At 71.5% G+C, this 366,047-nt stretch carries 321 protein-coding genes, 1 tRNA gene, 3 pseudogenes and 2 riboswitches; of the genes and pseudogenes, 179 read left to right on the forward strand and 146 right to left on the reverse strand.

Annotated elements, in window-relative coordinates:
* Positions 1 to 234: 234 nt before the first annotated feature.
* On the reverse strand, positions 235 to 852 hold the full coding sequence (locus tag QC385_RS16475; protein ID WP_279542085.1) for a TetR/AcrR family transcriptional regulator: 618 nt from the start codon (positions 850 to 852) through the stop codon (positions 235 to 237).
* Between the two features lie 176 nt (positions 853 to 1,028).
* On the opposite strand from QC385_RS16475, the gene QC385_RS16480 reads away from it, so the two are divergent.
* Complete coding sequence (locus QC385_RS16480; RefSeq protein WP_279542086.1) at positions 1,029 to 2,480, forward strand: APC family permease; 1,452 nt, start codon at positions 1,029 to 1,031, stop codon at positions 2,478 to 2,480.
* A 26-nt stretch (positions 2,481 to 2,506) separates the two neighbouring features.
* Positions 2,507 to 4,078, forward strand: coding sequence for an amidohydrolase (locus QC385_RS16485; RefSeq protein ID WP_279542087.1), 1,572 nt, complete (start codon positions 2,507 to 2,509; stop codon positions 4,076 to 4,078).
* A gap of 92 nt (positions 4,079 to 4,170) precedes the next feature.
* Here the strand turns inward: QC385_RS16485 and QC385_RS16490 are convergent, their stop codons facing one another.
* Positions 4,171 to 5,001 carry a phosphatase PAP2 family protein gene (locus QC385_RS16490; protein WP_279542088.1) on the reverse strand — a complete coding sequence of 277 codons (831 nt, stop codon included), beginning with the start codon at positions 4,999 to 5,001 and terminating at the stop codon, positions 4,171 to 4,173.
* Positions 5,002 to 5,094: 93 nt separating this feature from the next.
* Positions 5,095 to 6,129 carry a LacI family DNA-binding transcriptional regulator gene (locus tag QC385_RS16495; RefSeq protein ID WP_279542089.1) on the reverse strand — a complete coding sequence of 345 codons (1,035 nt, stop codon included), beginning with the start codon at positions 6,127 to 6,129 and terminating at the stop codon, positions 5,095 to 5,097.
* 391 nt (positions 6,130 to 6,520) lie between these two features.
* On the opposite strand from QC385_RS16495, the gene QC385_RS16500 reads away from it, so the two are divergent.
* The 8 genes from QC385_RS16500 (at position 6,521) to QC385_RS16535 (ending at position 20,792) form a co-directional block, all read left to right on the forward strand.
* Complete coding sequence (locus QC385_RS16500) at positions 6,521 to 7,789, forward strand: extracellular solute-binding protein (protein ID WP_279542090.1); 1,269 nt, start codon at positions 6,521 to 6,523, stop codon at positions 7,787 to 7,789.
* Between the two features lie 117 nt (positions 7,790 to 7,906).
* Positions 7,907 to 8,911 (forward strand): carbohydrate ABC transporter permease, encoded by a 1,005-nt coding sequence (locus QC385_RS16505; RefSeq protein WP_279542091.1) that lies wholly within the window; start codon positions 7,907 to 7,909, stop codon positions 8,909 to 8,911.
* 14 nt (positions 8,912 to 8,925) lie between these two features.
* The gene (locus tag QC385_RS16510) at positions 8,926 to 9,834 is read left to right on the forward strand and encodes a sugar ABC transporter permease (RefSeq protein WP_279542092.1); all 909 of its coding nucleotides are present in this window, start codon (positions 8,926 to 8,928) and stop codon (positions 9,832 to 9,834) included.
* Positions 9,835 to 10,012: 178 nt separating this feature from the next.
* Positions 10,013 to 11,704, forward strand: a complete 1,692-nt coding sequence (locus QC385_RS16515; RefSeq protein ID WP_279542093.1) for a glycoside hydrolase family 13 protein — start codon at positions 10,013 to 10,015, stop codon at positions 11,702 to 11,704.
* A gap of 120 nt (positions 11,705 to 11,824) precedes the next feature.
* The gene (locus tag QC385_RS16520; RefSeq protein ID WP_279542094.1) at positions 11,825 to 13,198 is read left to right on the forward strand and encodes an alpha-amylase; all 1,374 of its coding nucleotides are present in this window, start codon (positions 11,825 to 11,827) and stop codon (positions 13,196 to 13,198) included.
* Positions 13,199 to 13,304: 106 nt separating this feature from the next.
* Positions 13,305 to 18,713 carry a pullulanase-type alpha-1,6-glucosidase gene (gene pulA / locus QC385_RS16525; protein WP_279542095.1) on the forward strand — a complete coding sequence of 1,803 codons (5,409 nt, stop codon included), beginning with the start codon at positions 13,305 to 13,307 and terminating at the stop codon, positions 18,711 to 18,713.
* 72 nt (positions 18,714 to 18,785) lie between these two features.
* Positions 18,786 to 20,405 carry a fused response regulator/phosphatase gene (locus QC385_RS16530; RefSeq protein ID WP_279542096.1) on the forward strand — a complete coding sequence of 540 codons (1,620 nt, stop codon included), beginning with the start codon at positions 18,786 to 18,788 and terminating at the stop codon, positions 20,403 to 20,405.
* A 30-nt stretch (positions 20,406 to 20,435) separates the two neighbouring features.
* Positions 20,436 to 20,792: a 5-carboxymethyl-2-hydroxymuconate Delta-isomerase gene (locus tag QC385_RS16535; RefSeq protein WP_279542097.1), complete on the forward strand. Its 357-nt coding sequence runs from the start codon at positions 20,436 to 20,438 to the stop codon at positions 20,790 to 20,792.
* Positions 20,793 to 20,837: 45 nt separating this feature from the next.
* On the opposite strand, the gene QC385_RS16540 is transcribed toward QC385_RS16535, so the two are convergent.
* The 3 genes from QC385_RS16540 to QC385_RS16550 all read right to left on the reverse strand — a co-directional run bounded on the left by QC385_RS16540 (position 20,838) and on the right by QC385_RS16550 (position 24,124).
* A complete protein-coding gene (locus QC385_RS16540) occupies positions 20,838 to 21,527 on the reverse strand; it encodes a TetR/AcrR family transcriptional regulator (RefSeq protein ID WP_279542098.1) in 690 nt (229 codons plus the stop codon).
* Positions 21,528 to 21,626: 99 nt separating this feature from the next.
* Complete coding sequence (locus QC385_RS16545; protein WP_279542099.1) at positions 21,627 to 23,549, reverse strand: hypothetical protein; 1,923 nt, start codon at positions 23,547 to 23,549, stop codon at positions 21,627 to 21,629.
* A 47-nt stretch (positions 23,550 to 23,596) separates the two neighbouring features.
* Positions 23,597 to 24,124, reverse strand: a complete 528-nt coding sequence (locus QC385_RS16550) for a tetratricopeptide repeat protein (protein WP_279542100.1) — start codon at positions 24,122 to 24,124, stop codon at positions 23,597 to 23,599.
* 145 nt (positions 24,125 to 24,269) lie between these two features.
* Between QC385_RS16550 and QC385_RS16555 the strand changes: the two genes are divergently transcribed.
* Entirely contained in the window at positions 24,270 to 24,719 is a 450-nt protein-coding gene (locus QC385_RS16555) for a hypothetical protein (protein WP_279542101.1), read from the forward strand.
* 78 nt (positions 24,720 to 24,797) lie between these two features.
* Here QC385_RS16555 and QC385_RS16560 read toward each other — a convergent pair whose 3' ends face one another.
* The 11 genes from QC385_RS16560 to QC385_RS16610 form a co-directional block, all read right to left on the reverse strand.
* A complete protein-coding gene (locus QC385_RS16560; protein ID WP_279542102.1) occupies positions 24,798 to 26,342 on the reverse strand; it encodes a DUF1996 domain-containing protein in 1,545 nt (514 codons plus the stop codon).
* A 203-nt stretch (positions 26,343 to 26,545) separates the two neighbouring features.
* Positions 26,546 to 27,199 carry a response regulator transcription factor gene (locus QC385_RS16565; RefSeq protein ID WP_279542103.1) on the reverse strand — a complete coding sequence of 218 codons (654 nt, stop codon included), beginning with the start codon at positions 27,197 to 27,199 and terminating at the stop codon, positions 26,546 to 26,548.
* Entirely contained in the window at positions 27,184 to 28,449 is a 1,266-nt protein-coding gene (locus tag QC385_RS16570; RefSeq protein ID WP_279542104.1) for a sensor histidine kinase, read from the reverse strand. Before QC385_RS16570 ends, QC385_RS16565 begins: the two co-directional genes overlap by 16 nt.
* A 79-nt stretch (positions 28,450 to 28,528) precedes the next feature.
* Entirely contained in the window at positions 28,529 to 30,163 is a 1,635-nt protein-coding gene (locus tag QC385_RS16575; protein WP_279542105.1) for a transposase, read from the reverse strand.
* Positions 30,164 to 30,368: 205 nt separating this feature from the next.
* Entirely contained in the window at positions 30,369 to 31,370 is a 1,002-nt protein-coding gene (locus QC385_RS16580; RefSeq protein WP_279542106.1) for an NAD-dependent epimerase/dehydratase family protein, read from the reverse strand.
* A 75-nt stretch (positions 31,371 to 31,445) separates the two neighbouring features.
* On the reverse strand, positions 31,446 to 32,051 hold the full coding sequence (locus tag QC385_RS16585) for a winged helix-turn-helix domain-containing protein (RefSeq protein ID WP_279542107.1): 606 nt from the start codon (positions 32,049 to 32,051) through the stop codon (positions 31,446 to 31,448).
* Positions 32,052 to 32,171: 120 nt separating this feature from the next.
* Positions 32,172 to 32,294, reverse strand: coding sequence for a hypothetical protein (locus QC385_RS16590; RefSeq protein WP_279542108.1), 123 nt, complete (start codon positions 32,292 to 32,294; stop codon positions 32,172 to 32,174).
* A gap of 88 nt (positions 32,295 to 32,382) precedes the next feature.
* Positions 32,383 to 33,318: a DUF6891 domain-containing protein gene (locus tag QC385_RS16595; RefSeq protein WP_279542109.1), complete on the reverse strand. Its 936-nt coding sequence runs from the start codon at positions 33,316 to 33,318 to the stop codon at positions 32,383 to 32,385.
* Positions 33,319 to 33,467: 149 nt separating this feature from the next.
* Positions 33,468 to 34,499, reverse strand: coding sequence for a glutamine synthetase (gene glnII, locus QC385_RS16600; RefSeq protein WP_279542110.1), 1,032 nt, complete (start codon positions 34,497 to 34,499; stop codon positions 33,468 to 33,470).
* Positions 34,500 to 34,864: 365 nt separating this feature from the next.
* On the reverse strand, positions 34,865 to 35,587 hold the full coding sequence (locus QC385_RS16605) for a hypothetical protein (RefSeq protein ID WP_279542111.1): 723 nt from the start codon (positions 35,585 to 35,587) through the stop codon (positions 34,865 to 34,867).
* A 129-nt stretch (positions 35,588 to 35,716) separates the two neighbouring features.
* The gene (locus QC385_RS16610; protein WP_279542112.1) at positions 35,717 to 36,076 is read right to left on the reverse strand and encodes an arsenate reductase family protein; all 360 of its coding nucleotides are present in this window, start codon (positions 36,074 to 36,076) and stop codon (positions 35,717 to 35,719) included.
* Positions 36,077 to 36,275: 199 nt separating this feature from the next.
* Here QC385_RS16610 and QC385_RS16615 point away from each other — a divergent pair, with 199 nt between their 5' ends.
* Positions 36,276 to 36,590 (forward strand): hypothetical protein, encoded by a 315-nt coding sequence (locus QC385_RS16615; RefSeq protein WP_059413684.1) that lies wholly within the window; start codon positions 36,276 to 36,278, stop codon positions 36,588 to 36,590.
* 172 nt (positions 36,591 to 36,762) lie between these two features.
* Here QC385_RS16615 and QC385_RS16620 read toward each other — a convergent pair whose 3' ends face one another.
* The 7 genes from QC385_RS16620 to glnA all read right to left on the reverse strand — a co-directional run bounded on the left by QC385_RS16620 (position 36,763) and on the right by glnA (position 43,830).
* Complete coding sequence (locus tag QC385_RS16620) at positions 36,763 to 37,950, reverse strand: winged helix DNA-binding domain-containing protein (RefSeq protein WP_279542113.1); 1,188 nt, start codon at positions 37,948 to 37,950, stop codon at positions 36,763 to 36,765.
* A gap of 103 nt (positions 37,951 to 38,053) precedes the next feature.
* Complete coding sequence (locus QC385_RS16625; protein WP_279542114.1) at positions 38,054 to 39,697, reverse strand: alpha/beta fold hydrolase; 1,644 nt, start codon at positions 39,695 to 39,697, stop codon at positions 38,054 to 38,056.
* Positions 39,698 to 39,789: 92 nt separating this feature from the next.
* Complete coding sequence (gene pspAB / locus QC385_RS16630) at positions 39,790 to 40,374, reverse strand: PspA-associated protein PspAB (protein ID WP_279542115.1); 585 nt, start codon at positions 40,372 to 40,374, stop codon at positions 39,790 to 39,792.
* A 7-nt stretch (positions 40,375 to 40,381) separates the two neighbouring features.
* A complete protein-coding gene (gene htpX, locus QC385_RS16635; protein ID WP_059413752.1) occupies positions 40,382 to 41,299 on the reverse strand; it encodes a zinc metalloprotease HtpX in 918 nt (305 codons plus the stop codon).
* 97 nt (positions 41,300 to 41,396) lie between these two features.
* Positions 41,397 to 41,768, reverse strand: a complete 372-nt coding sequence (locus QC385_RS16640) for a signal peptidase I (RefSeq protein ID WP_279542116.1) — start codon at positions 41,766 to 41,768, stop codon at positions 41,397 to 41,399.
* A 42-nt stretch (positions 41,769 to 41,810) separates the two neighbouring features.
* Positions 41,811 to 42,077, reverse strand: a complete 267-nt coding sequence (locus QC385_RS16645; protein ID WP_279542117.1) for an SCO2583/SCO2584 N-terminal domain-containing protein — start codon at positions 42,075 to 42,077, stop codon at positions 41,811 to 41,813.
* Positions 42,078 to 42,420: 343 nt separating this feature from the next.
* Entirely contained in the window at positions 42,421 to 43,830 is a 1,410-nt protein-coding gene (gene glnA / locus QC385_RS16650) for a type I glutamate--ammonia ligase (RefSeq protein WP_086854677.1), read from the reverse strand.
* Between the two features lie 210 nt (positions 43,831 to 44,040).
* On the opposite strand from glnA, the gene QC385_RS16655 reads away from it, so the two are divergent.
* Positions 44,041 to 44,508, forward strand: a complete 468-nt coding sequence (locus QC385_RS16655) for an RDD family protein (RefSeq protein ID WP_010037124.1) — start codon at positions 44,041 to 44,043, stop codon at positions 44,506 to 44,508.
* Between the two features lie 130 nt (positions 44,509 to 44,638).
* Here QC385_RS16655 and QC385_RS16660 read toward each other — a convergent pair whose 3' ends face one another.
* From QC385_RS16660 to lipB, 4 genes are all read right to left on the reverse strand, one after another.
* Entirely contained in the window at positions 44,639 to 45,343 is a 705-nt protein-coding gene (locus QC385_RS16660) for a DUF4191 domain-containing protein (RefSeq protein WP_279542118.1), read from the reverse strand.
* A 78-nt stretch (positions 45,344 to 45,421) separates the two neighbouring features.
* On the reverse strand, positions 45,422 to 45,634 hold the full coding sequence (locus QC385_RS16665; protein WP_059413702.1) for an SCO2195 family GlnR-regulated protein: 213 nt from the start codon (positions 45,632 to 45,634) through the stop codon (positions 45,422 to 45,424).
* Positions 45,635 to 45,894: 260 nt separating this feature from the next.
* On the reverse strand, positions 45,895 to 46,860 hold the full coding sequence (gene lipA / locus QC385_RS16670; RefSeq protein WP_279542119.1) for a lipoyl synthase: 966 nt from the start codon (positions 46,858 to 46,860) through the stop codon (positions 45,895 to 45,897).
* A 94-nt stretch (positions 46,861 to 46,954) separates the two neighbouring features.
* Positions 46,955 to 47,806, reverse strand: coding sequence for a lipoyl(octanoyl) transferase LipB (gene lipB / locus QC385_RS16675; protein ID WP_279542120.1), 852 nt, complete (start codon positions 47,804 to 47,806; stop codon positions 46,955 to 46,957).
* 238 nt (positions 47,807 to 48,044) lie between these two features.
* Between lipB and QC385_RS16680 the strand changes: the two genes are divergently transcribed.
* Positions 48,045 to 49,514 carry a regulator gene (locus QC385_RS16680; RefSeq protein ID WP_279542121.1) on the forward strand — a complete coding sequence of 490 codons (1,470 nt, stop codon included), beginning with the start codon at positions 48,045 to 48,047 and terminating at the stop codon, positions 49,512 to 49,514.
* Between the two features lie 88 nt (positions 49,515 to 49,602).
* On the opposite strand, the gene QC385_RS16685 is transcribed toward QC385_RS16680, so the two are convergent.
* Both QC385_RS16685 and QC385_RS16690 read right to left on the reverse strand, forming a co-directional pair.
* Positions 49,603 to 51,009 (reverse strand): NAD(P)/FAD-dependent oxidoreductase, encoded by a 1,407-nt coding sequence (locus QC385_RS16685; protein WP_279542122.1) that lies wholly within the window; start codon positions 51,007 to 51,009, stop codon positions 49,603 to 49,605.
* A gap of 237 nt (positions 51,010 to 51,246) precedes the next feature.
* Positions 51,247 to 52,149, reverse strand: a complete 903-nt coding sequence (locus QC385_RS16690) for a TIGR01777 family oxidoreductase (protein WP_279542123.1) — start codon at positions 52,147 to 52,149, stop codon at positions 51,247 to 51,249.
* A 71-nt stretch (positions 52,150 to 52,220) separates the two neighbouring features.
* Here QC385_RS16690 and QC385_RS16695 point away from each other — a divergent pair, with 71 nt between their 5' ends.
* Complete coding sequence (locus QC385_RS16695) at positions 52,221 to 52,718, forward strand: GNAT family N-acetyltransferase (RefSeq protein ID WP_279542124.1); 498 nt, start codon at positions 52,221 to 52,223, stop codon at positions 52,716 to 52,718.
* Between the two features lie 7 nt (positions 52,719 to 52,725).
* On the opposite strand, the gene QC385_RS16700 is transcribed toward QC385_RS16695, so the two are convergent.
* Entirely contained in the window at positions 52,726 to 53,910 is a 1,185-nt protein-coding gene (locus QC385_RS16700) for a MarP family serine protease (protein WP_279542125.1), read from the reverse strand.
* Positions 53,911 to 54,263: 353 nt separating this feature from the next.
* Between QC385_RS16700 and QC385_RS16705 the strand changes: the two genes are divergently transcribed.
* Together QC385_RS16705 and QC385_RS16710 are read left to right on the forward strand one after the other, a co-directional pair.
* The gene (locus QC385_RS16705; protein WP_279542126.1) at positions 54,264 to 55,184 is read left to right on the forward strand and encodes a peptidoglycan recognition protein family protein; all 921 of its coding nucleotides are present in this window, start codon (positions 54,264 to 54,266) and stop codon (positions 55,182 to 55,184) included.
* Positions 55,181 to 55,399 (forward strand): hypothetical protein, encoded by a 219-nt coding sequence (locus QC385_RS16710; protein WP_279542127.1) that lies wholly within the window; start codon positions 55,181 to 55,183, stop codon positions 55,397 to 55,399. The genes QC385_RS16705 and QC385_RS16710 overlap by 4 nt, the downstream gene beginning before the upstream one ends.
* Here QC385_RS16710 and QC385_RS16715 read toward each other — a convergent pair whose 3' ends face one another.
* From QC385_RS16715 to QC385_RS16745, 7 genes are all read right to left on the reverse strand, one after another.
* A complete protein-coding gene (locus QC385_RS16715; RefSeq protein ID WP_279542353.1) occupies positions 55,400 to 55,918 on the reverse strand; it encodes a DUF4240 domain-containing protein in 519 nt (172 codons plus the stop codon).
* Positions 55,919 to 55,974: 56 nt separating this feature from the next.
* The gene (locus tag QC385_RS16720) at positions 55,975 to 56,961 is read right to left on the reverse strand and encodes a helix-turn-helix transcriptional regulator (RefSeq protein WP_279542128.1); all 987 of its coding nucleotides are present in this window, start codon (positions 56,959 to 56,961) and stop codon (positions 55,975 to 55,977) included.
* Positions 56,962 to 57,028: 67 nt separating this feature from the next.
* On the reverse strand, positions 57,029 to 59,731 hold the full coding sequence (gene aceE, locus QC385_RS16725) for a pyruvate dehydrogenase (acetyl-transferring), homodimeric type (protein ID WP_279542129.1): 2,703 nt from the start codon (positions 59,729 to 59,731) through the stop codon (positions 57,029 to 57,031).
* Between the two features lie 268 nt (positions 59,732 to 59,999).
* Positions 60,000 to 60,623 (reverse strand): GntR family transcriptional regulator, encoded by a 624-nt coding sequence (locus tag QC385_RS16730; protein ID WP_279542130.1) that lies wholly within the window; start codon positions 60,621 to 60,623, stop codon positions 60,000 to 60,002.
* A 253-nt stretch (positions 60,624 to 60,876) separates the two neighbouring features.
* Positions 60,877 to 62,679: a 2-oxoglutarate dehydrogenase, E2 component, dihydrolipoamide succinyltransferase gene (sucB, locus tag QC385_RS16735; RefSeq protein WP_279542131.1), complete on the reverse strand. Its 1,803-nt coding sequence runs from the start codon at positions 62,677 to 62,679 to the stop codon at positions 60,877 to 60,879.
* Positions 62,680 to 62,741: 62 nt separating this feature from the next.
* Positions 62,742 to 64,130, reverse strand: a complete 1,389-nt coding sequence (lpdA, locus tag QC385_RS16740) for a dihydrolipoyl dehydrogenase (protein WP_279542132.1) — start codon at positions 64,128 to 64,130, stop codon at positions 62,742 to 62,744.
* Between the two features lie 292 nt (positions 64,131 to 64,422).
* On the reverse strand, positions 64,423 to 65,949 hold the full coding sequence (locus tag QC385_RS16745) for a leucyl aminopeptidase (protein ID WP_279542133.1): 1,527 nt from the start codon (positions 65,947 to 65,949) through the stop codon (positions 64,423 to 64,425).
* A gap of 346 nt (positions 65,950 to 66,295) precedes the next feature.
* Between QC385_RS16745 and QC385_RS16750 the strand changes: the two genes are divergently transcribed.
* From QC385_RS16750 to QC385_RS16770, 5 genes are all read left to right on the forward strand, one after another.
* Positions 66,296 to 68,329: a hypothetical protein gene (locus QC385_RS16750; protein ID WP_279542134.1), complete on the forward strand. Its 2,034-nt coding sequence runs from the start codon at positions 66,296 to 66,298 to the stop codon at positions 68,327 to 68,329.
* Positions 68,330 to 68,457: 128 nt separating this feature from the next.
* Positions 68,458 to 69,981, forward strand: a complete 1,524-nt coding sequence (gene pelF / locus QC385_RS16755; RefSeq protein WP_279542135.1) for a GT4 family glycosyltransferase PelF — start codon at positions 68,458 to 68,460, stop codon at positions 69,979 to 69,981.
* The gene (locus QC385_RS16760) at positions 69,978 to 71,492 is read left to right on the forward strand and encodes a hypothetical protein (protein WP_279542136.1); all 1,515 of its coding nucleotides are present in this window, start codon (positions 69,978 to 69,980) and stop codon (positions 71,490 to 71,492) included. The genes pelF and QC385_RS16760 overlap by 4 nt, the downstream gene beginning before the upstream one ends.
* Positions 71,489 to 72,148, forward strand: a complete 660-nt coding sequence (locus QC385_RS16765) for a spherulation-specific family 4 protein (RefSeq protein ID WP_279542137.1) — start codon at positions 71,489 to 71,491, stop codon at positions 72,146 to 72,148. Before QC385_RS16760 ends, QC385_RS16765 begins: the two co-directional genes overlap by 4 nt.
* On the forward strand, positions 72,145 to 72,921 hold the full coding sequence (locus QC385_RS16770) for an endo alpha-1,4 polygalactosaminidase (protein WP_279542138.1): 777 nt from the start codon (positions 72,145 to 72,147) through the stop codon (positions 72,919 to 72,921). Before QC385_RS16765 ends, QC385_RS16770 begins: the two co-directional genes overlap by 4 nt.
* Here QC385_RS16770 and QC385_RS16775 read toward each other — a convergent pair.
* Both QC385_RS16775 and QC385_RS16780 read right to left on the reverse strand, forming a co-directional pair.
* Positions 72,881 to 73,486, reverse strand: a complete 606-nt coding sequence (locus tag QC385_RS16775) for an RDD family protein (RefSeq protein ID WP_279542139.1) — start codon at positions 73,484 to 73,486, stop codon at positions 72,881 to 72,883. The two genes, QC385_RS16770 and QC385_RS16775, sit on opposite strands and share 41 nt — an antisense overlap.
* Before the next feature lie 83 nt (positions 73,487 to 73,569).
* The gene (locus QC385_RS16780; protein ID WP_279542140.1) at positions 73,570 to 74,352 is read right to left on the reverse strand and encodes an adenosylcobinamide-GDP ribazoletransferase; all 783 of its coding nucleotides are present in this window, start codon (positions 74,350 to 74,352) and stop codon (positions 73,570 to 73,572) included.
* A gap of 60 nt (positions 74,353 to 74,412) precedes the next feature.
* On the opposite strand from QC385_RS16780, the gene QC385_RS16785 reads away from it, so the two are divergent.
* Positions 74,413 to 75,177, forward strand: coding sequence for a hypothetical protein (locus QC385_RS16785; RefSeq protein WP_279542141.1), 765 nt, complete (start codon positions 74,413 to 74,415; stop codon positions 75,175 to 75,177).
* 744 nt (positions 75,178 to 75,921) lie between these two features.
* Here QC385_RS16785 and cobT read toward each other — a convergent pair.
* On the reverse strand, positions 75,922 to 77,058 hold the full coding sequence (cobT, locus tag QC385_RS16795) for a nicotinate-nucleotide--dimethylbenzimidazole phosphoribosyltransferase (protein ID WP_279542142.1): 1,137 nt from the start codon (positions 77,056 to 77,058) through the stop codon (positions 75,922 to 75,924).
* A gap of 171 nt (positions 77,059 to 77,229) precedes the next feature.
* Here cobT and QC385_RS16800 point away from each other — a divergent pair, with 171 nt between their 5' ends.
* Entirely contained in the window at positions 77,230 to 78,276 is a 1,047-nt protein-coding gene (locus QC385_RS16800; RefSeq protein ID WP_279542143.1) for a class I SAM-dependent methyltransferase, read from the forward strand.
* Between the two features lie 22 nt (positions 78,277 to 78,298).
* Here the strand turns inward: QC385_RS16800 and QC385_RS16805 are convergent, their stop codons facing one another.
* On the reverse strand, positions 78,299 to 79,498 hold the full coding sequence (locus QC385_RS16805; protein WP_279542144.1) for a bifunctional adenosylcobinamide kinase/adenosylcobinamide-phosphate guanylyltransferase: 1,200 nt from the start codon (positions 79,496 to 79,498) through the stop codon (positions 78,299 to 78,301).
* 247 nt (positions 79,499 to 79,745) lie between these two features.
* On the opposite strand from QC385_RS16805, the gene QC385_RS16810 reads away from it, so the two are divergent.
* The gene (locus QC385_RS16810; RefSeq protein ID WP_279542145.1) at positions 79,746 to 79,958 is read left to right on the forward strand and encodes a hypothetical protein; all 213 of its coding nucleotides are present in this window, start codon (positions 79,746 to 79,748) and stop codon (positions 79,956 to 79,958) included.
* 52 nt (positions 79,959 to 80,010) lie between these two features.
* On the opposite strand, the gene QC385_RS16815 is transcribed toward QC385_RS16810, so the two are convergent.
* Positions 80,011 to 80,712, reverse strand: a complete 702-nt coding sequence (locus tag QC385_RS16815) for a class I SAM-dependent methyltransferase (protein ID WP_279542146.1) — start codon at positions 80,710 to 80,712, stop codon at positions 80,011 to 80,013.
* 83 nt (positions 80,713 to 80,795) lie between these two features.
* On the reverse strand, positions 80,796 to 81,395 hold the full coding sequence (locus QC385_RS16820) for a DUF3043 domain-containing protein (RefSeq protein ID WP_279542147.1): 600 nt from the start codon (positions 81,393 to 81,395) through the stop codon (positions 80,796 to 80,798).
* A 336-nt stretch (positions 81,396 to 81,731) separates the two neighbouring features.
* Between QC385_RS16820 and QC385_RS16825 the strand changes: the two genes are divergently transcribed.
* The 6 genes from QC385_RS16825 (at position 81,732) to QC385_RS16850 (ending at position 90,545) form a co-directional block, all read left to right on the forward strand.
* The gene (locus QC385_RS16825; RefSeq protein WP_078945169.1) at positions 81,732 to 82,517 is read left to right on the forward strand and encodes a PspA/IM30 family protein; all 786 of its coding nucleotides are present in this window, start codon (positions 81,732 to 81,734) and stop codon (positions 82,515 to 82,517) included.
* A 23-nt stretch (positions 82,518 to 82,540) separates the two neighbouring features.
* On the forward strand, positions 82,541 to 82,819 hold the full coding sequence (gene pspAA, locus QC385_RS16830; RefSeq protein WP_279542148.1) for a PspA-associated protein PspAA: 279 nt from the start codon (positions 82,541 to 82,543) through the stop codon (positions 82,817 to 82,819).
* A gap of 209 nt (positions 82,820 to 83,028) precedes the next feature.
* Entirely contained in the window at positions 83,029 to 84,246 is a 1,218-nt protein-coding gene (locus QC385_RS16835) for a sensor histidine kinase (protein WP_279542149.1), read from the forward strand.
* Positions 84,243 to 84,926 (forward strand): response regulator, encoded by a 684-nt coding sequence (locus QC385_RS16840; RefSeq protein WP_150480418.1) that lies wholly within the window; start codon positions 84,243 to 84,245, stop codon positions 84,924 to 84,926. The genes QC385_RS16835 and QC385_RS16840 overlap by 4 nt, the downstream gene beginning before the upstream one ends.
* A 160-nt stretch (positions 84,927 to 85,086) precedes the next feature.
* Positions 85,087 to 88,203, forward strand: coding sequence for an efflux RND transporter permease subunit (locus QC385_RS16845; RefSeq protein ID WP_279542150.1), 3,117 nt, complete (start codon positions 85,087 to 85,089; stop codon positions 88,201 to 88,203).
* A gap of 116 nt (positions 88,204 to 88,319) precedes the next feature.
* A complete protein-coding gene (locus QC385_RS16850) occupies positions 88,320 to 90,545 on the forward strand; it encodes a serine/threonine-protein kinase (RefSeq protein WP_279542151.1) in 2,226 nt (741 codons plus the stop codon).
* Between the two features lie 18 nt (positions 90,546 to 90,563).
* Here QC385_RS16850 and nadA read toward each other — a convergent pair whose 3' ends face one another.
* Entirely contained in the window at positions 90,564 to 91,748 is a 1,185-nt protein-coding gene (gene nadA, locus QC385_RS16855) for a quinolinate synthase NadA (protein WP_279542152.1), read from the reverse strand.
* A gap of 281 nt (positions 91,749 to 92,029) precedes the next feature.
* On the opposite strand from nadA, the gene QC385_RS16860 reads away from it, so the two are divergent.
* Positions 92,030 to 92,386: a HesB/IscA family protein gene (locus tag QC385_RS16860; protein WP_086851802.1), complete on the forward strand. Its 357-nt coding sequence runs from the start codon at positions 92,030 to 92,032 to the stop codon at positions 92,384 to 92,386.
* A gap of 86 nt (positions 92,387 to 92,472) precedes the next feature.
* On the opposite strand, the gene QC385_RS16865 is transcribed toward QC385_RS16860, so the two are convergent.
* The gene (locus QC385_RS16865; protein ID WP_279542153.1) at positions 92,473 to 94,497 is read right to left on the reverse strand and encodes a hypothetical protein; all 2,025 of its coding nucleotides are present in this window, start codon (positions 94,495 to 94,497) and stop codon (positions 92,473 to 92,475) included.
* A gap of 146 nt (positions 94,498 to 94,643) precedes the next feature.
* Entirely contained in the window at positions 94,644 to 94,853 is a 210-nt protein-coding gene (locus QC385_RS16870) for a hypothetical protein (protein WP_279542154.1), read from the reverse strand.
* Positions 94,854 to 94,986: 133 nt separating this feature from the next.
* Between QC385_RS16870 and QC385_RS16875 the strand changes: the two genes are divergently transcribed.
* Positions 94,987 to 95,961, forward strand: a complete 975-nt coding sequence (locus QC385_RS16875; protein WP_279542155.1) for a carbohydrate kinase family protein — start codon at positions 94,987 to 94,989, stop codon at positions 95,959 to 95,961.
* A gap of 65 nt (positions 95,962 to 96,026) precedes the next feature.
* On the opposite strand, the gene QC385_RS16880 is transcribed toward QC385_RS16875, so the two are convergent.
* Positions 96,027 to 97,406 carry a cysteine desulfurase/sulfurtransferase TusA family protein gene (locus tag QC385_RS16880; protein ID WP_279542156.1) on the reverse strand — a complete coding sequence of 460 codons (1,380 nt, stop codon included), beginning with the start codon at positions 97,404 to 97,406 and terminating at the stop codon, positions 96,027 to 96,029.
* Positions 97,407 to 97,718: 312 nt separating this feature from the next.
* Here QC385_RS16880 and ctaC point away from each other — a divergent pair, with 312 nt between their 5' ends.
* The 4 genes from ctaC to QC385_RS16900 all read left to right on the forward strand — a co-directional run bounded on the left by ctaC (position 97,719) and on the right by QC385_RS16900 (position 102,198).
* On the forward strand, positions 97,719 to 98,684 hold the full coding sequence (gene ctaC / locus QC385_RS16885; RefSeq protein WP_279542157.1) for an aa3-type cytochrome oxidase subunit II: 966 nt from the start codon (positions 97,719 to 97,721) through the stop codon (positions 98,682 to 98,684).
* Entirely contained in the window at positions 98,681 to 100,417 is a 1,737-nt protein-coding gene (gene ctaD / locus QC385_RS16890; RefSeq protein WP_279542158.1) for an aa3-type cytochrome oxidase subunit I, read from the forward strand. The genes ctaC and ctaD overlap by 4 nt, the downstream gene beginning before the upstream one ends.
* Positions 100,414 to 100,812, forward strand: coding sequence for a cytochrome c oxidase subunit 4 (locus tag QC385_RS16895; RefSeq protein ID WP_086600622.1), 399 nt, complete (start codon positions 100,414 to 100,416; stop codon positions 100,810 to 100,812). The genes ctaD and QC385_RS16895 overlap by 4 nt, the downstream gene beginning before the upstream one ends.
* 129 nt (positions 100,813 to 100,941) lie before the next feature.
* Positions 100,942 to 102,198, forward strand: a complete 1,257-nt coding sequence (locus QC385_RS16900) for a L,D-transpeptidase (protein ID WP_279542159.1) — start codon at positions 100,942 to 100,944, stop codon at positions 102,196 to 102,198.
* A 104-nt stretch (positions 102,199 to 102,302) separates the two neighbouring features.
* On the opposite strand, the gene QC385_RS16905 is transcribed toward QC385_RS16900, so the two are convergent.
* Positions 102,303 to 102,704 carry a hypothetical protein gene (locus tag QC385_RS16905; RefSeq protein WP_279542160.1) on the reverse strand — a complete coding sequence of 134 codons (402 nt, stop codon included), beginning with the start codon at positions 102,702 to 102,704 and terminating at the stop codon, positions 102,303 to 102,305.
* 145 nt (positions 102,705 to 102,849) lie between these two features.
* Between QC385_RS16905 and ctaE the strand changes: the two genes are divergently transcribed.
* The 6 genes from ctaE to QC385_RS16935 all read left to right on the forward strand — a co-directional run bounded on the left by ctaE (position 102,850) and on the right by QC385_RS16935 (position 109,953).
* Positions 102,850 to 103,470 (forward strand): aa3-type cytochrome oxidase subunit III, encoded by a 621-nt coding sequence (ctaE, locus tag QC385_RS16910; RefSeq protein ID WP_030249479.1) that lies wholly within the window; start codon positions 102,850 to 102,852, stop codon positions 103,468 to 103,470.
* A gap of 77 nt (positions 103,471 to 103,547) precedes the next feature.
* The gene (gene qcrC, locus QC385_RS16915) at positions 103,548 to 104,360 is read left to right on the forward strand and encodes a cytochrome bc1 complex diheme cytochrome c subunit (RefSeq protein ID WP_279542161.1); all 813 of its coding nucleotides are present in this window, start codon (positions 103,548 to 103,550) and stop codon (positions 104,358 to 104,360) included.
* Positions 104,357 to 105,436 carry a cytochrome bc1 complex Rieske iron-sulfur subunit gene (gene qcrA, locus QC385_RS16920; RefSeq protein WP_279542162.1) on the forward strand — a complete coding sequence of 360 codons (1,080 nt, stop codon included), beginning with the start codon at positions 104,357 to 104,359 and terminating at the stop codon, positions 105,434 to 105,436. Before qcrC ends, qcrA begins: the two co-directional genes overlap by 4 nt.
* Entirely contained in the window at positions 105,433 to 107,055 is a 1,623-nt protein-coding gene (gene qcrB / locus QC385_RS16925) for a cytochrome bc1 complex cytochrome b subunit (protein ID WP_279542163.1), read from the forward strand. The genes qcrA and qcrB (QC385_RS16925) overlap by 4 nt, the downstream gene beginning before the upstream one ends.
* A gap of 137 nt (positions 107,056 to 107,192) precedes the next feature.
* A complete protein-coding gene (gene trpD / locus QC385_RS16930) occupies positions 107,193 to 108,257 on the forward strand; it encodes an anthranilate phosphoribosyltransferase (protein ID WP_279542164.1) in 1,065 nt (354 codons plus the stop codon).
* A 66-nt stretch (positions 108,258 to 108,323) separates the two neighbouring features.
* Positions 108,324 to 108,440, forward strand: a riboswitch (SAM riboswitch).
* Positions 108,441 to 108,570: 130 nt separating this feature from the next.
* Complete coding sequence (locus tag QC385_RS16935) at positions 108,571 to 109,953, forward strand: aminotransferase class V-fold PLP-dependent enzyme (protein ID WP_279542165.1); 1,383 nt, start codon at positions 108,571 to 108,573, stop codon at positions 109,951 to 109,953.
* On the opposite strand, the gene QC385_RS16940 is transcribed toward QC385_RS16935, so the two are convergent.
* The 7 genes from QC385_RS16940 to QC385_RS16970 all read right to left on the reverse strand — a co-directional run bounded on the left by QC385_RS16940 (position 109,908) and on the right by QC385_RS16970 (position 116,149).
* Positions 109,908 to 111,116 (reverse strand): glycerate kinase family protein, encoded by a 1,209-nt coding sequence (locus QC385_RS16940; RefSeq protein WP_279542166.1) that lies wholly within the window; start codon positions 111,114 to 111,116, stop codon positions 109,908 to 109,910. The two genes, QC385_RS16935 and QC385_RS16940, sit on opposite strands and share 46 nt — an antisense overlap.
* A gap of 9 nt (positions 111,117 to 111,125) precedes the next feature.
* On the reverse strand, positions 111,126 to 112,541 hold the full coding sequence (locus tag QC385_RS16945) for an SLC13 family permease (RefSeq protein WP_279542167.1): 1,416 nt from the start codon (positions 112,539 to 112,541) through the stop codon (positions 111,126 to 111,128).
* A 57-nt stretch (positions 112,542 to 112,598) separates the two neighbouring features.
* Entirely contained in the window at positions 112,599 to 113,264 is a 666-nt protein-coding gene (locus tag QC385_RS16950; RefSeq protein WP_279542168.1) for a response regulator transcription factor, read from the reverse strand.
* Positions 113,261 to 114,769 (reverse strand): sensor histidine kinase, encoded by a 1,509-nt coding sequence (locus QC385_RS16955; RefSeq protein ID WP_279542169.1) that lies wholly within the window; start codon positions 114,767 to 114,769, stop codon positions 113,261 to 113,263. Before QC385_RS16955 ends, QC385_RS16950 begins: the two co-directional genes overlap by 4 nt.
* On the reverse strand, positions 114,702 to 115,031 hold the full coding sequence (locus QC385_RS16960) for a small secreted hydrophilic protein (RefSeq protein WP_279542170.1): 330 nt from the start codon (positions 115,029 to 115,031) through the stop codon (positions 114,702 to 114,704). The genes QC385_RS16955 and QC385_RS16960 overlap by 68 nt, the downstream gene beginning before the upstream one ends.
* Positions 115,032 to 115,121: 90 nt before the next feature.
* Entirely contained in the window at positions 115,122 to 115,403 is a 282-nt protein-coding gene (locus QC385_RS16965; protein WP_274815696.1) for an Lrp/AsnC family transcriptional regulator, read from the reverse strand.
* Positions 115,400 to 116,149 carry a rhomboid family intramembrane serine protease gene (locus QC385_RS16970; RefSeq protein WP_279542171.1) on the reverse strand — a complete coding sequence of 250 codons (750 nt, stop codon included), beginning with the start codon at positions 116,147 to 116,149 and terminating at the stop codon, positions 115,400 to 115,402. The genes QC385_RS16965 and QC385_RS16970 overlap by 4 nt, the downstream gene beginning before the upstream one ends.
* Before the next feature lie 159 nt (positions 116,150 to 116,308).
* Here QC385_RS16970 and QC385_RS16975 point away from each other — a divergent pair, with 159 nt between their 5' ends.
* The 5 genes from QC385_RS16975 (at position 116,309) to QC385_RS16995 (ending at position 121,727) form a co-directional block, all read left to right on the forward strand.
* Positions 116,309 to 116,548, forward strand: coding sequence for a hypothetical protein (locus QC385_RS16975; protein ID WP_020272953.1), 240 nt, complete (start codon positions 116,309 to 116,311; stop codon positions 116,546 to 116,548).
* Between the two features lie 68 nt (positions 116,549 to 116,616).
* Entirely contained in the window at positions 116,617 to 117,966 is a 1,350-nt protein-coding gene (locus tag QC385_RS16980) for an NYN domain-containing protein (RefSeq protein WP_279542172.1), read from the forward strand.
* Between the two features lie 267 nt (positions 117,967 to 118,233).
* Positions 118,234 to 119,274, forward strand: a complete 1,041-nt coding sequence (locus tag QC385_RS16985) for a C40 family peptidase (protein ID WP_279542173.1) — start codon at positions 118,234 to 118,236, stop codon at positions 119,272 to 119,274.
* A 221-nt stretch (positions 119,275 to 119,495) separates the two neighbouring features.
* Complete coding sequence (locus QC385_RS16990; RefSeq protein ID WP_279542174.1) at positions 119,496 to 120,509, forward strand: C40 family peptidase; 1,014 nt, start codon at positions 119,496 to 119,498, stop codon at positions 120,507 to 120,509.
* Between the two features lie 33 nt (positions 120,510 to 120,542).
* Positions 120,543 to 121,727 carry a hypothetical protein gene (locus QC385_RS16995; RefSeq protein WP_279542175.1) on the forward strand — a complete coding sequence of 395 codons (1,185 nt, stop codon included), beginning with the start codon at positions 120,543 to 120,545 and terminating at the stop codon, positions 121,725 to 121,727.
* 38 nt (positions 121,728 to 121,765) lie between these two features.
* Here the strand turns inward: QC385_RS16995 and QC385_RS17000 are convergent, their stop codons facing one another.
* Positions 121,766 to 122,296 (reverse strand): PadR family transcriptional regulator, encoded by a 531-nt coding sequence (locus QC385_RS17000; RefSeq protein ID WP_279542176.1) that lies wholly within the window; start codon positions 122,294 to 122,296, stop codon positions 121,766 to 121,768.
* A gap of 104 nt (positions 122,297 to 122,400) precedes the next feature.
* On the opposite strand from QC385_RS17000, the gene QC385_RS17005 reads away from it, so the two are divergent.
* Positions 122,401 to 123,729: an MATE family efflux transporter gene (locus QC385_RS17005; RefSeq protein ID WP_279542177.1), complete on the forward strand. Its 1,329-nt coding sequence runs from the start codon at positions 122,401 to 122,403 to the stop codon at positions 123,727 to 123,729.
* On the opposite strand, the gene QC385_RS17010 is transcribed toward QC385_RS17005, so the two are convergent.
* Positions 123,684 to 124,925, reverse strand: a complete 1,242-nt coding sequence (locus QC385_RS17010; RefSeq protein WP_279542178.1) for a glycosyltransferase family 87 protein — start codon at positions 124,923 to 124,925, stop codon at positions 123,684 to 123,686. The genes QC385_RS17005 and QC385_RS17010 overlap by 46 nt on opposite strands.
* A 119-nt stretch (positions 124,926 to 125,044) precedes the next feature.
* Here QC385_RS17010 and QC385_RS17015 point away from each other — a divergent pair, with 119 nt between their 5' ends.
* The gene (locus tag QC385_RS17015) at positions 125,045 to 126,187 is read left to right on the forward strand and encodes a glycosyltransferase family 4 protein (RefSeq protein WP_279542179.1); all 1,143 of its coding nucleotides are present in this window, start codon (positions 125,045 to 125,047) and stop codon (positions 126,185 to 126,187) included.
* A 197-nt stretch (positions 126,188 to 126,384) separates the two neighbouring features.
* Positions 126,385 to 127,971 (forward strand): GMC oxidoreductase, encoded by a 1,587-nt coding sequence (locus QC385_RS17020; RefSeq protein WP_279542180.1) that lies wholly within the window; start codon positions 126,385 to 126,387, stop codon positions 127,969 to 127,971.
* A gap of 13 nt (positions 127,972 to 127,984) precedes the next feature.
* On the opposite strand, the gene QC385_RS17025 is transcribed toward QC385_RS17020, so the two are convergent.
* Positions 127,985 to 129,781 carry an AMP-dependent synthetase/ligase gene (locus QC385_RS17025; RefSeq protein WP_279542181.1) on the reverse strand — a complete coding sequence of 599 codons (1,797 nt, stop codon included), beginning with the start codon at positions 129,779 to 129,781 and terminating at the stop codon, positions 127,985 to 127,987.
* Between the two features lie 297 nt (positions 129,782 to 130,078).
* On the opposite strand from QC385_RS17025, the gene QC385_RS17030 reads away from it, so the two are divergent.
* The 6 genes from QC385_RS17030 (at position 130,079) to QC385_RS17055 (ending at position 135,333) form a co-directional block, all read left to right on the forward strand.
* Positions 130,079 to 130,876, forward strand: a complete 798-nt coding sequence (locus QC385_RS17030) for a metallophosphoesterase family protein (RefSeq protein WP_279542182.1) — start codon at positions 130,079 to 130,081, stop codon at positions 130,874 to 130,876.
* A gap of 111 nt (positions 130,877 to 130,987) precedes the next feature.
* Entirely contained in the window at positions 130,988 to 131,425 is a 438-nt protein-coding gene (locus QC385_RS17035; protein WP_086564878.1) for an SRPBCC family protein, read from the forward strand.
* A 221-nt stretch (positions 131,426 to 131,646) separates the two neighbouring features.
* On the forward strand, positions 131,647 to 132,822 hold the full coding sequence (locus tag QC385_RS17040; RefSeq protein WP_279542183.1) for an ArsA family ATPase: 1,176 nt from the start codon (positions 131,647 to 131,649) through the stop codon (positions 132,820 to 132,822).
* 44 nt (positions 132,823 to 132,866) lie between these two features.
* Positions 132,867 to 133,367 carry a DUF5304 domain-containing protein gene (locus tag QC385_RS17045; RefSeq protein WP_279542184.1) on the forward strand — a complete coding sequence of 167 codons (501 nt, stop codon included), beginning with the start codon at positions 132,867 to 132,869 and terminating at the stop codon, positions 133,365 to 133,367.
* Between the two features lie 132 nt (positions 133,368 to 133,499).
* Positions 133,500 to 134,453 carry an ROK family glucokinase gene (locus QC385_RS17050; protein ID WP_020272969.1) on the forward strand — a complete coding sequence of 318 codons (954 nt, stop codon included), beginning with the start codon at positions 133,500 to 133,502 and terminating at the stop codon, positions 134,451 to 134,453.
* 133 nt (positions 134,454 to 134,586) lie between these two features.
* Positions 134,587 to 135,333 (forward strand): endonuclease/exonuclease/phosphatase family protein, encoded by a 747-nt coding sequence (locus tag QC385_RS17055; RefSeq protein ID WP_279542185.1) that lies wholly within the window; start codon positions 134,587 to 134,589, stop codon positions 135,331 to 135,333.
* On the opposite strand, the gene QC385_RS17060 is transcribed toward QC385_RS17055, so the two are convergent.
* Positions 135,330 to 135,956: a hypothetical protein gene (locus QC385_RS17060; RefSeq protein WP_279542186.1), complete on the reverse strand. Its 627-nt coding sequence runs from the start codon at positions 135,954 to 135,956 to the stop codon at positions 135,330 to 135,332. The genes QC385_RS17055 and QC385_RS17060 overlap by 4 nt on opposite strands.
* Positions 135,949 to 136,746, reverse strand: a complete 798-nt coding sequence (locus QC385_RS17065) for an alpha/beta hydrolase (protein WP_086845331.1) — start codon at positions 136,744 to 136,746, stop codon at positions 135,949 to 135,951. The genes QC385_RS17060 and QC385_RS17065 overlap by 8 nt, the downstream gene beginning before the upstream one ends.
* Before the next feature lie 202 nt (positions 136,747 to 136,948).
* Between QC385_RS17065 and QC385_RS17070 the strand changes: the two genes are divergently transcribed.
* The 4 genes from QC385_RS17070 to QC385_RS17085 are packed head-to-tail and all read left to right on the forward strand — an operon-like array spanning position 136,949 to position 140,793.
* Positions 136,949 to 137,746, forward strand: a complete 798-nt coding sequence (locus QC385_RS17070) for a lysophospholipid acyltransferase family protein (RefSeq protein ID WP_279542187.1) — start codon at positions 136,949 to 136,951, stop codon at positions 137,744 to 137,746.
* 52 nt (positions 137,747 to 137,798) lie between these two features.
* The gene (gene macS / locus QC385_RS17075; RefSeq protein ID WP_279542188.1) at positions 137,799 to 139,025 is read left to right on the forward strand and encodes a MacS family sensor histidine kinase; all 1,227 of its coding nucleotides are present in this window, start codon (positions 137,799 to 137,801) and stop codon (positions 139,023 to 139,025) included.
* Entirely contained in the window at positions 139,022 to 139,711 is a 690-nt protein-coding gene (locus QC385_RS17080; RefSeq protein WP_279542189.1) for a response regulator transcription factor, read from the forward strand. The genes macS and QC385_RS17080 overlap by 4 nt, the downstream gene beginning before the upstream one ends.
* Before the next feature lie 53 nt (positions 139,712 to 139,764).
* Positions 139,765 to 140,793, forward strand: a complete 1,029-nt coding sequence (locus QC385_RS17085) for a 6-phosphofructokinase (RefSeq protein ID WP_279542190.1) — start codon at positions 139,765 to 139,767, stop codon at positions 140,791 to 140,793.
* A gap of 53 nt (positions 140,794 to 140,846) precedes the next feature.
* On the opposite strand, the gene QC385_RS17090 is transcribed toward QC385_RS17085, so the two are convergent.
* Both QC385_RS17090 and QC385_RS44250 read right to left on the reverse strand, forming a co-directional pair.
* Positions 140,847 to 142,712 (reverse strand): anthranilate synthase family protein, encoded by a 1,866-nt coding sequence (locus tag QC385_RS17090; protein ID WP_279542191.1) that lies wholly within the window; start codon positions 142,710 to 142,712, stop codon positions 140,847 to 140,849.
* A gap of 112 nt (positions 142,713 to 142,824) precedes the next feature.
* Entirely contained in the window at positions 142,825 to 142,881 is a 57-nt protein-coding gene (locus QC385_RS44250; protein WP_082319877.1) for a trp operon leader peptide, read from the reverse strand.
* Positions 142,882 to 142,977: 96 nt separating this feature from the next.
* On the opposite strand from QC385_RS44250, the gene QC385_RS17095 reads away from it, so the two are divergent.
* Both QC385_RS17095 and QC385_RS17100 read left to right on the forward strand, forming a co-directional pair.
* On the forward strand, positions 142,978 to 144,330 hold the full coding sequence (locus QC385_RS17095) for a class II 3-deoxy-7-phosphoheptulonate synthase (protein WP_279542192.1): 1,353 nt from the start codon (positions 142,978 to 142,980) through the stop codon (positions 144,328 to 144,330).
* A gap of 151 nt (positions 144,331 to 144,481) precedes the next feature.
* Positions 144,482 to 144,715, forward strand: coding sequence for a (2Fe-2S)-binding protein (locus QC385_RS17100; RefSeq protein ID WP_279542193.1), 234 nt, complete (start codon positions 144,482 to 144,484; stop codon positions 144,713 to 144,715).
* A 6-nt stretch (positions 144,716 to 144,721) separates the two neighbouring features.
* On the opposite strand, the gene bfr is transcribed toward QC385_RS17100, so the two are convergent.
* The gene (gene bfr, locus QC385_RS17105; RefSeq protein WP_086855270.1) at positions 144,722 to 145,198 is read right to left on the reverse strand and encodes a bacterioferritin; all 477 of its coding nucleotides are present in this window, start codon (positions 145,196 to 145,198) and stop codon (positions 144,722 to 144,724) included.
* Positions 145,199 to 145,372: 174 nt separating this feature from the next.
* Here bfr and QC385_RS17110 point away from each other — a divergent pair, with 174 nt between their 5' ends.
* Positions 145,373 to 146,023 (forward strand): sulfite oxidase-like oxidoreductase, encoded by a 651-nt coding sequence (locus tag QC385_RS17110; RefSeq protein WP_279542195.1) that lies wholly within the window; start codon positions 145,373 to 145,375, stop codon positions 146,021 to 146,023.
* 14 nt (positions 146,024 to 146,037) lie between these two features.
* Here the strand turns inward: QC385_RS17110 and QC385_RS17115 are convergent, their stop codons facing one another.
* The 5 genes from QC385_RS17115 to thiO form a co-directional block, all read right to left on the reverse strand.
* The gene (locus tag QC385_RS17115) at positions 146,038 to 146,916 is read right to left on the reverse strand and encodes a deoxyribonuclease IV (RefSeq protein WP_279542196.1); all 879 of its coding nucleotides are present in this window, start codon (positions 146,914 to 146,916) and stop codon (positions 146,038 to 146,040) included.
* A gap of 58 nt (positions 146,917 to 146,974) precedes the next feature.
* Positions 146,975 to 148,909: a Stk1 family PASTA domain-containing Ser/Thr kinase gene (gene pknB, locus QC385_RS17120; RefSeq protein WP_279542197.1), complete on the reverse strand. Its 1,935-nt coding sequence runs from the start codon at positions 148,907 to 148,909 to the stop codon at positions 146,975 to 146,977.
* 272 nt (positions 148,910 to 149,181) lie between these two features.
* Positions 149,182 to 149,979 (reverse strand): thiazole synthase, encoded by a 798-nt coding sequence (locus QC385_RS17125; RefSeq protein ID WP_279542198.1) that lies wholly within the window; start codon positions 149,977 to 149,979, stop codon positions 149,182 to 149,184.
* A gap of 2 nt (positions 149,980 to 149,981) precedes the next feature.
* Positions 149,982 to 150,182: a sulfur carrier protein ThiS gene (thiS, locus tag QC385_RS17130; protein ID WP_279542199.1), complete on the reverse strand. Its 201-nt coding sequence runs from the start codon at positions 150,180 to 150,182 to the stop codon at positions 149,982 to 149,984.
* Positions 150,179 to 151,348, reverse strand: coding sequence for a glycine oxidase ThiO (gene thiO, locus QC385_RS17135; protein WP_279542200.1), 1,170 nt, complete (start codon positions 151,346 to 151,348; stop codon positions 150,179 to 150,181). The genes thiS and thiO overlap by 4 nt, the downstream gene beginning before the upstream one ends.
* A riboswitch (TPP riboswitch) is annotated at positions 151,346 to 151,457 on the reverse strand. Its footprint overlaps the gene before it by 3 nt.
* A gap of 57 nt (positions 151,458 to 151,514) precedes the next feature.
* Here thiO and QC385_RS17140 point away from each other — a divergent pair.
* The 6 genes from QC385_RS17140 (at position 151,515) to QC385_RS17165 (ending at position 156,781) form a co-directional block, all read left to right on the forward strand.
* A complete protein-coding gene (locus tag QC385_RS17140) occupies positions 151,515 to 151,865 on the forward strand; it encodes a hypothetical protein (RefSeq protein WP_279542201.1) in 351 nt (116 codons plus the stop codon).
* A 32-nt stretch (positions 151,866 to 151,897) separates the two neighbouring features.
* Positions 151,898 to 153,139 carry an NAD(P)/FAD-dependent oxidoreductase gene (locus QC385_RS17145; protein WP_279542202.1) on the forward strand — a complete coding sequence of 414 codons (1,242 nt, stop codon included), beginning with the start codon at positions 151,898 to 151,900 and terminating at the stop codon, positions 153,137 to 153,139.
* Between the two features lie 77 nt (positions 153,140 to 153,216).
* The gene (locus QC385_RS17150) at positions 153,217 to 153,582 is read left to right on the forward strand and encodes an Rv2175c family DNA-binding protein (protein ID WP_039932287.1); all 366 of its coding nucleotides are present in this window, start codon (positions 153,217 to 153,219) and stop codon (positions 153,580 to 153,582) included.
* A 512-nt stretch (positions 153,583 to 154,094) separates the two neighbouring features.
* Positions 154,095 to 154,754 (forward strand): thiamine phosphate synthase, encoded by a 660-nt coding sequence (thiE, locus tag QC385_RS17155; protein WP_279542203.1) that lies wholly within the window; start codon positions 154,095 to 154,097, stop codon positions 154,752 to 154,754.
* A 96-nt stretch (positions 154,755 to 154,850) separates the two neighbouring features.
* On the forward strand, positions 154,851 to 155,774 hold the full coding sequence (metF, locus tag QC385_RS17160) for a methylenetetrahydrofolate reductase [NAD(P)H] (protein ID WP_279542204.1): 924 nt from the start codon (positions 154,851 to 154,853) through the stop codon (positions 155,772 to 155,774).
* Between the two features lie 56 nt (positions 155,775 to 155,830).
* Positions 155,831 to 156,781: an SCO2102 family sporulation regulator gene (locus tag QC385_RS17165; protein ID WP_279542205.1), complete on the forward strand. Its 951-nt coding sequence runs from the start codon at positions 155,831 to 155,833 to the stop codon at positions 156,779 to 156,781.
* Positions 156,782 to 156,799: 18 nt separating this feature from the next.
* On the opposite strand, the gene QC385_RS17170 is transcribed toward QC385_RS17165, so the two are convergent.
* The 4 genes from QC385_RS17170 to QC385_RS17185 all read right to left on the reverse strand — a co-directional run bounded on the left by QC385_RS17170 (position 156,800) and on the right by QC385_RS17185 (position 161,806).
* Positions 156,800 to 158,293 (reverse strand): phytoene desaturase family protein, encoded by a 1,494-nt coding sequence (locus QC385_RS17170; RefSeq protein WP_279542206.1) that lies wholly within the window; start codon positions 158,291 to 158,293, stop codon positions 156,800 to 156,802.
* Positions 158,294 to 158,797: 504 nt separating this feature from the next.
* Positions 158,798 to 159,427, reverse strand: coding sequence for a TetR/AcrR family transcriptional regulator (locus tag QC385_RS17175; protein ID WP_059423228.1), 630 nt, complete (start codon positions 159,425 to 159,427; stop codon positions 158,798 to 158,800).
* 71 nt (positions 159,428 to 159,498) lie between these two features.
* Positions 159,499 to 161,583, reverse strand: a complete 2,085-nt coding sequence (locus tag QC385_RS17180; protein ID WP_279542207.1) for a YhgE/Pip domain-containing protein — start codon at positions 161,581 to 161,583, stop codon at positions 159,499 to 159,501.
* Positions 161,555 to 161,806 (reverse strand): hypothetical protein, encoded by a 252-nt coding sequence (locus QC385_RS17185; RefSeq protein ID WP_443032925.1) that lies wholly within the window; start codon positions 161,804 to 161,806, stop codon positions 161,555 to 161,557. Before QC385_RS17185 ends, QC385_RS17180 begins: the two co-directional genes overlap by 29 nt.
* 246 nt (positions 161,807 to 162,052) lie before the next feature.
* Between QC385_RS17185 and QC385_RS17190 the strand changes: the two genes are divergently transcribed.
* The 3 genes from QC385_RS17190 to QC385_RS17200 all read left to right on the forward strand — a co-directional run bounded on the left by QC385_RS17190 (position 162,053) and on the right by QC385_RS17200 (position 164,290).
* The gene (locus QC385_RS17190) at positions 162,053 to 162,616 is read left to right on the forward strand and encodes an SAV_6107 family HEPN domain-containing protein (protein WP_279542208.1); all 564 of its coding nucleotides are present in this window, start codon (positions 162,053 to 162,055) and stop codon (positions 162,614 to 162,616) included.
* Positions 162,617 to 162,811: 195 nt separating this feature from the next.
* Positions 162,812 to 163,609 (forward strand): methyltransferase, encoded by a 798-nt coding sequence (locus QC385_RS17195; protein WP_279542209.1) that lies wholly within the window; start codon positions 162,812 to 162,814, stop codon positions 163,607 to 163,609.
* A gap of 279 nt (positions 163,610 to 163,888) precedes the next feature.
* Positions 163,889 to 164,290: a DUF3040 domain-containing protein gene (locus tag QC385_RS17200; protein ID WP_086604991.1), complete on the forward strand. Its 402-nt coding sequence runs from the start codon at positions 163,889 to 163,891 to the stop codon at positions 164,288 to 164,290.
* Positions 164,291 to 164,559: 269 nt separating this feature from the next.
* Here QC385_RS17200 and QC385_RS17205 read toward each other — a convergent pair whose 3' ends face one another.
* The 4 genes from QC385_RS17205 to QC385_RS17220 all read right to left on the reverse strand — a co-directional run bounded on the left by QC385_RS17205 (position 164,560) and on the right by QC385_RS17220 (position 170,237).
* Positions 164,560 to 166,953 (reverse strand): transglutaminase TgpA family protein, encoded by a 2,394-nt coding sequence (locus tag QC385_RS17205; RefSeq protein WP_279542210.1) that lies wholly within the window; start codon positions 166,951 to 166,953, stop codon positions 164,560 to 164,562.
* Complete coding sequence (locus tag QC385_RS17210) at positions 166,953 to 168,314, reverse strand: DUF58 domain-containing protein (RefSeq protein WP_279542211.1); 1,362 nt, start codon at positions 168,312 to 168,314, stop codon at positions 166,953 to 166,955. Before QC385_RS17210 ends, QC385_RS17205 begins: the two co-directional genes overlap by 1 nt.
* Complete coding sequence (locus tag QC385_RS17215; protein ID WP_279542212.1) at positions 168,314 to 169,351, reverse strand: AAA family ATPase; 1,038 nt, start codon at positions 169,349 to 169,351, stop codon at positions 168,314 to 168,316. The genes QC385_RS17210 and QC385_RS17215 overlap by 1 nt, the downstream gene beginning before the upstream one ends.
* Before the next feature lie 337 nt (positions 169,352 to 169,688).
* Complete coding sequence (locus tag QC385_RS17220; RefSeq protein ID WP_279542213.1) at positions 169,689 to 170,237, reverse strand: beta-class carbonic anhydrase; 549 nt, start codon at positions 170,235 to 170,237, stop codon at positions 169,689 to 169,691.
* Positions 170,238 to 170,612: 375 nt separating this feature from the next.
* On the opposite strand from QC385_RS17220, the gene rsmH reads away from it, so the two are divergent.
* Positions 170,613 to 171,569, forward strand: a complete 957-nt coding sequence (gene rsmH / locus QC385_RS17225; protein ID WP_279542214.1) for a 16S rRNA (cytosine(1402)-N(4))-methyltransferase RsmH — start codon at positions 170,613 to 170,615, stop codon at positions 171,567 to 171,569.
* Positions 171,570 to 171,600: 31 nt separating this feature from the next.
* Positions 171,601 to 172,050, forward strand: a complete 450-nt coding sequence (locus tag QC385_RS17230; protein WP_279542215.1) for a septum formation initiator family protein — start codon at positions 171,601 to 171,603, stop codon at positions 172,048 to 172,050.
* A gap of 80 nt (positions 172,051 to 172,130) precedes the next feature.
* Here the strand turns inward: QC385_RS17230 and QC385_RS17235 are convergent, their stop codons facing one another.
* On the reverse strand, positions 172,131 to 172,313 hold the full coding sequence (locus QC385_RS17235) for a hypothetical protein (protein WP_279542216.1): 183 nt from the start codon (positions 172,311 to 172,313) through the stop codon (positions 172,131 to 172,133).
* 48 nt (positions 172,314 to 172,361) lie between these two features.
* Between QC385_RS17235 and QC385_RS17240 the strand changes: the two genes are divergently transcribed.
* The 14 genes from QC385_RS17240 to QC385_RS17305 all read left to right on the forward strand — a co-directional run bounded on the left by QC385_RS17240 (position 172,362) and on the right by QC385_RS17305 (position 188,647).
* The gene (locus QC385_RS17240) at positions 172,362 to 174,317 is read left to right on the forward strand and encodes a peptidoglycan D,D-transpeptidase FtsI family protein (RefSeq protein WP_279542217.1); all 1,956 of its coding nucleotides are present in this window, start codon (positions 172,362 to 172,364) and stop codon (positions 174,315 to 174,317) included.
* Positions 174,318 to 174,498: 181 nt separating this feature from the next.
* Positions 174,499 to 176,019 (forward strand): UDP-N-acetylmuramoyl-L-alanyl-D-glutamate--2,6-diaminopimelate ligase, encoded by a 1,521-nt coding sequence (locus QC385_RS17245; RefSeq protein WP_279542218.1) that lies wholly within the window; start codon positions 174,499 to 174,501, stop codon positions 176,017 to 176,019.
* 28 nt (positions 176,020 to 176,047) lie between these two features.
* Positions 176,048 to 177,454, forward strand: a complete 1,407-nt coding sequence (locus QC385_RS17250; protein WP_279542219.1) for a UDP-N-acetylmuramoyl-tripeptide--D-alanyl-D-alanine ligase — start codon at positions 176,048 to 176,050, stop codon at positions 177,452 to 177,454.
* Complete coding sequence (gene mraY / locus QC385_RS17255; protein ID WP_086854586.1) at positions 177,454 to 178,545, forward strand: phospho-N-acetylmuramoyl-pentapeptide-transferase; 1,092 nt, start codon at positions 177,454 to 177,456, stop codon at positions 178,543 to 178,545. The genes QC385_RS17250 and mraY overlap by 1 nt, the downstream gene beginning before the upstream one ends.
* Positions 178,527 to 179,969, forward strand: a complete 1,443-nt coding sequence (gene murD, locus QC385_RS17260; RefSeq protein WP_279542220.1) for a UDP-N-acetylmuramoyl-L-alanine--D-glutamate ligase — start codon at positions 178,527 to 178,529, stop codon at positions 179,967 to 179,969. The genes mraY and murD overlap by 19 nt, the downstream gene beginning before the upstream one ends.
* 135 nt (positions 179,970 to 180,104) lie before the next feature.
* Entirely contained in the window at positions 180,105 to 181,469 is a 1,365-nt protein-coding gene (gene ftsW, locus QC385_RS17265) for a putative lipid II flippase FtsW (RefSeq protein ID WP_279542221.1), read from the forward strand.
* A 6-nt stretch (positions 181,470 to 181,475) separates the two neighbouring features.
* Positions 181,476 to 182,573, forward strand: a complete 1,098-nt coding sequence (gene murG / locus QC385_RS17270; protein ID WP_279542222.1) for an undecaprenyldiphospho-muramoylpentapeptide beta-N-acetylglucosaminyltransferase — start codon at positions 181,476 to 181,478, stop codon at positions 182,571 to 182,573.
* Positions 182,574 to 182,599: 26 nt separating this feature from the next.
* Positions 182,600 to 183,394: a cell division protein FtsQ/DivIB gene (locus QC385_RS17275; RefSeq protein WP_279542223.1), complete on the forward strand. Its 795-nt coding sequence runs from the start codon at positions 182,600 to 182,602 to the stop codon at positions 183,392 to 183,394.
* A gap of 288 nt (positions 183,395 to 183,682) precedes the next feature.
* Positions 183,683 to 184,876: a cell division protein FtsZ gene (gene ftsZ, locus QC385_RS17280; protein WP_150480351.1), complete on the forward strand. Its 1,194-nt coding sequence runs from the start codon at positions 183,683 to 183,685 to the stop codon at positions 184,874 to 184,876.
* A gap of 10 nt (positions 184,877 to 184,886) precedes the next feature.
* Positions 184,887 to 185,618 (forward strand): peptidoglycan editing factor PgeF, encoded by a 732-nt coding sequence (gene pgeF / locus QC385_RS17285; RefSeq protein ID WP_279542224.1) that lies wholly within the window; start codon positions 184,887 to 184,889, stop codon positions 185,616 to 185,618.
* Between the two features lie 6 nt (positions 185,619 to 185,624).
* Positions 185,625 to 186,344, forward strand: coding sequence for a YggS family pyridoxal phosphate-dependent enzyme (locus tag QC385_RS17290; RefSeq protein WP_279542225.1), 720 nt, complete (start codon positions 185,625 to 185,627; stop codon positions 186,342 to 186,344).
* A 129-nt stretch (positions 186,345 to 186,473) separates the two neighbouring features.
* Positions 186,474 to 187,115 carry a cell division protein SepF gene (sepF, locus tag QC385_RS17295; RefSeq protein WP_086602706.1) on the forward strand — a complete coding sequence of 214 codons (642 nt, stop codon included), beginning with the start codon at positions 186,474 to 186,476 and terminating at the stop codon, positions 187,113 to 187,115.
* 60 nt (positions 187,116 to 187,175) lie between these two features.
* Complete coding sequence (locus QC385_RS17300; protein ID WP_007448661.1) at positions 187,176 to 187,460, forward strand: YggT family protein; 285 nt, start codon at positions 187,176 to 187,178, stop codon at positions 187,458 to 187,460.
* Between the two features lie 53 nt (positions 187,461 to 187,513).
* Positions 187,514 to 188,647 carry a DivIVA domain-containing protein gene (locus QC385_RS17305; protein WP_279542226.1) on the forward strand — a complete coding sequence of 378 codons (1,134 nt, stop codon included), beginning with the start codon at positions 187,514 to 187,516 and terminating at the stop codon, positions 188,645 to 188,647.
* Positions 188,648 to 188,868: 221 nt separating this feature from the next.
* On the opposite strand, the gene ileS is transcribed toward QC385_RS17305, so the two are convergent.
* The gene (ileS, locus tag QC385_RS17310; protein WP_279542227.1) at positions 188,869 to 192,036 is read right to left on the reverse strand and encodes an isoleucine--tRNA ligase; all 3,168 of its coding nucleotides are present in this window, start codon (positions 192,034 to 192,036) and stop codon (positions 188,869 to 188,871) included.
* A 624-nt stretch (positions 192,037 to 192,660) separates the two neighbouring features.
* Here ileS and QC385_RS44045 point away from each other — a divergent pair.
* The 6 genes from QC385_RS44045 to QC385_RS17340 all read left to right on the forward strand — a co-directional run bounded on the left by QC385_RS44045 (position 192,661) and on the right by QC385_RS17340 (position 199,048).
* A complete protein-coding gene (locus tag QC385_RS44045) occupies positions 192,661 to 194,259 on the forward strand; it encodes a TraR/DksA family transcriptional regulator (protein WP_336621299.1) in 1,599 nt (532 codons plus the stop codon).
* A gap of 88 nt (positions 194,260 to 194,347) precedes the next feature.
* Complete coding sequence (lspA, locus tag QC385_RS17320) at positions 194,348 to 195,040, forward strand: signal peptidase II (protein ID WP_279542228.1); 693 nt, start codon at positions 194,348 to 194,350, stop codon at positions 195,038 to 195,040.
* A gap of 65 nt (positions 195,041 to 195,105) precedes the next feature.
* Entirely contained in the window at positions 195,106 to 196,050 is a 945-nt protein-coding gene (locus QC385_RS17325; RefSeq protein ID WP_086602782.1) for an RluA family pseudouridine synthase, read from the forward strand.
* Entirely contained in the window at positions 196,047 to 196,526 is a 480-nt protein-coding gene (locus tag QC385_RS17330; RefSeq protein ID WP_279542229.1) for a GNAT family N-acetyltransferase, read from the forward strand. Before QC385_RS17325 ends, QC385_RS17330 begins: the two co-directional genes overlap by 4 nt.
* Positions 196,527 to 196,621: 95 nt before the next feature.
* Positions 196,622 to 198,208 carry a Na+/H+ antiporter gene (locus tag QC385_RS17335; protein WP_279542230.1) on the forward strand — a complete coding sequence of 529 codons (1,587 nt, stop codon included), beginning with the start codon at positions 196,622 to 196,624 and terminating at the stop codon, positions 198,206 to 198,208.
* A 99-nt stretch (positions 198,209 to 198,307) separates the two neighbouring features.
* Entirely contained in the window at positions 198,308 to 199,048 is a 741-nt protein-coding gene (locus QC385_RS17340; protein ID WP_150480343.1) for an SDR family NAD(P)-dependent oxidoreductase, read from the forward strand.
* 287 nt (positions 199,049 to 199,335) lie between these two features.
* On the opposite strand, the gene QC385_RS17345 is transcribed toward QC385_RS17340, so the two are convergent.
* Positions 199,336 to 200,466, reverse strand: coding sequence for a mechanosensitive ion channel family protein (locus QC385_RS17345; protein ID WP_279542231.1), 1,131 nt, complete (start codon positions 200,464 to 200,466; stop codon positions 199,336 to 199,338).
* A gap of 107 nt (positions 200,467 to 200,573) precedes the next feature.
* On the opposite strand from QC385_RS17345, the gene QC385_RS17350 reads away from it, so the two are divergent.
* Positions 200,574 to 201,143, forward strand: a complete 570-nt coding sequence (locus tag QC385_RS17350) for a dienelactone hydrolase family protein (RefSeq protein ID WP_279542232.1) — start codon at positions 200,574 to 200,576, stop codon at positions 201,141 to 201,143.
* A 10-nt stretch (positions 201,144 to 201,153) separates the two neighbouring features.
* On the opposite strand, the gene QC385_RS17355 is transcribed toward QC385_RS17350, so the two are convergent.
* From QC385_RS17355 to QC385_RS17370, 4 genes are all read right to left on the reverse strand, one after another.
* Positions 201,154 to 202,824: an alkaline phosphatase D family protein gene (locus QC385_RS17355; protein WP_279542233.1), complete on the reverse strand. Its 1,671-nt coding sequence runs from the start codon at positions 202,822 to 202,824 to the stop codon at positions 201,154 to 201,156.
* Positions 202,825 to 202,916: 92 nt separating this feature from the next.
* Complete coding sequence (locus QC385_RS17360) at positions 202,917 to 203,735, reverse strand: DsbA family protein (protein ID WP_279542234.1); 819 nt, start codon at positions 203,733 to 203,735, stop codon at positions 202,917 to 202,919.
* A 78-nt stretch (positions 203,736 to 203,813) separates the two neighbouring features.
* Entirely contained in the window at positions 203,814 to 204,509 is a 696-nt protein-coding gene (locus tag QC385_RS17365; RefSeq protein WP_279542235.1) for a hypothetical protein, read from the reverse strand.
* A gap of 91 nt (positions 204,510 to 204,600) precedes the next feature.
* Positions 204,601 to 205,926 (reverse strand): DUF2252 domain-containing protein, encoded by a 1,326-nt coding sequence (locus tag QC385_RS17370; protein WP_279542236.1) that lies wholly within the window; start codon positions 205,924 to 205,926, stop codon positions 204,601 to 204,603.
* Between the two features lie 268 nt (positions 205,927 to 206,194).
* Between QC385_RS17370 and dnaE the strand changes: the two genes are divergently transcribed.
* Positions 206,195 to 209,734, forward strand: a complete 3,540-nt coding sequence (gene dnaE / locus QC385_RS17375) for a DNA polymerase III subunit alpha (RefSeq protein WP_279542237.1) — start codon at positions 206,195 to 206,197, stop codon at positions 209,732 to 209,734.
* 311 nt (positions 209,735 to 210,045) lie between these two features.
* Here the strand turns inward: dnaE and QC385_RS17380 are convergent, their stop codons facing one another.
* Complete coding sequence (locus tag QC385_RS17380; RefSeq protein WP_020277572.1) at positions 210,046 to 210,210, reverse strand: hypothetical protein; 165 nt, start codon at positions 210,208 to 210,210, stop codon at positions 210,046 to 210,048.
* A 222-nt stretch (positions 210,211 to 210,432) separates the two neighbouring features.
* On the opposite strand from QC385_RS17380, the gene QC385_RS17385 reads away from it, so the two are divergent.
* The 4 genes from QC385_RS17385 (at position 210,433) to QC385_RS17400 (ending at position 214,569) form a co-directional block, all read left to right on the forward strand.
* On the forward strand, positions 210,433 to 211,644 hold the full coding sequence (locus tag QC385_RS17385; protein WP_279542238.1) for an NYN domain-containing protein: 1,212 nt from the start codon (positions 210,433 to 210,435) through the stop codon (positions 211,642 to 211,644).
* 123 nt (positions 211,645 to 211,767) lie between these two features.
* The gene (locus QC385_RS17390) at positions 211,768 to 212,742 is read left to right on the forward strand and encodes an ABC transporter ATP-binding protein (protein WP_279542355.1); all 975 of its coding nucleotides are present in this window, start codon (positions 211,768 to 211,770) and stop codon (positions 212,740 to 212,742) included.
* A gap of 196 nt (positions 212,743 to 212,938) precedes the next feature.
* The gene (locus tag QC385_RS17395) at positions 212,939 to 213,760 is read left to right on the forward strand and encodes an ABC transporter permease (RefSeq protein ID WP_279542239.1); all 822 of its coding nucleotides are present in this window, start codon (positions 212,939 to 212,941) and stop codon (positions 213,758 to 213,760) included.
* A 56-nt stretch (positions 213,761 to 213,816) separates the two neighbouring features.
* Positions 213,817 to 214,569: an AAA family ATPase gene (locus QC385_RS17400; RefSeq protein ID WP_279542240.1), complete on the forward strand. Its 753-nt coding sequence runs from the start codon at positions 213,817 to 213,819 to the stop codon at positions 214,567 to 214,569.
* A gap of 136 nt (positions 214,570 to 214,705) precedes the next feature.
* Here QC385_RS17400 and ybaK read toward each other — a convergent pair whose 3' ends face one another.
* The 4 genes from ybaK to QC385_RS17420 form a co-directional block, all read right to left on the reverse strand.
* Positions 214,706 to 215,206: a Cys-tRNA(Pro) deacylase gene (ybaK, locus tag QC385_RS17405; RefSeq protein WP_279542241.1), complete on the reverse strand. Its 501-nt coding sequence runs from the start codon at positions 215,204 to 215,206 to the stop codon at positions 214,706 to 214,708.
* Between the two features lie 94 nt (positions 215,207 to 215,300).
* Positions 215,301 to 216,041 carry an LON peptidase substrate-binding domain-containing protein gene (locus QC385_RS17410; RefSeq protein ID WP_279542242.1) on the reverse strand — a complete coding sequence of 247 codons (741 nt, stop codon included), beginning with the start codon at positions 216,039 to 216,041 and terminating at the stop codon, positions 215,301 to 215,303.
* 11 nt (positions 216,042 to 216,052) lie between these two features.
* Complete coding sequence (locus QC385_RS17415; RefSeq protein ID WP_279542243.1) at positions 216,053 to 217,084, reverse strand: hypothetical protein; 1,032 nt, start codon at positions 217,082 to 217,084, stop codon at positions 216,053 to 216,055.
* Positions 217,085 to 217,205: 121 nt separating this feature from the next.
* On the reverse strand, positions 217,206 to 218,783 hold the full coding sequence (locus QC385_RS17420; RefSeq protein ID WP_279542244.1) for an oxidoreductase: 1,578 nt from the start codon (positions 218,781 to 218,783) through the stop codon (positions 217,206 to 217,208).
* A 178-nt stretch (positions 218,784 to 218,961) separates the two neighbouring features.
* Here QC385_RS17420 and hisD point away from each other — a divergent pair, with 178 nt between their 5' ends.
* The 8 genes from hisD to hisF are packed head-to-tail and all read left to right on the forward strand — an operon-like array spanning position 218,962 to position 224,660.
* A complete protein-coding gene (gene hisD, locus QC385_RS17425) occupies positions 218,962 to 220,287 on the forward strand; it encodes a histidinol dehydrogenase (RefSeq protein WP_279542245.1) in 1,326 nt (441 codons plus the stop codon).
* Entirely contained in the window at positions 220,284 to 221,396 is a 1,113-nt protein-coding gene (locus tag QC385_RS17430; RefSeq protein ID WP_279542246.1) for a histidinol-phosphate transaminase, read from the forward strand. The genes hisD and QC385_RS17430 overlap by 4 nt, the downstream gene beginning before the upstream one ends.
* Entirely contained in the window at positions 221,393 to 221,986 is a 594-nt protein-coding gene (gene hisB / locus QC385_RS17435; RefSeq protein WP_003989586.1) for an imidazoleglycerol-phosphate dehydratase HisB, read from the forward strand. Before QC385_RS17430 ends, hisB begins: the two co-directional genes overlap by 4 nt.
* A complete protein-coding gene (locus QC385_RS17440) occupies positions 221,983 to 222,147 on the forward strand; it encodes a hypothetical protein (RefSeq protein WP_279542247.1) in 165 nt (54 codons plus the stop codon). Before hisB ends, QC385_RS17440 begins: the two co-directional genes overlap by 4 nt.
* Entirely contained in the window at positions 222,144 to 222,788 is a 645-nt protein-coding gene (hisH, locus tag QC385_RS17445) for an imidazole glycerol phosphate synthase subunit HisH (RefSeq protein WP_279542248.1), read from the forward strand. Before QC385_RS17440 ends, hisH begins: the two co-directional genes overlap by 4 nt.
* Positions 222,785 to 223,510: a bifunctional 1-(5-phosphoribosyl)-5-((5-phosphoribosylamino)methylideneamino)imidazole-4-carboxamide isomerase/phosphoribosylanthranilate isomerase PriA gene (gene priA, locus QC385_RS17450; protein WP_279542249.1), complete on the forward strand. Its 726-nt coding sequence runs from the start codon at positions 222,785 to 222,787 to the stop codon at positions 223,508 to 223,510. The genes hisH and priA overlap by 4 nt, the downstream gene beginning before the upstream one ends.
* Entirely contained in the window at positions 223,507 to 223,908 is a 402-nt protein-coding gene (locus QC385_RS17455) for a Rid family hydrolase (RefSeq protein WP_086849371.1), read from the forward strand. Before priA ends, QC385_RS17455 begins: the two co-directional genes overlap by 4 nt.
* Positions 223,905 to 224,660: an imidazole glycerol phosphate synthase subunit HisF gene (gene hisF / locus QC385_RS17460; protein ID WP_193506998.1), complete on the forward strand. Its 756-nt coding sequence runs from the start codon at positions 223,905 to 223,907 to the stop codon at positions 224,658 to 224,660. Before QC385_RS17455 ends, hisF begins: the two co-directional genes overlap by 4 nt.
* An 86-nt stretch (positions 224,661 to 224,746) precedes the next feature.
* Here the strand turns inward: hisF and QC385_RS17465 are convergent, their stop codons facing one another.
* Positions 224,747 to 225,382: a TIGR03085 family metal-binding protein gene (locus QC385_RS17465; RefSeq protein WP_279542250.1), complete on the reverse strand. Its 636-nt coding sequence runs from the start codon at positions 225,380 to 225,382 to the stop codon at positions 224,747 to 224,749.
* 75 nt (positions 225,383 to 225,457) lie between these two features.
* Between QC385_RS17465 and hisI the strand changes: the two genes are divergently transcribed.
* The 11 genes from hisI (at position 225,458) to lgt (ending at position 234,197) form a co-directional block, all read left to right on the forward strand.
* The gene (gene hisI, locus QC385_RS17470) at positions 225,458 to 225,862 is read left to right on the forward strand and encodes a phosphoribosyl-AMP cyclohydrolase (RefSeq protein WP_443032930.1); all 405 of its coding nucleotides are present in this window, start codon (positions 225,458 to 225,460) and stop codon (positions 225,860 to 225,862) included.
* 11 nt (positions 225,863 to 225,873) lie between these two features.
* The gene (locus QC385_RS17475; protein ID WP_279542252.1) at positions 225,874 to 227,355 is read left to right on the forward strand and encodes an anthranilate synthase component I; all 1,482 of its coding nucleotides are present in this window, start codon (positions 225,874 to 225,876) and stop codon (positions 227,353 to 227,355) included.
* Between the two features lie 42 nt (positions 227,356 to 227,397).
* Positions 227,398 to 228,039 carry a TIGR02234 family membrane protein gene (locus QC385_RS17480; protein ID WP_279542253.1) on the forward strand — a complete coding sequence of 214 codons (642 nt, stop codon included), beginning with the start codon at positions 227,398 to 227,400 and terminating at the stop codon, positions 228,037 to 228,039.
* 119 nt (positions 228,040 to 228,158) lie between these two features.
* The gene (locus tag QC385_RS17485) at positions 228,159 to 228,410 is read left to right on the forward strand and encodes an HGxxPAAW family protein (RefSeq protein WP_279542254.1); all 252 of its coding nucleotides are present in this window, start codon (positions 228,159 to 228,161) and stop codon (positions 228,408 to 228,410) included.
* A gap of 83 nt (positions 228,411 to 228,493) precedes the next feature.
* Positions 228,494 to 228,928, forward strand: a complete 435-nt coding sequence (locus QC385_RS17490; RefSeq protein WP_279542255.1) for a DUF2752 domain-containing protein — start codon at positions 228,494 to 228,496, stop codon at positions 228,926 to 228,928.
* A 139-nt stretch (positions 228,929 to 229,067) separates the two neighbouring features.
* Positions 229,068 to 229,877, forward strand: coding sequence for an indole-3-glycerol phosphate synthase TrpC (gene trpC, locus QC385_RS17495; protein WP_279542256.1), 810 nt, complete (start codon positions 229,068 to 229,070; stop codon positions 229,875 to 229,877).
* A 22-nt stretch (positions 229,878 to 229,899) separates the two neighbouring features.
* Positions 229,900 to 230,067 (forward strand): tryptophan biosynthesis modulator TrpM, encoded by a 168-nt coding sequence (gene trpM / locus QC385_RS17500; RefSeq protein WP_279542257.1) that lies wholly within the window; start codon positions 229,900 to 229,902, stop codon positions 230,065 to 230,067.
* 136 nt (positions 230,068 to 230,203) lie between these two features.
* Positions 230,204 to 231,490 (forward strand): tryptophan synthase subunit beta, encoded by a 1,287-nt coding sequence (gene trpB, locus QC385_RS17505; RefSeq protein ID WP_279542258.1) that lies wholly within the window; start codon positions 230,204 to 230,206, stop codon positions 231,488 to 231,490.
* The gene (gene trpA, locus QC385_RS17510) at positions 231,487 to 232,305 is read left to right on the forward strand and encodes a tryptophan synthase subunit alpha (RefSeq protein WP_279542259.1); all 819 of its coding nucleotides are present in this window, start codon (positions 231,487 to 231,489) and stop codon (positions 232,303 to 232,305) included. The genes trpB and trpA overlap by 4 nt, the downstream gene beginning before the upstream one ends.
* An 86-nt stretch (positions 232,306 to 232,391) precedes the next feature.
* The gene (locus QC385_RS17515; protein WP_279542260.1) at positions 232,392 to 233,168 is read left to right on the forward strand and encodes a DsbA family protein; all 777 of its coding nucleotides are present in this window, start codon (positions 232,392 to 232,394) and stop codon (positions 233,166 to 233,168) included.
* A gap of 84 nt (positions 233,169 to 233,252) precedes the next feature.
* On the forward strand, positions 233,253 to 234,197 hold the full coding sequence (gene lgt, locus QC385_RS17520; RefSeq protein WP_279542261.1) for a prolipoprotein diacylglyceryl transferase: 945 nt from the start codon (positions 233,253 to 233,255) through the stop codon (positions 234,195 to 234,197).
* An 88-nt stretch (positions 234,198 to 234,285) separates the two neighbouring features.
* On the opposite strand, the gene QC385_RS17525 is transcribed toward lgt, so the two are convergent.
* From QC385_RS17525 to QC385_RS17550, 6 genes are read right to left on the reverse strand one after another with little or no spacing between them, the layout of a single operon-like run.
* Positions 234,286 to 235,125: an HpcH/HpaI aldolase/citrate lyase family protein gene (locus tag QC385_RS17525; protein ID WP_279542262.1), complete on the reverse strand. Its 840-nt coding sequence runs from the start codon at positions 235,123 to 235,125 to the stop codon at positions 234,286 to 234,288.
* Entirely contained in the window at positions 235,122 to 236,309 is a 1,188-nt protein-coding gene (locus QC385_RS17530; protein WP_279542263.1) for a CaiB/BaiF CoA transferase family protein, read from the reverse strand. Before QC385_RS17530 ends, QC385_RS17525 begins: the two co-directional genes overlap by 4 nt.
* Positions 236,306 to 237,742 carry an ADP-ribosylglycohydrolase family protein gene (locus QC385_RS17535; protein ID WP_279542264.1) on the reverse strand — a complete coding sequence of 479 codons (1,437 nt, stop codon included), beginning with the start codon at positions 237,740 to 237,742 and terminating at the stop codon, positions 236,306 to 236,308. The genes QC385_RS17530 and QC385_RS17535 overlap by 4 nt, the downstream gene beginning before the upstream one ends.
* Positions 237,730 to 238,899, reverse strand: a complete 1,170-nt coding sequence (locus QC385_RS17540) for an ADP-ribosylglycohydrolase family protein (protein ID WP_279542265.1) — start codon at positions 238,897 to 238,899, stop codon at positions 237,730 to 237,732. The genes QC385_RS17535 and QC385_RS17540 overlap by 13 nt, the downstream gene beginning before the upstream one ends.
* A gap of 7 nt (positions 238,900 to 238,906) precedes the next feature.
* The gene (locus QC385_RS17545; protein WP_279542266.1) at positions 238,907 to 240,115 is read right to left on the reverse strand and encodes an ADP-ribosylglycohydrolase family protein; all 1,209 of its coding nucleotides are present in this window, start codon (positions 240,113 to 240,115) and stop codon (positions 238,907 to 238,909) included.
* Positions 240,112 to 241,155 (reverse strand): ADP-ribosylglycohydrolase family protein, encoded by a 1,044-nt coding sequence (locus QC385_RS17550; RefSeq protein ID WP_279542267.1) that lies wholly within the window; start codon positions 241,153 to 241,155, stop codon positions 240,112 to 240,114. The genes QC385_RS17545 and QC385_RS17550 overlap by 4 nt, the downstream gene beginning before the upstream one ends.
* Before the next feature lie 227 nt (positions 241,156 to 241,382).
* Here QC385_RS17550 and QC385_RS17555 point away from each other — a divergent pair, with 227 nt between their 5' ends.
* From QC385_RS17555 to QC385_RS17565, 3 genes are all read left to right on the forward strand, one after another.
* Complete coding sequence (locus tag QC385_RS17555) at positions 241,383 to 242,114, forward strand: VIT1/CCC1 transporter family protein (protein WP_279542268.1); 732 nt, start codon at positions 241,383 to 241,385, stop codon at positions 242,112 to 242,114.
* Positions 242,115 to 242,497: 383 nt separating this feature from the next.
* Positions 242,498 to 247,105: a glutamate synthase large subunit gene (gene gltB / locus QC385_RS17560; RefSeq protein WP_279542356.1), complete on the forward strand. Its 4,608-nt coding sequence runs from the start codon at positions 242,498 to 242,500 to the stop codon at positions 247,103 to 247,105.
* The gene (locus QC385_RS17565; RefSeq protein WP_279542269.1) at positions 247,098 to 248,561 is read left to right on the forward strand and encodes a glutamate synthase subunit beta; all 1,464 of its coding nucleotides are present in this window, start codon (positions 247,098 to 247,100) and stop codon (positions 248,559 to 248,561) included. The genes gltB and QC385_RS17565 overlap by 8 nt, the downstream gene beginning before the upstream one ends.
* Positions 248,562 to 248,694: 133 nt before the next feature.
* Here QC385_RS17565 and QC385_RS17570 read toward each other — a convergent pair whose 3' ends face one another.
* The 4 genes from QC385_RS17570 to QC385_RS17585 form a co-directional block, all read right to left on the reverse strand.
* On the reverse strand, positions 248,695 to 249,594 hold the full coding sequence (locus QC385_RS17570; RefSeq protein WP_279542270.1) for a chitosanase: 900 nt from the start codon (positions 249,592 to 249,594) through the stop codon (positions 248,695 to 248,697).
* Positions 249,595 to 249,843: 249 nt separating this feature from the next.
* A complete protein-coding gene (locus QC385_RS17575; RefSeq protein ID WP_279542271.1) occupies positions 249,844 to 250,812 on the reverse strand; it encodes an ABC transporter ATP-binding protein in 969 nt (322 codons plus the stop codon).
* A complete protein-coding gene (locus tag QC385_RS17580; protein WP_279542272.1) occupies positions 250,809 to 253,544 on the reverse strand; it encodes an ABC transporter permease in 2,736 nt (911 codons plus the stop codon). Before QC385_RS17580 ends, QC385_RS17575 begins: the two co-directional genes overlap by 4 nt.
* Position 253,545: 1 nt before the next feature.
* Entirely contained in the window at positions 253,546 to 256,881 is a 3,336-nt protein-coding gene (locus QC385_RS17585) for an FtsX-like permease family protein (protein WP_279542273.1), read from the reverse strand.
* A 137-nt stretch (positions 256,882 to 257,018) separates the two neighbouring features.
* On the opposite strand from QC385_RS17585, the gene QC385_RS17590 reads away from it, so the two are divergent.
* The 3 genes from QC385_RS17590 to qcrB (QC385_RS17600) all read left to right on the forward strand — a co-directional run bounded on the left by QC385_RS17590 (position 257,019) and on the right by qcrB (QC385_RS17600) (position 260,350).
* Positions 257,019 to 257,750 (forward strand): ABC transporter ATP-binding protein, encoded by a 732-nt coding sequence (locus tag QC385_RS17590; protein WP_279542274.1) that lies wholly within the window; start codon positions 257,019 to 257,021, stop codon positions 257,748 to 257,750.
* 12 nt (positions 257,751 to 257,762) lie between these two features.
* Positions 257,763 to 258,497 carry a vWA domain-containing protein gene (locus tag QC385_RS17595; protein WP_279542275.1) on the forward strand — a complete coding sequence of 245 codons (735 nt, stop codon included), beginning with the start codon at positions 257,763 to 257,765 and terminating at the stop codon, positions 258,495 to 258,497.
* Between the two features lie 218 nt (positions 258,498 to 258,715).
* Positions 258,716 to 260,350 carry a cytochrome bc1 complex cytochrome b subunit gene (gene qcrB / locus QC385_RS17600; RefSeq protein ID WP_279542357.1) on the forward strand — a complete coding sequence of 545 codons (1,635 nt, stop codon included), beginning with the start codon at positions 258,716 to 258,718 and terminating at the stop codon, positions 260,348 to 260,350.
* Here the strand turns inward: qcrB (QC385_RS17600) and QC385_RS17605 are convergent.
* Complete coding sequence (locus QC385_RS17605; RefSeq protein WP_279542276.1) at positions 260,322 to 261,287, reverse strand: acyl-CoA/acyl-ACP dehydrogenase; 966 nt, start codon at positions 261,285 to 261,287, stop codon at positions 260,322 to 260,324. The genes qcrB (QC385_RS17600) and QC385_RS17605 overlap by 29 nt on opposite strands.
* Positions 261,287 to 262,426 (reverse strand): acyl-CoA dehydrogenase family protein, encoded by a 1,140-nt coding sequence (locus tag QC385_RS17610; protein ID WP_279542277.1) that lies wholly within the window; start codon positions 262,424 to 262,426, stop codon positions 261,287 to 261,289. Before QC385_RS17610 ends, QC385_RS17605 begins: the two co-directional genes overlap by 1 nt.
* Positions 262,427 to 262,473: 47 nt before the next feature.
* Here QC385_RS17610 and QC385_RS17615 point away from each other — a divergent pair, with 47 nt between their 5' ends.
* Genes QC385_RS17615 through QC385_RS17625 form a run of 3 tightly spaced genes read left to right on the forward strand, consistent with a single transcriptional unit; the run spans position 262,474 to position 265,094 of the window.
* Positions 262,474 to 263,259 carry an SDR family oxidoreductase gene (locus QC385_RS17615; protein WP_279542278.1) on the forward strand — a complete coding sequence of 262 codons (786 nt, stop codon included), beginning with the start codon at positions 262,474 to 262,476 and terminating at the stop codon, positions 263,257 to 263,259.
* A 42-nt stretch (positions 263,260 to 263,301) separates the two neighbouring features.
* Positions 263,302 to 263,913, forward strand: coding sequence for a TetR/AcrR family transcriptional regulator (locus tag QC385_RS17620; protein ID WP_279542279.1), 612 nt, complete (start codon positions 263,302 to 263,304; stop codon positions 263,911 to 263,913).
* A gap of 23 nt (positions 263,914 to 263,936) precedes the next feature.
* Positions 263,937 to 265,094: an acetyl-CoA C-acetyltransferase gene (locus tag QC385_RS17625; RefSeq protein ID WP_279542280.1), complete on the forward strand. Its 1,158-nt coding sequence runs from the start codon at positions 263,937 to 263,939 to the stop codon at positions 265,092 to 265,094.
* Here QC385_RS17625 and QC385_RS17630 read toward each other — a convergent pair.
* From QC385_RS17630 to QC385_RS17645, 4 genes are read right to left on the reverse strand one after another with little or no spacing between them, the layout of a single operon-like run.
* Positions 265,078 to 266,127: an NAD(P)H-dependent flavin oxidoreductase gene (locus QC385_RS17630; protein ID WP_279542358.1), complete on the reverse strand. Its 1,050-nt coding sequence runs from the start codon at positions 266,125 to 266,127 to the stop codon at positions 265,078 to 265,080. The genes QC385_RS17625 and QC385_RS17630 overlap by 17 nt on opposite strands.
* The gene (locus QC385_RS17635) at positions 266,127 to 266,846 is read right to left on the reverse strand and encodes a CoA-transferase subunit beta (RefSeq protein WP_279542281.1); all 720 of its coding nucleotides are present in this window, start codon (positions 266,844 to 266,846) and stop codon (positions 266,127 to 266,129) included. The genes QC385_RS17630 and QC385_RS17635 overlap by 1 nt, the downstream gene beginning before the upstream one ends.
* Entirely contained in the window at positions 266,843 to 267,679 is an 837-nt protein-coding gene (locus QC385_RS17640; protein WP_279542283.1) for a CoA transferase subunit A, read from the reverse strand. The genes QC385_RS17635 and QC385_RS17640 overlap by 4 nt, the downstream gene beginning before the upstream one ends.
* Positions 267,680 to 268,423: an enoyl-CoA hydratase family protein gene (locus QC385_RS17645; RefSeq protein ID WP_279542284.1), complete on the reverse strand. Its 744-nt coding sequence runs from the start codon at positions 268,421 to 268,423 to the stop codon at positions 267,680 to 267,682.
* A gap of 54 nt (positions 268,424 to 268,477) precedes the next feature.
* On the opposite strand from QC385_RS17645, the gene QC385_RS17650 reads away from it, so the two are divergent.
* Positions 268,478 to 269,248 carry an SDR family oxidoreductase gene (locus tag QC385_RS17650; protein ID WP_279542285.1) on the forward strand — a complete coding sequence of 257 codons (771 nt, stop codon included), beginning with the start codon at positions 268,478 to 268,480 and terminating at the stop codon, positions 269,246 to 269,248.
* Between the two features lie 37 nt (positions 269,249 to 269,285).
* Positions 269,286 to 270,209 carry an SDR family oxidoreductase gene (locus tag QC385_RS17655; RefSeq protein ID WP_279542286.1) on the forward strand — a complete coding sequence of 308 codons (924 nt, stop codon included), beginning with the start codon at positions 269,286 to 269,288 and terminating at the stop codon, positions 270,207 to 270,209.
* A gap of 41 nt (positions 270,210 to 270,250) precedes the next feature.
* On the opposite strand, the gene QC385_RS17660 is transcribed toward QC385_RS17655, so the two are convergent.
* Positions 270,251 to 271,138: a hypothetical protein gene (locus QC385_RS17660; protein ID WP_279542287.1), complete on the reverse strand. Its 888-nt coding sequence runs from the start codon at positions 271,136 to 271,138 to the stop codon at positions 270,251 to 270,253.
* 122 nt (positions 271,139 to 271,260) lie between these two features.
* Between QC385_RS17660 and QC385_RS17665 the strand changes: the two genes are divergently transcribed.
* Both QC385_RS17665 and QC385_RS17670 read left to right on the forward strand, forming a co-directional pair.
* A complete protein-coding gene (locus QC385_RS17665) occupies positions 271,261 to 271,713 on the forward strand; it encodes a GNAT family N-acetyltransferase (protein ID WP_279542288.1) in 453 nt (150 codons plus the stop codon).
* 45 nt (positions 271,714 to 271,758) lie between these two features.
* Entirely contained in the window at positions 271,759 to 272,109 is a 351-nt protein-coding gene (locus QC385_RS17670) for a chorismate mutase (RefSeq protein WP_086848188.1), read from the forward strand.
* A 44-nt stretch (positions 272,110 to 272,153) separates the two neighbouring features.
* On the opposite strand, the gene QC385_RS17675 is transcribed toward QC385_RS17670, so the two are convergent.
* Positions 272,154 to 272,990 (reverse strand): alpha/beta fold hydrolase, encoded by an 837-nt coding sequence (locus QC385_RS17675; RefSeq protein ID WP_279542289.1) that lies wholly within the window; start codon positions 272,988 to 272,990, stop codon positions 272,154 to 272,156.
* Between the two features lie 297 nt (positions 272,991 to 273,287).
* Here QC385_RS17675 and QC385_RS17680 point away from each other — a divergent pair, with 297 nt between their 5' ends.
* The 4 genes from QC385_RS17680 (at position 273,288) to QC385_RS17695 (ending at position 280,314) form a co-directional block, all read left to right on the forward strand.
* On the forward strand, positions 273,288 to 273,839 hold the full coding sequence (locus QC385_RS17680) for a response regulator (protein WP_279542290.1): 552 nt from the start codon (positions 273,288 to 273,290) through the stop codon (positions 273,837 to 273,839).
* Between the two features lie 67 nt (positions 273,840 to 273,906).
* Positions 273,907 to 276,402: an aminopeptidase N gene (pepN, locus tag QC385_RS17685; protein WP_279542291.1), complete on the forward strand. Its 2,496-nt coding sequence runs from the start codon at positions 273,907 to 273,909 to the stop codon at positions 276,400 to 276,402.
* Positions 276,403 to 277,438: 1,036 nt separating this feature from the next.
* On the forward strand, positions 277,439 to 278,842 hold the full coding sequence (locus QC385_RS17690; protein ID WP_279542292.1) for a pyridoxal phosphate-dependent decarboxylase family protein: 1,404 nt from the start codon (positions 277,439 to 277,441) through the stop codon (positions 278,840 to 278,842).
* Positions 278,842 to 280,314 carry a lysine N(6)-hydroxylase/L-ornithine N(5)-oxygenase family protein gene (locus QC385_RS17695; RefSeq protein ID WP_279542293.1) on the forward strand — a complete coding sequence of 491 codons (1,473 nt, stop codon included), beginning with the start codon at positions 278,842 to 278,844 and terminating at the stop codon, positions 280,312 to 280,314. The genes QC385_RS17690 and QC385_RS17695 overlap by 1 nt, the downstream gene beginning before the upstream one ends.
* 13 nt (positions 280,315 to 280,327) lie before the next feature.
* Here the strand turns inward: QC385_RS17695 and QC385_RS17700 are convergent, their stop codons facing one another.
* Positions 280,328 to 282,133 carry a bifunctional metallophosphatase/5'-nucleotidase gene (locus QC385_RS17700; protein ID WP_279542294.1) on the reverse strand — a complete coding sequence of 602 codons (1,806 nt, stop codon included), beginning with the start codon at positions 282,131 to 282,133 and terminating at the stop codon, positions 280,328 to 280,330.
* A 161-nt stretch (positions 282,134 to 282,294) separates the two neighbouring features.
* Between QC385_RS17700 and QC385_RS17705 the strand changes: the two genes are divergently transcribed.
* Together QC385_RS17705 and pyk are read left to right on the forward strand one after the other, a co-directional pair.
* The gene (locus QC385_RS17705; protein WP_279542295.1) at positions 282,295 to 283,014 is read left to right on the forward strand and encodes an SIMPL domain-containing protein; all 720 of its coding nucleotides are present in this window, start codon (positions 282,295 to 282,297) and stop codon (positions 283,012 to 283,014) included.
* Positions 283,015 to 283,179: 165 nt separating this feature from the next.
* Positions 283,180 to 284,616, forward strand: a complete 1,437-nt coding sequence (gene pyk, locus QC385_RS17710) for a pyruvate kinase (RefSeq protein ID WP_279542296.1) — start codon at positions 283,180 to 283,182, stop codon at positions 284,614 to 284,616.
* A gap of 7 nt (positions 284,617 to 284,623) precedes the next feature.
* Here pyk and QC385_RS17715 read toward each other — a convergent pair whose 3' ends face one another.
* Together QC385_RS17715 and QC385_RS17720 are read right to left on the reverse strand one after the other, a co-directional pair.
* Positions 284,624 to 285,370, reverse strand: coding sequence for a helix-turn-helix domain-containing protein (locus QC385_RS17715; RefSeq protein WP_279542297.1), 747 nt, complete (start codon positions 285,368 to 285,370; stop codon positions 284,624 to 284,626).
* A 106-nt stretch (positions 285,371 to 285,476) separates the two neighbouring features.
* A tRNA-Leu gene (locus QC385_RS17720) sits at positions 285,477 to 285,551 on the reverse strand.
* 103 nt (positions 285,552 to 285,654) lie between these two features.
* On the opposite strand from QC385_RS17720, the gene QC385_RS17725 reads away from it, so the two are divergent.
* Positions 285,655 to 286,311 (forward strand): ANTAR domain-containing response regulator, encoded by a 657-nt coding sequence (locus tag QC385_RS17725; protein WP_150480279.1) that lies wholly within the window; start codon positions 285,655 to 285,657, stop codon positions 286,309 to 286,311.
* Between the two features lie 65 nt (positions 286,312 to 286,376).
* Here the strand turns inward: QC385_RS17725 and QC385_RS17730 are convergent, their stop codons facing one another.
* The 8 genes from QC385_RS17730 to QC385_RS17765 all read right to left on the reverse strand — a co-directional run bounded on the left by QC385_RS17730 (position 286,377) and on the right by QC385_RS17765 (position 296,708).
* Positions 286,377 to 287,093: an ABC transporter ATP-binding protein gene (locus tag QC385_RS17730; protein WP_059414413.1), complete on the reverse strand. Its 717-nt coding sequence runs from the start codon at positions 287,091 to 287,093 to the stop codon at positions 286,377 to 286,379.
* The gene (locus QC385_RS17735; protein ID WP_279542298.1) at positions 287,090 to 287,956 is read right to left on the reverse strand and encodes an ABC transporter ATP-binding protein; all 867 of its coding nucleotides are present in this window, start codon (positions 287,954 to 287,956) and stop codon (positions 287,090 to 287,092) included. Before QC385_RS17735 ends, QC385_RS17730 begins: the two co-directional genes overlap by 4 nt.
* A gap of 5 nt (positions 287,957 to 287,961) precedes the next feature.
* A complete protein-coding gene (locus QC385_RS17740; RefSeq protein ID WP_279542299.1) occupies positions 287,962 to 289,749 on the reverse strand; it encodes a branched-chain amino acid ABC transporter permease in 1,788 nt (595 codons plus the stop codon).
* 5 nt (positions 289,750 to 289,754) lie between these two features.
* Complete coding sequence (locus tag QC385_RS17745) at positions 289,755 to 290,684, reverse strand: branched-chain amino acid ABC transporter permease (protein ID WP_279542300.1); 930 nt, start codon at positions 290,682 to 290,684, stop codon at positions 289,755 to 289,757.
* A 138-nt stretch (positions 290,685 to 290,822) separates the two neighbouring features.
* A complete protein-coding gene (locus QC385_RS17750) occupies positions 290,823 to 292,052 on the reverse strand; it encodes a branched-chain amino acid ABC transporter substrate-binding protein (RefSeq protein WP_279542359.1) in 1,230 nt (409 codons plus the stop codon).
* Between the two features lie 805 nt (positions 292,053 to 292,857).
* Positions 292,858 to 293,730, reverse strand: a complete 873-nt coding sequence (locus QC385_RS17755; RefSeq protein WP_279542301.1) for a trypsin-like serine protease — start codon at positions 293,728 to 293,730, stop codon at positions 292,858 to 292,860.
* Positions 293,731 to 293,883: 153 nt separating this feature from the next.
* Positions 293,884 to 294,372 (reverse strand): PaaI family thioesterase, encoded by a 489-nt coding sequence (locus QC385_RS17760; protein WP_279542302.1) that lies wholly within the window; start codon positions 294,370 to 294,372, stop codon positions 293,884 to 293,886.
* 56 nt (positions 294,373 to 294,428) lie between these two features.
* The gene (locus QC385_RS17765; RefSeq protein WP_279542303.1) at positions 294,429 to 296,708 is read right to left on the reverse strand and encodes an FdhF/YdeP family oxidoreductase; all 2,280 of its coding nucleotides are present in this window, start codon (positions 296,706 to 296,708) and stop codon (positions 294,429 to 294,431) included.
* A 156-nt stretch (positions 296,709 to 296,864) separates the two neighbouring features.
* Here QC385_RS17765 and polA point away from each other — a divergent pair, with 156 nt between their 5' ends.
* Together polA and QC385_RS44050 are read left to right on the forward strand one after the other, a co-directional pair.
* Positions 296,865 to 299,591 carry a DNA polymerase I gene (gene polA / locus QC385_RS17770; protein WP_279542304.1) on the forward strand — a complete coding sequence of 909 codons (2,727 nt, stop codon included), beginning with the start codon at positions 296,865 to 296,867 and terminating at the stop codon, positions 299,589 to 299,591.
* A gap of 354 nt (positions 299,592 to 299,945) precedes the next feature.
* Positions 299,946 to 300,551 (forward strand): hypothetical protein, encoded by a 606-nt coding sequence (locus QC385_RS44050; protein ID WP_336621300.1) that lies wholly within the window; start codon positions 299,946 to 299,948, stop codon positions 300,549 to 300,551.
* Here the strand turns inward: QC385_RS44050 and QC385_RS17780 are convergent.
* Complete coding sequence (locus QC385_RS17780) at positions 300,463 to 301,326, reverse strand: DUF4184 family protein (protein WP_279542305.1); 864 nt, start codon at positions 301,324 to 301,326, stop codon at positions 300,463 to 300,465. The genes QC385_RS44050 and QC385_RS17780 overlap by 89 nt on opposite strands.
* Before the next feature lie 317 nt (positions 301,327 to 301,643).
* On the opposite strand from QC385_RS17780, the gene QC385_RS17785 reads away from it, so the two are divergent.
* The 3 genes from QC385_RS17785 (at position 301,644) to QC385_RS17795 (ending at position 304,704) form a co-directional block, all read left to right on the forward strand.
* Entirely contained in the window at positions 301,644 to 303,392 is a 1,749-nt protein-coding gene (locus tag QC385_RS17785) for a lytic transglycosylase domain-containing protein (RefSeq protein WP_279542306.1), read from the forward strand.
* Positions 303,393 to 303,551: 159 nt separating this feature from the next.
* Positions 303,552 to 303,686: an SPW_0924 family protein gene (locus tag QC385_RS17790; RefSeq protein ID WP_279542307.1), complete on the forward strand. Its 135-nt coding sequence runs from the start codon at positions 303,552 to 303,554 to the stop codon at positions 303,684 to 303,686.
* 25 nt (positions 303,687 to 303,711) lie between these two features.
* Positions 303,712 to 304,704, forward strand: a complete 993-nt coding sequence (locus QC385_RS17795; RefSeq protein ID WP_279542308.1) for a DUF3068 domain-containing protein — start codon at positions 303,712 to 303,714, stop codon at positions 304,702 to 304,704.
* 19 nt (positions 304,705 to 304,723) lie between these two features.
* Here QC385_RS17795 and hrpB read toward each other — a convergent pair whose 3' ends face one another.
* Together hrpB and QC385_RS17805 are read right to left on the reverse strand one after the other, a co-directional pair.
* The gene (hrpB, locus tag QC385_RS17800; RefSeq protein ID WP_279542309.1) at positions 304,724 to 307,264 is read right to left on the reverse strand and encodes an ATP-dependent helicase HrpB; all 2,541 of its coding nucleotides are present in this window, start codon (positions 307,262 to 307,264) and stop codon (positions 304,724 to 304,726) included.
* Between the two features lie 48 nt (positions 307,265 to 307,312).
* A complete protein-coding gene (locus QC385_RS17805) occupies positions 307,313 to 308,125 on the reverse strand; it encodes a class I SAM-dependent methyltransferase (RefSeq protein WP_336621303.1) in 813 nt (270 codons plus the stop codon).
* Positions 308,126 to 308,487: 362 nt separating this feature from the next.
* On the opposite strand from QC385_RS17805, the gene rpsA reads away from it, so the two are divergent.
* From rpsA to QC385_RS17825, 4 genes are all read left to right on the forward strand, one after another.
* Entirely contained in the window at positions 308,488 to 309,987 is a 1,500-nt protein-coding gene (gene rpsA, locus QC385_RS17810; RefSeq protein WP_150480266.1) for a 30S ribosomal protein S1, read from the forward strand.
* Positions 309,988 to 310,220: 233 nt separating this feature from the next.
* Positions 310,221 to 311,159, forward strand: coding sequence for a PAC2 family protein (locus QC385_RS17815; RefSeq protein ID WP_279542311.1), 939 nt, complete (start codon positions 310,221 to 310,223; stop codon positions 311,157 to 311,159).
* A 52-nt stretch (positions 311,160 to 311,211) separates the two neighbouring features.
* Complete coding sequence (coaE, locus tag QC385_RS17820) at positions 311,212 to 311,832, forward strand: dephospho-CoA kinase (RefSeq protein ID WP_279542312.1); 621 nt, start codon at positions 311,212 to 311,214, stop codon at positions 311,830 to 311,832.
* Positions 311,833 to 311,882: 50 nt separating this feature from the next.
* Complete coding sequence (locus QC385_RS17825; RefSeq protein ID WP_279542313.1) at positions 311,883 to 312,263, forward strand: tetratricopeptide repeat protein; 381 nt, start codon at positions 311,883 to 311,885, stop codon at positions 312,261 to 312,263.
* 81 nt (positions 312,264 to 312,344) lie between these two features.
* Here the strand turns inward: QC385_RS17825 and QC385_RS17830 are convergent, their stop codons facing one another.
* Positions 312,345 to 312,608 carry a DUF6343 family protein gene (locus QC385_RS17830; protein ID WP_279542360.1) on the reverse strand — a complete coding sequence of 88 codons (264 nt, stop codon included), beginning with the start codon at positions 312,606 to 312,608 and terminating at the stop codon, positions 312,345 to 312,347.
* A 159-nt stretch (positions 312,609 to 312,767) separates the two neighbouring features.
* On the opposite strand from QC385_RS17830, the gene QC385_RS17835 reads away from it, so the two are divergent.
* The 3 genes from QC385_RS17835 (at position 312,768) to QC385_RS17845 (ending at position 314,254) form a co-directional block, all read left to right on the forward strand.
* Complete coding sequence (locus QC385_RS17835; protein WP_279542314.1) at positions 312,768 to 313,466, forward strand: class I SAM-dependent methyltransferase; 699 nt, start codon at positions 312,768 to 312,770, stop codon at positions 313,464 to 313,466.
* Positions 313,459 to 313,629 carry a hypothetical protein gene (locus tag QC385_RS17840; protein WP_443032927.1) on the forward strand — a complete coding sequence of 57 codons (171 nt, stop codon included), beginning with the start codon at positions 313,459 to 313,461 and terminating at the stop codon, positions 313,627 to 313,629. Before QC385_RS17835 ends, QC385_RS17840 begins: the two co-directional genes overlap by 8 nt.
* 160 nt (positions 313,630 to 313,789) lie before the next feature.
* A complete protein-coding gene (locus tag QC385_RS17845; RefSeq protein ID WP_279542315.1) occupies positions 313,790 to 314,254 on the forward strand; it encodes a DoxX family protein in 465 nt (154 codons plus the stop codon).
* Positions 314,255 to 314,273: 19 nt separating this feature from the next.
* Here the strand turns inward: QC385_RS17845 and QC385_RS17850 are convergent, their stop codons facing one another.
* Positions 314,274 to 314,870, reverse strand: coding sequence for an RNA-binding S4 domain-containing protein (locus tag QC385_RS17850; protein ID WP_279542316.1), 597 nt, complete (start codon positions 314,868 to 314,870; stop codon positions 314,274 to 314,276).
* 133 nt (positions 314,871 to 315,003) lie between these two features.
* Here QC385_RS17850 and QC385_RS17855 point away from each other — a divergent pair, with 133 nt between their 5' ends.
* From QC385_RS17855 to QC385_RS17865, 3 genes are all read left to right on the forward strand, one after another.
* Positions 315,004 to 315,621: a helix-turn-helix domain-containing protein gene (locus QC385_RS17855; protein WP_279542317.1), complete on the forward strand. Its 618-nt coding sequence runs from the start codon at positions 315,004 to 315,006 to the stop codon at positions 315,619 to 315,621.
* Positions 315,618 to 316,940, forward strand: a complete 1,323-nt coding sequence (locus tag QC385_RS17860) for an MFS transporter (RefSeq protein WP_279542318.1) — start codon at positions 315,618 to 315,620, stop codon at positions 316,938 to 316,940. Before QC385_RS17855 ends, QC385_RS17860 begins: the two co-directional genes overlap by 4 nt.
* A gap of 83 nt (positions 316,941 to 317,023) precedes the next feature.
* The gene (locus QC385_RS17865) at positions 317,024 to 317,728 is read left to right on the forward strand and encodes a uracil-DNA glycosylase (protein WP_279542319.1); all 705 of its coding nucleotides are present in this window, start codon (positions 317,024 to 317,026) and stop codon (positions 317,726 to 317,728) included.
* A 39-nt stretch (positions 317,729 to 317,767) separates the two neighbouring features.
* Here QC385_RS17865 and QC385_RS17870 read toward each other — a convergent pair whose 3' ends face one another.
* Complete coding sequence (locus QC385_RS17870) at positions 317,768 to 318,442, reverse strand: GntR family transcriptional regulator (RefSeq protein WP_279542320.1); 675 nt, start codon at positions 318,440 to 318,442, stop codon at positions 317,768 to 317,770.
* A gap of 174 nt (positions 318,443 to 318,616) precedes the next feature.
* Here QC385_RS17870 and QC385_RS17875 point away from each other — a divergent pair, with 174 nt between their 5' ends.
* The gene (locus QC385_RS17875; RefSeq protein ID WP_086601700.1) at positions 318,617 to 320,080 is read left to right on the forward strand and encodes an NCS1 family nucleobase:cation symporter-1; all 1,464 of its coding nucleotides are present in this window, start codon (positions 318,617 to 318,619) and stop codon (positions 320,078 to 320,080) included.
* A 5-nt stretch (positions 320,081 to 320,085) separates the two neighbouring features.
* On the forward strand, positions 320,086 to 320,808 hold the full coding sequence (locus QC385_RS17880) for an aspartate/glutamate racemase family protein (protein WP_279542321.1): 723 nt from the start codon (positions 320,086 to 320,088) through the stop codon (positions 320,806 to 320,808).
* Between the two features lie 166 nt (positions 320,809 to 320,974).
* On the opposite strand, the gene QC385_RS17885 is transcribed toward QC385_RS17880, so the two are convergent.
* Positions 320,975 to 321,580 (reverse strand): gamma carbonic anhydrase family protein, encoded by a 606-nt coding sequence (locus tag QC385_RS17885; protein ID WP_279542322.1) that lies wholly within the window; start codon positions 321,578 to 321,580, stop codon positions 320,975 to 320,977.
* Between the two features lie 17 nt (positions 321,581 to 321,597).
* Complete coding sequence (locus QC385_RS17890) at positions 321,598 to 322,011, reverse strand: RidA family protein (RefSeq protein WP_279542323.1); 414 nt, start codon at positions 322,009 to 322,011, stop codon at positions 321,598 to 321,600.
* A gap of 154 nt (positions 322,012 to 322,165) precedes the next feature.
* On the opposite strand from QC385_RS17890, the gene QC385_RS17895 reads away from it, so the two are divergent.
* A complete protein-coding gene (locus QC385_RS17895; RefSeq protein ID WP_443032928.1) occupies positions 322,166 to 322,942 on the forward strand; it encodes a nucleotidyltransferase domain-containing protein in 777 nt (258 codons plus the stop codon).
* A 241-nt stretch (positions 322,943 to 323,183) separates the two neighbouring features.
* Positions 323,184 to 325,247 (forward strand): FUSC family protein, encoded by a 2,064-nt coding sequence (locus QC385_RS17900; protein ID WP_279542325.1) that lies wholly within the window; start codon positions 323,184 to 323,186, stop codon positions 325,245 to 325,247.
* Here the strand turns inward: QC385_RS17900 and QC385_RS17905 are convergent.
* Both QC385_RS17905 and QC385_RS17910 read right to left on the reverse strand, forming a co-directional pair.
* Entirely contained in the window at positions 325,215 to 325,802 is a 588-nt protein-coding gene (locus tag QC385_RS17905; RefSeq protein WP_279542326.1) for an SAM-dependent methyltransferase, read from the reverse strand. The genes QC385_RS17900 and QC385_RS17905 overlap by 33 nt on opposite strands.
* On the reverse strand, positions 325,781 to 326,737 hold the full coding sequence (locus QC385_RS17910) for an endonuclease/exonuclease/phosphatase family protein (RefSeq protein ID WP_279542327.1): 957 nt from the start codon (positions 326,735 to 326,737) through the stop codon (positions 325,781 to 325,783). Before QC385_RS17910 ends, QC385_RS17905 begins: the two co-directional genes overlap by 22 nt.
* Positions 326,738 to 326,872: 135 nt before the next feature.
* On the opposite strand from QC385_RS17910, the gene QC385_RS17915 reads away from it, so the two are divergent.
* The 3 genes and pseudogenes from QC385_RS17915 (at position 326,873) to QC385_RS17925 (ending at position 329,096) form a co-directional block, all read left to right on the forward strand.
* The gene (locus QC385_RS17915) at positions 326,873 to 328,237 is read left to right on the forward strand and encodes an amidohydrolase (RefSeq protein ID WP_279542328.1); all 1,365 of its coding nucleotides are present in this window, start codon (positions 326,873 to 326,875) and stop codon (positions 328,235 to 328,237) included.
* A gap of 215 nt (positions 328,238 to 328,452) precedes the next feature.
* Positions 328,453 to 328,758: pseudogene (locus tag QC385_RS17920) on the forward strand (DUF899 family protein); the annotation flags it as partial.
* A 155-nt stretch (positions 328,759 to 328,913) separates the two neighbouring features.
* Positions 328,914 to 329,096, forward strand: coding sequence for a hypothetical protein (locus tag QC385_RS17925; RefSeq protein ID WP_037674458.1), 183 nt, complete (start codon positions 328,914 to 328,916; stop codon positions 329,094 to 329,096).
* A 25-nt stretch (positions 329,097 to 329,121) separates the two neighbouring features.
* Here the strand turns inward: QC385_RS17925 and QC385_RS17930 are convergent, their stop codons facing one another.
* The 3 genes from QC385_RS17930 to QC385_RS17940 form a co-directional block, all read right to left on the reverse strand.
* A complete protein-coding gene (locus QC385_RS17930) occupies positions 329,122 to 331,119 on the reverse strand; it encodes an ABC transporter ATP-binding protein (RefSeq protein WP_443032929.1) in 1,998 nt (665 codons plus the stop codon).
* A 493-nt stretch (positions 331,120 to 331,612) separates the two neighbouring features.
* The gene (locus QC385_RS17935) at positions 331,613 to 332,047 is read right to left on the reverse strand and encodes a hypothetical protein (protein WP_279542329.1); all 435 of its coding nucleotides are present in this window, start codon (positions 332,045 to 332,047) and stop codon (positions 331,613 to 331,615) included.
* Positions 332,044 to 332,703, reverse strand: coding sequence for an ATP-binding protein (locus tag QC385_RS17940; protein ID WP_279542330.1), 660 nt, complete (start codon positions 332,701 to 332,703; stop codon positions 332,044 to 332,046). The genes QC385_RS17935 and QC385_RS17940 overlap by 4 nt, the downstream gene beginning before the upstream one ends.
* A 246-nt stretch (positions 332,704 to 332,949) precedes the next feature.
* Here QC385_RS17940 and QC385_RS17945 point away from each other — a divergent pair, with 246 nt between their 5' ends.
* From QC385_RS17945 to QC385_RS17955, 3 genes are all read left to right on the forward strand, one after another.
* Positions 332,950 to 333,810 carry a helix-turn-helix domain-containing protein gene (locus QC385_RS17945; protein ID WP_279542331.1) on the forward strand — a complete coding sequence of 287 codons (861 nt, stop codon included), beginning with the start codon at positions 332,950 to 332,952 and terminating at the stop codon, positions 333,808 to 333,810.
* Positions 333,811 to 334,065, forward strand: coding sequence for a DUF397 domain-containing protein (locus tag QC385_RS17950; protein ID WP_020277664.1), 255 nt, complete (start codon positions 333,811 to 333,813; stop codon positions 334,063 to 334,065).
* 98 nt (positions 334,066 to 334,163) lie between these two features.
* Positions 334,164 to 334,976, forward strand: a complete 813-nt coding sequence (locus QC385_RS17955; RefSeq protein WP_279542332.1) for an SAM-dependent methyltransferase — start codon at positions 334,164 to 334,166, stop codon at positions 334,974 to 334,976.
* A gap of 37 nt (positions 334,977 to 335,013) precedes the next feature.
* Here the strand turns inward: QC385_RS17955 and pdxR are convergent, their stop codons facing one another.
* Positions 335,014 to 336,426, reverse strand: coding sequence for a MocR-like pyridoxine biosynthesis transcription factor PdxR (gene pdxR, locus QC385_RS17960; protein ID WP_279542333.1), 1,413 nt, complete (start codon positions 336,424 to 336,426; stop codon positions 335,014 to 335,016).
* A 47-nt stretch (positions 336,427 to 336,473) separates the two neighbouring features.
* On the opposite strand from pdxR, the gene QC385_RS17965 reads away from it, so the two are divergent.
* Positions 336,474 to 336,959: a carboxymuconolactone decarboxylase family protein gene (locus QC385_RS17965; protein WP_279542334.1), complete on the forward strand. Its 486-nt coding sequence runs from the start codon at positions 336,474 to 336,476 to the stop codon at positions 336,957 to 336,959.
* Positions 336,960 to 337,001: 42 nt separating this feature from the next.
* Here the strand turns inward: QC385_RS17965 and QC385_RS17970 are convergent, their stop codons facing one another.
* The 3 genes from QC385_RS17970 to QC385_RS17980 all read right to left on the reverse strand — a co-directional run bounded on the left by QC385_RS17970 (position 337,002) and on the right by QC385_RS17980 (position 340,330).
* Entirely contained in the window at positions 337,002 to 338,492 is a 1,491-nt protein-coding gene (locus QC385_RS17970) for a glutamate synthase subunit beta (protein WP_279542335.1), read from the reverse strand.
* Positions 338,493 to 338,649: 157 nt separating this feature from the next.
* Complete coding sequence (locus QC385_RS17975; protein WP_279542336.1) at positions 338,650 to 339,129, reverse strand: anthrone oxygenase family protein; 480 nt, start codon at positions 339,127 to 339,129, stop codon at positions 338,650 to 338,652.
* A gap of 466 nt (positions 339,130 to 339,595) precedes the next feature.
* Positions 339,596 to 340,330, reverse strand: coding sequence for a DUF2293 domain-containing protein (locus QC385_RS17980; protein WP_279542337.1), 735 nt, complete (start codon positions 340,328 to 340,330; stop codon positions 339,596 to 339,598).
* A 144-nt stretch (positions 340,331 to 340,474) separates the two neighbouring features.
* Here QC385_RS17980 and QC385_RS17985 point away from each other — a divergent pair, with 144 nt between their 5' ends.
* Positions 340,475 to 341,116 carry a uridine kinase gene (locus QC385_RS17985; RefSeq protein WP_279542362.1) on the forward strand — a complete coding sequence of 214 codons (642 nt, stop codon included), beginning with the start codon at positions 340,475 to 340,477 and terminating at the stop codon, positions 341,114 to 341,116.
* Positions 341,117 to 341,348: 232 nt separating this feature from the next.
* Positions 341,349 to 341,777 carry a CBS domain-containing protein gene (locus QC385_RS17990; RefSeq protein WP_059422143.1) on the forward strand — a complete coding sequence of 143 codons (429 nt, stop codon included), beginning with the start codon at positions 341,349 to 341,351 and terminating at the stop codon, positions 341,775 to 341,777.
* Positions 341,778 to 341,819: 42 nt separating this feature from the next.
* On the opposite strand, the gene QC385_RS17995 is transcribed toward QC385_RS17990, so the two are convergent.
* The gene (locus QC385_RS17995) at positions 341,820 to 342,947 is read right to left on the reverse strand and encodes a magnesium and cobalt transport protein CorA (RefSeq protein ID WP_279542338.1); all 1,128 of its coding nucleotides are present in this window, start codon (positions 342,945 to 342,947) and stop codon (positions 341,820 to 341,822) included.
* 344 nt (positions 342,948 to 343,291) lie between these two features.
* On the opposite strand from QC385_RS17995, the gene QC385_RS18000 reads away from it, so the two are divergent.
* Positions 343,292 to 344,089 carry a methyltransferase domain-containing protein gene (locus QC385_RS18000; RefSeq protein WP_279542339.1) on the forward strand — a complete coding sequence of 266 codons (798 nt, stop codon included), beginning with the start codon at positions 343,292 to 343,294 and terminating at the stop codon, positions 344,087 to 344,089.
* Positions 344,090 to 344,114: 25 nt separating this feature from the next.
* Here the strand turns inward: QC385_RS18000 and QC385_RS18005 are convergent, their stop codons facing one another.
* Together QC385_RS18005 and QC385_RS18010 are read right to left on the reverse strand one after the other, a co-directional pair.
* Complete coding sequence (locus QC385_RS18005) at positions 344,115 to 345,005, reverse strand: carbohydrate kinase family protein (RefSeq protein ID WP_279542363.1); 891 nt, start codon at positions 345,003 to 345,005, stop codon at positions 344,115 to 344,117.
* Positions 345,006 to 345,484: 479 nt separating this feature from the next.
* Positions 345,485 to 346,390: a pseudouridine-5'-phosphate glycosidase gene (locus QC385_RS18010; protein WP_279542364.1), complete on the reverse strand. Its 906-nt coding sequence runs from the start codon at positions 346,388 to 346,390 to the stop codon at positions 345,485 to 345,487.
* Between the two features lie 102 nt (positions 346,391 to 346,492).
* Between QC385_RS18010 and QC385_RS18015 the strand changes: the two genes are divergently transcribed.
* Positions 346,493 to 346,921: a VOC family protein gene (locus QC385_RS18015; protein ID WP_279542340.1), complete on the forward strand. Its 429-nt coding sequence runs from the start codon at positions 346,493 to 346,495 to the stop codon at positions 346,919 to 346,921.
* Between the two features lie 11 nt (positions 346,922 to 346,932).
* Here QC385_RS18015 and QC385_RS18020 read toward each other — a convergent pair whose 3' ends face one another.
* Both QC385_RS18020 and QC385_RS18025 read right to left on the reverse strand, forming a co-directional pair.
* Positions 346,933 to 347,487, reverse strand: a complete 555-nt coding sequence (locus QC385_RS18020) for a methylated-DNA--[protein]-cysteine S-methyltransferase (RefSeq protein WP_279542341.1) — start codon at positions 347,485 to 347,487, stop codon at positions 346,933 to 346,935.
* Between the two features lie 69 nt (positions 347,488 to 347,556).
* Positions 347,557 to 348,429: a glycerophosphodiester phosphodiesterase gene (locus tag QC385_RS18025; RefSeq protein WP_279542342.1), complete on the reverse strand. Its 873-nt coding sequence runs from the start codon at positions 348,427 to 348,429 to the stop codon at positions 347,557 to 347,559.
* A gap of 288 nt (positions 348,430 to 348,717) precedes the next feature.
* Between QC385_RS18025 and QC385_RS18030 the strand changes: the two genes are divergently transcribed.
* The 7 genes and pseudogenes from QC385_RS18030 to QC385_RS18060 all read left to right on the forward strand — a co-directional run.
* On the forward strand, positions 348,718 to 349,584 hold the full coding sequence (locus tag QC385_RS18030) for an MHYT domain-containing protein (protein WP_279542343.1): 867 nt from the start codon (positions 348,718 to 348,720) through the stop codon (positions 349,582 to 349,584).
* A 40-nt stretch (positions 349,585 to 349,624) separates the two neighbouring features.
* Positions 349,625 to 351,769, forward strand: a complete 2,145-nt coding sequence (uvrB, locus tag QC385_RS18035; RefSeq protein WP_279542344.1) for an excinuclease ABC subunit UvrB — start codon at positions 349,625 to 349,627, stop codon at positions 351,767 to 351,769.
* 138 nt (positions 351,770 to 351,907) lie between these two features.
* Positions 351,908 to 352,486, forward strand: coding sequence for a TerD family protein (locus tag QC385_RS18040; protein WP_184982565.1), 579 nt, complete (start codon positions 351,908 to 351,910; stop codon positions 352,484 to 352,486).
* 75 nt (positions 352,487 to 352,561) lie between these two features.
* Positions 352,562 to 354,580: a TerD family protein gene (locus tag QC385_RS18045; protein WP_279542345.1), complete on the forward strand. Its 2,019-nt coding sequence runs from the start codon at positions 352,562 to 352,564 to the stop codon at positions 354,578 to 354,580.
* 226 nt (positions 354,581 to 354,806) lie between these two features.
* Positions 354,807 to 355,808: a TerC/Alx family metal homeostasis membrane protein gene (locus QC385_RS18050; protein ID WP_279542346.1), complete on the forward strand. Its 1,002-nt coding sequence runs from the start codon at positions 354,807 to 354,809 to the stop codon at positions 355,806 to 355,808.
* Between the two features lie 128 nt (positions 355,809 to 355,936).
* Complete coding sequence (locus tag QC385_RS18055; protein WP_279542347.1) at positions 355,937 to 356,239, forward strand: hypothetical protein; 303 nt, start codon at positions 355,937 to 355,939, stop codon at positions 356,237 to 356,239.
* 123 nt (positions 356,240 to 356,362) lie between these two features.
* A pseudogene (locus QC385_RS18060) lies at positions 356,363 to 357,464 on the forward strand (calcium:proton antiporter); the annotation flags it as partial.
* 57 nt (positions 357,465 to 357,521) lie between these two features.
* Here QC385_RS18060 and QC385_RS18065 read toward each other — a convergent pair.
* Positions 357,522 to 358,796 carry an MFS transporter gene (locus QC385_RS18065; protein WP_279542348.1) on the reverse strand — a complete coding sequence of 425 codons (1,275 nt, stop codon included), beginning with the start codon at positions 358,794 to 358,796 and terminating at the stop codon, positions 357,522 to 357,524.
* Between the two features lie 93 nt (positions 358,797 to 358,889).
* Complete coding sequence (locus QC385_RS18070; protein WP_279542349.1) at positions 358,890 to 359,936, reverse strand: S66 family peptidase; 1,047 nt, start codon at positions 359,934 to 359,936, stop codon at positions 358,890 to 358,892.
* Between the two features lie 102 nt (positions 359,937 to 360,038).
* Between QC385_RS18070 and aroQ the strand changes: the two genes are divergently transcribed.
* Positions 360,039 to 360,512 (forward strand): type II 3-dehydroquinate dehydratase, encoded by a 474-nt coding sequence (gene aroQ / locus QC385_RS18075; protein WP_086599349.1) that lies wholly within the window; start codon positions 360,039 to 360,041, stop codon positions 360,510 to 360,512.
* A 28-nt stretch (positions 360,513 to 360,540) separates the two neighbouring features.
* Here the strand turns inward: aroQ and QC385_RS44255 are convergent.
* The 3 genes and pseudogenes from QC385_RS44255 to QC385_RS18090 form a co-directional block, all read right to left on the reverse strand.
* Positions 360,541 to 361,100: pseudogene (locus tag QC385_RS44255) on the reverse strand (amino acid ABC transporter ATP-binding protein).
* Positions 361,101 to 361,371: 271 nt separating this feature from the next.
* The gene (locus QC385_RS18085; protein WP_279542350.1) at positions 361,372 to 362,028 is read right to left on the reverse strand and encodes an MBL fold metallo-hydrolase; all 657 of its coding nucleotides are present in this window, start codon (positions 362,026 to 362,028) and stop codon (positions 361,372 to 361,374) included.
* A 35-nt stretch (positions 362,029 to 362,063) separates the two neighbouring features.
* Positions 362,064 to 362,753, reverse strand: coding sequence for a maleylpyruvate isomerase family mycothiol-dependent enzyme (locus QC385_RS18090; protein ID WP_279542351.1), 690 nt, complete (start codon positions 362,751 to 362,753; stop codon positions 362,064 to 362,066).
* A 223-nt stretch (positions 362,754 to 362,976) separates the two neighbouring features.
* Here QC385_RS18090 and uvrA point away from each other — a divergent pair, with 223 nt between their 5' ends.
* The gene (gene uvrA / locus QC385_RS18095; protein ID WP_279542352.1) at positions 362,977 to 365,988 is read left to right on the forward strand and encodes an excinuclease ABC subunit UvrA; all 3,012 of its coding nucleotides are present in this window, start codon (positions 362,977 to 362,979) and stop codon (positions 365,986 to 365,988) included.
* The last annotated feature ends 59 nt before the right edge of the window (positions 365,989 to 366,047 follow it).

Below are 366,047 nucleotides of genomic sequence, written 5' to 3' on the forward strand. Positions count from 1 at the left end.
AACCAGTACGCGGGCGTCCGCCCGGCACTCCCCCAGCCTTCGGCCGGGGGGACCCCCAGAGCACGCACCGGACGCCGCGAGGCCCGCCCTCCGGGCGGACGACGGGACTTTGCGGACACGCCCTAGGGCCAAACGACAGGCCCTGGTCCGGGCCTGTACCGGCCCGCAATTCCCTCGTGTCCTCGGCGCTAGCGCTGGCCCCGCCCGGCCCGCAACTCCCTCGCCTGCTCGGCGCTAGCCCTGGCCCCCACCGGCCCGCAACTCCCGCGCGTGGTTCATGAACCCCGTCAGCCCCACCTCGAACGCCCGGTCCGCCCGGCCCTCGCTCACCGCCGACAGCGCCTGGGCCAGCCGTGGGGTCGGTGCCGAGGCGGTCAGTTCCCACATCGTCTCGGGGGCCGCGAGGTCGAGGGCCGAGCCGAGGACCAGGTTCTCCAGGGCGGTGAGCAGGGGCATCACATCGGCCGGGTCGAAGCCCGCGTCGAGCAGCAGCGCCACCGCCCGCTCGTACTGCTCCAGCACGCGCGGTGCCCGCACGGGGGACGTCATCAGCAGCGGGATCGCCTTCGGGTGCGCGGCGAACGCGGCGCGGTAGGAGCGGGCCCAGGTTTCCAGGGCCGTGTCCCAGGGGCGCAGATCCAGGGTCACCGGGTCGATCGCCGCCGCCACCCGCTCGCGCAGCAGTTCCACGATGCCGTCCCGGCCGTCCACGTGGTGGTACACCGAGCCGGTCTGCGCGCCCAGCCGCTTGGCCACCTGCGGCACGCTGAAGTCACCGCGCTCGTCGACGATTTCCAGCGCCGTCGTCGCGATGCGCTCGCGGTCGAGGAGCGGTGTGCGCGGCCGTCCCATGGTCGGTGGTCCCCCTGAGGTCTTCCCGGATGCCGAGGTAGAGGCTACATTGCCAAAACCGAAAGGCTTTAGATTTACCGGCCCGGTCACCACGAGCCCGTAACGGCTCCCCGGTGCTCCGGCGGCGACCCCGCACGCCCGGATCCCTCCGCATCCGCCGCTCGAAGGGCTTGCCCATGTCCGTCACCACCTCAGGGGAGCGCACCCCGCCCGCCACGGCGACCCTGCGCTCCGGCTCTCTCGGCACCTCCGACATCGCCTTCTTCGTCGTCTCCGCCGCCGCCCCGCTCACCGTCATGGCCGGAGTCGCCCCCCTCGCGATCCTGCTGGGCGGCGTCGGCGCCCCCGTCGGCTATCTCCTGGCCGGCCTCACACTCGTCGTCTTCGCCGTCGGCTTCACGACCATGAGCCGCCATGTCCGCAACGGCGGTGCCTTCTACGCGTACATCACCCGCGGACTCGGCCGTCCCGTCGGCATCGGCGCCGCCCTGCTCGCCCTGGTCGGCTACAACGGCATGGAGATCGGTGTCTACGGCCTCCTCGGCTCGGCCACCCAGGACACCGCGCACGCCCTGTTCGGCGCCGATATCCCCTGGCTGCCGATCTCGCTGGCCGGCCTGCTGCTGATCGGCTACGGCGGCTACCGCTCCATCGACTTCGGCGCCAAGGTCCTTGGCGTCCTGCTCGTCGCCGAGACCGGCATCCTCGTCCTCCTCGCCGGCGGGGTCCTGATCAAGGGCGGCGCACACGGGCTGTCCCTCGCCTCCTTCGACCCCGGCAACGTCCTCGTCCCCGGCACCGCGGCCGTCCTCGCCTTCGCCTTCGCCGCGTTCACCGGCTTCGAGTCGACCGCCATCTACCGCCGCGAGGCCCGCGACCCGCAGCGCACGGTGCCGCGCGCGACCTATCTGGCCGTCGGATTCCTCGGCCTGTTCTACGCCTTCATCGTCTGGACCGTCATCCAGGCCTTCGGCGACGCCGAGATCGCCGGGGCCGCCGGCAAGAACCCCGGCGAGCTGTTCTTCACCGCCATCACCACCTACGTGGGCGCCTGGGCGGCCGACCTGATGCACGTCTTCATCGTCACCAGCGTCCTCGCCTCGCTCCTGGCCTTCCACAACGCCATCAACCGGTACGCCCTCGCCCTTGCCGAGGAGGGCGTGCTGCCCAAGGCGCTGGGCCGCATCCACCCGCGGCACGGCTCCCCGTACGTCGCCGGCCTCGCCCAGACGGTCCTCGGCGCGGTCGTCGTCCTGGCCTTCGCGGCGGCCGGTGCCGACCCGTACGGGCAACTGCTGCTGTGGGTCAACACCCCGGGGATGATCGGCCTGTTCCTGCTCCAGCTGCTCGCCGCGATCGCCGTTCCCTGCTACTTCCGCCGGGTGCGCCACCAGGAGGGCGTGCTGCGCACGGTCGTGGCTCCCGTCGCCGCCGCCGTGCTGCTCACGACGGCCATCGTGCTGGTCGTGAACCACATCGACCTGTTCACCGGGGCGTCCCCGACCGTGAACACCGTCCTGATCGTCACGGCCCCCTGCGTCTTCGCCGCGGGCCTCGCCCTCGCCTGGTGGCTGCGCCTCAAACGCCCGCACGTCTACGCCGACTTCGCCGCCGAACCCACCGAATAGCTAAGTCGTACAAGGGAGTTCACCGCATGCCCACCGCCGATCTGGTCCTCGCCGGCGCCAAGGCCCGCACCCTCGACCCGGACCGCCCGTACGCCACCTCCGTCGCCGTACGCGACGGTCTGATCGCGGCGGTCGGCGACGAGACGGACGTACGCGACTGGTGCGGCCCGGGCACGGAGGTCGTCCGCCTGGACGGCGCGCACCTGGTGCCCGGCCTCGTCGACGCGCACAGCCACCCCGTGTGGGGGCTGGACATGGCGACCGGGACGGACCTGTCGGGCGTGACGGACCTGGCCGGACTGCGGGCCGCTCTCGCGGGCGCGGAGCGCACCGACGGATGGGTCACCGGCTTCGGCCTCGACCACAACGCCTTCGGGGGCCGTCCCGTCGACCGGGACCTGATCGAGGACGTCCTGGACGGCACACCGGCCTTCCTGCGCCTCTACGACGGCCACTCCGCCCTCGCGACCGGCCCGGCCCTCACCGCGGCCGGCGTGCACGGTCCCCGGGAGTTCGCCCAGCGCTCGGAGGTCGTCTGCGACGCCTCGGGCCGGCCCACCGGGCACCTCGTCGAGCACGCGGCGATGGGCCTGGTGGCGGAGGTTGTGCCCCGGCCGTCGTACGCGGCACGCCGGGCACGCCTGGTGGAGCTGCTGTCCGCCATGGCCGCGACCGGTCTGACCGGGGCGCACGTCATGGACGCCGGTGACCCCGAGCTGATCGGCTCCGTGGCGGTGGAGACGGTGCTGCCGGTGCGGCTGCGGTTCGCGCCCTGGTGCATGCCGGGTGCGGACCGGGACGACCTGGACGAGCTGGTCGCCCTCCAGGGCAGGGGCGGCCGGCACTGGCGGACCGGCGGGGTCAAGTTCTTCATGGACGGCACCGTCGAGGGCGGCACGGCCTGGCTGGAGCACGCCGACTGCCACGGCCAGGGCACGGACGCGTTCTGGCCCGATCCAAAGGCGTATGCCGCCGCCGTGCGGCATCTGCACGCGGCCGGGGTGCGCACGGCCACGCACGCCATCGGGGACGCGGCGGTACGGCACGTCCTGGACGTGGTCGAGGGGCTCGGGCCGGACGGGTGCGGGGTGCACCGCATCGAGCACATCGAGACCGTTCCGGACGAGCTGTTGCCGCGGTTCGCGCGGCTGGGAGTGGCGGCTTCCATGCAGCCGCCGCACACCGCGTACACCCGGGCCGACGGCACCGACGAGTGGTCCCGGCGGCTGGGCACCGGACGGGCCGGGCGCGCCTGGCGGCTGCGGGACCTGCGGGACGCGGGTGCGGTGGTGGCCCTCGGTTCGGACTGGCCGATCGCGCACTACGACGCCCGCGCCGTGCTCGCCACGGCCCGGGCGCCGAAGGGGGCGGCGTCGACCCGGGCCGGGCTGACCGGCCTGGAGGCGCTGGAGGGCTGCACCAGCCACGCGGCGCTGGCGGCGGGGGAGTCCGACGCGGCCGGGCGCATCGCTCCCGGGTTCCGGGCCGACCTGACGGCGCTGGGTCTTGACCCGGTGGCCGCTCCGGCGGACGAGGTGGCCGAGGCACCGGTGCGACTGACGGTGACTGGCGGGCACGTGGTGTATCGGGGGAAGTGAGGCACGGTGAGTCAGCCACGGGGAACTGAGGCACGGGGGGTGACGCACGGGGAACTGAGGCACGGGAGTGAGGCGCGGGCTCGCCGCCCGGGTCACAGTCTGGCGGGTACGACCTGCGGCAGTGCGTAGGGCAGCCTTCCGTACCAGACCCCGGCCACCGCGAACCCGAAGCCCAGGCAGAGCATGCCACCGACCGCATCCAGCCAGAAATGGTTGGCCGTGGCGACGATGACGACCAGCGTCAGCGCCGGGTACAGCAGCCCCAGAACCCGCACCCAGGGGATCGTCGCCAGGGCGAAAATGGTCAGGCCGCACCACACGGACCAGCCGATGTGCATCGAGGGCATCGCGGCGTACTGGTTGGACATGTGTTTCAGGTCGCCGGAGGCCATCGACCCCCAGGTCTGGTGGACCATGACGGTGTCGATGAAGCCTCCGCCGTTCATCAGCCGTGGGGGCGCCAGCGGATACAGGTAGTAACCGACCAGGGCGACGGCGGTCGTCGCGAAGAGCACCAGGCGGGTCGCCGCGTACCGGCCGGGATGGCGACGGTACAGCCACACGAGCACACCCAGCGTCACCACGAAGTGCAGCGTCGCGTAGTAGTAGTTCATACCGATGATCAGCCAAGTCACCGAGTTCACCGCCCGGTTCACCGACTCCTCGACGGCGATGCCCAGAGCGTGCTCGGCCTGCCAGATCCAGTCGGCGTTGCGCAGCGCCTCGGCCTTCTGCTCGGGCACGGCGTTGCGGACGAGCGAGTACGTCCAGTAACTCACCGCGATCAGCAGGATCTCGAACCAGAACCGGGGCCGGCGGGGGGTGCGCAGCCGGGGGACGAGACCCCGTCCCGGATCGGCCGCGACCGGGTCCGGAACGGCCGCTTTCCGGCCGTCCAGCGTCGTCACGGTCAAGTCACCCATAGGCACAAAGTCTGCCAGAAAAGCCCTGTCCCCCCGATCATCCTCCGCCCCGGTGCGGGGCGCATGTTCAGCGGCGAGATCCAGCCGCGAACCTCAGGAGCGAGCGCGGTCCCCGGGCGCCGAATCCGTCGAGCCGCGCACCACCAGTTCCGGCATGAACACGAACTCGCTGTGGGGTGCCGGCGTCCCGCCGATCTCCTCCAGCAGCGTGCGGACCGCCGCCTGCCCCATCGCCGGGACGGGCTTGCGGATCGTGGTCAGCGGCGGGTCGGTGAAGGCGATCAGCGGAGAGTCGTCGAAGCCGACCACGGAGATGTCCGTCGGAACCTCCAGGCCGCGCTGCCGCGCCGCCCTGATCGCGCCCAGCGCCATCATGTCGCTGGCGCACACCACGGCCGTGCAGTTCCGCTCGATCAGCGCCGCGGCCGCGGCCTGACCGCCCTCCAGGGTGTAGAGGGAGTGCTGCACGAGCTCCTTCTCGACGGTCTCGGCGCCCAGGCCCAACTGGTCCTGCATGGTGCGCACGAACCCCTCGATCTTGCGCTGCACAGGCACGAACCGCTTGGGCCCCAGGGCCAGACCGATCCGCGTGTGCCCCAGGGACACCAGGTGCGTCACCGCCAGGTTCATCGCGGCGCGATCGTCGGGGGAGATGAAGGGCGCCTGCACCTTCGGCGAGAAACCGTCGACCAGCACGTACGGCACGCCCTGCGCGCGCAGCCGGTCGTAGCGCTGCATGTCGGCGGTGGTGTCCGCGTGCAGCCCGGAGACGTAGATGATGCCGGCGACGCCGCGGTCCACGAGCATCTCCGTGAGCTCGTCCTCGGTCGAGCCGCCCGGGGTCTGGGTGGCCAGCACGGGCGTGTAGCCCTGCCGGGTCAGCGCCTGGCCGATGACCTGGGCCAGGGCCGGGAAGATCGGGTTCTCCAGCTCCGGGGTGATCAGACCGACCAGGCCCTCGCTGCGCTGCCGCAGCCGCACGGGGCGTTCGTAGCCCAGCACGTCGAGGGCGGCCAGCACGGACTGGCGGGTGGTGGCGGCGACGCCCGGCTTCCCGTTGAGGACGCGGCTGACGGTCGCTTCGCTCACCCCCGCCTGCGCAGCGATGTCCGCAAGCCGTGTGGTCACAGCACTGGACTGTAGCGGCCGGGGTTCCGCTTGCACACCGACGGGACGCCTGGTGCGGGCCGGCGGACGGCCCGCTGCGGGTGGCTTGGTCATCGCGGTCCCTCGAAGTCGTGGTCGGCGCCGATCCGCAACGGATGATTCCCCCGGCGGCAACGGATGGCAAGTGCTTGCAGAGTCTTGCACAACTGTCCGACTCCCCGCCGAACAGGCGGAAATCCCGGTCCCGCAAGGGTCTGGGAGAGGTCACGGCGGGATAACCATCCGCACCCCTTGCAACTTTTTGCTGCAAGGTCTTTCGCAACTCCTTCAAGCGCGGCTAATCTCACCGACGCCCGGCGGCCAACGGTGCAGTCGGCAGCACGAAACGGGCTTTCACCCTCAAGGAGAACTCATGCGGCGTGGCATAGCGGCCACCGCGCTGGTGGCGTCCCTCGCCCTGGCGGCGACGGCGTGCGGCGGGAGCGACAGCGGCGACGAGGCCGACGGCCCGGTCACCATCACCTGGTGGGACACCTCCAACGCCACCAACGAGGCGCCGACGTACAAGGCCCTGGTCAAGGAGTTCGAGGCCGCCAACAAGGACATCAAGGTCAACTACGTCAACGTCCCGTTCGACCAGGCGCAGAACAAGTTCGACACCGCCGCCGGTTCCAAGGGCGCCCCCGACGTGCTGCGCTCCGAGGTCGGCTGGACCCCGGCCTTCGCCAAGAAGGGCTTCTTCGCGCCCCTGGACGGCACCGAGGCCCTCGCCGAGCAGGACAAGTTCCAGCCCAGCCTGATCGAGCAGGCCAAGTACGACGGCAAGACCTACGGCGTCCCCTTCACCACGGACACCCTCGCCCTCGTCTACAACAAGGCCCTGTTCGAGAAGGCCGGCGTCGAGGCCCCCAAGTCCTGGGACGACCTGAAGAAGGCCGCCGCCACCATCAAGGACAAGACCGGCGTCGACGGCTACTGGGGCTCCACCCAGGCCTACTACGCGCAGAGCTTCCTCTACGGCGAGGGCACCGACACCGTCGACGCCGGCGCCAAGAAGATCACCGTCACCTCGCCGGAGGCGAAGAAGGCCTACGGCACCTGGAAGAGCCTCTTCAGCGGCAAGGGCCTGCACAAGGCCGACACCACCGCCGACGCCTACGCCCACATCCAGGAGGCGTTCGTCAGCGGCAAGGTCGCCTCGATCGTCCAGGGCCCGTGGGAGATCACGAACTTCTACAAGGGCTCCGCCTTCAAGGACAAGAACAACCTCGGCATCGCCACCGTCCCGGCCGGCTCCACCGGCAAGGCGGGCGCCCCGACCGGCGGCCACAACCTCTCCGTGTACGCGGGCTCGGACAAGGCCCACCAGGAGGCCTCGCTGAAGTTCGTGAAGTTCATGACCTCGGCGAAGGCCCAGGAGACCATCGCGCTGAAGAACTCCACGCTCCCCACGCGCGAGGACGCCTACACCGCCGAGGTCAAGGCCGACCCCGGCATCGCCGGCTACCAGGGCGTGCTGTCCTCCGCCCAGCCGCGCCCGGCGCTGCCCGAGTACAGCTCGCTGTGGGGCCCGCTCGACGACGAGCTGATCGAGATCGCGGGCGGCAAGGAGTCCCTGGACAAGGGTCTCGGCGACGCCGAGACCGCCATCGCCAAGCTGGTGCCGGACTTCTCCAAGTGACCGCCGGGTGGCCGCCGGATCCCCGGTCATGGGGGAGGGGATCCGGCGGCCACCGGCCGTGCCCGCGCCCGGGCAGCTCCCCTCCGAACTCCTTGAACCTCCAGAAGGTGCCGAACCATGACAGTCGTCATCGACCGAGCGACCGGCAAGCGGCGCGGTGAGCGGGAACCGCGACCCGGGCCGGGCCGGCGGCTGAAGAACGGCTTCCACAAGCACTGGTACGCCTACGCGATGATCGCGCCGGTGGCGGTCGTCCTCGGCGTCCTCGTGCTGTACCCGCTGGGGTACGGCCTGTACCTCACCCTCACCGACGCCACCAGCCTGAACACCGCCCGCACGATCGGTGTCAACGAGATCGACGCCACCTACAAGTTCATCGGCCTGGACAACTACGCCGACATCCTGTGGGGCCCGACGGCGTACGACCGTTTCTGGTCGCACTTCGGGTGGACGGTCTTCTGGACGGCGGCCTGCGTCGCCCTGCACTACGGCATCGGCCTCGGCCTCGCCCTGCTGCTCAACCAGAAGCTGCGCGGGCGCACCCTCTACCGCATGATCCTGGTGCTGCCCTGGGCCGTGCCGACCTTCGTCACCGTGTTCGGCTGGCGGTTCATGCTCGCCGACGGCGGCATCATCAACTCCGGCCTGGACTTCCTGCACCTGCCGACGCCGCTGTGGCTGGAGGACACCTTCTGGCAGCGGTTCGCCGCGATCATGGTCAACACCTGGTGCGGCGTGCCGTTCATGATGGTCTCGCTGCTCGGCGGGCTCCAGTCGATCGACGCGAGCCTGTACGAGGCGTCCGAGATGGACGGGGCCAGCGCCTGGCAGCGGTTCCGGTACGTCACCCTGCCCGGCCTGAGGTCCGTCAGCACCACCGTCGTGCTCCTGGGCGTGATCTGGACCTTCAACCAGTTCGCCATCATCTTCCTGCTGTTCGGCAACACCGCCCCGGACGCCCAGATCCTCGTGACCTGGGCCTACCAGCTGGGCTTCGGCCAGCAGCCGCGCGACTACGCCCAGTCCGCCGCCTACGGAATCCTGCTCCTGTCCATCCTGATCGTCTTCACCTCCTTCTACCGCCGCTGGCTGAACCGCAACGAGCAGCAGCTCGCGATCTGAGGCAGGAGTCCGAAATGAGTACGACCACCGTCGAGACCTCCGCCGCGGACACCGGGCGGCGACCCGCAGACGCCCCCCGCAAGGTCCGCCGCCGCGGCGAGCACAGCCGCGCGACCTCCCTCGTCTCGCACGCCATCCTGATCGGCGCGAGCCTGACCGCGCTCTTCCCGATCGCCTGGCTGCTCTTTCTGTCCCTCGGCCCCGACAAGGACGACTACCTCCACCCCGGACGCATCTGGGGCAAGATGACGTTCGACAACTACGCGTACGTCCTCAAGGACACCAGCTTCTTCGACTGGCTGACGAGCACACTGGTCGTCGTGCTGGGCACGACACTCATCGGCGTCGTCGTCGCCGCGTCCACCGGCTACGCGGTCTCCCGCATGCGGTTCCCCGGCTACCGGAAGCTGATGTGGGTGCTGCTCGTCACCCAGATGTTCCCCATCGCGGTACTGATCGTGCCGATGTACCAGATCCTGTCGGATCTCCAGCTCATCGACAGCTACCTTGGTCTCATCCTTGTCAACTGCACCACGATCGTGCCGTACTGCGCCTGGCTGATGAAGGGCTATTTCGACACCATCCCGTTCGAGATCGACGAGGCCGGGCGAGTCGACGGGCTGACCCCCTTCGGCACCTTCGCGCGGCTGATCCTTCCGCTGGCCAAGCCGGGCCTCGCGGTAGCCGCGTTCTACAGCTTCCTCACGGCCTTCGGTGAGGTGGCGTTCGCTTCCACGTTCCTGCTGAGCGACGACAAGTACACGTTCGCCGTCGGTCTCCAGACGTTCGTGAGCGAGCATGACGCGCAGCGCAATCTCATGGCCGCCACGGCTGTGCTGATCGCGATACCGGCCGCCGCGTTCTTCTATCTCGTGCAGAAGAACCTGGTGACCGGGCTTACGGCGGGCGGCACGAAGGGGTGACCTCCGCTCGTCGACCGGCTGCGGGTTCGTCGTGGCTGGTCGCGCAGTTCCCCGCGCCCCTTGGGGGCGCGGGTGTGGCGGCCGCGGTGCCCATCCGACCCCGCTGTGCCGCGGCCGCCTCGTCACCCACCTACCTCACGCACACATGACCACACCTCAGTTACGCATCAAGGACGACATGAGCCAGCACTCAGCTGCACCTGCCCCCACTCCCACGTCCGCCCTGGCCGTCGCCAAGCGCCGCGACTGGTGGCGGGACGCGGTGATCTACCAGGTGTACCCGCGCAGCTTCGCCGACAGCAACGGCGACGGCATGGGCGACCTGGAGGGTGTCCGCACCCGTCTGCCGTACCTGCGCGACCTCGGCGTGGACGCCGTGTGGCTCAGCCCCTTCTACGCCTCGCCGCAGGCCGACGCCGGCTACGACGTCGCCGACTACCGGGCCGTCGACCCGATGTTCGGCAACCTCCTGGACGCCGACGCGTTGATCCGCGACGCCCACGAGCTGGGCCTGCGGATCATCGTCGACCTCGTGCCCAACCACTCCTCCGACCAGCACGAGTGGTTCAAGCGGGCCGTCGCGGAGGGCCCCGGCTCCCCGCTGCGGGACCGCTACCACTTCCGCCCCGGCAAGGGGAAGAACGGCGAGCTCCCGCCCAACGACTGGGAGTCGATCTTCGGCGGCCCGGCCTGGACCCGGGTCACCGAACCCGACGGCACGCCCGGCGAGTGGTACCTGCACCTCTTCGCCCCCGAGCAGCCCGACTTCAACTGGGAGCACCCGGCGGTCGGCGACGAGTTCCGCTCCATCCTGCGCTTCTGGCTGGACATGGGCGTCGACGGCTTCCGGATCGATGTCGCCCACGGGCTGGTGAAGGCGGAAGGGCTGCCCGACCTTGGATCCCATGACCAGGTGAAGCTGCTGGGCAACGATGTCATGCCGTTCTTCGACCAGGAGGGCGTGCACGAGATCTACCGGCAGTGGCGGCTCGTCCTCGACGAGTACGCGGGTGAGCGCATCTTCGTGGCGGAGGCCTGGACGCCGACCATCGAGCGCACCGCCCACTACGTCCGCCCGGACGAGCTGCACCAGGCCTTCAACTTCCAGTACCTCAGCACCCACTGGGACGCCGCGGAGATGCGCGAGGTCATCGACCGCACCCTGGAGGCCATGCGCCCGGTCGGCGCCCCCGCCACCTGGGTGCTGTCCAACCACGACGTGACCCGGCACGCCACCCGCTTCGCCAACCCGCCCGGCCTCGGCACCCAGATCCGCCTGGCCGGCGACCGGGAGCTGGGCCTGCGCAGGGCCCGGGCCGCGACCCTGCTGATGCTCGCGCTGCCCGGCTCGGCCTACATCTACCAGGGCGAGGAGCTGGGCCTTCCGGACGTCGTGGACCTGCCGGACGAGGTGCGCCAGGACCCGGCGTACTTCCGGGGCGCGGGCCAGGACGGCTTCCGCGACGGGTGCCGGGTGCCGATCCCGTGGACCCGGTCCGGGTCGTCGTACGGCTTCGGCGACGGTGGCAGCTGGCTGCCGCAGCCGGCGGGCTGGGGCGAGCTGAGCGTCGAGGCGCAGACCGGCGAGCCCGGCTCGACCCTGGAGCTGTACCGGGCCGCACTCGCCGTGCGCCGTGCGCAGCCCGACCTCGGCGCCGGCTCCTCCGTGGAGTGGCTGCGGGCGCCCGAAGGCGTGCTCGCCTTCCGGCGCGGGGAGTTCGTGTGCGTCGCGAACACCACCGGCGAGTCGGTGGCGATGCCGGCCTACGGCCGAGTGCTGGTCGCGAGCGGAGAGGTCGTCGAGGTCGACGACGAGGCCAAGGTGCCGGCCGACACCACGGTGTGGTGGAGCACCGCGATCACCGCCTGATTTTTCCGTTGAATTCCGCACGGCCCGCTGCCCTTCGGGGCGGCGGGCCTTTAACATCTGCGTCACCGCAAGGTTTCTGAACCTTGCAGCAAGAACCTTCAACGAAGAAGGAAACCCCACATGGCACGCAGACACCTCTCCGCCGCCGTCGCGCTCGCCGCGGCTGCGGTTGTCATGAGCCCGACCAGTGCGCAGGCCTCCCCACCTGGCACCAAGGACGTCACCGCAGTCCTCTTCGAGTGGAAATTCGCCTCCGTCGCCCGCGAGTGCGCCAACACCCTCGGACCCGCCGGATACGGCTACGTCCAGGTCTCCCCGCCCGCCGAGCACATACAGGGCCCGCAGTGGTGGACCTCGTACCAGCCGGTCAGTTACAAGGTCGCCGGCCGGCTCGGTGACCGCGCGGCCTTCCAGAACATGGTGAACACCTGCCACGCGGCCGGTGTGAAGGTCGTCGTCGACACGGTCGTCAACCACATGTCGGCGGGCAGCGGCACCGGCACCGGCGGCTCGCCGTACACGAAGTACGACTACCCCGGCCTGTACTCCCCGTACGACTTCGACGACTGCACCTCCAGGATCGGCAACTACCAGGACCGCTGGAACGTCCAGCGCTGCGAGCTGGTGGGCCTCGCCGACCTCGACACCGGCGAGAACTACGTCCGCGGGGCCATCGCCGGATACATGAACGACCTGCTCTCCCTCGGCGTCGACGGCTTCCGCATCGACGCCGCCAAGCACATGGACGCCGCCGACCTCGCGAACATCAAGTCCCGGCTGACCAAGCCGTCGGCCTACTGGAAGCAGGAGGCCATCTTCGGCGCCGGCGAGGCCGTCCAGCCCAGCGAGTACACGGGCAACGGCGACGTCCAGGAGTTCCGCTACGCCTACGACCTCAAACGGGTCTTCAACAACGAGAACCTCGCCTATCTGAAGAACTACGGCGAGGGCTGGGGCTATATGAGCAGCTCGGTGGCCGGCGTCTTCGTCGACAACCACGACACCGAGCGCAACGGCTCCACGCTCAGCTACAAGGACGGCGCCACCTACACCCTGGCCAACGTCTTCATGCTGGCCTGGCCCTACGGCGCGCCCGACATCAACTCCGGTTACGAGTTCACCGACCACGACGCCGGCCCGCCGGGCGGCGGCCAGGTGAACGCCTGCTGGCAGGACGGCTGGAAGTGCCAGCACAACTGGCCCGAGATCAAGTCGATGATCGGCTTCCGCAACGCCACCCGCGGTGAGGCTGTCACCAACTGGTGGGACAACGGCGGCGACGCCATCGCCTTCGGCCGGGGCGGCAAGGGCTTCGTGGCCATCAACCACGAGTCGGGCTCCCTGACCCGGACGTACCAGACCTCGCTGCCGGCGGGGACGTACTGCGACGTGCAGAACAACACCCCGGTGACCGTCAGTTCCAGCGGGCAGTTCACGGCGACCCTGGGCTCGAACACGGCCTTGGCGATCCACGCGGGGAAGCCGAGCTGCTGAAAGTTCTTTCCAATGATTTCAGGACTCTTGCTGTAAGCGTTTCGGCGGCGATACGGTCGCGCGGGGTCGGACCCGTGAGAGCCGCAATCGCAAGGAGTCCACGTCAGTGATACCGAGATGGCCGGCGCCGCCGAGGCGCCGAACCGCCCATGCCGGACGGGTCGCTGCGGTCACCGTGACCGCGCTGGCCGCAGCGCTCGTCCAGCCCCTCACGGCGCGGGCGGACACCCCACCGCCGCCCCCGTCCGACGCGAGGCTCGCCGCCGAGCCCGCCCGCCACGACGCCACCCGCGAGCAGTTCTACTTCGTCCTGCCGGACCGCTTCGCCAACGGTGACCCGCGCAACGACAAGGGCGGACTGACCGGTTCGCGCCTGTCCACCGGCTACGACCCCACCGACAAGGGCTTCTATCAGGGCGGCGACCTCAAAGGCCTGACCAAGAAGCTCGACTACATCAAGGGCCTCGGCACCACCGCCCTGTGGATGGCCCCGATCTTCAAGAACCAGCCCGTGCAGGGCACCGGGGGGAACGCCTCGGCTGGCTACCACGGGTACTGGATCACCGACTTCACCCAGGTCGACCCGCACTTCGGCACCAACGAGGACCTCGAGACCCTCATCGACAAGGCCCACGCCAAGGGCATGAAGGTCTTCTTCGACGTCATCACCAACCACACGGCGGACGTCGTCGACTATGAGGAGAAGTCGTACGACTACCTGTCCAAGGGCGCCTTCCCGTACCTGACCGAGGACGGCGAACCCTTCGACGACGCCGACTACGCGGACGGCACGCGGAAGTTCCCGGCCGTCGACGCGGACTCCTTCCCACGCACGCCGGCCGTCCCCGCCGCGAAGAGGGACGTCAAGGTCCCGTCCTGGCTCAACGACCCGACGATGTACCACAACCGCGGCGACTCCACCTTCGCCGGGGAGAGCTCCGAGCACGGCGACTTCTCCGGCCTCGACGACCTCTGGACCGAGCGTCCCGAGGTCGTCAAGGGGATGGAGAGGATCTACCAGCGCTGGGTGCGGGACTTCGGCATCGACGGCTTCCGGATCGACACCGTGAAGCACGTCAACATGGAGTTCTGGACGCAGTGGGCCACCGCCCTGGACGCCTACGCGGCCAGGCAGGGCCGCGACGACTTCTTCATGTTCGGCGAGGTCTACTCGGCCGACACGGACGTCACCTCCCCGTACGTCACCCGGGGCCGCCTCGACGCCACGCTCGACTTCCCCTTCCAGGAGGCGGCCCGCCAGTACGCCTCGCAGGGCGGCAGCGCGCAGAAGCTCGCGAGCGTCTTCGGCGACGACTACAAGTACACGACCGGCAAGGCCAACGCGTACGAGCAGGTCACCTTCCTCGGCAACCACGACATGGGCCGGATCGGGTACTTCCTCAAGCAGGACGACCCGAAGGCCACCGACGCGGAGCTGCTCAAGAAGGGCAAGCTCGCCAACGAGCTGATGTTCCTCAGCCGCGGCAACCCCGTCGTCTACTACGGCGACGAGCAGGGCTTCGCCGGAGCGGGCGGCGACAAGGACGCCCGGCAGAGCATGTTCGCCTCCCGCACCGCCGACTACCTCGACGACGACCGGATCGGCACCGACGACACCCACGCCGAGGACGCCTACGACACGAAGGCGCCGCTGTACCGGCAGATCAGCGCCCTCGCCCAGCTCCGCAAGGCCAACCCGGCCCTCACGGACGGCGTCCAGCAGCAGCGGTACGCGGCCGACGGGCCGGGTGTGTACGCCTTCTCCCGCACCGACGCCAAGAGGGGCATCGAGTACGTCGTCGCCGTCAACAACGCGGAGGAGACGAAGACGGCGACGTTCGCGACCGGTTCGGCGGGCATGGCCTTCAAGGGCATCCACGGCACCGACGCCTCCCTGAAGAGCGACGGCGACCGGAAGCTCACCGTCACCATCCCGCCCGGCTCGGCGATCGTCCTCAAGGCGGCCGGCAGGCTCGCCGCGCCCGCCACCGAGCCGACGATCACCCTGAAGGCCCCGGCGGCCGGCGCCACCGGCACCGTGGAGCTCTCCGCCGATACCGACGGTGGCCGGCTCAACCGCGTCGTCTTCGCCGCCCAGGTCGGCAACGGCAAGTGGCGGACCCTCGGCTCCGCCGACCACGCCCCGTACAAGGTCACCCAGACCATCGCCGAGGACGTACCGCCCGGCACGGCCCTGCGCTACAAGGCCGTCGTGGTCGACTCGGCCGGCCGCATCGCGAGCGCCCTGGCCGCCTCCACCACCGGAATCCCGCCCGTCGCCCAGCCGCCCTCCGCGTCCTCGCGCGACTACGCGATCGTCCACTACAAGCGCGCCGACGGGAACTACGCCGACTGGGGCCTGTACGCCTGGGGCGACCTCGCCGAGGGCGAGGCCACCGAGTGGCCGAAGAGCCACCCCTTCACCGGCCGGGACGCCTACGGCGCCTTCGCCTGGGTCAAGCTCAAGCCCGGCGCCTCGAACGTCGGCTTCCTCGTCATCGACAAGGACGGCACCAAGGACGTCGCCACCGACCGCACGATCGACGTCACCAAGACCGGCGAGGTCTGGATCGAGCAGGGCAAGGAGACCGTCACCACCGAGCGGCCCGCGTACCCGGCGCCCGACAAGAGCAAGGCCGTCCTGCACTACCACCGGGCCGACGGGAACTACGACGGCTGGGGCCTGCACGTGTGGACCGGCGCCGCCAACCCCACCGACTGGTCGAACCCCCTGAAGCCGGTCAAGACTGATACCTATGGTGCGGTCTTCGAGGTACCGCTCAGCGACGGTGCCACCAGCCTCAGCTACATCCTCCACAAGGGCGACGAGAAGGACCTGCCCGCCGACCAGTCGCTCGACCTCCGGGCGAGCGGCCACGAGGTGTGGCTGTTGAGCGGCCAGGAGAAGTACCTGCTCCCGCAGCCCGCGGGTACCTCTGCCGCGCTCGACCTGACCACGTCCAAGGCGGTCTGGATCGACCGGAACACCCTCGCCTGGAACGGCTCCGAGGCCGCCGCCTCCACCCAGCTGCTGTACAGCCGGGACGGCTCGATCGCGGTCAAGGACGGCGCCCTGACCAGCGACGACGAGAGGTGGCTCCGTCTGTCCGAGAGCACCCTCACCGATGCCCAGAAGGCGAGGTTCCCGCACCTCAAGGAGTACGACGCCTGGACCGTCGACCCGCGCGACCGCGATCGGGTGCGTGAGGCCCTGCGCGGTCAGGTCGTCGCCACGCAGCGGGCGATGAGCGGGGCCGTGCTCGCGGCGACCGGCGTGCAGATCGCCGGCGCGCTCGACGACCTGTACTCCGGCGCGACGAAGGCCGACCTGGGGCCGACGTTCTCCCGCGGCCGCCCCGCGCTGTCGGTGTGGGCGCCGACCGCGCAGTCCGTGGCACTGGAGATCGGCGACTCCACCGTGCCGATGAAGCGCGACGCCGCCACCGGCGTCTGGTCCGCCACCGGCCCGGCGTCCTGGAAGAACAAGCCCTACCGCTACGTCGTGAAGGTCTGGGCGCCCACCGCCCGCAAGGTCGTCACCAACAAGGTCACCGACCCCTACGCGGTCGCCCTGACCGCGGACTCAGAGCGCAGTCTCCTGGTCGACCTGGACGACAAGGCCCTCAAGCCCACTGGCTGGTCGACGTACACCAAGCCCAAGGCCGTACCGCTGCGGGACGCCCAGATCCAGGAGCTGCACATCCGGGACTTCTCCGTCGAGGACAGGACGGCCAAGCACCCCGGCACCTACCTCGCCTTCACCGACAAGGCGAGCGACGGCTCCAAGCACCTGCGCGAGCTGGCGAAGGCGGGCACCTCGTACGTCCATCTCCTGCCCGCCTTCGACATCGCCACCATCCCGGAGAAGAAGTCCGGGCAGGCGACCGTCGACTGCGACCTCGCCTCCTTCCCGGCCGACTCCGACAAGCAGCAGGAGTGCGTCGGGAAGATCGCCGCGAAGGACGCCTACAACTGGGGCTACGACCCGTACCACTACACGGTCCCCGAGGGCTCCTACGCCACCGACCCGGACGGCACGGCCCGCACGGTCGAGTTCCGCGAGATGGTCAAGGCGCTCAACGACGACGGCCTGCGGGTCGTCATGGACGTCGTCTACAACCACACCGCGGCGAGCGGTCAGGCCGAGACGAGCGTCCTCGACCGGATCGTCCCGGGCTACTACCAGCGGCTCCTCGCCGACGGCTCGGTGGCGAACAGCACCTGCTGCGCCAACACCGCCACCGAGAACGCCATGATGGGCAAGCTGGTCGTCGACTCGATCGTCACCTGGGCCAGGGAGTACAAGGTCGACGGCTTCCGCTTCGACCTCATGGGCCACCACCCGAAGGCCAACATCCTCGCGGTCCGCAAGGCCCTCGACGCGCTCACCCCTCAGAAGGACGGCGTCGACGGCAAGAAGATCATCCTGTACGGGGAGGGCTGGAACTTCGGGGAGGTCGCCGACGACGCCCGGTTCGTGCAGGCCACCCAGAAGAACATGGCCGGCACGGGCATCGCCACCTTCTCCGACCGGGCGCGCGACGCCGTGCGCGGCGGCGGCCCCTTCGACGAGGACCCCGGCGTGCAGGGCTTCGCGTCCGGCCTCTACACCGAGCCCAACTCCTCGGAGAACAACGGCAGTCCGGCCGAACAGAAGGCCCGCCTGCTGCACTACCAGGACCTGATCAAGGTCGGCCTGTCCGGCAACCTCGCCGGCTACCGGTTCACCGGCACCGGCGGCAAGGAGGTCACGGGCTCCGAGGTCGACTACAACGGCTCACCCGCCGGATACGCGGACGCCCCGGGCGACGCCCTCGCCTACGCCGACGCCCACGACAACGAGTCCCTCTTCGACGCGCTCGCCTTCAAGCTCCCTGTCACGACCAGTGCGTCCGACCGGGCCCGTATGCAGGTCCTGGCCATGGCGACGGCCACCCTGTCCCAGGGTCCGGCCCTCTCCCAGGCGGGCACCGACCTGCTCCGTTCCAAGTCCCTGGACCGCAACTCCTACGACAGCGGCGACTGGTTCAACGCCGTGCACTGGAACTGTGCCGACGGCAACGGCTTCGGCCGCGGACTGCCCATGGCGGCCGACAACGCCGGCAAGTGGCCGTACGCCAAGCCCCTGCTGAGCAAGGTGAAGGTGGGTTGCGAGCAGATCGAGGGCGCCTCGGCGGCGTACCGGGACCTGCTGCGGATCCGCACCGCCGAGCGGGACTTCTCCCTCGGCACCGCCGAGCAGGTGCAGTCCCGGCTCTCCTTCCCGCTGTCCGGCAAGGACGAGACGCCCGGCGTGATCACCATGCGGCTCGGTGACCTCGTCGTCGTCTTCAACGCCACGCCCGAGCGGCGGGAACAGCGCGTCCCCGCACTCGCCGGCACCGGCTACCGGCTGCATCCGGTGCAGGCTGCGGGGGCGGACCCTATCGTCAAGTCGTCCTCCTACGCGGCGGAATCGGGCACGTTCGCCGTTCCGGGGCGCACGGTCGCCGTCTTCACCCGGGCCGCCGCATAACCGCACTACGTTGGGCGGGCAGGCCGCGACCGGCGGTCTGCCCACCCACGTACGCCCCGAGGGGCAGTCGAGATGCACGGCAACGGCAGGCAGCAGACCCAGGGCACCACCGTGCTGGTCGTGGACGACGTCGCGGCCAGCCGGTACGCCATGGGCGCCGTGCTGAGCCGGGCCGGCCACCAGGTCGTACCGGTCGCCAGCGGCGGCGAGGCGCTCGTCGAACTCGACGTCCGGCTGCGCGACGGCACCCTGCCCGACGTGGCCCTCGTCGACGTGGGCCTGCCCGACATGAGCGGCTTCGAGCTGTGCCGCCGGGTCCGGGCCCGGCCGCCCATGGCCGCGCTGCCCGTCGTGCACTTCTCCGCCGCCGCGACCGCGCCCGGCGACCGGTGCCGGGGACTGGACGCGGGCGGCGACGCCTATCTGACCGTGCCCGCCGAACCGCAGGAGATCCAGGCCGTCGTACGGGCCGCCGTGCGCGGGGCCCGCCGCAGCACGGGCGCCGAGACCGCCGTCCACCGTCTGACGCTGCTGTCCGAGGCCATCGTCACCGTGCAGGCCGCCCGCTGCCCGCGGGAGCTCGCCGCCGCGGCCGCCGAAGGCGCCGCACACCTCACCGACTCGCCCGCCGCGGTGTTCGTGACAGGCCCGGACGGTGAGCCGTACCTGGGCACGGCCCGGTGCCGCCCCGCACCGGCGGACAGCGGCGCTCACCAGGCGGCGGCACGGCTGGTCACCCGGCTCGCGGAGGGCCGTACGGGCGTCACCAGCACCGTCGTCCCCGCGCCGCTGTGGCCGGCCGGGATCTTCCGGCCGGGCGTCGAGGAGGACGCCCGCCTGACCGTGGCGACCGCCCAGGACGGCCGGACGGTGGTCTGCCTCGCCACTCCCGTACGGCGCGCCGCGATCACCGACCCCGCGGCCGACGGGCTGCTCGCCCGCCTCGCCCAGGCCTGCGCGCTCGCCGCCGAGCCGCTGCTGCTGTACCGGGTGGAGCGGCATGTCGCCCTCACCCTCCAGCACAGCTTCCTGCCCCAGCCGCACAAGCTGCCGCACCTGCCCGGCGTCGACATCGTCGTCCGCTACGTGCCCGCGTCCCGGCAGACCGAGATCGGGGGCGACTTCTACGCCGCCCTGCGCACCGGCGAGGGCGTGCTCACCGCCGTCGGGGACGTCGTCGGGCACTCGCTGGACGCGGCCACCGTCATGGTCGAGATCCGGCACGCGCTGCGCGCCTACTGCGTGACCGAGAGCGACCCGGTGGTCCTGGCCGGGCGGCTCGACCGGATGCTCCAGCAGTACCACCCCGACGTCACGGCCACCGTCTGCCTGGCCCTGGTCGATCCCGGCAGCGGGCGGGTGCGGATCGCCAACGCCGGTCACATCCCGCCGCTGATCCTGCGCGACGGGGGCGGTGCCGAGTACGTCGACGCCTGCGGTCCGCTGCTCGGGCTGGGCCTGGAACGGCCCGCGCCGACCGAGCGGCACCTGGCCCCCACCGACCGCCTCCTCATGGTCACCGACGGCCTCATCGAGACCCGCGGCACGCCCCTGGAGACCTCCATGGAACAGCTCCGTACGGCCGCCGCCGACGCCCCGGCCGGCCTCGAAACCCTCTGCGACGTGCTGCTCGGCTGTTTCGGCCGGGACCGGGAGGACGACATCGCGATGCTGGCGCTGCGGTTAGGGTGAGCCCGATGGCCGCCTAGAACAGGAGTGCTCATGCCGCAGATCACCGTCGACTACTCCGCCGACCTCGCGGACGACTTCGACCGGCCCGGGTTCGCGAAGGCGCTGCACCAGGCCACGGTCGAGATCGCGGCCGCCAAGCCGGCGGCGTGCAAGACCCGGTTCCGCCGGACCGAGGACGTCGTGGTCGGCCCCGAGACCGAGGGGCACGCCCATGTGCACGTCCACATCGCGCTGCTCGCCGGCCGCACCGAGGAGACCAGGGCCCGGCTCACCGAGGCCACCCTGGAGCTGCTGCGCACCCACCTGAAGGCCACCGGGGGACGCGTGCTGCACGCCTCCGCCGAGGTGCGCGAACTTGACGCGTCCTACCGGAAGTTCGAGAGCTGATCGGTCTCAGGCCGGCGCCACCGGAAGTCCGGGAGCTGAGCCGTCTCAGGTCGCCAGCGCCAGCAGGCGGCCGGCCAGGGTGGCGAACGGGCCGTCGGCCGGTTCCTCCTGGGCGATGCGGCGCAGCAGGGCGGCCATCTCCGCGTCCTGGGCGGCGCTGACGGCGGTGAGCGCGGCGAAGTCGTGGACGAGCTGGACCTCCAGCTCGGCCCGCGGGATGCGCCGGCCGTCCAGCCAGATCAGCGCCGTCGACTCGGCGAGCGAGATCCAGGAACGCACCACCAGTTCCAGCCGCGCGGGCGGATCGGTCACGCCCAGGTGCGAAAGGATCTGGACATACGCGGCCTGGCGTACGGAGTCGATGAGCGCGTTGGTCGTCGAGGAGCCGACCGCCGGGCCGCCGCGCATGAGGGCGGAGAAACCGGGGCCGTGCTCCTCGACGAAGTCGAAGAAGCGGCGCATCACACGCAGCAGCCGCGCCCCGAGCGGCCCCTCGTGCGGCTCCACGAACCGGGCCGCGAGATCGTCCGAGGCCCGCTTCAACGCGGCCTCGTACAGGCTGAGTTTGCCGGGAAAGTAGTGGTAGACCAACGGGCGTGAAATGCCCGCGGCCGACGCTATCTCGTCGATGGAGACCTCGTCGGGCGAGCGGCGGCTGAACAGTTCGAGGGCGACGCCGATCAACTGCTGCCGCCGCTCCTCGACTCCCAATCTGCGGCGAACCCCGGTAGTCATGCGAACACCTTACCGATCGATTCCGGCCTCGAACGGATCGGATCGGTCCGGGATCGGTCGGGGATGGTCACCCAGGGGCGGGGGCGCTTCAGCCGCCGCTCAGCGCAGCCCACCGATCGGACGCCCGTCCCGCAGCGTCCCCTTCAGCTCGGCCCGCGCCCCCTGCTCGGCCGGCACGGTCAGCAAACTGGTCTGCGATGCCCCGCCGACCCCGCCCGTCGCCCGGATCGACGCGGTCTCCCGGCTGCCGGCGGCCAGCAGATACCAGTCACCCGCCTTCGACTTCCACAGCACTCCGGCCAGCACGTGCGGCTCGCGCGCCCCGCACGCCAGAACGTTCTCGGCCTTCGCCGCCACCGCCCCGTACCTCCCGCCCGGCGTGTGGAACTGGGCCAGCACCCGCGCCCCGCCGCCCCGCCAGGTCTCGGCCCGGGTGCACACCCACGCGGCCGAACCGCTCGCGTCCGGCAGCGGCTGCTCGTTGAACGCCCAGGCGTTGACGCTCCGCACCCCCGCGGAGCGCACCGTGCCCAGCGAGCAGGCGAACGGCCCCCAGGTGCGCAGCGCCTCGGCTCCGGACGCCTCGCCCGGGGAGCCGGGCCGTCCGGCGGTGAGCCGGGCCGGGACCAGTTCGCCGAGGTCGGTCAGCAGCCGCGTCTTCGTGCCGTCGGTCAGTTGCAGCACGTTCCACGACGTGCACGCGTCGGCCCGCAGGGCCGGGCTGGCCAGCGGCGCGGTCACGCCGTCGGTGAGGGCCAGGTCCATCGCGCCGGAGCCCGGCTTCGTCAGGTCCCGCTCGCCGGCCTTCTTCACCCAAGGGGCGGTCAGATAGCGGACGTTGCCGTCGGCCCGGCCGAGGACCACCGCGCCCGCCTCGGCCCGGCCCGCGCCGTCGACCCGGGCGAAGTCGAGGGCGGCGCCCTGCGTGCCTTCCTTGGGCTCGGCGTACCGGGCGATGCGCAGACCGTCGTGGAGGATCACCACGCGCGCCGCGTCGACCGTCCCCGCGTACAGCAACTGGGGCGGTCCGGCCGGGCCGCCGGACGGAGTGCCCGGCGTCGCGGACACCCGGACCGTCTCGCCCGGGCGGGCCCAGACGGCCAGGGCGCGGCGCAGCAGGGCCGAGTCGCCGGTGAGGTCGCCGCGGGCCGGCCACACCGAGAAGTCGGTGCGCGCCGAGCCCCGCCACGCGGTGGGGGAGACCCTGGTCAGCTTCGCCGGGTCCAGGGCGGCCTGGGCGGCCGGGTTCCGCGCGTACGGCGGCGCGGCGGCACCGTCGGGGCCCCAGCCCTCGCCGGGCAGACCCAGCAGCGCCCCGCACACCAGCAGGGCCGCCCCGGCGGCCAGCGCGGCCTTCAGGTGCTGGCGGCGCCGCATCAGGTCGGTGGGGCGGGCCTGGAGCGAGCACGGGTCGAACTCGGGGGAGTCGAGCAGTCCGTACTGCGCGGGGATCCCGTCGGCCTCCAGCAGCGCACCGTCCGCGTCGGCGACCCCCGCGGCCGTGAGCACCTCGCGTACGCCGTCGTCCGTCAGCCGCTCCAGACCGCGCAGCGCGTACGCGGCCCGGGCCGGTCCTGACAGGGTGGACAGCCGCTGGTCCAGGGCGAGTTCGTCGGCGCCGCCGGACCGCGGGAACAGCTTCAGCCCCCACACCTGCGGCAGCACCGGCGGCAGCTGGGACCGCTTCGGCCAGGCCCTGCGCTTCACCGGCAGCCCCGCCTCCAGCGCCGTACGCAGTACCTGGAGACGGACCAGGGCGTAGCCCGGGTCGCCGTCACGGCCGGTCGACTGGGCCGGGATCACCGGCGCCGGTGTGCGGTTGCGGGGGAGTGCGCGCTGGGTCAGGGCGTGTGCGGTGAGGACGCGCCTGCTGCGGCCCAGGCCCGGCGGCAGCACCAGATAGGCGAGCCGCACGAGCCGTGGATAGTGCTCGACGAGCGCGGCCTCGGCCTGCTCGACATCGACGACCGGGCCGGCGGGGGAGGGGGGCGCGGGGCGCTGGGCGACATCCTGTGACTGCACGTTCAGCAGAACGAGCGAATCGGAGGATGGTCACCTGACCACGGGGGTCACGCCTCCGGCTGCTCCCCGGGCTCCACGAGCAGCCGGGCGTAGTTCGCCATCGACCGCTGGTAGCGCGGCAGGTGCGGGGCCAGGGCACCGAGGGCCAGCGACAGCGCCTCGCGATCGCGGCCCAGGCTGGACAGGCACAGCGCGAGCGTCGCGCGCACCGGGTCGTCCAGTTCGTCGGACGGAGCGTCCAGCTCGGGCGTCAGCAGCGCGACGCCCTCCTCGGCCCGGCCGATGTTCCGCAGCGAGCTGGCCATCTGGATCTTCGTCCGGCGGGCCCTGTAGGGGCTGACCTCCGCGAGGCCGAGCTCGAGCGCCTCCCGGTACAGCGGGACCGCCTTGTCCGAGCGGCCCGTGGAGTCCCAGGCGCAGGCCCGCTCGAACGGCCCGAGCGGGCTGCCCTTGGGCAGCTCGGCGACGAGGGCGTCGACGTCGGCGCGGAAGCGGGCCTCGTCCTCCTCGGTCTCGGCGTAGTCGTCGAACCGGTCCCACAAGGCGGCCACGCGATCTTCCCAGTCCTGATTCACCGGGACAGACTCGCACGGACGTGCCTGTGATGGCACCGGATTTGAGCGCTGCGCCCGCCACAGCCGTATCGAAGACGAGAGCCTCTTGCCGGGGCTCCGTGCGGCATGCGTCCGGACCGTGCCGTGACAAGGACCGGAGGAACAGATGAGGGTGACCCGACCGATGCTCGCGCTGAGCGGCGCGGTGGCGATACTGGCGCTGGCCGGCTGCGGATCCGGCGGCAAGGGCGAGGCGGCCGTGCCGGAGGCGGTGACCGGCAGCCTGGAGCACATCGCGGCCGAGGCCAAGTGCAAGCCGAACATGCAGACCGACGCCGACACCATCCGCCAGGCCCTGTGCAAGAAGGGCAAGGAGAAATACGTCCTCGCGACCTTCGCCACCGACCGCGGACAGCGCGAGTGGCTGAACGAGGCGAAGGACTACGGCGGCTACTACCTGGTCGGCCGCAAATGGGTCGCCGTCGGCCAGGAGAAGACGGTCACGGCGCTCCAGGGCACCATCGGCGGGACGATGGAGGAGGGCTCCGAGCACATGAACCCCGGCGGCAGCCACAACAAGGGCGGTCACGACGGCGGCAGCAGCCACCACGGCTGACCGCGCGAGCGGAAACGGCAAGCGAAAGCCGGCGGTGGGAAATCCCACCGCCGGCTTTCTGCTGTTACCGGATGAGGACTACTGGCAGTCCTCACCGTTGTTGATGCACTGGACCATCTGGTTCATCACGTTCTCGTCGAAGAAGTTGACGAAGTCGTTGTGGTCCGTGATCGGCTTGTGCAGCTGCTCCGGGAAGCCGTCGAGCGCGTAAGCGTTCTGCACCTGCCCGTTCTCGATCTGCGGGGCCGGGACGTCGTAGACCAGCTTGGCCTGCAGCTGGGGGATCGCCTGGAACCCCTGGGGGCAGCTGCCGTCCGCCTGGACGAAGGCCACGTGGTCACGGTGGTTGGCGCTGTCGATGTTCTGGCCGTCCCAGCAGCTCTGGAAGTTGGACGTCCGCACCACGCTGCTGCCGTCGGGGCAGATCGGGTACTTGTCCGTCACCTGCCGGTCCTCGAAGCCGGTGCAGCTCCAGGAGGTGTTGGCGTTCTTGAGGCCGTTCGTGAACGCCTTGGCGTCACCGGTGATGATGCGCAGGGCCGTCGGCATCGCGACAACGTCGCTCGTCTTGTTGCCGACGAACTTCAGCTCGGCCTGGGCGACCTGCTGGATCGTGCCGACGTTGCCGTCCTGACCGCCACCGGGGGCGTTCGCGTCGACTTCGTCCTGACCGTCCTGGATACGGAGCACCGGCCAGTAGTACGTCGACTTGTCGCCCTGGTTCTGGCAGCTGGTGTCGGCCTGGAGGAACTCCTCGTCGCTGGTGAAGGCGTCGTTGTCCTGGTTGCCGACGTAGTCGTGCTGGTGCTGCGCACCGTTGGAGACACCGGGCGCCACGATCACGTTGTCCGAGTTGCGGTTCTCGTTCTCGTTGGTGCCGCAGTTCGTGGTGAAGCTGCCGGTCGAACCGGAGTCCCCGTTCGCGGCCAGGCCGTTCGGCAGGTTGCGGGAGTTGGGCTGGACGTCCTCGATGTTGACGAAGTCGTCGGCCGCGGGGCCGTTGTCGGCCTGACCGCCGTTGCCGCCCTGGCCCTGGTCCTGGCCGTCACCGCCCTGGTCCTGACCGCCGTCCTGGTTCTGGTCCTGGCCGTCCTGGTTCTGGTCCTGGCCGTCCTGGTTCTGATCGCCCCCGGCGTTGCCGTCGTTGGTGTTCGCGTCGGCGGCCATGCCCTTGCACTCGGCCATCTGGGCGAGGTTGTCCGGCGCCTGGCCACCCACCCGCCGGATGTTGATGCCGATCCGGTCGATGACTGCGGTCCGCTTCGACTTCAGCGGGCCGAGGATGGCGTTGTTGACGAAGCCCGGGTCACCGGCCTGGGCCTGACGCGTGGAGGCGAGCCGGGTGTAGGCCTCGCTGATCTGCTTGTCGAGGTTCGCCAGCTCCTTGTCCACCCCCTGGCGCGCACCGTCCGGCACATCGGTCAGCTGCTGACCGACGTCCGGGCACTGGATCGTGGCGATCTGTGCGCCCGCGGCCTTCGTCTGGTTCGCCGAGTTCTCCTCGTGCGCCGAGGCGTAGAAGTTTGCCCAGATCAGCCCGCCCCCACCGAGCGCTAGGGCCGCCGATGCGGCTATGGCCTTGGTGGCCATCGGCGTCCGGCGTTTTCTTGTGTTGCGTCCCATGGAACTCCTCTGACTTCCTTTTTCGGGGGCATCGAGGCGCCCGACAGGAGTGAAGCGGCGCCCTTCCATACGGAGGCCGTCCCAGGGGTGTTCAGATGTCTCGGAAATTGATGCGAGATTCGTGAGGGAGCTGTGTTCTCAACAGCCTCTTGCGCACCGGGAGTTGTTGATCCTCGACAGCGGGTGAATAAGCAGGTCCGGTTTCACCGGCCGTGGTCGAGATACGCGAGAACCGCCAGCACGCGCCGGTTGTCGTCGTCCGAGACCTCCAGTCCCAGTTTGGCGAAGATGTTCGCGGTGTGCTTGGCGATCGCCCGTTCCGTCACGACGAGCTTCCCGGCGATCGCCGCGTTGGTCCTGCCCTGGGCCATCAGCTCCAGCACCTCCCGCTCCCGGGGCGTCAGCCGCGCCAGCGGCCGGTCGTCGCCCGACTGCCGCGCCAGCAGCTGCTGGATCACCTGCGGGTCCATCGCCGTGCCACCGGCGGCGACCCGCCGTACCGCGTCCACGAACTGCTCGGCGTCGAACACCCGGTCCTTCAGCAGGTATCCGACGCCGCCGCTGCCGTCGGCGAGCAGCTCACGCGCGTACAACTGCTCCACGTGCTGGGAGAGCACCAGCACCGGCAGCCCGGGCCGCTTCCTGCGGGCGTCGAGCGCGCACTGAAGTCCCTCGTCGGTGTGCGTGGGCGGCAGGCGTACGTCGACCACGGCGACGTCCGGTTCCAGCTCGGCCAGCGCGGCGGCCAGTTCGGGCCCGGACTCGACGGCCGCCGCGATCTCGAAGTCGTGCGCCTGGAGCAGCCGCACGAGTCCGTCGCGCAGCAGGAACAGGTCTTCGGCTAGGACAACGCGCAAGGGATCTCCATGGTGACCATGGTGGGACCGCCCGCGGGGCTGCTGACGGCCAGGACGCCGTCGAATGTACCCAGTCGCCGCTCCACCCCGGCCAGTCCGGAACCGGCCTCCATCACCGCACCTCCCTTGCCGTTGTCGGTGACGGTCGCCCGCAGATGGCCGTCCGCGTGGTGCAGGTCGACCCAGACCCGGTCGGCGCCGGAGTGCTTCACGGCGTTGGTGAGCACCTCGCTCACGGCGAAGTACGCGGCGGACTCCACGGGCGCCTCCGCCCGCCCGGGCAGGTCCACGTTCACCTCGGTGGCCACCGGAAGCCGCAGCGCCAGCGCCCGTACGGCGTCGCCCAGTCCGCGCTCCGCGAGGACCGGCGGATGGATGCCGCGCACCAGCTCGCGCAGCTCGGCCAGCGCCTCGACCGAGGACGTGCGGGCCTGCGCGATCAGCTCCTTCGCCTTGGCCGGGTCCTTGTCGAGGAGCGCCTCGATCGTGCCCAGGTCCATGCCGACGGCCACCAGACGGGCTTGGGCCCCGTCGTGCAGATCCCGTTCGATGCGCCGCAGTTCGGCGGCCGAGGTGTCGACCGCGTCGCGCCGCGTCTCGGTCAGGACCCGTACGCGCTCGGCCAGTTCGCGCTGGTTCGAGCCGAGGACGGCCTGGGTGAGCCGGTAGTGGACGTCCAGCAGGCGGGGGGTGAGGAAGTGTGCGAAGAACAGCACGACGAGGGCCAGGGCGGCGGCACCGAGCGCGGACGCCTGCCCCGTGACCGGCACGAACCCGTACCAGTACCCGTCGGGGAAGACCCGCCACAGCCCGACCGCGAGCGCGAAGCCCTCCAGCGGGTACAGCCACAGCGCGGCCGGCAGCAGCGCGGTGACGAACCCCGCCGTCATGTCGACCGGCAGCCACATCAGGTCCCGCCAGGTCGCCGGGTCGCGCAGCATCCCGAAGGTGCGCGTCCACGGGTTGGCGCCTCTCGGCAGCGGCCGGTACGCCGGAGGTATCCGCACCCCGCCCCACTCCGCCGCCAGCACCCGCCGCCAGTTCGCGAACGCCCGCACCCCCGTCAGCACGTACGGCGTCGTGACGAGACCGATCCCGATCGGGATGAGCGCCATGGACACCAGGGACAGGGTGAAGCACAGCACCGCCCCCGGCAGGGAGACCAAGGCGACCCCCAGCCCCCGCATCGCCGCGAGGACGAGGCCCCGCCCTTTCATACGCCCGTTGCCGCTCTTCGTGTCGATGGTCATGGCGTCAGTCTTGCCGAGCGGGGACGCGGGGTCACTGGGCGGAACACCCGGTCGGGGGGTGGTGCTACGTACACCGTTCCTAAAGACTGAGCGGGAGTGAGTCCTGTTGCCAGGGCTCATGCTCAGCCGCGTGCTCCGAACGGTGTTGGGCACGCTGGTCACCCGCTTTCGCTCCGCGTCCGGGCAGCACGACTCGTGATCGTGGTCCGGGAATGCGGGGGCGGGTTTCCTCACGCCGTCGGGTCCCCGGTCGGGCCTGGACGGTCCGATGCCCCGCACGATCACTCTGGTCGTGTGGGGGCGGTGCCGTCCGTCGCCGGATCGGATGCCCGAGGGCGCGCCGTCCGATCGCCACGGCTGCCGCGTCGTGGCGAGTGGTGTCACGGTGGGGTGTGGTCAGGGGCTGCTGCCAGTGCTGGGCACCCCACCGGGAGGTGTACGCCGGATCCACCGCGATGATCGCGATGTTCTGCTCGGCGGCCATCGACACCAGCCGCGCCTTCAGTTTTGCGGTGGGAAAGCGGGAGATCAGACGGCGGAACCGCTTGTTACGGCCGTGCTTCTCCCTGCTGGTGCCGTCGGTGAAGTCGAGGTCCTCGATCGCGATCGCCTCGGCTCCGCTGCGGCGGGTGTGGTGCAGCAGCCGGGTCAGCGCGTGGCGGATCTGGGCGTCCCGGTGTGTGGTGGTGCTGGACAGGTTGTAGAAGAAGCGTTGTGGTTCGCCGACGGGGTTGCCGTGGGTGTCGAGGTGCCAGGCGGCGAGGTGGTCGTCGTTCATGTCCACTGCCACCACCCCCCGGGCGAGGGCCGCGTCGATCGGCAGGACTGGGACGGCTGCGCGCTGCCAGGAAGCGGTGACATACCAGCGGTGGCGGTCCGGGTCGTGGTGGATGCGGTAGGCCACCGCCCGGTTCGCGCTGATCCGGTCCGCCCATTCCTCGCCCCGGTGCTGGAACTCCACGGTGGCGTCGAGGACGTAGCGGCCGTGCGGGGCGTTGGCCAGATGGCCAAGGGCAGCGGGGAGCCTGATGGAGACCTGCCCGGTGCCGGTGATGCGGATGGTCTCGTTGCCGAAGCGTTTGCCGGACTCCCCGTCGGCTGCCAGGAACATCCGCGCCGCCTCCCACCGTTCCCGCCAGGCCGCCTGATCCAGCCCGGCCTGGTCCAGGTGGTGGCGCAGGCGGGCGAGTTGGTTGCCGCCGCGCACTACATGCACCCGGCCCGCCGCCCAGTCCGCCTCCAGACCGGCGAGCCGGTCCTTCAGCGAGTGCAGGCGGCGGGCCTTGGCGTGCCACTCCGCCCGCGAGCCGTACCCGCGCACCAGCCCTTCGCGTTTGCTGGCCTTGGCGCCCAGCGGGCGGGCCAGCCGGGCCTCGATCGCGGTGATCTGCCCACGCAGCCACGCCATCTCCGCCATCTGGCCGCGCCGGGCCAGCGCCCACTGGTCATGGGTGGCTTTGGTGATGCTGCCCGCCCACCGCGCCGACGAGTCCCCGGTCAGCTCCCGCTTCCGAGCAGCCCACGCGGCGGCATCATGGGCCAGCCCCTGACGGGAGCACACCGCGAGATCCCGCGCCGCAAGCCCACCGAGGAACGTACCGACCTCGGCCAATACGGCCGCGTCCGTCTCCGAGACCCGCAACCGGGCCCGGACCGCCACCCCCGAGGGGCCGGGCACCACAAACGGCGCCGCCACCTTCCGCAGCCCGCCCACCTCGTCACCCCCGGCTCGATGTCGACGATCCGTCACCGCATCCAACGAGCCCCAGCCGCAAAGGTCACACATTCGACAGGCAAACTTCCGTTCCCCCGACTCCGAAGCCGTCTGCGTCCCGTCGTCGGCAGTACCGGCACCCACTCACACTCGCTCATACACGCCTACGCTCGACCAAGCGGCAGCAGCAACAACCCCTCACGCCTCAGCGCGTCCCGAGCACCTTCGCCTCCACCTCCGGGTCGAGGCCCGGGCGCGGCCGGTCCGGGCGCTGGGGCGCCACGCCGCCGACGTCCTGGAGCCACCGCCAGGTGTCGGCCACGGTCTCCTCCACGGGCCGGCAGCTCAGCCCCGCCCCGACCGCGCGGGAGACGTCCGCGCTGTGCAGGGCGTCGTACAGGTCGCTGCCCGGGGGCACCCACACCGGCAGCTCGGTCCAGGGCGCGATGCCGGCTTCGAGGATCACCTCGGGCTCGGTCCACCGCAGTTCGGCGCCGCCGCCGGTGACCCGGACGCACGTGTCCAGCAGCTCGTCCATCGTCGTGTGCCCCTGCGGGCTCATCAGGTTGTACGGCCCGCTCAGCTCCCGCTCGGCCGCGTGCAGGATCCACTCGGCGAGGTCACGGACGTCCACGTACTGGAGGGGCAGGTCGCGCGGGCCCGGGGCCAGCACCGGCCCGCCGCGCGCCGTCCGGCCCAGCCACCAGGGCAGCCGGCCGATGTTCTCGTACGGGCCGAGGAGCAGCCCGGCCCGTACGAGCACCGACCGGTCCTCGCCGAAGGCGTCCAGGACGGCCAGTTCGCCGCCGCGTTTGTCCCGCGGGTAGTCGGTCACGTCCGCTTCGGCCGACGCACCCTCCACCAGGGGAGCGTCCTCGCCGTAGCCGGCGGGCGGGACCCACGCGTACACCGAGCAGCTCGACACGTACACGTACCGGCGGGCGCGGCCCCGCAGCAGCCGCGCCGCGTCCCGCACCGCGCGGGGCGCCGCCGACCAGGTGTCGACGACGACGTCCCACTCGCCCGGGTCCTCGGCGAGGGCGTCCAGGCCGCCGGGCGTGGTGCGGTCGCCGAGCAGCGACCGCACGCCAGGCGGCGCCTCGTGCCGCCCCCGGTGGAAGACGGTCACCTCCCAGCCCCGCCCCAGGGCCGCCTCCACGACGGCCCGGCCGGCGAACTCCGTACCACCCAGCATCAGAAGTCTCATGCCGCTGACTCTGCCCGCCGGGCCGGCGGGACGGAACGCGGATCTGCCGTCAGCAGACGGGCGGGCGCCGGCCGCTCAGTGACTCACAGGGGGTACCGGGGGCACGTACTTGTAGCCGACCCGCCGCACGGTGCGGATCGTCTCGCGGAGTTCGGCACCCAGCTTGCGGCGCAGGCGGGCGATGTGGACGTCGACCGTACGGCCGTCGCCCACATGCCCGTAGCCCCACACCGTGCCGACCAGCTGGTCACGGGTGTGGACCCGGCCCGGGTGCGCCACGAGGTGGGCGAGCAGCTCGAACTCGAGGTAGGTGAGGTCGAGCTGACGCCCCGCCACCTCGGCCGTGCGCTGCACGGTGTCGACCCGGATCAGCGGCTCGCCGCCCGGCTCGGGGCCTGCGGGGCTTTCGACGCGGGTGGTCCCGGACCGGTCCGGCACCGCCGCCGGGAACGGCGGCTGCTGGTCGGCCGGGACGAGCACCAGATAGCCGATCATCGGCGGCTGCCCCGGCAGCGCGGGCAGGGTGTGCTGGGGTGCCGGGAGCCAGGTGGCGCCGGGCGGCAGCAGGTCCGCGACGGTCACCACCTCGTCCCGGTCGACGGCACGCAGCCGGTGCCGGGGCCCGGTGGCCGAGGGGGCGTTGAAGGGGGCGGCGGGAGACAGGGAACGAGTGGTCGCCATGAGAGGTCAGCTCTTTCGCGCGAGGAGTTCGTCGGAGAGGTCGACGGCCGCGATTCGTGGTCGGGCTCGCCGAGGGACGTACGCGGTTCGCGCTGGCCGAAGGCCGGGGGATGTACGGCTTTAGAGGGCCGGCGCGTTCGTCGCGCGGCAACACACCCGGTCGAAGTCGTGGTCCTGACGGGACGGCCAGAAGGGCTCGAGGTCATGGCGCCCCGTCGCGGTGTGCTTCTGGTGGCTGGCCATGGGGCCATTGAACCAGACGGGGGCCAGCTGCCGGGAGCCTCCTCTCACAGCTTGGACACCCGCCGGGCGGGCTGTCCGCCCGGCGGCCTCATCCCACCAGGCGCTTGCGCCACTCCAAGGGCGCGACGTCGATGGACTTGTCCGGGTCGCCGTCCCACCGCGCGGACAGCCCGGCCGCGGCCAGCGCCGCCACCACCTCGTGTCCGACGGCCTTCGTGGTCTCCTCGGAGCCGTCGAACCCGCCGTAGTAGAGCGACAGGCCGTGTCCCTGCGCCGCGCCGCGCGTGCCCTGGTGGTGGAAGAAGACGAACCCGCGCACCCCCGGCTTGCCGTCCGCCTCCGCGCCGATCTCCGTCAGGCCGCAGCCGCGGCAGCAGGCGAAGTCCTCCCGGGCGACGATGCCGCCGTCCTCCAGGGCCGCGAAGGCCTGCTCCAGCCGGTCCGGACCGGTCGGCTCGGACCACGTCTCCTGCTCGTCGAGCCGGTCCAGCCACAGCCGCTCGACGATCTCGCGGGCCTGTTCCCGGGAAACGGGGGAGGCGCCCTCGCCGTCCTCCATCAGGTACACCGTCTCCCGGATCATCGCCTCGATGCCCGGATAACCGTCCCGGAGCATGTCGCGGACGTGTTCCTCGGCCCGGGCGGCGACCTCGGCCGCGAGGGCGGGGGCCTCCTCGGGCAGCCCGAACTCCTCGCGCTCCCAGGTGACTCCGGCGTCCCAGCCGTCCTCCTGCCGCGCCCAGCGCACCATCACCTCGGCGACGAGGCCCGGGTCGGCCACCCGGGCCACCCACATGTGGGGGACGCGGCCCGTGCGGTGCTGGAGGTCGTACGCCCCGCCCCCGTCGCGCGCCGTCTGGATGAAGACCAGCGGCCGGTCCGGTATCCGCTGCACGACGAGGAAGTGGTCGTCGGCCCCGCCGATCCGCTCCACCAGCTCGCGCAGTCGCCGCGCCGGGATCCGCGCGTACGTCTGCCCGCTCTCCGTCTTCACCTTGATGGCCAGGCCCCCGTCGATCTCCATGCCCCCACGATGACATGGCCCACTGACAACCCGAGGGGCGCTCATGACAACCCGAGGGGCGCCCATGACAACCCCGAGGGGGCGCCCATGACAACGCGAGGGGCGCCCACCGCGAACGGTGAGCGCCCCTCAGGAGCCTTGCGGGTGGATCAGATCTGGCCGGCCTTCTCCAGCGCCGAGCAGCAGGTGTCGACGAGCAGGCGGGTCACCACGTACGGGTCGACGTTGGCGTTCGGACGGCGGTCCTCGATGTAGCCCTTGCCGTCCTTCTCGACCTGCCACGGGATACGGACCGAGGCACCGCGGTTGGAGACGCCGTAGGAGTACTCGTTCCACGGGGCGGTCTCGTGCAGACCGGTCAGGCGGTCGTCGATGCCGGCGCCGTAGTTCTTGACGTGGTCCAGCGGCTTGGAGCCCTCACCGAGCGACTCGGCCGCGGTGATGATCGCGTCGTAGGACTCGCGCATCGCCTTGGTGGAGAAGTTGGTGTGCGCACCGGCGCCGTTCCAGTCGCCCTTGACCGGCTTCGGGTCGAGCGTGGCGGCGATGTCGAAGTCCTCGGCGGTGCGGTAGAGCAGCCAGCGGGCCACCCACAGCTGGTCGGAGACCTCCAGCGGGGCGAGCGGGCCGACCTGGAACTCCCACTGGCCGGGCATGACCTCGGCGTTGATGCCGGAGATGCCCAGGCCCGCCTTCAGGCAGTTGTCCAGGTGCGCCTCGACGACGTCACGGCCGAAGATCTCGTCGGCGCCGACACCGCAGTAGTAGCCGCCCTGCGGGGCCGGGAAGCCGCCCTTGGGGAAGCCGAGCGGGTAGCCGTCCTTGAAGAAGGTGTACTCCTGCTCGATGCCGAAGATCGGCTCCTGCGCCGCGAACTTCTCCTCGACCTCGGCCAGCGCGGCACGGGTGTTGCTGGCGTGCGGGGTGAGGTCGATGTTCAGGACCTCGCACAGCACCAGGATGTCGTCGCCGCCGCGGATCGGGTCCGGGCAGGTGAAGACCGGCTTGAGGACGCAGTCCGAGGCGTGGCCCTCGGCCTGGTTGGTGGAGGACCCGTCGAAGCCCCAGATCGGCAGCGCGTCGAGACCGGCGGGGGAGCCCGCGATGATCTTGGTCTTGGAACGCAGCTTGGCCGTCGGCTCGGTGCCGTCGATCCAGATGTACTCAGCCTTGAAGGTCACGGGCCACATCCTTCGGGGGTGTGTCTGGCGCGTATCGCGGGTGCTTGCGGCGCTGCGGCACTGGGGCGCCGCGTCAATGTCCGGCAGCCTGTCAACAGGCGATTTCCCGGCCATTGCTCGAATGTGAACCCCGTGTTACCTGGTGTCGTTGTGCCCTGTCTCACGCTGTGAGGGTGTTTGGTCCCGAAGGATGAGCCGGTCACCGGCTTCCCTCCGTCAAGCCGGTGACCGGCGCGCCGCGTGTCGGGCGGCGCGCCGGTCCTGCCGCTCCTGGCCGGGAGCGGCAGGACCGTTGACACGTACGAGGAGGCGGCCGAGGGGTGGGCCGCCGCCTCAGTGACTCACTCGTCCTCGTCCGTCCGGCGTCACCCCACCTTCTCGATCACGGCCCGGCGGATCAGGAACTTGCCGGGCTCACGGACCTGTTCGAACGCCGCGTTGTTGAGCAGCACACAGCTGCCGGAGACCGAAGTGACCTCCACCGTCGTGGACTTGTTGTTGTCCAGGTTGGTGACCTTCAGCTTCGTGCCGGCCGGGAACTGGTTGCTGGACGCGGCAGGCGCACCGTCCTCGCCGGAGAGCGTGACGGTGGAGCCGTTGCACACCTGCTGCCCGGAGGCCGCGGCGCCACCGCCGGGGTTCTCCGCGGGGGCGGACTGCGCGGGCTGCGACGGCTGGGCGCCTCCGCCCTGCTGACCGCCCTGTTGGCCGCCCTGCTGACCGCCCTGCTGACCGCCCTGCGCGGGCTGCGACGGCTGCGCGGCCTGGGAGTCCTGAGCCGACTCCCCAACCGCGCACCCCGACGCCTCCTGCTTCCGCTTGATCTCCTCGATGACCGCCTGGCGGTTGGCGATCCGGGCTTCCGACTGGGCGTCGGGGTTGGCCTGCTGGTCGGCGATGAACTTCTCGTTGTTGCCGAGGGCGGTGGCGAGTCCCAGACAGGCCGTCGACTCCGCCGCCGACTTGGGAGCCGGCGGCGTGGCGTTCGACGTGCTCGCCATGACGAAGGCCCCGCCTCCCGCCACGGTCGCCGCGCTCACCAGCAGCGCGATCTTCTTCTTCGTGCCGAGAGTTCTCCTACGCGACATGCGCGCCTCCTGAAAGAGGTAGGGGAGCGTACGTCGCTATGTACGAGATACCGAACGAGGTTACTCAGCGGTTACAGGAGTCACCAAAGTAACCTGCGTCACACAAGAACGAGACATCCAGGGAGACGGCTACCGGGAAAGGGCGTCCCGCACGGCCTCGTCGGTGCGCGCGACCAGCGCCGTACCGTCGTCCGCCGTGATGATCGGCCGCTGGATCAGCTTGGGATGCTCGGCGAGGGCCTTGATCCACCGCTCCCGCGCACTCACGTCGCGGGGCCAGTCCTTGACGCCGAGTTCCTTGGCGGCGGGCTCCTGGGTGCGGGTGATGTCCCAGGGCTCCAGTCCGAGCCGGTCCAGCACGCCCCGGATCTCGTCCTCGCTCGGCACGTCCTCCAGATAGCGGCGGACGGTGTAGTCGGCGCCCTCGGCGTCGAGCAGTTTCACGGCACTGCGGCACTTGGAACAGGCCGGGTTGATCCAGATCTCCATGGCCCCACGGTACGCCCCCGTGACGCCGGGGAACGTGGCTCGAAACCCGTTCTCCACTTGTGTCACGGCACCCCCGAAAGCCCTTGTGGCCAGGGCCTTTTGTCAGTGGTGGGCAGTAGAATAGAAGCAGTGTTCGAGGGTGGCGCCGGGGTCGCCGAGGACCCCGGTGAGCCGCCCTCACCGCGACAGGAGGATGCCTGTGCCCGCTGCCGCACTCAAGCCGAAGCCGCTGCCCACCCAGTCCACCGCGAAGCGCCCCGTCCTGCTCGACCTGCCGTACGTGCCCGTGGAGAAGCGGCCGCTGCCGCCGGGCCGTCCGCGCGAGTGGTACGTCTCGCACAACCGTCGCCTCAAGGCGATGCGCCTCGCCATCGCCCTGCTCGACTCCGGCGTCTACATGCCGAACCAGGCCCGCAACGAGACGATCCGCGACACGGCGGAACTGATCGGCGTCCACCCGCCGTCGGACACGACGTGCCACATGGTGCGGGCGCTCATGCGCTACTCGCGATGAGCTGACCCGACCCGACCCGACCCGACCCGACCCGATCCCGAGCGCCGGGTGCCCTGTCCGCGGGGTGCCCGGCGTCCTACGCCGCGGAGGTCGGCGTCCCACGCCGCGAAGCCTGGCGCCTACGCCGCGAAGGTCGGCGCCCCACGCCGCGAAGGCCCGACGCACCTCCCGGCTACGCCGCCAGTTCCTTCTCCAGCGGTGTCCGGAAGCGGGGCGTGATCCTGGTCGTCCCCACCCACCCGCTCAGCCGCTCCGCCTCCTTCTCGATCGCCGCGAGCGCCTCCCGGCCCACCCCCTCCTCGTCGAGGATCCGCCAGACGATCTCCCCGTCGGGCCGCTGGGCCCACCCGCCGACCACGCGGCCGTTCCACCACACCGTCGGCCCGACGTTCCCGCTGCGGTCGAACAGCCGGGGCCGCAGCTCCGGCGCGAGATACCAGTCGCGCTGCTGCCACCCCATCGCCGTCGGATCGAGGGCGGGCAGCAGTGCGGCCCAGGGCTCGCCGGGCGCGGTCACCTCGTCGACGTCGCCGCCGGTCACGTATCCCGTGCCCTCGTCCAGCGACACCGGCTGCGCCCCGATCGCGGACAGCGCCCGGCGGACGTCCGTCACGCGCCATCCCGTCCACCACTTCAGATCGGCCTCGGTCGCCGGCCCGCACGCGGCGAGCCACAGTCCCAGCAGCTCCGCCTGCGCCCGCGCCGGGTCCAGTGCGGGGTGCTCGGGCGCCACGGCCCAGCGGAACTGGCTGGACGTCCAGGAGCCGAGCGGCCGGCCGCGTACGACCTTCCCCTCGACGCCCAGCACCTTCAGCAGCCGGGTCGAGACCGTGTGCAGGCCCTCGTAACTCTTGCCGGCCGCGTACACGAACTGCTCCCGCAGCCGCGGCTCGTCCTGGGCGAGTTCGGCGGCGGTGGCCTGCCCACGCCGGGCGAGTGCCGCCAGCGCCGAATCCTCGACCTCCTTCAGCCAGGCCGCGTCCGGCGCCCCGGCCGTCGCCATGTCCTTGAGCAGCGCGGCCCGCTCCCGGGCGGCGACCGCCAGACCGGTCGAGGCGTGCACGACGGCGGTCAGGGCCGTGGGGAACACGAACACCGTGTGCCGCATGCCGTGCATCCGCACCAGGGAACGGTCGTCGTACAGGGCGCGCCCGGTCTCCGCCACGGTCTTCGCGGGGTCCGCCAGCCGCGCGCCCACGGCCAGGTACACCGCCGCCGGGTCCGTGCCGTGCAGGGCGACGAGCGAACCGGCGACCTCCTCGGGAGAGCCAGCCCGCGCCTGCCCGGCCAGCCGCTGCCGCAACGCGAGCCGGGCCCGCCGCTCCGCCACCCCGATGTACCGCTGCGCCCTACCGCCCATACCGGCCTCCACTCGTCACATCGCTCCGGACATCGCTCCCATCCGACCGCATCATCGCGAACACCACTGACAATCGGCCGCCACCCGCACGGGCCACCGCCTCTCAGGCGTACCGCTCCAGCAGGCCGGCCACATACGCCTCCAGCCGCCCGGCCAGCACCTCAGGCGTCAGATCGGTCCGGCCCAACTCCCGCCAAGGGCCCGCCAGCTTCACCGCGTCGGGGGCGTAGGCCAGGGCGTCGAGCAGCCGCCAGTACAGGTGGTTCGGGCCGTCGGCCTGCCGGTGGCCGCCGTGGGCCTCGTAGCGCTCCCGGAAACCGAGGCCGCACTCCGGGCCGTACAGCAGCGCGAGGGCCGTCGAGCAGTGGGCGACATCCAGGTCGGCGGGGCCCCACGAGGTCTCCACCCAGTCGACGACACCGCTGATCCGCAGCCCGCTCCCCGAGCCGGTGAACAGCACGTTCCCCGGGTGGAAGTCGCGGTGCAGGAAGCAGCCCTCGTACGGCGGCGGGTCGCGGCGGATCACATCCACCGCTCGTTCCCACATCGCCCCCTCGGGCGCGAGCACCCGCTCCGGAGACGTCCACGCCTGGTACAGCCTCGGGCGCTCCCCGGGGACGACCCGGTGGATCCGGGCCAGCTGGGACGCCAGCAGGTCCACCCGCAGGTCCAGGTCGTCCGCCTCGTCCACCCGGACCCGGCCCGGCAGCACGGACATCAGCAGGGACGGATGGTCGCAGTGCTCGGCGGTCGCGTCCACGCCGGTCAGCTCGGGCGCCGTCACGCCCTCCTGCCCGGCCAGCAGTGTGAGCACCTCCGCCTCGCGGGCCAGCAGCCCGGGGGCGTGCCGCCGGAAGAAGGGCTTCACGAAGGTCCGCAGGGCGAGCGCGGTGCCGTCGTCGAGCGTGAGCTGCCGCATCTGGGCGCTCCAACCGCCCGTCAGGAAAGTGGACTTGTCGACCGTACGGCCCTCCGGGAGCTGCTTGGCCACCCACGCGCGGGTCGCCGTCCAGCCCTGGTCGCCGAGCCCGGTCAGGACGCGGGTGACGAACTCCCGCAGGTCGCCGGGGTGGTCGCGGAACCACAGGCCCAACCGGTGCTCCGCCTCGGGGAGTTCCCATCGGGTGAACTGGGCGCGCCGGGCCAGCGCCTCCGAGACGGCCTCCGTCACGGCGGGCGGGATGACCTCGTCCGTGCCCGGCACCGCCAGCACCGCCCGCCCCTCGTACTCCCGCAGGACGTCGAGCGCGGGGGACTCCCGCCAGCTTCCTGGCCGCCGGATGATCTCGCTGAACCGCCCGTCACCCGCACCGAACGGCACGTCCCACGCCTGAGCCGCGTACACCGCCGGCGCGCACAGCCCCAGTGCCGCCACCCGGTCCCCGTAGTGCCGGACGAGATCGGCCACCGTCTGGCCGCTCATGCTGAAGCCGACGAGGACCAGCGGCCCGTCCACGCGCGCGTGCGCGTCGATGACGGACACGGCCTGCTCGAATCGACGGCGCAGGCTCAGCTCGGACAGCAGGCCGGTGCTCTCCCCGTGCCCGGAGAAGTCGAAGGCGAGGGCGTGGCAGCCGTGCGCGGCGAACTCCGACAGCAACGGCACCAGCCGCTCCTTGCTGCCGCTGCCCGCGCCGTGCAGCAGTACGGCGGTCGCCCTGGCCGGCTCACCCGGGCCGGTGCCACCGGACAGCCCGCCGAGTCGTTCACCGCCGACGGTATGTGTGAAGGGGATCAGCTCACTCATACGGCCATTCATTCACGCGCCCGGGCCTCATGAAGGGCGATCACACAGGCCAATCACACAGGCCAATCACACAGGGCGATCGCACAGGACGATCACAGGCCCGGTGCTCCCCATACCGGGAACCAGCGCCCCAGGTCCTGCTCGATCGGCAGGTCGTCCGCGACCGCCGCCCGCACTTGGAGTTCCAGCGCGTTGTCACGCCGCTGGGGTTCTCCCGGCAGCGGCGCGAACGGGTAGAAGGTGCCGCGCTTGTAGAGGTAGACCAGCGCGAGCCGCCGGCCCGACCGGTCGCGGAACCCCGCCAGGGAGCAGAGCAGTTGGGGCCCGAACCCGTTGACCTCCATCTGGCTGTTCACGGCGTGCAGGTCCGTCACGAGCGGTGCCAGCTGGTCCGGGGCGCGGTGCGAGACCAGCCAGGAGTAGCCGTAGTCGTCCTGCCGCAGTTCCACCGGCGGGCCGTCGCGGTCGCTGTCCGCGTCCAGCAGCGCCCGCACCTCGCGGTGGGTCTGCTCGAAGGCCGCGCCCTCGACCGTGGCGAAGCACACCGCGCCCTGCCCCGTCGGGGTGAAGCCCGCCGCGGCCTCCAGCGTCACGGCCGCCGACGGCAGCGCGAAGAGCCGGTCGAGATCCGGCGTGACCGGCTTGGTCCGGCCGAGCAGAATGTCCAGCAGCCCCATGCCTCGCTCACACCCCTCCGGGCGCCGCCGCCTCGCCCAGCTCGGCGGAGATCCGGCCCAGCTGGTCGAGCCGCTGTTCCAGGCTCGGGTGCGTCGAGAAGAGCCGCGCGACACCGGGCTCGCGGCCCAGCGCCGGTGTGAAGTAGAAGGCGTTGAAGGCCTGGGCCGTGCGCAGGTCCTTCGTCGGGATGCGGGCGATGTCCCCCGACACCTTGGTGAGGGCGGAGGCCAGCGCCGAGGGCCGGCCGGTGAGCAGCGCCGCCGCGCGGTCCGCGGCCAGCTCCCGGTACCGGGACAGGGACCGGATCAGCAGGAAGCTCACCGCGTACACGGCCGCCGACACCCCCATCACCGCGGCGAAGACCACCGCCGTGTTCTGGTCCCTGCGGCCCCCGCCGAACAGCTGCGAGTAGAAGGCGAACCGCACGATCAGGCCCGCGAGCACACCGAGGAACGAGGCGACCGTGATCACCGCGACGTCCTTGTGCGCCACGTGCGACAGCTCGTGCGCGAGCACGCCCTCCAGCTCGGCCGGCTCCAGGCGCCTGAGGAGCCCGGTCGTCACACAGACCACGGCATGGTCGGGGTTCCGCCCGGTCGCGAACGCGTTCGGCATGTCCATATCGGACACGGCCACCACCGGCTTGGGCATGTCCGCGATGGCGCACAGCCGGTCCACGACCCCGTGCAGCTCGGGATACTCCTCGCGCTCCACGACCCGCCCGCGCATCGCGAACAGCGCGACCCGGTCCGAGAACCAGTACTGGGCCCCGAGCACCGCCGCCGCGACGACCACGACCAGCACCCACGATTTCAGCAGCACGATCAGCGCCGCGACGAACCCCACGTACACCAGCCCGAGCAGGAACAGTGTGATCCCCATACGGGTGGTCAACCGCCGGTCGCTCCGGAAACGGCTGTGCATCTGCATCACCCCGCAGTCAGGCACTCGTCCCTCTGCCAGTGTGCACCCGCCCCCGCCCATGAACGGGTCGCGATCATCCCCGGGCCAGGCAAAGCCGTCAGCCGTCTCCGGACACCGCGTACCCGGGCACGGACGGCCACCGGACCGTCAGCACCACCGACTCCTCCTCGGCGAACCAGGAGTGATCGACCCCGCGCCCCCACACGACGTAGTCCCCCTGCCGCTCCAGCAGGACACTGCGGCCGGGGAGTTCCACCCGGAACCGCCCGCTGACGAGCACCAGCAGCGCGGTCCGCTCCTCACCCCGCACCCACCGCGACCGTTCGTCGCCGGCCGGGTGGACCCCCCACTTGACCTCGACGGCCTCGCTGTGGCGCGGATCGCCGACGTCCTTGAAGTGCCCGAGGAGCCACCCCCGGTCCAGCGCGGCGTCCTTGCCCGCGTTGCCCACGTACACACCGTCATCCACGGGCCGGACGCTAGCAGCCACCTCGCCCGGCCAACGCTCGCCCTAGTACGGCGCCCGGAAGTTGATGTACCCGAGCAGCACGATCACCGCGGCCACACAACCGAGCACCACGACCGTCGACACCCACGACGAGCGGGACCGGCGACCGGAGCCCCTGTGGTCGGGCTCGGGCCGGAAGGGCACGGGCCCGGGCGGATTGTGCTTCCAGCGCGCGGCGAGCATACGGGCCCGCGCGGAGGGCTCCTTGTGCTCGGCGCTGTCCGCCCATCTGAGGTCGAACTCGCGCCGGCTCTCGTCCTGCTCGGACATCCCCGTTCCCTCTCTCGAACAACAGTGTCAGCGTCAATGATCCCGCGACCGTGTCCCGTCTGTGAAGCCCGATTCCTCGGAACCACCGGCGCCGCCGCCCAGTTTCCGGCGTACCTCACGCCAGACCCGGATGATCTCCGGACCGGGGGAGGAACTCGCGTGATCGTAGGTGAATGCTGCCGCCGTGATCGGGCCAGGAATGAACGCCTGCCGCCGCCCCGGCGCCTGGCCGAATGAGTGAGGGCCGCCACCCCGTGGTCGGGGTGGCGGCCCTCGTAACGTCCTTGGCGACGGATCAGGACGCGTTCACGGACTTACCGTCCGGAACACTCGACGCCGCTTTTTAGACGTCGAAGTACAGCTCGAACTCGTGCGGGTGCGGACGCAGCTGAAGCGGCGCGATCTCGTTCGTGCGCTTGTAGTCGATCCACGTCTCGATCAGGTCCGGCGTGAACACGTCGCCCTGGAGGAGGAACTCGTGGTCGGCCTCGAGGGAGTCGAGGACGGCCGGGAGCGAGGTCGGGACCTGCGGGACGCCCGCGTGCTCCTCGGGAGCCAGCTCGTACAGGTCCTTGTCGATCGGCTCGGCCGGCTCGATCTTGTTCTTGATGCCGTCCAGGCCCGCGAGCAGCAGCGCCGAGAACGCCAGGTACGGGTTGCCGGAGGAGTCGGGCGCGCGGAACTCGACGCGCTTGGCCTTCGGGTTCGAGCCCGTGATCGGGATACGCATGGCCGCGGAGCGGTTGCGCTGCGAGTAGACCAGGTTCACCGGGGCCTCGAAGCCGGGGACCAGGCGGTGGTACGAGTTCACCGTCGGGTTGGTGAAGGCCAGCAGCGACGGGGCGTGCTTGAGGATGCCGCCGATGTAGTAGCGGGCGGTGTCCGACAGGCCCGCGTAACCGGCCTCGTCGTAGAACAGCGGGGAGCCGCCCGTCCACAGGGACTGGTGGACGTGCATGCCCGAGCCGTTGTCACCGAAGATCGGCTTCGGCATGAAGGTCGCCGTCTTGCCGTTCTTCCACGCGACGTTCTTCACGATGTACTTGAAGAGCTGGAGGTCGTCGGCGGCGGCGAGCAGCGTGTTGAACTTGTAGTTGATCTCGGCCTGGCCGGCGGTGCCCACCTCGTGGTGCTGGCGCTCGACCTGGAGGCCGGCGCGGTTCAGCTCCAGGGAGATCTCGGCGCGCAGGTCGGCGAAGTGGTCGACCGGCGGGACCGGGAAGTAGCCGCCCTTGTAGCGGACCTTGTAACCACGGTTGTCCTCGAGGGCACCGGTGTTCCAGGCGCCGGCCTCGGAGTCGATGTGGTAGAAGGACTCGTTCGCGGTGGTCGCGAAACGGACCGAGTCGAAGACGTAGAACTCGGCCTCGGGGCCGAAGTACGCCGTGTCGGCGATCCCGGTGGAGGCGAGGTAGGCCTCAGCCTTCTTCGCCACGTTGCGCGGGTCACGGGAGTACTGCTCGCCCGTGATCGGGTCGTGGATGAAGAAGTTGATGTTCAGCGTCTTGTCACGGCGGAACGGGTCGACACGGGCGGTCGACAGGTCCGCGCGCAGCGCCATGTCGGACTCGTGGATGGCCTGGAAGCCGCGGATGGACGAGCCGTCGAAGGCCAGCTCCTCGTCCGCGTCGAACGCCTCAGCAGGCACCGTGAAGTGCTGCATCACGCCCGGCAGGTCGCAGAAGCGGACGTCGATGAACTTGACGTCCTCGTCCGCGATGAACTTCTTGGCCTCGTCGGCGTTCTGGAACATCCAGCTCCTCCTACTCCCGACCGTCCCGCCGGGGTGGTAGTTCGTTCGTGCGGCCAGTGCGGGTGGCACACGCTGACCTCGACCCTAGGGACGGGTGGTTTCTCGGGCGTGACTCATTTGTTTCGCACAAGTTAACCGGCTCACCTTCCACCGTAGCCCCGACGCACCCCGCCGTGCCCTGGTCATTTACGGGCGCAGTACCGTGGACGGGTGGACAACAGGCAAGCACTCGGATCGTGGCTTTCCGGGCCCCGCGCGGCGGCGGAAGAGGCCGGTGTCGACTTCGGATACCGGGGTGAGCAGCTCGGTCTGCCCGAGGAGGGACCCGGCTCGATCGCCCGCCCGGGGCGGCGGCTCGGCGCCCTCGCCGTGGACTGGGGCCTGAGCCTCCTGATCGCATACGGTCTCATCACCCAGAGCTACAACGAAGCGGCCCAGATCTGGGCGCCGCTCATCATGTTCGCCCTGATGGTGCTCACGGTCGGTACGGTCGGCTTCACGCCGGGCAAGCGGCTCCTCGGCCTGCGGGTGCTCGCCCTGGACACCGGCCGCGTCAGCCCGTGGCGGGCGGTGCTGCGCACGGTCCTGCTCTTCCTCGCGATCCCCGCCCTGATCTGGGACCGCGACGGCCGGGGCCTGCACGACCGGCTGGCGGGCACGGTCGAGGTCCGCATCTGACACCCACGATCTGACACGCGCGATCGGGCATGCCCGATCGGATATGAACGTTCGGGCATGCCCGAACGGACATGAGTGAAGGGGCGGCCGGATCACTCCGGCCGCCCCTTCACTCATGGGATGCGGATGGTCAGCGCGCCTTCGGCCCGCCGCCCTTCGGCATCCGCATGCCCTTGGGCATCGGCCCCTTCGGCAGCGGCATGTTGCTCATCAGGTCGCCCAGGGCACGCAGCCGGTCGTTGGTGGCGGTGACCTGCGGGCCGGTCAGTACGCGGGGCAGCTTCAGCATGGTCGTGCGCAGCTTCTTCAGCTCGACCTGGCCCTCGCCCGTGCCCACGACCAGGTCGTGCACCGGGACGTCCGCGACGATGCGGTTCATCTTCTTCTTCTCGGCGGCGAGCAGCGACTTCACCCGGTTCGGGTTGCCCTCGGCGACCAGCACGATGCCGGCCTTGCCGACCGCGCGGTGCACCACGTCCTGGTTGCGGTTCATCGCCACCGCGGGGGTCGTCGTCCACCCCCGGCCGATGTTGTCGAGCACCGCCGCCGCGGCACCGGGCTGGCCCTCCATCTGCCCGAAGGCGGCCCGCTCGGCCCGGCGCCCGAACACGATCGCCGTCGCGAGGAAGGCGAGCAGGAGGCCCAGGATGCCGGCATAGATGGGGTGACCGATCAAGAAACCGATCGCGAGGAAGACACCGAAGGTGACGATTCCGACTGCCGCGAGTACAAGACCGATCTTCTTGTCGGCCCTGCGGGTCATCTTGTAGGTCAGGGCGATCTGCTTCAGTCGCCCGGTGTTCGCAGCGTCCGCTGCGGTTTCCTTCCTCGCCATGCCCCGAAGTCTACGTGGCCCCACAAGCGCCTTCGACGGCAGTGTCCGCGGGAGCGCTCGCGGGGGAGGGGGCGGGCCTCAGGGGTGGACGGAGAGGGACCGGGAGACGGACTGGTCGAGGACGCGCTGTGCCTCGACCCGGTCCTTGGCGCGACGGCGGTCCTCCAGCACGGAGGTCCAGGCGTTGCGGCGGGCGGTGCGCTGACCGCTGCTCAGCAGCAGCGACTCGACGGCACGCAGGGCGGTGGTGAAGGACGGAATCGCGGTGGCGCGAACGGGCGCGGCCTGCATGGGTGAGGTCCCCCCTCGGGAGCGGTGTACGTGCTGTGAGTTCAGCGTCACTGATTGGTGTTACCAGGGCATGACCGGCCGGTCAAACACCCATGAAGCCCTGGTTGGGAACCGTCGAACGACGACGCGGTCCTGACATGTGCCCTCATCTGCGAGGACGGTCAGGACCGCGTCAAATCGGTCGCTACCGGCGGGTAGCGTCTTGTGCGCGAATTCACACGCTTGTCCGCCCCTTTGCCGGGAAGGGCGGTGACGGTCCGTCAGACCGCCTGGGCCGCGATGCGCGCGTCCCGCTGCTCCATGGCCATCTGGTAGAGCCGCCCGGCACGGTACGAGGACCGCACCAGCGGGCCCGACATCACACCGGAGAAGCCGATCTGCTCGGCCTCGTCCTTCAGCTCCACGAACTCGTGCGGCTTGACCCAGCGCTCCACCGGGTGGTGGCGCACCGAGGGCCGCAGGTACTGCGTGATGGTGACCAGCTCGCAGCCCGCCTCGTGCAGCTGCTTCAGCGCCTCGCTGACCTCCTCACGGGTCTCGCCCATGCCGAGGATCAGGTTCGACTTGGTGACCAGGCCGTAGTCGCGGGCCTCGGTGATGACCTTCAGGGAGCGCTCGTAGCGGAAGCCGGGGCGGATCCGCTTGAAGATCCGCGGGACCGTCTCGACGTTGTGCGCGAAGACCTCGGGACGGGAGGAGAAGACCTCCTCCAGCTGTTCCGGGACGGCGTTGAAGTCGGGCGCGAGCAGCTCGACCTTCGTCCGGCCGGCCTCGCGGTTCGCCGTCTGCTGGTGGATCTGGCGGACCGTCTCCGCGTACAGCCAGGCGCCGCCGTCCTCCAGGTCGTCGCGGGCGACGCCGGTGATCGTGGCGTAGTTCAGGTCCATGGTGACCACGGACTCACCCACTCGGCGGGGCTCGTCGCGGTCGAGCGCCTCGGGCTTGCCGGTGTCGATCTGGCAGAAGTCACAGCGCCGGGTGCACTGGTCGCCGCCGATGAGGAAGGTGGCCTCGCGGTCCTCCCAGCACTCGTAGATGTTGGGGCAGCCGGCTTCCTGGCAGACCGTGTGCAGGCCCTCGCTCTTCACGAGGTTCTGCATCTTGGTGTACTCGGGGCCCATTTTCGCCCGGGTCTTGATCCACTCGGGCTTGCGCTCGATGGGGGTCTGGCTGTTGCGGACCTCCAGGCGCAGCATCTTGCGTCCGTCGGGTGCGACTGCGGACACGACCGGCTCCCTAGCGATTGATTCTTCGGCGCCCCCAAGGGTACGCCCGTTGATTTGAAAGCCTGTGTGGGTGCCAGCCCCTCCACGGCCCGTTTTATGCCGCCGGCGTCTTCTCGATCTCCCGGGGCTTCAGCTCGGCGTTCTCCAGGATGTCCCTCAGGTGCCGCTCGACGACCGGCAGGACCTCCTCGATCGTGACGTCGCGGCCCAGTTCGCTCGCCAGCGAGGCGACCCCCGCGTCACGGATGCCGCACGGGATGATCCGGTCGAACCACTTGTTGTCCGGGTTCACGTTGAGCGAGAAGCCGTGCATGGTGACGCCCTTGGCCACGCGGATGCCGATCGCGGCGATCTTGCGGTCCTCGCGGCGCTGGCCCGCGTTGGACGGCGCGTACTCCGGGCCGTTCAGGCGCGGGTCGAACTCCTCGTCGTGCAGCCGCGGATCGAAGTCCAGGGCCAGTCCCGCCCGTCGCCCGCCACCACCCTCAGCCGAAGCGCTGCGCGCTGCCCCTCCACATGGGGCCGGGCGCCGCTCGACCGGGTCGCCCAGGACCCACACCCCGCTGCGGCCCTCGACCCGGGTGGTCTCCAGGCCGAACTCCGCGCAGGTGCGGATCAGGGCCTCTTCGAGGCGGCGTACGTGGGCCACGACATCCACCGGGCGCGGAAGCTTCTGGATCGGGTAGCCCACGAGCTGGCCGGGGCCGTGCCAGGTGATCTTGCCGCCGCGGTCCACGTCGATGACCGGCGTGCCGTCGAGGGGCCGCTCGTTGTCCGCCGTGCGCCGTCCCGCCGTGTAGACAGGGGGGTGCTCCAGGAGCAGCACGGTGTCGGGGACCTCGTCCGCGAAGCGCGCCGCGTGCACCCGGCGCTGTTCGTCCCACGCTTCCTGGTACTCGACGGCCTCGTCACCGAACCCCATGCGGACGAACCGCAACCCACTCACGGCAAGCGCCTCCCTCGGACGGGTGTGTCAGGCACGTATCGCGCCCAAGCCACTGTACGTCCGGCCCGGACACGTCAGTCCTGGGGTCAATCCTCACACGATCGGATGAATGTCCGGGAAAATGTGTGATGGGGTGCTTACTCTCCGCTACATTCGCGCCGTCCAGCAAGCCATAAGGCCTGCTCACAGGCAATCCGGCAGATCACCCACACCGGAAGGCAGGAGACCGCACCGCACCATGACGGAACGACCCGCGCAGCGCACCCCCAACCGACAGCTCGCCGCGCTCATCGCAGAAGCGGGGTTCTCCAACGCGGGTCTCGCCCGTCGCGTGGATCAGCTCGGTCTCGAACACGGGCTCGACCTGAGATACGACAAGACATCCGTCACCCGGTGGCTGCGCGGCCAGCAGCCCAGGGGTACCACGCCCGCGTTGATCGCCGAGGTCTTCACCCGGCGCCTGGGCCGCCGCCTCACCGCCCAGGACCTCGGCCTGGACGCCTGCGCGCCCGTCTACGCGGGGCTGGAGTTCGCGTCCACCCCCGAGGAGGCCGTCGACATCGTCAGCGGGCTGTGGCGCAAGGACTCCGGCAGCCACGCCGAGCTGCGCAAGATCGCCTTCACGCCGGCCGGGCTCGTCGTGCCCAGCCGGGACTGGCTGATCGGCCGGGCCGACGAGAAGGTGGCCCGTGGTGAGCCGCCCGCCGCCCGCATCCCGGCCCAGGGGCGCGCCCTCCGGCCCTCGGCCGAGCCGGGCGTGCCGTCCCTGCCCCGCCAGCGCGGGCAGGCCGAACGCGGACCCGGCCAGAAGGTGACCGCCGGCGACATCGCCGCCCTGCGCTCGGTCGGCGAGCTGTTCCGCACCCTCGACGACGCCTACGGCGGCGGCCACGCCCGCCAGGCCCTCGTGCGCTACCTGGAGCACGAGTGCGAGCCCATGCTGCGCGGCACCTACGGCGAGCAGACCGGCCGCCGGCTGTTCGCCGCCGCCGCCGACCTGACCCGGCTCGCGGGCTGGACGTCGTACGACATCGCCGCGCACGGCCTCGCCCAGCGCTACTTCGTGCAGGCGCTCCGGCTCGCCCAGGCGGCCGGGGACCGGACGTACGGGGCGTACGTGCTGGTCACCATGAGCCGGCAGGCCGTCTACCTCGGGCACGGGCGGGAGGCGGTGCAGCTCGCCCGGGTGGCCCAGCAGGGCGTCGGCACCTCCGGCCCGCCCGTCGTGCAGGCCCTGTTGCACGCCTCCGAGGCACGCGGACACGGCGTGCTCGGCGAGGTGCGGGCCTGCACGGCCGCACTGGTCCGCGCCGAGCGCGCCCTGGAGACGGCCCGGCCGGGGGACGACGTACCGCACTGGGCGAGGTTCTTCGACGAGGCGCAGCTCGCCGACGAGTTCGGGCACTGCCACCGGGACCTTCAGCAGTTCCGCGCCGCCGCCCAGCACGCGGAGCGCTCGCTCCAGCTCCGCGCCCCGTCCTACGCCCGCAGCCGCCTGTTCTGCCGCGTCGTCCTCGCCACCGCCCGCCTCGGCCTCGGCGAGCTCGACCAGGCCTGCCAACTGGCCGCGGAGGCGGCGGGGCAGGCCGCGGAGATGCGCTCGGTACGGGCGGTGGAGTACGTGAGGGACTTCGAGCGCAGGCTGGAGCCGTACAAGGACGCGGCGCCGGTGCGGACTTACCGCGACAAAGTAGCGGCCCTTGGGTAGAGGCTCTTAGGGGCGCGGGGCTGTGTCGATTTGCGGCTCCGCCGCGTGGGCGCGAACAACCCCCATGCGCCCGCACTCGACGAAATGCCTATGCAGCCCGGGGCACGGTCGGCACAGGGTCGGCAACATGCATGGACCGCCCCGCCCCCAAGTCCGCCAAGATCGCCGCAGACGCCCGATGCCCGGAGTGCAGAGCGCCCTGGACCGTACTGGTGTCCCGGTGATCCCCACACACGTACAGGCCCGCAAGCAACCGCACCGGCCGCCGCAGATCATGCGGCGGCCGCATCACCGGCACGGCCTCCGCCGTGTGATGCACGGCCAACGTCTCCCACCGGGCCGTCGGCACTCCGTACAGCCGTGCCAGATGCATCCGCACGGCCGTGTCGACGTCCCCCGGCGGCCGCCCCAGCACCGTGGACGACACCAGCGCCCGCCCCGCCGGAGCACGGGACGGATCGATCCGGCTGACCACAGCCGTATGCGCGACCGGTCCACCCAGATCCGCGTCGAGCAACAGCGACGCCCCCGTCCCCGGCGGCTCGTCGGTCGTGTGGTGCACCACCGTCACCGGGTGGAAGTCCGGCACCCGCAGCCCGGGCAGCAGTTCGGCGGCGGCCCTGGCGCCGGTCGCCACCAGTACCGCCCGGCAGCGGATCTCGCCGTGCTCGGCGGTGGTCACCGAGGTCGTGGAGACGGAGGTGACGCGCACGCCGGTGTGCACGGTGCCCGCCGGCAACGTGCTCGCCAGCAGCTCGGGCAGGGCCTCGGCACCGCCCTCGGGCAGGCACAGCCGGCCGCTCGCGAAGGCGCGCAGCGCGAGGTCCGCGCACCGGCTGGACGTCGTCAGGTCCGGGTCGCACAGCAGAGCGGCGAGCAGCGGACGCAGGAAGCCGTCGATCGTCCGGGCGGGCAGCCCGCGGGCCGCCAGGGCCTCGCTGGCGGGCAGTTCCGGGCGGGCCAGCAGCCGTTCGGCCGGTGTGCCCGCCAGCCGGGTCAGGGCGGCCCCCAGGCGGGCCTGGTCGACCGCCGTGCCCAGCGGGGCACCGGACCGGCTCCGGGGCGCGGAGACCTGCCGCCCGGGCACCGCCACCGGCCTCCTGGGCGGCCTGGGCGCGGACGGCGGCCGGGGGGCGCTCGCCAGGGCGCGCACCGCGTGCAGTGCGCCCCGTGCGCCCCTGGTGCCCGCCTGGACGCCCGCGCGATGGTGGCGTCCGTCGCCGTGCAGCAGGACACCGGGCGCGAAGGGGCGCAGCACGAGCCCGCCGAGACCTGGTGTCAGCCGTAGCTCCGGGTACGCCGTGGACAGCAACTGGCCGATTCTGTCGAGCCGGAAGCCGTCGACCTTCTCCGTCGCCATGCGGCCGCCGACCCCGTGGGCGGCCTCCAGGACCATGGTCGTCACTCCTGCGCTGGTCAGCCGGTGCGCGGCCGAGAGTCCGGCGACCCCGGCCCCCACGACGACCACGTCCGCCTGGTAAGCGGGCTCAAGCACGTGCCCCTCCTCGAGGTTGCGCGGGCGCTGGAGACGTCATGCCCTCAACAGGCCCCAGGGATACGCGAGTTCTGGTCGAGAGTAGGGCCGCGATCGGTCAGGGGGAGTCGCGCATCGGCAGGGCACGGTCGCACAGCGGTCGCATACGGAGGTCTTCTGGGCGTGAAGTGGTCACAGGGGGCTGGTGTGCGGCGCGGAGAGCTGTCTGGGAACCGTCGGTCGCGTCTCGGTGGCCCGTCACAACGCCGCCCGGATCGCCCCCTCGATCTCCGGGAAGGCGAACCGGAACCCCGACTCCAGCAATCGCGTCGGCAGGATCCGGGCGCTGCCGAGCACATCCCCGGCCATCTCGCCGAGCACGCTCCGCAGGACGGGCTCGGGCACGGCGAACAGCGTCGGGCGGTGCAGCACGCGCCCCATCACGGCCGTGATCTCACGGTTCGTCAGGGGGTGCGGGGCGGTGATGTTGAACGGCCCGGACAGGCCGTCGGTGTCGATGAGATGCCGGATCGCGGCGACCTCGTCGTGCAGCGCGACGAACGACCAGTACTGCCGCCCGTCGCCCATCCGCCCGCCGAGCCCGGCCCGGAACAGCGGGAACAGCCGCCCCCAGGCACCGCCCTCGCGGGACACGACCAGCCCGGTCCTGGTGAACACCGTGCGCACACCGGCCTCCTGGGCCGGTGCGGTGGCGGCCTCCCACTCCACACACAGCTCGGGAAGGAAACCCTCGCCCGTCGGCGCGCTCTCGTCGACGGCCCGGTCCCCGGTCTCGCCGTAGTAGCCGATGGCGCTGCCGTTCACGAAGACCCGCGGCCGGTCCTTCTCGTCCAGCGAGGCGACCGCCCGGGCGAGCGCCGCCGTGCCGTTCACCCTGCTGTCGCGGATCCGCTGCTTGTAGGCGTCCGTCCAGCGGCGGTTGCCGACGCCCGCGCCGGCCAGGTTCACCACCGCGTCGCACCCGGCGAGCCCGGCCGCGTCCGCGCGCCCGCCCTCGGGATCCCACCGGACCTCGTCCGCCGCCCGGGGCGCACGGCGCACGAGGCGCACCACCTCGTGCCCGTCCGCGGCCAGGGACCGCGCCAGGGCGCCACCGATGAGACCGGACGCGCCGGCCACTGCGATACGTGAGCGTTCCATGGGCCCATCCTGCCCGGCGCCCGCCGGAAACCGCTGTCGGGCCACGGCCCTCGCGACCTAGGGTGACGCCCATGCCCGAGCCCCGCGAACTCCGTATCCGCACCCCGGTGCCCGACGACGGCGAAGGGCTGGCCCTGCTGGACCGTCTCGCGTGGTCGCACCTGCACGCGGTGACGCCCAGGCCGCAGCCGCCGTACCCGCCGTTCTTCAGCGAGCGGCACACCCCCGAGGACTGCCTGGTCGCCGAACTCGGTGACCGCCTGGCGGGCTACGTGCAACTCGGCTTCCCGACGCCGCTCGACGTGAACCGGCACGTCCGGCAGATCCAGGGCCTCGCCGTCTCGGAGGAGGCGCGCGGCCGGGGTGTCGGGCGGGCGCTGGTCCGGGCCGCCGTGGACGAGGCCCGCCGGCGCGGCGCCCGCCGCCTCACCCTGCGCGTCCTCGCCCACAACACCCCGGCCCGGGGGCTCTACGAGGCCGAGGGATTCGTGGTGGAGGGGATCCTGCCCGAGGAGTTCCTGCTCGACGGGACGTACGTCGACGATGTGCTGATGGGGCGCTCCCTCTGAGCCCGGGCTACGACTCGGCCAGCTCGCCCGTGTCCACCGGCGCCGTCGCGTTCGCCGCGCGCTCGGCGTCGGAGGAGACCTCGGCCGCCGTCAGCACGTAGCCCGTCTCGGCGTCCGAGGTGGAGCGGGCGAAGACCACGCCGAAGACCCGGCCGTCCGTGGTCAGGAGGGGACCGCCGGAGTTGCCGGGACGGACGGTGGAGCGGATCGAGTAGATCTCGCGGGTGACGGTGTCGTCGTTGTAGATGTTCTGCCCCGTCGCCCGGACCCGGTTCGCGACCGTCGCCGCCTGGAGGTTCAGGTCGCCGTCCTGCGGATAGCCCGCGACGACCGCCGAGTCGCCGCGCCGGGCCTCGTCGTCGAAGCGGAGCACGGGCGCCTTGAGACCCGGCACGTACAGCACGGCCACGTCCTTCTGCGGATCGAAGAACACCACCCGCGCCTCGTACGTCCGCCCGACCCCGCCGATCTGCACGGTCGGCTCGTCGATGCCGGCCACGACGTGGGCGTTGGTCATCACGTGCTCCCGCGCGTACACGAACCCGCTGCCCTCGCGGCCCTGGGTGCCCGCGACGCCCTCGACCTTGACCGTGCTCAGCTTGGCGGCGTTGGTGGCGGCCGCCGTGACGCTGTCGCCGGAGGGCTCGGCGACCTCGGCGGTCGACTCGTTCTCGAACGGGTTGAAGACCTGCGGGAAGCCCGCCTCGGTCAGCGCGGACGTGGCCCCCGAGAACCAGGCCGGCGTGGTGTCCGGCATCGTCCGCTGCACGGCGCCGAGCAGCCGCGAGTCCCGGATCGCCGAGGTGACCAGCGGCGACGAGGAAGCGCCCAGGACGCTCGCGGCCACCCACGCCACGATCAGGACCGCGACCGCGTTGGCCACCGCCCCGCCGATCCCGTCCGCCACTCGAAGCGGCCCCCGGTCCAGCTCCCGCCGCAGCCTGAGCGCGAGGCGCCCCGCCAGCTCGTGCCCCACCACCGCCGGGAGCAGCACCGTGAGCACCGCCGTCACCGTCGCGCGCGTCGTGGCCGGCGGCACCAGGTCCATCACCCACGGCAGGATCCACACGCCGACGACCGCACCGCCCACGAAGCCCGCGAGCGACACACAGCCGGCCACCAGCCCGCGCCGGTAGCCGGATGCCGCGTAGGCCAGGACGACCAGCAACAGCAGGATGTCGAGCAGGTCCACGCAACGCCGCCTTTCTGTTGGAACCCCCAGGGGGTGTTTGCAAGTCCCGCACAGCACCCACGGCGCCCGGCACGCACCCTGGCCGCACCGGCCAAAGACCCAAGTAGCTCCGCTACGAGGGCCTTCGTCCGGCACGCCGAGGGCACGCACCGAACACCGCGGGCACCGCACGGGACTTGCAGACACCCCCTAGTACGTGGGGGAAGGGCCCGGTGATCAGTCACACGCCCGTGGATGATCAGAACCGGCCACGCACGCGTGCACTCGGAAAAACGTCGCGGACCGTGACGATGGTTCCACCGGGTGGCAGATCACACATCGCGGGCGGACCCGATCAGGCCGACAGTGGGATCATGCGTGTCTTGCGAAGACGGCGGGGTACGCGCAGGCACCGCGCCGCCGGGACACCCGGCATAGCCGGAGCGCCGCGCGCGGCCCGGGTGCTGCTCGGCTGCCTGCCGGGCGTCGCCGCCGTCGTGGCGCTGGTGCTGTGCGCCCACGGCGTCGAGCACGCCGCCGAGACCGGCGGCCGCACGGCGACGCACCGCCCCGCCGCCACGCCCTACACGGCCCCGCGCCCGCACATCGTGCCGCGGTCGCAGTGGCTGGGCGACGCCGCCCGCAAGCAGCCGCGCCCGCGCTACGACAACCGGGTCGCCGCCGTCTTCGTCCACCACACCGACTCGCCCAACGGCTACGACTGCGCCGACGCGCCACGCATCCTCCGCCACCTCTACACCGGCCAGACCGGCACCCGAGACTGGGACGACATCGGCTACAACTTCGTCGTCGACCGCTGCGGCACCGTCTACGAGGGCCGCGCCGGCGGCGTCGACCGGGCCGTCACCGGCGCCCACACCCAGGGCTTCAACCACGGCACCACCGGCATCGCCGCCCTCGGCACCTTCACCGCGGGCACGCCCGTACCCCGGGCGATGATCCACGCCGTCGCCGCGCTGTCCGCCTGGAAGCTGGGCCTGACCGGCACCGACCCGCGGGCGAGCGTCCGTCTGGTGTCCAGCAACGGCCTGAGCCGGTACGCGGCCGGCTCCACCGCCGAGCTGCCCGCCCTCGCCGGCCACAACGACGGCTACATGACCAGCTGCCCGGGCGCCGCCCTGCACGCCCGGCTGCCGGAGATCAGGCGACTGGCCGCCCGCCTGCAGGGCCGGCCGACGGGCCCACAGGAAGGCCACAGCCGGCGCGCAGGGTCCTCGGATCCCGGCACCCTACGGTCACCACCACAGGCAGCCGACCGGAGGTGGGGACCATGAACAACGGCCGTACGAGGAACCCGGGGACCCGAGCCGGGGCCCCACGCGGCCCCTGGGCGGTGCTCCGCGCGGTCGCGACGGTCGTCCTGGGCCCGGCCGCGGCCACCGCGTCCGCCCTCGACCAGGCCAACGCCGCCCCGCTGCACCACGCGGTCACGGCCGACCGGACGCAGGCGTACCCGCCGTCCGACGCGAGCCGCCGCCGGGCCGCCTGATCAGCCCCTGAAGCGATCCCACAGCCGGGGATAGCGCTCGGCGAGCAGGTCCTCGTTCTCGAAGTCGAGCGGGGTGCCCTCGGGTTCCGGGGGCGCGGGCGGGATCCCCAGATCGGGGGCGACCGTGCCGGTGAGCTGCTCGTAGGCCTCGTCCGCCGCGTAGCCGAGCTCCTCGCCGTCGCCGTCGATCTCCTCGTCGAAGTCGTCCAGCAGCTCGGCGAGCGAGTCCGGATCGTGCACGGCGCCCTCGAAGACATGGCGGCCCTGACCGATCAGCCAGCACCGGAAGAAGTCGAAGGCGTCGTCGCTCGCCCCGTCGAGCAGCACCCAGGCGGCGCCCCACAGGTCCCAGCGGTAGGCGCGGCTGTAGCGGGACTCGAAGTGCCGGGCGAAGTCCAGGACCGAGTCCGGGTCCTTCTGCGTGAGCCGCTCCACGAGCAGGTCGGCCTGCTCCTCCGGGTCGCCCTCGGCGGCCTCCCGGGTGTCGTCCACCAGCTCCCAGAACTCCGTCTCGTCCATCACGGGTCCAGCATCGGCCCTGGGGCACGGGGGCGCACCCGGAGTGCGCGGGATCGTTATACGCCGTCCTGGCGGTGGTACAGCCCGGCCAGCCGCAGCGCGTCCCCGGCGAACCGCTCCCGCAGGCTCTCGGGCGCCAGTACCTCCACCTCCGGGCCCAGCGCCGTCAGCTGGGTGTGGGCGACCTCCTCGGACTCCACCGGAAGGGCCATCGTCACCCAGCCGTCCTCGTCCGGGGCGTCCGCGTCCGCCAGGGCCTCGCGGGCGGACAGCGAGTCGAGGGTGTACGGCAGCCGGCGCACACCGTCGGGGGACAGCCGGACCACGACCCGGGCCCGCAGGATGGACCGCGCGAACTGCTCCGCCCGCTCCTCCCAGAAGGCCGGCAGGTCGAACTCCGGCTCCCGCTCGAAGCGCTCCTCGCCCGGGTCCACCGCCGTGAACCGGTCGATCCGGTACACCCGGAAGGACCCGCCCCCGGCCACCCGGGCGCACAGGTACCAGACGCCCGCCTTCAGCACGAGCCCGTACGGCTCCAGCTCCCGGACGACCTCCTCCTCACCGCGCCGGTAGCGCGCGGTGACCCGCCGGTCGTCCCACACCGCGTCGGCGACCGCCGGCAGCAGCGCGGGCGTCTTCGGCTCCTTGAACCAGTTCGGCGCGTCCAGGTGGAACCGCTGCGCCGCCGTCCTCGACGCGTCCCGCAGGGACGGCAGCAGTGCCGCCGACACCTTCAGCCGGGCCGCCGAGGCCGCGTCCTCCAGGCCCATCTCGCGCAGCGCCCCCGGCACCCCGGACAGGAACAGCGCCTCGGCCTCGCCGCGGTGCAGCCCGGTCAGCCGCGTCCGGTACCCGCCGACCAGCCGGTAGCCGCCGGCCCGGCCCCGGTCCGCGTACACCGGCACACCCGCCTCCGACAGCGCCTGGGCGTCCCGTGTGACCGTCCGCTCCGACACCTCCAGCTCACGGGCGAGCTCGGCGGCCGTCATGGAGGGCCGGGACTGGAGCAGCAGCACCATCTTGATGAGCCGGGCAGCGCGCATGCAGCACATCATGCAGGAGGAGGCCCCCGCCGCAGCGGGAGCCTCCTGCCGGACAGCCTGTAAGGCCTTACAGGCCGTACTTCGCGCGAGCTTCCTTCACGGCCGTCGCCTTGACCTCGCCGCGCTTGGCGAGCTGGGCCAGGGCCGCGACGACGATCGACTCGGCGTCGACACCGAAGTGGCGGCGGGCCGCCTCGCGGGTGTCCGAGAGGCCGAAGCCGTCGGCGCCCAGCGAGGACCAGTCCTGCTCGACCCACTGCGCGATCTGGTCCGGGACCTGGCGCATGTAGTCGGAGACCGCCAGCACCGGGCCCTCGGCGCCCTGGAGCGCCTGCCGGACGAACGGCATCCGCTCCTCGCCGCGCAGCAGTGCCTCGTCCGCCTCCAGGGCGTCCCGGCGCAGCTCGCTCCACGAGGTCGCCGACCAGACGTCGGCCGCCACGCCCCACTCCTCGGCAAGGAGCTGCTGGGCCTTGAGCGCCCAGTGGATCGCCGTACCGGAGCCGAGCAGCTGGATCCGCGGGGCGTTGGCCGGAGGCGTGATGCCCGCCGACTCCGCCGTGTTGAAGCGGTACAGGCCCTTGACGATGCCCTCGTCGATGCCGTCGACGGACGGCTTCGCGGGCTGCGGCAGCGGCTCGTTGTAGACCGTCAGGTAGTAGAAGACGTTCTGGTCCTCGCCCGGGGCCGCCTCGCCGTACATCCGGCGCAGGCCCTCCTTGACGATGGCCGCGACCTCGTACGCGAACGCCGGGTCGTACGTCAGCGCCGCCGGGTTCGTCGCGGCGATGACGGGGGAGTGGCCGTCGGCGTGCTGGAGGCCCTCACCGGTCAGCGTCGTGCGGCCCGCCGTGGCGCCCACGAGGAAGCCGCGGCCGAGCTGGTCGCCGAGCTGCCACATCTGGTCGGCCGTGCGCTGCCAGCCGAACATCGAGTAGAAGATGTAGAACGGGATCATCGTCTCGCCGTGCGTCGCGTACGACGTCGAAGCGGCGATGAAGTCGGCCATCGAACCGGCCTCGGTGATCCCCTCGTTGAGGATCTGCCCGTTCTGGGCCTCCTTGTAGTACATCAGCTGGTCGCGGTCGACCGGCTCGTACGTCTGGCCCTTGGGCGAGTAGATGCCCAGGGACGGGAAGAGGCTCTCCATACCGAAGGTGCGCGCCTCGTCCGGGACGATCGGCACCCAGCGCTTGCCGGTCTCCTTGTCGCGGACCAGGTCCTTCACCAGGCGGACGAACGCCATGGTGGTGGCCACGTTCTGCGAGCCGGAGCCCTTGTCGAAGGAGGCGAACGCCTTCTCCGCGGGGGCGGGCAGCGGCGCGACCGGGTGGACGCGGCGGGCCGGGGCCGGACCGCCGAGGGCGGCACGCCGCTCCTGGAGGTAGCGGACCTCGGGGGAGTCGGCGCCCGGGTGGCCGTAGGGCACCACGCCGTCGACGAAGTCGCTGTCCTTGATCGGCAGGCCGAGCAGGTCGCGCATGTTCTTGAACTCGTCCACCGAGAGCTTCTTCATCTGGTGGTTGGCGTTCTTCGACGCGAAGCCCTCGCCGAGGGTGTGGCCCTTGACCGTCTGGGCCAGGATCACGGTCGGCGCGCCCTTGTGCTCGACGGCCGCCTTGTACGCGGCGTACACCTTGCGCGCCTCGTGACCGCCGCGCGAGAAGTGGAAGCACTCGAGGATCTTGTCGTCGCTCAGCAGCTTCGCCATCTCCACGAGCGCCGGGTCGCCGCCGAAGAAGTCCTGGCGGATGTAGGCGGCGTCGCGGGTCTGGTACGTCTGGATCTGCGCGTCCGGTACCTGGCGCAGACGGCGTACGAGCGCGCCCGTGGTGTCCAGCCGGAACAGCTCGTCCCAGGCCGTGCCCCACAGCGTCTTGATGACGTTCCAGCCGGCGCCGCGGAACTGGGCCTCCAGCTCCTGCACGATCTTGAAGTTGGCGCGGACCGGGCCGTCGAGGCGCTGGAGGTTGCAGTTGATGACGAACGTGAGGTTGTCCAGCTCCTCACGGGCCGCCAGGGCGAGGGCCGCCGTGGACTCGGGCTCGTCCATCTCGCCGTCGCCGAGGAACGCCCACACGTGCGAGGCGGAGGTGTCCTTGATGCCGCGGTTGGTGAGGTAGCGGTTGAAGCGCGCCTGGTAGATGGCGGAGAGCGGGCCCAGACCCATGGAGACGGTCGGGAACTCCCACAGCCAGGGCAGCCGGCGCGGGTGCGGGTAGGACGGCAGGCCGTTGCCGCCCGACTCGCGGCGGAAGTTGTCGAGCTGCTCCTCGTTCAGACGGCCGTCGAGGAACGCGCGGGCGTAGATGCCGGGGGAGGCATGGCCCTGGATGTAGAGCTGGTCGCCGGAGCCGTCGGCCTCTTTGCCTTTGAAGAAGTGGTTGAAGCCGGTCTCGTACAGCCAGGCGGCGGAGGCGAAGGTGGCGATGTGGCCGCCGACGCCGTACTTGCTGCCCCGGGTGACCATCGCGGCCGCGTTCCAGCGGTTCCACGCGGTGATCCGCTGCTCCATCGCCTCGTCACCGGGCACGGCCGGCTCGGCGGCGGTGGGGATGGAGTTGACGTAGTCCGTCTCCAGGAGCTTCGGCAGCGCGATGCCGGCGCCCTCGGCACGCTCCAGCGTGCGCCGCATCAGGTACGCGGCACGGTGCGGCCCGGCCGCCTCGGTCACCGCGTCCAGGGAGGCCTGCCATTCGGCGGTCTCCTCCGGGTCCCGGTCCGGGAGCTGGTCGAGCTCGCTCGGCTGGATGGCGTTGGGGTCGGTCATGTCGCCGCCTTCCTCAGTCGAAGGGGGTTCCCTCACGTAAGGGGATCGGGGGTGCCCTTTGTCTTTGGCAGGACAGGGCTGGAGCTTGGGTGGCAAGCCCGTCGGCGACTGTAACTCGCTGATCGATGATCGATCAAAGGGTTGAGGAGCAAAACCTCTTGATCACGAGAAAGTAGGCACGGGGTGCCTCCGGAGGTGGCACGCGGTGACGGTTTTTCGGACGGTTTTCGCAGGTCGGGAGGCGTTTGAGCGGGCGTGTGCTCGGGTGTCACGCCCGGGGCGCGCAGCCCAGGACGTGCGCCTTCACGAGTTCCGCGATCCGGGGGTCACGGCGCTTGAAGGCGGCGACCAGCTCCTCGTGCTCCTCGGCGTAGGACTGCTGCTGCGTGCCCAGCCAGCGGATGGACAGGGCCGTGAACACCTCGATGCCGAGGCCTTCCCAGGTGTGCAGCAGGACGGAGTTGCCCGCGGCGCGGACCAGTTCGCGGTGGAAGGCGACGGTGTGGCGGACCTGGGCCGTGCCGTCGGACATGCGGTCGGCCTCGTACAGGGCGCTGACGTGGGGTTCCAGGGCCGAGCAGTCCTCGGCGAGGCCCTGGGCAGCCAGTTCCGCGGCGATGGCCTCGAGGCCTGCCCGGACCGGGTAGCTCTCCTCCAGGTCGGCGGCGGTCAGGTTCCGTACGCGGACGCCCTTGTTCGGAGCGGACTCGATCAGGCGCAGGGACTCCAGCTCGCGCAGGGCCTCGCGTACGGGTGTCTGGCTGACTTCCAGTTCCGTGGCGATGCGCCGCTCCACGATCCGCTCGCCCGGCTGCCAGCGTCCGCTGATGATCCCCTCCAGGATGTGCTCGCGGATCTGCTCGCGCAGCGAGTGGACGACGGGCGCGGTCATGAAGGCTCCTTAGGCGGGATTGACGCTTAGACAATACGGCCGGTTCGCTCCGCGGGTGGGGTGGGTGACGGCGCTTTGGTGCAGGTGAGACGAGGCTTACACGGGGGGTGTGGCTTGCCGTTCGGCTCGCCGTCGTCTGTGGCTTGTCGCGCCCACGCGGCGGAGCCGCACATCGATACAGCCCGGCGCCCCTGGATACGACGGTGCCCCGCCCGGGAAATCCGGACGGGGCACCGTACAACCGTGAGGCAGGTCAGAGGCCGAGCTCGACCTCGAACTCGCCCGCCTCCAGGATGGCCTTGACCGCCGTCAGGTAACGGGCGGCGTCGGCGCCGTCCACCAGGCGGTGGTCGTAGGACAGGGTCAGGTACGTCATGTCGCGGACGCCGATGACCGGGCCGTCCTCCGTCTCGATGACGGCGGGGCGCTTGACCGTGGCGCCGATGCCGAGGATGGCGACCTGGCCCGGCGGCACGATGATCGTGTCGAAGAGCGCGCCGCGCGACCCGGTGTTGGAGATGGTGAAGGTCGCGCCGGACAGCTCGTCCGGGGTGATCTTGTTGGCGCGGACCTTGCCCGCCAGCTCGGCCGTGGCCTTGGCGATACCGGCGAGGTTGAGGTCACCGGCGTTCTTGATGACCGGGGTCATCAGGCCCTTCTCGGAGTCCACCGCGATACCGATGTTCTCGGTGTCGAAGTAGGTGATGGTCCCCTCGGCCTCGTTGATCTTGGCGTTGACGGGCGCGTGCGCCTTCAGCGCCTGGGCCGCGGCCTTGACGAAGAACGGCATCGGGGAGAGCTTGACGCCCTCACGGGCCGCGAACGCGTCCTTGGCACGGGCGCGCAGCTTCATCAGGCGGGTGACGTCGACCTCGACGACCGAGGACAGCTGGGCCTGCTCGTGCAGGGCCTTGACCATGTTGTCGCCGATGACCTTGCGGATCCGCGGCATCTTGATGGTCTGGCCGCGCAGCGGGGACGCCTCCAGCGCGGGGGCCTTCTTCGCGGCGGCCGGAGCGGCCGCGGCCGGGGCCGGGGCCGGGGCAGCGGCGGCGGCCTTGGCGGCCTCGGCGGCGGACATGACGTCCTGCTTGCGGATACGGCCGCCGACGCCGGTGCCCTTGACGGTGGACAGGTCGACGCCGTGCTCGGCGGCGAGCTTGCGCACCAGCGGGGTGACGTAGGCGCCGTCGTCGGCCGGCTGGGCGGCGGCCGGAGCGGCCGGTGCCTGGGCCGGAGCCGGGGCGGGAGCAGGAGCGGCCGGGGCCGGGTCGGGAGCCGGGGTGACCTGCTGCTGCGGAGCCGGGGCCGACGGAGCCTGCGGGGCCGGGGCCGGCTGGGCCGGAGCCGGAGCCGGAGCCGGAGCCGGAGTGGGCTCGGGCTGGGCCGGGGCGGCCGGGGCCTCCTGCGCCGGGGCGGCGGCCGGAGCGGCACCCGCCTCGCCGATGACGGCGAGCTTGGCACCGACCTCGGCGGTCTCGTCCTCGCCGACCACGATCTCCAGCAGCGTGCCCGAGGCGGGCGCCGGGATCTCGGTGTCGACCTTGTCGGTGGAGACCTCGAGCAGCGGCTCGTCGGCCTCGACGCTGTCGCCGACCGACTTCAGCCAGCGGGTGACGGTGCCCTCGGTGACGGACTCGCCCAGCGCGGGCAGGACGACGTCCGTGCCCTGGGCGGAGCCGCCGCCGGCGGCGGCGTCCGCGGTGGGAGCGGGCGCCGGGGCGGCCTGCTCGGTGGACGGGGCGGCCGCGGCCGGCTCGGGAGCGGGCTCGGCGACCTGCTCGGCGGCCGGGGCCGGGGCGGCAGCGGGCGCGCCCGTGCCGTCGTCGATGACGGCCAGCTCGGCGCCGACCTCAACGGTCTCGTCCTCGGCGACCTTGATGGACGCCAGGACACCGGCGGCGGGCGAGGGGATCTCGGTGTCGACCTTGTCGGTCGACACCTCGAGCAGCGGCTCGTCGGCCTCGACGCGCTCACCCTCGGCCTTCAGCCAGCGAGTGACAGTGCCCTCGGTGACGCTCTCTCCGAGCGCCGGAAGGGTTACGGAAACCGCCATGGTTTCGGTTGCTCCTTACGGAAAGTGCGGAAGTCTGTGTCGTCGCTTCGTCGACCGAGGGATCAGTCGTGCGAGTGGAGGGGCTTGCCGGCCAGGGCCAGGTGGGCCTCGCCGAGCGCCTCGCTCTGCGTCGGGTGCGCGTGGATGAGCTGCGCGACCTCGGCGGGCAGCGCCTCCCAGTTGTAGATCAGCTGGGCTTCGCCGACCTGCTCGCCCATGCGGTCGCCGACCATGTGGACGCCGACCACGGCACCGTCCTTGACCTGGACGAGCTTGATCTCGCCCGCCGTGTTCAGGATCTTGCTCCGGCCGTTGCCCGCGAGGTTGTACTTCAGAGCGACAACCTTGTCCGCGCCGTAGATCTCCTTGGCCTTGGCCTCGGTGATACCGACGGAGGCGACCTCCGGGTGGCAGTACGTCACCCGCGGGACACCGTCGTAGTCGATCGGAACGGTCTTCAGACCGGCCAGACGCTCCGCCACCAGGATGCCCTCGGCGAAGCCGACGTGCGCGAGCTGGAGGGTCGGGACGAGGTCGCCGACGGCGGAGATGGTCGGGACGTTGGTGCGCATGTACTCGTCGACCAGGACGTAGCCGCGGTCCATGGCGACGCCCTGCTCCTCGTAGCCCAGGCCCTGGGAGACCGGGCCGCGGCCGATGGCGACGAGCAGGATCTCGGCCTCGAACTGCTTGCCGTCGGCGAGGGTGACCTTGACACCGTCCTGGGTGTACTCGGCCTTCTCGAAGAAGGTGCCCAGGTTGAACTTGATGCCGCGCTTGCGGAACGCGCGCTCGAGAAGCTTGGAGGAGTTCTCGTCCTCGACCGGGACGAGGTGCTTCAGGCCCTCGACGATGGTGACGTCGGTGCCGAAGGACTTCCACGCGGAGGCGAACTCGACGCCGATGACACCGCCGCCGAGGATGATCGCGGACTTCGGCACACGGTCCAGGACGAGGGCGTGGTCCGAGGAGATGATGCGGTCGCCGTCGATGTCCAGACCCGGCAGCGACTTCGGCACGGAGCCGGTCGCGAGGAGGACGTGGCGGCCCTGGACGCGCCGGCCGTTCACGTCGACGGAGGTCGGGGAGGACAGTCGTCCCTCACCCTCGATGTAGGTCACCTTGCGGGAGGCGACGAGCCCCTGGAGCCCCTTGTAGAGGCCGGCGATCACGCCGTCCTTGTACTTGTGGACGCCGGCGATGTCGATGCCCTCGAGGGTGGCCTTCACACCGAACTGCTCGCTCTCGCGGGCCTGGTCGGCGATCTCACCCGCGTGCAGCAGAGCCTTGGTGGGGATGCATCCCCGGTGCAGGCAGGTGCCGCCGACCTTGTCCTTCTCGATCAGGGCGACGTCCAGGCCCAGCTGCGCCCCGCGCAGGGCCGCGGCGTAACCACCGCTGCCACCGCCGAGGATCACTAGGTCGAAAACGGTGCTGGCGTCGTTCGCCACGTCACGTCCTCCATGCATGTGCGCCGTACGCCGGTCTTCACTGACCGGCAGGCGGCTGGTGTCCGGCCGCTCGTTCTTCGGCCCTTCGGTGGGGCCCTGTCCTGCCGAGCCCCATCTTCGCACTTGTCAGCACAGAAGGAGACGCCGGGCTGCTGTGTGAGACGCCCCACGTTCAGATGAGAGACGCTCCTGGAGGACAGCGCCCCCTCCAGGGGGCGGGGAACTGCGCGAACAGCCCCCGCGCCCCCGCACTCGCCACACAGCCGGCGAGAGGCGGGCTCTCAGGCGGGACTCAGCCCAGATCACCCGCGGCCGTCAGCTCGGCGAGCCGGACCAGCGTCCGCACGCCACTGCCCGTGCCGCCCTTCGGCGTGTAGCCGAACGGCCCGCCCTCGTTGAAGGCCGGCCCGGCGATGTCGAGGTGCGCCCAGGTGATGCCCTCGCCCACGAACTCGCGCAGGAACAGCCCGGCGACCAGTCCGCCGCCCATCCGCTCACCCATGTTCGCGATGTCGGCCGTGGGCGAGTCCATCCCCTTGCGCAGGTGCTCCGGCATCGGCATCGGCCACGCCGGCTCCCCGACCTCCTCCGCGGCCTCGTACAGAGCCGTACGGAAGGCGTCGTCGTTGCCCATGATCCCGAAGGTCCGGTTCCCCAGCGCCAGCACCATGGCCCCGGTCAGCGTCGCGACGTCCACGATCGCGTCCGGCTTCTCCTGGGACGCCGCCCACAGGGCGTCGGCCAGCACCAGCCGGCCCTCCGCGTCGGTGTTGAGCACCTCCACCGTCTTGCCGCTGTACATCCGCAGCACGTCACCCGGACGGGTCGCGGAACCGGAGGGCATGTTCTCGGCCAGGGCCAGCCAGCCGGTGACGTTGACCTCCAGGCCGAGGCGCGCGGCGGCGACGACGGCGGCGAACACCGCGGCCGCGCCGCTCATGTCGCACTTCATCGTCTCGTTGTGACCGGCCGGCTTCAGCGAGATGCCGCCCGAGTCGTACGTGATGCCCTTGCCGACGAAGGCGAGGTGCTTCTTCGCCTTGGAGGAGGTGTACGACAGCTTCACCAGGCGCGGACCGGCCGCCGAGCCCGCCCCGACGCCGAGGATGCCGCCGTAGCCCCCCTTCTCCAGGGCCTTCACGTCGAGCACCTGCACCTTGATGCCGTGCTCCTTGGCCGCGGCCTGGGCGATCGCGGCGAACGACTCGGGGTTCAGGTCGTTGGGCGGGGTGTTGACCAGGTCGCGGGCGCGGTTGAGTTCCTCGGACACGGCGACGGCACGCTCGACGGCGGCCTTGTACGCCTTGTCGCGGGGCTTGCCGCCGAGCAGGGCGATCTCGGCGAGGGGGGCCTTGCCGTTCTTCGCCTTGGGGTCCTTGCCGTTGTCCTTGTAGGCGTCGAAGGAGTACGCGCCGAGCAGCGCGCCCTCCCCGATCGCGCCGGCGTCGGCGGCGTCCGTCAGGGGGAGGGCGAAGGCGGCCTTCTTGGAGCCGGCCAGGGCGCGGGCGGCGATGCCGGCGGCCTTGCGCAGGGCCTCGGAGTCGTAGGCGGCGTCCTTCTCGGGCACCGGGCCCAGGCCCACAGCCAGCACGAGCGGTGCCTTGAAGCCGGACGGTGCCGGCAGCTTCGTCACCTCGCCCTCGGCACCGGAGGCGCCGAGGGTCTCCAGAACGCCGGCGAGCCTGCCGTCGTACGCCTTGTCCACGGCCTCGGCGCCCGGCGCGACGACCGGCCCCTTGGCACCCTTGGCGACACCGATCACGATGGCGTCGGCCCGCAGACCGGGCGCCGCGGCGGTGCTGAGAGTGAGAGCAGTCACGGTGGTGAAATCTCGCTTCCGATGTGAAGTTGCTGTGGTCGAACGGTGTGGGTCGACCGGGCCCGACAGCCGACCCTATTGCGACCTCAGGGTTCGGGTATCACGGGGCCTTCCCCGGTGCGGCGAACACTCGACGACGAGACTACGCGCGCGGCCGTGTTCGCTCGCTCCTGCGGGCGTTCACCTGACGGTGGCGTAGTGGCCATTTCTTGATCCTCTATGTCGGTGAACTGAGTCACACTCGTCGGGATCCGGTGAGCGTCCTGCTCGCCGCTTTGCATGATTTCCACGGATCCTCCTCTGTTCGACCGCAAGGGGATCTCTGGGATCTTCAGGGGGAGGAACCATGGCGCAGCGTGCGCGCAGGTGGAGAAACACGGCCGCAGCGGTGACGGCGGCGGGCATGATCACGGCCGGGGCGGTGGCACCGGGGGCGGCGGCCGCGGAGGCACCACGCATCGATCTGAAGGTGCTGGTGGTGAACAACGGCGACAGCTCCGTCCGGGCCGTCACCGCCCAGCTGAAGAGCACGGGCGTCCCGTACACGACCGTCGACCTGAACGACGCGGACCGCCCGAAGATCACCGAGTCGTTCCTGAGCGACACGGTCGGCGGCCGTCCCCGCGCCAAGTACCAGGGCGTCGTCCTGCCGAACGAATCCCCGTTCGGCGCGGGCTCCGCCGAGCAGACGGCCCTGGAGACCTACGAGCGGACGTACGGCGTCCCGCAGGTCGACGCGTACACCTGGGCGCACCCGGAGGTCGGCCTCGACTACACCAGCGAGGGGGGCTGGGCGGGCGCTCTCGACGGGCGCGAGGCATCCGTCACGGCGGCCGGGAAGGCGGGCTGGTTCGGCTATCTCGACGGGGCGTTCCGGTTCGAGGACAACTCGGCGTCCGTTCAGGAGAGTTACGGCTACGTGGCCCGGCCCCGCGCCGGCTTCACCAGCTACGTCGACATCCCCGTGCCGGGCGGCACCGGCCGCGGCAGCCTCGTCGGCGAGTACGCCCACGACGGCCGCCGCGAACTCGTCGTCACCTTCGCCTACAACGGCAACCAGCAGCAGTTCCGGCTGCTGGCCCGGGGCATCGTCGAGTGGCTCACCCAGGGCGTGCACCTGGGCCGGACCCGTAACTCCTTCGCCGTGCACATCGACGACGTGTTCGCCCCGGACAGCCGCTGGGACACCGAGCGCGACTGCACCCCGGGCGACTTCGACTGCGCGGGCGGCGACGGCGAGGGCACCACGCCGATCCGCATGACCGCGGACGACGCCGCCCACGCCGCCCAGTGGCAGCGCGAGCACGACTTCACCATGGACATGGTCTACAACGCCGGCTCCGGCGAGGAGTGGAAGGCCCAGCACGGCGGCACCGACGCGCTGACCGACCGGCTGCTCGCCGACAAGGCGCAGTACCGCTGGGTCAACCACACCTATACGCACCCCTTCCTCGGCTGCGTACAGGACACCTCCACCGTGCCGTGGAGCTGCGCGAAGAACGCCGACGGCTCGACCACGTACATGAGCCGCGCCGAGATCGCCGCGCAGATCCGCGACAACCACAACTGGGCCGTGAACAAGGGCCTTCCCGTCGACCGCACGGAACTGGTCACCGGTGAGCACTCGGGCCTGAAGACGCTGCCCCAGCAGCCCGCCGACAACCCGAACCTGGCCGGCGCGCTCGCCGACACCGGCGTCAAGTGGGTCGCCTCGGACAACTCCCGCGAGCCCGAGCAGCGGACCGTCGGCAAGGCACTGACCGTCCCGCGCCACCCGATGAACGTGTACTACAACGTGGGCACGGCGGCCGAGATGGCCGACGAGTACAACTGGGTCTACACCTCGCGGGCCGACGGCGGCAGCGGCGTCTGCGAGGACAACCCCACCTCGACCTGCCTCGACGAGCCGCTCGACCCCGCCACCGGCTACGCCGAGCACATCGTGCCGCAGGAGGCGCGCACCGCCCTCGGACACGTCCTCGCCGGCGACCCCCGGCCGCACTACGCGCACCAGTCCAACCTGGCCGAGGACCGGCTGCTCTACCCGGTCATGGAGAAGGTGCTGGACGACTACCGGGCCCTGTTCGCCGACAACACCCCGCTGGAGAACCCCCGGCACAGCGCCGTCGGCACCGAGGTGCAGCGCCGCGCCGCCTGGCAGACGGCCCTGGCCAACGGCCGCGTGACGGCGTACCGGATCGGCAACACGGTCACGGTGACGGCACCGTCCGGGACCCAGATCCCGGTGACCGCGCCGGACGGCACACAGAAGCAACTGCTGCTGGGTACCAGCGCGTTCGGCACGCCGTACGCGGGATCCCGCTCGGCCTGGACGACCCCGGCGGCACTCCAGTCGGCTCTGACACTGAAGCTGCCGTAAAGGGGCGCGGGGCCGTATTTGATATGCGGCTCCGCCGCGGGGGCGCGACCAGCCCGAACGAGGCCCGCACTCGGCATCCCGGGCAAGCAGTTCCCCGCACACCATCCGCAACACAGGGGGAAACACGCATGAGGCGAACAGGCCGTCATGTCACCATGCTCACGGAAGGCACCTACCCGCACGTCCACGGCGGCGTCAGCACCTGGTGCGACCAGCTCGTCAAGGGCATGCCCGAGGTCGACTTCCACCTCGTCTCGCTCACCGGCAGCGGCCGCGAACCCGTCACCTGGGAACTGCCGCCCAACGTCTACGCGCACACCCCGGTCCCCACCTGGGGCCCGCGCCCCGGCCGCAGAAGGCCCCCGTACGGCAGGGCCCGCCGCCGCTTCACCGAGACCTACGAGCGTTTCCTGCTCTCCTTCCTCGACCCCGGCTCGCACGCCGACTTCGGCGAGTCCCTGAACGAGCTGGCCGGACTCGCCCGGGACGGACGCCTGTCGGCGGCCCTGCGCACCGAGTCGGCGCTGCGGTCGCTGATGTGGATATGGACGATGCCGCATCTGCCGACGGCCGCCGCCCGCCCCGCCCTGCACGACGCGCTCACCGCGACCGACCTGCTGGAACACGCCCTGCGCCCACTCGGCGTCCGCATCCCCGAGGAGTCCGTCGCACACGCCGTCAGCAGCGGCCTCGCGACCCTGCCCGCGCTCGCCGCCCGCCACCTGGACGGCGTGCCGTTCCTGCTCACCGAGCACGGCATCTACCTGCGCGAGCGCTACCTCGGCTACCGCCGAGACGCCCAGCGCTGGCCCGTGAAGGCGTTCATGCTGGGCTTCTACCGGGAGCTGAACTCCTACGGCTACCGGGCCGCCGACCTGATCACGCCGTGCAACCAGTACAACCGCCGCTGGGAGGAGCGCGGCGGCGCCGACGCCGACAAGATCCGCACCGTCTACAACGGCGTCGACCCGGCCGCCTTCCCGCACGCCGGCCCCGAGCCCGGGGTCCCCACCCTGTCCTGGTGCGGCCGCATCGACCCCATCAAGGACCTGGAGACCCTGATCCGCGCCTACGCGATGGTGCGCGCCGAGATCCCGGCGACCCGGCTGCGGCTCTTCGGCCCGGTCCCGCCCGGCGGCGAGGCCTACCGCACCCGTCTGGAGAAGCTCGCCGCCGAACTGGGCGTCACCGACGGCCTCACCTTCGAGGGCCGCATCACCGAGGTCTGGCGCGCCTACGCGGCCGGGCACCTCGTCATGCTGTCGTCGATCTCCGAGGGCTTCCCGTTCTCCATCATCGAGGCCATGTCGTGCGGCCGTACGACGGTGTCGACGGACGTCGGAGGAGTGCGCGAGGCCGTCGGCGACACGGGTCTGGTCGTGCCGCCGCGCGAGCCGGAGAAGATGGCCGCCGCCGCGCTGACGCTGCTCAAGGACGATCAACGGCGCATCGAGCTGGGGGAGTTGTCGCGACAGCGCGTCATCGACCGGTTCACGCTGCGCCGCTCGGTGGACGCCTTCCGCACGATCTACAAGGAACTCGCGGGCGAGGACGAGGTGTACGAGCCGACGCTGGAGACCGTCGCCGACTGGACGCTGGAACTGCGCCACCCCTGGTACGCAGCCGTCGCGACGGACGGCGCGGGCTGGTGAGCGGAAGCGTCTGGCTGCCCCCGGGCTCCCGCCCGGACACCCTCCCCGCCATCCCCCGGCAACGCACCCCCAGCTGGGCCCGGCCCGACCCGGCCGACGAACTCGCCGACCGCCTGGAGGACTTCATAGCCGCGGCCGTGCACCCGGACGAGATAGCCGCACTCCTGGAGTCCGACGGCCTCTCCGACGACCAGATACGCCAGCGGTACGGCGTGAAGAACTCCTTCGCGCTCGCCGAGACCCTCTACGAACGCGTCGAGCGCCGCTACCCCGAGCCCGACGGCCCCCTCCACGACCCCTGGCGGATCGGCCTGCTCGGCTGCCTGCTGCGCGGTCTCGTCTTCGCCCTGCCCGGCCTCGCCTACGTCCTCGGCGCGCCCCTGTTCACGGGCCCCGGCGACTTCGGCCTCCCTGCGGGCACGGTCCCGCTCCTGGCCGGCGCCCTGTGCGGCTGGACATGGAACCAGGGCCTTGCCCACCGGGCGTACGCCTGGCTGGGCCTGGGCGACCGGACGGCGGCCCGGCGGGCCCTGCTGCTCGGCGCCCCGGCCGGCGCGCTGCTCGGCTCGCTGGTCGCCCTGGCGTTCGCGGGCGGCGCCGCCCCGGCCGTGGTCGCCTTCGCCGCCGGGCAGTCCTGCTATCTGGCGGCGGCGACCGTGCTGCTGGTGATGGGCCGCGAACGGTTCCTGCTGGCCGCGCTCGCGCCGATGGCGATGGGCGCGGTCCTGTCCCTGGTCGACCCGCTGCCCGAGGCCGCGAGCCTGGCCCTGCTGCTGGGTTCCCTGGCGGCGGTCGCGGTCCTCGCCGTCCGCGAAGTGGCACCCGCCCTCAGGGAACCGGGCGAGGGCGGCTGGACCGCAGGCCTCGTCGCCCTGCTGCCCTTCGGCGGGTTCGGCACCGTCCCCGCGCACCGGCGCCCCGCCGGACCTCGGCCGGCGGCCTCCCTGCCGTACGCCCTGTTCGGGCTCGGCACCGGCGTCCTCGTGCTGTACGCGGCGCTCGGCGACGTCCTCGCCGGAGAGACGGACGGAGCGGTCGCCGCGCCCGCCGCCGTGGCGCTCACCCTCAGCATGGGCCCCGCCGAGTGGCTGCTGTACCGCTTCCGCAGCGACAGCCTCGCCGGACTGCGCTCCAGTAGCACCGCCCGGGACTTCCGGCGCACCACCCTCCTGACCGTCGCCCAGTGCCTGGCCGCCTATCTCGCCGCGCTGCTCGCGCTGAGCCTCACCGCCTCCCTCCTGTGGCCGCACTCCCCGGTCCCGGGCGGCGTCCGGCTGGCCGGGCTGCTCCTGCTGGGCGTGGTCCTGTGGACCGGTCTGCTGCTCCAGTCGTTCGGCGCGGTGACCGGCGCGACGGCGGTGTGCTGCGCAGCGGCACTCGTCCAGACCCTGCTCATCGCCACCCGCACCGGCGACCCGCCCACGGCGGGCCTGGCCGTGTACGGCGCGGCGGCCGTCGTCCAGGCCGTCCTGGTGTGCGCGCTGCTGGGGAGGGCAACCGCCCACCGATGAGCACTCTCCTGGTCCCGTACTACGAGCACCCGTCCGCCCGCCCCGCCGAATGGGAGGCGATCCTGGCCGCCGCGCCCCGCCTCTACGGGGTCGTCCTCAACCCGGCCAGCGGCCCCGGCGACCGCCCCGACGCGGCCTTCGCCGAGGTCGGCGGCCGGCTCAAGGAGGCGGGCGTCCGGGTGCTGGGGTACGCCGACACCGACTACGGCCGCCGCGCCGCCACGGACGTCGTCCGCGACCTCACCCGGCACCGCGACTGGTACGGCACCGACGGCGCCCTCCTCGACCAGGTCCCGGCCGGGCCCGAGCAGTTCGAGCACTACCAGAGGCTGGCGGTGGCCGCCTGGGGCGTCGGCTGCGGCACCCTCGTCCTCAACCACGGCACGGCACCGCACCCCTGCTACGCCCGCATCGCCGACGTCCTCGTCACCTTCGAGGGCAGCTGGGCCTCCTACCAGGCCCTGCCTGACCAGCCCTGGCCGGGCGGCGGCGGGGTGCGGCTGTGCCACCTGGTGTACGGCGTGCCGCCCGGCGCCGACCCCGAGGGCCTGGCGCGGGAGCGGGGCGCGGCGGTGCACTGCGCGGTGCCCGGCACCGGAGATCATCCTTGGGGCACTCTGCCGTACACCCTGCACAATCCGGAGAACGCCCCGTGAGACGCCCCCTGCTCGCCGCCCTGCTCGTCCTGCTGCTCGCGGGCTGCGCCCAGGGCCCCGACGACAAGCCCGGCCCCCGCTGGCAGCCCCGCCCCGGCACGGCCTGGCAGTGGCAGCTCAGCGGGCGTCTGGACACCTCCGTCGACGTGCCGGTCTACGACATCGACGGCTTCGACCACTCCGAGGCCACCGTCGCCCGGCTGCACCGCGAGGACCGAAAGGTCATCTGCTATCTGTCCACCGGGGCCTGGGAGGACTTCCGCCCGGACGCGGAGAAGTTCCCGAAGCCGGTCCTCGGCCGGGGCAACGGCTGGGAGGGCGAACGCTGGCTCGACATCCGCCGTACGGACGTCCTGGAGCCGCTCATGGCGGCCCGCATGGACATGTGCCGCGACAAGGGCTTCGACGCGGTGGAGCCCGACAACATGGACGGCTACCGCAACGACACGGGCTTCCCGCTGACCGCCGCCGACCAGCTCCGCTACAACCGCCTCATCGCCCGCCTGGCCCACGACCGGGGCCTGGCCGTCGGCCTGAAGAACGACCTGGACCAGATCCCGGAACTGGTGGGGGACTTCGACTTCGCGGTCAACGAACAGTGCGCCCAGTACGGCGAGTGCGGGGCCCTGAAACCGTTCGTCGAGGCCGGCAAGGCCGTCTTCCACGTCGAGTACGAGGTGCCCACCGGCCGCTTCTGCGCCGAATCCCGCCGCCTGCGCTTGAGTTCACTGCTCAAGAAGCACGAACTAGGGGCGTGGCGACAGGAGTGCTGAGCCCGAGCCCGGTGACCTCCGTGCCCGCCACCCGGTCGGCGAGGGACCGGCGGGCGGGGGAGAGGACCGGCAGCGCGTTCAGCAGGAACAGCACGACCGCGACGGCCCACACCAGCACCGACAGCACGACCTGCCCCTCGACCAGCAGCACACAGGCCACCGCGTAGACGGCGACGTCCGCCGTGGTGGTGACGGCGGCCCGCAGCGCCGCCCTGCGCGGCAGCCGCGGCGTGACCCTCAGCCCGGCCAGGCCCTTGCCGACCGTCCGCCCGGCCAGGGCCAGACACGCCCATTGGTAGAGGAACACTGTCAGGACCAGCAGCCCGAAGGCCTGCTCGACGTACAGCACCGACTTGTCCCACAGCTTCAGCCCCAGGTCTTGGGAGGCGTCCAGCACGTCGCCGCGCGAGGTCAGCAGTTCGAGCCCGCTGCGGGTGGCGAGCTCGGGCACGTCGGTGACGAGCGCGGAGACCCGGTGGAAGGTGAGCACGGCGAGCGCCGAGGCCAGCGCCACCACCAGCGCGAAGTCGACGGACCAGGCCACGGCACGGCGCAGCTTCGGCATGAACATCCCCCGATCACTTGTGTGTCCGGGGCAGGAAGCTAGCGGCTGGGCGGTCCGGGCAGGAGGGGAACGAGGAGATCGTTTCAGCCCAGTGACAGAACGACCAGCGCCGTGGTCGCCGTCGTCTCGGCGAGGCCGCCGAACACGTCCCCGGTGATCCCGCCGAAGCGGCGCGTGCAGTGCCGCAGGAGCGCTTCGGCGGCGGCCAGGGAGAGCAGGACCGCGAGCGCCGTGCGGGCGATGTCGTACGGCCCGAAGGCGGCGGCGACCGCCGCGGCCACGCCCATGACGGCGACGCCGGCGAGAAGCGCCCCGCGCACCGGCACCGCACCCGCGACCGCCGCCCCCAGCCCCTCCGGCCGCGCCGCCGGCACCCCTGCCCGGGCCGCGAGGGTCAGGGCCAGCCGGGCGACCGTCGCCGAGACGACGGCGGCGCACGCGCCCCTGGCCCAGGAGGCGTCGTAGGCCTGGGCGAGCGCGGCGACCTGGGCGAGCAGGGCGAGGACGAGGGTGATGACCCCGAACGGCCCGATGTCCGACTGCTTCATGATCCGCAGGGCGTCCTCGGCGGGCTTCCCGCTGCCCAGCCCGTCGGCGGTGTCGGCGAGCCCGTCGAGGTGCAGTCCCCGGGTCAGGGCGGCGGGGACGGCGACGGTGGCCACGGCGGCGAGCGGTCCGCCGGCACCGAGGAACAGCAGCACCAGCCCGACGGCGGCGGCGGCCGCACCGACCGCGAGCCCGGCCAGCGGGGCGCACAGCATGCCGCCGCGTGCGGCCTCCCGGTCCCACCGGGTCACCCGGACCGGGAACACCGTGAGGGTGCCGAAGGCGAAGCGGAGACCGTCGAGGGGCGAGGTTCTGGGCACCGGCGCAGGCTACCGGCCGGTCAGAAGAGCGGATGCGGCGGCCGAGGATAAAGTTCACATATGGGATGGCTGGAGCGGAACATCATCGAACCCGGCAAGCTGCCACTGCTTCTCGCCCTCGTCTCCTTCGTGCTGACGTTCCTGATCACCCGGGGCATCACCCGCCTCATCCGGGCGGGCAAGGGCCCCTTCCGCAACGTCAGCGGCAGCGGCGGCCTCCACATCCACCACGTGGTCCCCGGCGTCATCCTGACGATCGTCGGCGGCTTCGGCGCGGTGGCCGGAGGGCAGCACGGCTTCGGCTCGGCGCTGGCCGCGGTGATCTTCGGCATCGGCGCCGGCCTCGTCCTCGACGAGTTCGCCCTGGTCCTGCACCTGGCCGACGTCTACTGGACCGAGGCCGGCCGCAAGAGCGTCGAGATGGTCGTCCTCACCGCCTCACTCGTCGGGCTGCTCCTGATCGGCTTCTCGCCCCTGGGCGTCAACGACCTCTCGGACGACCAGGAGCAGAACCGCGCCACCGTGATCGTGAACGTCGTCGTGAACTTCGTGTTCGCCCTCATCGCCCTGTTCAAGGGCAAAACCCGCCTCGCGGTCTTCGGGGTGATCATCCCCGTCATCGCCCTGATCGGCGCCGTACGGCTGGCCCGCCCCGGCTCCTACTGGGCCAAGCGTTTCTACCGGCGCCGCCCCCGCGCCCGCGCCAAGTCCAGCCTGCGGGCCTACCACCACGACCGCCGCTGGCTGGGCCCCCGGCGCGCGTTCCAGGACTGGATCGGCGGCGCGCCCGACCCCGAGCCGACCCGGTCCCTCGAACACCGCTGACGCGCCGCCGGCGCACCGCACCGACCGCGCACACGACCAGCACGGCCGCGATCGCCGCCAGATGCTCCTTGCCCGCCAGGTTCTCCTTCAGGGCGACCTCGGCCACCATCGCCACGATCACCGCCCCCGCTGTGAAGTACGCGCGGTAGCGCCATCCGAGGTACACGGCCAGCCCCACCACGGCCGCCGACGGCCCGGTGTCCACGACCCGCGCGTCCGCGGCGGGCAGGCCCAGCGGGACGTCCGGGCCCAGCCGGACGCCCAGGCGGGCGTACAGCGTGCCCGCGAGCGTCGCGAGGTACGCCATGAGCAGCGTCCGCCGCCGGCCCAGGCAGAGCTCCGCGATGCCGAACACCAGCAGGATCTGCGCCAGCGCGCCCCACACCGGCAGGTCCAGCGCGGGCACGAACAGCGACAGCGGCGTCCGCAGCAGCGCGAGCCACAGCGGGTCCTCGGCCCGTACCGCCCCGATGTCCTGCACGAACCCGTAGCCCCAGGGCCGGCTGTGCGCGAAGTGCAGCGCGGCAGTGAGGCACACGGCCCCGACCGCCATCGGCACGGCCCGCAGGCGCCGCTGCCGCAGCGGTTCGCGCACGGCCGCGTACAGCGGCCCCCATTCGGCGCGGGCCCAGCGGGCGAGCGTGGTCATCGGGTCGTCCTCGTCCGGTGTCGGTACATGGGCGAAGACCGACCGGAAGGGGACGAAGTTGAGCCAGGTGTGCGTGAGCTGGATCTCCCGGAACGCTACTGCTCGGAGGGAACCTCAGAAGCCTCCGAGACCTCAGAAGCCTCCGGGACCTCAGGGGCCTCGGCACTCTCCACCGCCTCGGACTCCTTCGGCTTCTCGGGCAGCTCCGCCGCCAGCGCGGCCGCGGCCTGCACCAGGGGGAGCGCGAGCAGACCGCCCGCGCCCTCGCCGACGGTCACGCCCTGGGTCAGCAGCGGCTCCAGAGCCATCCGGTCCAGCGCCTTGGCCTGCCCGGGCTCGCCGCTGTCGTGCGCGGCCAGCCACCAGTCCGGCGCCCGGAACGCGATCCGCTGCCCGACCAGCGCGCACGCGGCCGTCACGACCCCGTCGAGCACCACGGGCATCTTCCGCACCGCGCTCTGGAGCAGGAAGCCCGTCATCGCGGCGAGGTCGGCCCCGCCCACCGTCGCCAGCAGCTGCAACTGGTCCCCGAGCACCGGCCTGGCCCGGCGCAGCGCGTCGCGGATCGCCGCGCACTTGCGCATCCACGCCAGGTCGTCGATCGCCAGCCCGCCCCGGCCGGTGACGACCGACGCGTCGACCCCGCACAGCGCCGCGACCAGCACGCCCGCCGCCGTGGTCCCGCCGACGCTCACATCGCCGAGCACCACCAGATCCGTACCGGAGTCGGCCTCCTCGTCGGCCACCGCGACCCCGGCCAGGAACGCCGCCTCGGCCTCCTGAAGGGTAAGCGCGTCCTCGACGTCGATGCGTCCGCTGCCGCGCCGCACCCGGTGCCGTACGACGTCCGCGGGCAGGGCCTCCGGGTCGCAGTCCAGGGCCATGTCGACGATCCGCACCGGCACGCCCAGCCGCCGCGCCAGCACCGACACGGGCCGGCCGCCCTCCAGCACCTCCCGCACCAACTCCCCGGCGCCGCCCGCGGGCCGGGCCGAGACGCCCAGCTCGGCGACGCCGTGGTCACCGGCGAAGAGCACCACCCGCGGCCGTTCGATCGGCCGCACCGGCACGGCGGACTGCGCCGCCGCCAGCCACTCACCCAAGTCGTCCAGGCGGCCCAGCGACCCGGGCGGCACGATCTGCCGCTCCCGGCGCGCCTCGGCGTCACGGCGTACCCCGCCGTCCGGACGCTCGATCAGATCGGTGAAGTCGTCGAGATTAAGCGAGCTCATTCGCCGAACAGTACCGGCACCGCTCGAACAGCAGGGCGCCACATGACGACTCCGCGGCGGCGACGTCGTTGCACCCCGGATCGGCATCCCATACGTTCCGGTTTGCAGCGGATTGTCGTACGTCGTTCGTCGGACGTCCCTGCCGTACGCCATCGCGCCCGGGAGCCGCCCATGACCGCACATCCCGCCCCCTCCGCACCACCCACCCCCCAAGCGACGACACGGGTGCACGAGCCGCGCCGAGAGGACTGCCCCTGGTGCGGCTCGGCCCGGCTGCGGAACCGGCTGCGCACCGGTGACCTGCGGCAGTACAAGCCGGGCAGCTTCACCGTCGACGAGTGCCGGGACTGCGGCCACACCTTCCAGAACCCCCGCCTCACGTTCGAGGGCCTCGCGCTCTACCACCGGACGGTGCGCGGAGCGCCCCGGGACGCCGCCGCCGACACCCTCCTCGCGCTACGCGGCAGCCGGCTCCGCCACCGCTCGGCCGCCCGCGCGATGCTCCGCTTCGGGGAGCCGGAGAGCTGGCTGGACGTGGGGACGGGCCACGCCCGCTTCCCCGCGACAGCCCGGGAGTTCTTCCCCTACACCTCCTTCGACGGCCTCGACCGCACCCCGCGCGTGGTCAGCGCCCGCTCGGCCGACCGCGTCGAGGAGGCCCACGTGGGCCGCCTGACGGACCCCCGGATCTCGGCTCCGCTGCGCGCCCGCTACGACGTGGTCAGCATGCTCCACCACCTGGAGGGCCTCCCCGACCCCCGCGCGGAACTCCACGCCGCCCTCGAAGTCCTGCGCCCCGGCGGCCACCTGCTCATCGAGACCCTGAACCCCCGCAGCGTGTACGCCGCGCTACTGGGCCGATGGTGGCTCGCCTACGACCAGCCCCGCCATCTGCACCTGCTCCCCCCGCACAACCTCCGCGCGGAACTGGAGGCGGCCGGCTGCACGATCGCGCTCCTGGACCACCGCCCCGTGCACATCCCCCACGACCTCTCCGGCGCCACGGCCCTGGCCCTCTCCCACGCCCTTCCCGCCCCCGACACCCCCTGGCGAGCGATCCCCCCGCCCCTGGCCCGTCAACACCTCCGCGAGGCCCTGCTCCGAGCGGGTATCCCCTTGGTGGCCCTGGCCGCGGTGGCAGACCACCTCATCGCCCCACTGGCCCGCCGCACCCGCTTCGCGAACACGTACCGCTTGATCGCCCGCAAACCGGCTTAGCCGCGGGAGACGCCGCGCACCGTCACCCCCGCAGCACCACTGCCTGCCCCGCCACCACCAGCAACACATGCTCACACTCGTCCGCGAACCCCGCGTTCAACCGCCCGAGTTCATCCCGGTACCGCCGCCCCGACGCGGTAGACGGCACGATCCCCGACCCCACCTCGTTCGACACGGCGACGACGGTCCGCCGCGTCGAACGCACTGCCTCCGTCAACTCCCGCACCCGCTCCCGCAACGCCTTCTCACCCCGCTCCGCCCACACCGCGTCGTCCCACGCCCCCGCGGCATCCATCGCATCCGTCAGCCACAACGACAGGCAGTCGATGAGCAACGGCGGCCCCTCCTCCTCCAGCAGCGGCACCAGATCGCACGTCTCGACCGTCCGCCACGACCCCGGCCGCCGGTCCCGGTGCGCGGCGACCCGCGCCGACCACTCGGTGTCACCGTTGCGCGATCCGCCCGTCGCCACGTACAGCACGTCCGGAAAGGCCTCCAGCCTCCGCTCGGCCTCCACCGACTTGCCCGACCGCGCCCCGCCCAGCACCAGCGTCCGCCGCGGCACGTCCGGCACGTCCTCGTAGACCCCCACCGCCAGCGTCGTCCCGTCCGGCACGGCCCGCGCCCCGGCCGCCGCGAGCCGCCGCCCGAGCTCCGGACCGGGCGGCACGTCGTGGTCCAGGTGGACGGCGACCACATCGGTCGTCGCCCCCACCGCCCCCACCGCCCGCAGCTTCGCCAGCGCGTCCGGCCGCCCCACGACGTCCGCGAGCACCATGTCGTACGACTCCGCCGGCTCCTCCAGCCCCGCCGGCGCCCCGCCCGGCGGCAGATACAGCAGCCGCTGCCCGTCCGGGCCGGTCACCGCGTACCCCGTGCCCGGCGCGTCCAGCGCCACCGCCCGCACCCGGTGCCCGGTCAGCAGCGTCAACTCCCGTCCGTCCGGTACCCGTCCGGGTTGCGGCAGCCCGGCCGGCACCTCGACCGCCGGCCCGTCGTGCGGATGCGACAGCAGCACCTGCCGTACGCCGGTCAGGGAACGGCCCGCCCGCGCGGCCGCGAACGCGGCTCCCGGCGTCAGGTCGAGCAGCAGCGCCCCGTCCAGGAGCAGCGCGGTGGCCGCCCTCGCGTCAGGGCCGAGAGCGGCCGCACAGGCCGCGCAGGGACAGTCGGGGCGGGGAAGTCCCGCGGGTGCGCCGGTGCCGAGGAGAGTGAGTTCCACGCCCCGATTCTCACCCGTGCACATGGAACACGCGTGATGGAGACGCACCTGAGGGGCGCGGGCCGTATCGATATGCGGCTCCGCCGCGCGGGCGCGCCCGGCCCACCACGACCCGCACGCACCCACTGACCTGCACACCCGACCACATACCCCGCCCCACCCAGCGGAGCGCATAGGCTCTGGTCAGGAGCCGGACCAAGATCCGGCTTTTCGCTGTGCAGTGTGCTCACACACATGGGAGGCGTACATGGCGGCATGGACGTGGCGGTTCGAGAAGACCGACGGGACGGAGGTCCAGCCCGCGGTGCCGCCGGAGGAGTTCACCACTCAGGGGGACGCCGAGTCCTGGATCGGGGAGCACTGGAAGGCCCTGCTGGAAGGCGGTGCCGACCAGGTGCGGCTGTTCGAGGACGCCACGGAGATCTACGGGCCGATGAGCCTGCACGCGGCCGACGCGTGAGCCCCGGGGCGGGGGCCGGCCGACGGCCCCCGCCCACTCCGCCGGCCGGCGGTCAGCCCCGTACGCCGCACAGGTGCAGCAGCGCCGCCACCCCGCGGTACGGATCCGTCCGCCCGGCCTTCTCCTCCACCGCGAGCAGCGTCTCCACGCCGGCCGGGGCCTCGGCGCCGTCCGCCGCCGTGTCCGTGAACACGCGCACCCCGTACCAGGCGTGCAGCGGCGCCCCGATCCCGGCGAGCGTCGCCGTCAGGTCCTTCAGCCGGTCGGCCCGTACGTCCAGCCCCAGGCGGTTGCGGTAAGCGGTCGTGTCGAAGGCGGCCAGTGCGCCCGCCCAGTCGCCGGACAGCCCCGGCCGTATCGCGAGCGCGTCTCCGTTGCGCACGAGCAGGGACAGCAGCCCGCCGGGCGCGAGCATCCGGGCCAGGCCCGCCAGCAGCGGGTCGGGCTCCTCCACGTACATGAGGACGCCGTGGCACAGCACCACGTCGAAGCTGCCCGGCAGGAAGTGCACGCCGGTGTCCCGGCCGTCGCCCTCGATGATCCGCATCCGCTCCCGGATGCCCTCCGGTTCCCCGGCGAGGGACTCCCGGGCCACCGCGATCATCTTCGCGTCCTGCTCCAGACCGGTCAGCTGGTGCCCGGCCCGGGCCAGCCGCAGCGCCTGGGTGCCCTGGCCCATGCCCACGTCGAGCACCCGCAGCCGCTTGCCGAGCGGGAAACGCCCGACTATCTGCTCGTCCAGCTGCCGGGCCACCAGCTCCTGCCGGACGACATCGCGCAGCCCACCCAGCTTGTCCAGCCAGGCATCCGCCGCGCCCCCGGAGAACGACGTCGCGGTCAGGGCCGCTCTCCGCGCTTGACCTGCGGCTTCGGCAGCCGGAGCCGGCGCATCTGGAGAGAGCGCATCAGGGCGTAGGCGACCGCGCCGCGCTTGTTCTCGCCCGCGAAGCGCTCGTTGAGCTGCTTCTTCAAGCGGAACGCGTTGACGAACGAGTCCAGCACGATCAGCACGATCACCACGAGCCACAGCAGCAGCGCGATGTTCTGGAGCGCCGCCACCCGCACCATGCTCAGCACGAGGATGACCACGGCCATCGGCAGGAAGAACTCCGCGATGTTGAACCGCGAGTCGACGAAGTCGCGCGCGAACCGGCGGACCGGTCCCTTGTCACGCGCGGGAAGGTAACGCTCGTCGCCGCTCGCCAGCGCCTGGCGCTGGCGCTCCAGCGCGCTGCGGCGCTCCTCGCGCTGCCGCTTGGCGGCCTCCTTCCGCGTCATCGACGTGTTGGCGACGCTGCGCCGCTGGGACTGGGCCTCACTGCGCTTGGGCGTGGGCCTGCCCTTCGGGGCCTGCGGGTCGCGGGGCTGCTTGGAGAAGTTCACCGGCGCCTTGTCGGCTGCCTGGGCCTTCTCATCCTTCGCACGGCTACGGAACACAAAACCCAAGGGTAAGGGCTTCCCGGGCATGGACCCCAGTCCCGGTGGGAACGATCCGGCAACACCAGTCGTCTGTAAGGGGACAGAGGGGACGTTGTGTACGCACCCGGTCGTTCCCGGGATCTACGGCTCCGGTAACCCGGGGTAGCCCCGGTAACCCCGGGGACCACCTACTCCCTACGCCGGAGCGGGAGCGTGCTCAGTCGTCCTTGGGGATGAGCGCATCCGTCCCCGAACAGTGCGGTAATGGATGCAGGGCCCGTACTGTGGGTTCTGTCGCAGGAGCTGGAGCCGGAGTCGGTCAGAAGGGGGCGCGCGAAGCCCATGAGCGGTGTCATGAAGCGTATGGGGATGATCTTCCGCGCGAAGGCGAACAAGGCCCTTGACCGGGCCGAGGACCCGCGCGAGACCCTCGATTACTCGTACCAGAAGCAGCTGGAGCTGCTCCAGAAGGTCCGCCGAGGTGTCGCCGACGTGGCGACCTCGCGCAAGCGCCTGGAACTCCAGCTCAACCAGTTGCAGTCCCAGTCCACCAAGCTGGAGGACCAGGGCCGCAAGGCGCTCGCGCTGGGCCGTGAGGACCTGGCCCGCGAAGCGCTGTCCCGCCGTGCCGCCCTCCAGCAGCAGGTGACCGACCTGGAGACGCAGCACGCGACGCTCCAGGGCGAGGAGGAGAAGCTCACCCTCGCGGCCCAGCGGCTCCAGGCCAAGGTCGACGCCTTCCGTACGAAGAAGGAGACGATCAAGGCGACGTACACGGCGGCCCAGGCGCAGACCCGGATCGGCGAGGCCTTCTCCGGCATCTCGGAGGAGATGGGCGACGTCGGCCTGGCGATCCAGCGTGCCGAGGACAAGACGGCCCAGCTCCAGGCCCGCGCCGGAGCCATCGACGAGCTGCTCGCCTCCGGTGCCCTGGAGGACCCCTCCGGCATGCACAAGGACGACCTCCAGGCCGAGCTGGACCGGCTCTCCGGTGGTACGGATGTAGAGCTGGAACTGCAGCGCATGAAGGCCGAACTGGCCGGAGGCTCGAGCGGAGGGCAGCAGGCCCTCGAAGGTGGCACGAACCAGCAGCAGTCCCAGCAGCAGCCGCAGGACACCCCGCGCTTCGACAAGCAGTAGGGGCCCACGCCTAGGAGGGCGACATGATCGTTCGGATCATGGGGGAGGGCCAGGTGAGGCTGGCCGACGGTCACCTCACCGAACTGAGCAAGCTGGACGACGAACTCCTGGCCGAGATGGAGAACGGCGACGGCCCCGGCTTCCGCCGCACCCTCCAAGCCCTGCTGACCAGGGTCAGAGACCTGGGCGAACCCCTGCCCGACGACTCCCTGGAACCATCGGAACTGATCCTTCCATCCCCCGACGCCACCCTGGAGGAGGTCCGGGAGCTGCTCAGCGACGACGGCCTGATTCCGGGCTGAAGTGCGTAACCGCGGGCAGTTGTGCCTCCCCCAGTGCCTTAAGGGCCTGGGAGGTGCCCCCAGGCGGCACGGGTGGGCGCGGCGGCACCCCGCAGCGCCGGGTTGCGCAGTCGCCCCGTCCTCAGCCCCCACGCCGAGCACCTCACACCCGGCCTTCCGACCCCGGCCCCCATACCCCCGCACACCCACCCCGGCTACCGTGAACCCCCGTGAGCACCCTCCAGCGGGTCAAATGCCAGGCCAAAGCACATCCCCTGGCCATGGACGCGGTCCTGGCCGCAGGCGTCCTGGTCTGCATGGTCGCCGGGTCGTTCGTCGAGCCCCGCCACCGTGACAGCGTCAGCTGGGCCCTGCGCACCCCCGACCTCCTCAGCCTCGTCCTCATCACCCTCAGCGCCGCCGCCCTGGTCTTCCGCCGCCGCGCCCCGATGACGGTCCTCTGCCTCACCGGCACGGTCTCCGTCATCGAATCCGTCACCGGCGACCCCCGCGCCCCCGTCGCCATGTCCGCGGTCATCGCCCTGTACACCGTCGCCTCCACCACCGACCGCACCACCACCTGGCGCGTCGGCCTGCTCACCATGACCGTGCTGACCGGCTCCGCCATGGCCGCCGGCAGCCTGCCCTGGTACGCCCAGGAGAACCTCGCGATCTTCGCCTGGACCGGCATCGGCGCCACCGCCGGCGACGCGGTCCGCAGCCGCCGCGCCTTCGTCCAGGCCATCCGCGAACGCGCCGAACGCGCCGAACGCACCCGCGAGGAGGAGGCCCGCCGCCGGGTCGCCGAGGAGCGCCTGCGGATCGCCCGCGACCTGCACGACGTCGTGGCCCACCACATCGCCCTGGTCAACGTCCAGGCCGGCGTCGCCGCGCACGTCATGGACAAGCGCCCCGACCAGGCCAAGGAGGCCCTCGCCCACGTCCGGGAGGCCAGCCGCTCCGCCCTCAACGAACTCCGGGCCACCGTCGGACTGCTCAGACAGTCCGGCGACCCGGAGGCCCCCACCGAACCCGCCCCCGGCCTGGACCGCCTCGACGAACTCACCGGCACCTTCCGCAACGCCGGCCTGCACATCGAGGTCGCCCGCGCCGACCAGGACACCACCCTGCCCGCAGCCGTCGACCTGGCCGCCTACCGGATCATCCAGGAGGCCCTCACCAACGTGCAGAAGCACGCCGGGCCGCAGGCCAAGGCCGAGGTCAGCGTCGTACGGGTCGGACCCCACATCGAGATCACCGTCCTGGACGACGGCAGCGGCGAGAACGGCACCCCGGGCAGCGGTGGCGGGCACGGGCTGCTCGGCATGCGGGAACGCGTCAGCGCCCTGCGCGGCACCCTCACCACCGGTCCCCGCTACGGCGGCGGTTTCCGTGTCCATGCGATCCTGCCGGTCAAGAACCGCACACCCGGGGAGGACCCCGCATGACGATCCGTGTCCTGCTCGCCGACGACCAGGCGCTGCTGCGCAGCGCCTTTCGCGTACTCGTCGACTCCGAGCCCGACATGGAGGTGGTGGGCGAGGCCTCCGACGGCGCGGAGGCGGTGCGGATGACGAAGGAGCAGCGCGCCGACGTCGTCCTCATGGACATCCGGATGCCCGGCACGGACGGTCTCGCCGCGACCCGCATGATCAGCGCCGACCCGGAGCTCGCCGACGTCCGCGTCGTCATCCTGACGACGTTCGAGGTCGACGACTACGTCGTGCAGTCGCTGCGCGCCGGCGCCTCCGGCTTCCTAGGCAAGGGCTCCGAGCCCGAGGAACTGCTGACCGCCATCCGGACGGCGGCCGGCGGTCAGGCACTGCTGTCACCGGCGGCCACCACGGGCCTGATCGCCCGTTTCCTCGCCCAGGAGGACCCCGACGCGGGCGACCGCGACCCGGCCCGGGGCGAGCGGCTCGACTCGCTCACGGGGCGGGAGCGCGAGGTGCTGGTCCAGGTCGCGGGCGGCCACTCCAACGACGAGATCGCCGAGCGGCTGGAGGTCAGCCCGCTGACGGTGAAGACACACGTCAACCGGGCCATGGCCAAGCTGGGCGCCCGGGACCGGGCCCAGCTCGTGGTCATCGCGTACGAGTCCGGTCTGGTCCGTCCAAGGGTGGAGTGAGCCCGGCCCGGGCGTACTGCGCCGGGAGTATGCGCCGCGTAAGGAACGGGACCTGGGGCCTACGGATCGGGTCCCGCCGATGGCTCAGGGTGTAGGAGCGGGCGCTCATCTGCGCGCCCGCTGCCGCTTCTGCCGTTAAACAGAAGAGAGACCCTGACCCATGTCCTGGCTGTCGAGATTCAGCCTCGCGCAACGGGCCCTGATAGGGCTGATGTCGATCATCGCGCTCGTCTTCGGGGCGATCGCGATACCCCAGCTCAAGCAGCAGCTGCTGCCCACCATCGAACTGCCCATGGTGTCCGTGCTGGCGCCGTACCAGGGCGCGTCCCCGGACGTGGTCGAGAAGCAGGTCGTCGAGCCCATCGAGGACAGCCTCGAAGCCGTCGACGGCATCAGCGGCGTGACCTCCACCGCCACCGAGGGCAACGCCGTGATCATGGCGTCCTTCGACTACGGCAACGGCACCGAACAGCTCGTCGCCGATGTGCAGCAGGCCGTCAACCGGGCCCGCGTCCAGCTCCCGGACGACGTGGACCCGCAGGTCGTCGCCGGTTCGACGGACGACATCCCGACCGTCGTCCTCGCCGTCACCTCCGACCGGGACCAGCAGGCCCTGGCCGACCAGCTCGACAAGACGGTCGTGCCGGACCTGAAGAGCATCGACGGCGTCGGCCAGGTCACCGTCGACGGTGTGCGGGACCTCCAGGTCGCCGTCACCCCCGACGACGCCGAACTTGCGAAGGCGGGGCTGACCTCCCAGGCCCTCGCCCAGGCCCTCCAGGCGGGCGGCGCGACCGTCCCGGCCGGCTCCTTCGACGAGGGCGGCGCCAACCGCACCGTCCAGGTCGGCGGCGGCTTCACCTCGCTGAAGCAGATCCAGGACCTGATGGTCACGGGCGAGCCCGGCAAGGGCAAGCCGGTGCGCCTCGGTGACGTCGCCACGGTGAAGCAGCAGGAGGCCCCGGCCGACTCCATCACCCGCACGGACGGCAAGCCCAGCCTGGCCGTCGCCGTCACCATGGACCGCGACGGCAGCGCGGTCGCGATCTCCGACGCCGTCCAGGACAAGCTCCCCGACCTCCGCAAGGACCTCGGTTCCGGCGCGAACCTCACGGTCGTCAGCGACCAGGGCCCGGCCGTGTCGAAGTCCATCAAGGGCCTGACCACCGAGGGCGCGCTCGGTCTGCTCTTCGCCGTCCTGGTGATCCTGGTCTTCCTGGCCTCGATCCGCTCGACCCTCGTGACGGCGGTGTCCATCCCGCTGTCCGTCGTCCTCGCCCTGATCGTGCTGTGGACGCGCGACCTGTCGCTGAACGTCCTGACGCTGGGCGCGCTGACCATCGCCATCGGCCGGGTCGTCGACGACTCGATCGTGGTCCTGGAGAACATCAAGCGGCACCTCGGCTACGGCGAGGAGCGCAACTCGGCCATCCTCAACGCGGTCCGCGAGGTCGCGGGCGCGGTGACGTCCTCGACGCTCACCACGGTCGCCGTGTTCCTGCCGATCGGCCTGGTCGGCGGCATGGTGGGCGAGCTGTTCGGCTCGTTCAGCCTCACGGTCACGGCCGCGCTGCTGGCGTCCCTGCTCGTCTCCCTGACGGTCGTACCGGTGCTGTCGTACTGGTTCCTGCGGCCGCCGAAGGGCACCCCCGAGGACGCGGACGAGGCCCGCCGGCTCGCCGAGGAGAAGGAGGCCAAGAGCCGCCTCCAGCGCCTCTACGTCCCGGTCCTGCGCTTCGCGACCCGCCGCCGGCTCACCAGCGTGGCCATCGCGATCGTCGTCCTGGTCGGCACGTTCGGCATGGCACCGCTGCTGAAGACGAACTTCTTCGACCAGGGCGAGGTCGAGGTCCTCACCGTCAAGCAGGAGCTGAAGCCCGGCACCAGCCTGGAGGCGACCAACGCCCAGGCCAAGAAGGTCGAGCAGCTCCTCGGCGACACCGACGGCGTGAAGAACTACCAGGTCACGATCGGCTCGTCCGGCTTCATGGCGGCCTTCGGCGGCGGCACCGACACCAACCAGGCCTCGTACCAGGTGACGCTGGACGACTCGGCGTCGTACGAGGACGTCCAGGACCGTATCGAGAAGGGCCTGGCCGGTCTGAAGGGCATCGGCACCACCACCATCACCGCCGGTGACGGCTTCGGCGCCCAGGACCTCAGCGTGGTCGTGAAGGCCGCCGACGCCGACGTCCTGCGCACCGCGGCCGAAGAGGTCCGCAAGACGGTCGCCTCGCTCGACGACGTCACGGACGTCACCAGCGACCTGGCGACCAGCGTGCCCCGGATCTCTGTGAAGGCCAACGACAAGGCGGCCGCGGCCGGCTTCAACGACCAGACCCTCGGCGCCGCCGTCGCCCAGGCCGTCCGCGGCACCAACGCCGCCAAGGCGGTCCTGGACGACACCGAGCGCGACGTCGTCATCCGCTCGGCGAAGCCCGCGACGACGCTGAAGCAGCTTCAGGACCTGCGCCTGGGCGCGGTGAAGCTCGGCGACATCGCGACGGTGAAGCTGGTCGACGGCCCGGTCTCCATGACCCGCATCGACGGCCAGCGCGCGGCCACCATCACCGCCAAGCCGACCGGCGACAACACGGGCGCGGTGAGCACCAAGCTCCAGTCCGAGATCAGCGCGCTGAAGCTCCCGGACGGCGCCACGGCGTCGATCGGTGGTGTCTCCGAGGACCAGGAGGAGGCGTTCGCCAACCTGGGCCTGGCGATGCTGGCGGCCATCGCGATCGTCTTCATGCTGCTGGTCGGCACCTTCCGGTCCCTGGTCCAGCCGCTGATCCTGCTCGTCTCCATCCCGTTCGCCGCCACCGGCGCGATCGGCCTGCTGATCGCCACCGGGACCCCGATGGGCGTCCCGGCCATGATCGGCATGCTGATGCTGATCGGCATCGTGGTGACGAACGCGATCGTGCTGATCGACCTGATCAACCAGTACCGCAAGCAGGGCTACGGCGTCGTCGAGGCCGTGATCGAGGGCGGCCGGCACCGACTGCGCCCGATCCTCATGACGGCCCTGGCGACGATCTTCGCCCTGCTCCCGATGGCCCTCGGCATCACCGGCGAGGGCGGCTTCATCGCCCAGCCGCTGGCCGTGGTCGTGATCGGCGGCCTGGTGACGTCGACCCTGCTGACGCTGCTGCTGGTCCCGACGCTGTACGCGATGTTCGAACTCCGCAAGGAGCGCCGGGCGAAGAAGCGCGCGGCGAAGAAGGGCCTTCCGGCCCAGCGCACGGACGCGGCGGAGCCGGAGCACGCGGGCGTGTGACGGCCTGACCCGGCGGCGGCCGGGCACCGGACCTCATGGTCGGTGCCCGGCCGCCCTCATGTCCCGTTACGTATCCTGTGGGCCTGAACGGCATTACGGGGGAAGGGGATTCGGGCGTGCCGCTGCACAGCGACGACCCGAAGTCGATCGGCGGCTACAGGCTGCTCGACCGGCTCGGGGCCGGGGGCATGGGCGTCGTCTACCGGGGCAGGGCGCGGTCGGGCCGTGACGTCGCCATCAAGGTCGTGCACGCCCAGTACGCCGCGGACACCGTCTTCCGCACCCGGTTCCGGCAGGAGATCGCGGCCGTCCGCAAGGTCAGCGGCGCCTTCACCGCACCGGTCCTGGACGCCGACCCCGAGGCGGCGCTGCCCTGGATGGCGACCCAGTACGTGCCCGGGCCCTCGCTCGCCGGGCGGATCCGCGACCGGGGCGCCCTGCCGGACGCCGAAGTGCGCGGGCTGGCCCTGGGCCTGATCGAGGCACTGCGCGACATCCACCGGGCCGGCGTGGTGCACCGGGACCTGAAACCGGCCAACGTCCTGCTCGCCGAGGACGGGCCGCGAGTCATCGACTTCGGCATCTCCCGCGCGGCGGAGAACCACCAGACGCTGACCGAGACGGGCCAGATGATCGGCACTCCGCCCTTCATGTCTCCCGAACAGCTCGTCGACGCCCGCGCGGTCGGCCCGGCCTCGGACGTCTTCTCCCTCGGCTCACTGCTGGTCTACGCCGTCACCGGCCGCGGCCCCTTCGACATGGACAGTCCCTATCTGACGGCCTACCGGGTGGTCCACGACGAACCCGTGCTGGACGGAGTGGGGGAGCCGCTGCGGGGCGTCCTGGAGCGCTGCCTGTCCAAGGAGGCCGCGGACCGGCCCGGACTCGACGAGCTGGCCCGGGAGTTCGCGACCGCCCTGCCCGAGTCGGCGGACGGCGATCCGGCCACTGTGACCCTCCGCGCGGACAGGCTCCCGGCTGCCGAGGCCACCCGCCCCGTGACCCTGGCGGACCCGCCGGTCCCCACTCGACCCCGCCGCCGCATCCGCCCGCTGCTCGCCGCGACGGGCACGGTCGGCGTGGCCGTCCTCGGCCTGACGGCCTATCTGACGCTCGGCCCCGGCTGGGCGCAGAGCGCGGACCGGCCCGGCTCCTCACCGTCCGCGAGCTCCCGGTGGGCGGCGCCGCCCACCGGCTGGAAGCCCTGGCAGACGACGGTGTACGAGACAGCCGGGCGCGGAGTGCGAAAGACGCCGAAGCCGCAGGGCGGGTTGCGGGGCGGGCCGGAGTGCCACGTGTACGAGGGTGCCGTCTTCTGCGCGGGCGACGGGATCCTGCCCGTACGCCTGGACGGGAAGACGGGCGAGACCGTCTGGCGGGCCGGCCCGTCGGCGGCCGTCACCGGCGACGACTTCTCCAGGTTCGAGATCCTCGGCGTCCGGGACGACGCGGTGCTGGTCCAGCAGGAGCCCCCGGGCGAAGGGGCGACCCGGGTCTTCGCCTTCGACACCGGGACCGGCGACCGGCTCTGGGACCGCGCGGTGAACGACGCGTGGACCAGGGTGGCCGTCTCCGGCGACCTCGTCGTGATACCGGAGGGCGACGGCACATCGGTGACGGCCCGCTCGCCCCGCACCGGCGCCGCGCGCTGGACGGAACGGCTGCCCGCGAAGCACTTCTGCGGGATCACGGAGGCCGCCGGGAAGCCGTACCTGCACTGCAGCCCGGAGGAGGCACCCGCGGACAGCCTGGTCATGGAACTGCACCCGGCCGACGGCCCGGCACGCCGGCTGACCGTACCGAGCAAGGCCGACTACTTCGGCACCTTCGACGGCCGGCTCCTGTTCCTGGACCTGACCCAGGACGAGGACGGAAACACACTCATCGGGGAGGACGCGCCGCACGGAGGAATCCGGTTGGTGGACCCCGCCACCGGTGCGGAAACCACGACGAAGCTGGCCGAGGAGTACGAGGGAAAGGTGACGCTGGCGGACGGCACCCTCTGGTTCGCCACCGCCAGTGGACAGGTCACCGCCGTGTCCGCCCGCACGGGCAGGCCGCTGTGGCAGACCCCGACCAGCCTGGAACAACCGAGCGAGCCGACGTACGACCCGCGGACCCGGGCCGTGTACCTGGCCAGTGCCAGCGGCCGGGTCGGGGCGCTCGACGCGAAGAAGGGCACGCTGCTGTGGGAGACACTGCCGCGGGCCCAGAGCAACGACACCGACTGGGGTGCCACCAAGGTGCGGCTCGTCCAAGGCGCCCTGGTCGCGGCCACCCCCGGCGGCACCGTCTTCAGCCTCGACCCCGCGCACCCCGAGCGGAAACCGCACTCGGGGTGACGACGGGCAGGGCGGTGGTTACGGCAGCGCCAGCATCCGCTCCAGCGCCAGCTTCGCGAACGCCTCCGTCTCCTTGTCCACCTCGATGCGGTTGACCAGGTTGCCCTCGGCCAGCGACTCCAGGGCCCAGACCAGGTGGGGGAGGTCGATGCGGTTCATGGTCGAGCAGAAGCACACCGTCTTGTCGAGGAAGACGATCTCCTTGCCCTCGGGCGCGAAACGGTTCGCCAGGCGGCGGACCAGGTTCAGCTCCGTGCCGATGGCCCACTTGGAGCCGGCCGGCGCGGCCTCCAGGGCCTTGATGATGTACTCCGTCGAGCCGACGTAGTCGGCGGCGGCCACGACCTCGTGCTTGCACTCGGGGTGGACCAGGACGTTGACGCCCGGGATGCGCTCGCGCACGTCGTTGACCGAGTCCAGGCTGAAGCGGCCGTGCACGGAGCAGTGGCCGCGCCACAGGATCATCTTCGCGGCCCGCAGCTCGCCGGCCGTCAGGCCGCCGTTCGGCTTGTGCGGGTTGTAGACGACGCAGTCCTCCAGGGACATGCCCATGTCCCGCACGGCCGTGTTGCGGCCCAGGTGCTGGTCCGGCAGGAACAGCACCTTCTCGCCCTGCTCGAAGGCCCAGTCCAGGGCGCGCTTGGCGTTCGAGGAGGTGCAGATGGTGCCGCCGTGCTTGCCCGTGAACGCCTTGATGTCGGCGGACGAGTTCATGTACGAGACGGGCACGACCTGCTCGGCTATCCCGGCCTCGGTCAGCACGTCCCAGCACTCGGCGACCTGCTCGGCCGTCGCCATGTCGGCCATCGAGCAGCCGGCGGCGAGGTCGGGCAGGACGACCTTCTGGTCGTCGGACGTCAGGATGTCCGCGGACTCCGCCATGAAGTGCACACCGCAGAACACGATGTACTCGGCCTCCGGACGCGCCGCCGCGTCCCGGGCCAGCTTGAAGGAGTCCCCCGTGACGTCGGCGAACTGGATGACCTCGTCGCGCTGGTAGTGGTGGCCGAGCACGAAGACCTTGTCCCCGAGCTTCTCCTTCGCCTTGCGGGCGCGCTCCACCAGGTCCGGGTCGGACGGCGAGGGCAGGTCGCCTGGACACTCCACGCCCCGCTCGCTCTTCGGGTCGGCCTCACGGCCGAGGAGCAGCAGGGCAAGGGGCGTCGGCTGTACGTCGAGCTCCTGGGTTTGGGCGGTGGTCACGACACGCACCCTTTCTGTTCCAAGACTTTTCGTCGATTTGACGCTATCTATCATAACCGCTTCACGTCACTTTGACGATGGCCATAGCGTCTGTGTGACGTGAATCCCGGCGAGCCGCCGTTCATTCCCGGGAAGTCCGGGAAAGAGCCGTTTTCCGGTTCCCGGTGCGTGTGCGAGCATGAAAAGGAGCCGAGATCGAGCGCCCGGCCCGGAATGAATCCGCGGCCCCGCCGGTTGGACCCGTCGGCAAGCAGTCTCCGTACAACCCGGGAGAGATGTAGATGTCCGTATCGGACGAGACCACCACCGTCAGCGACGGCATCATCCTGACCGACGCCGCCGCGGACAAGGTCAGGACCCTGCTCGACCAGGAAGGCCGCGACGACCTCGCGCTGCGCGTCGCCGTCCAGCCCGGTGGCTGCTCCGGCCTGCGCTACCAGCTCTTCTTCGACGAGCGTTCCCTCGACGGTGACGTGGAGAAGGACTTCGGCGGTGTGAAGGTCGTCACCGACCGCATGAGCGCCCCGTACCTGGGCGGCGCCACGATCGACTTCGTGGACACGATCGAAAAGCAGGGTTTCACGATCGACAACCCGAACGCGACGGGCTCCTGCGCCTGCGGCGACTCCTTCAGCTGAGCCTGCCGAGCCGCTTCCCGCGGCCGCGGACATGACGAAGGCGGCGGCCCCCTCCGACGGGGCCGCCGCCTTCGCGCTGTGCCGTACTACCGATTCCGCGCCGGGGGAGCCGGCAGCCGCGCGCCCTCCTTGGCCAGCGGGACCGCCTTGCCGTCGGAGTTCACGACCTCGCGGTCGCCGAGCGGCTCGTCCAGCTGCACGGTCTGCTGGAACTGCTTCGCGATCATGATGCAGACCTTGTCCGGCCACGGGGTCGAGGTCACCGTGACCTTCACCTCGTCCCCGCTCTCGCTCGCCTTCACGTCGTAGTCGGCGCACACCCCGCCCGTGAAGGTCACGGTCAGCTCCGAGCCCTCGGCCCGGTAGCCGTCCACCTTGACGTCACGCGGCTCGGGAGCCGACGTCGGCTTGTCACTCGGCCCGCTCGGCGTGGGCGAGGCCAGGTACTTCGGGTCGACCGCCGGGTACGTCACCGTGAACGCGTCCTTCGCACCCGGCGCCGTCACCTCGAACAGCCAGGACGGCACCAGCGCCTGCCGCCCGTCCACGAAGTGCGAGGCCAGCCCGAACACCGCGTCCCGCACCGTCACGGCGTCCTTCTCGGGAGCGCCGCTCGCCGACGACTCGCAGGGCTGCTCCAGCCGGTCCTTCAGCGGCACGGGGCGGGCGCAGCCGCCCACGCCCATGCGGTGGTCGCCCGTCGGCCGCTGTTCCATGAGCTCCAGCGCCTTCTCCGCGCCGACCACGGGGTACGTGTCCCCCTTCACCGGCGTCTTCAGCTGACCGCTGCCGCCGACGACCTCGCCGTCGGAGCCGACCGTGACCCCGGTCGTCCAGCCGTGCGTGGGCAGTCCACCGACCTCGGGAGCGGCGTTCACCACCCGCTGGGCGCCCATGACCTGGCTCGCGTCGAGTTTCGCGTCGTCCTGACCCAACGCCTTCAGCACGGGCGCCGCCGCCTTCTCGGCCTCCGCCTCGCTCACCGGGCTGCCGCCGGGCTGCGGAGCGGTGCAGGTGTCGGTGCCCTTGCAGTTGTCGGTGCCCGGGGCATACCGGCTGAAGGTCCAGGCCCCCGGCGCCTGCCTGTTCACCTGGAGGCTCGGCCCGAAGCCGTCCTGACCGGCCCCGACCTTCCAGGCCTCGCCCTGCGCCACCGGCGCCCCCGCGACCCCGAGGGCCTTCGCCAGCCGGGCCACGTCCTCCTTGGTGACCCCGCCCTGCGCCCGGTACACCGCGGCTTCGCCGGGGCCGTCCGGAAGCGGGCCTTCGACCCGGTAGGTGGCGCCGTAGGGGTTGGGCTCACCGGGCGCGATGCCGTTGCCGCCGCCCGACGTCGATTCCGAGTACCCGTCGAGCGCGAGCGGCGGGGGAGTGTCGTCCCCACCGGGCGCGCCGGACGTCGCACCGCCCTCGGACCCGCCGGAGGCGTTGGCCGCGAGCCAGGCCCCACCACCGCCGATCAACAGCACGGCGGCGGCGACGGAGGCGATGATCGCGGGCGTCCGCGACCGCCCACTGCCCGGACGGACCGGGTGTTCTTCCTCCCGGGGGAGGTCGCCGTGGGGCGCGGGGGGTGTTGTTTCCGTTCCTGCTTCTGCCTCCGGGGCCGGGCCGGAACCGGCCTCCGGGACGCCGGGGCTTTCCGCGGCGACCTCGCGGTCCAGGGCCGGGCCGGCTTCCTCGGCGCCGGCACCACCGGTACCGGCACCATCGGCGTCGGCACCACCGGTGCCGGCCTCCTGGGCGCCGGCACCATCGGCGTCGGCACCACCGGTGCCGGCCTCCTCGGCGCCGACATCATCGGCCCCGGCTTCCTCGGCATCGGCTTCCGAGGTGCCGGACTCCTCGGCCGCCGGGGCAGCGTCGTCCTTCCCGGCCTCGCCGGCCTCGGCGCCGTCCGCCGCCTCAGCGTCCGCCTCGGAAACCCGCGCGTCATCACCCGGCGTCTCGGAAGCTTCCCCGGCAGCCCCGGCAGCCCCGGCAGCCCCGGCAGCCCCGGCGGCCTCAGCGGCGTCCGCCGAACCCCGCTCCTCGACCTCCGGGGTGTCGGCGGATCCGGCGCCGCCCACTTCCCTGGCGTCGTCGTCGTTGTCGGGTCGCTCGGTGTTCACCGCATCGCTCCTTCGGCTGCACAGCTGTCCCACGGGACCCGGCCCGGTCCGAAACGGGCCACTGTCGGGTCGTATCCCGCATCCCCTTTACGGGGGACAGCGATGGGACGCAGCGGGGGAGCGCACGGTTCCCGGTAATGCTCCGCTCAGTCCCCGTAGTCCGACATCGCGTCGAGCATCCGCGCCGACGCCGGGGGTACGGTCACACCGTGGATCAGGGCCGGGGAGACCGGCCGGGAGGCGACCCGGTCGGGAACCGCCCAGTGGGGAGCCATCCGGGCCCCGTCACCCGGCAGCGACGCCAGGTCGCCTTCGAGATCGACCGGAACCGGCATCTGGAGCTTGAGGTTCGTCATATCCGCACCGTAGGCACGCCGGACCTCACGGAGAAAGATCTACTATCGGGTAGTTTCCATGCCTTCAGAGCGGCGCCGCCCACCCGATAGCGTGAAGTGTCAAGGTCCGCCCTCCCTCAGGAGAGTCCACGCCGTGCGCATCGCAGTCACCGGCTCCATCGCCACCGACCACCTCATGACCTTCCCCGGCCGCTTCGCCGACCAGCTCGTAGCGGACCAACTGCACACGGTCTCGCTGTCGTTCCTGGTCGACAAGCTCGACGTCCGCCGCGGCGGCGTCGCCGCGAACATCGCGTTCGGCATGGGACAGCTGGGCACCCGCCCGATCCTGGTCGGCGCCGCGGGCGCGGACTTCGACGAGTACCGGGCCTGGCTCGACCGGCACGGCGTCGACACCGACTCCGTCCGCATCTCCGAGACGCTGCACACCGCCCGCTTCGTGTGCACGACCGACGCCGACCACAACCAGATCGGCTCGTTCTACACCGGCGCCATGAGCGAGGCCCGCCTCATCGAGCTGAAGACCGTCGCCGACCGCGTCGGCGGTCTCGACCTGGTCTCCATCGGCGCGGACGACCCGGAGGCCATGCTCCGGCACACCGAGGAGTGCCGCTCCCGGTCCATCCCGTTCGCCGCCGACTTCTCCCAGCAGATCGCCCGTATGGACGGCGAGGAGATCCGCATCCTGCTGGACGGGGCGACGTACCTCTTCTCCAACGAGTACGAGAAGGGCCTCATCGAGTCCAAGACCGGCTGGACCGACGCGGAGATCCTGTCCAGGGTGGGCCACCGGGTGACCACCCTCGGCGCGCAGGGCGTCCGGATCGAGCGGACCGGCGAGGACCCGATCGAGGTCGGTACCCCGGACGAGGAGCGCAAGGCCGACCCGACCGGCGTCGGCGACGCCTTCCGCGCGGGCTTCCTCTCGGGCCTCGCCTGGGGCGTCTCCCTGGAGCGCGCGGCCCAGATCGGCTGCATGCTGGCGACTCTCGTCATCGAGACGGTGGGGACGCAGGAGTACCAGCTGCGGCGCGGGCACTTCATGGAGCGGTTCACCAAGGCGTACGGGGATGAGGCCGCGCAGGAGGTTCAGGCACATCTGGCCTGACCGGTTGCCGTCTGCGGGTGCGTGGGGGCTGGTCGCGCAGTTCCCCGCGCCCCTGAAGAGGGCGTTCAGCTCACCCGGCGGACCAGGTACGCCGTTCCCTTGTCCGCCGGCTCCTCACCGACGTACTCCTGGTTCCTCATCTCGCACCACGCCGGGATGTCCAGCCGGGCCGCCTCGTCGTCGGCGAGGACCCGTACCAGTCCGCCCACGGGCACATCGCCGATGACCTTCGCCAGCTCGATCACCGGAATCGGACAGCGCTTGCCCAGGGAGTCGACGACCAGGACATCCTCCTCGCGGGCGACGTCGGTGGCGGCCGGCGCCCCCAGCTTCTCCCGCACCGCCGCCACCGTCCCCGGCAGCACCTCCAGGAACCGCTCGACGTCCTCCTCGGCCACCCCCACCGGCAGGGAAACCCGCACATTTCCCTCACTCAGCACGCCCATCGCCCGGAGCACATGGCTCGGCGTCAGCGTGCTGCTGGTGCAGGACGAGCCGGACGAGACCGAGAAACCCTCCCGGTCCAGCTCGTGGAGCAGAACCTCCCCGTCGACATAGAGACACGAGAACGTGACGACCCCGGGCAGCCTGCGCACCGGATGGCCGACCACCTCGACGTCCGGCACGGCCCGCGGCACCCGTGCCCGGATCCGCTCCGTCAGCTCCCGCAGTCGCAGGGCCTCCTCGGCCGCCTCGGCCCGTACGGCCCGCAGCGACGCGGCAGCCGCCACGATCGCCGGGATGTTCTCGAAACCGGCCGCCCGCCCCGACTCCCGCTCGTCCACCGGCCCTTGCGAGGCAAACCGAACACCCTTGCGGACGACGAGCAGGCCGACCCCGGCCGGGCCACCCCACTTGTGCGCGCTGGCCGCGAGCAGCGACCAGTCACCCTCCACCGGCCCCCACCCCAGCGACTGCGCCGCGTCCACCAGCAACGGCACCCCCGCCGCCCGGCACGCCTCGGCCACCTCGGCCACCGGCTGCTCGGTCCCCACCTCGTGGTTGGCCGACTGGAGACAGGCCAGCGCCGTGTCCGCGCGCAGGGCATCGCCGTACGCCGCCGGATCCACCGCCCCGCCCCGGTCGACCGGCACCTGCGTGACCGTCCCGCCGGCCGCCTCGTGCACCTCGGCCGAGTGCAGTACGGAGGAGTGTTCGACCGCCGACACGATCAGGTGACGCCCGACCCGCCGCCGCCCGGCCAACGCCCCCGCGATCCCGGAGTGGACAGCCCGGGTCCCCGACGACGTGAACACCAGCTCGTCCACCCGGCACCCCACGGCCTCGGCAGCAGCCTCCCGGGCGGCATCGAGCACCATCCGGGCCCGCCGCCCCTCCCGGTACAACCGGGCAGGATCGGCCCACCCCTCGTCGAGCGAGGCCAACAGCGCCTGACGGGCAACGGGATGCAAAGGCGCGGAGGAAGCAGCATCGAAGTAAGCCACACAGCAACGCTAACGCCCTCAGGGGCGCGGGCTGCGTCCATATGCGGCTCCGCCGCGTGGGTGCGAACAACCCCCAACCACCCGCACTCGCCCCATAAGCCGCACCCCCAACCCATTGGGCGCCCGCCCCACCCCTTCGGGGTGACCGGCGGCGCGCGAACGCCCCCCTCCCCGCGAACCCCCGGAGGGCGTCGGCTAGGGTTTGGTCCGCATAAACATCCAAACCCCTGCCCGACGCAGGGCGGCGACCGACCAGCGAGAAGGCCAGGCCGCAGCCGATCCGCGCGGGCGAGACTCTCGGGAAGGCGCTACGTGAGTCCCAACGGCTCCGACCGCTCGCCGCGGCGCCCGATGCGGCGGAAGCTGCTGCAGGCACTGACCGCGGGCCTGGTCTTGGCGACAGCCACCGGTTGCTCGTACAACTGGGAAGACTTCCCCCGCCTTGGTATGCCCACCCCGACCACGGAAGAGGCTCCGCGGATCCTCTCCCTGTGGCAGGGGTCCTGGGCGGCTGCGCTCGCCGTTGGCGTGCTGGTGTGGGGTCTGATCCTGTGGAGTGCTTTCTTCCACCGGCGCAGCCGCACCAAGGTCGAGGTTCCTCCGCAGACCCGGTACAACATGCCCATCGAGGCGCTGTACACCGTGGTCCCGCTCATCATCGTCTCGGTGTTGTTCTACTTCACCGCTCGTGACGAGTCCGAGCTGCTCAGCCTCAAGAAGAAGCCCGACGTCACGGTCAACGTGGTCGGCTTCCAGTGGAGCTGGTGCTTCAACTACATCGAGCCGGTCGCCGGTTCCACGGGTGACGCCAAGAAGTCCCCCGAGCTGGACGCGATCCCGGACCGGTTCAAGAAGGACTTCCCGGCAGGCGCCGGCGGTGTCTACGACTGCGGCACCCCCGGCACCCGGAACCCGCAGACCAACAACCCGGGTCCGACGCTCTGGCTGCCCAAGGGCAAGACCGTCCGCTTCGTCCTCACCTCGCGTGACGTCATCCACTCCTTCTGGGTGGTGCCGTTCCTGATGAAGCAGGACGTCATCCCGGGCCACACCAACGCCTTCGAGGTGACCCCCAACAAGGAGGGCACCTTCCTGGGCAAGTGCGCCGAGCTCTGCGGCGTCGACCACTCTCGGATGCTGTTCAACGTGAAGGTCGTCTCCCCCGAGCGCTACGAGCAGCACCTCAAGGACCTCGTGGACAAGCAGCAGAACGGTTACGTTCCTGCCGGCATCGCGCAGACGAGCCACGAGAAGAACCGGGAGACGAACAACCTGTGAGCATCCTCAACGAACCCCAGGGTGCCGCGGCAGCAGGGTCCCACTACCAGGACGAGCTGCCGGTCAGGCGCCAGAACCGCGGCAGCGTCGTGGTCAAGTGGCTGACGACGACGGACCACAAGACGATCGGCACGCTGTACCTGGTGACGTCGTTCGCGTTCTTCGTCATCGGTGGCGTGATGGCGCTGTTCATGCGCGCCGAGCTCGCCCGGCCCGGCCTGCAGATCATGTCGAACGAGCAGTTCAACCAGGCGTTCACGATGCACGGCACGATCATGCTGCTGATGTTCGCGACGCCGCTGTTCGCGGGCTTCGCGAACTGGATCATGCCGCTGCAGATCGGTGCGCCGGACGTGGCGTTCCCCCGGCTGAACATGTTCGCCTACTGGCTGTACCTGTTCGGCTCGCTCATCGCCGTGGGCGGCTTCCTGACGCCGCAGGGCGCGGCCGACTTCGGCTGGTTCGCCTACAGCCCGCTGTCGGACGCGGTCCGCTCCCCGGGCATCGGCGCCGACATGTGGATCATGGGTCTGGCCTTCTCCGGCTTCGGCACCATCCTCGGCTCGGTCAACTTCATCACCACGATCATCTGCATGCGCGCGCCCGGCATGACGATGTTCCGCATGCCGATCTTCACCTGGAACGTGCTGCTGACCGGTGTGCTGGTCCTGCTGGCCTTCCCGGTCCTGGCCGCGGCGCTGTTCGCCCTGGAGGCGGACCGCAAGTTCGGTGCCCACATCTTCGACTCCGCCAACGGCGGCGCGCTGCTGTGGCAGCACCTCTTCTGGTTCTTCGGCCATCCAGAGGTGTACATCATCGCGCTGCCGTTCTTCGGGATCATCTCCGAGGTCATTCCGGTCTTCTCCCGCAAGCCGATGTTCGGTTACTCGGGTCTGATCGGCGCGACCATCGCGATCGCGGGTCTGTCCGTGACGGTGTGGGCGCACCACATGTACGTCACCGGCGGTGTGCTGCTGCCGTTCTTCTCCTTCATGACCTTCCTGATCGCGGTCCCGACCGGTGTGAAGTTCTTCAACTGGATCGGCACCATGTGGAAGGGCTCGCTGTCCTTCGAGACGCCGATGCTCTGGGCGACCGGCTTCCTCATCACCTTCACCTTCGGTGGTCTGACCGGTGTCATCCTGGCCTCGCCGCCGATGGACTTCCACGTCTCCGACTCGTACTTCGTGGTGGCGCACTTCCACTACGTCGTCTTCGGCACCGTGGTGTTCGCGATGTTCTCCGGCTTCCACTTCTGGTGGCCGAAGTGGACCGGCAAGATGCTGGACGAGCGCCTCGGCAAGATCACCTTCTGGACGCTGTTCATCGGCTTCCACGGCACGTTCCTGGTCCAGCACTGGCTGGGTGCCGAGGGCATGCCGCGCCGGTACGCGGACTACCTCGCGGCCGACGGCTTCACCGCGCTGAACACGATCTCGACGATCAGCTCGTTCCTGCTCGGCATGTCGATCCTGCCGTTCTTCTACAACGTGTGGAAGACGGCCAAGTACGGCAAGCCGGTCGGCGTCGACGACCCGTGGGGCTACGGCCGCTCCCTCGAGTGGGCGACCTCGTGCCCGCCGCCGCGGCACAACTTCATCACCATGCCGCGGATCCGCAGTGAATCCCCGGCGTTCGACCTGCACCACCCGGAGATCGCCGCCCTCGACCAGCTCGAGAACGTCGGTCACGGCGAGAAGGCCATCGCTGGTGGCAAGGAGGCCGGCAAGTGAAGATCCAGGGCAAGATGTTCATGTGGCTGAGCGTCTTCGTCCTCGCCATGGCGGTCGTCTATGGCGTGTGGTCGAAGGAGCCGGCCGGTACCACGGCCCTCTTCCTGGCCTTCGGCCTGTGCATCATGATCGGCTTCTACCTCGGCTTCACGGCCAAGCGGGTCGACGTCGGTGCGCAGGACAACAAGGAGGCGGACGTCGCGGACGACGCCGGCGAGGTCGGGTTCTTCAGCCCGCACAGCTGGCAGCCGCTCTCGCTGGCCATCGGTGGCGCTCTCGCCTTCCTGGCCATCGCGATCGGCTGGTGGCTGATGTACTTCTCGCTGCCGATCATCCTGATCGGCGTGTGGGGCTGGGTCTTCGAGTACTACCGCGGTGAGAACCGCACCCAGTAGCACGAGCCGAGCGCTCAGGGGCCCGGACACTCCGCAAGGAGCGTCCGGGCCCTGCTTTTGCCGCAATACGTGTCACTCGTACGAGTCACCCGGCGTGCCGCAGTTGACGCGGCTTCCTAGCGTGAGGCCATGAGCCACACAGCGATCTCCCGCCCCCGCACCGTCGTCAGCTGCACGCTGCTGGTGATAGCCCTCTGCGCGGGCGTCACCGCCTGCGGCTCGGACGGCAACCCGCTCTCCCATCGCCCCTACGACGCGGCGGACCAGATATCCTTCAACGCCCCCTCCGAGGGCCGCAAGAAGGCCGACCCGGACAAGCCCCTGGAAGTGGTCGCCGAGGACTCCGACGGGCGCATCACGGACGTCACGGCCTACGACGCCGCCGGACGCTACGTGGCCGGCGAACTCGCCGCCGACGGCGGCCGCTGGCACAGCACCTCCCCGCTCGCCGCCAACGCCAGCTACACGGTCCGCGTGAGCACCGAGGACGAGGACGGGGCGCCAGGCCGCAAGGTCCTCACCTTCGACACCGGCAGGACCACCTCCAAGAAGCGCCTGGACGTCACCTTCGGCCCCAAGGCCGGTACCTACGGCGTCGGCCAGCCGATCACGGCCGAGCTGAGCCAGCCCGTCAAGGACAGATCCCAGCGGGCCGTCGTCGAACGGGCCCTCAAGGTCTCCTCCATGCCCGCCACGGACGGCGCCTGGCACTGGGTGGACGACAAGAAGCTCCACTACCGCCCGAAGGACTACTGGCCCGCACAGGCCACCGTCCAGGTCCGCAGCAACCTGGAGGGCATCAAGATCGACGACCGGATGCGGGGCGGCAAGGCCAAGCCGCTGACGATCAACACCGCCGACAAGGTCATAGCCGTGACGGACGCCGCGGCACACCAGATGACCGTCTACAAGAACGACGAGATCGTCCGGCAGATCCCGGTCACCACGGGCATGCCCGGCTACGACACACGCAACGGCGTCAAGGTCGTCCTGGCCAAGGAGGGCACCGTCCGGATGACCAGCGCCAGCATCGGCGCCTCGGACTTCTACGACCTGATCGTCCACCACTCCGTGCGGGTCACCAACAGCGGCGAGTACGTCCACGCCGCCCCCTGGTCCGTCGGCTCCCAGGGCTACGCCAACGTCAGCCACGGCTGCACCGGCATGAGCACCGAGAACGCCGCGTGGTTCTACGAGAACATCCGCGAGGGCGACATCGTCAAGGTCATAAACTCCGCCGGCGACACGATGACCCCGTTCGGCAACGGCTTCGGCGACTGGAACCTCGAATGGAAACAGTGGCGCACGGGCAGCGCCCTGACAGCCGGCACCCCGGAGGGCCCGACACCGGCGGACAGGGCGCGCTTGAGGCCGCAGAGCGCGTGACTGCCCCCGGGGCGCGGGGCTGTGTCGATGTGCGGCTCCGCCGCGTGGGCGCGAACAGCCCTCACGCATCCGCAGGTCGCCACACAACCGGCCGTCCCGAGCTCCTAGGCGTTCAAAGCCGCCCTCTCCCGCAACAGCGAGGCCAGGGCCGCAGCGAACTCCACAGGATCCACCGGCAACGTCACCGCCGACTCCGCCCGGCTCCAGGTCGCCAGCCACGCGTCCTGCGGCCGCCCCATGAGCAGCAGCACCGGCGGGCAGTCGAACACCTCGTCCTTGATCTGCCGGCACAGCCCCATGCCCCCCATCGGCACGGCCTCACCGTCCAGCACACAGACGTCGATCCCACCCCGGTCCAGCTCCCTGACCACCGCATCAGGAGTCGCACACTCCACGAACTCCACCAGTGGAACGTCCGGCGCCGGCCGCCGTCCCGTGGCGAGCCGCACCTGCTCGCGGGTGTTGGAGTCGTCGCTGTAGACCAGCACCGTGGCGGTCGGCTGCATTGTTCCTCCGTGACGTCAGCGTCGTAAGGACAGGCCCGTTGGGCCGGATGCTACTCCCTTGAACACCACGTCAACACCGGTACGACCGGCTTAGACACTCCGAACGGCACCCCCCGGAGTGAGGGCGGGATAAGCGACCGACATAATGTCGGTCGTGGCGACAGCAACGACAGTAGAAACCGGGCACGCGCACCCGTCGGTCAATCGGCCGAACCTCACCAGCGTCGGAACGATCATCTGGCTGAGTTCCGAGCTGATGTTCTTCGCGGCCCTCTTCGCGATGTACTTCACCCTGCGATCGGTGACGGGTCCCGATCACTGGAAGGAGATGGCGAGCCATCTCAACTTCCCGTTCTCGGCGGCGAACACCACCATCCTGGTGCTCTCCTCGCTCACCTGCCAGCTCGGCGTCTTCGCCGCCGAGCGCGGTGACGTGAAGAAGCTGCGGATGTGGTTCATCGTCACGTTCGTGATGGGTGCGATCTTCATCGGCGGTCAGGTCCTCGAGTACACCGAGCTGGTCAAGGAGGCGGGCCTGTCCCTCTCCTCCGACCCGTACGGCTCGGTCTTCTACCTGACCACCGGCTTCCACGGCCTGCACGTGACGGGCGGTCTCATCGCCTTCCTGCTGGTCCTGGGCCGGACCTACGCGGCCCGGAGGTTCACCCACGAGCAGGCGACCGCCGCGATCGTCGTGTCCTATTACTGGCACTTCGTCGATGTCGTCTGGATCGGCCTCTTCGCCACGATCTACATGATCAAGTAGCGGGACCGCAGCGCGCGCCCGACGAGGCACGCATCCCAGAAGCACCGACGCAGAAGATCCTGACACCGGGGTAATCCGTGAAAAAGCTCTCCGCACGACGACGCCACCCGTTGGCGGCGGTCGTCGTCCTACTCCTCGCGCTGCTCTTCAGCGGGGGGCTGTACGCCGTGTTCGCACCCACGAGCAAGGCTGAGGCCGACGAAACCGCCCAGTCCCTCACCATCGAGGAGGGCAAGAAGCTCTACTCGGTCGGCTGCGCCAGTTGCCACGGCACCGGCGGTCAGGGCACCTCCGACGGGCCGAGCCTGGTAGGCGTGGGCGCCGCGGCCGTGGACTTCCAGGTGGGCACCGGCCGCATGCCGGCCGCCACCTCCCAGGGCCCGCAGGTCCCCAAGAAGAAGAACATCTACACCCAGGCCGAGATCGACCAGCTCGCGGCCTACATCGCCTCGCTGGGCGCCGGGCCCGCCATCCCGACCGAGGAGCAGTACGGCCCCCAGGGTGCCGACATCGCCAAGGGCGGTGAGCTGTTCCGCACCAACTGCGCGCAGTGCCACAACTTCACCGGCAAGGGCGGTGCGCTGACGCACGGCAAGTACGCACCGGACCTCGAGGGTGTCTCCCCGAAGCACATCTACGAGGCCATGGAGACCGGCCCGCAGAACATGCCGTCCTTCCCCGGGACCACGCTCTCGGAGGAGAACAAGAAGGACATCATCGCGTACCTGGACGCGGTCAACAGCAGCAAGTCCGAGAGCCCCGGCGGTCTCGAGCTCGGCGGCCTCGGGCCGGTCAGCGAGGGTCTGTTCGGCTGGATCTTCGGTCTCGGCGGGCTGATCGCCGTCGCCGTGTGGGTCGCCGCCCGGACCGCAAAGGCCAAGAAGTCATGAGTAGCCAAGACATTCCCGAAGAGAACCTGCCTGCCGAGCAGTCCGAGCAGACCGCAGGACATGACGAGCACGGGCACGGGGCGCTGAGCCCCGCGGACGAGCACCCGTTCGCCGACCCGGGCCTGCCCCCCCACGAGCACCGGATCCAGGACGTCGACGAGCGGGCCGCCAAGCGGTCCGAGCGCTCGGTCGCCCTGATGTTCACGGTGTCGATGCTGGCCACCATCGCCTTCATCGCCGCGTTCGTGGCGATCCCGGTCGACAAGTCGGTCTACATCTTCCCGCTGGGCCACATCAGCGCGCTGAACTTCGCGCTGGGCCTGACGCTCGGCATCGCGCTGTTCTGCATCGGCGCGGGCGCCGTCCACTGGGCCCGCACCCTGATGTCGGACGTGGAGATCGCCGACGAGCGGCACCCGATCGAGGCTGAGCCCGAGGTCCGCGAGAAGGTCTTCGCGGACTTCAAGCAGGGCGCCAAGGAGTCCGCGCTCGGCCGCCGCAAGCTGATCCGCAACACCATGTTCGGCGCGCTCACGCTGGTGCCGCTCTCCGGTGTCGTCCTGCTGCGCGACCTCGGCCCGCTGCCCGAGGACAAGCTGCGTCACACGCTGTGGTCCAAGGGCAAGCTGCTCGTCAACATGAACACGAACGAGCCGCTGCGTCCGTCGGACGTCGCGGTCGGTTCGCTGACCTTCGCCAAGCCCGAGGGCCTGGAGGAGCACGACCACGAGTTCCAGAACGAGATCGCCAAGGCCGCCCTGATGATCGTCCGGATCCAGCCGGAGAACATCAAGGACAAGCGCGAGCTCGAGTGGTCGCACGAGGGCATCGTCGCGTACTCGAAGATCTGCACCCACGTCGGTTGCCCGATCTCCCTGTACGAGCAGCAGACGCACCACGTGCTCTGCCCCTGCCACCAGTCCACCTTCGACCTCTCCGACGGTGCCCGAGTGATCTTCGGCCCCGCTGGTCACGCCCTGCCGCAGCTCCGCATCGGCGTGAACGACGAGGGCTACCTCGAGGCGCTCGGCGACTTCGAAGAGCCCGTCGGCCCTGCTTTCTGGGAGCGCGGATGAGCACTGCACAAGAACGCCGCAAGGCACCCGCCGGAGAGCGGGTCGCCGACTGGGCCGACGGCCGCCTCGGGATCTACTCCCTGGCCAAGGCCAACATGCGCAAGATCTTCCCGGACCACTGGTCCTTCATGCTGGGTGAGATCTGCCTCTACAGCTTCATCATCATCATCCTGACGGGTGTGTACCTGACGCTTTTCTTCCACCCGTCGATGAACGAGGTGGAGTACCACGGCAGTTACGTCCCGCTCCAGGGGCAGCTGATGTCGGAGGCGTTCGCCTCCACCCTGGACATCAGCTTCGACGTGCGCGGCGGTCTGCTCATCCGGCAGATCCACCACTGGGCGGCGATCATCTTCCTCGCCGGCATGTTCGTGCACATGATGCGCGTGTTCTTCACCGGCGCGTTCCGCAAGCCGCGTGAGATCAACTGGCTGTTCGGCTTCCTGCTGTTCGTCCTGGGCATGTTCACCGGTTTCACCGGGTACTCGCTCCCGGACGACCTGCTCTCCGGCACCGGTGTCCGCTTCACCCAGGGCGCGATCCTGTCCGTGCCGATCGTCGGCACGTACATCTCGATGTTCCTGTTCGGCGGGGAGTTCCCGGGGACCGACTTCGTCGCCCGGTTCTACTCGATCCACATCCTGCTGCTGCCGGGCATCATGCTCGGGCTCGTGGTCGGCCACCTGATCCTGGTCTTCTACCACAAGCACACGCAGTTCGCGGGTCCCGGACGCACCAACAAGAACGTCGTCGGCATGCCGCTGCTGCCGGTCTACGCCGCCAAGGCCGGAGGCTTCTTCTTCCTGGTCTTCGGCTTCATCGCGGCCATCGCCGGCATCGCGACCGTCAACCCGATCTGGGTCCTGGGTCCCTACCGTCCCGACCAGGTGTCGACGGGTGCGCAGCCCGACTGGTACATGGGCTTCGCCGAGGGTCTGATCCGGGCGATGCCGGGCTGGGAGATCGACTTCTGGGGTCACACGCTCGTCCTGGGCGTGTTCATCCCGCTGGTCCTCTTCGGCCTGTTCCTCGGGATCATCGCCCTCTACCCGTTCATCGAGTCGTGGGTCACCGGGGACAAGCGCGAGCACCACATCCTGGACCGGCCGCGCAACGCCCCGACGCGTACCGGCTTCGGTGTCGCGTGGATCACCGGCTACATGATCATGCTGATCGGCGGTGGCAACGACATCGTGGCCACCCACTTCCACCTGTCGATCAACGCGGTCACCTGGTTCGTCCGGATCGGGTTCTTCGTCGGACCGGTCATCGCGTTCATCATCACCAAGCGCATCTGCCTCGGCCTCCAGCGCCGGGACAAGGAGAAGGTGCTGCACGGCCGCGAGTCGGGCATCATCAAGCGCCTGCCGCACGGTGAGTTCATCGAGGTGCACGAGCCGCTCAGCCAGGAGCAGATGTACACGCTCACGGCGCACGAGCAGTACCAGCCGGTCGAGATCGGCCCGACGGTCGACGAGAACGGTGTCGAGCGCAAGGTGAAGGGCTCCGAGAAGCTGCGCGCCAAGCTCAGCGAGTCCTACTACGGCGAGGGAGCCCAGATCCCGAAGCCGACCGCCGAGGAGTACCGGGAGATCACGAGCGGCCACGGCCACCACTGATCACTGCTTCGCCACGCCACAGAAGGGCCCCGTCCGGTGTTCGGACGGGGCCCTTCGCGGTGCCCCGGGGCTGGATAGGGTGGACCCCGTTGAGACTCTCGTCCCGTAGTGCGGGACGCCTGACCCTGGAGCGGCTTATGAGCGCTGTGATCCCGGCTGGAGGCGACACCGCGGCGGGCCGCTCCTGGCCCCTGCTGCTGAACGGTCTGCTGGACCGCCGGGACCTGACCGCCGACGACACCGCGTGGGCGATGGACCTGATCATGCGGGGCGAGGCGACGGACGCGCAGATCGCCGGGTTCGTGGTGGCGCTGCGGGCCAAGGGCGAGACCATCGAGGAGATCGCCGGATTCGTCCGGGCGATGTACGAGCACGCCAACGTGATCGAGGTGCCGGGTCCGGCCGTCGACATCGTCGGCACGGGCGGCGACGGGGCGAAGACCGTCAACATCTCCACGATGTCGGCGATCGTCATCGCCGGCACGGGCGCGAAGGTCGTCAAGCACGGCAACCGCGCGGCGTCCTCGGCGTCCGGGGCGTCGGACGTGCTGGAGAAGCTCGGCGTCAATCTGGAGCTGCCGACGCACCGGGTGGCCCAGGTCGCCGAGGACGCCGGGATCACCTTCTGCTTCGCGGCGAAGTTCCACCCGGCGATGCGCCACGCGGGCGCGGCCCGCGGCCAGTTGGGCATCCGGACGATCTTCAACGTCCTCGGTCCGCTGACCAACCCCGCGAAGGTACGCGCCCAGGCCGTCGGTGTCGCGGATCCGCGCATGGCACCGATCGTCGCGGGCGTCTTCGCCGAGCGCGGCCACTCGTCCCTGGTCTTCCGGGGTGACGACGGCCTCGACGAACTGACCACCACCGCCACGTCCCGGGTGTGGGTCGTCCGCGACGGCAAGGTGACCGAGGAGGCCTTCGACCCGCGCGACGTGGGCCTCGAACTCGTCCCCGTGGAGGCGCTGCGCGGCGCGGACGCCTCCTACAACGCGGAGGTCGCCCGCCGTCTGCTGGACGGCGAGACGGGCCCGGTGCGGGACGCGGTCCTGCTGAACTCGGCGGCTGCCCTGGTGGCCCTCGATCCCGGCCAGGGACCGCTGGCCGAGCAGATCCGTACCGGCATGGCCAAGGCGGCGGAATCGATCGACTCCGGGGCCGCCAAGCGGACCCTGGAGCGGTGGGTGGCGGCGAGCAACGCGTAGCGCCGGGTGTCCCGCAATCCGGACGCGGGTTGCGGGACCTCGATCATTCTCGTAGGTTCCTTCTCAGGTCATGAGTGACAGTCATGAGGCCCCGGCCGACTGTCCGGCAACCCTCCGTCCGTGGCGGGGTGCCCCGGGTGAAGACCAGGCCGCAGGCAGCGAGGTCTGTGGCAAGCGCGTGACGAGGAGTCTCTCGTGAACCAGCGAATGCGATAGGGCCGCAGAGCCCCGCCTCCGCACCCCTCTTTCCTTCACCCCCGCTTGAGCCACGTCCTCGCGGGCGGATTTCACCTGACTTCACGGGAGTTCCGTCATGTCCGTCTCCACCCTTGCCGCCGCCCCGTCCGTCTGTGCCCCGCTGCCCGTCCTGGGCCGGGACGTCACCGTTCCGCTCGTCACCGGTGGCGAGGTCACCTACGCCGCGCTCGACTACGCCGCCAGCGCCCCGGCGCTCCAGCGAGTCTGGGACGACGTCGCCGCCTACGCGCCGTACTACGGCAGCGTCCACCGCGGTGCCGGGTACCTGTCCCAGCTGTCGACCGACCTGTTCGAGAACGCCCGCCGTACGGTCGCGGAGTTCCTCGGCTGCCGGGACGGCGACCAGGTGGTCTTCACCCGGTCCACCACCGACTCCCTCAACCTCCTCGCCGCCGCGCTCCCGGCCGGCTGCCAGGTCTTCGTCTTCGAGACCGAGCATCACGCCGCCCTGCTGCCCTGGCGCGACGCCCGCGTCACGTACCTCGACGCCCCGCGCAGCCCCCGCCAGGCCGTCGAGACCTTGGAGCGCGCCCTCGCCGGGAGGACTGTGTCCATTGAAGGGGGCCACGGCCCGGCCCTCGTCTGCGTCACCGGCGCCTCCAACGTCACCGGCGAGCTGTGGCCCGTACGGGAGCTCGCGGCGGCCGCGCACGCCCATGGCGCCCGGATCGTGCTCGACGCCGCCCAACTGGCCCCGCACCACCCCGTGTCCGTCGAGGACCTCGACGTCGACTGGGTCGCCTTCTCCGGGCACAAGCTGTACGCGCCCTTCGGCTCCGGCGTGCTGGCCGGGCGGGCCGACTGGCTGCGCGAGGCCGAGCCTTACCTCGCGGGCGGCGGCGCCAGCCGCAAGGTCACCCGGCGCACCGACGGGGGAGTGGACGTGGAGTGGCACGAAAGCGCCGCCCGTCACGAGGCCGGCTCGCCCAACGTCATCGGCGCCTACGCCGTCGCCTCCGCCTGCAAGGCGCTGACGGAGGCCGGCTTCGACACGCTCGTCGCCCGCGAGCAGTACCTGGTCGCCCAGGTGCGCGAGGGGCTCGCCGACGTCCCCCAGGTGCGGTTCCTGTCCCTCTTCGGGGACGACGCCCCGCGCGTCGGTGTGCTCTCCTTCGTCGTCGAGGGCTGGAACAGCTCGCACTTCGCCGCCGCGCTCTCCGCCGAGTACGGCATCGGCGTCCGGGACGGGCTCTTCTGCGCCCACCCGCTGGTGCGCACGCTGCTCGGCAGCGACCCGCAGACGCAGGGCGAGTGCGGCGCACCGGAGGCGGCTCCCGGCGAGAAGTCCCTCAACGCCATCCGCGTGAGCTTCGGCGCGGGGACGCCGGACGAGCACGTGGAGCGGTTCGTTCGGGCCGTGAAGGAGCTCGTGACGGACGGGGCGCGGTGGAACTACCGCACGGAGGACGGGCGTTGCGTGCCGGACACCTCCGCCTGAACGGTCTCGGGGACCAGGGGCAGCCGGGTGCCGAGGACGATCATCCGCAGGGCGCGTTCCGTGGCGTCGGTGAGCAGTTCGCTCGCGCGCAGCAGTGCCTCGGCCAGCTCCATCGGGGCGGGCAGGATGCCGTGGCAGGCGTCCACACCCGGCACCTCATGCGCGCCCTCGCCGAGCGTGCCCGCCAGGGCCAGGACCGGGCGGCCGTGGAGCTTGGCCCGGCGGGCCACCTCGGCGGGGACCTTGCCGCGCGGCGTCTGGTGGTCCAGGGCGCCCTCGGCGGTGATCACCAGGTCGGCGCCGGCCAGCCGGGCGTCCAGGTCGAGGTGGTCCAGCAGTACGTCGAAGCGGGGGAGGAGACGGGCGCCGAGGGCGGCGAGCCCGGCGCCCAGGCCGCCTGAGGCCCCGGTTCCGGGACCGTACCGGAGATTGCTGTCCGGGACGGCGACGTCACGGGTGAGGACGAAGGCCCAGTTCTCCAGTCCGGCCGACAGCTGCTCGACCTGCTCGGGCGTCGCGCCCTTCTGCGGGCCGAAGACCCGGGCCACGCCCCGCTCGCCGCACAGCACGTTGAACGGGTTGCAGGCGACGAGCAGCTCCACCTCCGCCAGGCGGGGGTCGAGGCCCCTCGGGTCGATGCGGTGCAGTCGCGTCAACTCCCGGCCCCCGAAGGGGAGTTCCTCGCCTCCCTCGTCCACTAGCCGGGCCCCGAGCGCCTGGAGGGCGCCCGCGCCGCCGTCGGAGGTGCCCGAGTCGCCGCAGCCGACGAGGATCCGCCGGACGCCCGAGTCGAGTGCGGCCCGGATCAGTTCGCCGACGCCGTAGGTGGTGATGGCGCCCGGGTCGCGCAGGTCGCGCGGGACCAGGGAGAGGCCCGCGACCGCCGCCATCTCCACCACCGCCGTGTCCCCTGAGCCCAGCAGGGCGAAGTGGGAGCCGACGGTCTCGCCGATCGGTCCGGTGGCGGGTACGGGGACGAGCCTGCCCCCGGTCGCCGCGGCCAGGGCGAGGGCCGTGCCCTCGCCGCCGTCCACCAGCGGGACGAGGTCCAGCTCGGCATCGGGCAGGACCCGGCGCACGCCGGCCGCGATGGCGTCGGCGGCGGCCTCCGCGGACAGGGACTCCTTGAAACCACTGGGGGCTACGACGACACGGTTCAGCATGAGGGCTCCTTAGCGGGTGACGGAGACGCCGAGCAGCGGCCAGACCGCGACGGCGAAGAGCAGGACGAGCGCGGCGGTCAGCGGGGCCAGGAAGGCGGACAGCCGCAGTAGATCGCGCGGGGTGTAGGTGGGGGTGCCGGGAAGCTGCGCGAACAGCGTGACCGGCTTGGCGGAGGCGGGCAGGGTGTGGCAGAAGCCGGCCGCGGCGGTGGAGGCGAGCGCGGCGGCGACCGGGTTGACGCCGACGCCGACGGAGGCGGCCACGACGAGCGGGACCAGGACGGAGGAGCGGGCGGAGCGGGACTGGAGGACCAGGTGGGCGGCCGTGCTGATGACGATCACTATCGCCAGGAACACCATCGGGGGCTCGTTCGTCGGCAGGCCGGAGACCAGCCACTTCGCCGCTCCCGAGTCGGCGAGCGCGACGCCCATCGCCATCGTCGCCGCCATGAACAACAGCAGCGACCAGGGGACGGTCTTCAGCGCGTCCTTCAGGCGTACGGTGCCGAGTGCGGGCGAGGCGGCCACCACCGCGCCGATCAGTGCCACGATCGCGGGCGGCAGGTGGTGCAGCGGCTCGCTGCACCACAGCAGCACGACCGTGGCGAGCAGGAGGGCGCAACGCTTCTCGGCCTGCGTCCATGGGCCGGTGACCGCCTGTTCGCTGTGCTCCTGGATCTGCTGGGCGGTGATGTGGACGGGCCCGCGCCGGTCCTCGCGCCGCGTCATCGTCAGCAGCACCAGCTCGGCGGCCAGGTGGGACGACACCACGGCCAGCGGAAGGCCCAGCAGCAGCCACTCCGTGAAGCCGATGTGCTGCCCGGTCGCTTCGAACAGGACTGACACGGTGATCAGATGCGCGCCGGCACCGATCAGAGTCGCTACTGCCGACAGAAGGATCACGGTCGGAAACAGCAGCGCCAGCATCACGACCAGTCGCTTGCGGTCGGCCAGGACCTTGGCGAGGGCCAGGAACACCGGCAGCGCCAGCGCGGCCCGGCCGGAGGTGGCCGGCACCGCGAAGGCCGTGACGACCAGGGCCGCCGTCGTCAGGTGCACGAGCTGGCGCACGGTGCGGGCTCCGCTGACGAGGAAGACCGCCGCACGGCCCGCGAGCCCGGTCCGCGACACCGCCGCCGCCAGGACGAACGCGCAGATCAGCAGCCACACGGTGTCGTCGCCGAGAGTGCCGAACAGGGTGTTGTTGCTGATCACGCCGGTCACCGTCAGCGCCAGTGCGGCGCCCAGCGCGATGTACGTGTCGTCTATCGACGTTCCGATCCACGCACAGGTCGCCAGGACGAACACGGCGAGGGTGAAGCGGGCGTCACCGCCGAGTCCCGGGAAGTTCCCCGGGACGGCCAGCAGGGCGCACAGCGACAGTGCCACGCACAGGGCAGTGAGAGCTCGTAGGTTCCATGTCACGTCATCGAGGGTTCATCCGGGCCGTGAGCCGTCGATGAGCCGAACATGAAAGGAACTTCACCCGGTGGGAAGCCGGTACCCCATCCCGCGCACGGTCTCCACCCGCTCCGCGCCGAGCTTCTTGCGCAGTGTGCGGACATAGACGTCCACGATGTTGGAACCGGGGTCGAAGTCGTAGCCCCACACGTGGGAGAGGATCTGCTCGCGGGACAGCACCTGCCCGGGATGCCGCAGGAACAGCTCCAGCAGGACGAACTCACGGGCCGTCAGGTCGACGGTCCGCTCCCCGGACCTGGCGCGCCGGGTGCGCAGGTCCAGGCTCAGCGAACCGGCTCTGAGCACGGTCACCTCCGGCGCCCGGGCCGCCGTACGCAGCCTGAGGCGGACCCGGGCGAGCAGTTCCTCGAAGCGGAACGGCTTGGTCATCCAGTCGTCGGCGCCGCCCTCGAGGCCGGCCACCGCGTCCCGTACGGAGTCGCGTGCGGTCAGCACGATCACCGGGGTGGTCACCCGTGCCTCGCGCAGTTCGCGCAGGATCGTGAAGCCGTCGCGGCCGGGCAGGTTGATGTCCAGGACGACGAGGTCGAAGCCGCCGGTCAGGGCGTACTCGTAGCCGGCGTCGCCGTCGGTGACGACGGTCGTGGTGAATCCGTTCGAGCGCAGGCCCTTCTCGACGAAGGAGGCGATGCGCTCCTCGTCCTCGACGATGAGGATGCGGTTCACGTGTGATCGCCTTCCGGTGCCTGTGACGCGTGCAGAACGAGGGTGAAGGTGGCGCCGCCGCCGGGGGTGTCGGACAGCCGGACGTGGCCGTGGTGCCCTTCGGCGATGGCCTTGACGATGGCCAGCCCGAGTCCGGCGCCGGAGCCGCGTGCGCCTCGCCGGGCGGTGCCTCGCCGGAAGCGTTCGAAGATGACCTCGGCGTCCTGCGGCTGGACACCGGTGCCCGAGTCGGCGACGTACAGCTCGATGTGCGGGCCGGCCGTCCGGGAGCCGATGCGGACGGTCTGGCCGGGCGTGGTGTGCTGCACGGCGTTCTGCGCGAGTTGCACCATGGCCTGGGTGATCCGCTGGAAGTCCAGTTCGGCCTCCACGTCGGCGACCTCGGCCAGCCGCCAGTCGCGCTCGCCCAGGGTGCGGGCCTTGACGAAGACGTCGGCGGTGAGTTCGGCCACCTGAGCCGGCTCGGGGACGACGAAGTCGGGACGTTCGGTCTTGGCCAGGACCAGCAAGTCCTCGACGATGCGGCTCATCCGGTCGAGTTCGTCGGTGACCAGCCGGACCGTCTCCTCGCGTTCGGCCGGGTCGTCGCCCATGACCTCCAGGTGACCCCGCACGATGGTGATCGGGGTGCGCAGCTCGTGGCCCGCGTCGTCGACGAACTCGCGCTGCGCGGCGAAGGCCCGGTCCAGACGGTCGAGCATGCCGTTGAAGGTCTCCGCGAGAGCCGCTATGTCGTCGTTGCCGTGCACCGGGATCCTGCGGGTGAGGTCCTGCTCGGTGATCTCCGCAGCCGCGGTGCGCACCAGCCGCACCGGCCTGAGGATGCGTCCGGCGACCACCCAGGCGATGCCGGTGGTGAGCAGCAGGGCGACGCCGGAGATGATCAGCAGGGTGCGGAACACCTTGTTCACCCGCTGCCGCTCGGGCTCCGGATGGATGGCCACGACGAACGCGGCGTCCGGCTCCGCACCCGCCCGTGCCACCGTGACCTTGGCCCACCGGATCTCGCCCTGCGGCCGCTGGATGGTGCCGGAGGACTCCGGCGAGTCGAAGATGCGGCGTCTGGCGTCGGCGTCCTGGTGGAGGGGCAGCCCCGCGCTGATGGCGCCCTGCTGCCGGATCTGGCTCAGGTCACCGTCCGGCCCGCGGACCAGACCGATCAGTTCCTCGGCGGCGTCGGGGTTCTGCTGCTGGAGGAAGACCGTCAGCAGGCGGGGCGCGGTGGTGAACGGACGGTTCGTCTCGGGGTCCCTGCCCCGCTCCTCGAAGCCGGCGAACTCGTCGGCCTCCTGGGTGAGCAGACGGTTGATCCGGCTGTCGACGTCCCGCATCAGGAACGAGCGGGTGGTCGTGGTCACCTCGATCAGCGCCACCGCCATGACGAGCAGCAACCACAGCAGGATGCGGACCCGGGCGGTGATCCGCCGGCGGGCCGGGTCAGTTGGCGTCGTCGCGTCCGTCGTCGGGCCCGTCGTCTCCGGCGCCCTGACCGTGGTCGTCGTCATCGTCATCCATCGTGGGGCTGTCGGTCACCGGCTGCCGCGGCACGACCTCGTCGTCCGGGGAGGGATCGGGTGTGGGCTTGGTGGTGGGTGTCGGGGTGGGTGTGGGCGTGGGCGTGGGCGTGGGTGAGTCGCTGTCCAGCACCACCTTCGAGGGGACCTTCGGAGACTCCGGGCGGTCCGAGAGCGCGAAACTGGTCGCGGCGATGCCCAGCGGGATCAGAACGACGGCGGACAGGGCCGCCATACGACGAGTGAAAGCCATGTGCCCGATCATCGACCGGGAACACGGTGAGAAGGATGAGGGCCGGATGAAGAACTCTTCATCCGGGAGCTCTTCATCCGGGAGCGGTCCTCAGTTGTCCAGGCCGATCGAGAACGCCGCCTCCAGGTCGTGCTGCGAGTACGTACGGAACGCCACGTGCGTGTCCGTGCCCTCCACCCCGGGGATCTTGCTGATCCGGCCGGGGATGACCTCCGCCAGGTCCTCGTGCTCCTTCACCCGGACCATCGCGATGAGGTCGTAGGTGCCGGTGACGGAGAAGACCTCGCTGACGTTGTCCAGCGCGGCGATCGACTCCGCGATCTCGGGGATCCGGTCCACGCTGGTCTTGATGAGGACGATCGCGGTGATCACGGCTGGTTCTCTCCCTCGGGGGCCGGAGCAGGGGCCTTCACTCTAGTAGGGCTGGTCGGGCGGCCGTAGCGGACCGAGGCGTAGCCGAAGCCGAGGCCGAAACCGACCAGGTGGGCGAGGTAGGCGACGCCCGGGCCGTCGGAGGCCCGTCCCGCCGCCAGCCACTGGAGCGCCGCCCAGAACGGCAGCACGATCCAGGCCGGGAAGCGCACCGGCAGGAAGAAGAGGAACGGCAGGAGACTGGTCACCCTGGCCCGCGGGAACAGGTAGAGAAACGCACCGAGGACCGCCGAGATCGCCCCCGAGGCACCGACCAGGGACTGCTCGGAGTCCGCGTTGACGGCGGCGTAGCCCAGCAGGGCCAGATAGCCGCAGCCGACGTAGAACAGGGTGAACTGCACCCGGCCCATCCGTTCCTCGGTCATCGCTCCGAAGACGTAGAGGAAGAGCATGTTGCCGAGCAGGTGCACCCAGCTGCCGTGGACGAAGAGGGCCGTCGCGGGGGTGAGAGCCGATCCGGCGGACCCCTCGAACAGTTCTGCGGGGATCACGCCCCAGCGCCGGAAGTAGGCCCGCTGCGCGGCGAGCAGGTCGTCGCCCGTGCCGTACGCCGGATTCAGGCCCGAACCGGGTCCGGCCAGGAAGACCGCGCAGCACAGGGCGATCAGTGAGTACGTCACCGGCGCCGACGACCCCCGGACCGATCTGCCGGCCCGGACGATCGACGCACTCCACTTGCGGATCATGAACACAGAGCATGACGTAACCGGACGCAACCGCACAGACCGCCTCGCCGCCGTGGACGCGTGGGCGGCGAGGACCCGCCAGGCCGTAGGGTTACGAGCCACACGCACCGGGGATGCCGGTGGCGTCACGGACACTAGAAGGAAAGAGAACAGGCCACGATGACGGTTCCCCTGCCGACCGCCTCGACGCGGTGGCGCTGCGCCCTCTGCGGCAATCTCACGAGGTTCGACGTGACCCGCTCGTCGAAGGTCGTCGAGTACGTCCACCTCGACCTGGCCGGAGAGCCGAAGGTCGAGGAGCGCGAGGTGCTCAGTGAGACCATCGAGTCGGTGCGCTGCCGCTGGTGCAACGCGGTGGACCAGGTGGAACTCGTGGACAGGCCGGGTGCCGGCTCCTGACGATGGGGGTCCCCCGCTCGAGCGAAGTCGAGAGTGGGGGGCCCTGCGAGAATTGGGGTGTGTGACGGATGGTGGAGACCACGGGCGGGGGGCCGGGCGACGGCGCCGCCGAGGTGCTCGACCGTCCGCTGCCCGACGGCGTGCGCCGCAGGGTCGTCCAGATCGTCTCCGACGGCTTCGGTTCGCTGACCGTCGGCGAGCTGCCCGCGCAGCTCAGGCAGTACGCCCGGTTCGCCCCGAACCGCCGGGCCAAGTTCGCCGGCAACGCCATGGCCGCGGCGCTGGAGACCGACCCGCTGTTCCGGCAGCGCATCGGGGAGAAGCTCAGAGAGGCCCAGCCGGAACTGACCGGCGCCCTCGACTCAGGCTCCCCGCCCCCGGCCGCGGATCCGCTCGACGTGGCGGCCGCGGCCTACGTACTGCGGCCCCTCGGCTGGGTGAAGCTCGTGACCGCCGCCGGCGAGGAGGCCCAGCGGGCCGACGCCGAGCGGGCCGACGAGGAGAACCGGGCCGAGCTGGAGCGGCTGCGCGCCGAGCTGGCCCGGGCCCGTGACCACACCAAGGCCGAGACCGAGCGGTTGCGCACGGAGCTGGAATCGGCCAAGAAGGAAGCCGAGTCGCTGCACCGCAAGCTCCGCGCCGCCGTCAGCGACGTCAAGCGCGGCGAGGCCGCCCTGCGCAAGGCGCACGGCGAGATCGAGGCCGTCCGTGCCGAGGGGCAGGCCCAGGTGTCCGCCGCCGAGAGCGAGACCCGGCGGCTCAAGGCCCGGCTGGGCGAGACCGAGGCCGCCCTGGAGGCGGCGCGCCGGGCGGGGCGCGAGGGCCGCAGCGTCGAGGACATGCGGGTACGGCTGCTGCTGGACACCCTGCTGGACGCCACCCAGGGGCTCCGGCGCGAGCTGGCCCTGCCGCCGGTGTCGGTGCGGCCCGCCGAGACCGTGGACGCCGTCGAGCCGGGCCGGATGAGCCCCAAGGACATCGCCGCCCGCGCCCTGTCCGAGAACGACCCGCAGGTCCTGGACCAGTTGCTGGCGCTGCCGCAGGCCCATCTGGTCGTCGACGGCTACAACGTCACCAAGACCGGCTATCCGCAGATGCCGCTGGAGAAGCAGCGCCTGAGGCTGCTGGGGCAGCTCTCGCAACTGGCGGCACAGAGCGGCGCCGAGGTGACGTGCGTCTTCGACGGGGCCGAACTGGCCGCTCCCGTACTGCTCGCGCCGCCGCGCGGGGTGCGGGTGCTGTTCTCGAAGCCGGGCGTCACCGCCGACGAGCTGATCCGCCAGCTGGTGCGCGCCGAACCGCCCGGCCGGCCCGTCATCGTGGCCTCCACCGACCGCGAGGTCGCCGACGGTGTGGCCCGCGCGGGCGCCCGTCCCGTGGCCTCGGCGATGCTGCTGAAGCGCCTTTCGCGGGGCTAACGGCCGCTCCAGGGTCTAAGGGGTGTACGCGCCATGTGTAACTTCCGGGCGTGATGCCCGAATTGGCGCGACCTTCACGCGACGTACGGTCAAGTTCACCGCACAGCCTGTGAGTCCTGTGTAAAGAATGACCGCTGGGGTGGAAATTTTCATCTGAGGATTTGAACTGATCACAGGAAGGTCACTAGGGTCAGGCCCCGAACCTCCGCTCGGGTGATCGCTCACTGGGAGCGACGGCGGAGGGGCCGAAGAAGGAGCTTGTCACCCGTGGCGTCCCACCGTCGTCCCAAGCAGCCGAGCCGCGCACGTGTGACCGTGTTGACCACAGCCGCCGCCGCTGCCGTCGCCTTCAGCTCGCAGGCCGCCAGCGCGGCCCCCAGTGAGAAGCCGAGCAAGGACGAGGTCAAGGCCAAGGTCGACAAGCTCTACGAAGAGGCTGAGCACGCCACCGAGAAGTACAACGGGGCCAAGGAGAAGCAGGAGAAGCTCCAGAAGGAGATCTCCACCATCCAGGACAACGTCGCCCGCGGCCAGGAGGAGCTCAACGAGCTGCGCGACAGCCTGGGTCTCGCGGCCGCGTCGCAGTACCGGACCGGCTCCATCGACCCCTCCGTGCAGCTCTTCCTCTCCGCGGACCCGGACGACTACCTCGACAAGGCGTCCACGCTCGACCAGTTGAGCAGCCAGCAGGTCGAGGCGCTGAAGAAGGTCCAGGACAAGCAGCGCGAACTCGCCCAGGAGCGCGCCGAGGCCTCCGAGAAGCTCAAGGACCTCGCCTCCACCCGCACCGAACTCGGCAAGAAGAAGAAGGAAGTCCAGAGCAAGCTCGCCTCCGCGCAGAAGCTGCTCAACACCCTCACCGCCGCCGAGAAGGCACAGATGAAGGCCGAGGAGGACCGCGCCAGCCGCGACAGCGCACGCGACGCCCTCACCGCCGACGTCCCGCCCGGCTCGGGCCGGGCCGCCGCCGCCTTCGCCTTCGCCCAGAGCCAGCTCGGCAAGCCCTACGTCTACGGCGCCACCGGCATGAGCTCCTACGACTGCTCCGGGCTCACCTCCCGGGCCTACGCCGCCGCCGGCGTGCAGATCCCGCGCACCTCCGAGGCGCAGACCGGAGCCGGCACCAAGATCTACTCGGTCAGCCAGCTCAAGGTCGGCGACCTGGTCTTCTTCTTCAACGACCTGCACCACGTCGGCCTCTACGCCGGCAACGGGCAGATCATCCACGCCCCGCGCACCGGCACGGTCGTCCGCTATGAGTCGATGGACACCATCGGCGGCCCGTTCATGTTCGGCGTCCGCGTCTGATCCCAGCCCCTTGGAGTCCCCGGCGTCTTCAAGATCAGGACACCGTGTCCGCCGTTCGGGCGAATCGCGCCGACTTCGACTGAGCCCACGCCCCGCCGGTGACCTGCGTCAGTGGCGGGGCGTCGTGCCGCATACCCACGGATGGTCGTTGGCGGCTCCGCGTCGCGGGGCTACTGTCTGCCGCGTTTCCTAGTCCGTCAGCGGAAGGAGAGCGGCTTCCCGTGGGGTCCCATCGCCGCCTTGCACCGTCCGGGTTCGACCGGGGCGCCAGTGTCGCGGTCACCTTCCTTTCCGTCGCGGCCGCCGCCCTGGGCGCGGTAACGGCCGCGGCCGCACCGTACGACGACACCCAGGCCAAGGTGGACCGCCTCTACGAGCAGGCCGAGAAGGCGACCGAGGCCTACAACGAGGCCGACGAGCGCGCCGGCGAACTGCGCGACGAGGTCCGCACCGCCCGGGACCGGATCGCCCGGCAGCAGCAGCGCATCAACTCCATGCGGGAGTCGTTCGGTTCGCTCGCCGGCGCCCAGTACCGGTCGGGCGGCATCGACCCGTCCCTCGCCCTGCTGTTCTCCGACGACCCGGACGGCTACCTCGACAAGGCGTCCCGGCTGGACCGTGTCACGGCCCACCAGGCCGGCGAGCTGAAGGAGCTCCAGGAGGCCATGCGCGAACTCGCCCAGGACCGCGAGGAGACCGCCGGCAAGCTCCGCGAGCTGGAGAAGAGCCGCAAGGCCGTCGCCGCCCACAAGAAGACCGTCGAACGGAAGCTCGCCACCGCCCGGCGGCTGCTCAACTCCCTTCCGGACACCGAGCGCGGCGCCTACGACCGGGCCTCCCGCTCCGGCCGCGACGGCATGCCCGACCTCGGCGGCGCCACCGCCGCCTCGGGACGCGGAGCGGCCGCCGTCGCCGCCGCCCGCAGCGCGCTCGGCAAGCCCTACATCTGGGGCGCCAACGGACCCTCCGGCTTCGACTGTTCGGGCCTGATGCAGTGGTCGTACGCGCAGGCCGGGGTCTCCCTGCCGCGCACCTCGCAGGCCCAGCGGTTCGCCGGCCGGCAGGTCCCGCTGTCCGAGGCGCGGCCCGGTGACCTGGTCGTGTACCGGGGTGACGCCAGCCATGTCGGGATGTACATGGGCAACGGCCAGGTCATCCACGCGCCCTACCCCGGCGCACCCGTGCGCTACGACCCGGTCGGGATGATGCCGGTCTCGTCGGTCACCAGGGTCTGACCGGCGCGGCCGGGCGCCCGTACGATCGGGAACGTGGCTGGTCGAAGGTCGGGGTCCCCGGTGGTGGCGCTCGTGCTGCTGCTCGTCTTCCTGACCGGGTGCGGGGGCAGGCCCGCCGTCGACAGCGCCACGGCCGACGTCCAGCGGCTCCTCGACCGGCGGGCCGCCGCGGTCCTCGACCACGACGAGCGGGCCTATGCGCGCACGGGCACGGCGGCGGATTTCGCCCGTCTGCGCGCGCTGCCCCTCGCCGACTGGGCGTACCGCGTGACCGGCCTGCGCCGCACCGGCGACACGGCCACCGCCGACGCCGAACTGCGCTACCGCGTCGCGGGGTACGACCGGGCGCCGGTGACCGCCGGCCGCACCCTGAGGCTCAGCCGTGACGCGGACGGGCGGTGGTCCGTCGACGCCGACCGGCCCGCGAGGAAGTCCGCCCAGCAGTTGTGGGACCAGGGGGCGGTACAGGTCGTCCGGGGCGAGCGCAGCCTCGTCCTCGGCGTCGGGCAGTCCGGCCGGTCGCTGCGCGGCTTCGCGGACCTGGCCGACCGTGCGGTGCCCGCCGTCTCTCAGGCGTGGGGCACGGACTGGGGCCGGCGCGTCGTCCTGCTCGTACCCAAGTCACTGGAGGGGATGGCCGGGCTGCTGGGCTCGCCCGCCTCCTCCTATCGCGGGATCGCGGCGGTCACCACCGGCGAGACGGGCGCACGGGCGCAGGCGCCGGCGGACCGCGTCATCGTCAACCCGGACGCGTTCGCGCTCCTGGGCACGTTCGGCGAGCAGGTCGTGGTCACCCACGAGACGACCCATGTCGCCACCCGCGCCCACACCACCCCCGCCACCCCGCTCTGGTTGTCCGAGGGCTATGCCGACTGGGTCGGCTATCGGGCCACCGGCCGCACGCCGCGCGAGGCCGCGCCCGAACTGGCCCGCGCGGTGACCCAGGGCCGGATCCCGTCCGCCCTCCCGGCCGACAAGGACTTCGGCTTCACCGGCGACGCGAGCCGTCTGGCCCGGGCCTACGAGAGCGGCTGGACGGCCTGTCGGCTGATCGCCGACCGCTGGGGCGAGGCCCGGCTGGGCGAGTTCTACCGGGCCGTCGGCGAGCACCGGAAGCGGGCCGGGGCGGTGGAGGAGGCGATGCGCGAGGTACTGGGGACGACGCCGGAGGCCTTCTCGGAGGAGTGGCGGGAGTATCTGCGGGTTCAGCTGGGCTGACCGGGCCGTGACCGGGACGGACAGCCACGCCCCCGGCCTCAACCCGGCTGCTCCAGCAGTGCGATGGCCTCCCGCAGCCAGCTGCGTTCCGCCTCGCCCGTCGCTCGGGCGACCCGCAGCATGCCCTGGCGGAACAGGTCGTCGGCCTCCTCGGCGCGGACCGGCTTGCCCGACTCGTAGAAGAAGCTCGACGGGGTCTCGAGGAAGTCCAGCCGGCGGCGTAGCACCGCGGCCTGCTCGTGCCGGTCGGGCAGGTGGCGCAGGAACGCCAGGACCGTGTTGAAGCGGACGTGGTCGGTGATCTCGGTCTGCTTCGGGTGGCGCAGCCGCTCCAGCAGTTCCTCGCGGCCCTTGCCGGTGAGGGCGAGGATCCGGCGCGGGGCCGCGCTCGCGCCCGGCTCGGTGCGCTGGTCGAGCAGGCCCGCCCCGACCAGGCGGGTGATCGCAGGGTAGAGCGCGCCGTCGCTCACCGGCCGGACATGGCCGGTCAGCGCCTTGATCCGCTCCTTGAGCTGATAGCCGTGCAGCGGCTCCCCGGCCAGGAAGCCCAGGATCGACAGCTCCAGCATGGTCCTCCTTGCGGGTGCGTGAGTCCTCATGCTACCTCTTAACGAGCTACCTCGAATCGAGTTAGCTCGTATCGAGGTTCTCAGGACCCAGGGGGACATCCGCCGTGAACGCCCACCGTGAGCAACTCCTCCAGCTCGCCCGCCCCGTCTACTTCTCGCTCCTGGCGTCCGTCGCCGCCGGGATCATCAACACCGTCTGGGTCGCCCGGCTGGGCGGACCGGCCGTGGCCGCCGTGGCCGTGGCGACCACCACGGAGAACGTGCTGCTCGGCGTCGCCCTGGTCTTCGGCTCCGGCACGACCGTGCTGGTCGCCCACGCCCGGGGCGCCCGCGACCCCGCCGCCGTACGGGCGGCCGTGCGCGGCGGCTGGGCGCTGTGGGCGCTGGTGACGCCCCTGGTCGTGGCGGGCGGTCTGCTCGGCCGCGAACCACTGGCCCGGCTGGTGCTGGGCGGGTCCGACGGCGCCGCCCTCCCGCTCACCGTCGCGTACTTAGCGCTTTCCATGCCCGGCATGGCCGTCTTCTTCGCCCAGCAACTCGTCGACGGCATCCTCAAGGGCACCGGCGACACCAGGACCCCGCTGCGACTCGCCCTGCTGTCCAACGGCCTGATCCTGGCCCTCGACCCGCTCTTCATCCACCTCTACGGCGTCCAGGGCGCCGCCGCCTCCACGGTGCTGTGCCGGTCCGTGGCACTCGGGGCCGGACTCGTCGCCGTCCGGCGCAACGCACTGCTGCGGAGCACCCGCGGCGCGGCGCCGGCCGAGTCCCTGGCCGCCTCCCTGCGCCGGACGCTGACCACCGGCCTGCCCATGTCCGCCGACTTCACCGTGCGCCAGACGGGCGCCCTGGTCCTGGTCGCCATCGTGGCGCGGCTCGGAGTGACGGCGGTGGCCGCGTACTCGATCGCCTACAAGGTCATGTACGTGGCGACCATGGCCTTCTACGCCGTCCGCCAGGCCGCGTCCATCCACACCGCGCACACGCGGGGCGAGGGGAGGGACGCGCGACGGGAGATCGGGCGGCAGGCCGTGCTGGTCTCCGGAGCCATCGGCCTCGCCGCGGCCGTACTGCTGGCCGTCACCGCCCCGTGGCTCATGGCCGCCTTCGGCGCCGGACCGGAGGTCGCGGGCGAGGGCGTGCTCTTCCTGCGCTGTGTCGGGCCCTACCTGCTGCTGATGGCCTGCCTCATCGCGCTCGGCGGGGTCTTCGAGGGCGGCGGGGACGCCCCGAGGCTGCTGCGCGTGACCGTGCTCGGGACGGCGGTCCAGCTGCCGCTCGCGTACGGCCTGACGGGGCTCGGGCTGCCCGGTGTCTGCCTCGCGCTGGCGGTGGCGACGGCGGTGCAGTGCGGGCTGGCGGGCATGCTGTTCCGGCGGGCTCCGGCTCAGGTGGTGGAGACCGGGGTCTCGTCGGAGCGGGTGGTGGGCTGAGCGGGCACGGCAGCGAGGGCCGTGCGCGGCACCGTCGCCCGCCACAGGGCGCGGGCCGCGAGGAGCGCGGCGGCCACCAGGAGGCCGTTGCGCAGGAACAGCAGGGTCAGCCCGAGGCCGTCGCTGGCCACCACGCTGGCGAAGTAGAGCGGGAACTCCAGCACCGTCACGAAGCACGCCACCAGGACGAGCCCGACCGGCAGCCGCATCCGGCTCCCGGGGAAGTACAGGCAGACCGCGGCCAGCCCGACCAGCCACACCATGTACTGCGGGCTGATCACCCGGCTGGTGGTGGTGAACATCAGCACCGCCACGAAGGCCGCGTCGGCGACCGTGTGCTCCTCGAAGTCCCGGGCCAGCAGCCGCCACAGCACCAGCCAGCCGAAGGCCGCCCCGGTCAGGAACAGCGCGCCCGTGCTCACCTCGCTCACGTACGGCCCGAGGAACTCGATCGAGCCGTAGTTCAGCCGCACCTCGCCCTCCCAGCCGAAGTGCCGGGCGACGTGGAAGACCAGCGCGCCGAGCGACTCCACCTCGGTGCCCCGGTCGCGCTGGGAGGTCAGGAAGGCGAACGCCCCCGGCATGACGAGGGTGAACACGCCCGTCACCGCGATGCCGGTCACCAGGGCCGACACCCAGGATGCGGGCCGGCGGGCGGCCAGGAGGAGCATCGCCGGCCAGACCTTCAGCAGCGCGCCGAACGCGGCCAGTGCCCCCATCACCCTGGGGTGCCGGGCGCCCGCGAGCAGCGCCGCCACGGCCACCGCCGTGACCATCACGTCGTAGCGCGCGTAGACCGTCGGCCCGAGCAGCGGCACGCCCGCCACCCACACCCAGGCGCCGCGCAGCGACCTGCCGGGGCGCCGGCCGGCGTACGCCAGCAGGGCCAGGACGGCCAGGTCGGTGACGCAGACCAGCACGAAGAACGCGGTCGCGTAGGGCAGGAAGGGCAGCAGGCCGGGGGAGAGGATCGCCAGGGCGGCGGCGGGCGGGTACTGCCAGGTGACGTCGTCCTGAGGGAACGTTCCGGTGCGCAGGACGTCGTACCAGCCCTGGTAGATCACGGAGACGTCGCTCGTCACGTCCGGGCCCGGGAAGACGTACACCTTCAGCACGAACAGCAGCAGCACCAGCCTCGTGAGACACCAGGCCACCAGCAACCATGCCAGGGACCGCCTCGCGCCCGTCGTCCTCACCTGATCCCTGCCCCGTCCGCCTGCCGTGTCGAGGAGCCCATGATGTCCCCGACAGCTGTGAGCGTGCCACACCTGCCTGCGCGTACGGCCGTGAGGGGCCGTTCGGTAGGGTCGGCGACGTGCGCAAGACCCTGATCGTGACCAACGACTTCCCGCCCCGGCCGGGCGGCATCCAGGCGTTCCTGCACAACATGGCGCTGCGGCTGGACCCGCAGCGGCTGGTCGTCTACGCGTCGACCTGGAAGCGGAGCCGGGAGGGCGTGGAGGCGACCGCCGCCTTCGACGCCGAGCAGCCCTTCACCGTCGTACGGGACCGTACGACCATGCTGCTGCCGACGCCGGGCGCCACCCGGCGGGCCGTCGGGCTGCTGCGGGAGCACGGGTGCACCTCGGTGTGGTTCGGGGCGGCGGCCCCCCTCGGCCTGATGGCGCCGGCGCTGCGCAGCGCGGGCGCCGAACGGCTGGTCGCCACCACGCACGGGCACGAGGCCGGCTGGGCACAACTGCCCGCCGCCCGGCAGCTGCTGCGCCGGATCGGCGACTCCACGGACACGATCACCTATCTCGGCGAGTACACGCGCTCCCGGATCGCCGGCGCGCTCAGCCCGCAGGCGGCCGCGCGGATGGCGCAGCTGCCGCCGGGCGTCGACGAGAAGACCTTCCACCCCGGCTCGGGCGGCGACGAGATCCGGTCGAGGCTCGGCCTGACGGACCGTCCGGTCGTGGTGTGCGTATCCCGGCTGGTGCGGCGCAAGGGCCAGGACACCCTGATCCGGGCCATGCCCCGGATCCTGGCGGCCGAGCCGGACGCCGTGCTGCTGATCGTCGGAGGCGGCCCCTACGACAAGGACCTCCGCAGGCTGGCCCACGACACGGGCGTCGCCGCCTCCGTCCGCTTCACGGGCCCGGTGCCCTGGTCCGAGCTGCCCGCCCACTACGGCGCCGGCGACGTCTTCGCCATGCCCTGCCGCACCCGCCGCGGCGGCCTCGACGTCGAGGGCCTCGGCATCGTCTACCTGGAAGCCTCCGCGACGGGCCTCCCGGTCGTCGCCGGCGACTCGGGCGGCGCCCCGGACGCGGTCCTGGACGGCGAGACGGGCTGGGTGGTCCGCGGCGGCTCGCCGGCGGAGGCAGCCGACCGCATCATCACCCTCCTCGGCGACGCCGAGCTGCGCCGCAGGATGGGCGAGCGCGGCAGGGAATGGGTCGAGGAGAAGTGGCGCTGGGACCTGCTCGCGGAGCACCTCAAAAGCTTGCTGTAGTGCGGCTGGCCTTCAGGGGCGCGGGGCTGTATCGATGTGCGGCTCCGCCGCGTGGGCGCGATCAACCACAACGCACCCGCACCCGCCCACGACGAATACGCGGCACCCCACTAGGCGGAACGAAATAATCCGCCGATGCTGCGCCCATGACATCAAACCTGATGCACCGTCAGCTGACAAGACGTCAGATCCTCGGCATGGCAGCCCTGCAAACCGCAGCCACCCTGGGATTCACCCGCATCGGCCTCGACTCCGCCCGAGCGGCGCAGCCGGACGCAGTCGACACCGCCCCCGCCATAGTCATCGGCTCCGGCTACGGCGGCGCCGTAGCCGCCCTCCGCCTCGCCCAGGCCGGCATCCGCACCCTCGTCCTGGAGATGGGCCGCCTCTGGAACACCCCCGGAGCGGACGGCAAGATCTTCTGCTCCACCCGCACCCCGGACCAGCGCTCCATGTGGTTCCGCACCCGCACCGAGGCACCCCTGGGCACCTTCCTCTGGCTGGACGTCGTCAACCGGGACATCGGCCGCTACCCGGGCGTCCTGGACCGCGTGCACTTCGCGCAGATGTCCGTGTACGTCGGCCGGGGCGTCGGCGGCGGCTCGCTCGTCAACGGCGGCATGGCGGTCACACCGCCCCGGGCCTACTTCGCCGAGCAGTTCCCCACCGTCGACGCCGACGAGATGTACGGCACGTACTTCCCGCGCGCACGCGCCGCCCTCGGCGTGAACACCGTCGACCCGGCCTGGTTCGAGTCGACGGAGTGGTACCGCTTCACCCGCGTCTCCCGGCAGCACGCGGAGAAGACCGGACTGCGCACCACCTTCGTGCCGAACGTCTACGACTTCGGCCACATGGCGCGCGAGGCGGCCGGCACCGCCCCGAAGTCGGCACTCGCCGGCGAGGTCATCTACGGCAACAACCACGGCAAGCGCAGCCTCGACAAGACCTATCTCGCCGCCGCGCTCGGCACCGGCCACGTCACGATCCACACCCTGGAGAAGGTCCGCGCGATCAGCCGGGCGCCGGACGGGACCTACGTCCTGACCGCCGACCGCATCGACTCCACCGGCCGGGTCGTCGAGACCAAGGAGTACGGCTGCACGTACCTCTTCCTCGGCGGCGGCAGTCTCGGCACCACCGAACTGCTGCTGCGCGCCCGGGAGACGGGCACCCTGCCCGATCTCGCCCCCGCTGTCGGCGCCGGCTGGGGCACCAACGGCAACGTGATGCTCGGCCGGGCCAACCACTTGTGGGACACCGTCGGCGCGAACCAGTCGACCATGCCGGTCATGGGCATCGACGACTGGGCCAACGCCGCCAACCCCGTGTTCGCCGAGATCGCCCCGCTGCCGACCGGGCTCGAGCACTGGGTGAGTCTCTATCTGGCGATCACCGGGAACCGGGAGCGGGCGTCCTTCACGTACGACACCGGCTCGGGCGGGGTACGGCTCGGCTGGACGGCCGCCCACAGCGCGGTCTCCGTCGCCATGGCCAAGAAGCTGTTCGACCGGATCAACGCGGCCAACTCGACGATCTACCGCTACGACCTGTTCGGATCGAGCAGCAAGGTCTTCGCCGACGACTTCACCTACCACCCGCTGGGCGGCTGCGTACTGGGCCGGGCGACGGACGACTACGGGCGCGTGAAGGGCTACCCCAGGATGTACGTCACCGACGGCTCGCTCGTGCCCGGGTCGATCGGGGTCAACCCCTTCGTGACCATCACGGCCCTCGCCGAACGCACGATGGCGCGGGTCCTCGCCGAGGACACCGCGCCATGACTCCGCTCGCGCGCTACTTGGCGTAGATCGCCTCGACCTCGTGCGCGTAGTCCTTCGCCACCACGTTCCGCTTCAGCTTCAGCGAGGGGGTCAGGTGGCCCGACTCCTCCGTGAACTGGGAGGACAGAATGCGGAACTTCCGCACCGATTCCGCCTTCGACACCGCGGCGTTGCCGTCGTCGACCGCGGCCTGGATCGCGGCCAGCAGGTCCGGGTCCTCGCACAGCGACGCCGCGGTGGAACCCGCCGGCTTGCCGTGATCCGCGCACCAACGGCCCAGGAACTCCTCGTCGATGGTGATCAGCGCGCCCACGAACGGCCGCCCGTCGCCCACCACCATGCACTCCGCGACCAGCGCGTGCGCCCGGATGCGGTCCTCGATCACGGCCGGGGCGACGTTCTTGCCGCCCGCGGTGACGATGATCTCCTTCTTGCGGCCGGTGATCCTGAGGTAGCCGTCCTCGTCGAGGGTGCCGATGTCACCGGTGTGGAACCAGCCGTCGGCCAGCGCCTCCGCGGTCGCGCCGGGGTTGTTCCAGTACTCCTTGAACAGGTGCTCGCCGTGCAGCAGCACCTCGCCGTCGTCGGCGATCCGGACCACCGAGCCGGGCAGCGGCTGGCCGACCGTGCCGATCTTCTGCCGGTCCCAGGGGTTGAACGCGGTGGCCGCGCAGGACTCGGTCAGGCCGTAGCCCTCCAGGACCGTGAAGCCGATGCCGCGGAAGAAGTGGCCCAGGCGCTCGCCCAGCGGGGCGCCGCCGGAGATGGCGTACTCGCCCCGGCCGCCGAGGACCGCCCGGAGTTTGCTGTAGACGAGCTTGTCGAACGTCTTGTGCTTGATCCGCAGGCCGAAGGACGGGCCGGAGGGGGTGTCCAGCGCCTTGCTGTAGGCGATCGCCGTGTCGGCGGCCTTGTCGAAGATCTTGCCCTTGCCGTCGGCCTGGGCCTTGGCGCGCGCCGAGTTGTAGACCTTCTCGAAGACGCGCGGCACCCCGAGGATCAGGGTCGGGCGGAATGCGGCCAGCTCGTCGGTGAGGTTCTTGATGTCCGGGACGCAGCCCAGCTTGATCGGCGCCATCATCGGCGCGATCTGTACGAGGCGCCCGAAGACGTGCGCGAGCGGCAGGAAGAGCAGCACCGAGCACTCGCCCGTGCGGAACAGCGGACGCAGCCGCTCCACGATGTTGCCGCACTCCGCGAAGAAGCTGCGGTGGGTGAGGACACAGCCCTTGGGGCGGCCGGTCGTGCCCGAGGTGTAGACGATGGTCGCCGGGTCGTCGGCCTTGGCGATCGAGCTGCGCTCCTCGACCGTCCGGTCCGTGACGTCCTGCCCGAGCCGGCCCAGCTCGTCGATGCCACCGCCCTCGATCTGCCAGACGTGCTTGAGCGCCGGCAGATGGTCGCGCACCGACTCGACGGCGGCCGTGTGACCGCCCGACTCCACGATGCACGCGGTCGCGCCGGAGTCACCGAGGATCCACTGGACCTGCTCCGGCGAACTGGTCTCGTACACCGGCACGGTCACCGCGCCCGCGCTCCAGATCGCGAAGTCCAGCAGCGTCCACTCGTAACGGGTGCGGGACATCAGTCCCACCCGGTCGCCCGGCTGGACACCGGCGGCGATCAGCCCCTTGGCGGCCGTGCGTACCTCGGCGAGGAAGGCGGTGGCCGTGACGTCCTGCCAGGTACCGCCGATCTTGCGGGCGATGACGGCGACGTCCGGGTGCTGCGCGGCGTTTCTGCGGACGATGTCGGTCAGATTGCCGTCCGCAGGGACCTCGTACAAAGCCGGAAGGCTGAACTCGCGCAAGACTGCTGCTCCTCATAGGGCGCCGGCGCCACGACGTTGTGTGATGCGACGGTCCGGTCCAAGGCTCGGGCAGGTGCTCCGGCATTCACTTGTTGAAATGCAGAGCACGACTGGACTGCCCGGACGTTACCCGCCGGTATGGCTTCTACGACAGGGGGTCCCGGCGAGATGTTCGCTGCGTCACACAGTTGGGTATTGCTTCGCGCACAGTAGTCCACTTACTAACTGACTGGCCAGTAACCGCAGGTAGGGCCGCCACTGTTCACAAGTGCAGCGCCCGACCTACCCTTGATCGCCATGGCACCCACACCAGCCGGAAACCACAGGACGCGCGTGCACGTGGTCAGCGACGTGCACGGCAACGCCCGTGACCTGGCGAGGGCCGGCGAGGGCGCCGACGCCCTGATCTGCCTGGGCGACCTCGTCCTCTTCCTCGACTACGCCGACCACTCGCGCGGCATCTTCCCGGACCTGTTCGGCGTCGAGAACGCCGACCGCATCGTCGCGCTGCGCACCGCCCGCCGCTTCCAGGAGGCGCGGGAGTTCGGTGCGCGGCTGTGGGCCGGCGTCGGCGAGGACCGGGCGTCGGTGATCGAGAAAGCCGTGCGCAAGCAGTACGCCGAGATGTTCGCCGCGTTCCCCACTCCGACGTACGCGACCTACGGCAATGTCGACATGCCGCCCCTGTGGCAGGAGTACGCCGGCCCCGGCATCACCGTCCTCGACGGCGAGCGCGTCGAGATAGGCGGCTGGGTCTTCGGCTTCGTCGGCGGCGGCCTGCGCACGCCGATGCGGACGCCGTACGAGATCAGCGACGAGGAGTACGCGGCCAAGATAGAGGCCGTCGGCGAGGTCGACGTGCTGTGCACGCACATCCCGCCCGAGGTTCCCGAACTGGTCTACGACACCGTCGCGCGCCGCTTCGAGCGCGGCAGCCGGGCCCTGCTGGACGCCATCCGCCGCACTCGCCCCCGCTACTCCCTCTTCGGACATGTGCACCAGCCGCTGGTGCGGCGGATGCGGATCGGGGCAACCGAGTGTGTGAACGTGGGGCACTTCGCGGGGACCGGGACACCCTGGGCGCTGGAATGGTGAGGACGTCCCAGGTCGGGTGAGATCGGCGGGGCCCGTGCGCGGTAGCCTTCACGCTGCACACGCTTGCGCACGACGACCTCATACCGGCCCGCATCTGGAGGAGCCACGGAGATGGCGGAACACACCAGCTCGAGCATCACCATCGAGGCGGCCCCGGCCGACGTCATGGCGGTCATCTCCGATTTCGCCCGCTACCCGGACTGGACCGGCGAGGTGAAGGAGGCCGAGGTACTCAAGACCGACGAGCAGGGCCGCGCCGAGCAGGTCCGGCTCGTCATGGACGCGGGTGCGATCAAGGACGACCAGGTCCTCGCGTACACGTGGACCGGCGAGAACGAGGTGTCCTGGACCCTCGTGAAGTCCCAGATGCTCCGCTCCCTGGACGGCACCTACCTGTTGAAGCCGGCGGGGGCGGGAGGCACGGAGGTCACCTACGCGCTGACCGTGGACGTCAAGATCCCCATGCTCGGCATGATCAAGCGCAAGGCGGAGAAGGTCATCATCGACCGGGCGCTGGCGGGTCTGAAGAAGCGGGTCGAGTCCGCCTAGCAGCCGCTGGGGTTTCTCCAGGAGCCCCCGTGCGGGCACGTCGTGGCTGGTCGCGCCCACGCGGCGGAGCCGCATGTTTGCACAGCCCCGCGCCCCTGGGGTGCCTCAGCTGCGGGCAATCGTGCCGCTAAGGGCGGCACGGGTGGGCGCAGCGGCACCCCGCTCCGCCGGGCTGCGGACCCACCCGGCCCGAGCGTCAACGCCGGGTACCGTTCACCCTCATGCGCACCATCCTGATCACCGGCCCCGGCGGCAGCGGCCGTACCACCCTCGCGGCCGCGACCGCCCTGGCCGCGGCGGCGGAGGGCACCCGCACCCTCGTCCTCGGCGCCGACCGCACCGACACCCTCGGTGCCGCTCTGGGGACCAGGACGGGCCCTGAGCCCGCCGAAGCCGCACCCCGCCTCACGGCCTGGCGTCCCGACCCCGCCCAGGACTTCCGGCGGGACCTCACCGCCCTTCAGGACCGCGCCTCCTCCGCCCTCGACCTCCTCGGCGCCTCCCGCCTCGACCCCGAGGAACTCACCCGCCTCCCCGGCGCCGAGGAACTCGCCCTCCTGCGCGCCCTGCGCGACGCCGCGCTGTCGGAGTCGTACGACCTGCTCGTCGTCGACCTGCCGCCGACCCCGCAGGCCCTCGCCCTCCTCGCCCTGCCCGAGGAGCTCCGCCGCTACCTGCGCCGCCTGCTCCCGCCCGAACGCCAGGCCGCCCGCGCCCTGCGTCCCGTACTGGGCCGGCTCGCCGGTGTCCCCATGCCCGCCGAGTGGCTGTACGAGACGGCCGCCCGCTGGGACCTGGAGCTGGCCGCCGCCGAGGCGGTCGTCGCCGACCGCGACACCGTCGTACGACTGGTCGCCGAGCCCGGCCCGGCCGGCGCCGACGCCCTCCGCGCGGCCGGCCTCGGCCTCGCCCTGCGCGGCCTGCGCACCGACGTCGTGGTCGCCAACCGCGTCCTGCCCGAGGCGTCCCCGGACACCTGGCTGGCCGGTCCGGTCGCCCAGCAGCGCAAGACGCTGGAGGAGTGGCGGGAGTCGTACGACGTCCGGACCGTCGCCCACCTCGGACGCGACCCGGTCGGCGCCGACGACCTCGCCGGCCTCGCCGTGCCAGGCGTCGACCCGGACGCCCCCGTCCCACCGGTCGAGTGGCCGGTGACCGACCGGCTCGGCGAGGACGGCGTGCTCGTCTGGCACATCCCGCTGCCCGGCGCCGTACGGGAGGAGCTGGACCTCGTCCGGCGCGGCGACGAACTCGTCGTCACGGCGGGGCCTTTCCGCCGAATCGTTCCGCTGCCCTCCGCGCTGCGCCGCTGCACCGTCGACGGGGCCGCCCTGCGCGAGGGCGAGCTGCGCGTCCGCTTCGCACCCGACCCGAAGCTGTGGCCGCGGACACGGTGAGAGGGGGTAACGTCGTAGGGACGAACCGTAGTCAGGAGTCCGTCATGAGCGAAGAGCTCCCCCCGTCCGACGCCGCCCGTGAAGAGGCCGTGGACGAGGCGCGGTCGACCGACCCCGACGCCTGGGCGACCGCGTGCGCCGAGGACCTCGAGGCGGAGAAGGACCGCCGCCGCGCCGAGTACGGCCCGCACCCGGGCTCCGCGGCCGAGGAACTGAAGAAGCTCGTCGACACCGTCGCGGACAAGCTGTCGGGGATCCAGTCCCCGCTGTTCGGTGCCGTCGCCGGGCCCGCCGCCGAGCAGGTCGTCCGCCAGGTCGTCCAGCAGGCCAAGGCCGCCGTGGAACCCGTCATCGAACGCAACCCGGACGTGTTCGACCACCTGGCCGCCGCCGGGAACGAACTGCTTGCCGCCTACCGCTCCGCCGTCGAGGCCCAGGAACGCCGCTGGGCCGGCCGCGACGACCGGATCGACCCGCGTGACCTGGACGAGCGCCATGACCGGGGCGACGACGGCGGCCCCGCGGAGCGCATCGACCTGGACTGAGCCCCCCTCCTCGGACGAACCGGGACCGGCGTGCCGCCGCCGGTCCTGCCCAGCGTGCGGACGACAGCGAACCCGACGGCATGCCTCGGGTACCGTTGGCCGTAGCGGGGCTCGACCGAAACTGAGGGATTCATGGGACTCACCATCGGCGTCGACATCGGCGGCACGAAGATCGCGGCCGGCGTGGTCGATGAGGAAGGCAACATCCTCTCGACCCACAAGGTGCCGACCCCGGGCACGCCTGAGGGCATCGTGGACGCCATCGCATCGGCGGTGGAAGGCGCACGCGTCGGGCACGACATCGTCGGCGTGGGCATCGGCGCGGCCGGATACGTGAACCGGCAGCGTTCCGAGGTCTACTTCGCGCCCAACATCCACTGGCGCAACGAGCCGCTCAAGGAGAAGGTCGAGGCCCGCGTGGGCCTCCCGGTGGTCGTCGAGAACGACGCGAACGCCGCGGCGTGGGGCGAGTACAAGTTCGGCGCCGGCAAGGGCCACCGCAACGTCATCTGCATCACGCTGGGCACCGGCCTCGGCGGCGGCATCATCATCGGCAACAAGCTGCGCCGCGGGCACTTCGGCGTGGCCGCCGAGTTCGGCCACATCCGCATGGTGCCGGACGGCCTGCTGTGCGGCTGCGGCTCACAGGGCTGCTGGGAGCAGTACGCGTCGGGCCGGGCGCTGGTGAGGTACGCCAAGCAGCGCGCCAACGCCACCCCCGAGAACGCCGAGATCCTTCTCGGCCTCGGCAACGGCACGCCCGACGGCATCGAGGGCAAGCACATCTCCATGGCCGCCCGCCAGGGCGACCGCGTGGCCGTCGACTCCTACCGCGAACTGGCCCGCTGGGTCGGCGCGGGCCTCGCCGACCTCGCCTCCCTCTTCGACCCCTCCGCCTTCATCGTCGGCGGCGGCCTGTCCGACGAGGGCGAACTGGTCCTGGGCCCGATCCGCAAGTCCTACAAGCGCTGGCTGGTCGGCGGCAACTGGCGCCCGGTCGCCGAGGTCCGCGCCGCGGAACTGGGCAACAAGGCCGGCCTGGTGGGAGCGGCGGACCTGGCGAGGGAACCCGACCCGATCATGTAACGCCTTGTTTTTGCTTTTAGGGGCGCGGGGCTGGATCGATGTGCGGCTCCGCCGCGTGGGCGCGACAAGCCACAACGAACGGTCAGTCGCGCACCATCCCCGCGCCCCGAGCCATTGGGCGTAAATTGATCACATGCCCCTGCTCCCCAACTCCCGTACCGAACGCGACGGTTCCGCGGTCATCAGGGTCCTCAGCTACAACATCCGGTCGATGCGCGACGACACCGACGCCCTGGCCCGCGTCATCAAGGCCTGCGCACCCGACCTGGTCCTGATCCAGGAAGCCCCCCGCTTCTTCCGCTGGCGCAAGAAACTCGCCCGCCTCGCCCTCGCCTCCGACCTGGTCGTCGTCACCGGGGGCGCCACCACCACAGGCCCGGCGATCCTCAGCTCGCTCCGGGCGGGCGTCGAACGCACGGAGGACGTCCTCCTGCCCCACACCCCCGGCCTGCACCGCCGCGGCTTCGCCACGGCGGTCGTCCGCTTCGCCGGCACCCGCCTCGGCGTCCTGAGCTGCCACCTGTCGCTCCAGAAGGACGAGCGCTACGACCAGGCCGGCATGCTCCTGGACCGGCTCGCCGGCATGGGTGTGGAGCACGCGATCGTCGGCGGCGACCTGAACGAGCGCCCCGACGGCCCCGCCTTCCGCCGGCTGGCCGACCCCCTGACCGACTGCCGGGCCGCGTCCCCCTGGGGCGGCGAGCACACCTGGACCCCCGCCGACCCCTACCAGCGCATCGACGCGATCTTCGCGACCAAGGGCATCGAGGTACTGGGCTGTGGGGTGCCGTCGGAGCACCCCGGAGTGACCGGCACAGACCTGAGGGCGGCCACGGACCACCTTCCGGTCCTGGCCGCCCTCAGAGTGCCGGCTTCCTAGACGACCGCGCCCCGCCCCGGGTCGTCGTCCTCCTCGTCATCCGTCCGCATCCGCATCACCAGCGTCACGAACCCGCCGACGAACCCGCCGATGCTCAGCGTGGTCAGCCACCAGGTCATCTCCCAGCCGAGCAGCACGGCGAGCAGGAGCAGCACCGGCCCGCCCAGCACGCCGAGCCAGGCGAACTTCGCGGTGGGGTCGGCGGACGGCAGCGGGGGCGGCTCCGGCGGCACGAAATGCCCCTCGTCGTCCTCGTCGAAGTCGTCCTCGGTGGGCTCGGGCGCGGTGTAGTCGCGCGGGCCGACGCCGGGTGCGAAGGAGACCGAGCCGCCCAGAGGCCTGGCAGGCTTGTCGCCGGTGCCCTTCGGCTCCGGCCCGTCCGGCTCGCCGGGCTTCCCGGCCTCCGCGGGGGCGGCGTCCCCGGCCGTGTCCACCCGGTCGTCGTTGATCGGAGACTCCAGCAGCGCCAGGTCCTCGATCGACTTGAACGGCTTGGCGCCCGGCGGGTCCGGCGGCTCGTCGCCGTACCCGGCGACGATCGCCGCCCAGGCGGCCTCCTCGTCGAACGGGACGCCCTTCTCGTCCGGCTCGCGGCCCTCGCGGTCGGAGTCGTGCTCAGCCACCTGCGGTCGTCCCTTCCTTGCCGAGACCGGGCTCGTTGCCGAGGCCGGACGCGAGCCGGCCGATGAACGCGGTGCTCTCCGCGAAGATCCGGTCCGCGTCATGGTCCAACGTGGCGACGTGGTAGCTCTGTTCCAGGAGGACCTCTTTCACGTCGGTCGACGAGATGCGGCTGAGGACGCGGGCCGAGTCGGCGGGCGGCACCACATGGTCCTGCGGGCTGCGCAGCAGCAGCACCGGCTGCGTGACCTGCGGCAACTCGCCGTCGACGATCCGGAAGAACTGCCGCAGGGAGTGCGCCGCGTGCAGCGGCACCCGGTCGTAGCCGAGCTCCCTGCTGTCCGGCTTGGCGATGTCGCTGGCGATGCCCTTCGTCGCGGGGACGAGGTGGCGGACCACCGGCAGGGCGTGCGCGGCCAGGCCGTGCACCTTGTTCGCCGGGTTGACGACCACGACACCGCTGACGGCGTCGCCGTGCTTCGCGGCCAGCCGCAGGGCCAGGGCGCCGCCCATGGACAGACCGGCCACGAACACCTGCTCGCGGCGCTCGCACAGCAGACGCAGCTCGCGGTCCACCTCCGCGTACCAGTCCTGCCAGCCGGTCATCCGCAGGTCCTCCCAGCGCGTGCCGTGCCCGGGCAGCAGCGGCAGCGAGACGGTCAGGCCGCGTGCGGCGAGATGCTCCGCCCAGGGGCGCAGCGACTGCGGTGATCCGGTGAAGCCGTGGCAGAGGAGTACGGCGATCTCCCCGCCCTCGTGGCGAAATGGCTCGGCTCCGGCAAGGACCGGCACCTTCGGCCTCCTGGTCGTGAGAAGGGACTGACACGATCACGGAATGTCACGGAACGTCATGGCAGGGGTCGCACGGCGTTCGCGGGACCTTCACCGTACGCGACGGCACTGACACCGACCAGGGCCGTCGGCGCCTTTGACAGCGCGCCGGGTTAAGGTCTGATCGACACATACAGGAGGCACTCGGTTGTTGTACGGCGCGATGAAGGTCGCTGTTGGGGGACCGCTGAAGGTCGCCTTCAGGCCATGGGTGGAGGGCCTGGAGAACGTTCCCGCCGACGGCCCCGCGATCCTGGCGAGCAACCACCTCTCCTTCTCGGACTCGTTCTTCCTGCCCGCGGTCCTGGACCGCAAGGTCACGTTCATCGCGAAGGCCGAGTACTTCACCACGCCCGGGGTGAAGGGCCGGCTGACGGCCGCCTTCTTCAAGGGAGTCGGGCAGCTTCCGGTGGACCGTTCGGGTGCGCGCGGCGCGGGTGAGGCCGCCATCAAGAGCGGCATCGAGGTGCTGGAGCGCGGCGAGCTGTTCGGTATCTACCCGGAGGGAACGCGCTCGCCCGACGGACGGCTCTACCGCGGCAAGCCGGGCGGTCTCGCGCGCGTGGCGCTCGCGACCGGTGCGCCCGTCATCCCCGTCGCCATGATCGACACGGAGAAGATCCAGCCGCCCGGGAAGGTCATGCCGAAGCTGATGCGCCCCGGCATCCGGATCGGCAAGCCCCTGGACTTCAGCCGCTACCAGGGCATGGAGCACGACCGCTTCGTGCTGCGCGCGGTGACCGACGAGGTCATGTACGAGATCATGAAGCTCTCCGGCCAGGAGTACGTCGACATGTACGCGACAGCCATGAAGCGGCAGCTCGCGGAGGCGGCGAAGGCGGAGAAGGAAGCCGAGAAGGCGGCCAGGGCCGCGCTCGTACGGGCGGAGAAGGAACAGGCGGAGAAGGAAAAGTCCGAGCGGGAAAAGTCCCAGCAGGAAAAGTCCGAGCAGGAAAAGTAGGGGCGGCGACGGACCGAGCCCTGGTCGGGGGCTTGAGCCAGGGGTGGGGGAGATGGCCAAGCGCGAGCGAGTCCTGAGGATGTCGGTCGAGCAGCCGCTGTGGCGCGCGCTGACCGCCTACCGGGTGCTCACGATGCTGTACGCGGTCGGCCTGTTCGCCACCGCCTACGAGGAGTTCACCAGGCCCTGGGTCGCCGTCGCCTACTACGCCGTGCTGGCCGTGTGGACCCTGGCCACACTGCCCCGGGTTGCGAGCGCCGCCCGCTGCACCAAGCGGTTCCTCGCCGCCGACCTCACCGTCGCCCTCACCGGCATCCTGCTCACGCCCGTCGCCGACGCGCACGAGCGGGTCCAGGCGGGCGGTCCGACGCTGCCGTCGATATGGACCGCCGGTGCCGTCCTCGCCTTCGCCGTCAAGGGCGGCTGGCGCTGGGCGGCCCTCGCCTCCGGCCTCGTGGCCGTCGCCAACCTGATCGAGCGCGGCAGCCCGGCCCGCGACACCGTCCACAACGTCATCCTGGTCTGCATCGCCTCCGTCGCCATCGGCTACGTCGTCGAGGTCGCGCGCGCCTCCGAGCGCACCCTCGCCCGCGCCCTGGAGATCGAGGCCGCGACGAGGGAGCGGGAGCGCCTCGCCCGGGACATCCACGACAGCGTGCTCCAGGTGCTGGCGATGGTGCAGCGGCGCGGCGCGGTGATCGGCGGCGAGGCGGCCGAGCTGGGCCGGATGGCCGGCGAGCAGGAGGTCGCCCTGCGCACCCTGGTCTCCGGCGGACTGGTGCCCGTCTCCCGGGTCTCGGAGGACGCCGCCGAGGGAGCCGTCGTCCGGGCCGTCGACGAGCAGCCGGAGGAGAGCGGTCCCGTCGACCTGCGCGCCCTGCTCGCGCCGTACGCCGGCGCCAAGGTCAGCTTCGCCGAGCCCGGCGCGCCCGTGCCGCTGGCGCCGGTCGCCGCCCGGGAGGTGGCCGCCGCCGTCGGGGCGGCGCTGGACAACGTCCGCAAGCACGCCGGGGAGCAGGCGCGCGCGTGGATCCTGGTCGAGGACGAGCCGGACGAGGTGATCGTCACCGTCCGGGACGACGGACCCGGCATCCCGGAGGGGCGGCTCGCCCAGGCCGAGGGCGAGGGGCGGCTCGGCGTCGCCCTGTCGATCCGCGGCCGGCTGCGCGAGCTCGGCGGAAGCGCGGAGCTGATCTCGGTGCCGGGGCAGGGCACGGAGGTCGAGTTGAAGGTACCGAAGGACGTGGCGAACGCACGGGGGAAGGCGGAGCAGCGATGACGGAGAGCACGGCGGGCCGGCGGGACCCGATCAAAATCATGGTGGTCGACGACCACCCCATGTGGCGCGACGCGGTCGCCCGTGACCTGGCGGAGTCGGGCTTCGAGGTGGTGGCCACGGCGGGCGACGGCGAGCAGGCCGTGCGCCGCGCCAAGGCCGCCGCACCCGAGGTGCTCGTGCTCGACCTGAACCTGCCCGGCAAGCCCGGCGTCCAGGTCTGCAAGGAGGTCGTCGCCGCCGACCCGTCGCTGCGCGTCCTGGTGCTGTCCGCGAGCGGGGAGCACGCCGACGTCCTGGAGGCGGTGAAGTCCGGCGCGACCGGCTATCTGCTGAAGTCGGCCTCCACGGAGGAACTCCAGGACGCGGTCCGCCGCACGGCCGTCGGCGACCCGGTCTTCACCCCCGGCCTCGCCGGGCTGGTCCTCGGCGAGTACCGCCGCCTGGCCTCCGAACCCGCCCCGGCCCCCGATACCGACGAACCGAAGGCACCCCGGCTCACCGACCGTGAGACCGAGGTGCTGCGCCTGGTCGCCAAGGGCCTGAGCTACAAGCAGATCGCCGAACGCCTGGTCATCTCCCACCGCACGGTGCAGAACCACGTCCAGAACACCCTCGGCAAGCTCCAGTTGCACAACCGCGTGGAGCTGGTCAGGTATGCGATAGAGCGCGGCCTCGACGACGAGTGAGGCGCACGTCACACTGACCTTTCGTCAGGCACCTGCGGCGAAGGGACTGTTCCATGCGCGTCGGAGTACTGACCGGAGGCGGCGACTGCCCCGGACTCAACGCCGTCATCCGGGCCATCGTCCGCAAGGGCGTGCAGGAGTACGGCTACGACTTCACCGGCTTCCGGGACGGCTGGCGAGGGCCCTTGGAAAACGACACCGTCCGTCTCGACATCCCCGCCGTGCGCGGCATCCTGCCCCGCGGCGGCACCATCCTCGGCTCCTCGCGGACCAATCCGCTGAAGGAGCGGAGCGGCATCCGCCGCATCAAGGAGAACCTCGCCGAGCTGGAGGTCGAGGCGCTCATCGTCATCGGCGGCGAGGACACGCTGGGCGTGGCCGCCCGGCTGTCCGGCGAGTACGACGTGCCCTGCGTGGGCGTTCCGAAGACGATCGACAACGACCTGTCCGCCACCGACTACACCTTCGGCTTCGACACCGCGGTCGGCATCGCCACCGAGGCCATCGACCGGCTGCACACCACCGCCGAGTCCCACATGCGGGTCCTGGTCTGCGAGGTCATGGGCCGGCACGCCGGCTGGATCGCCCTCCACTCGGGCCTGGCCGGCGGCGCGAACGTCATCCTCATCCCCGAGCAGCGCTTCGACGTCGAGCAGGTGTGCGCCTGGGTGACCTCCCGCTTCAGGGCGTCGTACGCGCCGATCGTCGTCGTCGCGGAAGGGGCCGTGCCCAAGGACGGCGACATGGTCCTCAAGGACCAGTCGCTGGACTCCTTCGGGCACGTCCGCCTGTCCGGTGTCGGCGAGTGGCTCGCCAAGGAGATCGAGAAGCGCACGGGCAAGGAGGCCCGCACGACGGTCCTGGGCCACATCCAGCGCGGCGGCACCCCCAGCCCCTTCGACCGCTGGCTCGCCACCCGCTTCGGCCTGCACGCCATCGACTGCGTCCGCGACGGCGACTTCGGCACGATGGTCGCCCTGCGCGGCACGGACATCGTCCGCGTCCCCATCGCGGACGCGACGGCCAGCCTGAAGACGGTGGACCCCAAGCTGTACGAGGAGGTCGGGGTGTTCTTCGGCTGACGGAATGTCCGGCTCGGCGGCCGACCGGGCCGCGCGGCCCGGCCGGCCCCGTGCTACACCGCGCGTGTGCCCGTGCCCCGCAGCTGCCCCACCAGGTCCCGCACGACCGCCGCGCCGTTGAGCGTGAGCACGGACTCCGGGTGGAACTGCACCCCCGCGAATCCGGGCCCCCGCAACGCGTGCACCTCCCCGTTCGCGGCGCGGCTGACCTCCACGCCGTGCGCGGCCAGCTCCTGCCCGGCCGCTTCGTCGCAGCGCGCCACGAAGCTGTTGTAGAAGCCGACCGTCTCCGGCCGCCCGAACAGGTCGATCGTCGTCTGCGCCCCCTGGTACGGCACTTCCTTCCGTACGATCTCCAGCCCCAGCTCGGCCGCGATCAGCTCGTGCCCGAGGCAGACGCCGAGCACACCGTGCGGGTGGTCACGGACGACCTCGGCGGTGAGGTTCCGCAGGATGCGCATCTTGGGGTCGGTGAGGTCCGAGGGATCACCGGGGCCCGGGCCCAGGACGACCGGGCCCTCGTGCGCGAGCACCGCCTCGCGGAGCCCGTCCTCGTCGTAGCGCCGGACGGTCACCTCCAGGCCGCCCGACCGCAGCACATGGGCGAGCATCGCCGTGAAGGTGTCCTCGCCGTCGACGACCAGGGCGTGCCCGGCGAGTTCCCCGGACGGCTTCTGCATCCGCAGCCAGAACGGCGCGAGGGAGGCCCGGCGCCCGTCGAGCGCGGCCTGTACGCGGGGATCGTCGGCCAGTCGCGGCCGTACGGCCTCCTCGCGCGGCCGTCCCGGCCGGACGCCCAGCGCCGTCAGCACACCCGCCGCCTTCGCGTGCGTCTCCGCGACCTCACCCGCCGGGTCGGATCCGCGCACCAGCGTGGCGCCCACCGGCACCCGCAGCCGGCCTCCGCCGTCGATGTCGGCGGTGCGGATGAGGATGGGGGAGTCGAGGGTCTGGGCACCGCCCGAGTCCCGGCCGAGGAGGGCCAGCGCTCCGGCGTAGTACCCGCGCCCGCCGACCTCGTGCCGCTCGATGACCCGGCAGGCGTTCTGCACCGGCGAGCCCGTGACGGTCGCCGCGAACATCGTCTCCTTCAGCACCTCCCGCACGTCCAGCGAGGACTTCCCGCGCAGCTCGTACTCCGTGTGCGCGAGGTGCGCCATCTCCTTCAGCCGCGGTCCGACGACGACCCCGCCCATGTCGCCGACGGTGCACATCATCTTGAGCTCCTCGTCGACGACCATCGACAGCTCCTCGATCTCCTTGCCGTCGGCGAGGAAGTCCAGCAGGTGCTCGGGGGTCGGCCCGCCGGCGGGGTAGCGGTACGTGCCGCTGATCGGGTTCATGACGACCGTGCCGCCGGACATCCGGACGTGCACCTCCGGGCTCGCCCCGACCAGCGTCCGGTCGCCGGTGTGCACGACGAACGTCCAGTACGACCCCCGCTCGCCCTCCAGCAGCCGCCGGAACAGCGCGAGCGCGTCGGCCCGGCCGAACCCGGGGATCTCGCCCTCGTAGGTCCGCCGGATCACGAAGTTCGCGCCCTCGCCCCGGCCGATCTCCTCCCGCAGCACGCGCCCGACGATCTCCCCGTACTCCTCGTCACCGACGTCGAAGCCGCCGCCCTCGACGCGCACGTCGTGCGCCGGGAGCTGCTCCAGGGCGTCGCTGAGCGGAACGCCGTACGACTCCTCGGGCGTCAGCACCGTCAGCGGAGTGCCGTCGTCGCGGACGTCGAAGCCGCGCTCGCGGATCTGCCGGAAGGGGACGAGCGCCAGGCCCTCGTCGGGGAGGTCGGCGAGGCGGTCGTAGGTGGTGACCGGGCCGATGAGGACCTCGATCAGGCCGTGGTCGTGGCCCGGGGTGCGGCGGCGGAGCAGGGCGAAGGGGCGGGACTCGTGCAGCAGCTGTGTCAGGTCCATGGTTCCTCCGTGGCTGTCGATCGACGGCGATCGATGTCGGTGAGGAGCGGACCTAAGGGAAACACCGAAGGCCGCCCTCGGGCGGCCTTCGCGAAGTCTGTCGTACGCGCAGTCAGTGGGCCGCCGGATGAGCGGTCCACCACCAGGTCTGGATCGAGTGCGCGAACATGGCAGGCACCTTACCTCATGTCCGAGTCGTGTACCCCGTGTCTCAATTGCTGGGCATGGGCCGGGACGCCCGACACGACCCCGTAATGTTGAGGCCGTGACCGTGAACGCTAAGACCAGCGCGAGTGCTGGCAACACCTGGCGAGACCTGCCCGCGGCGCAGCAGCCCGAGTACCCCGACACCGAGGCTCTGCGCGCAGTCGTTGCGGACCTCGAGTCGTATCCGCCGCTCGTCTTCGCGGGCGAGTGCGACCAGCTGCGCGCCCGGATGGCGGCCGTCGCCAAGGGAGAGGCGTTCCTCCTCCAGGGCGGCGACTGCGCCGAGGCCTTCGACGCGGTGTCCGCGGACCAGATCCGCAACAAGCTCAAGACGCTGCTCCAGATGGGCGCAGTGCTGACGTATGCCGCGTCCGTGCCCGTGGTGAAGGTCGGCCGGATCGCCGGCCAGTACTCCAAGCCGCGCTCCAAGCCGACCGAGACCCGCGACGGCGTGACGCTGCCGACGTACCGGGGCGACTCCGTCAACGGCTTCGACTTCACCGAAGAGGCCCGGATCCCGGACCCCGAGCGGCTGAAGCGCATGTACCACGCCTCGGCCTCCACGCTGAACCTGGTGCGCGCCTTCACCACCGGCGGCTACGCCGACCTGCGCCAGGTGCACGCCTGGAACCAGGACTTCGTGAAGTCGTCCCCGTCGGGTCAGCGCTACGAGCAGCTGGCGCGCGAGATCGACCAGGCGCTCAACTTCATGCACGCCTGCGGGGCCGACCCGGAGGAGTTCAAGACGGTCGAGTTCTACTCCTCGCACGAGGCGCTGCTGCTCGACTACGAGTCCGCCCTGACCCGGGTCGACTCGCGCACCGGGCAGCTGTACGACGTCTCCGCGCACATGGTGTGGATCGGTGAGCGCACCCGGCAGCTGGACCACGCGCACATCGAGTTCGCCTCGCGGATCCGCAACCCGATCGGCATCAAGCTGGGTCCGACGACCACGGCCGAGGACGCGCTGCAGTACGTCGAGCGCCTCGACCCGGAGCGGGAGCCGGGCCGGCTGACCTTCATCGTCCGCATGGGCGCCGACAAGGTCCGCGACAAGCTTCCGGAGCTGGTCGAGAAGGTCACCGCCTCGGGCGCCACCGTCGCCTGGGTGACCGACCCGATGCACGGCAACACCTTCGAGGCGGCCTCCGGGCACAAGACCCGCCGCTTCGACGACGTGCTCGACGAGGTCAAGGGCTTCTTCGAGGTCCACAAGGCCCTCGGCACCCACCCGGGCGGCATCCACGTGGAGCTGACCGGCGACGACGTCACCGAGTGCGTCGGCGGCGGCGACGAGATCTTCGTCGACGATCTGCACCAGCGCTACGAGACGGCCTGCGACCCGCGGCTCAACCGCAGCCAGTCGCTGGACCTGGCGTTCCTCGTGGCCGAGATGTACAGGGACCAGTAACGGGTTCGCCTGTTACCCCGACAACGACTGGGGCGCGGATCACATACGATCCGCGCCCCAGTCGACTTTTGCGTCTCCGACCCGGCGGGTAAGGTTAGGTTAGCCTCACCGATCAACGGGGTGACGGCGCCTGGGAACGACCTGTCGGGAGGTGGGCCGCGTGTACGTGTGCAGTTGCTTCGGGATCACCGAGCAGCAGGTCAAGAAGCACGCGGACGGCGGCGCCTGCACCCCTCGGCAGATAGCCTCCGCATGCAAGGCGGGCACGGACTGCGGGTCGTGCGTACGTCGCATCCAGGCCATCCTGGGCAGGGGTGCCTGCCCTCGCCGTGATCTGGCCGACCAGGGCCAGCCGGTACTCGCGGAGCTTGAGGACGCCGCCTAGGGGCCCCTAGCTCGGCTGCTCGATCTGCTGCGCGAGGTACAGCGCCTCGCCGAGCTTGTCGATGAGCTCCAGTTGCGTGTCCAGGTAGTCGATGTGGTGCTCCTCGTCCTCCAGGATCGACTCGAAGAGATTCGCGGACGTGATGTCGCCCTTGCTGCGCATCACCTCGATGCCGCGCTTGAGGCGGTCGATCGCCTCGACCTCGACCTGGCGGTCGGCCTGGAACATCTCGGTGACCGTCTGGCCGACCCGTACGTGGAAGAGCCGCTGGTAGTTGGGCAGGCCGTCCAGCATGAGAATGCGTTCGGTGATCTTGTCCGCGTGCTTCATCTCGTCGATGGATTCTTCACGCGTGTACTTGGCGAGCTTGGTCCAGCCCTTGTTGTCCTGGATCCGGTAGTGCAGCCAGTACTGGTTGATCGCCGTCAGCTCGCCGGTCAACTGCTCGTTCAGGAATTCGAGAACCTCGGGGTCGCCCTGCATCGCAGAGGCTCCTTCCACGCGGGGGAACTGGCAGGTTGCGCCGCATGATTCCACCGGTGACGAAGATCGTCCAGTAAGTCTTCACTTACTAAGTAAGGGCATGCTTAGTTCTCATTGCCCTTTTTGGGGTGGCCCCGGTCAGGGGCATCACGCGGGGTCTGTCAGGATGGAGTCATGGGTCAGCCGGTGGGACACGAATCGGGAGAAGGGCGCGATCCGGCAGGAGCGACGCAGCCCGGGCTTCCGCCGGGACAGCGGGTGCAGCGCGGCTGGCCGGTCACTCACTACGGGCCCGTCCCCAAATTCCGGCCCGAGCGCTGGGAGTTCCGGGTCTTCGGTGCCACCGCGGACGGCGGCAAGCACTGCTGGAGCCACGAGGAGTTCACGGCCCTGCCGTACACCACCGTCGTGGCCGATCTGCACTGCGTCACGAAGTTCAGCATGCTGGGCGCAGAGTGGGGCGGCATCCCCGCGCGCACGATCCTCGACATCGCGCCGCCCGCGGACGACGTCACCCATGTGATGGTGTGGGCCGAGTACGGATTCAGCTCCAACCTCCGGCTGTCCGACTTCGCCTCCGAGCACGCCCTGTTCGCCACCCACAAGGACGGCGAACTGCTCACCGCCGAGCACGGCTTCCCGCTGCGCCTGATCGTGCCCCACCTGTACGCCTGGAAGGGCCCCAAGTGGGTGCGCGGCGTGGAGTACATGACCGCCGACCGGCGTGGTTTCTGGGAGGAGCGCGGCTACCACAACGTCGGCGACCCCTGGCGGGAGCAGCGCTACTCGTACCAGGAGGAGCCCGGGGACGGCCCCGACCTCTGAGGGCTCCGCGGCGTTCAGCAGTCGCGCAGTTTCTTCAGCCGCTCCACGTCCGCCGCGTGCCCTTCCTTGCCGCCCGGCGTCTCGATGATCAGCGGCACGCCCTCGGTCGCGGGGTGCGTCATCAGCGCCCGGAACGGGTCCTCGCCGATGTGGCCCACACCGATGTTCTCGTGCCGGTCCTTGTGCGCGCCCACCACGTCCTTGGAGTCGTTGGCGTGGATCAGCTTCAGCCGGCCCTCGCCGACCGTGTCCACCAGCAGGTCCAGCGTCTGGTGCATGCCGCTGGGGCCGGTCAGGTCGTGCCCGGCGGCGAAGACATGGCAGGTGTCCAGGCACACGCCCAGCTTCGGATGGGCGTCCAGCGCCTCGAAGTACGGGCCGAAGTCCCACGTCCGCGAGCACAGGGAGGCGCCCTGGCCGGCGGTCGACTCCAGCAGCAGACACGGGTCGTCGTCGTGGGTCAGCTCGTCGAGCAGCGGCAGCAGATGCTCCCGCACCTGCTTCAGCGCCACGGACCGCTCCCGGCCGCCGGTCGCGCTGCCGGTGTGCACGACCACGCCCAGCGCCCCGATCGCCCGCCCGCGGCGCAGCGAGTGCCGCAGCGACTCCACCGAACGCTCCACGGTCGCCTCGGTGTGCGAGCCGAAGTTGATCAGGTAGGGGGCGTGGACGTACGCCGGGATCGACTCGGCCTCGCACGCGGCGCGGAACGCCTCGTCCTGCTTCGGATTGCCGGCCGGAGTGGCCCAGCCACGCGGGTTGGCGACGAAGACCTGGACGGTCTCGGCCTTCAGGTCACGGGCGTAGGACAGGCCGACGGAGTGGAGCCCACCGGCCACGGGGACGTGGCCGCCCACGGGGTTGCGGGAGGGGCCGGACAGCTGATTGTTCACCCGTTCAGGGTGTCATGCGTCCGGCCCTGTCCCGTCCGGGGGCTCCCCGCCCGGTCCCTCACCTGATCTTGATCGTGATCGTCGAGCCCTTGGGCGCGGTCTCGCCGCCCTTCACGGACTGGTCCTTCACCGTGTCGCCGAACAGGCCGAGCAGGCCGCGGTCCTCGTCGACCTGGAACCCGGCGCTCTGCAACGCCCGCGTGGCGTCGTCGACACCGTAGCCGACCACGTTCGGGACCTCGATCATCTCGGGGCCCTTGGACACCGTCAGCGTCACCGTGTCACCCTCGGCCGCCCGGCCACCCGGGCCCGGGCTCTGCTCGGCGACCTGGCCCTTGTCGAACTCGGAGGAGGTGACCCGCTCGGCGGCGACCTTCACCTCGAGACCGGCGTCCTCCAGCTCCGACCGCGCGTCGGCCAGGTCCGAGCCGGTGACGTCGGGGATGTCGATGGGGCTGCCCTTGCTGACGACGAGCGCCACGGCCGTGCCCGCGCGCACCTTCGTGCCGTCCGCCGGCCGCGCGGAGATCACCGAGCCCTTGGGCACGTCCTCGCTGAACTCCCGGGTGACCATGCCCGGCGCCAGCCCGTCCTGCTTCAGCAGGGACCGCGCCTTGTCCAGCCGCTGGCCCGCCAGAGCGGGCACCCGCACGTTCCGGGGGCCGTCGGAGATGGTGAGGGACACCGAGTCGTTGCCGCGGATGCGCGTCCCGGCCTTCGGGTCGCTGCTGATGACCGTGCCGCGCTGCACGGTGTCGCTGTAGGCGTGCTCGACCTTGCCGAGCTCCAGCCCCGCGTCCGCCAGCCGGTCCTCGGCCTGCGCCTGGGTCTTCGCCAGCAGCGGGGGGACCTCGGTGAACTGGCCCGAGTTGATGTACCAGATGCCCGTGCCGAGACCGAGCACGAGCAGGACGGCGACGACGATCGCCATCGGGCCGCGCCGGGGCCCCGAGCGGCGCCGGGACGGCGGGGGCGGCGGGGACTGGAAGCGGCTGGTGCGGTTGAGCGCGGCCGCGGAGCCCTCCTCGTCCTCGTTGACGGGCAGCGGGCGCGGCGTGGTCAGCGCCCGCGGGATCACGCTCGTACGGTCGTCGGTGTTGTCGTGGTCCGCGGCGAGCGCCTGCGGCGGCACCGCGTCCAGCTGCTCCACGGTCAGCCGGCCGCGGCCGTCACGGACCTGCGCGAGCAGCGCCACCGCGTCGTGCGGGCGGATCTCCGGGGTGCGGGCGGTCGCGGAGGCCACCATCTCGTCCAGCTCGTACGCCAGACCGGGCACGGCGGCCGAGGGCGGCGGGACGTCCTCGTGCAGGTGCTTGTAGAGGATCACGGCCGGGGAGTCGCCGTCGTGGGGCTTGTCGCCGGTCAGCATCTCGTACAGCATCACGCCGCACGCGTACACGTCCACGCGGGGGTCGGCGGTGCCGCTCTCTATCTGCTCGGGGGCGAGGTACGACACCGTGCCGAGCACGGTGCCGGTGGTGTTCGTCACCGTGTCCACGGCCCGTACCAGCCCGAAGTCGGCGACCTTGACCCGGCCGTCGTCCCCTATCAGGACGTTCTCGGGCTTCATGTCCCGGTGTACGAACCCGGCGCGGTGCGCTGCGCCCAGCGCGGCCAGCACCGGCTCCAGGATGTCCAGGGCGGCACGCGGCTGAAGGGCCCCGCGCTCGCGCAGCACGTCGCGCAGGGTGCAGCCCGCGATGTACTCCATCGCGAGGTAGACGTAACCGCCGTCGGTGCCCTGGTCGAAGACCTGCACCACGTTCGGGTGAGCCAGCCGGGCGACCGACTTCGCCTCGCGGATGAACCGCTCGACGAACGAGCCGTCGACGGCGAGCGAGGGGTGCATCACCTTGAGCGCGAGGACCCGGTCGAGCCGGGTGTCCACGGCCCGGTAGACCGTGGCCATCCCGCCGACCGCGATCCGCGCGTCGACGCGATAGCGGCCGTCGAGCACCTGCCCGACCAAGGGGTCCTGAAGGGTCGTGTCCACGCAGGCGAGTGTACGAGCCACGACTGACAGCTCCATCGCCCCGCCCGCTTTCGGGGCGCGACTGAAGCGGACCTGTGACGTGCGTCAGACCGCAGCCGCTGCGCGGCCGTCCCGCTGAGCTGCGGGCAGTCATGGCCGCACTTGGCTGCGGGCAATCGTGCCTCCCCCAGTGCCTTAAGGGCCTGGGAGGTGCCCCCAGGCGGCACGGGTGGGCGCAGCGGCACCCCGCACCGCCGGGCTGCGGACCCACCCGCGCTCAGCAACAACGCCGGTCACTGAAAAGCAGGCCGCTCAGGATCCAGCACGGCCCTGCCCTCAGCCGGCGAAGACGCCTCCGCGAAATGCCGCCGAGGAATACGCCCCGCCCGATAAGCCAACCTCCCCGCCTCGACCGCGTTCCTCATGGCGGCAGCCATCAGCACCGGCTCCCGCGCCCGCGTCACCGCCGAGGCGAGCATCACACCCGCACACCCCAGCTCCATCGCCAGCGCCGCGTCCGACGCCGTACCGGCCCCCGCGTCCAGAATCACCGGCACGCGCGCGTGCTCGACGATCAGCTGGAAGTTGTGCGGGTTGCGAATGCCCAGCCCGGAGCCGATCGGCGAACCGAGCGGCATGATCGCCGCGCAGCCGACGTCCTCCAGCTTCCGCGCGAGCACGGGGTCGTCGTTGGTGTACGGCAGCACCGTGAACCCGTCGTCGACCAGCGTCTCGGCCGCCTCCAGCAGTTCGATCGGATCCGGCAGCAGGGTCCGCTCGTCGGCGATGACCTCCAGCTTGATCAGGTCGGTGCCGAGGGCCTCGCGCGCGAGGCGGGCGGTGAGGACGGCCTCGCCGGCGGTGAAGCAGCCCGCCGTGTTGGGCAGGACGCGGATGCCGAGCTTGTCCAGGACGGACAGCACCGAGCCGTGCACCGAGGCGTTCACCCGGCGCATCGCGACCGTCGTCAGCTCCGTCCCTGACGCGACCAGCGACCGTTCCAGCACATCGAGGCTCGGGGCCCCGCCCGTGCCCATGATCAGGCGGGACGTGAAGGACGTACCACCGAGGACAAACGGATCGTCGGCCATGATCAGCCTCCTTGGACGGCGGTCAGGACTTCCACGCGGTCCCCCTCGGTCAGGGGGGTGGACGGCCACTGCGCGCGCGGGACGACGGTTTCGTTGAGGGCGGCGGCCACGCCGGACGGCGCGGCGGTGAGCGACCTCACGACGGTGTCGAGAGCCGTGCCGGGCCGGACGTCCCGGGGCTCCCCGTTGACGGAGATGTTCATGCGGGCTGCTCCGTGAGTGCGGTGGCGGCGCTGAATCGCTTCGGCGTGAAGGGGCGGGCCTCCTCGGGGAGCTCACCCGTCGCCAGGACGTGCGCCATGGCGTCGCCGGTGACCGGCGTGAGCAGGACGCCGTTGCGGTAGTGCCCGGTGGCCAGCAGCAGTCCCTCCAGCCCGGTCGGGCCGAGCAGCGGCGCGTTGTCGGGGGAACCGGGGCGCAGTCCGGCCCGGGTCTCGGTGAGCGGCAGCTCGGTGATGCCCGGCACCAGCTCGTGGGCGTCGCGCAGCAGCTCGTACACGCCGCCCGCGGTCACGGTGGTGTCCCAGCCGAGTTCCTCGCTGGTCGCCCCGACGACCAGCTCGCCGCTCTCGCGCGGCACCAGGTAGACGTGGCTGCCGCGGACGACCGCGCGCACGGTCCGGTTCAGGAACGGCCCGTGCCGCCGCGGCATGGTCAGCCGTACGACCTGCCCCTTCACCGGCCGCACGGGCGGGAGCACGTCCTCCGGGACGCCCGCCAGCCGCCCGCTGAGGCTGCCCCCGGCCAGCACGACCTGCCCGGCGTCCAGCGCGGTGCCGTCGTCCGTGACGACGCCCGTGGCCCGGTCCCGGACGACGGTGAGCCGCTCGGCCCACACCCGGTGGAAGACCACACCGGCCCGCTCGCACGCGGCGACCAGCGCCCCGGCCAGCCGCCGCGGGTCGATCTGGTGGTCGCCGTCGACGCGCAGCCCGCCGCGCACGCCCGGTGCGAGCATCGGCTCCAGGCGCCGGCACTCCCGTCCCGACAGCCACTGGGACTCCAGGCCCGACTGCTGCTGCAAGGTGTGCAGTTCGCGCAGATGGGCCCGGTCGTCGGCGTCCAGGGCCACGGCGAGCGTGCCGCACCGCCGGTAGCCGAGGTCGTGGCCGGTCTGCTCGGCGAGCTCGGCCGCGAAATCCGGATAGCGCCGGGCGGAGGCGAGATTCAGACCGAGCAGGGTCTGCTCGCCGTAGTGCAGTTCCGTGACGGCGGCCAGCATCCCGGCCGCCACCTGTGCGGCTCCGCCGCCCGGCTCCGGGTCCACCACGGCGGTGGCGAGCCCGCGCTGCGCGGCCCGCCACGCGGTGACCAGGCCGATGATCCCGCCCCCGATGACGAGGACGTCTGACGTTCGCGTACGCGACATGGGCGTCCAGCCCCTCCCTTCGCCGGCATGACCCGGATCAGGTTCGTACGGTCGGAGGCCGCCAGCCTCCCTCTCAGCCCGGTGCGTCCGGGCTCCCGCGAGTGCCTTACGTTGGCCACCCACCCTAGCCCGATGCCGTACGGCGCAGTAAGGGAGCACCACCGCCATGACCCGATCCCTCGACGGTCTCGTCCTCGCCCCGGTCGCCGACCAGGCACCGGGCCAGGTGGGGACCCGCACCCGGTTCACCTACCACGAGAAGGACGGCGAGGTCTGGGCCGAGTACACCGGCGGCGATGTCGTACGCGGACATCTCGTGGGAACCCGGGAGGGCGACAGGCTGGACTTCCGCTACGTACAGCTCAAGGTGGACGGGACCACCTCCTCCGGGCACTGTGTGTCGACGGTCGTGGAACTGCCCGACGGGCGGGTGCGGCTGGAGGAGAGCTGGGAGTGGGAGTCCCAGGCGGGCAGCGGGACGAGCGTTGTGGAGCAGGTCACTGCGCATGAGCACTGACTGACGAAATGTCAGTTGTCTATGGTGATCAGGTGAGCGAGCAGACGCAGGAACCAGGTTCGTCCGCGCCGCGGCGCGTGGTCGTGGCGGGTGCGGGCATGGCCGGTGTGCAGACCGCGGTCGCCCTGCGCGAGCAGGGCTTCGCCGGCACCGTGAGCCTGATCGGCGCCGAGCCCCACCAGCCGTACGACCGGCCCCCCTTGTCCAAGGCCGTCCTGCTCGGCAAGGCCGAGGGCTCCGCCTTCGACGTCGACTTCGAGGCCCTGGGCATCGAGCTGCGGCTCGGCTGCGAGGTGCGGGGCCTGCGGCCCGGCGACCACGAGCTGGACACCGAGGACGGGCCCGTGCCGTACGACGTCCTGGTCGTCGCGACCGGTGCCGAACCGATCCGGCTGCCCGGAGCGGAGGGTGTGCCGGGCGTGCATCTGCTGCGCACCCTGGACGACGCCGAGCGGCTGCGGCCGGTGCTGGCCCGCCGGCAGGACATCGTCGTCGTGGGCGCGGGCTGGATCGGCGCGGAGTTCGCCACGGCCGCGCGCGAGGCGGGCTGCGCGGTGACTGTCGTGGAGGCGGCCGAGCGGCCGCTCACCGGGGCGCTGCCCGCCGAGGTCGCCGCGCCGATGGCCGGCTGGTACGCCGACGCGGGCGCCGTCCTGCGGACGCACGCGCGCGTGGAGCGTGTGGAGCCCGGCACGGTGGTTCTCGACGACGGCTCGCGGCTGCCCGCGGGCGCGGTCGTCGTCGGCATCGGCGCCCGTCCGGCCACGGCCTGGCTGTCCGGCTCCGGGGTCGAGCTGGGCACGCACGGCGAGATCGTGGCCGACCAGCACCTGCGTTCGTCGGCGCCCGACGTGTACGCGGTCGGCGACTGCGCCTCCTTCCCCTCCGGCCGGTACGGCGAGCGCCTGCTGGTGCACCACTGGGACAACGCCCTCCAGGGGCCGCGCACGGTCGCAGTGAACATCGTCGGCCGGGCGTCGGGGGAGACCCCGGCGGTGTACGACCCGGTGCCGTACTTCTGGTCCGAGCAGTTCGGTCGGTTCGTGCAGTACGCCGGTCATCACGCGGCCGCCGACACGACCCTGTGGCGGGGCGACCCGGCCGGACCGGCCTGGACGGTCTGCTGGCTGCGCGGCGACCGGCTGGTCGCGCTGCTGGCGGTGGGACGCCCCCGGGACCTGGCGCAGGGCCGCCGCCTGATCGAGTCGGGCACGCCGATGAATCCGGCGTTGCTGGCGGACCCGGCCAGGCCGTTGAAGGCGGCGACGGCGTAGCCCGAGAGGTGCCCGTGTCCGCCCAGGTGGGCGGGCCCGACTTCCGACTGTCAGTGGGGGATGGCAGGCTGGTTTCCGTGACCGAGATTGACGCAAAGATCGATGCTCTCGTCCCTGCCTGGCTCACCCTCCCCGACATCGCCGAACAGTTCGGCGTCGAGGTGACGCGGGTGCGGCAGCTGGTCAAGGAGGGCCAGCTCATCGCCGTACGCCGTGGTGAGAACCGCGCACTGCACGTCCCCGCGGCCTTCATCGACGGGGACAAGGTCGTCAAGGGCCTGTCCGGGACCCTGACGCTCCTGCGGGACGACGGCTTCACGGACGAAGAGATGCTGGAGTGGCTCTTCACCCCCGACCCGAGCCTGCCCGGTACGCCGGCACAGGCGCTCAGCGAGAATCGCGGCACGGAGGTGAAGCGCCGAGCCCAGGCGCTCGCGGTCTGACCCGACCTCGACCCAAACAACCGTCCGGTGCCGTACAAGTGGGACCGGACTGAACAACCGCCCGGTGTGTGGGCCGGGGCCCGTCGGGTCCCGGTCACGGGGCGGCTCGCGCCCCGGCTGGGGTGCGAGCCGCCTGCGGCGGGCCGCGCGGACCCCAGGCGGGGCCCGCACCGGAGTCGCCGGAGTCACCGGAGCGGGACGCTCCGGCGCGCTGGCCGCATGCACGTGCCGTGCGCAGGGGTGGCGCACTGCCCGTCCGCCAGGGACGCGAGCGCCCTGGCCTCCCGTCCGTAACGCCACCGGTCCGGGTCCCGCCCGATGCACCTCCCACCCGTACGCCACCATGGGCGCGCGCCCGCACCTCTATGTCGCCGGGTGTAACCGTGTACGTACGCTCACGGGTGCGCCCGTACCCGATCCGTGCGCTGCCACAGGGTGCGCCCGTACCCGATCCGTGCGCTGCCACAGGCGCACCCCGCACCCGTACGCCACCGACAACCAGGGGGACCCGCATGGCCGCCACCACCGCCACCACCGCCCGTGCCCAGCTCGCCGACGCCCGGGTCTACCTCTGCACCGACGCGCGCAAGCGGCAGGGCGATCTCGTGGAGTTCCTGGACGCCGTGCTGGCGGGCGGGGTCGACATCGTGCAGTTGCGGGACAAGGGCATGGAGGCGGCCGAGGAGCTGGAGCACCTGGCCGTCTTCGCCGACGCCTGCGCCCGGCACGGCAAGCTGCTCGCGGTCAACGACCGCGCGGACGTCGCCCACGCCGCCGGCTCCGACGTACTGCACCTCGGCCAGGGCGACCTCCCCGTCCCCGCGGCCCGCGCGATCCTCGGCGACGACGTCCTGATCGGCCGCTCCACGCACGCCGAGTCCGAGGCGGCCGCGGCCGCCGGCCAGGACGGCGTGGACTACTTCTGCACCGGCCCCTGCTGGCCCACCCCCACCAAGCCCGGCCGCCACGCCCCCGGCCTGGACCTCGTCCGGTACACCGCCTCCCTCGGCACCGACCGGCCCTGGTTCGCCATCGGCGGCATCGACCTCGGCAATCTCGACCAGGTGATGGAAGCGGGAGCCCGGCGCGCCGTCGTCGTACGGGCGATCACCGAGGCCGACGACCCGGGCGCGGCGGCGGCCGAGTTCGCGAAGAGGCTGCGGGAGAAGTAGTACGCCGAGTGTCCAAGGGATGGACAGCAAGTACACAAATCAGTCAAATGTCTGTGCCTGGTTGGGGGACCGACCGCCCCTGGCTAACCTGCCGGTATGGCCCTCGGCACCGCATCCATCAGGTCGGACCACGCGCGCACTGTCCGCGACATGCTCGCGACCGGCAAAACGACGTACTCGTTCGAGTTCTACGCCCCGAAGACACCGAAGGGCGAGCGGAACCTGTGGAACGCGCTGCGCCGGGTCGAGGCCGTGGCGCCCGACTTCGTCTCCGTGACCTACGGCGCGGGCGGTTCCACCCGCGCGGGGACGGTCAAGGCGACCGAGGCGATCGCCTCCGACACCACCCTCACGCCCATCGCGCACCTCACGGCGGTCGACCACTCGGTGGCCGACCTGCGCAACATCATCGGCCAGTACGCCGACGCCGGGATCCGCAACATGCTCGCCCTGCGCGGCGACCCGCCCGGTGACCCGATGGGCGATTGGGTGCCGCACCCCCGGGGCCTGGCCTACGCCGCCGAACTCGTCGAACTGATCAAAACGTCCGGCGACTTCTGCGTGGGCGTCGCGGCCTTCCCGGCGATGCACCCGCGCTCCACCGACTGGGACACCGACGTCCGCCACTTCGTCGACAAGTGCCGCGCGGGCGCGGACTACGCCATCACGCAGATGTTCTTCCACCCGGAGGACTACCTCCGGCTGCGCGACCGGGTCTCGGCCGCCGGCTGCGACACCCCGATCATTCCCGAGGTCATGCCGATCGCCAGCGCGCGGTCGCTGGAGCGCATCCCGTCCCTCACCAACGCCGCGTTCCCCGCCGCCCTGAAAGAGCGGATCCTCACAGCAAAAGACGATCCGGCCGCTGTACGCTCCATTGGTATCGAATTCGCCACGGAGTTCTGTGCGCGGCTGCTCGCCGAGGGAGTGCCCGGCTTGCACTTCATCACGCTCAACAACTCCACGGCGACGCTGGAAATCTACGAGAACCTTGGCCTGCACCACCGACCGCAGGCCTAGACCGTTCGCACCGGTATACGACACACTGCGTAGCGGCGACTGGGAGAGGGGCGTACATGGGCTGGGCGGTCCTCTACATCGCGTTCGGCATCGTCGCGCTGTGGCTGCTGGGCGAGGTGCTGTTGCAGTACAAGGCGCGGCTGCGCTGGCGGCTGCTGGCCTTCGCCGGGTTCCTCGGCGTCGTCGTCGGCGTCCTGATCCCGTCCGTCATCGTGATCGGACTGGGCGCGGCCGCCTTCGCGGTCGGCCAGACGTACGTCACCCTGTCGTTCCGCAGCGGATTCTCGGCCGGCTGGGCGATGAACGCGCCGATGCTGGGCGGCAGCAAGCGCCGCCGCGGTGAGCGCGGCCGCCAGGAGCCGACCCTCGAGGTCTCCGGCCTGGAGACGGCCGGCGGCGGCTACGGCGACGAGGGCGCCGACTACCGCCGCGACGCCGGTGCCCCCGCCTACGGCCAGGACGACGACTACGACCGCGACGACGTCTTCACCCCGTCGCGTCCTGTCCACCCGACGGCCGCCGAGACCACCGCCGTCTACGAGCCGCAGCCCGTGCCCGACGACACCGGCTCCTACGGCGTGTACGGCGACAGCGGGTACCAGGCGGGCCAGACTCACGACCAGTACGCCGCCACGGCCCCGGGCACCGACCAGTCCTACTCCTACGACTACTCGGGCTACGGCCAGCAGCAGGGCTACGAGGCCACGGACCAGCAGCAGTACGCCGCCTACTCGGACCCGTACATCGGCACGCCGACCTACGGCGGAGCCTCGTACGACACCTCCTACGGCGACCAGCAGTACTACGCCCAGCAGGGCTACGGCCAGGACCAGTACACCGGCACCTACGGCGGCGAGACCCCGCCCGGCGGTGTGTGGGTCCCGCAGCAGCGCGACACCGACGAGTACGGCCAGGAACTGCCGCCGGAGCAGCAGCCGTACCCGTACCAGGGCAACGGGCAGCAGCAGACGCCCGGGAACGGCTTCGACGAGCAGTACCGTTTCTGAAGCCTTAACGCCGCCGGCTCACTGGGAGCCCCGGAACTCCGGTCCCTCCACGATCAGTCCCGCCACCAGCGCGCCCGACATGCCGGCGTGCGGCAGTCCGCCGCCGGGGTGCGCCCAGCCGCCGACGGTGAACAGACCGGGCACGGGCGTGCTGTTGGACGGATGCAGCAGCCGCCCGCCGTCCGCCGCCAGGGCGGGCACGGGCACCGCCCCGCCGTCCGCACCGGTCGCCCCGGCGATGTCGGCCGGGGTGCGCACCTCGTGCCAGAGGAGACGGTCGCGCAGGTCGGGCACGGCGCGTTCGGCGACGGTGATCATGTTGTCGGCGAGGTCGTCGCGGGGCTCGCCGGGCCGCGCGGGTACCACCGTCGTGACGGTGACCGCCTCGTGGCCCGGGTCCGGGACCAGCCCCGGGTCGTCGGGCCGCAGGACGGTGACCGTCGGGCGTGTGTTCCCCGCCGCCTCGCCGAACAGGGCGGTCAACTCGGCCTCGCGGTCCGCCGCGTGCACCACCGTGCGGTGTGCCGTGCCCTCGGGGCGGGCGCCGCGCAGGGCGAGCAGCACCGTGACCCGGCTCGCCGCCGCGGACTGCGGCGGCACGTCCCCGTCACCCCGCACCGCGGCCTGTGCCGACAGCCGGTCCAGTGTGCCGGGCGCGACACCGGCGACCACGAAGTCCGCCTCCGCGACCGTGCCGTCGGCGAGTTCCACCCCCGATGCCCGGCCGTCCTTCTCCAGCACACCGGTCACCTCGGCGCCGAAACGGAACTCGACCTTTCGGGCCACACACCGCTCGTAGACCGCGCGGGCCAGCTCGCGCAGGCCGCCGCGCACGTACCAAGTGCCGAAGGCGTGCTCCATGTACGGCAGTACGGCCGCGCTCGCCGGGGTGGTCCGGGGGTCCAGGCCCTGCGCCAGGGCGTGGCTCTCCAGGAGCGCGGCGAGCCGGGCGTCCCGCAGCTCCCAGGCGCCGACCTCGGCGAGCGTGCCGGCCCGGCGGGTGCGCAGCAGCCGCTTGTGGGGCACCGCCGGGTACGGCTCGCGCTCCGCCAGCACCTGCCAGTTCGGCCACAGCGGCTCCTCCAGGAGGGGCCGGCGGGTCCGGTCCCAGGCCTCGCGGGCCCGCACCAGGAAGTCGCCCCACCGCCGGCCGGTCCCGGAGCCGAGTGCCTCGTCCAGAGCCGCCACGACGCCCGCGCGCGAGGCGTTCGGCAGCGAGACCCGGGTGCCGTCCGCGAACACGTGCCGGGACGACGGATCGACCTGGACCAGATCGACGCAGGCCTCCAGCGGTTCCTTGCCGGTCTTGACGAACAGGTCGCGGTAGACGGCGGGCAGCGGGAGCAGGCCGGGGCCGGTGTCGAAGGAGAACCCCTCGCGCTCGAAGCGGCGCAGGGCTCCGCCGTACGTGTCCGTCCGCTCGTACACCACCACCCGGTGGCCCGCGACGGCCAGCCGGGCGGCCGCCGCCAGCGCGCCCATCCCGGCGCCGATCACCGCAATCCGTGCCATGCCAGGGACTTTATCGGCCCCCGCTGACAGCCCCCGCCGACAGCCTCCGAGTACGGGCACGGAAGCGATCGTGACCAGTCGGCCACCCGTTGTTCTGGGGCCGCGTGCGCAGGGCTGAGTACCCGTACCTAGTGAGGGAGTTGAGTACGCGCGCGGATGGGCGAGGACCTGCGAGAACGAGAGAGTGGAGGCACGGAGAGGGGCACGGTCCCGGTACCGGCGACACGGGGCGCCGGAACGGGACCGGGCCCACGATCCGCTCCTTCCGCCGACGGTGTCGGCGGGAGCGAGGCACGGGGGAGAACCGGGGGACGACCGAACGGGGGGTCCTGCGGGGGAGCGCACGGGGGAGCAGGAAAACGGGGGAGTGAGGAAGGCGCCGGTTCGAGGTGGCCCGCGGGGGACGCGGCCACAGCGGACCGGCGCTTTCGCATCTGCGCCGGGGCTGACTTCAGCGGCAGCCGCTCAGGGTGTGGCCTCGGCGGCACCGCACAGGACGTGCCCTCAGCGGCAGCCGCTCACCCGCCCCTGGAGCAGCCGGGACAGGGCCGCGTGGACGTCGTCCAGGGAGCGCTCCGGCTGGAAGGACTTCCAGTCCAGCGCGGCCACCAGGACCATGCCGACGAGCGCCGCCGCCGTCAGCGGGACGTCGATCTCGTCGCTGAACTCGCCGCCCGCCACACCCTCGCGCAGCACGTCCTCCACGACCGCGACGGCCTGCTGCCGGACCACCATCAGTGTGGACTGCCAGGCCCGGTTCGTGCGCCACAGCTCGGCCACGTACAGCTGCGTGAAGGCCGGGTAGCGGTCGATGAAGACGAGCCCCGCGCGGATCATCGCGTCCAGGGCGTCGACCTTGGTGCCGCCCTCACGGGCTGTCCGCTCGGCCGCTTCCCGCAGGGAGGCGGTGAGGAGGCCGACCCCGTGCCGCAGCAGTTCCTCGAAGAGGACGGACTTGCTCGCGAAGTTGTAATAGACCGTGCCCTTCGCGACTCCGGCACGCTCGGCGATCTCGTCCACGGTCGTGGCGGAGAAGCCCTGCTCGGCGATGAGCGTGACGGCCGCCTCGTAGAGCTTCTGCCGGGTGGCCTCGCGGCGCGTGCTGCCGCCCGACGCGGCACTGCTGCTTTCCATGGCCCTGATTGTCACAGGAACCTTTCCCGGGGATGTCACCGAAGGGTGCGCAGGGGGTGTCACCGAGGGACTCACAGGCTCAGCTCCGGGTGCAGCCGGTCCAGCGTCCACACCTGGCGGCGGCGGGCCGACACGGCGGTCAGCGCGAGGGCGCCGGCGGTGAACGCCGTCAGCACCACGCACGCGTGCCACACCGGTTCCAGACCACCGCCCGTGATCAGCCGCCGAAGGGCCTCGACGACGTAACTCATCGGCAGGAAGGGGTGGAGCGCGTTGAAGAATCCGGGGCTGGTCTGCACGGGATACGTGCCGCCCGCCGAGGTCAGCTGGAGCATCAGCAGGGCGAGGACGAGGATCCGGCCCGCCGCCCCGAAGCGCGCGTTCAGCCACTGCACGATCGCCGCGAAGCACGCCGTCACCAGGAACAGGAAGCCCACCGTCCCGGCCGCCCGCACCATCTCCAGGCCCACCGCCCAGTGCAGCACCGACATCAGGGCCACCGTCTGGAGCACCCCGATCGCCACCACGGGCAGCCAGCCGGCCAGCGCGATCCGCCATGCCGAGGCGCCCGCGGCGAGCGCGCGCCGGTTCATCGGCGCGATCAGCATGTAGGCCACCATCGCGCCCACCCACAGCGACAGCGGGATGAAGTACGGGGCGAACCCCGTGCCGTAGTTGGGCGCCTTGTGCAGGTCCTGGGAGGCGAGCCGCACGGGGTCGGCCATGACCTCCGTGCGCTGGTCGCGGTCCCGCTTGCCGTAGTCGGGGATGCGCTCCGCCCCGTCGTGCAGCCCGCCGGCGAGCTTGCCGGAGCCGTCGACGAGCTTGAACATGCCGCCGTTGAGGTCGTCCGCGCCCGTCTTCAGATCGCCGACGCCCTTGTCCAGGTCGACGGCACCGGTCTTGGCCGTGCCGAGCCCCTTGTGCAGCTTCTTCGCGCCCGCGGCGACCTCGGCCGCCCCGTCGTTCAGCTTGTTGATCTTCTTGACGGCGTCGTCGAGGTCCTCGGAGAGGTGCGGCGCGCGCTCGGCCAGGGCCCGGGACTGCTTCTGGAGGGTGGCGAGGTTCTTGTCGAGCTTGGTCAGATCGCCGTTCTGGTCCGCGATCAGCGTGTTGACGTCGTCGGCGATGACGGCGACGTCGGCGGCCGCGTCCTTGGCCTTCTTCAGGTCTGCGCAGGCGGCGTCGGGCAGGACGGGGTCGTCACAGCGCCTGGCGTAGACGCCGTCCAGCGTGTCCGACGCCGTACGTGCGCCCTTGGCGGCGGTCGGGGCCGTCTTCGCCAGGGTGTCCAGGTTCTTGCGGATCACCCCGGAGGAGTCAGCGACGAGCCGGGCCGTGTCGCCGATGGCCTTCTCGTTGCCCTTGAGGAAGGGGCCCACCTTGTCGGCGTACGTGTTGACCTTGTCGGCGAGCTTCCGCGTGCCTTCCGCGACCCGCTTCGAGCCGTCCGCCACGTCGCCCGCGCCCGTGTGAAGCTTCTTCAGGCCCGTGGACAGATCGCCGCTGCCGTCCTTGGCGTCCTTCAGGCCGTCGGCGAGGTCCTTGGAGCCCTTCTCGGCCTTCCCGATGCCGCCCTTGAGCTCGTCGGCCCCCTTCGCCGCTTTCACGGTCTTGCCGTGGATGTCGGAGAACGAGACGAAGATCTTGTCCAGGAACGACCGTGACGTCTTCGTGGACGCGGCCTGCCGCACCTCGCTGAACACCGTCCGGGAGATCTGCCCGACGATGTAGTTGTTCGCGTCGTTGGTGCGCACCTGGAGGGCGCCGGTCTCCGGGGTGTTCCCGGAACTGGAGGCGATCCGCTCGCTGAAGTCGGCGGGCATGGTGAGCGACAGGTAGTACGTGCCGTCCTCGACGCCCCTGCGGGCCTCGGCGGCGCTCACCTCCTGCCAGTCGAAGGTCTTGCTGTCGTGCAGCCGCTCCGTGATGTCGTCGCCCGCCGTGATCTTCTTCCCGTCGGCGGTCGCCCCCCTGTCGTCGTTCACGAGCGCCACGGGGATACGGTCCAGGCGGCCGTACGGGTCCCAGAACGACCACAGGTACAGCGCGCCGTACAGCAGCGGCAGCACCAGCAGCGCGACCAGTGCGGCGCGCGGCAGCTTGCCCCGGCCGAAGCGGCGGAGCTCAAGCGCGGCCAGTCTCGGCGAGCGCATCGGCCTTCTCCTCTCCCTGGTCGGCCTTCTCGTCCTCGGCCGCCCGGTGATCGTCGCTGTCGTCCTGGTTCTCCCGGGTGGACACCCGGACGGCGCCCGCGGGGGCCTCACTGCACACCGCCACGACCGTCGTCCCGGCGTCCGCGAGGGACCTGAGCAGGGACCAGACCTCGTCCCGCTCGTCGTCCGAGAGCTTGAGGTCGGTATCCCGCGGAACGCCCACCCGCGCGGCCCTTTGACTCCGAGGCCCTCGGCGGCGACCCGCGCCCCTCCCGCTCGTTCCCCCACGAGTCTCCTTCGGTTGAGAGCTGAAGTTTTTGAACTGACTGGTCAGTGCAAAAACTACTCCGAACCTACGAGCGAGGCAAAACCGCAGGTCAGATCGGATTGTCAGTGCCATACCTCACGATGGGTCACATACGGCACTCCGTAACGGACATGCCGTCACACAGACGACAGGAGGTTCGTCATGGCCAGCTCCCACGCAGCAGCCGCACGCCGGCGCCGCGCCACCGGCCCTGCCCCCTCACTGACCGGTCCTGCGAGCGATGTCCACCCTGTGCTCCGCCGGGCCTCGGCCCCGCCCGCCGCCCTCGACCTGCTCGCCCAGGCCCGCGCCGGCCTCGACGAGGCCACCGGTCTGGAGACACCGAACGAGCGCTACGCGACGGCCCACCTCGCCGCCCTGCGCACGGCCGCCGCCGTGCTCGCCGCCCGGGGGCGGCCGGAGACCTCGCCCCGTGCCCGGGCCAAGATCAGGAGCGCCTGGGAAGTGCTCCCCGAGATCGCGCCCGAACTGTCCGAGTGGAGCGCGTTGTTCGCCTCCGGCGCCCGGCGCCGTGCCCGGGCCGAGGCGGGCATCCAGGACGCGGCCAGCAGCCGGGACGCCGACGACCTGATACGGGACGTGGCGATGTTCCTCCGCATCGTCGAGCGCATGCTGGTCCTCCAGCCGGTCCTCCCGCAGCCCCGCGCGGACCAGGCCGAAGCGGAGGGACCGGGGGAGGGGCGGGACATGCCGGACGCGGGCTGAGCGGGCCCGGCGGCGCGCATCCGCCCGGTCGTGCCGACGCGTGTCCGGGTGAGGACCGGGCCATGCCGGCTGCCCGGCCGGAGGCAATAGGGTGGGGTACGCCTGAAGTCTTCCCTCCCCGTGACCGGGACCGGGGAAGGCGCCCCGTTCGCTCCGCCGTGCAAGAGGCGGTGCCGCGCCGAGGAGTCAACTGCCGTGTCGGACCCGATGCGCCCCCGCGCCTCACTCCGTACCGCCGTGGTCTGGGAGGTCCTCCAGGACGCCCTGGAACGCAGGGTCAAGGCCACGGGTCGGGAGTCGCTGGACGTCCTCGACACCGGGGGCGGCAGCGGCAACTTCGCGGTGCCCGTCGCCCGTCTCGGTCACCGGGTCACCGTCGTCGACCCCAGCCCCAACGCGCTCTTCGCCCTGGAACGCCGCGCCGCCGAGGCAGGAGTCGCCGACCGGGTGAAGGGCGTGCAGGGCGACGCCCACGGCCTCTTCGACGTGGCCGAGCGCGGTGGCTACGACGTGGTGCTGTGCCACGGCGTCCTGGAGTACGTGGACGACCCCGCCGAGGGCGTGCGCAACGCGGTGGCCGCCCTGCGCTCCGAGGGCGTCCTCAGCCTGCTCGCCGCCGGGCTCGGGGGTGCCGTGCTGGCCCGCGCCCTCGCCGGGCACTTCAAGGAGGCCCGGCAGGCGCTCGACGACCCGAACGGACGATGGGGCACGGGTGACCCCGTCCCGCGCCGCTTCACCGCCGATCAGCTCACCGGACTGGTCGAGGGCGCGGGCCTGCGTGTCGGCGCCGTGCACGGCGTGCGGGTCTTCGCCGACCTCGTGCCCGGCGTCCTCGTCGACACCGAGCCCGGCGCCCTGGAGGCGCTGCTGAAGCTGGAGGAGGCGGCCGCCGAGCTTCCCGCCTTCCACTCGGTGGCAACCCAGCTTCATGTGCTGGGTGAGACCCCTGGGACTGGCGAGGTAATCGAGACTGGTGGGGCGGTCGAGGCCTGAGCCGCTTCGTGGGGTACCACCGCTGATCAGCGCCTGGCCTGTGCATGGAGTACGCCACAGGCCCCCCGAATGGCGGCTTGGCGCCGTATGATCGAGGGAGACCGTTCCGGCATGACGGGTCGGCCGCCGGGGAATGTAGGCCTCAGCGAGCCGGGATGTTCATGGCGTGTTCCGGTTGGCCAATTGGCGCAGAGGGGCGGGTTTCACGGGGGCGATTCCCTGCCTATCCTGAAGAGACCCCCCGGGTCGCCCCGGCGACTGCACGATGAGGAGGACTCCGTGCCGCTCTCGGAGCACGAGCAGCGCATGCTCGAGCAGATGGAGCGAGCGCTGTACGCCGAAGATCCCAAGTTCGCGACGGCGCTCGAGGGAAGCGGGCTGCGTACGTACACCCGGCGACGGGTCTACCAGGCGGTCGCGGGCTTCCTCGTAGGTATTGCGCTCCTCATGGCCGGTATGGTCGCCAAACAGGTCTGGCTCAGCGTCGTGGGCTTCCTCGTCATGCTGGGCTGTGCGGTGCTCGCCGTGACCGGCTGGCGCAAGGCCCCCAAGCCAGGTGAACAGGCGGCCGGAGCCGGCGGACAGCCGGCCGCCCGCCGTCAGGGCCGGCAACGGCGCTCCATGATGGACCGCATCGAGCAGCGCTGGCAGAAGCGCCGCGACGAGCAGGGCGGCCATTAGCCCGGAGCACAGATCTCCAGGACACCTGAAGACATGAGTCAGGGGGTGACCACCCAGTCGGTGGTCACCCCCTGACGTGTGCGTGCGTACAAGGAGCGACTGGCTACCGGGGGCACCGGGGGAGGACTTCCCTGGGAGGCCGCCGCCGCCCTCCGGCGCGTGCTCGCCCGGGGCGACGGGAAGCCGGACGCATCACCGACCGCCCCCGAGTCAGACACAGGGAAGCCGGCCGGGCACATACCCCGACCGGCCCAAGCCCTCCCTGCCCGTCAGCCCTGCTGTCCCGATGCCTTCCGCCACGTCGGCCGCAGCGCCAGGGCACGTTCCCGCACGCCCGACCACCAGGCCGACATCGCCCACACCACGCGCACCGTGGAGCGGGGAGCCAGCACCGCACGGAGCCTGGTGCCACGGCCGACCCCGGCGCCCAGGCCCGCAGCAGCGCGGCGGACGTCGTCCGTGAGGCCCGCTGTGGGTCGGGGCTGCGGTGCGTAAAGGACCTGCTCCACCGCGTTCGCCACCCGGTGCACCGAGGCCGCGGCCGTCGCGTCGAGGGATCCCAGCCGGACGATACGTGCGGCCGCCTTGCGCGGCGTCTGTGACTCGTCCGGCACGATGCCGAAGTCCCAGGCCGTGTCGGTCAGCTCCTGCCAGACGGCCAGCGTGTGCGGCACCGCGTCCGCATCGCTACGGCCGTGCGCCCCCAGCCGGACCGCCCGGGTCCGGCGGCGCCACAGCATCGGTGCCAGCGGAAGCGCCACGACGGCGAGGCCGGCCAGGACCCAGGCCAGGATCGCGTACCACTTCGGCCCGTCGCCGCCCGTGGGCAGCGCCGCCTGCGGGGACTCGCTCGCGCACCCGCCGTCCAGCTTCCTCTGCACCGCCGTGCAGCTCTCGCTCGTCGAGGGGGTCGGGGACGGAGCGGAGAACGACGTCTCGGACGGGCGGACCACGTCCGGGACCGAACTGCCGGGGCTCTCGGGCAGCGTGTACGGCGGCATCGAGCCGCGGTTCGGAGTCGGCTCGAAGCGGGTCCAGCCCACGCCCTCGAAGTACAGCTCGGGCCAGGCGTGCGCGTCGCGCAGCCCCACCGACACCGAGCCGTCCGCCTGCGGGGTACCGGGCGCGAAGCCCACCGCGACCCGGGCCGGTATGCCGAGCGAGCGCGCCATCGCCGCCATGGCGAAGGAGAAGTGCACGCAGAAGCCCTGCTTGTCCTTCAGGAAGCGGGCGATCCCCTCGGAGCCGCTGCCGACCTGCACCTGCGTGTCGTACTCGAAGCCGCCGGTCACGGCGAACCAGTCCTGGAGCTTGACCGCCTGGTCGTAGGGGTTGGCGGCGTCCGCGGTGACCTGGCGGGCGGTGCGCGCCACGACCGCGGGGAGCGAGTCGGGCAGCTTGGTGAAGGCCCGCACGATGGCCGCCGGCGGGGGCGCGGCCGAGGCCAGCTGTTCCGCCGTCGGCTGCACGTCCAGGCTCTTGACCTGGTACGTGAGCCCTCGAGTGTTCTGGCCGTGGTCGCCGACCAGCGTCATCCCCAGGGGTTCATAACGCCAGTTGCCCCGGATGTCGACGCCGCTCGGCGGGTACGGCATGGGCAGCCAGTCCTGGCCGTACCAGTCGGCCGCCGTGATCGTGGTGTCGACCTCCGTGCGCTTGACCTCGGAGCCGAGGCCGATCGGGGTCGGGAAGGTGCCGTCGGGGACGGCGGTGATGGAGCGCCGGGCCGGCTTCCAGGTCGTGCCGTCGAACTCGTCCAGGGACACGATCCGCAGATAGAGGTCCGAGACGTCGGCCATCTTCGTCTTCACGGAGAGGACCTGCCGGTCCTCGTCCACGTTCAGGTTGTCGCGCAGCGACACCAGCGGGTTCACGGCGGAGATCGTGCCGCCGCCGCCCGTGCCGCCGCCCGCGCCCGCGCCCACGGAGTCCAGCAGCCCCCCGTTCATCGCGGGCAGTCCGAGCGGCACCACCAGGGCGATGCCCAGCGCGACCACGCCGATCCGCCGGCCCGTGCGGACCGGGGCGACCGCACCGCTCGGTTCCCCTCCGGCCGTGCGCGGAGCCCCGCCGAAGACCCGGCCCCACTGGGAGAGCCGGTCCCGGCCCTCGGCCAGGAGCAGCATCAGATAGCCCGCCGCCGCGACCAGGAACCACAGCCAGTCCGTGCCCCCGTCGGACAGCCCCGCGGCCACCGAGTACAGCGCGAGCAGCGGCAGACCGGCCGGGGCGGCGCTGCGGAAGGTCACCGCGAGGGTGTCCACCAGCAGCCCGATGATCAAGACGCCGCCGATGAGCATCAGCCGGATGCCGTCGGACTCCAGGGGCGCCGGGATCGCGTACCGCGCGATGTCGTCCCCGCCCTGCCGGAGCAGGAGCGCGAAGCGGTCGAGGGCGTCGGGCCCGGGCACCAGCCCGGCCAGGGCCTGCTCACGGGCGAACAGGAACGTCAGCAGCAGCACCGTGACCACGGCCTGTGCCGCCACCGTCAGCGGGCGCGCCAGCGGCACCCTGCGGGCCGCGGCACCCACGCCCGCCTGCACGGCCAGCAGGAAGGCGGCCTGCACGATCCAGGTCGCCGGCTTGACGAGGGGCAGCAGGGCGCACGCGGCCATCAGTGTGGCCGCCCACGCGCCCAGCGTCAGTCGTACCCGCCCGCTCATCACGGTCCCTCCCCGCCGCCCGCGGCGGCCATCCCCCTGCGCTCCCGGTCCGCCTGCCGCCACAGCTCGTCCACGGAGGCACCCCGCGGCACGCCGAGGGCCGTCCAGCCCGCCTCGCGCAGCATGCGCAGCCGCTCCCCGCTCCCGTCCAACGGACCGGGCACGTCGCTCGGTTCCCGCACCCAGGAGTCGCTGTCCAGCACGAAGGCGACCGCGCCCGGGCTGCGCTGCCGCATCCGGCCCAGCACGGCCGCCTGCTCCTCGTCCAGGTCGCCGAGGAAAGCCACGAGCAGCCCCTCGTTCCCGCCGCGCAGCACGTCGTAGGCCCGGGACAGACCCGCGCCGTCGGAGTGGTCGATCACCGCGAGGGTGTCCATCATCAGCCCGGCCGCGTCCGCCGACTCCTGGTTCGCGCCCGCGAATCCGTCACCGCCCTCGCCGGGCACCGCGTTGCCGGTGTCCGTCAGCAGCCGGACCGAGAAGCCCCGTTCGAGCATGTGCACCAGCACGGACGCCGCGCCCGACACGGCCCACTCGAAGGCCGAGTCCGGTCCCGCGCCCTGGTAGGCGATGCCGCGGGTGTCGAGCAGCACCGTGCAGCGGGCGCGCTGCGGCTGCTCCTCGCGGCGCACCATCAACTCGCCGTAGCGGGCGGTGGAGCGCCAGTGCACACGGCGCAGGTCGTCGCCGTAGCGGTACCCGCGCGGGATCACGTCGTCCTCGCCGGCCAGCGCGAGCGAACGCTGCCGCCCCTCGCCGTACCCCTTCGCCTCACCGCTGAGGCGCGCGGGCGCCAGCGGCTCCACGCGTGGGATCACCGTCAGCGTGTCGGACGTCGAGAAGGACCGGGTCAGCTCACACATGCCGAACGGGTCGGTCAGGCGCAGCTGGAGCGGGCCCAGCGGGTAGCGGCCGCGCAGATCGGAACGGACCCGGTAGGACACCTCGCGCCGGCCGCCCGCCTCCACCCGGTCGAGCACGAAACGGGGCCGGGGACCGAGCACGTACGGCACCCGGTCCTGGAGCATCAGCAGCCCCGTGGGCAGCCGCGAGACGTTGTCCATCCGCAGATGGACCCGCGCCTCGCTGCCCGCAGGCACGCGCGCGGGGGACAGGCGGCGGCTGCCCGCGACCCGGTAGCGCGTGCGGTACAGCACCGTCGCGCACACCAGCGGCAGCACGGCCAGCAGCAGGCCCACGCGCAGCAGGTCGCTCTGCCCGAGCACGTACGAACAGACGGCGGCCGCGACGCCGGCGGCCAGGAAGGAGCGTCCGCGGGTGGTCAGACCGGCCAGGGCGGTGCGGATGCCGCCCTTGTCGCCCCGGTCGGCCTCCGTCTGCCCCGTCCCCGCGGTGGTCATCACAGCCTCCGCGGCGGCTGCTGGGGATACGCCGGCACGCCCCGGCCGAGGCCGCCGAAGCCGCTCTGCTGCGGCGTCGCCGGCACCGGGGTGCGCTGGAGGATCTCCTCGACGACCTGCTCGGCCGAGCGGCGGTTGAGCTGGGCCTGGGCGGTGGGCAGCAGACGGTGGGCCAGGACGGCGACGGCGAGTGCCTGCACGTCGTCCGGCAGCGCGTACTCCCGGCCGCTCAGAGCCGCGGACGCCTTCGCCGCGCGCACCAGGTGCAGCGTCGCGCGCGGGGAGGCGCCCAGTCTCAGATCGGGGTGCGTGCGCGTGGCGCCGACCAGCTCGACCGCGTAGCGCCGGACCGGCTCGGCGACATGGACGCCGCGCACCGCCTCGATCAGCTTGAGGATCTCGTGCGCGTGGGCCACGGGCTGGAGGTCCTCCAGCGGCGAGACGCCGCCGTGCACGTCCAGCATCTGAAGCTCGGCCTCGGCGCTCGGGTAGCCGACCGAGACCCGGGCCATGAAGCGGTCGCGCTGGGCCTCCGGCAGCGGGTAGGTGCCCTCCATCTCGACCGGGTTCTGCGTCGCCACCACCATGAACGGGCTGGGCAGCTCGTAGGTCTTGCCGTCGATGGTGACCTGGCGCTCCTCCATGGACTCCAGGAGCGCGGACTGCGTCTTGGGCGAGGCGCGGTTGATCTCGTCGCCGATCACGACCTGCGCGAAGATCGCGCCCGGCTTGAACTCGAAGTCGCGGCGCTGCTGGTCCCAGATGGACACACCGGTGATGTCCGAGGGCAGCAGGTCGGGCGTGAACTGGATGCGCCGCACCGAGCAGTCGATGGACCGCGCCAGTGCCTTGGCGAGCATCGTCTTGCCCACGCCCGGGACGTCCTCGATCAGCAGGTGTCCCTCGGCGAGCAGTACGGTCAGCGAGAGCCGTACGACCTCGGGCTTGCCCTCGATCACGCCTTCCACCGACTCCCGCACGCGTTCCACCACGGCGGTCAGATCAGTGAGGCTCGCTCGATCGTCATAGGTCGTCACCCGGCCCTCCTCGGCCTTTCCCGTGCTCCCAGGGAGCACGGGATACCCCATTTTCCCGGGCCGACGCCGCATGACGCGGGCCGGCCCACCCCGAACCACGGACACCACGCGTGAAAGGTCCCGCGTGACGCCACTCCCGCATTCTTGCTGCCGTTACCGATTCGTGTCACTCGACTGTGGATAACTGGCCGCGATATGTCGGTCTTGCGGCTATTCGAACGCATGACTGACAGGCTTTCGACAGCTACAGCAGGTTGTGCCCGGGGCGGGCGGCCAGGTCAGGAGGCGGGATCGATCAGGCGGGATCGATCAGGCGGGATCGATCAGGCGGGATCGATCAGGCGGGGTCGATCTCCCTCAGCAGTCCGGTCTTCACGTCGAAGACAAACCCCCGCACGTCGTCCGTGTGCGGCAGGAACGGCGAGGTGCGCACGCGCTGCATCGACTGCCGTACGTCCTGGTCGACGTCGCGGAAGGACTCCACCGCCCACGCCGGGCGCTGGCCGACCTCGGACTCCAGCTCGGTGCGGAAGTCCTCGGTGAGGCTCTCCAGGCCACAGCCGGTGTGGTGGATGAGGACGATGCTGCGCGTCCCCAGCTTGCGCTGGCTGATGGTGAGGGAGCGGATCACGTCGTCGGTGACGACGCCGCCCGCGTTGCGGATGGTGTGGCAGTCGCCGAGTTCGAGACCGAGCGCCGCGTGCAGGTCGAGGCGGGCGTCCATGCAGGCCACGACGGCGACGTGCAGCACGGGCCGGGCGTCCATCCCGGGGTCGGTGAAGTCGGCGGCGTACCGGGCGTTGGCGTCGACGAGGCGGTCGGTGACCGTGCCGCTGCCGGCTGTGGCGCTCTCCGAGGCTGTGGGAACCGATGCAGAAGTCGTCATAACCCATGACGTTACTGGTCACACCCGGTCCAGGCCTCCTGTGAGACTGGACAAAGAATGCCAGCGAGGTGGGGTTGTGAGGTAACCCACAAGGGTGGTGGGCCGCCGGGCGCGACGCGCAGGCCGGTTGATTGACCGGGAGACAGGGTGGACTAAAGTGACGCGAAGCGGGAGGCGAGACTCTCCCCGCTGGACTGTTCACCCCGGAGACCCCGGCGACGACCGGAGATCTCCCCACGTGCGCGGCGCGTACGTACGGCTCGGCCTCCTCCCGCTCCCGGTCGGCTGACGCTTCCGGCGCCGGCAGGCCTCCCCTTCACGAGCGGGCGGGGACCCGGCGGTGCGTAGGGGCCGCGCCGGATCTGAGAGGGCCCCTTGAGCCAGAGTCGACACGTCCCGGTGATGCTCCAGCGGTGCCTGGACCTGCTGGCACCCGCCCTGGAGGGCCCGGACGCCGTGGTCGTCGACTGCACCCTCGGCCTCGGCGGCCACAGCGAGGCGCTCCTGGAGAGGTTCCCCGGGATCCGTCTCGTCGCCCTGGACCGCGACAAGGAGGCCCTGCGCCTGTCCGGCGAGCGCCTCGCGCCCTACGGAGAGCGCGCCATGCTCGTCCACGCCGTGTACGACGAACTCCCCGAGGTGCTGCACCGGCTCGCCATCGCGCGCGTGCAGGGCGTGTTGTTCGACCTCGGGGTCTCCTCCATGCAACTCGACGAGGCCGACCGCGGCTTCGCCTATGCCCAGGACGCCCCACTCGACATGCGCATGGACCAGACGTCGGGAGTCAGCGCCGCCGAGGTCCTCAACACGTACCCGCCGGGCGAGCTGGTGCGCATCCTGAGGGCGTACGGCGAGGAGAAGCAGGCCAAGCGGATCGTGTCCGCGATCGTGCGCGAGCGCGAGAAGGAGCCGTTCAGCAACAGCGCGCGGCTGGTCGAACTGATCCGGGACGCGCTGCCGCAGGCCGCCAAGCGCACCGGCGGCAACCCGGCCAAGCGCACCTTCCAGGCCCTGCGCATCGAGGTCAACGGCGAGCTCGCCGTCCTGGAGCGGGCGATCCCGGCCGCCGTGAAGGCGCTGGACGTGGGCGGGCGGATCGCCGTGCTGTCGTACCACTCGCTGGAGGACCGGCTGGTCAAGCAGGTGTTCGCGGCGGGTGCCGCCACCACGGCGCCGCCCGGGCTGCCCGTCGTGCCCGAGCGTTACCAGCCGCGGCTCAAGCTGCTCACGCGCGGTGCCGAACTCCCCACCGAGGAGGAGATCGCCGAGAACCGGCGGGCGGCGCCGGCGCGGCTGCGCGGTGCCCAGCGCATCAGGCAGGACGTCGAGTGAGGCGTTCGCAGGCCGGACCGAGGGAGCGTGAGTGAGCAGCAAACCCGAACTGAAGGGGAGGGCGGCACGTCTCGCGCAGCTCTTCCCGACCGGCCCCGGGCAGGCGGCGCGCACCCCCTTCGTCCTCCTCGTGGTCCTCCTCCTCGGCGGTGGTCTCATCGGCCTCCTGGTGCTGAACTCGGCCCTCAGCGAAGGCGCGTTCAAGCTCGACGACCTCCAGCGCGAGACCAAGAGCCTCACCGACGAGGAACAGGCCCTCCAGCGGGACATCGACGCCTACTCCGCTCCCGAGGCCCTCCAGCGCCGCGCCCGCGAACTCGGCATGGTCCCCGGCGGCGATCCCGCTTTCCTCGCCCCCGACGGCACCGTCAAGGGCGTCCCGAGCCCCGCCCCCGGTGTCCGGCAGACTTCCGCCCACATCCCCCTGGTCCTGGCCCCCGAGGCCATGCCCAACGGCCCCACCTCAAACTCCGGCAGGTGACGGAAGTGACCGACAGGGAACCCCGCTGCCGCCGTGTACCGGGCCTCGCCCGGCCCGCCTGCCCCCCCTGGCCCCGGCGTTCATCGGATCCCCGGGACGGCTGCCGCTTCGCGGTGCGCGGCGGAGCGGGCTCTCGGCGGGGTGACGCAGATGTCCGCCGGGAAGCCGCCGTGCCGTGCGGCGGTGGAGCGGTCGTCGTGTCGGCCGTCGCCGAGCACCGCCCGCAGTGCCGGGTGCCGTCCCGGCCCGTGTCCGAGCGTCATCGCGTCGGGCAGTCCTCAGTCCGCCCCGACCTCCGGCAGGTGACGGAAGTGACCAACAGGGAACCCCCGCGCCGCCGCGTGCCCGGACCCGCCAGGCCCGCTCGGCCCGACGCCCGGCGCCGCCCGGGACCCGGTGCCCGGGCCCGTCGCCCGGCCCCGGCCCGTCAGGCGGCGCCCAAGCCCCTCCGGCTGGGCAGCCCCCGCCCCCGGCTGCGTCTGGTCGGGCTCGCGCTGACGCTGGTGCTGATCGCCTTCGTCGTACGGCTGTTCCAGGTGCAGGCCGTCGACGCGAGCACGTATGCCGCCAAGGCCGAGCAGAACAGGTACGTCGGGCAGGTGCTGGCCGCGGACCGCGGGGAGATCACCGACCGGTCCGGTGTGGCCCTGGCGACCAGTGAGGACGCCTACGACATCACGGCCGACCCCACGATGTTCGCCCCCGACCAGCTGAAAATCGGGGACGGGCCCGAGCAGGCGGCCGCGCTGCTCGCGCCGATCCTCGGCCAGGAGCAGGAGACCCTGGTCGAGAAGCTGCGGCCGAAGAACAAGGCGCTGCGGTACGTCAAGCTGGCCTCCCGCCAGACCCCGCAGGTCTGGAAGCAGATCAAGGACCTGAAGTCCGCGCTCGCCAAGAAGGAGGAGACGGACAAGTCCGCGCACAACGTCCTCGGGGGCGTCTTCTCCGTCGCCACCAGCAAGCGCGTGTACCCCAACGGCGACCTCGCCGCCGGGATACTGGGCTGGGTCAACGGCGAGGGCAAGCCCGGCGGCGGCATCGAGCTCCAGCTGAACAAGCGGCTGGCCGGCAAGGACGGCAAGATCCGCTACGCCCAGTCCGGCGGCCGGCTCGTCCCCACCGCGGGTTCCACCGAGACCCCCGCTGTGCCCGGCAGCGACGTCGAACTCACCATCGACCGCGACATCCAGTGGGCCGCCCAGAAGGCCATCAGCGACCAGGTGAAGGAGTCCGCGGCCGACCGCGGCTACGTCATCGTCCAGGACACCCGCACCGGTCAGATCCTGGCCATGGCCAACTCGCCGGGCTTTGACCCCAACGACCTCTCCGACGCAGACCCGGCCGCCCTCGGCAACGCGGCCCTCCAGGACGCCTTCGAACCCGGCTCCACCGCCAAGGTCATGTCGATGGCGGCCGTCCTCCAGGAGGGCGCCGCCACCCCGTCGACCCACGTCGTCGTGCCCAACCGGCTGCACCGCGGCGACCGGCTCTTCAAGGACGACATCGACCACCCGACCTGGTACCTGACGCTCAACGGCGTCCTCGCCAAGTCCAGCAACATCGGCACCATCCTCGCCACCGGCCAGCTCGGCAAGACCCAGGCCCAGTCCAACAAGGTCCTCTACGACTACCTGCGCAAGTTCGGCCTCGGCAGCTACACCGGCCTCGGCTTCCCGGGCGAGACCAAGGGCATCCTCGCCCAGCCCGACAAGTGGTCGACCTCGCAGCAGTACACGATCCCTTTCGGCCAGGGCGTCTCCATCAACGCCATGCAGGCGGCGTCGGTGTACTCGACCATCGCCAACGGCGGCGTCCGCGTCGAACCCACCCTCGTACGCGGCACCAAGGGCCCCGACGGCCACTTCACCCCGGCCCCCAAGCCCGGAAAGACCAGGGTCGTCAGCGCCAAGACGGCGAAGACCCTCGCCCAGATGCTGGAGTCGGTCGTGGACGACGAGGAGGGCACCGGCACCAAGGCGCGTATCCCCGGCTACCGCGTCGCGGGCAAGACGGGCACGGCCAACCGCGTGGATCCGGCCACCGGCATGTACAAGGGCTACACGTCGTCGTTCGCCGGATTCGCGCCCGCCGACAAGCCCCGCGTCACCGTCTACTGCGCCATCCAGAACGCCACCAAGGGCAACTACTTCGGCGGCCAGATCTGCGGCCCCGTCTACAAGCAGGTCATGGAGTTCGCACTGAAGTCCCTCCAGGTCCCGCCGACCGGGGCCAAGCCGGCGAAGCTCCCGGTCACCTTCAAGCGCTGACCGGCCGCAAGCCCCGGCCGGCACGGAACCAACCAGGAACCACCTCGTGACAACGATCACCCCGGATCCGGGGAACCAGAGCAGCCCCCGCCCCTCGCTTCGCCCGGAGGCGGGTACGCCCGGTACGCTCACCGCCGTGCCACACGCTGATCAGTCCCAAACCACCCAGAAGGGCCATCCCGTGACATACCCCGGGCCGCCCAGGCCGGCGCAGGTCTCCGCCACACCCCTCGCGGAACTGGCCCGACAGCTGGGTGCTTCCGCGCCGGAGGGCGCCGCCGACGTCACGGGCATCACCCACGACTCGCGCGCAGTGCGCCCCGGCGATCTGTACGCCGCCCTCCCGGGCGCCCGCCTGCACGGCGCCGACTTCGTCGACCAGGCCGCGAGCCTCGGCGCGGCCGCCGTGCTGACGGACCCCACCGGCGCCGAGCGCGCCGCGGCCTCCGGGCTGCCGGTCCTGGTCGTCGACGACCCCCGCGGGCGGATGGGCGAGCTGGCGGCCACGATCTACGGCCACCCCGGCCGGGGCCTCCTCCAGATCGGCATCACCGGCACCTCCGGCAAGACCACCACCGCCTACCTCGTCGAGGGCGGCCTGAAGACCGTCAGGTCCACCGGCCTGATCGGCACGGTCGAGATGCGCATCGGCGACGAGCGCATCAAGTCCGAGCGCACCACCCCCGAGGCCACCGACCTCCAGGCCCTCTTCGCCGTCATGCGCGAACGCGGCGTCGACGCGGTCGCCATGGAGGTCTCCAGCCACGCCCTCGTCCTCGGCCGCGTCGACGGCTGCGTCTTCGACATCGGCGTCTTCACCAACCTCAGCCCGGAACACATGGAGTTCCACTCCGACATGGAGGACTACTTCCAGGCGAAGGCGCAGCTGTTCACCCCGAAACGGGGCAAACTCGGCGTGGTCAACGTCGACGACGAGTACGGCCGCAGGCTGGCCAAGGAGGCCACGGTCCCGGTCGTCACCTACTCCGCCGAGGGCCACCCCGACGCCGACTGGCGTGCCGAGGATGTCGAGGTCGGCCGGCTGGACTCGACGTTCACCGTCATCGGGCCCAAGGGCGAGCGGATCAGCGCCAAGTCGCCGCTGCCGGGCCCCTTCAACGTGGCCAACACCCTCGCCGCGATCGTCGCTCTCGCCGTCGCCGGGCTCGACCCGCAGGCCGCCGCCGACGGCGTCGCCGCCGTACCCGGCGTGCCGGGCCGCCTGGAGCGCGTGGACGCCGGACAGCCCTACCTCGCGGTCGTCGACTACGCGCACAAGACCGACGCCGTCGAGTCGGTGCTGCGCGCCCTGCGCAAGGTCACCGAGGGCAAGGTGCACATCGTCCTGGGCTGCGGCGGCGACCGGGACAGGACCAAGCGGGAGCCGATGGGTGCCGCCGCGGCCCGGCTCGCCGACACCGCCGTACTGACCTCCGACAACCCCCGTGGCGAGGACCCCCTCGCGATCCTCGCCACGATGCTCCAGGGCGCGGCCTCCGTGCCCGCGCACGAGCGCGGCGAAGTGGCGGTCTTCGAGGACCGGGCCGCCGCGATCGCCGCCGCCGTCGCCCGTGCCGAGCCCGGCGACACCGTGCTGGTCGCGGGCAAGGGCCACGAGCAGGGCCAGGACATCGCCGGGGTGGTCCGTCCCTTCGACGACCGCCAGGTGCTTCGCGAAGCCATTCAGAAGACCCAGGGATGAAATCCCGCATGATCCAGGGGATGAACTTGTGATCGCCCTCTCCCTCGCCGAGATCGCAGAAGTCGTCGGCGGGCAGACGCACGACATACCGGATCCGACCGTCCAGGTCACCGGCCCGGTCGTCCGGGACTCCCGCGAGGCGGGGCCGGGCAGCCTGTTCGTCGCCTTCGCCGGCGAGCGCGTGGACGGACACGACTTCGCGGCCGCGGTCGTCGAGGCGGGAGCGGTGGCCGTGCTCGGCACCCGGCCCGTCGGCGTGCCCGCGATCGTCGTGGACGACGTCCAGGACGCGCTCGGCGCCCTCGCGCGGCACGTCGTACGACGTCTCGGTGCCACCCTCGTCGCGCTCACCGGCTCGGCGGGCAAGACCAGTACCAAGGACCTGATCGCGCAGGTACTCCAGCGCAAGGCGCCGACGGTGTTCACGCCCGGCTCGCTCAACAACGAGATCGGGCTGCCGCTGACCGCGCTCAGCGCCACCGAGGAGACCCGGTTCCTCGTCCTGGAGATGGGGGCCCGCGGCATCGGCCACATCTCCTACCTCGCGGGTCTCACGCCCCCGAAGATCGGCCTCGTCCTGAACGTCGGCAGCGCCCACATCGGCGAGTTCGGCGGCCGGGAGCAGATCGCCCAGGCCAAGGGCGAACTCGTCGAGGCCCTCCCGGAGGACGGGACGGCAGTCCTCAACGCGGACGACCCCTACGTGCGGGCCATGGCCTCCCGTACGAAGGCGAAGGTGATCCTTTTCGGAGAGTCCGACGAAGCGGACGTTCGCGCCGAGAACGTACGACTCACGGACACGGGACAGCCCGCGTTCAGGCTTCACACACCCTCCGGTGCAAGCGATGTGACCATGCGCCTGTACGGTGAGCACCACGTGTCGAACGCGCTCGCCGCGGCCGCCGTCGCCCACGAGTTGGGCATGTCCGCAGACGAGATCGCCGTCGCGCTCTCCGAGGCGGGCTCCCTCTCCCGCTGGCGGATGGAGGTCACCGAGCGCCCGGACGGCGTGACGGTCGTCAACGACGCCTACAACGCGAACCCCGAGTCCATGAAGGCCGCGCTGCGCGCGCTCGCGGCCATCGGCAAGGGGCGTCGTACGTGGGCGGTGCTCGGCAAGATGGCCGAGCTCGGGGACGAGGCTCTCGCCGAGCACGACGCGGTCGGACGGCTCGCCGTCCGGCTCAACGTCAGCAAGCTCGTCGCGGTCGGTGGCAGGGAAGCCGCCTGGCTGCAACTGGGCGCATATAACGAGGGTTCGTGGGGTGAGGAGTCGGTGCACGTGTCCGACGCACAGGCGGCGGTCGACCTGTTGCGCAGCGAGTTGCGCCCGGGGGACGTCGTACTCGTGAAGGCGTCCCGTTCGGTCGGCCTCGAGAGCGTGGCGCAGGCGCTGCTCGAGTCCGGTGCCGAGGGTGAGGTTTCCGCCCGATGATGAAGCAGATCCTGTTCGCAGGAGTCATTGGCCTCTTCCTGACCCTGGTCGGCACCCCGCTGCTGATCAAGCTGCTCGCGCGCAAGGGCTACGGTCAGTACATCCGCGACGACGGCCCGCGCGAGCACGCCAGCAAGCGCGGTACGCCGACCATGGGCGGTATCGCCTTCATCTTCGCGACGGTCGCCGCGTACTTCCTGGCCAAGGTGATCACGGGCTATCTGGACCCGGAGGCCGACGCGGCGCCGACCTTCTCGGGTCTGCTGGTGCTCGGCCTGATGGTCGGCATGGGCCTGGTCGGCTTCCTCGACGACTACATCAAGATCGTCAAACGGCGTTCGCTGGGTCTGCGGGCCAAGGCGAAGATGGCCGGTCAGCTGATCGTCGGCATCGCCTTCGCGGTGCTCTCGCTCCAGTTCGCGGACAACCGCGGCAACACCCCGGCCTCCACGAAGCTGTCGTTCATCACGGACTTCGGCTGGACGATCGGCCCCGTGCTGTTCGTGGTCTGGGCGCTGTTCATGATCCTCGCGATGTCGAACGGCGTGAACCTGACCGACGGTCTGGACGGTCTGGCCACCGGCGCCTCTGTGCTCGTCTTCGGCGCCTACACCTTCATCGGCGTCTGGCAGTTCCAGGAGTCCTGCGCCAACGCGCAGACGCTGACCAACCCGGGCGCCTGCTTCGAGGTGCGGGACCCCCTCGACCTCGCGGTGGTGGCCTCCGCGCTGATGGGCGCCTGCCTCGGGTTCCTGTGGTGGAACACCTCGCCGGCCAAGATCTTCATGGGTGACACCGGTTCGCTCGCGCTCGGCGGTGTGCTCGCCGGCCTCGCGATCTGCTCCCGCACCGAGCTGCTGATCGCCCTCCTCGGCGGCCTGTTCGTCCTGATCACCATGTCGGTGGTCATCCAGGTCGGCTCCTTCAAGCTCACGGGCAAGCGCGTCTTCCGGATGGCGCCACTCCAGCACCACTTCGAACTCAAGGGCTGGTCCGAAGTGCTCGTCGTGGTCCGCTTCTGGATCATTCAGGGCATTTGTGTGATTGTCGGACTGGGTCTCTTCTATGCGGGATGGGCAGCGGACAAGTGACCTCCTCGGTGTCTTCGGATTTCAAGGGCAAGCACGTCACCGTCGCCGGGCTCGGCGTCTCCGGCCTCCCGGCGGCCAAGGTGCTGCACGGCCTCGGCGCGATCGTCACGGCCGTCAACGACGGCGCCGACGAGCGCGCGCGGGCGCAGGCCGCCGAACTTGAGGCGCTCGGCATCACCGTGCGCCTCGGCGACGGCGACACCCTGCCCGAGGGCACCGAGCTGATCGTCACCGCGCCCGGCTGGAAGCCGGACAAGCCGCTGTTCGCGGCGGCGGAGCGGGCGGGCGTCCCCGTCTGGGGCGACGTCGAACTGGCCTGGCGCCTGCGCGGCCCCGACGCGGCCCCCTGGCTCGCCGTCACGGGCACCAACGGCAAGACCACCACGGTGCAGATGCTCGCCTCGATCCTGAAGGCGGCGGGCCTGCGCACGGCCGCCGTCGGCAACATCGGCGTCTCCCTGCTGGACGCGGTGCTCGGCGAGGAGCAGTACGACGTGCTCGCCGTGGAGCTGTCCAGCTACCAGCTGCACTGGGCGCCGTCCCTGCGCGCCCACTCGGCCGCCGTGCTCAACCTCGCCCCCGATCACCTCGACTGGCACGGCTCCATGGAGGCGTACGCCGCCGACAAGGGCCGCGTCTACGAGGGCAATCGCGTCGCCTGCGTCTACAACGCCGCCGACAAGGCCACCGAGGACCTGGTCCGCGAGGCCGACGTGGAGGAGGGCTGCCGGGCCGTAGGCTTCACCCTCGGCACGCCCGCCCCGTCTCAACTCGGCGTCGTGGAGGGCATCCTCGTTGACCGCGCCTTCGTCGAGAACCGGCAGAAGAACGCGCAGGAGCTCGCCGAGGTCGCCGACGTCAACCCGCCGGCCCCGCACAACATCGCCAACGCCCTCGCCGCGGCGGCCCTCGCGCGGGCGTACGGCGTGCCCGCCAAGGCCGTACGGGACGGTCTGCGGGCGTTCACCCCGGACGCCCACCGCATCGCGCACGTGGCCGACGTGGACGGGGTCGCGTACGTCGACGACTCCAAGGCCACCAACACCCATGCCGCGGAAGCCTCGTTGGCGGCCTACGAGTCGATCGTGTGGATCGCGGGCGGGCTGGCGAAGGGGGCGACGTTCGACGAGCTGGTCACCAAGTCGGCGCCGCGGCTGCGGGGGGCCGTGCTGATCGGCGCGGACCGCGCGCTGATCCGCGAAGCCCTGGCGCGACACGCCCCGGAAGTACCCGTCGTCGACCTCGACCGGACCGACACTGGGGCGATGCGCGCGGCGGTTCAGGAGGCGCGGCGGCTCGCTCAGACCGGTGACACGGTGCTGCTGGCTCCGGCCTGTGCCTCCATGGACATGTTCGCCAACTACAACAAGCGCGGGGACGCTTTCGCGGACGCCGTTCGCGAGCTCGGCTCCGCCGACGGCTGACCCGGGTCCGCCTCGCCCGGCGGCGGCGCCGGGCGTATCTGGGAGGGACGCGTGACACGGATGTGGCTGGTGCCCGAGCGGCCGGAGAGCGTTCGCTTCGGAACGTTCCCCTCCGGCACGGCGGGGTGAGCGGCGATGCCCACCAGCCGCACCGGACGGCCTCCGGTCCCACGCCCTCCCAAACGCCCCGCCACGCCCCGGCTCGCCCGTGAGAACGGCATCCTGGCCTTCTACACCCGTGCGCGCAGGGGCTGGGACCGGCCGCTGACCGCCTACTACCTCATCTTCGGCGGCAGTCTGCTGATCACCGTGCTGGGCCTGGTGATGGTCTACTCGGCCTCCCAGATCACCGCGCTCCAGATGTCGCTGCCGGGCTCGTACTTCTTCCGCAAGCAGCTGCTGGCCGCCGTGATCGGCGCCGGGCTGCTGTTCGCCGCCTCCCGGATGCCCGTGAAGCTGCACCGGGCCCTGGCCTATCCGATCCTCGCCGGCGCCGTCTTCCTCATGGCCCTGGTGCAGATCCCCGGGATAGGAGTGTCGGTCAACGGCAACCAGAACTGGATCGCGGTCGGCGGCTCCTTCCAGATCCAGCCCAGCGAGTTCGGCAAGCTCGCGCTCGTGCTGTGGGGCGCCGACCTGCTCGCCCGTAAGCAGGACAAGAGGCTGCTGACCCAGTGGAAGCACATGCTGGTGCCGCTGGTCCCGGCCGCTTTCATGCTGCTCGGTCTGATCATGATCGGCGGCGACATGGGCACCGCGATCATTCTCACGGCCATCCTGTTCGGCCTGCTCTGGCTGGCCGGCGCCCCCACGCGGCTGTTCGCCGGCGTGCTGTCGATCGCCGCCGTCCTCGGCCTGATCCTCATCAAGACCAGCCCGAACCGCATGGCGCGCCTCCAGTGCCTCGGCGCCACCGAACCCCAGTCCGGACCTGTCGACTGCTGGCAGGCCGTGCACGGCATCTACGCCCTCGCCTCCGGCGGAATCTTCGGTTCCGGGCTGGGTGCGAGTGTGGAGAAATGGGGTCAACTCCCCGAAGCCCACACCGACTTCATCTTCGCCGTCACCGGTGAGGAACTGGGCCTGGCGGGGACGCTGTCGGTACTCGCCCTCTTCGCGGCTCTAGGCTATGCGGGTATCCGCGTGGCCGGACGCACGGAGGACCCCTTCGTGAGGTATGCCGCGGGAGGCGTGACCACCTGGATCACGGCCCAGGCCGTGATCAACATCGGTGCGGTGCTCGGTCTGCTGCCGATCGCCGGCGTCCCCCTCCCGCTGTTCTCCTACGGGGGATCCGCCCTGCTGCCGACCATGTTCGCCATCGGGCTGCTGATCGCCTTCGCACGCGACGAGCCCGCTGCGCGGGCGGCGCTTGCGATGCGGCAACCCCGCTTTGGTAGAAAGCGGGGGGCTGGGGGAACCGGTTCCGGCCGGAGTCCCCGGAGATGGAACACGATGCGACGGCGCGCCTCGGCGGCGCGTTCGTCCGGAGAGCGGTGAATTTCGGTGCATGTCGTACTCGCCGGCGGAGGAACCGCGGGCCACATCGAGCCCGCGCTCGCCCTCGCGGACGCCCTGCGCAGGCAGGACCCGTCCGTGGGCATCACGGCCCTGGGCACGGAGCGAGGCCTGGAGACCCGTCTCGTACCCGAGCGCGGGTACGAACTCGCGCTGATCCCGGCCGTACCGCTGCCGCGCAAGCCCACCCCCGAGCTGATCACCGTTCCGGGCCGGCTGCGCGGCACGATCAAGGCGACCGAGCAGATCCTGGAGCGCACCAAGGCGGACGCCGTGGTCGGCTTCGGCGGCTACGTCGCCCTGCCCGGCTACCTCGCGGCCAAGCGCCTGGGCGTGCCGATCGTCATCCATGAGGCCAACGCCCGCCCTGGCCTGGCGAACAAGATCGGCTCGCGCTACGCCAGCCAGGTCGCCGTCTCCACCCCGGACAGCAAGCTGCGGAACTCCCGCTACATCGGCATCCCGCTGCGCCGCTCCATCGCCACCCTGGACCGGGCCGCCGTGCGCCCCGAGGCCCGCGCCGCGTTCGGGCTCGACCCGAACCTGCCCACGCTGCTCGTCACCGGCGGCTCCCAGGGCGCCCGCCGCCTGAACGAGGTCGTCCAGCAGGTGGCTCCCTGGCTCCAGCAGGCCGGAATCCAGATCCTGCACGCGGTCGGACCGAAGAACGAACTGCCGCACGTCCAGCAGATGCCGGGAATGCCCCCCTATGTCCCGGTAAGTTACCTGGACCGGATGGACCTCGCGTACGCCGCGGCCGACATGATGCTGTGCCGCGCGGGCGCGATGACCGTCGCCGAGCTCTCCGCCGTCGGGCTCCCGGCCGCCTACGTCCCGCTGCCCATCGGCAACGGCGAACAGCGGCTCAACGCCCAGCCGGTGGTCAAGGCCGGCGGCGGCCTGCTGGTCGACGACGCGGAGCTGACCCCCGAGTGGGTCCAGCACAACGTCCTGCCCGTGCTCGCCGACCCGCACCGGCTGTACCAGATGTCCCGCGCCGCCGCCGAGTTCGGCCGCCGGGACGCCGACGACCTGCTCGTCGGCATGGTGTACGAGGCGATCGCCGCCGCTCGTGCACACCGCTAGGACTGTATGACGGAAGGCAGGGGAGCGTGGCCGGATCGACCACCGCCGAGCGCGGTGAACGCCAGCAGGAGTCGTCCGGCCCGCCGCCCCGGCTGCGGTCGAGGCGGGCCCGGCTTCGCGCGATCGTCATCCTGGGTCTCGTCCTGGTGTTCCTCGGCATCCCGACGGTGTGGCTGTTCTACGGCTCTGAGTGGCTGCGCGCCGAGCAGGTCTCCGTGTCGGGTACACGGGTCCTGACGCCGGCTCAGGTCGAGGCGGCCGCCGACGTCCCCCTCGGCGAGCCGCTGATTTCCGTCGACACCGACGCGATCGAGACGAGACTGCGCCAAAAATTGCCCCGAATTGACTCGGTTGACGTGGTCCGTTCCTGGCCCCGTGGAATCGACCTGAAAGTGGTCGAGCGGACTCCGGTTCTGATTGTTCAAAAGGGCCGAAAGTTCGTCGAAGTGGACGATGAAGGTGTCCGATTCGCCACGGTTTCCAAGGCGCCGAAAGGCGTGCCCGCACTGGAATTGACGCTCTCCCGGTCCAGCTCCGCCGCCGCGAGCCTGCGCCGCTTCGGCGAGTCCCGGCTGGTGCGCGAGGCGGTCGGCGTCGCCCGTGCGGTTCCGGCCGCCGTCGCGCGCGACACACGGACCGTCAAGGTCCGTTCCTACGACGACATCTCGCTGGAGTTGAGGGACGGCCGTACGGTCGTCTGGGGAAGCAGCGAGAAGGGGGCCGCGAAGGCCCGTACACTCACCGCCCTGATGAAAGCCTCGCCCGGCGCGCGGTACTTCGACGTGAGTGTTCCCACCGCGCCTGCGTCATCAGGGAGTTGACGCACATCCGCGCAGGCCAGCACCCTGGTTGGGCAGCGCTACGGCTGATCACATAGGGTGAAAAGAAAAACGGGAGGTTCGGCGTGTTCGTTGAACGTGCGCCACTTGTCGACTTAGTGTCCTGTTCAGAAGACTCCAAGGAACAGACACACTGGTAACCCTAAACTTCAGGGTTAGGGTTCGGGTCGGCGATACGGACCGTCCCATTCGGCATCAGTCGTCGGGTCGCGGGGCGCAGCGCGCCACGGTGATTCGGCGACACGTAACTCGAGGCGAGAGGCCTTCGACGTGGCAGCACCGCAGAACTACCTCGCAGTCATCAAAGTCATCGGTGTCGGCGGCGGTGGTGTCAATGCCATCAACCGGATGATCGAGGTCGGTCTCAAGGGCGTCGAGTTCATCGCCATCAACACCGACGCGCAAGCTCTGTTGATGAGCGACGCCGACGTCAAGCTGGACGTCGGCCGTGAACTCACCCGCGGACTCGGCGCCGGAGCCAACCCGGCCGTGGGCCGCAAGGCCGCCGAGGACCACCGCGAGGAGATCGAGGAGGTCCTCAAGGGGGCCGACATGGTCTTCGTGACAGCCGGTGAAGGCGGCGGCACCGGCACCGGCGGCGCGCCCGTCGTGGCCAACATCGCCCGCTCGCTCGGTGCCCTCACCATCGGCGTGGTGACGCGCCCGTTCACCTTCGAGGGACGGCGCCGCGCGAACCAGGCCGAGGACGGCATCGCCGAGCTCCGCGAAGAGGTCGACACCCTCATCGTCATCCCGAACGACCGGCTGCTGTCCATCTCGGACCGCCAGGTCTCGGTGCTGGACGCCTTCAAGTCGGCCGACCAGGTCCTGCTCTCCGGTGTCCAGGGCATCACCGACCTCATCACCACCCCAGGCCTCATCAACCTCGACTTCGCCGACGTCAAGTCGGTCATGTCCGAGGCCGGCTCGGCCCTGATGGGCATCGGCTCCGCCCGCGGCGACGACCGCGCGGTGGCCGCCGCCGAGATGGCGATCTCCTCGCCGCTGCTGGAGGCGTCCATCGACGGCGCCCGCGGTGTGCTGCTCTCCATCTCCGGTGGCTCGGACCTCGGTCTGTTCGAGATCAACGAGGCCGCCCAGCTGGTGAGCGAGGCCGCCCACCCCGAGGCCAACATCATCTTCGGCGCGGTGATCGACGACGCCCTGGGCGACGAGGTCCGGGTCACCGTGATCGCGGCCGGCTTCGACGGCGGCCAGCCGCCCTCCAAGCGGGATAACGTCCTCGGCTCGTCCTCGGTCAAGCGGGAGGAGCCGGCCCCGGCACGGCAGACCGAGAGCCGCCCGTCCTTCGGTTCGCTCGGCAGCGTGACCCCGAAGGAAGACCCGGAGCCCGCTCCGAAGCCGGTCGAGGACATCCCGGTCGCCCCGCCGGTCCCGCCGGCGCCGCGGACCTACTCGGACAGCGCGGCCGAGGAACTGGACGTACCGGACTTCCTCAAGTGATCCTTCTGACGTGATAGGACAGCGCGAAAGCGTGAGCGGCGCCCACTTCGCCTTCACCGACCGGTGGGGCGGGGTGAGCGCCGCTCCGTATGAGGAGCTCAATCTCGGCGGGGCGGTCGGTGACGACCCCGGCGCCGTACGCGCCAACCGCGAACTGGCCGCGAAGTCCCTGGGCGTCGAGCCGGACCGGGTGGTCTGGATGAACCAGGTGCACGGGGCCGACGTGGCGGTGGTGGACGGGCCGTGGGGATCTTCCTCCGGGATCCCGTCGGTCGACGCGATCGTCACGACGCGGCGGGGGCTCGCCCTCGCCGTGCTCACCGCCGACTGCGTGCCGGTACTGCTCGCCGACCCCGTCGCCGGAATCGCCGCCGCGGCCCACGCGGGCCGCCCCGGCATGATCGCCGGAGTCGTCCCGGCCGCGCTACGCGCGATGACGGACCTGGGCGCCGAGCCCTCCCGGATCGTCGCCCGCACGGGGCCCACCGTGTGCGGGCGGTGTTACGAAGTGCCCGAGGCGATGCGCGCCGAGGTGTCCGCCATCGAGCCGGCGGCGTACGCCGTGACGAGTTGGGGCACACCGGCGGTCGACGTGAGCGCGGGAGTGCACGCTCAACTGGAGCGGCTCGGGGTGTGTGACCGGGCGCAGTCGCCGGTGTGCACGCTGGAGTCGCAGGATCACTTCTCGTACCGCCGCGACCGCACGACCGGTCGGCTCGCGGGCTATGTGTGGCTGGACTGATAGGACATGACGGACCGCAAGGACGAACTCGCCACAAATCTGGCGAAAGTTGAGCGACGCATCGCCGACGCGTGCGCGGCCGCGGGGCGGGGACGGGAAGAGGTGACCCTGATCGTGGTCACCAAGACCTACCCCGCGACCGATGTGCGGATCCTCTCGGAACTCGGCGTGCGGCACGTCGCCGAGAACCGCGACCAGGACGCGGCGCCGAAGGCCGTCGCCTGTGCGGATCTGCCCCTTACTTGGCATTTTATCGGTCAACTCCAGACCAATAAGGTGCGATCCGTGGCCGGTTACGCGGACTTCGTGCAGTCCGTCGATCGTTCCAAGCTCGTCACAGCTCTGTCGAAGGAGGCCGTCCGGTCCGGGCGGGAGCTGGGGTGTCTCATCCAGGTCGCACTCGACGCCGGCGAGAGCGCGCGGGGTGAGCGGGGTGGAGTGGCGCCCGCGGGAATCGAAGAGTTGGCCGCCCTCGTCGCGGAAGCGCCGGGGCTGCGACTCGGTGGACTGATGACCGTCGCACCGCTCACCGGGGAGTACGCGGGACGCGAACAGGCTGCCTTCGGGCGGTTGATGGATTTGTCGACCGACCTGCGCCGGAGTCATCCGGCTGCCACCATGGTCTCGGCAGGGATGAGTGCGGATCTCGAACAGGCCGTGGCGGCCGGAGCGACACATGTGCGCGTCGGCAGCGCGGTACTCGGAGTCCGCCCCAGGCTCGGGTAACGTCGCCAAGAAGTCGGACCACAGCAGAAAATATGGTCATTGCCGCCGAAAGGCGGATTCAAGGACCACGTGGATCGCGGGCACTTGGCAGTCGTCAGCCGATCCACCACAGAGCGGAGGACTCAGAGCATGGCCGGCGCGATGCGCAAGATGGCGGTCTACCTCGGCCTCGTGGAGGACGATGGGTACGACGGCCGCGGATTTGACCCCGACGACGACTTCGAACCAGAACTGGACCCGGAGCCCGAGCGGGACCACCGACGGCATGAGCCGTCCCACCAGCCGCATGCCTCACATCAGCCTCAAAGGGACGAAGAGGTACGAGTCGTACAGCCACCCGCACCTCGTGAACCGGCCGCCCGTTCCGCTTCGCTACCCGCGGAATCCGGCCGCCCGGCGCGCATCGCGCCCGTGGCATCCATCACACAAGAACGCGCAAGTCTGGAGAAGAACGCACCGGTGATCATGCCCAAGGTCGTGTCCGAACGAGAGCCTTACCGGATCACCACGCTCCACCCACGGACCTACAACGAGGCCCGTACCATCGGGGAACACTTCCGTGAAGGCACCCCGGTGATCATGAATCTGACTGAGATGGATGACACAGACGCGAAGCGACTTGTCGACTTTGCGGCCGGTTTGGTGTTTGGTCTTCACGGCAGTATCGAGCGGGTGACGCAGAAGGTGTTCCTGTTGTCGCCTGCTAACGTCGATGTCACGGCGGAGGACAAGGCCCGCATCGCAGAGGGCGGGTTCTTCAACCAGAGCTGAGACGTAACACCGGAAACAGCAGTAACAGAGCAGGCACAGGGGAGAGGGAAGCAAGAGGTCATGAGCGTGGTTCTGGATGTTGTCTACATCGCGCTGATGTGCTTCCTCATCGTGCTCATCTTCCGGTTGGTCATGGACTACGTCTTCCAGTTCGCCCGCTCATGGCAACCAGGCAAGGCGATGGTGGTCGTTCTGGAGGCCACCTACACTGTCACGGATCCACCGCTCAAGCTTCTGCGGCGGTTCATTCCGCCGCTGCGTCTCGGGGGCGTGGCGCTCGACCTGTCCTTCTTCGTGCTGATGATCATCGTCTACATCCTGATCTCGATCGTGAGCCGGCTGTGAGCGATGTGAACTACGGTCTTGCCGAATGCCGACGACTACGTTGAGGTGAAGAGATGCCGTTGACCCCCGAGGACGTGCGGAACAAGCAGTTCACGACCGTCCGCCTCCGAGAAGGCTATGACGAGGACGAGGTCGATGCCTTCCTCGACGAGGTCGAAGCCGAACTGACCCGCCTGCTCCGCGAGAACGAGGACCTGCGCGCCAAGCTGGCCGCGGCCACGCGCGCTGCTGCCCAGAATCAGCAGAACATGCGCAAGCCTCCGGAGCAGCAGGATCAGCAGCAGCAACAACAGCAACAGCAGCAGGGCATGCGCGGTCCAGGTGGTCCTGTACCCGCCGGCATATCGGGCCCGCCGCAGCAGCAGATGGGTGGCCCCATGGGTGGTCCGCCCCAGCTGCCGAGCGGTGCCCCGCAGCTGCCCGCCGGTCCCGGCGGTCAGGGTGGCCCGCAGGGTCCCGGCCCGATGGGCCAGGGTCCGGGCGGTCCCGGCCCGATGGGCCAGCCCCCTATGCAGCAGCAGATGGGTGGTCCGATGGGCGGCCCCATGGGCGGTCCGATGGGCGGCCCCGGTCAAGGAGGCCCCGGTGGCGACAGCGCCGCCCGTGTCCTCTCGCTGGCCCAGCAGACCGCCGACCAGGCGATCGCCGAGGCCCGGTCCGAAGCCAACAAGATCGTCGGCGAGGCGCGTTCGCGTGCCGAGGGTCTCGAGCGTGACGCCCGTGCCAAGGCCGATGCCCTGGAGCGGGACGCGCAGGAGAAGCACCGCGTCGCGATGGGCTCCCTGGAGTCCGCCCGCGCCACGCTGGAGCGCAAGGTCGAGGACCTGCGCGGCTTCGAGCGCGAGTACCGCACGCGCCTGAAGTCGTACCTGGAGTCGCAGCTGCGTCAGCTGGAGACCCAGGCCGACGACTCGCTGGCCCCGCCGCGTACGCCGGCGACCGCCTCCCTCCCGCCGTCCCCGGCGCCTTCCATGGCACCGGCCGGCGCGAGTGCCCCGTCGTACGGCGGTGGCAACCAGACGATGGGCGGCGGCCCCTCGCCGTCCGGTCCGTCCTACGGCGGTCAGCAGCAGATGTCCCCGGCGATGACCCAGCCCATGGCGCCGGTGCGTCCGCAGGGCCCGTCGCAGATGGGTCAGGCGCCCTCGCCCATGCGAGGCTTCCTGATCGACGAGGACGACAACTGACGGCCTGATGGCCAGTAGTACGGCATAGACGTCGGCAGCGTTCAGGGCGGGGCCCCGGGTTGATCCCGGGGCCCCGCCCTTTTGCCGCTGCGTGTCCGTGTGCACAGCACCCGTGTTCGTGGGTGCGTAACCGCGTTCGTGCGTACGCAACGCCGAAGGCCCGGACCCACCAAGATTTTTGGCGGGTCCGGGCCTTCGGCCTGAGGGCTACGCGCTGTGGGTCACGCCTTGCGCAGACGGAACGTCAGCGTCAGGCCCTCGTCCGTGAACGGGTTCCCGTAGCTGTCGTCCGCGTCGCCTTCGGCGCTGTGCTCATTCAAGAAGGCCGTCGCCAGGACCTCGTCGGCGATCAGACCGGCGTGGTCGGTCAGGGCCGCGACGGTCGCCGGGTCCGTGGCGGTCCAGCGCAGTGCGATGCGGTCGGCCACGTCGAGGCCGCTGTTCTTGCGGGCCTCCTGGATCAGGCGGATCGCGTCACGGGCCAGACCCGCGCGGCGGAGCTCCTCCGTGATCTCCAGGTCCAGCGCCACCGTCGCACCCGAGTCGGACGCCACCGACCAGCCCTCGCGCGGGGTCTCCGTGATGATCACCTCGTCCGGAGCGAGGGTGACCGTCTCGCCGTCGACCTCCACCGACGCCGTGCCCTCGCGCAGGGCCAGGGACAGGGCGGCCGCGTCCGCGTTCGCGATGGCCTTGGCCACGTCCTGGACGCGCTTGCCGAAACGCTTGCCCAGCGCGCGGAAGTTGGCCTTGGCGGTGGTGTCGACCAGGGAGCCGCCGACCTCGCTCAGCGTCGCCAGGGACTCGACGTTCAGCTCTTCCGTGATCTGCGTGCGCAGTTCCGACCCGAGTGCCTCGAAGCCCGTCGCAGCGATCAGGGCGCGGGAGAGCGGCTGACGCGTCTTGACGCCCGACTCCGCGCGCGTGGCACGGCCCAGCTCCACGAGCCGGCGCACCAGCACCATCTGCTTGGAGAGCTCCGGGTCGATGGCGGTGAGGTCCGCCTCGGGCCAGGTCGACAGGTGGACCGACTCCGGGGCGCCCGGGGTGACCGGCACGATCAGGTCCTGCCACACCCGCTCGGTGATGAACGGGGTCAGCGGGGCCATCAGCTGCGTCACCGTCTCGACGACCTCGTGCAGCGTGCGCAGCGCCGCCTTGTCGCCCTGCCAGAAGCGGCGGCGGGAGCGGCGCACGTACCAGTTCGACAGGTCGTCGACGAACGCGGACAGCAGCTTGCCGGCGCGCTGGGTGTCGTAGGCGTCGAGGGCTTGGGTGACCTGGTCGGTGAGCGCGTGCAGTTCGGACAGCAGCCAGCGGTCCAGGACCGGGCGGTCGGCCGGGGCCGGGTCGGCCTCGGACGGGGCCCAGCCGGACGTGCGGGCGTACAGGGCCTGGAAGGCGACCGTGTTCCAGTACGTGAGGAGCGTCTTGCGGACGACCTCCTGGATGGTGCCGTGGCCGACGCGGCGGGCCGCCCACGGAGAGCCGCCGGCCGCCATGAACCAGCGGACCGCGTCGGCGCCGTGCCGGTCCATGAGCGGGATCGGCTCCAGGGTGTTGCCCAGGTGCTTGGACATCTTGCGGCCGTCCTCGGCGAGGATGTGGCCCAGGCAGACCACGTTCTCGTACGACGACTTGTCGAAGACCAGCGTGCCGACCGCCATCAGCGTGTAGAACCAGCCGCGGGTCTGGTCGATGGCCTCGCAGATGAACTGCGCCGGGTAACGCGCCTCGAAGATCTCCTTGTTCTTGTACGGGTAGCCCCACTGCGCGAACGGCATCGAACCCGAGTCGTACCAGGCGTCGATGACCTCCGGCACGCGCGTGGCCGTCTTCCCGCAGCCCTCCTGCGGACAGGCGAAGGTGACCCCGTCGATGAACGGACGGTGCGGGTCCAGGCCCGACTGGTCGGTGCCGGTCAGCTCGGTCAGTTCGGCGAGGGAGCCGACGCAGGTGAGGTGGTCGTCCTCGCAGCGCCAGATCGGCAGCGGCGTGCCCCAGTAGCGGTTGCGGGACAGCGCCCAGTCGATGTTGTTGTTCAGCCAGTCGCCGTACCGGCCGTTCTTGACCGTGTCCGGGAACCAGTTGGTGTTCTCGTTCTCCGCGAGGAGGCGGTCCTTGACCTCGGTGGTGCGGATGTACCAGGAGGGCTGCGCGTAGTAGAGCAGCGCGGTGTGGCAGCGCCAGCAGTGCGGGTAGCTGTGCTCGTACGGGATGTGCTTGAAGAGCAGGCCGCGCTGCTGGAGGTCCTCGGTGAGCTTTTCGTCCGCCTTCTTGAAGAAGACGCCGCCGACGAGGGGGACGTCCTCCTCGAACGTGCCGTCCGGGCGGACCGGGTTCACGACCGGCAGGCCGTACGCGCGGCAGACCTTGAGGTCGTCCTCACCGAAGGCGGGGGACTGGTGGACCAGACCCGTACCGTCCTCGGTCGTGACGTACTCGGCGTTCACGACGTAGTGCGTGCCGCCCTCGGTCTCCGGGAACTCGACCAGCTCGAGCGGCCGCTGGTACGTCCAGCGCTCCAGCTCGGCGCCCGTGAACGTCTGGCCGGTGGTCTCCCAGCCCTCGCCGAGGGCCTTGGCGACGAGCGGCTCGGCGACGACGAGCTTCTCCTCGCCGTCGGTCGCGACGACGTAGGTCACCTCGGGGTGCGCGGCGACCGCCGTGTTGGAGACGAGCGTCCAGGGCGTGGTCGTCCACACCAGGAGCGCGGCCTCGCCGGCCAGCGGGCCGGAGGTGAGCGGGAAGCGGACGAAGACCGACGGGTCGACGACCGTCTCGTAGCCCTGCGCCAGCTCGTGGTCCGACAGGCCCGTGCCGCAGCGGGGGCACCAGGGGGCGACGCGGTGGTCCTGGGCCAGCAGGCCCTTGTTGAAGATCTCCTTGAGCGACCACCAGACCGACTCGATGTACTCGGGGTCCATGGTGCGGTAGGGCTCGGTGAGGTCGGTCCAGTAGCCCATGCGGGTCGTGAGCGCTTCGAAGGCGTCCGTGTGCCGGGTCACCGACTCGCGGCACTTCGCGTTGAACTCGGCGATGCCGTACGCCTCGATGTCCTGCTTGCCGGAGAAGCCGAGCTCCTTCTCCACGGCGAGCTCCACCGGGAGGCCGTGGCAGTCCCAGCCGGCCTTGCGGGCCACGTGGTAGCCGCGCATGGTGCGGAAGCGGGGGAAGACGTCCTTGAAGACGCGGGCCTCGATGTGGTGGGCGCCGGGCATGCCGTTGGCGGTGGGCGGGCCCTCGTAGAACACCCATTCGGGGCGGCCCTCGGACTGCTCCAGGCTCTTGGCAAAGATCTTCTGCTCGCGCCAGAAGTCGAGCACGGCGTGCTCGAGGGCGGGCAGGTCGACCTGGGCGGGTACCTGGCGATACGTCGGCGATGTCATCAGGGGGCTTCCTCCGGCGGACTTGCTGCCTTCCGTCCGGAGGGACGAGAGCTACGTCTGCCTGCGCCGCCTTCGGCGCGCTCCCGCGGTACCACCCTCCTTGGCCCTCCGGCGCGGGGTGTGCGCCGATGAGCCCCCTCATTGGGGTCGCGATGCCGGTTCTACTGGCCACTGCGCTCGGCTGCGGCTTTCTTCCGGCGGCTCCGGGGTGATCTTCACGTCGCGCTCGCCCCCGGGCTTTCACCGTCCCCGGGTCGCTCTGGGCTGCGTACGCCGCTACTCGTCCCCATCCACGCTTCTCGCTCCGCCCAGTCTACGGCGCCGGGCGGACAGCGGCCGACCGCTTTTCGGGGCGGTCGGGGGCGGGGAGCCGTGAGGGGCGCCGTAATGGGTGACGTATGGGTTTGATGACCCGAATAGCGAGGTATGGGTGTTCGGATCCTGGGACGTCCGGCTCGGCGGATTACCCGGCGGGGAGCTGGGCACAACGGATGCAGGTTCGCCGCGCGGCGTGCGCGAGGCGGGCGAATCGGGCGGTGTGCCCCGTTGCCGCGGGACTCAAGTCGATTTATCGTCCCAGCACGATTCGCGAGCAAGATCACAAGATGTGAAGGGGCCGCGGCCATGGTGGCGAAGAAGACCGCCGTACAGCAGCCGGCGTCCGGCAGGTCCGCGGAGGCCTCCGGCAGTGCGGCCAAGGACCTGGGGGGGAAGAAGACCACGCAGGGGGGCTCGGCGGGGCGGGCGGCGAAGGGGGCGGCCGGGAAGGCGACCGAGGGGACGAAGGCGGCTGTCGAGAAGACGAAGTCGGCGGTCGAGAAGGTGACGGGCAAGAAGGCCGTGGCCGGGAAAGTGGTGGCCAAGGCCGGGAAGGCCGTTACCAGCAAGGCCGCGGCGAAGGGGGGCGCGTCGAAGGAGGCCGCGGCCAAGGGGGCCGTGGCCAAGGCTCCGGCCGAGGAGACGACCGGGAGGGGGACGGCGGCCAAGAAGGCGGGAGCCAGGCACACGGCGGTCAAGGAGGCCGCGGCCGGAAAGACCCCGGCCAAGAGGGCCCCCGCCAAGGGGGCGGCGCTCAAGGGGGAGACAGCCGGGAAGGCGGCAGCCGAGGAGGCCGCGGTCGAGAAGGCCCCGGCCAAGGGGACGGCAGCCGGGAAGGCGGCAGTGGGAAAGACGGCGGCCGGGGAGGCGGTGGCCACAGAGGCGGTAACCGAGAAGGCTCCGGCAAGGAAGGCGGCAGCCGGGAAGGCCGCGGTCAAGGAGGCTGGGGCCGAGAACGTGGCGGCCAAGGGGACGGCAGTCGGAAAGACGGCGGCCGGGGAGGCGGTGGCCACGGAGCCGGCAGCCGAGAAGGTGCCTGCCAGGAAGGCTCCGGCCAGGAAGGCGGCAGCCGGGAAGGCCGTGGTCAAGGAGGCTGGGGCCGAGAACGTGGCGGCCACAGACGCGCCAGCCAAGAAGACGGCGGCCAAGGAGACGGCAGCCGAGAGGGCAGCAGTCAAGAAGGCGGCGGCCAAGGAGACGGCGGAGAAGAAGGCCGCTGTCAGGAGGGCGAAGGCCGCCAAGGCCGGTGCGGCCGAGAAGGGCGTCGAGGCCGAGGGCGTTCGCGCCGGAGGCGAGAGCACCACCACGAAGGGCGGAGGCGGGAAGGGCACGGCCCGGACCGGCGCCGTCACACAGGACACGGCCGGCAGCAGTACGGCCAAGAAGGCGGGTGCGGCCGAGGCCGCACAGCAGACGGGAGCGACGACGGTGGGTGCGAAGAAGACTCCTGGCGCGGTGACGGCGGCCAAGACCGCTGTGCCGAAGGCACGGGGCGCCGCGGCGGAGCCAGGTGAGCTCGCGGTACGCCCGGGCGAGGACCCCTGGACGGAGGCGGAGGTCGAGGAGGCACGTGCCGAGCTGACGTCCGAGGAGACCCGGCTGCGTGAGGAGCTGGAGTCGTCGGAGCGGTCGCTCGCCGGTCTGATGCGGGACTCCGGGGACGGCGCCGGCCACGACGAGGCGGACACCGGCAGCAAGAACATCACGCGCGAGCACGAGCTGGCGCTGGCCGCCAACGCGCGCGAGATGCTCGTCCAGACCGAGCGCGCCCTGGAACGCCTCGACGCCGGTACCTACGGCCTGTGCGAGAACTGCGGCAACGCCATCGGCAAGGCCCGCATGCAGGCCTTCCCGCGGGCCACTCTGTGCGTGGAGTGCAAGCAGAAGCAGGAGCGCCGTTACTGACCGGCCGCCGAATCCTCCTGAGCACGTGGGACGCCCGGGGTGTGCCGTACCCTCGTCCTCAGTCAGGCACCTAGGTTGAGGGACTCACGTGGCAGAGGCGGAGCGCATCATCGGTACGCCGGACACACCGGACGCGGCCGGTAACGGGCGGGAGCGGCCCGGCGAGGACGCGGCGCCGGGCGAGCGCGCCGACTCCGAGGGCACCCGGGCCCCGGTCGGCGGTTCCGGCTCCCACGAGGCGGCGGCCGCCGGCGCGTCCGGCACGGATGAGCCGACGGCGGCCGGGCAGTCCCGGGGCAAGCGCCGGATCGCGGTGCTGTTCGCGGTAGCCTCGTTCGCGTACGCCCTGGACCTGATCAGCAAGATGATCGTGGTGGCCAAGCTCGAGCACCACCCGCCCATCGAGATCATCGGGGACTGGCTGAAGTTCGAGGCGATCCGCAACGCGGGCGCTGCCTTCGGCTTCGGCGAGGCCTTCACGGTGATCTTCACCATGATCGCGGCGGCGGTGATCGTCGTGATCGCCCGGCTCGCCCGCAAGCTCTACAGCCTGCCCTGGGCGATCGCGCTCGGACTGCTGCTCGGCGGTGCGCTGGGCAACCTCACCGACCGGATCTTCCGGGCGCCGGGCGTCTTCGAGGGCGCGGTCGTGGACTTCATCGCGCCGAAGCACTTCGCCGTCTTCAACCTGGCGGACTCGGCGATCGTGTGCGGCGGCATCCTGATCGTGCTGCTGTCGTTCAAGGGGCTCGACCCTGACGGGACCGTCCACAAGGACTGAGTCCGCGAGGGGGTTGTCCACAGGCTCCGTACGGGGCTGTCTCACCCGTCCGGCATACTCGACGGGTGAGCACGATTCCCGAGATCCGTACCCTGCCCGTGCCCGACGGACTGGAGGGCGAGCGCGTCGACGCCGCCATCTCCCGTATGTTCGGCTTCTCCCGGACCAAGGCGGCCGAGCTCGCCGCCGCGGGGAAGGTCACGGTCGACGGATCGGTGGTCGGCAAGTCGGAGCGGGTGCACGGCGGTGCCTGGCTCGAAGTCGAGATGCCGCAGGCGCCCGCGCCGGTGCAGGTGGTGGCCGAGCCGGTCGAGGGCATGGAGATCGTGCACGATGACGACGACGTGGTCGTGATCGTCAAGCCGGTGGGCGTGGCCGCGCACCCGTCGCCGGGCTGGACCGGCCCGACCGTGATCGGGGGCCTGGCCGCCGCGGGGTACCGCATCTCGACCTCCGGGGCCGCGGAGCGCCAGGGCATCGTGCACCGGCTCGACGTCGGCACATCCGGGCTGATGGTGGTCGCCAAGTCGGAGTACGCGTACACGTCGCTGAAGCGCCAGTTCAAGGAGCGCACGGTCGACAAGCGGTACCACACGCTCGTCCAGGGCCACCCCGACCCGACCAGCGGCACCATCGACGCGCCCATCGGACGGCATCCGCAGCACGACTACAAGTGGGCGGTCACCGCCGAGGGCAAGCCGTCCGTCACGCACTACGACCTGATCGAGGCCTTCCGCGCGGCGTCCCTGCTCGACGTGAAGCTGGAGACCGGGCGCACCCACCAGATCCGCGTCCACATGGCCGCTCACCGGCACCCCTGCGTGGGCGACCTGACGTACGGGGCCGACCCGACGCTCGCCAAGCGGCTCCACCTGACCCGCCAGTGGCTGCACGCGGTGCGGCTGGGCTTCGAGCACCCCGGTGACGGGCAGTGGGCGGAGTTCTCCTGCGAGTACCCGGAGGACCTCCAGAAGGCCCTGGACCAGGTCCGGGAGGAGACGTACGCATGAGCGGGAGGCCGGCGCCGTCGTACGTGGTGCGGGTCGCTGAGGACCCGGCCGACCGTGAGGCGTGCTTCGCGGTGCGCAAGGAGGTGTTCGTCGGCGAGCAGGGTGTGCCGGAGGAGATCGAGTACGACGCGTACGACCCGGGGGCCGTCCATGTGCTGGCGGTCCGGGAGGACGGCGTGCCGCTCGGGACCGGGCGGCTGCTGCTCGGGGAGGCGGCCGTGGCGCAGACCGGCGCCGACCCGTCCGTCGGCTCCCTCGGCCGGCTAGCGGTGGCCGCCCACGCGCGCGGTCTCGGTGTCGGCGTCGCCCTGGTGCGGGCCATCGAGGAGGCGGCGCGCGCGCGTGGTCTCGCGGCCGTGGACCTGCACGCCCAGACGCACGCGCTGGGCTTCTACGAGCGGCTCGGCTACGAGGCGTACGGGCCGGAGTACTTGGAGGCGGGCATTCCGCACCAGGCGATGCGGCGTTCGCTCTAGCCCGTCGTAAAGGGTGCCGAAACGGTTTGTCCCGGGAGTTGCGTGGCAGGCTTGAGGTCAGTCGTGTGAACGTCTGACCTTCGGGAGCGCTGACCGTGGATCAGTTGGCCCTGCTGTTCGTGCTGCTGCTCGGGGCCGTGATCAGCGTCCCGGTCGGGGACCGGCTCAGCGTGCCCGCGCCGGTGCTGATGACGCTCCTGGGCATAGTCCTCGCGCTGCTCGACTTCGTACCGAACGTCCAGATCCCGCCGGACCTGATCCTGCCGCTGCTGTTGCCGCCGCTGCTGTACGCCGCGGTGCGGCGCACGTCCTGGCGGCAGTTCGCGGCGAACAAGAGACCGATCTTCCTGCTGGCCGTGGCGCTGGTGTTCGTCACCATGGCCTGTGTGGCCGCCGCGGCCAACGCGATCGTGCCGGGGCTGCCGCTGGCCGCGGCGTTCGCGCTCGGCGCGCTGGTCGCGCCGCCGGACCCGGTCGCGGCGACCGCCGTCGCCGGGCAACTGGGGCTGCCGCGCCGGCTGGTGTCGATCCTGGAGGGCGAGGGGCTCTTCAACGACGTGACGGCCATCGTCCTCTACCACGTGGCGATCGCGGCCGCCGTCAGCGGGACGTTCTCCCCCTGGAAGGCAGGGCTCGATCTGGTGCTGTCGGCCGTGGTGGCGGTGGCCGTGGGCCTCGCGCTGGGCTGGGGCGCGAACAAGCTGATGGAACTTCTCGGGGACGCGACCCTCCAGATCGGCCTGACCCTGCTGGTGCCGTACGCCTCGTACGTCATGGCCGAGGAACTGCACGGGTCCGGAGTGCTCGCCGTGCTCACCACCGCGCTGTTCCTCGCGGAGTACGGGTCCGACGCCGACGACGTCATGACGCGGCTGGCCGGGCACACCTTCTGGAACATCGTCGACACGCTCGTCACCGGCGTCGCGTTCGGGCTGGTCGGGCTGGAGCTGCACAACGCGATCCGCACGGCGTCCGGCCGCTGGGGCGAGTTGCTCGGGTGGGCGGCGGTCGTCGTCTGCGTGGTCGTGTTCGTACGCCTGTTGTGGCTGCTGCCAGCGACCTGGCTGACCAAACGGCTGCACGCGCGGCGGGACTACGACGAGGACATCCCGGTGAGCTGGCGCGAGACCGTGGTGATGTGGTGGTCGGGAATGCGGGGGGTGGCCTCCGTCGCGTTGGTGCTGGCCATTCCGCTGGAGACGGACGCGGGGGCGCCGTTCCCCAGCCGGGACGAGATCATCTTCATCGCGTTCGGGGTGATCATGGCGACGTTGGTGGTGCAGGGGCTGACGCTGCCGTGGCTGGTGCGGTCGCTGGGGGTGCGGGCCGACACGGATGTCGAGAAGGAGTTCGCGAAGGCGCTGGCGCTCCGGGCGTCCAAGGCGGCCAAGCGCAGGCTCCGGGAGATCGAGGAGGCCGAGGAGCTGCCGGAGGAGCTGTCCGAGCAGATGGTGCGGCGGGCCTACGACATCGGGGTGCGGATCAGCCCCGAACTGGCGGAGGACGAACGGCGGGAGGCGTACCGGGAGGGAGCGCGGCGGGTGAAGCGGGTGCGGCGGATCCAGCAGGAGATGCTGAGCGCGGCGCGGCACGAGGTGCTGGCGGCGCGGAGTGAGCCGGGGGCGGATCCCGAGGTGGTGGACCGGGTGCTGCGGCATCTCGACGTCCGTAGTCTGCGGTGAGCCGCCCACGCGCGTCCGCAGGCGGCCGCGGCCGCCTGCGGCCGCGGCCTCGGTTGAGGGTTTGACGGTGGGCGGCCGGGGCGTCGTAGGGTCGTTCGCATGGCACGAAACGTAGTAATCAGTGGTGGAGGTACGGGAATTGGGCTCGCGGCGGCTCGGATGTTCGCCGCGGGCGGGGATCGGGTGCTGCTGCTCGGGCGGCGGGCCGAGGTGCTGGAGAAGGCCGAGGTGCCCGGCGCGCTGACCTGTGCGGCGGATCTCGCCGAGCCCGAGGACGTGCGGGGCGTCGCCGGTTTCGTGGAGCGCGAGTTCGGGGGCGTGGACGTGCTCGTGCACAGCGCCGGCGGCAGCGGGCTGCTCGAACCGGATGCCGGGAGCGACGATCCGCTCGAGGGCGTCGCCCACACGTGGACCGTGAACTTCCGGCTCAACACGCTGACCGCCGTCCTGCTCACCGAGGCTCTCAAGCCGAGGCTCGCCGAACCCGGTGGGCGGGTGCTGTTCCTCAGCTCCATCGCCGCCTACCGGGGATCCGGGAGCGGAGCGTACGCGGCGGCCAAGGCGGGGCTGCATCCGTATGCCCATGATCTGGCCCGGGAGCTGGGGCCGCGCGGCATCACCGTGAACGTGGTCGCGCCCGGCTACATCGAGGACACCGAGTTCTTCGGGGACGCGATGGCCGAGGAGCGGAGGGCGCGGCTCATCGGCGAGACCTCGAACGGGCGAGCCGGGACGCCCGGGGACGTTGCCGAGACCCTGCACTGGCTCGCCTCTCCCGGTGCCGGGCACATCACGTCTCAGATCATCCAGGTCAACGGCGGCGCCGAGCGCGGTCACTGACCCGACCGACGCAGCAGGGCTGCCCGCGGCTGCGGGCAGCCCTGCTGTTGTGCGGTCGGCGCGGCAGGACGCGGGTTCCGGACCGGCCTGTGGCTTCGCCCCTCACGGAAGTCGCCGCCCAGGCGACGGGAAGGGAGCGGGGAGGTGCCGCCCGAGTCCGCTCGGCCGGCGCCCGTGGTGGTCTCCTCGCCCGTCCTGCCCCGCCGGGGCGCCGCTCGGTGACCGGGCGCCCCTCCTGCTGTGCGGTCGGCGCTCCGGTCGTGGGGCGACGCCCGCCCGTGCCGCCGTCAGCGCTCCGTCCGGCTCGTACCGTGGAAGCGGCGCTGCTGGTGCGGAACGCCGTCCTGGGACGGGCGGTGGCCGTTCTGGCTCTGGGACGGCGACAGGATCGCGTCCGCCGTGTTGACCCGGGGCAGGGCGTACGGGTGCTCGTCGGCCAGCCAGCCGAGCATCTGCTCGCGGACCGTGACCCGCACCGTCCAGATGTCGTCCGCGTCCTTGGCGGTCACCAGGGCCCGCACCTGCATGGTGTTCGGGGTGGTGTCCGTGACGGACAGGTCGTAGGCGCGGCCGTCCCAGGCCGGGCACTGGCGCAGGATGTCGCGGAGCTTCTCTCGCATCGCGTCCACGGGGGCCGTGTGGTCGACGTGCCAGAAGACGGTGCCGGTCATCTGCGGCGTGCCGCGCGACCAGTTCTCGAAGGGCTTGGACGTGAAGTACGAAACCGGCATCGTGATCCGGCGCTCGTCCCAGGTGCGCACGGTCAGGAACGTCAGCGTGATCTCCTCGACCGTGCCCCACTCGCCGTCCACGACGACGGTGTCCCCGATGCGCACCATGTCGCCGAAGGCGATCTGGAAGCCGGCGAACATGTTGCTCAGCGTGGACTGGGCGGCGACACCGGCGACGATGCCGAGGATGCCCGCCGAGGCCAGCAGCGAGGCACCCGCCGCGCGGAACGCCGGGAACGTCAGCAGCATGCTCGCCGCGGCCACCACGCCGACGATCGCGGACACCACCCGCATGATCAGCGTCACCTGGGTGCGCACCCGGCGGACCCTGGCCGGATCGCGGTGGGCCCGGGCATTGGCGTACCGCGTGTAGGACGTCTCGACGATCGCCGACGCGATACGGATCACCAGCCAGGCGGCCGACCCGATCAGTATCAGGGTCAGCGCCTGGCCGATGCCCTCCCTGCGGCTCTCCAGCAGTTGCGCCTCGTCGTACAACCCTCGTAGCAGGGCCGCGCACAGCAGGAGCTGGTAGGGGATGCGGCCGCGGCGGAGCAGCCCCCACAGCGGGGTTTCGTGGTGCCGTTCGTCGGCCTTGCGCAGCAGGAAGTCGGTGGCCCAGCCGATCACCAGCGTGAGCACGACCGAGCCACCGACCACGATCAGCGGTCGTAGCAGGTTCTCCATGCCCCCGAACCTAACCGGCTCGCCGGGTGCATGAACATGTGACTTCCGCGGCGTCCTGGGTAGTGCCGCGATCCCGGCCGGTCACACCCGGCTGGCACCATGGCCTCATGAACATCATGCTCTTTCACTCGACCCATGGGCTGCGGCCCGCGGTGCTCCAGGCCGCCGACCGGCTGCGGGCGGCCGGACACGAGGTGTGGACACCCGACCTCTTCGAGGGACGCACGTTCGACTCGGTCGAGGAAGGCATGGAGCACAAGGAGAAGATCGGCAAGGAGGAGCTGCTGAGGCGGGCCGTGCTGGCCGCCGCGCCCTACTCCGAGCGCGGGCTGGTCTACGCCGGGTTCTCCCTCGGAGCCTCCATCGCGCAGACCCTCGCCCTCGGCGACGAGAAGGCGCGCGGGCTGCTGCTCCTGCACGGCACGTCGGACATCGCGCCGGGCGTCACGGCGGACGAGCTGCCGGTCCAGCTGCACGTGGCGGAGCCGGACCCGTTCGAGACGGACGACTGGCTCAGCGCCTGGTACCTCCAGATGGGCCGGACCGGCGCCGACGTCGAGGTGTACCGGTACGCCGGGGCCGGCCATCTCTACACCGACCCCGACCTTCCGGACTACGACGAGGAGGCGGCCGAGGCCACCTGGCGGGTGGCACTCGGCTTCCTCGACAGCCTGTAGGGAAGTCCGGTCACGCCGGGTCGTAGGCGCGCTCGACCTTCTGGGTGCCGCTGCGGGTGCGGTACGAGCGGACCCACTTGGCGGTCGTGTCCCGCTTCGTGCGGTCGGAGACGACGTAGTAGTCCATCTGCGCGCGCTCGGCCGTGATGTCCAGCACGCCGAAGCCGTGGCGGTCGGTGTCGACCCAGTGGACGTGCCGGTTGGCGGCGCGGATCACGGGTGCGGCGACCGCGGAGACCGTGCCCTCGGGGACCTTGACGATGTCGTCGAGGTTGTCCGAGGTGACCGAGGTGACCACGAACTCGGTGGCGGCCGACGGGGACAGCGGGTACGTGCCGGCGTCCACGGGCACGTCGTTGGCCCACGCCATGTGGATGTCGCCGGTGAGGAAGACGGTGTTGCGGATGGCGTTGGACCGCAGGTGCGCCAGGATCTCGCGGCGGTCGTCGGTGTAGCCGTCCCACTGGTCGGTGTTGAGGGCGAGGCCCTCCTGCGGCAGGCCCAGCAGCTTGGCCAGCGGCTTCAGCAGATCGGCGGAGAGCGAGCCGATGGCGAACGGCGAGACCATCACCGAGTTGCCGACCAGCCGCCAGGTGGTGTCGGACGCCTTCAGGCCCGCCTTGAGCCAGTCCAGTTGGGCGCGGCCGGTGAGCGTGCGGTCCGGGTCGTCGACCTCGCCGTCGCCGACCTTGACCTGCTGCGAGCGGAAAGAGCGCAGGTCCAGCAGCGAGAGGTCGGCCAGCTTGCCGAAACGCAGCCGGCGGTAGGTGGTGCCCGCGATCGCCGGGCGCACCGGCATCCACTCGAAGTAGGCCTGTTTGGCGGCGGCCTGGCGGACGGACCAGGTGCCCTCGGCGCCCGCCGTGTGGTTCTCGGCGCCGCCCGACCAGGCGTCGTTGGCGAACTCGTGGTCGTCCCAGATCGCCACGACCGGGGCCGCCGCGTGCAGCGCCTGGAGGTCGGGGTCCGTCTTGTAACGGGCGTGCCGGACGCGGTAGTCGGCGAGGGTGACGATCTCGTGGGCCGGGGCGTGCGGGCGGACGACCGTGCCGCGGGTGCCGTACTCGCCGGTGCCGTACTCGTAGATGTAGTCGCCGAGGTGCAGCCAGGCGTCCAGGTCGCCGCGGGCCGCGAGATGGCGGTACGGGGAGAAGTAGCCGGCCTCCCAGTTGGCGCAGGAGACCACGCCGAAGCGCAGGTTGGTGACGGCCGTGTCGGGCGCCGGGGCGGTGCGGGTGCGGGCGGCGGAAGAGTCGGTGCCCCCGGCGGAGAAGCGGAACCAGTAGTCCGTGCCCGGCTCCAGGCCGCGGATGTCGGCCTTCACGGTGTGGTCGGAGGCGGCCGTCGCGGTGGTGGAGCCCTTGGCGACGACGGTGCTGAACGCCTTGTCCCTGGCGACGATCCAGCTCACCTCGGTGTCCGGGCCGAGCCCGGAGCCGGGTATCGCCTCTGGAACGGGCGTCACGCGGGTCCACAGCAGGATGCCGTCCGGCAGCGGGTCACCGGAGGCGACGCCGTGCAGGAAGGCGGGAGCCTGGTCGACGGCGCGCGCGGGCAGGGTCCCTGCCAGCGGCCCGGCCAGGACAGCGGTCGCCGCCGCGGCCTTGACGACCGTACGGCGGCGTGGGGTGAGGGAGTTGAGACCCTCGGACGTGTTCGATGATCTGTATCGACTGGTCACGAGCGATCAGGTTACTGGTCGGTATGCACCGGAGCGGGCGAACTCCGGAAGTTCGCCCGCCCTTCACATGCCGGCCGGTCCCTGACCTGCCGTCACTTCTTGAGGGCCTCGCCCACGACCCGGTTGAAGTCGGCCACCGTCATCAGCGGCGTGCCCTGGTTGTCGGCGGTGAGCTGCTTGCCGTCCATGACGAAGCCCGGGGTGCCCTGCACGCCGTCCTTGTTGTCGTCGAAGGTCTTCGACATGGCCATCGCCCAGGCGTCGTAGGTGCCCTTCTCGACCGCGTCCTGGAACTTCTTGTTGTTCTTCAGCTCCGGGACGGTGTTGGCGACCTTGATCAGGTAGCTGTCCTTCTTGAACTCGTCGGTCGTCTCCTCGGGGTGGTACTTCGCCGAGTACAGCGCCGCCTTGTAGTCGAGGAACGCCTGGTCGCTGACGTTCAGCGCGGCACCCAGAGCGCTCAGCGCGTTCTTGGAGCCCTCGCCGTTGTCCTTGTTGTCGATGAAGGTCGCGCCGATGAACTGCATCTTGTACTTGCCGTCGTCGATGTCCTTCTTCACGGTCGGACCGACGGTCTGCTCGAACTGGGCGCACACGGGGCAGCGCGGGTCCTCGTAGATCTTCAGGGTCTTCTTGGCCGAGTCCTTGCCGATGACGACCGTGGTGCCCTTGCTGCCCGTGGTGTTGGCCGGGGCGACGACCTTGGCGTCCTTCTGGCCCTCCCAGTACGTGGGCTTGTTGGCCTGGACGACCGCGTAGCCGATGCCGCCGGCTATCGCCAGGACGCCGACTATCGAGGCGGCGACGATGATCTGCCGCTTGGCCTTCGCCCGCTTGGCCTCGCGCTCGCGCTCGATGCGCAGCCGCTCACGGGCCGCCGTCTTCGCCGCCTGGCTGTTCCGCTTGCTCATGGTGATGTTCTCCGTCGGGGACGCGCACAGTTCGTGTGCGGGATACGTAAGGGGGACTGGCGGTGCTCGAAAGGTGCCTCACGCGAAGGCGGGCGAGCACGGCGGTCCACGTCGTCCCGGACAGTGGGCGAGGATCCGGTCGCGGGCGGTGGGCGTGCGGTCGGCGGTCCGCGACGGCAGCCTGGGCCCGGCCGGGTCCCGGGTCACCGTCACGGCGGCGACCGCCAGCAGCAACGGCCGGAACGTGCTCGCCGCCACCGCCCGCAGCAGCTGGGCCAGGGCCCGCTCGCCGCGGCGCAGCCAGACGGCGGCGGTCAGTCCCACGCCGACGTGCGCGCCGAGCAGCAGCCAGGCGGTGGCCGGGTCGGCGTGTGCGACCACGGCCGCGAGCCGGTCGGTGCCGGTGGCCCCGGCCATCCGCGCCAGCGGCGTGCCGACCTCGCCGCCGCCGCACAGCACGTCCAGGCCGACCGACCGCAGCGGGCCGGCGACCGGGCCGCCCGACCGGCCGTAACAGGCGTGCTGTCCCGTGGTGAACACCGTGTCGGCGGCCAGTTCCAGCGGGATCAGCAGGGCCGCGATCCGTCCGAAGGAGCGTTCGCGGCCCGCCAGGGCGTACGCGATCACGAACACGGCGGCGGCGACCGCGGCCACCGTGCCCATCGGCAGCGGGACCCGGGACAGCAGCACGTGCGACGCGGTGCTGAGCGTCACGACCACTGCCGTGAACAGCGCCGCGCGTACGGCTCTGAGCTGGATCCCGGATATGTCCATAGCGAGAGGAGAGTCTGTCACGGGGGCCTGTAAGGGACCCCTAAAGGATGCCTGTGAGAGAGCGGGCGGCCAAAGCCCCGGCTCAGGGCCCTTACAGCCCCGGGATCCGGCCGTTGCGGAACAGGTCCACGAAGGTCTGGTGGTCGGCACGCGCGCGTGCGCCGTAGCCGTGCGCGAAGTCGGTCAGCAGCGGCGCGAAGCCCTCCTCGTCGCCCGCGATCGCCGCGTCGATGGCCCGCTCCGTGGAGAACGGCACTAGGGACTCGCCGGACTGGTCGTCCGCCGCCGAGTGCATCGTGGCCGTGGCCCGGCCGAGGTCGGCCACCACCTGGGCGATCTCCTCAGCGTCGTCGATGTCGCCCCAGTCGAGGTCCACCGCGTACGGCGAGACCTCGGCGACCAGCTGGCCCGCGCCGTCCAGCTCGGTCCAGCCCAGCCACGGGTCGGCGTGCGCCTGGAGGGCGCGCTGGGAGATGACCGTGCGGTGCCCCTCGTGCTGGAAGTAGTCGCGGATCGCCTGGTCCGTGACGTGCCGGGAGACGGCCGGGGTCTGGGCCTGCTTGATGTAGATCACCACATCGTTCTCCAGGGCGTCGCTGTGGCCCTCCAGGAGGATGTTGTACGACGGCAGCCCCGCCGAGCCGATGCCGATGCCGCGCCGGCCGACGACGTCCTTGACGCGGTAGGAGTCCGGGCGGGCCAGCGAGCTGTCCGGGAGCGTCTCCAGGTAGCCGTCGAAGGCGGCGAGCACCTTGTAGCGCGTGGCCGCGTCCAGCTCCACCGAGCCGCCGCCCGGGGCGAAGCGGCGCTCGAAGTCGCGGATCTCCGTCATCGACTCCAGCAGCCCGAACCGGGTCAGCGACCGGGCGTCACGCAGCGCGTCCAGCAGCGGGCCCTGTGCCGTGTCCAGCGTGAACGGCGGCACCTCGTCGCTCTTGGCGCCGGTGGCCAGGGCGTGGATCCGCTCGCGGTAGGCGACCGCGTAGATCGTCACCAGCTCGGAGATCTGCTCGTCGCTGAGCGCCTTGGCGTACCCGATGAGGGCGATGGAGGCGGCGAAGCGCTTCAGGTCCCATGTGAAGGGGCCGACGTAGGCCTCGTCGAAGTCGTTGACGTTGAAGATCAGGCGGCCGTTGGCGTCCATGTACGTGCCGAAGTTCTCCGCGTGCAGGTCGCCGTGGATCCACACGCGCGAGGTGCGCTCGTCCAGGAACGGCCCGCCCCGCTTCTCCTGCCCCAGATCGTGGTAGAAGAGGCACGCCGTGCCCCGGTAGAACGCGAAGGCCGAGGCCGCCATCTTCCGGAACTTCACGCGGAACGCGGCCGGGTCGGCGGCCAGGAGCTCGCCGAAGGCGGTGTCGAAGACGGCGAGAATTTCCTCACCGCGGTGCTCGTCGTCGAGCTGCGGGAACGACATCGCTGGGTGCCTCCTGGTGGTGCGTCTGGGGACGGCAGGTCCGCCCTCTGCGTAAACGTGCGGCGGTCCGCGGGAGTGCCCGCGAGCCCCGCACGAAGGTACGCGGGTCAGGCCCCCGGGTGTCACTGGCGAGGCATAGACTTCGACGCTGTCCCCCAGACTGTCCGCAGCCTGTCGGGCCCCATTCGACGAACGCCCACCCGTCACCCGACCACCACCCCTCAACGAGGCGCTTCGCGCCGCACCTGTTCTCTTGGAGGCCGCAGCCGTGTCAAAGCCGCCGTTCACGCACCTGCACGTCCACACCCAGTACTCGCTGCTGGACGGTGCCGCGCGGCTGAAGGACATGTTCAACGCGTGCAACGAGATGGGCATGACGCACATCGCCATGTCCGACCACGGCAACCTCCACGGGGCGTACGACTTCTTCCACTCCGCGCAGAAGGCCGGGGTCACGCCGATCATCGGCATCGAGGCGTACGTCGCGCCCGAGTCGCGCCGCAACAAGCGCAAGATCCAGTGGGGCCAGCCGCACCAGAAGCGGGACGACGTCTCCGGTTCCGGTGGTTACACCCACAAGACGATGTGGGCGGTGAACAGGACCGGCCTGCACAACCTCTTCCGGCTCTCCTCCGATGCGTACGCCGAGGGCTGGCTCCAGAAGTGGCCCCGGATGGACAAGGAGACCATCGCCAAGTGGTCCGAGGGCATCGTCGCCTCCACCGGCTGCCCCTCCGGCGAGGTCCAGACCCGGCTGCGCCTCGGCCACTTCGACGAGGCCCTCAAGGCCGCCGCCGACTACCAGGACATCTTCGGCAAGGACCGCTACTTCCTGGAGCTGATGGACCACGGCATCGAGATCGAGCACCGGGTCCGCGACGGCCTGCTCGAGATCGCCAAGAAGCTCGGCATCCCCCCGCTGGTCACCAACGACTCCCATTACACCTACTCGCACGAGGCGAGCGCCCACGACGCCCTGCTGTGCATCCAGACCGGCAAGAACCTCTCCGACCCCGACCGCTTCAGGTTCGACGGCACCGGCTACTACCTGAAGTCCACGGACGAGATGTACGCCATCGACTCCTCGGACGCCTGGCAGGAGGGCTGCGCCAACACCCGGCTGATCGCCGAGATGGTCGACACCACGGGCATGTTCGAGAAGCGCGACCTGATGCCCAAGTTCGACATCCCCGAGGGGTACACGGAGGTCAGCTGGTTCCGCGAGGAGACCCTGCGCGGCATGCACCGCCGCTTCCCGGACGGCATCCCGGACGACCGCATGAAGCAGGTCGAGTACGAGATGGACACCATCATCTCGATGGGCTTCCCGGGCTACTTCCTCGTGGTCGCCGACTTCATCATGTGGGCCAAGAAGCAGGGCATCGCGGTCGGCCCCGGCCGAGGCTCCGCGGCCGGCTCGATCGTCGCCTACGCCCTCGGCATCACCGACCTCGACCCCATCCCGCACGGACTGATCTTCGAGCGGTTCCTCAACCCCGAGCGCATCTCCATGCCCGATGTCGACATCGACTTCGACGAGCGCCGGCGCGTCGAGGTGATCCGGTACGTGACGGAGAAGTACGGCGCCGACAAGGTCGCCATGATCGGCACGTACGGCACCATCAAGGCCAAGAACGCGATCAAGGACTCCGCGCGCGTGCTGGGCTACCCGTACGCGATGGGCGACCGCCTCACCAAGGCCATGCCCGCCGACGTCCTCGGCAAGGGCATCAACCTCGACGGCATCACCAACCCCGAGCACCCCCGCTACTCGGAGGCGGGCGAGATCCGGGCGATGTACGAGAACGAGCCGGACGTGAAGAAGGTCATCGACACCGCCAAGGGCGTCGAGGGCCTGGTCCGGCAGATGGGCGTGCACGCCGCCGGCGTGATCATGTCCAGCGAGACGATCACCGACCACGTTCCGGTCTGGGTCAGGCACACCGACGGCGTGACCATCACGCAGTGGGACTACCCGAGCTGTGAGTCGCTCGGCCTGCTGAAGATGGACTTCCTCGGTCTGCGCAACCTGACGATCATGGACGACGCCGTCAAGATGGTGAAGTCCAACAAGGGGATCGACATCGATCTCCTGAGCCTCCCGCTCGACGACCCCACGACCTTCGAACTGCTCCAGCGCGGCGACACCCTCGGCGTCTTCCAGTTCGACGGCGGCCCCATGCGCTCGCTGCTGCGGCTGATGAAGCCGGACAACTTCGAAGACATCTCCGCCGTGTCGGCCCTGTACCGCCCGGGCCCGATGGGCATGAACTCCCACACGAACTACGCGCTGCGCAAGAACGGGCAGCAGGAGATCACGCCGATCCACCCGGAGCTGGAGGAGCCGCTCAGGGAGGTCCTGGACGTCACCCACGGCCTGATCGTCTACCAGGAGCAGGTGCAGAAGGCCGCCCAGATCATCGCCGGCTATTCGCTCGGCGAGGCCGACATCCTCCGCCGCGTGATGGGCAAGAAGAAGCCCGAGGAACTGGCGAAGAACTTCGTGCTGTTCAAGGAGGGCGCCCGCAAGAAGGGCTACAGCGACGAAGCCATCCAGGCGCTCTGGGACGTGCTGGTCCCCTTCGCCGGCTACGCGTTCAACAAGGCGCACTCCGCCGCGTACGGACTCGTCTCGTACTGGACCGCGTACCTCAAGGCGAACCACCCCGCCGAGTACATGGCCGCGCTCCTGACGTCCGTGAAGGACGACAAGGACAAGTCGGCCGTCTACCTCAACGAGTGCCGACGCATGGGCATCAAGGTGCTCCCGCCGGACGTCAACGAGTCGATGTCCAACTTCGCGGCCCAGGGTGACGACGTGATCCTCTTCGGCCTCTCCGCCGTCCGCAACGTCGGTACGAACGTCGTCGAGTCGATCATCAGGTGCCGCAAGGCCAAGGGGAAGTACACCTCGTTCCCGGACTACCTCGACAAGGTGGAGGCGGTGGTCTGCAACAAGCGCACCACCGAATCGCTGATCAAGGCCGGCGCCTTCGACGCCATGGGTCACACCCGCAAGGGCCTGACCGCGCAGTACGAACCGATGATCGACAACGTGGTCGCGGTCAAGCGCAAGGAGGCCGAGGGGCAGTTCGACCTCTTCGGCGGCATGGGGGAGGAGCAGAGCGACGAGCCGGGCTTCGGGCTCGACGTGGAGTTCACCACCGAGGAGTGGGACAAGACCTATCTGCTCGCCCAGGAGCGGGAGATGCTCGGTCTGTACGTCTCCGACCACCCGCTGTTCGGCCTGGAGCACATCCTGTCCGACAAGGCCGACGCGGGCATCTCCCAGCTGACCGGCGGTGAGCACGCGGACGGCGCGGTCGTCACCATCGGCGGCATCATCTCCGGCCTCCAGCGCAAGATGACCAAGCAGGGCAACGCCTGGGCCATCGCCACCGTCGAGGACCTCGCCGGCTCGATCGAGTGCATGTTCTTCCCGGCGACCTACCAGCTCGTCTCGACCCAACTCGTCGAGGACGCCGTGGTGTTCGTCAAGGGCCGCCTCGACAAGCGCGAGGACGTGCCGCGGCTGGTCGCGATGGAGCTGCAGGTCCCCGACCTGTCGAACGCGGGCACCAACGCGCCCGTCGTACTGACCATCCCGGCCACGCGGGTCACCCCGCCGCTGGTCAGCAGGCTCGGCGAGGTCCTCAGCCACCACAAGGGCGACAGTGAGGTCCGGATCAGGCTCCAGGGCCCGACCAAGACGACCGTGCTGCGTCTGGACCGGCACCGGGTGAAGCCGGACCCGGCGCTCTTCGGCGACCTGAAGGTGCTGCTCGGTCCGTCCTGCCTGGCGGGCTGACCTAGAGGGTGTCCGCAAAGTCCCGCCTGCCCCGCGACGCCCGGCACGCTCCCCCACTGCCTTAAGGGCGTGGGAGGTGCCCCCACTCGCCGCACCGGCCGAAAGCCCGAGTACGCCCAGTACGAGGGCTTCCGGCCGGCAGGCCGAGAGCACGCACCGGACGCCGCGGGGCCCGCCCTCCGGGCGGACGACGGGATTTTGCGGACACCCCCTAGCCCGCAGACGGCTCTTGACGCGCGTGAGGGGCGTACCCGGTACCTGGTACGCCCCTCGCGCATGTGCGCGGGTCTCAACAACCCGTCACACAGATGTCAGTTGTGGCCGAAGCTGCGCTTCCGCTTGCGGGACGCCACGTCGCCGGGGGTCAGCTCGACCTCGGGCTGGGGCTCCGCCTCGGCCGCGGGGCTGCGGTCCGCACGCTGACCACGCTCGGTAGGACGCTGCTGCTTACGGTCACGGTTCTTGTTCTTGGCCATGGTGATGCCTCCTGTGGGGGATCTAGGGGCCAGGGCCGGGACCAGATTCACACAGGCCGACAACGATCGCATGTCGGACAATTACCGTGCGTGACAGGGCTGGTCGCGGCGAGAACCCCGGAAACGCCACGCCGAAGATCGAGTTCCGGCCGTTAACCTCCGCGCCGTCGGGCAGACTCGAAGCAAGCCCGAAGCAAACCTCCCGGGAAGAGGGTGAGTCGTGTGGACCGCTGCATCGTCCTGGTGGACGCGGGGTATCTGCTGGGGGCAGCGGCGAGTCTCCTCGCCGGGGAGCCCTCACGATCCCGTATCACCGTCGACCACACCGCCCTCATCCAGGGGCTGCGCGAACGCGCCGAGTCGGACACGCAGCAGCCGCTGCTGCGCATCTACTGGTTCGACGGCGCCCCCGACCGGGTCCCGCAGCCCGAGCACCGCAGGCTGCGCGTGATGCCCCGGGTCACCGTCCGGCTGGGCGCGCTGACCCGCAGCGACGGCCGCTGGGCGCAGAAGGGCGTGGACGCCGCGATGCACGCCGAGCTCACCGAACTGGCCCGCAACCGCGCCTGCTCCGACGTCGTCCTGGTGACCGGGGACGGCGACCTGCTGCCGGGCATGATGGCCGCCAAGGAGCACGGCGTCGCCGTCCACCTGTGGGCCGTGCAGGCCGCCGACGGCGACTACAACCAGTCCGAGGACCTGGTCGCCGAGGCCGACGAGCGGCGCGTCCTGGACCGGGCCTGGATCACCAAGGCCGTCCGCGCCAAGGAGCACACCGGCGTGTGCGCCCCGCAGCCCGTGCCCCGGTCCGAGATCGCCGCGATCCTCTCCGCCCCGCTGCCCGAGTCCGCGCTCGCCGCCGCGGCCGAGCGCCCCGACCCGCAGCCGCAGCACCCCGCGGACGGTGCCGGGCGGAACGGCGGGGAGGAACGGGCGCCCGCCGCCAAAGGCGTCCCCACGCCCAAAGACCTGGCCGCCCTGCGAGCCCCCGGCACCCAGCACGCCCAGCAGCCCGCCTCCGCCACCCTCCGCTGGTCCTCCGACAAGGGCTGGGTCGACCGGCCCACGGCCGAGCCCCCCGAGGCCGCCTCGATGCCGACGCTCGCCCAGCTGACCACGGCCGAGCAGCGGTGGGCCGACCGCGAGGAGGACATCACCACCGTCGGCGGCGACCCCTTCGAGGTGGGGCAGGTCTTCGCCCGGCGCTGGGTCGAGCGCCTCGGCGACCAGGGCCACCTGCAGAAACTGTCCGGGATGTACCCGCGCATCCCGCACCGGGTCGACGGGGAGCTGCTGCGCTACGCGGCCCGCTTCGGTCTGCTCGCCCACAAGGACGACCAGATCGACGAGCGGGACCGGTACGCCATCCGGGCCGGTTTCTGGAAGGAGATCGGCGTGCGCACGGGAGTGGAGCACGCGCCCGTCGGCGAATGAGAACTTCGCCGGCGGATTTCCCGCCCCGGACCGACCCGAGAGCGGACCGGGCGCGCCGACCCCGTAGTCTCGTCCCTTGTGAGTAAGCGCGCGGCACAGGCATTTCGGCACGATGGTGACGTCGTGTGCGCGGTGCGCGGGCTGACCAAGACCTATCCGGCGGTACGCGCCCGGCGCGGCGCGCCCGGTACACCCGAGGTCCGGGCCACGGACGACGTGACGCTGGACATCCGGCGCGGCGAGATCTTCGGCCTGCTCGGGCCGAACGGCGCCGGCAAGTCCACCCTCGTACGGCAGCTCACCGGACTGATGCGCCCCGACCGCGGCAGCGTGGAGATCCTCGGGCACGACATCGTGCGCCACCCGGAGCGGGCCGCGCGGATCCTCGCCTATCTCGGGCAGGAGTCGACCGCCCTCGACGAGCTGACCGTGTCGCTCGCCGCCGAGACCACCGGGCGGCTGCGCGGCCTGGACGTACGGCGGGCGCGGGCCGAGCGGGACGACGTACTCGACGAGCTGGGGCTCGCGCCGCTCGCCGGGCGGCCGCTGAAGAAGCTCTCCGGAGGCCAGCGGCGCCTGGCGTGCTTCGCCGCGGCCCTGGTGGGGGAGCGGCCGCTGCTCGTGCTCGACGAGCCGACCACCGGCATGGACCCGGTGGCGCGGCGGGCCGTGTGGTCCGCCGTCGACCGGCGGCGGGCCGAGCGCGGGACGACCGTGCTGCTCGTCACCCACAACGTCATCGAGGCCGAGACCGTGCTGGACCGGGTGGCCGTCCTCGACCGGGGGCGGGTGATCGCCTGCGACACGCCGACCGGCCTCAAGGAACAGGTCGCCGGCGAGGTGCGGGTCGACCTGGTGTGGCGCGACGCCGCGCCGCTGCACGTCCCCGAGGTGGCCGCGCTGCGGGACCGCGCCGTGGAGTCGGGCCGCCTGTGGACGCTCCGGCTCGGGCCCGAGGAGGCCCGGGCGGTGGTCGCCACCGTCACGGGCGGGGCCGCCTTCGCCGCCCTGGACGACTTCACGCTGGCCACGCCGAGCCTGGAGGACGTGTACCTGGCCCTGGGCGGTGCCGCGCAGCAGGGGCTGGTGAAGGCGTGAGGAGTGGCGAGGCCTTGAGCGCGGGGGCCTGGAACATGGCGGCCTCGAATGTGACGGCGTCGAACGTGACGGCCTGGAACATGACGGCCTTGAACGTGACGGCCCGGAATGCGGCGGTCTTGAGTACGCAGGGCGCCGCGTACGTACCGAACAGGGCGACTGCCGCAGTGGACCCGACGAAGGGGAGCAGCGCGACGTGAGTGTCGTACCCGCCGATGTCCTGCCGGGCAGTGCCCTGGCCGTGGACGAGCCCGCCGCGTGCGCGGCCGAGCTCGGACCCCGGGCGCGGCTGTGGCCGTCGCTGGCGGCCGTGTACCGGGCGCAGCTGTCCCGGGCGCGGGTCGCGCGGATCCCGCTGCTGTTCGTGGCGACCTTCCAGTCGATCGGGATCATGATCCTGATGCGCGGGGTCGTGGACGACGGAGCCGAGGCGCAGGCCGTCGTCGCCGGGTCGTCGGTCCTCGTGGTCGCCTTCGTCGCGCTGAACCTTCTCGCGCAGTACTTCGGTCAGCTGCGGGCCAGCGGCGGACTCGACCACTACGCGACGCTGCCGGTGCCGCCGGCGGCGGTGGTGCTGGGCGCGGCGGGCGCGTACGCGTCGTTCACCGTGCCGGGGACCGTCGTGACGGCGGTGTTCGGCTGTGTGCTCTTCGGGCTGCCACTGGCCCATCTGTGGATCCTCCTGGCCGTGATCCCGCTGGCGGGCGCCGCGCTCGCCGGGCTCGGGGCGGCGCTCGGGCTGCTCGCGCCCCGGCCGGAGCTGGCCACGCTGCTCGGGCAGCTGGGCATGTCGGCGGCGCTGCTGCTGGGCGTGCTGCCGGCGGACCGGATGCCGGAGGTCGTGCGGTTCGCGCGGGATCTGCTGCCGTCGACGTACGGCGTGGAGGCCTTCGCGCGCACGTTCGGGCCGAACCCCGACTGGGCCTTCGTGCTCGGCGACCTCGCCGTGTGCGGGTTCGTGGGCGTCGTCTCGCTGGCCGTGGCGACCTGGGCGTACCGCCGGGCGGCCGTCCGGTGAGCGGGGAGGGATCGTCCGGTGACGCGGGGCACAGGCGGGCCTGGCACGATGGCAGGGTGACCGCACCACTCAATCCGCCGCCGCCACCGCATGAACGTTCCGCACAGGATTCGTGGCCGCCGCCGGGCGCCGGCCCCAAGGCGCACGGGTCCCAGCTTCACGGGTCCCAGGCTCATGAGGCTCAGGCTCCTGGGTCTCAGGCTCCTGGCTCTCAGCAGGCCGAGTACGCCGGACACGGCTGGTACGGGCAGGACGACGGGCCCGACATGAGGACGGAAGTGCGGGAGGCCGGCGTGGTCGCCCTGGCGGTGGCGCTCGGCGGGGCGCTGCTGGGCGTGCTGTGGTGGTGGCTCGCGCCGCACGTGCCGCTGGTCGGCGACGTGGTCGAGGGGAACTGGGTCGTCTACCTCAAGGACACCGAGGGGGAGCAGGCCGTCGGGGTCGACGGCACGTTCACGCTGCTCGCGCTGGCCTTCGGGGTCGTCAGCGCCCTGGCCGTGTTCCTGCTGCGGCGGCGTGGGGGTGTGCCGCTGGTCGTGGGGCTGGCCGTCGGGGGGCTGCTCGGATCGTTGCTGGCCTGGCGGGTCGGGGTGTGGCTCGGGCCCGCGGAGGACGTGGTCGCGCATGCGCGGGAAGTGGGGCGGGGGGTGACGTTCTCCGCGCCGTTGAGGCTGGGGGCGAAGGGGGCGTTGCTGGCCTGGCCGTTCGCCGCGCTGGTGCTGCATCTCGGGTTGACGGCGTTGTTCGGGCCTCGGGATCCGGAGCCGGAGTTTTCGGACGGGCCGTATCAGGCACCGCCGGTTGCGTAGCGCTCGGAGCTGGTGCCGGGTGGGTCCGCAGCCCAGCCCGGCGGAGCGGGGTGCCGCTCTCTTTTAGGGACGGGCGCCGCCCTGCGGGCACCTCCCAGGCCCTTAAGGCACTGGGGGAGGGACGACTGTCCGCAGGCTAGGTGCGCCCGACAGGGGCCAGCACAGCCCCCGTCAGCTTTTGCAGGTCCTCCGGGGCCAGTTCCACCTCCAGGCCCCTCCGGCCCGCCGAGACGCAGATCGTCGAGTGTGCTGAAGCCGAGGCGTCGAGCACCGTCGGGAGCCTCTTTCGCTGGCCCAGCGGGGAGATGCCGCCCCGGACGTACCCCGTCGTGCGTTCCGCCAGTGTCGGGTCGGCCATCGTCGCGCGTTTGCCGCCCACCGCCGCTGCCAGGGCCTTCAGGTCCAGCTGGCCCGCCACCGGGACCACGGCGACCGTCAGCGTGCCGTCGACGTCCGCCACCAGGGTCTTGAAGACGCGGTCCGGGGAGACGCCCATCGCCTCGGCCGCCTCCTCGCCGTAGGAGGGGTGGGAGGGGTCGTGGTCGTAGGAGTGGACCGTGAACTCCGCGCCCGCCGCCGTGAGGGCGACCGTCGCGGGGGTGCCGCCCGGCTGCTGCTTCTTCGACTTCTTCGCCATTGCGTCCGCTTCGGTTGAGACTCGTCTTGGTCGAGCCCCGTCGTCGGTTGAGCCCCGTCGTCGGTTGAGCCCCGTCGTCGGTTGAGACTCGTCTTCAGTTGAGACTCGTCGGGCCGCGCGTCAGGTCCGACGACGGCAACGACGGCAGATTACGGATGATGGCCGTCTCGGAGCGAAGGAGTTTCAGCTCGTCGCGCAGGCGGGAGGCCGTGTCGGGCGCCTGGAGCAGGCGCTGCTTGGTGGGGGTGTCCAGCATCATGGCCGCGGCCACCAGGTACGACACCACACCGGGCTCGTCGGGCAGGTCGGCGCCGGTCGTCAGGGACCGTTCCCGTGCGCCCGCCAGCCGCTTCTGGTACTGGCGGAAGGACCGCAGCACCCCCTCGGCCAAGGGCGCCGCCTCGTCGCCGGGTTCCTCCGAAAGCGTCTCCAGCTCGGCCGTCAGGAACGGACCCGACGCCTCCACCGACAGCAGCCGGACCCGGTTCGTGCCGGTCGCCAGCACCTCGAAGGAGCCGTCGGTCCGCTCGCGGATCGTCGCGGCGTCCGCGATACAGCCCACCTTGTGGAACGCCTTGGTCGGGTCCGTGCCGAAGCCGGCGGCGGGCCCTCGCTCGGGCAGGGACGTGGGGTCGGGCATGCCGGGCGCGCTCGGGGCCACCTCGTGGCCGTCGCGGATCGCCACGACGGCGAACCGGCGCGACTCGTCCTCCGGCGTCTTCAGCAGCTCGCGCATCATGGCGCGATACCGCTCCTCGAAGACGTTGAGCGGGAGCACGAGCCCCGGGAACAGCACCGAGTTCAGGGGGAAGAGGGGGAGCCGGACGGTGGTCACGACGCAAAAGCCTAATGGTCGCGGGAGCGGGCTCGTCCGCCCCGTTCACTCCGTGGATGCCCGGGCGGCCGGCCGGCCGCCTCGGCCAGGATGTCGTCGCGTACCCGGAGGAAGTGGCCGAGCGGGTCGTCGGACACCTGGTCCCAGGGGAACGAGGTGGCGTACGGGCCGTTCAGGCGCAGCTGTTCCTGGGCGTCCTGCCAGCGCTCCAGGCGCACCAGGACGAAGACGAGCAGGTTCCGCATGCGGGCCGGCCAGGGGTCGGCCACCGGCAGTCGCAGGGACAGCGCGATCGCCCGGTCGGCGGCCGCGTCCAGCCGTTCGCGCGGCAGCTCGGGCCCGCAGTCGTCGGTGAGATAGCCGAAGGCGGCCCGCAGTGGCAGCGCCTGGACGAGCGCGTCGGCGGGCGCGTCCTGCGCGGCCCGGTCGGCGAAGTCGAAGCACTCCTGGTGCGAACCGTGCCAGGACGCGGCCAGATAGCGCAGGGCCGACTCGTGACAGCCGTAGTGGTGCGGGGCGCGGCGGACGGCCGCCGCCCACAGTTCCTCGAAGTAGCTGTGTCCGGCCCGGGCGCCGCGCGCGTGGTCCAGCGCGAGCCGCCAGGGCACGGGATCGCCGTGGTCGGCCCGCGCGGCGGCCGTGATCAGCGGGCTCACCTCGCGCAGCGCCTCGGCCCGGGCCGGTGACTGCCAGGCGCGGTCCACCGCCAGCTGGGCCTTGAGCAGCAGCGCGTCCGGGGCCTGGGGGGCGGCGGCGAGCCAGGCGTCCAGCCAGTCGGGGCGCGAGCGGGCGAAGGCGGCCAGCCGGGTGACGTACCGGTCGCGCCGCTCCCACTCGGCCGCGGTCCGGGTGGCGCGGAGCAGCCCGGCCGCCGGTCCGTGGTCGTCGCGGGCGGCCGCGACCAGCGCCGGACTGAGCCGCGCGTCGGGCGCGTCGAGCAGCACCTCGTCGTCGGTGCGCGGTCCGCCGGCGAGGTGGGAGGCGGTCCTTGTCATCCGGCTCGCGCGGATGAACGGCAGCTGTATTGCCATGGTGCCGACCATTGAAAGTCCGCTGGTCACAGCGGCGCCAGATCGTTCGGGGAAATCGCGGAAAGTTGTACGCCGAAGAGTCAAGAGACGGTAAAACTGTGACAGTTCAACAACGGCCATCACATGCGCAACACTAGTTGCGCCGCAGCAACCGCGTCGCCCCCGCCGCCACCGTCGTCGCCAGGACCCAGCCCAGCAGGATCAGGGCCGCCGCCAGCCACTGCCAGCCACCGCGCAGCTGCCAGAAGCCCACCTGGCCGAGGTCGATGACCGGCAGCAGCAGATCGAGCGTGAACAGCGTGGGGTTCCACTCCGGATGCTCACCACGCTTCAGCGGCGGGTGCCCGGCCTGGGCGAAGGCGAACGAGCCCGCCGCCCACAGCACCGCCATCCACACCGCGGCCCGGGCCGGCCGGTACCCGTAGGCGACCGTCCAGTCCTGTGCGTAGCCCCACAGCTTGGCGGCCGGCGGCAGGCTCTCCCGGTGCCGGCGCTGCTTGGCGAGCAGCACCTCGCGGGCGTCCTCGTCCTCCCCGCCGGCCCGCAGCACGGCCGCGAGCCGCTCGTACGGCTCCGGGTTGTACTCGGCGGTCGCCGCCGCCACCCAGTCCAGCCGCTCGGCCAGCGGGAACGGCCCGCGCGGCACCAGGTTCTCGTAGGCGAAGCCGCCCATGTGCAGCCGCCCCGGGCCGGGCCAGGCGTCCGCCCGGTCCATCAGGTTGACGATCTTCGCCCCCGACAGCACGACACGCCCGCGCGCGGGACGCTCGCCGAGGAACCGCAGCTCCGGCGTCTGCACCCGGCGCAGCGACAGCTCCTGGTCGTCGGTGAGGGTGAACCGGGCCTGCTCGAAGTCGACCGCGTCGCCGAACCGCCCGTCGTCCAGCCGGATCCCGCCCTCGCACGAGAACCGCTGGATCCGCGTCCCGCGCGCCGGGGTCATCCCGCTCATCGCCTGGGCGCCGACGCCCGCCGGGGTCAGGTACAGGCTGCGCTCGACGGTCAGCTGCGGGGCGTTGAAGGCGAGCCGCTGGTACGGGTTGGACAGGCGGGCGCCGCGCAGGCTCAGGGACACGCCGATGGTGGCGGCGCGCATGCTCAGCTCGCCGTGCGACTCCAGCAGCTCGGCCTGTAAGTCCTGGCCGACGGTCAGGCCGTCCGCGGCGATCGACCGGCCGTGGCGGTCCCGGTGCACGATCGCCTGGTTGAGCAGCAGGTCCGTGCCGATCTGCGCGTCCGTGAGCCGGATGCCGCGGTGGAAGCGGCAGCGCGGCAGATGCAGATCGCCCTCCGTCTGCACGCGGGCCGCCTCCAGCCTCGGCACCGAGCAGTCCACCATCCGCACGGTCGTGAAGCGGGCCTCCGGCAGCAGCACGTCCTGCTCGAACCGGCACTGGTGCATCTCGACGTACGGCACCACCGTGCCGCCCGCGAGGTCCAGCGAGCCGCTGATCAGCACTCCGGTCAGCTTCAGCGACGACACCCGGCCGGCCAGAGCGGGCGGGCCGTCCAGGAGCAGCCAGCAGACGATCCGGGCCCGCACGGTCCGCTCCTCGCCCCACGGGTGTCCGCCGTGCGGGTCGTCCACCACCGGGTCGCCGCTGCTCAGGTCGTACACGCTGCCGTTGCGGAACGCCTGCCACATTCCGGCCTCCGCCGCGGTCAGGTCGTCGGGCAGCTCCCCGGCACGCACGCCGGCCCCGTCGGTCACGTCTCTTCCTTCCTCCCCGGGTACTCGCGGGTCAGGTGGTTCGTACACCTGTTCATGCCCGCTGAGTGACGCCCCGAACGCGAAACGTGAAGGGGATCTTCCAGGTTCCGACGGCGTTCTGTATCAGCCATTGATACGAGCGAACGGCACGTCATCGGGGTCTGAGAGAATTGAGCACGTGATCTCCCGAATCGATCTGCGTGGCGACGCCCTCCCCGAGGGCCCCGCCCTGCGCGACCTGCTGCCCCGAGCCGAGTTCGACGTACAGGCCGCCCTGGAGAAGGTGCGTCCGATCTGCGAGGACGTGCATCATCGGGGCGACGCGGCGCTGATCGACTTCGCCGAGCGGTTCGACGGGGTCAGGCTCGACCAGGTCCAGGTGCCGGCCGCGGCGCTCACGCGCGCGCTGGAGGAGCTCGACCCGGCCGTGCGCGCGGCCCTTGAGGAGTCCATCCGGCGCGCCCGGACCGTCCACCGCGAGCAGCGCCGCAGCACGCACACCACCCAGGTGGTGCCCGGCGGCTCCGTGACCGAGAAGTGGGTTCCGGTCGAGCGCGTCGGGCTGTACGCGCCCGGCGGCCGGTCCGTGTATCCGTCCTCCGTGGTCATGAACGTCGTGCCCGCCCAGGAGGCCGGCGTCGAGTCCATCGCGCTCGCCTCCCCGGCCCAGGCGGAGTTCAACGGGCTGCCGCACCCGACGATCCTCGCCGCCTGCGCACTGCTCGGCGTCGACGAGGTCTACGCCGCCGGCGGCGCCACCGCCGTCGCGATGTTCGCGTACGGCACTCAGTCCTGCCCGCCCGCCAACATGGTCACCGGCCCCGGCAACATCTGGGTCGCCGCCGCCAAGCGCTACTTCACCGGCAGGATCGGCATCGACGCCGAGGCCGGCCCGACCGAGATCGCGGTCCTGGCCGACGACACGGCCGACCCGGTGCACGTCGCCTCCGACCTGATCAGCCAGGCCGAGCACGACCCGCTGGCCGCCGCCGTGCTCGTCACGGACTCCGTCGAGCTCGCGGACGCCGTCGAGAAGGAGCTGGAGCCGCAGGTCGCGGCCACCAGGCATGTCGACGACCGGATCGTCCCGGCGCTGTCCGGCAAGCAGTCCGCGATCGTCCTGGTCGACGGCGTCGACGAGGGCCTCAGGGTGGTCGACGCGTACGGCGCCGAGCACCTGGAGATCCAGACGGCCGACGCGGCCGCCGTGGCCGACCGCGTCAGGAACGCCGGCGCGATCTTCATCGGCCCCTGGGCCCCGGTCTCCCTCGGCGACTACGCGGCCGGCTCCAACCACGTCCTGCCCACCGGCGGCTGCGCCTGCCACTCCTCGGGCCTGTCCGTCCAGTCGTTCCTGCGCGGCATCCACATCGTCGACTACACCAAGGACGCGCTGGCCGAGGTCGCGCACCACGTGGTCACGCTGGCGGAGGCGGAGGACCTGCCCGCCCACGGCGCGGCGATCAAGGCGAGGTTCGGGTGGAAGGTGCCGGAGAGCAAGTGAGCGACGTACGCATCGACGATCTTCCCGTACGGGACGAGCTGCGCGGCAAGTCCCCCTACGGCGCGCCCCAGCTGGACGTCCCCGTACGGCTGAACACCAACGAGAACCCCTACCCGCTGCCCGAGCCGCTGGTCGAGCGCATCACCGAGCGCGTCCGTGAGGCGGCCCGCACCCTCAACCGCTACCCGGACCGGGACGCGGTCGAGCTGCGCACGAAGCTCGCCGAGTACCTGACGGACACGTCCGGCCACCAGGTCGGCCTGGCCAACGTCTGGGCCGCCAACGGCTCCAACGAGGTCATCCAGCAGCTGCTCCAGACCTTCGGCGGGCCCGGCCGCACCGCGATCGGCTTCGAGCCGTCGTACTCGATGCACGCGCTCATCTCGCGCGGCACGGGCACGGGCTGGATCTCCGGTCCCCGCAACGAGGACTTCACCATCGACCTCGCGGCCGCCGAGCGGGTGATCGCCGAGCACCGGCCGGACGTCGTCTTCGTCACCACCCCCAACAACCCCACGGGCAACGCGGTCCCGCCCGAGACGGTCCTCGCGCTGTACGAGGCCGCACAGGCGGCGAAGCCGTCGATGGTGGTCGTGGACGAGGCGTACATCGAGTTCAGCCACGGCGACTCGCTGCTGCCGCTGCTCGACGGGCGCCCCAACCTCGTCATCTCCCGCACGATGTCGAAGGCGTTCGGCGCGGCGGGCCTGCGCCTCGGCTACCTCGCCGCGCACCCCGCCGTCGTGGACGCCGTCCAGCTCGTCCGGCTGCCGTACCACCTGTCGGCCGTCACCCAGGCGACTGCCCTGGCCGCCCTGGAGCACACCGGCACGCTGCTGGGCTACGTCGAGCAGCTCAAGGCCGAGCGGGACCGCTTGGTCACCGAGCTGCGCGAGATCGGCTACGAGGTGACCGCGTCCGACGCGAACTTCGTCCAGTTCGGCCGGTTCGCGGACTCCCACGAAGCCTGGCGGAAGATCCTCGACCGGGGCGTCCTGGTCCGGGACAACGACGTACCCGGCTGGCTCCGGGTCACCGCCGGAACCCCCGAAGAGAACGACGCGTTCCTCGACGCGGTCCGTGCACTGAAGAAGGAGCAGAGTCAATGAGCCGCACCGGACGCGTGGAGCGGACGACCAAGGAGACCTCGGTCCTCGTCGAGATCGACCTCGACGGCACCGGCAAGACGGAGATCTCCACCGGCGTCGGCTTCTACGACCACATGCTCGACCAGCTCGGCCGGCACGGTCTGTTCGACCTGACCGTGAAGACCGAGGGCGACCTGCACATCGACTCGCACCACACCATCGAGGACACCGCCCTCGCCCTGGGCGCCGCCTTCAAGCAGGCCCTCGGCGACAAGGTCGGCATCTACCGCTTCGGCAACTGCACGGTCCCGCTGGACGAGTCCCTCGCCCAGGTCACCGTCGACCTGTCGGGCCGCCCTTACCTCGTGCACACCGAGCCCGAGAAGATGGCGCCGATGATCGGCGAGTACGACACCACGATGACGCGGCACATCCTGGAGTCCTTCGTGGCCCAGGCGCAGATCGCGCTGCACGTGCACGTGCCCTACGGGCGCAACGCGCACCACATCGTCGAGTGCCAGTTCAAGGCGCTGGCCCGGGCCCTGCGCTACGCGTCCGAGCGCGACCCGCGTGCGGCCGGCATCCTCCCCTCCACGAAGGGCGCCCTGTGAACGGCATCTCGACCCTGCTGATCGTCGTCGGCCTGTTCCTCGCCGGCGGGATCTACTCCTTCATCAAGCAGAAGATGCCCAAGGGCCTGATCGTGCTGCTCTCGATCGGCGCCGCGATGTGCCTGGCGGCCGGTGTCGTGAGGCTGGAGGTGTGGAATTGAGCGCCCCGCAGAAGAAGGTCGTCGTCTTCGACTACGGCTTCGGCAACGTCCGCTCCGCCGAGCGTGCCCTCGCGCGCGCGGGAGCCCACGTCGAGATAACGCGTGACTACGACAAGGCCATGAACGCCGACGGGCTGCTCGTGCCGGGCGTCGGCGCCTTCGCCTCCTGCATGACGGGCCTGCGCGAGGCGCGCGGCGACTGGATCGTCGACCGCAGGCTGTCCGGCGGCCGCCCGGTCATGGGCATCTGCGTCGGCATGCAGATCCTCTTCGCCCGTGGCATCGAGCACGGCGTGGAGAGCGAGGGCCTCGACGAGTGGCCCGGCTCGGTCGAGCCGCTCCAGGCCGAGATCGTGCCCCACATGGGCTGGAACACCGTGGACGCGGCGCCCGGCTCGCGGCTGTTCGCGGGCCTGGACGCGGACGCGCGCTTCTACTTCGTGCACTCCTACGCCGTCCACGACTGGTCGCTGGAGACCCACAACCCGGCGATGGAACCCCCCAAGGTCACCTGGTCCACGCACGGCAAGCCGTTCGTCGCGGCCGTCGAGAACGGCGCCCTGTGGGCCACGCAGTTCCACCCCGAGAAGTCCGGCGACGCCGGAGCCCAGCTCCTCACCAACTGGATCGGAACACTGTGAGCAAGCTCGAACTCCTCCCAGCCGTCGACGTCCGTGACGGCCAGGCGGTCCGCCTGGTGCACGGCGAGTCCGGTACGGAGACCTCCTACGGCTCGCCCCTGGAGGCCGCCCTCGCCTGGCAGCGGTCCGGCGCCGAGTGGCTGCACCTGGTCGACCTGGACGCCGCGTTCGGCACCGGCGACAACCGCGCGCTGATCGCCGAGGTCACCAAGGCGATGGACATCAAGGTGGAGCTGTCCGGCGGCATCCGCGACGACGACACCCTCGCCGCCGCCCTGGCCACCGGCTGCACCCGCGTGAACCTGGGCACGGCCGCCCTGGAGGCCCCCGAGTGGGTCGCCAAGGTCATCGCCGAGCACGGCGACAAGATCGCGGTCGGTCTCGACGTCCGCGGCACGACCCTGCGCGGCCGCGGCTGGACCCGCGACGGCGGCGACCTCTACGAGACGCTGGAGCGCCTCAACAAGGAGGGCTGCGCGCGGTACGTCGTCACGGACATCGCCAAGGACGGCACGCTCCAGGGCCCCAATCTGGAACTGCTGAGGAACGTCTGCGCGGCGACGGACCGCCCGGTGGTGGCCTCCGGCGGTGTCTCGTCGCTCGACGACCTCCGGGCGATCGCCGAGCTCGTCCCGCTCGGCGTAGAGGGCGCGATCGTAGGGAAGGCGCTGTACGCGAAGGCGTTCACCCTTGAAGAGGCATTGGAGACTGTGTCGTCATGAGCGATGCCGTACGGCGCGTGCAGAGCGGAAGTCCCTGGGAAGAGAGTTTCGGTTTCGCGCGCGCCGTGGCGGCGGGCGATCGGGTGCTGGTGGCGGGCACGACACCCTTCAAGGGCGATGTGCTCTACGGGGAGGGCGACCCGTACGAACAGGCCAAGGCGGCCTTCACCAGCGCCCTCGAGGCGATCGGCGAGTTCGGGCTCGGCATCGGGTCCGTGGTCCGGACGCGCATGTATCTGGCACACACGCGCGACCTCGACGACGTGGGCCGGGCCCACAAGGAGCTGTTCGACACCGTGCGCCCGGTCGCGACGTTCCTCGTGGTGGACGGCTTCGTCGACCCGCGCGTCCTGGTGTCGGTGGAACTAGAGGCATTCAGAGGAACGGTGGATTCATGACCCTGGCGGTCCGAGTCATCCCCTGCCTGGACGTGGACAACGGCCGGGTCGTCAAGGGCGTCAACTTCCAGAACCTGCGCGACGCGGGCGACCCCGTCGAGATGGCCAAGGTGTACGACGCCGAGGGCGCGGACGAGCTGACGTTCCTGGACATCACCGCATCGTCGGGCAACCGCGAGACGACGTACGACGTGGTGCGCCGCACGGCCGAGCAGGTGTTCATCCCGCTCACGGTCGGCGGCGGGGTGCGTACGGCCGAGGACGTGGACAAGCTGCTGCGGGCCGGCGCGGACAAGGTCGGCGTCAACACGGCCGCGATCGCCCGCCCGGAGCTGATCCGGGAGATCGCGGAACGCTTCGGCCGCCAGGTCCTGGTCCTGTCGGTGGACGCGCGCCGCACCGAGTCCGGCTCGTTCGAGGTGACCACCCACGGCGGCCGCCGCGGCACCGGCATCGACGCCGTCGAGTGGGCGCACCGGGCCGCGGAGCTGGGCGCCGGCGAGATCCTGCTCAACTCCATGGACGCGGACGGCACCAAGGACGGCTACGACCTGGAGATGATCGCGGCCGTGCGCAAGCACGTGACGGTCCCGGTCATCGCCTCGGGCGGCGCGGGCCGGCTGGCGGACTTCCCGCCGGCCATCGCGGCGGGCGCGGACGCGGTGCTGGCCGCGTCCGTGTTCCACTTCGGCGATCTGCGCATCGGCGAGGTCAAGGAGACGCTGCGGGAGGCGGGTCACCCGGTGCGGTGACCCACCTGTCGGGAGCCCCGGTCGCGTGCTGCGGCCGGGGTTTCTCCATGCGCCCTCAGGTCCCGGTACGCCCTGGGACGGTCGCCTCAGATCCCGAGCTGCTTGCTCTCGTGCAGTTTCGCGATCGCGTTCTCGTCGCCGTCCAGGTCGACCTTGGCCGCGCTCTGGCGGCCGTAGGAGAACAGAACCAGTTCGGAGGGTTCGCCGGTCACCGTGACCACCGGGGTGCCGCGCTGGGCGACCGCTGTCTGGCCGTCCGGGCGGCGCAGCACCAGGCCCGTCGGGACGCTGCGTCCCATCAGCCGGGCCGTGCGTTCCAGCCGGGACCACAGGGCGTCCTGGAAGACCGGGTCGAGCTCGCGCGGCGACCAGTCGGGCTGGGCGCGCCGGACGTCCTCCGCGTGGACGTAGAACTCGATGATGTTCGACATCTCGTCGACCGGCTTGAGCGAGAAGGGCGAGAAACGCGGCGGGCCCGTACGGATCAGCTGGACCAGCTCCTCGTACGGCTTGTCGGTGTACTCCGCCATCACCCGGTCCAGGCGTGGCGCGAGCTGCTTGATCAGTATCCCGCCGGCGGCGTCCGGGCGGCGCTCGCGCACCACCACGTGGGCGGCGAGGTCCCGGGTCGTCCAGCCCTCGCACAGAGTGGGCGCGTCCGGGCCCGCGGTCTCCAACAGATCGGCGAGGAGAAGTCGTTCACGCTTGGCATGGGTCGACATGCGGCCCAGCCTACGACCGGCTCGGAGGTCCGCACAGTGGACACTCCACCTGGCCTGTCAGTGGCGCGCGGCACAATGGTCGGCATGACCAGCACGTCATCCCGGCCCAGCCGCCTCGACCCGGAGATCGCCGCCCGCCTCAAGCGCAGCGCCGACGGCCTCCTGCCAGCGATCGCCCAGCAGTACGACACCGGAGAGGTGCTCATGCTCGGCTGGATGGACGACGAGGCGCTGCACCGCACCCTGACCACCGGCCGGTGCACGTACTGGTCGCGCAGCCGCCAGGAGTACTGGGTCAAGGGCGACACCTCCGGCCACTTCCAGTGGGTGAAGTCCGTCGCCCTCGACTGCGACGCCGACACCGTCCTGGTGAAGGTCGACCAGGTCGGAGCCGCCTGCCACACCGGCGCGCGCACCTGCTTCGACGAAGACGTGCTCCTCACGGGCGGCGGCTCCCACGTCTCCGCCACGGATCAGTAAGGTCAGCCGCCATGGACCTCGAGACGTTCCGCAAGTTCGCCTCCGACCGGCGGGTCATCCCGGTCACCCGAAAGCTCCTCGCCGACGGCGACACCCCGGTCGCCCTCTACCGCAAGCTCGCCGCCGAGCGCCCGGGCACTTTCCTGCTGGAGTCAGCGGAGAACGGCCGCTCGTGGTCCCGTTACTCGTTCGTGGGCGTCCGCAGCGCCGCCACGCTGACCGAGCGCGACGGGCAGGCGCACTGGCTCGGCGTCCCGCCCGTCGGGGTCCCCGTCGACGGCGACCCCCTCGCCGCGCTGCGCGCCACCATCCAGGCGCTGCACACGCCCCACCAGGACGGCATGCCGCCCTTCACCGGCGGCATGGTCGGCTACCTCGGCTACGACATCGTCCGCCGCCTGGAGAAGATCGGCCCCGGCGAGCGCGACGACCTCAAGCTCCCCGAGCTGACCATGCTCCTCACCAGCGACCTGGCCGTCATGGACCACTGGGAGGGCTCGGTCCTGCTGATCGCCAACGCGATCAACCACAACGACCTGGAGACCGGCGTCGACGAGGCCTACGCGGACGCCGTGGCCCGGCTCGACGCCATGCAGGCCGACCTCTCCCGCGCGGTCGCCCAGCCGCCCGCCGTGCTGCCGCCCTCCGAGGTCCCCGAGTACTCCGCGCTGTGGGGCGGCCCCGACTTCCAGGAGGCCGTCGAGGACATCAAGGAGCGCATCCGGGCAGGCGAGGCCTTCCAGGTCGTCCCCTCCCAGCGCTTCGAGACGCCGTGCACGGCGAGCGCGCTGGACGTCTACCGGGTCCTCAGGGCCACCAACCCGTCCCCGTACATGTACCTGTTCCGCTTCGACGGGTTCGACGTCGTCGGCTCGTCCCCCGAGGCCCTGGTCAAGGTGGAGGACGGACGCGCCATGGTCCATCCCATCGCCGGCACCCGCTGGCGAGGCGCCACCCCTCAGGAGGACCAGGCCCTCGCCGACGAACTGCTCGCCGACCCCAAGGAGCGCGCCGAGCACCTCATGCTCGTCGACCTGGGGCGCAACGACCTGGGGCGGGTCTGCGAGCCCGGCTCGGTCGAGGTCGTCGACTTCATGTCCGTCGAGCGGTACTCGCACGTCATGCACATCGTCTCGACGGTGACGGGCCGCGTCGCCCCGGGCCGCACCGCCTTCGACGTCCTCACCGCGTGCTTCCCGGCCGGCACCCTCTCCGGCGCCCCGAAGCCCCGCGCCATGCAGATCATCGACGAACTCGAACCGTCCCGGCGCGGACTGTACGGCGGCTGCGTCGGCTATCTGGACTTCGCGGGCGACTCCGACACCGCCATCGCCATCCGCACGGCCCTCCTGCGGGACGGCACCGCCTACGTCCAGGCGGGCGCGGGCATCGTCGCCGACTCGGACCCGGTCGCCGAGGACACGGAGTGCCGCAACAAGGCGGCGGCGGTCCTCAGGGCCGTCCACACGGCGAACCGGCTGGGAAAGGCCTGAGATGACCCCCCGGGTGACGGTTCGCCCGGGGTCCGGGCGATAGTGGGGTACGTGACTGCTGCACCTCACCCCCGTTCCGAAGCCGCCGGATCCGCCCGGGCCGGCCGCCGGAGCCTCGCCGTCGCGCTGCTGTGCGGCGCGCTCGGCGCGGCCGTGGCGCTGCTCGCCACCCGGCAGCGCTGGGCGGAGGGCACCGCGACGGTGGCCGGCGGCGCCTTCCCCCTGACCGCCAAGGGCAGCGACGTCACGGGCGTCCCGGCGGCGCTCGCCGTGGTGGGCCTCGCCGCGCTCGTCGCCGTCTTCGCCGTCCGCCGGGCCGGCCGCCTCGTCGTGGCCGCGCTGCTCGCGCTCTCCGGCGCGGGCATTATCGCCGCCGCCCTGTTCGGCGCCTCCGACGGCTCCGCGCTCGACGAGCAGGCCGCCCAGGCCTCCGGCGACACCTCCGCCTCCGTGGACGCCCTCAGCCACACCGCCTGGCCGTACGTCGCGGCCGTCGGCGGCGTGCTGCTCCTCCTGGCCGGACTGCTCGCCCTGCGCTACGGCCGGCTGTGGCCCGCGATGTCCGGCCGCTACGAGCGGGGCGGCACACCCCGGCCGCGCCGCAAGGCCCCCGCCGTCGACCCCGACCGGCCCGAAGACCTGTGGAAGGCACTGGACCGGGGCGAGGACCCGACCGGAGCCTGAGCCACACGGGGGAGCGGGGCGTATCGCAGGAGCACCCCCGCTCACCGCCCCCGCGCGCGTGCGGGACAATGGGCCCGAGCGTCCTGCTCAGACACGCACACAGCAACGAGGAGCAAGCAATGGCGGGCAGCAGCCACGGTCACACCCCGGCCGCCTGGACCGGTGTCACGATCGCCTTCATCGGTTTCTGCGTCTCGGGCGCCTTCATGGTGATGGACCAGCCGGTGGGCTTCTGGGCCGGCATGGTGGTCGTGCTGCTCGGCGGCGTCGTCGGCGCCATCATGCGCGCGATGGGTCTCGGGCAGCCGAAGGAACTGCACCAGCCGCACCGGACCACGGGCGACCGCGAGCCGGCTCGCGCCGAGGGCTGATCCCCGCGGAACACCGCGTTGTCGCGTGAGGGGCGGCCGGCACTCGGGTGCCGGGGCCGCCCCTCACGCGCGTGCGGGGCACAATGGCTGCCGTGAACGCCGACAGCCGAAGGGCCACGCCCAGCGTCCCGGGCCGCCTGGCCGCCCCCGCCGGGGTGCTCGCGGCCGTCGCGGCGGCCTTCGCCTACGTGAGCGCGGTCGACCCCAACGAACCCGGCCACTACCCCGTCTGCCCGCTGCTGCACTACACGGGCCTGTACTGCCCCGGCTGCGGCGGACTGCGCAGCGCGCACGCCTTCGTCCACGGCGACCTCCCGGCGGCACTGCACGCCAACGCGCTCGCCGTCCTCGGCTATCTGGCCTTCGCCGTGCTGTGGACCGTATGGGTGGTGCACGCGGTGCGCGGGCGTCCGCTGCGGATCGACTCCCGCCCGGGGCTGGTGTGGAGCCTCGGTGCGTTGCTGCTGGTCTTCACGGTTGTCCGCAACCTGCCCTTCGGCGGCTGGCTCCATCCTTGATCAATTGGCAGATGTCCAGGTAGTGGGACCGGCGTCAACCGGATGCGAGGCCTACGCCCCGCTGCGGATACCATCGCAGTGACCATCGGTTTTCGATCGGTCGCTGGAACTGTCAAGAGTCTGGAAGGGGGCCTCTCGCGTGAGTGTGCTCGACGAGATCATCGACGGAGTCCGTGCCGACCTCGCGGAGCGGCAGGCGCGCGTCAGCCTCGACGAGCTCAAGGAGCGCGCGGCGAAGGCTCCCGCGGCCAAGGACGGCGCGGCCGCCCTGCGCGGCGACGGCGTCAAGGTCATCTGCGAGGTCAAGCGATCCAGCCCGTCCAAGGGCGCGCTGGCCGCGATCGCCGATCCGGCCGGACTCGCGGCGGACTACGAGGCGGGCGGCGCGGCCATCATCTCCGTCCTCACGGAACAGCGGCGCTTCGGCGGCTCGCTCGCCGACCTGGAAGCGGTCCGCGCCCGCGTGGACATCCCGGTCCTGCGCAAGGACTTCATCGTCACGTCGTACCAGCTGTGGGAGGCCCGGGCCTACGGCGCCGACGTCGTCCTGCTGATCGTCGCCGCCCTCGACCAGCCCGCTCTGGAATCCCTGATCGAGCGCGCCGAGTCCATCGGGCTCACGCCGCTCGTCGAGGTGCACGACGAGGACGAGGTCGAGCGCGCGGTCGACGCCGGCGCCCGCGTGATCGGCGTCAACGCGCGCAACCTCAAGACCCTCGAGGTCGACCGCGGCACGTTCGAGCGCGTGGCACCCGAGATCCCCGACCACATCATCAAGATCGCCGAGTCCGGCGTCCGCGGCCCGCACGACCTCATCGCGTACGCCAACGCCGGCGCCGACGCGGTCCTGGTGGGCGAATCCCTCGTCACCGGCAAGGACCCCAAGACGGCGGTCTCCGATCTGGTGGCGGCAGGCGAACATCCCGCACTCCGGCACGGCCGGGGCTGATCTCCCGCTAAGCTTGGCCCCGATGAATCTCACCATGACGACCGTGGACCGGTACGCCCGCCTCGCGCGCGGCTGCCGCCCCCGCGGTTGCCGTGCGCCCGCGCGCCGCGTGCACGGCCGCCGCGTCCGGTATGTCATCGGTGACGAGCCGGGCCAGGTCAACGGCATGCGATGGCAGCGCGCCCTCTAGGGGCGCGGGGCTCTTGTCAATGTGCGGCTACCGCCGCGCGGGCGCGACCAGCCGAATACGGCCCGCAGTCAACAGTCAAACCCTGCCCCCACGGCGATTAGTGCATTCCACACACACTCACCGTGAAGGTTTCCGCATGCCCAGTCAGTTCTTCATCCCCGACCCCGAGGGTCAAACGCCCAACCCCGAAGGCTACTTCGGGACGTTCGGCGGCAAGTTCATCCCGGAGGCCCTCGTCGCCGCAGTGGACGAGGTGGCCGTCGAGTACGACAAGGCCAAGCACGACCCGGAGTTCGCCAAGGAACTCGACGACCTCCTGGTCAACTACACCGGCCGCCCGTCGGCCCTCACCGAAGTCCCTCGTTTCGCAGCGGAAGCCGGTGGCGCCCGGATCTTCCTCAAGCGGGAAGACCTCAACCACACCGGTTCCCACAAGATCAACAACGTCCTCGGCCAGGCCCTGCTCACCAAGCGCATGGGCAAGACCCGCGTCATCGCCGAGACGGGCGCCGGTCAGCACGGCGTCGCCACGGCCACCGCCTGCGCGCTCTTCGGCCTCGAGTGCACGATCTACATGGGCGAGATCGACACCCAGCGCCAGGCCCTGAACGTGGCCCGCATGCGCATGCTCGGCGCCGAGGTCATCGCCGTGAAGTCCGGCAGCCGCACGCTGAAGGACGCGATCAACGAGGCGTTCCGCGACTGGGTCGCCAACGTCGAGCACACGCACTACCTCTTCGGCACGGTCGCCGGCCCCCACCCCTTCCCGGCCATGGTCCGCGACTTCCACCGCGTCATCGGCGTGGAGACCCGCCGCCAGCTCCTGGAGCGCGCGGGCCGGCTCCCCGACGCGGCCGTCGCCTGCGTCGGTGGCGGCTCCAACGCCATCGGCCTCTTCCACGCCTTCATCCCGGACCCGGACGTACGCCTCATCGGCTGCGAGCCGGCGGGCCACGGCGTCGACACCGGCGAGCACGCGGCGACCCTGACCGCCGGAGAGCCCGGCATCCTGCACGGCTCCCGCAGTTACGTCCTCCAGGACGACGAGGGCCAGATCACCGAGCCGTACTCGATCTCGGCCGGTCTGGACTACCCGGGCATCGGCCCCGAGCACGCCTACCTCAAGGACTCCGGCCGCGGTGAGTACCGCGCGGTCACGGACGACGCGGCCATGCAGGCCCTGCGCCTGCTGTCCCGCACCGAGGGCATCATCCCGGCCATCGAGAGCGCCCACGCGCTGGCCGGCGCCCTGGAGGTCGGCAAGGAGCTGGGCAAGGACGGGCTGATCGTGGTCAACCTGTCCGGGCGCGGCGACAAGGACATGGACACCGCCGCCCGCTACTTCGGCCTCTACGACACCGACGCCGAGGTCGCCGCCGACGCGGACACCGACACCGCAGAGATCGAGGGGGACGCCAAGTGAGCGGCAACATCGAGCTGTTGAGCGACACCCTCGCCGCGGCGAAGTCCGAGGGCCGCGCCGCCCTCATCGCCTACCTCCCGGCCGGGTTCCCGACCGTGGACGGCGGCATCGAGGCGATCAAGGCCGTCCTGGACGGCGGCGCCGACGTCGTGGAGGTCGGTCTGCCGCACAGCGACCCCGTTCTCGACGGGCCCGTCATCCAGACCGCCGACGACATCGCTTTGCGCGGCGGCGTGAAGATCGCCGACGTGATGCGCACGGTCCGCGAGGCCCACGCGGCCACCGGCAAGCCGGTGCTCGTCATGACGTACTGGAACCCCATCGACCGCTACGGCGTCGAGCGGTTCACCGCCGAGCTCGCCGAGGCGGGCGGCGCCGGGTGCATCCTGCCCGACCTGCCCGTGCAGGAGTCGGCGCTGTGGAGGGAACACGCCGAGAAGCACGGCCTCGCCACCGTTTTCGTCGTCGCCCCCAGCAGCAAGGACCAGCGGCTCGCGCGGATCACCGCGGCGGGCAGCGGCTTCGTCTACGCCGCCTCCCTCATGGGCGTCACCGGCACCCGTGCGTCGGTCAGCTCGCAGGCCGAGGACCTGGTGGCACGCACCCGGGCCACCGGCACGGACCTGCCGGTCTGCGTCGGCCTCGGCGTCTCCAACGCCACCCAGGCCGCCGAGGTCGCCGGCTTCGCCGACGGTGTGATCGTCGGCTCCGCCTTCGTCAAGGCCATGCTGGACGCCCCGGACGACGCGGCCGGTGTCGAGGCCGTGCGCTCGCTCGCGGGTGACCTCGCGAAGGGCGTGCGCCGACAGGCGTAGGAAAGCCGGAAGTCATACAGGTCCCTCGTACGGGTGGACCTGGGACCGGGGAGGCGCGGTGCGCCTCCCCGGTTCGTTTCCGGGGTGTGAGCGAGAAGAACCGTGAGGGAAAGCGCACCGCCCGGGAGAAGATGGCGGTCGAACGTGAGAAGCAGAAGTCCGCTGAGAAGCGCCGGCGCGCGCTGATCGTGGGCGGGGCCGTCGTCGCCGTCCTGGGACTCGCCGCGGTGATCGGCGTCGTCGCGGCCAACGCGGGCAAGGACGACGGCAGCGAGGCCTCGGGCCCGGTCGTGGCCCCGTCGGGAGCACAGGGCAAGGACGGCCTGGCGATCCCGGTCGGCAAGGACAGCGCCAAGTCCACGCTCACGGTCTGGGAGGACTTCCGCTGCCCGGCCTGCAAGTCCTTCGAGACGGCGTACCGGCCGGTGATCCACGAGCTGACGAACGCCGGCCAGCTGAAGACCGAGTACCACCTGGTCACCCTCATCGACGGCAACATGGGCGGCAGCGGCTCCCGCAACGCGGCCAACGCCGCGGCCTGCGCCCAGGACGCCGGGAAGTTCCCCGCGTACCACGACCTGCTCTTCGACAACCAGCCCCAGGAGGTCGACGACGCCTACGCCAGGAACGACAAGCTGATCGAGCTGGCCGGCAAGGTCGACGGCCTGGACACCCCCGCCTTCCGCAAGTGCGTCGAGGACGGCAGGCACAACAGCTGGGTCGCCAAATCCCACCAGGCCTTCAACAAGGGCGGCTTCTCCGGCACGCCGACCGTGCTGTTCGACGGCAAGAACATCTACCAGGACCGGACGATGACCCCGGCGAGGCTGAAGCAGATGGTGCAGGAGCAGAACAAGGGGTAAAGGCTTTTCTCACGCTCCCGTTATGGACCCGTAGCCGGGCTGCCTGCCGCGGCCCCGGTCCGGCACGGTAGCGTCGACCCTGCCATGGAACTTGCCTTCATTCCCAGCCCGTCACGCGGGGTGCTGTACCTCGGCCCCATTCCGCTGCGCGGCTACGCGTTCTGCATCATCATCGGCGTCTTCGTTGCCGTCTGGCTCGGCAACAAGCGCTGGATCGCCCGGGGCGGGCGGACCGGCACGGTGGCCGACATCGCTGTCTGGGCCGTGCCGTTCGGCCTGGTCGGCGGCCGGCTCTACCACGTGATCACGGACTACGAGCTGTACTTCAGCGAGGGCCGTGACTGGGTGAACGCCTTCAAGATCTGGGAGGGCGGCCTCGGCATCTGGGGCGCGATCGCGCTGGGCGCGCTGGGCGCCTGGATCGGCTGCAGGCGCCGGGGCATCCCGCTGCCGGCGTACGCCGACGCCGTCGCGCCGGGCATCGCCCTCGCCCAGGCGATCGGCCGCTGGGGCAACTGGTTCAACCAGGAGCTGTACGGCAAGCCCACCGACCTGCCATGGGCCCTGGAGATCACGTCCTCCGCGGACGGGCGGGTGCCGGGCACGTACCACCCGACGTTCCTGTACGAGTCGCTGTGGTGCATCGGCGTCGCGGTCCTGGTCATCTGGGCGGACCGCCGCTTCCGGCTGGGACACGGCCGGGCGTTCGCGCTGTACGTCGCCGCGTACTGCGCGGGCCGGGCGTGGATCGAGTACATGCGTGTCGACGACGCCCACCACATCCTGGGCCTCCGGCTGAACGTGTGGACCGCGATGCTCGTGTTCCTGCTCGCGGTCACCTACCTCGTGGTGTCGTCGAAGAAGCGGCCGGGCCGGGAAGCCGTGGTGGAGCCTGGTGCGGAGGCCTCCGGCGGTGCAGCCGAAGGCGACGACGAGTCCGCCGGTGAGAGCAAGGAAGACGAGGCCAAGGCCGAGGACAAGGCCGACGACGAGGCCAAGGACGATGCCGAGTCGGCGAAGAAGAGCTGACCGGAAGAAGAGCTGACCGTCTGCCGTACGTGACCCGAGGGCGCCCGTGGATGCACGGGCGCCCTCGGCGTTTTCCGGATGGGGCGGGTCAGCGGCGGCGTGCCAGGGACAGGGTGCGCTGGGCCGCCGTCACCACCGCCGTGTCGATGAAGCGGCCGTCCGGGAGGGCCTGGGCGCCCGGTTCCGCGGCCGCCGCCTTGACGATCGTCTCCGCTTGCTCGATCTCCTCCTCGGTGGGGAGGAAGGCCCGCTCGATGACCGGGAGCTGGCGGGGGTGGATCGCGGCCCGGCCCAGGAAGCCCAGGGCGCGGCCATGGGCACTGGTGGCGGCCAGTCCTTCCAGGTCGTGGACGTCCGGGTGGACCGACTGCGCCGGCGGGGGCAGGCCCGCGGCCCGGGCGGCCACGATCACCCGGGAGCGGGACCAGTCGAGCCCCGCGTCGTCCCCTGCGCCCAGGCCGGCCCGCACGCCCAGGTCGGCCCGTAGATCCGCCTCTCCGAGCGCGATGCCCCGCAGGGACGGGTGGGCCGTGGCGACGGCGTAGGCCCGCTCCACGCCGAGGGCCGTCTCCAGGAGGGCGTACAGGGGCAGTCCTGCGGGGACGGCGTGCTGTGCGATCCGGACGACCTCGGCGGGGGAGGTGATCTTGGGGAGCCGCAGGGCGCAGAGGCCGGGAGCCGGGGCCACAGCGGCGAGGTCCTGCCCGGCCCAGGGGCTGTCCAGGGCGTTGACGCGGACGTGCACCGGGACCGGCGGCAGCTCGGCGAGCAGCTCGGCGGTGGCGGCCCGGGCGTACGCCTTCCGGTCGGGGGCGACCGCATCCTCCAGGTCGACGACGACGATGTCGGCGCCGGAGGTGAGGGCCTTGGCCACCACAGGCGGGCGGTCGCCCGGGGCGTAGAGCCAGGTGAGCGGGAACGCCGTCACAGGGCGCCCTCCGCGCGCAGCGCCGTGAGGTCGGCCGGGGTGAGGCCCAGTTCGGTGAGGACCTCGTCGGTGTCCGCGCCGTGCGGGCGGCCGGCCCAGCGGATCGCGCCGGGCGTGGCGGAGAGCCGGAAGAGGACGTTCTGCATGCGCAGGGGGCCCAGCTCCGGGTCGTCGACGGTGGTGATGGTGTTCAGGGCCTGGTACTGCGGGTCCGCCATCACGTCGCGGACGTCCTGGACCGGGGCCACCGCCGCCTCGGCCTTCTCGAAGGCCGCCAGGACGTCCGTCCGGGTGCGTGCGGCGATCCAGGAGCCGACGGCCTCGTCCAGGACGTCGGCGTGACGGGCGCGGTCGGCGCCCGTGGCGAACCACGGCTCGTCGATCAGTTCCGGTCGGCCCACCAGGCGCATCACGCGTTCCGCGACCGACTGGGCCGACGTCGAGACGGCGACCCAGGTGCCGTCCGCGGTGCGGTAGACGCCGCGTGGGGCGTTGTTGGGGGAGCGGTTGCCGGTGCGGGGCTGGACGTGGCCGAGCTGGTCGTACCAGAGGGGCTGGGGGCCGAGCGCGGCGAGGATCGGTTCGATCAGGGCCATGTCGACGACCTGGCCCTCGCCGGTGCGGTCGCGGGCGGCGAGCGCCGTCATCACCGCGTACGCCGTCGTCAGGCCCGCGATGGAGTCGGCCAGGCCGAACGGCGGGAGCGTCGGGGGCGCGTCCGGTTCGCCGGTGATCGCGGCGAAGCCGCTCATCGCCTCGGCGAGGGTGCCGAAGCCGGGGCGGCGGGCGTACGGGCCGAACTGGCCGAAGCCGGTGACGCGGGCCAGGACCAGGCGGGGGTTGGCGGCCGACAGCTCCGGCCAGCCCAGGTCCCACTTCTCCAGGGTGTCCGGGCGGAAGTTCTCGATGATCACGTCGGCGCCGGCGGCGAGGCGCAGGAGGGTGCTGCGGCCGCCGGGCTTCGACAGGTCGAGGGTGATGGTGCGCTTGTTGCGGCCGAGCATCTTCCACCACAGGCCCACGCCGTCCTTCGACGGGCCGTGGCCGCGGGACGGGTCCGGTTTCGACGGGTGCTCGACCTTGACGACCTCCGCGCCGAAGTCGCCGAGCAGGGTGGCGGCGAGCGGGCCGGCGAAGAGGGTGGCGAGGTCCAGGACGCGGAGGCCGGTGAGGGGCGCGGTCATGAGCGGTGGGTCTCCCGGTGGGTGAGGTGGGCGAGGGTGTCGAAGCCGATGCCGTTGAAGTCGCCGACGGAGGTGGACAGTCGGTTCTTCAGGGGGGCCGTCCAGCGATCGGGGAGGGCCGCGGGGTCTTCGGCGAGCAGGCCGGCGATGCTGCCGGCGGTCGCGCCGTTGGAGTCGGTGTCCCAGCCGCCGCTCACCGCGCGGCAGATCGAGCCGGAGAAGTCCCCGTTCGCGTGGGTGAGGGCGGCGGCGATCAGGGCGGTGTTGGGGACGGCGTGCACCCAGTGGTGGGTGGCGGCGTGGGTGGCGTGCAGTTCGTCGACGACCGTGTCGAAGTCGTCGTGTTCCCGGGCCAGTTCGATGGCGTGGTGGACGGCTCGGGCGAGGCGGGAGCGTGGCGGGACGACGGTGAGGCCGGTGCGCAGGCAGGTGTGGACGTCGTGTTCGCCTGTCGCGGCTTGCGCGATGGTGGCCGCCGTGAACATCGCCGCGTAGACGCCGTTGGCGGTGTGGGTGAGGGTGGCGTCGCGGTGGGCCTGTGCCGCGGCGGCGGCCGGGTCACCGGGGTTGGTCCAGCCGTGGACGTCGGCGCGGATCAGGGCGCCGATCCATTCGCGGAACGGGTTGCGGTGGCGGGCGGTGTGCGGGGGTTCCAGGCCGGTGAGGAGGTTGCGGTAGGCGATGCGTTCGGCGGTGAAGGTGCGGCCGGCGGGGAGTTCGTCGAGCCAGGTCCGGGCCACGTCCGTGGTGGTGAAGGACTTGCCGTGGCGTCGGAGGACGAGGAGGTTGAGGAGGGGGTAGTTGAGGTCGTCGTCCTCGGGCATGCCGTCGATGTTCTCGGCGAGGGAGGTTTTCGCCGAGCGGCGGTTCCAAGGGTGCTTCTGCAGGACTTCTTCGGGGACGCCTCGTTCGGTGAACCAGGTGGACAGAGGCCAGTTGCCTGTGGACCTGGCCAGTTGGCGGATGGCTTCCAGGGGGAGTTTCTCTACTGGTTTGCCCAGGAGGCAGCCGACGGCTCGGCCGAGCCAGGCGGATTCCAGGTGCCGTGGCGTGGTGGCTGGGGTGGGGGTTGGGACGCTCGCCCGCGCTGGCGGGGTGCCGCTCTCTTTGGGACGGGTGCCGCCCCAGCGGCACGACTGCCCGCAGCTAGGTGGCCATTCCAGGCAAAGTGACCTGATCTTCTCCAGGTCCGTCGGCTCGTCGTCGGCCAAGGTGCTTGGGAGGTCCCCCAGTTCGTCCAGGAGGTCTTCTGCAAGTTGGCGGAGGTAGCGGGAGGCGCGGGTGGGGGACGCGCCTGTTGTGAGAGGGGCGTCCGGGCCGCCTGCTGCTCTCCAGCGGGCCGCGATCGCTTTCGGCTCGCGGCCGTCCTGAGCTGCCTGGCGGAGTTCGTGGCCGAGCAGGTCCTCCGGCTGGACCCAGGTCAGGCGGAGCATTCCGGGCCTCCGAGGGATGCGAAGGCCTGTTCGTGGGTGCGGCGGCGGGCAGCGTCCCGGGAGAAGATCTCGCGGGTCACGGCCGTGAGGGTCGCGGCGGGTTCCCAGAGGTCCAGGCGGCTGGCCTCCGCGACCGTCTTGGCCCAGTCCTGGGGGACCGGCGAGCCGAGCGCGCCGGCCAGGGCGCCGGCCATCGTGGCGATGGAGTCGCAGTCGCGGCCGTAGTTCACGGCGCCCAGGACCGCGTGCCGGTAGTCACCCCGGGCCACGAGCAACATGCCCAGGGCCACGGGGAGTTCCTCGATCGCGTGGAGACGGGAGGGGCGGCGGGCGCCGAGGGACGGGGCGCGGTAGTCGGGGCCGACCGTGTCGTAGGGGGCGACCGCCTCGCGCAGGGGGCCCAGTGCCGACTCGAAGTCCGTGTGGCGGGAGGCCTCCTCGCAGACCCGCTCGATGGCGGTGCGCGTGCCGTCCTTCGCCAGGGACAGGCAGGTCGAGACGACCGAGTCCGGGGTGGCTCCCGGGGTGCACGCCGCCGCGACCGCCGCCGCCAGGACGCCCGCCGCCTCACGGCCGTACGACGACTGGTGCGCGCCGGCGACGTCGAGGGCCTCGGCGTAGGCCGCCCGCGGGTTGGCCGCGTTGACCAGACCGACCGGGGACATGTACATCGCCGCACCGCAGTTGACGATGTTGCCGCTGCCGGCCTCGCGCGGGTCGGCATGGCCGTAGTGGATCCTCGTCACCAGCCATTTCTCCGCCAGGAAGACGCGGTGCAGGGGCAGTGCCTCGGTCTCCAGTTCCGGGATCCAGCGTGGCTCGGTCATCAGGTCGGGGACGAGGTGGTCGGCGATCGCGTAGGCGTCGAGGTGGTCGCGGACGCGGGCGTAGACGCGGATCAGGGCGTGCGTCATCAAGGTGTCGTCGGTGACGTGGCCGTCGCCCTTGTGGTACGGGGCGAGGGGGCGGGCGGTGCGCCAGTCGTCGCCGTGCCAGGGGCCGACGATGCCGTGGACGCGGCCGCCGTGGCGTTCCAGGATCTGCTCGGGCGAGTAACCCTCGACGGGGCCGCCGAGGGCGTCGCCGACGGCGGCTCCGACCAGGGATCCGGTGATCCGCTCGTCCAGTGTGGCATTTTGGTGTGGTTTGGGCTTCATGGCCGCATCATCCACCGGGGCGTGCCGGTTGTGCGGCTTCCAGGAGTTCGGCGAGTTCCACGAGGTCCGTGCCGGTGAGGCGGGGGAGGACGCAGCCGGAGAGGGTGCGGCAGGTCTCCCGCCAGGAGGCGGGGATCGAGGCGCCGCCACCCAGTGCACCGGTCAGGGCGCCCGCCAGGGCCGGGGCGGAGTCGGCGACGCGGGACAGGCAGGCCGCGGCGGGGATCGCCTCCGCGATGCGGCCGCGGGCCGCGGTGGCCAGGGCGAGGGCGACCGGGACCGTCTCGGCGGCGGCGATGCCGTAGCTGTAGACGTGGTCGACGATCTGGTGTTCCAGGGGCGGGACCAGGGCGAAGGCGCTGTCCGCGTCGGCGGCGAGGTGCAGCGCGTGCCGGGCGTTGCGGCCGATCTCCGTCTCCTCGGGGAGTTCGGCGAGCGCCGCCGTGACGCAGGCGGTGACGTTCGCGCCGGCCAGGGCGAGGGCGAGCGCCGCCGCCATGGCGCGGGCACCGTGCACGCCGTCGCCGTCCTGCGTGTAGCGGGCGTCGAACTCGGCGAGGTCGGCGGCGCGCCGGGGGTCCCCGGGGTGGGCCACGGCCAGGACGCACGCCCGTACGCAGGCCGCGTCGTCGAAGTAGTGCGGGTTGTCGTGGCCGGTGGCGGGCGGGCGCAGGCCGGTGGCGAGGTTGCCGAGGCCGGCGCGGACGGAGATGCGGGCGCGCAGGGGGAGGACGGCGGACTCGATCTCGGGGGCGCGGTCCGCTGCGGCGGCCACCTCGCAGGCGATGGCGTTCCAGGTGAGGTCGATCGCGGCGCGGACGCGGCGTTCCCGGCTGAGGTCGTTCAGGACGGTGTCGTCGCCCGCGCGGAGGAGTGCCTCCGCGGCGAAGGCGGCCCACTCGGCGTCGTCCGAGGGGCCCAGGCGAAGCGGTTCCGGGGGCTGGTTCAGGGCGATGGGGACGGGGAGTGTGGTCGTGGCGTTGTGTTCGGCGAAGGTGTCCAGTTCGCGGGTGAGGCGGCGGGTCCAGTCGGGCATGCGGGCGGCTCTGTGGCGGGCCGCGGGCCAGCCGGCGGCGTCGCCCGCGGCGAGTCCGAGCAGGAGGCCTTCGGCCCTTCTGCCTCCCGCCCGCGCACCGCCCGTGACTGTCACCGGAGCGGTCCTGGTCTCCCGTGGGGCGCCTTCGCCGTCGGCGGCCGCGGGTGCCAGCGGGGTCATGCGGGTACCTCCGTCTCCCCGTCCACTGCCAGTGCGCAGGTGGTCGCCGCCGGCGTCAGCAGGTCCGCCACGTCCAGGACGTGGTAACCCGCCATCGCCGGCAGGCACCGGCCGCGGACCGGGCCGATGGGGGTCGTCCATGCCTCCGGAATCGCCGAGACTCCTCGCGTCGCGCCCGCCAGGGCACCCGCGACCGCCGCCGTCGTGTCCGCGTCGCGGCCCATGTTCACCGCCGTCAGGACGGACCGTTCGAAGTCGCCGTCGGCCGCCGCGTACGCGCCGAATGCGAGGGCGACCGCCTCGGGGGCCAGGTCGGTCCACGGGTAGCCGCCGATGACGACCGCGGAGCGGACCGCGCGTTCGCCGCGGTGGGCCACCGCCACCGCGCGGCGCAGGCAGCGGGCCGTCCAGGAGTCGTCGGGCACGACCGCGAGGGCGGCGGCCACGACCGCGATCGGCTGGGCGCCCGCCATCGCCGCCGCCACACCCGCGGCCACCGCCTGACCGCCGTAGATGCCCTCGCCGTCATGGCTCACCGAGCCGTCGATCGCCACCAGCCGGGCCGCCTCCGCCGGGCGGCCCGGCGCGAACACCCCGAACGGGGCCGCGCGCATGGCCAGGCCGTCGCTCCAGGCGTGCCGGTGCTGGGCGGAGATGGGGGCCGCCAGGCCCCGGCGGAGGTTCTCCAGCGTGCCGCGTTCGCTGAAACCGGCGCCCCGGAAGGGGCCCTCGTCACGGTCCGCGATCCATTCGTGCCAGGCCGCCTCCACGTGCGCGGGGGTCAGTGCCGAGCCGTGCCGGGCCAGGAGGAGGCCCGAGAAGATCGCGTACTCGGTGTCGTCCGTGCCGGCGGGGTGCTCGGCGACGTAGCCGGTGATGCGGCCCCACCGCGCGCGGATCTCGGAGGGCTTCATGTTCTCGGCCGGGGCCCCGAGCGCGTCACCGACGGCCAGGCCCAGCAGTGCGCCGCGTGCCCGCGCGCGGAGTCCGGTGGCGTCCCCGGGCGCCGGGGCTGAGGGGATGCAGGCGATCGATGCCATACGGGATGTGTCCCACTCCGGCGACCGCCCCGAGCCTCAGGGGCCACAGCATCACCCGGTCGACATCTGTGCAAGATCGTCATCAAGTGAGCGCGGAAGGGTAAAACCGCAGGTTAGCGCAGCCTTTCCTTGCTGGCGGCGTCGGAATTCACGGCGTACTTTGGTTGCTGTAAAAAACTGGAACTTGTCCAAAGTGGCTTGTTCGGCGAGAGGATCGGGGATCTTTCATGGCCATCATCGAGACCGAGGCGGCGCTGCACGAGGCGCACCGGGACAACCACACCCACCGGGACGTGAACGGCGGCTGGCTGCGTCCCGCGGTGTTCGGTGCGATGGACGGCCTCGTCTCCAACCTGGCCCTGATGACCGGTGTGGCGGGCGGCTCGGTCAGCCAGCAGACCGTCGTCCTGAGCGGACTCGCGGGCCTGGCCGCCGGTGCCTTCTCCATGGCCGCCGGCGAGTACACCTCCGTCGCCTCGCAGCGCGAGCTCGTGGAGGCCGAGCTGGACGTGGAGCGGCGCGAGCTGCGCAAGCACCCGCAGGACGAGGAGGCCGAGCTCGCCGCGCTGTACCGGTCGAGAGGGGTCGAGCCGCGGCTGGCCAGTGAGGTCGCCCGGCAGCTGTCGAAGGACCCCGAGCAGGCGCTGGAGATCCATGCCCGGGAGGAGCTGGGCATCGACCCCGGCGATCTGCCCTCGCCCACCGTGGCCGCGGTGTCGAGCTTCGGCTCCTTCGCGCTGGGCGCGCTGATCCCCGTCCTGCCGTATCTGCTGGGTGCGAGCAGCCTCCTGCCGGCCGTGCTGCTGGCGCTGCTCGGGCTCTTCCTGTGCGGCGCGGTGGTGGCCAGGGTGACGGCACGCACCTGGTGGTACAGCGGTCTGCGGCAGCTGTTCCTGGGAGGCGCGGCTGCCGGTGTGACGTACGCCCTGGGAACCTTGTTCGGGACGGCCGTAGGATAGTTCGGCTCGGACTTATGCGTTGGGCCGTATAAGTAGCCGTTACTTGCTGGTTTCGAATGCGCAATCACCGGGCATGAGCCGTAAGCGCTGCGGGCAATGAGGCCCGTGGGCGCGATCAGCGGGGTGGGCGAAGACGCCCGTCCCGCCCCCCCGGCCCGTCGGGCATCGATCTCACCCGGTCGTTCCGTACTGGCCCCCCATAGCTTCCACCGTCGGTGCGGTACCCCCGCCGCCAGCCGCCGGTGTCCGCATGTTGGAACGGGTTATCCCGGTTCCCGAGAACCGCTCCATCATGTAACCTGCACGAAATTTTGCGATCACGCGAGGGCCAACGTCGTCCCTCGGCACTTTGCATATGCCACATGACGACGACGGGAGAGCCGATGCGTACGCCGCGCCAGCCGTCCCAGCATTCCGCGAATGGCCAGAACTGGTCCTTCATGGATGCTCGCCCTGCTGCGCAGGGTATGTACGACCCCCGCAACGAGCACGACGCCTGCGGCGTCGGCTTCGTCGCCACCCTCACCGGCGAGGCGTCCCACACCCTGGTCGAGCAGGCTCTGACCGTCCTGCGCAACCTGGAACACCGCGGTGCCACCGGCTCCGAGCCCGACTCCGGTGACGGTGCCGGCATCCTGTCGCAGGTCCCGGACGCCTTCTTCCGTGACGTGGCCGGATTCGAACTGCCCGAGGCCGGTGCCTACGCCGTCGGCACCGCCTTCCTGCCGGAGGACGCAGCCGCCGAGGCCGTCTCGCAGATCGAGACGATCGCGGCCGACGAGGGCCTGACCGTCCTCGGCTGGCGCGAGGTCCCGGTCGCGCCCCAGCTGCTCGGTGCCACCGCCCGGTCGACCATGCCGGTCTTCCGCCAGATCTTCGTCAGCGACGGCGCCGCCGTGCCCGCCACGGGCATCGCCCTCGACCGCAAGGCCTTCGTGCTGCGCAAGCGCGCCGAGCGCGAGGCCGGCGTGTACTTCCCGTCGCTGTCGGCCCGCACGATCGTCTACAAGGGCATGCTGACCACCGGCCAGCTGGAGCCCTTCTTCCCGGACCTGTCGGACCGCCGCTTCGCCTCCGCGATCGCGCTCGTGCACTCCCGGTTCTCCACGAACACGTTCCCGTCGTGGCCGCTGGCCCACCCGTACCGCTTCGTCGCGCACAACGGTGAGATCAACACCGTCAAGGGCAACCGCAACTGGATGGTCGCCCGCGAGTCCCAGCTCGTCTCGGACCTGTTCGGCTCCGACGAGAAGGCCATAGAGCGGATCTTCCCGGTCTGCACGCCGGACGCCTCCGACTCCGCCTCCTTCGACGAGGTCCTGGAGCTGCTGCACCTGGGCGGCCGTTCGCTGCCGCACTCCGTGCTGATGATGATCCCGGAGGCGTGGGAGAACCACGACTCCATGGACCCCAGCCGGCGCGCCTTCTACCAGTTCCACTCCAACCTGATGGAGCCCTGGGACGGCCCGGCCTGTGTCACCTTCACCGACGGCAAGCAGGTCGGCGCCGTCCTCGACCGCAACGGCCTGCGCCCCGGCCGCTACTGGGTCACCGACGACGGCCTCGTCGTCCTCGGCTCCGAGGTCGGCGTCCTGGACATCGACCCGGCCAAGGTCGTCCGCAAGGGCCGCCTCCAGCCCGGCCGCATGTTCCTCGTGGACACCGCCGAGCACCGCATCATCGAGGACGACGAGATCAAGGCCCAGCTCGCCGCCGAGGAGCCGTACGCGGAGTGGCTGGAGGCCGGCGAGATCGAGCTCTCCGACCTGCCCGAGCGCGAGCACATCGTCCACACCCACGCCTCGGTCACCCGCCGCCAGCAGACCTTCGGGTACACCGAGGAGGAGCTGCGCGTCATCCTCGCGCCGATGGCCAAGGCCGGTGCCGAGCCCATCGGCTCGATGGGCACCGACTCGCCGATCGCCGCGCTGTCGGACCGCCCGCGCCTGCTCTTCGACTACTTCACCCAGCTGTTCGCGCAGGTCACCAACCCGCCGCTGGACGCCATCCGCGAGGAGCTCGTCACCTCGCTGCGCTCCTCGCTGGGCCCGCAGGGCAACCTGCTCGACCCGAGCGCGGCCTCCTGCCGCAGCGTCGTGCTGCCCTTCCCGGTGATCGACAACGACGAGCTGGCCAAGCTCATCCACATCAACGCCGACGGCGACATGCCCGGCTTCAAGGCCGCGACGCTGTCCGGTCTGTACCGGGTGCACGGCGGCGGTGACGCGCTGGCCGCGCGGATCGACCAGATCTGCGCCGAGGCCGACGCCGCGATAGAGAACGGCGCCCGGCTGATCGTCCTGTCGGACCGTCACTCGGACGCCGAGCACGCGCCGATCCCGTCGCTGCTGCTCACCGCGGCCGTCCACCACCACCTCATCCGCACCAAGCAGCGCACCCAGGTGGGCCTGCTGGTCGAGGCCGGTGACGTCCGCGAGGTCCACCACGTCGCCCTGCTCATCGGCTACGGTGCCGCAGCGGTCAACCCGTACCTGGCGATGGAGTCCGTCGAGGACCTGGTCCGTGCCGGAACCTTCCTGCCCGGCATCGAGCCCGAGAAGGCCATCCGCAACCTCATCTACGCCCTCGGCAAGGGCGTGCTGAAGGTCATGTCCAAGATGGGCATCTCGACCGTCGCCTCCTACCGCGGCGCCCAGGTCTTCGAGGCCGTCGGCCTCGACGAGACCTTCGTCGGGAAGTACTTCAACGGCACGGCCACCAAGATCGGCGGCGTCGGCATCGACGTCATCGCCAAGGAGGTCGCCGCCCGCCACGCCAAGGCCTACCCGGCCTCCGGCATCGCCCCGGCGCACCGCGCGCTGGACATAGGCGGCGAGTACCAGTGGCGCCGCGAGGGCGAGCCGCACCTGTTCGACCCGGAGACGGTCTTCCGCCTCCAGCACTCCACGCGCTCCGGTAAGTACGACATCTTCAAGAAGTACACCGAGCGCGTGAACGAGCAGTCCGAGCGGCTGATGACGCTGCGCGGCCTGTTCGGCTTCAAGTCGGACCGGCAGCCGATCTCCATCGACGAGGTCGAGCCGGTCTCCGAAATCGTGAAGCGGTTCTCCACGGGCGCCATGTCGTACGGCTCCATCTCGCAGGAGGCGCACGAGACCCTCGCCATCGCCATGAACCAGCTGGGCGGCAAGTCCAACACCGGTGAGGGCGGCGAGGATCCGGAGCGCCTGTACGACCCGGCCCGCCGGTCGTCCATCAAGCAGGTCGCCTCCGGCCGCTTCGGTGTGACCTCCGAGTACCTGGTCAACTCCGACGACATCCAGATCAAGATGGCCCAGGGCGCCAAGCCCGGCGAGGGCGGCCAGCTGCCCGGCCACAAGGTCTACCCGTGGGTCGCCAAGACGCGGCACTCCACGCCGGGCGTCGGCCTCATCTCGCCGCCCCCGCACCACGACATCTACTCCATCGAGGACCTGGCCCAGCTGATCCACGACCTGAAGAACGCGAACCCGCAGGCGCGGATTCACGTCAAGCTGGTCTCCGAGGTCGGCGTCGGCACGGTCGCCGCGGGTGTCTCCAAGGCGCACGCGGACGTCGTCCTCATCTCCGGCCACGACGGCGGTACGGGCGCCTCGCCGCTCACCTCGCTCAAGCACGCGGGCGGTCCCTGGGAGCTCGGCCTCGCCGAGACCCAGCAGACGCTGCTGCTCAACGGCCTGCGCGACCGCATCGTCGTGCAGACCGACGGCCAGCTGAAGACCGGCCGCGACGTGGTCATCGCCGCGCTGCTCGGCGCCGAGGAGTTCGGTTTCGCGACCGCGCCGCTCGTCGTCTCCGGCTGCGTCATGATGCGCGTCTGCCACCTGGACACCTGCCCGGTCGGCATCGCCACGCAGAACCCTGTGCTGCGCGAGCGGTACAACGGCAAGGCCGAGTACGTCGTGAACTTCTTCACGTACATCGCCGAAGAGGTCCGCGAGATCCTCGCCGAGCTGGGCTTCCGCTCCATCGAGGAGGCCGTCGGCCACGCCGAGGCCCTCGACGTCACCCGCGCGGTCGACCACTGGAAGGCGCAGGGCCTGGACCTGGAGCCGCTGTTCCACGTGCCCGAGCTGCCCGAGGGCGCGGTCCGCCACCAGCTGATCGCCCAGGACCACGGCCTGGAGAAGGCGCTCGACAACCAGCTGATCAAGCTGGCCGCAGACGCCCTGTCCGCCTCGGACGCCACCGAGGCCCAGCCGGTCCGCGCCCAGGTGCAGATCCGCAACATCAACCGCACGGTCGGCACCATGCTCGGCCACGAGGTGACGAAGAAGTTCGGTGGCGCGGGCCTGCCCGACGACACCATCGACATCACCTTCACCGGCTCCGCGGGCCAGTCCTTCGGCGCGTTCGTGCCGCGCGGTGTCACGCTGCGCCTGGAGGGCGACGCCAACGACTACGTCGGCAAGGGCCTCTCCGGCGGCCGGATCGTCGTCCGCCCGGACCGTGCGGCCGACCACCTCGCCGAGTACAGCGTCATCGCCGGCAACACCATTGGCTACGGCGCCACCGGCGGCGAGATGTTCCTGCGCGGCAAGGTCGGCGAGCGGTTCTGCGTCCGCAACTCCGGTGCGACGGTCGTCTCCGAGGGCGTGGGCGACCACGGCTGCGAGTACATGACCGGTGGTCACGCGGTGGTGCTCGGCGAGACGGGCCGCAACTTCGCGGCCGGTATGTCCGGCGGTATCGCGTACGTCATCGACCTGGACCCCGACAACGTCAACGTCGGCAACCTGGACGCCGTCGAGGCGCTGGACGACACCGACAAGCAGTGGCTGCACGACGTGGTCCGCCGCCACCAGGAGGAGACGGGCTCGACCGTCGCCGAGAAGCTCCTGGCCGAGTGGGACACCGCCGTCGAGCGCTTCAGCAGGATCATTCCCAGCACGTACAAGGCAGTGCTCGCCGCCAAGGACGCCGCCGAGCGAGCCGGTCTCTCCGAGACCGAGACCCACGAGAAGATGATGGAGGCGGCGATCAATGGCTGACCCGAAGGGCTTCCTGAACCACGGGCGCGAGGTCGCCAAGTCCCGCCCCGTCGAGGAGCGTGTCAGGGACTGGAACGAGGTCTACGTCCCCGGCTCCCTGCTGCCGATCATCAGCAAGCAGGCCAGCCGGTGCATGGACTGCGGCATCCCGTTCTGCCACAACGGCTGCCCGCTGGGGAACCTGATCCCCGAGTGGAACGACTACGCCTACCGCGAGGACTGGGCCGCCGCCTCGGAGCGCCTGCACGCGACGAACAACTTCCCGGAGTTCACGGGCCGTCTGTGCCCCGCTCCGTGTGAGTCGGCGTGTGTGCTCGGCATCAACCAGCCGCCGGTCACCATCAAGAACGTCGAGGTCTCGATCATCGACAAGGCGTGGGAGACCGGGGACGTCGCCCCACAGATCCCGGAGCGCCTGTCCGGCAAGACCGTCGCGGTCGTCGGCTCGGGCCCGGCCGGTCTGGCCGCCGCCCAGCAGCTGACCCGGGCCGGTCACACGGTCGCCGTCTACGAGCGCGCGGACCGCATCGGAGGCCTCCTCCGGTACGGCATCCCCGAGTTCAAGATGGAGAAGCGGCACATCAACCGCCGTATCGAGCAGATGCGCGCGGAGGGCACCCGCTTCCGCACGGGCATCGAGATCGGCCGCGACCTGAAGGCGACGGACCTGAAGAAGCGGTACGACGCCATCGTCCTGGCCGTCGGCGCGACCACGGCCCGTGACCTGTCGGTGCCGGGCCGCGAGCTCAAGGGCATCTACCAGGCCATGGAGTACCTGCCGCTGGCCAACAAGGTGCAGGAGGGCGACTACGTGGCGCCCCCCATCTCGGCCGAGGGCAAGCACGTCGTGGTCATCGGCGGCGGCGACACCGGCGCGGACTGCGTCGGCACGGCCCACCGCCAGGGTGCGGCCTCCGTCACCCAGCTGGAGATCATGCCCCGTCCGAACGACGACCGGCACCCGGTCAGCCAGCCCTGGCCGACCTTCCCGATGCTCTACAAGGTCACCTCGGCCCACGAGGAGGGCGGCGAGCGCGTCTACTCGGTGTCGACGACGCACTTCGAGGGCGACGAGGACGGCAACGTCCAGTGGCTGCACCTCACCGAGGTGGAGTTCATCGACGGCCGGCTGAACCCGAAGCCGGGCACGGAGCGCAAGATCCCCGCCCAGCTGGTCACCCTCGCCATGGGCTTCACCGGCACGGACCGGGAGAACGGCCTGGTCGAGCAGTTCGGCCTGGAGCTCGACGAGCGCGGCAACATCGCCCGTGACGACGACTACCGGACCAACGTGCCGGGCGTGTTCGTCGCCGGTGACGCCGGCCGCGGCCAGTCGCTCATCGTGTGGGCGATCGCGGAGGGCCGCTCGGCGGCACGCGGCGTGGACCGTGCCCTCACGGGCGCGAGCGAACTGCCGGCGCCGATCCGCCCCACGGACCGCGCGCTGATGGTCTGACCGCACCGCACAAGACGTCCCGCACAACGGCGTGCGGAACACTGACAGCGCCTGCCCAACAGTCCCCGACCGGACGACCGGGCAGGCGCTGTCGCCTTCCCCGGCCGGCCACGACACCCTGTATGGGCCAGGGTCACGGCACCTTGTACGTGTCCCCGTAGACGGCCCACTCCAGCGGCGTCTCGAGACGCAGGTTGCCCTCGTTCAGGAAACGGCGCTGGGCGGTGTCGATACGGCTCGTGTCCGTGTGCTCGGTGGCCATGGCGGTGCGGCGGATGTCGAGGAAGGCGTCCAGGTACGCCTTCTCACCGCCGCCCTCGGCCGGTGTGTCCGCCATGCGCAGCGCGCGTTCGCGCAGGCCGTAGAAGCCCTCGGGGCCGGCGTCGGGGCCGTGGAAGATCAGAGCGTCGTAGTAGACGAACTGGCCGAGCGTGCCCAGGCCGTCCAGCTTCGCGAGGCGGACCGCCGGGTCGAAGGAGAAACGGTCACGGTGCTCGTCCTGGGCCCTGCGGAAGGCCGGCAGCTTCGCCTCCGCCTTCCAGGCCGCGGTGAAGCCGGGGTCCAGGCCCTCGTGGGAATCCGTGCCGTCGACCTCGCGCAGGGCCGGCAGGTAGCGGGCCAGACCGTTGTCCGGGTGGGTTTCGGTGTAGCGCTCGACAAGGGCGAGCAGGTCGTGGGTGCCGGTGCAGAAGCCGGCGATCCCGGCGGTGTAGCCCCGCCCGTCCTCCAGGTCCTCGATGGAGCCGTAGAGGGCGCGCCAGTTCAGCGTCGACTGGTGGGCGCTCGCCACGATCCGCTGCGCCAGTTCCTTCTTCGCCGGGGCGGCCAGGCCCGCGGGCAGTCCGGCGATCACCTTGTCGTCCTCCGCCCGCTCCACCTCGGCCCGGTCCTTGGCCTCTTCCCGGGCCGCCTGGGCGGCGGACACGGAGGGTTTCGCCGTGGGCTCGGCGGAGTCCGCGGGTGCGAGGAAGTAGGCCAACGCCGTGGCGGCCACGGGAACGGCGACGAAGAACGCCACACCGGCACGCTTCACTGGGATCACCCTGCCTGTCAGCTCCGACCTACCCCGCCGTCCCGGCCGCCTGGAGCACCAGCGGCCCGGCGCACACTCCCCGCCCGCACCGGCGCGCGGCGCCGGTCCAGGGGCGCGTAAGCGTACGCCAGCGTGCGCGCGCGTCCATCGGCGGGCCGCCGGGCGCATACGCCCGGCATCGACGGACGCCGAACCGTACGACCGGCTGGTGGGCGAGTTCCCGAGGGGCTCGTGGCCGCCCGGGCGTCCTCAGCCGGTCCCGCTCCCGTTCTCGTCCGGCCACACCTGGACGTGGTCCTCCTCCAGCTCCAGCAGCACCCGGTCCCGCATGCCCAGGGCCGTCGTGTACTCGGCCGGCAGCTGGAGGCGGCCCGCGCGGTCGAGCATCGCGTACTCCCGGGCCACCAGGGACTCCTGGCCCGCCTCGTCGACCTCCGTGCGGCGCAGCACCTCCGTCGAGGTGCGGCCGTCGCGGATCGCGACCGTGCGGCGGACCTCGCCGGCGACCGCCTGGTCGTGCGTGACGATGACGACCGTCGTGCCCAGTTCCTCGTTGGCCCGGCGGAACGCCGCGAAGACCTGCTGCCCGGTCGCCGAGTCCAGCTCGCCGGTCGGCTCGTCGGCGAGCAGCACGGCGGGGGCGTTGGCCAAGGCGACGGCGATCGCGACGCGCTGCTGCTGGCCCCCGGACAACTGCTGCGGACGCCGGTCCCGGCAGTCGGCGACGCCGAGCATGGCCAGCAGGTCGTCCGCCCGTCCGGCCCGCTTGCGGCGCGAGCCGCCCGCCAGCTGCATGGGCAGGACGACGTTCTGCGCCGCCGTCAGATACGGCAGCAGATTGCGTGCCGTCTGCTGCCAGACAAAGCCGACCACCTCGCGCCGGTAACGCAACCGCGCCTTCGCGTCCATCGCCAGCAGATCACGGCCCGCGACCTTCGCCGTGCCCGCGGTCGGGACGTCCAGGCCGGCGAGGATGTTCATCAGCGTCGACTTGCCGCTGCCGGACGCCCCCACCAGGGCCATCAACTCGCCCTCCCGCACCAGCAGATCGAGCCCCTGGAGCGCCTGCACCTCCACGGCGTCCCGGCCACCGCGCTTGGCGAAGATCCGCACCAGCCGGTCGCAGGCGATCAGGGCGTCGTGCCCGTAGGCGGGCCGGTCGCGGTGCCGCGCCGCCCGCCGCTCCAGTTCCGCGAGCGACTCCGTCGTACCGCTCATCGCATGTCTCCTGCCCTGAGGTGAGTGATCGGTGTCCGGCGCCCCGCCCACCAGGCCTGCGCGACGGCCACCGCCCCGGTCAGCAGCACCGCGCCCGCGGCGGGCAGGGCCAGCGACCACAGGTCGGCCCGCAGCACGGCACCCCGCGGCGCCGTGACGCCCGACGCGCCGGCCAGAGCGAGCCGGTCCAGGTCGATGCCGGGGGCGAGCAGTCGTACCGCGGCCCAGCCGACGGCCATGCCACCGCCGGCCGCGAGCAGCGCCAGGGGCAGCGCCTCCAGGCCGAGCAGCCGGCGCCCCTGGCGGGTCGTCAGGCCCAGGGTGCGCAGCCGGGCCAGCAGCGCGGCCCGTTCCGGCGCGGACCGCAGCAGGCCGAGCACCAGGGCGAGCACGGCGTAGCCCGCGCCCCCGAGGACGGTCCAGAGGTAGATCCGTTCGGCGCCCGCCTGCAACGGCGAGTCGGACAGTGCCGCGCGTACCTCGCCGCGCGGTGTCACGGAGAGGTTCGAACCGGCGCCGCGCACGGCCGCCCGCAGCGCCTTCGCGTCGAGCCCGGCACCCGAGGCCAGCAGGGTCGTGGGGCCTCCGGAGCCCTTCAGACCCGCCGCGTCGACCAGCAGGAACTCGCCCTCGGGGACGGCCGGGGTGCGGGGGCGCACGGCGGTGATCCGCACCGTGACGGGTCCGCCGTCCGTCACGATCCGGCGCGGCGCCCGCCCGAGCCGCTCGGCGACCTCGGGGGAGGCGACGGCGTCCAGCACCCCGCCCCCGGCCCCCAGCCGGTCGGCCGTGAACCCCCCGAGATCCATCTGCCGAGCCAACTCCGCGTAGCTGCTCGGCTCGACGCCGACCACGGTCAGTGACTGCGTCTCGTCGGACGCGCGCTCCGAGGTGAACTGGAATCCCACGGCCGTGACCTGCCGTACGCCCGCCACCTCCCGTACCGTCCGCGCCAGCCCCGCAGGGAGCGGTTTCGCGTCGGTCGTCTCGATCCGCGCGTCCGCGCCCGTCTCCAGCAGCGCGGCCCGGTCCCGGGCGTCCGCCACGCCCGCCAGCACCGACCCCCCGAACGCGGCCGTCGTCAGGGCCGTCAGCAGGGCGAGCAGCGGCAGCGTGGCGACCGCCGCCGGTGAGCGGCCCGCGCGGGCCAGCGACAGGAACCCGACCACGCCGCGCAGCCGCCCGGCCGGGCCGGCGGCCCACCGCAGGGGCAGCGGGTACAGCCGTACGAGGACCAGCGCGGCGACCAGAGCGACGAGCACCGGGGCGGCGCTCACCAGCAGATCGCCCGCCCCGTCCGTACCACGGCGGCGCAGCGTCACCACCGAGCCGACGGCCAGCACCAGCAGGGTCAGTTCGGCGACCGTGCGGCGGCCGCCGGGCCTGGCCTCGGCGAGGTCGTCGCGCTCCTGGTGCGCCCGCGGCCTGCGATGCGCCACGACCGCGCGCACCGGCAACGCGGCACAGGCCAGCAGCGCCACGGCGCCCGCCCCGAACACGGCGGGCAGCGGCCGGGCCTCGTCCACGACGAGCACCGCGAGCAGCAGACCGCAGGCGGCCGCGGGCACCGCGGGTACCGCGGTCTCGGCCAGCAGCCGCCCGGCGATGCCGCCCAGGGAGCCGCCCCGGGCCCGCAGCAGGAGGAGTTCGGCGTCACGGCGGGCGGCTGCCACACCGGCGCTCATGACCAGTACGACGACGGCGATCGCGGCGATCCCGAAGGCCGCGACGGCGACCACGGGCGTGATCGCGTCACGGGTCTGGGCGTAGGAGCCGACGACCTGCTCCAGGCCGGTGGACAGCCGCGCCGTCGGACCGGCGGCCCCGCGCATGCGCACCAACGCGGGTCCGTCCTCGAGGGACGCGACCGCCTCGACGAGCGCCGTCGTGTCCCCTGCGGTGAGCCGCCCGGTCGCCGGCGCGAACCGCCAGTACTGCTCCGACTCGCCCTGACCGCCGAGCAGCGCGGGTGCGGCCTCGGGCGCCAGCAGGACGCCCGCCTCCCAGTAGTACCGCGGTGGACGGACACTGGTGGAGGCCAGGCCAGGGGTGCGCAGGACCGGTTCCGCGGACCAGTAACTCCGCTGCGGATGCCGGGGTTCGAGGACCCCGGTGATCCGTACGGTCAGCGGTCCGTCCAGGAAACCGGCCAGGGTGAGTGTGGAACCTGCCCGCAGACGCAGCGCGCGGGCGGTCTCGGTGGTCACCGCGCCCTCCACCACCCTGGTGCCCACGGTCACCGGGGTGCGGGCGGTGGGCAACCGGCCCTCCCGCACGGTGGCGTGGCCGGCCGCTCCCGACTGCGCGAGCAGCGTGAACCTGGGCGGTAGCCCGTTGGGCCGGGGCAGCGACGCGTCCAGTGCCTCCAGGCTCTTCCCGGTCCGCACCCCGTAGGCCGACTCGGCCCGGTCCGCCCGCAGCGGCGCGGGCAGCAGCGCCCGCGCCCGGCCGTCGACCGCCGCGAGCGCCTCCGGCCGCACCACGTCCGCCCGGGCCGCGTCGGGCCGTTCGAGACCGGGAGGCGGAGCCTTCAGCTCCAGCACGGTGGACTCGGGGGAGGCGGTGGCGAGGGCCTCGCGCAGCCCGTCCGTCTCGTACGCCTCGACGGCCCGGGGCAGGACGGCCGCGAGGAACGCCGTGACCAGCACCAGCACACCGAAGGCGACGGCGGACACGGGCGCGGTGCGCAGCCGGGTCCGCACCCAGGGCGCGCCCTGTGCGTTGGGCGGCATCTCAGTCCTCCCCCTGATGGCGGAGCGCGGCCACCGGCTCGGCCCGGCGCAGCGCCGCCGCGGCGGTGATCAGCAGGAGCGGGGCGGCCACCCCCGCGAGGAGCAGGGCCACCCGGGACACCGGGAGTTCGACGAGGACGGCCGGGACCGGCCGTGCGGCATCGGAGGTCAGCACGATCAGCGGGACGACGGCCCGGGTCAGGACGGTGCCGAGACCGAGCCCGGCGAGCAGGCCGGCGCCGATGAGCAGGCTCTGCTCCGTCGCGACGAGCCGGGCGAGGTCCCGGCGGGGCGCGCCCAGGGCGCGCAGCACCGCGAACTCCGCGGACCGCTCCCGCCGCGCACCGGCGGCGCTCACCGCGAAACCCCCGGCGGCGAGGGCCGCGGCGGCCACGGCCACCGCCGTCAGCGCCAAGCGCGGCCCGGCGCCGAGCGGATCCCGCAGCAACTCGGCCGCGGTCTCGTCCCGCACCAGCACCTGCTGCGGTTCGAGGTCGGGGCGCGCCCGCAGCGCGGCGGCGACCTCGGCGGCCTTGCTGGGGGCTGCGCTCACCCACCACTCGGTGGGGGTGAGCGGCGCGCTGCCCCGCCGCGCCAGCACGGCGTCGACGGCCCGCAGATCGAGCAGCAGCGCCCCGCCGGCCATGGTCTCTCCGTCCAGGCCGGTGGCGGTGGTCGGCAGCTCCTCGACGGACCGTACGATCCGCACCCGCAGCTGCTCCCCGGACAGCGGTACGTCGATGGTGTCGCCGGGCCCGGCCCCCGCCGCCCGCAGGAAGTCCCGGGTGGCGACGGCCAAGAGGCTCCGCGGCGCCTCGGCTCCGGCGGTGTCGACGCGGACGGTGTAGACCGGTGCTGCGCTGAAGCTCTCCTCGGCGCCGGTGCCGGTGTCGTACGGCACGGTCAGCGGCGCGGCCCCCGACACGGCGGGCTTCACGGCCGTACGGGCGACGACCGCGCCGTTCTCCGTCACGGTCCGGCCGCCCTGCCAGCGCGTTGTGGAGGGCACCGGGACCGTCCGCGCGGAGCCGTCGCGACCGGTGGCGAGCAGCCGTTCGACGGTGAACCGGTGTTGTTCGGCGCGGTCGGCGGGAGAGGCGTCGTCGAGCTGGAGTCCGGTCAGCCGCAGCGGTCCGGCCGGGGCGGCGCGGCGGCCCGTCGCCGTTCTGTCGAGGTCGAGGGTGACCCGGTGGACGCGGCCGTCCACCGGGATTTTCCCGGCGCCCAGCCGGTAGGTGATGCCGTACCGGTCCTCCACGACCACCGTGAGCAGGGGCGCGCGGCCGGAGGGAGAGCGTCCGGTCCGGGTCCGCACGTCGGTGATCCGCGCGTCGAGGGCCAGCCGCCGGGTGTCGCCGGGAAGCCGCACCGCCCGGTGTCCGTCCCGCGCGGGCGGTGCCAGTGCCCGCAGCACCTTCGCCGGGGGCTCGTCGGCGAGATCGCCGCGCATCAGCATCCCGTCACCGGCGCGGGACGTGTCCAGCGCGAGGACCGTCGCGTCACGGTCGCCGGACAGGCCCAGGACGGCGCGGTGCGCGGGGGCGGCGTCCCGGGCCCCGGGCAGCGCGGCGTAGAGGCCGGTCTGCCCGGGGCCGCCCGGCCTGGGGTCGAGGACCCGTAGGGAGGCACCCGTCCTGAAGTCGGCCTGGTCGTCCTGCGACCGGTCCCAGGACGCGCCGTGCCCGATCGCCAGCATTCCGGTCGTCACGGCGATGACCAGCAGCAGCACCGGACCCGCTCCGCGCAGCGGGCGCCGGCTGAACTGCCACCCCGCCAGCGCCGCCGGCAGCCCGCGCCCGCTCGCGGACCGCCGCTCCGCGAGGCGGGCCGCGAACGGCAGCAGACGCAGGGTCAGGACCGTGCCCGCCAGCAGCGCCAGCGCGGGTGCCCCGACCAGCAGCGGATCGATGCCCAGCTCCCCGGCCCGGTCCCGGCTGAGCACCCCGCCGCCGGTCGTTTCCGTCTGCCGGTCGAGCTGCCAGTACGCCACGCCCGCGATCAGCAGCAGCCCGACATCGGCTCCGGCGCGCACGGGCGCGGCGGCCGTGACGGCCCGGACGCGCCGCAGCCGTACCGGCGTGCCCGCCGTCGCCGCCAGCGCGGGCGCCACGACCGCCACCGCGCAGGCCGCCGCCACGCCGCCCGCGACCAGCCAGACCCCGCCCGCCGGGACGGCGTCGAGCCGCAGCCCGATCCCGTCGAGCGAGGACCACCTGCCCAGCAGCCGGGCCAGCGGTCCGGACAGCAGCGCGGCACAGATCGCGGCCGGCACCGCCAGCAGCAGCGCCTCGAGGGCGGCGAGTCCGGCGATCCGGCCGCGCGATCCGCCCCTGGCCCGCAGCAACTCGTTCTCGCCCGCCCGCTCGGTGTCCAGCAGCCGGGCCACCAGCAGCAGGGCGTACCCGGCGAGCAGCACCAGCTGCACGGAGACGACCATCAGGGTGGACCGGGACACCAGCAGGGCCCGCCCGGTCCGGTCGAGCACCTCGGGCAGCCCGGTGCGCACGTCCGCGGCACCGCCGAGTGCCGGGTCCTCGCGCAGCGCCCCGGACGCGCGTACGGCCGCCGCGCGGAGCGCCCCGATGCCGTCGGTGGTGAAGGTCCGGTAGTCGGCCGTCGCCACCCAGCCGGTGCTGTCCCTGGAGGTGCGGCCGGAGGCGAGCACCGACGCGTCGGCCAGCAGCGGCCCGTAGGTGGTGAAGGCGACGGTGCGCACGCCCTGCCCGCCGAGGGCGTCCGCCTGCCAGTAGGGATCGGAGCTGTCGGCCGCCCGGTACACACCGGTCATCCGTACGCGGAGGGGCTCGCCGCCCAGCCGGTCCGTGAGCGTGAGGCGGGCCCCGGGCCGCAGCTTCAGCCGGTCGGCGGCCGCCTCGGGCAGGGCGACCGGTACGGCGGCGGTGCGGGTCGCCGGTGCCCGGCCCGGCAGCGTGCCCGAGACCAGCCTGATCCGGGACCGGTCGAGGGCGGCGACGTGCGTGAGGTCGGGCTCTCCGGCGCGGGCGTCGGCGTCCTGGAGGGAACGGGGCAACGCGTACGGCCCCGACCGCTCCAGCGTCCGCACGGTCACCGGCAGCCCGCCGAACGCCTCCCGCGCCCCGCGTTCCACGGCCCGCCGCGCCGCGTCGCGCCGTTCCCGGGGCACGTCCGCCTCGACGACGAGGGAGGCGGAGGCCGCGGCCCGGCCGCCCAGGGTGCCGCGCAGCGCCGCGTCCCCGACGGAGCCGGAGAAGGCGGCCAGGGCGGCGAGCACCGAGGTGGTCAGCAGGACGGCGAGCAGGGCGGCCGTGAGGAGCAGCCGATGCGCGCGCAGGCGCAGCAGCAGTAAGCCGGTCACTCTTCCCCCACCGATGGCCGAACCTCTGTTCCCCCAACCCGGTATGCATATCACGGAGTTACCTGTGTGACGCATGTGTTCGAGTGCGAGGTGTTCCGCTCTTGACCGCCCGGACCGGTTCCGTATGGGATGCGGTGATGACCGACAACACCAGCCCGGGGTCCGCTGCGGCCCTCGCCGACGACCCGGCCGGCGAGCCGATGCTGAGGGTGGAGGACCTGCACCACTCCTACGGCACGGGTGCCGCGACCGTGCACGCGCTGCGCGGGGCCTCCTTCGCCGTCCGGCGCGGTGAACTGGTCGCCCTCAAAGGCCGTTCGGGCTCCGGCAAGACGACGCTGCTCCACATGATCGGCGGCCTCGACTCCCCGCAGCGCGGCCGTGTCGTCGTGGACGGCACGGACCTGTCGGCGCTTACCGGGAGCGAGCTGCTGGAACTGCGCCGCGACCGGATCGGCTTCGTCTTCCAGTCCTTCGGGCTCATCCCCATCCTCACCGCCGCAGAGAACGTGGGCGTGCCGCTGCGGCTGCGCCGGGCCGAGCCGCGCGAACGCGAGGAGCGGGTGGCGCTGCTCCTGGCCCTGGTGGGCCTCGCCGGCCACGAGACCCAGCGGCCCGCCGAGCTTTCCGGCGGACAGCAGCAGCGGGTCGCCATCGCCCGGGCCCTGGCCAACCGCCCGGCCCTGCTGCTCGCCGACGAGCCGACGGGCCAGCTCGACGCCGCCACCGGCCTGGCGGTGATGGAGCTGCTGCGGGCCGTGGTCCGCAGCGAGGGCGTCACCGCCCTCGTCGCCACCCACGACCCCCAACTCCTCGGCCTGGCCGACAGGGTGCTGGAACTGAGCGACGGAGTGGTCGTCGAGGAGTGAGAGGGTGGGGCCATGGTCGCGATCAGTCTGAGCAAGGTCCAGGAGACCGCTCCCGCGCTGGTGAACCTCTACAAGAGCGCCGGGGTGTCCCTCACGAAGCACGGCCTGGACGGGCTGCGGGCCGCGGTCTACCTCGTGGTCGACTACTCCGGCTCGATGAAGCCGTACTACAAGGACGGCAGCGTGCAGGCGCTCGCCGACCGGGTGCTCGGGCTGTCGGCGCATCTCGACGACGACGGCACCGTGCCGGTGGTGTTCTTCTCCACGGACGTCGACGCCGAGACCGAGATCGCCCTGGCCGGCCACCAGGGGCGGATCGACCGGATCGTGGCCGGGCTCGGGCACATGGGGAAGACCAGCTACCACCTGGCCATGGACGCCGTCATCGACCACTACCTCGACAGCGGGACGACCGAGCCGGCCCTGGTGGTCTTCCAGACCGACGGCGGGCCCATCAACAAGCTCGCCGCGGAGCGGTACCTGTGCAAGGCGGCGAGGCTGCCGCTGTTCTGGCAGTTCATCGGCTTCGGCGACCCGGACAGCAAGCAGTTCGACTTCCTGCGCAAGCTGGACGAGCTGCCCGTGCCGGGCAAGCGGGTCGTCGACAACGCCGGGTTCTTCCACGCGGGTGAGGAGCCGCGGAAGGTGCCGGACGGCGAGTTGTACGACCGGCTGGTGGGCGAGTTCCCGAAGTGGCTGGTGGCCGCCAGGGCCCAGGGGATCGTGCGGGATCCCGGCAGCCGCTGAGCCGTCTGCTCGCCCCCTCGGCCCAACCGGACCGCCTCTTGGCCTATCCGCCCATACGCCCCATTTGCACGGCCGCGCTGCCGTGCCACGCTGGGAAGGATCCGACGGGGAGGCGACGACGTATGGGCGACGACGGCGCACGACGGGTGCACGACGACGGCGGACGGCGGGTGCACGACGACGGCGGACGGCGGGTGCACGACGACGGCGGACGACAGATGTACGGGACGGCTTCCGCCCGCAGGAGGCCGCCCGCCGGCAAGGGCGAGCAGCTCGCCGACTGGGCGGACGGGCGGCTCGGCCTCTACGCGCTGGCCAAGGCCAACATGCGCAAGGTCTTCCCGGACCACTGGTCCTTCATGCTGGGCGAGGTCACCCTCTACAGCTTCATCGTCCTGATCATCACCGGCGTCTACCTCACCCTGTTCTTCGAGCCGAGCATGCAGGAGGTCGTCTACCAGGGGTCCTACACGGAGCTCAACGGCGTGCTCATGTCCAGGGCGTTCGAGTCCACCCTGGACATCAGCTTCGACGTGCGCGGCGGGCTGCTGATGCGGCAGGTCCACCACTGGGCGGCCCTGGTCTTCATCACCGGCATGATGGTGCACATGATGCGGGTGTTCTTCACGGGCGCCTTCCGCAAGCCGCGCGAGCTCAACTGGGTGTTCGGCTGGACCCTGCTGATGCTCGGCATCATCACCGGCCTGACCGGCTACTCCCTCCCGGACGACCTGCTGTCCGGCACCGGCCTGCGCTTCGCGCACGGCGCGATCCTGTCGATCCCGATCGTCGGGACGTACGTGGCGTTCTTCCTCTTCGGCGGGGAGTTCCCGGGCGACGACATCATCTCGCGCCTCTTCCCGGTCCATGTGCTGCTGCTGCCCGGGATCATGCTGGGCCTGGTGACCGTCCATCTGATCCTGGTCTTCTACCACAAGCACACCCAGTTCCCGGGGCCCGGACGCAAGGAGCGGTCGGTCGTCGGGATGCCCTTCCTGCCGGTCTACATGGCCAAGGCGGGCGGCTTCTTCTTCCTCGTCTTCGGTGTCCTGACCGTCATGGGCGCGATCGCCCAGATCAACCCCGTGTGGGCTTTCGGCCCCTACCGCGCCGACCTGGTCACCACGGGCGCCCAGCCCGACTGGTACCTCGGGTTCTCGGAGGGGCTGATCCGGGTGATGCCGGGATGGGAGATCAACCTGTGGGGACACACGCTGGTGCTCGGCGTCTTCATCCCGTTCGCGCTCTTCCCGCTGGTCATGCTCGCCATCGGCGTCTACCCCTTCATCGAGGCGTGGATCACCGGCGACAAACGCGAGCACCACATCCTGGACCGGCCGCGCAACGCGCCCGTGCGCACCGGCCTGGGCGTGGCCTGGCTGACCCTGTACGCGGTGCTGCTGATCGGCGGCGGCAACGACATCGTGGCCACGCATCTGCATCTGTCCATCAACGTGATCACCTGGTTCGTGCGGATCGGCGCCTTCGTGCTGCCGGTCGTCGCCTTCATCGTCACGAAGAAGATCTGCATGGGCCTCCAGCGCCGCGACCGCGCCAAGGTGCTGCACGGCAGGGAGACCGGCACCATCAAACGGCTCCCGAACGGCGAGTACATCGAGGTGCACGAACCCCTCTCGCGGGCGGAGCTGTACACCCTCACCCAGCACGAGCAGCGCCCGCCGTACGCGATGGGGCCCGTGGTCGACGCGGGGGGCGTGCGCCGCAAGGTCAGGAGGTCCGAGCGGCTGCGTGCGCGGCTCGCGAAGGCGATGTTCGGGCCGGACGCGCGGATCGAGAAGCCGACCGTGGAGGAGTACCGGGAGATCACCAGCGGCGATCACCAGCCGCACTGACGACCAGGGCCCGGCACTCGTGAGGATCGCCCCAGGCGGTGCGCAGGGCCCGGGCCTTGGTCAGCCACAGCGACAGGCCGTACTCCGCCGTGTAACCGATCGCGCCGTGCAGTTGCAGCGCGGTGCGGGCGGTGGTGTACGCCGCCTCGCACGCGGCGGCCTTGGCGGCGGCGGCATCGGCCGGACGCATGGTCAGAGCGGCACCGAAGACCAGCGGGCGCGCGAACTCCAGGGCGATCTTCGCGTCGGCCAGCCGGTGCTTGACCGCCTGGAACGACCCGACGGGGACGCCGAACTGGGTGCGTTGCCCGACGTGTCCGACGGTTGTGTCGAGGAGTGCGAGGCCCACCCCGAGGGCTTGGGCGGCCGTGGCGAGACGGGCCCAGGTGAGGGCCTGTCCGGTAGGGGCGTCGAGGAGTTCGCCGCCGGGGGCCAGGGGGGTGAGGCGACGGGCGGGGTCCAGGGAGGGGCGGACGGGGCCGTGGCCGGGGGAGAGACGGATGCCGTCGGGCTCCCATGAGAGCCGGAGGGCGGCCGCGTCGCCGTCCAGGGCGTACGACCCCTCGGGCGCCACCGTCGCCATCGTCCCGCCCGACGCCAGCGCCGGCAGCGACCGCTTGGCGATGCCCGGGTCCGCACCGCTGAGGAGCACCGCCGCCGTGACCGTCTCGACCAGCGGGCCCGGTACCGCGTGGCGGCCCAGCTCGACGAAGGCGACGGCCAGTTCGACCGGACGCGGCCCCAGTCCGCCTTCGTACGTCTCCGGAACCGCCAGCGCGAACACGCCCGCTTTGGCGACGCGGGACCACAGCGCACGCCCGCTCGCATGGTCGCCCCGGCTCCAGTCCCGCACCACCGCCGGGGTGTCCGCCGCCGTCAGCAGGGCGTCCAGCGAGGCGGCGAAGGCGCGCTGCCCGTCGTCGAGGAGGAAACGCATCAGCGGCGTCCCTTCGGCAGGCCGAGCAGGCGCTCGGCGATGATGTCGCGCTGGATCTCGTTCGTGCCCGCGTAGATCGGGCCGGCGAGCGCGAAGACGTACCGCTCCGCCCAGTCGGTGTCCGCCGGCTCGCCCTCCGGGCCGAGGAGGTCGAGGGCCGTCTCGTGCAGCGCGATGTCCAGTTCGGACCAGAAGACCTTGTTCAGGCTCGACTCCGGGCCGACGGTTCCGCCGTCCAGGAAACGGGAGGCCGCCGCGTACGTGAAGAGCTGGTAGGCGCGGGCGCCGATCAGCGCGTCGGCCACCCGGTCCCGCTCGGACACCGGGCTGCCCCGCTCCCGCCACAGCTCCTCCAGCCTGTGCGCGGCCGCGAGGAAACGGCCGGGGGAGCGGAGCATCAGCCCGCGTTCATTACCGGCCGTCGCCATCGCTATCCGCCAGCCCTGGCCGGGTTCGCCGATCACGTCCTCGTCCGGCACGAAGACCTCGTCCAGGAACAGCTCCGCGAACGCCGGCTTGCCGTCGAGGCGGGCGATCGGGCGGACCGTGACGCCGGGTGCGCGCAGGCCGAACATGAGGTACGTCAGGCCCTGGTGGGGCTTCGCGGTGTCCGGGTCGCTGCGGAACAGGCCGAACGCGCGGTCGGCGAACGCGGCACGCGAGGACCACGTCTTCTGGCCGCTCAGGAGCCAGCCGCCGTCCGTGCGCACGGCCCTCGCCCGCAGGGACGCCAGGTCCGAACCGGCCTCGGGCTCCGACCAGGCCTGCGCCCAGATCACCTCCCCGCAGGCCATCGGGGGCAGCACCCGCGCCCGCTGCTCCTCGGTGCCGTGCGCGAAGAGGGTCGGGGCGAGCAGCTGGATGCCGTTCTGCCCGACGCGCCCCGGGGCGCCCGCCGCCCAGTACTCCTCCTCGAAGAGCAGCCACCGCAGGAGCCCCGCGTCCCGTCCGCCGTACCGCGACGGCCAGTCGACCACCGACCAGCGGTCCGCGGCCAGCTCCGCCTCCCAGGCGCGGTGGGCTTCGAAGCCCTCCGCCGTCTCCAGAGAGGGCAGGGGCTCGCGCGGCACACGCGCGCGCAGCCACTGACGCACCTCGGTGCGGAACTCCTCGTCGGCCGGCGAGAACACGAGATCCACGACCGCCCTCCTTCCCTAACAAGTGTTTGGTAGGTTAGCGTGAGCCCATGACAGACGTCGAGAGTCCGTCGTACGTGCCCGGGCACGGCGTGCTGGAGGGCCGGACCGCCGTCATCACCGCCGCGGCCGGCGCGGGGATCGGCGGGGCCACCGCGCGCCGCTTCCTGGAGGAGGGCGCGCGCGTCCTGATCAGCGACGCCCACGTACGGCGGCTCAAGGAGCACGAGGCGGAGCTGGCCGGGGAGTTCGGCGAGGGGGCGGTCGCCGCGGCGCCCTGCGACGTCACCGACGACACGCAGGTGCGGGCCCTCTTCGACACGGCCGTACGGGAACACGGACGCCTCGACGTCGTCGTCAACAACGCCGGTCTCGGCGGCACCGCGGACCTCGTCGACATGACCGACGAACAGTGGTCCCGCGTCCTGGACGTGACACTGAACGGCACGTTCCGGTGCGTGCGGGCCGCGCTCCGGCATATGCGGGGCAGCGGCGGGGTGATCGTCAACAACGCCTCCGTCGTCGGCTGGCGCGCCCAGGCCGGGCAGGCCCACTACGCCGCCGCGAAGGCCGGCGTGATGGCACTGACCCGGTGCGCGGCTCTCGAGGCGGCCGCGTACGGGGTGCGGGTCAACGCCGTCGCGCCCAGCCTCGCCATGCACCCGCACCTGGTGAAGGTGACCACGCCCGAGCTGCTCGCCGAGCTGACCTCACGCGAGGCCTTCGGGCGGTACGCCGAGCCCTGGGAGGTGGCCAACGTGATCGTGTTCCTGGCCTCCGGCTATTCCTCGTACATGACCGGGGAAGTGGTCTCCGTCAGCAGCGGGCACCCCTAGGACGACAATGGACCAGTGCCTCCTACGAAGAAGAAGCCCCAGGTGACCGCCACAGAGCCCGCCGCGGCCGCCGCCGCTCGCGACCGCCGCGGCGAACTCCTCGGCACCGCCGCCGAGGTCTTCGCCGAGCAGGGCTACAACGCCACCACCGTCCGCAAGATCGCGGACCACGCGGGGATGCTCGCGGGCAGCCTCTACTACCACTTCGACTCCAAGGAGTCGATGCTGGAGGAGATCCTGCGCACCTTCCTCGACGAGCTCTGGGACGGCTACGACGCCGTGCTGGGTGCCGGACTCGGCCCGCGCGAGACGCTTCAGGCCCTGGTCACCGAGTCGTTCCGGGAGATCGACCGGCATCGCGCGGCCGTCGCGATCTACCAGAAGGAGAGCAAGCAGCTGGTGGCGCAGGAGCGGTTCGCGTTCCTCGCCGAGTCGCAGCGCAGATTCGAGAAGGCGTGGCTGTCCACGCTGGAGCGCGGCGTCGCCGAGCGGGCCTTCCGGGTCGACCTCGACGTCCGGCTCACCTACCGGTTCGTGCGGGACACGGTGTGGGTGGCCGCGTCCTGGTACCGGCCGGGCGGCCAGCACAGCCCGGACGAGATCGCCCGGCAGTACCTGTCGATGGTGCTGGACGGGATCGCCGTACGCGAATAGCCCTTTGATCTGAGGGAGTTGCCATGGCCGAGGCCTACATCGTCGAAGCGGTCCGCACGCCCGTCGGGCGGCGCGGGGGAGGGCTGGGCGCGGCCCATCCGGCCGACCTCGGCGCGCATGTGATGAAGGAGCTGATGAGCCGCTCCGGCGTGGATCCGGCCGCCGTGGAGGACGTCGTCCTCGGCTGTCTGGACGCGGTGGGGCCGCAGGCCGGTGACATCGCGCGGACCTGCTGGCTGGCGGCCGGGCTGCCCGAGGAGGTGCCGGGCGTGACCGTCGACCGGCAGTGCGGTTCCTCGCAGCAGGCCGTGCACTTCGCCGCGCAGGCCGTGCTGTCCGGCACCCAGGACCTGGTGGTCGCCGGCGGCGTGCAGAACATGTCGATGATCCCGATCGCCTTCGCCACCCGGCAGGCCGCCGAGCCGCTCGGGCTGACCCAGGGCCCGTTCGCGGGCAGCGCGGGCTGGCGGGCGCGGTACGGGGACAAGCCCGTCAACCAGTTCGCGGGCGCCGAGATGATCGCCGCGAAGTGGGGGATCAGCAGGCAGGACCAGGAGGAGTTCGCCCTGCGGTCCCATCAGCGGGCGGTGCGGGCGATCGACGAGGGCCGCTTCGACCGCGAGACCGTGCCGTACGGGGACGTCTCCGCCGACGAGGGCCCGCGCCGGGACACCTCCCTGGAGAAGATGGCCGGGCTCAAGCCGGTCATCGACGGCGGCACGATCACCGCCGCGTGTTCCTCGCAGGTCTCCGACGGGGCGGCGGCGATGCTGCTGGCCTCCGAGCGGGCGGTGCGCGAACACGGGCTCACGCCTCGCGCGCGCGTGCACCACCTCTCGGTGCGCGGTGAGGACCCGATCCGCATGCTCACCGCACCGATCCCGGCCACCGCCCACGCCCTGAAGAAGACCGGCATGAACATCGGCGACATCGACCTCGTCGAGATCAACGAGGCCTTCGCCCCGGTCGTCCTGGCCTGGCTGAAGGAGACGGGCGCGGACCCGGAGAAGGTCAACGTCAACGGCGGTGCCATCGCGCTGGGTCATCCGCTCGGCGCGACCGGCGTGAAGCTGATGACGACCCTGCTGCACGAACTGGAGCGCACCGGAGGCCGGTTCGGCCTCCAGACCATGTGCGAGGGCGGCGGACAGGCCAATGTGACGATCATCGAGAGGCTGTGAGACGCCGAAGGGTGTCCTCGGCCTCCTCCATGATCCGCTCCACCAGCTCCGCGCACGACGGCAGGTCGTCGATCACCCCGGCGACCTGCCCGGACGCCATCACGCCCAGGTCCGTACGGCCGTCCACCATGGACGCCTTGAGCAGCATCGGCGTGTTCGCGGCGAGCAGGACCTGGCTCCAGGTCAGGTCCTTGCCGTGCCTGAGGGCGAGGCCGTCCTGGAGCATCCCGCGCCAGCTCGTGCCGGACAGCTTCCGGTAGCCCGCCGCCCTGCGGACCGCCCGGAGGGCACCCCTCACCCTGCCGGAGCGCTCCAGGGACTCGACCAGTTCCGTGCGCAGCATGCGATGCGGCAGCCCGTCCACCGCCCTGGTGACCGTCACATCCCGCACCGTCGCCGCCAGGTACCGCGCCTTCACCGCCTCCGGCACGGTCGAGTCCGAGGTGAGCAGGAACCGCGTCCCCATCGCCACGCCCGCCGCCCCGTAGGCCAGCGCCGCGATCAGCCCACGCCCGTCGAAGAACCCGCCCGCCGCCACAACCGGTATGTCCACGGCGTCCACCACCTGCGGCAGCAGCACCGTCGTAGCCACCTCGCCGGTGTGCCCGCCGCCCTCGGTGCCCTGCACGAGCACCGCGTCCGCGCCCCAGCCGGCGACCTTCTCGGCGTGCCGCCGCGCCCCCACGGTCGGCATGACGACCACCCCGGCCTCCTTGAGCTCACCGATCAGCTCCCGGGACGGGGCCAGGGCGAAGGAGGCGACCCGGACGCCCTCCTCGATCAGGATCCGCACACGGTCGCCGGCGTCCGCCGCGTCGGCGCGCAGGTTCACCCCGAACGGCGCGTCGGTACGGGACCGCACCTCCCGCACGGCAGCGCGCAGCTGGTCGAGCGTCATCGTCGCCGAGGCCAGGATGCCGAGAGCGCCCGCGTTCGCCGTGGCGGAGACCAGGCGCGGGCCCGCCACCCAGCCCATCCCGGTCTGCACGACCGGATGACGGACCCCGGTCAGCCGGGTCAGCGCCGTCTCCATCACGAAGAGACCTCCCTGGTGCGGGTGCCGGCCGGGTCGAGGACCTCGCGGATCAGCCGGAGCTCCTCGGCGGTCGGCTCGCGGGTCGGCGGCACCTCGTCCGGGACGGCGAGCTCGAAGCCCGTCGCCTCCCTGACCTGCTCCATCGTGACACCCGGGTGCAGCGAGGCCGGCCGCATCGAGTGGTCGGGGGTGGCGAAGTCGAAGACACCCAGGTCGGAGACGACCCGCGGGATGCGGTGGTGACGCGCGCCGGCCGCGTGGTCGTAGCCGACGCCGCAGACCATGTCGACCCGCTCGACGAACACCCGCCGGGAGTGCCTCGGGATCCAGTAACTGGTCGGATTGTTGAGGGTGTTGACCGGCGCGCCACGCACCCCGAGCAGCTGCCGCCTCGGCCGCTCCCAGTCGCCGATGCACGAGATGTTCTGGTTGCCGAACCGGTCGATCTGACTCGCGCCCATCATCACGTGCCGCCGCCCGCCCGTGACCAGGGCCAGATGCTGCCGGTACGGCAGCCAGCCCTCCGTCGTCCCGTCCGGGCGGACCAGCAGCGCCTCGCCGTCGGTCAGCAGCAGGTCCGGCGCGAAGGTGAGCCGGGCGAGCCGGGCGCCGATGGAGGGGATCAGCCCCATGGGGCTCGCGAGAACCTCGCCGTCGCCCCGCCAGGCATCGGCGCACGCGATCACGCAGTACTCGGCGCGGGTGGCCCCCGTCATGTCCCCTCCCCGACGGCCGACCGGTACGCCCGCTCGTCCCCGGCGAGGAACCGGGCCGCGAACTGGGGCCAGGGCGTCGTCGCGTACATCTTCTGGAAGGCCTCGTCCCTGCCGTAGTCGGGCGCGCAGGACGTGAAGTGCGCCCCGCCCGGGGCCTCCACGACGCCGGTCACCGTGTGCCGCTTGACCAGCAAAGTCTGGGGCGGTGCCGCCTTCGTCAGCTCGGCCGTGTCGACGATCCGCTCGCAGCTGACGTACGCCGTGTCCGCCGCCTCGCAGAACAGGTCGTCGAAGTAGGGGTCCGGGCCCAGGTACTGCCCGTTGCCCAGCCGGTCGGCGCGGTTCACGTGCACCAGGGCCGCGTCGAGCCGCAGGGCGGGCATCGCCACGAACGTCTCCCCCTCCTCGTACGGTGACGTGACCGTCCGCAGACCGGGGTTGACCCGCATCACGTCCGAGCCGATCCCGGCCCGCACCGGCAGGAACGGCAGCCGGTTCGCCGCCGCGTGCAGACCCCACATGAACATCGCCTCGTCGATCTCCGTCAGCGCGAAGGCGCCACGCTCGCGGGCCGCGCGGTAGTGCGGCTCCAGGGGGATCGAGTCGAGGGTGACGAACGCCGTGACCAGTCTCCGGATCCGCCCGGCGGCGGCCAGCATGCCCACGTCCGGGCCGCCGTACGAGACGACGGTGAGATCGGTGACCTCCGACCTGAGCAGCGCTCTCACCAGGGCCATCGGCTTGCGGCGCGAGCCCCAGCCGCCGATGCCGAGGGTCATGCCGCTGGACAGGCGGGACACGGCCTCGTCGGCCGTCATCGTCTTGTCGCTCATCTACGCGCCCTCCTTCCCGAAGCCGGCGCGCACCCGGTCGGCCACCCCGCTCAGCCCCGCCTCGAAGGTGAAGCCCTGCTCGAAGCGGTAGCTGCGGCGCACGTCGACCGGATCGATGCCGTTGATGGCGGCCTTGGCCAGGCGCAGCAGCTGCCCGTCCTTCGCGGCGATCTCGCGGGCCAGGATCAGTGCGGCGGCGTGCAGTTCCCCGCGCGGCACGACCCGCCACACCGAGCCGTGCGCGTGCAACTCGGCCGCGGTCGCCGTGCGCGAGGTGTAGTACAGGGCGCGCATCAGATGCTGCGGGACCAGCCGGGCCAGATGGGTGGCCGCGCCCAGTGCGCCCCGGTCCAGCTCGGGCAGCCCGAAGACGGCGTCCTCGCTCGCCACGATCACGTCCGCGTTGCCCACCAGCCCGATACCGCCGCCCAGGCAGAAACCGTGCACCGCCGCCACGACCGGCACCGCGCATTCGTACACCGCGGCGAAGGCCTCCGCGCAGGCGTGGTTGGCCCCGATCAGCGCACTGTTCCCGTCCTTCTGTATCTCCTTGATGTCCACGCCCGCGTTGAACCCGCGCCCCTCGGCCGTCAGCACCACGCACCGGACCTCCGGGTCGCGCCCGGCCGCGCGCACCGCGTCGGCCAGGGCGAACCAGCCGGCCACCGGCAGGGCGTTCACCGGCGGGAAGCCGACCGTGACGACGGCTACGCCCTTTTCCACGCACGAGGTGGAGACACCCATGGCCGCATCAGCTACCTTTCCACCAAACGTTTGTTAGGTGGAAGGTAGCAGCGAATGGAGCTGGACGGGAAGGTCGCGGTCGTCACGGGCGGGACCCGGGGCGTCGGTGCCGGCATCGCGCGTGCCTTCGTACGGGCGGGCGCCGAGGTCGTGGTCTGCGCCCGCCGCCCGCCGGAAGTCCCGCTCCCTGGAACGGAGTTCGCGCCGCTGGACGTCCGCGACGGCGAGGCCGTCCGGCGCCTGTGCGGCGAGCTGCCCCGGCTCGACGTCCTCGTCAACAACGCGGGCGGCGGCCCCCACCGCCCGCTCACCCACGCCGGAGCCGACCGGCACGCGCGCGTGGTGGAGCTCAACCTGCTGGCTCCGCTGACCGTGTCCCTCGCCGCGTACGAGCACCTCCGGCGGACCAGGGGCTCGATCGTCATGATCGGCAGCGTCAGCGGAAGCCGCCCCTCACCGGGCACCGCCGCCTACGGGGCCGCCAAGGCGGGCCTGGAGAACCTCGCCCGCTCGATGGCCGTGGAGTGGGCGCCCGACATCCGGGTCAACACCCTCGTCGTCGGCATGGTCCGCACCGAACTGTCCCACCTCCACTACGGCGACCAGGACGGCGTCGCCGCCGTCGCCCGCACCGTCCCGCTCGGCCGTCTCGCCGAGCCGTCCGACGTCGGCCGGGCCGCGGTCTTCCTCGCCTCGGACGCGGCCGCCTACATCAGCGGGGCGAGCCTGCTCGTCCACGGGGGCGGGGAGCGCCCCGCGTTCCTGGACGCGTCGACGGCGAACGCTCCCGGACGCCTCGACGGCGAACAAGAAGACCTGACATGAGGCGAACAAGGAGACCCGACATGAAAGGAGACCCGTGATGAGCGGAATCTGCGACGGCCGGGTCGTCGTCGTCACCGGCGCCGGCCGGGGCCTCGGCCGCGCCCACGCCCTCGCCTTCGCCGCCGAGGGCGCGCGGCTCGTCGTCAACGACCTCGGCGTCGGCCTCGACGGCACACCCGGAGCCGACGGGACACCCGGTCCCGGCAGCCCCGCCGCCCGCGTCGCCGAGGAGATCCGCGCGGCGGGCGGCGAGGCGGTGCCGCACGGCGGTGACATCGCCACGACCGAAGGCGCCGCCTCCCTCGTCCGGACGGCCCTGGAGACGTACGGCCGGCTCGACACGCTCGTCAACAACGCGGGCTTCCTGCGCGACCGGATGCTGGTCAACCTCGACGAGGACGACTTCGACGCCGTCGTGCGCGTCCACCTCAAGGGCCACTTCCTGCCCCTGCGGCACGCCGCCGCACACTGGCGGTCCGAGGCCAAGGCGGACCGCCGGCCCGAGGCGCGGATCGTCAACACCAGCAGCGGCGCGGGCCTGCTGGGCTCGGTCGGACAGGGCAACTACAGCGCCGCCAAGGCCGGGATCGTCGCCCTCACCCTGGTCGCCGCGGCCGAACTGAGCCGCTACGGCGTCCAGGTCAACGCGATCGCCCCCGCCGCCCGGACCCGCATGACGGAACGCACCTTCGCCGACACCATGACAGCACCCGACTCCGGCTTCGACACGATGGCCCCGGAGAACGTCTCCCCTCTGGTCGTCTGGCTCGGCTCGGCCGCGAGCACCGGCGTGACCGGCCGGGTCTTCGAGGCGGAGGGCGGCCGGATCACGGTGATGGAGGGCTGGCGCCCCGGCCCGGGCGTGGACAAGGGCGAGCGGTGGACTCCGGGGGAGGCGGGGGAGGCGGCGCGGAAACTCCTGGCGGAGGCGGGTGAGCCGGGGCGCGTGTACGGGGCGTAGGAAGACCGGCGGGCGATCCCTCCCCCCACCCCGGCGCACACCTACGTGTCGCACTCCAGCACACTCCGGCACAACGCACACCGCGCCCGCACCCGCCCCCGCACCGGCACCCTGATCCGCTGATGGCAGGTCGGACAGGGAAACGACACCCGCAACCGCCCGCCCCCGTCGGGAGTGAACGAGTACCGCGCACCCGGCTGCGGCGGACCGGTCGGCGCGTGCCGCCGATCGCGCGCGTACCGCCGCCGCCCCGCCCATCCCGCCGCGGTCAGCGGCGGCTGCTGTTCATCGAAGCGGGCCAGCTCCCTGCCCTTCACATACGCCGTGTACGCCTGCGGACTGGTGAACCACAGCGACGGGTCCTCCCCGAAGACCAGCGCCCGCTTGGCCAGCACGTACCCGAACTCCTCCGGCGTGAGGTACCCCAGCTTCTGGGACGACGCCCGGTCCTCCCGGTACGCGTCCAGCAGCAGCCAGCCCGCGCCCAGATACGTCGTCGCCGTGTCCGTCAGGATCTCGTTGTCCCGCACGCCCGGGAAGGACAGGTCGAGGCGGTGCAGGTACACATGCATCACCTCGTGCGCCAGGGCCGCCCCGATGTCCCGCCGATGCGTACGGAACCGGTCGTTCAGCTCCACGAAGTACTCCGGCCCGGCCGCGAGCTCGACGTTCGCCGCGTGCCGCATCTCCCGGAAGCTCACGATCATCCGGGCGTCCGGCAGCCGGTAGTGCCGCACCAGCTCGTGCGCCACCCGCTGCGCCCCCAGATACAGGTCGTCGGTGTCGCAGAAGGCCACGTCGGCGGGGAGCACGCTGGTGGCGAACGTCTGGATCGTGTCGTACGACAGCCGCTTGTACAGCGCCGTGACGGCGGCCCGCACCGTCTCCAGATGCGGGTAGCCGTGTTCCACCGGCCCGTCGTTCGCCACGCCTCACCCCCAAGACGCCCCTGAACCCGATTCCACTGTACGGAAGTGTGACGGCCACAGGGCCGCCCCGGCCCGGCGAAAACCGGTCGTCGCCGCCCCGGGCCGCCGGCAGAATCCGGGCCGTGACCAGCGAACAGCGCTCCGTCGCCGCCTCGCTCCAGGTGGGCGGCCAGGACGACGAACTCGAGAAGCGGCTCGACGAGGAGCTGACCGCCTTCAACACCGCGGCCGCCGACGGCGCCACCACAGAGCCCCTCTCCGTCAGCGTCGCCGACGAGGCCGGCGGCCTGATCGGCGGGCTCACCGCCTGGACCTGGGGCAGCCTGGCCTGCGTGGACATGCTCTGGGTGCGCGCGGACCAGCGGCACGCCGGCTGGGGCGGCCGGCTGATGCGCGCCGCGGAGGAAGAGGCCGTCCGGCGCGGCTGCACGGACATGATCGTCTCCACGTACAGCTTCCAGGCGCCCGGTTTCTACCCGCGGCTCGGCTTCCGGGAACGGGCGCGCATCGAGGGCGTGCCCGGCGGACACGAGGACGTCTACTTCCACAAGCGGCTGAGCGCCGCCGAGTTGTGAGACGGCCCGCGGCCGCCGGGCCTGCGCCCCTTAGGCTGACCTGCCATGACCACCAGCAACACCGGCACCGGTGACGTCGACCCCGCCGTCGTTACGGAACTCGCCCGCCTGCGCGACAGCATCGACAACATCGACGCGGCCGTCGTCCACATGCTCGCCGAGCGCTTCAAGTGCACCCAGCAGGTCGGCCTCCTCAAGGCCCGGCACCAGCTCCCGCCCGCCGACCCGGCCCGCGAGTCCCGCCAGATCGCCCGGCTGCGCGCGCTCGCCGAGGACGCCAAACTGGACCCGGCCTTCGCGGAGAAGTTCCTGAACTTCATCGTGGCCGAGGTCATCCGCCACCACGAGCGCATCGCGGACGAGGCACTCAACGGGTCCGCGCCGGGCCGTAACTGACCCGGCTCGGTCTTCGGCCTGTCCGGGCCGAAGACCAAGTCAGCTCATCCTTTGAGGAATTCGGTGATCTGCGGGGCGATCTTCTTCGGTGCCATGACGACCGCGCCGTGGTTGAGGCCCGGCAGGATGCGGTGGTCGGCCTGCGGCAGGACCTCGGTGACGGCGCGGGCGGCCCGCTGGAAGGCGGCCGGGCTCTTGCCGCCGGTCAGCACCCGGGTGGGCACACTCGCGCCCTTCCACTCCTCGGCGTTGAGCGGCTTGCCCTGCTGGGTGTCGCCCATGACCGCGATGTCGTAGGGCAGGGTGCGGGCCAGCCCCGTGAGGTTCGCCCACACCTTCGGCATCAGCTTCATGAAGAACACCGCGATAGCGGGCATGCCCTGCACCCTCGTCATGAAGTACTTGACCGCGTCGCCGTCGCGGCCCTGCGCGAGCAGTGCGGTGATCTGCCGCGCGAGGTCCCTGGGCGGGCCGTCATCGCCTTCGGCGACCACGAACGGCGGCTCGTACAGGGCCAGGCGGTCGATGTTCACCCCGGCAGCGGCCGCACGCAGGGCGAGGACCGCCCCGGAGGACGAGCCGAACAGCGACGCCGAGCCGCCGACGTGCTCGATCAGGGCGGCGATGTCCTCGATCTCGCGCTCGACGGCGTAAGCGTCGCCGTCACCGCTGGCACCCCGGCCGCGCCGGTCGTAGTTGATCACTGTGAAGTGCTCGGCGAGCAGGGCGGCGAGCCTGGTGGTGTCGGAGCGGTCGGCCAGGGCCGAGGCCACCAGGACGACAGCCGGCCCGCTGCCCGACTGCTCGAACGCGATCTCCGTGCCGTCGGCGGAGACGACACGTACGGCGGCCTCGGCCGCCTGCCCTCGGGTTGCTGACATGACCTTCTCTCCCGTTCTCCTGGGGCCGTACTTCTGCGGCGTGGACTACTGCCGTTGAGACCCCTGGGGGGCGGAAAACTCATCGGAAACCCAGTCGGGATCGTCTGCCGAATCAGTCGGGTTCGCCTGCCGAATCAGCCGGGTTCGCCTGCCGAATCCCCGCCTGCTCCCCGGGGGGAGTGACACCGCGCCCCGCGCGGGTGCATGCTGCGCTGTGCACAGCATGTCAGCTGACAAGTACTACGCGTCAGCGTCCCGGACTTACTCTGGTCCTCCACAGGGAGGGGACGTCGGGCCATGCCGTCGGATACCAGGATCCTCATCGTCGACGATCACGAGGACACGCTGTACGCGCTGGAGAGCGCCCTGGCCCCGCTGGGCTACCAGCTCGGCCGGGCCACCAGCGGCGACGAGGCGCTCAAGCAGGTGCTGCGCGGCCAGGTCGGCCTGCTCCTGCTCGACGTGCGCATGCCCGGCGTCAGCGGGCTGGAGGTCGTGCGCTACATGCGGCGTGTGGAACAGACCCAGCACATCCCGGTCATCCTGCTCACCGGCTTCGGCCCCGACCAGGAACTGACCACCGCCGCCTTCGGCCTCGGCGTCGCCGACCTCGTCATGAAACCCGTGGACCCCTGGGCCCTGCGCACCAAGGTCCGCTACCTCTACGACGCCCACCGGCACCACCTCGCCCTGGAACAGGAGGTGCGCCGGCTGCGCGCCCAGGTCCGGGAGCACACCGAGACCGCCGCGCACCCCCAGCGTCCCGCCCGGCCCCACCCCGACGCGCGCGTGCCGACCCAGCGGCCCTCGGGGGCGCACGCCGGGGAGCTCGAAAAAGACCGCACATAGACCGGACATCGATCGCAAACCGATCCGCCTCTGTGCCATGCCGGTGCCATCAGGCAGCATGTCCTGCATGTCCGTACTGACGCGCGACGAAGCGCAGACCCGAGCAGGGCTCCTCGACGTCCACCGCTACACGATCCAACTCGACCTGACCACCGGCGACGAGATCTTCGAATCCCGCACCGTGATCAGGTTCAGCGCCCGCGCGGACGGGGACACCTTCGTCGAGGTCAGGCCCGCCGAGCTGCGCTCCGTCACCCTCGACGGACAACCCCTGGACCCGGAAGCCCTGGACGGCAACCGGCTGCCCCTGAAGAACCTCACCGCCGGCCAACACGAACTGCGCGTGCACGCGCACATGAGCTACTCCCGCACCGGCGAAGGCATGCACCGCTTCACCGACCCCACCGACGGCGAGACCTACGTCTACACCCAGCTGTTCCTGGACGACGTCCAGCGCGTCTTCGCCGCCTTCGACCAGCCCGACCTGAAAGCCGTCTTCGAACTGTCCGTGAAGGCCCCGCAGGGCTGGACCGTCCTCGCCAACAGCGTCACCGAGCACACCGGCGACGGCCTCTGGCAGGCCGCGCCCACCCCGCTGATCTCCACCTACCTCGTCGCCGTCGCCGCCGGCCCCTGGCACTCCGTGCGCACCGAGCACCGCGGCCTGCCCTTCGGCCTGCACTGCCGCCGCTCGCTGGCCCCCTACCTGGACACCGACACCGACGAACTCCTCGACGTCACGCGCGCGTGCTTCGACCGCTACCACGAGAAGTTCGACGAGCCCTACCCCTTCGACTCCTACGACCAGGCCTTCGTCCCCGAGTTCAACCCGGGCGCCATGGAGAACCCCGGACTGGTCACCTTCCGCGACGAGTTCGTCTACCGCTCCGCCGTCACCGACACCGAGCGGCAGACCCGCGCCATGGTCATGGCCCACGAGATGGCCCACATGTGGTTCGGCGACCTCGTCACCCTCAAGTGGTGGGACGACATCTGGCTGAACGAGTCCTTCGCCGAGTACATGGGCTACCAGACCCTCACCGAGGCCACCCGCTTCACGGACACCTGGACCGACTTCGGCGTCAACCGCAAGTCCTGGGGCTACGACGCCGACCAGCGCCCCTCCACCCACCCCGTCGCCCCCGAGGCCGTCGACGACACCGCCTCAGCGCTCCTCAACTTCGACGGCATCTCCTACGCCAAGGGCGCCAGCGCACTGCGGCAGCTGGTCGCCTGGCTCGGCGAGAAGGACTTCCTGGCCGGCATCAACACCCACTTCACCCGGCACCGGTTCGGCAACGCCACCCTCGCCGACTTCATCGACTCCCTCGCCGGCGCCACCGAACGCGACGTCCACGCCTGGGCCGACGCCTGGCTGCGCACCACCGGCGTCGACACCCTCACCCCGCACCTCGTCCCCGGTGAGAACGGCACCTGCGCCCTCACCGTCGACCGCACCGGCAGCCGCCCGCACCGCATCGCCGCCGGCCTGTACGACCGGGACCTCGGCGACGACGGCGGGCACCTCATGCTGCGCGAACGCCTCCACCTGGACCTGCCGCAGACCGGCGCCCACCCCATCGGCAAGCGCCCCGCACTGCTCCTCCTCAACGACGGCGACCTCAGCTACGCCAAGGTCCGCTTCGACCCCGAGTCCTTCGAGACCGTCCGCAAGGACCTGTCCGGCCTGCCCGAACCGCTCACCCGAGCGGTCGTCTGGAACGCCCTGCGCGACGCCGTCCGCGACGGCGAACTGGCGCCCGCCGCCTACCTGGAGACCGCCCGGGCCCATCTCCCGCTGGAGACCGACCTCGCGATCGTCCAGGGCGTGCTCGCCTTCGCGTCCACGTACATCACCGACCGCTACCTCACGCCCGAGGAGCGGCCCGCCGCGCTCGCCACGCTCTCCGAGCTGTGCCGCGACCTCATGCGCCGCACCGAGGACGGCGACCATCCCGGGCTGCGCCTGATCGCCGTACGCCACCGCATCAACGTCGCCGCCCACCCGGACACCATCGCCGCCTGGCTCGCCGACGGCACCGTGCCCGGCGGCCCGGAGCTCGACCCCGAGCTGCGCTGGCGCGTCCTGGGCCGGCTCGCCGTCCTCGGCGCCACCGACGAGGCCGCCATCGCCGCCGAACTGGAACGCGACCCGAGCGCCACCGGCCTGGAGGGCGCAGCCCGCTGCCGGGCCGCCCTGCCCGACCCGGAGGCCAAGGCCCGCGCCTGGGAGGCGATGTTCGGCTCCGACGAGCTGTCGAACTACCTGTTCACCGCCACCGCCCAGGGCTTCTGGCAGCCCGAACAGGCCGACCTGGTGCGCGGGTACGTGCCGCGCTACTACACGGACGCGGTCGACGTCGCCGACCGCCGCGGCCCCGCCATCGCCGAAGCCGCCGGCCGCTGGGCCTTCCCCGCCCACGCCGTCGACCCCGAGAACCTCCGCCTCGGCGAGGACTGCCTGCACGACGCCGCCCCGACTCCGGCGCTGCGCCGCAAGCTCGCCGACCAACTCGACGATCTGGCACGGGCGCTGCGGGTTCAGGAGAGCACGAAGGCCTAGAACAGGCGCCCGGGGTGCGGGCGGTTGCCCGTTCGCGCCCCGGGCGCCGGGGGGGGGGAGGGCTGTACGGGCGGTTTCGTGGGTCGCGCCTCGGGTGCGGGGGAGGGCTGTACGGGCGGTTTCGCGGTCGGGCCTCGGGCGCCGGGGAGAACCGCGTGGACGACTGCGAGGGCCGAGCCCGGGTGCGGTGGAGAACCATGCGGACGGTCTCGCGGGTCGGGCCTCGGGCGCCGGGATGAACCGCGTGGAGACTGCGCGGGCCGGGCCCCCGGGTGCGGTGGAGAAGCACGCGGGCGGTTTCGCGGATCCGGCCCCGGCGCGGGCGGAAAGCACGCGGGTCAAGCCCCCGGGCGCAGTGGAGAACCACGCGGACGGTCTCGCAGGTCGATCCCCGGGCGCGGGCGGGAACCACGCGGGCGACTGCGAAGGCTGAGCCCCGGGCGCGAGGGGGAAACCACGCGGGCAACTGCGCGGGCTGAGCCCCGGCTTGGGCGGGATCCACGTGGGCGACTGCGCGGGTCAAGCCCCCGGGCGCAGTGGAGGACCACGCGGACGGTCTCGCAGGTCGATCCCCGGGCGCGGGCGGGAACCACGCGGGCGACTGCGAAGGCTGAGCCCCGGGCGCGAGGGGGAACCACGCGGGCGACTGCGAAGGCTGAGCCCCGGGCGCGAGGGGGAACCACGCGGGCAACTGCGCGGGCTGAGCCCCGGCTTGGGCGGGAACCACGCGGGCGACTGCGCGGGTCAAGCCCCCGGGCGCGGTGGAGAACCACACGGGCGGTCTCGCGGGTCGATCCTCGGGCGCGGGCGGGAACCACGCGGGCGACTGCGAGGGCTGAGCCCCGGGCGCGAGGGGGAACCACGCGGGCAACTGCGCGGGCTGAGCCCGGGCGCGGTGGAAGCCACGCGAACGACCTCAGGGGCCGAGCCCCGGGCCGGGCCGTTGCGACAGGTTTCCCCGTACGGAAGTACCTCCTCCCGCATCCGGTCGTTGGGCTTTCCGGGCGCGCCCGCCCCGCGTCCCGGAGGACAGCCCATGCGCACGCCGCCCCTCGCCTCAGGTCCCGAAGGCCCCCACGCCCTGCGGCCGTTGATCGACACCGTGCTCCGAGCGTTGGACGACGGCGCCCGGGCCCGAGGCGGGCCGCTGCCGGCGGGCGGCCCGGACGCCGTCGCGGCGCGGCTGCGGGAGGCGGTGGGGGAGGCCCTGCCCGACCAGGGCGACCCGCACGCCCTGCGCACCCTGGTCCGCGCGTTCGCCGAGGGCGCCGCCGACCCGGCACACCCCCTGTGCGCCGCCCACCTCCACTGCCCGCCCCTCGCCCTCGCCGCAGCCGCCGACCTCGCGGCCTCCGCCCTCAACCCGTCCCTGGACTCCTGGGACCAGGCCCCGGCGGCATCGGAACTGGAGACGCTGGTCGCGACGGCGCTGGCCGCAGAGGTCTACGGGGCCGGGGCAGACGGGGACACCGGCCCCGACTCCCTGATCACCACCGGCGGCACCGAGTCCAACCAGCTCGCCCTCCTCCTCGCGCGGGAGGCGTACGGAGGGCCCGTGCGCCTGGTGTGCGGGACGAACGCCCACCACTCGCTGTCCCGGGCCGCCTGGCTGCTCGGGCTGCCCGACCCCGTCGTCGTACCCGCCCCGGCCGGCACGCTCCACCCCGACGCGCTCGACGAGGCCCTCTCCCGACTGCCCGGACCGCTGCTCGTCGCCGCCACCGCCGGCACCACCGACGCCGGACTCATCGACCCCCTGCCCGAGATCGCCGCCCGCTGCGCCGCCCACCGCGCCCGGCTGCACATCGACGCCGCCTACGGCGGAGGCCTCCTCTTCAGCGACCGCCACCGCCCCCGGCTCGCCGGGCTCGACGCCGCCGACACCGTCACCCTCGACCTGCACAAACTCGGCTGGCAGCCGGTCGCCGCGGGCCTCCTGGCCGTCAAGGACCCCCACGACCTCACCGCCCTGCGGCACCGCGCCGACTACCTCAACGCCGCCGACGACACCGAGGCCGGCCTGCCGGACCTGCTCGGCCGCTCCCTGCGCACCACCCGCCGCCCCGACGTCCTCAAGCTCGCCGTCACCCTCAGGACCCTCGGCCGCAGCGGCCTCGGCGCGCTCGTCGACCAGGTCTGCACCCGGGCAGCGGAGTTCGCCGCCCTCGTCGAGGACCACCCCGGCTTCGAACTCCACGCCCGGCCCGTCATCAGCACCGTCCTGTTCCGGCCCGCGGGCGCAGGCGACGCCACCGTGGCCGCCGTACGCCGCGCGCTCCTCACCGACGGCCGCGCCGTCCTCGGCCGGGCCCGCCTCGACGGCCGGCTCTGGCTCAAGGCCACCCTCCTCAACCCCGCCACCGGGCCCGACGACCTGGCCGCGCTGCTCCACCTCGTCACAGCGCGGCAAGCGACACTCGTGGAAGGACACACCCCCTGATGAACCCCGCGCCGAGCCCCCAGCCGCACGAGCCGAACCCCGCCCAGGCCACCTGGCCCCAGCACCCGCACCCCCACCACGAGCCCGACGCACCGCGCGACCTGGTCGGCATCGGCATCGGCCCGTTCAACCTGTCCCTCGCCGCGCTCGCCCACCCCCTCGGCGAACTCGACACCGCCTTCTACGAGCAGCGCCCCGCCTTCGGCTGGCACTCCGGCCTGCTCATCGAGGGCGCGACCGTCCAGGTGCCGTTCCTCGCCGACCTGGTGAGCCTCGCCGACCCCACCAGCCCCTGGACCTTCCTCAACTACCTCAGGTCCCGCGAGCGGCTCTTCCCCTTCTACTTCGCCGAGCGCCTCCACATCCAGCGCGCCGAGTACGACGCCTACTGCCGCTGGGTCAGCGAGAGCCTCCCCGGCCTCCACTTCGGCCACCAGGTCGACGCCGTCCGCTGGAACCCCGAACGCGACCTCTTCGAAGTCGACTTCACCCAGCTCGACGCCGACGGAGAAGCGGAGGCCCTCGGCCGGACCTACACGCACAACGTCGTCCTCGGCATCGGCACCGAGCCCTACGTCCCCGATGCCCTCAAACCCCTCGTCGAGGCCCCCGGCGTGCCCGTCGTGCACGCCGCCGACTACCTCGACCACCGCGACGCCCTGCTCGCCGCCGAGCACGTCACCGTCGTGGGCATCGGACAGTCCGGCGCCGAGATCTTCCTCGACCTGCTGCGGGGCAGGCCCGCCGGGCGCGAGAAGCTCCACTGGCTGGGCCGCACCGACGCCTTCGCGCCCATGGAGTACTCCAAGCTCGGCCTGGAGCACTTCACCCCCGACCACACCCGCTACTTCCACGCCCTGCCCGAATCCGCCCGCGACCGGCTCCTCGCCGGGCAGTGGCAGCTGCACCAGGGCATCGACACCGCCACCATCGCCGCCATCCACGACGAGCTGTACCGCCGCACCCTGCACGGCGGCTGGCCCGACGCCGTCCTCACCCCCGGCGTCCGCGTCCGCACCGCCGGACGCGTCGCGACGACCAAGGTGGAACTGCACCTGGAACACGGCCGGCAGGACAGCCGCTCCCGCCTCACCACCGACGCCGTCGTCCTCGCCACCGGCTACCGCGAACGCCCCCTCGACCGCATCCTCGCCGGCCTCGACCCCTACATGCGCCGCGACAGCCAGGACCGCCCGCGCATCGACGAGGACTACCGCCTCGTCCTCGACCCGTCCGTCACCGGCACCGTGTACGTCCAGAACGCCGAGACCCACACGCACGGCGTCGGCGCCCCGGACCTCGGCCTCGCCGCCTGGCGCAGCGCGATCATCCTCAACTCCCTGACGGGCAGGGAGGCGTACGCGCTCCCACGCCGCACCGCCTTCACCACCTTCGGCCTCACGCAGCGGCAGCAGGTCCCGCCGCCCCGTGAGGCACCGGCACTGACTCCGCTCGTCGACGACCGAAGGTGACGAAGCACCCGGCTCAGAAGACGGGCGTGCCGTTCCGCGTCAGCTTCCAGTCCACCGCCGCGAACCCGGCCGGATCGATGGACCCCTTCGCCTTCACCCAGGCGATCATGGTGTTGCGGATCTCCTCCGAGTTCGACCACAGCAACGGAGCGGCGGCGACATGCGGGAAGTTGCCGCCACCGTTGGCCCGGTAGTTGTTCACCGCGAACACGAACTTCGCGTCGTCCGCGAGCGGCTGCCCCTCGAACCGCACGTTCGTCACCCGCGAACCGGCCGGCTTCGCGATGTCGATCTCGTACGAAAGACCGCTCACCACGTCGTAGTTGTAGTCCGGCGTGCCGTTCGCGTTCGTCAGCTTCGCCGGATCCACCTGAGCATCCGGCGCCGTCAGCGCGAAGTAGTTCGCCGAGAACTCCAGGTACGCCTTCATCTGCGCACCCGTCATCAGACGCGCCTCCAGCGTGTTCTCGAAGACGTACAGACCCGCCACGTCCCGGATCGTCACCTCGCCCGCCGGGATCCGGGCGGACCGCGAGAAGCACGCCGCCTGCGACAGCACCGGCAACGCGGCGTGCTCCGAGCCCGCCAGAGCCTGCTTCACCGTGTCCGCCTGGATGTGGTTGATCAGATCGATGATCGGCACGTCCTTGTACGGCGCCTCGGCCGACGTCATCTCCGCCGCGTTCGTGCCGATGACCTGGTTGACGTACGCCACGACCTTCTCGTGCTCGTCCGACAGCAACCGCACGATCTTCGGGTCCTCCTCCACCGTGTTGGAGTTCAGGACCTGCGCGCCCACCTTCTCGACCGCCCAGCGGCCCTTGTCCCACACCAGCTGGAAGTCGAAGAGCGTCAGCCGCTGCCCCCACTTCAGCGGCTCCGACAGCACCACCTGCTTGCCGGTCCTCTTGTTGGTGACGAAGTACTCGGGGATCTCCGTGTGCGCGTGCCCGACCAGGATCGCGTCGATGCCCGGCACCTGCTCGGCCACCAGCCCGGCCGCGTTCTCGATGTACGGCAGCTGGTCACCGTAGGACGACGTCCCCGACGAACCGCTGTGCGCCGACACGATGACGACGTCCGCGCCCATCGACCGCAGCTTCGGCACCCACTTCGCCGCCTGCTCCTCCAGACCCGGGAACGTCATCTTCCCCTGCACGTTCGCCTTGTCCCAGATCGCGATGCCCGGGTTGGTCAGACCCAGCACCGCCACCTTCACATCCCGCCCGCACGGCGTGCGCAGCCGGTGCATGCTGTACGGCGCGAACGCCGGCCGCAGCGTCTTCGCGTCCAGCGCGTTCGCGCCCAGCAGCGGGAAACGGCACTGCTGCTCGAACTTCCGCAGCACCGGAATGCCGTAGTTGAACTCGTGGTTGCCGAGCGCCGCCGCGTCATAGCCCATGGCGTTCATCGCCTGCGCCATCGGGTGCACCGGGCCGCCCTCGGCCGTGATCGGGTCGACCTTCGCGTAGTAGTACGACAGCTGCGTGCCCTGGATGGTGTCGCCCGCGTCGATCAGCAGCGTGTTGCGGCGGCCCTTCTCCTCACGGACACGGTTCACCAGGGTCGAGACCTTGGCGAGACCGATGTCGTTGTGGTCCTTGTCGTCGAACTCCTTGTCCGTGAAGTAGTCCCAGTTGAAGACGTTGCCGTGCAGGTCGGTCGTCCCCAGCACGGTGAAGGCGTACCGCTTCGCGCCCCGCTTGTCCTCGCGCGCCTCGGCCGCCTGCGCACCCGGCGCCCCGACCGCACCGGCCAGCGCCACCCCCGCCCCGGTCACGGCGGACTTCTCCAGGAACTTCCGGCGGTTCAACGGCATGTCTGGCTCCTCGCGGAATCTGTGAACGACGCGCGTAGATAACGCGCGTAGATTCTGACCCGCACATGACCGGCAGCAACAGCCCCGCCAGGTTGCGATCTGATGACTCGATCCGCCCACACCACGCCTGTGGCCAGCCAAGACATGACAGAGTGGGACGTATGACCGCGCCCACGTCAGACGCCTCCCCACCCGCCGTCCCCTACGGCACACCCGACGCCCCCCGCATCGCCGTCCGCGGCGAAGCCCGCCTCGAAGTCGACCCCGAGATCGCCCGCATAGGCATCACCGTCGCCGCCCGCGGCCGCGACCGCCGCTCCGCCCTCGACGACCTCACCCACCGCAACGCCGGCGTCCTCGACCTCGTCAAGTCCTACGGCGACGCCGTCGAACGCCTGGAGACCGGCGCCTTCTCCATCACCCCCGAACTCACCAAACACGGCCGCGGCGAACGCGTCCGCACCTACCACGGCACCGTCCACGTCACCGCCGAACTCACCGACTTCACCGCCCTCGGCGAACTCACCACCCGCCTCGCCGACCTCGAACTCACCCGCGTCGACGGCCCCTGGTGGGCCCTGCGCCCCGACTCGCCCGCCCACCGCGAAGCCCGCAAGAAGGCCGTCCGCGAAGCCGTCCAGCGCGCCCGCGAGTACGCCGAGGCACTCGGAACCACCCTCTCCGCCCTCGTCGAACTCGCCGACATCGGCGCCGAGAACGCACCCCCGGCCTACCCCCAGGCCCCCGGCCGCGCGCGCTCCGCCGCCTACGGCGCCGCCGCCGAGAACGCCCCGGCCGCCCCCCTCGACCTCGAACCCCAGCGCCAACGGGTCCACGCCCAGATCAACGCCCGCTTCACCATGGTGCCGCCGCAGCTCTAGCCGACCCACTTCCGAAAACCCGACCGAATTCCACGGGGTGCTCATGCGCTCATCGGAGCACCCCGCCGCACAATTCAACACTTGTCAATAACGTTTCACGCAAAGTCTGTTGAGTAGACACTCACGACCAATTCTCTACCGGCCGGTAACTCATAGGCTCGGACCATGCGCCGAGCAAAAATCGTCTGCACACTGGGACCCGCCACCGACTCGTACGACCAGATCAAAGCCCTGGTCGACGCCGGAATGGACGTAGCCCGCCTCAACCTCAGCCACGGCGGACACGCCGAACACGAGGAGCGCTATCACCGGGTACGAAAAGCCGCCGACGAGACCGGCCGCAGCGTCGGTGTCCTCGCCGACCTTCAAGGCCCGAAAATCCGGCTCGGCCGCTTCACCGAAGGCCCCGTACTCCTTGAACGCGGCGACACCTTCACCATCACCGTCGAAGAAGGCGTCGAAGGCGACCGCAACACCTGCGGCACCACCTACGCCGGCCTCGCCGACGACGTCACCACCGGCGAACGCATCCTCGTCGACGACGGCAAGGTCTGCCTCGAGGTCACCGACGTCGACGGCCCCCGCGTCCACACCACGGTCATCGAGGGCGGCGTCATCTCCGACCACAAGGGCCTCAACCTCCCCGGCGTCGCCGTCTCCGTCCCCGCCCTCTCCAAAAAGGACGAGGACGACCTCCGCTGGGCCCTGCGCACCGGCGCCGACGTCATCGCCCTCTCCTTCGTCCGCACCGGCCACGACATCCAGGACGTCCACCGCATCATGGACGAAGAAGGCCGCCGGCTCCCCGTCATCGCCAAGGTCGAAAAACCCCAGGCGGTGGAGAACATCGAGGAAATCGTCGCGGCGTTCGACGGCATCATGGTCGCGCGCGGAGATCTCGGCGTCGAAATGCCACTGGAACAGGTCCCCATCGTCCAGAAACGCGCGATCAAACTGGCGAAACGCAACGCCAAACCGGTCATCGTCGCCACGCAAATGCTCGACTCGATGATCGACAACGCCCGCCCGACCCGCGCGGAAGCCTCCGACGTCGCCAACGCGGTCATCGACGGCACGGACGCGGTGATGCTCTCCGGCGAGACCAGCGTCGGCAAACACGCGATCGAAACGGTCCGCACGATGGCGCGCATCGTCGAAGCGGCGGAAGAAGACATCCTGGCCAAAGGCCTGCCGCCCCTCACGGAACGCAACAAACCCCGCACCCAGGGCGGCGCGGTAGCCCGAGCGGCAGCCGAAATGGGCGACTTCCTCGGCGCCCGCTTCCTGGTCGCCTTCACCCAGTCCGGCGACACGGCCCGCCGCCTCTCCCGCTACCGCTCCCCGATCCCCCTCCTCGCCTTCACCCCCGACCAGGCCACCCGCTCCCAACTCAGCCTCACCTGGGGCGTCGAGACGTTCCTCGGCCCGCAGGTCGGATCGACGGACGCGATGGTCGACCAGGTCGACGAACTGCTGCTCCGCTACGGCCGCTGCCAGAAGGGCGACACGGTCGTCATCACGGCGGGCTCGCCCCCCGGCGTCTCCGGCTCGACGAACATGGTCCGCGTCCACCACATCGGCGAGGACGACAGTCCGAAGTAGGGCGCCGTCAGTACTTGGGTCCGACGTGGGCGTCCATGAGGGCTACGGAGGCTTTGCGGGCGATCGAGATGTTGCGTGCGTTCGCCTGCTTCCACTCGACGCCGACCTGGTCGAGGGCGGTGGTAAAAAGCCGGATGATGTCGGCCGACAGGTTGGTGAAGAAGTACCGGGGATATTCGTAGCGCTTCCGCTCACCTCCCACGAGACGGGTCGTCCAGTTGGTGATCCGGCAGCCGTCGGAGTGGATGAGCCCCCGGATGAACTCCCAGGGGTGAGTCTCCACGATGACCTGTTGCCAGGGATCGAGGGCGATGCGGCGTTCGTGTTTCTTGCCGGGCCCGTGCTGGGGGAAGAGGTACGGCCAGTGCCTGCTGTAGCTGACCACTGAGACGTATCCCTGCGCCTGAATGCGAGAGGCGCAGCCGGTCGGGTTGATGGCGCGCATGGTGATCTCGCATGCTTCGATCAGGCCAGGCCATGAGTTCGCGCATGCGATTCTCAGGTAGTAGCCGATGCCGCGAGGGTGGCCGCTGATGCAGCCATCGCCGAGATAGAGGCCCAGCAGGTAGGCGTACGCGCACTCGTCGGCGGGGGGTTCGTGGTCTGGCTGCGCCATTCGAGTCCGTGGCTCGAGGCGATCCCGCCAGGAGCGGATCGCGGCCCGCGAGATACCTGTCTCACGGCTCACCGAGTTCAGGCTACGGCCCTGGGCCACCATTGCGAGGGCTCGTTTGCGTGTGCTGATGTCGTACACGGATCCACTGTGGAAGGGGCAATCCGACGACACACAGCAAAAAGTGGATGTTCACGAGAACGTGGACATCCACTTCTGAATGGTGACCTTGGAAACCAAGGAAAAGTGCCCCGGGTCGGACTCGAACCGACACTGTATGGGTTTTGAATCCATTGCCTGCTGCCAATTGGGCTACCGGGGCCCGGTGAATCCAAGGTTGACCTCGACCCACTGCCTGACCACCATACCGCAGCTAGGTACGCTCTTGGGAGCAGTACCGGCCTGCCCCGTACCAAGGAGCCCACGTGAGCGCCCCCGAGTCGCCCCAGCCTGTTGACGTGCCTGATGAGGACAACTCGCACGTGCCTCCGATGACGACCCGGGTCGTCATCGCCGAGGACGAGGCCCTGATCCGGCTCGATCTCAAAGAGATGCTGGAGGAGGAGGGGTACACCGTCGTCGGTGAGGCCGGGGACGGGGAGCAGGCCGTGGAGCTGGCCCGTGAGCACCGGCCGGACCTGGTGATCCTGGACGTGAAGATGCCGAAGCTGGACGGTATCTCCGCGGCCGAGAAGATCGCCGAGGAGAGCATCGCGCCGGTGCTGATGCTGACCGCGTTCTCGCAGCGCGACCTCGTGGAGCGGGCCCGGGACGCCGGTGCGATGGCCTACCTGGTGAAGCCGTTCAGCAAGACCGACGTCGTGCCGGCGATCGAGATGGCCGTCTCGCGGTTCACGGAGCTGAAGGAGCTGGAGAAGGAGGTCGCGGACCTCACGCTGCGGCTGGAGACGCGGAAGCTGGTGGACCGGGCGAAGTCCATCCTCCAGACGGAGTACGGGCTGACCGAGCCCGCCGCGTTCCGGTGGATCCAGAAGACGTCGATGGACCGGCGGATGTCGATGCAGCAGGTCGCGGAGGCCGTCATCCAGGACGCCGAGGAGAAGAAGGCCGGCAAGGGCTGAGAAGAGCAGAACAAGAGGCCCGCCCCTTTGGAAAGGGGCGGGCCTCTTCGTGTACGGGCCGGACGTCAGTCCTCGCCGAGGTACGCCTTGCGGACCGACTCGTCGTGCAGCAGGTCCTGCCCCGTCCCGGAGAGGACGACGTTGCCGACCTCCATGACGTGGCCCTGATCGGCGAGGGAGAGCGCCGCCTGGGCGTTCTGTTCGACGAGCAGGATGGTCGTGCCCTGGGACTTCAGCTCCGAGATCGTCGCCATGATCTTCTGCATCATGATCGGGGAGAGGCCCATGGAGGGCTCGTCGAGCATGAGGAGCTTGGGCTGGGACATCAGGGCGCGGCCCATGGCGAGCATCTGCTGTTCGCCGCCGGAGAGGGTTCCGGCGGCCTGCTTCCTGCGTTCCCCGAGGATGGGGAAGAGGTCGTAGGCCCGCTGGATGTCCTTCTCGATGCCTTCCTTGTCCTTGCGGAGGAACGCGCCGAGCTGGAGGTTCTCCGCGATGGTGAGGCGGGGGAAGATGTGCCGGCCTTCGGGGGAGTGGGCGAGGCCGAGGGCGACGATCTTGTGGGCGGGGACCCCGTTGAGGGGTTTGCCGTCGAAGAGGATCTTCCCGGACGTCGGCTTGAGCAGGCCCGACAGCGTGCGCAGGGTGGTCGTCTTGCCGGCGCCGTTGGTGCCGATGAGGGTGACGACCTGGCCGGCTTCGACGCTGAAGGAGATGCCTTTGACGGCTTCGATCTTGCCGTAGGAGACCCGGAGGTCCTCGACCTCGAGGAGTGCGGTCACTTGGCTTCTCCCTTGGTGCTGCTGGTGGTGCTGGGCGTCGCTTCCGCGGCGGCTTCGGCGGCCTCGACCTCGGCGGCTTCGGCCTCGCCGGGGTCGCCTTCGAACGGTTCGCCGAGGTAGGCGGCGATGACGCGCTCGTCGGCCTGGACGACGTCGGAGGTGCCTTCGACGAGCTTCTCGCCCTGGACGAGGACGGCGACGCGGTCGGAGAGGTTGAAGACGAAGCGCATGTCGTGCTCGATGAGGAGGACGGCGATGCCCTTGTCGCGGATGGCGAAGACGAGTTCCTCGGTGGCCCGCGTCTCCTGGGGGTTCATTCCGGCGGTGGGCTCGTCGAGGAGCAGCAGGCCGGGCTCGGAGGCCATGGCGCGTGCGATCTCGAGCTTGCGCTGTTCGCCGTAGGGGAGGTTGCGGGCGAGGTGGTCGCGCTTGTGGGCGAGGCCGATGAACTCGAGGAGTTCCATGGCGCGTTCCTCGCTGGCGCGTTCGGCCTTCTTGAAGCCGGGGCCGCGCAGGAGGGCGGACCAGAGGCCTTCCTTGGTCCGTGTGTGGCGGCCGACGAGGACGTTTTCCAGGACCGTCATGTTGGCGAACAGGCGGATGTTCTGGAAGGTGCGGGCGATGCCGGCCTGGGTGACCAGGTGGGGCTTGGGCGGGAGCACGGTGCCCTTGTAGGAGACGGTGCCCTCGGTGGGGACGTAGAGGCCGGTGAGGCAGTTGAAGAAGGTGGTCTTGCCGGCGCCGTTGGGGCCGATGAGGCCGACGATCTCGCCGGCGTTGACCGTGAAGTCGACGGAGCGGACGGCGGTGAGGCCGCCGAAGCGCATCGTGACGCCGCGGGCTTCGAGTACAGGTGTCGTCATGATGGTTACGCCCCCGCCTTGGTGACGGCCGGTTCGTCGGTCAGCGTGGTTTGTTTGGGTACGTCGAGTTGGCCGGTCTCGTGGAATTCGAGCTGGCGCCGGCGGTTGGCGATGATGCCTTCGGGGCGGAAGCGCATCAGCAGGATGAGTGCGATGCCGAAGGCGAGGAGCGACTTGTCCTGGAGGAAGACGAGCTTCTCGGGGAGCAGGTAGAGCAGGGCCGCGCCGAGGAGCGGTCCGGCGACCGTGCCCATGCCGCCGAGGACGACCGCGGCCAGGAGGAACGCGGAGTTGGGCGGGGTGGAGCCGGCGAACTGGTACGGGGTGGGGACCACGCTGTAGGTGACGTGGGCGCTGACGGTGCCGGCGAGGCCGGCGAGGGCGGCGCCGAGGGCGAAGGCGACGAGCTTGACGCGGAAGCCGTTGATGCCCATGGCGGTCGCGGCGGTCTCGTCCTCGCGGATGGCGATCCAGGAGCGGCCGATCCGGGAGTCGGCGGCGCGGGTGTAGACGAGGACGACGATGGCCATGATGAGGACCATCAGTAGGTAGTAGTTGGCGAATCGGCCGAGGGTGAATCCGCCGATGTCGTGGGCCTGGCCGAAGTTGAAGCCGAGGAGGTTCAGGTCGGGGATGTTGGCGATGCCGTTGGGCCCGTTGGTGACGTCGGGTCCGGAGTCGCCGTCCATGTTGTTGACGGCGATGCGGAAGATCTCTCCGAAGCCGAGGGTGACGATGGCGAGGTAGTCGCCGCGCAGCCGCAGGGTGGGGGCGCCGATGAGGACGCCGAAGATCAGGGAGGCGGCGGCGCCGGTGAGGGCGGCGGCCCAGAAGGGGAATTGGACGCCGGAGAAGGTGGAGAACTCGGAGCCGGAGACGAGGGCGGCGGTGTAGGCGCCGACGCCGAGGAAGGCGACGTATCCGAGGTCGAGGAGGCCGGCGAGGCCGACGACGATGTTGAGGCCGAGGGCGACGGTCCCGAAGATCAGGATGTTGACGCCGATGTTGGCGTAGTGGTCGTCGGTCTGGGTGAAGGGGAACGCTATCGCCGCGAGGAAGCCCATGGCGAGCGTGAAGCTGCGGTTGTGGGCGACGAGGCGGGAGAAGCGGTCCATGAGGCCGGCGGTGTGCATGGCCCAGACGAAGAAGACGACGACGATGAGGTAGCCGATGAAGAGTTCGCCGTACGCGGTGTCGATGCCGTAGGTGAAGACGGCGAGGCCGAGGATGGTGGCGAGGGTGATGGCGGCGCGTTCCAGCCATGGGGTGAGGGGCTGGGGTGCGGGGATCGCGTCGGGCTTGGCGATGTACGCCTTCAGGCTTTCCCTGGTGCTGTCCTGGCCGATGCCCTGTTGGGGGAGGGCGAAGGCGCCGAGGACGGGCAGCAGGGAGGCGATGGCCGCTGCCCAGGCGCCGGGTTCGAGGTTGACGACGCCGCCGAGTTCGACGCTGATGGCGATGACGGTGAACCAGGTGGTGCCGAAGCCGCCGAGGGCCGCGAGGGTGAGGGGGGCGTTGTTGCGGGCGGGCAGGAGCCAGCCGAGGCCGCGGACGCCGTAGAGGGCGAGGGCGAAGAGGGCGGTGAGGAGGCCGGCGGCGAAGGTGAGCCATTGCAGGCCGCCGGGGTAGCCGTTGATGGTGAGGTCGCCGGGGAACTCGTCGGTCCAGGTCCAGGCGAGGAAGGCGGTGGCGGCGGTGGCGATGCCTCCGGCGAGGAGGAGCGCGCGGGCCGCGGCGCGGGGGAGCGGGACGAGTCCGCGGGCGGCGGGGGTGGTCTTGGTGGTGTCGGTCATCGAGATCACGCCCTGTCCGCGACGCGTTCGCCGAGCAGGCCCTGTGGCCTGACGAGAAGGACGATGATGAGCAGGCAGAAGGCCCAGACGTCCTTCCAGGAGCCGCCGCCGAAGAGGTGCATGCCGGGGATCTCGTCGATGTAGGCGGAGGCGAGGGTCTCGGCGATGCCGAGGACGACGCCGCCGAGCATGGCGCCGTAGATGTTGCCGATGCCGCCGAGGACGGCCGCGGTGAACGCCTTGAGGCCCATGAGGAAGCCCATGCGGTAGTCGACGTTGCCGTACTTGAGTCCGTAGGCGACGGCCGCGACGGCGGCGAAGAAGCCGCCGATGGCGAAGGCGATGACGATGATGCGGTTGGTGTCGATGCCCATCAGCTGCGCGGTGTCGGGGTCCTGCGCGGTGGCCTGCATGGCGCGGCCGGTGCGGCTGCGGCGCACGAAGAAGGCGAGGGCGGCCATGCAGATGACGGCGGCGAGGATGAGGAAGATGTCGGCGTCCTTGATGGTGATGGAGCCGATGTCGTGGGTGGCGTCGAGGCCGGGGAAGGCGCGGGCGCGGTCGGCGCCGGGGTAGAAGTTGCGCACGACCTCCTGGAGTGCCAGGGAGAGGCCGATGGCTGTGATGAGCGGTGCCAGTCGTGGTGCTCCGCGCAGTGGCCGGTAGGCGAACCGTTCCGCTCCGACGGCGATGAGGATGGCCACGAGGGCGCCGCCGATGAGCATCAGGGGTACGGCGAGGGCCATCGAGGTGCCGTCGGGGAGGATGTAGAAGTAGACCGTGAGGGCGCCGAACGCTCCGGTCATGAAGATCTCGCCGTGCGCGAAGTTGATGAGCTGGACGATGCCGTACACCATCGTGTAACCGATGGCTATCAGCCCGTACATCGAGCCGAGAAGCAGCCCGTTGGCCAGCTGCTGCGGCAGGGTGTTCACCGCATGGCCTCCATGTCGCTGGTGGTCGTGTGCACTGGATGCGTGCGTGGTCGCGTGCTGTGGGGGTGTGAAAACGGGCCGCGCGGTCGGGGTCGTCCTCCCGCGCGGCCCGTGGTGCTGCGTACTGGGGGGCCGGAATTACTGGAGGTCGGCGGTGCCGGTCTCCACGGCCTTCCAGGCACCCTTCTCGACCTGGTACACCGTCAGCTGCTTGTTGGTGGTGTCGCCGTACTGGTCGAAGGAGACCTTGCCGGTGAGGCCTTCGAAGTCGGACTTCTGGACGCCGTCGACGACCTTGGAGCGCAGGTCGTTGATGTCGCTGGGGACCTTGCCGTTGTTGGCGTCGGCCGCGGCCTTGACGGCCTTGATGATGGCCGTGGTGGCGTCGTAGGCGTAGGCGCCGTAGGCGCCGTAGTCGCCCTTGTAACCCTTGTCCTTGTACGTCTGGATGAACTGCTTGGCCGCGGGCAGGGTGTCGGCGGGGACGCCGATCGCGGTGACGAGGTCGCCCTCGGCGGGCTTGCCGGCGGCCTCGATGTAGGTGGAGGCGAACATGCCGTCGCCGCCGAACAGCGGGATCTTGACGCCGGCGTCCTTGAGCTGCTTGGTGATCAGCGCGGACTCGTCGTACTGGCCGCCGTAGTAGAGCAGGTCGGCACCGGAGTTCTTGATCTTCGTGACGAGGGAGCCGAAGTCCTTGTCGCCGGTGTTGACGTGGTCGGTGGCTACGACCTTGCCGCCGAGCTTCTTGAACTGCTCGTTGAAGATCTTCGCGAGGCCGGCGCCGTAGGTCTGCTTGTCGTCGACGACGAAGGCCTTCTTCTTCTTGAGGCCGTTGTACGCGTAGCCGGCCGCGAAGCTGCCCTGGAGTTCGTCGGTGGTGGCGGTGCGGAAGTAGGTCTTGAACGGGCGCTTCTTGTCCGTCTGCCAGTTCTTGCCCTGGGTCAGCTCGGGGGCGGTGTTCGCGGGGGAGATCTGGACCATGTTGGCCGAGGCGAACACCTGCTGCATCGTCTGGGCGACGCCGGAGTTCAGCGGTCCGACGGCGCCGACGACGGTCTTGTCGCCGGTGAGGCTGGTGGCGTTGGACTGGCCGGTGGCGGGCTGCGCCTTGTCGTCCAGGGCCCTGAGCTTGAATTTCACGCCCGGGACCCAGTTGTTCTTGTTGGCGTCGTCGACGGCGATCTGAGCGCCGTACTGAATGCCGAGGCCGGTGGTGGAGTTCTCACCGGACAGGGGCGCGTCCACGCCGATGGTCAGCGTGGTGCCGTCGCCGCTGTCTCCGCTCTTGTTACCGCTGTCGTCTCGGGAGCCGCAGGCGGTGAGAGTCAGAGCTCCGGTCGTAAGAACGGAGGTAAGAATCACCAAGGAACGCTGTCGCACGATCAGTCCTTTCACAGGCAGGCCCGCCCTGATCGGGGGGTGAGTGCCGCGCTGGTACCGAACTCCCGATGGAGCGGTGACTGGCCGTGACTCTAAGCCCGTGTGGAGGCAGGGTCAGCGGCGTGGGCTGGCTTGTGACTTTCTTGTTATGACGCGGTGGATGCCCGGCTTCGGTGGCGGGCCGTCTCGGCGGGTTTGGTGGGTTTTCTCCGAAGTCCGCATTCTGAGAACGCGCACTTCCGGTTGGCCGTGGCCGAGATCATGCGGTTGCCGGGGCGCGGGCGGCGTGAACGAGTCCGCAAAGGCCCCGGGTGCGGGCACGCTCGAAGGGCGGAACTGTGCGGCTGTATTGCGCGCGCGTTACGGAGCGTTACGCAGAGAGAGGAGTGGCCGGCGTCCCGGGGGAGTTCCGAGCGAGCGGAAACGGCTGTTTCGACGGTGAGGCTCCGGGGTGGGCCGGCCGGGGCCGGGCGTCGGGTCGAGGGCGCCTGCCGCACCACTGCCACCGCCATCGCCACCGCGGACGCCTCGACTCCTGTTGCGTGTCGCGGAGGTGGCGGCGAGGCCCGGCGGTCGGCAGGCCGGTTGGTCAGGCGTGACGCAAGCGGCGTTGCCGATGGGGCCGTAGGTCCCTTGTGGCTCCGTCGAGTTGGAAGAATGACGAGGCCCCGCCGCTCCGGATGAGCTCGGTGCGACGGGGCGGTCGATCATGCCGGGTGACCGGGTGACCGGGTGACCGGGTGACCGGGTGGCCGGGTGGCCGTGTGGCCGGGTGGCCGTCGGCGCCCGGTTACGGCAGCTTGACGAACGGCGCCAGGAAGGCGCGGGCGGCGGGGGTGTCCAGGCGGTACGTCACGTTGGTCGCGTAGCAGGGGGAGTCGCCGGTGATGGTGGTGGCGGCGAGGACGGTCCGTCCGCCGATGACGGCGAAGTTGGGGCCGCCCGAATCGCCGTAGCAGGCACCGCCGTTGCCCTGCGGGGCGGTCATCGCCAGGCGGGCCCAGGAGTCGTTGAGGGCGTTGAAGGTGACGGGCGCCTTCATGCGGACACCGCCGCCGGGGTGGGTCTGGCCGCCGGGGCCGTTGACCGCTTCCTGCGTGCCGTAGCCGGCGACGAGCCAGTCGGTGGAGTTCAGGCCCTGCGGGCCGAGCCTGCCGAGCTGGTTCGCCGTGGGCAGGGCGGCCGGGGTGAAGCTCCAGCGGGCCTTGACCTGGGCGGCGGGCAGTTCGACCACCGCGATGTCGCGGGTGTCGGAGGCGGGCCCCGGGTAGTCCGGGTGGGAGTGGGCGGTGCCCGGGACGGCGACGGCGGCGGCCTGCGCGGCCGGGTCGCCCGGGTACTTCTTCGCCGCCGCGTCGAGCCCGGACTGCACGTCCTGGTCCAGGGAGACGTGGAAGCGCACGTTGTCGGGCCAGTCGGTGGTGCAGTGCGCGGCGGTCAGGAAGGTGTCGGCGTCGATCATGGTGCCGGAGCAGACCCAGTCGACCCGGTCAGGGGTCGCGGGGTTGCCGTCGTCGTCCCAGGTGGCCACGAGCGCGCCGACCTCGGTGCGTTCGGGTGCGGGCGTGGCGTTGTAGGAGTTGATGGCGGACGACGGCAGCGCGGTGGCGAGCACGGCGGCACCGGCCGCGGCGGTGACGGCGAGGGCGCGTACGGAGGTCAAGAGAAACCCTTCTGGGGGTGGGACGGGTCTTCTCCTGTGGGGGGTGGGGCGTCGTCAGTGAAGCGCCCGGGGGCGGTCGCGACAAGAGCGCGCCCGCCCCTCCAGGGTTTTCCCTACGTCGGCCGGTGCGGCATCGGCCGGTCCGACGTGGCGTCAGCTCGCGGCGCGGATGAGCTCCTCGTCGCCCGGGTTCACGTCGCGCAGCAGACAGGTCAGCCGGGCCGTGCACACCCTTTTGTCGTTTTCGTCGGTTATGACGATTTCGTACGTGGCGGTCGAGCGCCCGCGGTGCACGGGTGTGGCCACGCCGGTGACGAGGCCCGAGCGCGCCCCGCGGTGGTGGGTGCAGTTCAGGTCGACGCCCACGGCGATCTTGGAGCTGCCGCCGTGCAGCATCGAGCCGACCGAACCGAGCGTCTCGGCCAGCACCGCGGAGGCCCCGCCGTGCAGGAGTCCGTAGGGCTGGGTGTTGCCCTCGACCGGCATCGTCCCGACGACCCGGTCCGCCGACGCCTCGACGATCTGGACGCCCATCCGGGTCCCGAGGTGGCCCGCGGAGAACAGGGCCAAGAGGTCCACACCGAGAGCGGCGTACTCGTCGATGACCTCTTGCGGGAACTTCACGTGCTGCTGTTCACCCATGGGGCCCGGTCTCCGTTCGTCCAGATCATGCGGTCGCCTCTGCGCTGAGCAAACGCTCAGTCGGTCGCCGATTGTTCCAGACGCACCAGGACGGACTTGCTGGCCGGGGTGTTACTGGTGTCCGCCGTGGCGTCCAGCGGCACCAGCACGTTGGTCTCCGGGTAGTACGCGGCGGCGCAGCCCCGGGCCGTCGGGTAGTGCACGACCCGGAAACCGGGCGCCCTGCGCTCCACGCCGTCCTTCCACTCGCTGACCAGGTCCACGTACGAACCGTCCGCCAGCTTCAGGGCACGCGCGTCCTCGGGGTTGACCATCACCACCCGGCGGCCGTTCTTGATCCCCCGGTAACGGTCGTCGAGGCCGTAGACCGTGGTGTTGTACTGGTCGTGCGAGCGCAGCGTCTGGAGCAGCAGGCGGCCCTCGGGCAGCTCCGGGTACTCCACGGGCGCGGCGGTGAAGTTGGCCTTGCCGGTGGCCGTGGGGAAGCGGCGTTCGTCGCGCGGGGCGTGCGGGAGGGTGAAGCCGCCGGGGCGCGCCACGCGCGCGTTGAAGTCCTCGAAGCCGGGGATCACGCGCGCGATGCGGTCCCGGATCGTCGCGTAGTCCTTCTCGAACTCCTCCCAGGGCGTGGCGCTGTTCTCGCCCAGCACGCGGCGGGCCAGGCGGCAGACGATGGCCGGCTCGGACAGCAGATGCCGGCTCGCGGGCTCCAGGCGCCCCCGGGAGGCGTGCACCATGCCCATCGAGTCCTCGACGGTCACGAACTGCTCGCCGCTGCCCTGGAGGTCGCGCTCGGTGCGGCCGAGCGTCGGGAGGATCAGGGCACGCGCGCCCGTGATCACGTGCGAGCGGTTCAGCTTCGTCGACACGTGCACGGTCAGCCGGGCCCGCCGCATGGCCGCTTCGGTGACCTCCGTGTCCGGGGAAGCCGAGACGAAGTTGCCGCCCATGGCGAAGAAGACCTTCGCCTCGCCGTCGCGCAGGGCGCGGATGGCCCGTACGACGTCGTAGCCGTGCTCGCGCGGCGGGGCGAAGCCGAACTCCTTCTCCAGGGCGTCCAGGAACGCCGGGGCGGGGCGCTCGAAGATGCCCATCGTGCGGTCGCCCTGCACGTTCGAGTGGCCGCGCACCGGGCAGACGCCCGCCCCCGGGCGTCCGATGTCGCCGCGCAGGAGAAGGAAGTTGACCACTTCCCTGATCGTGGGGACGGAGTGCTTGTGCTGGGTGAGGCCCATCGCCCAGCACACGATGGTCCGCTCGGAGGCCAGGACCATGCCGAGGGCCTTCTCGATGTCCTCCCGGGTCAGGCCGGTCGCCGCGAGCGTCTCGTCCCAGTCGGCGGCGCGGGCGGCCTCGGCGAACTCCTCGTAACCGTGCGTGTGCTCCCGAACGAACACCTCGTCGACCGCGCCCTCGGTCTCGACGATGAGCTTGTTGAGGAGACGGAACAGGGCCTGGTCGCCGCCGATGCGGATCTGGAGGAACAGGTCGTTCAGCGCGGCACCCTTGAGCATGCCCTGCGGGGTCTGCGGGTTCTTGAAGCGCTCCAGGCCCGCCTCGGGCAGCGGGTTGACGCTGATGATCTTCGCCCCGTTGTCCTTGGCCTTCTCCAGGGCGGACAGCATGCGCGGGTGGTTCGTCCCCGGGTTCTGTCCGGCGACGATGATCAGGTCGGCCTTGTAGAGGTCCTCCAGCAGGACGCTGCCCTTGCCGATGCCGATCGTCTCCGACAGGGCCGAGCCGGACGACTCGTGGCACATGTTCGAGCAGTCGGGCAGGTTGTTCGTGCCGAGCTCGCGGGCGAACAGCTGGTAGAGGAACGCGGCCTCGTTGCTGGTGCGGCCGGAGGTGTAGAAGACGGCCTCGTCCGGGGAGCCGAGGGCGGCGATCTCCTCGGCGATGATGTCGAAGGCGCGCTCCCAGGTGACCGGCTCGTAGTGCGTGCCCCCCTCGGGGAGATACACGGGGTGGGTCAGGCGCCCCTGCTGTCCCAGCCAGTAGCCGCTGCGGCCGAACAGGTCGGCGACCGGGTGCGCGGCGAAGAACTCGGGCGTGACCCGGCGCAGCGTGGCCTCCTCGGCGACGGCCTTCGCGCCGTTCTCGCAGAACTCCGCCTTGTGCCGGTGCTCCGGCTCCGGCCAGGCACAGCCCGGGCAGTCGAAGCCGTCTTTCTGGTTCACGCTCAGCAGCGTCAGCGCCGTGCGCTTCACACCCATCTGCTGCTGGGCGACTCGCAACGTGTGCCCGATCGCGGGGAGGCCCGCTGCCGCGTGCTTCGGCCCGGCGACCTGCGGCGCGTCCTGCACCGGATCACTCTTGGGCGGCTTGGTCGCCATCGCACGCTCCCCTTCCACTGCGCTGTGAGGTACGTCTCCGATCCTCCCACGCGGCGGTGACATCCGGTGGGGGCGGGCGGGGGCGGCGTACCGCCCCGGCGCCCGCGCGGTCGGGGCCGGGGCCGAGTGTCAGTGGGGCGTGGCAGGATCGGGGGCGTGGCAGAGACAGCATCGAAGACGACCGACAAGACCTCCGGCGGCAGCCGTCCGCGACTGATGCTCATGGACGGGCACTCGCTGGCCTACCGAGCGTTCTTCGCGCTGCCCGCGGAGAACTTCACCACCGCGACGGGCCAGCCGACGAACGCGATCTACGGCTTCGCGTCGATGCTGGCCAACACGCTGCGCGACGAGGCGCCCACGCACTTCGCGGTCGCCTTCGACGTCTCCCGCAAGACCTGGCGGTCGCAGGAGTTCACGGAGTACAAGGCGAACCGCTCCAAGACCCCCGACGAGTTCAAGGGCCAGGTCGAGCTGATCTGCGAGCTCCTCGACGCGATGGGCGCGGCCCGCTTCGCGGTCGACGGCTTCGAGGCGGACGACGTGATCGCCACGCTCGCCACGCAGGCCGAGGCCGAGGGCTTCGAGGTGCTGATCGTCACCGGCGACCGGGACTCCTTCCAGCTGGTCAGCGAGCACACCACGGTGCTGTACCCGACCAAGGGCGTCTCCGAGCTGACCCGCTTCACCCCGGAGAAGGTGTTCGAGAAGTACGGGCTGACGCCCGCGCAGTACCCCGACTTCGCGGCCCTGCGCGGCGACCCGTCCGACAACCTCCCCGGCATCCCCGGCGTCGGCGAGAAGACCGCCGCGAAGTGGATCAACCAGTTCGGGTCGTTCGCGCAGCTCGTCGAGCGCGTGGAGGAGGTCAAGGGCAAGGCCGGGCAGAACCTCCGCGACCACCTGGAAGCGGTCAAGCTCAACCGCCGGCTGACCGAGCTGGAGCGCCAGGTCGAGCTGCCCAAGGGCGTCACCGAGCTGGAGCGGACCGCCTACGACCGCAAGGCCGTCGCGATGGTCCTGGACACCCTGGAGATCCGCAACCCCTCCCTGCGCGAGCGGCTCTTCGCAGTCGACCCCGGAGCCGAGGAGGCCGAGACCACCCCGATCAGCACGGACGGCGTGCAACTCGACGGCACGGTGCTCGGCACCGGCGAGCTGGCCGGCTGGCTCACCGAGCACGGCACCCAGCCCCTCGGCGTCGCCACGGTCGACGCCTGGGCGCTCGGCACGGGCTCGGTCGCCGAGGTCGCGCTCGCCGCGCCCGGCGGGGCGGCCGCCTGGTTCGACCCCTCCCAGCTGGACGAGGCCGACGAGAAAACCTTCGCCGGCTGGCTCGCCGATGCCGCCCGGCCCAAGATCTTCCACAACGCCAAGGGCGCCATGCGCGTCTTCGCCGAGCACGGCTGGAGCGTCGAGGGCGTGACCATGGACACCGCGCTCGCCGCCTACCTGGTCAAGCCGGGCCGCCGCTCCTTCGACCTGGACGCGCTGTCCCTGGAATACCTGCACCGCGAGCTGGCCCCCGCCGCCGCGGCCGACGGGCAGCTCGCCTTCGGCGCGGACGAGGGCGCCGAGGCCGAGGCCCTGATGATCCAGGCCCGCGCCGTCCTCGACCTGGGCGAGGCCTTCGCCGGCCGCCTGGAGGAGGTCGGCGCCGCCGACCTGCTGCGCGACATGGAGCTGCCCACGTCCGCGCTGCTCGCCCGCATGGAGCGGCACGGCATCGCCGCCGACCGGCCCCACCTGGAGGCCATGGAGCAGATGTTCGCCGGCGCCGTCCAGCAGGCGGTGAAGGAGGCCCACGCGGCAGCCGGGCACGAGTTCAACCTGGGCTCGCCCAAGCAGCTCCAGGAGGTCCTCTTCGGCGAGCTGGCCCTGCCCAAGACGAAGCGGACGAAGACCGGCTACACGACGGACGCCGACGCGCTGGCCTGGCTGGCCACGCAGACGGACAACGAGCTGCCGGTGATCATGCTCCGCCACCGCGAGCAGGCCAAGCTCCGCGTCACCGTCGAGGGCCTGATCAAGACGATCGCCGGGGACGGCCGCATCCACACCACGTTCAACCAGACGGTCGCCGCCACCGGCCGCCTGTCCTCGACGGACCCGAACCTCCAGAACATCCCGGTCCGCACCGACGAGGGCCGCGCGATCCGCCGCGGCTTCGTCGTCGGCGAGGGCTTCGAGTCCCTGATGACGGCCGACTACAGCCAGATCGAACTGCGCGTGATGGCCCACCTCTCCGAGGACGAGGGCCTGATCGAGGCGTTCACCTCCGGCGAGGACCTGCACACCACGGCCGCCTCCCAGGTCTTCGCGGTCGAGCCGACCGCGGTGGACGCCGAGATGCGCCGCAAGATCAAGGCCATGTCGTACGGCCTGGCCTACGGTCTGTCCGCCTTCGGCCTCTCCCAGCAGCTGAACATCGAGGCGGCGGAGGCCCGCGGCCTGATGGACGCGTACTTCGAGCGGTTCGGCGGCGTACGGGACTATCTGCGCCGGGCGGTCGACGAGGCCCGGGCGACGGGCTACACGGCGACCCTCTTCGGACGCCGCCGCTACCTCCCCGACCTCAACAGCGACAACCGCCAGCGTCGCGAGGCGGCCGAGCGGATGGCCCTCAACGCGCCCATCCAGGGCACGGCGGCCGACATCGTCAAGATCGCCATGCTCAAGGTGGACAGCGCGCTCAAGGACGCCGGGCTCACCTCCCGCATGCTGCTCCAGGTCCACGACGAAATCGTGCTGGAGATCGCCCCCGGGGAGCGGGCGGCCGCCGAGGAACTCGTCCGCCGCGAGATGGCGAACGCCGTCCACCTCCGCGTACCGCTGGGCGTCTCGGTGGGCGCGGGCCCGGACTGGGAGTCGGCGGCGCACTAGTCCCGGCGCGGAGTGCCCTCTTAGTCCGGCGCGGCGTGCCCCCGGCCAGGTCCTGAGCCGGGGGCACTCGCTCCCCGTCCCCGCTGAACCCCTGCGGGAACCGATCGCGAGATGGCGAACGCCGTACCGCCTCCGCGTACCGCTGGGCGTCTCGGTGGGCGCGGGCCCGGACTGGGAGTCGGCGGCGCACTAGTCCCGGCGCGGAGTGCCCACTTAGTCCGGCGCGGCGTGCCCCCGGCCAGGTCCTGAGCCGGGGGCGCCCGCTCCCCGCCCCCGCTGAAGCCCCGCCGAAACTGTCACTCGCGTGGCCCCCGACAAAGCGCCCTGGCCCCCGGCGGTCGCAAAGATGCGGGCATGGGTATACGCACGCTCCTCCGCCGCACGGCCCCAGGCGTGGCACTCCCGCCGGTCCCGCCCTTCGCGGCCGCCGCAAGCACGGTCCGCGTTCCCGCCGGCCTCACCACGGCCCTGCGCCGCACGACGGCGGACCTCCGGCAGCGCCTGGCGAAGGGCAGGTGGCCGGCCGGCCCCACGCGCGGCGCCGAGGCGTCCGCCGCGACCGGTCGCACCGGCGTCGGCGACGTGACGGCTCTTGCCGGTCTCGCCGGCACCGGAGACCTGCCCGTCATCGCGGGTCTCACCAGCCCCGGCGACGTGTGCGAAATCCTCGGTCTCACCGGCGGCACGTCCCCAGCCGCCCAGCACCCCGGACATGCCGAGCGCCCCGGCAGGGCTGAGCGCCCCGGCAGCACCGGCCGCCCCTGGGCGGACCTGGCCCGCAGCTACCTGACGCTCGTCCTGACCCTGCTTCCGCGCCCTCGCCGCCCCGTGCACACCACCATCACCGTGTACATCGCGACGACAGCGCCCCTCAGCGAGCGGCCGACCGACTCGCCTCCGCGTCATCGAGGCGATCAGGACCGCCCGGGGCCGGGACCGGAACCGGACGCCACACCCTGACCCCCACGGTATACAGCAGCAGCGCCGGGACGAGACCGGCTCCCGCTCCGAAGCACACCGTCGGAATGATCTCCCACGGTTTGGCGCTCGAACCCCAGTAGGCCCACCACCGAGACGCCCGCTGCACCGCGCCCACCAGCGCGAAACCGCCGATCACCGCACCGGCCAGCCACCGGTCCCGCACGGACAGCGCCGGGACCCCCACCGGCACGCGTGCGGGCGCCCGCCGCACGGCCCGCACCAGGAACCCGGCGATCACGACCGCGGCCACCGCCGAACCGCCGTACTGCAAGTACCAGTACAGCGGCGAGCCCGCCACCTCCCGGCCCAGGACCGGAAACACCCGCATCCCCCACCGGTCGAGATGGGTGAACGCGTCCCACACGACGTGCGTCAAGGCGCCGAGCACCGCGGACACGTACCACCGCAGCACCAGGGGCGCCCGCACGCGCGCGCGAGGCGCCCCGCACCGCACCAGTGCGGAAACCCGCCCCTGCCGCGCTCGCGGCAGCAGCGCCACCAGCGGTTCGCGCACCAGCAGCCACAACCCCACCAGCGCCCAGGCGATGAGCACATCGACCGTGAACACCCCCGGGAACGAGTGCGTGACGTCACCGAACTCCATCGCCCCGGATACCGCACTCGCCGCGTAATAGGTCATGTCGGGCGCGAAGGAGCCCGCCACGAGCACGGCGGGGACCAGCGGACCCCGGCCGGTGCCGTCGGTGCGTACGGCGGGCAGTACGGCTGCCGCGTGGCTCAGCGTGAACGGCAACTCGGCTCCTCGTGACGGTCGTTGGCCGGATGATCGGAAGGGCCCAGTATGCGGGATGCCGAACGGTGGCCGCCCGCCATGCTCGTCACATGACCAACTGGTGAAAAACGGGCACGAACGGGTGCCCGAGCAAAGGAAGTTGTCGTAGTGTCGCCAGGGTCACCCGTGCCGGTGGCAGGAGACAGGCCTGTGGAGGGCAACCACTCGGGCCGGTCGATCGTCACAACAGAGCGAACGCAACAGAAGTACGCGTACGCAACAGAAGCGCGCGACAGACAGAGACGGGCGCTCGGGCGTCCACGGGAGGGGTTCACTCTATGGCGGCGCAATTCGGCAGGAGGCTGTGCAAGGGGGCGGCGACCACCGCCGTGGCCGCGGTAGCGGTCGCGGCCCTGTCCGCCTCCCAGGCTCCGGGCGTGAACGACCACGGCAGACAGGCGGCCGCGGACGCCACACCCTCACCCGACGCGAGTGCCTCCGACGGCAGCGCCACCGGCAACTCCCCGTACTACACGGACCTGCCGCCGCTCAACAGCCCGAGCCCGTCACCGAGCACCGGCACGGGGCCCGTCGCCCCCGGCACCTCCGAGGCGGGCATCCCCGCGACCGTCCTCGACGCGTACAAGAAGGCCGAGGCCGCGCTGCGCGACGCCAAGCCCGGCTGCAACCTGCCCTGGCAACTCCTCGCGGCCATCGGCCGGGTGGAGTCGGGACAGGCCCGCGGCGGCCGCGTCAACGCCGAGGGCACCACCATCTCGCCGATCCTGGGCCCGCAGCTCGACGGCAACGGCTTCGCCCTCATCAAGGACACCGACAACGGCGCCTACGACGGCAACAGCACCTACGACCAGGCCGTCGGCCCCATGCAGTTCATCCCGTCCACCTGGGCCTGGGCGGGCCGCGACGCCAACGGCGACGGCAAGAAGGACCCCAACAACATCTACGACGCCGCGCTAGCCGCCGGCCACTACCTCTGCCGATTCAACTGGGACCTGTCCGACCAGAAGGACCTCGACCGCGCGATCCTCAGCTACAACAACTCGCGGGAGTACCTGAACCTGGTCATGCGGTGGCTGGAGTACTACCGCAAGGGCACGCACGAGATCCCCGACGGCACCGGCACGCTGCCCGACAACCGCAGCGACAACGGGGCCGGGGCGAACCCCGGTCCCTCCACGCCGAGCACACCCGGCAGGCCGGCCGCGGGCGGCTCGAAGCCGAAGCCCAGCCCCCCTGCGAAGCCCGGCGGGGGCGGTACGACGAAGCCGAAGCCGCCCAGCACCCCGCCCAGCACTCCGCCCACGACCCCGAGCACGCCGCCCTCGACGTCCCCCACGCCCACCGACACGGTGCACCACCTGGAGGACGCCGGGACCGCGAAGCTCACCGCGATGGCGGGTGACACGTTCACCAAGCGGATCAGCACCCGCGCCGAGACGAAGGCCGGCAAGGCCGTCGCCAAGGTCAGGATCCGCTTCACCATCGTCGGTGACACGGACACCACCTTCACGGGCGGCGAGAGCGTGGCCACGGTCGCAACCAACAGCTCCGGAGTGGCCGTCGCACCCGCGCTTCAGGCGGGGGAGAAGACGGGCGACGTCACCGTCCGGGCCACCGTCGTGGGCCGTATGGTCGCGGGCCTCGACTACACGGCCACCGTCACCGAGCGCGCCGCCGACGCCCTCGCCCGCACCGGTGACGCCGCGCTGACCTGCACCCCGGGCGGCGAGTTCGCGAACCAGGTCGAGGTGAAGGCCACCTACAAGGGCGCCGTCGCGGACGGCGTCGCGGCCACCGCCACGCTGATCAAGTCGGCGGACGACCCGACCGCCAACGACAAGGGCCCCTTCTTCAAGGACGCCGACGGCAAGGCCGTACGCACGCTGACGGGCCTGAAGACGGACGCGAAGGGCCTGCTGAAGCTGCCGAAGCTGTACGCGGACGACACCACCGGCACGTTCCTGCTCCGCATCACCACCGAGGGCGGAGCGACCCTCACCGTCGAACTGACCGTGGCGGCTGCCGGGACGTCCTCGCCAAGCCCCTCGGCCTCCCCGAGCACGTAGCTCTCAGGTACGACGGACGACGCCCCTCTTTCAAGAGGGGCGTCGTTTTTTCAGGAGGGGCGCGTCGTTGTGCGTGCAACGTGTTCTCATCTCCGCCGCGCGTTGCTACGGTGCCGAGAAACCTGACGGTGTATCAGCTCGCCCGTGGGGAGGCCCCGTATGCGCACCCTCGTCGCCGCCGCCACCGGTCTCGCCGTCGCGTTCGCCGTGGTCCTGACGCTGACCGCCCTGGGCACCCCCTCGGGCGGGACGTCCCCGAAGCCGCTGCTGACGACGGTGCCCGCACACCCCTGACCGCCCGCCCGGGAGGGAGGCCGAGATGCGCCGCAAGGCCGGCCTGGTCCTGCTCGCCCTCGCCGTGTTCTTCGCGGCCCTGTCCCCCCTGCTGCGCTGGTACGCGTTCCCGCGCCTCGCCAAAGTCCCCGCGAACCAGTACCAGGACATGGTCCTGGAGGCGGAGAACGCCACCCTCCTCGACTACGGCACGATGCGGGCCCGCACGGTCCCCGAGGTCACGATCGTGCAGACCCTCAAGGGCAACGTCGAAGCCTCCGAGCGGATCGAGGAGTCGGCGGGCCGCGACGTGGTCGTCTGGGACGGCCTGTCCTACGTCGTCGGCCCCGACGGCGAGATGGTGTCGAAGATCCCCGAGCGCTACATCTTCGACGCCCACACCCAGGAACCCGTCCACGCCACCGGCGAGATGGTCGACGGCGACCCGGTGCGCCGCGAGGGCATCGAGTTCAAATGGCCGTTCCTCACCGAGAAACGGGACTACGAGTACTTCGACGCCCAGGCCCGCGTCACCGCCCCCATCCACTACAAGGGCACACAGGACTTCCGCGGCCTGGAGGTCTACTACTTCGAGCAGACCATCCCCTGGACCAAGGTGAGGATCCCGAAGACGCTGCCCGTCGAGGGCCTCACCCCCGAGTCGGTCGCCGCCACCGGTACGACCCGCTGGTACACCACGGTCCGCAAGTTCTGGGTCGAACCCCTCACCGGCGCCCCCGTCTACGGCGAGGAACTCCACAAGGAGGAACTGCGCGGCGGCACCCTCCTCGGAGACCGCGACAAGGTGACCGCCTTCGCCGGGCACGTGAAGATGCGCGAGGACTACATCACGCACACGGTCGACCTGGTGAAGTCCCAGCGCCTGCTCATCCTGCTGCTGACGTCCTACCTGCCCTGGGGCTCCCTGGCGCTCGGCGTCCTCCTGCTGGCCCTCGCGCTGTACCTGGAGGCCCGCAGCCGACACCCGTCCGGCCCGGATCCCGCCGAGGCCGAGGAACCGTCACCGGTCAGCGCCTGAGCCGGACGGTGGTCAGCGGTCAGCGCCTGAGCCGGGCGCTCGTGTGCCGGGTCGGCTCGGCCCCGGCCGGGTCCTCCGGCCACGGATGCTTCGGATACCGCCCGCGCAGCTCCGCCCGTACCCCCTTGTAGCCGTCCTTCCAGAACGAGGCGAGATCGGCGGTGACGGCGGCCGGCCGCCCGGCCGGGGACAGCAGATGGACGAGCAGCGGAACCCCCGCGATCCGCGGCGACTCCTGGAGCCCGAACATCTCCTGCAACTTCACCGCCAGGACAGGCTGCTCGGGCCGGGAGTAGTCGACGCGGATCCTCGACCCGCTCGGCACGGTGATCCGCTCCGGGGCGAGCTCGTCCAGCCGCCCGGCCTCCCCGGACGCCCAGGGCAGCAGCCGCGCGAGCGCCGCCCCGGCGTCGATCCGCGCCAGGTCGGCCCGCCGCCGGGCCCGGCTCAGCTCCGGCTCCAGCCACTCGTCCACGCGCGCGTGCAGCGCGTCGTCCGAGACGTCGGGCCACGGTTCACCGACGTGCAGCCGCAGGAAGGCGAGCCGCTGCCGCAGAACAACGGCATCCGGCGACCACCGCAGCACGCCGAACCCCTCCCGCCGCAGCCCCTCCAGCAGCGCACCGCGTACGAGGCCGGGACCGGCGTCCTTCAGCGGCCGCACCGCCAGCTCCACGGCCCCCAGCCGCTCCACCCGCCGCGCCACGACGTCCCCGCCGTCCCACAAGACCTCGTCCCGCTCCTCCAGCAACGCGCCGGCCGCGAGCCGGGCCGTCTCGTCGTCCACGACAGCGCCGAGCTGCACGCGTGCGTGGCCCTTGCCGACGGGCCGGTCGGCCATGGCGACAGCGATCCAGGGGCAACCGCGCAGCGCGCTCCCGTCCCCGGCCTCGGCACGGGTTCCGGACGCCATGAGATACGACCCGCCGTCGGCCTTGGCGACACGCTCGGGAAAGGCGAGAGCGGCGACGAGACCGACCTGGCGTTCCTCCGAGGAGGTGGCCCACGCGTCGACCCGTGCTTGTGGACGCAAGACGCGGGCGGGTGGGTGAGGAACGCCGGAAACGACGGCCCGCAGTCGCCGAACCTCCGCCCGCCACCGCCCGGAGTAGGCGTCACCCCCACGCCGGGCACGACGCAACGCACCCGCCAGATCATCCCCGTACTCCCGCGGCGCCTCCTCGCTGAGCAACGCGATGACCTCAGCGGCCCTCTCCGCCCCGACCAGGCCGGAACCGTCAAGCAACGCCCGCCCCAACCGGGGATGCAACCCCAGCCGAGCCAGCGCAGCACCCCGCTCCGTGGCCCGCCCGACGGAGTCGACGGCCCCGACCGCCGCCAGGACCTCCCGCGCCGCCGCCATCGCCCCGCCCGGTGGCGGGTCCAGCAGCGCCAGCCCGGACGCGTCCGGATCCCCCCAGCACGCCACCTGAAGCGCGAACGCCGTCAGGTCGGCCACCTTGATCTCCGGCGAGGGAAAGCGCGGCAGACGCGCGTCCTCGGCCTCCGCCCAGCACCGGTACACCGCCCCCGGCGCCTCACGCCCGGCCCGCCCCGCCCGTTGCCGCCCGGACGCCTGTGAAGCCCGCACCGTCGTCAGCGCGCTCAGCCCGCGCGCGTGGTCGACGCGAGGCTCCCGCGCCAGCCCGGAGTCGACGACCATGCGCACCCCGGGAACCGTCAGCGACGACTCGGCCACCGACGTGGCCAGCACCACCCGGCGGCCCTCCCCGCCGGCCAGCACGGCGTCCTGCACGGCCGCGGACGCCCGCCCGTGCACCTGAAGCACCTCGACGTTCCCGAGCCCCCCGAGCTGCCCGGCGATCCGGGCGATCTCACCCACCCCCGGCAGGAAACACAGCACGTCCCCGTCCCGCTCGGCCAGTGCCCGCCGCACCACCGACGCCACATGCGCCAGCAGCGCCGGATCGACACGCATCCCGTGCGGCGGCCGTACCGGCCGCACCGGCGGCGCCCACACGACCTCCACCGGATACGCCGCCCCCTGGGCCTCGACCACCGGAGCACCGCCCAGCAGCGCGGCCCACCCCTGCGCGTCGGTCGTCGCCGAGGCGGCCACCAGCCGCAGCTCGGGGCGCAGCGTCTGCCGTACGTCCCACAGGAACGCCGCCGCCGTGTCCGCGTCCAGATGCCGCTCGTGGCACTCGTCGAGCACCACCACGTCCGTACCGGCCAGCTCCTGGTCCCGCTGCACCCGCTGCACCAGCACACCGGTCGTGACGACCTCCACGCGCGTGTGCCGCCCGACGACGCGTTCCCCGCGCACGGTGTAGCCGACGCTCTCGCCGACCTTCTCTCCCAGCAGCCACGCCATCCGCCGCGCCGCCGCCCGGGCCGCGATCCGCCGCGGCTCGGCGACGATCACCCGCCGCCGGTGCCCTTCGCCGAGCAGCCCCGCCAGGGCCAGGGGCACCAGGGTGGTCTTCCCGGTGCCGGGCGGCGCCACGAGGACGGCGGTGCCGTGCCCCTCCAGAGCGTCGTCCAGGGCGGGCAGGGCACCGCGTACGGGCAGGGCGTCCAAGGCGTCGTAACGGATCACGTCCTCAGTGTCGTACGGCGCGGAAGGCGCCTGTCACGCGCGTGTGCGTCAGTCCCGCTCGCACACGAAGATCGCCGTCCCCGGGATCAGGTTCCCGCGCAGCGGCGACCAGCCGCCCCACTCGGAGGAGTTCCAGGCCGGCCATTCCGGCTCCACCAGGTCCACCAGCCGGAAGCCGGAGGCCACCACGTCCCGGACGCGGTCGCCGATCGTGCGGTGGTGCTCGACGTAGACCGCGCGGCCCTCCTCGTCCTGCTCGACGTAGGGCGTGCGGTCGAAGTACGAACCCGACACCGACAGCCCCTCCGGGCCCGGCTCGTCCGGGAAGGCCCAGCGGATCGGGTGCGTCACCGAGAAGACCAGGCGGCCCCCGGGCCGCAGCACCCGGCGCACCTCCCGCAGCACCAGCCGCGGGTCGGCCACGAAGGGCAGCGCCCCGTACGCCGAGCAGGCCAGGTCGAAGGAGCCGTCCGCGAAGGGCAGCGCGCCGGCGTCGGCGCACACCAGGGGAAACGGTCCGCCGATGCGCAGCGCGTGCTGCAACTGCCGGTGCGAGATGTCCAGGGCCACCGGGCGGGCGCCCTGGCCGGCCAGCCAGCGCGAGCACTGCGCCGCGCCCGCGCCGAGCTCCAGGACGTCCTTGCCCTTCAGCTCCTCCGGCGGGCCGAGCAGCTCGGCCTCCACCTCGTCCAGGCCCTCGGGGCCCCACACGAAGCGGTCGTCGCCGAGGAAGGTGCCGTGCTCGGTCTGGTACTCGTCCGCGTTGCGGTCCCACCAGCCCCGGTTGGCCCGGGAGCTCTCCGTGACATCTGCGTCACGCCGGGTCGCCTCGGGTTCGGACGCTTCGGGCTCTTGGATGATCGGCTCCCTCGTCGTACTCTTCCGTCCAGCCGGCCCCGGAGGTGTCCCGAAGGGGGCGTCACACGCCCTGCTTGGCCTCGGACGACACGACTTGTGCCGGGTATGCGGTGTTCCGCCCCGGGTGGGCGGCTTCGCGCATTGACCCTGCCCGGCTGCCCCCGTATGCTACAAGTTGCGCTGCGGGCCTGCGCACCTCAGACGTAGCAGGCTGCGCTCGCATCTGTATGTATGTCCCCTCGGTTGTCGAGGCGCCACCGGTTTTGTGTGGCGCTTCCTTGGCTGTCCGGCTTCTGCAGAGCGAAACGGGCTCCCGGCGTAGCAGTACCTACGACTTCAATGTCCGTACCGGAGCCCTTTCCCACATGACGAGCAGCACCGAGACCACCGCCACCACCCCGCAGGTAGCGGTCAACGACATCGGTAACGAGGAAGCCTTCCTCGCCGCGATCGACGAGACGATCAAGTACTTCAACGACGGCGACATCGTCGACGGCGTCATCGTGAAGGTCGACCGGGACGAGGTCCTGCTCGACATCGGTTACAAGACCGAAGGTGTGATCCCGAGCCGCGAGCTCTCGATCAAGCACGACGTCGACCCGAACGAGGTCGTCGCCGTCGGTGACGAGATCGAGGCCCTTGTTCTCCAGAAGGAGGACAAGGAAGGCCGCCTGATCCTCTCGAAGAAGCGCGCCCAGTACGAGCGCGCCTGGGGCACCATCGAGAAGATCAAGGAAGAGGACGGGATCGTCACCGGTACCGTCATCGAGGTCGTCAAGGGTGGTCTCATCCTCGACATCGGCCTCCGTGGCTTCCTCCCGGCCTCCCTGGTCGAGATGCGCCGCGTCCGCGACCTCCAGCCCTACGTGGGCAAGGAGCTCGAGGCGAAGATCATCGAGCTCGACAAGAACCGCAACAACGTGGTCCTGTCCCGCCGTGCCTGGCTGGAGCAGACCCAGTCCGAGGTCCGCCAGACGTTCCTCACGACCCTCCAGAAGGGTCAGGTCCGTTCCGGCGTCGTCTCCTCGATCGTCAACTTCGGTGCCTTCGTGGACCTGGGTGGCGTCGACGGTCTGGTCCACGTCTCCGAGCTGTCCTGGAAGCACATCGACCACCCCTCCGAGGTCGTCGAGGTCGGCCAGGAGGTCACGGTCGAGGTCCTCGACGTCGACATGGACCGCGAGCGCGTCTCCCTGTCGCTGAAGGCGACCCAGGAAGACCCGTGGCAGCAGTTCGCCCGCACCCACCAGATCGGCCAGGTCGTGCCCGGCAAGGTCACGAAGCTGGTTCCGTTCGGTGCGTTCGTCCGCGTGGACGAGGGCATCGAGGGTCTGGTCCACATCTCCGAGCTGGCCGAGCGCCACGTGGAGATCCCGGAGCAGGTCGTCCAGGTCAACGACGAGATCTTCGTCAAGGTCATCGACATCGACCTCGAGCGCCGTCGCATCAGCCTCTCGCTGAAGCAGGCCAACGAGGCCTTCGGTGCCGACCCGTCGACGGTCGAGTTCGACCCGACCCTCTACGGCATGGCCGCGTCCTACGACGACCAGGGCAACTACATCTACCCCGAGGGCTTCGACCCCGAGACCAACGACTGGCTCGAGGGCTACGAGACCCAGCGCGAGGCCTGGGAGACCCAGTACGCCGAGGCGCAGCAGCGCTTCGAGCAGCACCAGGCGCAGGTCATCAAGTCCCGCGAGGCGGACGAGAAGGCCGCTGCCGAGGGTGGCGACACCGCGGGTGCGGCTCCGGCCGCGTCGGGTGGCGGTTCGTACTCCTCCGAGGGTCCGGACAACTCCGGCGCGCTGGCCTCGGACGAGGCGCTCGCCGCGCTTCGCGAGAAGCTGGCGGGTGGGCAGAGCTGAACGCCCACTGAGCTGTAGCTCCTGACTGAGGGCCCGTACCTTTCGAGGTGCGGGCCCTCAGCGTGTGTCAGGGGCCGTCGTTCGGCTACGGGCCGACGGGGGGCTTGTCGCGCAGTTCCCCGCGCCCCTCAGGGGCGTTGTCCCAGCAGTCAAGATCAATGTTCTCCTTCTCCGGGGAATGCCCATGCCCGCAACGGTGTTGTGGAGTGTGAACACGAGGAGGAGCGGTCACTGTGCTAGATCCGCAGGGTTTGTACGCATGGGAGCCGAAGGGCCTGGCCGTCGTCGACATGGCGTTGGCCCAGGAGTCGGCCGGACTTGTCATGCTCTACCACTTCGACGGATACATCGACGCGGGCGAGACGGGCGACCAGATCGTCGACCGGCTGCTCGACTCGCTGCCCCACCAGGTCGTCGCCCGCTTCGACCACGACCGGCTCGTGGACTACCGCGCCCGCCGCCCGTTGCTGACGTTCAAGCGCGACCGCTGGAGCGACTACGAGGACCCCGCCATCGAGGTGCGGCTGGTGCAGGACGCCACCGGAGCGCCGTTCCTGCTGCTGTCCGGCCCCGAGCCGGACGTCGAGTGGGAGCGCTTCGCGGCCGCCGTGCAACAGATCGTTGAGCGGCTCGGCGTCCGGCTGTCGGTGAACTTCCACGGCATCCCCATGGGCGTCCCGCACACCCGGCCCGTCGGCCTGACCCCGCACGGCAACCGCACCGACCTCGTCCCGGGCCACCGCAGCCCCTTCGAGGAGGCGCAGGTGCCCGGCAGCGCCGAGTCCCTCGTCGAGTACCGCCTGCTCCAGGCCGGGCACGACGTCCTGGGCGTCGCCGCCCACGTGCCGCACTACATCGCCCGCTCCCCGTACCCGGACGCGGCTCTGACGGTCCTGGAGGCCATCACGGCGGCGACCGGACTGGTGCTGCCCGGCATCGCCCACGCCCTTCGCTCGGACGCCCACCGCACCCAGACGGAGATCGACCGGCAGATCCGCGAGGGCGACGAGGACCTCACCGCGCTCGTGGAGGGCCTGGAGCACCAGTACGACGCCGTCGCGGGCGCCGAGACCAGGGGCAACATGCTCGCCGAGCCGGTGGACATCCCGTCGGCGGACGAGATCGGCCGGGAGTTCGAGAAGTTCCTGGCGGAGAGAGAAGGCGACAGCTGAGCCCAGGAGACCTGGACAGGGCCCTTCCCTCGGCAGGGCCTAAGCTCGGCTCATGCTGAAGGTGGGCCTGACCGGCGGTATCGGTGCCGGCAAGAGTGAGGTGTCACGGCTGTTCGTCGAGTGCGGTGCCGTGCTGATCGACGCGGACCGCATCGCACGGGAGGTCGTCGCACCCGGGACCCCGGGACTCGCCGCGGTCGTGGAGGCCTTCGGCGAGGAGGTGCTCGCGGCCGACGGCAGTCTGGACCGGCCCAGGCTCGGCTCCATCGTCTTCGCCGACGCGGCGAAGCTCGCCACGCTCAACTCCATCGTGCATCCCCTCGTGGGCGCCCGCTCCCGCGAGCTCGAAGAGGCCGCCGCCGAGGACGCGGTCGTCGTGCACGACGTCCCGCTCCTCACGGAGAACGGCCTGGCGCCGCTGTACGACGTCGTGATCGTCGTCGACGCGAGCCCGGAGACCCAGCTCGACCGGCTCGTACGGCTGCGCGGCATGACCGAGGAGGACGCCCGCGCGCGGATGGCCGCCCAGGCGACACGCGAGCAGCGCCGGGAGATCGCGGACATCGTCATCGACAACGACGTCCCGCTGGAGGACCTGGAGCGCCGCGTGAAGGACGTGTGGGCCGAGCTGGAGCGCAGGTCGCGGGCGCCCCGGCCGTCCCCTCAGGAATAGCGGCACCTCGCGGGGGCGTTGAACCCTGGCAGTGAGGGAAGGACTCTGCCGTGCCCGAGACCAGCGGTTCGACCGGACGTACTCCGGAGATGCACGTCATCGACTTCCGTGCCGCCGAGCAACTGCTCGCGGCGCGGGACCCGCGGGGCGCGGTGAAGCTGCTCGACGGAGTCATCGCCGCGCACCCGGAGAACACCGCCGCGCGGCTGCTGCGCGCGCGTGCCTTCTTCGCGGCGGCGCAGCTGAGGCCGGCGGAGCTCGAGTTCTCGATCGTCCTGGAGCGCGAGCCGGACAACGCGTTCGCGCACTTCGCGCTCGCCCGCACGTACGAGCGGCAGAACCGCCCCGACCAGGCCAAGCGCCACTTCCGACTGGCCGCCGCGCTGGACCCTAACCCGCGGTTTCTCAAGGCGGCGGGCTTCGACTCGTGAGCGGCCGCTCCCGTCCGCATCAAGGGTGATCCGTCCGCATCAGGGGCTGTCTCCGGCTGCCTCAGCAGTGACGCCGCTGCCTCAGGGGTGATCGTCCGGTGGATGGTAGGGCGGGATGTCGGGGCCCGGCTGGTAGTGCGGGCCCTGGCGGATGTGCCTGAGGACGATGATCAGGTCGATCGTGACGACCAGCAGCAGCGCGCCACAGGCGATGGCCCAGCCGGTCCTCCCGGCGAGCGTGAAAGCGACCGTCCCGAAGAGCGCCCAGACCAGTCCCCACACGCTCAGCCAGAAGCGCACACGCAGGGCACTGCGCGCAGTCCTCGGTTCACTGCCTGTACGCATCACCATCTCCGCTCCTCTCTGCAAAGTACTCCTCGCCGCGGACGCCGACCAATGGGGGAGCCGACCCGGTACGGGACGCCGTTCACTCGGGCGGGTGAACGCGGCCGGGACGGGAACGGGCGTGCGGGTGTGGTCCGTTGGGCGGGCATGGAGCTGAAAATGCGTGAGGGGTACGAGGGGACTGGACCCGGGGCCATCACCCCGGACGGCTGCGCTGTGGAGTTCTACTCGCGGCTGCCCGTCGGGGACGAACCGGACGTCATCGCGGCAGCGGTGCCGGCGGGCGCGCGCATCCTGGAGCTGGGCAGCGGCGTCGGGCGCATGACCCATGCCCTGCTGGAGCGCGGATTCGAGGTCACGGCGGTGGACGAGTCCGCCGAGATGCTGGAGCGGGTACGCGGAGCGCGGACGATATGCAGCCCCATCGAGGACCTGGCCCTGGCCGAGAAGTTCGACGTGGTGCTGCTGGCGTCGTTCCTCGTGCACGCCGGGGACGCCGAGGTGCGGCGAGGCCTGCTGCGCACGTGCGTGCGGCATGTCGCGGAGGGCGGCTGCGTGCTGGTCCAGCGGGAGGGGGAGGACTACCACACGAACGTGCCGCGCGAGCGGGTGGACCCCAGCGGCTTCACCGTCCGGGTCGTGTCGTCGGAGCCGGTCGGTGACGGGGTCAACTCGGTGCGCGCGGAGTACGAGTTCCCGGACGCGGTCTGGACCCATACGTTCCGGGCACGACCGCTGACCACGGAACAGTTCGAGGAGGCGCTGGGGGAGACGGGCCTGAGAGTGGACCAGTACCTGACGCAGGATCGGACCTGGGTGAGGGCGGTGCCCGGCGGCCCGGGCGATCGGAGTGCGTGAGGCGTCGCACGGCGTGGGGGAGGCCGGGCGACTGGCCGGCTACGACAGGGTCTCGACGTCACTGGCGCTGTGCGGGGACGCCGAGCTGTGCGAGCTGGTGGACGCGGCCGTGCCGTTGGGGACGGGCATCGGCGGGAAGTCGCACGATCCAGGAGGTGAGTAGGACGACTCCCTATCCGGCGGAAAAGCTCCGGCGGTTCTGCCCGTGACAGGCAGGGCCGGGGCGAGGCGGGTGAAAATCTGTCCGTCGGCGATGAGTTCGAGGGTGAGGGGCGGTCTATCCCTGTGACACCACCACTGACCGCTTCCCCCAGGAGACCTCCATGTCCGAGACCACCGCTCCCGTCACCGCCGCCCCCTCCGCCCCGGCCGGTGTGGTCGTCGCCGCGTCCGCGACCGCTCGCGGGAGGCGTGCCCGGATCGCGCTGCGCGGCCTCCAGGTACTGCTCGCCCTCTTTTACGGGATCGCCAGCGCCCTGCCCAAGCTCATCGCGCACCCGTCGGCTGCCGAGTCGTTCGAGAAGCTCGGTTGGGGCAGCGCGGGGATGTACACCATCGGTGCGCTCGAACTGGCCGGAGCGGTCGCCCTGTTGATCCCGGTGCTCCAGTCGGTGGCGGCGATGGCGCTGGGCGCGCTGATGGTGGGCGCGTTCGTCGTCCAGATCGCCGTCATGGGCGGGCAGTACGCGGCGACACCACTCATCCTGATCGTGCCGCTCGCCCTCATCGCCTGGGCGCGGCGGGGGCACAACGCGGAGCTGCTGCGCCTGCTGCGGCTCCGGGGATGACCTGAGCCGAGTGCGCTGCTCACGGCCTCGGTTTGCCAGACCCTCCGCCGGGACCGGGGGTGGGGCCGGGGCCGAAGCCGCTTCCCGGGCCGGGGCCCGGGCCGGCCAGGCCGCGAAGGCGTTCCAGTTCGCGGCGGTCGCGCTTCGTTGGGCGGCCCGCGCCGCGGTCGCGGATGCCGGCCGGGGCGACGGCCTCACGGGGCGGGGGCGGCGGGGAGTTGTCGACGTAGCACTGGGCGGCCACGGGGGCGCCGACCCGCTTGCGGATCAGCCGTGTGACGACGACGACCCGTTCCCGGCCGTCGTGCCGCAGGCGCACCTCGTCGCCGACGCGCACGGCGTGGGCGGGCTTCACACGCTCGCCGTTGACACGGACGTGTCCGCCCCGGCAGGCGGTGGCGCCCAGAGAACGGGTCTTGACGAGGCGTACGGCCCAGATCCAGCTGTCGACGCGGACCGTCTCGCCGCTCTGCGGCCCGGCGGCCTCGGCGGCAGCGATCGCCGCCGCGACCTTCGGGTCCATGGTCTTCGAATCCGCGGTCTTCGCGTCCACGGCTTTCGGGTCCACGGCCTTCGTGTCATCCGCTCCGTCGTACTCCGCGCCTTCAGAAGCCATGTCCCCGACCTTAGTCCTTCCAGGCACCTGTTTTCGGGCCGTCCGGGCAGGTGATCGTCCTCGGCGGGGATCTGCAAAATTAATTTTGCAAAAAGTCTTTTGGTGAATGCCGGCGGTCGCCTACCCTGCCGCCATGGACAGCGACGAGCACAAGCGCGTACTCGATCCCGAGCACGACACCGATGCCCTGAAGGCACTCACCCACCCCCTGCGCATCCAGCTGCTCGGGCTGCTGCGGCAGGACGGGCCCGCCACGGCCAGTGAGCTCGCCGCGCGGACGGGGGAGTCGTCGGCGTCGACCAGTTACCACCTGCGGGTGCTGGCGAAGTACGCGTTCATCGCCGAGGCCGAGCACCGTGACGGGCGGGAGCGGCGCTGGCGGGCCCGGCACACCGTGACGTCCTGGAGCAACGAGGCGATGGAGTCCTCCGAGGCGGGCCGCGCCTTCGTGAGCCTGGCGCGGAGGCGGCAGTTGGAGCACTTGGAGGTGTCCCTCGCCCGGCACGAGGCGGACATGGCCGCCGGGCGGTTCGGCCAGGAGTGGGTGGAGCCGTCCGGGATCAGCGACCTCATGCCCCGGCTGACGGCCGAGTCGCTCACCGAGCTCTGGGACACGGTCGCCCGGAAGCTGGAGGAACTGACCGCCCGGGACGCGGAGGATCCGCGCGCCGAGCACGTCATGCTCCTCACCGCCGGCCTGCCGCTCGCCCCGCACGACCGTGAGGGCACGGCTCGTGAGAGCGCCTCATGACAGAGCTGCGAGAACCGTTAGAGGCGCCCGGGATACGGACCGCTCGCCGCCGGTACGTCACCGTCTGCGCGCTCTTATGGCTGCCGCCGGGCCTCGGCATGGCCTCGCTGGTCCTGCTGTTCAGCGAGCGCGGCATGTCCCTCGCGGCGGTGGCGGGGCTCTTCGCCGCTCACTCGCTGACCGTGGCCGCGCTGGAGCTGCCCACGGGCGGGCTCTCGGACGTCCTCGGACGCCGGCCGGTCCTCGCCATGGCCGGTGCGCTCAACGTCGTCGCCTTCGCCCTGGTCGGCCTCGGCACGACCGCCTGGGTACTCACCGCCGGCATGGTGCTCATGGGCGCGGCCCGCGCCCTGGCCAGCGGTACCGCCGAAGCCTGGTACGTCGACACCGTCCAGGCGCACTCCGGGCCAGACGCCGAGCTGCGGACGGGTCTGGCCCGGGGCGGCTCCGCGACCTCTGCCGCACTCGCCGCTGGCATCCTGCTCGGCGGTGCCCTGCCCTGGCTGCTCGGGTTGGGGCCCGATCTCGGTGCCCGGCTGAGCGAGGCGACGTCCGGAGCGGTGCTGCCGTTGTCCGTTCCCGTGCTGCTCGGAGCCGTGGTCAGGGTCGTCTTCGTCTGCTACGTGCTGACCGTCCTGCGGGAGCCGCCGCGGCCCGCGGCCACCCCGCGTTCCGTGCTGCGCGGCGTCCCGGTCACCGTCCTGGGCGGACTCCGGCTGGGCGGACGCGACGCGCTGGTCCGGCGGGTCCTGCTCACCGCCGCGGCCGTCGGCAGTGCCCTGGCCGTCATCGAACTGCTCATGCCGGGCCGTACCGCGGCGCTGACCGGGGCGACCGGCTCCGGCGCGATGGCTTATGCCGCGCTCTCCTGCGCCGGCTTCGTCTGCGGTGGAGTCGGCAGTCACCTCGCGCCGCTCGCCGCCAGGGTCGCGGGCAGCGGTGAACGGGCGGTGCTGGTCTGCCTCGGGGGCTGTGCGGGCGGCATGCTGCTGCTCGGTGTCACCGCGTCCACCACGCACCTGCTCGCCACGGCCCTCGCGGTCGTCGGCTTCTGCCTGTTCCACCTCGGGATCGGTGCGGCTTCCCCGAACGAGAACGACCTGCTGCACCGCCGGGTCCCCAGCGAGCGGCGCGCCACCGCCCTGTCCGTCCAGTCCCTCGCGCAGCAGTTGGTCGGCGCGCTCACCGGCCTGGCCGTCGGGGTGTTGCCGTCGGGCCCCCTGCCCTGGCTGCTGACCGGTGCCGTACTGCTGTCCGGAGCCCTGCTCTGGCTCCGGCGGGCCGGCGTCCGGTCCACGCCGGTCACGACCACCACTTGAACCGGCGCACCGGTGTCCGGACCGGTCCGAGGGACCCGCCTCCCCGTGACGACCACGATCCCGCCTGCGCCTACCGTGGAGTGATGGACGCCAGCGGTCTCCCTCTCCTCGACCGGCGCATCACGGACTGCCGGGCCTGCCCGCGGCTCGTCTCCTGGCGAGAGGAGGTGGCCCGGGTCAAGCGAGCCGCCTACGCGGACTGGACGTACTGGGGGCGGCCGGTGCCCGGATTCGGACCGGAGGACGCCCGGCTGCTGATCGTCGGACTCGCCCCCGCCGCGCACGGCGGCAACCGCACCGGCCGGATGTTCACCGGCGACCGCTCGGGGGACGTCCTGTACGAGGCGCTGTACGACGTCGGCCTCGCTTCCCGACCCACCGCCGAGCACGCCCACGACGGCCTGGAGCTGTACGGCGTGCGCGTCACCTCGCCCGTGCACTGCGCACCGCCCGCGAACAAACCCACCCCTCAGGAGCGGGACACCTGCCGCCCCTGGCTCGTGCAGGAACTGCGGCTGCTGCGTCCGACGCTGCGGGCCGTGGTCGTGCTCGGCGCCTTCGGCTGGCAGGCCGCGCTGCCGGCGTTCGCCGAGGCGGGCTGGTCCGTGCCCCGGCCCCGGCCGGCCTTCGGCCACGGCGCCAGGTTCCGCCTGGACGGCCTCGAGCTCTTCGGCTGCTTCCACGTCAGCCAGCGCAACACCTTCACCGGCAGGCTCACCCCGGTGATGCTGCGCGATGTCCTGCGGACGGCCGCGCGGGCGGCGGAGCTGCCGACGACCGCCGGCTGAAGAGGCCTGAAAGAGGCATGAAAGAGGGCTGGAAGAGGGCTAGGGGATGTCCGGGGTGTGCTCCTCCCCGAACAGATGCCGCACCGTGGAGCGGTAGTTGGTCCGTACGTGCGTGAGCGCGTGCGCGCGGGCCCGGTCCGGGTCGCCGGAGGCGATCGCCTCGTACAGCTCGCGGTGCTCCACGAGGAGCTGGGGCCACTCCTCGTTGCGCCGGGTCATCCAGCGCAGCCGGCCGGCGACCGGTTCCAGGGCCTCGGTCAGCAGGCTGTTGCCGGCCATCGCCACGATGCGGTCGTGCAGGCGGCTGTTGAGGTCCGTGATCAGCTCGGCGTCCCCGGCCTCGGTGGCGGCGGCCGCGCGGTCGAGGAGTTCCTGGACCTCGGCCAGGTCCCCCGGTGTCGCGCGGGACGCGGCGAGCCCGGCGGCGTAGACCTCCAGGGCCTCGCGCAGTTCGAACAGCTCCTTGACGTCGTTCGGGGTGAGGCGGCGTACGACCGTGCGGCGGGGAGTCTCGAAGTGGACGAAGCCCTCGGCGACGAGCGCCCGGATCGCCTCCCGGACCGGAACGCGCGAGACGCCGAAGCGTTCCGCCAGCTCGCGTTCTACCAGGCGGTCGCCGGGGCGGAGGCTGCCCGCGATGATCTCCTGCCGTAGCTCGGCCGTGACGCGTTCGCGTACCGCTCCAAGAGGTTCGATCTTCGTCATGGAGACCATCCTCGCCGAGGCGAGGGGTCTTTTACGGAGCGTTAACAAGAGCGACATCGGTCAGAACTGTTGACGGCGAGACCATGACCGCAGTTTGGTATACCAAAGCTTCCGCAGAGCGGACCCCGCACAGCAGTTCCTCACAGAGCAGTCCTCCGACGTCCCCTCGCTCATGGAGGCCCCGTGTCCCTCGCCGACCGTGCCGCACCCACCGGCACCCCAGCGTTCGTCCCCGATCCCCGGCTCACCAACGAAGACCTCGCGCCCGCGAAGAAGCGCAACTGGAAGGTCTTCGACCTCTTCGCCATGTGGATGTCCGACGTCCACAACCTCGGCAACTACACCTTCGCCGCCGGGCTGCTCTTCCTGGGCATGAACGTCTGGCAGATCTTCACGTCCCTGCTCGTCGGCTTCGTGATCATCTACATCGGCATGAACTGGATGGGGAAGATCGGGCAGCGCCACGGCGTCCCCTTCCCGGTCGTCAGCCGTATCGCCTTCGGCGTCTGGGGCGCCAACATCCCGGCGCTGATCAGGGCCGTGATCGCCATCATGTGGTACGGCATCCAGACCTACCTGGCCTCCGTCGCCGTCAACGTGATGCTGCTCGCGGCCTGGCCCGGCCTGGAGTCGTGGACGCACAACTCGTTCCTCGGGCTGGACGCGCTCGGCTGGGTCTCCTTCATCGCGCTGTGGCTGGTCCAGGCGGCGATCATCAGCCGCGGCATGGAATCGGTCCGCAAGTTCCAGGACTTCTGCGGTCCGGCGATCTGGCTCGTGATGATCGCGCTGGCCGTGTGGATCCTCGCCAAGGCCGGCTGGACGATCTCGCTCACCTCCACCCCGCACCCGGTCTCCGTGGGCGAGCAGTGGCGCCAGTGGTTCGGCGCGATCGGCCTGGTCCTCGCCACGTACGGCACCCTGATGCTCAACTTCTGCGACTTCTCCCGCTTCTCGCCCGACTACAAGTCCGTACGGCGCGGCAACTTCTGGGGCCTGCCCGTCAACTCCACGGCCTTCGTGATCGTGTCGGTCATCGTCACGGCGGGCGCGTTCGAGGTGTTCGGCAAGGAGATCACCGACCCGGCCTACCTCGTCGCCGAGATCGGCAACACGTGGGTGCTGGTGCTGGGCGCGCTGACCTTCGCCATCGCCACCATGGGCGTCAACATCGTCGCCAACTTCGTCTCGCCGGCGTACGACCTCGCCAACGTCTGGCCGCAGAAGATCACCTTCAAGGTCGGCGGCATGATCAGCACGGTCGCGGCCCTGCTCGTCACGCCCTGGAACCTCTTCTCCAACCCGACCGTCGTGAACTACTTCCTCGGCGGCCTCGGTGCCTTCCTCGGCCCGCTGTTCGGCGTGATCATGCTCGACTACTACTGGGTCAAGCGCGGCCGCGTGAACGTGGACGAACTGTTCGACGCCACCCCCGGCTCCCGGTACCACTACCGCAAGGGCGTCAACCCCAAGGCACTGTGGGCCTTCCTGCCGGCGGCGGGTGTCGCGGCGGTGCTCGCGCTGGTGAAGGACTTCAGCGACGTGGCGCCGTACTCCTGGTTCATCGGCACGGCCCTCGCGGCCGGGCTGTACGCGGTCCTGTGCCGCAGCGAACGTGCCGCCGAGCGCGTGGCCGTGGAGGTCTGAGAGACGTGCGGATCGTCGTCACCAACTGCAACACCACGCAGGAGATGACCGAGGAGATCGTACGAGGTGCCCGGGCCGCCGCAGGCCCGGGCACCGCCGTGACCGGACTGACCCCGGCGTGGGGACCGGAGTCCGCCGAGGGCTGGCTCGACAGCTACCTGTCCGCCGCCGCCGTCCTGGACACGCTGCGGACGTACGACGGACCGCCGTACGACGCCGTCGTCATGGCCGGGTTCGGGGAGCACGGGCGCGAGGGCGTCCGGGAACTGGTGGGCGTACCGGTCGTCGACATCACCGAGGCGGCGGCACATCTGGCCTGTCTGCTGGGCCGCCGCTACGGCGTCGTCACCACGCTGGCCAGGTCCGTAGGCCAGATCGAGGACAGCCTGGAGACGGCGGGCGTGGCGCGGAACTGCGCCGCGATCGTCGGCACGGGCCTCAACGTGCTCGACCTCGGCGACGACGAGCGCACCGAGACGGCGTTCCTGGCCGCCGCCGAGCGGGCGTGCGCGGCCGGGGCCGAAGTGCTGGTGCTGGGCTGCGCCGGCATGACGGGGTTGCAGCGGATGGTCGGGGAGAAACTGGGCATGCCGGTCGTCGACGGGGTCGCCGCGGCGGTGAAACTGGCGGAGTCGCTGGTGGCGCTGGGGCTGACGACGAGCCGGGCAGGGAGCTACGCCGAGCCGCTGGCGAAACGGAGGGTGTGGGGGCGGCCGGGAGGGCACTAGCTCATGACGGCCGTCAAGCGTGATGAACGTGTGGGGGCGGCCGGGAGGGCACTGGCTCATGACGGCCGTCAAGCGTGATGAACGTGTGGGGGCGGCCGGGAGGGCACTGGCTCATGACGGCCGTCAAGCGTGATGAACGTGTGGGGGCGGCCGGGAGGGCACTGGCTCATGACGGGTCGTCAAGCGTGATGTCGTCGCGATGGGCGCCGTAGAAACCCACCTGGCGGGCCATCACCTCCCGCATCGAGGTGCCGCGCGGGATGCCGTACACCGTGCCCGGGAAGTCCAGCGCCTCCTGCACCTGCCACAGCTCGTCGTGCTCGCCGGGGGCGAAGAGCCGGGCACGGGGCGCCCCCGCCGCGATCCAGCCGATGGGCAGGACGGTGCCGGGCGGCAGCACGGAGTTGACGTGCAGCACGCTGTGGATCCGCAGTTCGGACCCGGTGCTTGCGACGGCGCCCGGGAAGACGCAGGCGCCGGTCGCCACGAAGACCTCGTCCTCCAGGGTCGCCCCGTTGACATGGGCGTGCGGACCGACGAGCACGGCGTCACCGATCACCGCGGGATGCCGGGCCCGCCCCCGCACCAGCGCGTTCTCCATGACGACGACGTCCGAGCCCACCCGCACCTCCCCGTCCTCGGCGGTGAGCACGGCCCCGTGCAGCACCCGGCTGCGCTCACCGAGGACGACGGCCCCGCACAGGACGGCCGTCGGGGCGACGTACGCGGACTCGGGGACGACGGGGCGCCGCCCTCGGTGCTCGATCAACATGGCGTTCTCCTCAGGCCTCAGGCCGGCGGCTCGCCGGGCACGATCGCTGTCGCCGTAATCTCCACCAGCTGTCCCGTGTATCCGAGGCACGCCACGCCGATCAGCGTCGACGAGTGCGGACCGGCACTGAGCCCGGACGCCTCGACGACGTCCCAGACGGCGGACAGCGTCGCCGGTTCGCTGCTCACCACGTACACATCGGTCACCACCACGTGCGCCAGGTCGCTGCCGACCGCGCGCAGTTGCTCGCGAAGGTTCTCGATCACCTGCTCCGCCTGCCGCACGGGGTCTCCGGGACCGACGAGCTTGCCGTCGGCATCCAGCGGAACGGACCCGGCGAGGAACGCGAGTCTGGTGCCGGCCTCGACGACGGAGGCGTGGGAGTAGACGGGCGGCGGAAACAGGCTCGGGACAGTGACTCGCTGGATCACGGGGATCTCCGATCTACGGGCGGCGGCCGAGGGCAACCCACCGATCATGCGAGGTCCGGTGCGCGGACGCACCCGTATTTCGTTTCACTCCGGCCGAGCCGTCCCCCTACGCTGCACCGGACCACCGTCACCCGCCCGCCGAGGAGCCGTGCCCGTGCCCACCCTCCCGGACCAGACCTTCCTCGACACCACCGCCGACCGCCTCGCCGCCCTCCCCGCCGTCCGGGCCGTCACCCTGGGCGGCTCCCGGGCCCAGGGCACCGAACGCCCGGACAGCGACTGGGACCTGGCGATCTACTACCGGGGAGCCTTCGATCCGGACGACCTCCGTGCGGTCGGCTGGGAGGGGGAGGTGTCCGAGCTCGGCGCGTGGGGCGGCGGCGTCTTCAACGGCGGCGCCTGGCTGACCGTCGACGGCCGGCGCGTGGACGTGCACTACCGCGATCTCGACGTCGTCGAACACGAGGTGGCGGAAGCGGAGCAGGGCCGCTTCCGGGTCGAGCCGCTGATGTTCCACCTGGCGGGCATCCCGACCTACCTGCTCGCCGCCGAACTCGCGATCAACAAGGTGCTGCGGGGTGAACTGCCGCGTCCCGCGGCCTACCCGCCGCCCCTGCGCGAGACCGCCCCGGCCCACTGGCACGGCATGGCCGCGGCCACCCTCGCCTACGCGAAGGCGGGCCACGCGCCCAAGGGTGCGGTCACCCAGGCCGCGGGCGCGATCGCCCTCGCCGCGACACAGACGGCGCATGCGGTGCTGGCGGCGCGGGGGGAGTGGGTCACGAACGAGAAGGGCCTCGTCGCACGGGCCGGGCTGCGTGACGTGGACGCGCTCCTGGGCACCCTCCCCGGCGCCCCGGACGAGCTCGAGCGGAGGATCACCGACGTGGAGACCCTCCTGAACCGGGCCGTGGAGGCGGCGCGGAACTGACCGGGAAACGGCCGTCGCCGACTGCGTTCACAGAGCGACAGCGTTCATAGAGCGACTGCGTTCATAGAGCGACTGCGTTCATAGAGCGATTGCGTTCATTAAAGAACCCGGCTTTCCCGGACTCCGTCACGTTCCGGCAACCTTCCCTCCAGGAACCCGGCCTACTGTGGGCACCCACACCCCCGCCCGGCCACCGTCGCCCGAAGGCCCACCCCTGCCCTCGACAGTCGACAGGAGCCCTGTGTCCCGGTCCCGCCGTGTCCTGCCCGCGTTGCCGCCCTGGCTCGCGCACGCCCTGCGCGCCCAGCGGGGGCCGGTGCCCTGGAGCGCCGTGACGCGGGGGGCCCTGTCCGCGGGGCCGCTGCTGCTGGTGGCCGTGCAGGTCGGGCGTACCTCGCTCGGGGTCGTCGCCGCCATCGCCGCCATGCTCGCCGGGATCAACGACCGGCCCGGGAGCCGGCGGGTCTCGGTCAAGCGGATCGGGGTGCCCGCGCTGGGCGGTGCCCTGGGGCTGGTGGCCGGGACGTACGCCGGGCAGCAGACCGGCGCGGTCGTGCTGACCGTGATCCTCACGTTCATCGGGCTCGTCGCTGGAAGCATCAGCGCGATCGGGCCGGTCGCGTCCGCCGTCGGGACACAGTTGCTCGTCGCCTCGGCGATCGGGGCCGGGATGCCCCTGCCGGAGCCGGGCTGGGAGCGGGCGCTCGCCTATGTCGCGGGCGCCGGGTGGCTGCTCGTGCTCCGGCTCGTGCTGCCCACGCCCGGCTCCCTCGCCGGGGACTTCCGGTTCGACGGGGAGCGGAAGGCCGTCGCCGGCGTGTACGACGCCGTCGCCGAGCTGCTCGACGCCGTCGGCGGGCCCGAGGCCATGCGCCGCCGGGCCGCGCTCACCGCCGCCCTCGACCACGCGCAGGACGCCCTCGCCGGGCCCCGGCTGCGGCGGTACGCCTCCTCTTCCGCCGAGCGGCGGCTGCACGCGCAGTACGCCGCCGCCCTGCCCCTCGCCGAGGCCGCCACCGCGCTGGCGTGGGCCGGAGAGGCCGTCGCCGAGCGGGCCTCCGAAGGACCCCGGCGGCTCGCCGCCGCCGTACGCGGCAACAACCACACCGGACCGCTGCCCGCCCCCTCACGCTCGGCACCCGCGCTGCGCGCCCTCGACGACGCCCTCCTGCACGCCGCCGAGGTGTTCGACCAGGGCAGGGGCGGCGATCTGCACACCCGGCCCCGTACGCCCGGGGACCGGCTGCGCGCCGCCTTCGGCAGCGCCGGACGCGAGTACGGGCTGCGTGTCGCCCTCTGCTTCGGGGCCAGTTCCGCGGCAGCCCAGGCCCTGCACCAGGGCCAGTGGTACGGGCAGCACGAGCACTGGTACTGGCTGCCGGCCACCGCCGTCTTCCTCGTCAAGCCCGACCTGGGGCCGCTGGCCTCTCGGGTACTGAACCGGGCCGCCGGCACCGTGCTCGGCGCCGTCCTCTTCGCCGGATTCGCTGTTGTCCTGCCCCGGCCCGAAGGGCTCATCGCGCTCGTCGCCCTCAGCGGAGCGCTCATCCCCGTCGCCACCCGGCACTTCGCCGCCCAGACCGCCGTCGTCACCGTCCTCGTCCTCGCCCTGGTCATGGTCGGCGGCGAGCCGCAGGCCTCCATGGGGCGGATCGGCGAGACGTTGCTGGCCTGCGCGATCGTGCTGATCACCGGGCACCTGCCGATGCCGGGACAGCGGGGCGGGGGAGTGCGCGCCCGGCTCGCCGCGGCGAGCGAGGCCGCGTACGCCTACCTCACCCACGTCCTCGACGAGGCAGACGCCCCGCGCATCGGCACCTCCGGCACGCCCTCCGAGCGCCGCGGCACGCCCACCGGCCACCGCGCCACGGCCTCCGGTCACCACACCGCCGCCTCCGAGCGCCGCGCCGCCGCCTCCGAGCGCCGCGCCGCCGCCTCTGAGCGCGGCACGCCTACCGGCCACCGTGCCACCGCCTCCGAGCGCCGCGTCATCCCCTCCGACGACCGCGCCACCCGCTGGACCCTGCGCCGCGAGGCCTACCGGACCCTCGCCGAGGCCCGAACGGCCATCTCCCTGTCCGCGCACGAACTGCCCGCCCTCGCCCGGCACACCGAGGGCGCGGACGAGGTGGCCGACCTCCTCGAACGCCTCGTCGACACCACCACCGCCTGCGCCGTCCACCTCGACGACACGGGACGGATCGGCCCCGAGCACACCGAGCGCCTCACGGCCCTCCTCGACGAACTCGCCGGACCGGTGGAGCGAGTGGGGCTACGACCTCCCGGGACGCCCCTCGCCGGATAGCCGCCCCGGCACCACCGCCCTGCCCAAAACCCCCACGAGGGCGGCGCCCCGCGCGGTCGCCGCCCGGCGCACCTCGGTCGTGAACCCGTGTCCCGCGACCGCCGGTTCCACCTTCGCGGCGATCTCCCCGGCCCGCTTCCCGTCCGGCGGTTCCCAGCACAGGCACAGCAGGCCTCCCGGCGCCAGCCAGCGCCCGAGCGCGGCCAGTTCCCGGTCCGCCGGGCGGGTCCAGAAGAGGTTCACATTCACGGCCAGGATCCTGTCGAAGGAGCCGGTGGCGAAGTCGGCGTCCTCCAGCGACACGGTGTGGAAGACGGCCCTTCCGGTGGCGAGCGCGTCGCTGTTGCGGCGGCGTGCCGCCTCGACGGCCTTGGCGGAGCGGTCGATACCGGTGACGGTGCCCGTGACGAGGCGGTCGCGGACCAGCGCGACGGCGACCCCGCGGCCGCAGCCGATCTCCAGCACCCGGTCGGCGGGTTCCGGGTCGAGGATCCGCACCGCCCAGGTCAGGCGTTCTGGGACGTCGATGGTGCTCAGCCCCCGATCCGCACCCACACCGGCGCGTGGTCCGACCCGGGCGCACCCCGCCGCTCCGCCGGGTCGGGGCCGACCGACGGCAGGCCGGGTGGCCCCTCGCCGGGCAGGCCCGTGCCCGCCGCCGTCACCCGGTGCACCAGACGGTGGCTCAGCAGCACATGGTCGATCAGCTCGCGCCGCCCGGAGTTCACGCGGGAGTACCGCTGCCCGGGCGGGATGAGCGGGGCCACGTCCCACAACCGGGTCGCGTCGCCCTTGTCGGCTTTCTCGTACCCAGGAGTGCCGATCTCCGAGCCGGGCGGGCCGAGCAGGATCTGTGTGGTCGCGGCCTGCACCTCGTCGTTGAGGTCGCCCAGTACGGCCACGTCCCTGCCCTGCCCGTCGCCGTCCAGGAGTTCGTCCGCGAGGGCGCGCAGGGCCGTCGCCTCGGCGGCCCGCCGGTACAGGGCGTAGGTGCCGTACCGGGCCCGTTCGCCCTCGTCGCGCGGCTGGAACCGGCCGTTCGGGTACGACAGCAGCTTCGACTTCAGGTGACAGACGGCCACCCGCAGCGGCCCGCCCCCGGCCCCCACGGCCTCCACGGCAAGGAAGCCCCGGCCCGCTCGCGTCACCATCCCCCCCGAGTCGTCCACCTGAACGGGACGCAGCTCCGCCGGGAACGCCGTCGCATCGGCCAGCACCGTCACGGCCGTACGGCTCAGGAACCCGACCCGTATGCCCCGGCTGTCCGCATGCTCGGAGAGGGCGAGCTGCCAGTCGTCGTCGAGCATTCCCGCCAGGTCCTTCAGGGCCTCGGGGTCCCCGACCTCCTGCACGCCGAGCAGCGTCGGGTCGAGTTCCGTGATCACGGCGGCGAGCGCGGCGAGCTTCGCCTCGTACGCGGCCTCGTCCTCTGGGCCGTACGGGCCGCCGGGCCGGTAGAGGTTCTCCAGGTTCCAGGTGCCGAGGAGCATGCCGGGCTCCTTTCAGAAGCCGACAGGCGGGGTGGTGGGGACCAGGGTGCTCCCCCGGCCCGCCCCGCGAAAGGGCCGCGACGGGATGTGCGGTTCGGCTCATGCCGCGCTACGACCTCGTCGTACGTTGGCGCGATGACGCCTTCTGCCGCGGACAGTCCCGCCGACCTCATCATCAGCGCATGTACCGTCCTCGTGCACGACGATCAAGAGCGCATCGGGTTCGAGGAGGACGCCGCGATCGTCGTACGCGAGGGCGTCGTCGAGGCCGTGACGACCACCACCGGGGTCGCGGACCTGCCCGCCGCCGAGCGCCTCGACGCCCGGGGCCAGGTCGCCCTGCCCGGCCTGATCAACTGTCACACGCACGCGCCGATGGTCGCGCTGCGCGGCCTCGCCGAGGACCTGCCCACGCAGGAGTGGTTCAACGACGTCGTCTGGCCCGTGGAGTCCAACCTCTCCAAGAAGGACGTCGAGTTGGGGGCGCGGCTCGCCTGCGCCGAGATGATCCGCGCGGGCGTCACCTGCTTCGCCGACCACTACTTCGCCATGGACGCGGTGGCGCGAGTGGTCGCGGACTGCGGCATGCGGGCGCTGCTGGGGGAGGCCTACTTCTCATCCCTGGGCCCCGAAGGCCGGGAGCGGTCACTGGAGTTCGCGCTCCGGCACCGCGGCTCCGCAGACGGCCGTATCACCACCGCCCTCGCCCCGCACTCCCCTTACACGGTCGACGACACCGACCTCACCGCCACCGCCCGGCTCGCCGGCGAACACGGCCTGCCCGTGCACCTGCACGCCGCCGAGAACCGCGACCAGACCGAGGCCAGCCTCGCCCGCCACGGCGTCACCCCGATCGAGGTCCTGGAGCGCACCGGCATCCTCGACACGGACGTGCTCCTCGCCCACGGCACCGGCATCGCCGACCGCGACCTGCCCGTCCTGGAGCGGGCGGCCGGTCGTACGGCCGTCGCCACCGCGCCCCGCGGCTACCTCAAGTTCGCCTGGCCCGACACCACACCGGTCCGCGCCCTGCGCGGCATCGGCGTCGACGTCGGGCTCGCCACCGACGGCGCCGCCTCCAACAACTCCCTCGACGTGTGGGAGTCGATGGCCCTGACCTCCCTGATCCAGAAGTCCTCCGAGGGCGACCCGCGCTGGCTGACCTCCCGCCAGGCCCTGCACCACGCCACCCTCCAGAGCGCCCGTGCCGTGGGACTGGGGGACAGCGTCGGCAGCATCGCGCCGGGGCGGCGGGCGGACATCATCCTGGTCGACCTCACCGGACCGCACACCCAGCCCGTCCACGACCTCGCCGCCACCCTCGTGCACAGCGCCCGCTCCGCGGACGTCCGCACCACGATCGTCGACGGACGGATCCTGATGCGCGACCGGACGCTGCTGACGATCGACGTGCCGGTGGTGGTACGGGAACTGGAGGAGCGCCTGCCCTCCCTCGTCGACCGCAGCCACGGCCGGCGCATCCAGGACTACGACACCTGACCTTCCGGAAGGACCGTCCGGAATTACTTCCCTCCGGATTCCTTCCGGGCTTCTCCGGAGTTCCTTCCAGGGCAGCGATGAGCTCTGTTCCTCCCGCCTGTCACCACCCGTGGACGGACCGTTGCCACAGGAGGGCCCATGTCGCTTCCGGAGATCGTCTCGCGCGAGCGGTGGCGCGCGGCGCGGACTGCCCATGGTGGAGGTCGACGAGGCGCTCGGTGCCCTGGTACTCGTCGTACGGCGGCGACTTCAACCACGACTTCGAGGTGACCCTCGAACGCGAGGGCGAGCTCGTCGAGGGCCCCGGCCTCAGCTGCTTCCTGCGGGACCGTGACCGGGTCTTCCATACCTACTCGACGTACGAGCGCGGCCTCGACGGCCTCGGCGCGACCGTCGGCCTGCTGGACCTCACCGCACTGGGCCGCCAGGAGGGGTGGGAGGAGCCCAAGGGGCACGCGTCGGCCCTTGGGACGCCTGCGGGAAGTGAGCGCATCCGGTATCACGACGAGTACGACGACTGATACGGAAAGTGAACAGATAGGCCAAAGAGCTGAGAGGTTTGTCACACTCGGTGGTGAACGAGTGTCAACTACGTCTCAGAACCGTCACTTCGCGAGCCGTTGACCCCATGGTTGGCGTTTAACTCTACGAGTACAGCGCGACATGGAGGTGCAGGGTGAACGGGCGAACAGTGCTCGAGAGCTTTCCCGCCGGTGGGCCGCGTGGCTCCTGGCCGGCGGAGGAGTTCGCGCAGGCGCGGCGTCTGGAGGGCCTGCCTGCCGAGGTCGTCATGGACCTCGCTACGGACATGTTCCTGGTGATCGTGCGCAGCGGGGACGGTGCCGACGCCGCGGCCTGACGCGTGCCCCGAGGGGGAGCCTGGCTCAGCCCGCTTTCGGCGACGGCATCTTCGGAACCGGCTGGACCGGTGGGACGGGCGGGGCGGGGACCGGCGGGACCGTGGTGGGTGACTTTGCGAACTGCTCCGCCTGGAGGGTGTACAGCTCGGCGTAGAGACCGCCGGTCGCCAGCAGCTCCTCCGGAGTCCCGGACTCCACAAGCCGGCCCTGGTCCAGGACGTGCACCAGATCCGCGTGGCGTACGGACGCCAGCCGGTGCGTGATCAGTACGACCGTCTGGCCGCTGTCGGCCAGGGCGCGGATCCGCTCGAAGACCTCCAGCTCGGCCCGGGCGTCCAGGGCCGCCGTCGGCTCGTCCACGATCAGGATGCGGCCCCTGCGGTAGGCCGCCCGGGCGATGCCCAGCCGCTGCCACTGGCCGCCCGACAGTTCGTGCCCGCCGCTGAAGTTGCGGGCGAGCAGCGTGTCCAGCCCGCGCGGCAGGTCCGCGATCACCGTCTCGGCCCCGGCCTCGGCGATCGACTCGGCCAGCCGTTGCTCACACACCGGCGCCGACGTACGCCCCAGGGCGACGTTCACCCGGGCCGTGAACGGCCACCGCTTGAAGTCCTGCGCCACCATCGCGATCCGCTCGGCCAGCCGGCGCCGGTCGGCGGTCGCCGCGTCCACGCCGTCCCACAGGATCCGCCCCTTCTCCGGCGTGTAGAGCCCGGCGAGCAGCTTCACCAGGGTCGTCTTGCCGGAGCCGTTCTCGCCGACCAGTGCCACGATCCGGCCCAGCGGGAGGGTGAGCGACACGTCGTCGAGGGCGGGGCGGGCGGAGTCGCCCGGGTAACGGAACGTGACGTTCTCGAAGCGGATCTCGCGCGGGTTCTCCGGCAGCGGCCGACCGCCCACCGGGATGGCCCGCTGGGCCGCCTCCGTGTACAGCCGTTGCAGGTCGCCGACGAAGAGGGCCTCCTCGTGCAGCGCGTTGACCTCCACGACGAGCGTGTCGAGGCTCTGCGAGCCGGTCCGGATCGCGATCACGGCCGTACCCGCCACCGACAGGGCCATCGAGCCCGCCAGCAACAACCCGCCGAGTGTCGCGTACGTCGCCACCGTCGCCAGGCCCGTCCACGCCGCCGCGATCAGGCCGGTACGGGCGGCGAGCCGGGCCAGCCGGGCCTGCTCGGCCTCCGCCGTCTCCGACATCGCGCGGAAGTGCCGCAGCAGGAAGGCGCCCACCCCGTGCACCCGGATCTCGGGGGCCGCCTCGGGCTCGATCAGCAGATTGCCGAGCAGCCGGCCCGCCCGGGCGTGCTGCACCCAGGCGTGGAAGGACTCGTAGCGCCGCCGTGCCACGGTCAGCGCGCTCCAAGCGCTCGGCAGCGTCATCGTGACCAGCAGTGGCAGGAGCGCCGGGTGCAGCACGGTCAGGACACCGGCCGCCGCGACCAGCGAGATCATCGCGTTGATCACGCGCGTTCCGTACATGATCATCCGGCGGGCGGAGGCGGCCCCGTACTGCGCGGTGTCCAGCAGCTTGTGGAAGGCGTGGTCCTCGATCGCGGCCAGTTCGACGGCCGCGGCACGCTCCAGGTACTGCTCGGTCGCCACCCGCTCCACCTTGGGCTCCAGCCGCCCGGTGGCGTAGGTGCTCGCGGCCCGCAGCAGCGCCGCGAGCAGCATCACGGCGGCCACCGTGACCAGCGCGGGGACGGCGCCGCGCAGCCGGTCCTCGATCGCGCCGCCGCCCATCAGCCGCGCCAGCACGCTGTTGACCGCGAGCAGTGCCACCGCCTGCGCCACGCCCCGGCCCGCCTCGGCGGCCAGCACGACCCGTGCGGCGCCCCGGTCGGCCTGCCGGGCGAGCCGGAGGCTGGACGCCAGCAGGGACGGCAGCCGGCTGATCATGGCGCGGAAGTTCAGTTCCAGGAACGCGTCGGCGTGCTGGTTCCAGCCCATGTCGTAGCGCAGCGGTCCGCCGAAGAGCAGCCGCTCCGACTCGGACACCTCCGGCGCGGTCCGCTTCTTCGCCACCGTCGACCGACCTCCCTGTTCGTGCCCCGCTCATGGACGAACGGTCACTATCGCGGGGGCGGGGGCCGCCCGGGCAGGGCGCAGCCCGGGGCGCCGGAGGCGCGCGGGCGCACGACCCGACCGGGGGAGGCGTGGGACGGCGCGGAGTCGCAAGGGTGGTGCGTTTGGCCTGGCGGTGCCGTGTCCGCGGTGGTGCGTGTGGCCTGGGGGAGCCGTGTCCGCGGGGTGGTGCGTGCGGCCTGACGGTGCCGTGTCCGGCGGGGTGGTGCGTGCGGTCTGGCGGTGCCGTGTCCGGCGGGGTGGTGCGTTGCCAGGCCCAGCCATGTCCGGTGGGGTGGTGCGTGCGGCCTGGCGGTGCCGTGTCCGGCGGGGTGGTGCGTGCGGCTTGGCCCACCCATCTTCGGCAGGGTGGTGCGTATGGCCAGGCCCAGCCATGTCCGGCGCGGTGGTGCGTATCCCCCGGCCGAGCAGTGTCCGGCGAGCTCGCCGGATCTTACGCGCTGACCGGCCGCGACCAGGCCGGAGCGGTCCCCGTCACGCGGCACAGGGCGAGATACAGCGGTATCGGCGGGGTGTACGGCAGCCTGCCGTCCGGGCGGTGGATCAGTTCGGGGAGCTCGAGGGTGTCCGGGACGACGGCGCCGGTGGCGTACTGCGCCGGGGCGGGCCACTCCAGGGCGTGGTCGGAGTCGGACGGCACCAGCCACCACCAGTGCGTCTCGTCGCCGTAGACGCATCCCACGCGAGGCAGCCGGGGCATGACCAGGGGGCCGAAACGGGCGGGTACGGCGACCGCGTCGCAGCCGAGCGGGGCGGTCATGCCGTCGGGGACGGGCAGCCGCAGCGTAGGCCCTGCCGTGCGCAGCCCGCGCCGGAGGCGGGTCAGAGTATCCAGGTTCAGGACGCGGCCACCGCGCCCGGGGCTCATGCAGGCCCCCGTCGTCGGCGTCGCTCCTGCGGGGGAACCTTCTGGGCGCCCTTCGTGTGGCGGTCCTGGTCCGCTTCGTCCCCGTCGCCCGGGTCGGACGGCCCCGGTTTCGGACGGGCACCCCAGCCCAGGTCGTTCCGGGGCTCCGCCGCCTCGCCGGAGGTGTCCGCCGTGCGCGGCAGCTCGGCCCAGACCAGCAGCCCGGGGCCGTGTTCATGGGCGCCCCAGGCGTCGCAGAGGGCGTCGACGAGAAGCAGTCCCCTCCCGTGCTCCTCCTCGGGCCGGGTGCGGCTGGCCGCGTGGGGCTGGCCCGGAGCGCAGCCCTCGTCACGCACGGCTATCCGCACCAGGTCGTCGCCGTCGTGCAGCTCGCACACTATGTGCGTGCTCGCCGTGTGCACGATGGCGTTGGTGACCAGCTCGGAAACCACCAGGGCCGCGCTGTCGCAGGTGTCCTCGCACACCGACCAGCCGGTCAGCCGGGCCCGCGTCAGGCGTCTGGCCTGTGCGGGAGAACCCGGATGTGCGGCCAGCTCGAAACGGAACCGGCGCTCGGCAGCGGCCCCGACGGGGCTTGCTTCCGAGGTGGCACCCAGGCCGAGAGGGCCTGCTGCGGCGTCTGTTCCTAAGGGCGCGGACGGAATCACGCTTGCCACTATCGCCCCGCCGTGAACACTTGGCAAGTGTCACTCTGAAAATTGCAGAGTGCCGTGTGACGGTCTGGAAGGCCGTGGCACACTGCTCGCAACAGCACCTCGCGCGGCGCCAGTTGAGATCGTCGAAGATCTGTTCGGAACGTGAGTTCGGATACCCAGCTCTTCGGAAAGGTCTTCGAATGGCGCCGCCGGGCTGTCAGCGTTCTTTTATGGCCGGCTCGTCAGAACTCTTCGTGGAGGTGGAGCGTGAGCGAACCGCGGTCCGCGCCGACGGTGGGACAGGTCGTCCTCGGCCGGCGCCTGCTGGACCTGCGGGAACGCGCCGGGATGAAGCGCGAGGAGGCCGCCCGCATCCTCCGCGTCGCCCCCGCCACGGTCCGCCGCATGGAGATGGCCGAGGTCGCGCTCAAAATCCCGTATCTGCAACTGCTCCTGAAGGCCTACGGAATCTCCGACGAGGAAGCCGACGCCTTCGTCCTGCTGGCCGAGGAAGCGAACAAGCCCGGCTGGTGGCAGCGTTTCCACGACATCCTGCCCGGCTGGTTCTCGATGTACGTGAGCCTGGAGGGCGCGGCCGCAGTCATCCGCAGCTACGAACCGCATTTCGTCCCGGGGCTGTTGCAGACCGAGGACTACGCGCGCGGAGTGCTCCGGTCGGGCGCCATCGGCCAGACCCGGCCCGACGACATCGATGGCCATGTCGCCCTGCGGATGCAGCGCCAGGAGCTGCTCACCCGCGAGGACGCACCCCGGCTGTGGGTCGTGATGGACGAGACCGTGCTGCGGCGCCCGGTCGGCGGCCCGGAGGTGATGCGTGCCCAGATCGACAGACTGCTCGAGGCCACGAAGCTGCCCAACGTGACGTTGCAGGTCGCCCCGTTCGCCAGTGGACCGCACCCGGGCACCTACGGGCCGTTCGTGCTGTTCCGATTTGCCATGCCCGAACTGCCGGACATGGTCTACAGCGAGTACCTGACCGGCGCGGTCTACCTCGACGCGCGCGCCGAGGTGGCGACCCACCTCGAGGTCATGGACCGCATGGCGGCGCAGGCCGCTACGGCACATCGCACGAAGGAGATCCTCAGGGATCTCCGCAAGGAGCTGTAAATGGATCGCATCAAGCCGCGCAAACACGTCTACAACGGCATGCCCGCGCGCGACTTGGGCAGCGAAGGCTGGCACAAGCCGTGGAGCGGCGGGAACGGCGGGAACTGCCTGGAGGCGATGAAGCTCGCCGACGGCCGGATCGCCGTGCGGCAGTCCACCGACCCGGACGGTCCGGCGCTGATCTACACCACGGACGAGATGACGGCCTTCATCGAAGGGGCGAAGGCGGGAGAGGCGGACTTCCTGCTGTCCTGACGTGATCGACCATTCTGCTGCTTTCTGCCGCTATCTGTGGCTCAACTTTCTTACGCTGGTGCTGAATTGATCACCCTTTGTGTCTTATGGAGTGCCTCATGACCGGGCAGGACCCCACCTCGGCCGTCGCGATCGACACGAGCAGACCGCATCCGGCGCGGATGTACGACTGGTACCTCGGCGGCAAGGACAACTACCCGGTCGACGAGGAGATGGGCCGGCAGATGCTGACCCTCGACCCGAGGGTGCCGGTCATGGCGCGGGTCAACCGCGCGTTCATGCAGCGGGCCACACGCTGGCTGGCGGGCAACGGCGTACGGCAGTTCCTGGACATCGGCACCGGCATCCCGACCGAGCCCAACCTCCATCAGGTCGCCCAGGAGACCGCCCCCGACGCCCGGGTCGTCTACTGCGACAACGACCCCATCGTGCTGGCCCACGCGGCGGCCCTGCTGCGCGGCACGGACGAGGGGGCGACCGAGTACCTCCAGGCCGATGTGCGCGACCCCGACGCCATCCTGGAGGGCGCGAGGAAGGTCCTGGACTTCACCCGGCCCGTCGCGCTGTCGCTCATCGCGCTGCTGCACTTCGTCCCCGACGAGGACGGCGCGCACGACCTGGTCCGCCGGCTGCTCGCCGAACTGCCCTCCGGCAGCTACCTGGTCATCACCCACGCCACGGCCGACTTCACACCGGAGGAGTCCAAGGCGGCCACCGACAAGCTCCGCGCCGCCGGTGTCACCCTGGCCCTGCGCTCCCGCACGGAGTTCACCCGCTTCTTCGACGGCCTCGACCTCGTCGAGCCCGGCGTCGAGGTGCCCCACCGCTGGCACCCCGAACTGGGCGAGCCCGTACCCGGACAGGACGACGGGGTGATTCCGGGGTACGGCGCGGTGGGGCGCAAGGCCTAAGAGTTTTCCGGATCTCCCGGCTTCCGCTTCGGGCCGGTCACGGCGGCGGCAGTGCACGGCACAGCGCCTCCAGGGCCGGCCCGTACGCATGCTCGGAGGGAGTCGCGTATCCCACGACGAGGCCGTCGGCCGCCTCCATCTCCGTGTCCGGGTGCCGGAACGCGGCGAGGCCGTCGAGGGCGATGCCCTGCCAGGCGGCGGCCTTGACCGCGGACGCCTCGCTTCCCGGCGGCAGCCGCAGCACCGCGTGCAGCCCGGCCGCGACACCGGTGGCCTCGACGTGCGGCGCGTTCTCGGCGAGCGCCGCGACGAGCCGGTCCCGGCGGCCGCGGTACCGCTGCCGCATACGCCGTACGTGACGGTCGTACGCCCCGGAGACGACGAAGTCCGCGAGGCTCAGCTGGTCGAGGACGCTCGCCCACGCCTCCCGGTCCCCCTTGGCGGCCAGGACGGCGTCGACGTACCGCTCCGGGAGCACCATCCAGCCCAGCCGCACCGCAGGCGACAGGCTTTTGCTGACCGAGCCGATGTGGACCACGTGCTCGGGGTCGAGGCCCTGGACGGCGCCGACCGGCTTGCGGTCGTAGCGGAACTCCCCGTCGTAGTCGTCCTCCAGGACCAGCCCGCCACGCGTGCGTGCCCAGTCGATCACGGCGGCCCGGCGCGCGGCGTGCAGCGGGCCGCCGGTCGGGAACTGGTGCGCCGGCGTGAGCAGCACGGCACGCTCGCGCCCCAACCGGTCGACCCGGGCGCCGTGTTCGTCGAGGGGGAGCGGCACGGTCCGCACGCCGGCCGCCGCGAGGACCTCCCGGTGGAATCCGAGCCCGTACGCCTCCACCGCCAGAGGCCCGCGCAGGACGCCCCCTCCGAACAGCAGCCGCAGCGCGTGCGCGAAGCCGGAGCAGATCACGATCCTGCCCGGCTCGGTGCGCACACCACGCGCGCGTGCCAGGTACTCCGTGAGCGCCTCCCGAAGTTCGATCCGTCCGGCCGGATCACCCGGGCCGAACACCTCGTTGGGCGCCTGCTGGAGAGCCCTCCGATAGGAGGCCAGCCATCCCGTGCGCGGGAACGACGAGGCGTCCGGCGTGCCCTGCGTCAGGTCGTGCCGGGGTCCACGCGCGCGTGGAGGTGCTTTTCGGGGCACGCGGGCGGCGGGCCGCAGCGGCTCGGCCCGCTCCGCGACGCGAGTGCCCGAGCCCTGCCGGGCGGTGAGCCAGCCCTCCGCGACGAGTTCCGCGTAGGCGTCGGCCACCGTGTTGCGGGCGACGCCGAGATCGGCCGCGAGCGAGCGGTACGGCGGCAGCCGGGTGCCCGGAGCGAGCCGCCCGCTGCGTACGGCCTCCCGCAGGGCCCGGGTCAGCGCCGCGCGCCGGCCGCCCGGCCCGGTCAGCTCCAGATGCAGGTCGGCCCCGATCCGTTCCGCGGAATTGACCCACGAAGTCGCCATGGAAATGCACCCTACAGCGGGTCTTTGCGGCTCGTAGGTTGAGGGACATGACGACGCACACGAGCACGAACAGCACGCAGGTGAAGGCGCCCCGGCTGGAGTTCGCCAAGTCCGCCCCGAAGGCCTTCCGGGCCCTCGTCGCCTTCGACGCCGCCGCCCGCGAGGGCCTCGACCCGGCACTCGTCGAACTGATCCAGATCCGCGCCTCGCACCTCAACCACTGCGCCTACTGCCTGCACATGCACACCAACGACGCCCGCAAGGCCGGCGAGAGCGAGGACCGGCTGCACATGGCCGCCGTGTGGCGTGAGGCGCGGCACTTCTTCACCGAGCGGGAACAGGCGGCGCTCGCCCTCACGGAGGCGATGACCCTCGTCGCCGACGCCGGTGTCCCGGACGCGGTTTACGCAGAGGCCGCCGCGTTGTTCGACGAGCGCGAACTGGCCCAGATCCTCGCCCTGATCTGCACGATCAACACCTGGAACCGGGTGGCGCTGTCGACGGGGAAGGTGGCGGGGACGGACGAGCGGTGACGCCCCGGGACCGGTCGTACGCCTAGACCGCCATGGATCGGTCTAGACCGCCATGGGCCGGTCGTACGGTCCGATCGGTGACGGCAGCCTCGAACTGCCCGTCAGATACCGGTCGACCGCCGCCGCCACCGCCCGTCCCTCGGCGATCGCCCAGACGATGAGCGACTGGCCCCGGGCGGCGTCCCCCGCGGCGAACACGCCGGGCACGTTCGTCGCGAAACCGGCGTCACGCGCGATCGTGCCGCGGGGCTCCAGTTCCAGCCCCAGCTGCTCCATGAGCCCGTCCTTCCGGTCGGGCCCGGAGAAGCCGAGGGCGAGCAGCACGAGGTCGGCGGGGAGCGTCCGCCCGGTGCCTTCCACCGGGCGGCGCCGCGCGTCCACCTCGACCAGGTGCAGTGACCGCACACGGCCCGCCGCGTCACCGTCGAAGCGCAGCGTGGACGCCGCGAACAACCGCGCGTCCGCGTCGGCCACCGGAGCCGTCCGCAGGTCACGGGCCTCTTCGTGCGCGGCGGACAGCCGGTAGACCCGCACCGGATACGTCGGCCAGGGCTCGGTGTCCTCGTCGCGCTCAGTGTCCGGCAGCGCGTAGATGTCCAACTGGGTCACGGACGCGGCACCGTCCCGGACGGCCGTGCCCAGGCAGTCGGCCCCGGTGTCGCCGCCGCCGACGATGACGACGTGCTTCCCGGCGGCCGACAACGGGGACGTCTCCAGATCGCCCTCGCACACCCGGTTGGCCAGCGGCAGGTACTCCATCGCCTGGTGAATGCCCGTCAGCTTCCGCCCCGGTACTCCGAGTTCACGCCACGCGGTCGCCCCCGTGGCGAGCACCACGGCGTCGTAGCGAGTCCGCAGGTCATCGGCCCTGATGTCCAGCCCGACCACCGTCGACGTACGGAACTTCGTCCCCTCGGCCCGCATCTGCTCCAGCCGCCGCTCCAGATGGTGCTTCTCCATCTTGAACGCGGGGATGCCGTACCGCATCAGCCCGCCGAGCCGGTCGTCCCGCTCGTACACGGCGACCGTGTGCCCGGCTCGGGTCAGCTGCTGGGCCGCGGCCAGACCGGTGGGCCCCGAACCGATCACCGCGACCGTCTTGCCGGACAGCCGGTCCGGGGGCCTCGACGGCGCGAAGCCCTCCTCCCACGCCCGGTCGGCGATCGCGCACTCGACGTTCTTGATGGTGACGGCCGGCTGGTTGATCGCCAGCACACACCCCGCCTCGCACGGCGCCGGGCACAACCGGCCGGTGAACTCCGGGAAGTTGTTGGTGGCGTGCAGCCGGTCGGCGGCCGCCCGCCAGTCCTCCCTCGACACCAGGTCGTTCCACTCGGGGATGAGGTTGCCCAGCGGGCAGGCCTCGTGGCAGAAGGGGATACCGCAGTCCATGCAGCGGTCGGCCTGCTTGCTGATGATCGGCAGCAGCGCCCCGGGGACATAGACCTCGTCCCAGTCCCGGACCCGCTCCTCGACGGGCCGGCGCGGCCACTCCTGGCGAGGGGTGGTCATGAAACCCTTGGGGTCGGCCATGGCCGTCTTCCTTGCGTGCGCGTGTGACAGGCCGTGCGTCGTCGGCGGCACTCCTTCCGGCCACGATACGTCCGCGGCGGCCCACCCGCAGAGGGGCGGGCACGCCCGCGAAAGGGCGGTCACGCCCGCGGTAGGGCGGGACAGCGTGCCCTCGCGCTCAGGTGAGTGCCAGCACGTACGCCACAGCCGCACCGGCCGAGGCGGCCGTACGGACGTGGTTCCACATCGTCCACTCGCGCACGTACGCCGGCCAGTACGCGGCCGCCTCCGGCGAGCCCGGCTCCAGCCCGGCCAGCGCGTCGTTGCGCGGCACATTGGCGACCATGGTGAGCCCGAACGAGCCGAACAGGTACAGCGCGCTGCCCACCAGCAGCTCCACCGTCCCCTCGTCCGGCCACAGCACGAACGTCACCACGGCGATCACCGCGCACAGCACGGCCGACCCGAGGAACACGGCCATGAAGGGCGGTGTCACGGCGGCCACGTTGATCGCGTTCATCGCGGCGACCCCCTGCGCGGGCGGCAGCGTGGCGAGACCCCGCATGACGAAGGTCGAGAAGCCGCAGAACACTCCGGCCACCAGGCCGGTCCCGAGCACACCCAGCACCGTCAGCACGAAGTACGGTCCATCGATCATGTCAGCCTCTCCCACCCGTTGAGCCGGGATCCTGCCCCGGCACCCTTCCTCACCACAAGCGAAATCCCGCACGAGCAGTGACCATGGCCGAGCGTCGCGGGGCCGTACGCGTACGGCCCCGGTCCACCGAGGGCCCCGGCCACGACTCGGCGGCCACCCGGCACGCGAGCGCCACCGTATGGCCGACCGGCCGCGCTGCCGCGGCGACCTGCCGAGGGGGGCGAATGCCGTATGTCGTGGTGGCCTGCCGAGGGGGCGAACCTCCGGCCGTATGTCGTGGTGGCCTGCCGAGGGGCGAACCTCCGGCCACATGCGTGGTGGCCTGCCGAGGGGGCGAACCTCCGGCCGCATGCCGTGGCGACCTGCCGAGAGAGGAACCTCAGGCCGCACGTCGTGGCGACTGCCGTGCGGGCGAACAGCGGACGAATCTCCGGCCCCGCGGTGCCGCAGCCGGCCCCGGACCGGGTCACCCGGCGGAACCGAGCCCCGCCTCGGTCCACCCCCTCAGCACCGTCTCCACCGCCGCGGCGATCCGCCGCCGCGCCTCGTGCCGCGGCACCCCGCTCATCAGCAGCCGGTCGTAGGGCGTGTCCAGATGCCGAACGGACGCCACGACCGCCGAAGTCACCGCCCCATCCGTCAGCGCCCTCCCGGCCGCGCTGCGCCCCACCCGCCCGCTGCCCCGCTCCGAGGCGTGCGCGGCGATGGCCCGGGCACGGTCGGCCGGGCATCCGGGGAACAGCCGCCGTATCTCCGCCGCGAACGCCTGAGCGAACAGGACGTCCTGAGCCTCCCGCCGCCGCGCGTCCCGCACACGGCGCCGCCGTCGCGCCTCGGCGTCCGCCAGGCACCGCTGCTCGGCCCTCCCGAGCGCCGCCTCCTCGACCAGAACGCCCTGCCGCTCGTAACGGCTCTTGCGCCGGTTGAACCGCACGACCACCGCCGACAGCGCGCTCTCCTCCCGCGATCTGCGGGTCAGCGCGGTGTCGCCGCTCGGCAGGAACACCAGATGCCCCAGGTCGGCGCAGTCGAGGCAGCGCGAGACGCCGTCCTCGAGGACGAGCAGCGGCAGCGGCCCTCGCCGGCACTCGGCACAGTGCCGCCGCTTGAGGGGCTGGAAGACGAGAAGCCCGGTGTGGGACGGGAGCGTCGCGCGCGGGACCGTACGGGGTTCCGGGACCACAGGGGGTTCATGGACCATAGGGAGTTCATTCCCGCCGTGGCGGCGCGCACCGCATCCGCCGGGGGAGACCCCGGCGAACCCGGCGCCTGTCGTTCTGCCGTGTCCTCCCCGGTGTCCGCGGCGCTCGCCGGCCCGACACGTCCTGCCGCGGCCTGGCGCATCATGGGCCGTGTGCGACTCGAAGCGATCACCTGGGACCGGCTCGGCGACCTGCTCGCCGAGCGCCTGCTCGAGCTGAAGCCCGCCGACGGCGGTCCCTGGCCGCGCATCGCCTTCGACGGCGCCCCGGCCGCCCGCCCGGGAGACCTCGCCCGGCGGGTCTCCGAGGCGCTGCGCATACGCGGCCGTTCCTCGCTCGTCGTGGGCACGGAGGGCTTCCTGCGCCCCGCCTCCGTGCGACTGGAGTACGGCCACCGGGACGTGGAGTCCTACTACAGCGGCTGGTACGACACCAGCGCCCTGTGGCGCGAGGTGTTCGGCCCCCTCGAAGCCGGTGGTGACGGCCGCGTCCTGCCGGACCTGTGGGACCCGGCCGCCGACCGGGCGACCCGCAGCCCTTATGTCCAACTCCCGCCTGGCGCTGTCCTGTTGCTGCATGGTCCCTTCCTCCTTCGGCACTGGTTCCCCTTTGATCTGACTGTTCATGTCCTGCTCTCCCCGGGCGCCCTGCGCCGCCGCACGCCCGAGGCGGAGCACTGGACCCTGCCGGCCTTCGAGCGCTACGAGCAGGAGACCGACCCGGCGGGCACGGCCGACGTCCTGGTACGGGCCGATGATCCGCGCCATCCGGCGTGGGGCGGCTGAGCCGCTGCCGGGTCGCATGCCGGTGCTGGTCCGACTGCGGCGGGCCCGGTGCTGGTCCGACTGTCGCGGCCCGGTGCTGGTCAGGCTGTCGCGGGCCGACGCTGGTCACGCTGCCGCGGGCCCGGGGTGCTGTCCCGTGTGCGGGCGCAGGGTGGCGCGGCGAGAATGAAGGGCGCCGGGACTCGCGGTGCCTCCCGCGCCGCGCCGGCCGTCCGGCACAGGGAGGTACTTCATGACCACCGCCGGAGACATCATGCATCGCGGGGCCCAGTGGATCCCCGCCCACGAAACCCTCGACCGCGCGGCCCAGCTCATGCGCGAACTGAACGTCGGCGCCCTGCCCATCAGCGACGAGAACGAGCGGCTCTGCGGCATCCTCACCGACCGCGACATCGTCGTCGGATGCGTCGCCCTGGGCCACGACCCCGCCGAGGTCACCGCGGGCGAGATGGCCAAGGGAACCCCTCGCTGGATCGACGCGGACGCCGATGTCGGCGAGGTGCTCCACGAGATGCAGGAGCACCAGATCCGCCGCCTGCCCGTCATCCGGGACAAGCGCCTGGTCGGCATGATCAGCGAAGCCGACCTGGCCCGGCATCTGGCGGGCGACCAGATCGCCTCCTGGGCCGAGAGCGTCTACGCCAGGACCACCCCGCGCTGACCGCGCATCAACCCACGCCGACCATGCTGGGCACGGCCCTCGTCAGAGCCAGCCGCTGCGCCGGAACCCGCGGTACAGCGTCAGGCACGCGACGGATATGACGCCGATGACCATGCCGTAGCCGTACCGCCAGTGCAGCTCCGGCATGTGGTCGAAGTTCATGCCGTACACCCCGCAGACCATCGTCGGCACGGCGATGATCGCGGCCCACGCCGTGATCTTCCGCATGTCCTCGTTCTGCGCGACGGTGACCTGCGCGAGGTGCGCCTGGAGGATGGAGTTGAGCAGTTCGTCGAAGGCGGCGATCTGCTCCTTGGCCCTCAGCAGGTGGTCCGACACATCGCGGAAGTAGGCCTGTATCTCCGGGTCGACCGCCCGGATGGGACGCGTGGCGAGATCCTCCAGCGGCCGGCTGAGCGGCGCCACCGCCCGCTTCAGCTCCAGGAGTTCACGCTTGAGCTGGTAGATGCGCCCCGGGTCCACCCGCGCGCCGGTCTCCGCGAACACCTCCGTCTCGACCTGGTCGATGTCCGCGTGCACCGAGTCCGTGACGGTCAGGTAGTCGTCCACCACATGGTCCGCGATCGCGTGCAGCACCGCGGACGGGCCTTTCGCCAGTTGGTGGGGATCGGACTCCAGCTCCTCGCGCAGCGGGCCCAGCGAGCCGTGCCGGCCGTGCCGCACCGTGATCACGAAGTCCTTGCCGACGAAGACCATGATCTCGCCGGTGTTCACCACCTCGCTGGTGGCCGTGAGTTCCTCGTGCTCGACGTAGCAGACCGTCTTGAACACCGCGAAGAGCGTCTCGTCGTAGCGCTCCAGTTTGGGGCGCTGGTGGGCCTCGACGGCGTCCTCCACGGCCAGGGGGTGCAGGTCGAAGAGCTCGGCGATGCCCGCGAACTCCCGGTCGGTCGGCTCGTGCAGACCGAGCCAGACGAAGCCCTCGCCCTTCTTGCGTACCGACTCCACGGCGTCCACCAGGTCGCCGCGCGCAGCGGTGCGGACACCGTCCCGGTACGTCACGCAGTTCACCACCGAGGAGCCCAGCGGGGAGCGGGCCGGGTGGCTCAGGTCGACGCGCGGGCGCCGCCGAGCCAGCCGAGCCACCTTGCGGAGGCCGCCGACCCCGCCGAGGCTCGTGACCTTCCGCAGATTCCCTGCCATGGACATCTGCATCTCCTTGCGTGGACCTCCGCGCGCCGTCCCGCGCCTTGGTTCGTCAGTCTGCCAGGCCGACGTGAGCTGCGAGTAAGCCTGTGGAAACGGCTCGTTCCGCTTTGTTCCCGGCTGTGGACGAGGTTGTTCCCGGCCCAGAGGGACTCCCGCCGGGGCAGTCGTCCTGAGACATCGACGTGTGAGGGCGCTGCACGGTTCTCCGCACGGGGCCGCGCGGTTCTCCGCAGGGGCCGTGCGGTCTCTGTGAGGGCCATGCGATTCTCCGCAGGGGAGCGTCGACTCTTCGCGCCGGAGCGTCGGCCGTCGCGAGCAAGTCGGACAAATGGGATAATCTCGGCATGACGCGATCCGATGGGTACCTCCTCGACAACACCCGGCAGACCGAGGCGGCAGAGCACTTCAGCGCCTTCGCCGCTATCTTCGACCCCACGACGTTCCGGCATCTCGAAGCGCTCGGCATCGGATCAGGCTGGCGGTGCTGGGAGGTCGGAGCCGGCGGCACCTCCGTGGCGTCCTGGCTGGCGAAGAAGGTCGGCCCGACCGGACGTGTCGTCGCGACCGCCACCGACACCTCACGGCTCGCCCCCGCGGCCCGGCAGCCCGTCGAGGTGCGCGTGCACGACCTCGGCGCCCAGGAGCCGCCGGGGGAGGGCTTCGACCTGGTGCACGCCCGTCTCGCCCTCTTCCACGTGACCGACCGGGCACAGGCGTTGCGGTCCATGGTCCAGGCGCTGCGCCCCGGCGGACGCATCCTGGTCGAGGACGCCGACCCCACCCTTCAGCCGCTGCTCTGCCCCGACGAGTACGGCCCCGAGCAGCAGCTCGCGAACCGGCTGCGGCACGGCTTCCGCAAGCTCCTCGCCGACCGCGGGACCGACCTCCCCTGCGGCCGCATCCTCCCGCGGCTGCTCAGGGAGGCCGGCCTGACCCGTGTGCACGCCGACGCCTACTTCCCCATCGGCTCCCCGGCCTGCGCCGCCCTGGAGTCCGTCACGATCCGTCAGATCCGCGACCAGCTGGTCACCGCGGGCCTCGCCACGGACCAGGACATCGACCGGCATCTCACGAACGTCGCGTCCGGTGTCCTGGACCTGACGACGGCTCCGATGATCTCGGCGTGGGGGCGCAAGCCGTAGCCAGGGGCGCGCGGGGCACCGGGCATCAGCCGGGCGGGGGCGGTCTGCCGCCCACCCGCTCCACCGCCCTCGCACCCGCCCGGCAGCCCTCCGCCGCCGCGTCCTCCGGCCCGGCACCCGCGAGCAGGGCGGCGAGGAACGCGCCGGTGAAGGCGTCACCGGCGCCCGTGGTGTCCCGTGGCGTCGCCGGTACGGCGGGGACGCGGGCGCACACCTTGCCCGAGCGGGCCACGAGCGCCCCCTCGTGCCCCTGCTTGGCTACCACCAGCGGGACACGCAGGCTCAGCTCGGCCGCCGCGTCGGCCGCGTCGGTCAGCCCCGTCAGCAGACACGCCTCGTCCCGGCTGGGCAGCAGCGCGTCCACGCCCTCGACGAGCGCGAGGAACCGCCGGGCGCCCAGCTCACCCAGGAAACCGGCCGACGCGGGGTCCAGACTCACCGGCACGCCACGCGCGCGTGCGGCTTCGAGAGCCACCGTCACCAGGGCGCGACTCGCTTCGGAGAACAAGAGGTAGCCCGACAGGTGCAGCCGGGTCACGCCGTCGAGCAGGTTGTCGGACCAGTCGGCGGGTTCGAGCCGCAACGACGCGCCACTGTCGGTGAGGAACGTCCGCTCCGCCGAAGCGCCCCCGTCCACCAGGCAGATCACCGTGCCGGTCGGCGCCTGCGGGTCGACGACGAGTCGCGGACGCACGCCGTGGGCCACCAGCTCACGCTCGTGCCAGGCAGCGGCCTCCGCCCCCACCCGCCCGAGCAGCCGCACCTCCGCCGCGCCCCCGTGTGCGGCCCAGCACGCCACGTTGGCGCCCGCCCCGCCCGGCACCGTCCGGATCGAGGCAGCCGTGTCCGTACCGGCCGCGAGCGGCCCCTCGTGCCGCGCGACGACGTCCGTGATGACGTCCCCGACGACCAGCAGCGCGCCGCCGTCCGCCGAGCGCGCGGCGACCTCGGCTGGGGCGGTTCTGCTCTCTGCCGGGCGCGGGGCGGCCTCGGCTGGGGCGGTTCTGCTCTCCGTCGAGCCCGGCGCGACCTCTGTTGGTGCGGCTCCGCGCTCCGCCGAGGCCGCTGCGATCTCCGCCGGGCGGGTTTCACACGCCGCCGAGCTCGACGTGACCTCCGCCGGGCCGGTTGCACCCCCCGCAGAGCGCGTCCCGCTTGCCGCCGAGACCACCGCGGCCTCGGATGGGCCATCTGCGCCGTTCACCGAGCGCGCCCCGCCCTCCGCCGAGCCGGCTGCCGTGTCCGACGGTCGGGCTCCGTTCCCCGCCGGGCCGGCTGCCATGTCCGATACTGGGGCCCCGCTCTCCGTCGAGCCCCCCGCCCCCTCCAACGGCCCGGCTCCGCTCTCCACCGAGCAGGCTCTGCCCGCCGCACCGCGGTCGCCCCCGGTGCCGGTCATCCCCGTGCCCAGGCCGCCGCGATCCGTGCCGCCAGGCGTACGTTGCCGCGGACCGCCGCCAGATTGGCGCTCAGGGAGGCGCCGTCGGTGTGCCGAACGAGATAGTCGAGCAGGAACGGCGTGACCGCCTGGCCAGTGACCCCCTCCTCCTCGCACGCGTGCAGCGCGTCCGCGAGCACGCGCGCGTGCAGCTCCGGATCGAGCTGCTCATCCTCGGGCACCGGGTTGGCGACGATCAGTGCCGACTCCGGCCCGGCGAGGGCGTCCTGGGCCCGCATGACGCCCGCCACCTGCTCCGGCGTCCGCAGCGTCCAGTCCACCGGATGCCCCGAGTCGGACAGATAGAAGCCGGGGAACCGGTCGGTGCCGTACCCGGCCACAGAGACACCCAGCGTCTCCAGCCGCTGCAAGGTCGCCGGGACGTCCAGGATCGACTTCACCCCGGCACACACGACGGTGATCCGCGTCCGCGCCAGCAGGCCCAGGTCAGCCGACTCGTCCTGCGTCACCGTCCACTCCCGGTGCACCCCGCCGAGCCCACCCGTCGCGAACACGCGTACGCCCGCCAGCGCCGCCAGCAGCGCCGTCGCCGACACCGTGGTCGCCCCGCTGGCCCCGGAGGCCACCGCGAGCGGCAGGTCACGGTGGCCCAGCTTGCGGATGTCGTCCTCGTTCGCGACCCGCTCCAGCTGCTCCTTGTCCAGCCCGACATGGGGATGCCCGTCCAGCACGGCGATCGTCGCGGGTACCCCGCCCTCCTGCCGCACGGCCGTCTCCAGCTCCAGCGCCACCTGGAGGTTGCGCGGCCGCGGCAGCCCGTGGGCGATGATCGTGGACTCCAGGGCCACCACGGGCCGACGCGCGTCGATCGCCTCCCGAACTTCTTCTGACACCACCAGCACCACGCGCCTGCCTCCTGTCGGTCGGTCTTCCCTCATCTCTGGCGGGCGGCGCGCCGGGCCAAACCCTTGCGGGCTGTCGGCGACGTCACCAGCCTGGGATGCATGACGGACAACACACCACGACTCGACCACGTCGTCCTCTGGGTGCGCGACCCGGTCGCCGCCGCCGACTTCTACGAGAAGGCCGTCGGCCTGGAGACGATCAGGCTCACCGAGTTCGCCGCCGGTGAGGTGCCGTTCCCCTCCGTACGCGTCAACGACGGAACCATCCTCGACCTCATGCCGCTGACCTTCGCGGAACGCATGACCATGCTGCCCGGCGCCGCCGACAGCGCGGGACACCCCGTCAACCACGTCTGCCTGTCACTGCCCCGGGACGACTTCGACACCCTTCTCAGCCGCCTGGAGGAACGCTCCGTACCGGTGTCGGACCTCTCGTACGACTCCTTCGGGGCCCGGGGCAAGGCCACGCGCAGCTTCTACTTCCGCGACCCGGACGGCAACGTCTTCGAGGCGCGGCACTACGACTGACCGGGCCAACCTCAGAACAGCGGCTCGGGCAGCACCCCTTCGAGGGCGAGCAGCTTCCGTTTGGTCTCCAGCCCGCCCCCGAAGCCGCCGATGCCACCGCCGCTCTCGACGACCCGGTGACAGGGCACCACCACCGGCAGCGGGTTTGCGCCCATCGCCATGCCCACGGCCTGGGCGGCACCCGGCTGGCCGACCCGCCCGGCCAGATCGCCGTACCCGACGACCGTGCCGTACGGCACACCGGATGCCAGCTCGCGCAGGACCTCCCGGTTGAAGCCGGAGATCAGCGACCAGTCCAGCGGCAGGTCGAAGTCCCGGCGCTCACCCGTGAAGTACGCCTCGAGCTGACGTATCGCCTCCGTGAGCAGCGGGGAGCCGGGCGCGTGGACGGGCTCGGTGCCGAGCCGTGACGCAAGCCGCTCGACCGCCCGGTCCCGCACCGCGTCCGTGGCGTGGAACACCACGCTGACCAGGCCCTCGCGGGTCGCCGCCAGCAACAGCGGGCCGATGTCGCTGTCGACGACGCCCCACACGACCCGCTGCTCACCCTGCCCATGGCTGTCCATGCGCCCACCGTACGACCCACCACTGACAACGCAGCCCCGGCCGGACGGACCGCCCGCCGGCGGCCGGCCTCACCTGTCCACGGCCTCCCGCACCACATCCGGCTTGTTCGTGATGATCCCGTCGACCCCGTACCCGGCGACCCGCTGAGCCGTCGCCGCGTCGTCGACCGTCCAGGTGAAGACCTCCAGCGGCCTGCCGTGTGGTCCGGTGAACGCCTGGACGGAGGCCACGTACGCCGTGGAGATCGAGCCGTACGACGGGTTGATCTGGTCGGCGAAACCGGCGTAGCCCGGCAGGTCCGACACGGGCGGCGTGCCCAGGAAGCCGGTCTTCACGGCGGGCTTCAGCTCGTGCACCGTCCGCACGCTGTCCGCGCTGAAGCCCTGCACGATCAGCCGGCCCGCCAGATGAGACCGGTCCAGCCAGCCCTCGTTGCTGAGGACCTTGAGCGTCTGCCGCTCGATGCCCGGATACAGCTCCGGGTTCTTGATCTCCAGGAGAAGCTTCTGGTGATGACGCTCGACACGGTTCACGAACTGTTCCAGCGTCGGCACGCGCGCGCCCGCGTACGCGGGGCCGAACCAGCTGCCCGCGTCGAGGCGGGCGATCTCGGCGGCGGTGAAGTCCTTCACCTTCCAGGGAGCCCGGTCGGGGAAGACCTCCTCGACGTCGGTGGTGCGCCGCAGGTTGTCGTCGTGGAGGACGACGAGCTCGCCGTCCCTGGTCCGCTGCACGTCGTTCTCCACCCAGCGGATGCCCAGCTCGGCCGCCTTGTCCACGGCGGCCAGGGTGTTCTCGGGCGCGTACGCGGAAGCCCCCCGGTGCGCGATGACCAGCGGCCAACCGCCGCCGCCGGCGGCCCGCGCCGGGGAGGCCGGGAACAGGAGGGCGACGGTCCCCAGAAGCGCGGTGGTCGAGGCGGCAACAGCGCGCGCGTGCATACGTACTCCTCGCGTCGAGCGATCACGGCGTCACAGACAGCTCAACTGTGACAGCAGAGGGTCAACACGAGAGGGGTACAGGATGACCACAGGTTGAATGGAGAGGACCCAACTCCGCTCACTGGTACCGCACAACTGCGGTAAGGACGTGTTTCTTTGCCGGAAAGTCGTTCGACCATTCCGGTGGGGGTCATACTCTCTGCGTCCACCCTGACCGCTGCCTGCGGTCCTGTGAGGGGGCGCACATCAGGAATTCCGGGACGCAAAGGGCGGGAAGGACAGCCGCGCATGCAGGGCACGGTCGACGGATTCAGCTACGGCCTGGTCACACCCCTGGTGGCCTACCTCATGGCCTGCCTCGGCGGCGCCCTGGGCCTGCGCTGCACCACCAGGTCCATGCTCGTAGCCCAGTCCTGGCGCCCCGGCTGGCTCGCCCTCGGCTCGGCCGCCATCGGCTCCGGCATATGGACCATGCACTTCATCGCGATGATGGGGTTCACGATCCGCGGGACCCCGATCCACTACGACATGCCGATGACCTTCGCGAGTCTGGCCGTCGCGATCGTGATGGTGGGCATCGGGATCTTCATCGTCGGCTACAAGGGAGCCCGCGGAACGGCCCTGTTGACCGGCGGCACCATCACCGGCCTGGGCATCGCGTCGATGCACTACCTCGGCATGGCCAGCATGAGCCTGGACGGGAAGCTGGAGTACAACACGCTCACCGTCGGCATCTCCGTAGCGATCGCCATGGCCGCCGCCACCGCCGCCCTGTGGGCGGCCGGCCAGGTCAGGGGCCTTCTGTGGAGCGTGGGCGCCAGCCTCGTCATGGGACTCGCCGTCAGCGGCATGCACTACACGGGGATGGCCGCCCTCAGCGTCCACCTGCACGGCACGGCCGAACCCACCGCGGGGGAGTCGCCGGCGGCCCTGCTCGCGCCCATGCTGATCGGCCCGCTCGCCTTTCTCCTGCTCGCGGGCGTCGTGGTGATGTTCGACCCGCTGATCGTCATGGGGAAGCCCTCGGTCGTCGCGGTCGAGCAGAGGCCCGGCATCCCGGCCCACATCCACACCGCCCACAATCCGCAGCGCCTACGGCTCCGCCCCCGCCGCACCGTGGAGCAGCACGGCCCCCGAACCCCGCAGAAGCGCTGATCGGAGCCCGTTGTCAGTGCGGGGTCGTACGGTGGATCCCATGCGGCCCGTTTCCCACATCGAACGCACGGTGGCGCCCTTCGAGGTCGTCAGCCCCTACCAGCCGAGCGGCGACCAGCCGACGGCCATCGCCGAACTCGCCCAGCGCATCCAGGCAGGCGAGAAGGACGTCGTCCTGCTGGGCGCGACCGGCACCGGCAAGTCCGCCACCACCGCGTGGATGATCGAGAAGCTCCAGCGCCCCACGCTCGTGATGGCGCCGAACAAGACGCTGGCCGCCCAGCTGGCGAACGAGTTCCGGGAGCTGCTCCCGAACAACGCGGTCGAGTACTTCGTCTCGTACTACGACTACTACCAGCCCGAGGCCTACGTCCCCCAGTCGGACACCTACATCGAGAAGGACTCCTCGATCAACGAGGAGGTCGAGCGCCTGCGCCACTCCGCGACCAACTCGCTGCTCACCCGCCGCGACGTCGTCGTGGTCGCCTCGGTCTCCTGCATCTACGGCCTCGGCACGCCACAGGAGTACGTGGACCGCATGGTCCCCCTCCGCGTCGGCGAGGAGCACGACCGCGACGAGCTGCTGCGCCGCTTCGTGGACATCCAGTACACGCGCAACGACATGGCCTTCACCCGCGGCACCTTCCGCGTCCGGGGCGACACCATCGAGATCTTCCCTGTCTACGAGGAGCTGGCCGTCCGCATCGAGATGTTCGGCGACGAGATCGAGGCGCTGTCCACGCTGCACCCGGTCACCGGCGAGATCATCAGCGACGACCAGCAGCTGTACGTCTTCCCGGCCTCCCACTACGTCGCAGGGCCCGAGCGCCTGGAGCGGGCCATCAACGACATCGAGAAGGAGCTGGGCGAGCGCCTCGCCGAGCTGGAGAAGCAGGGCAAGCTCCTGGAGGCCCAGCGCCTCAGGATGCGCACGACCTACGACATCGAGATGCTCCGCCAGATCGGCTCCTGCTCCGGCGTGGAGAACTACTCGATGCACTTCGACGGCCGCCTGCCCGGCTCCCCGCCCAACACCCTGCTGGACTACTTCCCGGACGACTTCCTCCTCGTCATCGACGAGTCGCACGTCACGGTCCCGCAGATCGGCGCCATGTACGAGGGCGACGCCTCCCGCAAGCGCACCCTCGTCGACCACGGCTTCCGGCTGCCCTCCGCCCTGGACAACCGCCCGCTGAAGTGGGAGGAGTTCCAGGAGCGCATCGGCCAGACGGTCTACCTGTCGGCGACCCCGGGCGCCTACGAGCTCTCCCGCTCGGACGGGGTCGTCGAGCAGATCATCCGGCCCACCGGCCTCGTCGACCCGGAAGTCGTCGTCAAGCCCACCGAGGGCCAGATCGACGACCTGGTGCACGAGATCCGGCAGCGCACCGAGAAGGACGAGCGCGTCCTGGTCACCACGCTGACCAAGAAGATGGCCGAGGACCTCACGGACTACTTCCTGGAGCTGGGCATCCAGGTGCGCTACCTGCACAGCGACGTCGACACCCTGCGCCGTGTCGAACTCCTGCGTGAGCTGCGCGCCGGCGAGTACGACGTGCTGGTCGGCATCAACCTCCTGCGGGAGGGCCTCGACCTGCCCGAGGTGTCCCTGGTGGCGATCCTGGACGCCGACAAGGAGGGCTTCCTGCGCTCCGGCACCTCCCTGATCCAGACCATCGGCCGCGCCGCGCGCAACGTCTCCGGTCAGGTCCACATGTACGCGGACAAGGTCACCCCGGCGATGGCGAAGGCCATCGACGAGACCAACCGGCGCCGGGAGAAGCAGGTCGCGTACAACAAGGAGCGGGGCCTCGACCCCCAGCCCCTCCGCAAGAAGATCAACGACATCGTCGCCCAGATCGCCCGTGAGGACATCGACACCGAGCAGCTGCTCGGCTCGGGCTTCCGCAAGGCGAAGAAGGACGGCGGGGCCACCAAGGCGCCCGTGCCCTCCCTGGGCAGGGCGGCCGAGAGCGCCAAGCCGGGCAAGGGCAGGGGCAAGGCCAAGGAGACGGTGCCGACCGACCGCCCCGCGGCCGAACTCAGCGAGCAGATCGAGGAACTCACCGCACGCATGCGGGCCGCCGCCGCGGACCTCCAGTTCGAGATCGCCGCCCGGCTGCGCGACGAGGTCTCCGAGATGAAGAAGGAACTGCGCCAGATGAAGGAGGCGGGCCTGGCCTGACGGCGGACCGCGTACGCGCAGTGTTGCAAGACCGACACAAAGTGCGGACCGGGGTACGTCACTGTCAGTGCCCCTGCGTAGTGTTCTGATCAACCGCGACTGCGCGGCAACAGGGGACGTCCGAGAGGGGATCAGCGCGTGACCGTCAACATGACCAAGGGTCAGGCCATCAGTCTGCAGAAGAAGGACGGCGGCAGCCTGACCGCGGTGCGCATGGGTCTCGGCTGGCAGGCGGCTCCCCGGCGCGGCCTGTTCGGCTCGCGTACGCGAGAGGTCGACCTCGACGCCTCGGCCGTTCTGTTCGCCGACAAGCAGCCGGTCGACGTCGTCTTCTTCCGCCACCTGGTGAGCGACGACGGCTCGGTGCGCCACACCGGTGACAACCTCGTCGGCGGTGTCGGCCAGGGCGGCGACGACGAGGCGATCCTCGTCGACCTGTCGCGCGTCCCGGTCCACATCGACCAGATCGTCTTCACCGTGAACTCCTTCACGGGCCAGACGTTCCAGGAGGTGCAGAACGCGTTCTGCCGCCTGGTCGACGAGACCAACGGCCAGGAGCTCGCCCGCTACACGCTGGCCGGCGGCGGTCAGTACACGGCCCAGATCATGGCCAAGGTGCACCGCTCGGGCCCGGGCTGGACGATGACGGCCCTCGGCAACCCGGCCAACGGCCGCACCTTCCAGGACCTGATGCCGGCGATCCTGCCCGTCCTCTGAGGTCCGGGGGCAACCGGCCGGGGCGGGCCGGCGAGCGGCACACGACACCACACAACGACACAGGGGGAGAAGGCGATGACGGCCGAGCTGGTGCGGGGGCAGAACCACCCGCTCTCCCAGGCCCGTCTCGAGATCCGGGTCTCGGCCGGCACGCCGATCGTGGCCGCGGCCGCGCTCAGTGACGAGAACGGCCGGATCCACGGCGTGGAGTGGGTCGCCCACCCGGGCGCACCCACCCAGCCGGGCCTCGAGGTCTCCCGGCAGGCCGCCGCCGACCACCGCCTCGCGGTGGATCTGGACGCCGTGCCGGAGGCCGTCCACCGTGTCGGCGTGCTGCTCGCCCTGCCCGTCGCCGGGGCGGGCCCCACCCGCTTCGGTGCCGTGGCCGCCCCGTTCGTCGCCGTGACCGGCCTCGACGGCGCCGAGATCGCCAGCTACACCATCACCGGCCTGGAAGCCGAGTCGGCCGTCGTCGCCCTGGAGCTCTACCGCCGGCAAGGCGCCTGGAAGGTGCGCGCTGTCGGCCAGGGCTACGCCGGCGGCCTCGCCGAACTCCTCACCGACCAGGGGCTGCCCCAGGCCCACCAGCTCGCCGGCGGCATCGACGACGCGGTGGCCCAGGGACTGGCCCGCTCGGTGCAGGCGCCCCCGCCGCGCACGGCGGACGGCGATCGCTCCCGGCAGGCGGCGGCCCCGGCCCTCGGCCCGGACCAGGTCGGCGGCACTCCTCAGCCGGGCCAGGCACCACCGACGTCGCCGTACGGCGGTCCGACGCCCGGTGGTCCGGGGCAGCCCGCGCCGCAGACGCCGTCGTATCCCGGCCCCGCGCCGGACCCCGACGCCGTCACCCAGTCGTCCACGCCCACCGCGGGCGGCCCGATCGACTACAGCCACCCGCGCCGCCAGAACGCCGCTCCGCCCCCGCCGCCGCCCACCGCGCCCCCGGCCGCACCCGGGCAGCCCGCCCAGCCCGTCGCTGGCGACGCGACCGGCTGGTCCATGGACGAGCGGCTCTACAACCAGGTGTGGGGCATGTTCGAGGACCTGGCCCGCAGCACCGCCGCCTACCGCAGCGCCGTCGACTTCGCCGAGTCCCGCATGGACAAGGAGCTCGAACAGGTCCTCTCCGACCCGCGCAGCCGGATCGGCGGACAGGGCGACGCCGCCCGCGAGGCGGCCCGCGCCCGGTACGCCCAGCTCGTCGCCCAGGCCGCCGAGGCCCTCGACCGGGACCTCGCCCAGCTCACGGCCGAGGCCGAGGTCGTCGAACCGGCCCACCCACCGGCGTACGCCCGCTGGGACAGCCCCGCCTGGCACGCCTACCGGGTGCCGATGGAGATCCCCATGGCCCTGCGCCTGGGCGACCTCCACCTCCCCGAGGCCGACGGGATCCGCATCCCGATGCTGGTCCGGCTGCCACTGGAGCGCGGCCTGTGGATCGACAGCGGCCGGACCGGATCGTCCGACGGTTCGTTCGCGGACTCGCACGCCCTGGGGCGTCTCGCCATGGAGACGGCGGTCGCGCACGCGGCGCGGCTGCTCGCCGTCTACCCGGCGGGAGATTTCACCGTCCACGTCATCGACCCGGCCGGCTCGGGCGCGCAGCCGCTCGCACCCCTCGTGCGGACCGGTGTGCTCGCGGCCCCGCCCGCGCTCGGCGCCGCAGGGGTGGCGGACGTGCTGGCCCGGCTCACGCAGCGGGTCGATCTGGTGCAGATGGCGGTGCGGGGAGGCGCCGCCGACTCCCTGCCGCCCGGCTTCGACACCTCACAGCAACTGCTGATCGTCAACGACTTCCCGCACGGCTTCGACGACCGGGCCGTGAACCAGCTGCGCTATCTCGCCGACGAGGGTCCTCCCTTCGGCGTCCACCTGATGATGGTGGCGGACCGCGAGGAATCCTCCGGGTACGGGCCTTTGCTCGACCCGCTGTGGCGTTCGCTGCTGCGACTGACGCCGGTACCCGACGACCATCTCGCCGACCCGTGGGTCGGTCATGCCTGGACGTACGAACCCTCACTCGTGCCGCCGGGCAGTCAGGTCCTCCAGCAGGTGCTCACCCAGGTCGCGGCCGTCCGTACCAAGTATATGTAAAGCCTCCTGACCAGGGGTTTTGGTCTTTCTTTTGCCAAGCGCTTTACCTGCTCTTGGTGATTGCGGTACTGTTATCGGCACGGAGGGGAGTACTCCCTGTCTGCTGCGGCGTACCCGTCAATACGGATCAGGCCAGATCCCGGGGCGTCGGCCCATCCTTGGGTGGAAGAGACCTCCGGCAGCGACGACGCTGACATTTGCCGTTACGACTGCCGGAGGCGCAGTAGTGGATGTTTCCGTGACCCTATGGGTCCTGACGATCGTGGGGCTCGCCGCCCTGATCGCGGTCGACTTCTTCATCGGCCGCAAACCGCACGACGTATCGATCAAGGAAGCCGGGATCTGGACGGTCGTCTGGATCGTTCTGGCCGCGCTCTTCGGGCTCGGCCTGTTCATGTTCGGCGGCGGCCAGCCCGCCGGCGAGTTCTTCGCGGGCTTCATCACCGAGAAGTCGCTGAGCGTCGACAACCTCTTCGTCTTCGTCCTGATCATGGCGAAGTTCGCGGTGCCCTCGCAGTACCAGCAGCGCGTTCTCCTGATCGGTGTCCTCATAGCCCTGGTCCTGCGGGCCATCTTCATCGCCGCCGGCGCGGCGATCCTCGCCAGCTTCGCGTGGGTGTTCTACATCTTCGGCGCCTTCCTCATCTGGACGGCCTGGAAGCTCATCCAGGAGGCCCGGGCGGACGAGGAGGACGAGGACTGGGAGGAGAACAAGCTGCTCAAGGCCGCCGAGCGCCGCTTCGGTGTGGCCGACCGCTACCACGGCACCAAGCTGTGGATCCAGGAGAACGGCAAGCGGGTCATGACCCCGATGCTGGTCGTGATGCTCGCGATCGGTTCCACGGACGTGCTGTTCGCGCTCGACTCCATCCCCGCGATCTTCGGCCTGACGCAGGACCCCTACATCGTCTTCACGGCCAACGCGTTCGCCCTGATGGGTCTGCGCCAGCTGTACTTCCTCATCGGCGGCCTGCTGAGGAAGCTGGTCCACCTCAGCTACGGCCTGTCGATCATCCTCGGCTTCATCGGCGTGAAGCTGGTGCTGCACGCGCTGCACGAGTCCGGGGTGCACGTCCCCGAGATCAGCATTCCGGTCTCGCTCGGCGTGATCTGCGCCGTCCTGATCGTCACCACGATCACCAGCCTGCGAGCTTCGAAGAAGCAGGCGGCGGCCGAGGCGGCGCAGGCGCAGAGCGGCGGCGCTCCGAAGGACAGCATCGACGTCTGACCACGTCGGGCGCAGGAGCAACCACTACCCGGACCGGCGGTCGGCGAATTGCCGACCGCCGGTCCTGGTGCTTGCTTGTTCTTGAGCGCGTTCCCCGGCCCGGGGACGCCGTGCCGGCTGGAGGTGCCATGAAGTTCGTACAGATCATCGACTTCGAGACCGAGCGCATGGACGAGATGGAACGGATCTTCGGGGAGGCGGAGAGGCGCTTCACCGGCCGACCGGGCGGCCCCACGCAGCGCATGCTGCTGAAGGACCGTGACAATCCGCGCCGCTATCTGGCGCTGATCGAGTTCGACTCCTTCGAGGAGGCCATGCGCAACAGCAACGACCCCGAGACCGGCAGGATGGCGGAGCAACTGGGCGAGCTCTGCATCGGCGAGCGGAAGTACACCAACTGCGACCTCGTGGAACAGCGCGAACTCGCATAACTCCGCGGCACGTCTGCGCGCATAGCTCCCCAGGTACGTGTACTCGCGTAGCTTCATGGCGCGAGTGAAGGGGCTCCGCACGACCGGAGTGCGGGGCCACATCACGTCTGCGACGATCACTGCATGATCGCTCGGCGCGGGCCGCTCACGGCACAGTGGACGACCCTGGTGCCCCTGCTCGCGGCCGTGCTGCTGGTGTTCACCTGGGGGCGGGATCTGCCGGCCGCGGTCGTCGCGCTGGCGACCTGGTCCTCGCGGGAGCCGTCCTGGCCGCCGTGCACCACGCCGAGGTGGTGGCCCACCGGGTCGGCGAACCGTTCGGCTCCCTCGTCCTCGCCATCGGTGTCACGATTATCGAGGTCGCCCTCATCGTCACCCTGATGGCCGACGGCGGGGACAAGAGCTCGACACTGGCCCGGGACACCGTCTTCGCAGCCGTGGTGATCACCTGCGACGGCATCGTCGGCCTTTGCCTTCTCGTCGCCTCCCTGCGGCACGGCACGGCCGTCTTCAATCCCGAGGGCACCGGCGCCGCACTCGCGACCGTCGCCACCCTGGCCACGCTCAGCCTGGTCCTGCCGACGTTCACCACGAGCAAGCCGGGCCCGGAGTTCGCCACCGTCCAGCTGACCTTCGCCGCGCTCTCCTCACTGGTCCTGTACGGACTGTTCGTCGCGACGCAGACCGTGCGGCACCGGGACTACTTCCTGCCGATCACCCGGCACGGCGAGGTGGTCACGGCGGAGGAACACGCGGCCGCGCCGACCGCCCGTACGGCCCTGATCAGCCTGGGGCTGCTCGGCCTGGCGCTGGTCGGCGTGGTGGGGCTGGCCAAAGGGGTGTCGCCCACCATCGAGTCGGGGGTGGAGGCCGCCGGGCTGCACCACGCCGTCGTCGGTGTGATCATCGCGCTGCTGGTGCTGCTCCCGGAGACCATCGCCGCGCTGCGCTCCGCGCGCCGCGACCGGGTGCAGACCAGCCTGAACCTCGCCCTCGGCTCGGCCATGGCCAGCATCGGCCTGACCATCCCAGCGGTCGCGCTCGCGTCCGTCTGGCTGTCCGGCCCGCTGGTGCTCGGCCTGGGTGGCACACACATGGTGCTGCTCGCCCTCACCGTGGTGGTGGCTTCGCTGACGGTGGTGCCGGGCCGGGCCGGGCCACGCCACTCCAGGGCGGAGTCCATCTGGTGCTGTTCGCGGCGTATCTGGAGCTGGCGATCAACCCGCAGTCACTCGCCGTGAACGTGCGCTCGCGCAAGCGTTTACACGCACCACCGCCAAGGTCAGCCCGACGCAGGCTCCGCAGCCGCCGCCACCGGCGCCGGACGGGTCTCCGGCAGCAGCGCGAAGCACCCCAGGCTGAACAGCGCGATCGCCGTCAGATACGTGGCCACGCCCCAGGGCACCCGCCCGCCCTGCTCGGCCAGCGCCGTCGCCACGATCGGCGTGAGCGCGCCCCCGAGGACGCCGCCGAGGTTGTACCCGACCGCGGCCCCCGTACAGCGCACCCGAGGCTCGTACAACTCCGGCAGATACGCGGCGATCACGGCGAACATCGTGATGAACGCGAGCATCGCCCCGAGGAAGCCGAGGAACATCGGCAGCGGCGCGCCCGTCGCGAGGAGCGCGACCATCGGGAACATCCACAGCGCGGCGGCCGCGCATCCGGCCAGGCACAGTGGACGCCGGCCGTACCGGTCCCCGAGCAGCGCCACGAGCGGCGTGAGCGCGCCCTTCACGACCACCGCGGCCATGATGCAGGTCAGCATCACACTGCGGTTCACCCCGAGCCGTTCCGTGCCGTAGGCGAGTGACCAGGTCGTCACGGCGTAGAAGATCGCGTAGCCGATCGCGAGCGCCCCGCCGGTCAGCAGGAGCAGGCGCCAGTGGTCGCGCAGGACCTCGACGAGCGGCACGCGCGCGTGGTCGTCGATCTGGAGGAAACTCGGGCTCTCGGTGAGCGACGAACGCAGCCACAGCCCCACCACGGCCAGCACCCCCGCCGCCCAGAACGGCACCCGCCACCCCCACGAGGCGAACTGCGCCTCGGACAGCGTCGCCGACAGTCCCAGCACCACACCGTTGGCGAGCAGGAACCCCAGCGCGGGCCCGACCTGCGGAAAGCTCGACCACAGCCCGCGCCGCCCGGCGGGCGCGTGCTCCACCGTCAGCAGCACCGCCCCGCCCCACTCCCCGCCGAGCCCCAGCCCCTGGAGGAAACGCAGCACCAGGAGCAGCAGGGGAGCGGCCACGCCGATCGTCTCGTACGTCGGCACACAGCCGACCGCGACCGTGGAGGCACCGGTCAGCAGCAGGGAGGCGACGAGGACCGGCCGCCGCCCGCGCCGGTCTCCGATGTGCCCGAACAGCACCGACCCCAGCGGCCGCGCGATGAAGCCCACGCCGAAGGTGGCGAAGGCGGCCAGCGTCCCCGCCACCGGCGAGAAGGTCGGGAAGAACAGCGGCCCCAGGATCAGGGCCGCCGCGGTGCCGTAGACGAAGAAGTCGTAGAACTCGATGGCCGTTCCGGCGAGCGAGGCGGCCGCGAGGCGCGGCATGGACGGAGCCTTAACGGTGCGTACGTCGTGCATGCCGCGTCAACTACCCACAGTGACGGCGGGTTACGGGGGCGCGCGGAGGCCCCGGGGCACTCAGTACGTGACCGTGATGCGCCGGGCCGGTCCGTCCACGCGCACGGTGCCGCCGTACGGGATCACCAGCTGCGGATCGGTGTGTCCGAAGTCGACGTCGAAGACGATCGTGACGTCGGGGGCGTAGGCCCGCATGGCGTTCAGGACGGCCTCACGCTGGTCGGACGCGTGACGAGCGGCCTCCTCCGGGCTGTTGGGCCGCTCGAAGGACCAGGTCTTCGGGCGGCCCGTCAGGAGGGCCGAGAAGCGCTGGAGCAGCCCGCGTTCGCCCATGTTGCGCAGGGTGCGGAATACCTCCGTGGCGCTCGGCATCTCCTCCGAGGTCTCCAGGAGCAGCACGCCGCCGTCGTACTGGGACAGGTCGCGCGCGATCTCGCGGTCGGCCATCAGCAGCCAGCCGAGGATCTCCAGGCAGCCGCCCCAGCTGCGACCCTCGACCACCCGGTCGGCGTTGACCCAGGTCCAGCCGGTCCCGGGCCGGGTCTCCGGCTCCGCGTCGAAGGTCGCCGGATCCGCCCAGTCCCGGTCGACGTCCCGCCACCGCTCGGCGGGCCTCAGCTCGTACGGGCCGGAGGTGAACAGGGCCGCCCGCAGGGACTCGGCGGTCTGCGGATGCATGGCCGCCGGGCGGCCCAGCTCGCACATCACCCTCGCCCCGTGAAAGGCGACGACGCCGCTGTTGTGGAGGTAGGCGAGCAGGTTCGTGTTGTCGCTCATCCCGAAGAACGGCTTCGGGTTCGCCCGGATCAACTCCCGGTCCAGCAGCGGCAGCACGGTGATCTGGTCGTCCCCGCCGATCGACGCGATGACCGCCTTGATGTCGGGGTCGGCGAAGGCCGCGTGGATGTCGTCGGCCCGCTCCTGGGGCGTGGAGCCCATCTTGCGGGTCGCGGGATACTCGACCGGCTCCAGCCCGTACTCCTCGCGCAACCGCTCCAGGCCCAGCTCGTAGGGGAGCGGGAAAATCCCCGGCAGGCCGGAGGAGGGGGAGAGCACGGCGACGCGGTCGCCGGGGGACGGCTTGGGCGGGTAGGAGAGGCTCGTCATGCCGGGAGGCTAGGGCCCGGCGGGCCGACGGCGCACCGTGATAAACCGGGTCCGAGCAGCGGTCCGTCATGGGCCGCCCGACCCGAACGGACCGGAGGAACCGTGCCCCGCACCCTGGCCAACGCCCCGATCATGATCCTCAACGGCCCCAACCTGAACCTGCTCGGCCAGCGGCAGCCGGAGATCTACGGCTCCGACACCCTCGCCGACGTCGAGGCCCTGTGCGCCAAGGCGGCGGCCGCGCACGGTGGCACGGTCGACTTCCGCCAGTCCAACCACGAGGGCGAGCTCGTGGACTGGATCCACGAGGCGCGACTGAACCACTGCGGCATCGTGATCAATCCGGGCGCCTACTCGCACACCTCCGTCGCCATCTTGGACGCCCTCAACACCTGTGACGGCATGCCGGTGTTGGAGGTCCACATCTCCAACATCCACAAGCGTGAGTCGTTCCGGCACCACTCCTACGTCTCGCTGCGTGCCGACGGGGTCATCGCAGGCTGCGGAGTGCAGGGGTACGTGTTCGGCGTGGAACGGGTCGCGGCGCTGGCCGGGGCGGGGCACGCGGACGCCTGAGGTCTTCTGCGACCGTCCTGCTCGACGATCACAACCGTCCCGGCTCCACGATCCGCCGCAGGAAGCGCCGCGTGCGCTCCTGCCGTGGTTCCCCGAAGACCTGCTCGGCGGTGCCGCGTTCCAGCACCACGCCGCCCTCCAGGAAACACACCTGGTCGGCGACCTCCCGCGCGAGCCCATCTCATGCGGCAGCAGCCGGGGCCGTACGGCCAGGGCGCGGACGATCGCCACCCGCTGTTGCTGGCCGCCGCTCAGCCGGTCCGGGTACTCGCCCGCCTTCCGCCGAGCCCGACCCGCTCCAGCAGTTCACGCGCGCGTGCCTCGGCCTCGGCACGCCGTGCACGCGGCGCGGGGCGAGCGTGATGTTCTCCAGGACCGTCAGGTGCGGGAAGAGGTTGTAGGCATGGAAGACCACGCCGATCCTGCGGCGTACGGCGTCCTGGTCGACGCGTGGGTCGGTGATCTCCTCGTCGTCCAGCCAGATCGCCCCGTCGTCGATCTCCTCCAGCACACCGCGTGCGGCGCGACCTCCAGGTCGACGTCCCTCAGCACCACCGAACCGCCGAAGGTCTTGCGGACGGATTCCATGCGCCCTTGAACACTGCCTGGCGCGCGCCGAGTTCGGCGGTCGCCGGGGCCGCCGGCCGAGGGCGGGGATCGACAGGCCGGCGGCCCATCCGCCCAGGAGCCGTCATCCTGCGCGGGGCTCCTACCAGTTGACTACGCAACTACATACAGGGGGAGCGTACGTACGACACCGGCGTGTGCGAACGATTCACACGGGGCGCGTGCGCGGCCCACGGCTCCACATGCGTGCGCCCCGCGCGTGCCCTCACCACCCGCATGCCCCGGGCGGCCCTCACCACCCGCGCGCGTGCCACTCCGGCAGATGCGGGCGCTCCGCGCCCAGCGACGTGTCGTTCCCGTGTCCGGGGTAGACCCACGTCTCGTCAGGGAGGACCTCGAAGATCTTTGTCTCCACATCGTGGATGAGACTGGCGAACGCCTTGGGGTCCTTGTGGGTGTTGCCCACACCGCCGGGGAAGAGGCAGTCCCCGGTGAACACATGGGGATGCCCGTGCGGGTCGTCGTAGACGAGGGCGATCGAACCGGGCGTGTGCCCGACCAGGTGGCGCGCGGTCAGCTCCACGCGCCCCACGCGGATGGTGTCGCCGTCGTCGACCAGCACGTCGGTCCGCACCGGGATGCCGTCGGCGTCGTCCCGGCCCGCGTACGTGCGGGCGCCGGTGGCCGCCACGACCTCGGCGAGCGCCTGCCAGTGATCGCCGTGCTGATGGGTCGTGACGACGGACGCGATGCCGTCGTCACCGATCATGCCGAGCAGTGTCTGCGCCTCGTTCGCGGCGTCGATCAGCAACTGCTCGTCCGTGGCCCGGCAGCGCAGCAGATAGGCGTTGTTGTTCATCGGACCGACCGCGATCTTGGTGATCATCAGGTCCTTGAGCTCGTGCACGTCGGCAGGTCCGCCGACCGTCACCTGTCCGCTGTACGTCATGTCCGCCAGCCTATAGCGGGGGAGTGGCGCGGGTCCTACAGCGGGGGCAGCGCCGGAAGCGGCCCGCCGTCCACCGTCAGCGCGGCTCCGGTGCGGCGGCCGGCGAGCCAGCCCAGCAGGTCCGCCGGGGAACCGGTGACGGTCACCTCGGCCCCGTCGTCCGCCTCCCGTCCGGTGCTCCACGCGCGCGTGCCGTCCGTGAGGCGCGTGGGCGGTACGTCGGGACGGCCGGCGAACCGGTCGGCCAGGAAGGCGATCTCCCGCTCGGTGAACTCCGCCGGCAGATCCTCCAGCTCGTACCCGATCCCGAGGTCCACGTGGTGCAGCTCCACCTCCACCCACCGCCGGAACGGCACCCGCGACGCGGAGTCCGTGACCCCGTTGCGCAGCTCCACCGTGCGCGACCAGTCAGCGGGAGCAGCCCCGGCCTCCTGGAAGCGGGCGGCGCTCTCGCGCAGGTCGGCCAGCTGGACGTCGAGGGGCCGGGGGGCGTCCCGCTCGATGTCGGCGTCCCGGGTCTCACCGGAGACGTACATGGGCCGGCCTTCCAAGACGTTCACGAGGGCGTCGGCGTTGCGGGCGACGTGGGCCAGCACATGGCCCCGGGTCCAGCCGGGAAGCTGTGACGGCTGCGTCACAGACGCGTTGTCCAGTTTGCCGACCGCGATGAGCAGCCGTTCCGTAGCGGCATGTACACATGCCAGGTCATGACCGTGATCAATCATGGTGCTGACCCTAATCCCGCCACACCTTCGGGTGAAGGTGGTGAACCGGTGCCGGTAATCGAAAGCACGTGCTATATGGTCGGGCGTGGCGTCGGGCATGCTGGAAAGCCGGGGTTTGTTGGCAACCCGTGGATCCGACCGGCGTTGTCAGTGGCTCCCTCTAGTCTGAGAAAGCACGGGGGCCCCGCCCCTGTCACTTCTCTCAAGAAAGGTGCGGACCGGCGTGGCCGACCGTCTCATCGTTCGTGGAGCGCGCGAGCACAATCTCAAGAACGTCTCGCTCGACCTCCCGCGCGACTCGCTCATCGTCTTCACGGGCCTGTCGGGGTCGGGCAAGTCCTCGCTGGCCTTCGACACCATCTTCGCCGAGGGACAGCGGCGCTACGTGGAGTCGCTCTCCTCGTACGCCCGGCAGTTCCTCGGCCAGATGGACAAGCCGGACGTCGACTTCATCGAGGGCCTGTCCCCGGCCGTCTCCATCGACCAGAAGTCGACCTCGCGCAACCCGCGCTCCACGGTCGGCACCATCACCGAGGTCTACGACTACCTGCGGCTGCTCTTCGCGCGCATCGGCAAGCCGCACTGCCCCGAGTGCGGCCGCCCCATCTCGCGCCAGTCGCCGCAGGCCATCGTCGACAAGGTCCTGGAGCTGCCGGAGGGCAGCCGCTTCCAGGTGCTGTCGCCGCTGGTGCGCGAGCGCAAGGGCGAGTTCGTCGACCTCTTCGCCGACCTCCAGACCAAGGGCTACTCCCGCGCGCGGGTCGACGGCGAGACCATCCAGCTGTCGAACCCGCCCACGCTGAAGAAGCAGGAGAAGCACACCATCGAGGTGGTCGTCGACCGCCTCACGGTCAAGGAAGGCGCCAAGCGCCGTCTCACCGATTCCGTCGAGACCGCACTCGGCCTGTCCGGCGGCATGGTCGTGCTCGACTTCGTCGACCTCCCCGAGGACGACCCCGAGCGCGAGCGCATGTACTCGGAGCACCTGTACTGCGCGTACGACGACCTGTCCTTCGAGGAGCTGGAGCCCCGCTCCTTCTCCTTCAACTCGCCCTTCGGCGCCTGCCCGGACTGCTCCGGCATCGGCACGCGCATGGAGGTCGACGCGGAGCTCATCGTCCCGGACCCGGACAAGAGCCTCGACGAGGGTGCCATCCACCCCTGGTCGCACGGCCACACCAAGGACTACTTCGGCCGCCTGATCGGCGCGCTCGCCGACGCCCTGGGCTTCAGGACGGACATCCCCTTCGCGGGCCTCCCGCAGCGCGCCAAGAAGGCCCTCCTCCACGGCCACAAGACCCAGGTCGAGGTCCGCTACCGCAACCGCTACGGGCGCGAGCGCCGGTACACCACGGCCTTCGAGGGCGCCGTCCCGTTCGTCAAGCGCCGGCACAGCGAGGCCGAGAGCGACGCCAGCCGTGAGCGCTTCGAGGGCTACATGCGCGAGGTGCCCTGCCCGACCTGTGAGGGCACGCGCCTCAAGCCGATCGTCCTCGCCGTCACGATCATGGACAAGTCCATCGCGGAGGTCTCCGCGATGTCGATCAGCGACTGCGCGGACTTCCTGCGGGAGCTGAAGCTCAGCGCTCGCGACAAGAAGATCGCCGAGCGTGTCCTGAAGGAGGTCAACGAGCGGCTGCGGTTCCTCGTCGACGTCGGTCTGGACTACCTCTCGCTGAACCGCGCGGCCGGCACGCTCTCCGGCGGCGAGGCCCAGCGCATCCGCCTGGCCACCCAGATCGGCTCCGGCCTCGTCGGCGTGCTGTACGTCCTCGACGAGCCGTCCATCGGCCTGCACCAGCGCGACAACCACCGGCTGATCGAGACCCTGGTCCGGCTGCGCGACATGGGCAACACGCTCATCGTCGTCGAGCACGACGAGGACACCATCAAGACCGCCGACTGGGTCGTCGACATCGGCCCCGGCGCCGGTGAGCACGGCGGCAAGGTCGTGCACAGCGGCTCCCTGAAGGAGCTGCTCGCCAACGACGAGTCGCAGACCGGCCAGTACCTGTCCGGCAAGAAGGCCATCCCGCTGCCCGACATCCGGCGCCCGGTCGACCCGTCCCGGCGGCTCACGGTGCACGGCGCCCGGGAGAACAACCTCCAGGACATCGACGTCTCGTTCCCGCTGGGCGTGTTCACCGCCGTCACCGGCGTGTCCGGCTCCGGCAAGTCGACCCTGGTCAACGACATCCTGTACACGCACCTGGCCCGCGAGCTGAACGGCGCGAGGAACGTGCCCGGGCGGCACACGCGCGTGGACGGCGACGACCTCGTCGACAAGGTCGTGCACGTCGACCAGTCGCCCATCGGCCGCACCCCGCGCTCCAACCCGGCCACGTACACCGGCGTCTTCGACCACATCCGCAAGCTGTTCGCCGAGACCACCGAGGCGAAGGTCCGCGGCTACATGCCCGGCCGCTTCTCCTTCAACGTCAAGGGCGGACGCTGCGAGAACTGCGCGGGCGACGGCACCATCAAGATCGAGATGAACTTCCTCCCGGACGTCTACGTCCCGTGCGAGGTCTGCCACGGTGCCCGGTACAACCGGGAGACCCTGGAGGTCCACTACAAGGGCAAGTCCATCGCCGACGTCCTGAACATGCCGATCGAGGAGGCCACGGAGTTCTTCGAGGCGGTTCCCGCGATCTCCCGCCACATGAAGACCCTCAAGGACGTCGGCCTCGGCTACGTCCGGCTCGGCCAGTCCGCGACCACCCTGTCCGGCGGTGAGGCCCAGCGCGTCAAGCTCGCCAGCGAGCTCCAGCGCCGCTCCACCGGCCGCACGGTCTACGTCCTGGACGAGCCGACCACCGGTCTGCACTTCGAGGACATCAGCAAGCTGCTGACGGTCCTGTCCGGACTGGTCGACAAGGGCAACACGGTCATCGTCATCGAGCACAACCTCGACGTGATCAAGACCGCCGACTGGGTCGTCGACATGGGCCCCGAAGGCGGCGCCGGCGGCGGCCTGGTCGTCGCCGAGGGCACGCCCGAGGAGGTCGCCGCGGTCCCGGCCAGCCACACCGGCAAGTTCCTGCGCGAGGTCCTCGGCGCCGACCGGATCAGCGACGCGTCCTCGGTGAAGGCCCCGCGCAAGGCGGCGGCGAAGAAGACGGTGCCGGCCCAGACCAGGGCGACCAGGACGGTCAACAGCACCGCGGCCAAGAAGACAGCCGCGAAGTCCACGAAGGCCGCCGCGAAGAAGACGACGCGGACGACCAAGGGCTGACCGGCCAAGGGCTGGCTGCTCCCGCCGACGCGCCGTGGCCCACAGGGACTCCCTGTGGG

The sequence above is a fragment of the Streptomyces sp. DH10 genome (assembly GCF_029813805.1).
Taxonomy (GTDB): Bacteria; Actinomycetota; Actinomycetes; order Streptomycetales; family Streptomycetaceae; genus Streptomyces; species Streptomyces coeruleofuscus.

Excerpts from the sequence above, each read along its gene's own strand:
- QC385_RS17300 (WP_007448661.1), top strand. The coding sequence starts at position 187,176 with ATGAGCGTGGTTCTGGATGTTGTCTACATCGCGCTGATGTGCTTCCTC.
- QC385_RS17190 (WP_279542208.1), top strand. The coding sequence starts at position 162,053 with ATGGCCAGCTCCCACGCAGCAGCCGCACGCCGGCGCCGCGCCACCGGC.
- QC385_RS17590 (WP_279542274.1), top strand. The coding sequence starts at position 257,019 with ATGACCGACAACACCAGCCCGGGGTCCGCTGCGGCCCTCGCCGACGAC.
- QC385_RS17305 (WP_279542226.1), top strand. The coding sequence starts at position 187,514 with ATGCCGTTGACCCCCGAGGACGTGCGGAACAAGCAGTTCACGACCGTC.
- QC385_RS17955 (WP_279542332.1), top strand. The coding sequence starts at position 334,164 with ATGACCGGGCAGGACCCCACCTCGGCCGTCGCGATCGACACGAGCAGA.
- qcrB (WP_279542163.1), top strand. The coding sequence starts at position 105,433 with ATGAGCACTGCACAAGAACGCCGCAAGGCACCCGCCGGAGAGCGGGTC.
- QC385_RS17030 (WP_279542182.1), top strand. The coding sequence starts at position 130,079 with ATGGCACCCACACCAGCCGGAAACCACAGGACGCGCGTGCACGTGGTC.
- QC385_RS17235 (WP_279542216.1), bottom strand. The coding sequence starts at position 172,313 with ATGACGCTCGGACACGGGCCGGGACGGCACCCGGCACTGCGGGCGGTG.
- QC385_RS16660 (WP_279542118.1), bottom strand. The coding sequence starts at position 45,343 with ATGGCGAGGAAGGAAACCGCAGCGGACGCTGCGAACACCGGGCGACTG.
- QC385_RS16970 (WP_279542171.1), bottom strand. The coding sequence starts at position 116,149 with ATGATCCGCAAGTGGAGTGCGTCGATCGTCCGGGCCGGCAGATCGGTC.
- QC385_RS16605 (WP_279542111.1), bottom strand. The coding sequence starts at position 35,587 with ATGTCGCGTAGGAGAACTCTCGGCACGAAGAAGAAGATCGCGCTGCTG.
- QC385_RS17705 (WP_279542295.1), top strand. The coding sequence starts at position 282,295 with ATGACCGCGCCCACGTCAGACGCCTCCCCACCCGCCGTCCCCTACGGC.
- QC385_RS17535 (WP_279542264.1), bottom strand. The coding sequence starts at position 237,742 with ATGCTCCGCCTGACCTGGGTCCAGCCGGAGGACCTGCTCGGCCACGAA.
- QC385_RS16860 (WP_086851802.1), top strand. The coding sequence starts at position 92,030 with ATGTCCGTATCGGACGAGACCACCACCGTCAGCGACGGCATCATCCTG.
- QC385_RS17595 (WP_279542275.1), top strand. The coding sequence starts at position 257,763 with ATGGTCGCGATCAGTCTGAGCAAGGTCCAGGAGACCGCTCCCGCGCTG.
- QC385_RS16840 (WP_150480418.1), top strand. The coding sequence starts at position 84,243 with ATGACGATCCGTGTCCTGCTCGCCGACGACCAGGCGCTGCTGCGCAGC.
- QC385_RS18065 (WP_279542348.1), bottom strand. The coding sequence starts at position 358,796 with ATGCCGCGCCTCGCGGCCGCCTCGCTCGCCGGAACGGCCATCGAGTTC.
- pdxR (WP_279542333.1), bottom strand. The coding sequence starts at position 336,426 with ATGGCGACTTCGTGGGTCAATTCCGCGGAACGGATCGGGGCCGACCTG.
- QC385_RS17870 (WP_279542320.1), bottom strand. The coding sequence starts at position 318,442 with ATGGTCTCCATGACGAAGATCGAACCTCTTGGAGCGGTACGCGAACGC.
- QC385_RS17360 (WP_279542234.1), bottom strand. The coding sequence starts at position 203,735 with ATGAGCAAGCGGAACAGCCAGGCGGCGAAGACGGCGGCCCGTGAGCGG.
- QC385_RS18025 (WP_279542342.1), bottom strand. The coding sequence starts at position 348,429 with ATGCACGCGCGCGCTGTTGCCGCCTCGACCACCGCGCTTCTGGGGACC.
- thiS (WP_279542199.1), bottom strand. The coding sequence starts at position 150,182 with ATGAACATCTCCGTCAACGGGGAGCCCCGGGACGTCCGGCCCGGCACG.
- QC385_RS16775 (WP_279542139.1), bottom strand. The coding sequence starts at position 73,486 with ATGCCGAAGCTGCGCCGTGCCGTGGCCTGGTCCGTCGACTTCGCGCTG.
- QC385_RS17695 (WP_279542293.1), top strand. The coding sequence starts at position 278,842 with ATGAACCCCGCGCCGAGCCCCCAGCCGCACGAGCCGAACCCCGCCCAG.
- QC385_RS18030 (WP_279542343.1), top strand. The coding sequence starts at position 348,718 with ATGCAGGGCACGGTCGACGGATTCAGCTACGGCCTGGTCACACCCCTG.
- QC385_RS17455 (WP_086849371.1), top strand. The coding sequence starts at position 223,507 with ATGAGCGATGCCGTACGGCGCGTGCAGAGCGGAAGTCCCTGGGAAGAG.
- QC385_RS16980 (WP_279542172.1), top strand. The coding sequence starts at position 116,617 with ATGGTGGAGACCACGGGCGGGGGGCCGGGCGACGGCGCCGCCGAGGTG.
- QC385_RS17040 (WP_279542183.1), top strand. The coding sequence starts at position 131,647 with ATGCGCACCATCCTGATCACCGGCCCCGGCGGCAGCGGCCGTACCACC.
- QC385_RS17180 (WP_279542207.1), bottom strand. The coding sequence starts at position 161,583 with ATGCGCTCGCCGAGACTGGCCGCGCTTGAGCTCCGCCGCTTCGGCCGG.
- QC385_RS16695 (WP_279542124.1), top strand. The coding sequence starts at position 52,221 with ATGCCCGAGCCCCGCGAACTCCGTATCCGCACCCCGGTGCCCGACGAC.
- QC385_RS17110 (WP_279542195.1), top strand. The coding sequence starts at position 145,373 with ATGGGTCAGCCGGTGGGACACGAATCGGGAGAAGGGCGCGATCCGGCA.
- aceE (WP_279542129.1), bottom strand. The coding sequence starts at position 59,731 with ATGACCGACCCCAACGCCATCCAGCCGAGCGAGCTCGACCAGCTCCCG.
- QC385_RS16705 (WP_279542126.1), top strand. The coding sequence starts at position 54,264 with ATGCGTGTCTTGCGAAGACGGCGGGGTACGCGCAGGCACCGCGCCGCC.
- QC385_RS17855 (WP_279542317.1), top strand. The coding sequence starts at position 315,004 with ATGGACAGCGACGAGCACAAGCGCGTACTCGATCCCGAGCACGACACC.
- QC385_RS17490 (WP_279542255.1), top strand. The coding sequence starts at position 228,494 with ATGGCTGCCGTGAACGCCGACAGCCGAAGGGCCACGCCCAGCGTCCCG.
- QC385_RS17205 (WP_279542210.1), bottom strand. The coding sequence starts at position 166,953 with ATGAGCGGGCGGGTACGACTGACGCTGGGCGCGTGGGCGGCCACACTG.
- metF (WP_279542204.1), top strand. The coding sequence starts at position 154,851 with ATGGCCCTCGGCACCGCATCCATCAGGTCGGACCACGCGCGCACTGTC.
- QC385_RS16535 (WP_279542097.1), top strand. The coding sequence starts at position 20,436 with ATGCCGCAGATCACCGTCGACTACTCCGCCGACCTCGCGGACGACTTC.
- QC385_RS16555 (WP_279542101.1), top strand. The coding sequence starts at position 24,270 with ATGAGGGTGACCCGACCGATGCTCGCGCTGAGCGGCGCGGTGGCGATA.
- QC385_RS16510 (WP_279542092.1), top strand. The coding sequence starts at position 8,926 with ATGAGTACGACCACCGTCGAGACCTCCGCCGCGGACACCGGGCGGCGA.
- QC385_RS17760 (WP_279542302.1), bottom strand. The coding sequence starts at position 294,372 with ATGGGTGAACAGCAGCACGTGAAGTTCCCGCAAGAGGTCATCGACGAG.
- QC385_RS17910 (WP_279542327.1), bottom strand. The coding sequence starts at position 326,737 with ATGCTCCTCGGCACCTGGAACCTGGAGAACCTCTACCGGCCCGGCGGC.
- QC385_RS17850 (WP_279542316.1), bottom strand. The coding sequence starts at position 314,870 with ATGGCTTCTGAAGGCGCGGAGTACGACGGAGCGGATGACACGAAGGCC.
- QC385_RS17365 (WP_279542235.1), bottom strand. The coding sequence starts at position 204,509 with ATGGACATATCCGGGATCCAGCTCAGAGCCGTACGCGCGGCGCTGTTC.
- QC385_RS17035 (WP_086564878.1), top strand. The coding sequence starts at position 130,988 with ATGGCGGAACACACCAGCTCGAGCATCACCATCGAGGCGGCCCCGGCC.
- QC385_RS17080 (WP_279542189.1), top strand. The coding sequence starts at position 139,022 with ATGACGGAGAGCACGGCGGGCCGGCGGGACCCGATCAAAATCATGGTG.
- pelF (WP_279542135.1), top strand. The coding sequence starts at position 68,458 with ATGAGGCGAACAGGCCGTCATGTCACCATGCTCACGGAAGGCACCTAC.
- QC385_RS16810 (WP_279542145.1), top strand. The coding sequence starts at position 79,746 with ATGGCGGCATGGACGTGGCGGTTCGAGAAGACCGACGGGACGGAGGTC.
- QC385_RS17630 (WP_279542358.1), bottom strand. The coding sequence starts at position 266,127 with ATGGAGACGGCGCTGACCCGGCTGACCGGGGTCCGTCATCCGGTCGTG.
- QC385_RS16730 (WP_279542130.1), bottom strand. The coding sequence starts at position 60,623 with ATGACCGCGCCCGTCGTCCACTCGCTGCGCGAGCAGATCCGCGAGCAC.
- QC385_RS17980 (WP_279542337.1), bottom strand. The coding sequence starts at position 340,330 with ATGGTCCATGAACCCCCTGTGGTCCCGGAACCCCGTACGGTCCCGCGC.
- QC385_RS17700 (WP_279542294.1), bottom strand. The coding sequence starts at position 282,133 with ATGCCGTTGAACCGCCGGAAGTTCCTGGAGAAGTCCGCCGTGACCGGG.
- QC385_RS16825 (WP_078945169.1), top strand. The coding sequence starts at position 81,732 with ATGAAGCGTATGGGGATGATCTTCCGCGCGAAGGCGAACAAGGCCCTT.
- thiE (WP_279542203.1), top strand. The coding sequence starts at position 154,095 with ATGGCCGCCACCACCGCCACCACCGCCCGTGCCCAGCTCGCCGACGCC.
- QC385_RS18055 (WP_279542347.1), top strand. The coding sequence starts at position 355,937 with ATGAAGTTCGTACAGATCATCGACTTCGAGACCGAGCGCATGGACGAG.
- QC385_RS16720 (WP_279542128.1), bottom strand. The coding sequence starts at position 56,961 with ATGCGCGCTGCCCGGCTCATCAAGATGGTGCTGCTGCTCCAGTCCCGG.
- QC385_RS17965 (WP_279542334.1), top strand. The coding sequence starts at position 336,474 with ATGACGACGCACACGAGCACGAACAGCACGCAGGTGAAGGCGCCCCGG.
- QC385_RS18085 (WP_279542350.1), bottom strand. The coding sequence starts at position 362,028 with ATGACGTACAGCGGACAGGTGACGGTCGGCGGACCTGCCGACGTGCAC.
- QC385_RS16680 (WP_279542121.1), top strand. The coding sequence starts at position 48,045 with ATGACGGAACGACCCGCGCAGCGCACCCCCAACCGACAGCTCGCCGCG.
- QC385_RS16560 (WP_279542102.1), bottom strand. The coding sequence starts at position 26,342 with ATGGGACGCAACACAAGAAAACGCCGGACGCCGATGGCCACCAAGGCC.
- QC385_RS17950 (WP_020277664.1), top strand. The coding sequence starts at position 333,811 with ATGGATCGCATCAAGCCGCGCAAACACGTCTACAACGGCATGCCCGCG.
- QC385_RS17975 (WP_279542336.1), bottom strand. The coding sequence starts at position 339,129 with ATGATCGATGGACCGTACTTCGTGCTGACGGTGCTGGGTGTGCTCGGG.
- QC385_RS16620 (WP_279542113.1), bottom strand. The coding sequence starts at position 37,950 with ATGGGCGGTAGGGCGCAGCGGTACATCGGGGTGGCGGAGCGGCGGGCC.
- QC385_RS16610 (WP_279542112.1), bottom strand. The coding sequence starts at position 36,076 with ATGGAGATCTGGATCAACCCGGCCTGTTCCAAGTGCCGCAGTGCCGTG.
- QC385_RS17020 (WP_279542180.1), top strand. The coding sequence starts at position 126,385 with ATGGCAGCCCTGCAAACCGCAGCCACCCTGGGATTCACCCGCATCGGC.
- QC385_RS17625 (WP_279542280.1), top strand. The coding sequence starts at position 263,937 with ATGGCCGAGGCCTACATCGTCGAAGCGGTCCGCACGCCCGTCGGGCGG.
- QC385_RS17690 (WP_279542292.1), top strand. The coding sequence starts at position 277,439 with ATGCGCACGCCGCCCCTCGCCTCAGGTCCCGAAGGCCCCCACGCCCTG.
- QC385_RS17370 (WP_279542236.1), bottom strand. The coding sequence starts at position 205,926 with ATGTCGTTCCCGCAGCTCGACGACGAGCACCGCGGTGAGGAAATTCTC.
- QC385_RS17735 (WP_279542298.1), bottom strand. The coding sequence starts at position 287,956 with ATGACGACACCTGTACTCGAAGCCCGCGGCGTCACGATGCGCTTCGGC.
- QC385_RS16665 (WP_059413702.1), bottom strand. The coding sequence starts at position 45,634 with ATGCAGGCCGCGCCCGTTCGCGCCACCGCGATTCCGTCCTTCACCACC.
- QC385_RS17845 (WP_279542315.1), top strand. The coding sequence starts at position 313,790 with ATGTCCGAGACCACCGCTCCCGTCACCGCCGCCCCCTCCGCCCCGGCC.
- QC385_RS17830 (WP_279542360.1), bottom strand. The coding sequence starts at position 312,608 with ATGCGTACAGGCAGTGAACCGAGGACTGCGCGCAGTGCCCTGCGTGTG.
- QC385_RS17995 (WP_279542338.1), bottom strand. The coding sequence starts at position 342,947 with ATGTCCATGGCAGGGAATCTGCGGAAGGTCACGAGCCTCGGCGGGGTC.
- QC385_RS18070 (WP_279542349.1), bottom strand. The coding sequence starts at position 359,936 with ATGACGAGCCTCTCCTACCCGCCCAAGCCGTCCCCCGGCGACCGCGTC.
- QC385_RS16580 (WP_279542106.1), bottom strand. The coding sequence starts at position 31,370 with ATGAGACTTCTGATGCTGGGTGGTACGGAGTTCGCCGGCCGGGCCGTC.
- QC385_RS17580 (WP_279542272.1), bottom strand. The coding sequence starts at position 253,544 with ATGCCGCCCAACGCACAGGGCGCGCCCTGGGTGCGGACCCGGCTGCGC.
- QC385_RS17885 (WP_279542322.1), bottom strand. The coding sequence starts at position 321,580 with ATGTTGATCGAGCACCGAGGGCGGCGCCCCGTCGTCCCCGAGTCCGCG.
- uvrB (WP_279542344.1), top strand. The coding sequence starts at position 349,625 with ATGCGGCCCGTTTCCCACATCGAACGCACGGTGGCGCCCTTCGAGGTC.
- QC385_RS16800 (WP_279542143.1), top strand. The coding sequence starts at position 77,230 with ATGACCGCACATCCCGCCCCCTCCGCACCACCCACCCCCCAAGCGACG.
- QC385_RS18020 (WP_279542341.1), bottom strand. The coding sequence starts at position 347,487 with ATGGACAGCCATGGGCAGGGTGAGCAGCGGGTCGTGTGGGGCGTCGTC.
- QC385_RS16785 (WP_279542141.1), top strand. The coding sequence starts at position 74,413 with ATGGGATGGCTGGAGCGGAACATCATCGAACCCGGCAAGCTGCCACTG.
- QC385_RS17550 (WP_279542267.1), bottom strand. The coding sequence starts at position 241,155 with ATGGCATCGATCGCCTGCATCCCCTCAGCCCCGGCGCCCGGGGACGCC.
- ftsW (WP_279542221.1), top strand. The coding sequence starts at position 180,105 with ATGCCCACCAGCCGCACCGGACGGCCTCCGGTCCCACGCCCTCCCAAA.
- qcrB (WP_279542357.1), top strand. The coding sequence starts at position 258,716 with ATGTACGGGACGGCTTCCGCCCGCAGGAGGCCGCCCGCCGGCAAGGGC.
- QC385_RS17220 (WP_279542213.1), bottom strand. The coding sequence starts at position 170,237 with ATGACGACTTCTGCATCGGTTCCCACAGCCTCGGAGAGCGCCACAGCC.
- QC385_RS17655 (WP_279542286.1), top strand. The coding sequence starts at position 269,286 with ATGAGCGGAATCTGCGACGGCCGGGTCGTCGTCGTCACCGGCGCCGGC.
- QC385_RS17990 (WP_059422143.1), top strand. The coding sequence starts at position 341,349 with ATGACCACCGCCGGAGACATCATGCATCGCGGGGCCCAGTGGATCCCC.
- QC385_RS17055 (WP_279542185.1), top strand. The coding sequence starts at position 134,587 with ATGCCCCTGCTCCCCAACTCCCGTACCGAACGCGACGGTTCCGCGGTC.
- QC385_RS16590 (WP_279542108.1), bottom strand. The coding sequence starts at position 32,294 with ATGGCCAGCCACCAGAAGCACACCGCGACGGGGCGCCATGACCTCGAG.
- QC385_RS16490 (WP_279542088.1), bottom strand. The coding sequence starts at position 5,001 with ATGGGTGACTTGACCGTGACGACGCTGGACGGCCGGAAAGCGGCCGTT.
- QC385_RS16625 (WP_279542114.1), bottom strand. The coding sequence starts at position 39,697 with ATGAGTGAGCTGATCCCCTTCACACATACCGTCGGCGGTGAACGACTC.
- QC385_RS16905 (WP_279542160.1), bottom strand. The coding sequence starts at position 102,704 with ATGCAGCCGACCGCCACGGTGCTGGTCTACAGCGACGACTCCAACACC.
- QC385_RS16475 (WP_279542085.1), bottom strand. The coding sequence starts at position 852 with ATGGGACGGCCGCGCACACCGCTCCTCGACCGCGAGCGCATCGCGACG.
- QC385_RS16870 (WP_279542154.1), bottom strand. The coding sequence starts at position 94,853 with ATGACGAACCTCAAGCTCCAGATGCCGGTTCCGGTCGATCTCGAAGGC.
- rpsA (WP_150480266.1), top strand. The coding sequence starts at position 308,488 with ATGACGAGCAGCACCGAGACCACCGCCACCACCCCGCAGGTAGCGGTC.
- murD (WP_279542220.1), top strand. The coding sequence starts at position 178,527 with ATGGGCAGCGGACAAGTGACCTCCTCGGTGTCTTCGGATTTCAAGGGC.
- QC385_RS16570 (WP_279542104.1), bottom strand. The coding sequence starts at position 28,449 with ATGACCATCGACACGAAGAGCGGCAACGGGCGTATGAAAGGGCGGGGC.
- QC385_RS17565 (WP_279542269.1), top strand. The coding sequence starts at position 247,098 with ATGGCTGACCCGAAGGGCTTCCTGAACCACGGGCGCGAGGTCGCCAAG.
- sepF (WP_086602706.1), top strand. The coding sequence starts at position 186,474 with ATGGCCGGCGCGATGCGCAAGATGGCGGTCTACCTCGGCCTCGTGGAG.
- QC385_RS17485 (WP_279542254.1), top strand. The coding sequence starts at position 228,159 with ATGGCGGGCAGCAGCCACGGTCACACCCCGGCCGCCTGGACCGGTGTC.
- ileS (WP_279542227.1), bottom strand. The coding sequence starts at position 192,036 with ATGACATCGCCGACGTATCGCCAGGTACCCGCCCAGGTCGACCTGCCC.
- QC385_RS16935 (WP_279542165.1), top strand. The coding sequence starts at position 108,571 with ATGTCCGTCTCCACCCTTGCCGCCGCCCCGTCCGTCTGTGCCCCGCTG.
- QC385_RS17465 (WP_279542250.1), bottom strand. The coding sequence starts at position 225,382 with ATGTCGACCCATGCCAAGCGTGAACGACTTCTCCTCGCCGATCTGTTG.
- QC385_RS17555 (WP_279542268.1), top strand. The coding sequence starts at position 241,383 with ATGGCCATCATCGAGACCGAGGCGGCGCTGCACGAGGCGCACCGGGAC.
- gltB (WP_279542356.1), top strand. The coding sequence starts at position 242,498 with ATGCGTACGCCGCGCCAGCCGTCCCAGCATTCCGCGAATGGCCAGAAC.
- QC385_RS16765 (WP_279542137.1), top strand. The coding sequence starts at position 71,489 with ATGAGCACTCTCCTGGTCCCGTACTACGAGCACCCGTCCGCCCGCCCC.
- coaE (WP_279542312.1), top strand. The coding sequence starts at position 311,212 with ATGCTGAAGGTGGGCCTGACCGGCGGTATCGGTGCCGGCAAGAGTGAG.
- pspAB (WP_279542115.1), bottom strand. The coding sequence starts at position 40,374 with ATGGGGCTGCTGGACATTCTGCTCGGCCGGACCAAGCCGGTCACGCCG.
- QC385_RS17650 (WP_279542285.1), top strand. The coding sequence starts at position 268,478 with ATGGAGCTGGACGGGAAGGTCGCGGTCGTCACGGGCGGGACCCGGGGC.
- ctaE (WP_030249479.1), top strand. The coding sequence starts at position 102,850 with ATGTCGGTCGTGGCGACAGCAACGACAGTAGAAACCGGGCACGCGCAC.
- QC385_RS17045 (WP_279542184.1), top strand. The coding sequence starts at position 132,867 with ATGAGCGAAGAGCTCCCCCCGTCCGACGCCGCCCGTGAAGAGGCCGTG.
- QC385_RS17675 (WP_279542289.1), bottom strand. The coding sequence starts at position 272,990 with ATGTCAGCAACCCGAGGGCAGGCGGCCGAGGCCGCCGTACGTGTCGTC.
- QC385_RS17785 (WP_279542306.1), top strand. The coding sequence starts at position 301,644 with ATGGCGGCGCAATTCGGCAGGAGGCTGTGCAAGGGGGCGGCGACCACC.
- QC385_RS16845 (WP_279542150.1), top strand. The coding sequence starts at position 85,087 with ATGTCCTGGCTGTCGAGATTCAGCCTCGCGCAACGGGCCCTGATAGGG.
- cobT (WP_279542142.1), bottom strand. The coding sequence starts at position 77,058 with ATGAGCTCGCTTAATCTCGACGACTTCACCGATCTGATCGAGCGTCCG.
- QC385_RS17680 (WP_279542290.1), top strand. The coding sequence starts at position 273,288 with ATGCCGTCGGATACCAGGATCCTCATCGTCGACGATCACGAGGACACG.
- trpB (WP_279542258.1), top strand. The coding sequence starts at position 230,204 with ATGCCCAGTCAGTTCTTCATCCCCGACCCCGAGGGTCAAACGCCCAAC.
- QC385_RS16520 (WP_279542094.1), top strand. The coding sequence starts at position 11,825 with ATGGCACGCAGACACCTCTCCGCCGCCGTCGCGCTCGCCGCGGCTGCG.
- QC385_RS17345 (WP_279542231.1), bottom strand. The coding sequence starts at position 200,466 with ATGGAGAACCTGCTACGACCGCTGATCGTGGTCGGTGGCTCGGTCGTG.
- QC385_RS17615 (WP_279542278.1), top strand. The coding sequence starts at position 262,474 with ATGACAGACGTCGAGAGTCCGTCGTACGTGCCCGGGCACGGCGTGCTG.
- trpD (WP_279542164.1), top strand. The coding sequence starts at position 107,193 with ATGAGCGCTGTGATCCCGGCTGGAGGCGACACCGCGGCGGGCCGCTCC.
- QC385_RS17210 (WP_279542211.1), bottom strand. The coding sequence starts at position 168,314 with ATGACCACCGCGGGGACGGGGCAGACGGAGGCCGACCGGGGCGACAAG.
- QC385_RS17640 (WP_279542283.1), bottom strand. The coding sequence starts at position 267,679 with ATGAGCGACAAGACGATGACGGCCGACGAGGCCGTGTCCCGCCTGTCC.
- glnA (WP_086854677.1), bottom strand. The coding sequence starts at position 43,830 with ATGTTCCAGAACGCCGACGAGGCCAAGAAGTTCATCGCGGACGAGGAC.
- QC385_RS16530 (WP_279542096.1), top strand. The coding sequence starts at position 18,786 with ATGCACGGCAACGGCAGGCAGCAGACCCAGGGCACCACCGTGCTGGTC.
- QC385_RS16480 (WP_279542086.1), top strand. The coding sequence starts at position 1,029 with ATGTCCGTCACCACCTCAGGGGAGCGCACCCCGCCCGCCACGGCGACC.
- QC385_RS17670 (WP_086848188.1), top strand. The coding sequence starts at position 271,759 with ATGACCACCAGCAACACCGGCACCGGTGACGTCGACCCCGCCGTCGTT.
- QC385_RS17085 (WP_279542190.1), top strand. The coding sequence starts at position 139,765 with ATGCGCGTCGGAGTACTGACCGGAGGCGGCGACTGCCCCGGACTCAAC.
- QC385_RS16500 (WP_279542090.1), top strand. The coding sequence starts at position 6,521 with ATGCGGCGTGGCATAGCGGCCACCGCGCTGGTGGCGTCCCTCGCCCTG.
- QC385_RS16540 (WP_279542098.1), bottom strand. The coding sequence starts at position 21,527 with ATGACTACCGGGGTTCGCCGCAGATTGGGAGTCGAGGAGCGGCGGCAG.
- QC385_RS17140 (WP_279542201.1), top strand. The coding sequence starts at position 151,515 with ATGACCCGATCCCTCGACGGTCTCGTCCTCGCCCCGGTCGCCGACCAG.
- QC385_RS17985 (WP_279542362.1), top strand. The coding sequence starts at position 340,475 with ATGGGCCGTGTGCGACTCGAAGCGATCACCTGGGACCGGCTCGGCGAC.
- QC385_RS17860 (WP_279542318.1), top strand. The coding sequence starts at position 315,618 with ATGACAGAGCTGCGAGAACCGTTAGAGGCGCCCGGGATACGGACCGCT.
- QC385_RS44050 (WP_336621300.1), top strand. The coding sequence starts at position 299,946 with ATGGGTATACGCACGCTCCTCCGCCGCACGGCCCCAGGCGTGGCACTC.
- QC385_RS17380 (WP_020277572.1), bottom strand. The coding sequence starts at position 210,210 with ATGGCCAAGAACAAGAACCGTGACCGTAAGCAGCAGCGTCCTACCGAG.
- QC385_RS18090 (WP_279542351.1), bottom strand. The coding sequence starts at position 362,753 with ATGATTGATCACGGTCATGACCTGGCATGTGTACATGCCGCTACGGAA.
- QC385_RS16515 (WP_279542093.1), top strand. The coding sequence starts at position 10,013 with ATGAGCCAGCACTCAGCTGCACCTGCCCCCACTCCCACGTCCGCCCTG.
- ybaK (WP_279542241.1), bottom strand. The coding sequence starts at position 215,206 with ATGGCGAAGAAGTCGAAGAAGCAGCAGCCGGGCGGCACCCCCGCGACG.
- lgt (WP_279542261.1), top strand. The coding sequence starts at position 233,253 with ATGGAACTTGCCTTCATTCCCAGCCCGTCACGCGGGGTGCTGTACCTC.
- QC385_RS17000 (WP_279542176.1), bottom strand. The coding sequence starts at position 122,296 with ATGCTGGAGCTGTCGATCCTGGGCTTCCTGGCCGGGGAGCCGCTGCAC.
- pyk (WP_279542296.1), top strand. The coding sequence starts at position 283,180 with ATGCGCCGAGCAAAAATCGTCTGCACACTGGGACCCGCCACCGACTCG.
- QC385_RS16975 (WP_020272953.1), top strand. The coding sequence starts at position 116,309 with ATGACGGTTCCCCTGCCGACCGCCTCGACGCGGTGGCGCTGCGCCCTC.
- trpM (WP_279542257.1), top strand. The coding sequence starts at position 229,900 with ATGAATCTCACCATGACGACCGTGGACCGGTACGCCCGCCTCGCGCGC.
- thiO (WP_279542200.1), bottom strand. The coding sequence starts at position 151,348 with ATGTCGCGTACGCGAACGTCAGACGTCCTCGTCATCGGGGGCGGGATC.
- QC385_RS18000 (WP_279542339.1), top strand. The coding sequence starts at position 343,292 with ATGACGCGATCCGATGGGTACCTCCTCGACAACACCCGGCAGACCGAG.
- QC385_RS16960 (WP_279542170.1), bottom strand. The coding sequence starts at position 115,031 with ATGGCTTTCACTCGTCGTATGGCGGCCCTGTCCGCCGTCGTTCTGATC.
- QC385_RS16585 (WP_279542107.1), bottom strand. The coding sequence starts at position 32,051 with ATGGCGACCACTCGTTCCCTGTCTCCCGCCGCCCCCTTCAACGCCCCC.
- QC385_RS17530 (WP_279542263.1), bottom strand. The coding sequence starts at position 236,309 with ATGACCGCGCCCCTCACCGGCCTCCGCGTCCTGGACCTCGCCACCCTC.
- QC385_RS17290 (WP_279542225.1), top strand. The coding sequence starts at position 185,625 with ATGACGGACCGCAAGGACGAACTCGCCACAAATCTGGCGAAAGTTGAG.
- QC385_RS18045 (WP_279542345.1), top strand. The coding sequence starts at position 352,562 with ATGACGGCCGAGCTGGTGCGGGGGCAGAACCACCCGCTCTCCCAGGCC.
- QC385_RS17170 (WP_279542206.1), bottom strand. The coding sequence starts at position 158,293 with ATGGCACGGATTGCGGTGATCGGCGCCGGGATGGGCGCGCTGGCGGCG.
- QC385_RS44045 (WP_336621299.1), top strand. The coding sequence starts at position 192,661 with ATGGTGGCGAAGAAGACCGCCGTACAGCAGCCGGCGTCCGGCAGGTCC.
- bfr (WP_086855270.1), bottom strand. The coding sequence starts at position 145,198 with ATGCAGGGCGACCCCGAGGTTCTCGAATTCCTGAACGAGCAGTTGACC.
- QC385_RS17340 (WP_150480343.1), top strand. The coding sequence starts at position 198,308 with ATGGCACGAAACGTAGTAATCAGTGGTGGAGGTACGGGAATTGGGCTC.
- pepN (WP_279542291.1), top strand. The coding sequence starts at position 273,907 with ATGTCCGTACTGACGCGCGACGAAGCGCAGACCCGAGCAGGGCTCCTC.
- QC385_RS17540 (WP_279542265.1), bottom strand. The coding sequence starts at position 238,899 with ATGAAGCCCAAACCACACCAAAATGCCACACTGGACGAGCGGATCACC.
- QC385_RS17970 (WP_279542335.1), bottom strand. The coding sequence starts at position 338,492 with ATGGCCGACCCCAAGGGTTTCATGACCACCCCTCGCCAGGAGTGGCCG.
- QC385_RS16595 (WP_279542109.1), bottom strand. The coding sequence starts at position 33,318 with ATGGAGATCGACGGGGGCCTGGCCATCAAGGTGAAGACGGAGAGCGGG.
- QC385_RS16710 (WP_279542127.1), top strand. The coding sequence starts at position 55,181 with ATGAACAACGGCCGTACGAGGAACCCGGGGACCCGAGCCGGGGCCCCA.
- QC385_RS17545 (WP_279542266.1), bottom strand. The coding sequence starts at position 240,115 with ATGACCCCGCTGGCACCCGCGGCCGCCGACGGCGAAGGCGCCCCACGG.
- QC385_RS16505 (WP_279542091.1), top strand. The coding sequence starts at position 7,907 with ATGACAGTCGTCATCGACCGAGCGACCGGCAAGCGGCGCGGTGAGCGG.
- QC385_RS17740 (WP_279542299.1), bottom strand. The coding sequence starts at position 289,749 with ATGACCGACACCACCAAGACCACCCCCGCCGCCCGCGGACTCGTCCCG.
- QC385_RS17050 (WP_020272969.1), top strand. The coding sequence starts at position 133,500 with ATGGGACTCACCATCGGCGTCGACATCGGCGGCACGAAGATCGCGGCC.
- QC385_RS17865 (WP_279542319.1), top strand. The coding sequence starts at position 317,024 with ATGGACGCCAGCGGTCTCCCTCTCCTCGACCGGCGCATCACGGACTGC.
- QC385_RS17350 (WP_279542232.1), top strand. The coding sequence starts at position 200,574 with ATGAACATCATGCTCTTTCACTCGACCCATGGGCTGCGGCCCGCGGTG.
- pspAA (WP_279542148.1), top strand. The coding sequence starts at position 82,541 with ATGATCGTTCGGATCATGGGGGAGGGCCAGGTGAGGCTGGCCGACGGT.
- QC385_RS17165 (WP_279542205.1), top strand. The coding sequence starts at position 155,831 with ATGGGCTGGGCGGTCCTCTACATCGCGTTCGGCATCGTCGCGCTGTGG.
- qcrA (WP_279542162.1), top strand. The coding sequence starts at position 104,357 with ATGAGTAGCCAAGACATTCCCGAAGAGAACCTGCCTGCCGAGCAGTCC.
- QC385_RS16955 (WP_279542169.1), bottom strand. The coding sequence starts at position 114,769 with ATGACGACGACCACGGTCAGGGCGCCGGAGACGACGGGCCCGACGACG.
- htpX (WP_059413752.1), bottom strand. The coding sequence starts at position 41,299 with ATGCACAGCCGTTTCCGGAGCGACCGGCGGTTGACCACCCGTATGGGG.
- mraY (WP_086854586.1), top strand. The coding sequence starts at position 177,454 with ATGAAGCAGATCCTGTTCGCAGGAGTCATTGGCCTCTTCCTGACCCTG.
- QC385_RS17790 (WP_279542307.1), top strand. The coding sequence starts at position 303,552 with ATGCGCACCCTCGTCGCCGCCGCCACCGGTCTCGCCGTCGCGTTCGCC.
- QC385_RS17765 (WP_279542303.1), bottom strand. The coding sequence starts at position 296,708 with ATGGCGACCAAGCCGCCCAAGAGTGATCCGGTGCAGGACGCGCCGCAG.
- QC385_RS17645 (WP_279542284.1), bottom strand. The coding sequence starts at position 268,423 with ATGGGTGTCTCCACCTCGTGCGTGGAAAAGGGCGTAGCCGTCGTCACG.
- QC385_RS16690 (WP_279542123.1), bottom strand. The coding sequence starts at position 52,149 with ATGGAACGCTCACGTATCGCAGTGGCCGGCGCGTCCGGTCTCATCGGT.
- QC385_RS16715 (WP_279542353.1), bottom strand. The coding sequence starts at position 55,918 with ATGGACGAGACGGAGTTCTGGGAGCTGGTGGACGACACCCGGGAGGCC.
- QC385_RS16940 (WP_279542166.1), bottom strand. The coding sequence starts at position 111,116 with ATGCTGAACCGTGTCGTCGTAGCCCCCAGTGGTTTCAAGGAGTCCCTG.
- QC385_RS17795 (WP_279542308.1), top strand. The coding sequence starts at position 303,712 with ATGCGCCGCAAGGCCGGCCTGGTCCTGCTCGCCCTCGCCGTGTTCTTC.
- QC385_RS17635 (WP_279542281.1), bottom strand. The coding sequence starts at position 266,846 with ATGACGGGGGCCACCCGCGCCGAGTACTGCGTGATCGCGTGCGCCGAT.
- QC385_RS17605 (WP_279542276.1), bottom strand. The coding sequence starts at position 261,287 with ATGCGTTTCCTCCTCGACGACGGGCAGCGCGCCTTCGCCGCCTCGCTG.
- hisB (WP_003989586.1), top strand. The coding sequence starts at position 221,393 with ATGAGCCGCACCGGACGCGTGGAGCGGACGACCAAGGAGACCTCGGTC.
- QC385_RS17575 (WP_279542271.1), bottom strand. The coding sequence starts at position 250,812 with ATGAGCGGTACGACGGAGTCGCTCGCGGAACTGGAGCGGCGGGCGGCG.
- QC385_RS17415 (WP_279542243.1), bottom strand. The coding sequence starts at position 217,084 with ATGGTCGGCACCATGGCAATACAGCTGCCGTTCATCCGCGCGAGCCGG.
- QC385_RS17835 (WP_279542314.1), top strand. The coding sequence starts at position 312,768 with ATGCGTGAGGGGTACGAGGGGACTGGACCCGGGGCCATCACCCCGGAC.
- macS (WP_279542188.1), top strand. The coding sequence starts at position 137,799 with ATGGCCAAGCGCGAGCGAGTCCTGAGGATGTCGGTCGAGCAGCCGCTG.
- QC385_RS17475 (WP_279542252.1), top strand. The coding sequence starts at position 225,874 with ATGGACCTCGAGACGTTCCGCAAGTTCGCCTCCGACCGGCGGGTCATC.
- QC385_RS16750 (WP_279542134.1), top strand. The coding sequence starts at position 66,296 with ATGGCGCAGCGTGCGCGCAGGTGGAGAAACACGGCCGCAGCGGTGACG.
- QC385_RS16645 (WP_279542117.1), bottom strand. The coding sequence starts at position 42,077 with ATGTCCGAGCAGGACGAGAGCCGGCGCGAGTTCGACCTCAGATGGGCG.
- QC385_RS17330 (WP_279542229.1), top strand. The coding sequence starts at position 196,047 with ATGAGCGGGAGGCCGGCGCCGTCGTACGTGGTGCGGGTCGCTGAGGAC.
- QC385_RS17090 (WP_279542191.1), bottom strand. The coding sequence starts at position 142,712 with ATGGACCTGACACAGCTGCTGCACGAGTCCCGCCCCTTCGCCCTGCTC.
- QC385_RS18015 (WP_279542340.1), top strand. The coding sequence starts at position 346,493 with ATGACGGACAACACACCACGACTCGACCACGTCGTCCTCTGGGTGCGC.
- QC385_RS17070 (WP_279542187.1), top strand. The coding sequence starts at position 136,949 with ATGAAGGTCGCTGTTGGGGGACCGCTGAAGGTCGCCTTCAGGCCATGG.
- QC385_RS17125 (WP_279542198.1), bottom strand. The coding sequence starts at position 149,979 with ATGGCCGACGATCCGTTTGTCCTCGGTGGTACGTCCTTCACGTCCCGC.
- QC385_RS16485 (WP_279542087.1), top strand. The coding sequence starts at position 2,507 with ATGCCCACCGCCGATCTGGTCCTCGCCGGCGCCAAGGCCCGCACCCTC.
- QC385_RS17935 (WP_279542329.1), bottom strand. The coding sequence starts at position 332,047 with ATGAGCCCCGGGCGCGGTGGCCGCGTCCTGAACCTGGATACTCTGACC.
- QC385_RS17915 (WP_279542328.1), top strand. The coding sequence starts at position 326,873 with ATGACGCCTTCTGCCGCGGACAGTCCCGCCGACCTCATCATCAGCGCA.
- hisF (WP_193506998.1), top strand. The coding sequence starts at position 223,905 with ATGACCCTGGCGGTCCGAGTCATCCCCTGCCTGGACGTGGACAACGGC.
- QC385_RS17175 (WP_059423228.1), bottom strand. The coding sequence starts at position 159,427 with ATGGAAAGCAGCAGTGCCGCGTCGGGCGGCAGCACGCGCCGCGAGGCC.
- sucB (WP_279542131.1), bottom strand. The coding sequence starts at position 62,679 with ATGGCGGTTTCCGTAACCCTTCCGGCGCTCGGAGAGAGCGTCACCGAG.
- hisI (WP_443032930.1), top strand. The coding sequence starts at position 225,458 with ATGGTCGGCATGACCAGCACGTCATCCCGGCCCAGCCGCCTCGACCCG.
- QC385_RS16900 (WP_279542159.1), top strand. The coding sequence starts at position 100,942 with ATGAGCCACACAGCGATCTCCCGCCCCCGCACCGTCGTCAGCTGCACG.